At 51.2% G+C, this 461373-nt stretch carries 385 protein-coding genes, 4 tRNA genes, 1 other RNA gene, 2 pseudogenes and 1 riboswitch (2 of these 393 only partly in view); of the genes and pseudogenes, 292 read left to right on the forward strand and 100 right to left on the reverse strand.

The window, feature by feature from the left end; translation table 11 throughout:
• The 8 genes from NSS83_RS29760 to NSS83_RS29795 form a co-directional block, all read left to right on the forward strand.
• A protein-coding gene (locus tag NSS83_RS29760) for an HAD family hydrolase (protein ID WP_341187920.1) crosses the window boundary here: on the forward strand, nucleotides 1-388 show its 3' portion. The gene continues 341 nt to the left of window position 1, outside the view; 388 of the gene's 729 nt are visible here — the last part of the coding sequence; its start codon lies off the left edge, out of view; the stop codon is at nucleotides 386-388.
• Nucleotides 389-661: 273 nt separating this feature from the next.
• Nucleotides 662-1402 carry a response regulator gene (locus NSS83_RS29765; protein ID WP_341187921.1) on the forward strand — a complete coding sequence of 247 codons (741 nt, stop codon included), beginning with the start codon at nucleotides 662-664 and terminating at the stop codon, nucleotides 1400-1402.
• A gap of 38 nt (nucleotides 1403-1440) precedes the next feature.
• Nucleotides 1441-2790: an FAD-dependent oxidoreductase gene (locus tag NSS83_RS29770; protein ID WP_341187922.1), complete on the forward strand. Its 1350-nt coding sequence runs from the start codon at nucleotides 1441-1443 to the stop codon at nucleotides 2788-2790.
• A 122-nt stretch (nucleotides 2791-2912) separates the two neighbouring features.
• Entirely contained in the window at nucleotides 2913-4196 is a 1284-nt protein-coding gene (locus NSS83_RS29775; protein ID WP_341348782.1) for a citrate transporter, read from the forward strand.
• A 70-nt stretch (nucleotides 4197-4266) separates the two neighbouring features.
• Entirely contained in the window at nucleotides 4267-6411 is a 2145-nt protein-coding gene (locus NSS83_RS29780) for a hydantoinase/oxoprolinase family protein (RefSeq protein WP_341187923.1), read from the forward strand.
• A gap of 12 nt (nucleotides 6412-6423) precedes the next feature.
• Nucleotides 6424-7095 (forward strand): hypothetical protein, encoded by a 672-nt coding sequence (locus NSS83_RS29785; protein WP_341187924.1) that lies wholly within the window; start codon nucleotides 6424-6426, stop codon nucleotides 7093-7095.
• A gap of 130 nt (nucleotides 7096-7225) precedes the next feature.
• Entirely contained in the window at nucleotides 7226-9031 is a 1806-nt protein-coding gene (locus NSS83_RS29790; RefSeq protein ID WP_341347056.1) for a sensor histidine kinase, read from the forward strand.
• Nucleotides 9028-10344: a sugar ABC transporter substrate-binding protein gene (locus NSS83_RS29795; RefSeq protein WP_341347057.1), complete on the forward strand. Its 1317-nt coding sequence runs from the start codon at nucleotides 9028-9030 to the stop codon at nucleotides 10342-10344. The genes NSS83_RS29790 and NSS83_RS29795 overlap by 4 nt, the downstream gene beginning before the upstream one ends.
• Before the next feature lie 692 nt (nucleotides 10345-11036).
• Here the strand turns inward: NSS83_RS29795 and NSS83_RS29800 are convergent.
• Entirely contained in the window at nucleotides 11037-11702 is a 666-nt protein-coding gene (locus NSS83_RS29800) for a hypothetical protein (RefSeq protein ID WP_341347058.1), read from the reverse strand.
• Between the two features lie 231 nt (nucleotides 11703-11933).
• Here NSS83_RS29800 and NSS83_RS29805 point away from each other — a divergent pair, with 231 nt between their 5' ends.
• The 6 genes from NSS83_RS29805 to NSS83_RS29830 all read left to right on the forward strand — a co-directional run bounded on the left by NSS83_RS29805 (nucleotide 11934) and on the right by NSS83_RS29830 (nucleotide 19219).
• Nucleotides 11934-13928, forward strand: a complete 1995-nt coding sequence (locus tag NSS83_RS29805; protein WP_341347059.1) for a Na+/H+ antiporter — start codon at nucleotides 11934-11936, stop codon at nucleotides 13926-13928.
• 30 nt (nucleotides 13929-13958) lie between these two features.
• Nucleotides 13959-14519 carry a CueP family metal-binding protein gene (locus tag NSS83_RS29810; RefSeq protein WP_341347060.1) on the forward strand — a complete coding sequence of 187 codons (561 nt, stop codon included), beginning with the start codon at nucleotides 13959-13961 and terminating at the stop codon, nucleotides 14517-14519.
• A 150-nt stretch (nucleotides 14520-14669) separates the two neighbouring features.
• A complete protein-coding gene (locus NSS83_RS29815; protein ID WP_341347061.1) occupies nucleotides 14670-15095 on the forward strand; it encodes a hypothetical protein in 426 nt (141 codons plus the stop codon).
• A gap of 107 nt (nucleotides 15096-15202) precedes the next feature.
• Entirely contained in the window at nucleotides 15203-17164 is a 1962-nt protein-coding gene (locus NSS83_RS29820; protein WP_341347062.1) for a serine hydrolase, read from the forward strand.
• A gap of 22 nt (nucleotides 17165-17186) precedes the next feature.
• Nucleotides 17187-17864, forward strand: coding sequence for a response regulator transcription factor (locus NSS83_RS29825; RefSeq protein WP_341347063.1), 678 nt, complete (start codon nucleotides 17187-17189; stop codon nucleotides 17862-17864).
• Nucleotides 17861-19219: a HAMP domain-containing sensor histidine kinase gene (locus NSS83_RS29830; RefSeq protein WP_341347064.1), complete on the forward strand. Its 1359-nt coding sequence runs from the start codon at nucleotides 17861-17863 to the stop codon at nucleotides 19217-19219. The genes NSS83_RS29825 and NSS83_RS29830 overlap by 4 nt, the downstream gene beginning before the upstream one ends.
• Here NSS83_RS29830 and NSS83_RS29835 read toward each other — a convergent pair.
• Nucleotides 19194-19811, reverse strand: a complete 618-nt coding sequence (locus tag NSS83_RS29835; RefSeq protein WP_341347065.1) for a helix-turn-helix domain-containing protein — start codon at nucleotides 19809-19811, stop codon at nucleotides 19194-19196. The genes NSS83_RS29830 and NSS83_RS29835 overlap by 26 nt on opposite strands.
• Before the next feature lie 43 nt (nucleotides 19812-19854).
• The gene (locus NSS83_RS29840; protein ID WP_341347066.1) at nucleotides 19855-21045 is read right to left on the reverse strand and encodes a pectin acetylesterase-family hydrolase; all 1191 of its coding nucleotides are present in this window, start codon (nucleotides 21043-21045) and stop codon (nucleotides 19855-19857) included.
• 124 nt (nucleotides 21046-21169) lie between these two features.
• On the opposite strand from NSS83_RS29840, the gene NSS83_RS29845 reads away from it, so the two are divergent.
• Both NSS83_RS29845 and NSS83_RS29850 read left to right on the forward strand, forming a co-directional pair.
• A complete protein-coding gene (locus NSS83_RS29845; RefSeq protein WP_341347067.1) occupies nucleotides 21170-21964 on the forward strand; it encodes a hypothetical protein in 795 nt (264 codons plus the stop codon).
• 33 nt (nucleotides 21965-21997) lie between these two features.
• Complete coding sequence (locus tag NSS83_RS29850) at nucleotides 21998-22813, forward strand: class I SAM-dependent methyltransferase (protein ID WP_341347068.1); 816 nt, start codon at nucleotides 21998-22000, stop codon at nucleotides 22811-22813.
• Here the strand turns inward: NSS83_RS29850 and NSS83_RS29855 are convergent.
• Nucleotides 22810-23286: a hypothetical protein gene (locus NSS83_RS29855; protein WP_341347069.1), complete on the reverse strand. Its 477-nt coding sequence runs from the start codon at nucleotides 23284-23286 to the stop codon at nucleotides 22810-22812. The genes NSS83_RS29850 and NSS83_RS29855 overlap by 4 nt on opposite strands.
• Before the next feature lie 344 nt (nucleotides 23287-23630).
• Here NSS83_RS29855 and NSS83_RS29860 point away from each other — a divergent pair, with 344 nt between their 5' ends.
• Together NSS83_RS29860 and NSS83_RS29865 are read left to right on the forward strand one after the other, a co-directional pair.
• Nucleotides 23631-25037 (forward strand): transposase, encoded by a 1407-nt coding sequence (locus NSS83_RS29860; protein WP_341182742.1) that lies wholly within the window; start codon nucleotides 23631-23633, stop codon nucleotides 25035-25037.
• 103 nt (nucleotides 25038-25140) lie between these two features.
• A complete protein-coding gene (locus NSS83_RS29865; RefSeq protein WP_341347070.1) occupies nucleotides 25141-25728 on the forward strand; it encodes a hypothetical protein in 588 nt (195 codons plus the stop codon).
• Nucleotides 25729-26280: 552 nt separating this feature from the next.
• Here NSS83_RS29865 and NSS83_RS29870 read toward each other — a convergent pair.
• Nucleotides 26281-26457: a hypothetical protein gene (locus tag NSS83_RS29870; protein ID WP_341347071.1), complete on the reverse strand. Its 177-nt coding sequence runs from the start codon at nucleotides 26455-26457 to the stop codon at nucleotides 26281-26283.
• 1085 nt (nucleotides 26458-27542) lie between these two features.
• Here NSS83_RS29870 and NSS83_RS29875 point away from each other — a divergent pair.
• Nucleotides 27543-35951: a hypothetical protein gene (locus NSS83_RS29875; RefSeq protein ID WP_341347072.1), complete on the forward strand. Its 8409-nt coding sequence runs from the start codon at nucleotides 27543-27545 to the stop codon at nucleotides 35949-35951.
• Between the two features lie 98 nt (nucleotides 35952-36049).
• Here NSS83_RS29875 and NSS83_RS29880 read toward each other — a convergent pair whose 3' ends face one another.
• Complete coding sequence (locus NSS83_RS29880; protein ID WP_341347073.1) at nucleotides 36050-37102, reverse strand: YheC/YheD family protein; 1053 nt, start codon at nucleotides 37100-37102, stop codon at nucleotides 36050-36052.
• A complete protein-coding gene (locus NSS83_RS29885; RefSeq protein WP_341347074.1) occupies nucleotides 37074-38633 on the reverse strand; it encodes a recombinase family protein in 1560 nt (519 codons plus the stop codon). The genes NSS83_RS29880 and NSS83_RS29885 overlap by 29 nt, the downstream gene beginning before the upstream one ends.
• Nucleotides 38634-38954: 321 nt before the next feature.
• On the opposite strand from NSS83_RS29885, the gene NSS83_RS29890 reads away from it, so the two are divergent.
• The 4 genes from NSS83_RS29890 (at nucleotide 38955) to NSS83_RS29905 (ending at nucleotide 43360) form a co-directional block, all read left to right on the forward strand.
• Nucleotides 38955-40652: a hypothetical protein gene (locus NSS83_RS29890; RefSeq protein ID WP_341347075.1), complete on the forward strand. Its 1698-nt coding sequence runs from the start codon at nucleotides 38955-38957 to the stop codon at nucleotides 40650-40652.
• Nucleotides 40653-40702: 50 nt separating this feature from the next.
• Nucleotides 40703-41851, forward strand: a complete 1149-nt coding sequence (locus NSS83_RS29895; protein WP_341347076.1) for a YARHG domain-containing protein — start codon at nucleotides 40703-40705, stop codon at nucleotides 41849-41851.
• Between the two features lie 382 nt (nucleotides 41852-42233).
• The gene (locus NSS83_RS29900) at nucleotides 42234-42965 is read left to right on the forward strand and encodes a restriction endonuclease (RefSeq protein WP_341347077.1); all 732 of its coding nucleotides are present in this window, start codon (nucleotides 42234-42236) and stop codon (nucleotides 42963-42965) included.
• A gap of 131 nt (nucleotides 42966-43096) precedes the next feature.
• Nucleotides 43097-43360, forward strand: a complete 264-nt coding sequence (locus NSS83_RS29905; protein ID WP_341347078.1) for a hypothetical protein — start codon at nucleotides 43097-43099, stop codon at nucleotides 43358-43360.
• Nucleotides 43361-43444: 84 nt separating this feature from the next.
• Here NSS83_RS29905 and NSS83_RS29910 read toward each other — a convergent pair whose 3' ends face one another.
• Entirely contained in the window at nucleotides 43445-43879 is a 435-nt protein-coding gene (locus NSS83_RS29910) for an ImmA/IrrE family metallo-endopeptidase (protein WP_341347079.1), read from the reverse strand.
• Nucleotides 43880-43897: 18 nt separating this feature from the next.
• Entirely contained in the window at nucleotides 43898-44371 is a 474-nt protein-coding gene (locus NSS83_RS29915; RefSeq protein WP_341348783.1) for a helix-turn-helix transcriptional regulator, read from the reverse strand.
• 156 nt (nucleotides 44372-44527) lie between these two features.
• Here NSS83_RS29915 and NSS83_RS29920 point away from each other — a divergent pair, with 156 nt between their 5' ends.
• From NSS83_RS29920 to NSS83_RS29995, 16 genes are all read left to right on the forward strand, one after another.
• A complete protein-coding gene (locus NSS83_RS29920; RefSeq protein WP_235218342.1) occupies nucleotides 44528-44737 on the forward strand; it encodes a helix-turn-helix transcriptional regulator in 210 nt (69 codons plus the stop codon).
• A gap of 184 nt (nucleotides 44738-44921) precedes the next feature.
• Nucleotides 44922-45071: a hypothetical protein gene (locus tag NSS83_RS29925; RefSeq protein WP_341347080.1), complete on the forward strand. Its 150-nt coding sequence runs from the start codon at nucleotides 44922-44924 to the stop codon at nucleotides 45069-45071.
• 133 nt (nucleotides 45072-45204) lie between these two features.
• On the forward strand, nucleotides 45205-45648 hold the full coding sequence (locus NSS83_RS29930) for a hypothetical protein (protein WP_341347081.1): 444 nt from the start codon (nucleotides 45205-45207) through the stop codon (nucleotides 45646-45648).
• Nucleotides 45641-45835: a hypothetical protein gene (locus NSS83_RS29935; protein WP_036691443.1), complete on the forward strand. Its 195-nt coding sequence runs from the start codon at nucleotides 45641-45643 to the stop codon at nucleotides 45833-45835. The genes NSS83_RS29930 and NSS83_RS29935 overlap by 8 nt, the downstream gene beginning before the upstream one ends.
• Nucleotides 45836-46203: 368 nt before the next feature.
• The gene (locus NSS83_RS29940) at nucleotides 46204-46371 is read left to right on the forward strand and encodes a hypothetical protein (RefSeq protein WP_341347082.1); all 168 of its coding nucleotides are present in this window, start codon (nucleotides 46204-46206) and stop codon (nucleotides 46369-46371) included.
• Nucleotides 46372-46453: 82 nt separating this feature from the next.
• Nucleotides 46454-46729, forward strand: a complete 276-nt coding sequence (locus tag NSS83_RS29945; RefSeq protein WP_341347083.1) for a hypothetical protein — start codon at nucleotides 46454-46456, stop codon at nucleotides 46727-46729.
• 202 nt (nucleotides 46730-46931) lie between these two features.
• Nucleotides 46932-47621 (forward strand): Rha family transcriptional regulator, encoded by a 690-nt coding sequence (locus tag NSS83_RS29950; RefSeq protein ID WP_341347084.1) that lies wholly within the window; start codon nucleotides 46932-46934, stop codon nucleotides 47619-47621.
• A 473-nt stretch (nucleotides 47622-48094) separates the two neighbouring features.
• Nucleotides 48095-48304, forward strand: a complete 210-nt coding sequence (locus tag NSS83_RS29955) for a hypothetical protein (protein WP_341347085.1) — start codon at nucleotides 48095-48097, stop codon at nucleotides 48302-48304.
• 27 nt (nucleotides 48305-48331) lie between these two features.
• Nucleotides 48332-49534: a replication protein gene (locus NSS83_RS29960; protein WP_341347086.1), complete on the forward strand. Its 1203-nt coding sequence runs from the start codon at nucleotides 48332-48334 to the stop codon at nucleotides 49532-49534.
• 344 nt (nucleotides 49535-49878) lie between these two features.
• Complete coding sequence (locus NSS83_RS29965) at nucleotides 49879-50151, forward strand: hypothetical protein (RefSeq protein WP_341347087.1); 273 nt, start codon at nucleotides 49879-49881, stop codon at nucleotides 50149-50151.
• Between the two features lie 48 nt (nucleotides 50152-50199).
• Nucleotides 50200-50598, forward strand: a complete 399-nt coding sequence (locus tag NSS83_RS29970; RefSeq protein WP_341347088.1) for a hypothetical protein — start codon at nucleotides 50200-50202, stop codon at nucleotides 50596-50598.
• A gap of 183 nt (nucleotides 50599-50781) precedes the next feature.
• Nucleotides 50782-51441, forward strand: coding sequence for a hypothetical protein (locus tag NSS83_RS29975; RefSeq protein WP_341347089.1), 660 nt, complete (start codon nucleotides 50782-50784; stop codon nucleotides 51439-51441).
• A gap of 54 nt (nucleotides 51442-51495) precedes the next feature.
• Nucleotides 51496-51705: a hypothetical protein gene (locus tag NSS83_RS29980; RefSeq protein ID WP_341347090.1), complete on the forward strand. Its 210-nt coding sequence runs from the start codon at nucleotides 51496-51498 to the stop codon at nucleotides 51703-51705.
• A 565-nt stretch (nucleotides 51706-52270) separates the two neighbouring features.
• Entirely contained in the window at nucleotides 52271-52411 is a 141-nt protein-coding gene (locus NSS83_RS29985; protein ID WP_341347091.1) for a hypothetical protein, read from the forward strand.
• 47 nt (nucleotides 52412-52458) lie between these two features.
• Complete coding sequence (locus tag NSS83_RS29990; RefSeq protein ID WP_341347092.1) at nucleotides 52459-52995, forward strand: DUF2786 domain-containing protein; 537 nt, start codon at nucleotides 52459-52461, stop codon at nucleotides 52993-52995.
• A gap of 19 nt (nucleotides 52996-53014) precedes the next feature.
• A complete protein-coding gene (locus NSS83_RS29995; protein WP_341347093.1) occupies nucleotides 53015-53155 on the forward strand; it encodes a hypothetical protein in 141 nt (46 codons plus the stop codon).
• Nucleotides 53156-53753: 598 nt separating this feature from the next.
• On the opposite strand, the gene NSS83_RS30000 is transcribed toward NSS83_RS29995, so the two are convergent.
• The gene (locus NSS83_RS30000; RefSeq protein WP_341347094.1) at nucleotides 53754-54035 is read right to left on the reverse strand and encodes a hypothetical protein; all 282 of its coding nucleotides are present in this window, start codon (nucleotides 54033-54035) and stop codon (nucleotides 53754-53756) included.
• 290 nt (nucleotides 54036-54325) lie between these two features.
• Here NSS83_RS30000 and NSS83_RS30005 point away from each other — a divergent pair, with 290 nt between their 5' ends.
• The gene (locus tag NSS83_RS30005; protein ID WP_341347095.1) at nucleotides 54326-54526 is read left to right on the forward strand and encodes a hypothetical protein; all 201 of its coding nucleotides are present in this window, start codon (nucleotides 54326-54328) and stop codon (nucleotides 54524-54526) included.
• 158 nt (nucleotides 54527-54684) lie between these two features.
• Entirely contained in the window at nucleotides 54685-55290 is a 606-nt protein-coding gene (locus NSS83_RS30010; protein ID WP_341347096.1) for a recombinase family protein, read from the forward strand.
• Between the two features lie 63 nt (nucleotides 55291-55353).
• Here the strand turns inward: NSS83_RS30010 and NSS83_RS30015 are convergent, their stop codons facing one another.
• Together NSS83_RS30015 and NSS83_RS30020 are read right to left on the reverse strand one after the other, a co-directional pair.
• Nucleotides 55354-55680 carry a hypothetical protein gene (locus NSS83_RS30015; protein ID WP_341347097.1) on the reverse strand — a complete coding sequence of 109 codons (327 nt, stop codon included), beginning with the start codon at nucleotides 55678-55680 and terminating at the stop codon, nucleotides 55354-55356.
• Nucleotides 55681-55712: 32 nt separating this feature from the next.
• On the reverse strand, nucleotides 55713-56285 hold the full coding sequence (locus tag NSS83_RS30020; protein WP_341347098.1) for a hypothetical protein: 573 nt from the start codon (nucleotides 56283-56285) through the stop codon (nucleotides 55713-55715).
• Nucleotides 56286-57827: 1542 nt separating this feature from the next.
• Here NSS83_RS30020 and NSS83_RS30025 point away from each other — a divergent pair.
• From NSS83_RS30025 to NSS83_RS30225, 41 genes are all read left to right on the forward strand, one after another.
• Nucleotides 57828-59147 (forward strand): hypothetical protein, encoded by a 1320-nt coding sequence (locus NSS83_RS30025; RefSeq protein WP_341347099.1) that lies wholly within the window; start codon nucleotides 57828-57830, stop codon nucleotides 59145-59147.
• 81 nt (nucleotides 59148-59228) lie between these two features.
• Entirely contained in the window at nucleotides 59229-64757 is a 5529-nt protein-coding gene (locus NSS83_RS30030) for an RHS repeat-associated core domain-containing protein (protein WP_341347100.1), read from the forward strand.
• A 67-nt stretch (nucleotides 64758-64824) separates the two neighbouring features.
• Nucleotides 64825-65472 carry a DUF3885 domain-containing protein gene (locus NSS83_RS30035; RefSeq protein ID WP_341347101.1) on the forward strand — a complete coding sequence of 216 codons (648 nt, stop codon included), beginning with the start codon at nucleotides 64825-64827 and terminating at the stop codon, nucleotides 65470-65472.
• 1107 nt (nucleotides 65473-66579) lie between these two features.
• Nucleotides 66580-67458, forward strand: coding sequence for a hypothetical protein (locus NSS83_RS30040; protein ID WP_341347102.1), 879 nt, complete (start codon nucleotides 66580-66582; stop codon nucleotides 67456-67458).
• Nucleotides 67459-67547: 89 nt separating this feature from the next.
• Complete coding sequence (locus tag NSS83_RS30045) at nucleotides 67548-68267, forward strand: metal-dependent hydrolase (RefSeq protein WP_341347103.1); 720 nt, start codon at nucleotides 67548-67550, stop codon at nucleotides 68265-68267.
• Between the two features lie 68 nt (nucleotides 68268-68335).
• Nucleotides 68336-68728, forward strand: a complete 393-nt coding sequence (locus NSS83_RS30050) for a hypothetical protein (protein WP_341347104.1) — start codon at nucleotides 68336-68338, stop codon at nucleotides 68726-68728.
• 7 nt (nucleotides 68729-68735) lie between these two features.
• Entirely contained in the window at nucleotides 68736-69059 is a 324-nt protein-coding gene (locus NSS83_RS30055) for a hypothetical protein (RefSeq protein WP_341347105.1), read from the forward strand.
• Nucleotides 69056-71464, forward strand: coding sequence for a hypothetical protein (locus NSS83_RS30060; protein WP_341347106.1), 2409 nt, complete (start codon nucleotides 69056-69058; stop codon nucleotides 71462-71464). Before NSS83_RS30055 ends, NSS83_RS30060 begins: the two co-directional genes overlap by 4 nt.
• Nucleotides 71465-73537, forward strand: coding sequence for a hypothetical protein (locus NSS83_RS30065; protein ID WP_341347107.1), 2073 nt, complete (start codon nucleotides 71465-71467; stop codon nucleotides 73535-73537).
• On the forward strand, nucleotides 73503-75356 hold the full coding sequence (locus tag NSS83_RS30070) for a DUF87 domain-containing protein (protein WP_341347108.1): 1854 nt from the start codon (nucleotides 73503-73505) through the stop codon (nucleotides 75354-75356). Before NSS83_RS30065 ends, NSS83_RS30070 begins: the two co-directional genes overlap by 35 nt.
• 13 nt (nucleotides 75357-75369) lie before the next feature.
• Nucleotides 75370-76473, forward strand: a complete 1104-nt coding sequence (locus tag NSS83_RS30075; protein WP_341347109.1) for a M23 family metallopeptidase — start codon at nucleotides 75370-75372, stop codon at nucleotides 76471-76473.
• Between the two features lies 1 nt (nucleotide 76474).
• Entirely contained in the window at nucleotides 76475-76726 is a 252-nt protein-coding gene (locus NSS83_RS30080; RefSeq protein WP_341347110.1) for a hypothetical protein, read from the forward strand.
• Between the two features lie 7 nt (nucleotides 76727-76733).
• A complete protein-coding gene (locus tag NSS83_RS30085) occupies nucleotides 76734-78893 on the forward strand; it encodes an FtsK/SpoIIIE domain-containing protein (RefSeq protein WP_341347111.1) in 2160 nt (719 codons plus the stop codon).
• 358 nt (nucleotides 78894-79251) lie between these two features.
• Nucleotides 79252-80589 carry a Shedu immune nuclease family protein gene (locus NSS83_RS30090; protein WP_341347112.1) on the forward strand — a complete coding sequence of 446 codons (1338 nt, stop codon included), beginning with the start codon at nucleotides 79252-79254 and terminating at the stop codon, nucleotides 80587-80589.
• A 205-nt stretch (nucleotides 80590-80794) separates the two neighbouring features.
• A complete protein-coding gene (locus NSS83_RS30095) occupies nucleotides 80795-81199 on the forward strand; it encodes a hypothetical protein (RefSeq protein WP_341347113.1) in 405 nt (134 codons plus the stop codon).
• 2 nt (nucleotides 81200-81201) lie between these two features.
• A complete protein-coding gene (locus tag NSS83_RS30100; protein WP_341347114.1) occupies nucleotides 81202-81411 on the forward strand; it encodes a hypothetical protein in 210 nt (69 codons plus the stop codon).
• 14 nt (nucleotides 81412-81425) lie between these two features.
• Complete coding sequence (locus NSS83_RS30105) at nucleotides 81426-81680, forward strand: hypothetical protein (RefSeq protein ID WP_341347115.1); 255 nt, start codon at nucleotides 81426-81428, stop codon at nucleotides 81678-81680.
• Nucleotides 81677-83749 carry an ATPase, T2SS/T4P/T4SS family gene (locus tag NSS83_RS30110; RefSeq protein WP_341347116.1) on the forward strand — a complete coding sequence of 691 codons (2073 nt, stop codon included), beginning with the start codon at nucleotides 81677-81679 and terminating at the stop codon, nucleotides 83747-83749. Before NSS83_RS30105 ends, NSS83_RS30110 begins: the two co-directional genes overlap by 4 nt.
• Nucleotides 83746-84621, forward strand: coding sequence for a hypothetical protein (locus NSS83_RS30115; RefSeq protein ID WP_341347117.1), 876 nt, complete (start codon nucleotides 83746-83748; stop codon nucleotides 84619-84621). Before NSS83_RS30110 ends, NSS83_RS30115 begins: the two co-directional genes overlap by 4 nt.
• Before the next feature lie 9 nt (nucleotides 84622-84630).
• Entirely contained in the window at nucleotides 84631-85512 is an 882-nt protein-coding gene (locus NSS83_RS30120; RefSeq protein ID WP_341347118.1) for a hypothetical protein, read from the forward strand.
• A 26-nt stretch (nucleotides 85513-85538) separates the two neighbouring features.
• Entirely contained in the window at nucleotides 85539-85778 is a 240-nt protein-coding gene (locus NSS83_RS30125) for a hypothetical protein (protein WP_341347119.1), read from the forward strand.
• A gap of 10 nt (nucleotides 85779-85788) precedes the next feature.
• Nucleotides 85789-86214, forward strand: coding sequence for a DUF4320 family protein (locus NSS83_RS30130; protein ID WP_341347120.1), 426 nt, complete (start codon nucleotides 85789-85791; stop codon nucleotides 86212-86214).
• Nucleotide 86215: 1 nt separating this feature from the next.
• Complete coding sequence (locus NSS83_RS30135) at nucleotides 86216-86635, forward strand: hypothetical protein (RefSeq protein WP_341347121.1); 420 nt, start codon at nucleotides 86216-86218, stop codon at nucleotides 86633-86635.
• Between the two features lie 21 nt (nucleotides 86636-86656).
• A complete protein-coding gene (cpaB, locus tag NSS83_RS30140) occupies nucleotides 86657-87340 on the forward strand; it encodes a Flp pilus assembly protein CpaB (RefSeq protein WP_341347122.1) in 684 nt (227 codons plus the stop codon).
• An 11-nt stretch (nucleotides 87341-87351) separates the two neighbouring features.
• Nucleotides 87352-87975, forward strand: a complete 624-nt coding sequence (locus NSS83_RS30145; protein WP_341347123.1) for a hypothetical protein — start codon at nucleotides 87352-87354, stop codon at nucleotides 87973-87975.
• A gap of 25 nt (nucleotides 87976-88000) precedes the next feature.
• The gene (locus NSS83_RS30150; protein ID WP_341347124.1) at nucleotides 88001-89089 is read left to right on the forward strand and encodes a DUF916 domain-containing protein; all 1089 of its coding nucleotides are present in this window, start codon (nucleotides 88001-88003) and stop codon (nucleotides 89087-89089) included.
• Nucleotides 89086-89676, forward strand: coding sequence for a hypothetical protein (locus NSS83_RS30155; RefSeq protein WP_341347125.1), 591 nt, complete (start codon nucleotides 89086-89088; stop codon nucleotides 89674-89676). Before NSS83_RS30150 ends, NSS83_RS30155 begins: the two co-directional genes overlap by 4 nt.
• 24 nt (nucleotides 89677-89700) lie before the next feature.
• Nucleotides 89701-89880, forward strand: a complete 180-nt coding sequence (locus NSS83_RS30160; RefSeq protein ID WP_341347126.1) for a hypothetical protein — start codon at nucleotides 89701-89703, stop codon at nucleotides 89878-89880.
• A gap of 83 nt (nucleotides 89881-89963) precedes the next feature.
• Nucleotides 89964-92672 carry a hypothetical protein gene (locus tag NSS83_RS30165; protein ID WP_341347127.1) on the forward strand — a complete coding sequence of 903 codons (2709 nt, stop codon included), beginning with the start codon at nucleotides 89964-89966 and terminating at the stop codon, nucleotides 92670-92672.
• A 123-nt stretch (nucleotides 92673-92795) separates the two neighbouring features.
• A complete protein-coding gene (locus NSS83_RS30170) occupies nucleotides 92796-93149 on the forward strand; it encodes a hypothetical protein (RefSeq protein WP_341347128.1) in 354 nt (117 codons plus the stop codon).
• Between the two features lie 108 nt (nucleotides 93150-93257).
• The gene (locus NSS83_RS30175) at nucleotides 93258-93830 is read left to right on the forward strand and encodes a hypothetical protein (RefSeq protein WP_341347129.1); all 573 of its coding nucleotides are present in this window, start codon (nucleotides 93258-93260) and stop codon (nucleotides 93828-93830) included.
• A gap of 176 nt (nucleotides 93831-94006) precedes the next feature.
• Complete coding sequence (locus NSS83_RS30180; RefSeq protein ID WP_341347130.1) at nucleotides 94007-94153, forward strand: hypothetical protein; 147 nt, start codon at nucleotides 94007-94009, stop codon at nucleotides 94151-94153.
• Entirely contained in the window at nucleotides 94153-94542 is a 390-nt protein-coding gene (locus NSS83_RS30185) for a type II toxin-antitoxin system death-on-curing family toxin (RefSeq protein WP_341347131.1), read from the forward strand. Before NSS83_RS30180 ends, NSS83_RS30185 begins: the two co-directional genes overlap by 1 nt.
• 252 nt (nucleotides 94543-94794) lie before the next feature.
• Nucleotides 94795-95109 carry a hypothetical protein gene (locus NSS83_RS30190; RefSeq protein WP_341347132.1) on the forward strand — a complete coding sequence of 105 codons (315 nt, stop codon included), beginning with the start codon at nucleotides 94795-94797 and terminating at the stop codon, nucleotides 95107-95109.
• A gap of 5 nt (nucleotides 95110-95114) precedes the next feature.
• On the forward strand, nucleotides 95115-96011 hold the full coding sequence (locus NSS83_RS30195; protein ID WP_341347133.1) for a copper amine oxidase N-terminal domain-containing protein: 897 nt from the start codon (nucleotides 95115-95117) through the stop codon (nucleotides 96009-96011).
• A gap of 103 nt (nucleotides 96012-96114) precedes the next feature.
• Nucleotides 96115-98502, forward strand: coding sequence for a CARDB domain-containing protein (locus NSS83_RS30200; protein WP_341347134.1), 2388 nt, complete (start codon nucleotides 96115-96117; stop codon nucleotides 98500-98502).
• A gap of 164 nt (nucleotides 98503-98666) precedes the next feature.
• The gene (locus NSS83_RS30205; RefSeq protein WP_341347135.1) at nucleotides 98667-99086 is read left to right on the forward strand and encodes an A24 family peptidase; all 420 of its coding nucleotides are present in this window, start codon (nucleotides 98667-98669) and stop codon (nucleotides 99084-99086) included.
• Between the two features lie 284 nt (nucleotides 99087-99370).
• Nucleotides 99371-101581 (forward strand): N-6 DNA methylase, encoded by a 2211-nt coding sequence (locus tag NSS83_RS30210; protein WP_341347136.1) that lies wholly within the window; start codon nucleotides 99371-99373, stop codon nucleotides 101579-101581.
• Nucleotides 101581-102984: a restriction endonuclease subunit S gene (locus tag NSS83_RS30215; RefSeq protein WP_341347137.1), complete on the forward strand. Its 1404-nt coding sequence runs from the start codon at nucleotides 101581-101583 to the stop codon at nucleotides 102982-102984. The genes NSS83_RS30210 and NSS83_RS30215 overlap by 1 nt, the downstream gene beginning before the upstream one ends.
• Before the next feature lie 794 nt (nucleotides 102985-103778).
• Nucleotides 103779-104741 (forward strand): hypothetical protein, encoded by a 963-nt coding sequence (locus NSS83_RS30220; RefSeq protein WP_341347138.1) that lies wholly within the window; start codon nucleotides 103779-103781, stop codon nucleotides 104739-104741.
• Between the two features lie 137 nt (nucleotides 104742-104878).
• On the forward strand, nucleotides 104879-105733 hold the full coding sequence (locus tag NSS83_RS30225) for a hypothetical protein (RefSeq protein ID WP_341347139.1): 855 nt from the start codon (nucleotides 104879-104881) through the stop codon (nucleotides 105731-105733).
• A gap of 262 nt (nucleotides 105734-105995) precedes the next feature.
• Here the strand turns inward: NSS83_RS30225 and NSS83_RS30230 are convergent, their stop codons facing one another.
• The 3 genes from NSS83_RS30230 to NSS83_RS30240 all read right to left on the reverse strand — a co-directional run bounded on the left by NSS83_RS30230 (nucleotide 105996) and on the right by NSS83_RS30240 (nucleotide 109758).
• Nucleotides 105996-107213: a kelch repeat-containing protein gene (locus NSS83_RS30230; RefSeq protein ID WP_341347140.1), complete on the reverse strand. Its 1218-nt coding sequence runs from the start codon at nucleotides 107211-107213 to the stop codon at nucleotides 105996-105998.
• Between the two features lie 17 nt (nucleotides 107214-107230).
• Nucleotides 107231-108754, reverse strand: a complete 1524-nt coding sequence (locus tag NSS83_RS30235) for a cohesin domain-containing protein (RefSeq protein ID WP_341347141.1) — start codon at nucleotides 108752-108754, stop codon at nucleotides 107231-107233.
• 446 nt (nucleotides 108755-109200) lie between these two features.
• Nucleotides 109201-109758 (reverse strand): hypothetical protein, encoded by a 558-nt coding sequence (locus NSS83_RS30240; protein WP_341347142.1) that lies wholly within the window; start codon nucleotides 109756-109758, stop codon nucleotides 109201-109203.
• 302 nt (nucleotides 109759-110060) lie between these two features.
• Here NSS83_RS30240 and NSS83_RS30245 point away from each other — a divergent pair, with 302 nt between their 5' ends.
• The 3 genes from NSS83_RS30245 to NSS83_RS30255 all read left to right on the forward strand — a co-directional run bounded on the left by NSS83_RS30245 (nucleotide 110061) and on the right by NSS83_RS30255 (nucleotide 110962).
• The gene (locus tag NSS83_RS30245; protein WP_341348784.1) at nucleotides 110061-110261 is read left to right on the forward strand and encodes a hypothetical protein; all 201 of its coding nucleotides are present in this window, start codon (nucleotides 110061-110063) and stop codon (nucleotides 110259-110261) included.
• Nucleotides 110254-110553 carry a hypothetical protein gene (locus NSS83_RS30250; RefSeq protein WP_341347143.1) on the forward strand — a complete coding sequence of 100 codons (300 nt, stop codon included), beginning with the start codon at nucleotides 110254-110256 and terminating at the stop codon, nucleotides 110551-110553. The genes NSS83_RS30245 and NSS83_RS30250 overlap by 8 nt, the downstream gene beginning before the upstream one ends.
• 190 nt (nucleotides 110554-110743) lie before the next feature.
• Entirely contained in the window at nucleotides 110744-110962 is a 219-nt protein-coding gene (locus tag NSS83_RS30255) for a hypothetical protein (protein WP_341347144.1), read from the forward strand.
• Between the two features lie 39 nt (nucleotides 110963-111001).
• On the opposite strand, the gene NSS83_RS30260 is transcribed toward NSS83_RS30255, so the two are convergent.
• The 8 genes and pseudogenes from NSS83_RS30260 to NSS83_RS30295 form a co-directional block, all read right to left on the reverse strand.
• Complete coding sequence (locus tag NSS83_RS30260; protein ID WP_341347145.1) at nucleotides 111002-111697, reverse strand: hypothetical protein; 696 nt, start codon at nucleotides 111695-111697, stop codon at nucleotides 111002-111004.
• Between the two features lie 81 nt (nucleotides 111698-111778).
• The gene (locus NSS83_RS30265) at nucleotides 111779-112921 is read right to left on the reverse strand and encodes a thermonuclease family protein (RefSeq protein ID WP_341347146.1); all 1143 of its coding nucleotides are present in this window, start codon (nucleotides 112919-112921) and stop codon (nucleotides 111779-111781) included.
• A 147-nt stretch (nucleotides 112922-113068) separates the two neighbouring features.
• A pseudogene (locus NSS83_RS30270) lies at nucleotides 113069-113197 on the reverse strand (YheC/YheD family protein); the annotation flags it as partial.
• Nucleotides 113179-113697 carry an N-acetyltransferase gene (locus NSS83_RS30275; RefSeq protein ID WP_341187945.1) on the reverse strand — a complete coding sequence of 173 codons (519 nt, stop codon included), beginning with the start codon at nucleotides 113695-113697 and terminating at the stop codon, nucleotides 113179-113181. The pseudogene NSS83_RS30270 and the gene NSS83_RS30275, both read right to left, overlap by 19 nt.
• A 28-nt stretch (nucleotides 113698-113725) precedes the next feature.
• On the reverse strand, nucleotides 113726-114838 hold the full coding sequence (locus NSS83_RS30280; protein ID WP_341187946.1) for a YheC/YheD family protein: 1113 nt from the start codon (nucleotides 114836-114838) through the stop codon (nucleotides 113726-113728).
• Complete coding sequence (locus tag NSS83_RS30285; protein WP_341187947.1) at nucleotides 114835-116208, reverse strand: YheC/YheD family protein; 1374 nt, start codon at nucleotides 116206-116208, stop codon at nucleotides 114835-114837. The genes NSS83_RS30280 and NSS83_RS30285 overlap by 4 nt, the downstream gene beginning before the upstream one ends.
• Nucleotides 116209-117387: a YheC/YheD family protein gene (locus NSS83_RS30290; RefSeq protein WP_341347147.1), complete on the reverse strand. Its 1179-nt coding sequence runs from the start codon at nucleotides 117385-117387 to the stop codon at nucleotides 116209-116211.
• A 10-nt stretch (nucleotides 117388-117397) separates the two neighbouring features.
• A complete protein-coding gene (locus NSS83_RS30295) occupies nucleotides 117398-118765 on the reverse strand; it encodes a YheC/YheD family protein (protein WP_341187949.1) in 1368 nt (455 codons plus the stop codon).
• A 351-nt stretch (nucleotides 118766-119116) separates the two neighbouring features.
• Here NSS83_RS30295 and NSS83_RS30300 point away from each other — a divergent pair, with 351 nt between their 5' ends.
• Complete coding sequence (locus NSS83_RS30300; RefSeq protein ID WP_036691219.1) at nucleotides 119117-119458, forward strand: YlbF family regulator; 342 nt, start codon at nucleotides 119117-119119, stop codon at nucleotides 119456-119458.
• A gap of 121 nt (nucleotides 119459-119579) precedes the next feature.
• Here the strand turns inward: NSS83_RS30300 and NSS83_RS30305 are convergent, their stop codons facing one another.
• A complete protein-coding gene (locus tag NSS83_RS30305) occupies nucleotides 119580-120161 on the reverse strand; it encodes a hypothetical protein (protein WP_341187950.1) in 582 nt (193 codons plus the stop codon).
• A 178-nt stretch (nucleotides 120162-120339) separates the two neighbouring features.
• Between NSS83_RS30305 and NSS83_RS30310 the strand changes: the two genes are divergently transcribed.
• The gene (locus NSS83_RS30310) at nucleotides 120340-120624 is read left to right on the forward strand and encodes a hypothetical protein (protein ID WP_340755146.1); all 285 of its coding nucleotides are present in this window, start codon (nucleotides 120340-120342) and stop codon (nucleotides 120622-120624) included.
• A 229-nt stretch (nucleotides 120625-120853) separates the two neighbouring features.
• Complete coding sequence (locus NSS83_RS30315; protein WP_341187951.1) at nucleotides 120854-122188, forward strand: DRTGG domain-containing protein; 1335 nt, start codon at nucleotides 120854-120856, stop codon at nucleotides 122186-122188.
• Between the two features lie 122 nt (nucleotides 122189-122310).
• Here the strand turns inward: NSS83_RS30315 and NSS83_RS30320 are convergent, their stop codons facing one another.
• The 3 genes from NSS83_RS30320 to NSS83_RS30330 form a co-directional block, all read right to left on the reverse strand.
• Nucleotides 122311-122613, reverse strand: a complete 303-nt coding sequence (locus NSS83_RS30320) for a YtpI family protein (RefSeq protein ID WP_076082940.1) — start codon at nucleotides 122611-122613, stop codon at nucleotides 122311-122313.
• A 105-nt stretch (nucleotides 122614-122718) separates the two neighbouring features.
• Nucleotides 122719-123222 carry a hypothetical protein gene (locus NSS83_RS30325; RefSeq protein WP_341187953.1) on the reverse strand — a complete coding sequence of 168 codons (504 nt, stop codon included), beginning with the start codon at nucleotides 123220-123222 and terminating at the stop codon, nucleotides 122719-122721.
• Between the two features lie 22 nt (nucleotides 123223-123244).
• The gene (locus NSS83_RS30330) at nucleotides 123245-123565 is read right to left on the reverse strand and encodes a YtrH family sporulation protein (RefSeq protein WP_209993411.1); all 321 of its coding nucleotides are present in this window, start codon (nucleotides 123563-123565) and stop codon (nucleotides 123245-123247) included.
• A 144-nt stretch (nucleotides 123566-123709) separates the two neighbouring features.
• Here NSS83_RS30330 and NSS83_RS30335 point away from each other — a divergent pair, with 144 nt between their 5' ends.
• The 6 genes from NSS83_RS30335 (at nucleotide 123710) to pyk (ending at nucleotide 133067) form a co-directional block, all read left to right on the forward strand.
• Nucleotides 123710-127468, forward strand: coding sequence for a DNA polymerase III subunit alpha (locus tag NSS83_RS30335; protein ID WP_341187954.1), 3759 nt, complete (start codon nucleotides 123710-123712; stop codon nucleotides 127466-127468).
• A 981-nt stretch (nucleotides 127469-128449) separates the two neighbouring features.
• On the forward strand, nucleotides 128450-128950 hold the full coding sequence (locus tag NSS83_RS30340; RefSeq protein WP_036700686.1) for a phosphatidylglycerophosphatase A: 501 nt from the start codon (nucleotides 128450-128452) through the stop codon (nucleotides 128948-128950).
• 147 nt (nucleotides 128951-129097) lie between these two features.
• The gene (locus NSS83_RS30345; protein WP_036700684.1) at nucleotides 129098-129286 is read left to right on the forward strand and encodes a hypothetical protein; all 189 of its coding nucleotides are present in this window, start codon (nucleotides 129098-129100) and stop codon (nucleotides 129284-129286) included.
• Between the two features lie 84 nt (nucleotides 129287-129370).
• The gene (accD, locus tag NSS83_RS30350) at nucleotides 129371-130264 is read left to right on the forward strand and encodes an acetyl-CoA carboxylase, carboxyltransferase subunit beta (protein ID WP_341187955.1); all 894 of its coding nucleotides are present in this window, start codon (nucleotides 129371-129373) and stop codon (nucleotides 130262-130264) included.
• Between the two features lies 1 nt (nucleotide 130265).
• Nucleotides 130266-131267, forward strand: coding sequence for an acetyl-CoA carboxylase carboxyltransferase subunit alpha (locus NSS83_RS30355; protein ID WP_341187956.1), 1002 nt, complete (start codon nucleotides 130266-130268; stop codon nucleotides 131265-131267).
• Between the two features lie 375 nt (nucleotides 131268-131642).
• On the forward strand, nucleotides 131643-133067 hold the full coding sequence (pyk, locus tag NSS83_RS30360) for a pyruvate kinase (RefSeq protein ID WP_036725599.1): 1425 nt from the start codon (nucleotides 131643-131645) through the stop codon (nucleotides 133065-133067).
• A 171-nt stretch (nucleotides 133068-133238) separates the two neighbouring features.
• Here the strand turns inward: pyk and NSS83_RS30365 are convergent, their stop codons facing one another.
• Nucleotides 133239-133982: a G1 family glutamic endopeptidase gene (locus NSS83_RS30365; RefSeq protein ID WP_341187957.1), complete on the reverse strand. Its 744-nt coding sequence runs from the start codon at nucleotides 133980-133982 to the stop codon at nucleotides 133239-133241.
• A gap of 102 nt (nucleotides 133983-134084) precedes the next feature.
• Here NSS83_RS30365 and NSS83_RS30370 point away from each other — a divergent pair, with 102 nt between their 5' ends.
• From NSS83_RS30370 to NSS83_RS30380, 3 genes are read left to right on the forward strand one after another with little or no spacing between them, the layout of a single operon-like run.
• Nucleotides 134085-135266 (forward strand): MFS transporter, encoded by a 1182-nt coding sequence (locus NSS83_RS30370; protein WP_341187958.1) that lies wholly within the window; start codon nucleotides 134085-134087, stop codon nucleotides 135264-135266.
• Between the two features lie 48 nt (nucleotides 135267-135314).
• Nucleotides 135315-135794, forward strand: coding sequence for a thioesterase family protein (locus NSS83_RS30375; RefSeq protein ID WP_341187959.1), 480 nt, complete (start codon nucleotides 135315-135317; stop codon nucleotides 135792-135794).
• A gap of 29 nt (nucleotides 135795-135823) precedes the next feature.
• Nucleotides 135824-136222: an FxsA family protein gene (locus tag NSS83_RS30380; protein WP_036695825.1), complete on the forward strand. Its 399-nt coding sequence runs from the start codon at nucleotides 135824-135826 to the stop codon at nucleotides 136220-136222.
• Nucleotides 136223-136835: 613 nt separating this feature from the next.
• On the opposite strand, the gene ytvI is transcribed toward NSS83_RS30380, so the two are convergent.
• Nucleotides 136836-137951 (reverse strand): sporulation integral membrane protein YtvI, encoded by a 1116-nt coding sequence (gene ytvI / locus NSS83_RS30385; protein ID WP_341188129.1) that lies wholly within the window; start codon nucleotides 137949-137951, stop codon nucleotides 136836-136838.
• Between the two features lie 389 nt (nucleotides 137952-138340).
• Between ytvI and citZ the strand changes: the two genes are divergently transcribed.
• The 5 genes from citZ to NSS83_RS30410 all read left to right on the forward strand — a co-directional run bounded on the left by citZ (nucleotide 138341) and on the right by NSS83_RS30410 (nucleotide 143795).
• Entirely contained in the window at nucleotides 138341-139453 is a 1113-nt protein-coding gene (gene citZ / locus NSS83_RS30390; protein WP_341020170.1) for a citrate synthase, read from the forward strand.
• A 103-nt stretch (nucleotides 139454-139556) separates the two neighbouring features.
• Entirely contained in the window at nucleotides 139557-140852 is a 1296-nt protein-coding gene (gene icd, locus NSS83_RS30395) for an NADP-dependent isocitrate dehydrogenase (protein WP_036725590.1), read from the forward strand.
• 100 nt (nucleotides 140853-140952) lie between these two features.
• Entirely contained in the window at nucleotides 140953-141894 is a 942-nt protein-coding gene (gene mdh / locus NSS83_RS30400; protein ID WP_341187960.1) for a malate dehydrogenase, read from the forward strand.
• A 48-nt stretch (nucleotides 141895-141942) separates the two neighbouring features.
• On the forward strand, nucleotides 141943-142368 hold the full coding sequence (locus NSS83_RS30405) for a hypothetical protein (RefSeq protein ID WP_036695834.1): 426 nt from the start codon (nucleotides 141943-141945) through the stop codon (nucleotides 142366-142368).
• A gap of 179 nt (nucleotides 142369-142547) precedes the next feature.
• Nucleotides 142548-143795, forward strand: a complete 1248-nt coding sequence (locus NSS83_RS30410) for an S-layer homology domain-containing protein (RefSeq protein ID WP_341347148.1) — start codon at nucleotides 142548-142550, stop codon at nucleotides 143793-143795.
• Nucleotides 143796-143872: 77 nt separating this feature from the next.
• Here the strand turns inward: NSS83_RS30410 and NSS83_RS30415 are convergent, their stop codons facing one another.
• Entirely contained in the window at nucleotides 143873-144400 is a 528-nt protein-coding gene (locus tag NSS83_RS30415) for a GNAT family protein (protein ID WP_341347149.1), read from the reverse strand.
• Between the two features lie 17 nt (nucleotides 144401-144417).
• Entirely contained in the window at nucleotides 144418-145581 is a 1164-nt protein-coding gene (locus NSS83_RS30420; protein WP_341187963.1) for an amidohydrolase family protein, read from the reverse strand.
• 290 nt (nucleotides 145582-145871) lie between these two features.
• Here NSS83_RS30420 and NSS83_RS30425 point away from each other — a divergent pair, with 290 nt between their 5' ends.
• From NSS83_RS30425 to thiH, 6 genes are all read left to right on the forward strand, one after another.
• Nucleotides 145872-146744 (forward strand): SDR family oxidoreductase, encoded by an 873-nt coding sequence (locus tag NSS83_RS30425; protein WP_341187964.1) that lies wholly within the window; start codon nucleotides 145872-145874, stop codon nucleotides 146742-146744.
• Between the two features lie 159 nt (nucleotides 146745-146903).
• Nucleotides 146904-147440 carry a hypothetical protein gene (locus tag NSS83_RS30430; RefSeq protein WP_341187965.1) on the forward strand — a complete coding sequence of 179 codons (537 nt, stop codon included), beginning with the start codon at nucleotides 146904-146906 and terminating at the stop codon, nucleotides 147438-147440.
• Nucleotides 147441-147495: 55 nt separating this feature from the next.
• Nucleotides 147496-147598, forward strand: a riboswitch (TPP riboswitch).
• 129 nt (nucleotides 147599-147727) lie between these two features.
• Nucleotides 147728-148351, forward strand: coding sequence for a thiamine phosphate synthase (locus tag NSS83_RS30435; RefSeq protein WP_341347150.1), 624 nt, complete (start codon nucleotides 147728-147730; stop codon nucleotides 148349-148351).
• A gap of 39 nt (nucleotides 148352-148390) precedes the next feature.
• Nucleotides 148391-148594 (forward strand): sulfur carrier protein ThiS, encoded by a 204-nt coding sequence (gene thiS / locus NSS83_RS30440; RefSeq protein WP_341187967.1) that lies wholly within the window; start codon nucleotides 148391-148393, stop codon nucleotides 148592-148594.
• Nucleotides 148595-148624: 30 nt separating this feature from the next.
• Nucleotides 148625-149389, forward strand: a complete 765-nt coding sequence (locus tag NSS83_RS30445) for a thiazole synthase (protein WP_341187968.1) — start codon at nucleotides 148625-148627, stop codon at nucleotides 149387-149389.
• Nucleotides 149390-149418: 29 nt separating this feature from the next.
• Nucleotides 149419-150540, forward strand: coding sequence for a 2-iminoacetate synthase ThiH (gene thiH, locus NSS83_RS30450; protein WP_341347151.1), 1122 nt, complete (start codon nucleotides 149419-149421; stop codon nucleotides 150538-150540).
• Between the two features lie 447 nt (nucleotides 150541-150987).
• Here the strand turns inward: thiH and yfbR are convergent, their stop codons facing one another.
• A complete protein-coding gene (gene yfbR, locus NSS83_RS30455) occupies nucleotides 150988-151632 on the reverse strand; it encodes a 5'-deoxynucleotidase (protein WP_341348785.1) in 645 nt (214 codons plus the stop codon).
• Between the two features lie 104 nt (nucleotides 151633-151736).
• Between yfbR and NSS83_RS30460 the strand changes: the two genes are divergently transcribed.
• Together NSS83_RS30460 and NSS83_RS30465 are read left to right on the forward strand one after the other, a co-directional pair.
• Complete coding sequence (locus tag NSS83_RS30460; RefSeq protein ID WP_341347152.1) at nucleotides 151737-153440, forward strand: fumarate hydratase; 1704 nt, start codon at nucleotides 151737-151739, stop codon at nucleotides 153438-153440.
• 282 nt (nucleotides 153441-153722) lie between these two features.
• On the forward strand, nucleotides 153723-153983 hold the full coding sequence (locus tag NSS83_RS30465) for a hypothetical protein (RefSeq protein WP_341347153.1): 261 nt from the start codon (nucleotides 153723-153725) through the stop codon (nucleotides 153981-153983).
• 9 nt (nucleotides 153984-153992) lie between these two features.
• Here NSS83_RS30465 and NSS83_RS30470 read toward each other — a convergent pair whose 3' ends face one another.
• Both NSS83_RS30470 and NSS83_RS30475 read right to left on the reverse strand, forming a co-directional pair.
• A complete protein-coding gene (locus NSS83_RS30470; RefSeq protein WP_341182892.1) occupies nucleotides 153993-154925 on the reverse strand; it encodes an IS3 family transposase in 933 nt (310 codons plus the stop codon).
• Between the two features lie 5 nt (nucleotides 154926-154930).
• Nucleotides 154931-155245: a helix-turn-helix domain-containing protein gene (locus NSS83_RS30475; protein WP_340750738.1), complete on the reverse strand. Its 315-nt coding sequence runs from the start codon at nucleotides 155243-155245 to the stop codon at nucleotides 154931-154933.
• Between the two features lie 76 nt (nucleotides 155246-155321).
• Here NSS83_RS30475 and NSS83_RS30480 point away from each other — a divergent pair, with 76 nt between their 5' ends.
• The 12 genes from NSS83_RS30480 to NSS83_RS30535 all read left to right on the forward strand — a co-directional run bounded on the left by NSS83_RS30480 (nucleotide 155322) and on the right by NSS83_RS30535 (nucleotide 174220).
• Nucleotides 155322-155486, forward strand: coding sequence for a hypothetical protein (locus NSS83_RS30480; protein ID WP_341347154.1), 165 nt, complete (start codon nucleotides 155322-155324; stop codon nucleotides 155484-155486).
• Between the two features lie 634 nt (nucleotides 155487-156120).
• The gene (locus NSS83_RS30485; protein WP_341347155.1) at nucleotides 156121-159132 is read left to right on the forward strand and encodes a carbohydrate binding domain-containing protein; all 3012 of its coding nucleotides are present in this window, start codon (nucleotides 156121-156123) and stop codon (nucleotides 159130-159132) included.
• An 83-nt stretch (nucleotides 159133-159215) separates the two neighbouring features.
• Nucleotides 159216-163139 (forward strand): carbohydrate binding domain-containing protein, encoded by a 3924-nt coding sequence (locus NSS83_RS30490; RefSeq protein WP_341347156.1) that lies wholly within the window; start codon nucleotides 159216-159218, stop codon nucleotides 163137-163139.
• Between the two features lie 886 nt (nucleotides 163140-164025).
• Nucleotides 164026-165819, forward strand: a complete 1794-nt coding sequence (locus NSS83_RS30495; RefSeq protein ID WP_341187973.1) for an ATP-binding protein — start codon at nucleotides 164026-164028, stop codon at nucleotides 165817-165819.
• A 120-nt stretch (nucleotides 165820-165939) separates the two neighbouring features.
• The gene (locus NSS83_RS30500; RefSeq protein ID WP_036725566.1) at nucleotides 165940-166668 is read left to right on the forward strand and encodes a response regulator transcription factor; all 729 of its coding nucleotides are present in this window, start codon (nucleotides 165940-165942) and stop codon (nucleotides 166666-166668) included.
• Between the two features lie 158 nt (nucleotides 166669-166826).
• The gene (gene pstB / locus NSS83_RS30505) at nucleotides 166827-167582 is read left to right on the forward strand and encodes a phosphate ABC transporter ATP-binding protein PstB (RefSeq protein ID WP_036695861.1); all 756 of its coding nucleotides are present in this window, start codon (nucleotides 166827-166829) and stop codon (nucleotides 167580-167582) included.
• Between the two features lie 79 nt (nucleotides 167583-167661).
• The gene (gene phoU / locus NSS83_RS30510) at nucleotides 167662-168321 is read left to right on the forward strand and encodes a phosphate signaling complex protein PhoU (RefSeq protein WP_036695863.1); all 660 of its coding nucleotides are present in this window, start codon (nucleotides 167662-167664) and stop codon (nucleotides 168319-168321) included.
• A gap of 247 nt (nucleotides 168322-168568) precedes the next feature.
• The gene (gene polA, locus NSS83_RS30515) at nucleotides 168569-171241 is read left to right on the forward strand and encodes a DNA polymerase I (RefSeq protein WP_209874690.1); all 2673 of its coding nucleotides are present in this window, start codon (nucleotides 168569-168571) and stop codon (nucleotides 171239-171241) included.
• A 51-nt stretch (nucleotides 171242-171292) separates the two neighbouring features.
• A complete protein-coding gene (gene mutM, locus NSS83_RS30520) occupies nucleotides 171293-172135 on the forward strand; it encodes a DNA-formamidopyrimidine glycosylase (protein WP_341348786.1) in 843 nt (280 codons plus the stop codon).
• A 199-nt stretch (nucleotides 172136-172334) separates the two neighbouring features.
• The gene (locus tag NSS83_RS30525) at nucleotides 172335-173051 is read left to right on the forward strand and encodes a manganese efflux pump (protein ID WP_341187975.1); all 717 of its coding nucleotides are present in this window, start codon (nucleotides 172335-172337) and stop codon (nucleotides 173049-173051) included.
• Nucleotides 173052-173060: 9 nt separating this feature from the next.
• Nucleotides 173061-173657, forward strand: a complete 597-nt coding sequence (gene coaE, locus NSS83_RS30530; protein WP_341187976.1) for a dephospho-CoA kinase — start codon at nucleotides 173061-173063, stop codon at nucleotides 173655-173657.
• A complete protein-coding gene (locus NSS83_RS30535) occupies nucleotides 173657-174220 on the forward strand; it encodes a lytic transglycosylase domain-containing protein (protein WP_341023209.1) in 564 nt (187 codons plus the stop codon). The genes coaE and NSS83_RS30535 overlap by 1 nt, the downstream gene beginning before the upstream one ends.
• Before the next feature lie 119 nt (nucleotides 174221-174339).
• On the opposite strand, the gene NSS83_RS30540 is transcribed toward NSS83_RS30535, so the two are convergent.
• Nucleotides 174340-174558: an alpha/beta-type small acid-soluble spore protein gene (locus tag NSS83_RS30540; protein ID WP_036695868.1), complete on the reverse strand. Its 219-nt coding sequence runs from the start codon at nucleotides 174556-174558 to the stop codon at nucleotides 174340-174342.
• A 165-nt stretch (nucleotides 174559-174723) separates the two neighbouring features.
• Between NSS83_RS30540 and nrdR the strand changes: the two genes are divergently transcribed.
• From nrdR to NSS83_RS30555, 3 genes are all read left to right on the forward strand, one after another.
• Nucleotides 174724-175200, forward strand: coding sequence for a transcriptional regulator NrdR (gene nrdR / locus NSS83_RS30545; protein ID WP_341020198.1), 477 nt, complete (start codon nucleotides 174724-174726; stop codon nucleotides 175198-175200).
• Nucleotides 175201-175450: 250 nt separating this feature from the next.
• Nucleotides 175451-175526: transfer RNA gene (locus NSS83_RS30550), tRNA-Ala, on the forward strand.
• A 9-nt stretch (nucleotides 175527-175535) separates the two neighbouring features.
• Nucleotides 175536-175608: transfer RNA gene (locus NSS83_RS30555), tRNA-Lys, on the forward strand.
• Between the two features lie 450 nt (nucleotides 175609-176058).
• Here the strand turns inward: NSS83_RS30555 and NSS83_RS30560 are convergent.
• The 4 genes from NSS83_RS30560 to NSS83_RS30575 form a co-directional block, all read right to left on the reverse strand.
• Nucleotides 176059-176706 carry a transcriptional regulator gene (locus NSS83_RS30560; protein WP_341347157.1) on the reverse strand — a complete coding sequence of 216 codons (648 nt, stop codon included), beginning with the start codon at nucleotides 176704-176706 and terminating at the stop codon, nucleotides 176059-176061.
• A 223-nt stretch (nucleotides 176707-176929) separates the two neighbouring features.
• Nucleotides 176930-177463 (reverse strand): hypothetical protein, encoded by a 534-nt coding sequence (locus NSS83_RS30565; RefSeq protein WP_341347158.1) that lies wholly within the window; start codon nucleotides 177461-177463, stop codon nucleotides 176930-176932.
• Between the two features lie 13 nt (nucleotides 177464-177476).
• Complete coding sequence (locus NSS83_RS30570) at nucleotides 177477-178256, reverse strand: hypothetical protein (RefSeq protein ID WP_341347159.1); 780 nt, start codon at nucleotides 178254-178256, stop codon at nucleotides 177477-177479.
• A 129-nt stretch (nucleotides 178257-178385) separates the two neighbouring features.
• The gene (locus NSS83_RS30575; RefSeq protein ID WP_341347160.1) at nucleotides 178386-180428 is read right to left on the reverse strand and encodes an FAD-dependent oxidoreductase; all 2043 of its coding nucleotides are present in this window, start codon (nucleotides 180426-180428) and stop codon (nucleotides 178386-178388) included.
• Between the two features lie 187 nt (nucleotides 180429-180615).
• On the opposite strand from NSS83_RS30575, the gene NSS83_RS30580 reads away from it, so the two are divergent.
• From NSS83_RS30580 to NSS83_RS30600, 5 genes are all read left to right on the forward strand, one after another.
• Nucleotides 180616-184014 (forward strand): response regulator, encoded by a 3399-nt coding sequence (locus NSS83_RS30580; protein ID WP_341347161.1) that lies wholly within the window; start codon nucleotides 180616-180618, stop codon nucleotides 184012-184014.
• A 134-nt stretch (nucleotides 184015-184148) separates the two neighbouring features.
• On the forward strand, nucleotides 184149-185528 hold the full coding sequence (locus NSS83_RS30585) for a sugar ABC transporter substrate-binding protein (protein ID WP_341347162.1): 1380 nt from the start codon (nucleotides 184149-184151) through the stop codon (nucleotides 185526-185528).
• Between the two features lie 33 nt (nucleotides 185529-185561).
• Nucleotides 185562-186461, forward strand: coding sequence for a sugar ABC transporter permease (locus NSS83_RS30590; RefSeq protein WP_341347163.1), 900 nt, complete (start codon nucleotides 185562-185564; stop codon nucleotides 186459-186461).
• Nucleotides 186462-186585: 124 nt separating this feature from the next.
• On the forward strand, nucleotides 186586-187407 hold the full coding sequence (locus NSS83_RS30595) for a carbohydrate ABC transporter permease (RefSeq protein WP_341348787.1): 822 nt from the start codon (nucleotides 186586-186588) through the stop codon (nucleotides 187405-187407).
• A gap of 18 nt (nucleotides 187408-187425) precedes the next feature.
• Complete coding sequence (locus NSS83_RS30600; protein WP_341347164.1) at nucleotides 187426-187800, forward strand: hypothetical protein; 375 nt, start codon at nucleotides 187426-187428, stop codon at nucleotides 187798-187800.
• Between the two features lie 137 nt (nucleotides 187801-187937).
• Here NSS83_RS30600 and NSS83_RS30605 read toward each other — a convergent pair whose 3' ends face one another.
• Complete coding sequence (locus NSS83_RS30605) at nucleotides 187938-189221, reverse strand: IS4 family transposase (protein ID WP_341186521.1); 1284 nt, start codon at nucleotides 189219-189221, stop codon at nucleotides 187938-187940.
• Nucleotides 189222-189252: 31 nt separating this feature from the next.
• Here NSS83_RS30605 and NSS83_RS30610 point away from each other — a divergent pair, with 31 nt between their 5' ends.
• The 5 genes from NSS83_RS30610 (at nucleotide 189253) to NSS83_RS30630 (ending at nucleotide 200955) form a co-directional block, all read left to right on the forward strand.
• Nucleotides 189253-191067 (forward strand): heparinase II/III family protein, encoded by a 1815-nt coding sequence (locus NSS83_RS30610; protein WP_341347165.1) that lies wholly within the window; start codon nucleotides 189253-189255, stop codon nucleotides 191065-191067.
• 35 nt (nucleotides 191068-191102) lie between these two features.
• Nucleotides 191103-192272, forward strand: coding sequence for a glycoside hydrolase family 88 protein (locus NSS83_RS30615; RefSeq protein ID WP_341347166.1), 1170 nt, complete (start codon nucleotides 191103-191105; stop codon nucleotides 192270-192272).
• Between the two features lie 28 nt (nucleotides 192273-192300).
• Complete coding sequence (locus NSS83_RS30620; protein WP_341347167.1) at nucleotides 192301-195528, forward strand: polysaccharide lyase family 8 super-sandwich domain-containing protein; 3228 nt, start codon at nucleotides 192301-192303, stop codon at nucleotides 195526-195528.
• Between the two features lie 42 nt (nucleotides 195529-195570).
• Nucleotides 195571-195897: a cupin domain-containing protein gene (locus NSS83_RS30625; RefSeq protein WP_341348788.1), complete on the forward strand. Its 327-nt coding sequence runs from the start codon at nucleotides 195571-195573 to the stop codon at nucleotides 195895-195897.
• A 291-nt stretch (nucleotides 195898-196188) separates the two neighbouring features.
• Nucleotides 196189-200955, forward strand: coding sequence for an Ig-like domain-containing protein (locus NSS83_RS30630; protein ID WP_341347168.1), 4767 nt, complete (start codon nucleotides 196189-196191; stop codon nucleotides 200953-200955).
• A 378-nt stretch (nucleotides 200956-201333) separates the two neighbouring features.
• Here NSS83_RS30630 and NSS83_RS30635 read toward each other — a convergent pair whose 3' ends face one another.
• Together NSS83_RS30635 and NSS83_RS30640 are read right to left on the reverse strand one after the other, a co-directional pair.
• Nucleotides 201334-202638, reverse strand: a complete 1305-nt coding sequence (locus NSS83_RS30635) for a TerD family protein (protein ID WP_341347169.1) — start codon at nucleotides 202636-202638, stop codon at nucleotides 201334-201336.
• Between the two features lie 54 nt (nucleotides 202639-202692).
• On the reverse strand, nucleotides 202693-203256 hold the full coding sequence (locus NSS83_RS30640) for a hypothetical protein (RefSeq protein ID WP_341347170.1): 564 nt from the start codon (nucleotides 203254-203256) through the stop codon (nucleotides 202693-202695).
• A 208-nt stretch (nucleotides 203257-203464) separates the two neighbouring features.
• Between NSS83_RS30640 and NSS83_RS30645 the strand changes: the two genes are divergently transcribed.
• A complete protein-coding gene (locus NSS83_RS30645; RefSeq protein ID WP_341347171.1) occupies nucleotides 203465-207268 on the forward strand; it encodes an S-layer homology domain-containing protein in 3804 nt (1267 codons plus the stop codon).
• A gap of 86 nt (nucleotides 207269-207354) precedes the next feature.
• Here the strand turns inward: NSS83_RS30645 and NSS83_RS30650 are convergent, their stop codons facing one another.
• Nucleotides 207355-208752: a HAMP domain-containing sensor histidine kinase gene (locus NSS83_RS30650; RefSeq protein ID WP_341347172.1), complete on the reverse strand. Its 1398-nt coding sequence runs from the start codon at nucleotides 208750-208752 to the stop codon at nucleotides 207355-207357.
• Nucleotides 208752-209465: a response regulator transcription factor gene (locus tag NSS83_RS30655; RefSeq protein ID WP_341347173.1), complete on the reverse strand. Its 714-nt coding sequence runs from the start codon at nucleotides 209463-209465 to the stop codon at nucleotides 208752-208754. Before NSS83_RS30655 ends, NSS83_RS30650 begins: the two co-directional genes overlap by 1 nt.
• 163 nt (nucleotides 209466-209628) lie before the next feature.
• Between NSS83_RS30655 and NSS83_RS30660 the strand changes: the two genes are divergently transcribed.
• From NSS83_RS30660 to NSS83_RS30670, 3 genes are read left to right on the forward strand one after another with little or no spacing between them, the layout of a single operon-like run.
• Entirely contained in the window at nucleotides 209629-210546 is a 918-nt protein-coding gene (locus NSS83_RS30660) for an ABC transporter ATP-binding protein (RefSeq protein ID WP_341347174.1), read from the forward strand.
• Nucleotides 210543-211295: an ABC transporter permease gene (locus NSS83_RS30665; RefSeq protein ID WP_341347175.1), complete on the forward strand. Its 753-nt coding sequence runs from the start codon at nucleotides 210543-210545 to the stop codon at nucleotides 211293-211295. Before NSS83_RS30660 ends, NSS83_RS30665 begins: the two co-directional genes overlap by 4 nt.
• A gap of 12 nt (nucleotides 211296-211307) precedes the next feature.
• Entirely contained in the window at nucleotides 211308-212033 is a 726-nt protein-coding gene (locus NSS83_RS30670) for an ABC transporter permease (protein WP_341347176.1), read from the forward strand.
• 111 nt (nucleotides 212034-212144) lie between these two features.
• Here the strand turns inward: NSS83_RS30670 and NSS83_RS30675 are convergent, their stop codons facing one another.
• The 5 genes from NSS83_RS30675 to NSS83_RS30695 form a co-directional block, all read right to left on the reverse strand.
• Nucleotides 212145-213287, reverse strand: a complete 1143-nt coding sequence (locus NSS83_RS30675) for an asparaginase (protein WP_341347177.1) — start codon at nucleotides 213285-213287, stop codon at nucleotides 212145-212147.
• A 268-nt stretch (nucleotides 213288-213555) separates the two neighbouring features.
• Entirely contained in the window at nucleotides 213556-214407 is an 852-nt protein-coding gene (locus NSS83_RS30680) for a hypothetical protein (RefSeq protein ID WP_341347178.1), read from the reverse strand.
• Nucleotides 214404-214922 carry a sigma-70 family RNA polymerase sigma factor gene (locus tag NSS83_RS30685; RefSeq protein ID WP_341347179.1) on the reverse strand — a complete coding sequence of 173 codons (519 nt, stop codon included), beginning with the start codon at nucleotides 214920-214922 and terminating at the stop codon, nucleotides 214404-214406. The genes NSS83_RS30680 and NSS83_RS30685 overlap by 4 nt, the downstream gene beginning before the upstream one ends.
• 140 nt (nucleotides 214923-215062) lie before the next feature.
• On the reverse strand, nucleotides 215063-215830 hold the full coding sequence (locus NSS83_RS30690; protein ID WP_341347180.1) for an ABC transporter ATP-binding protein: 768 nt from the start codon (nucleotides 215828-215830) through the stop codon (nucleotides 215063-215065).
• A complete protein-coding gene (locus tag NSS83_RS30695; protein ID WP_341188132.1) occupies nucleotides 215830-216936 on the reverse strand; it encodes an iron ABC transporter permease in 1107 nt (368 codons plus the stop codon). The genes NSS83_RS30690 and NSS83_RS30695 overlap by 1 nt, the downstream gene beginning before the upstream one ends.
• Nucleotides 216937-217691: 755 nt before the next feature.
• On the opposite strand from NSS83_RS30695, the gene NSS83_RS30700 reads away from it, so the two are divergent.
• Nucleotides 217692-218762, forward strand: a complete 1071-nt coding sequence (locus NSS83_RS30700; protein ID WP_341187992.1) for an ABC transporter substrate-binding protein — start codon at nucleotides 217692-217694, stop codon at nucleotides 218760-218762.
• 54 nt (nucleotides 218763-218816) lie between these two features.
• On the opposite strand, the gene NSS83_RS30705 is transcribed toward NSS83_RS30700, so the two are convergent.
• Genes NSS83_RS30705 through NSS83_RS30720 form a run of 4 tightly spaced genes read right to left on the reverse strand, consistent with a single transcriptional unit; the run spans nucleotide 218817 to nucleotide 222650 of the window.
• Complete coding sequence (locus tag NSS83_RS30705) at nucleotides 218817-219827, reverse strand: ATP-binding cassette domain-containing protein (protein ID WP_341187993.1); 1011 nt, start codon at nucleotides 219825-219827, stop codon at nucleotides 218817-218819.
• Complete coding sequence (locus tag NSS83_RS30710; protein ID WP_341187994.1) at nucleotides 219827-220609, reverse strand: ABC-2 family transporter protein; 783 nt, start codon at nucleotides 220607-220609, stop codon at nucleotides 219827-219829. The genes NSS83_RS30705 and NSS83_RS30710 overlap by 1 nt, the downstream gene beginning before the upstream one ends.
• 29 nt (nucleotides 220610-220638) lie before the next feature.
• Entirely contained in the window at nucleotides 220639-221457 is an 819-nt protein-coding gene (locus NSS83_RS30715) for an ABC-2 family transporter protein (RefSeq protein WP_341187995.1), read from the reverse strand.
• Nucleotides 221457-222650 carry a serine hydrolase gene (locus tag NSS83_RS30720; RefSeq protein ID WP_341187996.1) on the reverse strand — a complete coding sequence of 398 codons (1194 nt, stop codon included), beginning with the start codon at nucleotides 222648-222650 and terminating at the stop codon, nucleotides 221457-221459. The genes NSS83_RS30715 and NSS83_RS30720 overlap by 1 nt, the downstream gene beginning before the upstream one ends.
• Before the next feature lie 197 nt (nucleotides 222651-222847).
• Between NSS83_RS30720 and NSS83_RS30725 the strand changes: the two genes are divergently transcribed.
• Together NSS83_RS30725 and NSS83_RS30730 are read left to right on the forward strand one after the other, a co-directional pair.
• Complete coding sequence (locus tag NSS83_RS30725; RefSeq protein WP_341347181.1) at nucleotides 222848-224155, forward strand: amino acid permease; 1308 nt, start codon at nucleotides 222848-222850, stop codon at nucleotides 224153-224155.
• Nucleotides 224156-224300: 145 nt separating this feature from the next.
• Nucleotides 224301-224373 (forward strand) — tRNA-Lys (locus tag NSS83_RS30730).
• Between the two features lie 411 nt (nucleotides 224374-224784).
• On the opposite strand, the gene NSS83_RS30735 is transcribed toward NSS83_RS30730, so the two are convergent.
• The gene (locus NSS83_RS30735) at nucleotides 224785-225138 is read right to left on the reverse strand and encodes a VOC family protein (RefSeq protein ID WP_341347182.1); all 354 of its coding nucleotides are present in this window, start codon (nucleotides 225136-225138) and stop codon (nucleotides 224785-224787) included.
• A 196-nt stretch (nucleotides 225139-225334) separates the two neighbouring features.
• On the opposite strand from NSS83_RS30735, the gene NSS83_RS30740 reads away from it, so the two are divergent.
• Nucleotides 225335-228265: an insulinase family protein gene (locus NSS83_RS30740; RefSeq protein ID WP_341347183.1), complete on the forward strand. Its 2931-nt coding sequence runs from the start codon at nucleotides 225335-225337 to the stop codon at nucleotides 228263-228265.
• Between the two features lie 161 nt (nucleotides 228266-228426).
• A complete protein-coding gene (locus tag NSS83_RS30745; RefSeq protein ID WP_341347184.1) occupies nucleotides 228427-229470 on the forward strand; it encodes an Atu2307/SP_0267 family LLM class monooxygenase in 1044 nt (347 codons plus the stop codon).
• Between the two features lie 113 nt (nucleotides 229471-229583).
• Here the strand turns inward: NSS83_RS30745 and NSS83_RS30750 are convergent, their stop codons facing one another.
• Nucleotides 229584-230471 carry a fructose bisphosphate aldolase gene (locus tag NSS83_RS30750; RefSeq protein WP_341347185.1) on the reverse strand — a complete coding sequence of 296 codons (888 nt, stop codon included), beginning with the start codon at nucleotides 230469-230471 and terminating at the stop codon, nucleotides 229584-229586.
• A gap of 175 nt (nucleotides 230472-230646) precedes the next feature.
• Here NSS83_RS30750 and NSS83_RS30755 point away from each other — a divergent pair, with 175 nt between their 5' ends.
• Both NSS83_RS30755 and NSS83_RS30760 read left to right on the forward strand, forming a co-directional pair.
• On the forward strand, nucleotides 230647-231294 hold the full coding sequence (locus tag NSS83_RS30755; protein ID WP_341188002.1) for a hypothetical protein: 648 nt from the start codon (nucleotides 230647-230649) through the stop codon (nucleotides 231292-231294).
• A 298-nt stretch (nucleotides 231295-231592) separates the two neighbouring features.
• Nucleotides 231593-232831 carry an RICIN domain-containing protein gene (locus tag NSS83_RS30760; protein WP_341188003.1) on the forward strand — a complete coding sequence of 413 codons (1239 nt, stop codon included), beginning with the start codon at nucleotides 231593-231595 and terminating at the stop codon, nucleotides 232829-232831.
• 80 nt (nucleotides 232832-232911) lie between these two features.
• Here the strand turns inward: NSS83_RS30760 and NSS83_RS30765 are convergent, their stop codons facing one another.
• Together NSS83_RS30765 and NSS83_RS30770 are read right to left on the reverse strand one after the other, a co-directional pair.
• Nucleotides 232912-234432, reverse strand: coding sequence for a DUF4179 domain-containing protein (locus NSS83_RS30765; RefSeq protein WP_341347186.1), 1521 nt, complete (start codon nucleotides 234430-234432; stop codon nucleotides 232912-232914).
• Nucleotides 234433-234452: 20 nt separating this feature from the next.
• On the reverse strand, nucleotides 234453-234947 hold the full coding sequence (locus NSS83_RS30770; RefSeq protein ID WP_341347187.1) for a sigma-70 family RNA polymerase sigma factor: 495 nt from the start codon (nucleotides 234945-234947) through the stop codon (nucleotides 234453-234455).
• 267 nt (nucleotides 234948-235214) lie between these two features.
• Between NSS83_RS30770 and NSS83_RS30775 the strand changes: the two genes are divergently transcribed.
• From NSS83_RS30775 to NSS83_RS30785, 3 genes are all read left to right on the forward strand, one after another.
• Nucleotides 235215-236147: an alpha/beta hydrolase-fold protein gene (locus tag NSS83_RS30775; protein ID WP_341347188.1), complete on the forward strand. Its 933-nt coding sequence runs from the start codon at nucleotides 235215-235217 to the stop codon at nucleotides 236145-236147.
• Nucleotides 236148-236249: 102 nt separating this feature from the next.
• Nucleotides 236250-236636 (forward strand): DUF1801 domain-containing protein, encoded by a 387-nt coding sequence (locus NSS83_RS30780; protein WP_341188007.1) that lies wholly within the window; start codon nucleotides 236250-236252, stop codon nucleotides 236634-236636.
• A 50-nt stretch (nucleotides 236637-236686) separates the two neighbouring features.
• Nucleotides 236687-236881, forward strand: a complete 195-nt coding sequence (locus tag NSS83_RS30785; protein ID WP_341188008.1) for a transcription initiation factor TFIIIB — start codon at nucleotides 236687-236689, stop codon at nucleotides 236879-236881.
• Nucleotides 236882-237035: 154 nt separating this feature from the next.
• Here the strand turns inward: NSS83_RS30785 and NSS83_RS30790 are convergent, their stop codons facing one another.
• A complete protein-coding gene (locus NSS83_RS30790; RefSeq protein WP_341188009.1) occupies nucleotides 237036-238727 on the reverse strand; it encodes a M3 family oligoendopeptidase in 1692 nt (563 codons plus the stop codon).
• 381 nt (nucleotides 238728-239108) lie between these two features.
• Here NSS83_RS30790 and NSS83_RS30795 point away from each other — a divergent pair, with 381 nt between their 5' ends.
• Entirely contained in the window at nucleotides 239109-239384 is a 276-nt protein-coding gene (locus NSS83_RS30795; RefSeq protein ID WP_341188010.1) for a CD3324 family protein, read from the forward strand.
• A gap of 389 nt (nucleotides 239385-239773) precedes the next feature.
• On the opposite strand, the pseudogene NSS83_RS30800 reads toward NSS83_RS30795, so the two are convergent.
• A pseudogene (locus NSS83_RS30800) lies at nucleotides 239774-240422 on the reverse strand (transcriptional regulator).
• 380 nt (nucleotides 240423-240802) lie between these two features.
• Here NSS83_RS30800 and NSS83_RS30805 point away from each other — a divergent pair.
• The 3 genes from NSS83_RS30805 (at nucleotide 240803) to NSS83_RS30815 (ending at nucleotide 243218) form a co-directional block, all read left to right on the forward strand.
• Nucleotides 240803-241240, forward strand: a complete 438-nt coding sequence (locus tag NSS83_RS30805; protein ID WP_341347189.1) for a LytTR family DNA-binding domain-containing protein — start codon at nucleotides 240803-240805, stop codon at nucleotides 241238-241240.
• Between the two features lie 34 nt (nucleotides 241241-241274).
• Complete coding sequence (locus NSS83_RS30810; protein ID WP_341347190.1) at nucleotides 241275-241730, forward strand: hypothetical protein; 456 nt, start codon at nucleotides 241275-241277, stop codon at nucleotides 241728-241730.
• Nucleotides 241731-241910: 180 nt separating this feature from the next.
• Nucleotides 241911-243218, forward strand: coding sequence for an amidase (locus NSS83_RS30815; protein ID WP_341188013.1), 1308 nt, complete (start codon nucleotides 241911-241913; stop codon nucleotides 243216-243218).
• Nucleotides 243219-243273: 55 nt separating this feature from the next.
• On the opposite strand, the gene NSS83_RS30820 is transcribed toward NSS83_RS30815, so the two are convergent.
• A complete protein-coding gene (locus tag NSS83_RS30820; RefSeq protein ID WP_341347191.1) occupies nucleotides 243274-244563 on the reverse strand; it encodes a S8 family peptidase in 1290 nt (429 codons plus the stop codon).
• A 165-nt stretch (nucleotides 244564-244728) separates the two neighbouring features.
• On the opposite strand from NSS83_RS30820, the gene NSS83_RS30825 reads away from it, so the two are divergent.
• Together NSS83_RS30825 and NSS83_RS30830 are read left to right on the forward strand one after the other, a co-directional pair.
• Complete coding sequence (locus tag NSS83_RS30825) at nucleotides 244729-245091, forward strand: hypothetical protein (protein ID WP_341347192.1); 363 nt, start codon at nucleotides 244729-244731, stop codon at nucleotides 245089-245091.
• A gap of 680 nt (nucleotides 245092-245771) precedes the next feature.
• Entirely contained in the window at nucleotides 245772-247175 is a 1404-nt protein-coding gene (locus tag NSS83_RS30830; RefSeq protein ID WP_341188133.1) for an NAD(P)/FAD-dependent oxidoreductase, read from the forward strand.
• A gap of 108 nt (nucleotides 247176-247283) precedes the next feature.
• On the opposite strand, the gene NSS83_RS30835 is transcribed toward NSS83_RS30830, so the two are convergent.
• Nucleotides 247284-248372 carry a low temperature requirement protein A gene (locus NSS83_RS30835; protein ID WP_341347193.1) on the reverse strand — a complete coding sequence of 363 codons (1089 nt, stop codon included), beginning with the start codon at nucleotides 248370-248372 and terminating at the stop codon, nucleotides 247284-247286.
• A 188-nt stretch (nucleotides 248373-248560) separates the two neighbouring features.
• On the opposite strand from NSS83_RS30835, the gene NSS83_RS30840 reads away from it, so the two are divergent.
• Nucleotides 248561-250402, forward strand: coding sequence for a UbiD family decarboxylase (locus NSS83_RS30840; protein ID WP_341188017.1), 1842 nt, complete (start codon nucleotides 248561-248563; stop codon nucleotides 250400-250402).
• Nucleotides 250403-250731: 329 nt separating this feature from the next.
• On the opposite strand, the gene NSS83_RS30845 is transcribed toward NSS83_RS30840, so the two are convergent.
• The 3 genes from NSS83_RS30845 to NSS83_RS30855 form a co-directional block, all read right to left on the reverse strand.
• Nucleotides 250732-251904, reverse strand: a complete 1173-nt coding sequence (locus tag NSS83_RS30845) for a copper amine oxidase N-terminal domain-containing protein (protein ID WP_341188018.1) — start codon at nucleotides 251902-251904, stop codon at nucleotides 250732-250734.
• A 142-nt stretch (nucleotides 251905-252046) separates the two neighbouring features.
• A complete protein-coding gene (locus NSS83_RS30850) occupies nucleotides 252047-253444 on the reverse strand; it encodes a transcriptional regulator (protein ID WP_341188019.1) in 1398 nt (465 codons plus the stop codon).
• 168 nt (nucleotides 253445-253612) lie between these two features.
• Nucleotides 253613-254770, reverse strand: coding sequence for a glycosyltransferase family 1 protein (locus NSS83_RS30855; RefSeq protein WP_341188020.1), 1158 nt, complete (start codon nucleotides 254768-254770; stop codon nucleotides 253613-253615).
• Nucleotides 254771-255150: 380 nt separating this feature from the next.
• Between NSS83_RS30855 and NSS83_RS30860 the strand changes: the two genes are divergently transcribed.
• Nucleotides 255151-255342 (forward strand): hypothetical protein, encoded by a 192-nt coding sequence (locus NSS83_RS30860; RefSeq protein ID WP_341020282.1) that lies wholly within the window; start codon nucleotides 255151-255153, stop codon nucleotides 255340-255342.
• A 947-nt stretch (nucleotides 255343-256289) separates the two neighbouring features.
• Here the strand turns inward: NSS83_RS30860 and NSS83_RS30865 are convergent.
• Nucleotides 256290-257273: a zinc dependent phospholipase C family protein gene (locus NSS83_RS30865; RefSeq protein WP_341188021.1), complete on the reverse strand. Its 984-nt coding sequence runs from the start codon at nucleotides 257271-257273 to the stop codon at nucleotides 256290-256292.
• Nucleotides 257274-257480: 207 nt separating this feature from the next.
• Here NSS83_RS30865 and NSS83_RS30870 point away from each other — a divergent pair, with 207 nt between their 5' ends.
• On the forward strand, nucleotides 257481-258248 hold the full coding sequence (locus NSS83_RS30870; protein WP_341347194.1) for a methyltransferase domain-containing protein: 768 nt from the start codon (nucleotides 257481-257483) through the stop codon (nucleotides 258246-258248).
• 76 nt (nucleotides 258249-258324) lie between these two features.
• Here the strand turns inward: NSS83_RS30870 and NSS83_RS30875 are convergent, their stop codons facing one another.
• The 3 genes from NSS83_RS30875 to NSS83_RS30885 are packed head-to-tail and all read right to left on the reverse strand — an operon-like array spanning nucleotide 258325 to nucleotide 261376.
• Complete coding sequence (locus tag NSS83_RS30875) at nucleotides 258325-258804, reverse strand: GNAT family N-acetyltransferase (protein ID WP_341347195.1); 480 nt, start codon at nucleotides 258802-258804, stop codon at nucleotides 258325-258327.
• Nucleotides 258804-260615, reverse strand: coding sequence for a family 20 glycosylhydrolase (locus NSS83_RS30880; protein ID WP_341347196.1), 1812 nt, complete (start codon nucleotides 260613-260615; stop codon nucleotides 258804-258806). Before NSS83_RS30880 ends, NSS83_RS30875 begins: the two co-directional genes overlap by 1 nt.
• Nucleotides 260612-261376: an SIS domain-containing protein gene (locus NSS83_RS30885; protein ID WP_341347197.1), complete on the reverse strand. Its 765-nt coding sequence runs from the start codon at nucleotides 261374-261376 to the stop codon at nucleotides 260612-260614. Before NSS83_RS30885 ends, NSS83_RS30880 begins: the two co-directional genes overlap by 4 nt.
• Before the next feature lie 666 nt (nucleotides 261377-262042).
• Here NSS83_RS30885 and NSS83_RS30890 point away from each other — a divergent pair.
• The 8 genes from NSS83_RS30890 to NSS83_RS30925 all read left to right on the forward strand — a co-directional run bounded on the left by NSS83_RS30890 (nucleotide 262043) and on the right by NSS83_RS30925 (nucleotide 271161).
• A complete protein-coding gene (locus NSS83_RS30890) occupies nucleotides 262043-262978 on the forward strand; it encodes a sugar ABC transporter permease (protein WP_341188026.1) in 936 nt (311 codons plus the stop codon).
• A 67-nt stretch (nucleotides 262979-263045) separates the two neighbouring features.
• The gene (locus NSS83_RS30895) at nucleotides 263046-263834 is read left to right on the forward strand and encodes a carbohydrate ABC transporter permease (protein ID WP_341188134.1); all 789 of its coding nucleotides are present in this window, start codon (nucleotides 263046-263048) and stop codon (nucleotides 263832-263834) included.
• Between the two features lie 63 nt (nucleotides 263835-263897).
• Nucleotides 263898-265259: an extracellular solute-binding protein gene (locus NSS83_RS30900; protein ID WP_341347198.1), complete on the forward strand. Its 1362-nt coding sequence runs from the start codon at nucleotides 263898-263900 to the stop codon at nucleotides 265257-265259.
• Between the two features lie 124 nt (nucleotides 265260-265383).
• Nucleotides 265384-267183: a histidine kinase gene (locus NSS83_RS30905; RefSeq protein ID WP_341188028.1), complete on the forward strand. Its 1800-nt coding sequence runs from the start codon at nucleotides 265384-265386 to the stop codon at nucleotides 267181-267183.
• A 20-nt stretch (nucleotides 267184-267203) separates the two neighbouring features.
• Entirely contained in the window at nucleotides 267204-268847 is a 1644-nt protein-coding gene (locus NSS83_RS30910) for a helix-turn-helix domain-containing protein (RefSeq protein WP_341188029.1), read from the forward strand.
• 149 nt (nucleotides 268848-268996) lie between these two features.
• The gene (locus NSS83_RS30915; RefSeq protein WP_341188030.1) at nucleotides 268997-269776 is read left to right on the forward strand and encodes a glucosamine-6-phosphate deaminase; all 780 of its coding nucleotides are present in this window, start codon (nucleotides 268997-268999) and stop codon (nucleotides 269774-269776) included.
• Nucleotides 269773-270945, forward strand: coding sequence for an amidohydrolase family protein (locus NSS83_RS30920; RefSeq protein WP_341188031.1), 1173 nt, complete (start codon nucleotides 269773-269775; stop codon nucleotides 270943-270945). The genes NSS83_RS30915 and NSS83_RS30920 overlap by 4 nt, the downstream gene beginning before the upstream one ends.
• A 75-nt stretch (nucleotides 270946-271020) precedes the next feature.
• A complete protein-coding gene (locus NSS83_RS30925) occupies nucleotides 271021-271161 on the forward strand; it encodes a hypothetical protein (protein ID WP_341347199.1) in 141 nt (46 codons plus the stop codon).
• A gap of 601 nt (nucleotides 271162-271762) precedes the next feature.
• On the opposite strand, the gene NSS83_RS30930 is transcribed toward NSS83_RS30925, so the two are convergent.
• On the reverse strand, nucleotides 271763-272332 hold the full coding sequence (locus tag NSS83_RS30930; protein WP_341188033.1) for a YdeI/OmpD-associated family protein: 570 nt from the start codon (nucleotides 272330-272332) through the stop codon (nucleotides 271763-271765).
• 432 nt (nucleotides 272333-272764) lie between these two features.
• Nucleotides 272765-273001 carry a hypothetical protein gene (locus NSS83_RS30935; RefSeq protein WP_341347200.1) on the reverse strand — a complete coding sequence of 79 codons (237 nt, stop codon included), beginning with the start codon at nucleotides 272999-273001 and terminating at the stop codon, nucleotides 272765-272767.
• A gap of 150 nt (nucleotides 273002-273151) precedes the next feature.
• Between NSS83_RS30935 and NSS83_RS30940 the strand changes: the two genes are divergently transcribed.
• Nucleotides 273152-275269 carry a methyl-accepting chemotaxis protein gene (locus NSS83_RS30940; protein ID WP_341347201.1) on the forward strand — a complete coding sequence of 706 codons (2118 nt, stop codon included), beginning with the start codon at nucleotides 273152-273154 and terminating at the stop codon, nucleotides 275267-275269.
• Here the strand turns inward: NSS83_RS30940 and NSS83_RS30945 are convergent.
• Both NSS83_RS30945 and NSS83_RS30950 read right to left on the reverse strand, forming a co-directional pair.
• Nucleotides 275249-276148 carry an NAD-dependent epimerase/dehydratase family protein gene (locus NSS83_RS30945; RefSeq protein WP_341347202.1) on the reverse strand — a complete coding sequence of 300 codons (900 nt, stop codon included), beginning with the start codon at nucleotides 276146-276148 and terminating at the stop codon, nucleotides 275249-275251. The genes NSS83_RS30940 and NSS83_RS30945 overlap by 21 nt on opposite strands.
• A gap of 55 nt (nucleotides 276149-276203) precedes the next feature.
• Nucleotides 276204-276974 (reverse strand): RNA polymerase sigma factor, encoded by a 771-nt coding sequence (locus NSS83_RS30950; protein ID WP_341188037.1) that lies wholly within the window; start codon nucleotides 276972-276974, stop codon nucleotides 276204-276206.
• Between the two features lie 137 nt (nucleotides 276975-277111).
• On the opposite strand from NSS83_RS30950, the gene NSS83_RS30955 reads away from it, so the two are divergent.
• Nucleotides 277112-277729, forward strand: coding sequence for an ATP-dependent Clp protease proteolytic subunit (locus NSS83_RS30955; protein WP_341188135.1), 618 nt, complete (start codon nucleotides 277112-277114; stop codon nucleotides 277727-277729).
• A 19-nt stretch (nucleotides 277730-277748) separates the two neighbouring features.
• Entirely contained in the window at nucleotides 277749-277955 is a 207-nt protein-coding gene (locus tag NSS83_RS30960) for a hypothetical protein (protein WP_036702456.1), read from the forward strand.
• A gap of 168 nt (nucleotides 277956-278123) precedes the next feature.
• Here the strand turns inward: NSS83_RS30960 and NSS83_RS30965 are convergent, their stop codons facing one another.
• Nucleotides 278124-279947 (reverse strand): acyltransferase, encoded by a 1824-nt coding sequence (locus NSS83_RS30965; RefSeq protein ID WP_341347203.1) that lies wholly within the window; start codon nucleotides 279945-279947, stop codon nucleotides 278124-278126.
• A gap of 141 nt (nucleotides 279948-280088) precedes the next feature.
• On the opposite strand from NSS83_RS30965, the gene NSS83_RS30970 reads away from it, so the two are divergent.
• The 3 genes from NSS83_RS30970 (at nucleotide 280089) to nspC (ending at nucleotide 283801) form a co-directional block, all read left to right on the forward strand.
• Nucleotides 280089-280910 carry an AraC family transcriptional regulator gene (locus NSS83_RS30970; protein ID WP_341347204.1) on the forward strand — a complete coding sequence of 274 codons (822 nt, stop codon included), beginning with the start codon at nucleotides 280089-280091 and terminating at the stop codon, nucleotides 280908-280910.
• Nucleotides 280911-281438: 528 nt separating this feature from the next.
• The gene (locus tag NSS83_RS30975) at nucleotides 281439-282638 is read left to right on the forward strand and encodes a saccharopine dehydrogenase family protein (RefSeq protein WP_036702452.1); all 1200 of its coding nucleotides are present in this window, start codon (nucleotides 281439-281441) and stop codon (nucleotides 282636-282638) included.
• 26 nt (nucleotides 282639-282664) lie between these two features.
• Nucleotides 282665-283801: a carboxynorspermidine decarboxylase gene (gene nspC, locus NSS83_RS30980; protein ID WP_341348789.1), complete on the forward strand. Its 1137-nt coding sequence runs from the start codon at nucleotides 282665-282667 to the stop codon at nucleotides 283799-283801.
• A gap of 352 nt (nucleotides 283802-284153) precedes the next feature.
• On the opposite strand, the gene NSS83_RS30985 is transcribed toward nspC, so the two are convergent.
• A complete protein-coding gene (locus tag NSS83_RS30985) occupies nucleotides 284154-285686 on the reverse strand; it encodes a stalk domain-containing protein (RefSeq protein ID WP_341347205.1) in 1533 nt (510 codons plus the stop codon).
• A 192-nt stretch (nucleotides 285687-285878) separates the two neighbouring features.
• On the opposite strand from NSS83_RS30985, the gene NSS83_RS30990 reads away from it, so the two are divergent.
• Both NSS83_RS30990 and NSS83_RS30995 read left to right on the forward strand, forming a co-directional pair.
• Nucleotides 285879-286502 (forward strand): deoxynucleoside kinase, encoded by a 624-nt coding sequence (locus NSS83_RS30990; RefSeq protein WP_341347206.1) that lies wholly within the window; start codon nucleotides 285879-285881, stop codon nucleotides 286500-286502.
• Nucleotides 286499-287152, forward strand: coding sequence for a deoxynucleoside kinase (locus tag NSS83_RS30995; protein WP_340754917.1), 654 nt, complete (start codon nucleotides 286499-286501; stop codon nucleotides 287150-287152). The genes NSS83_RS30990 and NSS83_RS30995 overlap by 4 nt, the downstream gene beginning before the upstream one ends.
• Nucleotides 287153-287413: 261 nt before the next feature.
• On the opposite strand, the gene NSS83_RS31000 is transcribed toward NSS83_RS30995, so the two are convergent.
• A complete protein-coding gene (locus NSS83_RS31000) occupies nucleotides 287414-287833 on the reverse strand; it encodes a prepilin peptidase (protein WP_341188042.1) in 420 nt (139 codons plus the stop codon).
• 156 nt (nucleotides 287834-287989) lie between these two features.
• Here NSS83_RS31000 and NSS83_RS31005 point away from each other — a divergent pair, with 156 nt between their 5' ends.
• The 52 genes from NSS83_RS31005 (at nucleotide 287990) to NSS83_RS31260 (ending at nucleotide 368241) form a co-directional block, all read left to right on the forward strand.
• The gene (locus tag NSS83_RS31005; protein ID WP_341188043.1) at nucleotides 287990-289372 is read left to right on the forward strand and encodes a hypothetical protein; all 1383 of its coding nucleotides are present in this window, start codon (nucleotides 287990-287992) and stop codon (nucleotides 289370-289372) included.
• Nucleotides 289373-290257 (forward strand): hypothetical protein, encoded by an 885-nt coding sequence (locus NSS83_RS31010; protein ID WP_341188044.1) that lies wholly within the window; start codon nucleotides 289373-289375, stop codon nucleotides 290255-290257.
• Nucleotides 290239-291066, forward strand: a complete 828-nt coding sequence (locus tag NSS83_RS31015; protein WP_341188045.1) for a hypothetical protein — start codon at nucleotides 290239-290241, stop codon at nucleotides 291064-291066. The genes NSS83_RS31010 and NSS83_RS31015 overlap by 19 nt, the downstream gene beginning before the upstream one ends.
• Before the next feature lie 14 nt (nucleotides 291067-291080).
• Nucleotides 291081-292547 (forward strand): ATPase, T2SS/T4P/T4SS family, encoded by a 1467-nt coding sequence (locus NSS83_RS31020; protein ID WP_340754911.1) that lies wholly within the window; start codon nucleotides 291081-291083, stop codon nucleotides 292545-292547.
• Nucleotides 292525-293508: a hypothetical protein gene (locus NSS83_RS31025; protein WP_341347207.1), complete on the forward strand. Its 984-nt coding sequence runs from the start codon at nucleotides 292525-292527 to the stop codon at nucleotides 293506-293508. The genes NSS83_RS31020 and NSS83_RS31025 overlap by 23 nt, the downstream gene beginning before the upstream one ends.
• Nucleotides 293505-294386: a hypothetical protein gene (locus NSS83_RS31030; RefSeq protein WP_341347208.1), complete on the forward strand. Its 882-nt coding sequence runs from the start codon at nucleotides 293505-293507 to the stop codon at nucleotides 294384-294386. The genes NSS83_RS31025 and NSS83_RS31030 overlap by 4 nt, the downstream gene beginning before the upstream one ends.
• Before the next feature lie 25 nt (nucleotides 294387-294411).
• Nucleotides 294412-294630: a hypothetical protein gene (locus NSS83_RS31035; RefSeq protein WP_036702422.1), complete on the forward strand. Its 219-nt coding sequence runs from the start codon at nucleotides 294412-294414 to the stop codon at nucleotides 294628-294630.
• A gap of 21 nt (nucleotides 294631-294651) precedes the next feature.
• A complete protein-coding gene (locus tag NSS83_RS31040; RefSeq protein WP_076157841.1) occupies nucleotides 294652-295131 on the forward strand; it encodes a hypothetical protein in 480 nt (159 codons plus the stop codon).
• Between the two features lie 32 nt (nucleotides 295132-295163).
• Nucleotides 295164-295652, forward strand: coding sequence for a hypothetical protein (locus NSS83_RS31045; protein ID WP_036702419.1), 489 nt, complete (start codon nucleotides 295164-295166; stop codon nucleotides 295650-295652).
• 21 nt (nucleotides 295653-295673) lie between these two features.
• Entirely contained in the window at nucleotides 295674-295910 is a 237-nt protein-coding gene (locus NSS83_RS31050) for an EsaB/YukD family protein (RefSeq protein ID WP_036702417.1), read from the forward strand.
• Nucleotides 295911-295914: 4 nt separating this feature from the next.
• Nucleotides 295915-296751, forward strand: coding sequence for a DUF5050 domain-containing protein (locus NSS83_RS31055; protein ID WP_341347209.1), 837 nt, complete (start codon nucleotides 295915-295917; stop codon nucleotides 296749-296751).
• 12 nt (nucleotides 296752-296763) lie between these two features.
• Complete coding sequence (essC, locus tag NSS83_RS31060; RefSeq protein ID WP_341347210.1) at nucleotides 296764-300657, forward strand: type VII secretion protein EssC; 3894 nt, start codon at nucleotides 296764-296766, stop codon at nucleotides 300655-300657.
• A 36-nt stretch (nucleotides 300658-300693) separates the two neighbouring features.
• Complete coding sequence (locus NSS83_RS31065; RefSeq protein WP_340754893.1) at nucleotides 300694-301020, forward strand: WXG100 family type VII secretion target; 327 nt, start codon at nucleotides 300694-300696, stop codon at nucleotides 301018-301020.
• Nucleotides 301021-301053: 33 nt separating this feature from the next.
• Nucleotides 301054-301344 carry a WXG100 family type VII secretion target gene (locus tag NSS83_RS31070; RefSeq protein ID WP_036702412.1) on the forward strand — a complete coding sequence of 97 codons (291 nt, stop codon included), beginning with the start codon at nucleotides 301054-301056 and terminating at the stop codon, nucleotides 301342-301344.
• A 161-nt stretch (nucleotides 301345-301505) separates the two neighbouring features.
• Entirely contained in the window at nucleotides 301506-302813 is a 1308-nt protein-coding gene (locus NSS83_RS31075) for a hypothetical protein (RefSeq protein ID WP_341347211.1), read from the forward strand.
• Between the two features lie 50 nt (nucleotides 302814-302863).
• Nucleotides 302864-303673 (forward strand): copper amine oxidase N-terminal domain-containing protein, encoded by an 810-nt coding sequence (locus tag NSS83_RS31080; RefSeq protein WP_341188054.1) that lies wholly within the window; start codon nucleotides 302864-302866, stop codon nucleotides 303671-303673.
• Nucleotides 303674-303683: 10 nt separating this feature from the next.
• On the forward strand, nucleotides 303684-306401 hold the full coding sequence (locus NSS83_RS31085; protein WP_341347212.1) for a hypothetical protein: 2718 nt from the start codon (nucleotides 303684-303686) through the stop codon (nucleotides 306399-306401).
• A gap of 29 nt (nucleotides 306402-306430) precedes the next feature.
• Nucleotides 306431-308596: a deaminase domain-containing protein gene (locus NSS83_RS31090; RefSeq protein WP_341347213.1), complete on the forward strand. Its 2166-nt coding sequence runs from the start codon at nucleotides 306431-306433 to the stop codon at nucleotides 308594-308596.
• Between the two features lie 11 nt (nucleotides 308597-308607).
• On the forward strand, nucleotides 308608-309024 hold the full coding sequence (locus NSS83_RS31095) for a hypothetical protein (protein ID WP_341188218.1): 417 nt from the start codon (nucleotides 308608-308610) through the stop codon (nucleotides 309022-309024).
• 523 nt (nucleotides 309025-309547) lie between these two features.
• On the forward strand, nucleotides 309548-311668 hold the full coding sequence (locus NSS83_RS31100; protein ID WP_341347214.1) for a hypothetical protein: 2121 nt from the start codon (nucleotides 309548-309550) through the stop codon (nucleotides 311666-311668).
• A 22-nt stretch (nucleotides 311669-311690) separates the two neighbouring features.
• Entirely contained in the window at nucleotides 311691-312278 is a 588-nt protein-coding gene (locus tag NSS83_RS31105) for a pentapeptide repeat-containing protein (RefSeq protein WP_341188216.1), read from the forward strand.
• Between the two features lie 165 nt (nucleotides 312279-312443).
• Complete coding sequence (locus tag NSS83_RS31110; RefSeq protein WP_341188215.1) at nucleotides 312444-312887, forward strand: SMI1/KNR4 family protein; 444 nt, start codon at nucleotides 312444-312446, stop codon at nucleotides 312885-312887.
• Nucleotides 312888-312907: 20 nt separating this feature from the next.
• A complete protein-coding gene (locus tag NSS83_RS31115; RefSeq protein ID WP_341347215.1) occupies nucleotides 312908-315019 on the forward strand; it encodes a hypothetical protein in 2112 nt (703 codons plus the stop codon).
• Nucleotides 315020-315024: 5 nt separating this feature from the next.
• A complete protein-coding gene (locus NSS83_RS31120) occupies nucleotides 315025-315498 on the forward strand; it encodes a hypothetical protein (RefSeq protein WP_341347216.1) in 474 nt (157 codons plus the stop codon).
• Nucleotides 315499-315637: 139 nt separating this feature from the next.
• Entirely contained in the window at nucleotides 315638-317833 is a 2196-nt protein-coding gene (locus tag NSS83_RS31125) for an EndoU domain-containing protein (protein WP_341347217.1), read from the forward strand.
• A 12-nt stretch (nucleotides 317834-317845) separates the two neighbouring features.
• Complete coding sequence (gene cdiI, locus NSS83_RS31130; protein WP_341188219.1) at nucleotides 317846-318211, forward strand: ribonuclease toxin immunity protein CdiI; 366 nt, start codon at nucleotides 317846-317848, stop codon at nucleotides 318209-318211.
• A gap of 276 nt (nucleotides 318212-318487) precedes the next feature.
• Nucleotides 318488-320653: a hypothetical protein gene (locus tag NSS83_RS31135; protein ID WP_341347218.1), complete on the forward strand. Its 2166-nt coding sequence runs from the start codon at nucleotides 318488-318490 to the stop codon at nucleotides 320651-320653.
• 15 nt (nucleotides 320654-320668) lie between these two features.
• Nucleotides 320669-321160, forward strand: a complete 492-nt coding sequence (locus tag NSS83_RS31140; protein WP_341186778.1) for an Imm6 family immunity protein — start codon at nucleotides 320669-320671, stop codon at nucleotides 321158-321160.
• A 92-nt stretch (nucleotides 321161-321252) separates the two neighbouring features.
• On the forward strand, nucleotides 321253-321729 hold the full coding sequence (locus tag NSS83_RS31145; RefSeq protein WP_341186777.1) for an SMI1/KNR4 family protein: 477 nt from the start codon (nucleotides 321253-321255) through the stop codon (nucleotides 321727-321729).
• Between the two features lie 201 nt (nucleotides 321730-321930).
• On the forward strand, nucleotides 321931-322176 hold the full coding sequence (locus NSS83_RS31150) for a hypothetical protein (protein WP_341186776.1): 246 nt from the start codon (nucleotides 321931-321933) through the stop codon (nucleotides 322174-322176).
• 216 nt (nucleotides 322177-322392) lie between these two features.
• Nucleotides 322393-322665: a hypothetical protein gene (locus NSS83_RS31155; RefSeq protein WP_341186775.1), complete on the forward strand. Its 273-nt coding sequence runs from the start codon at nucleotides 322393-322395 to the stop codon at nucleotides 322663-322665.
• Between the two features lie 652 nt (nucleotides 322666-323317).
• Complete coding sequence (locus NSS83_RS31160; RefSeq protein WP_341347219.1) at nucleotides 323318-323719, forward strand: DUF4279 domain-containing protein; 402 nt, start codon at nucleotides 323318-323320, stop codon at nucleotides 323717-323719.
• Nucleotides 323720-324090: 371 nt separating this feature from the next.
• Nucleotides 324091-329607, forward strand: a complete 5517-nt coding sequence (locus tag NSS83_RS31165; protein ID WP_341347220.1) for a hypothetical protein — start codon at nucleotides 324091-324093, stop codon at nucleotides 329605-329607.
• A gap of 27 nt (nucleotides 329608-329634) precedes the next feature.
• Nucleotides 329635-337410 (forward strand): S-layer homology domain-containing protein, encoded by a 7776-nt coding sequence (locus NSS83_RS31170; protein ID WP_341347221.1) that lies wholly within the window; start codon nucleotides 329635-329637, stop codon nucleotides 337408-337410.
• 86 nt (nucleotides 337411-337496) lie between these two features.
• Nucleotides 337497-346220, forward strand: coding sequence for a chitobiase/beta-hexosaminidase C-terminal domain-containing protein (locus tag NSS83_RS31175; RefSeq protein ID WP_341347222.1), 8724 nt, complete (start codon nucleotides 337497-337499; stop codon nucleotides 346218-346220).
• A 30-nt stretch (nucleotides 346221-346250) separates the two neighbouring features.
• Nucleotides 346251-346940 carry a serine protease gene (locus NSS83_RS31180; RefSeq protein WP_341347223.1) on the forward strand — a complete coding sequence of 230 codons (690 nt, stop codon included), beginning with the start codon at nucleotides 346251-346253 and terminating at the stop codon, nucleotides 346938-346940.
• A 265-nt stretch (nucleotides 346941-347205) separates the two neighbouring features.
• Nucleotides 347206-347568: a response regulator gene (locus NSS83_RS31185; protein ID WP_341186769.1), complete on the forward strand. Its 363-nt coding sequence runs from the start codon at nucleotides 347206-347208 to the stop codon at nucleotides 347566-347568.
• 86 nt (nucleotides 347569-347654) lie between these two features.
• Nucleotides 347655-348836, forward strand: coding sequence for a MalY/PatB family protein (locus NSS83_RS31190; protein ID WP_341347224.1), 1182 nt, complete (start codon nucleotides 347655-347657; stop codon nucleotides 348834-348836).
• Between the two features lie 246 nt (nucleotides 348837-349082).
• A complete protein-coding gene (locus tag NSS83_RS31195; RefSeq protein ID WP_341347225.1) occupies nucleotides 349083-350039 on the forward strand; it encodes a nucleoside hydrolase in 957 nt (318 codons plus the stop codon).
• A gap of 141 nt (nucleotides 350040-350180) precedes the next feature.
• Nucleotides 350181-351434 carry a stalk domain-containing protein gene (locus NSS83_RS31200; protein WP_341347226.1) on the forward strand — a complete coding sequence of 418 codons (1254 nt, stop codon included), beginning with the start codon at nucleotides 350181-350183 and terminating at the stop codon, nucleotides 351432-351434.
• Nucleotides 351435-351605: 171 nt separating this feature from the next.
• A complete protein-coding gene (locus tag NSS83_RS31205) occupies nucleotides 351606-352559 on the forward strand; it encodes a radical SAM protein (RefSeq protein WP_341347227.1) in 954 nt (317 codons plus the stop codon).
• Nucleotides 352560-352629: 70 nt separating this feature from the next.
• Nucleotides 352630-353667: a bile acid:sodium symporter family protein gene (locus tag NSS83_RS31210; RefSeq protein WP_341186764.1), complete on the forward strand. Its 1038-nt coding sequence runs from the start codon at nucleotides 352630-352632 to the stop codon at nucleotides 353665-353667.
• Between the two features lie 472 nt (nucleotides 353668-354139).
• Nucleotides 354140-356173, forward strand: coding sequence for a methyl-accepting chemotaxis protein (locus NSS83_RS31215; protein ID WP_341347228.1), 2034 nt, complete (start codon nucleotides 354140-354142; stop codon nucleotides 356171-356173).
• A gap of 430 nt (nucleotides 356174-356603) precedes the next feature.
• Nucleotides 356604-356879, forward strand: coding sequence for a CD3324 family protein (locus tag NSS83_RS31220; RefSeq protein ID WP_341347229.1), 276 nt, complete (start codon nucleotides 356604-356606; stop codon nucleotides 356877-356879).
• Nucleotides 356880-357142: 263 nt separating this feature from the next.
• Nucleotides 357143-358144, forward strand: coding sequence for a phosphotransferase (locus NSS83_RS31225; RefSeq protein ID WP_341347230.1), 1002 nt, complete (start codon nucleotides 357143-357145; stop codon nucleotides 358142-358144).
• Between the two features lie 252 nt (nucleotides 358145-358396).
• Nucleotides 358397-359722: an ABC transporter substrate-binding protein gene (locus NSS83_RS31230; RefSeq protein ID WP_341347231.1), complete on the forward strand. Its 1326-nt coding sequence runs from the start codon at nucleotides 358397-358399 to the stop codon at nucleotides 359720-359722.
• Between the two features lie 93 nt (nucleotides 359723-359815).
• On the forward strand, nucleotides 359816-360709 hold the full coding sequence (locus tag NSS83_RS31235; RefSeq protein ID WP_341186759.1) for a sugar ABC transporter permease: 894 nt from the start codon (nucleotides 359816-359818) through the stop codon (nucleotides 360707-360709).
• Nucleotides 360710-361543 (forward strand): carbohydrate ABC transporter permease, encoded by an 834-nt coding sequence (locus tag NSS83_RS31240; RefSeq protein ID WP_341347232.1) that lies wholly within the window; start codon nucleotides 360710-360712, stop codon nucleotides 361541-361543. It abuts the gene before it with no gap.
• A gap of 191 nt (nucleotides 361544-361734) precedes the next feature.
• Nucleotides 361735-363402 carry a family 43 glycosylhydrolase gene (locus tag NSS83_RS31245; protein WP_341347233.1) on the forward strand — a complete coding sequence of 556 codons (1668 nt, stop codon included), beginning with the start codon at nucleotides 361735-361737 and terminating at the stop codon, nucleotides 363400-363402.
• A 45-nt stretch (nucleotides 363403-363447) separates the two neighbouring features.
• Nucleotides 363448-364764: an ABC transporter substrate-binding protein gene (locus NSS83_RS31250; protein ID WP_341347234.1), complete on the forward strand. Its 1317-nt coding sequence runs from the start codon at nucleotides 363448-363450 to the stop codon at nucleotides 364762-364764.
• 29 nt (nucleotides 364765-364793) lie between these two features.
• Nucleotides 364794-366605: a sensor histidine kinase gene (locus tag NSS83_RS31255; RefSeq protein ID WP_341347235.1), complete on the forward strand. Its 1812-nt coding sequence runs from the start codon at nucleotides 364794-364796 to the stop codon at nucleotides 366603-366605.
• On the forward strand, nucleotides 366598-368241 hold the full coding sequence (locus NSS83_RS31260) for a response regulator (protein WP_341347236.1): 1644 nt from the start codon (nucleotides 366598-366600) through the stop codon (nucleotides 368239-368241). The genes NSS83_RS31255 and NSS83_RS31260 overlap by 8 nt, the downstream gene beginning before the upstream one ends.
• 333 nt (nucleotides 368242-368574) lie before the next feature.
• Here NSS83_RS31260 and NSS83_RS31265 read toward each other — a convergent pair whose 3' ends face one another.
• Nucleotides 368575-369855 carry a histidine--tRNA ligase gene (locus NSS83_RS31265; RefSeq protein ID WP_341347237.1) on the reverse strand — a complete coding sequence of 427 codons (1281 nt, stop codon included), beginning with the start codon at nucleotides 369853-369855 and terminating at the stop codon, nucleotides 368575-368577.
• Between the two features lie 286 nt (nucleotides 369856-370141).
• Here NSS83_RS31265 and NSS83_RS31270 point away from each other — a divergent pair, with 286 nt between their 5' ends.
• The 3 genes from NSS83_RS31270 to catA all read left to right on the forward strand — a co-directional run bounded on the left by NSS83_RS31270 (nucleotide 370142) and on the right by catA (nucleotide 373204).
• Entirely contained in the window at nucleotides 370142-370795 is a 654-nt protein-coding gene (locus tag NSS83_RS31270; RefSeq protein WP_341186751.1) for an HD domain-containing protein, read from the forward strand.
• A gap of 90 nt (nucleotides 370796-370885) precedes the next feature.
• Nucleotides 370886-372337 carry a DEAD/DEAH box helicase gene (locus NSS83_RS31275; protein WP_341347238.1) on the forward strand — a complete coding sequence of 484 codons (1452 nt, stop codon included), beginning with the start codon at nucleotides 370886-370888 and terminating at the stop codon, nucleotides 372335-372337.
• 198 nt (nucleotides 372338-372535) lie between these two features.
• Nucleotides 372536-373204, forward strand: coding sequence for a type A chloramphenicol O-acetyltransferase (catA, locus tag NSS83_RS31280; protein WP_341347239.1), 669 nt, complete (start codon nucleotides 372536-372538; stop codon nucleotides 373202-373204).
• Between the two features lie 129 nt (nucleotides 373205-373333).
• Here catA and NSS83_RS31285 read toward each other — a convergent pair whose 3' ends face one another.
• Nucleotides 373334-375049, reverse strand: a complete 1716-nt coding sequence (locus tag NSS83_RS31285) for an ABC transporter ATP-binding protein (RefSeq protein WP_341347240.1) — start codon at nucleotides 375047-375049, stop codon at nucleotides 373334-373336.
• A gap of 220 nt (nucleotides 375050-375269) precedes the next feature.
• Here NSS83_RS31285 and NSS83_RS31290 point away from each other — a divergent pair, with 220 nt between their 5' ends.
• The 6 genes from NSS83_RS31290 to NSS83_RS31315 all read left to right on the forward strand — a co-directional run bounded on the left by NSS83_RS31290 (nucleotide 375270) and on the right by NSS83_RS31315 (nucleotide 381166).
• A complete protein-coding gene (locus NSS83_RS31290; protein ID WP_341020399.1) occupies nucleotides 375270-375374 on the forward strand; it encodes a YjcZ family sporulation protein in 105 nt (34 codons plus the stop codon).
• Nucleotides 375375-375625: 251 nt separating this feature from the next.
• Entirely contained in the window at nucleotides 375626-376846 is a 1221-nt protein-coding gene (locus NSS83_RS31295) for an MFS transporter (protein WP_341347241.1), read from the forward strand.
• A gap of 110 nt (nucleotides 376847-376956) precedes the next feature.
• On the forward strand, nucleotides 376957-377967 hold the full coding sequence (locus NSS83_RS31300; protein ID WP_341186746.1) for an ABC transporter substrate-binding protein: 1011 nt from the start codon (nucleotides 376957-376959) through the stop codon (nucleotides 377965-377967).
• Between the two features lie 122 nt (nucleotides 377968-378089).
• Entirely contained in the window at nucleotides 378090-379700 is a 1611-nt protein-coding gene (locus NSS83_RS31305; RefSeq protein WP_341347242.1) for a helix-turn-helix domain-containing protein, read from the forward strand.
• Between the two features lie 102 nt (nucleotides 379701-379802).
• A tRNA-Leu gene (locus tag NSS83_RS31310) sits at nucleotides 379803-379886 on the forward strand.
• Nucleotides 379887-380125: 239 nt separating this feature from the next.
• Nucleotides 380126-381166 (forward strand): hypothetical protein, encoded by a 1041-nt coding sequence (locus tag NSS83_RS31315; RefSeq protein ID WP_341186743.1) that lies wholly within the window; start codon nucleotides 380126-380128, stop codon nucleotides 381164-381166.
• Here NSS83_RS31315 and NSS83_RS31320 read toward each other — a convergent pair.
• Both NSS83_RS31320 and NSS83_RS31325 read right to left on the reverse strand, forming a co-directional pair.
• Entirely contained in the window at nucleotides 381150-382838 is a 1689-nt protein-coding gene (locus NSS83_RS31320; RefSeq protein WP_341186744.1) for a hypothetical protein, read from the reverse strand. The genes NSS83_RS31315 and NSS83_RS31320 overlap by 17 nt on opposite strands.
• Nucleotides 382839-382952: 114 nt before the next feature.
• Nucleotides 382953-383879, reverse strand: coding sequence for a tyrosine-type recombinase/integrase (locus NSS83_RS31325; protein ID WP_341347243.1), 927 nt, complete (start codon nucleotides 383877-383879; stop codon nucleotides 382953-382955).
• A gap of 853 nt (nucleotides 383880-384732) precedes the next feature.
• Here NSS83_RS31325 and NSS83_RS31330 point away from each other — a divergent pair.
• From NSS83_RS31330 to NSS83_RS31360, 7 genes are all read left to right on the forward strand, one after another.
• Entirely contained in the window at nucleotides 384733-385356 is a 624-nt protein-coding gene (locus NSS83_RS31330; RefSeq protein ID WP_341347244.1) for an RNA polymerase sigma factor, read from the forward strand.
• Nucleotides 385319-385612, forward strand: a complete 294-nt coding sequence (locus NSS83_RS31335) for a hypothetical protein (protein WP_341347245.1) — start codon at nucleotides 385319-385321, stop codon at nucleotides 385610-385612. Before NSS83_RS31330 ends, NSS83_RS31335 begins: the two co-directional genes overlap by 38 nt.
• Nucleotides 385613-385643: 31 nt before the next feature.
• Nucleotides 385644-386519 carry an ABC transporter ATP-binding protein gene (locus tag NSS83_RS31340; protein ID WP_341347246.1) on the forward strand — a complete coding sequence of 292 codons (876 nt, stop codon included), beginning with the start codon at nucleotides 385644-385646 and terminating at the stop codon, nucleotides 386517-386519.
• Nucleotides 386516-387745, forward strand: coding sequence for an ABC transporter permease (locus NSS83_RS31345; RefSeq protein ID WP_341347247.1), 1230 nt, complete (start codon nucleotides 386516-386518; stop codon nucleotides 387743-387745). The genes NSS83_RS31340 and NSS83_RS31345 overlap by 4 nt, the downstream gene beginning before the upstream one ends.
• Complete coding sequence (locus tag NSS83_RS31350) at nucleotides 387742-388374, forward strand: hypothetical protein (RefSeq protein ID WP_341347248.1); 633 nt, start codon at nucleotides 387742-387744, stop codon at nucleotides 388372-388374. Before NSS83_RS31345 ends, NSS83_RS31350 begins: the two co-directional genes overlap by 4 nt.
• Nucleotides 388375-388938: 564 nt before the next feature.
• The gene (locus NSS83_RS31355) at nucleotides 388939-392022 is read left to right on the forward strand and encodes a PAS domain S-box protein (protein WP_341186736.1); all 3084 of its coding nucleotides are present in this window, start codon (nucleotides 388939-388941) and stop codon (nucleotides 392020-392022) included.
• Nucleotides 392023-392143: 121 nt separating this feature from the next.
• Complete coding sequence (locus tag NSS83_RS31360) at nucleotides 392144-392539, forward strand: NusG domain II-containing protein (protein WP_341186844.1); 396 nt, start codon at nucleotides 392144-392146, stop codon at nucleotides 392537-392539.
• Here NSS83_RS31360 and NSS83_RS31365 read toward each other — a convergent pair whose 3' ends face one another.
• The 3 genes from NSS83_RS31365 to NSS83_RS31375 are packed head-to-tail and all read right to left on the reverse strand — an operon-like array spanning nucleotide 392540 to nucleotide 395495.
• Nucleotides 392540-393397: a TIGR03943 family protein gene (locus NSS83_RS31365; protein WP_341186735.1), complete on the reverse strand. Its 858-nt coding sequence runs from the start codon at nucleotides 393395-393397 to the stop codon at nucleotides 392540-392542. It abuts the gene before it with no gap.
• Nucleotides 393398-393434: 37 nt separating this feature from the next.
• Nucleotides 393435-394424, reverse strand: a complete 990-nt coding sequence (locus NSS83_RS31370) for a permease (protein ID WP_341347249.1) — start codon at nucleotides 394422-394424, stop codon at nucleotides 393435-393437.
• A 30-nt stretch (nucleotides 394425-394454) separates the two neighbouring features.
• A complete protein-coding gene (locus NSS83_RS31375) occupies nucleotides 394455-395495 on the reverse strand; it encodes a GTP-binding protein (RefSeq protein WP_341347250.1) in 1041 nt (346 codons plus the stop codon).
• Nucleotides 395496-395710: 215 nt separating this feature from the next.
• Here NSS83_RS31375 and rpmG point away from each other — a divergent pair, with 215 nt between their 5' ends.
• The 8 genes from rpmG to NSS83_RS31415 all read left to right on the forward strand — a co-directional run bounded on the left by rpmG (nucleotide 395711) and on the right by NSS83_RS31415 (nucleotide 401699).
• On the forward strand, nucleotides 395711-395860 hold the full coding sequence (gene rpmG / locus NSS83_RS31380; protein ID WP_036725285.1) for a 50S ribosomal protein L33: 150 nt from the start codon (nucleotides 395711-395713) through the stop codon (nucleotides 395858-395860).
• A gap of 101 nt (nucleotides 395861-395961) precedes the next feature.
• Complete coding sequence (locus tag NSS83_RS31385) at nucleotides 395962-397170, forward strand: GTP-binding protein (protein WP_341347251.1); 1209 nt, start codon at nucleotides 395962-395964, stop codon at nucleotides 397168-397170.
• Between the two features lie 289 nt (nucleotides 397171-397459).
• Nucleotides 397460-398167 (forward strand): metal ABC transporter ATP-binding protein, encoded by a 708-nt coding sequence (locus tag NSS83_RS31390; protein ID WP_341186731.1) that lies wholly within the window; start codon nucleotides 397460-397462, stop codon nucleotides 398165-398167.
• Nucleotides 398113-398973 (forward strand): metal ABC transporter permease, encoded by an 861-nt coding sequence (locus NSS83_RS31395; protein WP_341348790.1) that lies wholly within the window; start codon nucleotides 398113-398115, stop codon nucleotides 398971-398973. Before NSS83_RS31390 ends, NSS83_RS31395 begins: the two co-directional genes overlap by 55 nt.
• Nucleotides 398970-400163, forward strand: coding sequence for a metal ABC transporter substrate-binding protein (locus NSS83_RS31400; protein ID WP_341347252.1), 1194 nt, complete (start codon nucleotides 398970-398972; stop codon nucleotides 400161-400163). Before NSS83_RS31395 ends, NSS83_RS31400 begins: the two co-directional genes overlap by 4 nt.
• 21 nt (nucleotides 400164-400184) lie before the next feature.
• Nucleotides 400185-400454, forward strand: coding sequence for a 30S ribosomal protein S14 (gene rpsN, locus NSS83_RS31405; RefSeq protein WP_076078385.1), 270 nt, complete (start codon nucleotides 400185-400187; stop codon nucleotides 400452-400454).
• Nucleotides 400455-400606: 152 nt separating this feature from the next.
• A complete protein-coding gene (locus tag NSS83_RS31410; RefSeq protein WP_341347253.1) occupies nucleotides 400607-401026 on the forward strand; it encodes a DUF6157 family protein in 420 nt (139 codons plus the stop codon).
• 49 nt (nucleotides 401027-401075) lie between these two features.
• Nucleotides 401076-401699, forward strand: coding sequence for a class I SAM-dependent methyltransferase (locus tag NSS83_RS31415; RefSeq protein WP_341347254.1), 624 nt, complete (start codon nucleotides 401076-401078; stop codon nucleotides 401697-401699).
• Between the two features lie 116 nt (nucleotides 401700-401815).
• On the opposite strand, the gene NSS83_RS31420 is transcribed toward NSS83_RS31415, so the two are convergent.
• Nucleotides 401816-402400, reverse strand: a complete 585-nt coding sequence (locus NSS83_RS31420) for a helix-turn-helix transcriptional regulator (protein ID WP_036702276.1) — start codon at nucleotides 402398-402400, stop codon at nucleotides 401816-401818.
• Between the two features lie 199 nt (nucleotides 402401-402599).
• On the opposite strand from NSS83_RS31420, the gene NSS83_RS31425 reads away from it, so the two are divergent.
• The 6 genes from NSS83_RS31425 to NSS83_RS31450 all read left to right on the forward strand — a co-directional run bounded on the left by NSS83_RS31425 (nucleotide 402600) and on the right by NSS83_RS31450 (nucleotide 407290).
• On the forward strand, nucleotides 402600-402887 hold the full coding sequence (locus tag NSS83_RS31425) for a Dabb family protein (protein WP_341347255.1): 288 nt from the start codon (nucleotides 402600-402602) through the stop codon (nucleotides 402885-402887).
• Nucleotides 402888-403106: 219 nt separating this feature from the next.
• Nucleotides 403107-403547, forward strand: a complete 441-nt coding sequence (locus NSS83_RS31430) for a HepT-like ribonuclease domain-containing protein (RefSeq protein WP_341347256.1) — start codon at nucleotides 403107-403109, stop codon at nucleotides 403545-403547.
• A gap of 44 nt (nucleotides 403548-403591) precedes the next feature.
• Complete coding sequence (locus tag NSS83_RS31435; RefSeq protein ID WP_036702271.1) at nucleotides 403592-404257, forward strand: metalloregulator ArsR/SmtB family transcription factor; 666 nt, start codon at nucleotides 403592-403594, stop codon at nucleotides 404255-404257.
• Nucleotides 404258-404356: 99 nt separating this feature from the next.
• Nucleotides 404357-404836 carry a YtxH domain-containing protein gene (locus tag NSS83_RS31440; RefSeq protein ID WP_084649125.1) on the forward strand — a complete coding sequence of 160 codons (480 nt, stop codon included), beginning with the start codon at nucleotides 404357-404359 and terminating at the stop codon, nucleotides 404834-404836.
• Nucleotides 404837-405060: 224 nt separating this feature from the next.
• Nucleotides 405061-405867 (forward strand): glutamate racemase, encoded by an 807-nt coding sequence (racE, locus tag NSS83_RS31445; protein WP_341186725.1) that lies wholly within the window; start codon nucleotides 405061-405063, stop codon nucleotides 405865-405867.
• 214 nt (nucleotides 405868-406081) lie between these two features.
• Nucleotides 406082-407290 (forward strand): M14 family zinc carboxypeptidase, encoded by a 1209-nt coding sequence (locus tag NSS83_RS31450; protein ID WP_341186724.1) that lies wholly within the window; start codon nucleotides 406082-406084, stop codon nucleotides 407288-407290.
• 202 nt (nucleotides 407291-407492) lie between these two features.
• Here the strand turns inward: NSS83_RS31450 and NSS83_RS31455 are convergent, their stop codons facing one another.
• Nucleotides 407493-408425: an IS3 family transposase gene (locus NSS83_RS31455; RefSeq protein ID WP_341182892.1), complete on the reverse strand. Its 933-nt coding sequence runs from the start codon at nucleotides 408423-408425 to the stop codon at nucleotides 407493-407495.
• Nucleotides 408426-408430: 5 nt separating this feature from the next.
• Nucleotides 408431-408745 carry a helix-turn-helix domain-containing protein gene (locus NSS83_RS31460; RefSeq protein ID WP_340750738.1) on the reverse strand — a complete coding sequence of 105 codons (315 nt, stop codon included), beginning with the start codon at nucleotides 408743-408745 and terminating at the stop codon, nucleotides 408431-408433.
• A gap of 559 nt (nucleotides 408746-409304) precedes the next feature.
• Here NSS83_RS31460 and NSS83_RS31465 point away from each other — a divergent pair.
• From NSS83_RS31465 to NSS83_RS31530, 14 genes are all read left to right on the forward strand, one after another.
• Complete coding sequence (locus NSS83_RS31465) at nucleotides 409305-410681, forward strand: FAD-dependent oxidoreductase (protein WP_341186723.1); 1377 nt, start codon at nucleotides 409305-409307, stop codon at nucleotides 410679-410681.
• On the forward strand, nucleotides 410678-411616 hold the full coding sequence (locus NSS83_RS31470; protein WP_036702264.1) for a sugar ABC transporter permease: 939 nt from the start codon (nucleotides 410678-410680) through the stop codon (nucleotides 411614-411616). Before NSS83_RS31465 ends, NSS83_RS31470 begins: the two co-directional genes overlap by 4 nt.
• A gap of 25 nt (nucleotides 411617-411641) precedes the next feature.
• Nucleotides 411642-412478, forward strand: coding sequence for a carbohydrate ABC transporter permease (locus NSS83_RS31475; protein ID WP_341347257.1), 837 nt, complete (start codon nucleotides 411642-411644; stop codon nucleotides 412476-412478).
• Nucleotides 412479-412580: 102 nt separating this feature from the next.
• Nucleotides 412581-413960: an extracellular solute-binding protein gene (locus NSS83_RS31480; protein ID WP_076157689.1), complete on the forward strand. Its 1380-nt coding sequence runs from the start codon at nucleotides 412581-412583 to the stop codon at nucleotides 413958-413960.
• Between the two features lie 82 nt (nucleotides 413961-414042).
• Nucleotides 414043-415791: a histidine kinase gene (locus tag NSS83_RS31485; RefSeq protein WP_341347258.1), complete on the forward strand. Its 1749-nt coding sequence runs from the start codon at nucleotides 414043-414045 to the stop codon at nucleotides 415789-415791.
• A complete protein-coding gene (locus NSS83_RS31490; protein WP_341186842.1) occupies nucleotides 415772-417376 on the forward strand; it encodes a helix-turn-helix domain-containing protein in 1605 nt (534 codons plus the stop codon). Before NSS83_RS31485 ends, NSS83_RS31490 begins: the two co-directional genes overlap by 20 nt.
• A gap of 154 nt (nucleotides 417377-417530) precedes the next feature.
• Nucleotides 417531-418883 (forward strand): FAD-dependent oxidoreductase, encoded by a 1353-nt coding sequence (locus tag NSS83_RS31495; protein WP_341186720.1) that lies wholly within the window; start codon nucleotides 417531-417533, stop codon nucleotides 418881-418883.
• 94 nt (nucleotides 418884-418977) lie between these two features.
• Complete coding sequence (locus tag NSS83_RS31500; RefSeq protein WP_341347259.1) at nucleotides 418978-421119, forward strand: family 16 glycoside hydrolase; 2142 nt, start codon at nucleotides 418978-418980, stop codon at nucleotides 421117-421119.
• Between the two features lie 151 nt (nucleotides 421120-421270).
• Nucleotides 421271-421522 carry a hypothetical protein gene (locus NSS83_RS31505; protein WP_036702253.1) on the forward strand — a complete coding sequence of 84 codons (252 nt, stop codon included), beginning with the start codon at nucleotides 421271-421273 and terminating at the stop codon, nucleotides 421520-421522.
• 125 nt (nucleotides 421523-421647) lie between these two features.
• Complete coding sequence (locus NSS83_RS31510; protein ID WP_036702251.1) at nucleotides 421648-421950, forward strand: heme biosynthesis protein HemY; 303 nt, start codon at nucleotides 421648-421650, stop codon at nucleotides 421948-421950.
• Nucleotides 421951-421992: 42 nt separating this feature from the next.
• Entirely contained in the window at nucleotides 421993-422232 is a 240-nt protein-coding gene (locus NSS83_RS31515; RefSeq protein WP_036725257.1) for a DUF1450 domain-containing protein, read from the forward strand.
• Nucleotides 422233-422566: 334 nt separating this feature from the next.
• On the forward strand, nucleotides 422567-422881 hold the full coding sequence (locus NSS83_RS31520) for a helix-turn-helix domain-containing protein (RefSeq protein WP_340750738.1): 315 nt from the start codon (nucleotides 422567-422569) through the stop codon (nucleotides 422879-422881).
• Between the two features lie 5 nt (nucleotides 422882-422886).
• Nucleotides 422887-423819, forward strand: a complete 933-nt coding sequence (locus NSS83_RS31525) for an IS3 family transposase (RefSeq protein ID WP_341182892.1) — start codon at nucleotides 422887-422889, stop codon at nucleotides 423817-423819.
• Between the two features lie 577 nt (nucleotides 423820-424396).
• Entirely contained in the window at nucleotides 424397-425077 is a 681-nt protein-coding gene (locus NSS83_RS31530; RefSeq protein ID WP_341347260.1) for a hypothetical protein, read from the forward strand.
• A gap of 418 nt (nucleotides 425078-425495) precedes the next feature.
• On the opposite strand, the gene NSS83_RS31535 is transcribed toward NSS83_RS31530, so the two are convergent.
• Nucleotides 425496-426629, reverse strand: coding sequence for a class I SAM-dependent RNA methyltransferase (locus tag NSS83_RS31535; protein ID WP_341347261.1), 1134 nt, complete (start codon nucleotides 426627-426629; stop codon nucleotides 425496-425498).
• Nucleotides 426630-426799: 170 nt separating this feature from the next.
• Here NSS83_RS31535 and NSS83_RS31540 point away from each other — a divergent pair, with 170 nt between their 5' ends.
• Entirely contained in the window at nucleotides 426800-427429 is a 630-nt protein-coding gene (locus NSS83_RS31540; RefSeq protein ID WP_341347262.1) for an O-methyltransferase, read from the forward strand.
• Nucleotides 427430-427471: 42 nt separating this feature from the next.
• On the opposite strand, the gene NSS83_RS31545 is transcribed toward NSS83_RS31540, so the two are convergent.
• Nucleotides 427472-428692 (reverse strand): MFS transporter, encoded by a 1221-nt coding sequence (locus tag NSS83_RS31545; protein ID WP_341186716.1) that lies wholly within the window; start codon nucleotides 428690-428692, stop codon nucleotides 427472-427474.
• 228 nt (nucleotides 428693-428920) lie between these two features.
• Between NSS83_RS31545 and hemE the strand changes: the two genes are divergently transcribed.
• The 11 genes from hemE (at nucleotide 428921) to NSS83_RS31600 (ending at nucleotide 439900) form a co-directional block, all read left to right on the forward strand.
• Nucleotides 428921-429988, forward strand: coding sequence for a uroporphyrinogen decarboxylase (hemE, locus tag NSS83_RS31550; RefSeq protein WP_341186715.1), 1068 nt, complete (start codon nucleotides 428921-428923; stop codon nucleotides 429986-429988).
• Between the two features lie 87 nt (nucleotides 429989-430075).
• Entirely contained in the window at nucleotides 430076-431020 is a 945-nt protein-coding gene (gene hemH / locus NSS83_RS31555) for a ferrochelatase (RefSeq protein ID WP_341347263.1), read from the forward strand.
• A complete protein-coding gene (gene hemG / locus NSS83_RS31560) occupies nucleotides 431017-432477 on the forward strand; it encodes a protoporphyrinogen oxidase (RefSeq protein ID WP_341186713.1) in 1461 nt (486 codons plus the stop codon). The genes hemH and hemG overlap by 4 nt, the downstream gene beginning before the upstream one ends.
• Nucleotides 432478-432674: 197 nt before the next feature.
• Nucleotides 432675-434090, forward strand: coding sequence for a CapA family protein (locus NSS83_RS31565; RefSeq protein WP_341186712.1), 1416 nt, complete (start codon nucleotides 432675-432677; stop codon nucleotides 434088-434090).
• A gap of 18 nt (nucleotides 434091-434108) precedes the next feature.
• Nucleotides 434109-434840: a glycerophosphodiester phosphodiesterase family protein gene (locus NSS83_RS31570; RefSeq protein ID WP_341186841.1), complete on the forward strand. Its 732-nt coding sequence runs from the start codon at nucleotides 434109-434111 to the stop codon at nucleotides 434838-434840.
• Nucleotides 434841-434891: 51 nt separating this feature from the next.
• Entirely contained in the window at nucleotides 434892-435515 is a 624-nt protein-coding gene (locus NSS83_RS31575; RefSeq protein WP_341347264.1) for a fumarylacetoacetate hydrolase family protein, read from the forward strand.
• A 25-nt stretch (nucleotides 435516-435540) separates the two neighbouring features.
• Entirely contained in the window at nucleotides 435541-436353 is an 813-nt protein-coding gene (locus tag NSS83_RS31580; RefSeq protein WP_341348791.1) for a DUF92 domain-containing protein, read from the forward strand.
• Nucleotides 436354-436429: 76 nt separating this feature from the next.
• Complete coding sequence (locus NSS83_RS31585; RefSeq protein WP_341186710.1) at nucleotides 436430-437041, forward strand: helix-turn-helix domain-containing protein; 612 nt, start codon at nucleotides 436430-436432, stop codon at nucleotides 437039-437041.
• Between the two features lie 52 nt (nucleotides 437042-437093).
• Nucleotides 437094-439046, forward strand: a complete 1953-nt coding sequence (locus tag NSS83_RS31590; protein ID WP_341186709.1) for an ABC-F family ATP-binding cassette domain-containing protein — start codon at nucleotides 437094-437096, stop codon at nucleotides 439044-439046.
• A 116-nt stretch (nucleotides 439047-439162) separates the two neighbouring features.
• Nucleotides 439163-439393, forward strand: coding sequence for a hypothetical protein (locus NSS83_RS31595; RefSeq protein ID WP_341347265.1), 231 nt, complete (start codon nucleotides 439163-439165; stop codon nucleotides 439391-439393).
• 18 nt (nucleotides 439394-439411) lie between these two features.
• Complete coding sequence (locus NSS83_RS31600) at nucleotides 439412-439900, forward strand: tetratricopeptide repeat protein (protein WP_341347266.1); 489 nt, start codon at nucleotides 439412-439414, stop codon at nucleotides 439898-439900.
• Nucleotides 439901-440371: 471 nt separating this feature from the next.
• Here NSS83_RS31600 and NSS83_RS31605 read toward each other — a convergent pair whose 3' ends face one another.
• From NSS83_RS31605 to NSS83_RS31630, 6 genes are all read right to left on the reverse strand, one after another.
• Nucleotides 440372-441115, reverse strand: a complete 744-nt coding sequence (locus NSS83_RS31605) for a hypothetical protein (protein ID WP_341347267.1) — start codon at nucleotides 441113-441115, stop codon at nucleotides 440372-440374.
• A gap of 43 nt (nucleotides 441116-441158) precedes the next feature.
• Nucleotides 441159-442202 (reverse strand): M42 family metallopeptidase, encoded by a 1044-nt coding sequence (locus tag NSS83_RS31610; RefSeq protein ID WP_341186705.1) that lies wholly within the window; start codon nucleotides 442200-442202, stop codon nucleotides 441159-441161.
• A 27-nt stretch (nucleotides 442203-442229) separates the two neighbouring features.
• On the reverse strand, nucleotides 442230-442553 hold the full coding sequence (locus NSS83_RS31615) for a lipopolysaccharide assembly protein LapA domain-containing protein (RefSeq protein ID WP_051494120.1): 324 nt from the start codon (nucleotides 442551-442553) through the stop codon (nucleotides 442230-442232).
• Between the two features lie 84 nt (nucleotides 442554-442637).
• Complete coding sequence (gene pepF, locus NSS83_RS31620) at nucleotides 442638-444428, reverse strand: oligoendopeptidase F (RefSeq protein WP_341186704.1); 1791 nt, start codon at nucleotides 444426-444428, stop codon at nucleotides 442638-442640.
• Nucleotides 444429-444640: 212 nt separating this feature from the next.
• On the reverse strand, nucleotides 444641-444811 hold the full coding sequence (locus tag NSS83_RS31625; RefSeq protein ID WP_341347268.1) for a hypothetical protein: 171 nt from the start codon (nucleotides 444809-444811) through the stop codon (nucleotides 444641-444643).
• A 6-nt stretch (nucleotides 444812-444817) separates the two neighbouring features.
• Entirely contained in the window at nucleotides 444818-445051 is a 234-nt protein-coding gene (locus NSS83_RS31630; RefSeq protein WP_036702226.1) for a hypothetical protein, read from the reverse strand.
• A gap of 172 nt (nucleotides 445052-445223) precedes the next feature.
• Here NSS83_RS31630 and NSS83_RS31635 point away from each other — a divergent pair, with 172 nt between their 5' ends.
• The gene (locus NSS83_RS31635; protein WP_036725228.1) at nucleotides 445224-445421 is read left to right on the forward strand and encodes a cold shock domain-containing protein; all 198 of its coding nucleotides are present in this window, start codon (nucleotides 445224-445226) and stop codon (nucleotides 445419-445421) included.
• Nucleotides 445422-445713: 292 nt separating this feature from the next.
• Here NSS83_RS31635 and NSS83_RS31640 read toward each other — a convergent pair whose 3' ends face one another.
• Nucleotides 445714-446958, reverse strand: coding sequence for an MFS transporter (locus NSS83_RS31640; RefSeq protein ID WP_341186702.1), 1245 nt, complete (start codon nucleotides 446956-446958; stop codon nucleotides 445714-445716).
• A 193-nt stretch (nucleotides 446959-447151) separates the two neighbouring features.
• On the opposite strand from NSS83_RS31640, the gene NSS83_RS31645 reads away from it, so the two are divergent.
• The 4 genes from NSS83_RS31645 (at nucleotide 447152) to NSS83_RS31660 (ending at nucleotide 452184) form a co-directional block, all read left to right on the forward strand.
• Nucleotides 447152-448234, forward strand: coding sequence for a tetraprenyl-beta-curcumene synthase family protein (locus NSS83_RS31645; RefSeq protein WP_341186701.1), 1083 nt, complete (start codon nucleotides 447152-447154; stop codon nucleotides 448232-448234).
• 64 nt (nucleotides 448235-448298) lie between these two features.
• Complete coding sequence (gene pfkA, locus NSS83_RS31650; protein WP_036702222.1) at nucleotides 448299-449270, forward strand: 6-phosphofructokinase; 972 nt, start codon at nucleotides 448299-448301, stop codon at nucleotides 449268-449270.
• A gap of 150 nt (nucleotides 449271-449420) precedes the next feature.
• Nucleotides 449421-451907, forward strand: coding sequence for a CoA-disulfide reductase (locus NSS83_RS31655; RefSeq protein WP_341347269.1), 2487 nt, complete (start codon nucleotides 449421-449423; stop codon nucleotides 451905-451907).
• A 16-nt stretch (nucleotides 451908-451923) separates the two neighbouring features.
• Nucleotides 451924-452184, forward strand: coding sequence for a metal-sensitive transcriptional regulator (locus tag NSS83_RS31660; RefSeq protein WP_341186699.1), 261 nt, complete (start codon nucleotides 451924-451926; stop codon nucleotides 452182-452184).
• Between the two features lie 93 nt (nucleotides 452185-452277).
• Here NSS83_RS31660 and NSS83_RS31665 read toward each other — a convergent pair whose 3' ends face one another.
• The 4 genes from NSS83_RS31665 to NSS83_RS31680 form a co-directional block, all read right to left on the reverse strand.
• On the reverse strand, nucleotides 452278-453633 hold the full coding sequence (locus tag NSS83_RS31665; protein ID WP_341186698.1) for an MATE family efflux transporter: 1356 nt from the start codon (nucleotides 453631-453633) through the stop codon (nucleotides 452278-452280).
• Nucleotides 453634-453751: 118 nt separating this feature from the next.
• The gene (locus NSS83_RS31670) at nucleotides 453752-454978 is read right to left on the reverse strand and encodes a putative glycoside hydrolase (RefSeq protein ID WP_341347270.1); all 1227 of its coding nucleotides are present in this window, start codon (nucleotides 454976-454978) and stop codon (nucleotides 453752-453754) included.
• A gap of 241 nt (nucleotides 454979-455219) precedes the next feature.
• On the reverse strand, nucleotides 455220-455408 hold the full coding sequence (locus tag NSS83_RS31675; RefSeq protein ID WP_171718441.1) for a hypothetical protein: 189 nt from the start codon (nucleotides 455406-455408) through the stop codon (nucleotides 455220-455222).
• 175 nt (nucleotides 455409-455583) lie between these two features.
• Nucleotides 455584-456411 carry a YitT family protein gene (locus NSS83_RS31680; RefSeq protein ID WP_341186696.1) on the reverse strand — a complete coding sequence of 276 codons (828 nt, stop codon included), beginning with the start codon at nucleotides 456409-456411 and terminating at the stop codon, nucleotides 455584-455586.
• A gap of 326 nt (nucleotides 456412-456737) precedes the next feature.
• Here NSS83_RS31680 and NSS83_RS31685 point away from each other — a divergent pair, with 326 nt between their 5' ends.
• The gene (locus NSS83_RS31685; protein WP_341347271.1) at nucleotides 456738-458405 is read left to right on the forward strand and encodes a DEAD/DEAH box helicase; all 1668 of its coding nucleotides are present in this window, start codon (nucleotides 456738-456740) and stop codon (nucleotides 458403-458405) included.
• A gap of 74 nt (nucleotides 458406-458479) precedes the next feature.
• Here NSS83_RS31685 and NSS83_RS31690 read toward each other — a convergent pair whose 3' ends face one another.
• The gene (locus NSS83_RS31690) at nucleotides 458480-458575 is read right to left on the reverse strand and encodes a hypothetical protein (RefSeq protein WP_036702210.1); all 96 of its coding nucleotides are present in this window, start codon (nucleotides 458573-458575) and stop codon (nucleotides 458480-458482) included.
• A gap of 179 nt (nucleotides 458576-458754) precedes the next feature.
• On the opposite strand from NSS83_RS31690, the gene NSS83_RS31695 reads away from it, so the two are divergent.
• The 3 genes from NSS83_RS31695 (at nucleotide 458755) to NSS83_RS31705 (ending at nucleotide 460443) form a co-directional block, all read left to right on the forward strand.
• Nucleotides 458755-459609 (forward strand): DUF624 domain-containing protein, encoded by an 855-nt coding sequence (locus NSS83_RS31695; protein ID WP_341186694.1) that lies wholly within the window; start codon nucleotides 458755-458757, stop codon nucleotides 459607-459609.
• A gap of 104 nt (nucleotides 459610-459713) precedes the next feature.
• Nucleotides 459714-459905, forward strand: a non-coding RNA gene (gene ssrS / locus NSS83_RS31700) — 6S RNA.
• Between the two features lie 148 nt (nucleotides 459906-460053).
• Complete coding sequence (locus NSS83_RS31705) at nucleotides 460054-460443, forward strand: DUF1499 domain-containing protein (RefSeq protein ID WP_036725209.1); 390 nt, start codon at nucleotides 460054-460056, stop codon at nucleotides 460441-460443.
• A 197-nt stretch (nucleotides 460444-460640) separates the two neighbouring features.
• Here NSS83_RS31705 and tpx read toward each other — a convergent pair whose 3' ends face one another.
• Nucleotides 460641-461159 carry a thiol peroxidase gene (tpx, locus tag NSS83_RS31710; protein ID WP_341347272.1) on the reverse strand — a complete coding sequence of 173 codons (519 nt, stop codon included), beginning with the start codon at nucleotides 461157-461159 and terminating at the stop codon, nucleotides 460641-460643.
• A gap of 113 nt (nucleotides 461160-461272) precedes the next feature.
• Here tpx and NSS83_RS31715 point away from each other — a divergent pair, with 113 nt between their 5' ends.
• On the forward strand, nucleotides 461273-461373 hold the 5' portion of the coding sequence (locus NSS83_RS31715) for a rhomboid family intramembrane serine protease (protein WP_341347273.1). Its footprint extends 526 nt past the window's final position; 101 of the gene's 627 nt are visible here — the first part of the coding sequence; its start codon is at nucleotides 461273-461275; the stop codon falls past the right edge of the window.

Raw genomic sequence — 461373 nt, forward strand, 5'->3', positions numbered from 1 at the left:
GGTAGTTGAGACGCTGCGTGCCCTGCACGCGCGCGGAGTGAAGCTGTTCGTCGCCAGCAACGGGCTGGAGGATTATATTCATAGCATCGTAGTCGTGCATGAGCTGAAGGACCTGTTCGAGGGGCTGTACAGCGCAGGCGGCTCGGGCACGGCAACCAAGACCGAGCTGCTCGGCCTTCTGCTGGACAATCACAAGATCGGCAGCGCCTGGATGGTCGGGGACCGTTCTTCGGATGTCCAGGCGGGCAAGGGCAATGGACAGACCGTTATCGGTTGCGCCTATGCCGGCTTCGGGCGGCAGGATGAGCTGAAGGGCTCGGATGTCATTATCTCATCGTTCGATGAACTGATTGAGCTGTACGATAACAGTACCGCACAAGACCTGTAATCAGGTAGGCCAGTAATGTAATCTTTATATACCAGGCAAGCAGAACCGGGTGTCCTTTTCGCCTTTTTTTGGCGTGGTGGGCATCCGGTTTGATGGCTTAAGCAGAGGGTACGGATAAATCTCGAAATTTCATACCTTTTCTCGAATGGGGACCGTTTCTTTGCCGGTGCTCAAATTTTATACTGGTACTGTAAGCGTTTTACAAGGAGTGAAGCTGAGAAGCTTGGCGGAGCGGGTATGGTGGCCGGAATGCTGGATTTGGAGGGGATAGTGTTGCACAAGCTGTTTCTGGTGGAGGATGAAGCTCTGATCCGTTCGGGCCTTAAGCATTTGATTGAGAAGGTCATCGGCGGCTATCAGGTGGTGGGGGAGGCTGAGAACGGAAGGCTTGCGCTGGAGGCGCTCAAAAGCGTGAAGCCGGATGTTCTGATCACCGATATCCGGATGAATGAAATGAACGGCCTGGAGATGATCCGGCGGGTCCGTGACCAGTACCCTGAACTATATATCCTGATTCTGAGCGGATATGCCGACTTCGAATATGCAAAGCAGGCGATTAAATACGGCATCAGCGATTATCTGCTGAAGCCGGTGGACCGCACGGAGCTGGCTCAGGCCCTGGGGGAGTTCAAGCGCAAGCACGGAACCGGGGGCGGGCTGCCGGGCCAGCCGGAGGAGGGCGAAGCGGAGCAGAAAGGCAGACTGTTGATCCGTAAAGTGAAGGAACTGGTCGCACTGCGGCTGGATCAGGAAATATCACTTCAATATATGGCCGAGCAGGTGCATCTGAATCACCAGTACCTGTCGGTGCTGTTCAAGTCGGAGACCGGCCAGAACTTCACGGATTACGTCTTACAGTGCCGGATGAAGCGGGCCAAGCAGCTGCTTAAGGAGACGAATCTCAAAATCTATGAGGTCGCCAAATTATCCGGCTACCTAAGCTCGAAGCATTTCATGGCAGTATTCAAGGACCATACCGGCTGCACCCCAACGCAATACAGGGAGCAGCAGTAATGTAACCGTTCACTTTAGAGGAAGAAGGAGGAGCAAAGATGCGGAAATATGAAGTGGTTGTGGCGGGAGGCGGAGTTTCCGGCTCCGTGGCGGCCATCGCGGCTGCAAGAGCAGGCGCCCGGACGCTGATCATTGAGGCAGGGGGCTTCCTCGGCGGAACGCTGACCGCTGCGGGTGTGGGGCCGATGATGACCTTTCACGCGGGGGATAAGCAGGCTATCCGGGGAATTACCGATGAGCTGATTCAGCGGCTCCGGGCGCTCGGCAAATCGCCGGGGCATATCCAGGATGCAACGAATTACACCTATTCGGTGACACCGTTCGATGCCGAAGCAATGAAATACGAGCTGGATCTGATGCTGCAGGAGAGCGGAGGCGAGGTGCTGTATCATACGATGCTGGCCGGTGCTGAAGTATCCGGCAGACGCATTACATCGCTTACCTTGTGCAATAAAGCCGGGCTTAGCAGGATCACGGCGGATGTGTTCATTGATGCTACGGGGGATGGCGATCTGGCGGCCTGGTCCGGCGTCCCATTCACCAAGGGGCGCGAATCCGACGAGCAGTCGCAGCCGATGACTCTGAAGATGAAGATGAGAGGAGTGGACACGGAGAAAATCAAGGCTTATATCCGTGAGCACCGCGAGGATTTTCCGCGCATGAATCTGGATATCACGGTGATGGACTCTGCGGCCAGACTCTCTGTCGTCGGCTTCGACAAGCAGTTCCGTGAAGCGAAGGCGCGCGGCGAGATCAGCATTCCGAGAGAGGATGTGCTATTCTTCGAGACGAGCAATCCCGGTGAGATTATCATGAATACTACGCGGATTCTCGGCAAGGACAGCACAGACCCGTGGAGCCTCAGCGAGGCCGAGGTAGAGGGCCGCAAGCAGTGCCGCGAGCTGGAGATTTTTCTGAAAAAATATATTCCCGGGTTCGAAGATTCCGTGGTGGTCTCCACCGGCCCGTCCATCGGCGTTCGCGGCTCCCGCCAGATCAAGGGCGTGTATACACTGACCGCACAGGATATTCTGTCGGTGAAGCCCTTCGAGGATGTGATCGCCCATTCCGGGTATCCGATTGATATTCACAGTCCGGACGGCGAGGGAACGGCAACGGATCATCTGGAGTGGGGGGCAATGTACGGCATCCCTTACCGCTGCCTGGTCACAAATGAAATCGACAATCTGGTTATGGTTGGCAGATGCCTCTCGGCCACGTTTGAAGCCCAGGCGGCCGTGCGGACGACACCGACAGTAGGCGCAATCGGGCAAGCGGGTGGTACAGCAGCGGCGCTGGCGGTCCGTGCAGGAGTTCCTGTGCAGCAGGTCGATGTTAAGAGCGTGCAGGAGACACTTATAGCGCACGGCGCTTATCTGGAAGTATAACGGGCGGCGCGCCATAACTGTAATATGTGCATCTGTACCTCACAAACGTTCAATAAACTTGGAATTAATTCTTATAACAACGTAAATTCAACAAAATATTAGGAGGAATTGGTTTGGAAACCATGCAAATTATCGGGATTTTACTTGTATTCATTGTGTTTGTGGGTCTGATGATGACCCGCAAGCTGACCACGCTGCTCGCGCTGCCGATGATGGCGATTCTGCTGGCGGCGATTGCAGGCATCCCGCTTCTGTCTGACAACCCGGATACCTTCACCATCACGAAGGGAGTGCTCGCCGGCGGGGCCATGAAGCTGTCCACCGCGATTGCCGGACTGATCTTCGGCGCCTGGTTCGGGCAGATCCTCAGCAAGGTCGGCATCACCAAGACCATTATCCGCAAGGCGGCTGAGCTGGCGGGTGATAAGCCGCTGGCGATTGCCATTATCTTTTTCCTCGCGGCCTCTGTTATCTTCTCTGCTGCCAACGGTCTGGGTATGGTCATTCTGGTCGGAACAATCGCGATTCCCATCATGCTGACGGCTGGGCTGAAGCCCTTTGTAAGCGGCCTGGTGGTGCTGCTGGCCAATGCGGTCGGCGTGGTGTTCAATGTCTCTACGTGGGCCATTTATACTGATGTGCTTAAGGTGCCGACGAACACCATTGCTTCCTATTCCCTCGTCTGTGCCGTTCCGCTGATTGTCATTGCTTTGATTATGATCGTCTACTATACCCGCAAAGACGGCAAAGTCCGCCGTGCCTGGGCGATGCCGCTCAAGCCGGAATTTCAGGCCCAGGACAGCAAGAACGTAAGAGCGATTGCGCTGATCAGCCCGCTTGTTCCGGTACTGCTGGTCTTTTTCCTGAAGGTAGATATTGTGTCTGCGGTGTTCATGGGGGCGCTGGTCACCCTGCTGCTTGCCACACCTAAGCGTCCATTCCATGTGTTGTCGAGTGCGCTGGTAGAAGGGATTCAGGATGTAGCCGGTGCGCTCGGCCTGATGATCGGCATCGGGATGCTGCTCAGTGCGGTTACTGCGCCACAGGTGGCCGCGTTAATCCAGCCGCTGATCGAAGGCATCATTCCAACCAGCCCGCTGATGTATATCCTCGTCTTCACGCTGCTGTCTCCGCTGGCAATCTACCGTGGACCGCTTAATGTATGGGGACTGGGCAGCGGTATCGCTGCGTTGATCGTGGCCGGAGGCATGGCGCCTGTTGCTGCGATGCTGGCTCTGCGTATCGTGAGCAATCTGCAGGCGGTCAGCGATCCGACCAACTCGCACAATGTGTGGATCGCCGATTACACCAAGACGGATATTATTGAGACGCTGCGCAAGACGCTGCCATGGATGTTCGTTGCTGTCATGATCTCGATGATTATTGCGGGAATGATCGCTTTTTAGGCAGCGGCAAGGGACAGTAGCGTCTACAGGATATATGCAGATATAAGCTTCACGGAGAGGAGAACCTGCTATGAGCAATAAACAAGTCAGAATCGGCATCGATGTCGGAGGAACCTTCACGGATGCCGTAGCGATAGATAATGAGACCTTCGAGGTGCTGTCCAAGGTCAAAATGCCCACCACGCACCACGATGAACGCGGAGTAGCCAGCGGGATTGTCCAGATTATCCAGCGGATCATGAGCGAGAACGGCATTCTTCCCGGCGATATCAAGTTCATCGCCCACGGCACGACACAGGCCACCAATGCTCTGCTTGAAGGGGACGTTGCCCGTGTCGGCATCGTAGGGATGGGGACGGGGATGGATGCCCGCAGTGCCCGCTCGGAGACCAATGTGGCGGATATCGAATTGGCGGCGGGTAAATACCTGACCACGTATCACAAGTTCATCGATTCCAAAGAACTTACAGCAGCCGCGATAGACGATGCGATTGATCAGCTGCTGGCTCAGGGGGCAGAGGTCATCGTCGCCTCGGAGGCCTACAGCGTCGATGATCCGGCCAATGAGCTGAGAGTGATGGAGGCGGCCCGCAGCCGGGGAGTATATGCTACCGGCGGACATGAGATTTCCCAGCTCTACGGGCTGAAGACCCGGACGCGGACAGCGGTCGTCAATGCCAGCCTGATTCCCAAAATGATGGAGACCGCCAACATGACCGAGCAGGCGGTCAAGGAGGCGGGAATCACCTCCCAGCTGATGATTATGCGCTGCGACGGCGGGGTCATGAGCATCGATGAGGTGCGCAAGCGCCCGATCCTGACCATGCTGTCAGGGCTGGCGGCCGGGGTGGCCGGCGCTCTGATGTATGAGAAGATCTCGGACGGTATTTTCTTCGAGGTCGGGGGCACGAGTGTAGATATCTCCGTAATCAAGAACGGTAAAGTCATGATCGAGAACGCCCAGGTAGGCGGACACAAGACCTATCTGCGTTCGTTGGATGTACGGACACTGGCGGTTGCCGGGGGCAGTATGATCCAGATCGGCGGGGGCAAGATTACGGATGTCGGTCCGCGCAGCGCGCATATTGCAGGACTGGAATACGAATGCTTCACCGGCAGGGAGAATCTGGAGCAGCCGTCTATCGGCCTTGTCCGTCCGCGCGAAGGGGACCCGGATTATGTTACGGTCCGCAGCGCCGGAGGCCATGAATATGCGCTGACCCTGGCGGGAGCGGCGAATCTGCTGAACCATGTGCCGGAGACAGACTATGCCCGCGGGAATATGGAGAGCACACGGATCGCCTGGCAGGCGCTGGGGGCCCATCTCGGCATGTCTGCGGAGGATGCGGCCCGGGCAGCGATGGACATTGCCATCCGCAAGGTAATGGCGGTGGTGAATCAGATGATCAGCGACTATGAGCTGGACACGGGCTTCATTACATTGGTGGGCGGCGGCGGCAGCGGAGCTGTTCTGGTTCCGGCCATGGCGGCGAAGGAGGGCTTCAAGCACCAGATTGCGAACAACGCGCCGTACATCTCCACGATTGGCGTCGGGATGGCGATGGTCCGCGAGCAGATCGAGAAGACGGTAGTGGGTGCCACAGAGCATGACATCAAGCTGATCCGGGCGGAGATTGTGGAGAAAATTGTCCAGTCCGGCGCGAACGAATCCACCGTCGATGTTACGATCGAGATCGATTCCCAGCGCAATATTCTGCGTGCGATTGCCACCGGCTCCACCGAGCTGCGCTCCAAGGATCTGGCCAGCCGCGAGGTGCCGGTGAATGAGCTGATGCTGACGGCAGCGGATGCGCTGGGCCAGCCGGCGGACAAGACGGAGCTGAAGGCAGCCTCCGGCAGATGGTATCTGTTCGAGTCCAGCGAGATCAAGAAGTCGCTGTTCGGGCTGGTGAAGAAGAAGCTAAGCCATGTCAGCGTGCTGGACCGCGAGGGGGTGGTGCGCTTCAAGAAGACGAATGCGTATCATCTGGCTTTTCTGAAGAAGAATATGGCTGACCGGTTCGCTTCGTTCCTGGAGGAGAATACGATCTATTCGGACGCCAATGCTACGATCCCGAAGACGTTCATCTTCTATAAGGAAAAAATGCTGGATCTGACCGGGATGCAGACTAAGGAGCAGCTGTTCTCCATTCTTGAGGTGGAGACCCAGCTGCTTGAGGACAACAGCGAGCTGCTTGCTGTCGTCTACCAGTAGGAGGTGCACAGGATGATGAAGACAGCGGAACATACGCTTCCGGGCGATGAAGTGCTGGGGTACGCCGAGCTGAAGAACGACCTGCTGTTTCACCGGATACCGTACAGCAAACGGCGATATTATGTGGAGCGCCCGCTTGCGATCGGCAGGGAACAGGCGCTGGCCTTCAAGGCCCGTTACGGCACCGATGTCGGGGCCATCTGCCGGAACCGCGGCATACGTATTGATCTGAATCTGCGAAAGGGCACCATCGGGCAGATCCGCTTCCGCGCCCAGATTGAGCTGTCCGCCAAGGAGCGTGTCATCACGCTGTATCAGTCATCCATGGAGGAGCTGCGGCAATCTGCCGGTGTACTGCTTCCGGGCCATTCCTTCAGCCTGAAGGAGATTACAGACATTCATCTGGCCCATGAGCTGTTCCACGATCTGGAGTTCACGGAGCTGGGGTACACCAACAAGCGGCTGGATGATATCAGCAGCCTCTCCCTGGGTCCGCTGCGCATCCGGTCCAGTGTGACCCGAACCTCGGAGATCGCTGCACATGCCTTCAGCCGCTATCTGCTGGATCTGCCCTGCCTGCCGAATCTGCTGGATTATGCTTATATGATTCACAGCGGCACGCTGACGGCTGCTGAATTCTGGAGACAGACGGAGATATGGGCGGGGGAGCTTGAGCATAGCTGAGCCACAGCTGAACCACAGGCCCTGAGCGGCTGCCCTTCCGCTGGTAAATACACATGGCGAACGGCTCTGACTTCATCCGCAAATTATGCTATGTTGATGTAGGGAATGAGAGTCAGGGAGGCTGCTTCGCATGCTGTTCAGAAAAGGGTCGAATCCAAAATCAATCTATGTGCCGCTGCGCACCAAATTTATTGTCTTATTTTTTCTGCTGATCACGATTCCGTTTCTGATCATCGGTACGATCAGCTACCGGAAATACACCGCCGGCGTCGAACGCAGTACGGTGGAGCTGTCCAATCAGGTGGTGAACCAGATTAATATTAATCTGGAGCGTTATATTAAGGAACTGGACCGCCTTACCCTTACGCCGCTGTACGATGAGGATATGATGCAGATTCTCCGCAAGCACAGGGGCGCAGGCCCGGCCGGCACCTATCTGAGTACGGATGAGACGCTGAAGATGAACCTGTTCATCTCTTCGCTGGCTTTTGACCGGGGGGAGATTGAGAGCATTCTGGTGTTCACCAATGACGGCGGAATTTTCAGTAATCTGGACCAGAGTGTAAGGAAGCGGTGGGACGGCAGCATGGCAGACTGGATGGAGCCTGTGGAACGGGAGGACGGAGGCCTGACCATTCTTCCGCCGCATACCGCAGCTTATTATACTGAGGGGAAGCACGGAATGATCTCGGCAGCCAGGGTGATCCGTGAGCCGTATACTAATGCCAAGCTGGGAATTGTCAAAATAGATCTGACGCCGCGGGGCTTCGGTTCGATTGTATCGACGCTGCGTTCCAGCGGAAGCGGCCTGCTGCAGATTACAGGCAAGGATCAGGTGGTCCTGTACTCTGAAGCAGACAAGCTGCCCGACTCGAGGGAGTCCTATATTACGGCTTCGGCGGAATCCACGTACACGGGACTGAAGGTAACCTCCCTGATTCCGCGCTCACAGCTCCGCGAGGACGCCCGTGAGTTAACCAACTCTACGCTGGTGGTCTCCATTGTGGCCCTGGCGGCGGCGTATGCGGCGGCGATCCTGCTGTCGAACCGGCTGATTAAGCCGATTGCCCATCTTCAGTCGAAGATGAGGCAGGTGAAGCGGGGGTTGTTCCTCGAACGGGCGACGGTGACCACCAGCGATGAAATCGGGCAACTGACCGAAGGGTTCAATACCATGATCGGTGAGATCGACCGTCTGGTCAAAGAGGTGTATGAGACCCGGCTGAAGGAGCGGGAGGCTGAGCTGCAGGCGCTGCAGAGCCAGATTCATCCGCATTTTCTGTACAATACGCTGGAGATGGTGAACATGCTGGCCCTTCAGGGCAATACCCGGGAGCTCTCCGGCGTGGTGACCAGTCTCGGCAAGCTGCTGCGTTATACGGTCGGCCACCGGGAGCAGATGGTGCATGTACTGGATGAAGTGAAATTTGTGGAAGCTTACTCGCGCATTCAGGGTATGCGTCTTGGTGACAAGCTGCAGGTTATGATTCATATCGATTCTTCCTTCGATTATTGTGTGGTCCCGAAGCTGATTCTGCAGCCGCTGATCGAGAATGTTATTGAGCATGCTATGGGGCAGGAGCCGCTGCACCTTATCCTGACCGCTTCTGTGGACGAAGAGGATCTGGTGCTGTCGGTTAAGGATGACGGTCTTGGCATCAGCGGCGCACGGCTGCAGGAGCTTGAACAACAGCTATATGGCAGTCAATCCCGGCCTGCTGCGGATGCTGACCAGGGAGGCTTTGGCCGGATTCAGAAGGGACTCGCGCTGCGTAACGTCCATCAGCGGCTCCGGCTGCTCTACGGAGAGCCTTACGGCCTGAGACTGGATAATACAGCAGAGCGCGGGGTAACGGTCTCGCTGCGGCTGCCGATGAACTGGGAAGCGATGAACGATGCCGTACCCGCAGGGGACAGGCAGGAGGAGGAAGAATGATACGGACAAGGCTGTTAGGGTTTATGGCAGCGCTGTTACTGGTCTCAGGCTGCACACCGGGTGCAGGAGGCGGGGGAGCTGGCGGGACAGACGACAGCGGAAGTGCAGGCCAGGGTACGGCAGCTGTGCAGGAGCGTGTGAAGCTGAAGTTCAGCCTCTGGGGCAATGATGCGCAGAAGGCGATGGTGGAGGGGCTGGTGGATGAATTCGAGCAGCTTCACCCCGGGATCGAGGTGGAGATTATGACGATTCCCTTCGCCGATTATCAGCAGAAGCTGTCGATCATGCTGGCCTCGCGTACCGCGCCGGATGCAGGCTGGCTGGCGGAACGGATGATACCCCAGCTGCTGGAATCAGGTCAGCTGGTGGATATTTCCGCTGAGGTGAAGGAGGACCCTGAATATCATTACGCAGATATCTATCCGTCCACACTCGACATCTTCAAGCGGGAGGACCGGCTGTACGGCATCCCGTTCTCCACGCCTCCGGTGCTGATCTATTACAATAAAGACCTGTTTCTTGAGAAAGGCCTAAAGACGCCAACGGAGCTGTATAAGGAAGGAAAATGGGATTACGATGAATTTCTCAAGGCAGCGCGGAGCCTCACCGATCCGCAGCGCGGCATCTACGGTGTGAAGCTTGTCCGCGACTGGAACAACTGGTCGGATGCACTGCTGCCGCTGTTCTGGTCGCACGGAGCCGAGCTGTTTGACAGCAGCGGCGCGTCGTTTGCGCTGAATTCCCCCGCAGGGAAGGAGGCGCTCCAGCTCTATAGTGACATGATGTTCAAAGACAAGGTGCACCCGCTGCCCGGGGATGAGCTGACCTTCGACAGCGGCCGGATCGGCATGTACACAGACCGCTACAGCTATACCTCGAAGGCCCGTGCGGTCACTGATTTCGCCTGGGATATTGCTCCGATGCCGGCAGGCATCAACGGGACAGGCACCTCGCTGGGCTATGCGGGAGTGTCCGTGTTCGAGACCAGGCATCCGGCGGAAGCCGCGGAGCTCCTGAAGTTCATCACCAGCGCGGAGGCGATGAGCGTGACTGCGCAGTATTTTGTCCCGTCGCGCAAGTCTGTTCTGGAATCCGATGTCTTCCTGCGGGCGGCCTCGGAGCCTTCTGCTGAGAGCATCCAGCTGGCCGTGCTCGACCAGATCGCTACGGCGCGGATCGCGCCCGGCCATAAGAACTGGCAGCAGATTGATACGAAGATCCAGATGCTGCTGGACGGTCTATACACGCAAGAGTCCACCGTTGACGAGTTGCTCGGACAAATGGAGCAGGAAGTTACCCCGCTTATGAAATAAGCGGGGTGTTCGTGTGCTTGTCCGGTTCGCCCGTCCAGCCGAAACAACACTGCTTAGCTGTTATTGCATGCGCACATACCTGCATGTGCCCGCAGCCTGCACACAGTGCATGTGCGCTCCGCACACGCCCGCCTGCTCCTGTAAGCCCCTCGTATTTGCACTAATTAACCACCTTGCCCGACTACCCTAAGGGAGGGCGAAGGTAGTCTCATGTTGAAGCTTAAAAATCCTGCACATAATGCAACATTTTCCTCAATAAAAGGGCAGTAATCGTGAAATGTTGCACAAAAGGCAGGATTCTCCTACCAACCAAGTGGTTATGTGAGAAGAATGTTGCATTTTCTGCAAGAAATCTACCTCACCCCTGAGTATTCAACAGCCCAAGTTGCAAATTCTGCAACATTACTCGGTTGCCCAACCCAACCCAACCCAACCCAACCCAACCCAACCCAACCCAACCCAACCCAACCCAACCCAACCCAACCCAACCCAACCCAACCCAACCCAACCCAACCCAACCCAACCCAACCCAACCCAACCCAACCCAACCCAACCCAACCCAACCCAACCCAACCCAACCCAACCCAACCCAACCCAACCCAACCCAACCCAACCCCATTAAACTTACTCCAAGTTACTTAGAATAAACTAATCAAACATACTATCTTGCAGGGCGGAACCCGACCAAACAGCTACAGAAACAAATCGGGCAATCCCTGCACAGGCTCATAATAACAAATGTACGCTGCTTGCATCACCGGGCGCAGCAGGCCTTTGCGGACCAGCTCCTGAAGCTGCTTGCGTGCCGTCCGAAAGCTTACGTTGTATTGAAGCATCACATCTTTGGGGCGTACCCCCTTCTTTTGACTCAAGGAGAGTCTAACCATCTCTCTCTCCAGCGGTGAAAGAGAGAGTCCGGACGGAACCCGGAGCAAGGAAGGGGCAATGACCATTTGCAGCAGCATGCGGCAGATTTCCGGACGGTTCTGCACATCATCGAAGGAGAAATGGATGATCCTCCAGCCCAGCCCGTTCAGGTAAGTATCCCGGTTCAACGAGTAGCTGAACCTTTCCCGGTCCATGTCCTTCACATGACTCTGATAACCATCACATTCCAGGCCGAATTTGCCGTAGGACGGGAGAAATGCAACATCCAGAAATTGCGATTTGCGGTTCCAGTTGTACACTTCATATTCCGGATGCAGGTCATCCAGATTGCCGAACAGCGGCCACCAGACATTGCGCAGCAGCAGCTTCTCGGCATACTGGTGCCCCCGTGACAGGCGCCCTCTGCGCTCCCCTGTTCGGACAGATAGATGCCGGTCCAATAGCAGCTGATGCGCTTTTTCAAACTCCATATGTATTCCCTCCTTCATGTTGACAAAAAAAAGAACGCCCCCTCTGCCAGCGATGGCTTGGGACGTTCTTCGTCTGGCCTAATTATACGCCGGCACATGGGCGAGCGGCAATAGATGCTTTATAGTCCATCTCCAAGAGGATATTTGTCCCAAGATCGTTTATACTGAGTTTAAATAAATAACGTAATTTAGTATCTGCACACGCAAGTGCAGAGATGGAGGTTTGTCCGATTGGAATTATTTGAGTATATTCTGTTGATGCTGGCAGCCGTGTCACTGTCGAATCTGGTGAACCGGTTCATCCCCTCGCTCTCCGTGCCGATCATTCAGATTGCGCTGGGCATGGCCTTAACCTGGCTGCCCCTGCATTTCGAGCTGGAGCTGAACCCGGAGCTGTTCCTGCTGTTATTCATTGCCCCCTTGCTGTTCAATGACGGCAGGCTTGCCGATAAAGTGGCTCTATGGAAGCTGAAAAAGCCGATCTTGCTGCTGGCCCTGGGACTGGTCTTTCTGACGGTAGGGGTTCTGGGATACTTCCTGCACTGGCTGCTGCCGGTCCTGCCCTTGGCGGCTGCATTTGCGCTGGCGGCTGCACTGGCTCCTACGGATGCAATCGCCGTAGGCGCACTGGAGCAAAAAGTCAAAATCCCGCACCAGACCATGCAAATTCTCGAAGGTGAATCCTTGATTAATGACGCATCGGGTCTGGTGTCCTTTCAATTTGCGGTTGCTGCTATGGTCACCGGCGCCTTCTCTTTCAAAACGGCGAGTCTGAGCTTTATCTCCATCTCGCTGGGCGGCGTGGTGCTGGGCCTTGTGCTCACGCTCATTAAATACGGGATCGTCCGCTGGCTGCGCAGGCTCGGGATGGAGAATGTCACGTTACATATGCTGATTGAGATCCTGACGCCGTTTGCTATTTTTATGGCCGCTGAGGAGCTGGGGGTCAATGGAATACTGGCGGTTGTCAGCGCCGGAATTGCCCATTCCTTCGGATATAAGCAGATGAATCCTGAGGTGGCTAAGCTGAGCATCGTGTCCAAAAGCACCTGGGCCGTCATTATCTTCGTCTTGAACGGTCTGGTCTTCCTGCTGCTTGGTACCCAGCTGCCGGAGATCATTAGAACGGTCTGGAGCAACCCGGATATTGGGAATGTCCAGGTTATCCTGTATACCCTGCTATTAACCGCTGCCGTCCTCGGCCTAAGACTGATCTGGATGCTGATCATGGATATCCCCGAAGGGGAGGAGCCGCGCGGACCGTGGAAGCTGGAATTCAAGAAGGCGCTTATTCTGACGCTGTCGGGGGTGCGGGGTACGATTACCCTGGCGAGTACGATGTCACTGCCGTTTTTCCTGGATGACGGTTCCTACTTTCCGGCGAGGGACCTGATTATTTTCCTGGCGGCGGGTGTCATTCTGTGGACCCTGCTGGCATCTAACTTTCTGCTGCCGCTGCTGCTTGACTCAGATCATGAAGCGGAGCATAATGCCGAGGAGGCCGAGGCCAAAATCGAAATTCTGCGCAACGTAGTTGCCGGACTACAGGAGCAGGCTACAGATCAGTCCCAGTCCCGGATGGCTTTGAATCATTTGACCGGCACCTACAATGCCAGAATCCGCATGCTGAAGAAGAATGAAGAGGCCGAGGAGATGGAACGGAAGCTCGGGGTGACAGCCTTCAAGTGGCAGAGAGAATACACTATGCTTGCGCTCAAGCAGCACGAGGTGAACCCGTATACGGCATACCGCTTCCTGAACCGGCTGAACCGGCAGCTATTCATATACACCCGTGATCCGCAGTACAAGAATGACCTGATTCCGTTCAAAAGCTGGGAAGAAATCACAGGTGTCATTCAGCAGGTCCGCTTAAGCGCGCAAGAGCGGCGTGAGGAATCGAACCGGCTGCAGTCCGGGATCTTCACTTATGTTCTTGAGCGGCTGAGAGAGCTGCAGAATACGGGAGAGATGGAGCCCGAAGTGATCAGCTCCCTGATTCTGCGTTATGAGCGGGGGCGGTTAAGGCTGACCCGTCCAGAGTCCATATCTGCTACGAAGCAGGAGTTCGAAGAATCGCTGCAGGAGCTGTCCCGCGCGGGAATTCAACTGGAGCGTGACCACATTCAGCTGATGTTCGAGGCCGGACGGATTTCCAGAGCTAGCATGAAGGAAATGAAACGTGATATCCTGTTCATGGAGCATGATCTGCGGGAAGAAATGGGCTGAATTCCAGTTACAAGGAGATGAATCTATACAATGAAGAATAAAATGGTGGCGGGTACCTGTGCGGTTATTGCAGCGCTGGGCATCTACCTGTACACGGGAAGCGGGGGACCGAAGACAACGGAGGTTGCCACGACTCCCGGCAGCAGCCGGGCTGCCAGCCAGGAGATCAAGCAAATGGTGGCTGATTACAGCTCACGCACCTTGACGGCAGAGTCCGCATCTATTACTTCGACCCAGCTTATTGTGGACAGCGGCGGTCCTAACGAAGCAGTCTACGGACTGCCGGAAGATGAATTCTTCCTGTCGGTTGCCCCGTACGTGCAGAATACCCATCCCTGCGCAACGCACAGCCTGACCGGCTGCCAGGGGGAGATGGTCGAACAATCCTTCGGGGTAACAGTCGTAGACACGGACGGTAAGGAGATCATGAACCAGACCGTCAAGTCCCAGCCAAACGGCTTCATCGACCTATGGCTGCCGCGTAATCAGAACTACCAGATGACGATCACGCATGACGGCAAAGAGGCCCGGTCCGAGATTTCCACCTTTGAGAGCGATGATACTTGCCTGACTACTATGCAATTAAGTTAAAAGTATAGCAATTGTGTTTCTGCTTGTGCCGTTTTCGCTGGGGCCGTATTTATACACGGCTCCTTTTTGCCGTTCTTGGATATACATAAATCAAGAGGGAAACCCGATATTTGGTGTAAAAGGAAAATAAATAATCGCGGGGGATATAAGTTGAGTGAGAAGACGATTATTAGGATTAAAGGATTAGCGCAGGTTGTAGTGGTGAGTGTTATTCATTTGATAATTATTTACTTTTTGAATTTAAAAATGGGTGCGTGGGAGGGAGTAGGGGGTCTGGAAATTGTATTGACCTATTGCGCTCCGGTTTTTCTGTTGTATGCAACATGTGTCAGGTCGTTGAAGACGAAGAAAATCAGATATAATGTGGTTTGGCTACTGACCAGTCTGCTTCCCAGTGCAGCCATCCTCTTCAAAATAAAAGAAATTACAGGCGCGGAGCCGGGCGAACCTGTATTTATTGAATTTCATTTTGAACAGGGGTATATGGAATTGATGTTCTTCTTCCCCATCGTCTATTCAGTGATCCAGTTACTACTGTGGGCTTCAATGTGGTTTATGATATTGTCCAAAGAATAATCAATTGTGGTCCTGTTAACGTTCCATTCACACTACTCTGATAATCTCTATAATTGTTAGGCGGATGAAGTTCAACCTTAACTATATAGATGATGCGGAGGGTAAACATGTTAATATTATTGAAAAGAAACCTGATCGCCGGTATGGCCCTGCTGGCTGTGCTGGGGTTAGGCGCAGGCCTTATATTTCCCGGGACATATGCCAAGGCGGAGACGGGGCAAACCGCTTCACCGAAGTCCCGGATTGAAGCTCCTGCCAATCTGGAGGATACCGCAGGTCTGACTGTCTTCGTGGATGGTATGATGGAAGAGTATATGAACCGGCTACAAATTCCGGGAGCGGTAATCTCCATCGTCAAGGACGGCAAGATCATTTTGGGCAAAGGGTATGGCAGTTCCAATCTGAAGCAAGCAGCACCGGTTGACCCTGCAACCAGCATGTTCCGAATCGCTTCAACGACCAAGCTGTTCACCTGGACGGCTGCGATGCAGCTGGTGGAACAGGGGAAGATTGATCTGGATACGGACATTAACACCTATCTGAAATCCGTGAAGATTCCTGCCACTTATCCTGAGCCCATCACCATGCGTCATCTGATGACCCATACAGCAGGCTTTGAAGAGGGCGGAGTCGGTTATCAGATCGTCACGGATCCGGCCAAATTGCCCGTGTCCATCTCGGAAACACTCAATAAACATATGCTGGCCCGGATCAGACCGCCCGGTGAGATGAGTGCCTATTCCAACTATGGAGCCACGCTTGCAGGGATGATCGTGGAGGATGTCAGCGGGATTCCTTATAATGATTATATTCAGAAGTACATCTTCGATCCGCTGGACATGAAGCATTCGACGGTCGTTGAACCATTGCCGGAGTCATTCATTCCGAACCAGGTGATAGGATACAATAGTGAGAACGGCAGCTTTATTCCTGGCACACCTACGTTCGAGGGCGGCTTTCGTCCTGCCGGCTCGGCTACCGCATCCGCTGTAGACATGGCGCACTTCATGATTGCACATCTGCAGAACGGGAAATATGGCGGCCGGCAGATTCTAAAGCCTGAGACCGCAGAACTGATGCATTCAACGGCATTCCAATTTGATAAGCGTCTGCCGGGAGTAGCCCTCGGATTCGCAGAGAAGCGGGTGAACGGGGTAAGATTAATCTCGCATGGCGGCTCCGATCCCATGTTCAATACAGAATTCTATCTTGCACCTGCCAAGCACTTGGGTATTTTCTTATCCTACAATGGCGGTCAAGGCAGCGAAGCTGTTGCCAATCTGCTCCAGGCCTTGTTCAACCGGTATTATCCTGCTCTGGAGGTGGAGCAGCCAGAGTTCGCCGCTTCTGCGGAATCCGTGCAGAAATATGCCGGCTCCTATCAATTTACACGCCGCAACATAAGTGATATTGACAAGTTCTTTAACTTTTTTGCCCAGCTGAATGTTACGGCTGTGGATAATAAGATATCCTTGGGAAGCGGCAGTGAACAACAACTGTACAGAGCGATCGCACCTAACCTGTTCCAGCTGGAGGAAGGGACCGATCAGATCGGCTTCCTTACGGATGAGTCCGGCAAAGTTACACATATGCTTTTGGACATAGCCCCGGAGATGCCGCTGGAGCGTACGCCGCTTTTGGATCAGAGTAAGTTTTGGCTTATCCTTGTGGGTGTCTCGGCCTTCATCTTCCTCACGGCATTACCCGGCCCCGTCTTCTTCAGACGCAGGTTCAAGGCGATGACACTCCCGGAAAAGCGGGCCATCCGCTTATCTGCGGGAACTGCCGGTTGGGGGATGTTATCTTTTATAACTCTGTTTATGGTTATAATGTCCATGGACATTATGCAGAAGCTCAGTGGCATCAGTCCGTTGCTGTCTGTCCTCTTAATTATGCCAATCATTATGACGGGCTTGACCTTAGCCCTGTTGGTCTCGGCTATACTGGTGTGGAAAAATAAGTATTGGACCGCCATTAAGCGGGTGCATTACACGTTAGTGGCGCTTGCGGCTGTCGTACTGACGATCTTCTTCTACTATTGGAATCTGCTCGGCTGGCAGTTTGGATAACGCTTAAGAGAGAAGGATGATCGTGGCTACTATACTGATCGCGGATGATGATGATAATATCCGGAAGCTGATGTCTCTATATCTGCGCAAAGAAGGGTTCAGCCTCGAAGAAGCCGGGGACGGCACCAAGGCCTTATCTCTCATAGAGGACTCGCAGATCGACCTTGTCATTCTGGATATTATGATGCCGGGACTGAATGGCTGGGAGCTGTGCAGGGAGATCAGGCGTTCGGATGCCAATCTCCCCCTGCTCATGGTGACGGCCAAAGCGGAATCCGCCCACAAAATCAAAGGGTTTCAGCTCGGAACGGATGATTACCTGACCAAGCCGTTTGATCCGGTGGAGCTGGTGATGCGGGTAAAAGCCTTGCTCAAGCGCTCACTGGTAGTGACTTCCCAGTCTGTGCAGCTCGGCAACGTGGTGCTTAACCGCCGCACCTTCCAGGTTACACGCAGTGGAGCACCGGTCACGCTGCCTTTGAAGGAATTTGATCTTCTGTTTCTGCTGGTCAGCCACCCCAGACAGATCTTCACCAGAGAACAACTGATTCAACAGGTCTGGGGACTCCAGTATGAAGGGGACGGGCGCACTGTAGATGTACATATCAGCCGGTTGAGGGAGAAGTTCAGCGGCAACGGCGAGGGTTTTCAAATCGAAACCGCCCGGGGCCTGGGCTACCGGCTGATCCCTGAGCCATGATCAAGACCTTGTATGTGCGGATCATTCTCACGTTTCTCGGCATTATTGTCTTTAGTCTGATCTGTTCCTTTTTCATCGGCTTGTATGTATTTCAGAAGCAAATAAGCTATGAGGGACAGAACGAGATGATTACAGTAGGCAGGGAGATCATTCACCGTTATGATGACGCCAAGCCTACAGATACGGACGAGTTCCTGAATAGTATGGTTAAGGTATCGGCGCATCCTATCCACCTGTATCATCCGTCTGGAGAACATACCTTTTACGGGCTCCCGGATAGTCCGGCTGTGACCATCACCACCGATGCTGTCCGGCAAGTGCTGCAGGGAAAGGTCTATCGTTCCTCCACGGAAGATAATGATACGTTTATCGGAATGCCCTTTATGCTCAAGGGGGAGTGGCGCGCGATGTTCCTGCAGTACTCTGCCGAGAACGAGCATATTGTCAACCGGCTGGTACTCTTTGTGCTGCTGCTCGTGCTTGTGCTGGGAAGTATATGCATTGTTGTGGCTGCCAGATATCTGGTGGAGCCGATCAAGGCTTTGACGAATGCCACCAGAAGACTGGCCAAGGGAGATTTTGAAGTGGATCTCCGAATGAACCGTGTGGACGAGATCGGGGAGCTGACCCAGAGCTATGTGGAGATGGCGGGGGAACTGAAGCAGCTGGAGAAGATGAGACAGGATTTCGTCTCCAATGTCTCCCATGAAATCCAGACACCGCTTACCTCCATATCCGGTTTTGCCAAGGCGCTGCACAGCAATGATTTGATTGCGGAAGAGGAACGCAAGGACTATCTGGATATTATCATTGCGGAGAGCGGACGTCTGTCCCGGTTAAGTGATAATCTGCTGAAGCTGGCTTCCCTGGATTCCGAGCATCACCCCTTTAGCGCAGTCTCCTTCAGGCTTGACGAGCAGATCAGAACGATTGTGGTGACCTGTGAGCCGCAATGGTCCGTCAAGAACCTCAACATTGATCTGGAGCTGCCGGAGGCAGTTAATATGACCGGAGATGAAGATCAGCTTAAGCAGGTATGGATGAATCTGTTAAGCAACAGCATTAAGTTCACGCCTGAGGGCGGGAAGATCCGCATCCGTATAGACCATAGTGCAGCAGAAGTTGCGGTCACCATCAGCGATAATGGCATCGGAATCTCCCCGGAAGAGCAGGGCGCCGTATTCCAGAGATTCTATACCGTAGACAAGTCGCGGAACGGAAGTAATAACGGGAACGGTCTGGGATTGGCAATTGTCAAAAAAATCGTCTCCCTGCATCAGGGCAGTATTGAGGTAGACGGTGCGGCAGGAGAAGGCACGACGATTATCGTCAGGTTGCCCGTACGCCAGACATAATGAACTCCTTGAATTGCCGGTCCGCTGCCCGGTCTTCCTCTGTAACTATACCGCCCCGCTGATGAGCTAGAATAACGGCTTTTTGCAAATACATGAAATACAGGTGGGTGGACTTCTGCAGAAGGTCCAGCCACTTCTTTTTATAATCCTGATCGACTGAAGCTGTCTCAAGGTTGATGTACCGGGAATACCAGACCTCCATCGCTTTCTGGAAGTCAGGCAGCTCCGCCGGATTCTTCGCTAGAGTACTATAGTACACTCCAAAAATAGCATCATAATAAATCAACGCCTCCTCATGCTCTCGAAGCGCCAGATATTGATCCAGAATCTTCTCCAGGGACGGAACAGGCCTGGCAAAATCAAAATCAAACAGCAGCCTGCCAAACATCCGCTCCAGATTATCCACATAGAGCCGGGCAGCTAATGCTTCCTTGTCCTTATAATGAAGGTACAGCGTGCGGCGGGAGACACCGGCTTGTCCGGCGATCTGAGCCATATCCGTCCGTTCAATCCCCTGAGCACAGAATAGGCCCAGCGCGGCCTCCTTAATGAGCTCTTTAGTCACTAGCATCTGCTTTTCACGTAAATTCAATGAGCTTCTCTCCTGTCTTCATGCGAACATACTACTGCCGGACCTACTCCTGAGCGGTTGCCGGCGACTCCAGAAACTTGCTGCCTACCGAATAGTTTTGCTGCTGATTAACCGCATCCCCCAGCCACTTCACAAGCTTCACCCCATCCTGCTCCGCCTGATAGAAGGTCTCCCGGGTGGAAAAAGTGTGCGGAGTTGTCCCCTGATCCGCATTCAGCCCGTAGTCAGTCAGATAGTAGTAATAATTAGGAACCGAGGCAGCCAGAGCAGCTACCGATTGCCGCATTTCCTCCGACCATTCCTTAATGAGCTTCTGATTCCTTGGCCCGTTGTAGCCGTTAATCTTGTTCTGGAAGTGGATCAGAATCTCATCATATACCGAATAGGCTTGTAAAAGCACCGTACCGGCAGGCAGCAACCGGCCATTCGCACGAAAAGCAGCCCCGATGATATCTGTCTCCGGCGCATACCCGAAGTTTGCAGTGAAATCCGAGTCCCATTCCTGCTCCATCACCTGCGGCCACTTGTCTGACTTCAGGAAGGAACTGTCCGCATATTGAAAAATCTCAGCATCCCGGTAATGTGAAGCAATCTCGGGCGCCCAGAAGGCTGACCCGAATCCGCCGGCGCTCTCGCCTGCAATCAGCAGTTTATCGGGCTTAGCCACGTTCGCATAGATCCAGTCAAGGCTGCTGCGCACATTAGTACGCCCATTATACCGCATGGTGAAGGTGCTGCCGTCCTCCCGTGGATACGTAACAGTGCGGTTACCAATGTGGAAGTCACCTGTTGAATAAGGGAGGTAAACCACATTCCAGCCGTGAAAAGGATTATCCGGGTTGTCCGTATCCATCATCCCGCCCAGCAAAGTCAGCATATAGAACGGAATGTCAGCGAAATAGTTGCCTGTATCTCCACCTTTAATAAAGTTCATAAGCTTAATAGGATGTGCAGCGCTCCGGGCATCCCAGCTGACCCCGCCACCGGAAAAGAAGATGATCCAGTTGTTGCTCTCACCGCTCTTAGTCCACATGAAATACTCCGATCCATCACTGGAAAGGGTATTCCCGCCCAGCTTCACTTTATTCCACTCGTAGGGCTTCACTTCTGCGATGACAGGGGTTGTAGTGACCGGTCTTTGAATTACAAAAGCATTGACCGCAAGAACAGCGATCCCAATCAGGCTTAGCAATCCTATCCCTGTGATTAACGTGATTCGCTTTATTTTTCGCATATCATCGCTCCTTTAATTTGAGTATACAATTGGTATATTGGTTATACAAGGTGTGTAATTATATGATTGGCAATTTCTTTGTTTCTACATCCTAAATAAAGTATTTTATGATAGTATTATCTACATGAAAAAACCAACTACATATGCAGTTGTATCCTTTGTTCTAGGTCTCGTGCTGCTGGCTATGGCTGGCTGTAGCAATAACCAGAACATTCCTAGGGAACAGACTGATGAACAGACCGCCGCCGGTTATATTGAAGCGCTAGGCTATACCATCGTTGCCTCTGAAGGGGTGAGTTTAAGATATACACTGGAGCCGCAGAGGCTCGAGAGTCTGGATGATATGCAGCTCTGGGCAGTACAAGAGCAGGAAGCTAGCACTTACTTCGGGAAGGAGATCACAACCTATCAATTCATAGTGGAGAATCATCCGCTGGCGCAGGAATATCCTGCAGACGAGTACAAAGTATTTGCCAATGTGATGGTAGTGGATCACGAGGTTATAGGAGGCAGCTCTGCGCCGCTAAGCACAACCAAGAATCTTGTGGTGGCAGGCGGCGAGTATTCGATTGAAGGGAAGACACTGGAAGAGATCAAGGGGTTGGAGTATTCGCAGTGGCTTGAGCATTGGAAGGAGACGTATGGCCCCGAAATAAGCGTAAGCGGCTATATTCCAATTAATGAAATAAAGAGCTTATCCGAAAAAGCAGCCTCACTGCATTGGAAGGATTTTGACCAGTATGCTTTCGAAGATATCGGTTCAGGAGTGTATATCAGAAAGTATGAAATTGAAGGAGAAGGGCAGCTTGTAGTGAGGGGAAAAAGTCTGGAGAATCCGCCTGAGCAAATTACTATGGTTGATGCAGAGGGGAAGGAGCGGGTATTTAATCCTGAGAGTTTGAGTGAACTGCTTAAGTAAGTGAAAAGAGAAAATGGGAGGTGCATACAGTTAATGAACAGAGATGAATTATTTTCTCATGTCCAAAAATTTTCTGAAGACCAGTACTCCAACGAAAACCGCTTGAATGCAAGAATACAACTGTATCAGTATTGTGAACATAAGAAGGATTGGCATGAATGGGTATTTGAGCATTTGGGACTTACCGACGGTCTGAAGATTGCAGAAATCGGTTGCGGAACCGGTGTGTTGTGGGCGAAAAAACTGAGTGAAGTTCCACATAGATCAGAAATTGTCTTGACTGATGCCTCAAGAGGGATGATAGAAACGGCAAAAGGGAATATTCATGATCCGCTAGGGCGGTTTCAATATGAAATCGTAGATGCAGAGAAGATGCCTTGGCCGGACCATTCATTTGAGGTTTTGATTGCGAATCACCTGCTGTACCATTTTCAGGACCACAAGAAGATTTTCTCTGAAATCAACCGCGTATTGGTTCCTAATGGAACGGCCTATGCCTCAACTGTAAGCGCCAACAATTATAGAGAACTTTTGCAGCTGATACTGGAGTTTGACGACAGACTGTCTTTTTTTAATGAAGCCGTTAAGAATTTCAACCTGGAGAATGGCCAGGATATCCTCAGCAAATATTTTAAGGTAACAGCCCAATACGTATTGCAAAATGATATTGTCATACAATCGGCCGCGCCGCTCATTTTATATGTGGCATCCTATTTTAGTGAAGATCAGTTACGTATCCTAACCGACAGGTTCAATGAACTCTGCGATTATTTACAAGAAACTCTTGAACGTTCGGGAGCAATGCGTATCACCAATCGAAATATTCTATTTCAATATCAAAGAGTTTAAGGTCTTTCACCATTAGACGAAGTAGGCTTCATTAGTTCAACAGGATAGTCAGGAGCAGGATGATTTTGAAGCTCGGCTTCTGTTCCTACAAAAAATCGCTGCACCGTAGGCCCCTCGATTTTACCGGAATTACTAACCGACTCGCCGTTGCCTATAGTGTGACGGTGGATCATTTGATCGGTATCTAATTTTTGCTGCTTATTTTGTTCATCATAGTAGTAGAATTCTTCGAAAGATATCCCATATTCAACATCGGGAGTGGATGTTTTTAATACTCCAGATTCAGGAATGGTAAAAATATTTCTTCCGTTATCCTGTTCGATAGCCTTAAACCCCTCTTGATTATAAATAATTTGCACCCAACCCACATAATTGTTTGGAATAAGATAAAGATTCGGATTGCGTTTATTAGTGCTGCAGAATACAAGGAGCAATAATAGCAATGGTATCAGTAGGAAAAGTGTCTTTTTCAATTTGTTCACCTCCGGAATTTAACATTAATATACACGATTAATAGGGAGAATCCGATAATTCTAAGTGAAGGGAAAAATTTCAATTAAAGCCTAATAATTGGTTGGCTAGTAACCTCGCCAAAGGAGAATACCATGAAAACGAGTTTAATTTTTGTTGCCTTAAGGAGACAATTTCATAATTCAAAACCCTTGCTATATCTGGTTTTTTTGAGCATAGAAAAAGGAGTACCTCCCCAAATTCTCGAAGTTATAGGCGACGAAACCAACACCCGAGAAGAAAAGAGGTAATCCCTATCTATTCTATTCGACAAGAAGAACTGTTTTCCTTTGAGGAATTGCTCCAGATGGCTCCGGAAGATAAATACAGCCAAATCTTTGAACACTTACATTTAGCTCCAGTTCTATTCGCACTGGGGAAAAAGAGCCATCGCGGACGGCCTGAAAAATTAAACGTACCTGCCATGATCTACTCGCTGCTGATTGCTAAAATGGAGAACATCGAGTTTGTCTCTGCCTTGGTCCGGCGATTGAATCATAGCAACGAATTTCGAGTCCAGTGCCGGTTTACGGGCTCGGACAACATTCCCAGCCAGGCCTCCTATTCTCGTTTGATTCATGCGCTGGAGCAAACGGGAATGCTGGAACAACTGCAGGATCGCCTAGTCACATCTGCCCTAGAAGAAGGGTTTGTGAGCGGCACCCATCTTGCTGTGGATTCCTCCATGGTCGAGGCGTGGGATTGCCAATTTAGCGAATCGGCCTCCAAGCGTCGTGCGGCTCGCCGGGAGCAAAAGAAAGGTGAAGCTCCGGTGGCTGAACAACTTCAGCTCGAACATTCCGAGCCTGAGCCGAAGACGGTGAACAAGCCGCTGAAGAAACCCAGGTATAGCAAGCCTGGTCGTCCGTCCCCGGCGGAAAAGGAACGTCGGCGCGAGGAAATGGAAGCTTATGAACAAAGTCTCGGACCGTTCCAGAAAACCATTGAAGCGATGTTGCCCTACACGTACGATGAACTGCTGACCGCGTTGCCCCGGCATGCTGCGCGTTGTGACAAGAAAAATACGAAGGGCCGAATGACCAGCTATTACGGGTTCAAGGCGAATCTGCTGGTCGACACGGACAGCCAGTATATCCTAAGCGGCCTCTGGAGTTCAGCCCATCCGAATGACCAGCGTATGGCGGTCGTCCTTCTCAAAGGCCTGCTCCTGAAGTTTCCCATGCTAAAGGTCAAGCATATCTTGGGCGACAAGGGCTACGACTGCGCGGCAATCTACCAGTTGATTCATTCGCTCGGCGCCTATCCTGCGATTTCTCTGATTCACCACAAAGACCCGCCTGCGGGAATGAATCTGGATTACACGCCGGTGTGCGCTCAAGGGCATGCGTACCGTTACGACAGTTTTGAGGCCAAATATGAGACCCTGAAGTACACCCGGCCTAGTGAATGCCAAGGCTGTGCGCTGTCCGGTACCTCTTGCCAAAAAGTGTTTAAAATTCGCATCCAAACGGATTTGCGTTTGCATACCTATCCCGCCAGAGGCAGCGAAAGTTTTACCACGCTATACAACAAGCGGACGGCCGTGGAGCGTGTATTTGCCTATCTCAAAGAGTATTTCGGGTTGAAACGCACACGCCACCGCGGTGTCCGGGCAAGTGTCGATTTCCAGCTCAGTACGCTCGCGTACAATTTGAGCAAGTTTGCGTTAGACAAGTTGAACCAACAGTTGAAAGACTCCCAGCAAGTAGCCTGATTTTTTAAAAATTGATTTTAGATTTTGGCCAAATCTTGCTATTTAGCAAACTGAATTATGAAATTGACTCTTAAGTGCAGCCATTGGTGTAGGTATTTGGTTTTTGGTTATAGGGATTGCCTTTTCTATTGGTGGTGGCAATCTATTTACAGTAACTCACTATGATTCTTTATTTTTTTACGCTACCCTTTTGTTGTTATGTATCATAGCCTATCTTTTTTTTGCAAAACACCTATTAGAAAAAGAATTACCACTTTTACTTCTTATTTGTTTCGGGACTACGTTTCTCTTTTTTTTCCTTGCACCTTGGATCATCGAATCAAAATCCTTAGTACAGCGTGAACTTTCTAACATTAGCATTTCGAACAATGACAAGTTTGTTGAAAAAGTAGAGGTAATGTTGGAACAAGAAAAACTACCGTATTCAGTTGATGTTAATAAAAGTAGGGAAAGGTTCAAGGAGATAAGAAATATTAACGTTGTCGTAGTGAATAAAACTACCAATGAAGAGATTAAGAAAAAAGATGTCGACAAATTACTTGGTTTAACATATGGAAAAGATGTCAGGTTGAAAATTTTCGAAAATAGTAATGAAAGATTGCTGATAGATTTCGTAATAAATATAGATAAAAGCGTTAGCTACTGTGAACCTTATGAAATATGTGAGTATTTAGGGAAGGATATTAAATAATTAATTACATAAAAGAGGTATTTATAGTGGCCGTTGTAACGCTGCTCTGCAACCACCTCTACGGCAGCATCCTGAATTAACTTTTCACACCAGAGGATTTGGCCCTTACCGCGTATGTGTTTCTGAAAAATGTTTTTGATGAAATTCATTCGAAGGTAACAGTCTTTGCTGAGCTAACTCTTTGGGTATTTTGTAATAACATAATATGGGTAGTCAACCCGCCTGTCCCGAGTATTGGGTTTTTATTTTTTTTAATGAAAGCAGAGAAAGAGAGACTGAAAGTTCCAATTTTATAGATTTGAAATTTGACAGTTGCTCTATTGTATTGATAATATCACTGCCTGCTTTTTACTTAATTGTCCAATTAATTTTCGTTATGGCACTATAGTTACTAAAATTTCCCGAGAAATAACTATATTAGGGCTGATCCTTATAGGGATTTTCAGGTGAGGACAGATCATGTCCTTTACGTTTTCGCTGTTTGACCCGAATCGGTTCGCTTATCTTTCAGTTACTTGTTGGACTTGAGTATGGAGACGATTATAGTACTCATTAGTGTGGGGATTGAGCGGTCTCAAGCAGATGCGGCCGGAACCGGCTTTTCTGGGAGAAGGTCTGGTACACCGTCCATTTGTTGCGTAACAGGCGGTTGCGGAAGGTCAGATTGCCGAAGCGCAGGATCGGCTGGAAGCGCTGGCTGCGCTGAATCTGGCAGTGGTCATAGACCATGGTATGGATCAACTCCTTGTTGGTGTGTACATCGGAAAGAGTGAAGACGACAAAAGTATATTATAAACATGGAATGAGTAATTATAAAAAGAAATATCCTAATATAATGAAAAGAAAATACAAAAAAATGGTGTCTTATTTCTCTCTCATCTATTCCTGGGAATTATTCTCATTAACTCGGAGTTATACTCTTCAATTTATCCTTCACATTACCGATGATTACATTAAAAGGATATTTACCTTTTTAGTTCAAATTATTGAAGGTTAAATTTTGTGAGTAAATGAAAATTTGGGGAACTGCACTCAACGAAGGGCGATGATATTGAGTAAGCATATTGTAAAAAGGAGAGGGCGTTATGCCATGCTAATGCTAGGTTAGTCCGACGCTGTGACATTGCTCCGCTTAAATTTGGGGTGCTATCCTCAGCCTAATTAGCTAACCTTTTGGCGAAATAGTATCAAATCTTCACCAAACCTAGTAGTCGAGATGGAGGCTTTTTCTCGGAGGCTAATGCTGTCACAGTCATTTTGGAACGTGTTTCTTCTTGAGAGTCATTAAACGCATATAGCTTTAATGGATGGTATTAATGGTGCTGAGAGGTAATGAATTTCCAGATGTCAAATCTTGCGAGGTGGAAAATTTGAATGAAAAAGCAGATATCAAGTTAAAGGTATTAATCCGTGTTGGTTTAGTTGTATTGTTTCATATAATAATATTTTACTACTCAAATATTAGAGTAGAAGAGTCAATAGAAATTCAAAAAATATTGGTTTCTTACTTTAGCCCAATTATTTTGTTATGTACAACTTGTGTTATGTCTCTAAAAGGAAGAGCGTGCAAGTATAATCTTATATGGACCATATGCAGCACCTTTCCTAGTATTGGTATATTGAGATATTTTAAAAACTTGACCGAAAATAACGAGAATGTTGCTGGAATGATTGATATCACTTATCTAAATTTAGACAATAACCGAATTTTAGTGTTATTTTATTTCCCCTTAGTATTTTCAATCATACAAATAATATTAATGCTTGCAATATGGATAATGAAATTAATAAAGGAAAAATAAGGAGTGAAATCGATGGGGAAACTTATTAAGTATTTAATGTGCATTATAATTCTTTATCCTTTAATTAATGCATATGGCGTAGGGGTTAATGCGGATGTATATGCTGATAGTAATAATTCAATTGGAATATTAAGTACTAGTATGTATCCGGATTCAAATATTGTAAAGTTTGGAGAAGAAATATACATAAATTATAGTTTTAATGATTACGCACATCCAATATTAATGAGAATATACAAAAACGATGAATTGTTACCAGAAACTATTTCTAGAAGCTCAAGTTGGGGTGGGAAGATTTCTTATAAACCTAAAGATGAAGGTAAATATCGTTTTGTAATAACACCTACTGATGCAAGTAGTTATACAAATGAATGTACAGTTACAGTCTATAAGGACAGAATTATATTCTTACATGGAACGATGGGAAGCGAATTATTTATAGGTGAAAATAAAATATGGATGCCTAACAATAGTCCAGGTGCATTGGTTGATATTTCAAAATTGCAAATGAATTCTTCAGGAGAAAGTGTTTTAGATGTTAAAGCAGGTCACAGTCTAGATGAATACTACAGTAATATAATATCTTTTTTAAGCGATAAAGGTTATAAAGTAGTTGATGCAGCATATGATTGGAGAATGTCTTCAAGTAAAAATGCAGTGAATTTGAAACAAATAATAGAAAAAGAACGAGCTTTATATCCTTACAGTAATTATTATATTATTGCTCATAGTATGGGAGGCCTTGTTGCTACAGAATTTATTAGACAAGGAAATGGTCACTTAATAAAAAAAATGATAACATTAGCAACCCCTTTTCTTGGTACGCCTCAAGCAGCGTATATGTTTGAGACAGGCAATATAACTGGAGACTCTACAAAAGATTGGTATATACATAATAGCATTAAAGATATTGAAAAAAATATCCCCTCATTATACGAACTACTTCCCTCAAAAAAGTATTTTGATTTTCAGAACAACGGTTATTTGCAACTGAAGCTTCTGGAGGACCCTAATCACAAAAGAGCTCAGGTTGTAAGACAATACAATTATGATGAAACAAACAAATTTTTTAAAAATAACCTAGCTTGGTCCAATAATAAATTATATGATCAAGCAATTAATTTTCATTCAGATCTCAACCTTCTTAATACCCTTCAACAGGTGGATTCTTATTATTTCGTAGGGGATCAAAAGAAAACTCTTGGGAAAATTACTTATCGAGTTTACTCTCAATATAATCCTTATATTATTTTTGATGATGTTTCTAATATTCAAGGTGATAATACTGTGCCAGTGAGTAGTGCAACCATAGGGCGTAAGCTTGCAAAAGAACGTACCTACTTTGTAAAAAGTTCGCACTTAGGTATAGTTAAAAACAATGATGTTCAACAACAAATTTTAAATATATTAAATGGAAAGCCTAATGATCTTGTTGGCAATATACGCAGAGATACAATAGAAACAGATACATTAAAATTAAAAGCGGAATGTCCAGTAGAACTTCATGTTTATGATTCATCTGGAAATCATACAGGACCCATTTCACCGAATGAATTTGATTCAAATATACCTGATGGAAATTATTACACTGATGGAGAAACTAAGATTGCCCTAGTAAATGCTAAAGAAGATTATAGTGTTCGGATTAAAGGAACGGGATACGGAGAATTAACGTTCTCATTGATCTGGGCTGATTCAAAAGATTTAGAAAATAAAACTTTACGTTTCGACAACATCGCAGTCACTCCAACCTCAATATTTAAAGCAGATGTTAATCAGAGTGGGCAAGTTGTACTTCAAATTGATCAAAATGGTGACGGTAACTTCGAAGGTAGCATTAACCCTTCTGTAGACCTTGATCTTGGGGGAACCCAAGATGAAACAATTCCTACATTAGCTTCTCACGTTACTGGAGTTAAAGGTGTAAATGATTGGTACGGAAAGAACGTTCATTATAATCTAACTGGGGAAGATAGTGAGTCAGGTGTTTACAAGTACTTCTATGACCTAAATGATTCAGAATACAAAGAATATACTGAACCAGTAGCCTTGCCTAATACAGGAATATATAATTTCAAGTCGTATGTTCGAGACAAGAATAGAAATGACTCTGAGGTACTAACCGAAACCGTCAAGGTTGACACTACCAATCCTACTGTACCCGTAATGACAGTCGATCCAACAACATGGACGAATAAATTTGTCACGATTACATTAGACGGTGGAACCGATGCAGATAGCGGTTTTCAAAAATATCAATACAAGATCAATTCAAACGGGGAATGGAAAGACTATACTGCTCCTTTTGTGATCGATTCAGAAGGTCTTTATAATGTTTACGCAAGATCAGTGGATAACGTATTTAACCTTAGCGCAGAAGTAACTGGTGTGGCTAAAGTTGATAAGACCAATCCGCCTAAACCAACTATGACAGTAGTACCGTCAAAATGGACGAATCAATTGGTTACTATAACTTTATCCGGTGGGGCTGATACGGATAAGGGTTTTCCGAATAGTGGATTTCAAAAGTATCAATATAAGATCGATAGTGGTGAGTGGAAGGATTATACCACCCCTATTGTTATCGATTCTGAGGGCCTATATAAGGTTACAGCCCGTTCAGTAGATATTGCTTCTAATCTCAGCGGAGAAGTTTCTGGGGAAGCGAAAATTGATAGAACTAATCCGCCTAAACCAACAATGACAGTAGAACCCCTAAAGTGGACCAATAAATATGTCACTGTTACCTTAACTGGTGGAACTGATACGGATAAAGGGTTTCCTAACAGCGGATTTCAAAAGTACCAATATAAGATCGATGGTAGTGAATGGAAGGATTACATTCAACCAATCATTGTTAGTGAAGCAGGGTTGTACAATGTATATGCTAGATCAATAGACAATGTAGGTTTAATCAGCGATGAAGTATCAGGTCAGGCAAAAGTTGACAAGACTAATCCTTCTATGCCAACTGACTTTAAAACTCTTTTGCGAAATTACGATCAAATCACAATATCCTGGAGCCCTTCAATAGATAATATTGGTGTTACAGGGTATGACTTATATCAAGATTCTGTATATAAAGGGACTATAGTTGGCACTGAATATACGTTCACTAATTTGGAAATAGATACTAAATTTCAGTTTAAAATAGTGGCCAGAGATGAAGCTGGTAACTCATCAAATGCTGGAATTTATTATGATAAGACTCCATTAAGTCTGATTAGTGCTGGCATGGCGCATGGATTATATATTAAACCGGACGGAAGCGTATGGACGTGGGGAAGAAATACTTATGGGGAGTTGGGAGATGGAACAACAACATATAAAACAACTGCTACCCAAGTGTATGGAATCGATAATGTAATTTCAGTGGCAGCAGGAGACCATCATAGTTTGGCACTAAAGAGTGATGGTTCTGTTTGGGCATGGGGAAATAATGATAGCGGTCAGCTAGGAACTGGTAGCTACATTTCTTCAGTGCTTCCGGTAAAAGTAGTGGGATTAAACAATGTGATTAGTATAGCTTCTAACAAATATACAAGTTATGCATTACAGAGTGATGGGAGTGTATGGTCTTGGGGAAGCAATTTGGAGGGACAATTAGGAGTGGGTTATGGCGTAAATGTAACTCCGACGTTACCTTCAAGGGTATTGAATCTCAATGGAGTCATAGCACTGTCAGCTAAGAGCGAGACTGCGCTAGCTTTAAAAAGTGATGGGACAGTATGGGGATGGGGGTACAATAATCAATTTCAATTAGGTGGAAATTATACTGATTCTGTGTATGGAGCTCGCAAAATTGTTGGATTAAGCGGAATTACACAAATTGCAGCAGGAAGAGAATGTAATTTAGCGTTAAAAAATGATGGAACAGCATGGAAATGGGGAAGATTGGTCTATGGACTAAATGTAGATATGACACCAGTGTATGTCTCAGATGGAGTCAAAACTATAGGAGCTGGAATTGAGACAGTCATTATCGTGAAAACAGATGGAACTATACAAGTAATTGGATCAAATAGCGATGGCGAGAATGGAAATGGTGACACCGGATATTTGGGTTCTGCGCCTGTGAAAAATTTGACGAATGCAAAATCTATAACAGGTGGACTTGGCTTTGTAATGGCTTCAAAAACAGATGGAAGCGTCTGGACATGGGGGAGAAATGGCCAAGGACAACTAGGGGATGGAACATTAACGGCACGGTTTGAACCTGTGCAGTTATTAGAGAGTGCTCCTCCTCAGGTAAGCCTTATTTCACCACATGGAAGTCAGATATCGCCTGAAAAGGTGAATAGCACACGTCCCTCTATCTTGTGGGATCAAAAAGATGCAGCCTTGACGGTGTTTACGGCTTATCAAGTGCAAGTGTTGAGTGTAACAGGAGAAATCGTCGCAGACTCTGGTGTAATTGAACAAGCGGTAACGGCACCGGATGCAGAGTGGACGATAAATAAAGATTTGCCGGCGGATGAAGCATTACAGGTCCGTGTAAAAGTAAAAGATGAACGGGTGTGGTCCAATTGGTCTGAAGCAGGCTGGCTGGAATATAGTTCTGCACATATGTCAGGAAAACGACTTTCTTTATCAAACCATGGGATGTATGTCAAAGCAGATGGAAGTGTCTGGACATGGGGAGGGAATTGGAAAGGACAAATGGGAGACGGAACTTTGACGGATAAGACTACAGCAGTGCAGGTGCCGGGGCTGATTAATGTGATTGCAGTGTCTGCCGGTGATCTTCATAGTATGGCTTTAAAAAGTGATGGATCTGTTTGGGCATGGGGAAACAATTGGTCAGGACAATTGGGAACAGGAGATTGGAGATCGACTACAACTCCCGTCCAAGTGTCCGAATTAAATGATGTGATAGATATAGCAGCAAACAATGCAAACAGCTATGCGTTGAAACAAGATGGAACAGTCTGGGCTTGGGGGTACGGAAATGGTATTGGCAATGGAACTACTGCAAGTGAAAAAATCCCGGTACAAGTACAGGGATTAAACGGAGTCAGATCTCTATCAGCCATTGATGGGTTTGTATTAGCTTTAAAAAGCAATGGAACAGTCTGGGGCTGGGGTGAAAATAAACACTATCGGCTGCGTGGGGGAGGTACGGAAACAGTAGGCCGGCCGCGTCAAATTACAGGAATAGGGACAAATATTACAGAAATTTCTGCAGGTAACGAGACGAACTATGCTCTTACAGAAGATGGTTTAGGATGGAGATGGGGGGGGGTGAGATTTAATTCTTCCGGATTATCCGAAGAAGACCCTCCAGTACATTTAAACTTTAGTAGCGGGGAGATAACCTCATTTGGAAGTGGAGTGGACACCAAAATAGTGTCATTCACAAGTGGGCAAGTACAGGTTTATGGATCAAATGAATATGGCCAATATGGACGGGGAACAGCAGGAGGATGGACGACTGCAGGTCCGGTAAATAATCTAACGGATGCGGTAGTGGTAGCAGGTGGAAATCGCTTTATGGCTGCTGCCAAAGCGGATGGAAGTGTGTGGACGTGGGGATACAATGACTATGGTCAACTAGGGGATGGAACAGTGACGGCACGGTATGAACCTGTGCAGTTATTAGAAAATGCTCCTCCCCAGGTAAGCCTTATTTCACCGAACGGGGATGAAGCTTCACCTGTAACGATGACTATAACTCATCCATCTATCTTGTGGACTCAAAAGGATGCTGATTTAACGGTGTTTACGGCATATCAGGTTCAATTAATGAATGCAGTAGGGGAAATAATAATTGATTCAGGTGTATTAGAAAAGTCTGCAACCAGCGCAGAAGGACAATGGATCGTGAATCCAGAATTACCGTCAAATGAAATTTTGCAGGTTAGAGTTAGAGTTAAAGATGAGGCTGTATGGTCTGAGTGGTCAAGTCCTGGTTGGATAAAAACAATGGCTACAACACCAACTCCAACAGCTGTGCCAACACCAAGTGCAACAGCGACTCCAACAGCTGCGCCAACACCAAGTGCAACAGCGACTCCAACAGCTGCGCCAACACCAAGTGCAACAGCGACTCCAACAGCTGCGCCAACGCCAAGTGCAACAGCGACACCAACAGCTGCGCCAACACCAAGTACAACATCGTCACCGACAGCAACGCCAACACCAAGTGCAACAGATGCTCCAATAGGTACAATAGAATCTGTTGTCACTGATAATTCAATTCAATACATCTTAGCATCTAATCATGCTGTTTTTAAGGTTGCTGAAGGAAAAGCAACAAGGATACTTGAAGGAGTTAAATCATTAGAGTCATTTGATAACTATGGAAGAATTATAATTGCTGTCAAACAAAGTGGGGATGTTTATGGTATAGCAGCAAATAATGGGGGGTTAATTGGCCTCACAGATTCAAGCGCTGTTACAGAATTTACAAAGCTTCCGATAGAAAATGTTAATAAGGTGTTTTTGGATGGAAACAATGTATTTTACTTGAAGAATGATAAGACACTTTGGGCATCGGGGTTCGAGATGAGCTACAAGATGGGAGTTGGAAATAACCCCGCCATGGGATTAATAGCCCCCGTTTTGAATCCAAACGGGGTAGGGGCTTTACAGAATGTATTGGAAGCTTGGATTTTACCAGCGAATTCATACATTCAGACCACAAATGCGCTTTACTCGGTAGGGACTAATTATAGAAATTATTTAGGTAATAATACTCTTACTGCTAATCAATCGACTAATACTCCAATTGCAGTTATGGGAATTCCAAACCTCTCGGGAAAAGTTGCAACAATGAGTGGTTTGCAGAATGGAAAACTTCATTATAATTTGTCGGGAAGCCCCTTCACACTAGTATTTCAAGTTGGAGCAGATTATTACTACTGGGGAAAAGATCCATATGTTGATAAGCGAGCAACATACCAAGCCACTGCAAAAAAAGCAACGCAACCTATCGCTGGACTCACTGCACAAAGTATTAATTTGTATAAACCGAATGTTTCAGATCTTACTAATTTAGTTCGTGCGCAGGACCACTATAGTTCTTTGCAAAATGGTACTCTGTACACGTTTGGTGTGCCAATCATCTACTTTCTATCACCTACTGCTTTACCGGGATATTCACCGTATATTGTAACGCCTGCAAGCAGGATATCTGGCGTAAAAAAATATTACCCGGTAGGACAATATAATGTTGTTTTAAAGGACGACAACACTGCATGGTTTATTTATGATAATTTTGGAATCGGAAAAATTGAAGGTCCATCAGGTGAGTTAAAGAATGTGAAAGATATCATAGCCACTTATCATGATGGGATGTTCTATCAAAACTTATATACTAATGGTATGAGTGGTGCTTATTATATTTGGGAAGGTAATACAATACAAAAACCGGTATGGTTTTTAAAAGAAAATGGGGATGTATGGGTCACATCTGGATCGTTTAATTCTTCGGAAATCAAATTGATGTCTGGAGTAGATACATTATCCACAGATGGATACTCTGTATTTGCCCAAATGTTTTCGGGTGAGATTTACAATATATCGCAAATTTCTGGGAATTCGTATCAAACTCAAAAAATAGATGGAATCGATTTTTCACCTAAGATCCTCGAAACCCCAATCTATACTTTGTCTAAAGACAAATATAGTCATCAGGTTGTAACTCTAGATTTTGGGAGTGATCCAGAAATTCAGTTAAAAGAATACAGCTTGGATAATGGAGCAACTTGGGTTCAGTATACTCAGCCGATTATCCTCACAGATCCTGGTGCCTATAAAGTCCAGGCAAGGGCAGGAGACGGTGGAGGAATCTATAGTGAAGTCCTCACTATCGATGGAGAAAATAATCCTATTATAATTGATTCAGGGTTTCCCAAAATTATTATTACAGAGGATGGAATCACAGTTGAAACGGGAACTGTTCATGTTGATGTAAAAGCTGAAGTGAGAGTGGACGATGGCGAGTGGGAGCAGTATACTGGTCCATTCCTTCTAACGGAAGGAAGACATGCCGTTGAAGTGAGACTTATTAATCCTATCAATGATGTGTTAGCTAGTTATAGTGAAACCATTGAGGTGCCAGCTCCTGTTTCAATGAAAGGTGCAACGTCGTCTCCAACAGTAACACCAAGTGCAATTGCATTGCCGACAGCAACACCAAGTGCAACAGCGTCGCCGGCAGCAACGCCAAGTGCAACAGCATCACCGGCAGCAACGCCAAGTGCAACAGCGTCGCCGACAGCAACAACAAGCGTAACAGCGTTGCCGACAGCGACACCAAGTGTAACAGCGTCGCCGACAGCGACACCAAGTGTAACAGCAACGCCAGATGTAACACCGTCTCCAACAGCAGCACCAAGTGCAGCTTTACAAATTTTATTTTTTAAGCAACGAGTAAAAACAAATGAAACTATTCAATTTATGAATGGGAATTCTTACTGAATCTTATAACATGAAGGGTTCTAATAGTCACCTTGTAAAATAAAGAACCGCCCCCACAGCAGCCTTGGGGGCGGTTCTTTTACGTCAGTATCTAACTTCTACTCCTCAACCACCTTAGACGAACTAGGCGTGTTCTTATTCTTATACACCCACATTGCGTACTCCAGCGGGCGGACCAGCGCTTTGCGGTAGGTGCTGTTGTCGCCGGAGCGGGCGAAGACCTCGCGGGCGGGCTTGGGGTTGACCTCCAGCACGTAGATCTTGCCCTCGCGGTCGATGGCCAGATCCAGGGCCAGCTCGCAGAGGGCGCCGAAGCTGTCTTCGAGATAGGCGGCAGCCTCGATCCCCAGCTTCTCGGCAGCGCGCATGGCCTTGTCGGCTCGCTCTTCGCTGCCGAGCCACTGCTTCAGCAGCGTCTCTGCCTTCATGGCATGCCCGCCGCCATGCAGGTTCGAGGTGACGCTGCGGGCGGCGCCCACCCGGCCGGCCATGCCGGTGAACTCCCAGTCACCCTGGCCGTTCTTCTGCACCAGCATCCGGTAGTCGTGGAACCGGCCGCTGGGCAGCCGCAGCGGGATGCCCTGCTGCACGAGGAACTTACCGCTGATGCACCACTGGCGGACGATGGTCTCCAGCCGGTTCAGCGACACCTTGCGCGGGGCGATAATCTGGCGGCTCTGGCGGCGTCCCTGGATATCGAACAGGGACTTGCCTTCCCGCTGGCGTTCGATCCGCAGGATGCCGCGCCCCCCGGTGCCGTTGATCGGCTTGACGTAGACGACGGGGCTTACTTTCAGCATCCGTTGCAGATCGGCGGAGGACTGGTAGAGCAACGTCTCCGGCATATGGGGCCGGAAGCGGCTCCGCTGGGAGAAGGTCTGGTGCACCGTCCATTTATTGCGCAGCGGGCGGTTCAGGAAGGTCAGATGATCGTACCGCGCGCGGAAGCGCAGCAGCTGCTGGAAGCGCTGGCTGCGCTGAATCCGGCAGCGGTCATAGATCATATTCGGGAAGGAGCGCCACTTCCGCGACCATACGCCGCTTTTGACATCATAGACCATGGCATGGATCAGGTCCTTGCTGACATGTACATCTGCCGGGGTGAACACAATAACACGTGTATCATAGACGTGGATATAAGAACAGCTCAAACTGCTCTTTATACTGACCAGGGCCTTTTTTGTAGACCACTTTATTAAGCACAGATTTCAAAAGGGCGTTTCTGCTCATGGGATTATCTGTCTGGTAATACGATTTCACTACAGATTCTGCAATCGGTATGATCTTGCTTCTAGCTTCTTTACGGGTCAATTCCAGATCAAGATCTTTTTGAATGATGCCGATCTCTTCACTGGTTACTGTTATTCGTTTAGAGATATCTTGCGATCTCTCCATAAATACCTCTTCAGAGTAAACTCCTCTTTCCAAGAAATCGAATAACTTAACCCTTTGATTTTCCAGTTCTCTTAGCTCATTTTGCAATGAAGTAAGGGCACGTTCGCTTAGCTTTAGCTCGTTCTGTGGCACGGTCTGATTGCGCTTGCCCCATTTGATCTTGTACTCGTTCAGCCAAATTTCAAGTCCTTCAATGATTCTGGCCTCCACTAAGTCATAACGGCTACTACGCGAAGGGCAACCGCCGGTATTACAGCGAAAGTGAGCTGGTTGATTGCTATAAGAATATGAGCGATATACCATAGTCAATCCGCATTCAGAACATTTTACAAGTCCGGCCAAAGCTGAAGTAACTCGGGGATTACCATCAATATCCGATTGGTGTGGAATATGATGATGCTCTGAGAGCCTCTGGTTCGCCTTAAGGAAGGTTTCTTCATCAATAATAGGTTCATGCTTCCCTTTGACATCAACCCACTCCTCGCGGCTCCTGCGCCGTGAGGTGCGGTGTTTGCTTCCATCCTTGCTTTTCTTTTGTTCTTTCTTCCCCCATTGAATTCGTCCAATGTATACTTCGTTTCTAAGCATAGTTAAGACAGAGGAGGCTGACCAACTCCCACCTTTATAAGTGGGGATTTTGAGCCGTCTCAATTCCGAAGCGATTTTACCGGCCCCCATTTGTTGCTGAGGATCTTCATGGGTGTACCAAGAGAAAATTTGTCTTAAGATATCAGCTTGTTCCGGATGTGGTTTTAGAGTACGACCTTGTCCATAAGGAAGAATCTCGATTAAGTAGCCAAATGGAGGTCGAGTACCTAAGAAATTCCCTTCCTCTGCAGAACGCTTTCTTCCCCCCTGCATACGGCGGGTTATAATTTTAAGTTCTTTACGGGCCATAAAGGCTTCAAATTCACTGTATTCCTCATCGAATTCATCCATAAGATCATAGGTCTTCCGTGGCGTTATGATCTTAGTCTTGGCTGAGCGAAATGTCTCCAGGATTAATCCTTGCTCCTGCATATTGCCGCGTCCAAAACGGTCAATATCCATAACCAGGACAGCATCATATTCACCTGATTCTACCTCTTTCAGAAGTTGCAACATTTCCGGACGGTGGACTAATGTTTCACCACTTACGATTTCTTCACGGATACGTACGATATTTAGTTTTAATTGCTTAGCAAGTTTGAGCAGGGCGGTCTTGTGTTTAGCCAGCGTCTCACCTTCGCCTCGCCGTTCAGCATCTTCATCTGCTCTGGATTTTCGCAAGTAAAGAGCTACATCCATTATGTACATCCCCTTTGTGTTATAGGAAAATATTTATGGATGTATTATACGGGGAAGGGGATAAAAAAACTACTGAAAGTCGTGGGAAGTGAAGAAAGAAGATTTAGCATTAGGCTGGAAACAAAGCCCTTGACTGTCCTGAGTATGAATCCAAAGGATAGATTATTGGAGGGTTCTTATCTTTAAGTTTAATGAAAGAAATAAGAGATTTATCTAATTGCTGCAGAATTATCTAATGGTTTATTATGGGTTCTGGGGAGGAGAGGTTGTGCAATAAGGTGTTTAGTAAAAAAGAAAATAACAAAAGTAAAGGTGGCTCTTATGATTAAACTTAGGTGGCTGTATATCGGAACACTCATGGTCTTCATTGTGTTTATGGGTTCTTTGACATTTGCACATAATGCTGAAGCTGCGGATCAACGAGTGAGTATTCAATTTGATTTTATTGGTGAAACAGGATCGACTACAATAGTACCAAAAGTTAGAGTGAACACAATAGAACTCTCTACAGGGGAACGAAAGGAAGAGGTGTTTTCTTTTGAAGACCAGGCATTTAATCTGCCACAGGGCTTTCAAGTGAAAAACTGGTTTGAAGCGGAGAAGAACAAGAAGGATTCATCTCCAGAAGTAATTTTTAATTATGGTGCTAAGAGTTACACTGTCAACTCCTCTAAGGGAATAATGGGATACGCTCTTTATAACGGACAATCCTATGAAAATAAGGTAATAGATGAATGGCATACTCTTTGGGAAAACAGAGTTAATCGGAAAAGGTTATATTCGTTTGATTATGCAACTCATACTTTAACATTATTAAAGGAGGCAACTCTTCAAGAGAAGTTACCTCCGATTACCTATTCGTATGTTACTGACATCAGAACTAAAGAAAAATACAAGACAATGGATTATTGGGAATATATCAATACAGGTACAAGCATAGGAGAATTATTTTTAGCTGATGATTTGTATGAATTCTCGGACCAAACTTCCAAAACTACGAAATTATTCTCTTTATCTAAAAATACATATGTTACAACTATTCCGTTCAATTCAGAAGGGTTAATTACTGAAAAAGACTTTCTGTTATGTGAGCGAGGCAATCATTGCTTCCAATCGGATGAGAGCACTTCGTTCAATGATAATGTGGTATTTATGAAAGGAGGAAAGTTTTATGAAATCCTGAAAAATCATTCCATAAAAGAAATAAAGAAAATGAAATATGATTGGTCAGAGTACCAATGGAAAATTACGGTCAATAACCGGGTATTCGGAAAAAGAAGGATTGATGGCTGGGACTATGTTATCAGCACGGACGGTGACAAGATAAAGAAAATATCTGAACGCTACACTTTTGTACGAGATGTAACTGTTTCGCCGGATCATAAATATATGGCTATCTTTGAAGCAGCTTACAATAAAATAGAACATAAGTATGAAAAAGAGCAATTACGTATTTATGATATTAACAAACAACAAGTGGTCCGGATTATTAAGCTGCCTTATCGTGATATGGCGCCTCAGGACATTATGTGGCAGTCGAATACTGTCCTTCAATATAAGCCATTCGCTTCCAGTAACGCGGCCTATATTCGAACAGTCAACGTAGAGATTATTTCTGGAATTATCTCCAAGGACCTGTTGGGAGCTAACGATTCTAAGGATGAATATATCATTACTGCATCCGATAAAAGCAATTACTTTTCCTTTGTAAGACCACTGGAGATACGTTATCAAGGAAAGCCTATAAAGTACTCCAAACAGCATTCTTTTGAAGGTGAGAATGGGCTAGTGTATTGCTCAGTGAAGGATTTGGCTGCCGGGATAGGCGCACAGATTAAAGTCGAACCTGGTGCAGTTAAACTTACTTTAAAAGCAAAAACAGCAACCGTTGACTTAAAGGATAAACAAATAATCACATATGCAGGAACAGTCTACGCACCGATTAAAAGCATAGTACTAAAACTTGGTTTGCAATATAAACGAGAGGATCAATTTGCACCTCAAATTAATCTAGAGTAGGCCTATGCGTTTATCAAATCGAATTCACATGACAAAGTGGGTGGCAATAAATGAATTTTCTAAAGTTTCGCCTTTTATATGGGATAATTATGCTGTCTTTAATCTTTTCTGGCTGTACTTATGCGAAAAAAGAGAAGGTTGCTGAAGGTGTGGTTGGAAAGCAAGTTGCGACAAATGAGATAAATAATGTTCACTCCACTATTACATCACGTGAGTATATTCTAAAGGACAGCTCGAACTCGGTGCTTACACCGGAAAATATCGGCAGTCTTGATAACCGTATTATGGAGTTTGCGCGCAACGAGATATTTGCAAGGCATGGGTATGTATTCAAGCGGAAGGATTTGCAGGACTATTTTGCCGCCAAGCCATGGTATCAGCCAGACGCTACTTATAAGGAGCATCTTAACCCGGCGGAGAAACAGAACGTTGCGTTACTCCATGACTACGAAGCCAAATACGCTGACTATAAGCTTGAACCTGCCCATACAGATGACGTCCATTTACGGAGTTACATAGGCGATTCGAGCTTTAAACAGAAGAAGATGATAGTGGATCTGAACGGAGATGGCCGTGAAGAAGAGATTAAGTTAATCCCTCCTGAAACGGAATTAGGGGCTTTCAAGTTGAAGGTGAAGGACATCACGATGGAGTTGGGCAGTGAGCTGCTTCCTTATCTGGATATTGTCGATTTGAATATTGACGATCCATATTTCGAGATTGCACTTCAAATGGATTCGCAAATGGATTTTCTACGATCAACATCTTTCTATGTCTATGACGGTGAAACCCTCAAGCGGATAGGTGAACTTCCCGGTTTCTCGGCACACAGCTTGATGTTTGATGGCCATGGGCGAGTGGTCAGCGCAAAAGAAAGCAAGGATTTTCAAACCTGGTTCCGTGATTTGGTTTTTCGTCTAAATATCGATCATTCTCTTCAGGAAGAGCACCAGGATTTTTATCCGATGGACCCCCCAACGCTTTTATCGATTAAAAAGGAAATTACTGTGCAGTTTCATATTGATGATACGGACGAAGCCTTTTCGCTGGAACCCGGAGACAAAGTGAAATTTATGGGTGATGATAAACTCGGCCATATCAAGTTTCAGACCAGCACGGGTAAGGAAGTCTGGTACACAATGGGCGATGAGGATGTAGACTATAGTGATTTTTTTGATGGGTTGATTTTATATGATTAGACGGAGGATGACGTTATGGACCTGTTGTAAAAAGTCGGTTTGAACACTTATTTATTCTCACAGGTGGTAGAATTAACGAGTAATCAATCGTTTAAATAAAGAGGAGCTTTAATACAATAATGCGGCAGTCTAGGACTTTTTCAGTTCAAGGCTGTTTTTTTATTGGAGTCCATTTACTGCTTTTTCTCAGGTTATGATAGTTCTATTATTCATAAATCCGTATAGGTCAGCACATCAGTCATTAACTTTTCTCCGAACAGAACATGTTTAAGAAATTCACGAAATCCGCCCCTCATAGGTCTAAAGTTTTACATTCAAAAGGAATTCTATTCCTAAATGGAGAATATTGAACTATGAAAGTATGATTTCGGAGGGATATTATTTGGCAAGAAGAAAAAGCAAAGCTAAACAGGAAGAAGAATTTTTTCAGGGATTAGCTGGTTTAGCAGCAGTGGGGTTGGCATTTGGAGGCTATTATGTAACGAAAACTATCCAAGGTGCTGTAGTCGGAGCAATAATTGGTATTGCTGTAGTAACGGTAATAATGATTATTATTGGACAAAAACGTGCTGAACGTCTGAAAAAGTCAGGGATTGCCGACATTGACAAGATGGAAGGAGTTCAATTCGAGAGATACTTAGGCCATGTATTCCGATCTCAAGGTTATAAGGCCGAAGTAACAAAGGCTGCTGGAGATTATGGGGCGGATCTGATTATCCAGAAGGATAATAAAAAGATTGCTATTCAAGCTAAACGCTACAGTAAAAATGTTGGCATCAAGGCTGTGCAAGAGGCGCAGGCATCTATTGCTCACTATGGAGCGTCAGAAGCCTGGGTTGTATCCAACAGTGATTATACAACGGCTGCTTATGATCTGGCGAAATCCAACAGAGTAAAGCTAATTAACCGTGAGTCACTGATTGAGATGATTCTTGCCATGAATCCGGGAGCAGCACCTTCACCTAGAGCAGTAATTACTGAGGTGCCGGTAGATGAATACACCTGTCCAAAATGTGGGAGCAAGCTTGTTCTGAGAAATAGCTCAAAGGGTCAATTTTACGGCTGTAGCAGCTTTCCAAAATGCCGGCATATCAAAACGATAGAAGTAGTATAGCTTGTAGATAAAAGCAATAACTTTTCGTGAAGGAAGAAATAGTTGTCTAATCGCTCTAAAAATGAGCGTTATTATTAAATTAGAGGTGAAAATCAAATTGTGGTCGAAATAGAAAATTGGGAGGTGTAGTAATGCAGATAATAATTCCGATTGAATCATTAGATACTGAAACTAAGAGAAAGATTTATGAAGTACAAGGTAAACTGAAGAATGAAACAGCAGAATTGTCTGACATTGGAATTATCATGAATGTAGTTCAGAAATATCCTAACGCTTTGAATTCTTATGGGATAACTTTGGTAGCAAGAATTGCAGAAGTTCACTTTAAACATCCAGAATACGTGGATTATGAGTATACTTTGGAGAATTTAAATGCGGCATCTGGACTTGTATGAATTAATGTAATAAGGGGGTATAGAATTCTGCCCGCGCTAGGAAATCAGGCAGAATTCTATATTCTTTATGAATGTTTGTGTCTGTTATTCATAAGTTATTTTTTTTAGTTGTTCCAAGCCCGCAGGCACCCCGTATATAGCCGCAGCTTCTTGTACCGTGAAATTCTTATGTTTAGATTCATACAGCAATTCATCCGGCATCAACAACTCCACAGCAAATTGATTCGCTTCCCGTTCTATCCGATCCACAGAGTAAAGAGTATGTCTTCGGAGAAATGGAGTATTCACATTTAGATGTAAAATGACATGCCCTAATTCATGAGCACATGTAAAACGTTGGTCCTGCTGAGAAGCAGTGTTGTTAATATGTATCATCTGTAATCGACGACTCGAATTATAGTATCCTAACATGTCACCCAACAATTCAAAAAGAACCAGGATGTTTTTCTGGGATGCAATTTCAAAGGGGTCATTGGTTCTGTGTTTCTTGATCAGTTGGGTTACAGTAGTTTTGATCATGCTGTATCCCTTTCCTAACTAATCTCTGTATTTATTTGGAGTAAACTTTTGCTTGGAAAGTTCTCTGGCTAATCGCAAAGAATTTTCCAGCGAAATCGCAAATAACCGCTTCGTTTCCTCATCCATGGGTTCTCCATTAAAAGCCAGTGCCTCATTGGATTCGAGATCAGCAAGCACACGTTCAAGGTCTTTTCCAATGTCTTTTTCGTCTTTATCTGTGAGTTTGTAGTAGGGATCGATATTGTTAGTTTCTTGTTTCTCTTCTTCAATTTCCTTTTTTCTACTTGGTGTTTTATCGTCAGTCTCACCTAACAGATAGTCGGTAGATACATTAAAGAAATTTGCCAATAAGATAAGACGATCCCTTCTAGGGATTGAATTTGAAGCTTCTAGTCTTCGGATCGTTGCTGAAGGAATATCTAATTTAATAGCTAATTGATCTTGAGTAAGACTGCGTTCAATTCGGAGTTCTTTTAATCGATCATTAAATATTGACATATTGTTCACCGCCTATTTTTAGCATAGCCTAAAATGTTCGTAAAATAAACGTTCACTTAATGAGCTTTTTTATATTGACACGCTCGTTATACGAACATATAATGTGATTATTAAAGTTCGTAAAACGAGCAAATGAAAGGTGGGGGGAAAGTGAAAGAAAAGCGTGAGAATCTTATTACTGCAAGAAAAAAGAAAGGATGGACTCAAGAAGAACTTGCAAAATCGGTAGGGATATCAAGGGCTTACTTAGCTAATATTGAAAGAGGAGAGCATGATCCCTCTCTGAAGGTTGCACAGCTAATATCATACCAATTAGAGTTAAGTGTGGATCTTATTTTTTTTCAAAGTGTTGCTCGTTAAAAGAACTATTTTTTTGGTACACCTTTTAAATAAAATTTCTAACTATAATTATGTAATTAATGTTCGAAATACGAACAATTTGATGAGTATTATTCATTTTTTTAAAATAAGTAATGGGAGGTGAAAAATCATGGTTGTCCCTCGATCATCCCGGCATACACATAATGCCAGGGGGGATGCTGGCATGATTGTTGCAACCTACACATTTGGTGAGACAAAGGTTCATATCTGCGATGACCATCTGGTTACAGACCCGGATGAACGGGAGAGAGTGGAGACTGCGATTGCTGATGCCGCTTGGGTATGCCTACAAGACACAGCAGAACTGGAATGAAGCAAACATTATCATTATAGCCTTTGTAGAGTGTTTATATAAGGAACTACTTCATAATTTAGAACTCATTCACTTTTAAATAATCTGATGCAGAGCATGGAATTTACTTGAATGAAGAACAGGAGCAAGTGGCATGGGGAAATTATTAAGCATTGCTCAGCGGCTGGTGAACAAGTCACAAGAGATTGAAGCAATAAAAGAAGAACGTCATTCTTTGTTTTCAGAAATAAAAGCTAATGAAGAACAAATTATTGAAATGCATTACGAAATGGAGTTCAAAAGGCTTGAATGTATGTACTTAAAGCAAGAGCAGATCAAAGTATTAAAAAATCATACAGATGTATATGACATGCAGGTCTACCAACAACAACTGAAACGTCTGGAGTCCATCATAAATCGTTGCATATCTTCTATACTCAAACGCCTTTTTGAGGGAGGGTATGGTCAGGAATTAAAAAAGCGTGGACTTATCAAAGAGTTCATAGAAGTAAGTCCACCTCTGGCTCATCAAGGGTGTGTGATTCAAGGTGAATTCGTTCACAAAAGTTCTCTAGTACGGAGAGTTCCAGATGAGTGAGTGGGACAAATTGGAGTTTGCCGATGCGCTGTCCGTCAGATTTATGCAGCTTACCGTTTTGGTTAATGCGACAAATGAAGATCCGAGTCGTGAAGAGGCGGAGCAAGAGCTCCACCTTCTACGTACCGTTATTCTGGATCTTCCGAAAGACATTTTGGATTTAGTTAGGCAGCGTATTTCCTTATAGAGTGGGACAAGCCCAGTGTTCATACTGAACGCAATTTTGCACTCAGTTCGTTGTGAGGAAAGGACTTCGGTATTCCTAATTACTCAACGCAAAATTGCGTTAAGCCCAATCATTAGAATGGGGATGTAGATGTGCGCGCTTTAGTTAACGATAAGCCATTAGTTAAAAGTATGGTTGGGGAACGGATTTGGGCCTTGAAGCCAGTGGATTCAGTGGCGTTCGATCAGGAGCTTGAAGCGTATTTTGAAAGAGGTTATCCAGGATTCAGGGTTATATCGTATGAATACCCTTATATATTCTTAAGTGATGAAAGGGAAGCAAATAAAGCGAAATAGATGAAGATTGTTAACCAAAGGAGGACGGTAATTTTGCAAGAGTGGAGCAACAATGCATGCCTTGGTTATGTCCGTGCAGCTTTGTTACGCAAAGGCTGGGCTGAGGATCAGATTAGAGAAGTCGTTCGTGCCGTATATTTTGAATTTGATTTCAAGACCATTGAGGAAGCGGCCAAGCTGTATGAAAGATCATTTGATTAACAGGCATATAAGGAGATGTGGCAAGGGGATCTCTTGTACATGAAATATGAAAATCAGATAACAACGGAAGGAGTAAATAAAAGTGGGGAATACAAACTTATTGCCGGTGATCACGGGCAGGGCTGCTGCAGAATACCTGCAGGATTGGCTGTACATCTCTGCAATAGTGAAGGTTGTGTCTGACGACCGAAAGCATCTCTATTTCAGAGGCAAAGATCAGATTGGAAGACGGATGGAATATCGCGTGGAGACGGTGGCTGAAGACGATTATCACAATATTTATGAACGACCATCAAATTCCCAGCAACCGGAAGAATGGGAATGGGCTGATGCGATCTCAGTGAAGAGGCAGGGCTGATGGAGCTGACCCATGCATTATGGCTGCGCTTATAGCTTCATATGATGATTGACCGCCTGATGATGGCTGGGGGGATACCAGCCGAAACCTACCGGTCAGTGCCGGGAAGGTCGCGGAATCCGCCGTAGTGGGAGGAATACTCCATCCCCTATGAATGAAGGTATTTAACTCATCAGAACTACATAACGAAGGGTGGATGTTAATGACAAACGGACTTACAGTTCAATGGCTTGATGCAAACCAGGAGGAGAACGGCCATTTTGTCTACGTGGAGAATGGACAAGCCATGACAGACAGCCGGAGCATTGCGGACAAGTTCGGCAAACGTCATGCGGATATTCTGAGAAGCATTAAGACACTCGAATGCAGTCCCGAATTTACTGAACGCAATTTTGCGCTTAGTGAATATTCGGATAGGTCGGGCCGCAAGAATCCCTACTACAAGGTAACCCGGGACGGCTTTGTATTCCTGATTACGGGCTTTACCGGCCGTGAAGCGGCGAGATTCAAGGAAGATTATATTGCGGCCTTCAATCAAATGGAGAGCCAACTACAACAACAAGACAGGCTTGATTCGGGACCACCCAATCCTTTGCTCATTAGCGAAGCGGCGTTTACTCAAATGAAGGAACGCGTACAGGAAGTAGAGCAGCGGCTGGACGATGTTGTCAAGGAAGTCACACTCAAGACTGTGGAGCAGAAGAAGCTGCATGCGGCTATAGGCTGCAGAGTAATCTTGTTTGCGAATCAAGCAAGTCAGAAGCCGCGATTTTACCGGCAATTGTACCGGGCTATCTATGCCGAATTTCAGGTTACTAGCTACAGAGATATCCGCAAAGAAGACTTGGGGAAGGCACTGCAATATGTAGAAGGCTGGAGACCACTAACTTAACGCGGTTCTGCGCTCAGTTGTTATTCACTCCACCTAATGAGCGATTCTCTGCGTTCAGTGGACTGAACGCAATCTGTCATTAAGCGAATCTAATCCATTTTGGGTTAAACGCAGTATTGCGTTCAGTAATTACAGGACAGTGAACGCATTCCTGCGCTGAGCTAGGCAGAGGGGCTGAACGCAATTTTACGCTCAGTGCTGGGGCATAAGAGGGAGGTGAGGAATTCATGCAGGAAGAGATGACGTTACCCTTACTCGCAACCATCTGGTTTGAACGTAATCCGCTACAGCATCATGTGCTAGTCAAGAACATTAGAAGGAGTGAACAACAAAAAAGGTACATAAGCACCGCAAATGCTTACGTACCTAGTCTAACATGCTCAATTATCATCTCATAAAATATTCAGCAATGCAATTTCTTCACTTAGCGCAATTTTGCGTTCAGTGGACCGGAGTAACAAGGGGGCCATGCAATGAAGCATATCGAACAAATGGATCTGTTTGATCTCATCGATGTTCAGGTTGAGCATCCGCCAGAGGTCTTGAACGGAATGTACTACGAGCAGGCCACCGGCTTATTTGTGTCGTTCGTATGCGGACGCAGACATTATGAGATCCCCGCCAAGGGCTGCGGTCTGAACCGGGAATGGCAGGAGAGAACGAAGCGACTCCGGGCGATCTAGGCCCGACAGAATACAGGAGGCGATGCCGTGGATTCCAGTGTTAATCCTCAGCCAACGGATGCTCACATCAGAATATCGCATGAAATACACCGAGAGCTGATCCGGCGGAAGTTTTCTCAGCGCCAGCGTGATGTCATAGATTTTATCCTGACGCTGAGCTGGGGGTGCGGGAAGCCATCGGCGATCATTCCGGAATTGAAGGATTTTGCGGAGACAGGGATAGGTAAAAATCATATCCGTGGTGTCTTAAACGAGCTTCTTCAAGGGAATGTCATTCTTTGGGATAAGGAGATGAATACGTTTCAGCTGAATAAGTATTACGATCTCTGGAGCATAGAGACTGTAGTCAGCGCAAATCCCAAACGGTTCAAGGAGCTAATCAATCTCAATCTGGCGAGGCCATCACCTAATTTACTGAAGTCTACCGTTCCCGAAAAGGGAACTGAGTTCCCTAAAGGGGAACCGAGTTCCCAAAAAGGGGATCGAGTTCCCAAAAGAGGAACCGAGTTCCCGAAAGAGGAACCGGGTTCCCGAAAAGGGGACCGAGTTCCCGAAAAAGGTACTGAGTTCCTGAAAAGGGAACTAGTCAGTTCCCAAAAAGGGAACCGTCCAGTTCCCAAAAGGGGAACCGTCACACGCAATTATCCTAGTCGTATCATGGGTTCCAGCGTTTCTAAAGCTAGTATTAAAGCTATTAAAAGATTTAAAAGAACTACTACTACAATAACAACAACAATGAGTACTAGTGCTGACACGCTAAGGATGAATCCTGAGCTTTACTCAATCCAGAACATCAAGTTGGACTACAAAAACAACTTCATCGCTGGCGGCAAGCTGACCTCATTTGATGAAAATGACTTAGAAACTCTACACGGTACATACGGAGGGGAATGGTTACATTCTGCGATGAGAGCAGCCTATCGGCTAGGGATAGATAAGCGGAATTTAGCTTATATACAAGGCATACTTCGGGGGTACCGTGAACGAGGCGGTATGGACAAACTGGAATCCAAAATAAGCGTAGTAGCTTCAGCCACACCACCTTCTCCAAGGAGTAATGAACGTTCTCGCAATCAGGGAGGAAGAAGCCGGAAGTCGGAGATTCCCATTCTGACCGATTATGGCGGCGGGGCAATTCCCAGTGCGGATGAGATGGCTGAGTTGATGCGGAAGGCACAAGAGATCAAGGAAACCAAAGCTTTGGAGAAGGTAGAGGTAAGTAACCGGTAACTTAATTTCAAGGCAGCTATCAGAAAGGTTGGGAAGATAATGATCACGGAGAATCACTTGGATAAGAAAAAGAGCAGAGGGGTACGTCCTACACGGCGTCAAAAGCAACTGATCAGTCAGCACCGCCTCACTCCTGCTAATTGGTTGGTATTGAGTGTAACGCCAGTGCAATTACAATTGCAGCACAAGAAGAACGGTACCACACGAGTAATTAACTGCCTGTAGGGCTGAAATGATAGAGAAGCAACTTGGGAGTGTTAGGGTTTCCTAACAGGCACAACCAGGCTTCAAAACAGAACATACGCTCTCAGTATTGCTATGTGAGTGTTCAAAGGAGAATCCATATGAGTCAACTCTCCACTAAGCCGATCCATCCCGGTGCTATGGATATGATTAACAGGGCCATCCGGCCCTTATTATCTCCAAGTAAGGGGTGCAGCATTGACCGTCTGAAAATATGCGTCAATCCACAAGCAGACATTGCAGAATATGAGTCGATCCAAACCTCATTCGGAGCTCTGCGAGTGAGTATAAACCCGTATGTTACGAAAGGTGTGGCTTATGTGGTGGAAGAACCAGGGCGCGGTGAGATCGCTTTTGCCTGGGTAAATCGCTAAGCCTGATCCATCAATGATAAAGAAAAATACGATGTGGAAGGTGACTTTATGAAGGTGAAAATCATTGACCCAGCTCATCCATACTGTGGGCAGGAACTAGAGGGTGGAATTATTTATTTGGATATCTATCATCGTGGAGGTAGGCCGGATCTGTATGCGGTGAAATCTCCGGAAGGAAAAACAGTTGGACTGTTAACCCATCAAATTGACGAAGCGCACTATGAAGCTCAGGAGCTGAATCAGAAGATCGAGCGGTTAGGTGCTAATGTTGGCGATACAGTACTTATTATCCGTTCTGGTAGCGGTGGATGTAACCTGGATTTCGATTGGAAGGCTCCTCATGTCATTACAAAAATTGATAGTTCGGGTCATGTTGAATTTGATAATAATGCAGCGTATGGATTTCGGCCTGATGTTCAAGTCGTTAGCCGAGCTCAAGAAATCTGATGCTTGGAATAGAGCATATCCAAGGGGGAGTGGCAAGTGATTTGCCTCCATTGCGGCAATAGATGCCATGAAGTAGGAGAGAGTGTCTTCCGCTGCAGTGTCTGTAATAAAGACTTTGAACAAAGTTCATGGGATTTCGAGTTGGAAGAAACAGAGAGCTTATCCGGGGGGGAGTGTGGAACATTGAAGAATTTTCAAGTCACGGAGCTTAATATCTCATTGGTGCCGGTGGATTGGTTATTTGCAAGATACCAGAAGTTAAAAAAGTCTGTGAAGATTACCGCTAGCGGACAAAAAGAACTGATGGTCATACGTGAGTACTTGGAGAAAACAGGTAGAACTGCTGTCAGTTCTTGTGATGAAGAAGTGGAGCAGATTGAGATGGATATTCCTGTTGCGATCCGGCAGCAATATGTATCTATCGTGGAGTACCGGCTCAAGCAATACTATCAGGCAAACAAGCGGAAGCAATGGTTAAACGCAGAACTTCAGACCGTTAGGCCCAAGGAGCCTAAAGTTACTGCCGGTATGGAGCTTACGGGTGTGAGCGGACGATCAGGTATCCCGCACTCTTCAACGGAGCAAGCCGTCATGAGTATGTTTGATAAAGCTGAACGGCTTCAAGACGAAATCTGGGAGGTGGAGGACCAGTTATACCCGATGGAGAAAGCCTTGCGTTGCCTAGATCCTGATCAGCTGAAGCTGGTTGAAGCAAAGTATTTTTGCCGGGAAGAAGAATTAGACGAGTACCTTATGAACAGTTTTAACTGGTACCGTGCGAAGTACTATCAGGTGAAGAAGACGGCGCTTATTTTATTGGCGCAGTCCCTGCGGATCATTTAGATACCGTTCGGAGCTTGCATACATCTCAATTCAAGGACAGAAAGGAAGAATTTTATGGAATCTGATGATCCCTTCTTTAATGAAGCTCAGATGCTCAGATTTGTACATGGGGACATCTATCTTCAGTTTATGTATGATCACATGTTGGGGAAAGGGCATAATTCTGAAACAGCGTTAGAAGTCTTGTTTAACGCTAATGTGTTGGGTGACTCAGGGATGACTATTGCGTACGAATCATTTGCAGAAGAAGGAGATCAAAAATAATGCCATTGGAATACAAACGCCGCCAATACACTGGTGACTTGTTTGAAGGAGAAATTCAGGGTCTCTATGTACAAGCAAAGATATTCTCAGAGCCATCCTCTTATGGAATATCTTAGGGCCGAATCTGCAAGTTGACCGTGTATCCGAATCGACAAAAAGATTTTCGGTATTGTCTCGCAAACTATGATCGGGGCTGGGATGGGAAACCTCCAGAAGATAGCAAGATTCGTACAGTGATTGAAATGGCAGTTCGGCAATTTGATCATAAAGCTGTCGATTGGGAGGCTGAGGCTTCGCGTTGAATTGCGAAAAAATCAATGGGCAAGGGGGTGGGAGTTTATGCAACTTGGTTTGTTTGAACAAATGATATTGTGTCGTGCCTTAAGTGATGCCGGTTATGAAGAAGTTCATTATGCACATTCGAATGATAGATGCCATGTGTTTCAAACGGATGTGGGATTGGTCCCAGTTGATAGAGAGGCCGGGAAATTCGATTCTAAGGATTATAGACAGATGTTTCAAAAGTAAATTAGCAAATGGAAATCTGCGAGGAGGGGAAATTCAAATGAGAACATATGACATCTATTCAAACGGTGTACGTATTGGTGCGGTCATGGCAAAAAGCAATAAAGAAGCTATAAATAATGGGTGTAGCAAGTATCAGCTCAAACCAAAGAAAGATAATGTAACTGCAAAGTTACAATAAGCTGCAGGTCCGTTGGGTATTTACGTATAAGAAGGGTAGGGAACCCAATGTATGATAAAGGGAAAATGTTAGAAAAGTTAAAAGGGTTAAAGGCTCTGGCAGAGCGTGGAGTTGCTGGAGAAAAGGAATCCGCGCAGAAGATGCTCGAAAAGCTCATGGAGAAATACGGAATCAAGGAAAATGACATTGCTGCCGAAACCGTAGAAATGGCATGGTTCAGGTACCATGACGATTCTGAATTTCGTCTACTGAATCAAATACTTTACATGGTGTTGGGGGATTGTGATTATTACAACAAGTTAGGGGCTTCAAAGAGGAAGCACAAAGTATTAGGGGTTTATTGTACGGCGGCAAAGCATTTAGAGATAAAACTGAATTTTGAATTCTATAAGAGGGCTATGCAGGAAGAATTAAAGCTATTCTATAGCGCATTCATGAATAAAAACAAGTTGTTCCCCTCAGATGAAAAGCCCAAAGCAAAGTCTACTGGTAAGGATCTGTCGCGAGAAGAAGAACTGAGGTTTTCTTTCATGATGGAGGGTATGGAACGACGCACTATGACAAAAATGATTGAGCGTGACTGATGAATACAGGAGGCTACTCATGGAGTGTACGATCTGCCGGACATCTCACCTGGTTGAGTTAAGAACTGTTTATGATGATAAAGAACCTGTTTGTTTGGCTTGTTGGCTGGAATTTTATGCTTCTGATGATGATAAAGAGTTTCTGAAAGATTTAGAGTAAGACGCTGAAAGAGACCATAAACGCTAAACATATAATAGCCGAAGGGCTTGAACTATGGAGGGAATTAACGATGAAGAGCACATATGCCTGTTCTTTTAAAGGATATGCAATTCACCAAGTTTTACGTGCGGATAATTCAAGGTACTACATCATTATCAGTAAATTATTCGAGGGTAAGGTTTATGCTACTATAACTGACTGTGAGTATGCCATACTGTCCGCCTGACGATGGCTCCAGGATAGGAGCCGAAACAGTTCCGCAGAGAATGCGTGGCTGTCGCGGAGATCCGCAATACATTGAAGGGGAATTGAAGTATAGCGACAATCAATAATCTGAATGAGGTGGGTTGCACGGAGCAATTTAAATTAGGCGGATGCCTTTGGCCGAAGTATTTAGTCTGAGTGTATTGGATAACTGGCGCATGTGACGTAACAGAGGAGCAAAATAAGGCGTGAACAAGTAGGTAGAAATCTCCAAAAAATGTTGTGAAGCAAGAAAGGATGGCAACCTATCTTTGATATTGGTTACTGATTTATCACGTAGAGCAATTCACAATACTACTAAACAAGATGCATATCATTTCTTTGCACCAGAAGTTTAATCGTACTCAAAATAGTATCTTTGCTTCAGCTTAAATTGTTTGGTGGATTCATTTTTGTCAAAAGGGCCATAGCCATAATCTTCGTTTAATTCTTTTAGAAGCTGTGCATTAACTTCTGCTATATATGCTACTGAGGAAATATACACTATTTCAGTTCCGTTATATTCGAATGTAATCTCTCTATCATGTGCGTTCGTAAAAAGGCCGGTAAATACTAAGGTGTAGGGACGTTTTTTTGAAAACTTTACTGACAGCAGGTGTACCACATAATCATACATTGAGATTTCTCCTTATTTTGTTACTCAGATTGAAGATAGTATACCAGATATTTCAATTAAGGTGCCATTTTTTTAATGAATAAATTTAAGGGCTAAAAGAAAATAACATCTTCTGTAATCATCATGATGATTCAGAAGAAAATATAAAACAATAGAGAATGGTGGTAGAACTGAACAGACAAGGTTATCAGAAGAGAATTAGTGAGTAATCCGAAGATTAGAACAATAAAAACGCTTAATAAGATTATTAAATTTTACTACACCATAAGATAAATGAAGGAATGATTTAAGTGAAGATAGCTATTTCCACAGGAATCAAGGGTATGGGCATAAGACATCATGGATTTACAACATTTGAAGAAATAGAGAAGCGCGATGACAAAGACAAGGCCAGAATAATTATTTCCAAGCTTAAAGAAAAAGGGATTTGTGTTCTTCCAATTAAGGGAAGTGTTGAAGCAATATATTATGAAGTGATTACTGAATCTTAAGTGGCAATGTAATAATAGTTAGTTCCAAAAAGCATGCTTTTTGAGACAACGGAATAACTGCTTATTACATCGTTTCAAAAGACCGAAAAATCAGTTTTGGAACGTCTCAGTGATTCAAGGGATCATTTGAGACGTTTTTTCTATTAGGAGGGGTCCCATTGAAGATCGCATACGGAAGAGTTTCAACAAAGGAGCAAAATGTAGAGCGTCAGCTTTTGAAGTTCCGGGAATTAGGGATTGAGGAACGGTTTGTTTTTGTGGATAAGCAGAGCGGCAAAGATTTTGATCGTCCACGTTACCAGGCGATGCGGCTCATGCTGCGGGAAGGGGATCTGGTGTATGTGGATGCCCTGGACCGGCTAGGCCGGGACTATGACGGCATCATTACGGAGTGGAAGTATATCACGCGCGAGATCGGGGCAGACATTGTATGCCTGGATAACGAAATACTGTTCGATTCCCGAAAGTTTAAGACAATGGGCGACTTCGGGAAAGTCATGGAGGATCAGTTTCTTAGTCTCCTGGCATACGTGGCGGAACAGGAACGGAAGAAGAACCGTTCAAGGCAGGCAGAAGGCATTGAGGTAGCTAGGACGGAAGGGGTCACTTTTGGCAGACCCAAACATGAGATTGATAATACATTCATTGAAGTATATGAGGCGTGGAAATCTGGAGAGTTTACTGCAACGGAAGCGATGAGAAGGATCGGGATGAAGAAGCCGACTTTCTATCGAAGGGTGAAGGAGTATGAGAATACTTTATAATTAAAGGCTATATTGAACTCTATGAAGTTCAATATAGCCTTTTACGTAGAAATACGTTGTAAATCAGTTTACCCAAACCATGTAAAGAATTTGTCCATCCGAATGCTCTTCATCAGCAAAGATATTTTTAAAGCGTTGGTTCAGTGTGTTTTCTCTTGTAAGATTAAAAAGTAATGCAAAGGCTAGTTTAGGGTCGCTAGTTACATAGCCTTCAAATTCAACACCTATTTTATTATATGCATCTCCGTTATAAACCCATTCTTCTGCCTCTCGTAAAGTGTCAAAATGGACCGTTTCTCTGAACCAACGAATGTTTTTTTGTTTTGCCCCTTGATTTTCTTCTTTGATGAAGTGGTAAGAGGAGTCGTCTTTATTATAGCTATCGACCAACTCAATCCCCCCTGTACTAATTTATTATATTTTTATGGAACTATGCATGATACTGATACTAATCCTCCTGCTCTTGCACTATCAATTTTAAAATTTATACCTACTGTGTCACCTGACTCTAAACGTGAAGTTCCGCCAAAACTACTAGGATAGGTTGATATACTACCATGAAATGAATAGTTAGAAGACTGAGTATGAGGAGCGTAAATGTTTGCTCCATTTATAAAATGTGTTAATCCAGCAGCTGTAGTAACGCTACCGTTTACTGCTGATACTGTGACTTGTGGTCCAAAAGCAGCTATTCCTGCTGGTGTAAGTGACAATCCCCAAGAAAGAACCTTATTAAAGGAATACTGCGATATAAAACTTGTGAGTCCAAGATTACCCCAAGTACTTGCACCGCATGATTTTATTTCATTGACATTAAAATTTTGTGAAGGCAGCAAATCATTTTCTTTATTATTTAGTATATCAGAAGTGGGATTCAATGTTTCAAAGTGTGTTCCTGTTTGTTCGATTGGGTCTGCTGCAGCTAAGAGGCCAAATGAGGAGAAGGCAAGTACCAGTGTCAAAAGTAGTGAAAGAAAATGCTTTTTTCTGTTCATGTAATACCTCCAAAGTTTTTATTTGTTTCCTTGTTATGGAAACATTGTGGCATATATAATACTAAACTTCAACAATATTTGATAAAAATAGGACATTTGTCACATGAAAGTTGATTATTAAATATTTTTAAATGACAAATAAAATAGGGAATTTATGTTCCTGTTATCCGTATATAGCAATGTAATAAAAACATCTTGGGAGGTCTCTGACAATGTTATATTTGGATAGCTGTATAGAAGGTGCCCAAAAGGTTATTGCAGATGAAACTGTAGATTTAGTAATTGCGGACCCGCCGTATAATTTAAAATTTGGAGGAACAAATCAGACCAAGAACAAGTAAACCCGTTTTCAGATTTTCCCCAATGATAACCTGCCGTTTCCGGACTATCGCAGATTTTGTCTTACTTAGCTCAAACAAGCCTATCGCATTTTGAAACCAGGTAGCCATATCTACATTTTTATCGATTGGCATCATATCCGGATATGTCTCGATGGCTTAAGATTATCGGCTTTACGATTAAAAACTGTATAGTATGGGACAAAAAGAATATGGGTATGGGATGGCAGTACCGGTATCAGCATGAGTTTATCATTATGGCAGTAAAAGGGAAGAAGAATGTCAAACGAATTTGTTCACGAAACCAGACAGATGTATGGCAGATCCCACGAATTTCAGGAATCAAACGATTCATCCGACAGAGAAGCCAATAGATATGATGAAGCGGATCATTGAGACAATAGTGAGGAAAGGGAATATGTTGTTGATTTCTTTGCAGGCAGTGGAGTGGTGCCTGCAAAGAAACTACTCTTAATCGGCGATGGGATGCTTTTGAGATAGACTCAACTTGGTTTTCGATTTCAGCAAATCGTATAAAATGGGGCTTGCTTATAAATGAGACCTTGCCATAAATAATTCCTTTCAGTGTTAACTAAGCGGAGAGAGAGAATATTGTAAACTTATTGAAGCTACTTTTAGCCTAATAGGTAGCTTTCTTTTTACGTTTATAGATGAGAAACATATACTTTAGAAAGCAACTATAATCAAACAAATGATTCATTATAATTAATAATTGAACCGTTTTCAAAAGTTTGAGTACAAACATTTTTAGAATTCGGTTCATTTATGACACAAAAATAAAACTATTTACATAATATTAATAGCATTTAAACTATTTTAGACATATAAAGATATATTTCGACAAAATACCACTATATTCAAATATCTATTTTTGTCGTATGATGCAAAGTAGAAAGTAGAGGCATGACTTAAAATTCTCTTTAACTTAGCTGAAAAAAGGGGGGGAAAACTACTGAAATAGATTAATAGAATTATTAAACTTGGTAGTGTAAGTAAATCAATCGAATTTTTAAATTGGCTACATAACTGTTATTGCTATTTTTTCCTTGTATAAGGGAGGCCTCTTTTATTGAATAACAGGTAACAGGGATTAAATGAACATTTAAGTTAGTATACAGTAAACATTAGCAAGAGCTAAGAAGTGTAGAAATTACATCATAAATAATTAAGGAGTGGAACTCAAGTGAAGAAACGAAGAACATTATTATCAAAGATTTTTTTGATTGCGATCACTTTTTGTTTGATTGTACCTTTTATTTCTATGCCTCTAATAAATGAAGTCAGTTATGCAGCTGTTTCTCCATATGGTTCGATTGAGATTGAAGGAATGTATACGGTTGTAGAAAGTGACGGTACGACTATTCGTATGACTCAAGATGTGCAAGGTAAGGGTTATATTGATTATAGTTTAAACTATAATCAATATCATTATGTGTTAACAGACACTTCGATGTCAGGGACAAATCCCATTCGATTAAAATCAGTAGACAAAGTCTCTAATACACAATTTGTCATCCACTATACACGAAAAGATGGGTCATCCGCATCAAGAATAGTATCCTTCAATTATTGTGACGCAGATGGCAGATTTGTCTCATTTAGAGAACCATATGGAGAGTTAATTGATACGGATGGAATAATATATAAAGCTCAGTTATCTCCTTGGGGCGATGTATCTTTAATTAAAAACGGAGCACTCGTTCAAACGATTAATGTACTTACTACCAAAGAAACAAATTGGTTAGAACAGCTTGTTCAAAGGGATTTCTATGTTAATGGAAATCAGTTTATGTTGGATTTGTATTATGAAGGTGGAGATGGATCACATTATAATAGGTCAGCGTCTATTGGTGCATATACTGCGCCTGTGTATACGAATCCGCTTGTTATCTCACTCTTGCAAACCCCCGATACACCTACAAATGGAAATGTAATGGTTAAAATATCGACAACTGGTGGAACAGTCATCTCCACGAAGTTTGCGGTTGGTAATCAGCCCCTTAGTTATTTTGAAAATGCAGGAACTGTTCTAACAGGAAATTCATTTACGGTTTCTGAAAACAATACGTACACTGTCTATACTAAAGACAACGTAGGCAACAAAAAAATTCAAACGATTACTATTAGTAATATTGACAAAACTCCCCCTGCAAATGCTACTTTCTCAATATTCCCTGTAAACTCTACTAATGAGAGAATAAGGATTTTTATCACATATCCAATTGACGCGAGAATACTTGAGTACTCATTTAATAATGTGACATGGATGGAGTACAAGTACAATAATGATCTCGTGGTGACTGCTAACGGTACAGTATATGCTCGCTCCAAGGATGCGGCAGGCAACATCTCTAACGTTACGAGTTATCAAGTGAAGAATATACCACCGATGCAATATGATCCATCCACTGGAAGATTAAATTATATTCAGCTTCCTTCAGGACAAAAATATAAATACATCTATGATACGAATGGAAATCTTTTAAGTATCCAACTCCAGTAAATATTGCCAACAATAATACTAGTGCAGGGTTTCAATAAAATGATCAATCAACCATAATTACAGATATCTAAGGAGGAACAAATGAAGATATATCCAAAAATATCAATTATTCTATTGTGTATGGCATTACTACTATCTGGACTGGGCATAAATGAAGATGTGTTTGCCAATTCCCAAGATTCAACTCCTTCAGAAACACATGCACCGCCAATCATTCCAGCACCAATTAGCGAAGAACCTGTCACTCCTTCCTACTATCCTGCTCCCGAGGTACAAGCACCAGATGATTTACAATTTGTCCAGCAAACTAGTATTGAGAAGAACAGGTTATCCCAGTCTAGAGCGAATGTACAATCTCAAGTGTATGAAGAAAAGGATTCGAGCGAAGAACTTTTGCTGCAGAAGATTGCCGTCATTAAATCAAAGTACACAAAAAACTTAGTAGGCAGAAACAGCATTCTTAAAGAGCAGGAGCCCAATCTCGGCAAGGAAGACATTCGTTCCTTGTTAGTCTTAGGTGCTTCTATTGAAGATATCTATGAAGCAGCCTATTTAAGCCAGGAATCAGGAATTAATCCGCTCGAGCTTTACAAGACAAAGAAAGAGAAGGACAAGGGCTGGGATGATATTCGTTTGTCTACATCCGGTCAGCAAGCATCTCTTTCAACAGTTAGCAATGAGGTGTATAACGTAACGACAGAGGTTTACGGTAAAGATCAGCTCCCTTATTTGAGGGACTATGATATGACAAACCAGAGAAGCATAACAACTTCAGGAAACACAATACTTGCACTGACTAACACTGTGATCTCGCAAGCACAAATGCAATCCATGAATCAGACCAATAAACCTCAGTACTCCGACCGCCGTTCCAGCAGTGAACTGGTTGATCCTTCCTCTGGATCTCTGACGTGGAAATCAAATCAGATCAGCTTACCAGGCAGAGACGGTCTGGACTTAAATATCGGCGTGATGTACAGTTCAAGCCAAAGCAGTACGATTCCAGGAGGTGCAGAGAATTTCCTGGCAGATCGATATGAGCTTGGGGTTGGATGGGGATTTCGTTTCCCCTCTTTGCAGAGTAACGATTGGGGCGGGGAGTTATACTATCATAATGGTGAAGGTGGAGTTTATCAGGTCGATTTTTCCTCTCCACAAGGTTTGAAGGATTATAAGAGCAAAGATATGCGTTTTGCTCAAGACTATAGATCCTTTTCGAATGGGCAAGACGTCTCAAGTTATTATATTGAATATGCGGATAAGAAAAGAGAATATTTTGCAGAAGATCTAAGACTTCTAGGTATCGTTGACCGATTTGGGAATGTAATCAAATTCAATTACTCCTCAATCGATAGTACCTATCATAGCATAAAATTATTGACCAGTATTACGGATACAATAGGAAGGGAAATCAGGTTTAAGTATGACCGTTTAGATAAACGGTATATCGAGAGCTATGAAAGCGTTGCGGATGAAAACATAACAGTTTCTGTCCATGATTTGCAAGGAAATGAAGTGAAGAAAGTCACATATACTCGCGGGAGAAGCGGATATATGTTGTATTACATAAATTACTACACCGGTCTCCCTGATAGTGTTTGGTGGGGAGTAACCACTTTATCACTTAAAACAATAACGCAAAATAACGAACAAATTCAATTTGCGTATGATCGAGCTACTTTTGACACACAATCAAGTCAAAAAGGATTCTCTGAAGGTAACGCGCCAAATATTAATCATAATCAAGCGTACCAACTTAGAACTGTAACCTATCCCCATTCTCAAACGGTATATAATTACACAAATAAGTTTAGGAATTTTGGAATCCAGGGGAGCATGAAAGATTTTGTTATATCGTCCCGCTATGACCGTGTCATTCGGAATGGATCATATAGTGGGGAGTATAACAAGGTAAACTATGATTATGTGGATAGTCATGACGGTTATCCTACCTATTATGAGAACAAAACGGATGCTTATCAATATTCAACCTCGGCTACAACTGCGGCCAATAATATGAAAGTAACGTACTTGTATAATGGAAAAGGGCAGTTGCTGTCGACTACGAACCTCTCTGCAACTGGAGAAAAAAAGGTTCAGAAGAACACCAGATTTTACCATGTTATTGATACGTTACCAACTACATCTGAAACGCTGGAATATGGGGCGGGAGACAATGATACTACGGCGAACAAGCTAACCATCATCACGGTTTATGATGAATATGGGAGTCCCTTGTCAATGACTCGGCCATTAACAGAAGATCAGCGTAAAAGCGGAGTATTGGAGATTAAGAATACAACAACCTATACGTATGAACCAACGTATCATTTGCCCCGTACAACTTCATGGTATCCAAGTGAGGAAGCTTCCACGCTTCTGAGAGAGAATTATGAATATACGGCTCAAGGCCGAGTCCAATCGGTAACCAATGCTGCAGGAGAGATTACAAATTATAGCTATGAGATGTCTAGCGATGGTAACAATCGTCTATTTAAAGTTATCTCGGAAAAAGTGTCTAAGGGAAAAACAGTAGCTAAAAACGCAGTGACCTATGGATCAGATACACAATATTCGTATCCTACACTAGAGGAAGCCTATTTTAACGTGGGACAACCCAATTCAAAAGTGGTTCGGAAAATTACGGATTATAATATAGGTACCGGTCTTATTCATACCGTAAAAGATGGCAATAATCAAACGACAACCTACAGTTATGATGCCTTGGGCAGACCAGAACTAATTGAGTATCCGCAATTTACAAATCAAGATGGTCAAAAGTACTCTATAATTGAGAAATATACCTATAAAAACAATCAAATTTCAACGAACTTTGATGCGGAGAATGCAGGAATCCATAGTCTTGCTGTGGATTCGTATCGTACCATCAAGCGAATATCTAATGGAGCAGAATCAACTACACATGGGATTGCGTTTTACGATGGATTCGGTCAATTGCTCCTTGAAGAAAAATGGGATGGCTACAATGGAAAGTTTGTTAAAACACAGTATCATTATGATAGTCTTGGGCGCCCAATAAATTCTGTAGATGAATCGAACAATACATTAAAAGTCACTTATGATGCTTGGGGGAGACAAGATAGCGCTCAGGATGCCAAAGGAGATATCTATAACAGTGTCTACAATCTGAAAACACGAACGAACTACAGTTTTCTTCAGGGCGAAACAGAACAATGGAATAATGTGTATACCAAATACGATGCCTGGGGAAATAAAATTGAAGCCACTGCATGGCTATCAAGTACAAAGAGCATTAGTGAGAAATATAAGTACGATTCCGCAGGTAATTTAGTAGCCTATACCGATCCGAATGGAAACGTCAATGATGATGGGGTGACTACCTCTTATGTTTATGATGAATTAGGTCGATTGTCGAAGGTCAAGGATGCTTTAAATCAGACGACCCGATATCAATATGATGGAAATGGTCAAATCTCTAAAGTGACGGTTCAGGCGAAAAATGGTATAGAGCAGACCTTAAACAGTAAAGACTTCAATGAAATTGGATTACTTCACTCGAAGCTTGATGGGGCGTCCCAAAGCGAGACTTATGATTACAATGCTCTTGGACAATTGGATACTAAGACGGACCGTAACGGTAGTAACTTCACGTATGTGTATGATGAAAGTGGAAAATTGAAATCTTCCAAGGTAAGCCGCTCAATCAATGGTAGTGTGCAAACGCAGGAATCACGTATTAACTTTGGTGAGAGTGGACCGACAAATCATACCACGAAGACCTTTACGAATAATCAGCAAACGGGGTCCCAAACTCAAACCCTAGACACACTTGGGCAAGTACGATCCACCTATTCGATATCAGGGAATCATTCGGCGAATATCATCAATCAATATGATGTTCTAGGTCGGCTAACTAGCGTACAGGATCAATATTTCGGCCTTTACACGCAATATCAGTACAATAAAATGCAATTGCAAAAGGTCCAGACAAACGGCAGCTCAACAATTACGGATAACCCATCGGTTAATGTAACCTACAGTTATTATCCAAATAATTTGGTGGATACTATCACATACCCAACGTTGACAGATGGTACTGTGTTGAAGACAAAGTACACCTACAACAAAGTGCTAAACTGGACAGAGAGCATGGAAAATACTAAGGGAAATGAAGTGCTCTCAAGATATAGGTATGAGTATGATAATAACGGAAATCGAATTGCTGTGCATGAATTACGCAAAGGAGATCTTACAGAAAAAACCACACGATACAAATATGATGGGTTAGACCGCTTGATTTCCATCATACGTCCAGACGGCAGCCAAACGATGCATACGTATGATTTGCGGGGCAATCGGCTAACGTTATCTGATACAAACGCAGTGAACCTGAATCTCGCGGATACCAGCTACACGTATGACCTACAGAATACCTTGACGAGCGTCACTAAGAGCGGTGCCAGCACCAGCTTCCAGTACTATGCTGATGGAATGCGGTTCATGAAAACCAAAGGGAATACTGAGACACAGGTTAACTACAATCTCAAGGGTCAAGTGATCTCGGAAGAGAAACTCGTGAGCGGCAAATACGTCGAGCGGGCGAACTATGTTCGAGGTGACCGGGTGCTGGTGAAGAAGGATAAAAATGTTCAGACCAATGCAGTCAAGGATTATTATTACCTGTACAATGGACATGGTGACGTGGTGCAGATCGTTGATACCAGCGGAGTGATCGTGAATTATTACAACTATGATGAGTGGGGGAATATCACCAACCAGGTGGAAGGAACGTCCAACTCCTTCAAGTACACGGGAGAAGTATATGACGCAGAGACCGGATTGTACTATCTGCGGGCTCGTTATTATGATCCAAGCATGGGGCGATTTCTAAATGAGGATACCTATGAGGGGCAGATTGATAATCCTCTGAGTTTGAATTTGTATACGTATGTGCATAATAATCCGTTGATTTATAGTGATCCTACGGGGCATTATACAGATGCAGGTGGGGCATCAGGAGGAGATCCTCTATATAATCTTTCTAACACGGATGCTACTAATAAGGTTATCTTAGCTCGGTCTTCCAATGCAACAACTCAAACTAAGATTCTTAAATCATTAACGAAAGAATATAAGTACGGGTTCTTTGGTGATGATTCTGGGGGGATGACAAAAAATCAATTTGAATACTTATATAAATTAGCAACTTCAGCAGGATTAGAGAACTATGATAAGGCTATATGGGCTATAGCACAATTAGATGATTTTTTCTATAGTGGGGCTACAGATAAAACGACCGCTATAGCAGCTACTGTTGGAGCTATGGGTGCAGGCATGATATCTGGAGGGGGTGGGAAAAAAAATCAAACTACTCTCTGGGATATAAAAACAAATGCAAACGCAAAAGTCACTTATAATTTCAATGGACAAAAGGTTATAGCTTATCAAGACAACACCCAGAGTGGCTATTGGTGGGCAAAAGATACAACTGGACATGGGGGTTCTGCATATAAAGTTTTTGAACGAAGAGGTAATGAACTACACTGGATCACCGATGCCGATAAATATGGTAATTTCATTACTGGAAAACATAAAAGCCAAACCGGTACTGTCATTAAGCTGAAATAGAAAATAAAATAATATAGCCGTAAAGTAAACATTTTTCTTTACGGCTATATTTTAAAGGAGAAGCAACTTGAAAAATAGAAATTTAGATGATTTACTTTTGAATAATTTTGCTGGAATTGAATTGAAGAACCCTCTTTTTTACAACGCCCCATTTGGCATTAGATTTGAAGCAGGGGGAGAGGTTAATGTGATGGAAAAAAGAGTTCAACAGATAAAATATAGGGCTGTGACTCTATATAATGCAGTCAATCACGAAAATGATGATATATATTTAGTTATATTTATGGACAGCTGGGAGGAACATCCAGTAGACTATTTTGAAAAAGATGTTTTGAAAATATTTGAAAGTTTTATTATTGGAACAGATTCAAGACAAATTAATAAGAAAGAACAGGAATACAGATACAATGATCCGGATGAGCAAGATAATACAGTAACCATTCGATACTGGGTAAAGTTAAAATCGAAAGAGCTGAATATTGATAATCTACTTTATGCAGTTGCAAATCGAGCAATTGGCAATGATGTTAATGGAATTGTTGGAGATTTATTTTTAGTTAATGAGACTAGAAAAAGTATTTTTTATCTTTATGACGACAGAGGATTGGATATTGTTGCAGAAAATAAGGAGATCTTAAGACCGATTTATGAGCAGTATAATGACTGGATTCTAGATTTTGATCGTGAAAGAATCAAGAAGATGTTTGGTAATTAATTTGGCGAAGGGGAGACTATCTAAATTTCATTTTTTGTTCAAAGTAAGCGTCAAATACCTCTCCCCTTCAAATAGCTCAAGGTCCAATCAATTAAAATATTGGCCCTCTAAAAGAAACTTGAAGACCTCCGGACTACCGTCCCTGCAGTTTATCTTTCTCTGTCCACACCTCCAGTTTTCTCGCCAAACTCCTCCCTATATATGGCGGTTTCGTCCTAATCAAAGTTATCTCCGTCTTCGATCCCGACCTGCTGCGCGACTTGGTTCGTGTCATGGAGTCCCCGTGCTTAGCCTCCGTCCTGTCCCTCAGGTCTATCTCGCCTGCGGGGCACGAATTTAACTAAGTGGCTTTTTGGCTCTACTACCGCCGCTGGTGCAGGGAGCCTTAGCTTGGCCGAAAGCGCCTATGCGCATGTGATTTCCCGGCGGGAACTATGCTGGCTGCTTGATGGTCTTTCACTACAGCAAAGATAGTCACATCTTTAAATAAATGTCGAGCACTAGCGTTGCATTAACCCTGACATGAGTTTTGTTTATTATCGGATTTTTAACAGTGATTTTACAAACTTTTTCTCAAAAGCTAAAAATGGAAGGGAAATAGATATAGGACAATCATCGTTAATTTAAACCATGTGTACATTCAAATAATTTTTTGGTCGGCCGGAGTTTTCCTGCATTTGATTTTGAAACTTTCGGCTTCTGCTTGGCTCCAAGCAGTTTTACTTTGGATGGCCTTCGCGGATGTAACAACTCTTGTTTCAAGCATGCCGCAGTAAATAGAGATAGACCCGTATCATCTTAAGTAAGTGCCAAGGCGATTTTGCGAGCTATAGAGGCGTAAGGGATATTGATACTAAGAGATATTGATACTAAGAGATATTGATACAAAAAAATGAATGTGGCTCTAAAATCCATACTTTTTCAGAACATTCTTCACACGTTCAACTTGCCTTCCTGGGATATGATCATACGGTAGACATATTCTTTAGAGGAGGTAGGACATCATTGCATATTGTACTTGTTGGCGTAAAGCCAGAAATCAGTGATCCCCATTTTAAATTTCATGTATGCAGTACATTTGAGGAAGTTAAAGAGAGTGCCTTGATCTTGATGCCACAATACGTCCTGATCCATGAGAAGGAGGCCCGTAACCTCTTACCGTTAGCAGAGGAGATCCCCGTAAAGTTTGTCGTGATTATTGAGACTTCCAGCCTATCAACGACAGCAATACGAAGTTGGACGGCGCTAGGTGCCTCGGATGTATGGCTGGGCAGTAGTTGGCAAGAGAAGCTGCTTGAAGCTCATATTCAGGTAGAGGCGAAACCTCAACAGATTGAGCTGCCTGAAATGAACTTCAGTCGAACAGGGGAAAGAATCGTTATCGCGGTAGGCAGTGTGTATGAAGGGGCCGGCAGCACGCATACAGCGCTGCTCATTGCCCACTATTTGGCCCGGTATGCAAAGACCAAAGTAGCGGTGTGGGAAGGCGGGAATCATCCATGTTTCTCTTTCCTGGAGTATATCAAAGAAGGCGATTTCTCGGATCATCCCCGTTATGAAATAAATAATGTGGCTCTCTATAAGGCAGAGGTATCCGAGTACTGGATCGGAGCGCTTATGAGCGACTACCGCTATACGGTGCTGGACTTAGGGAGTTTACAGAGCAGCAAGCAGGCTGAAATATTTGTACAAGCCAGCGTACCGGTCCTGATCGGTTCCGGCAGTGAATGGCGGGTGAAGGAGCTGATCTCCTTTTGCCGGGAACATAGCCGGGTACCGCAGGAATACTGGCGGATTGCCTTGCCGCTGGCAAACGAACCGAATCGGGAGATGGTGGCGGGATGCTTAAGCGGCAGGCCCGTTTTTGCCGTTCCGAATCATCCAGATCCGTTTCATCCCCAGGCGAATACCGATGAGTTGCTGGAAGGCCTCTTATCTCCGATTTTGCAAAAGCAGAAAAAGCGGGGGTTTGGTCGTTTTTTCTAACGGAAACTCAATTTAATCATTACAAGACCTGAACTGCTTCAAGCTTTGAAGCGGTATTTTGTGCTGTCCGGAAAGGGGGTGAAATCAAAATGAATCGACAAGGACATATAGGAATGGCGATTCTGGCTGGTTCCGCAGTGCTCTATGTTTCTCCAGAAATATCCATCCTACCTGCTGTCGGATTGATTGCCGCTGCTGGGATTGGCGGGCTGCTGCCGGATTTGGATCATAAGACCAGCACGGTCAGTAATAAGCTCCAGTTCTCGGCAAGGACGCGAAAGAAACTGAAAGGATTGTCCGCCCTATCGTTGGGAATGGGAATCTTGTGGTTTGTCCTGCAGCAGCCAATGCTTTGGCTATGGGCAGCGGTAGGCCTGATCCTTGCCCTAGCCTCTCGGCTACGCATGCTCCTCCTAAGCGGTCTTGGACTGCTGCTGCTTGCAGGATATGAACTATATACCCTGCATTGGCTCACGCTGTTTGCCGGTGTTGCTTTGCTGGTGATACCTTTTGTTAAGCATCGCGGGATTATTCATAGTCCGGAGTTCGCCGGTGCTTTGAGCCTTGGCGTAGTCTCTTTTACCGCGACTCAGCCGGTTCTCCTCCAGGCGCTGGGTTTAGGCTTGTTGGCAGGATGGTGGTCGCATTTGGCCGGGGATGCGGTAACGGTGGAGGGCATTCGGTCCGTGCTGATCCCCCGGATGAAGGTGGCACTGAATCTGCTGCGAAACGGTGGGGCAGCAGAGCGGTGGATCGCAAGAAGCTGCTGGCTCTGTAGTATCGCAATTTGGCTGATTATATTCTATTAATAGTAGAAGGGAAGAATAATATGAAAATTAGGAAGACAGGGACCCTCATCATGATGGTCCTATTTAGCATGTTTATGTTACCGATGCTGGCCTACGCCGATGACAATCCAATTACCAAAATCAAAGAAAAAATGAAATTCAACTGGAAAGTACTCGATGGATTGGATTTTGTATTTACGCCGATTGGACTCGTAATATCCTTACTGACAATAGCCACACTAGTATTTGTTATCATTAAAGTCATCATCAAACTGGTCAAGATCAGTACCGGTAAGGGGACCATTAAGGATAAGTGGTTTTGGATTGAAGCAGGTCTGCTTGTATTTATTGTATTCCTCTTCATCAGCGGAGCGTTCTTCAGCTTCCTGGAAAATATCTATAACTGGACTTCTAAGCAAGATATCGGAGGCACAACAACAACGTTCATCCAGATGGTGGATCAGTACCGTAACTGGTCCTAGTGGATAAATGATGAAAGACAACGACTATATCTCGAAAATGAAAAAAATGTACACTGTTGACCCAGGAGTGGTAGATGATTTGAACTGGTTCTTGGTTCTGGCCGGAGCAGCAGGGACGATACTCTGTGTATTAGCCTTAGCCTATTGGCTGATCCGATTTTTTGGGTTCCTGTTTTCGGTTAGCCGAGGAGCAAGAAGCTTGAAAGACCCAAAGTTCTGGAAGCGGATGGCGTTGGCGCTCGGCCTGATACTGTTATTCATGACCGGCTCGGTATTTACCCTGCTGTCACAGTTTTACGATTACATGGCGATTTGGGGGTGGGGAGGTTGAGACAACGATTTCGGGTGTTGGCAGTTCTACTGATACTTTTGCTTGGTTTCACGAGCAATCTAATGACGATACCGGTTCAAGCATCACCAAGCCAAGCCATTGCTATAAAACAAGCAGATGTGAAAATCGCTTCTGCATTGCCCAACCCGACCACTGTACCGTCAAACACAGAAGTACCTGCTGAGCGGGAAACAAGCTGGTACATTCCCGGCTGGGTCGATGATATGATTCAGAAAGTCGATGAGATGATTCAATCGTTCAAGGATCTCATGTCCGGCAAGCTGATCAAAGATGCGATTGAAGGGCTTGTTGTTCTGCTGGTGGACGAGCTCATGTCCCCACTCTATGATGCCTTTGCCCAAAGCTACTTGTTCACGCCACAAATTGCGGAAATCGCAATGGTGCAGTCAGGCTGGTCACTGTTTATGATCATTGGTCTGGTGCTGTTGTTTATCGGGATTTCGTGGTTAACCTTTAAAATTATCCAAGGCAAAAAGGATCTGGGCAGTTTGCTCAAGGTCTTTTTAGTTTGTTTTGTCGCTACGTATTTCTCACTCACGGCGCTCAACATTGCCAATGTCGGCATCAACTGGATCGCCAGTAAGATGTTTGAGGGAATCATCGGCACGAGCGGCATTGCCTATGAAGGCTTAGAGGGACAGCAGATTCTGAAAGCGATGATAGTCGGTGCCGATGGAATTACAGATGCTGCGTATGCCGCCCAAACCCTCGGTGAGTTGACCGTGTCTACCAGCGGCGGGATTTTTAATCTGCTCAGTTATTTGTTCCTGGTCGTATTGCCCCTTTATGTGGTTGCTGTACTCAAGACGCTGGTGCTCATCTTTATGGCCATCCTGGTCAATATGTGGATTACCCAATCGGCTTATACCGGGAAAATGGAGACACTGCTCGGATTTGCCAATCTCTATCTGCGGACGCTACTGGTCGGCCTGATCTGCGGTTTGCATTGGGCGATTTTTGTGAAAATGCAGACGGATTACGGCGAGGGAGAAGGGTTTTGTGCGGCGTTAGGCATACCGCCCATCATTTTTGCGATTCTCAGTGCGCTCGCTTTACTCGTGTTCTTCTTCTTTTTCTGGCTGAAGCCCCTGATGAGAGCCGTGCAGCATCCGGTGACACTGAACGGAGCACAGGTACTTGATTCCGTGGGGAAATGGGGAGAACGGACGTCAACATCTCTGGATTCCATGGGCAAGCGGATGGGCTCGGAAGGCGTACAGAAGAAGGCACTGAGCATGCAGGAAGCCAGTAAGCGGATGCAGCAAGCAGCAGATCGGATACGTACCCAGCGCAGCGTAGGCAAGGACAAATTGGCTTCCTCGCTCAGTGGCGGGTTATCGGAATCAGTGCAGGGCATCGCCTATCATGAGCCGGAAGATTGGCTTCAAGAGGGTGGTCAGATCCATGTGGATGCTCTGCAAGAACTGGAATTTGGAGAGTCAGAAATCAAATCTTCGGCGCTGAATATATCAGAGGTACTGGGAGACGAAGGGTTCCGCAGTGTTTCCTTATTAAAAGCGCCTGTGGCCCAGCGTAAACTGCTGACAGAGAAGCTAAGTACCCTGAAGAAGGAATACCAGGAAGATGTGCAGTGGGATGAGCGCACCGGTGAATTGATTCTGGCCGGGCCGACCCTAGATATGCTACCGCAACTGGAGCGGGAAGGATTCGATGTCAGTGCGGTACGTGAGGGGATGTACAAGGATGGAGCGTTCGTGGATCTGAATGGTACAGCACAGATATCACTACTCACCGACTCCAAGGAGGCCGAACACGCAGCAGAACAGATTAAAGAAGCCTTACCCCTCTATACGCAGGCGAAGTTGCCTCAAGGTAAGGCTGCATCGGCCTACCACGCGCTGCAGGAACGTGCTGATGAATATCCATGGGCCAAAGATCTGCTGCTGGAGCAGGATGTGTTATGGTTGCCGGATGATCACCTGGAAGAGGCTACGGAAGTGCTTGAGGGTATGCTGGCCCAGACGACTCGGAAGATCCGGGTGAACTTCCCGCGTCACTCCCGGTTTGCGGCCAGCATGATCGCGGATTGGGAACGTTCCGGTACAGTAGAGGAGCTGGCAGAAGTGCTGGAGCTGGCTAAAGATGAATCCCATGCCTATATTCCCGAAGAACATTACAGTGAATTTCATAAGAAATATGAGAGCTACCGGAAAGACCGCATACCTTACTGGCGTGCAAAAGATGGTGCGGTCTATGTCATTAAAGACCGTGTGCCGGTTAACTATGGACAACCGCCGCTGGATGGTCTGGATATGGGCAGTTTTGAACAACTGCAGAAAGAAATGTTACATCGTCATGAGCGGCAGCGGAGCAAGGAAACTCAGCAGGCGAGCACGGTGAATGCCAAAGGGCAGGTGAAATAAATGGATCAGGAACAGCAGGAACGGGAAGAGGAGCTACTGCGCGCAAGCTTTATGGGCGATATCCGTGAGGATGTAGAGTTTCTAGGATTATCGCTAAGAGATATTGGCTGGATCGTAGGAACCACGCTTGTAATTGGGGGAGTCCCTTTTATACTCCCCTTCCCGGTATTGTTCAAAATGATTTGGATTGTGACGATCTTCATGGGCAGTACACTGGGACAATGGCTCAAATGGCCGTATCGTCTGAAGCGCTACATGCATGATGCACAGCAAAAGAAGGAAGGAGCCGGGGAAGACCTTGGTTCCTTCCTTGGCGTGGAGGAAGATGGCTGGCTCTACCGCAGCGGGAAAACCTTGCATGTAGTGTCTTCGTTATCGGCATCCCCGTGGAAAACGGCGGAGTATGCACAGAAACGGATGCGGATCGGCGGCTTTGAACAGTTTCTGCGTGCCATGGTGCAGGAAGGCTTCTCGGCACAAATCTCAGCGGAGCAGATCCCGGATGTTCGCCTGGAGCTGTGGAATCAGAAACGAAACCATCCGGCAAAGAGTCCAGGCATCCAGGCGATGAAGCTGAACCGAATCGAGATGTGGGAGCGACTGGCCAGAGACGGAAATGCGCTGCGCAGTGAATATACGCTGACCCTCACGACCTCGGAATCGAAAATCAAGCTCAGGGAACGGGCAGATGAACCGGCAGAGCTGAATCCGGAAGCGCTGAAACGTTTCCGGCTGCTGAGTGAGCTGCAGGAGAAAAAGGATCGTGTGCTCCATACGCTCACTTCGCAGGGTGGGCATAGCACATCGCTATTATCCGGATTTTCGTTGCCGGAGATTGTGGGACGCTGGTGGGACCGGACGGCATGGGAGGCTTGGAAGATGAATGGAGACTCATGGGCTGAATCCAGCCCATATGAAGTGTCCGAAAACTCGGACCCGTTAAATGAGCAGGAGACAGAGCAGAATGTACTGGAAGCGCAAGGCCAAGAACCTGATGAGAAGCGTTCGCTATTCAGTCCATCGCTAGTCAAGTTCATTCAGGACGATCCACCTGTAGAAGACCACGTGGAGAATGAAGCCATGCCAGACATTCAAGAGGAAAAGGTCCCCGCACCATTGGTGATCGAGGATGTGGTCACAGGGTCGTCCTGGCGTAGCGCGCTGCAGTTTGGGAAATGGCCTTTAGCCCGATGGCTGCGAAGCGGTAAACAGGGAATCTCCTTTCTTCGAACAACCTGGAGTACAAGGCTTCTCCCTTGGCTTGGCAGGGTGATACGGAATTGCCGTGCGGGCTGGAAGAATATTCGTGCTCGAAAGGTTGAACCTCCAGCAACTACGTTAGAGTACACGCCGGATAAGTTAACCGAAGAAGAAATTCTGCCGCCAAAGCTTCCAACACCCGGAGCCAATCAACTTCAAGGAATTGTACTGCTGACCTCTCCTACACCCAGCGGCAAGTCTTTTCTGGCTGCGAATCTCGGAGTGGCGGCAAGTCTATCCGGTATTACCGTAAGCATCGTAGATCTATCGCCGGATCAGGGGACCCGGACGGTACTGAATCCACTGCAGCAACCTTCGGAACTAGAAGCCTGGGATACTTGGTCCGGGAAAGCAGCAGACTGGCTGCTGTTTACCCCTACACGTTATCCCGCCTTGCAGGAAGTGGAGCAGCTGCTTCAGCGCCGGGCAGCGGAAGACAGACTGGTCATTGCCGAGATTCCCTGGAACTACCCTGAACGAGAGGCGCTACAGCAGCGATATCGTTCCATCGCAGTGCTGGATTGTGATTACCACTATTGGCTGCGCTTCACTCAAGCAGCCCCGCGCTGGGAAGGGGAATTCTGGCTGAACCAAAGTACCCCGGATATGGCTCCACGGATGGCCTCCCTGCTTAAGGAGCAGTATCAGCAGACCTATACGGCGGTTTATCCGTTCATTCCATCTGCAGCCTACAGTTTGTATCAGGGCCGGCCACTGGCGCTTGATCCGGAGAAACGTAGCTTACTGAACATACACGGAAATAGAGAGGAGACCAATCATGAGCCTGCTCAGACATACGAAGCGGTTAGTTAAACAATGGAAGAAGCAGTCCCGGCAACTGGTGGTGAACATGGTAGACGGCAAGGATGGGAAGACCGGCCATTATGTGCGGGTCCTCATGGTTCAAGAGTATCCGCCAGAGATCATCGCCGGGTATCTGGATCAGCTGGATGGCATCGTTACGCATGCCGGTGCTACCTTACGCAAAACGATCCGGTATGCGCAAAGCGATATCAAATTCAACACCCGAATGAAGTACAAGCTGAACCGGTTAACAGCCAGTATTCAGGATCAGAGTGAAACAGACCCGGCACGGAATGCAGAGATTGCCGCGAAGGAGACCATTCTTGCCTTGCGGGATTCCACGCTGTCCAGTGATCATAAGCTGGTTGAGGTGCAGACCTTCTTAACGTTATCTGCACCGAAGCTGCATCAGATTGAGGCGGCAGAGGCAGGGCTGAAGCTGTGGTTCGACAACATGTCCGGGAAACTAAATGAACTTAGGCGTGAGCAGCAAGAGGCGATGCGGCAAACATCACCGGCCTTTGACCCCTACAGTGATCACAGTGAATTTTTCAACAAGACGCATTATGGGCGGGTCACGACAGATTCTGTCGCGGCACGCACCTACCCCATGACCCGAGGCTCGTTCTCGGATAGCGAAGGACTATATTTTGGTCGCCGGACCGAGGACGGCGGCTTTTGTTTTGTGAATCTATGTGATCCGGATGATCCCCGGGCGCAGAATGTGACTGTGTTTGGCAAGACTGGCGAAGGCAAAAGTTACTTTCTGAAGGCACTGGTGGTCTCGCTGCTGGAAGAAGGCGTACATGTATTTGTCTTTGACCTGGACGGCGAGTGGCGGGAGCTCTGTGCCTATGTGGGCGGCGTGTATATTGACCATACCACCGAAGAAGGACGTTATTTTGAACCGCTGACGATTATGCCTGCCATCACGGAGATCGATGAGGAATGTGCGCAGTATAATCGCTCCCGGTACAAGATGGCCGAGAAAAGCGGCGTGCGCACTTTCTCGCTGCTCGGGGAGAATCTAACCCGCCCGGAAATTTTTGAAGTGGGCGAAGCCATTCGGAGAGTCTACCGTGCCGCAGGGATTGAGAAGCAGCAGCCGGACACCTGGAATGCACCTACCGGACCGAAGCCGACCATTCATGCCGTGTTCGCGGAAATTGAAGAGGCAGCTCATAGCAATGCCGATGCTAAAAGCTTGTATGACAAAATCAAAATCTATTTCATCGGGATCTACGATGATATTTTCCAAATCGAAGAGGCCTCTAATTTTGATCAGAAAGCACCGCTGGTTGTCTACCGGGTCGGCTCCGGCGAGGAGGACGAGTCCAAGAAGGATGAATCGGCGAAGCAAGCACAGATCAAGATGTCGATGGCCTTTGAACAGGTCAATGCGAACATTCATCTGCTCAAAATTGCCGGAGCTGACTTTTCTGCCGTTCTGGTGGACGAGGGGCAGCGGCAGTTGCAAAATCCGGAGCTGCGCAGTTATGTCTTCACCTGGTATACGGCGATTCGCAAGCAGAACGGCATGATGATCCTGGCAGGCAATTCTCCGGCGATTATGCTGGATACCGCAGCTGGGGTAGGCATGTGGGAGAATACCAGCGTGCGCGTGTACTTTTACATGGAGCAGTCCGCAGTACGTTTACTCTCCTCCCATGCGGATCTGCCCAGCGAGATTCAAGAGCTCATTACGCAGAATGAAGGCACGCAGCGCTACATCCTAGAGAACCACAAACGCTACGATGAACTGATCATGCATGTCCCTCCGGAAGAGCATGTCCTGTACAAAACACGGGGACTGAAGACTGCAGGGTAGAGGAGGGAAACAGGTGGAAGTCAGTAAAAAGGCCAGGGAGATGAAGAAAATCATCGGGCTGCTTTCAGTGCTTAGTTCCCCCGGGATCGGTTTAGTGCTGATTTTTCTTGGATTGGCTGCATTGGTAGTAATGTTTGTCTTCTTGCCATTCATGATCTTTTCCGATGCCGACAGCTATAAGCCACAATCCGCAGGCCATTATGCTTCGTTGGCCCCTGAGCTAGATGTGGATGGAACGGTATATGTCTGGCCGGTACCGACCATTGACCGGATCTCTTCAACGTTTGCTTTGCGTGATTTGTTTGGCACTATCCGCATGCATAAAGGGATTGATATTGCCAACGGTCCTGCCAATACGGAGCTACAGCCCATCTATTCCATGGCTGGAGGGACAGTGACGCTCGCTGGAGCAGCTAGTGGGTATGGTCAGGCGATTAGGATCGATCACGGCAATGGGCTAGTTACCACCTACGGACATTTATCCGCTCAGATGAACGTATCGGTGGGCGATGTGGTGAGCAAAGGACAGTTAATTGGCAGAATTGGACAGGGCATTGTCGGACGCTCTACCGGACCCCATTTACATTTTCAAGTGGAACTGAGCGGAGTGCCAGTTGATCCATTAAAATATGTCTTTGCTCCAGGTACGGAGCTGCCTACATTGCCAACTGAGCTGGGGTACCGGTCTTTGAACATTCCATATGTGCTGCAATTTCTGGAGAAGCGAAAATCAGCGCTGGCGGATCATAATCTGCTGCAGATGATCGATGACGCGGGGCGAACCAAAAATGTCTCTCCTTATCTGCTGATTGCCATTACCGGCCAAGAGCAGTCGTTTGTGCCGAAAAACAATAACCATGCCTCGGAGATTATCCGTAATCCATGGAATGTGTATGGATGCTGGTGCAAGGGGAAAGGTGCGGGGCTCTCAACCGGTGAGGCTGCGCAGATTGCGGCGAATACGATCATTAAGCTATCTCAGGATCTTCCGGCCGGAAGAGATCCCATCCAGTGGTTATCGGCCAAAGATAATCCCCGAGGCTACTATGCAGAAGATAACGGATGGTGGATCGGCGTATCCAAGTACTTCAAATTGTTAGTTGCGGGGAGTGGTTGAAATGAATTTAACAGTTGTCATTATCGCAATTTTGCTGTGGGTGTTTTACAAGAAAGGGAGCAATGGCTTACCGACCTGGTTAGTCAAAGCATTGGGCGTGTTTTTGGTGATCATGCTGCTGCGCAATCTGAATGAAGCCTACCACTTTGTATTTGATGAGTCCGATGCGTGGTGGCCTCTCGTGAAAGAAAATGCGGCGCGGTTGAATCAGCAATTGAGGGACTTATTTCAAACCATGATGAAAGGAAGTTGAGAACACAGTGAGCACTCCAGATCCACCGCCAAAAGAATCCTTTGGACAGTTCGTGAATCGCCTGACGGTCTTGGCTGCGCTGGGAAGTGTAACCGTATTGTTCCTGGAGCCATCGCCAGAACTTAGCCATTTGGCACAAACGGTGCTCCGGTATGCAGTCACATTATGGCTGGGTATTGTGGGTGTACCCCACATTGCGCGAGTGGCTTGGAAGCATCGGAAACGCATGGGGCCATGGCTTATCCAGTTACAGCAAAAGATTCGAAACCGGGAATGGAGACTGGGGCCATCCCCAGCAGATATTTCGCTGAGCAAGCTGCCCAATGCCGAGGGTGTGGAATCGATGCCTTCCGTACCTGAGCGGGGCGAACCCAATCATAGGCCGGTTGTGATTACAAGCGAACAGAGTGTTCAATCGGGACATCATGCGCTTTTTCCACCGAACCCTCGGCCCTATTCTTCTTCTACGTTATTGGCAGAGCAGGCATCGGAGCTCATCTTCAATACGGTCCAGTTGGCAGGACTGAAAATGGAGGAACCGCCAGAAATTCTGTCCATCGATGCGGGGCCAACGCTACAAACCATCTCCTTTCGCTTACCGGCCCGGCTGCAGCTCAGTGATCTGGTCAAAAAAAGAGATGATCTGGCGAACCATATCGGACATGACCGGAGTTTCGCGGTGACCTCATCCCCGTTTTCAAGCGCAGCAGCCTTTATATTGCCTCATACCGAACGGGCATTTGTATATATGAGTGATATGACACAAGACCTGAAGGTGTTTGCTCAAACGGCTGAACTGCCTATGGTGTTCGGGAAGGATATGTTGGGGAAACCGATCCTGGTGGACTTAGCCAAATTACCGCATTTGCTTGTGGCAGGGGCAACCGGTTCTGGGAAATCGGTGTTTATCAATGGGCTGCTTACATCACTTGCTTCAACTCGATCACCGGAGCAAGTTCAGTTTCTGCTCATTGATCCAAAGATGGTCGAGTTTACGATGTATACCGGCTTGCCGCATCTGATCTCCCCGCCTGTGACTGATCCGAAACGGGCAGCACTGACGCTCAAGAAGCTAGTAGTAGAGATGGAAAAGCGGTATAAGCGTTTTTCGGAAGCCGGTGTACGGAACTTGCCGCAGTACAACCGGAATCATCCGGGGGATCAGATGCCGTATATCGTCACTGTAATTGATGAATATGCCGACCTGATGGTTATTGCCCGAGCGGATGTGGAGGAAACCGTGCAACGCCTGACTCAAATGGGACGGGCTGCAGGACTCCATCTGATCCTGGGGACTCAACGTCCCAGCGTGGATGTGGTGACCGGTGTGATTAAGTCGAACCTGCCATCCCGGGTGGCGTTTCATTTGCTGAGTGTCTATGATTTCAAGACCGTAATGGATACAGGGGGTCCGCATTTGCTCGGGGGTGGGGATGGGATCTGCATGCTGAATGGTGGAGGGCAGAAGAGATTCCAGTCCGCGGCGATCAGCGCAGATGATGATGAGACGACCCGGTATATAGAGGAGTTGAAGCGCTATTGGCGGAATGAACTACGGTTGCGGAAAGCAGATCCAGAAACAGCAGCTGCTACAGATTCTTCTTTGCTTGCTCTCATAGACGGTGAGGAGGCCAACGATTCATCAGAAGCTGGGAATGAGCCTGTCGGTCCATCAGCATCAAACATAGCTCCATTTGACGAGTGGGCTGATCAGGAGGAAGAGGAGCCATTACAGCTGGATGAGAGTATGTACGATCAGGTTATTCGCTTGGCGCGGAAGCACAAAGGTGTATCGGGCAGGCTATTGCAGCAAGCGTTGAACATTGACTACATTACGGCAGCGACCTTTGTGGAGCAGTTAAGCAGAGAAGGAAAGGTGGCTGCTGAGTATGATCCGGAAACGGGGTTGAAGCCTTGGTTAGCAGTTACCAAAGAGAGTGATGAAGAATTACTACTTAGAATTCAGCGGATAATTTGTGAGACGAAATCCACACGTTCCACCGACATTCAGCAAGCCCTTGGGATTCGCAAGGAGAAGGTGCTACAACTGATGGGACAACTGGCGCAGGTGGGTTTTTTGCTGCCTCCTACAAGTACAAAAGGAGGTTATATGTTGGCTTGGGAAGAGGAACAAATTCAACAATTCTTAGCCAAAGAAATGCGATAAGAGCTGTTAGTGATACTTCTAGTTCCCGTTTCTGGTTCCCATTTTTTTATTCGAAAACCCCTGCGGTTATGAGTATTTTTTATTTTAAGAATAGCGTTATCAAACGGGAACTAGAAAATCGAGTCTGAATTTAATCTGAAAAGGAGAGTTCGAATAAAAACTAATTGTTTACGTGACATTATGTTGATCCTACATACTGTCACCATCAAACATACAGTTTCTACGATCCTTGAAACTGTGAATCATATTCAATACCTTGATTCCAAAATATAGTATAATATAGTGGTAATAAGAGTAATGAAAGTGTTTGAAGTAGAAGCAACTTTGATAATTAAACTTAGGTTAGGGGGATTGTGATGTGAGTATTTCTATAACTGATGTAGCTGAATACATAGTTAAGTACATACAGGCTTACAGGACAGAATATCGTAAGTTTATAGATGGCGGGTATCCGGACATTAACTTGTCACCATATCTTAATTCCAAGGAATTACATTGTTATTTATCTTATGATGGTGCTGTTATTGCTGATTCCTCTAAAGAACCAAATTATCGATGGGAAATTGCAGGTGGTCCAGCTCTAATGGTTGATTATTCAATTAGTCGGACACCCAATTCAATAATTGAACTTCTAAAAAAAGAAGGGATATATGGAAAAGATATTGGGATATCTCGATTGGTTTCTAAAGAGCCTTTGTCGAATGAAGTTTGGAGGGGGCGATTACCTCAACCCATTAGTTTGATTAAGAAACAATATGATGAAACCATCATATATGTATATCAATTTGACATTTCATGGACTCAACTTATTGAAATATTAACATTTGGAGCATTTTGCAAAATTATTAACATTAATTTACCTGATATAAGCGATAACTTCTGGAATCCAATAATTATTAGGAATCTAGGATTCATTCCTGCTGACAGGAATAATAAAAGGTTTTTTAACTACTTAGAATTAATCCGTCATGTTGAAGAGGCTGCATGGGATTCAAGAAGTATAAAAACTCGTGTGTCATATGATCTTAGGAGAGATTTTGCGCTTTCAGTAGTGAGAACTGAAGATGGAATGCTTTCATTAAGCTACGAAGAACAGATACAGCCATTTTTTGATAGGTTGAAAGAATTAGAAAAAACTATTTCGTCCTTTGAGCAATTACTAAATGAGAAAGAGGATGCTCACGAAGAGGTATTTCATGAATTTATAAAAAAAAATCCAATATTGATTGATGTATATGGTGACGCTATATCTAAACCCAAACTGAGGTATCCTTCTATTGAAGAGTCACCTTTAGGAAAAGAATACGTTGAACCAGATTTTATTATAAGATATCCATTAAATCATTACAGATTAATAGAATTAGAAAAACCATCAAAAAATATTGCTACAAAGTCAGGACAACCTAGAAGTGAAGTAACCCAAGCGGTATTTCAAATATCTGAGTGGAAAGCTTATATTAGAAATCATTATGAGTTAATTAAAGAACAGTACCCTTCAATTAACTTTAATTGTTATAGTTCAGTCATAATTAGCAGGACAACGGAAGAAAGTTTTGTTGCGGGGAGAAATAACAGAAAATATAGAGAGCTTTTGAAAGAACATTACTCAGGAGTAGACGAGATCATAACTTATGACGATTTACTTATTAAAGCTAAAGATGCGTACCATAAATTAATAAATTTAGTATACAAGTAAGTAAGTTAGGTTCTAAACAAGGTAACATGTTACAACCAATGATATGCCCTCTCATAAATGTTCATCCCCAAAACCATACTTTAATCATACTTTTTGAGTACTTTTCTCTTTTAAAAATGAGTTATCCTTATATCATGCAAGAAATCAAAAAGAGGCCGCCCCGGCAATCCAAGGGGCGGCCTTTGCGTTGAGAGAGGAGAGTGCCATGCAGGAAGTTGGATTCAAAGAGGCAGGAGAACTATTGAATACGCCGGTCAGCACCTTGCGGCGCTGGGTCGTCTTGTTGGAGGAGCAAGGGTACACCTTCAACCGGGACGGCAAGCGTAGGCAGCTGGACTGGCAGGATGTTGGCGTGCTAAGGGAAGTCAAGCTCAGTCTGCAGGAACGAGCGCTGGAAGAGGCAATTCAGAAGGCCATCTTTTCAGTGGCAACACAGGAGGGACTCCATCAGCAGGAGACACTGTCCTTGATTAAGGGAAGCGAGTGGGAAACCTTTGAATCCCACATAAACGGCCTGAAAGAAAGCTTGTTTTGGAACGGTCAGGAACAAGCAGTGAGCACTTTGCTTACGGCTTGGCGAGCACTCCAAGAGACGATAGGAGGGGAGTAACATTGGATAAAAAGCACAGCCTGGCTGAGCTGCAGGCCTTACCCACGCTGCAACAATCACACACGGATAATCTGAAAAAGGACACCGGCAAAGAACGGGTCTGGTTGTCCCGATTGACCGTTGCGGACGGTATGCCTTACAACCATCAGGTCATAGTGGAAGTGTTCTCGAATGGTAAATGGAACATCGTAGATACGTACCAGGCACAATAAGGAGTGAACATGAAATGATAAAGACTTATGCAAACTGGGAAGGAGATTTGGAGGATTACCTTCAGATCGGTGATGTGGTAGATGAGGAGATGGCCGATCACTTTCTGAATGTCCTGCCTCCGGCCTGCTGGACGGCGAAGATCATCCAGATCGGGGAGCCGAATAGCCATGTTGGGGGCAAAGCCACCTACGCCACCTTGGAAAAAACAAGTCAAGGCTGGGTGTACCGGGGCAATTGTCACCGGAGCGAGACGGAGGGGCGATCATGACCGGCAAAGCGCAGGTGATCGCCTTCGCCAATCTGGGCGGCGGGGATGCCGTTCAAGGGGTGATGAAACTGATCCGCACCTATCCCAAGGATCAGCGCGTGGTAGTCGCGGAGTTACCTTGTGTCGGGTTGCCGCGTATGGCCTACACCTTCGATCAGCAAATCGCCGAACTTCACAAAGAACGCACCATGGATCAGTTCCTGCTCGACATGGACCGCCAAGCCGTGAAGCCCATCCAGGAGTACATGGTACAGCGGAGTGGCGTGGACTATATGTTGGTCAATCCGCGTTCTCAGCCGGAAGCACCCGTCATTCGCAAATTGACATCCAATCAAACGTTAATATCGGCATCGGTGGTGCTACGGCAGCAGCTGGAGGCTTCCTATGATGTGATCATTCTGCTCACACAGGGGTCGTTCATCCAGCCCACAACTCATTTTGCACTACGAACCGCAGATGCAGTGGTACTCTACAGCGCAGATGCTATTGATTTTGTCGGCAATTATACGCATTACCGCAGGCTTCTCGAAGTGTTCAGTGTGAAGTCGGAGCGATTGTATCTGTTCAGTGCAGATACCAATGTCAAAATTGATGAAGCACCTGTGTATACCAAATTCAGTGAGCTAATCAAACGCTGGAAGACGCTTGAACCGAACCAGATCCCCGTGCGGGAAGGACAAGCTGCTGGGCGTGACAATGAAACGGTAGGGATCATTGAACCCCTGGAATACTTGGATGTTCAGATAACCATTCAGCCGGTCAACAGTGAATGGTCAGAGGGGGATGCCAAGAAACTGGAGGGGCTGCTGAACTTCGTCCGTTACCGGCTACAGGAGGAACACCTGGATGAATATGTGCAGTCCCTAACCCATGAACCTTCGCGGCAAAAGATCCGTTATTACATCTCGGATTTGATCCGGGAACAGAACGAGTATTCCTTATCGATTCCTCTGAATGAAGTGGTGGAATGGGTGCAGAAGGAGATTACCGAGCTTGGGGTGCTGCAGGGCATTTTGGATAATCCTACGGTCAGTTCGATAGAAATCAATGGTCCGGAGCAAGTGATCATCGAGCAAGGCGGTCAAGATATACACCGGCCAGATATCAAGTTTCAGAGCGTGTCTCACTTGTATGAAGTAATTAACAAAATGCTCATGCCGATCGGCAAACCAATCTCCAGCACCGATCCGATTGTGGATGCCAATTACCGAGGCTTCCGGATCTGTGTCGTTGCGGATACGAAAGAGTACCAGGGGGTTAGCGCGAATGCACCGCTGATCAGTATCCGCAAGTTCCCGCCGGATGTGTACACGGATGAGCAGTGTATCCAGTATGGAAACATCTCGCCAGAGATGGCCGAATTCCTGCATTTCATTGTTCCGAAGGGTGCCAATCTCGTCATTGGCGGTGGAACCAACAGCGGGAAGACCACTCAATTGATTCGTCTGCCAATGTGCATGGAGCCCATTACCCGTATTATCTCCATTGAGGATTCGGAGGAAATGATGCTGGCCAGCAAGCTGCAGTATCTGCATTATCCGAATCTGCCTTCCCTGCTAGTGAAGGAGGTCGAGGATGAGAAGAAGAGCTATGGCATCGCCAAGCTAATCAAAGCTTGTCTGCGGCTCAAACCAGAGGTGATGTGCATCGGGGAGATCCGGGATGAACCGGCAGCACAACAAAGCCTGATTGGGATGAACACTGGGCACACCGTCTGGACGACCATTCACGCGAACAGCGCGAAAGAAGCGGCGACCCGGTTCCTGCAACTCAACGGGAATACCATGGCTGCGGCCAGTCAGATTTCTGGATCAATTGACCTCATCGTGTTCCAGAAGAAATTGCCGAATGGAGTCCGTGTGGTGACCGAGCTGTCAGAGCTGATTGGCTACCGGGGAACCGAAGAGCCGGTGCTCAATCCGATCTTCAAATACGATTACAGCCGGAAACGGCATGTTCGGGTCGGCAAGATCCAGTCTGAGTCATTGATGGAGAAGATTTATTTGAAAGACCCTGCGCAGGAAGAAGTCCGGCGCTGGTGTGAAGGGAAGGAGTTGAAGGCTATATGATGCCCGTTCTGCTGCTCTCAGCAGGGCTTTTGATTTCCTTTGGGCTGTTTTCGTTGCTGCCTGCGGCGAGTAGCCGTTCCAGGCAGCTTCGTATTGCCTTTGGATTCGAACAGACTCAAGCTGAGGCGAAGGCGGCAGGTATTCATCTGGAATGGCGTAACTTTGTGCAGATCCTTGGGATCTCTCTTGCGATAGGTGCATCGGTCGCTTATTGGACAGCGAACATCTGGTTTGTGGGTGTGGGCGTGGCGATGGGAGTGATTGTACCCAAGATGATTATTTCGGCTGTGAAGTTCAAACGCAGGAAAGAGGTTCTCCTGAACTTGCCGGGGAATCTGCGGCTACTGTCCTCCAAGTTCCGGGATTGCAAATCCTTGCAGAAGTCACTAGAGATGTCTTTGCCGGTAATGAGCGGGGTGACGGTTCCGTTATTTGAGCAGATGTACTCTTCGCTGCGGATCGGGATCGATGTGCCTACCGTACTGGAGCAAATGAAACAAGCCGTCCAGTTCAAGAAATTCGATGATTTCTGCGAGAAAGTAATGGCTGGGAATAAAGACGGATTTCATGCTCGTTCGGTAGATGGGATTCGGGAGAGCATCTCGGACATTGCTTCGGATATGCAATTGCTGCAGGAGATTGACATCGAGAATGAGAAAAAGCGGATGGAACCGTTCGTGGTGTTCGGGATCAGCCTGCTCTTCCCATTCTTGTTCGGTTATCTGGAGAGTCAATTGGTCCAGGAATTTAAGGCGGCAACGACCCTGCAGACCGGGTTCGGCAAGCTGCTGCTGGCCAGTATGATTGTGGCCGTGTTAATCGGACTCTGGAAGAAGGACTCGCTGTTGCGACTCAATCTGGATGATTTGTAAAGGAGGTGAATGATGATTACATCCATATTGCTTGGTTTAGCCGCTATGTGTATTGCCATTCCTGTCCTGCGGATCGCCATCCCGGGCTTTCAGCGCCAGAAGCAAATTATGAATATGGCAGCGCTCGTCAATCAGTCAGACGCGCAGCGCCTGCGGCTGCAGCAAAATGCGGTGGTCCGGTCACTTGCGGACCGGCTATCAACAAGGCAAACCAAAGGGAAGGTCAGCAAGCAGCGCGAGATGTACAACATGCTGGGGAATACGATGAGTTATGAAGTGTATCTCGCCAGAGCCATTATCCAAGCTATACTGCCGGGTGGGTTTGCTCTTGTGTTGGCGGGCATGGTGCAGCAAGTCTTTTTTGTGATTGCTGGACCCATCCTATCGTTCTTATTTTATTGGCTGCAAATGCGCAGAATCAAAGAGTCTTATCAAAAACGGCAAAATCAGCTCATTGCGGATTTGCCGTTTTTAATTAGCAAGATGATCACAGCGCTGGAGGTCGGTAAGCCGTTAAATGTGATTTTTCAGGAGGTGAGTACCCGTTGTGGTCCCACGTTATCCGCGTTGCTCAAGCGTCTCGTAGCGAATATGGGGACGATGCCGCAGAAGGATGCGTTGCAAATGTTTGCGAAAGAGGTCCATGTGCCTGTCGTATATGATTTTGTATCTGTCGTTAATGTCGTGGCGGAGAAAGGCTTTCATGAAGCTGAGGATGATCTGAATGGTGTTAAAAATGATCTGCGTACTCTAAGCAAGCTTGCCTTGCGGGAACGCACGCGGGGGAATCCCGGAAAGATGAATCTGTTCTACGGAATGGTGATCTTCCATGTGGTCGTGTTCTTTTTTATGATGCTGATCAAAATGTTTGGCGCATTTAATTCCCTATAAACCTAAATTGAGAGGATGTTACACGAATGAAGAAGCAGATGAAGAAAATGGTTGAAGGTACAAAGCAGGCAATGATTAACGCTCCAGCATTCCTGGCAGGAAGGCTAAATCGGTTTCGGACAGAAGAGCGCGGAGATGCCATGCAATGGGTCATTGGTATTTTGATTACGCTGCTCTTGTTCATCGCCGTGTATCTGTTGTTCAAGGCACAGATCAACACCTTTGTGGTGGACAAAATCTTCGGCAAAATGAACTCGCTTGACTAAGGAGCTTGTCATGCGCCGCAGATGGAAACAGTTTATCCGGAGCGAGAGAGGAGACGGTATCATATCCTTCTTCTTTCTGATGCTGATCGTGTTAACGATTGCTTTGATTACGGTGAGCATTGTGCAATATGTGATGATCCGTTCCAATTTACGTACAGCCGCAGGGGAAGTGCTGCAGATCATGAAGGTGGAGAATGGGGCAGACCATGCAACACGGACCCGGCTGGATGGTTTGCTCCAAAGCATGGGCATGAATCCGGCCATGGTATCGTTCAGCGCTACCCCGAAGCCGGTCCAGCGCGGAGATCTGCTGGAAGTAACGGTGGTTCGGGAGTATAACGTATTTGCCCTGAAGGCGGTGGGCGTTTACTATACCATACCGATAACGGTTCATGTCTCTGGACTAGCGCATAAATTCTTCAGGACGGGGGATTAGCATGTGGATTAAGGTCTGCGGGGCCATCCTATTTGGTCTAATCCTGATCGTCTTGGTGATGGATTTACTGGTGGTTGATAGTGTGTATGACTCTACGGGCAGAGCTGTGGAACACGCGATTGATGCGGGCATTATCCGTTCCGGCATCGTGACGGATGCGCAGCAGGGGCTTGTACAACTGGAGCAGAATGCCTTGCGTTCAGCGACTCGGAATGCTTTTATACAGAGTCTGAACTTAAATGCTGCAATGGAGAATCCGGTGATGAAGAGCAGCACCTTTGAGCTTCATCTAACGTATGATTCCGGGGATGTCCCCTGGATCGATGTGGTCTTTCGCACACATGTCTCCTTCGCGTTGCCTGGTGTTTCATATCCAGTAACCGTTCATCGCAATATTCCTTATGAGAGTATTTATAAATAGTGAGGGAGGAAGGTCAAGCCTTTGAAGAAGTTATGGAATAAGTATACCCGTAGCGCATTGATCGTCCTGCTTGGACTGATCCTTGCGCTGGTTGCGTTTCAGTTCAACAGCCGGAACATTGCGCAGCAGGTGAAAACCAAAAAGATCATTGTCGCTGTCGCCAATATTGATCCGTATATGCCAATCACCAAGGAACAGCTCAAATTCCGCGAAATAGTGCTTAGCGAAGTGCCGGAAGATGCAATACAAGCAGCCGATGAGCTAGATTTCAGCGATGCCTATGCTTCCAAGTATGGATTCATGGCCGGTACTCCGATTCGCAAGTCACTCGTGACCACCGCAGCGGCCTCTGGTATGGGAGCTGCGGTCTCTTTACAAGAGGGGATGCGGCAAATTGGGGTGAAGACGGATCTGGTCCTGTCTTCCGGGGATGAGGTCAAGCCGGGCATCCTGGTGGATGCCTATGCCTTCGTGTCTGATGCGACCACGGGGCAATCGAAAAAAATGATTCTACCGGAGTTGTCGAAGCTGAAGGTAGTGAAACGATTGAATGCGGAAGGGAAAGTTCCCGATCCGGCAGAGGGTGGAAGCCTGATTCCCTCCGTGATTGTACTTGAGGTAACCCCCCAGCAGGCTGCGCTGCTGATGGAGGCCCAAGAAACCGGGAAGGTCTACCTGCTGCCAGCAGGCACCCTTCATCCGTGAGGAGGGCTCATATGAAGCGAATAAGCTTATGGTTAGGACTGACCCTGCTGTTGGCAAGCGCTCCGGTAACTCATGCGGAGCAGAGCGGGCCTGAAGAAGCGGGATCAAGCACGGTTATGTCAGCCACCTATGCGGTCTATAATGAGCCCCTTGGTCGTCTCCGAATGGCGGGTCAGCCAGCGTACCTTACGCTGAGCGCCTCTGGAAATCTACAGTTTAACCAGTCACTAACCCTTATGGTTGAGCAGCAAACCGATGCCAGCTGGCAATACGCAGTTTCCTTAAATGACTTCACCGTCCGGCATAAGGTGCAGGAAGGAAGCATACAGGCGAGGATTCCAGCGGGGAATGCATCATATCAAGTATCCGGGCTCGTTGCAGAGGAAGAATCTGGAGGGTTGACAACCGGTACAGGTGTATTTTCTTCCGGATCGCCCCAGATCGTTATGCAGGCAGCAGAAGGTTCGGGGCGCGGGAGTTACAGCGCTGAACTTCTCCTGCAGGTCGATCTCCCCGCCCTCATTGAAGTTTCAGAAGTGAACAATACCGACCAGGTCTCCCCGGGTGAACAGGTGGGGCTGCTTGCCGGTGAGTACCGGGCCAGCCTGACGTTTACCCTGGTCAACGGGCTATAGAGAATATGAGAATTGAGGTTTGAGGATGAAGATAGGATCAATTCGTACAATCATGAGGGTATGGGTACTCGGGTTCATCGGCTGTCTGTGGCTGTCTACGGCTGTCCATGCGGACAGTTCTTTTGTCCTATCCCCGGTCAAAGCTGTAGAAGAAGGCCGGGGGTATTACATGGATCAGGTGAAGCCTGGAGATACGCGGGAGTATACCTTTATCGTTCGCAATGCCAAGGATACGCCGGTACAACTCAAGCTGTATCCGGCGGATGCCCTCCCCGCGCAAAATGGGGGTCGCAGCTTCTCGGAAAAGGAGCAGCGACTTCGCTTAGTGGGGTCTTGGCTGGAGCCGCAAGGCGTGAAAGCAATTACGCTGAAACCGCAGGAAGTGCGCAGTTTGAAGTACACCGTGAATATACCGGAGGATCTCCTCCCCGGCCAGTACGTGGGAGTGATCGCTGCGGAAGAACTGATCAAGGCAGAAGAAGCGGCTGCGGGTTCAGAGGGGCAGCAGGCTTCAGTGGCCATCGATGTGGTCAACCGCAGCGGGGTGCAGATGGTTCTGGAATACAAGGCTGATCAGGCGAAGCATGAGATGAGTATTGATGAGTTCAAGCATGATTATGTCAGTACGGGCCACTCCCGGTTAACTATTAAATTGAGTGATCGCGGAACGATCTTGGAGAAACCCATCGGTAAGATCACGGTCCGTGATGGGCAGGGCCAGATCAGGTATGAGCAGGATTACACAGCAGACTCCATTTACGCGGGAAGCACAGCGGATATGGTCTATATTGTCAATGACCGGCTGCTGCTGCCCGATGTCTATGAGGTCAACTACAGCGCTTCGTTCTCCGGCAAGACGATTAACCGAACATTCACCTTCAAAGTCACGCCTGAGCAGGCGAAGGCTTCTGAGGTCTCGCTAAAAGAGGCTGGGAAGATCGAGGTGACACAGTCGTTTGGGGATTGGTTGGAGCTACATCTATGGATTGTAGTGGTCATTATTGTAGGGATCATCCTGGGTTTTGCTTTATTGTTCTGGCTACTGCTGCTGCTATGGAAACGGAAAGAGAAGCAAAAGGAAGAAGAGAAAATTGATCGAGGAGGAGCAATATGAAGAAAGTATTAATAGGCCTTATGCTGCTGATGATCTTAGCGGTTCCTGTGTCTGCCAATGCTGCAGATACAGATGAGTCTGAAGTGGTAGTACTGGGGGCGGGGCTGCAAATGACCCAGACGAAGCCGATATTCTCGGATATCACGCTGGATCTGAAGCAGCTTCAAACGTCAGCAGCATCCAGTAATTTGTATGTCCTGGATGCACGCGGTACGGCAGCGGGGTGGGGAGTGGTCCTGCGGGCTACTGATTTCAAACTGTCCAAGATGGTAGGAGGACAGGCCGTTGATTTTATTATTCCGGCATCGTCTGTTTCTTTTTCCACGCAGTACAAGACGGCCATTACAGGAACGCCTATAGATTTTGCAGCAGCCAAAGGAGAACTGGCCAATCATCAGGTTCTCTCCTCCGGAGACAGCCGGATTGTGGGTGTGGTCCCCTCAGAAGGTGCCGGTACACATCAGTTTGGAATTTCCTATACGCTGAACGTTCCTAAGCTGATTACCGGTAGTAACGGTCAGCATGTTGGTTTATTACAAGGCACCTATACATCTACTTTTACCTACACTGCTACAGCGGGATTATAAGCAAATTAGGGAGGAATGATCAAAATGGATATAGCTTTAGTGGGCGACACTATATTATATGTATCTTATACAAGTTGGAAAGAGAGCATTGAAAAAGGCAAAGTGGTGCGAAAAGATTCAAAAGGAGTTCATGTAAAAACGCCTGAAGGATATGAGGTGGTTGTTCAGGAGAGGGATGTATATAAAGTTATTAAAAGAAAATGAATGAAAATTATTGTATATATGGGGTGAAAAACAGGCAATTACGAGTATATGTAGAGGATTGAACAAATAAGGAGGATTGAGTAATGAATAAGAGCAAATCGAACAAAAAGGGGCTACGTTCACTGTATGTAGCCTTATCATTGGTTCTTCTATTCCCTATACTGCTATCGGGGAATGGAAACAATGCAGAGGGTGCTGCCTTTACTACCATAGACAGCATTACCTATGATCATAACGATACGACTTACGGCACTGTGTTCAACCTCTCTGACGGGACTAAGGTACTGCAGAACTACATTTATCCAGTGCAGTCGATCACCGCCGATAAAGTCCGGATGTATTTTGAAAACTATGATACTGAAGCAGGTAAAGTGTATTTGCAAGGAACCACAATGTACTCACAGTTAAAAGGCAAAAGTGTTGTAAAGCTATTAGACCAGGTTTCTGATTTTCAGGTCATCGAAAATGGCTATTCGTGGTCGATGGCGACTAGCTACAGTTATTTTGCTCTGAAAACGGATGGAACCGTATGGTCTTGGGGGAAGGGGACCAGTGGACAGTTAGCCATCGGTGGTGCAGCCGATAAAAGCATCCCTACTGAAGTGCTCGATCCGTCCGGAGCAGAGTTGTCAGGCGTGAAGAAGTTGTTCTATCTTTCAGACAGTTCGATTCTAATCGTGAAAGATAATGCTGTGTACCTTGTCGGAGAGGCATTTGGAAAATCGTCTTTCACCACCCCGACCTCCAAGGTAGTCGATGTAACCTCTATCTTTCCGGCCTTCAGTTCAGCAGACAACTTTGATATGAAATTTTTGAATGGACAGAATCATGCGGTCATAAACACGCGTCCAAGTGGAACTGGATACTCCGATATTAAAGCTAATGTATCTTCTCGCATTTTCACAATCAATGGATCATCCTACACTCTTTCAAACTGGTTCACCTATAGATACCCAACGGATATATCTAATGAGTTGACGAGCAATACCTTGATCCCACTACCCAGTAACATCAACCTATCGAATGTACACAGATACATGTCCCCTTGGAGACACGGTGCATCTGATTATTTGCTGCAAGGCTATGTGTCTATTCAAAATGGTGATCTGAGTTACTGGGGTACATCATTGTCTGAATTCTATACCTCAGTTTTTTCACCTATGAATGTTATTGATACTGGGGTTACGACTGTAACTTCCGATTCCAGCGGTACTTTTTGGTATCTTAAAAATGGAAAAGTGTATGCAGTGGGGTTGAATTATCTCGATAGAGCTGGAGTTTCTGGGGGTTCATTAGCAACCCCTGTCAGAATAACCGGACCAGTCAACCAAATCGTGAACATAACCGATTTGGCTGCTTCAGCAGAAGGTTACACCTATGCGTTAGCAGCTGATCACACGGTAACAGGCTTTAATAAGGCGTCCTATTTCTTTACAATGCAAAAAAAGTTTCTTAAATTTTATTCGGTTACGACTCGTAATGGTGCAGCCTATGTATATGGTATTACAGAGGACGGGGTTCTAGAAAAGCTTAACGGCAATAGTAGTTATCCTGTTGATGGAGGATTTCCAACAGTATATCCACCTGACTATGTCGCTCCAATTGTACTAGATTTGCCAACAAATACAGTAGCCCTAGACAAGTTTAATCGTCATGTGATTACCGTGAATTATGGTTCTTCTACCGATATTCAAACCCGTGAGTACTCGGTTGATGGTGGAACAACATGGCAGAATTACACAGCTCCCGTAGTATTAAGTCAGCCAGGCGCAATTAGCTTTAAAGCACGATCAGGAGCAGGCGCTACCTCTAGCCCGATCATGTCTCTGGATGTGACAAATGATCCTATCGTTATTGCAGCCGGATATCCCAAGGTAATAGACAAGGGCAATGGAACGTATACCGTGGAAAGTGGAACAACACATACCAGTGTGAAAGTTCAAGTCCGCAATGATAATGGGGCGTGGTCCGACTATACAGGACCCGTTACCTTGTCACAAGGTAGCCATGTGGTGGACACAAGAATCCTAAACCAATCGGGAGAAGAACTGGCGACAGGTCAGGCCTCAATTAATGGGCCGACTCCTATCCCAACAGTGGCCCCTACAGCCACTCCTGTGCCGACAGTAGCACCAACGGTTGCACCAACACCAACGGCAACCCCTACGGCAATACCCGTGCCTACAGTAGCCCCTACGGTCACCCCGCAACCAACCATAGATCCAGGCTGGGGCAGTCCGATTGGTTCAGAGGATATTTCCTTTACGGTCCTGGGCGGCGGGTTCAATGCTCAGTTTAACGGGTTACTGCTTGATACGGTGACAATCGGCACGACTAATCAGTACCAGGTGCTCAACAGCGTTACTAACTCCATAATTGAAGATAGTCGTGGGACCGGCGCAGGTTGGAACTATTCGCTCAAAATTACCGATTTCATCAGTGACCCAGTGGTAGATAACAGCTTGGGAACAAACAGCTTGGTCGTCAAGATGCCTTCCACGGTTTTGAGTGTAGACGTTAAGGATACAACAACACTCGTGGGGCAAAATATGAATCTTGGGCTGAATGGCTCCTATGTCTTTAATGCTGAACCCGTAGTCTTGGCGAAAGCAGAGGCATTCCAGGGGATGGGGCAATATCAACTGCCGATGAGTTACATGCTCCGTGTGCCGGATAAGGTAGAAGTTGTTTCGGCTGGAGACGGCAGTGCCTATCAAGCTGGAGCCAAAACTGGACTTCGTGTGGGAACTTACCGTTCGCAGTTTACGTTTACACTGGCTTCAGGAATCTAGTGTAAGGAAAAAAATATATAGGCTTCCAGTAAAGGAGGCCTATTTTTTCATCTGTATTTTAGTTAAATGAATGACTTTAAGTCAATCTACAAGTACTAAAATAAAAATTTGGAGGATGATATTATGTTTTTTAAATCCAAGGATCAAAATCAAAAAGAGTATTTAAAAGAAATGGAATTTTACAAAGAGGCTAGAGAATTATTAAAGAAGACTTTGATTGATAATCTAAAACTGGATAAGTACGGCGACCCTTTCATGATGATTGTTCATAGCCATAAAGGTAAAAAATATGATGGAATTAAAACGGAGATCAAAACGGATTGTGTTATTTGTAAATCAAATATGGGGGGGGAAGCACCTGCCAGTGTAATGGATGATGTCAAAAAAGAATTGGAGGCCAAGGGCCACAAAGTAACATATCCCGAAGTTCGGGCGATCAGCGATACAGAATTGCAATTTTGGATTAATGTAAAATGAAGATGTTGATCACTTCTACAGAATAATATAATCATATTTAATAGTCCTATTGACAGGCAACTTTGCCAGTTGATAGGGCTATTTATGTTAATTTAAGGAGGATTATAAATGAAGAGTGTTCTTATTTTAGGAGTGGGTCGAGCAGGTAAAACAACATTAGCCGGTATGTTGAAAGCCAAGCTGCCTGAATTCAATTTGAGCCATAGTGATGATTTAAAGTGGGCTATGATTCGAGGTGAAGGAAGGGAAGGATACTTCAGGAATAATATAAAGGAACAGAAAGAATTTGAGCATAGTGATTATTTCCAAAGGTTTCTTCTGGAATTCTTCATATCCGGATCAAAGACAAATAAATGTATCCTGGAGAGCGGACAATTACACCCTAAATACGTTAGAGATTATATCCATTGTGATGAACATGTTGTTGTCTGCTTAGGCCATGGTTCTCTTGATCAGCAGGGGATTATCGACCTATGCCGCACAAATGATAAAGCGACCGATTGGTCTTATGGTTTATCCCATTCTGACTTAGAACAGCATGCAGGTCATTGGGCTAAAATGAATTATGTTTTACATGATGATTGCCTTAAGTATGGCATACCTTATATTGATACCTCCCAGTATCGGAATAAGGTATTGGAAGAGACATTGGAATACGTAAGTAATAGGGTGGCTGGGTAAAGGAGCATTTCGCTTTTTTGTTTGTTTCATGAAAGATAAAGAACGAAGCGTGGTGCCGGTTGCCGACTGAACATGCTATAATCAACTCAAACTTGTGATATCATCCTGTGATCCTCAAGTATATATAGAATGATTAGGGTATATACTTTACCAAGTCTAACCTGGGAGGAACGCTGATGGATGAGAAGAAGGAGGATGGACAAATGATCGAACAGAAGCAAGAGGGTAAACAACCAGCGGCCTCCGATGCTGAGGTTCTGAAGCTTGCCAAAAAGGGCATGAAGAAATACAGAAAAACCTTGGATAAGTTGGCTAAGAACTGATGTATATCCAACTGACACCTCGACAGATTATCGAAATTCATGATGCAGAGCTGGCCGAATCGAATGGATTGGCCGGAATCAGAGAACCGGGATATCTTGACTTCATTTCGCAGAAGCCATTTAGTGTGGTCTTCGGTGAGGAGCAGTATCCCGGTTTATTTTTGAAAGCAGCGGTTTTGATGGACGGCCTAATATCATCCCATTGTTTCTACGATGCCAATAAAAGGACGGGAGTCCTGGTGACATATGTCTTTCTGGGGCTAAACGGATTTGAACTCGATGCAGATCCTGAGGAACTCTTTAAGGTGGCCATCCAGGTCGCCACCAAGAAAGTAGGCATTCAAGCCTTAGCAGCATGGTTAGAGAAGAACTCGTACAAGAACGGATAATTCCATACTTTTTGCATACGTTTGTCTTGAATAAATGCGGTATGCTTGTTCTGTAGGAGAATGAAAGATGGAGTTATGAATAGCATCACGACACAAGCGCCGTTGAGGGGCTTTTTATTTTGCCTTTTTTCAGTGTGAAGGTGCGGTGGGGGAGAGGAGGGAGGGGGTGGATATCATATTTGGGAAATATTTCTTTACAAACGATATACGATACAATATACTATGCGTATATCATAAAATGAGGTGATTGTTTTGAACCCTTCAAGAATGGGTAGACCGCCTTCAGCGAATCCAAAGAGCAAAGCCGTTCCCATCCGACTGGATGCGGCCACTGAAAAGATCCTGCAGGATTATTGCGATAAGCATAACACCAACAGAGCCGAGGCTATCCGCGAAGCGATCCATCGTCTGAATGAAGATGAAACTCGCTATTTCTGGAGCCCGGAGTGGAGAGCTTTGCTAGGCGATAACGAGAAGAACCTGATGAATATATCTGAGGAATTCCAAGGGACGATCCAACTGTTACTACAGTTAATACAACAAATGAAAATCAAAACAGGGGAGTGAAGCAAATGAGTCGGAGTAGACTGAGAGTAGGTAGTGTGTTTCTTGCAATGATCATGATAATAGGCTTGATCGCAAACATTGCATCTGCAGCTCAAGTCATGGTCTCGGTACAGGTCAATGGAACAGCGCTCAAGTTCCCGGACGCGAAGCCATACTATGAGAATAACCGGGTAATGATACCGATCCGGTTCGTCAGTGAAGCGTTGGGAGCGAAGGTAGGTTATGGCCTGGATCGATCCGTAACGATTGAATTAGGTACGAAGAAAGTCCTGATGAAGATTAACAGCGACACCGTAACGGTTGATTCCGTCATTCAGAAGCTGGATGTACCTGCGCGGCTGCAACAGAACCGTACCTACGTACCCTTGCGGTTCGTGTCTGAAGCTCTTGGTGCAGAGGTGGGGTGGAATCAAGAAAAGCGTTTGGTGACGATTACGACAGGAGCATCTGCAACACCGGTAGTGAGTCCGTCTCCTTCGGCCACGCCTGCTGCGGGTGGGAATAATATGTTTAAAGTCGGGTTTGAGTGGCCTCGTGAGACAGAGCTGGGCAAAGAATTGTTTGTAGATAATATGAAGGTTGTAAGTGGGAAGTTAACTTTCACTATGCCTAAAATTGCTGAGAGTGGTAGTAAATATGCCAATGATGGTTCCTCTGTAATACTCACTCCTGGAAAAACTTACTCTTTTGCGATAGGAAAAGGGGCAGGGTTTATTTCAATTTCAAAGCCAGAATCTAATGGTGATAGTTGGGAAGGTTACAATATCACATTAGATACAAATTTTAATGAAGATCTAAGTGCATTATTTGGAAAGATAATTGGTGATGTAATTGTATTTGGTAATGGCAATAGTGCCTCTCCGTTATCAGAGGTATTGGGGAAAGCCAAGTCGTTAAAATAGTCCATTTTGATATCGTCACTTTAATGAAAAAAGTCTGCCTAGAAAAATAGACAGGCTTTTTTGTCGTTGAAAAGAATCCAGGAATTATGAAGGGTTGGTGTTTATGATTAAAAAGAGGACTGGTATTTTATTAAGCATTTTTGCCTTGCTGCTATCAATAACCTCAAATGTTTCGGCAGCTGAGGTTCCGATGTTACGTCAGTATGTAAATTGGGAGTATGGAAAGCAAGAGGCAAATGGTTTTGCTGGTTATATTCCAGCTCTAGATAAGCAGGTGAACAATAACCCATGGCAGCTCTATCAATGGGCTGGGTTATTCACCTTTTCAGATGGTCAGACAAGAATAGTGCCTAACTATGATGTCTTTAACGTAAAAAGAACTCAAGTAGACCAGAGTTTTAGTAAAGAGAATGGCTTTGGATTAGTCTTTAAAAGTGAGTCGGCTTTGGGTGATCTATTCGACTCTATTTGGGCAGGTCAACCAATTGAAACAAAGCAGCGGCAATACTTCCGTAACCAATTCCTTCACACAGCAAATGATCCTATCTTTAAAAAGGGCCATGAATACTACTATACGATTCAAACTTTGTATCCATTCCTTCGTACATCCGGCATCGTTCCGCGCATGGGCATCAAGTTCAACAGTTCACAAAAGATCAGTGATGACTCTTATCGAGCGCTCTATGATGTTTCCCCTTGGCCGAAATTAACAGTATCTCAGGGAAACGCATTGAATGTCGCTTTCTCCTCATACGGATACTCTGAACGGGACATTCGGGTGATCGCAGTCCCAAAGGGTGCTTTTCCGGACTTATCCAAAGTGGTTAGTCTAACGGACGGTAAACTCATTCACACTGCTGAACCAGTCTATAACGGCAATGTAAGTGTGAATGCGAAGGATATCTCCAAAGTCCTCGGCAAAGACGTAGATATCATCGTGGATGATGGTTATGGCCGGACAGCCATTAAGAGTATTGCGCTTCCAAATGAGCAAGCACTAGACTTCGTACCTACGAAGTTAACCCTCACGGACGGTGGACAGCTCTGGGTGAAATTCCGCTATGACGGAGATGATATTATGGCTTCCGATTATGTGAGTACGCGGGGGGTGCCAATGAATGCTGCAGTTAAGATTGGCAGTGTACTTACCGCAGAGTTTTCGCTGGCATCGATGAACCAATCTCTTTCTGCGACCATAGTGAATGGTCAGGAGTTCAACTACATGCTCGGTAAAATCGAGATTGGTGATGATCCGGGGAAGTACTATATCAAAGTGGACGCCACCATTAACAATCCGGTCCATCAGGATCGGGCGCTGGAGTCACCGGCGGTGGCATACAACAACAATATGCTACATGGAGAATGGATGATTGAACGTGTGGCTCCGAAGGCTGATCTAATTGCGGTATCGATCACAGCGTCTCCAAGTTCCATCACCAAGGGCAGTCATTCCAGCATCACCGGGAAAGTGAAGAATGACAGCGCAGTTGAGCAGAATGATGTGCTTATTCGCTTATACGATAACGCCAGCAAAATCTATGAGACGCGCAAATCTTTTGCTGCAGGTCAGACGCTAACCGTGGGTCCTTTTAATTGGACAGGCACCTCAACAGGAGTTCACAATCTTACGCTCTCCGTTGATCCCGAGAAAGAAAAGGTGGATCAGAATCGGAGCAATAATATTGTCACGACTGGCTGCAGTGTTGTATCAGGTGCTGCTGGAGGTGGGAGCGAATGTAATCAGCCGGAGGCGGCTGGTGAATGGTCAGTATCCTATCCAGTGATTACTGGTTATCCTACGAAGTACTACTCTTCAAGCTATACAACGGCGGATGGTAAGACTCACTACTTCACTCAGTATTATACAGACTACGGTGATCCTAACTGGAGCAATACTCCTGTAACGTACCAGGAGAATCTGAAGATCTCTGCAGAAGTGAACACCAAGCAAGGCATAGCAACAGATCTTGATCATCCTAAAGAGTCGGACAAGGAGAGCCGCGGTTCCTGGGAGATCATCCCCTATGCCAAGAAAAGCGGAAAGGATGCCAATGCAATTACCAGAGCTGGTTACGGCATTGAGCTCAAAGTGAATACATCTTACAGCACCAATTGGGAGACAAAGATACCGACAGGCCTAGAAGGAACAGCATATCCGTTAGGGGGAACTTACCACGGTCCTGATGCGGTATATGCTACTATCTATGACTCAAACTGGAAGTACGAGCGACAAGTAAAGCTGGAGAAGACCAGCGGGGACCGCAATAACGCTACCTGGGAGTTACCATTGGCTAAAATCACCTCTGACTCAGGCAAAGTCTATCAGAGTCGCAAATACATGACCTCTGTCAATGCTACTGATGGCTATTACCGGATTAAGATTTCAACTGATCCCGCAGGGATGAATAGCTTAGTGACTTGTATTACGAAGGAAGTAGAAATCTACGGCAGTATGTATGATGATGTGCAGAATGTAAGACGGACCAAATAAATAGCAAATAGGTAACCCCATCGTTCTCGGTGGGGGTTTACTTGTGAGTAACGAGAAAGCTCGTATGAAGGAGGAAAACATGATATCTAACTTATGTACACTGCTGGAGGTAATCGCGATCTGTGGCCTGCAACTGTTATTCCCGGATCTAGGAGTATAAAGTAATGGCCACAGTAAATATGCTGCTGATAATATCCTTAGTCATGCTTTGCTGCTGGTTCAGCTACACCGATATCACGGAGCGGCGGATCTCTAATAAGCTAACGTACCCAGCAATTTTATCATTGCTAGTGATCAGGATAGGATTCAACCCGGAATATTTATGGGGGTTGGTCCCAGGTGTATTGTTATTCCTGGTCTTCATGATCAGCCACCAATCGTTGGGGGCAGGTGACGTGAAGTTAGTTGCACTGCTTGGATTATGTATCGGCCTGGAACGATCAGTGGTCACTCTATTATTTATGTGTATTTTTGTTTTTCTGTATTTGGGAGGAAGAAAGTTGCTGTCAGTTGAGACCCAGATCTCTGTGCCATTGGCACCATTTCTGACCGCTGGTCTGCTGTGGACCATAGTCAATTATTGAATTCAAATTATCGATTTACAGATTGTTATAATCATGTTAATGTGAAATTACACGTATCGGAAGCATCGGCGTGAAGTCCGAATTAAATGGAAATTGCCCTGTTAGCTGCGGCTACAGGGCTTTTATTTTTTTCCGTTTTTATGAAGCCAAATTCATATGATTTTGAGGTTTTCAAGATTCCATAATCACACTTTTCGTATATTGGAAATATTAAAGTTACCTTGCAAACGTATATTTAAATTAATATTATTTTATAATAGAATAATCTATTTTGGAGGCAGCGAATGAGTAATTTAGAAATAAAACGAGATAAGCTTAAAGGGAAGATATGGAGTCACATTCGTAAAAAATGGTTAGTAGAAACTCCAGAAGAAAGTGTTCGTCAGAAATATCTATTGATTTTAGTGAATGATTACAATTTTTCCATAGACCAAATTGCTGAAGAACTTGATCTGACTGGTAGAGGTAGTGCTGGTGCAAGAGCTGATTTTGTCATTTGGCGTACTGTACAGGACAAAGTCTCTGATAATGCTCCTTTTATTATTGTTGAATGTAAGTCTGATAATATAACAATAAAACCGCAAGACTATAGTCAAGGAGAAAATTATGCGAGAATTTGCGATGCCCCATTCTTCGTTACTCATAATTCACGCGAGACTAAATACTGGAGAGTTAAAAAAGATAAAGTACCTGGTTATACAGAAGAGATAGAAAATATTCCTCATGTTGATGCAACTGACGATCAGGTCAAGGAATTGCTCTCTAAGCTTCGTGTGTTTAAGGAGAAGGAGTTTGCAGACCTTTTGCACCAGTGCCATAATATCATCCGAAACAGGGAAAAGAAGGATCCAGCAGCAGCTTTCGATGAAATTGCTAAGGTTCTTTTTGTGAAAGTATATGTTGAAAGACAATTACTTACTCGTCGCAGTAAGGAAAATCTTTTTACAGTCGATGTACTTAATCGCCAAATTGCTAATAATCCTTTAGATAACTTATTTCAAGAGACTAAGCGTGCTTTTTCTACAGATAAAATATTTGAAGACGATGAACGAATAAATTTAAAACCAGCGACTGGTGAAGAAATAGTTCGAAAGTTAGAAAAGTACAATCTATCTGACACTAGTGAAGATATTAAAGGGGTTGCTTTTGAACGATTTCTCGGGCGAACTTTTAGAGGTGAGATAGGTCAGTTTTTCACGCCGAGAACTATAGTCGAATTTATGGTGCACATGGTTGATCCTAAGGAAGATGACATTGTTTGTGATCCGGCAAGTGGATCTGGAGGGTTTTTAATTCGTGTATTTGAGATTGTAAGAGAAAAAATATTAGCTGATGCAGATATGGAATACAACGAATTTAAGGCGTCAATTGAAAATGAACAATTAAGCGATGAAAAAAAAGCGAAAAAACTCCAAGATAAATATAATGAAATTCAGGATAAAATTGATCAACGACGTGAAGGTTCCCGTTTATGGAAATTATCCAATCGTTGTATCTTTGGTACAGACGCCAATGACAGAATGGCCCGTACTAGTAAAATGAATATGATAATGCATGGGGATGGCCATGGAGGGGTTCATCACCATGATGGGTTCCTTAATGTTAATGGTATTTTTGAGGGACGATTTGATATTATCCTCACCAATCCTCCTTTCGGTGCAAATGTCGAATCTACCGATAAAGTACTTGAGGTTGATATTAATGTAAACCCTGAATCCGAACGTCGTTACTTAAGTGAATATGGGGAACTTTATATACAATCTCAGGCAAGAGTGAGGGCGGCATTAAATAAACCTATTGCAAGTTTGTTTGATTTACCGAAAAATGAGAAATCAAAGATAAAAACGGAAATACTATTTATTGAACGTTGTTTGGATCTTCTTAAACCTGGAGGTCGAATGGGAATAGTTCTACCTGAAGGTGTTTTTAATAATCCATCTCTCGCATATGTACGTGAGTTCACTGAGAATCGAGCTTTTATTCGTGCAATTGTAAGTTTACCCCCAGAGACCTTTATGAGTTCTGGGGCAAGTGTAAAGTGCTCTCTACTTTTCCTTAAGAAATTTACGGAAGAGGAAGAAGAACTCTATAATGAAATTAATAAAAATGCTAAATTAGAAATTGAAAATCTTTATGCTAAAGAAATTATTGCTGTAAAAAATAGGTTGGAAACAAGAATGAAACAGTTGAAAGACAGTGGAGACACTGAGGAACGAAAAGCAGTGATAAAGGAATTAAAAGAATATCTTAAAACAATGGAAGAAAGGAAATTAAACGAGTCTAGACAATTGTTAAAGGATCGTTTTGACTACCCAATTTTTATGTACGAAGCAGATAAAGTTGGTATTAACGCTACAGGTGAAGAGGATCTAAATGAATTATATCCTAACGTAAATCAGCCGCAATTTTTGGAAAAAACTTGTTTAGAATGGTATCGTCAATTTCAAAATTCTCAAGACTCCGCTATAAATATAGATACAGAGGAGGCAGAGTAATGGATACAACCACTCCAGTTCGCAGAGTAAGTTTCAGTCAACTAGGACGCTGGGATGTGAAATTTTACGCTAATAGTATAAAATCCGTGTATCCTTTAGTTCCGTTGAAAAATCTTGTTATTGAACATAACGAAAAAGAACAACTTTACAATTTTCCTGAAGAATCGTATAAAATTTTGGGTGTGAATAACACTCAAGGGATATTTCATGCATACGATTCTCTGGGAAAAGATATCAATCAGTCATATAAAAGAGTTAGCGCAGGGGATTTCGCCTATAATCCATATCGGATTAATGTTGGATCAATTGGTTGGGTGCCATTAGAGCATGATGGAGCATATATTAGTCCAGCTTATGTAGTTTTTTCAGTTAATCAGAAGGAAATTCTCCCTGAGATTTTTTGGCTTATTTTAAAATCAAGTTTTTTTAATGAGAGCTTACGAGCAGCTACAGCGGGTTCCGTTAGAATGAATCTAACTTTTCCTTTACTTGAATCATTACAAATTCCCATTCCGCCAATATCAATTCAAAAGAAGATTCTAGAGAATTGGCATACGGCCACACGTAAATTAACAAAAATAAACCTTGATTTAAACAAATTACCAAAAGAGCTAGAGAGATATATATTAGGTCAACTGGGTCTTAAAACAAAAGAAATCACTCAACAACCTAAGGTTATTACAACTAACTGGACGAAACTTACAAAATGGAGTCAACGAGCAACTCATTTATTAAACCAGGTTTCACAAATAACAATGGGGAATTATCCTGTGGTAATTGGAAGGGATTGTATAAGTGAAGTTAAGCATGGTTGTTCTGGCAGTCCGAGTAATAAGCCAACAAAACTGAAAGTATTGAAGTTAAGTGCAGTTACTAGCGGGGTCTTCTTAGAAGAAGAAACAAAATATATAACCGACAAGTTACAGTACAGAGTAAGCTTTGATCTAAAAGTGGGCGATATACTAATTTGTCGTACTAACGGAACTTTAGCATACGTAGGACGACCAGCGCTTATTCAAAAAGATTATAAGGATATAATTTTTCCGGATAAATTAATGCGCATCCGATGTAAAAAAAATATTTTACCTGAATACTTGGAGTATATTCTATCTACAAGTATTATACGTCCACAAATTGAAGCAAACGCTAGGACTGCAGTAGGGAACTATGCGATTGGTAACGAAGATATATTTAACATTGATTTTCCATTGCCACCAATTCATATGCAGCTCAAATTAGTAGAGAAAATAAAAGAGGTTAAGGATATGGTAGCTGAGATGAAAGAAAATTCGAAAACTATACTTGATGATGCAGAAAAGGTTATTGAAAAAATTATCCTTGAAGGTTATCCTTCTACAAATCCAATTAATAATCTAGTGATAAGTGAAGAAGCTACATCATGAAAGAGAAATACCTTTACTGAATTGAATTTCTTTTGCTTTTTATTCGCTGTTGGTTCAATTTGAAAATCTAACTCAATGGGGATGTATAGTATATGGTATTGTTTGTTCTTTGTTAGGAGATGCTCGTGTTTGCCTTAAAGACTTGAATAATTTAAATTATGATATCTAACTTGTTTATACTGCTGGAGGTAATCGTGATCTGTGGCCTGCAACTGTTATTCCCCGATATAGGAGTATAAAGCGATGGCCATAATAAATATGTTGCTGATAATATCCTTTATCATGCTTTGCTGCTGGTTCAGATAGACGGATATCACGGAGCGGCGGATTTCCAATAAGATAACTTACCCAGCAATTTTATCATTGATAGTGCTCAGTATAGGATTCAGCCCGGAATGTTTATGGAGGCTGATCCGAGGTGCAGTGTTCTTCCTAGTCTTCATAATTAGTCCTTGATCCCTGGGGGCGGTGATATGAAGTTGGTTGAACTGCTGGGGTTGGGAGTTGGTCTTGAACAAGCGGTGGCAGCTCTATTGTGATGTGTATTTTTGATTTTTTAGTATCTGATGGGAGGAAGAAAGTTGCTATCAGTAGAGGCCCGTATTTCAGGCCATTGGCACCACCTCTGACCGCTGATCTGCTATGGACCGTAGTCACTTTATGACTATAAATTGTCGATTTACAGATTGTTACAATCGTGTTAATGTGAAACTACACGGATCGGAAGCACCGGCGTGTAGTCCGAAAGTATCGGCGCAATCGCCCTGTTAGCTTAGGCTGGCAGGGCGATTTTTTTGATTAAGCAGGAAATTGATTACCTTAGGAAGAGGGGAATTATGCACGGGGTAGTGACGGAATCATTTATAAGAGCAGTAATCACAGTTGGAGTTCCATTAGTAATAGGGGCATTTTTGCGTTTGAGAATATATGCTTCGAAGGAAGAACAGATATTCACAAGTAAGCCAACCAACACGTTAAGAAATAGTATATTAATGATGTTTTTAGTGCTGTTTTTTTTGATATACGCCTTATTTGCTACGAATATGAAAATTAATTCTGTGTCTAAGGTATACCTGTTTTTCTGGAATTTATTCTTCAATTGGTTCACTTTTGGATTTGTTTTGGCTGTCTCTATTATGTTGATATTAGTCAGAACCGTCTTGAAAAAAAATACAAGGAAATTTCTCTTCAAAAGTGACAAGAAAAGACGAGTTATCTTAGGTGTTCTCTTAATTTCACCTATAGTTTTAATTTTTGTGTATTCTTTCTACATTGGATTTTTAATAAATGAACTGGTTGCTGAGTCTAAAATGATAGTCGCTTTAAAAGTGAGTAATACACTTGCTGGAATCATTCATTTTAATAAAATTGAGGATCCTATCAATTATTTCATCGTTTTTCTAGCTTGTATGTATGTATTAATAATTCTTATGATTTTTGGATTTCTCAATTTTGTTACTAAGGAGAAAATCACTGCGCAGATTGTATTGAAAGGAGGGACTGTATTAAATAACAAATATATCCTGAACTATAATCTAGATAACTCAATTTTGATAAGTGACTGGGAAAGCCGCCTTGGTGGTGACAAGATGTTAATCCCTAAAAGTAACATTGAATACATAAAATTCGAGCGCATTTTATATATTCTTGATCAACAAAGTCCTGGATCTGGAATAGTAGACCCGAGATATTTTGATAAAAGTGAAGAGGCTAAACTTAAGGAAAAGTTTTTGAGTGGTATATCTAAGTTCTTATAAATTTCGCATATATTAAGTTGCTCTCCAGCTAACAAATTTATTAACATACGAACAAGTTTCCGTGAGGCTTAATGAATAGTTGCAGATTAGTATTTTGATTTCAGTTTAGATTATTTAATGGAGGATTTGAGAAATATATGATACCTAAACCACCTAGAACTAAAAGATTGTGGCGTTATATGAACTATGAAAGATTTGTAAGTATGCTTGAGAGGGGGACGATTTATTTTACCCAACCCAGTCAATTTGAAGATAAAAATGAAGGTCTTATGAGTTTAGACTGGCAAACTATGATCGCATTATTTGATGATGGTGAACAAGCACATAATGATCTTACTTCACAGTATCCAAATATTCCTTCGCCACCGTACATATCATATTCAGAGTGGCTAGAAATATTTATATATGGTCGAGAAGAATACGGTGTAAGTTGTTGGCACTCCAATAAGTCACAATCATTAGCTATGTGGGACTTGTATGTGGGGAAGGGAAAAGATGGAATTGCAATTACGACCACTTTTGAACGTCTGTATAATGCTTTAATAATGTATAATTCACGTCTTTTAATTGGAGCTGTTGAGTATCTTGATTTAATGGGTCATAAGTATCTTTCTCACAGATTAAACGAACGTCCAAAAGGAGTAATTAAATATCATGAAGAAAGTAGTTCAACACCGTTAGATACCTTATTTAGAAAAGATTTATCTTACAATCATGAAAATGAAGTAAGGGCTGTAATAAAGCTAGAATTAGATGCTAATAAAAAACCTATCCAAGAGCTGCAAATACAATGGAAAGAGATTATTGAACAGGTCGTTATCTCACCATACTCAAAAGGATATTTCGTAAATGAGATTAAAAGAGTGATGGAGAAGTCTGCATTGAATCCTGACCTCACGTATCAATCAGTAATTCTCGATGAGAGAAAGAATTTTATTTTTGAAAAAGATGGAGACGGAATTATTACGAAATTTCGTCGTGATGGATACTAACAACCTGTAGTTTTGAAATAAAGGATAACTCTAATTAATGAGATGCAGCGCGATTTGTCCAGCACAGTTGTATTTTATGAATGGAGAGGGCCAATACATTGATTACCCAGAAGGCCGAATTAACGATTATGGAGGAGGAATGGCGGAAGGGTATCATCCGGGCATGGTTAAGATCATAGGGAAATGGTTTAGACGAGATCGGTTTAAATTTAGAGCATACATAAAATAACCCGCCGGGCTAGTGAGCCTGACGGGTTTGTTATTACTGTGCTGTATACTCACTTACTTCAAAGGTTAGGATTTTATCATGTATTACGTATTCAGTTCGTTTGCTGAATGGACCTTTGTTGTTACTATGTTTGTCGATTGCGAACTTGGTATGGCCTGAACCTGCGTCTTTAGCATCGTACCATGTCAGGAATGCGTTGACTTCTTCTTTTGACAGGTCAAATTCTTTTTCAATGCCTGTTATTAGAGTGATGGTAAGGATAGCCCGATCTCCAGTAGGTTCTGGTGTTGGATCAGTCCCAGGATTATCGCTTTTTTCAAGTGTATACTCAAAAACAGTTGATTGACCAGAACCGCCTACAGAATATAGCTTTCCATTTAGTAATCCAATGGCTGAACCATCCACATATTTAGGTGCAGGTATCGCTGGTAAACTAGTTAAAGTTTCAGTTGAAGGGGAAAAAATAAATGTACCTCCTACACCAAAAAGATAAATATTGTCTTTATAAGTTACAGATCTAGGTTCGGCATTCAAAGTAGGTGAAACTGCTGAGCTGGTTGTCCAAGAATCGGAGTTAGGGTCATAAATTTCTATTTTATCAGTTTTTGTAGTCCCGCTATAATATCCACCAATAATAAATATCTTATTAGAGTAAACGCCTATACCATAAGTCCATCTTTTAGTCGGTATGTCGTTCTTTTTCGTCCAGGAATTTGTAGCCGGATCGTACTCTTCAACGACTGAAGAAGTGAAATTATTATCTCCAACAATACCGCTTATAACATATATTTTACCGTTTACTGTTGCAGCATGCATACCCATTCTGGCAGTAGGCATGTTAGCTTTTACTGTCCAAACATTTGTGGCAGGGTCGTATTCTTCAACCGAGTTTATTATAGTAGGGGGAATGTTGTTTCCTAAGTATTGATGACCACCAAAAACATAGATCTTCCCCCCTGCTTCAGCAATTGCAAAATAATCACGCTTTACATTCATACTTGCTTTTGGAATCCAACTATCATTTGAAGCATCATACTTAAAGAGTTTATCTGAAGAACTTGATGGAATAGAGTCGAAATCGAAACCACCTATACGATACATTTCTCCATTAACCGTGATTACACTCATATTATTTGATTTGGTGGAAATAGGGTTTTTCTCTATCCATTGTGCTTCATCTGCGTGTGCGATTATCGGGTTAAGAGTTAGTGCCAATAAAATTATTATTAACACTGACTTTAAGTATCTCATTTAAAGGACTCCTTTAATTAAATATTAGGCAAATAATCCGAGTTGTTTAGAATCTGATCCACAATAAAAAGCAGGTCATCATCATTCACATATTCATCACCGGCTTGTTGAGCATTATACTTTATCGGATCAACATCAGGGGCGAAATATTTGAAGTACCTAGCATCAATTGCAAGGTCTACCAGAGTGAAGGTTCCTGATTTATTTACGTCAGTTGCCTCTATGATGACGCTGTCCTCTAGACAGTTAACAGTTTCAAGATCATATTCCTCTTCGGTATCTGCAATCCTCGCTTTGGTTGCATCGACAACGGCTGTACCTTTGGCTTTAGCCTTAAATTTGAGCTTGACGACAACCGTGTCTTCGTTGATGCCGTATTCTTCACCTTGACTGGCTACAATAAAGCGGACGGCACCGTTTTGATCCACGGGTTTATTGTAAACCTTATAACCGGTCACCTCTACAAATCCGAGGTACTGCAAGTGCTCCTTGTCATACTTAACTTCAAAGTCTTCAGCATAAATATCCTTCACGTTTTTGAGTGAGATATCTGCTGTGAACTCTTTACCCAAACCGATTTTTTCTGGAGCAATGGCTACATCAAGAGTAGGCTCCAGCGCTGGTGTTGAGGTAGGGCTTGGAGTAGGTTCTGGTGTAGCCGTTGGTGTTGGAGTTACAGTTGGAGTAGGTGTCGCTGTTGGAACAGGCGTAGTAGTAGCTGTTGGCGTAGATACTGGAGTTTGAAGTGCACCGTAAAGTTCGAGGCTATATAAGTAAATATAACCTGTATCAGTGCCTGATGCGGATACAGTAATTTTTTTTACACCGCTGTAAGTAACAGGTATTCTACTTGATAAAGATGTAGGGTTAAATAATTTCGACTCAATAACTTCGTTTTTTTCATTATAAAAGGTGATTTTTGCTGACACGCCGGCAGTAAACCATCTCGCAGCTGTGATATCTACTGCACTAGGAAACTCATATGTCAATACACTAGTATGCATAATTGCTAATCCAGTAGAATCATTACCATCCGTTGCTTCATACTTTCCAGTAATAAGCGGAATTCCTCTAAGTAAATCTGTATCCGTTGGTGTTGGTGTGGCTGTTGGCTCTATAGAAGGTGTAGGAGCTGCTGGCAGTGCCGGTGGAGTTGTTGTTCCAGACTCAATTGAAAGAGTCGTTCCTGTCTTATTGTCACTTGAATAGATATTAATACTTGTAAGACTTGAACCAGATGGCACAGTTACTTTTATATATCGAGTTTTTTTAACTGGTGTGATATTAAAAGAGGAATTCATTGAATAAGAAGTGGTAAATGCCCACGCTTGAGTATTGCTCGTATATCCAGATTCAGTGAAACCGACAATATTTGATGTATTTCCTGTTCCAATTGCCATAGTAGACCCAACTGGCTTATCAGAACCTAGATCAAACCATACTGTTGTTGGGCCTGAATATTCTGCAAAGATACGAGTAATGGGAATGAAAAGTACTAATAAAGCAATACTTACAGTTAGGATAATCTTTAATCGTTTCATTTTTTACACCTCAATGATAGATTTGTTTTTATCAATTTTTATTTTCGCTACTTCTCCTTTCACATCATTGTAAAATATGTATTAATGTTGCGTGATTATCCTAAGACAATAATTGGTATATGTCTAAACATAAATTCTTATATTTGGGATATATAGATTGAAGACATTTAAAATACATAATTATGGGATTCGGCAGGTCACCTCAAGAAAATAAAAGAGCCCGTCAACCTTAAATTGGTCGGCGGGCTTTTTTTGTTTAAAACTGTTTAAATTTAGAGCATACATAAAATAACCCGCCAGGCATTAGCCCAGGAGTTATTTTATGACGATAATCCTACAAGCTGACAGCCTCCCTGAAAGTTCTGAACTGGATTTCAACTAAAGCCCACAACATGTTTTTATGTTCACGCTATTTCGTTGATGTCACAATTTAGAATATTGATTTTCTAAGAAAGAACGGGACTTTTTCCTTGAAGAATTAGTAGCAGATTTTCAGGACTAATCGAACCTTTGATGTATTTCTCTACAACTTCTTCTTTGAGATCACTGAATATTCCTTGAAGTTCTTTTGTTAGCCATCCCCAATCATCGCGCTTTCTGCTTCCTTTTAATGTTACTGTCAATTTCTTATTATTGTTATTGACTGCTGTCTGTAAATCAGTTGTTGGTGGAAAGGCAGCATAACAGTGTAAGTGAACATCCGGTTTATCGATCTCGCCTTTAATCGTTTCACTCAAGGGTCCACTAATGAAGTAGGGATAATTAGATTCATCTGTGACTAAAATACACAGTGTATAATCAGATTGTCCATACCTATCTTGGTGAATACCGTGAAAATGGGACCATATAAAACAATCTGCAGGGCCCCCTTTTGCTAAAATGGCATCGGCTTTGGAAGCCCCAACAGCAAAATCTATGTGACCTTCGGAAACCCGGACAGCTTGCGGCGGTGCGTCAATTTCCACTCCTGAACCGTTACCTTTTGCACAATTCCAACCACTCATTGATCATCTACTCCTTTACTTTGTGAATTTCGTAACCTTCTTTTAGTATCCTCGATTATTTTTGATTTATTTAACTAATTTCTCCCACTTGATTTCCATTAATTATAAATAAAAGAAATTAAGTGCATATAAGCTAAACTTAAGAATGATGGACATATGATTGGTGAAGTTTTTGTGGATCAAGGGTTTTCGCCAATGTAGCAAGTTAAGTTGACTCTATATAGTGTTTATTTTCCATTGCTTAAAAATCCACTAAGGGCATATAATACAAACAAACGTTCTTACTTTTCGGAGGAGATCAAATCATGAAGATGAGCATCGGCCAAACTATAGAGATAATATATATGGACAAAGCGGGCAAAATCAGTCAGCGAAAGATTGAAGTAAATGGCATTCGTGACGGCCGCATCCGGGCCACGTGTCTGACCACCGGTGCGCCGCGCGTATTCCTGACAGCCAGCATCTTATCATCGAAGCCCGTAAGAGAGCTGCGCCATGCTTGACGACACCCCGCGCAAGCTGCTGCGGATTATCGTCCAGTTTAAATACCATTTTAAGCGAATGCCCTCGATCCAGGAGCTGGGGCGGTTAAGCGGGCGGCGGCCAGCGGAGATCATCAAGGGTTTTAAAGTGCTGGCAGCGGAGCATTATATAGAGTGGGAGGCGGGCAAGCCCATCCAGACAGCCGTGATCTTGGAGGAGTGGGAACGTCACGCATCATATGATGCAACGCCGCAGGGAGGCGTGCAGACGGCGCAGCGCGGCGGTAATGCTGATTACTGGCTGTACCATTAAGGGGATGCATTATGAGTAAGCTAGACGGCAATTAGCGGTGGAAGACCAAGATGCTCATTACAGAGCATGTTCAGGAGTATGAACAGAAGCAGGGTGAAGAGGTGCGAAAAAGGATTGCGGTCGAGGAACGTCCGGCAGCATTCTCCAGCGGGCCTCCATAATTGCCGGCTAGGCGATTCAGCAGCGCATTATGGATGATACCCACCGGCTGCAGAAGGAACTGAAGCAGCGCAATATCCGGGTGCTGCCTGATGAGCAGGAGGAGCTTCTGGTGTTACAAAATCTTTTACCGAGGCTACAGGAACGCTTTGGTCTGACCCGGGATGTTATGCGTATCAAGATTAGTCTGCGGTTGACCAAATACACGGTCGAACTAGCCGGTGTATTAAAGGATAATCTAAAGAAATGAACGACATAACAAAACCCCGGAGAGTCCCCGGGGCTTTTTTTATTTTATTGTAACAAATTTATCAACGAATTTTTGTCTGTTCTCTTTGTTGAAGTGGGGATCACTTATCTTCTCACGCCATATTTCATTTGAAGTAAGAGTACTGAAGTCTACGTTATAAAAGCTTTCTACGGCTCCCTTAGTCAAATCCACAGAGTACGTTTTCCCATCATAGGGTATGGTCATATTAATCGTTTCTGTTCCTGGGAATTGCTTAAATAGTCGGCTCGTTTCTTGCATAAGTAGCTTATTGATCTGATCTCCAGTAGCGAAATAATCTACATAATCCTCATTTTTAATACCAGAATTCGGGTTGGCATCTTTGTATTCTTTGAAATTTTTGAAGAAAATCACGCTTATACTATCCGTACCAACTTTGACCTCTTTGATAAAGGTTTTTCCTGTAAGGTTCGCTATGTATGCCAGCACCTCATCCTTTGACAAAGGCACTTTATCAGCGGCTATTGCTTGAGTAGGTGCTGTGGTTGGTTGGAGAGTGGGTTTAATCGATGGTGCTTCAGTAGGAATAGTAGTTGGTTCTGGCGTGGCCTCGACTACAGCGGGCTGAGCCTCTTCGGTAGCTAATGGATCTGCCTGATCTGTAGGATCATCATTTTCAGTTGTCAGTCCTATGATACCACCAACGACAATAACAATTACCCAAAATACCCACTGCTTATAGAATGGTTTCTTCATGGTGTTCCCCCTAAATGATATTTTACAAAATAGTTATTCTTTTTCATAGCTAAAACCTAGATAATCTTCTGGGGCTAACATTTATTCGCAGGCTATTCCGTCACCATCTCGATCAAGTTTTCTAGAGTATCCAGGTTCTCCAGCATAAATCGGTGCAGCACCGGCTGCTCTCACGGCAGAACAGTTCTTATAGTAAACATCTTGAACTGGTTCCGGGGTTGCTTTTGGTTTCGGTTTTTTAGTAGGTGTAGGTTTTTGGGTTTTGGCTGGAACAGGTTTTTTAGTGGCGGTAGGCTTCGGTGTAGCTGTGGGTTTAGGTGATGGTTTAACTATTGCAGTTGGCTGGGCAGTAGCCTTAGCTACAACAGCATCATCAAAACCCTTGTCAGTAGCATAATCTTCAATACTCCAAATTCCCAGTTTTGCAGCTTGGGCTTTCTTCTGGATCACCCGGAATTGTTCTACATATTTAACGTCCGGTTGATAAACAGCGACCCGTGCAAGACCTTTCTCAAGTAACATTTCATTGACCATCTTATTATCAAGATAGGCATAGGCCAGGATACGACCGTACTGGTCACGTTCGGATACATCCATTTCAAGCTTTACTGTTTTTCCGGTAAGCAACTTGGTTGTAAACTCACTTGCCTCTAATCCAAAAGGTTGTACAGGTTTACTCGGATGTTTTGTCTCGGGAGTATCAATGAGAATAAGACGGACCTTTTCAGACTTTCCGTCTAATCTGACTGTGAAAGTATCACCATCAGTAACTGCGGTGACCTTTGCTTCTTCTATATATTTTGTTCCTGTTGACATGCTGGCGAGTTCAGAGTTTTTTTGAGTTGTTTCTGCCACGGGCTCTATATTTGGTTCGGATTTAAGTACGAAAGTGTCCAGGACTTCAGTGTTACTTGAACTATGTTTACTGATTTTTTGTTCAAAAGGAGAATCTTTAGGGATTACCAGAACAAACAAAGTTATGAATAAGAAAAAAAGGATTGAAGAATATTTAGTGATTGTTTTCCGGTTTCTATTCGCTAAGTTTCCCCAGCGAATTATAATTGTTGGTTTGAGCATGCCAATACACCAACAAATAAATACAGTAAGTGCTAGAAGAAAAAAGTTCATTCCTACGGCATCTCGTAAAGACATGCCTGTAAAAATAGTGATTTCTAATAAAGCCATGATGCCGATAATAATCAAAGTCTTTTTTGATTTAAACACAAGTGTTCCCCCTTAGTATTCCTACTTAGGAACTATCGGTAATATACAATGATATGTAAATACTGTAATAGAGGAATTTTTCATTGGGCAACAGAATCCCATCAGTGATTAACCAAGGCAATTATCTTCAAACGTCTATGATCAACGTGTGAACACAAAGACATCCAGCCCGATTCGGCTGCCTTCGATAATCATCCTCCGGTATACACTCTTCTCTTCGAGCTGCTTGGCGTCGTTCAGATACAGAGTGAGGATGCCTAGGACGGGCTCTGGCACAGGAGTTCACCTCCTTGCGGGAGAATGGCGGGATCAACTGCGCTCCCTGGGGAACGCAAGAGCAGAGTGGACTTGCCTGTAGGGCCGGTAACCAGGTCAACAGCTGCAAGGCCGATGTTGAAGCACATCTTGAGGCTGGCTGCATTGTCGCAGGCGACATGGCATTCCAGCTGACCAAGGCGCTCCAGCTGTGCAGCAAGCAGGGCTGTGCCCGTATGTCTATTCCGGTACAGGGGATGGACGGCGACTACACAGGCCTCCTTGCCGAAGCCGGACACGAAGCTGACGCCTGCGAGCTGGCGGCCGTTCTGACCCCGCACCGTGGCAACGAGCAGGGAGACCCCCGGCAGGGCGAGCTGATCCGGTGTCAGCCGGGCCAGCCTCCTGCACCCGCGAAGGGTAATCCGCTGCTCCCCATACTCCCTCAGGAACTCAAGCAATCCGGTTCGCCTGGATTCCCACTGTACGGGATTGCTATCGTAGAGTGAGGATATCTGCATGGTGTCACTTCCTTTGACGGATAATGGATTATTTGGATTGGCGGGACAGATGATTGCCGTATTGGAAAATGCGTTCGAGCGACAGCTTGCGGATTGCCGGCTCATCGAATTTCATCGGGCGGGAATTGGCTTCAAAGAACCAGACTCCGCCTTCTTCATCGACCCCGAGGTCCATCGACATCTCGCCCAGCATGCTGGAGGAAGCCCGCTCAATCTGCCGGGCAACCAGCAGCGCCGTCGTAGAGACATTCTTCAGGATAACCTCTGCCTGCTCGGGCCCGAAGGTTCCCTCCAGCATGCTGGAGGGGTCTTCGATGCTGCCGCCGCGCGGCACATGGGTGGTGATGCTGCGGGCTCCGGCCAGCCGGGCGCCGATGCCGGTTACCGCCCAGGCGCCCCGGCCGTTCTTCTGCAACAGCACCCGCAGATCGAAGGGACGGCCGCGGTGTCCGGCAAGCACGATCGCTTGCTGGACAATATAGCGGGAAGACCCTTTTTCCCGGCCGATCCGGGCCCACAGCCGTTCGACAGACGCGGCTTTGTAGGTTGTGTTTTTTTTGCCGCTCTGAATCTGCAGCCGGTAGGGAAGGAGAGTGTCCGGCCGGTATCCCAGCCGCATGATGCCTTTGCCCGCCTTGCCCTTCTCCGGCTTGAGATAGAGGCTCTCGTGATTCTTCAGCATCGCGGTAAGGGTCGCTGCGCTGCGCAGGCGGCGGGTCTTAGGCACATGCCTTGAGGTGGCCTTGGATTCCTTGAGCCACTCGAAGAGATTCCACTTATTGAAGAAGCTCGGATTGTACAGCGAGATTTCGGGATGCTCCAGGCACTCGGCGATTTTGCGCGCTACCGGTGCTTTCTCCTCCTCCTCGCGGTTGGGAATCCGGTTATAGATGACCTGCGGCAGAGGAACAGGAATGGCGTACCAGATCTTCCCGCTGGCGGAAGGAATGTAGCCGGTCACGGTCGGTTCATTCAGCTTCAGGTCACGGACTGTGACGACATAGACCATATAGCCCATTTCTCTGCCGGTACGGATAATGTCGCGAAAGTTATTGCGGTTGCCGCGGAACTGCTTAAGCCGGTCACTGGTGGTCAGAATGGCGATTACGGGCTTGCTGGGATCGGGTATCCGGCTGTTCACAAGTCATCCCTCCTGCGGAATTTGCTGAGATACAGACAATGCTCCAGGATGTGCTCAATGGAAGCTTTGCCCTCAGCGCGCAGGGAGGGGTGGCGGAAGATAGAGCGTCCCGGTTTGGCATTGGCCTCGAACATCCAGATATCCTCATCCTGGTCAATGCCGAGATCGAACCCGATCTCGCCGAGCAGATGGCGGTGCTGGATCTCGAGGGATTCTGCGAGCTTGACGGCAGTGGTCTTGGCGCGCTGGAGCACTTCATCTGATCTGGCCCCGAACACCCGGCCGAGGGCCTGCTGCGGGGTCAGTAGCGCTCCGCCGTTCTTCAGATGGGTGGTGACACTGCCCCGTCCGGCTTTTTTGGCACCGATCCCGACCACGACCCATTGATTGCTGCCGTTCTTGTGCATGTGGAAGCGGAAATCTATCGGGCAGTTGTCAATCTCAATAAGGCGGATGCCCTGCTGGACCACATAGTTCTGCATGCTCTGCCCGTGGCGTCCCCGCAGCATACGCATCAGGCTGTCGAAGCTGGTGAAGCGCAGCAGCACGTTCTTGCCACTCCTGCGGTACCGGGCGAAATACCCTTTCTTCGGCAGATAGGTCAGGCGGTAGATGCCGTGTCCCAGGCTGCCGGCGGAAGGTTTGTAATAGACGAAGTGGTGACGGTCCAGCATATCCCGCATTTGTTCGGAGCTGGGGTTACTGTGCGTTTCAGGCACGAAGCGGTTCGCTGCCCCGTCATTCTCCAGCAGCCGGTAGACATCCGATTTGTTAAAGAAGCTCCAGTTGAAGTACGGAATCTTCTTACGTCCGAAGCGCTCGCGCAACTGGTTAATGTAAGGTGAGGTCTCGGCTCTGCGGCTGGGCAAGCGGTTATAGACGACATCCGGCAGGGGCACCAGCTTGCGCTCGAAGCGGCCGCTTGCCGTCAGGAAATATCCGTTGACCTGCTCCTGCTGCCAGTCGATATCCCGCGGCATGAAGGCGAAGATGTAGCATTTATTGCTCCCTTCGCGCAGCAGCTGCTTGATGAAGCCGGTGCGGGAGCCGAAGGGCTGCGCAGCGGAGGCGGGTCCGTCTGAGAGCACACCGACCAGCGGTCCGATCTGCACCTCGTCATTCTGCAGATTGCGCAGGTAGACCCCGCCTGACTTCGGGACCTTGATGGCGCTTTTGACCCCGGAGGCCAGGAAGAGATGCTTGCCGGCACGCTTGATCGGCTTGATCGTGGCCGGGATGGCATCTTTTCCGAGGCGCAGGCGGATATTTTTCTTGCCGGATAATTTCAGGCTTCTCATCAGTTCACCCGAGACATATACTACTCGATCAGGCTGCTTGGTGAAATGTACATTGCAAAAAGTGAGACCCATTTATGAATCCTCCTTTGGAACCATAGATATCATTCTCCCGTGTGAACGGAGCTGCCCGGGAGGCAGCTTGTAATGGCTGCTTGCGGTAAGCAGCAGATGGCGCGCATAGCGCAGCGGGTTCTCGGCGGCGAGTCTAGCAGCCCGGCGGTCGCCCGTCAGCCGGAACACCGTGCGCCCTGGCTTGGAATTGGCTTCCAGCAGATAGATTCTCCCTCCGGCATCGATGCCAAAATCCAGGCCCAGCTCTCCGAGTCTGCCGCAGGATTCTTCCAGCAGCGGAGGCAGGAGCGCAGACGCCATGGTCAGCTCCTCCAGCAGGTCTCTTCCTCCCGCGCCGTATTCGTCCAGCAGGAAGGGGAGGGCGGGAACGGCTGTGCCTCCGCCGTGCAGATTGGAGGTCAGTGATCCCCGGGTGCCGAGCCGGACGGCCATGCCGGTCAGGGTCCAGGCACCGGTGCCGTTCTTCTGCATCAGCACACGTACATCGAACGGCTGTCCTCCGCTGCCGGTGAGATGCAGGTATGGCTGTATGATATAGCGGTGCTGGCCGATGAAGCGGCCGATCCAGTCCAGACCTTCGTCCAGCGTACCGAAAACATATTGAAAAGGTTTGTTATCCCGGTCTCTGCCCCGTACCTTCACTCCGCCGCCTTCGCGTCTGCCGAGCAGAACAGCGTGCAGGGTGCGCTTGCCGTGGGAGCCGGTCCGGGGCTTCAAGAAAACGCCGTATTCCCTTTCAGCTAACATATTGCCAAGCGCTTCGCGGCTGCTGTATAGCTCAGTCTCCGGCAGCAGGGCGGCGGCAGCGGAGCTGCGCCGCAGAATCTCGTAGACTCCCCATTTATCAGGAAGCCCGCGGGACCAGGGCAGACAGCGGGTCAATACAGACAGGGCAGCGGCGGCTGCCCGTTTCTCCTCCGGTGTCCGGTAGAAGCAGCGGTTATAGAGAATGTCGGGCGGAGGAGCCTGCACAGGCTCCCATTGTCCGTTCTGCCACTCATATCCGCGGATAGAGGAGCCGTCTGCAGCTACACTCTCCGGATGAAAAACAAGGACCTTCAGCCCATACAGCGGGGCCGCACGGCAGAGATGACTGCAGAACTCCGGCTCTGCGATGGGAGGAATCCCGTGGCGGCGGCCTGTCATAATGCCAAGGAACCCCATTGCTGTTGTGGTCATGATGTCCTCCTTATAACCCGGCCAGATAGCGGCAGTATAGAATCATTTGTTTGACTGAGGGTCTGATTTTCTGGTCATTCAGGGGTGTATTGTCGTTCTTGGACGGCTTGGAGTTGACCTCCAGCAGCCAGATCCGGCCCGATTGGTCAAGTGCGAGGTCGATGCCGAGCTCCCCGAAATGGGCGGGAATGTAGGTCTCAACCCCTCTTGCAATGGCCAGCGCTGCTCTGGGCAGCTGAATCTGGGTGCTTTCTTTGACACCGGCCGGAAGACTGCTTTTGCCGACGGCCTCCTTGACCGTACTGAGCGTACCGCCGCGGGCAAGATTGGAGACGAAATGATTACTTCCGGCGGTCCGGGCCACAATGGAGGTGACGCCCCATTTGCCGGTGCCGTTCTTCTGCACCAATGCCCGGAAATCGACCGGCCGCCGTCCAAGCTCCATCAGGGAGAGACCCTGCTGGATCTGAAAGCGGGTGGTTTTCATCTTGGGGGCAATGGATTGAAATAGCTTCGCCAGACTGGAATAGCTCTGCTTGCGTGTGCCCATCGGAGTGGTAGACAGCAGCCGGTAGCCGCCGCCTTCCTCCTTGGAAATGCGCAGAATGCCCTTGCCCAAGCTGCCGCGTACCGGCTTCAGGAACACGCTGGGGTAGCTGCTGCACATTTTTTTGAGTATGGCGAAGCCGTTCAGGGCATGCGATTCGGGCAAGTACCGCTGCAGGGCGGGGTCCAGCGCCAGCGCCTCGAATACCTCTGTCTTGTCTAGGAACTTTTCGTTGAAGAAGTGGGTTCCGTAGCGGGATTTTACATCTGCCAAAAAATGCTGTACGCTAGGTTTATTCTCTACCTTTCGCGTGGTCAGCCGATTGTTGATCACATCGGCAACAGGAAGACTCAGCTTCCGCCAGCCCTCATCGTATACCCAGCCCTGGATGGTAGTGCTGCGTGATTCCAGCGCTTCCGGGGTGAAGAAATAGACATAGGCGCCTTGGGCGTGGCAGGCATGGGTCAGCTCCCGGCAGAACATGGTGATCTGGCCGAAGACTCGTTCAGGCTGTTCGGGATGGTCCCGGCTCACCAGGACGCCAATCATCGGCCCCAGACGCAGAATGCGGCTGCCGGTGCTGTAGGAAGCGTTAAGCGTCAAGCGCTGTCTTAAGCCAAGCCGCCGGCCGAGCGCCTCACTTACACGCAGGCTGTCGGATTTGGGGACAGGAATTACAGTAACCTCCTGCCGGAAAGAGCCGAAGTTCAGCTGAATGGTTCCGTGCGCCGGTATTTTGAGCCTCTTCATGGATTTGTCGCCTAGCATTACAGCATTTTCCTGCAGGATGCCCGAGTGGACCGTTTGAACCGGGATCTTTAGCTTAGACATCGTGAATCTCCTTCCGGTAGGCAAGCATGGTGCCGGCAATATGAATCTTGAGGGTTACATATCATTCATCATATGGAGACATCTGACCCTTGGTGATTGACCTATTCCCGAAAAAGCCGTGCCGGGCGGATTAATATCGCCGGCAGCCAGGGGGCTGGCAGGCGCATCCGGACCGGAGGGCGGGAGCACAGAAGGAAGTAGGCATGCCCGGGCGGAACTTGCACGACTGCCAAATTTGGGCGCGGACAGCCCCCGGGGCTGCCTGCTGGACAGGCATAGACCGCTGCCTGCTGAACGGGCGGGGCTTTTGAAGCGAAGCAGAGACGAACATCATTTGGAGGAGGAAATAGAATGAACGTGATTGATAAGGCGCATGAATTAGCGCGTGCTATTAAGGACAGCAGTGAGGTATCGGATATTACCAGTGCAATGAAGGTGATCGAAGCAGATCCGGAGAGCAAGCAGATGCTCGACAACTTCCGCCAGAGCCAGATTGAGCTGCAGCAGCGGATGATGAGCGGGGACATGCCTCCGCAGGAGGACATGGAGAAGATGGAGAAGCTCTTCGAGGTGCTTAACCTGAACCTGGGCATCCGCCGTCTGTTCGACGCAGAGCGCCGCCTTAGTGTGGTCATCGAAGATGTGAACAAAATCATCACAGACAGCCTGTCCCAAATGTACGGCGCTCAATAAGCACCTGCACCGCATCGGGGATGTGTTCTGATACAGGAAAAGGGTGATTTCAGGGCCATACGGCTCTGGAATCCCCCTTTTTTTAGTGTGCCGCTCCATAATTACTGCGAGCTACATTCCGTTAATCCTGCTTGCCCTCTACCAGACACAGCAGAATAGTAGCGGCCATCCCGAGTCGGCGGTCCAGCTTGCCATGGGTGTCCTTTGAGAAATCGGCAGTGATTTTGGTGACAAACGGGTTGAAGTTGTACCGGAACGCAGGAATCACCATTCCTCCGATCTCTAAGTTATATTTCAGCGGAAGGATGGCAACCGCACGGCGCAGTAAGGCGAGGAAGGCGTTATCCTCCTTAATGGTGCCGATCTCGTTATCCTGCGTGTCCAGGATGGCCCATTCGTCCTTGATGAGGGATTTCAGGCCTTTGCGGCGGAGTGCGCCCACTGTTTCTCCGGTCTCCATATCATACACATCATAGGTTGAGCTGATATCAAGAATCTTGCGCGCTTTGATCCGCAGCAGCTCCCTCCCCATCGTCTCGTCGGGGTACAGCGTAATGTCCTCTCTCAGCCGGAACGCTTTCATTTCCGAGAACAGCAGCAGCTCCCCTGAATCACCCAAGATATGTAGCTTTCCGCCCAGCGCAGAGAAAATTTTTTTGCGGGCGATGTAACGGGTCTGGTTATAAATGGGATTCAAGGTCATTCCCTCCTTTGCGATATATCATCTCATACCCGAGCCATGCAGGATAGAAACTGCTAACAAGGCGCTAACATCCTTCTGAAAAATTACGCAGCTTGTCTCATATTTCTGGCCGCAGGTTCATAGAATAGAGATATAGATTCATTTTAACAATCCTGTTGAGCGAAGGAGCGGTCCTGCAATGAGAAAGAAAAGTAAATTCAAGCATTCCGTGTATCTGCTGATTGCCCTGGCCATGCTGTTATACGCGCTGCCGAAGCTGTCTTTCCAGAATGGCTCCGGCTGGGTGCTGGGCTTCGGTATCGTCTGGTGTGTCTTCGCGTTCCTGGTCATTGCCTCGCATCTGCATTTCATTATCGGAGTGGATGAAGAGAAGCAGAAGCGCCTGGATGCCGTCCGTAAGGCCAAGCTGGCTCAGTGGCAGGGCAAGTGGAACGAAGAAGGCCGGGTGTCGCAGAGATCATAGTTCAGGAATAGAGTTAGCTGTGTAAAAAAAGTACCCCCTGTTTGCCGTTGCGGCGGACCGGGGGTTACCTGTGCGTGTCTCTCCTGCCGGGAGTAAGTACCCGGTGTTATATATATATTCCCGGCTGTCATAACTTTTGAAAGATACAGTGTAACCTGCTGTACTCCGGTGCGGACAGCATGTATAATGGGTACAGAATAGTACAGATCGGGGTATGGGGGTGTAACAGTTGGAAGGTCAAGGCGATAACATCACAAAGCATGAACAACTGCTGCAGCACATTGAAAGTCTGAAGGTGGGGACCAAGATCTCCGTCCGTAAGCTGGCGAAGGAGATGGGGGTCAGCGAAGGCACGGCTTACCGTGCGGTGAAGGAAGCGGAGAACCTCGGAATTGTTATCACCAAGGAACGGATTGGCACGGTCCGGGTGGAGAAGAAGCCGCGTAATATTTCCGAGCAGCTCACCTTCGGGGATGTCGTAGATATTGTTGAGGGGCATGTGCTTGGCGGAGCAGAGGGTCTGAACAAGCATCTTCATAAATATGTGATCGGTGCGATGAAGGTCGATGCCATGATCCGCTACATAGATGCCGACAGCCTGCTGATCGTCGGGAACCGCGATGATGTGCACTCGCTTGCGCTGGAGCAGGGGGCCGGGGTGCTTGTAACGGGGGGCTTCGGCACCAGCCGTGAGGTTAAGGCGCTGGCCGATGAGCTGGACCTGCCGGTCATCTCGTCCAGACATGATACATTTACAGTGGCTTCGATGATTAACCGTGCGATCTTTGACCGGCTGATCAAGAAGAAGATTATGCTGGTCGAGGATATCGTGGAGGGCAAGCTGCGGCTGAACACGCTCAAAATCTCCAGCACCGTAGGAGAGCTGCGCGAACTGGCGCAGGCCAGCGGCGAGCAGCGGTTCCCGGTCACGGATGAGTGGAACCGGGTCATCGGGATAATAGGCCGGCGTGATGTGGAGGATCTCAGCGAAGGGCAAATTATTGAAAAGGCGATGGTGCGCAGTCCGGTCACCGCGGCACTCCAGACCTCGCTGGCTTCGGCGGCACAGATTATGATGTGGGAGGGGATCGATTTTCTGCCCATTGTGGACCGCAACCGCAAGCTGGTAGGATCGGTCACCCGGCGTGAAGTACTGCAGAGCCTGCGCGACGCCAGCAATCAGCCGCAGCTGGGAGAGACGTTCGATCATCTGATCTGGAACGGGTTCGCGGATGAGCGGGATGAGGAGGGCAGGCTGTTCTTCCACGGCTTCATTACCCCGCAGATGGCGACCGATCTGGGAACGATCTCGGAAGGGGTTCTGTCCACCCTAATGACTCTGTCCGCCTTCAAAGCAGCCAAGGACATCACCGGGAACGACTACGTACTGGACAATATGTCCACCTATTTCATCCGTCCGGTACAGATTGAGCATTCCATCACCGTCATGCCGAAGCTGCTGGAGATCAGCCGCCGCACCTGCAAGCTGGAGATCGAGATCAGCTATATGGATACCATTGTAGCCAAGGCTGTTCTGATGCTGCAGTCGATTGACCATGGGTAACGGGAATAGCGAGTGACGATGAACGAAGATTCATTTTCGGCAAAATATTAAATAGACCAGGGCTGTCCTGCAGGCGATCAGGAGGGGCAACTGGTCTATTTGTGCTGGCGGCGGCTGAACCCTCAGCTTCCGCTGCGCATCCGGCTATAGTAACTGAAGCTGCGCAGTCCGGAGAAGATATTGAACAGGCCCAGCAGCAGAAAAGCAGCCTCAATGACCACATTAAGCGTCGAGCCGCGGAAGATGAACATCGACATTAATGAAAGCGTGACCAGCATTCCGCCCAGCAGCATATTCATGATCGAGCGTCTGGTGCCTTGGATAAGCGGGTCGGCAGTTCTGCGGGAAGAGATGCTATACGCGGCGGCGCATACCATGAAGATAACCAGCAGGGCAAACAGCAGATACTTAATGAACATAATCATGAACGGCAGCTCCTTTGTGGAAGACCCGTCAGTCAGCATGGCCTCAGCCGGGCACTCTGTATCCTGTGATTGTGATTTGTCCACTATTGTATCATGATTTGCGGCTCAGCTGCGCTTATACGGACTGATTTCCACCCAGATTTGCAGCACGCCCTCCATCACCAGCATGGTGCGGATTTTGACGGTGTATTCCTTCTCGCGGGCCAGATAGATTTTGCTGTCCAGCAAGAGGCGCGCCAGCTTGCCGTCGGAATCGATATCGAACATGCTGCGCCCGCGCAGCGGCTCCAGATCGCCCGCCAGCTTGCTGAGGACCTCCTTGGCTGTCACCGGGTCCAGTGCCGCCGCACTGTCCTTGACCTTGCTGCTCTCGGTACGCACCTTAATCTCACGGATGACGGTGGAGGTGTTGTTGTATTTTTTGAGCGTCAGAATGTCTTTCCGGTTCTGTTCAATCTCCAGCCTTAGGGCCTGGTTATTGACCCAGAGCATGTTATAGCCCATATGATAAATGGTGTTGTACAGAGCGGCTCCTACAATCATCCCCAGCACAAACACAGCAGCAATCTGCGAGAAACGGCGGTAGCGGTCAAACGGCGGAAGTCGCATGTCTCTTTTCACCCCTTCGCTTCTACTTGCCGCATACCCACTTGACCAGCTCGCTGCCCATATGAGCGCCCAGGAAGGCGAACACCAGATAGAGAATCTGCTTGATCGCCGGAGAGAGATTGCCTCCCAGCATATTGCTCTCAATGACCCGCATCGGGTCGATGGTTCCGCCTACGGCGGCAGCGAGGGCCCATATCTTAATCCGGTCTGCGATTTCCAGCATGGTGTCGGTTGGCGGCTGAAGAGAGACGACGGCTCCGATTCCGCCCAGCATCGCTCCGCCCAGCACTATACCGAACGCGATGAAGAAGTCGAGGACGGCCTTGCTTAAGAAAATATCCATGAAAAGCTCCTTCCTTAGATCAGGCGGCGGCCTGCTTTTGCCTGTCCATATGCTCTTAATCCATTCTATGGGCGGTTCCCCCTCTAATATGATAAAATAGTTTCATCTTATGTTTTGATTTGGAGCTGAAGGGAAGTGGGGAATATGAGCCCATTCGTGCATTTGCATGTGCACAGCGAATACAGTTTACTGGACGGGGCGGCGCGCATTACAGATCTCGTGCGCCGGGCCGGCGAATACGGCATGACATCGCTGGCGCTGACAGATCATGGTGTGATGTACGGGGCCATCCCTTTCTATAAAGCCTGCCAGGCGCAGGGAATCAAGCCGATTATCGGCTGTGAGGCTTATTTGACCGCAGGCTCGCGCCGTGAGCGGGGAAGCCGCAAGGATCAGCCGATTTATCACCTGATTCTGCTGGCGAAGAATATGACCGGCTACCAGAATCTGATGAAGCTGATCTCCATCGGCCATCTGGAGGGCCAGCATTATAAGCCGCGTATCGATATGGAGGCGCTGGCAGCCTATGCCGAGGGCATTATCTGTCTAAGTGCCTGTCTGGGCGGTGAAGTGCCGCAGCATCTGCTGCACGGCCGGGAGGAGGAGGCGCGCAAGGCGGCGCTGCGGTATAAGGAGATTTTTGGAAGCGACTTCTATCTGGAACTGCAGGATCACGGGATTGCCGAGCAGAAGCGGGTGAATCCGCAGCTGATTGCGCTTGCTGAAGAGCTGGACATTCCACTGGTAGCAACCAATGATGTCCACTATATGGACAAGGAGGATGCCGAGGTTCAGGATGTGCTGATCTGCATCGGCACAGGCAAATCCGTGGACGATGAGGACCGGCTGAAGATCGGGACAGACCAGCTGTTCTTCAAAAGCGGGGAGCAGATGGCTGCGCTGTTTCCGCATGTGCCGCAGGCGATAGAGAACACGCAGCGGATCGCTGAAGCGTGCAATCTGGAGCTGACGTTCGGCAATCATATTCTCCCGGAATTCTCGCCTCTGCCGGAAGGGCTGGATGCCGCTGCTTATCTGCGCGAGCTGTGCCGCAGCGGGCTGGAGCAGCGCTATGCGGATACTCCGCTCTGGGAATCGCCGGAGCAGAAGGAGACGGCTGAGAAGCGGCTCGACTATGAGCTGGGAGTTATTGAGAGCATGGGGTTCAGCGATTACTTCCTGATCGTGTGGGATTTTATCGCTTTTTGTCACCGCAGCGGTATTGTTACCGGTCCGGGCCGCGGTTCCTCCGCAGGAAGTCTCACCGCGTACACGCTGAAGATTACCGATGTGGACCCGCTGAAATATAATCTGCTGTTCGAGCGGTTCCTGAACCCTGAGCGGATCACGATGCCCGATATTGATATCGACTTCAGCGACGAACGCCGCGATGAGGTCATTGCCTATGTGGTAGACAAGTATGGCAAGGAGCATGTAGCGCAGATCATCACCTTCGGTACGATGGCGGCGAGGGCTGCTGTCCGTGATGTGGGCCGGGCGCTGAATCTGCCGTATAACGAGGTGGACAAGGCGGCGAAGCTGATTCCGGGCCAGCTCGGCATCAGCATCAGCCGGGCGCTGGAGGGCACGCCTGAGCTTAAGGCGCTGTATGAGACGAATCCGAAGACCAGAGTGCTGCTGGATACGGCGATGAAGGTGGAGGGCATGCCGCGCCATGCTTCGACGCATGCGGCTGGCGTAGTCATCTCCAAGGGTCCGCTGACCGATGCTGTTCCGCTCCAGGCGGGCAATGAGAGCACGGCGCTCACCCAGTACTCCATGGAGCATCTGGAGAGCGTTGGGCTGCTTAAGATGGACTTCCTCGGCCTGCGGACCTTGTCGATTATTGAACGCTGCATGAAATGGGTGAAGGAGATGACCGGGAGCGTGCCGGATTTCCGCATCATCCCGGATCACGATCCGCTCACCTATGAGATGCTGGGAGCAGGCGAGACCACCGGCGTATTCCAGCTGGAATCTGCAGGCGTGCGGCGGGTGCTGAAGGATCTGAAGCCGAGCGGGTTCGAGGATATTGTCTCGGTGGTGGCGCTGTACCGCCCGGGTCCGATGGAATTCATCCCGAAATTCATCGGGGGCAAGCATGGGGAGTTCGAGGTTGTCTATCCGCATGCGGATTTGCAGCCGATTCTGGCCGATACGTACGGCATTATTGTCTACCAGGAGCAGATTATGCAGATTGCCTCGCTGATGGCGGGCTTCTCGCTGGGCGAAGCGGACCTGCTCCGCCGTGCGGTGTCCAAGAAGAAGCGGGAGACACTAGACCAGGAGCGCAGCCACTTCGTGGAGGGCAGTCTGAAGCAGGGCTACAGCGAAGCGGATGCCCATGCGGTCTATGATATGATCGTGCGGTTCGCCAACTACGGCTTCCCGCGCGCGCATGCTGCCGCTTACGGGGTGCTGGCCTTCCAGACCGCTTATCTCAAGGCGCATTATCCGGTGCAGTTCATGGCCGCTATGCTGACTGCTGTGATGGGGAGCCACCGCAAGGTGGCGGAATATGTCCTGGAATGCCGCCGGTCCGGGATTGGCGTCCTGCCGCCGGATGTCAACGAGAGCGGGGTGCTGTTCACTCCGGTACCCGGCGAAGGGCGCGGACACATCCGCTTCGGGCTGGCTGCGGTGAAGAATGTCGGCACACAGGCTGTGGAGAACATTATGGCCGTCCGTAAGGAGCGGCCGTTCGACAGCCTGCTCGATTTCTGCCGCCGGGTCGATCTGCGGGTCTGCAACAAACGCGTGATCGAATCCCTGCTGCAGACCGGCGCCTTCGATGCGCTGCCTGGACACCGGGCGCAGCTGCTGGCGATGCTGGATGAGACGGTGGATGCGGCAGCCAAATGGCGCAAGGAGCGCGATGAGCTGCAGATCCAGCTGTTCGATGACCTGATCGAGACGCCGAACTGGGAGATCCGCTACCCCGATATTCCGAGGTTCAGCGGAACCCAGCAGCTGGAGCTGGAGCGTGAGCTGCTCGGGCTCTATCTCTCCGGCCATCCGCTGGATGACCATGCGGGGCTGCTTGAGGAGCCGGGGATACAGAAGCTGATGGATCTTGGCGAAGCAGCGGATGAGAGCATGACCGTGACGGCCGGTATGGTCGTGTCGCTGAAGGAGATCACGACCAAAGCTGGTAAGGCGATGGCTTTTGTGGAATGGGAAGACCAGATCGAGCGCTGCGAGGTCGTACTCTTCCCGGAGGTGTGGAAACGCACCCGCGCCCTGATTGAGAAGGGCGCATTGCTGGCCCTGCGCGCCAAGGTGCAGCAGGAGGACGAGGGCTTCAAGCTGCTGGCCGAGGAGGTAGCTCCGCTCACCTCGGACAGCGTGCGCGGCCTGCTGCAGCGCCGCAGCGCCGGGTCCCGGCCCGCCTACGGCGCGGGCCGCAGTGCCCCCGCAGGAGCGCCTGCGGCCGCTCCTGCAGCCCGCACGGGCGCCGGTGGCCCCGGCGCCCGGCCCGGCGGTGCAGCTGGCGGCGCCGCTGCACCGGGCACGCGCACACCGGCGGCACAGCCGCCCGGTGCGCGCGCTTCCGCGGCCGCTGCGCAGGCCGCGCCCAAGGCCACGGCCGCGTCCGACGCGCGGCCGGGCAGCCCTGCCCCGCTGCGCACGGGGCAGGACCCAGCCGCTGAGCGCTTCGCAGGCTCAGCGCCCGGCGCCCAGCGTGTCTTCATCAAGATCACGCCGGGCGCTGAGCTGAAGGGTCTGCTGCCGCGCCTCCAGGCGCTGCTGCAGACCCATCCGGGACCCGCAGCGACGCTGCTGTTCTACGAGCGCAACCAGAAGGTGCTTGCGCTGAGCGACAGCTACCGGATCGAGCCCTCGGAGGAGCTGTTCGCCGCCATTGAAGAGATGCTGGGTGCCGGAACCGTCCGCCTCCGATAGGAGCAGCCCGTCTAGCCTGGTGCAGCGTCAGATTTTAATTTGAATGGGTTGGATTAGTAAAACGATACCACCTACAATTGTGTTCGGTTTTTGGCATACATTGCGCCTGATTACCTTCACGCCATCGAAATGTGTTCGGTTTTTGACATACATTCTGCTCGATTACCATCACGCCATCGAAATGTATTCGGTTTTTCGCATACAAAGGGCCTGATTACCTTCACTCTTTTAGTCGTTCAAGCCTCATCATGCCGACCCGCTATTTCTAATCTGATGCGCTACTAGAACCTCATCGGATTTAAATTAGTGGAGCAGAAACAATTCCCCTTCAATTTACATCTTTTCCATGCGAGGTTTGTTCTTTAGGGGCGTTTGGCTTAGCGTAACGGACTGAGGTGCTCTTATGCGGGAAGGAAGTCGTCATTTGGGCGATTAACGGACCGTAAGGACCTTATCCCCTGCAATTCAGCTCCAAAACGTCTCGCAGAAAGATGATAAGGTCGTCTGAGTCCGTTACCCTGCATAGGGGGGCGTTATCGTGGGAATAAGGTCTCTTCGGTCCGTTAGATTTTTGGGGGTGATAGGGTTTCGTTTGTACAACTAAATCCGCCCGAATAGGTAAGAACCCGCATATAGAGGCTGTTTAATTGTATCAATTGCAGCTAAATGGATGGTCGGCAGTAAATCAAGCGATTTATTTGTACGGAATGCAATTGAGCATACCCAGCGCCATAATCGCGCCATGGCAAACCCTCAGCATGGCAGCTGGTTAAAGAGTTTCTAACCAGTTAATTCTGATGCTGCACAAATGCATCTTTTACGGGCATCCGCTGAGATACACTGATTTTTTTAGCACATTTGTCCCCTCTTCCGCATACATTAGGGAACCAATAGAGTGAAGTTATGAATCTGTCAGGCTTCACTCTCAAGTTCAGCTAAATCATAGCGGGGCATTGCCCCGTGCGGAAGGGGAATGACATCATGTCCTATCAAATGGCGGAGGAGCTGCTGGAGCGCCGGGGAGTATCACTGGACTCGATCGCGGAGATCGTCTATATCCTGCAATCGGTCTATTATCCCAGCTTAACGCAGGAGGAGTGCCTGAGCAGCGTCAAGTCGGTCCTGAACAAAAGAGAGGTCCAGTATACGCTAATGACCGGGATTGCGCTGGATGAGTTGGCTGAGAAGAAGCTGCTGCCCCAGCCGTTTCAGGCGGTAATGGAAGCGGATGAATCGCTCTACGGGGCGGACGAGACGCTGGCGCTGGGCATCACGAGCGTGTATGGAATGATCGGCCTGACCAGCTTCGGCTACCTGGATAAAATAAAGCTTGGAATTATCGGCAAATTGAATGATGATAAGGGGAGCATTCATGTATTTCTGGATGATCTTGTGGCCGGAATTGCGGCTGCTGCTTCAGCCCGCATCGCCCACGGGCATGAGGGTGCGAAGGTATATCCCCATGTGACCGGGACCGAATAACGGCTGCTCCTGATGCGCTGCGACCGGCCTCCCGGGCCTGAATCCTTCCTGCCGGGTTTGCTTGCGGGAAAAAAGAAAACTGTGTTATCATAATTTCATTATATTCAGGATACGGCTGGATTCGAGATTAGGGAGGCCTTGCAGGGCATGTGGACGGTAATCTATATAGCGCCGACCGCCAAAGTGGCGGAGATGATCCAGAGGAAGCTTACGGAAGAAGGATTTCTGATTAAATGCCGTCCCATCAATATGTCCAAGCAGCAGTTTGAGATTCTGGTTCCTTCGGGAGAGCTTGAAGAAGTGCAGGAGGTCCTCAATCTGATCCTGCATCCCTGAAGAGTATGGCGTAGAGATTCAAGAGCATTCATGACAGCGGCAAGCTGCTATTTACGCAAATAAACGGCTGAAGAGGTGCGACCCTTGTTCAAAGATTTATTTCAGAAAAAACGGAAGTACGCGACTATTCCTTCAGAACGTCTGGAGCGAAGCGGCGGACCGGCAGAAGGCGAGCGCCCTAAGCGGGAGATTCCCGAAGGTCTAATGAGCAAGTGCGCCAAATGCGGAACGATCCAGTACAGCAAGGAACTGGAGAAGAATTTGAAAGTATGCCCGTCCTGCGGCTATCATATGCGCCTGAATGCTACCGAACGGATTGCAATGATTCTTGATCCGGAAGGGTTCATTGAGTTCGACAGCGAGATGGCGTCCATTGATCCTCTGAAGTTCCCCGGCTATGCCTCCAAGCTGGAGCAGCAGCAGTCCAAAACCGGACAGGTTGAGGCTGTAATCACCGGCCAGGGCAGCATCGGCGGACATCCGGTGATTGTAGCCGTGATGAACTTTGAGTTCTTCACCGGCAGCATGGGATCTGTGGTTGGTGAGAAAATTACAAGAGCGGTGGAAGAAGCGACAGAGCGGAAACTGCCGATGCTGATCTTCTCCACTTCCGGCGGGGCCAGAATGCAGGAAAGCATTCTCAGTCTCATGCAGATGGCGAAGACCAGTGCCGCGCTGGCCCGGTTCAGTGAAGCAGGCGGGCTGTATATCTCCGTCATTACTGATCCGACCACCGGCGGGGTATCGGCGAGCTTTGCCAGCCTGGGCGACATTATTATTGCCGAGCCCGGAGCGGTATTCGGCTTTGCCGGACGGATTGTCATCGAGCAGACGATCCGCCAGAAGCTGCCGGAGGATTTCCAGACGGCAGAGTTCAATCTGCAGCACGGTCAGCTGGATCTGGTCGTGCACCGTAAGGAAATGCGCTCCACGCTCACGAAGCTGCTGGAGCTGCATGATGTGAAAGGGGGATTTTAGGTTGGCAGGAGAGTTGCCTTTTGAAATGCCTCTGGTAGAAATGCGCAAAAAAATCGCCGAACTCAAACAGTTCGGTGAAGAGAAGGGCATTGATTTCAGCGATGAGGTAGCCCGGCTTGAGGAGCGCTACAGCGAGCTGGAGAATGAGATCTATTCCAATATATCCCCGGCCCAGAAGATGCATCTGGCCCGGCATCACGTACGCCCGACCTCGCTGGATCTGATCGGGCTTATCTTCACGGACTTTATCGAGCTGCATGGTGACCGCCTGTACGGTGACGATCTTGCGGTAGTCGGCGGAATCGCCAAGCTGAACGGCCGGCCTGTGACCGTTATCGGGCAGCAGCGCGGCAAGGATACGAAGGAGAATATTCTGCGCTTCTTCGGCAGCGCCCATCCGGAGGGCTTCCGCAAGTCGCTGAGGCTGATGAAGCAGGCGGAGAAGTTCGGCCGTCCGATCATCACCTTTGTCGATACCAAGGGGGCTTACCCCGGCAATACCGCAGAGGAACGCGGACAATCGGAAGCGATTGCCCGTAATTTGTTCGAGATGTCCCAGTTGACCGTGCCGGTCATCTGCGTGATCATCGGCGAAGGCGGCAGCGGCGGAGCTTTAGCGATGGCCGTGGGCAACCGCGTGCTGATGCTGGAGAATGCAATCTATTCAGCGATCTCCCCTAACGGTGCAGCGTCGATTCTGTGGAAGGATGCCACCAAGGCGGAGCAGGCCGCGGAGGCCATGAAGATTACGGCCACCGATCTGCTGGAAATGGAAGTCATCGAGGAGATTATTGCCGAGCCCAGAGGCGGTGCGCACCGGGATTACGAAGCTGCGGCGGAGGCGGTTAAGGACACAGTCTGGCGTCACCTGCAGGAGTTGTCCGGCATGGATGCAGCTGCGCTGAAGGAAGACCGTTACCTGAAATTCCGCAAAATCGGCGAGTTTTCCGAGTCGGTGCTGGAGCAGGATTCCGATCAGGATGAAGTGCAGATTGTGGAGTAAGCGGGGGCTATTCTCCGGGGGATGAGCCCCATGGCTGGTACCGCCGGGTTTGCACTTTTTAACATATTCCAGCTTATTCCAGACCGCGGACGGGACAAGACCTGTTATACAATAATTCCCATTCTAATCATCCTGTGCTTGCTGCGGGATGATTTTTCTTTTATCGGCCATCCTATATTATTCGACTTTAATTTACAGCAAAAACAGGCACTAACATTGATTTTGTGTTCAACATGCAGTAATATTCATAAGGGCGCAATAAAACGTGCATGTCTTTACATGTGATAAAGTTCCTATACAAAGAGCAAGCCTTATAGTAGATTTTGTAGTTGGAAAAAGCGAGACAGAGAGAACGAAAAAACGGAGGAAAACCTAATGCGGAAAAGTAAAATTGTATGTACGATCGGACCTGCAAGTGAATCGTTGGAGAATATCAAAAAATTGATTTTGGCTGGTATGAATGTGGCCCGTCTGAACTTCTCCCACGGCGATTTTGATGAGCACGGAGCCCGGATCAACACGATCCGTCAAGCATCCAAGGAGCTTGGCAAGACTGTTGCCATCCTGCTCGACACCAAAGGACCGGAGATTCGTACTGGCAAGCTGGAAGTAGAACCGATTGAACTGGTTCAGGATGAGTATCTGACATTGACTACGGAAGAGATCCTTGGCGATCATAACCGTATCTCCATCACTTACAACAACCTGCCTAACGATGTTCAAGTAGGATCGACGATCCTGATCGACGACGGCCTGATCGGCCTTACAGTTGTCGACATTCAAGGCACCGAAATCAAGACCCGTATTGTTAACGGCGGTACGATCAAGAGCAAGAAGGGTGTTAACGTACCGGGAGTATCCATCTCCCTGCCGGGTATTACGGAAAAAGATACCAATGATATCATTTTTGGGATCGGACAGGACATTGATTTTATTGCCGCTTCTTTCGTACGCAAAGCCAGCGACGTTCTGGAAATCCGTGAACTGCTTGCGAAGCATGATGCTTCCCACATCCAGATCATCTCCAAGATCGAGAACCAGGAAGGTGTCGATAACCTGGATGAAATCCTGGCAGTATCCGACGGCCTGATGGTTGCCCGTGGCGATCTTGGTGTAGAAATCCCTGCTGAAGATGTACCTTTGGCTCAGAAGCTGATGATTCAGAAATGTAACATCGCCGGCAAACCGGTAATCACAGCTACCCAAATGCTGGATTCCATGCAGCGCAACCCGCGCCCAACCCGCGCTGAAGCAAGTGACGTAGCGAACGCAATCTTCGACGGAACCGATGCAATCATGCTGTCCGGTGAGACTGCTGCCGGGAAATATCCGGTAGAATCCGTACTGACTATGTCCCGTATTGCTGAGAAAGCAGAATCTGCTCTGAACCACCGTGAGATCTTCATGAAGCAGCAGATCGCTCAAGAAACTACTGTAACTGAAGCGATCAGCCAATCCGTAGCGATCTCCGCTCTGGATCTGAATGCTAAAGCGATCATTTCTTCGACTGTAACTGGCCACACTGCACGCGTGGTTTCCAAATATCGTCCTAAATCACAGATCATTGCTGTTACTACCCAGGAAAGAACAATGCGTCAACTGGCGCTGGTATGGGGCGTAACTCCTGTATTCGGTCCTGAAGCTCATTCTACTGACGAATTGCTGGAAACAGCACTTAACGGCGGTAAGGCTTCCGGTCTGGTTAAAGCCGGCGATCTTGTAGTCATCACTGCAGGTATCCCGCTTGGACGTTCCGGTTCCACTAACCTGGTGAAGGTAGATACGATTCCAGCCGACTAGGATTTGGAAGAGCTTCTGCAGCAAGAATAAGATATAATAATAAGAGCAGTGGCGCTTGATTGCCGCTGCTCTTTTTTTGATAAGTGGACTCTCCGGAATGTTAAGATACAGGTTGATCTCACGGATACAAATGGATATATTGGACCTGAGTGTTTGGAGCAGGACTGTATGTCAGGGAGTCGTATAAATAGGGTTCCTGGAATACACGGCAGGGGGACTTTTACGATAGATCCGTCTGACCGAAAAGGCGCTTCCGCAAGAGCGCGGGAGAGATGGCACGGCCAGCAGCCTCTTATTCTGGATCATAACGCCGCCGTCTGTGACTTTTAGTCTGGGGCTGCGTCCATTGACCTGGCAACAGGTGAAGCAGACTGTGGATAACTTGGACAGCGGAGCGATATCGAATCCCACTTGGGGGGCTTCGACAATCCATTCGGCAGAGCTTTGCGGTCCGTTATAGCGCTGCACCGTGCGGAATACCCAGCATTTGCTGAGATTGCGCAGGGTGATGCACCATTTGCCGGGACTCAGCTTGACGATGGAAGCACGCATATGGTTGCCGGGGGAGACGGGATAAGGAATGACAGTCTCGGAGGCGGGGAGAATCTCCCACCAGGCATAATACCTGACTTTGCCGTTCACTGATTCATGGCCGGTGCCGGTCTGGATCAGGCTGCTGTTCTTGAAGCCGTCAATGCCGATCCAGGCCGAGGAGAACGTAGCTTTTTCCGTAGGCTTTACATAAGGGACGATCCAGTCGGCAGATATCTGCCGGTAGCTGCCTTTTTTACCGGAAATGGCATAACCGCTCCAGTTGCTTGATGTCCAGCCGAAGCCGGAACTGGCGGCTCTGCCCGTATTGAGTTTATCCTTCAGACAGGGTTTGCTCCGTGCTAATCTATTGACTTGGCCCACTTGTCCACCGCCTCATAATAGGTTGTGCTCTATTTAATGCAGCAGGCGGCTATGAAGGTTGGGTATTCTGTTAAAAAGAATGAGAGAGGACTTGTAATCCCCATGGAAAAAATAACAAAGCTGCGCGGGTTCTATCTGTTTCTGGGACTGGCCGGGGGCTCCTTCGGCTCCTACCTCTCGCTGCTGCTGAAATCAAACGGACTTGAAGTCAGCCAGATCGGCTTGCTGATGGCTATAGGTACGCTGATCGCCATCTGTGTGCAGCCTTTATGGGGAATGGTCTCCGACCGGTATAACCAGGCGCGGCTGGTGCTGATTCTGAGCGTGGCGGTTCCGGCGGTGCTTGCGGTCCTGTACCGTTCGGAATATTTCATTGTGCTGATGCTGGTGTATACCGTGTCCACGATCTTCTCCTCTACACAGGCGCCTATAGCCGACTCGTACGCCATAGCGGCTGCGAACAGGGCTGGAGCCACTTACGGCAGTATTCGCATGATGATGAGCATAGGCGCCGCCGTAGGGGCCATTGCGGGGGGACAGTATGTATCCAAGTTCTCTGTATCGACCATCTGGCTGCCGTTTCTGCTGCTCAACAGCATCGCCGTATTCATTGCCTTCACCCTTCCTAAGCAGGCGGAGGAGAATCACATGATGAGCCAGTCCTTCTCCCAGGGGATCAAAAAACTGCTCGGCAACCGTATATTCCTGGCCTTCCTGGGCGGGAGCTTTCTGGTCAATCAGACCATGACGGCCTTCGGGACCTATTTCGTGATTGCCTTCCAGTCGGTCGGCGGGTCCACCAGCTCTGCGGGAATCGCCCTGTTCCTGGCGTCCATTACCAATGTTCCATCCATGTTCTTCGCCTCCCGGGTCATCCGCAGGCTCGGCATGGAGCGGACGCTGCTGCTTGGTGCGCTGATCTATGTGCTGCGCTGGGGCATCCAGGTGGCCTTTCCGTACCCTTCCGTCATGATCGGCGTACAGGTGCTTCATGGCCTCTCGTTCGGGTTCTTTTATATCGCGGCGGTTGAATATGTATCGAAGATTACCTCGGCAGAGATGCAGGCGACTGGGCAAAGTGTGTTTAACATCGTATTCTCCGGGTTAGCCGGGATTCTGGGCAATCTGCTGAACGGGATGCTGCTGAACCAGGGCGGGGTCGGGCTGATGAACCTCTCCTGCATGATTAGTGCGGCTGCGGGCGCGGCCCTGCTGGTCTATGTTGCCCGCAGCTCGCGCCGCAAGCTGCCGCTTGCGTCTGCATCCGGCGGTGTCGGCGTTTAGCGGACTGCTGGCTGCCGGGCAGACTGTATTTTAGAAAGGAGCATGAATATGAATCCTCATCAACCTGGATGGGCCAGCCGCTGGCATAGTACCTCCATCCGTGTACGTTATCAGGAGACCGACCAGATGGGCGTCGTCTATCATGCCAATTATTTGATCTGGTTTGAGTGCGGCCGTACGGAAATGTTCCGTGAGCTGGGCTTTGACTACCGGATGCTGGAAGGACTCGGTCTGCTGCTCCCGGTAACCTCTGCAGATTTGCAATTTAAAAGCCCCGCGCGATATGATGATCTTATCACCGTGAATGCGCGGTTAACCACCTTCTCGGCTCTGAGGGTTGTGTATGAATACGAAATCCGCCGGATGGCGGCGGGTCAGGAAGGGCAGGAGCGGACCGCAGGCGAGCTTCTGGTCAGCGGCTCGACGAGCCATGTCTGGCTGAACGGGGAATGGAGGCCTGTGCGGATCGACAGGGCACAGCCTGAGCTGTTCCAGGCCATCCTGGCTGCGCTGAAGGAAGAAGAATAGCGTTAATGTAAGGAAGAAGGAGGAGCAGTATGATCAGGAATAAATGGCTGTGGGCCGCCTTATTTGCAGTCCCGGCCGTGGAATTATTCGGTTTCATCTATGTCTCAAGTTTTCTTGGAGCGCCCAAGACACTGCTGATCATGCTGGCTACTTCAGTCATCGGTTTGCTAATGATGCGGTTCGAGGGCAAGAAGGTACTGCAGGACAGCAGAACACATATGCAGGAGGGGCGGGTGCCCGGTCGGACCATGCTGGACGGCTTATGTATTTTCTTCGGCGGTCTGCTGCTGATTCTGCCGGGATTTGTCACGGATCTGATCGGCTTTACTCTGGTATTTCCGCTGACCCGGCCGCTCTACCGGGTTTTTCTGCTGAAATGGATCGAGAAAAAGATGAAAAACGGCACGTTCACCTTCTACCGCAGGTAGGCGGGGAGAGAGAGCAGGCTGGCGGTTGCTGGCAGGTAATAAGGAAGTAATCAGGCTTGCCAAAAGGTGTTCAGTTGCAGATTGCTGCGGCTGGATGCCTTTTTGGAAATTTGGAATTTATATGTGGCAAAATACCTGAGTGTACATCAAAGCTAACTCCCCATCTTGTGGGGTTATTTGGCGTTCAGGGGGAGGGAGGGCGGAGGGGGCAGCTCAGTCGGAGATAGTTGGAAATTATACACTTGCTGATGTGCGAATCAGGTATCCTCAGGTATTAGTTGGAAAAACAGCACTTGTTAGGCTGCGATTCTCTTCAAAAGGCGGTATTCGTAAAATTAAGTGACATTTTTCCAACTGCTACCCCAAAAAGCTCTGAAATCTCCAAAGTTAGATACGTTTATCCAACTAGTTTCGGGGGAGGCACCGGGGATTAGCAACGGATAGGTAAGGCACTGGCAATTAGTAACGGAGGGGGAGCTATCAGCAGTTTAGCCAGGGGAGGGGCGTCCCGGGCAATTTCCCATAGATGCCCGGCAGCAGGTGTCTTGAATTGTCGGTAGCCCAAGCTAATTTCGAGGGGCAGTGGGCAAAATTTGTTTGGAGCGGCAGCCCCCTAATGCAGCCTGCCGCTAAGGATATAGGTGCGCAAGGCGCGGAATACGCCGGCGCGGGCGAACGCGTCGAGAATAACGAGCAGCACCGGGCCGAGGATCAGGCCAAGCATGCCCATTAGCTGAAGGCCGGCGAACATGCCGATCAGCATGGCAAGCGGATCGACGCCGATGCTGCTGGCGAGTACCTTGGGCTCCAGTACCTGGCGTGTGATCAGAATGACGCCGTAGAGCACAAGCAGCCCGATGGCCAGCGCCATGTTCCCGGTCATGTACGAATACAAAGCCCAGGGCAGAATGACGATACCGACGCCCAGGTAAGGAATCAGATCGACGATGCCGATGGTCAGGCCGATGGCGAAGGCTGATTTGACCCCCAGCAGCAGCAGGCCGATGATCACAATTACTGCCGTTACGGAGATCAGCACCAGCTGGGCGCGGATGTAGCCGAACAGTGCCTTGCGCAGATCCTTCCAGATCTCAGACACGGGTCTTAGCAGCGGGGCTGGAAGCCACGCAGTCAGCTTGGCATTATGCCGTTCCCAGCCGGTGCTGAGGAAGAAGGCGGCCAATACGATGACAATCAGAATGGTGCCGAGGCTCGGCAGCGAGGAGATCAGCTTCAGGATGATATTGAAGAATCCGGTAATCATCTGCGTTACGGCTTGGCCGACAGTTTCAGTGGTCCGGTTGATATTGCTGTCAATGGTGGCATGATAACCCGGATTGTCGTGGTAAAACTGGTTGATTTGGTTAATAATATTCTGAATGCTGGCATTGCGGCTTAAGGACAGCAGCAGCTCCCGCCACTGATCGGTATGAAGATCGAAGGTCTGGAGCAGCCCGATCAGCTCTTTGACCAGCCGCGTGATGAGTGCGGTCAGTACAAGAGCGATGCCACCGATGTAGAACAGCAGCGAGAGCGATACGGCGAGCCAGCCGGGGAGCTTCATCCCCTTCAGGATCAGGACCAGCGGATGCATAAGATAAGCCAGCAGCCAGGCGATCAGCAGGGGGTATAGAAGCGGCAGCAGTACATATACAGCCAGCAGAATCAGGGCGGCGGCAAGCACGACCCAGAGGCCGCGCAGCATTCTTTTAAGCACAAGTGTATCCATCTTCGGTCCCTCCTACTCTGGCGGATTCCAGAAATAACGGCTCGTCTTATATATATTCATAGGGGGTGTGAAAAGACTAGCAGCGGTAGAAAAGCGCAGACGGCGGGCATATCCATAACCTGGAAGGCGGTTCATGAAACAGATTTTGCGTTCGTTTTTTTCTATCCCTCCGATAAAATCATTTGATGTCCTGCAAAGCTTCCACGTTGTTCACATAACCGTCAAAATCCGGTATGATAATTAAAGGTTAAAGAGCAGAAATTTAGTTGCAATCTTCTGAGCCGGTTCTGAAGCTTTTTCAGAGAGAGTTGAAATACTTGGAAATGTAAATGTTTACATGAGGTTTGAAGCGGCACTATACACTCTTGTTGGCAAAGGAGAGAGATACTATGACAGCTACTAAAGGACTTGAAGGCATTGTTGCAACGACCTCCTCAATCAGCTCTATCGTAGATGGAGTGCTCACTTACCGCGGCTATGATATTGACGATCTTGCGGACCATGCCACATTTGAGGAGACTGCTTATTTGCTGTGGTTCGGCAGTCTGCCGACGGTGCCGGAGCTTGAAGCTCTGCGGCGCGAGCTCAGCGCACACGCTGCGATCCCGGAGCAGGTGCTCACTCAGATGAAGCTATATCCCAAGGAAGCCAACACCATGGCCGCTTTGCGCTCTGCCGTATCGAGTCTGGCGCTGTACGACGAAGCCGCCGATGATATGAGCAAGGAAGCGAACCAGACCAAGGCGCTGAAGCTGCAGGCGCAGATTCCGACCGTAGTTGCCGCACTGGCGCGCATCCGCAAAGGCCTGGAGCCGGTAGCCCCCAAGGCGGGCCTGACCATCGCCGAGAACTTCCTCTATATGCTGTGGGGCAAAGAGCCGGATGCGGTATCCGTCAAGGCGCTGGATACGGCGCTTGTGCTTCATGCCGACCATGAGCTGAATGCATCGACTTTTGCCGGACGGGTGACGGTTGCGACCTTGTCCGACATCTATTCCGGTGTGACCTCGGCGATCGGTGCGCTTAAAGGGCCGCTGCACGGCGGGGCGAATGAAGCCGTCATGAAGATGCTTGAGGAGATCGGCAGTCTGGACGCGGTGGAGCCGTATATCCAAGGCAAGCTGGAGCGCAAGGAGAAGATTATGGGCTTCGGACACCGCGTCTACAAGAACGGCGACCCGCGCGCCAAGCACCTGATGAAGATGTCCAGCGAGCTGGGCACGATGAAGAATGACACCAGTCTCTATGACATGTCGGTCAAGGTGGAAGAGCTGATCACCAGCCAAAAGGGGCTGAAACCGAACGTCGACTTCTATTCGGCATCGGTCTACACACAGCTGGGGATCGAACGGGAGCTGTTCACTCCTATCTTCGCAATCAGCCGTACCTCGGGCTGGACGGCGCACATTCTGGAGCAGTACGAAGACAACCGTATCATCCGCCCGCGTGCGGAATATACAGGCATGTCCGACATGAAGTACGTCCCTGTAGACGAGCGGTAACAGGGCGGCAGGGAGGGGCGGCCCTTGCAGGCTGCTCTGCCCCTTTAGTACAATGAATGATATGAATGCTTATACATCATACTTTTAGGAGGAATATCTACCAATGTTGAAACTGGAACAATACGATCTGCCCACAGAAGGCGAACAAATTACAATCGAAGACGGCAAGCTGCTGGTTCCGGATCAGCCGATCATTCCATTCATCGAGGGTGACGGGACAGGCCGTGACATTTGGAAAGCCTCCAAGCGGGTGCTGGATGCAGCTGTAGAGAAAGCCTACGGCGGTAAGAAAAAAATTGCGTGGTACGAAGTGTTTGCCGGCGAGAAGGCCTTCAATACATATGGTGAATGGCTGCCGAACGACACGCTGGAAGCGATCCGCGAGTACATTGTGGCAATCAAAGGCCCTCTGACTACTCCAATCGGAGGAGGTATCCGCTCCCTGAACGTGGCGCTGCGCCAGGAGCTTGACCTGTATGTATGTCTGCGCCCGGTGCGCTACTTCGACGGCGTTCCTTCTCCGGTGAAGCATCCTGAGCTGGTGGATATGGTTATTTTCCGTGAGAACACTGAGGATATTTATGCGGGTATTGAATATCAGGAAGGCTCTGCTGAAGTGAAGAAGGTTATCGAATTCCTGCAGAAGGAAATGGGTGTGAACAAAATCCGCTTCCCGGAAACATCCGGTATCGGTATCAAGCCTGTATCCGAGGAAGGATCGAAACGCCTTGTTCGTTCAGCAGTAGAGTATGCAATTAAGCACGGACGCAAGAGCGTGACCCTGGTACACAAAGGGAACATCATGAAATTCACTGAAGGTGCCTTTAAGAACTGGGGCTATGAAGTGGCTGAACAGGAGTTCGGCGATAAGGTCTTCACCTGGAACCAGTACGATGTCATCAAGGAGCGCGACGGTGAAGCGGCTGCGAATGCTGCCCAGAAGGAAGCCGAAGCAGCAGGCAAGATCATCGTGAAGGATGCTATTGCGGACATTGCACTGCAGCAGGTATTGACCCGCCCGACAGACTTCGATGTCATTGCGACGCTGAACCTGAACGGTGACTATCTCTCCGACGCACTAGCTGCCCAGATCGGCGGCATTGGTATTGCTCCTGGAGCGAATATTAACTATATTACGGGACATGCTATTTTTGAAGCTACACACGGTACGGCACCTAAGTATGCTGACAAGGACGTAGTGAATCCGGGCTCTGTTATTCTCTCCGGCGTGATGCTGCTTGAGCATTTGGGCTGGCAGGAAGCAGCTGACCTGATCTACCAGGGAATGAGTACAGCAATTAACAACAAGACGGTTACTTACGACTTTGCCCGCCAGATGGAAGGCGCGACCGAGCTGAAATGCTCTGCTTTTGCTGACGAGATCATCAACCATCTGTAAGCAGGCCGGGCCGGTAAATATTACAGATATAAGCTGCACATCCGTGTAGCTTATATCTATGTAGCCGCCTGCAGACTATCATCAGGTTAGGAGGGCTACCGTGGCGATCAAACGTTCAAAAATCACTGTCGTAGGTGCCGGATTCACCGGCGCGACCACGGCGCTTATGCTTGCCCAGAAGGAACTTGGCAATGTGGTACTGCTGGACATTCCCCAGCTTGAGAATCCGACTAAGGGCAAAGTCCTGGATATGCTCGAAGCGGGACCCGTGCAGAAATTCGATGCTCAGATTACCGGAACTTCAAGCTATGAGGATGCAGCGGATTCTGACATCGTTATTATTACCGCAGGGGTTGCCCGGGGGCCCGGCATGAGCCGTGAGGATCTGGTCAACACCAATGCGAACATTGTCAGATCGGTCTGCGGGAATGTGAAGCGCGTGGCTCCAGAGTCCATTGTGATTATTCTGAGCAATCCGGTGGATGCCATGACATACGTGGCCTATCATGCGCTCGGCTTCCCCAAGAACCGCGTAATCGGACAATCCGGGGTGCTGGATACAGCCCGCTACTGCACTTTCATCGCTCAGGAGCTTAATGTATCGGTAGAGGATGTACGCGGCTTCGTGCTGGGCGGCCATGGCGACGATATGGTGCCGTTAGTACGTTATTCTAGCGTAGGCGGTATTCCGATCGAGACGCTTATCCCGGCAGCCCGCATCGCAGAGATTGTACAGCGTACCCGCGTCGGCGGCGGTGAGATTGTCAGTCTGCTCGGCAACGGCAGTGCATATTATGCTCCGGCAGCATCCCTGGTTCAGATGGCGGAGGCCATTCTCAAGGACAAGAAACGGATCATACCGGTAATCGCTCTGCTTGAGGGTGAATACGGCTATGAGAACCTGTTCATGGGAGTTCCTGTGCTTTTGGGAGCGGAGGGGATTGAGCGGATTTTTGAACTGGAGCTTACGGCGGAGGAACAGGCGGCGCTCGACCAGTCCGCTGATTCGGTCCGCGCGGTGACTTCCTCTGTAACCATGTAACCCCGGCATCTGCCGGAGCCCCTCAAATTGAAATAGGAGGAGATTACGATGGGTCATGTTTTCTTTTTTCTGCATATGATCGGGACGCTGGCGCTTGGCTTCTATCTGGTGCTGCCGTTTATCTTAAGCGGGACGGCTAAGCTGTCCTCCCCGGCGAAGGAAGGCACGCTCAGTGCAATCGGCGGATTCAACCGCTTTGCCCAATACGGGCTGGTGATTCAGCTGCTGACCGGCGGCTACATGATGACTAAGGGCGAGTATTCTGTACCTTGGATGATCATTGTTACGGTGCTTCTGCTGGCTATGTTCGCGTTCGGCGGGATTATGACCAAGCCTCTGCGCCTCGCTGCGGCAGGCATGAGAGAGAACCGTGATGTCTCTGCGGAGACCGCCAAGATCCGTACCATGAGTCTGCTGCTGATGGTCTCGCTGGTCGTCATGATCTTTTTCATGGTGTACAACACAATTATCTAATTAACCTGCTGCCGGATGGGCAGTGTGGTGCTAACAGCTCTGGAAGCCTCGGCCTCCAGGGCTGTTTCGTATGTCTGGAAGCACATTGTTGGAGATTGTTCCCAACGGCCGTGGATTCCGCTACACTGTGATTAGGTGCTTAGTTCATTTAGGATCACATACATAGGAGAGTGGCAGTAATGATTGGAAGAAAAATAGTAACAGTGGGGCTAAGTCTGGGCTTGCTGCTGGGTTCAGGCGGGGTTATGTATGCGGCAGCCGATTATGAAGGACACTGGGCGCAGAAGCCGATTAGCCGCTGGCTGGAAAAGGGATGGCTGAAGGGATACGCGGACGGGTCAGTCCGGCCGGATCAGGCAATCACCAGAGCGGAATTTATCACGTTGATCAACGGGTTCGCCGGGATAACGGCGGAGAGCAAGGTGAAGGCCGATTTCAGCGATCTGCCTAAGACGGACTGGGCCTACGAAGAAATCTCTAAAGCACTCGATGCGGGTGTCATCAAGGGTTACGGAGGCACGATTCGTCCGGGCGATCCGGTTATGCGCCAGGAGGCGGCGATTATGGTGAGCAGATTGCTGTATTATGAGACGGGGAGCACGGAGGTATTATCCCGGTTCAGCGATAAGGATCAGATTGCAGGCTGGAGCCAAGCCGATGTCGCTGCTATGATCAATGCCGGAGGAATGAGGGGATACCCGGACGGACGGTTTGCTCCAAAACAAGCGATGACCCGGGCCGAAGCGATTGCACTGCTGGATTACTACAACGTCACAAGCGGCGGCTTGCAGAGTGTAAATATCAGTCATTCTGAGGGGCTCGGAAGCTTTGAGCCGGGAGCCATCAAATACTATAACAATGTCACCGTATCCGGCTATGATGTGCTGCTGCAGAATCTGAAGATTTTTGGAGACCTGGTTCTGGAAGAAGGAATTGGCAACGGAGAGGTGGACTTGGACAGTGTTGAAGTGTTTGGCAAGGTCATCATACAGGGTAGCGGAGATCCCTCAGTGAAGCTCAAGAACACAACCTTGAACCAAGTGATTGTGCAGAAGAAGAGCGGAACTGCCCGCCTGGTAACCGAAGGTGCAACATCGGTGAAGGCGGTGTCAGTACAATCTAGTGTGATTCTGGAGGAGGGTGAGGGTACTGGTGCCGTGCTCACAGATATTGATCTGCCATCCGGCCTTGCAGCCGGACTCGTAGTGACACTTAATGGAAATTTCGGAGACGTGAACATTGAAGCCAAAGGACCCATCCTCCACTTGCAAAAAGGCTCCATACGCACGGTTAAGACCGCGGCCTCAGCATCAGGGCTTAAGATAGAGCTGGATGAAGGGACAACGGTTACTCAGGCTATTCTGAATACGTCAACGAAGGTTACGGGAACAGGCAGAGTTCTGGATGTAATCGTGAAAGAAGAATAGAATTCTGAATGAAGGGCTGCTCTTTTCTAAGGGGCGTCATGAGGAGCATTGTGATCAGCATTGCTGTCTGTATAGATCTATATCCCTTTACGCCCCAGGTACTCCCGGTCCAGTATTGCATAAAAGTATTGGTTGACCCACTGGTTGTTCCAGTGTATTTCTTCCCGGAATACCCCCTCGCGGACCATCCCTAACCTGTCCAGCACCTGGATGGATGAGGTATTGTATTCATTGCACATAGCCACGACTCTGTGGGCCTTCCATTCTTCAAAAGCAAGCTTCAAGGCCAGCTGCGCTGCTTCAGTGCAGTAGCCTTGCCCCCGGTATTCAGGGAAAAGACTGTAGCCCAGTTCCCAGCTCTCGCGCTCTTTCACATACCAGTGTATATGCACTTCCCCTACAGGGGTTGCCTCCGGGGAGGCGAGCCGGATCACGAATTGTTTGTGCCAGTCGCTATGGATTCGTTCCGCCACAGTCTTCCGGACGGCCTCCTTGTCGGTTGGAATCATATCCTCGAAGGGCCAGAGCGAGGTGCTGGTCTCCAGATCTGTGATGAAATCGATATCGTCCGGGGTGACCGGAGATAATGTGATTCTTGCATTCATTTTGCAATACCCTCCTGCTAGTATGATTTCGATACGATCTTGCCGTCTTTCATTACGCATATGACCTGACGCAGGTTATTAATATCCGCCAGCGGATCTCCCCCGACGACCAACAGATCGGCCCTCTTGCCTGTCTCAATGGTACCGAGTTCATGATCCAGCTTACAGATTTTGGCACCGGATGAAGTGGCGGCCATAATAATCTGCATCGGGGAGAGGCCGGCTTGTCCTAACAGCTGGATCTCTTTCCACGGCATACCGGCTCTGTACCACGGAGGAGCTTCTTCGATAAAATCATCCCCCAGGCCAATCTCCCCGCCCGCCTGAATAAATCTCCAGAGATTATCCAGGCCTTGCTCCAGCAGCGGCGCTCCGAATTTGTCCTGGAACATCTGGAGTACGGTGAGTGTGGGGACGATTCGGATGCTCCTGCTCACCATTTGCCTTATCAGTTGATCGTCCAGCCGGTCGTAAATCATATGCGCAGCATCGCTGATCCCAGCATCCACCAGAATCTGAAGATTGCGCGCACTTGTAACATGAGCAGATACGTAAGTGCCCATGCTCCGGGCCTCCCGGCAGATCGCTTCAAGAATCTCCTGATTCAGCTGGGGCAGTCCGGCGGTAGCAGGATCGTAGCCGTCTTCCAGCGCTGTTTTGATGAAATGTATTCCTTGTTCCAGGACTTCACGGACCTTAAGCCGCGCCTCATCCACACTCTCTACGCCGATAGGTTCCTGACCACCGTAACCGCCTGGAGCCGTGAAGACCTTGCCAGACGTAAGAATTCTGGGAAAAGCACCGCTCTCCAGCTGCCGCGTATGTGTGACTACATCGTCAATCGATGCTGCCGTAGTCATTCCCTCATCGCGGATCGTAGTAATTCCTTCTGCAAGGCACGCGGCCAAATATTCCGTATGATATCCGTGCAGCGGCTCATTCTGTATGTACTTGAAGCTTGTATGGGCATGGGTGTGAATGAACCCCGGCAAAACGAACAGACCCTCCAGGTCGATCACTTTAGTTGCGGAGTCAGGCCCGGATCTCCCGTTAATGTCACTTTGCTGTGTTATGGTGCCGAAGCGGCCATTAACAATCTCAATGTTTGTATGATGCAGCGGCGGCCGTCCGGTTCCATCGATTACCGTTCCGTTCACCAGCAAGATGCGCTCATTTCCCATGGTGGAAGCGTCCTCTCCGTTAAGGTAGTTGTCTTTCCTCACAAAGTATAGGGCTTTCCCCCTAGCGGATATAGATAATATTCTTTTTGGAAACGTTCGTTGCTTACCGTACTATCGTTCCGCAACAGGTGCCGGTGAATGAAGATTGGTTGTTTGGGCGGCTGCCAAGTGTGGTAAGTAACATAACGTACAGCCAAGCAGGCACACTGCCTGATGCATAAACACCAGACCTTAAGCCATGCTAACATGATTAATCAACATTACTGTGGACAGCGAAAGGAGAATGGATTATGCCAGACACTAACAAACAACCTGTCAAAACCCTGCCCCCGCAGGTACAGGATCAACGCCCGGGAATTGAGAGTGAGATGAACCCGCTCCCGGAGTTTGAGACACCGGCGTATAAGGCAGCAGGCAAGCTGCTGGGCAAGGCCGCGCTCATTACCGGAGGCGACAGCGGGATCGGGCGTGCGGTTGCCGTTCATTTTGCCAAGGAGGGAGCGGATGTAGTGATCTCCTACTTGAACGAGCATGAGGATGCGGAAGAGACCAAGCGCCAGGTGGAGCAGGAGGGCAGAACATGCATTCTGATCGCCGGGGATATTGGGGACGAATGCTTCTGTCAGAGCCTGATTCGTCAAACCGTTGAAGGACTCGGCAAGCTCGACATTCTGATCAACAACGCGGCAGAGCAGCATCCGCAGGATAAGATTGAGGACATTACGGCAGAGCAGCTGGAGCGTACGTTCCGGACGAATATTTTCTCCATGTTCTATCTGACCAAGGCAGCCATGCCTCATCTTAAAAAAGGTGCTACGATCATAAACACCACCTCCATCACGGCGTATCGCGGCAGCCCGCAGCTGCTGGACTATTCGTCCACCAAGGGAGCGATTCTCAGCTTCACCCGTTCGCTGTCGATGAATCTGGCCGATAAAGGCATCCGCGTGAACGCGGTAGCGCCTGGACCGATCTGGACCCCGCTGATTCCGTCAACCTTTGACGCGAAGAAGGTCAGTGAGTTCGGCGGCACCCAGCCGATGAAGCGCCCGGGACAGCCTGAAGAGCTGGCACCGGCTTATGTATACCTGGCCTCGGACGATTCCTCCTATGTGAGCGGACAGGTGATGCATGTGAACGGCGGCGAGGTTGTCAACGGCTGATGGGTGTAGAATAAGATCTGGATGCAGATTTGTGTGCAACATATAAATTCTATTTTTAAAAAAGCCTAACCGCTTGCCGGCAGGCTTTTTTTCTGCGCTTGTAACTATTACAATATATTTCCGTCTATTTAGTTAATTGGATATGAAAAGGGGATTGGGATGCTTAGAAAAAAAGGATTCATTCTATCTGCAGCGGGGATTTTTGTTTTTCTGGTAGTGTTCATTTACTTGACTCCTTTTGCAGGGAGACTTGTGGCAAATACAAGATTGGAAGGAAAGGCAAAAAGCATTGGGGTTAGAATTACACAGGAATCACCGCCGCTACCCCTTGTTACTTCCGGGAAAACCCAAATTCCGGTTACCCAAAGCAGCTATTGCTGGGGGAAATTAGGATGTGCGGATTATATAGGAGGACAATCCATGGTACAGGGGGTTACTCCCACTGTTATAGAACCTGAGGGGGGGATCCATGTTGCTTTTACTTATAAACCGGCACCCGGCGGGTTAACCGTTCAGCAATTTGCCGATGATAAAGAAGTGCAAATTCCATTGCAGAACGGCTCTTTTAATGCTCCAAAAGAACAAGGCGTTTATTACTATGGCATATCAGCATTCTGGACAACCGAGGATGGTAAATTTTCAGAAGGGAGTTCATCTGTGGTTTTTGTAATTGAAGTAAAATCTACGAAAGAATAGCCCTAAGAGGAATAATATGCTAATATACAACAAGCAAGACGAAACAACCGCATAGAACGATCACTAGGGGTGCCGCAAGGCTGAGACGGGCGTAGTTGCCTGGACCCTTTGAACCTGATCTGGTTTATACCAGCGTAGGGAAGTGGAGAACGAATATTGCAGCGGGGGTATACGGCAAGTGCCGGTATTCCTGTTTCTATTCCAGACTGCTTCCTTTACGGGGGGCGGTCTTTTTTGTGTTGTGGAGTGGTGCAGAGTGAGCTGGAACAGACGGGAGGGGAAGGTCGTTGTACGAAATTCATGCGGTCTCGGATGGGCGGCTACCGCCTGAAGCGCTGGCTGAATGGGCCGCGGCGGTGCATTCTATGGTGGATTATATCCAGCTCCGCGAAAAATCCATGCCCGCCCGCGAACTGCTGGCGGCGGCGCAGCAGATGCTTCAGGCCGGAGTACCGCCATCGAAGCTGGTCATTAATGATAGGATCGATGTTGCCCTGGCCGCCGGGGCAGGCGGTGTACAGTTAGCCTGGCATAGCCTCCCGCCAGCCGCAGTGCGCGGCCTTGCACCGGGCCTGCGGATCGGCAGATCGGTCCACTCGCAGGAAGAGGCGGCGGAAGCTGGAAGGCAGGGAGCAGACTTCTGCCTCTACGGGCATGTGTTCCCTACGGCCTGCAAGCCCGGACAGCAGGCACGCGGACTGGAGCAGCTGGCCGAGGCTGTCCGCTGGAACCGCATACCGCTGATTGCGCTCGGAGGGATTACCCCGGGCAATGCCGGAGCGGTGCTGGCCCAAGGGGCGGCTGGCATTGCTGTCATGTCGGGGATCTGCGGAGCTCCTGACCCGGTGGCAGCAGCCCGTGCTTATAGGGAAGCGGTTCACAGGGCGGCAGAGCAGTCTTGTAACCCATGATATGGATCAAGTAAAAGGCACAGCAGGAGGTGAACAGGCATGATTGTGACCGTTAACGGGACCCGCCAGAGGGTGGAAGAGAGCTGCCGGACGCTGGCGGATCTGCTGGCCCGGCCCGAGTGGGCCGGGAAGCTGGTCATTGTCGAGCTGAACGGCGAGCTTGCCGGAAGAGAGGTTTATGGCGATACGTTACTGAATGAAGGGGACCGGATTGAGCTGGTTCATTTTGTAGGCGGAGGCTGAACACAAAGACTTATCCCAGGAGGCGTTAAGATGCAAGATCCATTGATGATTGGCGGCGTGACTCTAACCAGCAGACTATTCATTGGCACCGGAAAATACAGCCGTAACACTCTTATTCCCGAGGTCATTACGCGCTCAGGCTCACAGGTCATTACCGTTGCCCTGCGCCGGGTGGACCCGGAGAGCAGTGACAATATTGTCAGCCATATTCCATCCCATATGACTTTACTGCCTAATACCTCTGGTGCGCGCACCGCAGAAGAGGCGGTACGTATTGCCCGGCTGGCGAGATCGGCGGGGCTGGGAAACTGGGTGAAGATTGAGGTCATCAATGACCAGAAATACTTGCTGCCGGATAACATGGAGACCATCCGGGCGACCGAGATCCTTGCAGCAGAGGGCTTCGTGGTGCTTCCGTACATGAGTCCTGATCTGTCCGCTGCCCTGCGGCTGAAGGCAGCGGGGGCTGCGGCTGTGATGCCGCTAGGGGCACCGATCGGGTCCAACCGCGGGCTGCAGACCAAGGAGCTGATCCGGATTCTGATCTCCGAGACGGATCTGCCGGTGATCGTGGATGCCGGAATCGGCAGACCGTCCGAGGCGGCTGAGGCGATGGAGATGGGCGCTGCTGCGGTCCTGCTCAATACAGCGATTGCCACCGCCTCAGATCCGCTGCTGATGGCAGAAGCCTTCCGTGATGCGGTATCCGCCGGGCGCAAAGCTTATCTCGCCGGACTGGGCCCTGTGGAGGAGACGGCGGCAGCCTCTTCACCGTTGACCGGATTCTTGGCCTGACAGATGGAATAGGGAGGAGAGGAACGGTTATGAGCTTTTATGAGACGATGGCCCGGCTGGAGCAGCTTCCTTACGGGACGCTATGGAGCCGTTATACGGCAGAGGATGTGAAGCGCGCGCTTCGTGCAGAGCAGGTGGATGAAGAAGGGCTGATGGCCCTGCTGTCACCGGCAGCGGAGCCTTATCTGGAGGAGATGGCACATAAGGCGCACCGGTTGACGCGTACGCATTTCGGCCATGTGATGCAGCTGTTTACCCCGATGTATCTTGCAGATTTCTGCGTGAATCACTGCACGTATTGCAGCTTCAGTTCTATCTATGATTTTCCGCGCAAAAAACTGACGCTGGAGGAGGTCGCCCGGGAAGCAGAGACCATCGCAGCCACGGGCCTGCGCCATATTCTGATCCTGACCGGGGAATCCCGGAGAGACAGCCCGGCCGGTTATGTGAGGGACTGCGTGAATGTGCTGCGCCGCTATTTTTCCTCTGTCAGCATTGAAGTGAATCCGCTCTCGACAGCCGAATATGCTGAACTCCGGGAAGCCGGCGTGGACGGTCTGACGCTCTACCAGGAGGTCTACCACCAGGAGACTTATCGAGCGCTGCATGTAAAAGGACCCAAACGCGTCTACCGCAACCGGCTGGACGCTCCCGAGCGGGGCTGCCAAGCGGGCTTTCGTTCAGTGAATATCGGGGCCCTGCTCGGCATGTACGAATGGCGGCAGGAGGCGCTGGCGACTGCGCTGCATGCGAGGTATCTGCAGGATAAGTACCCGGAATGCGAAATCGGGCTGTCGATTCCCAGATTCCGGCCTTACTTAGGCGAATTCAACCCCGCAAGCGATGTAACCGACCGGGCGCTGGTGCAGATCATCCTGGCGTACCGCTTATTCCTGCCGCGCTCCGGCATCTCGCTGTCTACACGCGAGCCTGCCGCTCTGCGCGATCATCTGGTCCAGCTCGGCATCACGAAGATGTCCGCCGGGGTATCCACCGAAGTGGGCGGACATTCCCTCGAAGGGGGCACCCCGCAGTTTGAAATCTCGGACAACCGCAGCGTGGCCGAGATAGCCGAGATGCTGCGCTCGCAAGGACTCCAGCCGGTATTCAAGGACTGGGATATCCTGTCCGAGCCGCTTGGCTTGAGGTAGGTAAGCTGATGTGGCTTAGTTTAAGGTGACTAAACTGGATGTAAGTTAAACTGCCCTGACTAACTGAATGAACTTAGACTGACTAGACTAATCGTGTTTAACTTAACCTGACTAGAAAACTGAGACTAACTCAACTGACCAGACTAATCGTACCTAACGTAACCTGACCATATGCAAATAACCCGCCTCATGGCGGGTTATTTGCATTGTATAAGCGTTGTAGGCTTCGCGTGCTGACTTCTCCTTCTACCACGAAGGCCGTGGGCCGGATGTATGCGAAAAACCGAATACAATTTGCTGGCGTGAGGCGTGTAGGCCAAATGTATGCGAAAAACTGAACACAATGTGCTTGGGCGAAGGTAAGCGGGCCGATTGTGTGTGGAAAACCGAATACAATGTGCCAGCGCGAGGTGCGCGGGTCAAATGTATGCGAATGCCATACTCTACCTACTCTATAGATTCAGGCTGCCCGGCAGACTGCCCCTGACTCGCGCTGGAAGACAGCTCATCCAGCGACATCTCGAAGCCCGGAGCCATGTGTTTAAGGAAATACTCCATCTCAGGCATCTCCAGCACATGCAGCTTCGCGGCGGTCTGCTCCCGGGCGGCGGCGAATTCTCGGTTGCCTGCGGCGACCTCCCAGACGCACTTCAGGTAAGCGTCCAGCACATCCGCTGCTTTGACGTAGCGGAGCAGTCCGGCATCCTCGGAGCCGGGCGGGCTGGTATGGGGCTGGAGGAGCGGCGTGTAGACTGCGCTCAGCTCCGGCGGGATCATGGCCGCCAGCCGGTCGGCGGCCACCTGCTCCATCTCGCGGAAGCTGGACAGCAGACGCGAGTTGTTATGCTTCACCGGCGTGGCGATATCGCCGGTGAAGACCTCGGGGGCGTCGTGGAACAGCGCCATCGTGGATGCACGGTCGGCGTTCAGCGACCGGCCGAAATGGGCATTGCCAATGGTGCACAGCATGTGCGCCAGCAAGGCGACCTGGAACGAATGCTGCGCCACGTTCTCCGGGGCGGTGCTGCGCATGAGGCTCCAGCGCTGGATATATTGCAGCCGGTAGAGATAGGCGGAGAAATGGTAGTTCAATTTTGAGGTAACCCCTTTCATGAGCAGCTTAATGTGCTATTATAGTAACTAATTGTACCAGAGTTAGGGCCGCTTGAACCAGACGGAGAGGAGACTGAATGAAGATGCAGCATTTTGAAGAGAGCATTTATAATTTGATTGTAGAGACCTCCACGAACCTGCCGGGTGATGTGCGCCGGGCGGTGGCCAGAGGGCGCGCACTGGAAGACCGGGCAACACGCTCCGGACTGGCACTGACCACGATAGCGCAGAATATCGGAATGGCGGAGCAGCAAATATCGCCGATCTGCCAGGATACGGGGATGCCGACTTTTATAATTCATACGCCTGTGGGCGTGAATCAGATAGAGATGAAGAAGGATATTCACAGCGCGATTATCCGCGCTACGAAGAACGGCAAGCTGCGGCCCAATTCCGTGGATTCGCTAACCGGCGAGAACAGCGGGGATAATCTGGGGGCAGGGACTCCGGTGATTCACTTCGAGCAATGGGAGGAAGAGAGCATTGATGTCCGGCTGATTCTGAAGGGCGGCGGCTGCGAGAATAAGAACATCCAGTATAGCCTCCCGGCAGAGCTGGAGGGACTCGGCAAAGCCGGACGCGACCTCGACGGTATCCGCAAGTGCATCCTGCATTCCGTGTACCAGGCGCAGGGTCAGGGCTGTAGTGCAGGGTTCATTGGCGTAGGCATCGGCGGCGACCGTACCACGGGCTATGAGCTGGCAAAGAAGCAACTGTTCCGCAAGGTCGAGGATGTGAATCCTACCCCAGATTTGGGCAAGCTGGAGGATTACATTATGGAGAATGCCAACAAGCTCGGAATCGGCACGATGGGCTTCGGCGGTGAAGTGACGCTGCTGGGCTGCAAAATCGGAGTGATGAACCGGCTGCCAGCCAGCTTTTTCGTCTCTGTGGCCTATAACTGCTGGGCCTTCCGCCGTCAAGGCATTCTGGTCCATCCGGCTACCGGTGACATTCAGGAATGGCTGTATGAGAGCGGCACCGGGATATCCGTTGAGGGGGAAGCTGCACCGCAGCCAGTTGCTGAAGCTGTGGGTGTAGCAGCGGCAGAAGGGACAGCTTCCGGCGTGGTGCCAGAGGATGCTACGATTCCTGCGGCACCGGCTATTGTATCCGGTACGGGTGAAGCAGCTTCGGGTGCGGCTGTCTCGGGGAACGGGGCAGCCTCTGAACCAGCTGCGGCAGCCTCCGCTGGCTCAGGCGGCTCGCGTGAGATCCGCCTGAGCACACCGATCAGCGAGGAGGATATCCGCAGCCTGCGCGTCGGCGATGTGGTCATCCTCTCCGGCGAGATGCATACCGGCCGCGACGCACTGCACAAATACCTGATGGATCACGACACCCCTGTCGATCTGAACGGTGCCGTCATCTACCACTGTGGACCGGTCATGCTGAAGGATGATGAGGGATGGCATGTGAAGGCCGCTGGCCCGACGACCAGTATCCGCGAGGAGCCGTATCAAGGCGATATTATCAAAAAATTCGGTATCCGCGCCGTAATCGGCAAAGGCGGTATGGGACCCAAGACCCTCCAAGCCTTAGGTGAGCACGGCGCAGTCTACCTCAATGCAATCGGCGGTGCAGCACAGTATTACGCAGAATGTATCAAGAAGGTCAACGCGGTAGACTTCATGGAATTCGGTATTCCTGAAGCCATGTGGCATCTGCAGGTGGACGGCTTCGCAGCGATCGTCACCATGGATGCGCACGGTAACAGCCTGCATGCTGATGTCGAAAAGGATTCCGCCGCCAAGCTGGCCCAGTTCCGCGAGCCGGTGTTTAAGTAATTGAGTAGATTGTTCTTGCTTCGCGGTAGTATCTAACAAACTGTAATATTAGCTGGTTGGATATCCCGTTAGACTAGACCTCCTTCATTTCGGTGAAGGAGGTTTTTTGGCGATTGCGGAAATTGCGTGGGGCAACTTCCTTTTCAGATGAGGAGGCAGTAATCAGCAGGTACACTGTTGTGTAACGGAAGCTGGCTGAAGGACCAAATGGTAGGACAAATATAAGGACAAATAAAGGGGATAAATCCCTTTGATGGCGCTGAAAGTGAGTGGGATGCGGAAATGAAGGGGATAAATCCCTCTGATGGCGCTGAAAGTGAGCGGGATGCGGAAATGAAAGGGATAAATCCCTTTGATGGCGCTGAAAGTGAGTGGGATGCGGAAATGAAGGGGATAAATCCCTCTGATGGCGCTGAAAGTGAGCGGGATGCGGAAATGAAAGGGATAAATCCCTCTGATGGCGCTGAAAGTGAGCGGGATGCGGAAATGCGGTGCGACCCCCTTATCCCGGAGTCCTCCGTATCAAATCAGTACTTATCGTAGATATGCTCTTTATTTCGCTTTTTCTCTCGGCCAGAAGAAGCGGGAGCGGTCTTCTTGGGTCAGGACCCACTCCGCAAACGTAGCTGGCGGCATGTTCCGAAGGCTCGTATGCATTCTGCGGTTGTTGTAAAAGTCCATGTACCGGTCCACCGCTTCATAGGCCTCTTCGAACGTGTCGAATGCCTCTTTGCGGAACAAATCCCGGTCAATATTACTGTGGAACGATTCAATAAAAGCGTTTAAATCCGGCGTTCGAGGCGGAATGCGTTCATGGGTCATTTCCCAGCTTTCACACATGTCGCCAAACAGGTGGCTGACGAACTGTGGGCCGTTGTCGGTGCGGATCACCGGGCGTACGCTGCCAGGGGCGCAGTGTTGCTCCATGGCGCGTCCCAGCGTCTGGCAGGCGTGCTTGGCCTCACACGACGATCCGCGGTGGTAGCCGACGATGACACGGGTAAACACATCGATAATGCTCAGGACAAAGAAATGCCGGTCCCGGCCCGCCACGTACCCGTACTTAATGTCCATCTGCCAGAGCTGGCCTGCTCCGGTAATGACCCGGTTCTCCGGCAGCTTCCGGGGATGCTTAAAACGCTTGTGACGCTGCGGCTGCAGGATATCCAGCGCCTGACACAGCCGGTAACTTTTCTTGTGATTGAGCTTTAAACGGTGCTGGTTCCACAAGCACTTGGCCAGCAGTTTGTATCCGTACACGTGCTCTTCTCCAGCGATTAATTCCAGCAGCCATTCCTGGATTTCCTCGTCGCTAATTTTCGCTCCAGACTCGGTCAGAGAGTAGCCGGGTACGGGTCTTCCGCGCCCCTGGAGTACGGCCTGTGCATCCTGTGACTTGCGTTTCTTACGGTCGTAGTACGTGGACTCTGCGAGCCCGATGAGACGTAGTACCAACGCTGCGGAATATCCCTGCTTAATGAACATCTCGGCTACCTCGATTTTTTCGGATAAGCAGGGGTTGGCTTTTTTAGCAGTTCACGCAGAATCTCAATCTCTAACTCCTTTTCACCGAGCATCTTGACCGCCTTCTCATATTTCTGCTCGACCTCTACCAGGCGCTTCAGTTCCTCTACCTGCTCCTGGGGGTACGGATGATCTTGTTCTCCATGGGCTTCCCGGTAATCCCTCACCCACTGATTCACCGTGGACGGAGTCACCCCATACTTTCGGGCAACCACCGCCGCCTTAATGCCAGATAACACCTCTTGCGCTGCCTTCTCTCTTGTTCCTGTTAAGTGTCCCATACCGTTCATCCTCCTCCTATCTCTAGTCTACATTTTTGTGGGGGAGGACTCCAACTTCATTAGGGGGCTGTGGAGAATGAAAGGGATAAATCCCTTTGATGGCGCTGAAAGTGAGCGGGATGCGGAAATGAAAGGGATAAATCCCTCTGATGGCGCTGAAAGTGGGCGGGATGCGGAAATGAAAGGGATAAATCCCTTTGATGGTGCTGGAAGTTGTCGGAGTGGAAATGAATGGGGATAGTGCTGAGAGTTTGTTGGGGGCAAAGAGTAGCCGGGGAAAAGAGTAACTGAAGAGCACTAGTGCACCAGAATCTCAGGAAAGTTGGCTAAACGAGCAAATGAAGAGCACTAGTGCACCAGAATCTCAGGAAAGTTAGCTAAACGGGCAAATGAAGAGCACTAGTGCCCCTGAATCCGCCAACCGGCTTGAATTGATCTTACCAGCAAGGAAGAGGGGAGTATGAGAACAATACAGCCTCCCTGAGGGCTCCTTCCAGGTATGAGCTTATGCTGAATACTATTTTTTGTGTTTTTTGCAGAGCGGTTATCCTATATGGGATACGGGTTGGCGGCAGGTTTGATTTATATGTCTTGACAGCGCATACAGGGACATGTTAATTTTTAGTGGGGAAACCGGTTTCCCCACTGCTGTGTTGAAGCTGTAAAGCTAAGCTCTAGCGAAACTATCTAGCTAAGCATTAGCACAGTCTAGCTAAGAGTCCGCAAGCACTTGCTCAGATGCTGCTAAGCACTAGCTAAGCAGTCAGCATCAGCCTATGCACTATCAAGCTGAAGCAAAGCTCAAGTTGTTGACGGCAAAGTATCCGCTGGCCCCAAAGTGTTGCATTCGGTTTTACATGAGAGGGAGATGAGGAATGAAAAGAAAACGTAACCGCCTGCTTGTTCCCGTTCTAATCACATCCATTGTATTGTCGATCATGATGAATCTGTTTGTCCTGCCGCAAGCTAAGGTGGAAGCAGCCAGCATTGGAACAGTAACCGAGAATGACACGATCTATCAGATTATGGTTGACCGCTTCAATGACGGGGATTCTTCCAATAATGCAACAGGCGCGGCTATCCGCTTCGGGGAGAACTCCGAGGAGGATTTCCGTTACATGAAGGGCGGCGACTGGCAGGGGGTCATTGACAAGCTCCCGTATATTCACAATATGGGCTATACCGCGATCTGGATCTCACCGGTAGCCGAGCCGCAGATGACTAACCGCGAGAACAACGGTTCAGGCAAGAACACGGCCTACCACGGCTACAATGTCAAAGACCCGAACAAGGCCAACCCTTACTTCGGTACCAAAGAAAAGCTAAAAGAGCTTGTAGACTCCGCGCATGCGCTCGGAATTAAGGTCATCATTGATGTCGTTCCCAACCACATCGGCGATTACATGCTGGGCACTCAGGCTTATTATGATATTCCTTCCTTGCAGCCTGCCGCTCCATTCAATAATCCGGCCTGGTATCACCACAATGGGGACATTAACTGGTCTCTTGCCGATGGACGGTACGATCAGTGGGCCCAGGATTATCTGGAGAATCATGATCTGGGTGGTCTGGATGATATCGACTTCGATGTTCCTGCCGCTAAGCAGGCCATATTCAGCTCAATTAAGGGTTGGTTTGACTATACGGGAGCCGATGGCGCCCGGGTCGATGCAGCCAAGCTGATGAAGCCGACGGATATCGGCGAACTCCAGAATTTGCTGGGCGTGAATACTTTTGGGGAGAATTTTGACGGCAATGCCGAATTCGTCTCCCGCTGGGTCGGTACCAACAAGGAGTGGGGGATGCTCGACTTCCCGTTATTCTTCTCCGTGCTGAACAGCTTTGCGTACGGGCAGTCTTTTGACGCGAATATCAAAGGCACTCTGGCTCAAGACTCCTACTATGGCGGCAACGCCAACCATATGGTTACCTTCATCGACAATCATGACCGCAACCGCTTCCTGACCGAGGCCGGGGGCAGTGTTGAGAAGCTGCAGAATGCTTTGTCCTTTATTTTCACCGTGCGCGGAACACCTGTGGTCTTCCAGGGAACCGAGCAGAACAAGGGCAACGGCAACGGTCAGATCATGACGGGCGGCATCGCTGATACGTGGAACCGTTGGTCGATGGTGAAGCGGGATGCAAACGGCAATGTGCTGGAGAATTATTTCAATGAGAATGCCAGTACCTTCAAGCATGTAGCCAAGCTGAACGAGATCCGCAAAAATAACCCGGCCCTGCGCACCGGCACCCAGCGCGAAATGTGGTCCGCACAGAATCTGTACGCCTTCTCCCGGCGGATTGATACAGGCACGAATGTCGGTCAGGAGGTCATCTCCGCATTCAGTAATGCCTCCAGCGGATCACAGACAGTGACGCTGCCGCTGCGCGCCGAAAGCACGCTTACCGCAGGTACGGTTCTGGTGAACCAACTGAACCCTTCCGATACTGTGACCGTGCAAGCGGGCGGTGTTACCGGTAAGCAAATTACAGTTACCCTGGGCGCCAATTCGGCCAAAATCTACTCCAAAACTCAGCCGGTAACCGATACGCAAGCACCAAGTGTTCCGGGGAATGTAACAGCAACGGTACAGAATGCCTCCAGCGCGCTGGTGTCCTGGTCAGCATCCACCGATAATGTCGGGGTGACCGGGTATGAAATTTACCGCAATGGAGTGAAGATCGGAACTTCGGCAACGACCTCTTTTACAGATAACGGACTGGTGGGCAGCACTAATTATTCCTATACGGTAAAAGCGTATGACGCCGCCATGAATCTGTCGGCCTTCAGCGCAGCCGCTCTGATCGTTACCCCTGCCGGTAACAGTGTGACAATCTACTACAAGCAGGGTTACACCAATCCGTACATTCATTACCGCCCAGTGGGCGGGACTTGGACGACCTCTCCAGGCGTGGCTATCCCAGCTGCCGAGGTAGCTGGCTATAACAAAATCACCATTAACATCGGCGCAGCCACCCAGCTCGAAGCCTGCTTCAATAACGGCAGCGGCACCTGGGACAGCAATGGCGGCAGCAATTATCTGTTCGGCACCGGCACCTGGACCTATACGCCTACAGGCAATATCCAGGCAGGCGGTCCGGTAGCGCCAACGGCATCGCCGACGGCTACACCAACCGTAGCCCCAACAGCGACACCGACCGTGGCGCCAACGGTGGCACCAACTGTAGCTCCAACAGCTACACCGACGGTCGCACCGACCGCAACACCTACAGTAGCACCAACCGTAGCGCCAACGGCGACACCTGTGCCAACCGCCACTCCGGCGGGCAACAGCGCTACGATCTATTACAAGAATACAGCATTCAGTAACTCCTATATCCATTATAAGCTGGATGGGGCGACCACATGGACGACCTCACCGGGAGTGCAGATGCAGGCCTCTACTTTCACCGGCTACAAAGCCATTACCATTCCGCTCGGCAGCGCCACAGGCCTGACCGCAGCCTTTAATAACGGCAGCGGTACTTGGGACAACAATGGCGGAAATAACTATCATTTTGGCACCGGCAGCTCGAGTCTGGTAGGAGGAAGCTTGACCTCCGGGGAACCGCAGGCGGATAGCGTAACCTTCCGGGTTACCGTTCCGGGCTCGACTCCGGCGAATGCTCAGGTCTATCTGACGGGTTCGTTCAACAGCTGGAATGCGGCAGATCCGGCCTACCTGCTGACCCGTGGAAGTGATGGGATCTACTCCATCACCTTGAACCTTCCGGCAGGCAGCGCCGTGACGTATAAGCTGACGCGCGGAAGCTGGGCCACGGTAGAGACCGCGTCTGGCGGTGCTGATATCGCGAACCGGACGCTTACACCGGCAGGCGGAGCACAGACAGTGACGCTAAGTGTGCAGCGCTGGAAGGATCAGTAAGCAGCTTGAGGGGGTGGGGGATGGATGTCCGTCGCCCCCGTTTTTTTAACGAAGAATAATCCCAAGTAAGAAGGAGTTGAACCATGACCAAGACCTCAAGGTCCCTGCGCAGAATTTCAGCCCTGCTCCTGGGCACGCTTCTGACGATTCCAACATTAGTGTCTCCTGTCTCGGCAGATATTGCCGCGCATGTCTATCATAATCATATGCCGAATTTCTGGGCTTACTATGACCTGAACACTTACAATTCCACCCCTGTAGGCAGTCCGATCCGTTATACCTACGATGGCGAAGTTATCCAACTGAAGCAGAATCCGCCCGCGGGATATCCCTATTATCTGCCGAATGGATCTCCCATGCCCCACGATGATCTGGTCTCTTATTATTCCCATCACGCCAAGACGGGCGCGTATTTAACCTGGCCCTGGAGTGTGGCGAACACGCTGCACAGCAATCATCCCCAGGCGCAGATGCATGTTACCATGTCGGGGTCTGTGGTGAACAATGTAAACAGTATTATTCAACAAGGGAATGTAAGCGGATACAACGATCCGGCCTGGGGAACCCCGTGGAAGAATGCCGTGAATCAGCTTCGGACCACAGGCGGCGACAACATGCTCGACCTGATTCATTTCTCCGGACACCATTCCATGGGACCGCTGGTCGGCAACGATTATTTGCTCAAGGATATGATCTATCATGGAGCGACGATGGCTCAGCCTTATTTCCTGAGCAGCAGCTATAAGTCATCGAAGGGTTTTTTTCCGACAGAGCTGGGGTTCTCAGAGCGGATCATTCCGGTGCTGAACAAGCTCGGCATCCAGTGGTCCGTGATCGGCAACAACCATTTCTCCCGCACGCTCAAGGATTACCCGCTGCTGGATAGTCCGGGCAAGGACACGATGATCTCGCCGCCCAACCGCAGTGATCTGCAGAATGTCAGCACGGCGGGGGCCTGGGTGAGTGAACCGATGTTCAATGAGCAGCAGGTGGTCTATAATAAATATCCTTTTGCCTCAACGGCTCATTGGGTCCGTTATGTGGACCCGGCAACCGGGGCGGAATCGAGAGTGGTTGGCGTACCTGTCGCGCAGGCGCAGTCCTGGGAAGAAGGATATCTGGGCCAGGTAAAAGCAGATGCGCTTAAGCCGTATGAGAATCTGGCTCTGCAGAAGCAGATTTTTGTCGTGGCCCATGACGGAGATAATTCTTCGGGCCGGGCCGGCTCTGAGGAGACCTGGCGAAATGCCGGGAATGTCACCTATGCCAGCAGCGGTGTGACCGGAATGGGGATCGATGAGTATCTGCGCAGCAACACACCGGCCGCTTCCGATGTGGTCCATGTGCAGGACGGCTCCTGGATCGATACCCGGGATTCGTCCTCTGATCCGACCTGGTACCATTGGCATTTGCCGTTTGGGATCTGGAAAGGCCAGTTCGCGGCCTTCAATCAGGTGAACGGGACCGCTTACGCCCCGAAGAAGAATCTGGCGGGTGTCGAGGAAGGCATGACGGTATCCTTCGAGAAGGGCTATCATTATCTGGAGCGTAATTTCGCGTTATTACAAGCTTCCCTGAACTATGCCAAGACCGCCGAACAGATCTGGCTGGAGGAGCATCCGAATTACTGGAAGCCGGCGAACCCGCTGGACCGTGAGGTGACCTACGAAGGCAACCAATTGAATCCGTGGATGCTCTCCTATCCCGTGAAGGGCAACACCGCGAACGACTATGCCGGAGGCGCCAGTCCCGCCGAGCTGGCCTGGTACTTCCTGCTGCCTGCGATGGACTCGGGCTTCGGTTATTATGATGAGAATGTGGATGACAGCGTGAAGCCGGCGTTGTCCTTTAATCAATCGCTGTATTTCTCCAAGCCCTATGTATCGCAAAAGCTGGCCAAAGACAAAACCGGCCCCTCGGTCTGGTGGCCGCAGCGCTACCCGTACAATCCGGGCAGCGCGAATGTCAGTAAGGCAGAAGGCTGGACCCTTCAGCATTATAATAATGCTTTTGCCATCTATACCTATGCTTTCGATACCAGCGGAATCAGCGACATCAAGGTGAAGGTCCGGGCACACCGTGATAAGACGGCAGACGCAGCGGATAATACTTTTAAAGTATATGATCCAGCAGGTCTGGCCGCAGCCGGGGTATCTGGTATTGATCCCGCCAAGGTTGGTGCGTGGACGGAATACCCGATGAATGTCCGCGACCTGAGCGCCGATATTAACGGTGTCGACTGGCAGCCAAGCAGCAAGACGATTATGCAGAAGGTTCCGGCCACAGATATCGGGAACCTGTATTTCTCTTACATTTCCGATTACCGCGATCAGCTATTGGACTACTACATTGAAGCCAAGGATGCCAAAGGCAATGTGACCAAAAGTGATATCCAGCAGGTCTATGTCGGTGCCGGCAAATATACGCTGGAGAACGGAAAATATAAGGAGAGCATCCAAGGTACTATTGAAGGGACGCATCCATTCATCACAGATGTGCCTGCTGTCCCGGATAATGAAGCTCCGGCTGCTCCAGCGAACTTGCAGGCCACAGTGGTTAATGCTTCTTCTATCGGGCTGACCTGGAATGCCGCGACAGATAATATCCGTGTTACCGGCTATGAGATCTACCGCAATGGCGTTAGAATCGGAACAACTACTTCCACCTCATATACAGACAGCGGCTTGTCAGCCAGTACAGCCTATGAATACAAAATTAAAGCCTATGATGCCTCCGGTAACCTCTCCGGCTTCAGTGCGGCAGCAACTGCCACCACACCGGCGGGCAATAATGTAACGATCTATTATAAGCAGGGTTATTCCACGCCTTACATCCATTACCGCCCGGTTGGAGGGACTTGGACGACCGCCCCGGGCGTAGCGATTCCGGCCGCCGAGCTAGCAGGCTATAACAAAATCACCATTAACATCGGCGCAGCCACCCAGCTTGAAGCCTGCTTCAACAACGGCAGCGGCACGTGGGACAGCAACGGCGGCAGCAATTATCTATTCGGCAGCGGCACCTGGACCTACACGCCTACAGGCAATATTCAGCCGGGTGGTCCGGTGACGCCAACGGCATCGCCGACTGTAGCACCGACAGCTACGGCAACGCCTAAGCCAAGTGCCACGCCAACGGCGGCACCGACCGTAGTACCAACAGCTCCGGCAACACCTAAGCCAAGTGCCACACCAACGGTTGTGCCAACGGCTACACCAACGGCTACACCAACGGCTACACCAACGGCTACACCGACGCCCATCGTGACGCCAACGCCAACCGTAGCACCTACAGCTACACCGACGGTAGTACCAACAGCTACGGCAACACCTAAGCCAAGTGCCACGCCAACAGCTACACCAACCGTAGCGCCAACGGCGACACCTGTGCCAACCGCCACACCGGCGGGCAACAGCGCGACGATCTATTACAAAAATACAGCATTCAGTAACTCCTATATCCATTACAAGCTGGATGGGGCAACGGCCTGGACGACTTCACCGGGTGTGCAGATGCAGGCCTCTACTTTCAGTGGCTACAAAGCCATTACCATTCCGCTCGGCAGCGCCACAGGCCTGACCGCAGCCTTCAATAACGGCAGCGGTACCTGGGACAACAATGGCGGGAATAACTATCATTTTGGCACCGGCAGCTCGAGTCTGGTAGGAGGAAGCTTGACCTCCGGGGAACCGCAGGCGGATAGCGTAACCTTCCGGGTTACCGTTCCGGGCTCGACTCCGGCGAATGCTCAGGTCTATCTGACGGGTTCGTTCAACAGCTGGAATGCGGCAGATCCGGCCTACCTGCTGACCCGTGGAAGTGATGGGATATATTCCATCACCTTGAACCTTCCGGCAGGCAGCGCCGTGACGTATAAGCTGACGCGCGGAAGCTGGGCCACGGTAGAGATCACTTCCAGCGGAGCGGATATTGCGAACCGTACGCTTACACCCGCAGGCGGTGCACAGACGGTGACGCTGACCGTGAAGCGCTGGAAGGATCAGTAGCAGGTTATTGGTCAATTTATTATCCAGGAGTGTCTGATCCACGAATCGCCCCTTTTTGGATGGTGTAATACAGCCCTCTGAGAATGGGCGATTTCTTTTGACTTAAGATGCAGAAATAGATGGATTTTCTCCACCTGCTGCTTACAAAATTTGCGCCGAAGAAACAATAGTTGGACAACCAACACTTAATCATTCACATTTACGAGAAATAGCAGAAACAAACATAATTAGTTGTCATTTATCCACTTGCTTCCGGTAATTTAGCAGAAAAGGGCGAATCAAGCTACGTTTTTCCAATTGTTTGCCGTGAACCGGTCACTTCTGAAGAGCAGGGCTGAAACTATTTGGATTGGAGGAGTTGAGGATTGGAGAAATGAGGAGTTGAGGAATTAAAGTTTGCAGAATCGGATAGTTGCGGGTTGAGGTGTCAGGGTGTTGAGGTGTTGATTATTTAAGGAGATTTAGGGTTGTGTAACTCCACCACTTAAACAGCGCAGCGGGCGGACTGATTGTGGAGAAGCGGCAGCGTTCGCCTTTGTTCACGGATTTTTACCGCTGAGTCCATTCTATTTAAATCCGGGAACAACAGCGATCGGAACAACGGTCCGTTTGCGGAGCGTCCATTAGAGAGCCTACATCACTCCTCCACGCTCCAGGCTCTTCTATCTCAGACATCGTCCCATCCTCGCCCCAGGCCTTTAGATCTCAGACACCGCTCCTCCCTCGACTTTATATCCAGTCCTCCCTGGCACTCCCTCCCAGCGCACATCCCGCTCCCCGCACATTTTACACTCCGTTGATAATCGCCGCCGGAACTGGTATTTTGCCGAAAATGCAGGTAGAGTGTTCTCATGGACATTTACACGAGGGAAGAGGACCGCCGCAGATGAAACCATTCCGCATTCGACTTACCATCATACTTATGGCACTGATAGGAATATCAATGACCGGGGCCGGGATCACCATGGCTCAGCTGTTCAAGGATTCGCATATTTCCGTGCTGGAAGAAAACATGTCCCGGGAAATAAAGCTGCTCTCCGGCACCTTCTCATTCATGGATACCAGCAGCCCGGAGGCCGTGACCTACTATACAGAACAGGCAGAGAAAATCTCAATCTTGACCGGATCACGCGTCACCTTCATTACGAAGCAAGGCCAGGTCATCGGCGACTCGGAGAAGAATCCGCGCGAGATGGACAACCACTCTACCCGCGAGGAGGAGCTGCTGGCCGCGAAGGAAGGGATTGGCCGGGCGATCCGTTACAGCGATACGTTAGACCGCGAAATGATGTATGTGGCAGGTTCCGTGTCCTCGGATCAGGGCTTTAACGGGTATATCCGGCTGTCGATGGGGCTGGATACCGTATCCGAAGGACTGAACCGGGCGTGGATGATCATGGCAGGGGGGCTGGTGCTGCTGTTCATTGCCGCAACCTTGGTGAGCTACAAAGTGGCTTCCAGTATGACCTCACCGCTGGAGCAGATCACCAGAGTGGCGCGGCGGATTACCGATCTGGATTACGATGCCCGGGTGCCGATGAAGCGCAAGGATGAGATCGGCCAGCTGGCAACAGCCATTAACGCGATGGCCGACAGTCTCCAGGCCCAGCTGAAGACTATCCGCGACAATGAGGATCTGCTGCAGAGTGTACTCGACAATATGACCGGCGGCATCGTGATGATTAACGAGGAAGGGGAGATTGCCCTGCTCAACCGGGCCGCCGAACGGCTGCTCGATGTGAAGCACAGCGAGATGACCGGACATTCCTACAAGGAGATTAAGCATCATTATGAGCTTACCCGGCTGATTGATGATGGCGTGTCCGCAGGTGAGCCTATTCATGAAGAGCGCAGCATTTATAATCCGGTGGAGCGGATTGTGCGTCTGGACGGGGTGCCGATGATCCAGGACGGCTGCTCCCGGGGGATGCTGTTCCTGCTTCAGGAGGTTACTGAGATTCGCAGACTTGAGAAAATGCGCAGCGAATTCGTCGCCAATGTCTCCCATGAGCTGAAGACCCCTGTCGCTGCGGTAAAAGGCTTCGCCGAGACCCTCCTCGGCGGGGGCGTTACGGATGAGAAGACAGCGCGTTCGTTCCTGCAGATTATCTACGATGAGAACGAACGGTTGAACCGGCTGATCGGCGACATCCTGGAGCTGTCCAAAATCGAATCCAAACGCGTTCAGCTGGAATGCTCCCCGGTTCATCTGATCGAGTTCTTCGATTCTGTGCTGGAAACGCTCAGTAAGGTGGCGGAGAAGAAGAAGATTACGCTCAGCTCGGATGTGCCTGCGGAGTTATTCATTGAGGGAGATGAAGACAAGCTGCGCCAGATCTTCATGAATCTGCTCTCCAATGCGATCAACTACACCCAGGACGGGGGCAATGTCAGAGTGACCGCCGTGAGCATCCAGAAGAAGGATGGCACCGAGAGTGTGCGCTTTACAGTCAGTGATACGGGGATGGGGATTCCGCGCAAGGATCTGCCCCGGATCTTTGAACGCTTTTACCGGGTGGACAAAGCCCGCTCCAGAAGCTCCGGCGGAACCGGCCTTGGTTTATCTATCGTGAAGCATCTGGTCGAGCTGCATCGCGGATCTATTAATGTAGAGAGCGATCTGGGCATCGGCAGCTCGTTCATCCTGGAATTGCCGCTGCTGCAGGAAGAGAATGAATAACTCTGCGGAGTCTAATAGAGAATAAATTTATGATTTTACACTAAGTTAACATTGTGGTGCTATGATGTGCATGTGTGCAGTTTTGTAAAATTAATAACCTATGAAAAGACGGGGGAACCTATGGCACAACGATTGCTTGTCATTGAAGACGAACCGACACTGGCCCGGCTGCTGTCTTATAACCTGACACAGGAAGGCTACGAAGTGACGGTGGAGGATCATGGAACGGCAGGATATGACCGTGCGACTAGAGAACCTTTTGAATTGATCGTACTGGATCTGATGCTGCCCGGCATGAACGGCATTGACATTCTGGATAAATTGCGTGGACAAGGCATCCGCACACCGGTGATCGTGCTGACGGCCAAGAATGCGGAAGAGGATGTGGTCCGCGGGCTGAAGTCAGGGGCGGATGACTATATTACGAAGCCCTTCGGCGTATCCGAGCTGCTGGCCCGGGTCAGCGCAGTATTGCGGCGGATCTCCGGCATTGCCGAAGAAGCTCCGCCCGAGACAGCAGTATCTGCATCGACGATTATTCTCGGACAGCTGGAGATCTATCCTGAGCGTTATGAAGTCTCACTGGGCGGACAGAGCATCAATCTGCGGCCGAAGGAATTTGAAGTGCTGTTATATCTGGCCCGCAAGCCAGGCGTCGTTCTGACGCGGGATGATCTGATGAATGCGGTCTGGGGCTTCGACTATATCGGAGGTCAGCGTACCGTTGATGTGCATGTCAGTTCCTTGCGCAAGAAGCTGGAGCTTGACCCTGAATCCGTGCATATCGATTCCATTCGCGGCGTGGGCTACAAACTGGTCGTCAACAAAAAAAGAACACCTGTCATCTAACATGGCGGTGTTCTTTTCACAAGATAAGCACCTTCTCCTCCGCTCCCTGTCTTACTGCACAAGGATTTTACACTGCGTTAACAATTCTCTGGAGCTCTATTTACACTGAAAGCTTATCATGGGGAACGAAGATGATGAGAAGGAGACAACAGAAACTAATGAAATCCATCATTGACATAGAGAAGCTAGATCTCTACTATGAGTCATTCCATGCCCTGAAGAACGTGGATTTGCAGATTCCGGAGAAGCAGGTGACCGCTTTTATCGGACCTTCCGGCTGCGGGAAATCCACACTGCTGCGTACTCTTAACCGTATGAACGACATGATTCCCGGAACACGTATTGAAGGTAAAGTAAATATCGGCGGCAAAAACATCTACAGCGACGAGATCGAAGTGGAGAGTCTGCGCAAGCAGGTGGGGATGGTGTTCCAGCAGCCCAATCCTTTTCCCAAATCGATCTATGATAACGTGGCTTACGGCCCGCGTCTGCACGGTGTGAAGAGCAAAGCCGAGCTGGATGTCCTTGTAGAGCAAAGCCTGCGCCAGTCCGCGCTCTGGGAGGAAGTGAAGGATTTCCTCAAGAAGTCTGCCTTAAGTCTGTCCGGCGGGCAGCAGCAGCGTCTCTGTATTGCCAGAGCCCTTGCCGTACAGCCCGATATTCTGCTGATGGATGAGGCGACGTCAGCGCTCGATCCGGTGTCCACGCTCAAGATTGAGGAGCTGGTCCAGGAGCTGCGGGATAAGTATACGATTGTAATGGTCACGCATAATATGCATCAGGCCGCCCGGGTATCGGGACGCACTGTATTTTTCCTGAACGGTGTCATTGTGGAAGCTGCGGACACGGAGCTGTTATTCTCCAACCCGAAGGATTCCCGCACAGAAGACTATATCTCCGGCCGCTTCGGCTAAGAATGGCTGCTTCGTAAGTCTTAGGTTCACTCCGTTCACCCGATATGACCATATGTTTTTGAGGAGGAGCACTTTCGATATGATTCGCAGAAAAGAATTCGACAAAGATCTGGAAGAACTGCGTACCCTGCTGCAGCAGATGGGCGAGCATGTAACGGATGCCCTGGATGGTGCGATACTGGCCCTGCAGACCCTTGATACGGCACGGGCGCAGGAGATTGTCAAAGCGGACCTGCGGCTGAACGCCATGGAAGACCGGATTATGGAGATCGGCTCACGGCTGATCATCACCCAGCAGCCGGTGGCGAAGGATCTGCGCCGCATTATTGTAGCCTTTAAAATCTCCAGCGATCTGGAGCGTATGGGCGATTTGGCACTGGATGTAGCCAAGGTAACGATGCGCATCCAGGGGCAGCAGCTGATCAAGCCGCTTGTGGATATTCCGCGCATGGCTGAGCTGGTCACGATCATGACCACGGAGGCGATTCAGTCTTATCTGGACGAGAATACGGATCTGGCCTACAAAATGGCGCAGGATGACGATCAGGTAGATGGCCTGTACAGCGCGATGATTAACGAACTGTACACGTATATGGTTCAGAAGCCTGAAACCGTGAATCAGGCGATGCTGCTCACACTGGTTGGCCGTTACATTGAACGGATTGCCGACCATGCCACGAATATTGGCGAGAGTGTAGTGTATCTGGTTACAGGGAAACGTCCGGATTTGAACCAATAACCGCATAATGCTGGCGCATAGATACAGCTAAGCAGAGCTCTGCGCCTTGAACGTCAGACAGCAAGCCACCTCCCCGGGGCTTGCCTTTTTTTGTTTTAAAGCGCGCTTCACTTGGCAAACCTGTATTCCATACCATTAGCAGCAGCTAAAATCCGGAGCAGGTGTGGATCTGTGGCCTCAGGTTCTTTTTTGTACGGAGCATATGGTACTATGTAAAGAGAAAGCAAGATAAAGGCGAGGTGCTAGTGTGGACAAGCTGATACTCATTGATGGAAATAATATCATTTACCGGGCGTTCTTCGCCATGCCGCCGCTGACGAATACAGCGGGACAGCAGACGAATGCGGTATACGGTTTCACGACGATGCTGCTCCGTCTGCTGGAGGAGCATAAACCGACACATATGATTGTGGCCTTCGACGCGGGGAAGATTACCTTCCGGCATGAAGGCTATGAGGAGTATAAAGGCGGGCGCCAGAAGACCCCGCCGGAGCTGTCCGAGCAGTTCCCGCTGCTCAAGGAGCTGCTGAAGGGTCTGGGGGTTCCGCAATTCGAGATTGCAGGCTACGAGGCTGACGATATTATCGGCACCATCTCCAGGGAAGCGGATGCCGCCGGCCGTCAGGTGATGATTGTGTCCGGGGATAAGGATATGCTGCAGCTGGCTTCCGAACATACCACCATAGCGCTGGTGCGCAAGGGAGTTACGGAAGTGGAGCTGTACGGGCCTAAGCAGATCCGTGATAAATATGATCTCACCCCTGAGCAGATTATTGATCTGAAGGGGCTGATGGGCGATGCCAGCGACAATATTCCCGGGGTGCCGGGAGTCGGGGAGAAGACAGCGCTTAAGCTGCTCCAGCAGTTCGGATCGGTGGAGGGCGTGCTGGCCGGAACCGGTGAGCTGAAGGGCAAGATGAAAGAGAAGCTGGAAGAGCACGCGGACAGCGCCGTCATGAGCAAAAAGTTGGCGACGATCTACCGCGAGGTTCCGCTTGAGCATACGTGGGAGGATATGGTCTTCAGCGGGATTAATACGGACACGGCTGGGCCTGCGCTCGCCAAGCTGGAATTCCGCTCGCTGCTGGAGCGCCTGTCGCTGAGCGCCTATTCACATGCGGCGGACGGCAGCCTGACGGGTTCCCCCGTGGTGGAAGCCGCAGAGCTTAATATTACAATTGTTGACGAAGACGGAATAAGCGAGCTGGTTCAGGCACTGCCGGGCATCTCCGCCCTGCATGTGGAATCTAACGGGGAGAACCCGCACCGTGCCGAAGTGATCGGCCTCGGGCTGTCTTCGCCGGAGCAGCATTACTTTGTGCCTTTTGCCCTGCTGAAGAGTAAGGCGGCAGCACCCCTGCGGGACTGGCTCGGTGACGGGCAGGCGCCGAAGAGCGGGTATGATCTGCACCGTGCCGATCTGGCGCTGCATTGGCAGGGGATTGCTTTTGCCGGAGCCGCTAACGATGTTCAGCTGGCCGCCTACCTGCTGGACCCGACCGAAGCCAGCCAGAATCTGAATGACCTGACCACGAAATACGGCCTACCCCGCTTGTCGCCGGATGAGGATGTCTTCGGCAAAGGGGCCAAATATAGAATTCCTGAGCTTAAGATTCTCGGTGAGCATGTCGCCCGTAAGAGTGCGACCGTGCTTGGCATTGTACAGAAGCAGCAGGAGGAGCTGGACAAGACGGACATGACCGGTCTGTTCCAGGACCTGGAGATGCCGCTGTCGCGGATTCTCGCCGATATGGAGAAGCAGGGCATTGCTGTTAACAAGGATGATCTTGTCCAGCTCGGCAGGGAATTTGAAGCCCAGATCTCCCGGCTGGTCACTGAGATCTACTCCGCTTGCGGAACCGAATTCAATCTTAATTCTCCGAAGCAGCTGGGCGAGGTTCTGTTCGTGAAGCTGGGTCTGCCGGTCGTGAAGAAGACGAAGACCGGGTATTCGACGGATGCCGAGGTACTGGAAAAGCTTGCGCCTTATCATGACGCTGTGCGCCTGATTCTGCAATACCGTACCATTGCCAAGCTGCAATCCACGTATGTGGAAGGCCTGATGAAGGAAATCTCGCCGGAGACCGGCAAGGTACACACCTTTTACCGGCAGACGATTGCGGCCACGGGCCGGCTCAGCAGCCAGTTCCCGAACCTGCAGAACATTCCAATCCGGCTCGAAGAGGGCCGCAAGATCCGTAAGGTGTTCGTGCCCTCCGAGCCGGGCTGGTCGATTCTGGCGGCGGATTACTCGCAGATCGAGCTGCGTGTGCTGGCGCATATCTCAGGTGATGAGCGGATGAAGGAAGCTTTTGTCGAGGATATGGATATTCATACTAAGACCGCCATGGACGTATTCGGCGTCCCTGCGGAGAGTGTGGACAGTAATATGCGCCGCTCCGCCAAAGCGGTTAACTTCGGGATTGTGTACGGCATCAGCGATTACGGCCTGTCGCAGAACCTGAACATCCCGCGCAAGGAAGCGGCCCGGTTCATTGAGCAGTATTTCGAGGTGTTCCAAGGTGTGCGCCGTTACATGGATGATATCGTAGTCGAGGCCCGTAAGCAGGGGTATGTGACTACTCTGCTGGAGCGGCGCCGTTATCTGCCGGAGATCAATGCGAAGAACTTCAATCTGCGGTCCTTCGCAGAACGTACGGCGATGAATACGCCGATTCAGGGAACCGCTGCGGATATTATCAAGCTGGCCATGGTTCATATGGACAAGGCGCTGCATGAGCGCGGCCTGAAGAGCCGGATGCTGCTCCAGGTACACGATGAGTTAGTATTCGAGGTGCCGGAGGAGGAGCTGGAGCAAATGAAGCAGCTGCTGCCCGAGGTGATGGCCGGAGCGCTGCAGCTGTCTGTTCCGCTGAAGGCAGAGGTAAGTTATGGCAGCAACTGGTACGAAGCGAAATAGGCTCCCCGCACATGGCAGATATCCGGTATAATGGAGTGGAGGTGAGCCATGATGCCGGAATTGCCGGAAGTCGAAACAGTCAGAAGAACACTTAATGAGTTAATTACAGGCAAGCAGATAGAGCATGTCACCGTCCGGCTGCCGCGGATCATTCAGCGCCCGGATGATATTCAGGCCTTTGCTTATATGCTGGCAGGCCATACAGTGGTAACGGTTGAGCGCAGAGGCAAGTTCCTGCGTTTCGTATTTGACGGGCTGGTGATGGTCTCCCATCTGCGGATGGAGGGCCGTTACGGCGTGTACCGTGAGGGCGAGCTGTTGGACAAGCATACGCATGTTATTTTCCATTTCACAGACGGGACAGAGCTGCGTTATACGGATGTGCGCCAATTCGGGACGATGCATCTGTTCCAGCCGGGAGAGGATCTGCAGCTGAAGCCGCTGAACAAGCTGGGGCAGGAGCCGCTGGATGCCGATTTCACGCTGGAACGGTTCAAGGAGATTGTCGCGAAGCGGAGCACTAAGATCAAGCCGCTGCTGCTCAATCAGGAATATATAGTAGGTATCGGCAATATTTATGTAGATGAGTCCCTGCATCGTGCAGGAATCCACCCGGAGGAGACCGCGAAGTCCCTCACGGAGGATCAACTGGCCAGGCTGCACCATGCTATTGTCGCAACACTGACAGAGGCTGTGAATGCCGGAGGCTCCTCCGTGAAGTCGTATGTCAACGGCCAGGGGGAGAGCGGAAGCTATCAGGATCAGCACAAGATCTATGGACGGAAGGATCAGCCTTGTGCTGCCTGCGGCACACTGATTGAGAAGAGCGTGGTCGGCGGACGGGGAACGCATTATTGTCCCACCTGCCAGCCCGTACCTGTACAGATTCTGTAGTTTTTATTTAGAGTCAGCGCTGCATTTACCGCCCTTTTCCGGGCCAGTTACACCTGAGTTATAACCGTTCTGTATAAAGGCAGGCACTTACTGCCCGTCCCGCCCATATAATGTGTGAAGATTGCTGATTATGGCGAAACGGAGCTCCGGCTTGGATGCTTAATCCACCGGCTCCGGTTCTTCACGGGAGGGATTGCGGGTGCTGAGCCCATTGTTGTCTTTGCTGTTGCTTGCGTTTGCGCTTAGTCTGGATGGATTTGGTGTAGGCATTACATATGGACTGCGTAAAATGAAAATCCCCTTGCTTTCCATTATCATTATTTCGCTCTGTTCAGGGGTAGTCATTTATGGTTCTATGCAGGTCGGCGTGCTGCTGGCCAAGGTAGTCTCGCCGAATGCCGCTTCTAGTGTCGGAGCGGTTATTCTCGTCTTAATGGGCTGTTGGTCCCTGTTCCAGATGCTGACGCAGAAGGAGAAAGAAGAGACTGCGTCTGCGGCCGCAGAGGGCCATTCCGGACAGGAAGTCAGGCTGGAGACTGCTGCTGCCGCACAGAGTGCCGAGACAGTGCTGAAGCCGGCTGTGTTCTCGCTGGAGCTGCGCCATCTGGGCGTGGTGATACAGATTCTCCGCACACCGTCTTCCGCTGATATGGATGCTTCGGGGAGCATCTCCTCCATGGAAGCCATGATTCTGGGGATCGCGTTATCGCTGGATGCCTTCGGGGCCGGCCTCGGTGCGGCACTGCTCGGATTCAGCCCGTGGTCCACCTCGCTGATGATCGCTGTATTCAGCGGAACCTTTTTGCTGATGGGAATGAAGACTGGACTGAAATTATCCGGCAGCTACTGGATGAAGCATGCGGCTGCGCTGCCCGCGATATTATTAATTGTAATGGGTATAATGAAGTTATTATGAGGTGAGTACATGATTATAGGCTTAACCGGAGGCATAGCTTCGGGGAAAAGCACCGTGTCTGCACTGTTTGTCCGCAAGGGAGCTGCACTGGTGGATGCCGATGTCATCGCCAGAGAGGTGATGCTCCCCGGACATCCGGTGCTGGCGGCAGCGGTGGAGGCTTTTGGAGACCGCATCCTTTTGCCTGACGGTTCGCTGGACCGGGCGGGTCTTGGTGAGATTGTCTTCCGGGACCCGGAGGCGCTCAAGACACTGAATAACCTGACCCATCCGGCAATCCGCAGGGAGATCAAGGACAGAATGTATGCGCTTGAGCAGGAGAATCCGCAGCGGCTGGTCATTGTCGACATTCCGCTGCTCTACGAATCAGAGCTGGATTCCTTATTTGAGCAGATTATTGTGGTCTATGTTCCGAGAAGGGTGCAGTTAGCCCGCCTCATGGAGCGCAGCGGAATGAAGCTGGAACAGGCTGAGGACCGGCTGAGGTCGCAGATGGATATTGAGCTGAAGCGCAGGAAAGCGAATTATGTGATCGACAATAGCAGTGATCTGCAGTCTGCCGAGCTTCAGGTTGCCCGGTTGTGGGACAGGCTGGGCTTGATATGATGAAGTGGTTACGTAAAAAAAGAGTCCTGCTGCTGTTGTTCATCGGCTTCACCGCGATTCTGTTTCTAGGCTCCAACTGGATGTCATGGTTTTATCCTATTCATTATAAAGCAGAGATCCGCCAGCACAGCCGGACGTATGAGATGGACCCGTTCCTGGTGGCATCCATTATCCGTGTGGAGACCAATTATAAGACCGGACGCGAATCTAAAAAAGGAGCACTCGGACTGATGCAGCTTATGCCGGATACCGCCAAGTGGGCGCTAGAAAAGGCCAAGCTTCCTGAGGTATCGCTGGAACGGCTGAAGGAAGAGCCCTCGTCCAACATTGAACTGGGTACCTGGTATTTGTCTACGCTCTCTAAGCAGTTTGACGGCAACCGTATAGCAGTTATCGCCGCCTACAATGCCGGACCCGGCAAGGTGCAGAGCTGGCTGGATGAAGGGCAGTGGGACGGAACAGAAGCCTCTGTGAAGGACATTCCGTTCGGTGAGACCCGTCATTACGTGCAGCGTGTGATTTATTATTATGATCAATACACCGAGCTCTACAGTGAGTTCTAGGATGAGTTCTAGAGTGCCTGTTACTTCTGCTGCTGTTATGTAAAAAGAAGCATCAAACGGCCGGAGCCGTTCGATACTTCTTAGGCAAGCTTATGTCGTGTTTAGCAGGTTATTTATACTTATTTGTACTGACCTGCCAATTGCTGTTCAGCCAGGGTTACAAGACGTTTAGTGATGTAACCACCGATCGAACCGTTTTCGTAAGAAGTTTTATTGCCTTGGTATCCGTCTGGGGAGAGGGTGATACCTAGTTCCTGGGCAACTTCATATTTCAGTTGTTCCAAGGCACCGCGTGAGTTTGGAGCTACCAGGTTATTGGAGTTGTTATTTTGGCTCATTGCTGTTCACCTCCTATCGGTTGGTAACTGTATTATGTGCCGGACATGTCAGATTCATAACAACAAATAAACGGTGTTTTCTGGAAATTAAATAATGCCCGCATAGCCCTGGTGTATCAAGGGACCGGGCCTACCCATTCTAATGATGAGGAAGTGAAGAAGCTTATGAAATGCCCTTACTGTGACCACACCAATACCAAAGTCTTGGACTCGCGCCCGGCCAATGAGAATAAGTCCATCCGCCGCAGGCGGGAATGCGAGCTGTGCAGCCGCCGTTTCACCACCTTCGAGATGATTGAAGAGACCCCCCTGATTGTGATTAAAAAAGGAGGCAGCCGTGAAGAGTTCAGCCGTGACAAAATCCTCCGCGGCCTGATCCGTGCCTGCGAGAAGCGTCCAGTCCCTGTAGAGCGCCTGGAGGTCATCGTATCCGAGGTGGAGAAAAGCCTGCGCGGCATCGCCCTCGCCGAGATCGAGAGCCGCCAGATCGGCGAGCTGGTCATGGAGCAGCTCTACCCTGTAGACGAGGTAGCCTACGTCCGCTTCGCGTCCGTGTACCGCCAGTTCAAGGACATTAACATGTTCATGAAGGAACTGAAGGGACTGCTGTCCAAGAACACGGAGGAGCTGGAGGGGCTGTAAGCGGTTTAGGGAGTAGAGGGGTTTGATTTATGGAGAGGGGCTGGCCTATGGGTTAAGGGCCGGCTCCCGGGCGGGTCGTTTTTGCTTGGAAATAATAATTTTGAAAAAGTGTTGACACTGAAGATGGATTTCTGTATTATATAGAAGTCGCCTACGAAACACATGGAAGAATAAGCGGCTTGAGCTTATCGCTCAGATCAGATTTTAGAATACATAATGTAATTCTAAATTGGTAAAATTGTAAAATTATGGGGCCATAGCTCAGCTGGGAGAGCGCATCGCTGGCAGCGATGAGGTCAGGGGTTCGATCCCCCTTGGCTCCACCAATCTCATATGGACTCTTAGCTCAGTTGGTAGAGCAGTAGACTCTTAATCTATTTGTCCAGGGTTCGAGCCCCTGAGAGTCCATCACATGAAGAACGGCAGAGATGCCGTTCTTTTGCTGTTTCATGGAATACGGGTGATTAAGAGGGGAGTACAACAGGGGCTTGAGGTCCATTCCCGAACCGCAACCCCAACCTCGACCCGCAAAATATGGTTTCCATCGATATCCTTCGGCTCTAAATGTGTCTAAAGGACTGCTACGGACCCCACAGCCCTTATCTTCTCTATTTAGCACTACTAAAAAGGCTAACGGACCGTATCGCGCTTATTACTTCATCACCATCAATATATGTGATGAAATCTAGCAAATAGCTTCATCTGAGTCCGTAAGCTTGGTAAAATTGTGCTTTTTGTAGAAATAGGCGCTCCTCGGTCCGTTACAGCTGATTGATACCTCTACTTCTCACGTTCACAGCCACGGAATTCAAGTGTTTTTACCCTATCAGCTTTATAATTCATGCTTCTGAACATACGCTACACTCTAAGCTGATATGTTCGATAACGCTGCTGTCCTCCGGCCACATCCAGTAACTGCTGTTCGACCAATTGATGCAGAATTCGTCTGGAGTGCCTATCCGTTACCCTGAGATGCTTAGCAAGCTCCAAAGGTGTGAATGCCCTGAGCAGACGTCTTGCGTAACGAAGAGTCTCCGCTTCAAGCCAAGTTAATGTGGAAGAAACATCTGTCGCAATGAATTTTCCTATAAATGACAACACCAACTGTTGACATTGCTTGGGTTCTTCGATAATCGAAGGATAAGCAACAGGAAGAAAAGTCCAGCTATCAAGGGCCAGTAAGCAATGCCGGCGGCATAGATCCTTGAAGCGTCTGACATCCAGATCTCTGGCGTGAGGTCCATAGCCTTGAATCTCAATCCCGCCTTTTGCACCTCCAGGCATATAAGCCAAGTCCAGATAGCGGTACCCGTTGTTGAAATCACGCACTTCCCATTCTGGAAACAAATGATCGAAATTACCGATTACCGGAAACCATACCTTGCGGAGAAATTCAACTGTTCCGTGGCCTAATCCTTTGCCAAGTAGCTCCTTGCGCCTGTGGTTGCTCTTATTCTTTAGATTGCGAACTAACCATTCCTCGTACTGCTGCTCAAATCGCGGCATCCGTACTCCTCCTCGAACACTCAACTTAGTGTTTATTTTTCCCGCAAAAAAGCCGCCTCAATACTCAACCCTCTCCAAGAATCTAACTTGGAAGGGGCAGAGCATTAAAAGCGGCGTGTGCTTCACAACCTATGTTTCTTAATTATAGCGCTTCAAATCCAGGAATCAATAAGAGGCTTCTTTTTTGTAATCCTGATGCGTTCTATTTCTTCATTAGACATAACTACGGTTTGAAAAAAAAAGATAGCTCGCTGCGTGAAAGCCAAAATTCGTAATGTGCCTGATTCAACATAGGCCAGCCATGCAGCTCCTCATTCACCACATCCATCCATAATGCAAATTCCGACGAAGAAGTAACCCTGTGTATATGTAGTCGCGGATTAGACTGCGGCAAGTTACGAATGTTTGCTAAATCTAGTGCCATACCCCATTCAGGCTTTTCAGGATCGGATAAATCCCTGAATCCTTTAGAGGCTAAGATAGTGGTTAGGTTCGCAGGCTTGGAGCTTGGCGGGATAAACCATGTTCTTGGAATAACCCCAGATTGTAAGCTAAGCAGTAAATCGTCAATGTGCTTGCTCGCCGTATCTTCCTCAAGCGATACCTTAAAGACTAGTGAGGGGCCGTCGAAACCAGGCAAAGGAGAGATCCATTCCACCTCCCCCTGGTGATATTGCATATGTTCTGCCAACGCCAGGGTATGCAGATACTGTTCCATTCCCTGAGTGATGCAATCCACGTAATAATCGTGATTCATAAATGGCCCCCCTCTATCGCTTCCCTAAGAGCAGCTTGTTCCGTAAGCGAAGCCCAATGTAGTTGAGCAGCACCTGCATCAGCAGGCTGTCTACTTGGGTGCCGGTGCCTTCGTATTGCAGCGACAGGTCAACAATGTTCTCTATACCTTGTAGCCTTACGTGAGCTATGCAGGCAGTCCGGGCACCTTTTTCCTTAGCCCTCTTCAACTGCTGCACCTGATGAAGATTATACTGCGGCATATAGATCAAGCTGATGACGGCCGACTTTTCGTTCACACCGTCAACGGCATTGACTTGATAGTTGGGGTCGATAAACGCTTTGGTCTTTTTGCCCAGGAGCACCAGCTCCACCTGAAGCCGCCAGATCTCGGAATGCAAGGGAATACCGATGAAAACGATCTCGTCACTGGATTCGATCATGGACAGCAGCGAAGTGATCGCCTGTCCATCCAGTTGGCTGGTGGTTGCCTTAATCTTCTCGGCCAGCAGCTCACCATAGGCTACCGAATCTATGTCCTCTTCCTTCACTGCAGGATAGTATTTGCCGTCATATTGATATTGCAGAGGCGTCTGCTCGTAGATCATCCGGAAGCTTGAGAAGTTGTCATAATACATCTGCCGCATGAAGCGGCTGACCGTAGAGACTGAAATGTGGTTGGACTCAGCGAATTCCTGTATGCTTGAAGTCTGAAGCTGGTTATAATTCTCCAGCATAGTTTTGGCAACATCAAAGTAAATATCATCCTGATCATAGGTGTTATAGCACTCCAGCAGCGCGAGAATATCTAACATGACGTACAGACTCCCTTTATAGTTTTACTTCATTATAATCGGATTCGGGTGGAGAAGATTCAGCACAAAATCGCCCATACCGGGTAAAGGTAGGGCGATTTTTTAACAATTGTGCAATTCGTTGTCTAATTACTTATGCGAGTACCCGGCAGCATGGATACCGGCCAGCCGGCCGGAGGTATAGGCAAAGCCAAGTGTACCGCCTTCAAAATCAACATAAGCCTGTCCGTACATCCCGCCTGCATCAGCGCCGGCAACGTAAAGTCCAGGAATGGCCCGGCCGTCCGAATCGGTGGCTTCGATCTTCTCATTGATGCGTACGCCGCCCAGCGTGCCGAGGTTACGTCCGACATACTTAATGGCATAATAAGGACCTTGCTTGAGCGGAAGCAGCCGCTTCGTGTCGGAGAAGAACATAGGGTCATTGCCCTGGGCGATAGCAGTATTATACTGGTTGGCGGACGCAAGGAACGTATCCTTGTCCACGCCGATATCCTGAGCCAGTGCCTCCAGTGAATCTGCTTTGTGGACAACACCGGTACCTTTCATTGAATCCAGCAGCGGAGTGTAGTCCGTAGGTTTATTCTCATCTACAAGTATAACATCTGTATCATTCGGTTCATTGAATTCCATGTAGAATTGCCGGTTGCCCTTCCATTTGGAGAAATGCGGCTCGATGGCAGCCAGGCCCTTCTTCTTGATGGTGTTCAGCATGGCGGAGTCCAGAATCAGGAATTCCGTCTCTTTGGGCTGCATGTGAATCTCAGCGCCGTGTACAGCGAAGAGGGTAACCTTAGTCTCATCGGAAAAGCGCTGGCCCAGCGTATTCACCCTCAGGTTCGGGTACTCGCTGAACTTGGTCAGGCTGTACCAATCCTTGTTAATCGGGGCCAGCTTAGCGATCTCTTCAGGCGTAAAGATTTGCGCAAAATACTGGGTCGAGGTCATTCCGTATGGGTCAGCACCAGCCTTCCAGGCCATTTGGATGCCGTCACCTGTATTTGTAGCAATCTGTCCCGGAGTGAACTTTTTGCCGAAATATTTCTCCATCATCTCGCTGTTTCCGCCGAAGCCGCCTGTTGCAATGACGACAGCCTTGGCGTTCACTTTGAGCTTGGAGCCATCCTCTTTCTTAGCCAGCACGCCGGTTACTGCACCGTCAGAGTCTGTCAGCAGCTCAGTCACCGGAGTACTGAAGCGAACCTGTCCTGATTTGGCTTCAAAAGACTTGATCAGCTTGGTGATCGCTACCGTGCCGCCTTCCTGGTATCCGTGCAGCGTGGCAGGCATTCCGATATGCTCAAAGGCAAAGCCGGTGCCGGCATCCACCAGGGTCATTTTGGCGCCGTTCGCATTCAGCCAGTCAACGGTTTTCCCTGCTTCATCAATAATGGTGCGGACCAGCAGCGAGTTCATGTAGCCATCGGAGGCCGCCATGTACTGGTCATAGAGCCATTGCTTGCTGACCGTTTGTTTTCTGTCCTTCTGCTGCTGGGAATCGGCGGCGAACATGCCTCCGGCCATAGTGCCGGCTCCCATAGGTGTAGCTGTCTTCTCCAGCAGTACGACGCTGGCCCCGCTGTCTTCGGCGGCAAGCGCCGCAGCTGTACCGGCTGCACCGGCACCTACCACGGCTACATCCACCGTGATCTCCTCTACTTCCTTATTCTCGGCAGTGGCCTTGGCCTGCTTCAGGACGGTCAGATCCCCGCCAGCCTGCTTGGCGCAATCTTCCACCGCCTCCACAATACCCTTAGTGGTCATAGAAGCGCCGGAGACGGCATCGATTGCGAGGCTTTGCTCGCTGATGATTTTTTCAGGAACAATCTTTAGCGGCCCTTGGGCAATGCCTTCCGTTTCATTCTGACTTAACACCTTGATGCTTTTGATCGCGGTCTCGGTGAATTCTGTTTCCACTTCGATCGGACCGTTTTTTCCGTTCCCCTTGGCTATGTATTTCCCCGGCTTGAAGGATAGTGAAGTTCCTTCAGTAGAAGCGGCCGCCCCCGCCATTTGACTGGTCTCTGTAGCCGTTGCTGCTTGCTTCTCAACGTTCTGCGGCGTTACTTTTGTCCCCTTGTCCGCAGAAGTGCTGCAGCCCGCAAGTGAGATTACCAGTATCGCGATAATAGCCAGCAGAACTCCTTTGTACCCCCGGTGTTTCTTTTGCATAATGCAATTGCCTCCCCAAACATTCTTTGAGATGTATATCCTCTATTTGAAGGTAACATGTAACACATTTCACATGGAGGTCTGGATCAGACCGGTGTTATTCTGATTTAGAAGAGAATTTATTTTCATGTTATAATTCTAAAAAAGTTGGATTGGGTTAGAGAAGTCAAACGCGGGGGGATGGGGAATGAGCAGGCTGCTTCATCGGTTATCCTTCAAACAACGGATATGGTATTCTTTCGTAACGCTCATGACGATGGCTATTGCCGCAACAGGATGGATTTCGTATACGATCTCCTCACGGGTTGTTGAACAGAATGCGTTACAGCTGCGCCAGGATACAATCAACAAGTCAGCGCAGGTAGTTGACGAGAAGCTGAAAAAGATCGTCCTGTCGATTTTGTCGCTCAAGATGAGTGACGCCTACCAAGGCATTCTTCGCGATGTTTCCTTGAATGATGTGAGCCGATACTATGCCCGCCTCACAGCTCTCCAGCCGATTCTGGCTCAGCTCAAGTTCAACGACAACTTTATTCAGTCTATCCTTCTGGTTACGCCAATTGGAGATTTTTATCCTACTAACTATGCGCGGCTAAGCGAATACTCTTTTTATGAATCGGATATGTACAAGCAGATTCAGGCGAGCAATCACAATACTTGGGTACCAGGACATGAAGACCGTTTATTCTACGGTAAGGATCAGGTTATTTCTTTGGTGCTGGATGGTTCTGGCCCGTCCCCGCTGTATAACGTGTATATTGTGGTTAATATCAAGGTCAAAGATTTACAGAATCTGATCGTCAGCGAGATTAGCCGCTCAACAGGCTTCTCCTTGATTGATAATCGGGGACATTCTGTATTCGGTACCGCCCCATCCGCCCCGGGCTCCTTTGAGAACACCTCAGACTTTCTGACTCAATTCAATGCCGGCAGACAAGGCAACTTCGTCAGTGAGTTGAACGGTGATGAATATATGGTGAATTACTCCCGTTTGGAGATGGGGAAGGACTGGCTGCTGTACGATATGCAATCCAAGCGTGAGGTGCTGAAGCAGGTTGAAGCGATCAAGTGGACAACGCTTCTTCTCATTCTTTGCTCTATGGTTCTCGTTCTTTTAACTTCAAATGTACTCACTAAGCTCCTGTTGCGTCCGCTTGGCCGTCTGCAGAAGCTGATGGCGCGGGTGGAGAACAACGATCTGAATGCCAGATTCCACAGTGAATATAGGGATGAGGTGTCGCAGGTCGGCGTAAGGTTCAATTTTATGCTGGACGAGATTAAAAAGCTGATTCATGAAGTCAAGGTTGGGGAGGAGGAGAAGCGCAGGACTGAGATCAAGGCCTTATCGGCGCAGATGGAGCCTCATTTCTTGTACAACACGCTTAATACGATCTACTGTAAGTCGATTCTCGGAGATAACGATAATGTGAATGAGATGATACTGGCGTTGTCCTCGATGTTCCAGCTTGGACTCAGCCAAGGCCGGGACATTGTGCGGATAGACGATGAATTATCCCATGTCCGCTACTATCTGATGCTGCAGCAACAATGCTACGAGGGCCGCTTTGACTTCCGGATTGATGTGGAAGATGAGTCAATCTTGTCGTACTGCATTCCGAAGCTGACCCTGCAGCCGCTAGTGGAGAACGCGATTCTGCACGGATTTCGGGATATAGAGGAGGGCGGATTCATCCTGATCCAGTTAAGTTATGCTGATGAAGGAAAAAGGCTGCGTATCGCGGTAGAGGATAACGGCGTTGGAATGGACTCGGAGGCAGAGCGGCCATTGCTGCCAGAGCCGTCTATGTCTCATAAAGGGTATGCACTCCGTAACATCATGGACAGGCTGCGGCTGTTTTACGGAGAGACTGCATCCATGCAATTTTCCGGCAAGGAGGGCCAGGGCTGCAGGGTAGAATTAATGATCTCAATGCGTAAGGAGGAGAAGGCAGATGGCTACACCGGACCAGATGATACCCCCGCGCTGTATGAGCTGTGTGTGATTGATGACATCCCAAGTACCGTGGAGGTGATCACCGCCAAGATCCCCTGGGACCAATATAATATTAAGGTTGCGGGTACTGCTAAGAACGGGGAAGAGGGCATCAGGCTCATCGGTCAGACCCACCCGGATATTATCGTGACGGATATCCGGATGCCCAAAATGGATGGCCTAGAGATGACGCGCAGAATTCTGGAGATTCATCCGGATTGCAAGATTATCATTCTGAGCGCTTATACAGACTTTGAGTATGCCAAGCAGGCTATTCGTCTTGGGGCATTTGACTTCGTGAAAAAGCCATTCTCCGTTAAGGATATTACGAAGGCTGTACTCGATGCCAAGGAAGTGCTTGAGCGTGAGAATGAACGGAAGCTGCAGATTCAGAATATGGAACGCAAGGTCGATGAGAGCCTGCCGCTGCTCCGTCAGGAATATATGGGCAGGCTGCTCAGGCATGAGACGAAGCCGGCGGAAGCCAAGCAGTATTGGGAGGATATGCAGGCAGGGGATAAGCCGGAACGGCTTGTCGTTTTCCTGATCGAGAGCGATAGCTTTCAATATCTTGCACACCCTGTTCACGATCTCGAACTGGCCCGATATACGCTGCAGCAGATTCTCATAGATACCATCGGCCAGTCCAATCAAGGACTTGTCTGCCGGGATGGTCCAAATTATTACGTTGGTATTATACGCTGCCGGGAGCTGAGTGAGGTTAGGCGGCTTGCTGAGGAATGCTGCGCCAATATTGCATCCGGCACGAAGTTCTCGATTTCGATCGGTATCGGGAAAACAGTAAGCGAGCTGCATAAGCTGCCCGAGTCCTACAAGTCGGCGATGAGGGCGCTGGCCAGCCATATTCATGAGGAAGGGAACGCAGTCTTTGATGATCTGGATACCCCGCAGCAAGGGGGATTCTACCCGCGATACTCGGTTGAACTGGAGCAGCAGCTGCTTCTTGCGTTACGCTCGGGAAATATAGAGCTGTCCTTGAGTTTGCTGGAGCACATATTTAACGATATGCACCGGATCCATCCGCTGCCGGACCCCCTGTATCTCCGTAGCTTGTATTTCGAACTGGTATTTGTTGTTCTGCGTGCATTGTACGAGTGGGTGCCACAAGCTGTTATGGTGCCGTTCCATCAGGCGATTCGAGGCCGGGAAGGCCAGGGTGAGTTAACCATTAAGTATTCTCAACAGCTGCTTAAGGACATGTGCAGCGCCGGCTGTGACTGGATCGAACGGGAGCGGATGAGCGATGCCGAGAAGCTGATCTACCGCGCGACGGAGTATATCCGGGCGCATCTGCATCTGGACCTTACGGTCGAGCATTGCGCCAGGCAGATGAATCTTAGCGGGGGCCACTTCGCCAGCCAGTTCAAGAAGCATACAGGCTCAACCTTCAACCAATTTGTGACGAATGAACGGATTGAGCGGGCCAAGCTGCTGCTGGTCGAGAATTATCAGGTGCAGGAAATTGCCCAGTCGCTTGGCTATGAGCACAGGCGTTACTTCAGCGATGTGTTCAAACGAGTGACGGGGCAGACACCCTCCGAATTTAAGGATGCTTACATGGGACAAAGATAAAGGGCGGATTTCTGCCCTTTATCTTTGTTTTACCCCATGTTGAGTATCCTTTTATTTATTTACAATAATAGCAGACGCCCCGAAATCACCGAGGAGCGCAAGGACAAGGATATCGAAAGGGGAAGTTATCTCACATGAAGAAAAGTATGGCTGTTTCCTTGGGGTTGGTATTATCTGTAAGCCTTACCGCCTGTAGCAATGCTTCGAATGGGTCGAATACAGACCAGTCTTCACAGGGTGCAGGGGCCGGTTCGCAGGAGAAGACGAAGATATCGTATTGGACCATTGACCGTCATGACTCGAGTTATATCAAGCAAGTGATCGATGAATTTAACGCGACCAATCAGGATAATATCGAAGTGGAGTATGTGGTGAAAGCGGATGATTACGCGCAGGCGCTCGATTTATCCTTCACCGCTAATCAGGCCCCAGATGTATTCCGGGTCAAAGAAGGTACGATTCAGACGTATTACAAAAAAGGCTATATGGCTCCCATCGACGAGTATTTGACAGATGCGCAGAAGCAGGAGTTCATAGCTATGCCCGACTTAAATCAATTTGACGGCAAGATGTATAGCCTGCCGAACTATGGCAACACCATCCGCCTCATTTATAACAAGGATCTCTTCGACAAGGCTGGCATCCAGAACCCGCCGGTATCGCTCGCGGAGATGGTGGAAGACGCCAAGCTGCTGACAGAAGCAGGGACAGATATTGGTGCATATGGCTTTGCGTTGCCTTTTAAGAGTCCAAACAGCGCTTGGGACCGTTCGGCGAGAGTAATCGCAGAATTGAGCGGATACGGAGGCTTCGGTTTCGACTTCAAGACCGCCCGTTACGATTTCACCGGCTTTAAGGAAATCGCCAAGGCCTTCAAGCAGATGTACGATGACGGAAGCACCATTCCGGGAATGGAAGCGCTTGATATTGATCCGCTGCGTGCACAATTCGCGGAAGGCAAAATCGGTATGTATCTGTCCTACTCTTCCGAACCGGGAGTGTACAAGTCTCAATTCCCGGCCAAGATCAATTGGGCGGTTGCACCTGCTCCGACGATCGACGGGACAGTGAAAGGGGCCTCGGGCTTCCTGGGCGGTCAGTGGCTGGCGATTAGCGCCGCTTCCGACAAGAAGGACGCTGCCTGGAAGTTTATCAATTATATGTATGGGGATCAGATCCTGCAGAACTATCATGAACAGGGTTATGGTATCTCGATGGTGTCCAGTATTATTGCCAAGGCGAAGAAGCCGGATCTCAACGGTATTGAGGGCTTTTTGCCTAATAAGAATGATGGAGTATGGCCCATCAAGCCCACGGTAAATGTTGAAGGAGCCGGCTATCAGGAGACATTCTTCAAGTATATGCTGAAGGGCGGCGATCTGGACAAGGAAATTGAAGCTTTAAACACACGCTACAATGCGGCACTTGATAAAGCGATCCAGACGGGGGATGTGAAGCTTGAAGCTAATCAGGACTTTGATCCGGCGAAGCTTGGCGGCGCATTCACGCAATAATTTATAAATGAATCGTGTTAGGAGGAAAAACCTGTGAGAAATCTGCAGCGGAAGCTCCCTGGTTTCTGGTTCTCGCTGCCTAGTCTTGTGCTTACGCTGGTATTTAGCGTGTATCCGATCGGCTGGGCTATGCGATATATGTTTTACGATTATAAAGGGTACGGGACGGAACGTTTCGTGGGGTTCGGCAACTTTGTCCGGCTGCTGTCGGACGAGGCGTATTGGACCTCGGTCGTTAATACGTTCGTCTATGCTGGCGGCAAGCTGGCCATTACGCTGCCGCTCGCGCTGGTCCTGGCAGTTATTTTGAACCGGGGGATTCGTGGTAAAGGCTTTCTGCGGGCGGTTTATTTTCTACCCACGATTATAAGCGCTTCAGTGATGTCAGTCGTATTTTTTACTGTTTTCAACTCATACAACGGTGTGATTAATCAATTTCTCCTCCGTTACGGAATTGTGGAACGGAATGTCGATTGGCTAGGCGTGGATAAAGCCATGATTACGGTGATCCTGATTGCAGCCTGGGGCGCGATAGGCAATTATATGCTGCTGCTAATCGCCGGGCTGCAGAGCATTCCGGATGATATCTATGAGAGCGCCTCGTTGGATGGTGCGAATGCCTGGCAGAAGTTCGTCTATATTACGATTCCGATGTTGGGCCCAGTGCTTCAGATGGTCATCATGCTTGCCATTATTAACTCGTTGAAGGGTTATGAGAGCATTATGGTACTTACTGAAGGTGGACCGATTGGAAAAACCGAGGTTATGTTCATGTATGTCTACAAGCTCTTTTTCCCGATCTCTACGTCTAGCAATACTGTGGAGCAGCAGCTTGGTTACGGAAGTGCGGTAGGCTTCGTTACAGCGTTAATCGTCGGTGTTGTAACGCTGTTCTACTTCGGGTTATCGAAGCGCTTGAATCGGGTCCATTAATGTATTTGGCCGCCCGCTACTGGAAATAACGGGCGGCGTAACTGGAGGTATACAGATGACTGCTAAAACCATAAAGCTACGGCAAGCGGAGCCGTCTGCCGTGACTTCCCGTTCCCTGGTCTCAATGCTGTCAAAAGTTGTGTTATGGGGATTCCTGGTGATCATGGCAGTATTAATTCTATTTCCCATCGTGATTGCTATTCTAGGGTCGTTTAAATCGAATGCGGAATTAACCGGTGGCGCGACAATTCTGCCGAAGGTATGGCATCTCTCCAACTATGCGGAGGTCTGGAAGCTGGCTAATTTCTCCAGATATACTTGGAACAGCGTGTTCGTTTCCGTCTTCGCGACAGCCGGCACCCTTCTGGTTGCATCAATGTCGGCTTATGCGGTGGACCGGATGGATTTCATCGGCAAGAAGTTCTATGTGGGCCTGCAAGCCGCTACCATGTTCATTTCCATCGGTGCCGTGGTGCTGCGTCCGCAGTTTGAGCTCATGGTGGGCCTGAATTTACAAACGTCCCTGTGGGCAGTAATCATTATTCTTGTCAGCGGGCATGCTTCAACCTACTTCATACTGGTCAGCTTCATGCGGGGTATCCCGAGGGAATTGGATGAAGCAGCTATGATTGACGGATGCTCCAAGTTGTGGATCTATTCGCGTATTGTTCTGCCGCTGCTGGCTCCGGGACTTGGCGTTGCCGGGTTGTTCGCCTTCCGTCATGCCTGGAATGAGTACATTCTTCCGCTCGTATTCACGATGAGCCAGCCGAATCTTCAGGTGCTCACAGTCGGTCTGGCCGGTCTGCGTTATGGAATATCCGCAGCTTCCCAGACCCACTATATGATGGCAGGGGCGGTCCTGTCGATGCTGCCCATGCTGGTTGCTTACGTGGTTGCGAACAAGTCGTTCATGCAAATGACGGCCGGCTCGATTAAAGGCTAGGGACCGATGGAGGCTGCTATGAATCATATCCGCTTGGAACAACTTTTGCACAGGGCAGCGGACCCCGCCTACCGGGATGCGATAGACCAGCTTGGAATACGAGCCAAAGAAGCTGCTCTGATCCGCTATGAGATAGGCGCAGGTGAACGGGGACAATGGTCTCATTATTATTACTGCCCCCTTGACGGTACGCCTCTTGGCTTTGACTGGTCTCTTCCGGACGCCCATCATTGCCCGGCCTGCGGAACGGAGTGGAAGGGTGAACCTTATGATGGCGCGTGGGTCACACTGGCAAACGCCAAGATCGGGAGGATGATGCGGGATGCGGCTCTGTATAGCAGTAATTTTGCAAAAAACATAACACGGTATATCAACAGGGGGCTGGTTACCTAAAAAGGATATCTTTCCACCTTCGTCTGAGGGAGATTTTGCTGGGGGAGCGCTCAAAAGACAAAAAAAAGCCTTCTTCCAATTTAACGTTAACAACACCCGTTTTTTTGGATTGGTCTAGCTTCAGTTGTTTGTCTTTGTTAGTAAAAGAGAATGCGCTCTTTTGTCAGCCGTTTGGGATGGATCCTTGGCCTGCCACCCTTTTTCCTTCGCCCCTTGCTGGTTCGCGTCTTGACCCAGTTAAGATGGTTTAGAAAATCCGTGTATTCTCCAGTCAAATACAACCGGAATACTGCTAATACTCGCCCGATTCGCTGGTGGGGGGCATGGCGCAAACGAAGGTGCTCACATAGCACATAAGCAATCAGATTTAAATAAATCTGGTTCCATACCGCGGCCGGTGTACAACTGCTGTACAGTTTTTTGAGGTGGAGGCTCGACTTCATGAACTTAAAAAAGAGTTCCACCTTCCAACGATACCGGTACAACTCCGCCACCTCTGCCGCCGTCACATCCCAGCGATTCGTCAGGACACGAGCCGGGTGAGATTTTCCTTTCTTGTCCACATAGGTGTACTCCACGAGTCGAAACCTACCTGTTTCCCCGGTTTCCGGCGAAGTGATTTCCACCGTGGCATCCTGTTTCAGAAAAGGCTTCGTGACTTTCCGCGTCCGGAGAACCTTCGCCTTGCTATTGTTCTTCAGACGGGCAACAAACTTGATTCCACTGCGCTCCCAGGCTATAAATTGCGCATAATGGATGTAGCCCCGGTCCAGCAAATAAGTGAATGCTTTCTGGAGCACCAGGTGCTTCAGGACTTCCGAATCCAAGTCCGCCACCGTTCCAGTGGACAGCACCGAAGCAGTAGGAATGGCGCTAGATTCGCCGGTTAACTGCACGCAGGTGTGCAGTTTCACCGCATTCGTCCCGGCTTGCTGAAACGCCCACTCCCCGCGAAGCTTTCCCACGGTTATGGTGGAGGAATCGACGGCTGCTAAAGGACCGAGTTTCTGTAAGTGCTTGGGCAGAGGAGGTCCTTCTCTTTCCAGTAACTGCTGGAGGCGGGAGTGATAGAGGTCTCGCAGCTGTTCAGGTGGTAATTGGCTGAGCCTCCGGTTCAGAGACGATTGGTGGATGGAGGTCACCCCGGTCCACTCTTGATAGCACGGCGTCCGCACCAGAGTGTCTACTATATTTTGTACTCCGGGACGACGACTCAATAGGGCTTCTAAAAAAAGAAAGACAGTACTGCCCCAGTTCAGTTTTTTGGCGTATCGGTCACCGAACAACAAGCGACTCTTCGTTTCTAACCATGAAGTGACTTGACACAACAACCCTTTTTCCGCTAACTTATAAAGCAAGAGATCTCCTTTCGTGGGTGTCGTAACAACTTCTACGATAAAGGAATCTCTTTTTTTGTGCAATTTTTTGGACTTCCATTACATGGTAGGTTGTTTGCAAAATTACTGTCTGTATAGCCGGATTAATGGAGAGGAAGCCGCAATCCGCCAGGTCAGGGAGGTTCTGCTGCGGTACGCCCGTTACTATTCAGGCTATGAGATTCACGGAAACGTTCCCTACAATGGCCCGGGCAAGCTATTCGCACAGACACTGGATGAGGCGCACTGGATTATTGATCTAAGCTACGCCTATATTTTCATTCAGAACAGGCTTGAACCTGAGGACCGTGAGTCTATCCGGCAGGGGCTGCTGCAGCCATGCGCCGAATTTCTCACTAAATATAGGGAGCGGCAAATTCACAATCATGCGGTTCTGATTAACTCGGCCATCGGTATTGTCGGATTTCTGCTGGGAGATAAGGCGCTGCTGCACAGCATTCTGCATAATCCATTCGGCTTGTATGATCAGTTAGCTTACGGTGTGCTGGAGGACGGTCTATGGTATGAGGGGAATTTCCACTATCATTATTACGCCTTCGACTCACTGCTGAAATATGCCGTTCTGGTTGAAGACACTCCGTGGGAGCTGCGTACACACCCTGCTATCAAGCGTATGTTCGATTATCCGCTGGGGTATCTGCTTCCGGACGGCACACTGCCCAATATCAACGATGCCAGCTTCGGAAAAAAATTGGCGGATCTTGCCCGTTATTACGAGATAGCCTATGCCTGGTATGGATCGGAGCGTTATGCCGAGCTGCTGCGGCTTGCCTATGGCGATGAAGCACCAATGGGTTCACGCGGCCTATCCTTCGGCACAGCCCGGCGTGATTCATTCGAAGCGCTGGTATTCGGCCAGCCGCTGCCGGATACGAAGGGGAATGGAGACCTGGCACAAATGCTGGTATCCGACAGCTCACCCGCGGCCGGCGGGTTGACGAAGCTGGTCAACCGCAGAGGCTGGCATGTACTGGTCAAGCACAGCCCATTCGGTGGTGAACATGACCATATGGACCGTCTCGGATTATCGTTCGGTGCCGGCCGGGTGCCGCTATTCATCGATCCGGGGACGACAGCCTACGGTGTGCCTGCTCATTATGGCTGGTTCAAACATACCTACGCGCATAATACGGTGGGACTGAACGGTCAGGATCAGCCTCCGGCTGACGGGGAATGGGTTCAATACCGCCGGGAAGCCTGGGGGAGCCTCGTAGAGAGCCGGGTAAGCTGGATTGGCGAGCCTGTACATTATCAAATGATGGGTTTTATCTCGCTTCCCAAAGAAATGTGCCCGTGGGATCATGCGGCATATCACGGCACTTGCATCCGGCGGATCAATATTCTTACGGAAGAGACGCTGCTGGATATCGTGAAGGTCAGCGTTCCCGCAAGCCGGGACATTGACCTGCTGTATCATATCAGCGGGACTCTGGAGGCGTCACCTATCCAGTGGAGAGACTGGAATGGCCAGCTCTGCGCATTGTCGCCTGAATGGACACTTGACATGCAGCATGGAGACTGTTATCGGGAAACGTCGTATCGCTGGAAGGTGGGAGACGGTGTAATGCTCCAGGCGGGCTGGTGCTCGGAGGCGGTGGAACCCTTCCTGGCCCGGACGTTGGATCTTCCAATGAGCAGCAGCCGCCGGATGCTCTGCCAGCGTGTACAGAGCGGAGGGAGGCGGGAAATCCTATTTGTGAATGCTTTTAGCTATAATGCCGCTGATGAAGCCGGGACCGGGAGGTTGTCCTTGGACGTGAACCATTGCAGCACAGGGGAATTCCGGATTCGATTAGGGTCAAAAGGGAAGGAACTGTCATGGCGGCTGCTGTGGTCTAACGAGGCTGCGGTTGTTGAGCTTATGAATTAGAACGAATCAGGGTGTTATGAAAGGATGGATTCTACATGATCACAGAATCAAATCCGGCGTTGCCGGACAAGCAGCGAATCAAGAGCGCTATCGAAGATGCTGTCGTCAAAGTCAAAGCGAATCTGAATCGTCACGGCGGAGACTATCCCCATATCGGAATGGGGAGGAACAAGGAGTATGACTGGGGTTCGAATGAGGACTGGATAGAAGGCTTCTACACCGGCCTCGTATGGCTCTGTTATGAGTATAACGGCGATTCTTTTTTCAGGGAGCAAGCGGAGTTACAGGTGAATGATTTTGCTGCGCGCCTTGAGGCGAAGGTGATGCTGGACCATCATGATATTGGTTTCCTGTATGGCCCGTCCGCTTTTGCCGGCTGGGTGGTTACAGGGAATGAGGCCTTTAAATCCCTCACGCTGCGTGCGGCGGATCATCTGCTTGGCAGATGGAGAGAGGCAGCGGGAGTCATTCAGGCTTGGGGACCGGAGGGGGATCCTGAGAATGGTGGACGGATCATCATTGATTGTCTGATGAATCTGCCCTTGCTGTACTGGGCGCAGACTGTGACCGGGGTTGACAGCTATGGAGTCATTGCCAAGGCACATGCGGAAAAAGCCCGCCGTTTTCTCGTCAGAGGGGATGATTCATCCTATCATACATTTTATTTTGACCAGCAGAATGGAGAGGCCATTCGCGGAGGAACCCACCAGGGCTTCCGGGACGGCTCGACATGGACACGGGGGCAGGCATGGGGAATTTATGGATTCGCTCTTTCCTACCGCTACACCCGGGAACCGGATTATCTCGAAACGTCGAAGCGAATGGCCCGCTACTTTATAGAGCGCATTCCCGAAGACGGAGTGGTCTATTGGGATTTCGACGTTCCCGTGGACAAGGATACTATCCGGGACAGCTCTGCCTCAGCCATCGCGGCATGCGGGATGCTGGAGCTGCTATCCCATCTGGAAGCGGATGACGAGCTGCTGCCACAGCTGCAAATCGCGCTGTCCCGGACCATGGAAGGCCTGATGGGAGCATTCTCGACCCTGGGACAGCCGGAAGCGGAGGGGCTGCTCGACCACGGCTCCTATTATGTGAGAGGTGATCTGGGACTGGATGGCTATATGATCTGGGGCGACTATTATTATTTGGAGGCATTGATGCGGATCTGGAAGGGTGTTCCGGGCTATTGGTATGAGCGTTGAGAATTCCAAACGGGGAGGCTGATGTAAGGTGAGGAAGACGATTTCATGGGTGAGCTTGTTTGTTCTTATTATTTCGTTGTTCGGTACAATGGGAAATGCTGTGCCACGAGTGATGGCCGCTGATGAATTCGATACGCTCAGAGACAAGTGGAAGACTGTACTTACGGGTGGTCTGTCTGTAGACACCGGGGACCCCGACCTTGCCAATCAGATTGCACTCACCGTCAGCGCTGTACAAAATGACGAAGGAACCGGATTCTGGGATACGCTTCAAACAGGTCCGGACCGGACAAGCTGCGGCTGTCTATGGACAGATCTGACCAGCACAACGGTCTCCGCAGAAATTGTCTATCAATATAACCGGATCAGGTCGATGGCACTGGCGTATCAGACAGTCGGCAGCAGTGATTCTAGCTCCCCGGCCTATAATCCGCTCTATGGGAATCCCGCGCTGCGTGACGATATCATTGGAGCCTTGGACTGGATGTATACGAACCGTTACAACCCTGGTACAACCCTCTACAATAACTGGTATCACTGGGAGCTATCTGCTCCAAGGGGACTGTTTGATGCTGTCGTGCTAATGTATGATGACTTAACCGCTGCTCAGATTACCAACTATATGAATGCAGTCAACAAGTTCACCCCTGATCCGAACCGGGCTCCCCAGAATAGCGCTGTTGCTACAGGGGCGAATCGTGTGGAAAAAAGCTGGGTGGTTACCCTTCGCGGCATCCTGCTCAAAGACAGCGCGGCTGTCGCGCTTGGCAGAGATGGTCTTAGCGACGCCACAACGCTCCCAACCTCTACAAATGGAATGAATAACGTATTTTCCTATGTCAGCACAGGAGACGGTATGCATAGGGATGGATCTTTTATTCAGCATAATAAGCATCCCTATTTCGGCAACTATGGGACGACTTACATACAGTACATTGTCAATCTCGTTTACCTGCTGGATGGCTCCTCTTGGGAGATAACAGACCCGGAGAGCGCCAATCTGTACCAGTGGGTGTATGCTACCTATGAACCTGCGGTCTATAACGGCTCGCTGATGTCAATGCTGCGCGGGCGAACCATTGCTTACTCCACCGCAGATGATCACTACTACGGCTTTGCTGCAGCGCAATCCATCCTGCTCTTAAGCTCCTTCGCACCTGAATCAAATGCTGACGATTACCGAAGCATGGTGAAGGAATGGATTACGAAGGATACGTACCGGAGCTTTATCAGCGGAGGCAATTCGATTTTTTACATCAACCTGGCTAAAGAGCTGCTGAATGATCCATCTATTGCAGCCCGGGGAGAACGGATCGGCAATATTGCCTTCCCTGAGTCGGACCGGTTCATACAGCTTCGTCCGGGCTTTGGCTTTGGACTGGCGATGTCCTCCAGCCGGATTGCCCGGTACGAGTCAATCAACGGGGATAATCTGCATGGTTGGCATATGGGCGACGGCATGACCTATCTCTACAATCAGGATCTCAGCCAATACGACGATAACTACTGGCCTACGGTCGATCCGTACCGGCTGGCAGGCACGACTGTGGATACAGGAACGCTCTCCAATGCGGCCGGACAGAGTGCTGTGACATCCATGAATTGGGTAGGCGGAGCGAGCGATGGGACGTATGGCCTTGCCGGCATGCAGCTCAATCCATATGGTGGAACGTTGAGCGGCAAGAAGTCCTGGTTCATGTTCGACGATGAGATTGTCGCCCTTGGTGCCGGAATCAAGAGCACTTCGGGCCGTACGATCGAGACGATTGTCGATAACCGCAAGTTGAACGGGACAGGAAGCAATGCCTTCGAGGTGAATGGAACGGCACAATCCCCCTCACTTACGCAAGGACAACAGACATCTACCGGGGTGAATTGGATGCACCTTGCGGGGAATACGGCCAGCGGTTCGGATGTAGGATACTATTTCCCTGAAGCCCCAACGTTACAGACACTTCGTGAGACACGCAGCGGGAAGTGGACGGATATCCACTCCAGCTCGCTGCTGACGGATACGAAGACGAACCATTTCCAGACGATATGGTTCGATCATGGGACTGCGTCCGGGGAGGCAGGCTACCAGTACGCCCTGCTTCCTAATCTGAGCACAGCGCAAACGGCGGATTATGCGGCTGACCCAGATTATACAGTGCTTGAGAATTCTACGGAGGCCCAAGCAGTGAAAGAGAATCATCTGAATCTGACAGCGGTGAACTTCTGGAATTCGGCGAGTAAAAGTGTTGGCGGTATTACCAGCAGCGGCAAAGCTTCCGTTCTGCTGAAGCAGTCTGAGACTGAGGCCGAGGTGTCGGTATCCGACCCTACTCAGGCCAATACCGGCAGCATCCAGTTGGAGATTAACCGCAGTGCTTCGGGTGTGCTCTCGGCCGATCCCGGAATCACTGTCACTCAATTGAGTCCAACGATTAAACTCTCGGTGGATGTGAATGGCCAAAAGGGAGGTTCTCTGCGTGTGACGTTTGACCTGACGCCCGAAAATCCCGGGAATCTGGCGGCGCCAGTAATTAGCACCCTGTCTGGAGGGAAGGGGCAGGCGACTCTAAGCTGGTCACCCGTCAGCGGAGCGAGCGGATATCGCATTAAATACGGCAACACTCCGGGAGTCTATTCCTCTACGCTGGATGTTGGGACAGCTACATCAGGCACAGTAACGGGTCTGTTGAACGGCACGAAGTATTATTATGCCGTTGCCGCATATAATGCAGCCGGAGAGGGGAAGCCGTCTGAAGCTGTGCATTTGTTAAGTGCTTTACCCGCTGCAGATGCATACGTACGGGACGGAACCTACGCCTCTACCAATTACGGAACAGTGAATTCCCTGGTAATCAAGAATAGCTCCAGCGGATATACGCGCACATCGTATTTGCAGTTCGATATATCCGCCTTCAGCTCTCCAGTCGCGGAGGCCAAGCTCAGGCTGGTGCCGACTTACGTTGGTGCAGCAAGTAACGTAAATGCTATAGCTGTAGCCACCGGGGGGTGGACGGAGACGGGCATCGTCTGGAATAATAAGTCTGCTGCAGGAAGCGTAATTGACGAATGGGCCGGAATGGCCGTGGGGGTTCCAGTGGAAATTGACGTAACGGCGCAAGTGAATGAGGCTATCCCTTCTGGCGGATCGTTGTCGTTCATGGTATATGCTCCTTCCAATACTGGAAGCAACGGGGACGTAATTTATGGCTCCAAAGAACAGACTTTGGATTCTGCCAGTCCGGTTTTAGCAATCAGACAATAAGCAGTTAAACGAATCGTATAAAGGGAAGGGGAAGCAGGTATGGTGAACGATGACAACGTATGGGAACAAGCGGGACTTGGAGTGAAACGCCGTATTTTTAAGCCGGGCCAATCGCTGATGATGATGGAAGTACATTTTGAGAAAGGCTCGCAGGGTAACGAGCATTCCCATCCTCACGAGCAACTGACGTATTGCCTCAAAGGAAGCTTCGAGTTTCGGATGAATGGAGAGAAGCATCTGCTCCGGCAGGGTGAAGTTCTCAACATACCTGGTGGAGTGGTCCACGGTACCATAGCTCTTGAAGAAGGCGTGCTGCTCGATACCTTTACACCGCTTCGGGAGGATCTTTTGAACTCTCGCGAATTTTGATAATCCTTGTCTCCAAGACTAACGGTGCAGATTGGAAATAAAAATAGCGCATATGAGCGAAGGCTCTATGTGCTATTTTTTTTAGAAAAATCAGGACTTTTTCATTTTTTTTCGAGCTATACCCCATTTAGGTCCTGATGAATCGGTTTTTGTCGAGAATTGTTAAGAGTTTGTTTAGAGCTGTCTGCTAGAATGGGCGCATATATGAAAATTTCTAAGGGGGCAGATGCTACACTCCAGCAGAATTTGCAATATAGCGCACAGGATGAATGAACAAGGGGGAGCGATACATTGTTTAAGGGTAAGGGATTGAAAAAAGTTTTCTCGTTGTTACTCACGATCAGCTTAGTTTGGACCGGGGCCTTTCCGGTATATGCGGGTTCGACAGACAACGGTACGGAAAGCTGGGAGAATGTTGGTCCGCTGCCAGACGGCAAAAACGTAAATGGGGTTGCTGTAGGCTCAGATACTTTAGTTGCAGTGGGGGAAGCAGGGGAAATTGTTGCCGCAAGCAGCACTTCGACCTGGGCAGTTAGTGATTCTGGGGTAACCGAGGATTTGAATAGTATTATTCATAAGGGCGCAGGCGGCGAATTCGTTGCAGTCGGTGACAATGGGATTCTCCTAACGTCAACAGATGGCGTGTCCTGGACACCCTCCGATGGATCCTTCGGTATGAACTGGAATGGAGTCAGTTACGGTGATGAAAAATTAGTTCTAGTCGGCGATTCAGGATTTATCATGGAGAAAAGTGACAACGATAACGCTGACTGGGAAATAGTACACTCCGCCACTACTGAGAATCTGAACGCCGTGGCTTACAGCAACGGTGCTTTTGTAGCAGTGGGTGATAACGGTACAGTGGTAGTGTCCAAAGATGGATCTGATTGGACTAAGGTAACAAGCAAAACAACCGACAACTTGAACGGGATCACCTTTGGCGGCGGGATGTTCGTGGCGGTTGGTGCGTCCGGAACTATTATTACCTCTCCGGAAAGTTCGAAAGGCGCGGTGAAGGTCCTTGAATCGAAAGTGAACCTGAATGGAGTGGCTTTCGGCAATAGCGTATTTATGGCCGCAGGAGATGGCGGGAAAGTATTTTCCACTAGTGACCTGGGGCAGACATGGAAGTCTGAGAATACAAACGCGACTGAAAATCTGAACGGCATTGTATTTTTCCAAGGGATTAATCAATTTATTGCAGCAGGTGATTCCGGAGAGATCATTATGTCTTATGTCATTCCCAACATCCCGCGGGTGCTCAGTCTGACTCCAGGGAATGAGGACACTGATGTAGAATTAGATGCAAATCTCGAGCTGATGTTTAATCAGCCAGTGACGGCAGCTGCTGGAGACGACTTTAATATTAAAATTTTCAAAGCTGCGGATACATCTGCTCCGGTTGAAATCATCCAGGCGGATGACACCAGCAGAGTAACGGTAAATCCGGCTATTAATATGGTAACGATTAATCCGGGTAAGAATTTCGATCCAGATATGAAATATGCTGTAACCATTGACGCGGATGCTTTCACTAACGGTGACAGCGGCAATGCAGCGATCGCAGCAGGTGACTGGAACTTCACGACAGTTGCCGGACAAGGTGATACGGAAGCTCCGATTGTTATCGGCTATTCTCCAGACCAGGGAGATGCGGGAGTAGCGACTGATGCCCAACTGACACTCACGTTTGATGAGGATGTAACGGCAGATAGTGGCAACATTCTGATTTACGACAGTGCGGATTTAGATTACCCGGCAGTAATTCCGGTTAACTCAACGAATGTTACGGTTAAGGATAACGTGGTAACCATTGTACCGTATGATGATTTTAAGTACAGTACTAACTATTTTGTAAACATCGATGGCGGAGCTTTCAGAGATTTATCAGAAAACTCTAACTCTTATACAGGTATTTCGGACAGCACCACCTGGCAGTTCACCACAGAAGAAGCGCCTGATACTGTGCCACCGGTGGTGAGCAGTTATTCTCCTGAGAGTGGAACAAAGGATGTAGAGATCGGCACCAACCTGACTCTTACGTTCAATGAGGATGTACAGAAGGGTGAAGGGCAAATTAAGATATACAATAGTGTCAATAGTGTTAACCCGGCCGCGACAATTCCTGTCAGCTCCGATGATGTAACCATTGACGGCAATATAGTAACGATCAATCACCAGGGGAATCTGGTTTACAGTGCGACCTACTATGTGATGATAGATAATGGTACATTTACGGATATGGCAGGCAACAGCTATACCGGTATCACGAACAATACCACCTGGCGGTTTACAACAACCAGCCGGCCGGATACGACAGCCCCAATCGTAAGCACATACTCGCCTGAGAATGGGGCAACAGATGTAGCTATCGGAGCTAACCTGAAGCTTGCTTTTAGCGAGAATGTACAAGCAGGGGAAGGTAGTATTGTGATTTACAACATCTCGTCCGACAAAATAGCAGCTACGATCTCTGCCGGAGACGTAAGCATTCTGAACAATGTAGTAACCATTAATCCGGTGAACAATCTGGAGTATGGTACAAGCTACTATGTGCGGATTAGCGCAGATGCATTTGCAGATGCATCCGGCAATTACTATGCTGGTATTGCAGACGACACCACTTGGCAGTTTACTACCCCGGATGCACCAGATACAACTGCACCTGTGTTGAACACTTACTCCCCTGAGAATGGTGCAACCGATGTAGCTATTGGGACTAATATGGAGCTTACCTTCAGCGAGAATGTAAAAGCTGGGGAAGGCGATATCGTCATCTACAATAGTGCGAATCATGCACCAGTAGCGACGATTCCTGCAGCTTCCGGGAATGTAACTATTCATAGCAATGTAGTGACGATTAATCCTACGAATGATCTGAAGTATGGTGTGAGCTACTATGTACAGATTGGTGCCGGGGCATTTACTGATCTCGCAGGCAACGGCTATGCCGGTAATGCGGAGAGTACAGTCTGGCAGTTCACAACCACAGATGCACCGGATCGGATCTCGCCAACGGTGATGACATATTCGCCGGAGCCATGGGCCACCGAAGTGGCAGTGAACGCCAATCTGGTTCTTACCTTTAGCGAAAATGTACGGGCGGCGGCGGGTACCATTGAGATTTTCCGCAGCACCGATGACATTCATCCGGTAGCGGCGATTCCTGCTCTTTCGGATAGGGTAACGATCCTGAACAATGTCGTAACCATTAATCCGGCAGATAATCTGGAGCATGGGACAAGCTACTTTGTACGGGTTACAGAGGGAGCATTCACAGATAACGCAGGCAACAGCTATGCCGGCATTGCAGGCATTAACGCCTGGCGGTTTGTGACCACCAGTGCACCAGATACGGCACCGCCTGTAGTAACCTCTTACAGTCCGGCAGGCAATGCAACGCATGTACCTGTATCTGCTACACTCACATTAACCTTTAACGAGAATGTGTTAGCTGGAAAAGGTAATATTGAGATTGTAAATGCAGCAGATCATGAGAATGTAACGACAATCGAAGCGGGCAACCGGGAGCTTGTCACTATTACAAACGGTATCGTTAGCATCAATACTAGCAGTTTACTGAAGCAGGGCGGCAGCTATTATGTGCTGATTCAAGCGGGTGCTTTTACAGACGAATCAGGTAACAGCTATGGAGGATTTGCGGATAGCAAGGTCTGGAGCTTCTCGACAGTTCCTGTTCCGGTCACGCCAACTGATCCTCCTACACCGGCACCGGGCGGCGGTTCAGGATCAGGAGGGGGAGCCCCGGCTCCGGTACCGACACCTTCTCCGCAGACAGAAAGCATTAATGCAAACGTTGAGAACGGCGCCGCTCAAGGCTCCATGGTATCCTCAGTGGTCATTACCCGCACTAAGGATGCAAACGGAGTGAAGAGTGACACGCTTACGTTCACATTGGAGCAAGCTATCCGGGCAGTTAATGAGCTTAAGGCTGCCGGGTCCAGTATTGCCAGAATCAACGTGCCTGATAAGAATGATGAGGTGGCTGGAACCAGATTGACCATTCCGGCAACTTCCAGCAAGCAATTTGCTGATAATCAGATTATGCTGGATCTTTTCACAGTGAATGCTGAGGTGAAGGTGCCGGGCAGCTCGATGGCCGGATTCGGTACAGATATTTATTTCAATCTGGTTCCACTGAAGACGTCGCAGCAGAGCGCAGAGGTTGAAGCCCTTGCAAAAGCACAGGTGCAGAGCGTATCCCCCGGTGCCACAGTTACACTTGTGAGCCGTCCGGTAACGATCGACACCAACCTGCAGAGCCGTCCGGTTACGCTGGTGCTTCCGCTTAACAACAGTTCGTTAACAGCGGAGCAACTGAAGGCACTGGCGGTCTTCATTGAACATAGCGACGGCACCAAAGAGCTGGTCAAGGGTGAAATCGTACCTTTCGGCCAGACCGGAAAGTCAGGTATTCAATTCAGTATCAGCAAATTCAGTACCTTTACCGTTGTACTTGCACAAGATCCTGCGGTGCAGGTGAAGGCGTATATGACGGGTTATGCTGACGGCACCTTCAAGCCTGGGAACAGCATCACCCGGGCGGAAGCGGCAAGCATCATTGCCCGTACCTTCAGCCAATCCGCAGTCACTGCCGGCGTAGCGTATTCCGATGTTTCTGCCGGACACTGGGCGGCAGAAGCAATTGGTCAAGTGACGCGAAGCGGCATCATGAAGGGTTATGGGGGCGGCAGCTTCAAGCCCAACCAGACGATTACAAGAGCTGAAATGGCGACCATCTTGTCCCGTTTGATAACAAGCGCACAAGACCATGCGGCCGGATTCAGCGATATTGCCGGCCACTGGGCTCAGGCCGCCATTGAGCGGATGTCTCAGGCTGGCATCATCACCGGCTACGAAGACGGCACATTCCGTCCAGACCAGACGTTAACGCGCGCAGAAGCCGTAACCATCGTTAACCGTGCCCTTGGCATGGCTCCGCTGACCAGCGCAGCCCCGAAATGGTCGGATGTTCCAGTAAGCTACTGGGCATTCGGCAGCATCCAGGCAGCTTCTGTAGATCATACTGTAGAATAAAATAATTACTGCAAAACAGCCCTTCCATCCGTCTTAGACGGGGAAGGGCTGTTTTGTGTGCAGCTGAAGCTATAGGCTGCCACGAGAGCACGTGAGCCCAATGTAATCGAAAAACCGACTACATTGGGTCAGCATGAGGCGAGTGAGCCCAATGTAATCGAAAAACCGACTACATTGGACCAGTGTGAGGCGAGTGAGCCCAATGTAATCGAAAAACCGACTACATTGGACCAGTGTGAGGCAGAGTGAGCTCAATGTAATCGAAAAACCGATCACATTGAGCCGGCACGGAGGCGTGAGGCGGAATGTAATCGAAAAACCGACCACATGCACAATAAGCGGCAACCCCCGTCAAGGTGATGCCGCTCAAGATTACGCCTACTTGCTCCCAGCCTCCCACCGCAGATTCCAGTGGTAACGCTGGTCCAGCTCCTCGTGTCCGCTGAAATACTCGACGAGCCGCTCCACGCTGAAGCTACCATCCGGCTGGCTGTGAAGCATGGCAATGGCGCACATTCCCTTATCGTTGTTGTGCTCGTCCAGCTGGAGCTTGATTTCTGGCCCGCCCTGCTGGCTTATGGTTACAACGGCGTTAGCCTGCGACCAGTTTGCCACGCCCTCATAGATGAGGGCAAAGATAACAATCCGCTTGATCTCGGAGAGATAGCGGCTGTTAATCCGCAGATTCTCGCCCGTGGCAATCGAGCCGGTGCGGTCATCCCCGTCCAGGAGGATGTAAGGTGGGCGGTTCAGGCTGCCGAAGGATTCGCCGAGCGCCTGGACCGCGCCTTTGAGGCCATTGCTCAGCTCAAACAGACAGCCCAGATCGAGATCTATTCCTTTTCTGCCGAACCAGCTGGAGGATTCGGTCTGAACCCAGTTGAGATTGATGACAATCTCGCCCGCAGCTCCCGGCCCGCTCTGAAGCCGGACCGTCTCCCCCCGGTTCTTCAGCAGCCGGTCACCGGAATTCCCTGGAGAACCGGGGGGCGAAGCCGGAGGCAACAGATCCGCCGGCCTCTGCTTAGGGCGTGGCCGCAGCTCCGGCAGAACAAAAGGAGACTTCCGGGGCGGAGCCTCGGGTCTCGCTGTCTGAACCAATGCCTGAGCCTCATCTGCAGGTATACCGTAGCTATGACACAGTGCGGGCAGGCCGCCGGCATAACCGGAGCCGACCGCGCTGAATTTCCATTCGTTCCGATACCGGTACAGCTCCCCGGCAACGATAGCAGTTTCCACCGTATAACCGTCACCCAGCGGATAACGGAGCAGCTCCGTTCCGTCCGCAGCGCTCATGATACGTAAATAAGCGCCTTCTAAGCCTGCGAAGCTCTGCTGCCGCTTCACAGCTTCATGGATCGTCAGCACAAATGCAATGCGCTCATATTCCGCAGGAATCTGGTCGAGCCTGACTGCGATTTGTGCGTGGTCAGCCATGCCTGTGCTGATCTGTTGCTCAGGCGGTAATAGAGCTACAGACTGATTATCGGCAGCGGGATGCCCATAGAATATGAGATCCGCCGCAGAAGAGACCCGCTGTACCTCTGTAAGCAGAACAGCAGAGCTATCCATCTCAATCCCGGCTCCCGCAGCCTGCCAGCCCAGGCCGATGATGAGCTGCGTGAGGCGGGGGTTGTCTTTGGTTAAGCTGTATTTTTGCCCCTTGATAAGCTCAAGTGTCATGAGAACCAACCTTTCCTATGAGTAATTCAAGCTTGTATAAGTGCATTGGCAGGCTTAGAATCTTCCCCGGCTTCCGGCGTCCAGGTTCGGACCATTCAGATCCGTCAGCCGCTCCAGCGCCTGCTCATAGATCCGCACAATATCCTGTATCTTCTGGAATTCAGGGTCTGAGGGACCCAGGTTGTCCATGAACATGCGCTGTAGAATTTCTTTGTAAAAGGAGATGCGGCTCCCCACCAGCTGGCATTCGTAGTCAATGACCTCTTCAATCGAGTGCTGCTGAACGAAGTCCATCAGATCATCAGCAGGGTTACCACGCGGCTCCCGCTCATTGCGTGCAGCAACCGGCGCATTGACATTATCGAGATTGACGGTAGAGCGTATATCGGTGAACAGGATACCTTCTTTTGCCAGCATGACCTGAAAAGGCTTGTGCTTGAACAGCTCCTGTGCAACCAGCGTACACATCGCCGGATTCCGCAGCAGCATCCCGTCAAATGGATGAAGTACCCACCCGCTGTCATCCCGGTACAGGCTGAATGTGAAGTACTCACCGCCGTACTCATATTTCAGGTTAATCGAACTCTCTGAGGTAAGCTCATATTGAAATGCATCCATTCCGGGTTACGCCTCCTGTATCTACTATGAATTTCTATTAGCATAGCAGAATATAGCGAATATTGGGAGAGATGGGTTTCACCCGCATACCTTCTTTTTAATAAGAAAAGATTAGTTTATTTTTTCAGGATATTCAGCGATTAAGCAGTGTGCGGATTCGACAAATTGTGCTATTATCTTCTTGAAATTATTATTAAGGGGGGAATTTATGATAAAAAAGCTATTGATTATAGGACTATGTCTATCAATTCTATGGGTTAACTACCCGGGTATGATGGGTCCGGTATTTGCAGCGGTTGCTGCTCCGTCAGCTGAGGGAGGGGAGGAGAGTATTGTTGCAAGCGGATACACGTCCGGGGCGACCTTGAAGCTGTATCTGACGAATGGAACACTGAAAGCCACAGAGACAGCGGTAACAGCAGCCACCTATTCATTCATACATGTAGAGCCGAACCCTCTCGGCTATTATGTGACACAGACGGTGGGCGGTGAAGAGAGTGTGAACTCGTTCTTCGTATCCGCGAGTCTGCGCACACCTACGGCCAGTGCAGGTATCGGCTATATAGAAGCCGGAAATATCTATCCGGGAGCGTCCATTACGCTATATGAGAGCAACGGACAGGCCATTCCGGCGGTGCCTGCGGATCAGGGCAACGGCAAGTTCCGGTTCAGCGGGTTGACGGCCAGAACGACGTATTATGTCATTCAGAGCATCAACGGGGTGGTTAGCGGGAGCTCAACTCTAGCAACGGTCCAGCCGTTAGTGCCGGATGCCCCGGCGGCAACGGGCGGGGAAGAGAGCATCGGCGTGAGCGGATACACATCCGGGGCGACCTTGAAGCTGTATCTGACGGATGGAACACTGAAGGCTGTAGAGCCCACTGTAACAGCAGCTACATATTCATTCATGCATGTGGAGCCTAACTCTCTTGGCTATTATGTGACACAGACGGTGGGCGGTGAGGAGAGTGTGAACTCGGACTTCGTATCTGCGGGTCTGCGCACACCTAATGCCAGCGCAGGTGTCGGATATATGGATGCCGGAAATATCTATCCGGGAGCGTCCATTACGCTATACGAGAGCGGCGGCCAGCCCATTTCGGCAGTGCCTGTGGATCAGGGCAACGGCAAGTTCCGGTTCAGCGGGTTGACGGCCAGAACGACGTATTATGTCATACAGAGCATTAACGGGGTAAGCAGCGCCAACTCTAATTTTGCAACGGTTCAGCCGTCAGTACCGGATGCCCCGGCGGCAACGGGCGGGGAAGAGAGCATAGGCGTGAGCGGATACACATCCGGGGCGACCTTGAAGCTGTATCTGGCGAACGGAACGCTGAAGGCTACAGAGCCTACGGTAACAGCAGCCACCTATTCATTCATGCATGTGGAGCCGAACTCTCTCGGCTATTATGTGACACAGACGGTGAACGGTGAAGAGAGTGTGAACTCGGCCTTCGTATCCGCGAGCCTGCGCACACCTAATGCCAGCGCAGGCATTGGCTATATGGATGCCGGAAATATCTATCCGGGCGCTTCTATTATGCTATATGAGAGCAGCGGACAAGCCATTCCAGCTGTGTCTGTGGATCAGGGCAATGGCAAGTTCCGGTTCAGCGGTTTGACGGCCAGAACCACGTATTATGTCATACAGGGCATTAACGGGGTAAGCAGCGCCAACTCTAATTTTGCAACGGTTCAGCCGTCAGTACCGGATGCACCGGCGGCAGCGGGTGAAGAAGAAAGCATCAGCGTGAGCGGATACACATCCGGGGCGGCCTTGAAGCTGTATCTGGCGGATGGAACACTGAAGGCAACGGCTTCTTCCGTTACGGAGAATACCTACAAGTTCCTGGATGTGGAGCCCCATACACTGGGCTACTACGTGACCCAGACGTTGAATGGGGAAGAGAGTGTGAATTCGAGCTTTGTGAATGCCACGCTTAGAACCCCTGTTGCGGTTGCCGGTATTGGCTATATCGATGTCAGCAATGTATACCCTGGAGCGGATGTAACCCTATTCGAATACACCGGCATCAAGGTATCTGATACTCCTTCCGGTCTTGGTAATGGAATTGTCCGTTTCGACGGCTTAACAGCAACACAGTCCTATTACGCTGTTCAAAGCATCAATGGTGTAATTAGTGAAGCGACCAAAATCGTTACTGTGCTGCCCCTGCCGCCTGCCCGATTGACGGCTGCCGCGGGTAACCGGCAAGTAACCTTGAACTGGAGCAGTGTAACCGGAGCCACTTATTATAATATCTACATGAAAGCTCCGGGAGAGCAGCTTCAATTAATTAAGACAGCAGACGCTGTAGCAACGAGCTACGAGGCCCTTGAGCTCGCTAACGGAAAGACCTATATGTTCTTAGTGAGAGCGGGGAATACCGGGGGCTTAGGCATTAAGTCTAATGAGGTAACTGCTACACCGGCCACAGTTCCATCTGCACCGACAGGGATTTCAGCAGTTGCGGGAGACGGCTCGGCCACAATTACGTTTACACCTCCTGCAGACGATGGAGGTATTGCCGTTACAGAGTATAGAGTTATAGCTTCTCCAGGCAACATCGTGGCCAAAGGAACAGGAAGCCCGGTTACAGTGACTGGATTGCTTAACGGGACAAGCTATACTTTTACAGTGGAGGCCGTCAACGCACTTGGCAGCAGTGAGGCTTCTGTCCAATCCAATGCGGTTGTTCCGGCAGCGCCCTACAGTGGCGGCGCTACTTCACCTGCACAGCCGACAGCTGCGCCGGCAAGTACAACTGCAGACGTCCTGGTGAACGGTAAGGTTGAAAGTGCAGGCACATTAGTCACATCTTCACGTGGTGATCAGACTGTAGCTACTATTATTGTTGATACCGCTAGGCTGCAGCAACGGCTCGCTGAGGAAGGAAAGCAGGCGGTTATCACTATCTCTTACAACGGTCAAGCGGCGGTTGTCATTGCTGAGCTTACCGGTCAAATGATTCAGTTCATGGAGGACCAGGAGGCAACGCTGCTGCTGCAGACCGGTGCGGGTTCATTTACACTGCCAGTCCGGCAGATTCAGATGGCTTCCGTGGCCCAACAGCTTGACGGCTCTGCAGCCCTCCAGGATATTAAGCTGCAGATTGAGATATCCAGATTGCCGCAAAGCAAAATGCAAGTAGTCGAACAAGCTGCTGCACAAGGAGCATTCACTTTGGCTGGTCCTCCGGCGGATTTCACAGTTCGGGCTATCCATGGCAGTGCAACTGCAGAAGTATCCAGATTCAATACGTACGTGGAACGCAGCCTTATGCTGCCTGACGGGATTGATCCTGACCAAATCACGACAGGTATAACCGTGGACCCGGATGGCAAGGTGCGTCATATTCCAACCCGGGTGGTCATGGCAGGCGGCAAGTATTACGCGAAAATGAACAGCTTAACCAACAGTATCTATGCCGTTGTATGGCATCCGCTTGAATTCAAGGATGTAAGTACCCACTGGGCCCGCCAAGCCGTTAATGATATGGGTTCGCGGATGGTTATTGAAGGTACAGGCGGTAATCTGTTCAGTCCGGACCGCGACATCACCCGGGCAGAATTTACAGCCATTCTCGTCCGTGGATTGGGAATGAAGCCCATGAGCGGACAATCTGCCTTCACGGACGTGAATCCCGCAGATTGGTATTACGGGTTCATCCAGGCGGCCCGGGCCTATGAACTGGTTGACGGCTTCGCAGATGGACAATTCCTTCCCAATGAGCGGATTACCCGCGAGCAGGCAACAGTCATGATGGGCAGGGCTATGTCTCTTACGAATCTGAAGAACAGGCTGGCTAACCAGCAGACGACTGAAACTTTACGCTCCTATACAGATGGGGCTAAGGTCTCTGCTTGGGCTGTAAGCGGCATGATCTCCAGTATCCAGTCTGGTATTATAACCGGAAGAAGCAGCAAGGTGCTGGCACCGGCTGCTTATATTACACGGGCTGAAGTTGCTACAATCATACAGCGGTTGCTACAGAAGTCAGATCTAATCTGAACCCGTACACTCAGCTCTAAAAGCTAACAAGCAGCGATTCTCCTGTTATTGGAGGATCGCTGCTTTTCGTTGCCGGCGCTTGATTTCTACTTAGGCAAAGGTAAAGCCGGCAGGTGCAGAGTCGCACATAGCCCTTCCCCCGGAGGGCTTTCCAGAACAAGCTTGCCCTTATGGGCTTCGGCGATGCGGGCGACCATCGGGAGGCCAAGCCCGTGGCCCTGCCGGACGGGGCGGGTCCGCTTCCCGGAGTAGGGCAGCAGGACCAGCTCCGGCAAAAGCTCTGGCGGAACCCCAGTCCCGTCATCGGATACGGATAGACAGCATTCCGGCTCCTTCGGGTTCGGGCTGCAGGAGACCGTTACCGTAATCCGGCTGCCGTCCGGATTATGGCGGATGCTGTTCTGGACCAGATTGCTTACCGCACGGTACAGCAGTTTCTCGTCGCCCGTCACTTGCAGGCGCTCGTCCATAATGCACAGGTCCAGCGAATAACGCTCCTCCAGACCGTTATTCATGAAGTCAGAGACCACGGTCCGGGCCAGAGCGGATAAGCGGACCGGCTTAAGCTGCAACGGCTGCATGTCATACTCCAGCATCGAGACGAGATTCAAATCGCTGACCAGCGATCTTAGCTGCTCGCCTTGGCGGCGGATGATGGCAGCCTGCTGGCGTTGCTCACCGGTCAGATTGTCCTGCTCCTCCAGATTGCTCGCGTAGCCCAGGATCATCGAGAGCGGAGTACGGATGTCATGGGAGATCCCGGCGATCCAGTTCGAGCGGGCTTCATCCCGAGATTTCAGCTGCGAGCTCCTGGTCTGCAGCGTAGCGGAAGCCGAATTAATACTCTCGGACAAATCGCTGAAGAGTCCGGCAGTCTGCAGCTGGACCGGCTTGTCTTTGGCCAGAGCATGGATACTGTTAATCAGAGGCCGGATCCTGCGGATCAGCCGGGTGCCGATGAACAAGGAGAGGGCCACGGCCAGTACCACGTTGCAGGCCAGGAGGAGGAGCACCCTTAAGGGAAGGGAGCGCAACCAGTCCGTCAGGTATCCGAGCTGATATTTTTCATATGAATATTTGGGATAGCCAACGACGAGAAGTCCTTCCGGGTGCTCCCAGAGGTACACAGGATACTCCAGCAAGTAGTAGCGCGAGAACTTCGCCACCTCTACGATGTTGTAAGCGCGCGGAATCTCCGGCGGCAGCTGCTCACTCCATATCACCTTGCCCCCTGTATCCAGCAGCATGGCCCAGGCCCGGTTCTGCTGAAGCAGTGCAGCCCCCTTGGAATCAAGGGAATATGTGCCGTCAGCCCCTTGCAGAGCTGAGGATAATTCGCGCACAACCTTCTCCGGCGAAGCCTCCTGATGGGTCTCCTTGAAGATGAGTGATCCAAGCAGGATCAGGTTGAACAGGAGCAGCAGCGTAGAGACCAGCAGGGTAGAGCCTACGAATTTGCGTAAAATCCGGACCGCACTGTCCATTAGAGCGCCTCCTGCACCATGAGCTTATATCCAAGGCCTCTGACTGTCAGCAATTGCTCCGGCTTCGAGGGGTCTGCTTCGATTTTCTCGCGGATACGCCGGATATGTACCATTAATGTGTTCTCGTACCCGTAGCTGTCATCCCCCCATACCGCCTGGCAAAGGGCATCACTAGTCACAATCCGGCCGCCGTTCTGGTACAGCTTGATCAGAATGGCATGCTCCTTCGCCGTCAGCGGAAGCTCGCGCTCTTCTCTTAGTACCACAGCGCTGTCCAGATCCACCACCTGTTCACCCACTCTGAAGGCAGGCAGCCGCTCTGGTATGGAAGACGCATATACCCGCTTCAGCACAGCGCTCAGACGCAGCATTAACTCCCTCGGCAGGAATGGCTTAACGATATAATCGTCAGCCCCCAGTCCCAGACCCAGCAGCCGGTCCTCATCTTCACCACGCGCCGACAGGAAGAGTACCGGCATATCGGAGAAGGTTCGGATAGCGGACAGCAGCGAGAACCCGTCCTGATCCGGCAGCATCACATCGAGAATGGCGATATCCGGCTTCTCTTGGCGGCACATGGCGAGGGCACTGCTATAATCTCCAGCTGCATAGATGCGGTAATACCCTTCTTTTCGTAAAAAAAGCTCAATCATCTCACGTATCTTCGGTTCGTCCTCAACGATCATTATTTTGCGGTTCTTCATCGTATTCAATCGTCATCACCCATGAATTAGTATACACGATCAGGCATTGAAGAATGGGAGGGGCCGGAGTATTTAAGGTAGGCGTAAGGTTATCTTCAGTCTGCAGCAAGGGAAGGCCTCTATGCTTGGAAGCAAGAGCCAACTTGACAGAAATGGAGCTGAACTGGAGCCTATGAACACTCATCCAATCATCGAGACACAGCAATTGACCAAGACCTATGGGGGAACTCTACGGGTCGATCAGGTAAATCTGAAGGTGCAGCAAGGAGAGATTTTTGGCTTCCTCGGTCCGAATGGAGCAGGGAAGACGACTACGCTCAAGATGCTGCTGGGACTGGTGCAGCCCACCCAGGGAACAGTTAAGCTGTTCGGGCAAGAGCTGCGGAACCACCGGCTGGAGATTCTGAACCGGACGGGTTCCCTGATCGAGTCGCCTTCCTATTACGGACATCTGACAGGTCTTGAGAATCTGAGAGTTATGCAGCGGCTGCGCAGTCTGCCCGCCAAGAATATCGATAAGGTGCTGCAGATTGTGCGGCTGGATAATCACCGGCACAAGCTTGCCGGGCAGTATTCACTTGGAATGAAGCAGCGCCTGGGTCTGGCGATGGCCCTGCTGGCTTTCCCCAGTCTGCTTATACTGGACGAGCCCACCAATGGTCTTGATCCTGCGGGGATCGGGGAGATCCGGGAGCTGATTAAGTCCTTGCCTGCCCAGTATGACATGACGATTGTAGTGTCCAGCCATCTGTTGTCCGAGATCGAGCAGACTGCTACCTCGGTTGGAATTATCAGTGAAGGCAAGCTGCTGTTCCAGGGAACGATGGCTGCACTTCAGACGCAGAATCAGGCGACGGTGCATTTTCGGATTGATGATCCAGCCAGGGCAGTAAGGATACTGTCGGAGCACGGGTACCGGCCCAGAATGCAGGAGGGGCAGCTGGTGTTCAGTGCCATGCCGGACGCTGAGGCGGCGCGGATCAATGAGATCCTGGTGGCAGGCCAGCTTGCTGTGAGCCGGATCGTGGAGTCGAGGAAGAGCCTGGAGGATATCTTCCTGGATCTTACCGGAAAGGAGCGGAGCCTGTGACGAGAGCCTTGTTCCTCGAATATTACAAGCTCCGGCGGAGAAAGGTGTGGGCGATGATGACGCTCTTTCTGGCCGCCGAGCTGGGCTGGGCGGCCATGTCCATAAGCATCTCGATCTCGCGGAGTGCAGACAATGCCGCCTGGGAAGCGCTGATTTTCAGCCTCTCGTCCATGAACGGGCTGTTCCTGCCGATTCTGTCGGCGATTGTGGTGTCAAGGATTTGCGACATGGAGCATAAAGGGGATACCTGGAAAATGCTGATGACCACCTCTGTCGGACGCCAGGCGGTCTATGCCGCCAAATTCGTCTGCGCCGGAAGTCTGATCCTCTACGGCATTCTGGCCCAGGTTGTTTTTATTGCCGGCTTTGGCATGTTCCATAGACTCTCAGAACCGCTTCCGGCAGACCTGCTGCTTCAGTTCACTGCGGGTACTCTAATTGCCAGTCTGCTGATTATTGCTATGCAGCAATGGATATCGCTGGCGGTGAAGAACCAGGCGTTTGCCCTATGTCTTGGCATGCTGGGCGGGTTCCTGGGGACAACCGCAAGCTTATTCCCTGCCGCTGTCCGGCAGTTGGTCGTCTGGTCTTATTATTTGGATCTCAGTCCGGTGACTTATCTCTATCAAGCTTCTGCGGGCTCTTATATTACAGGGACAATACCTGTCCTTCAATGCATTACAGCTCTATTCATCACGCTGCTCCTGTATATGGGCGGAAATGCCCATATCTCAAGACAAGCAATATAAGGAGGGAAGCTTATGCTTAGAAGTGTTGCGGCCGAATGGCCCAAGCTGCGCCGCTCGCGGATGGGGCTGGTGCTGGTCAGCCTGCCTGTGGTCAGCCTGATGATCGGCTGTGCCAACTTTGTTATGAATCGTGAGGCGCTCGAAGGCGGCTGGTTTAGCCTGTGGACTCAGGTAAGCTTATTTTACGGGGAGTTCTTCCTGCCGATTCTGATTGCCATCTGCTGCGCCTTTGTCTGCAGGCTGGAGCATGTGAACCGGAACTGGAACATGATTCTGGCTGCTCCAGTATCCGTAACTGGCATCTTTATAGCCAAGCTTGTGATTGCAGGCGTGCTGATTGCCGGAGCGCAGGCGCTATTCCTGCTGCTGTATTGGGCGGCAGGACAGATGCTGTCTATGACGGGGACCTTTCCGCTGGACATCATCCTGTGGACCTTCCGCGGCTGGGTGGCTTCACTCAGCATTGCCGCTCTGCAGCTCGGCTTGTCCATCCGTATCCGCAGCTTTGCCACACCGGTCGGCATCAGCTTGTGTGCGGTTTTTGTCGGGCTGGGCCTGTATGTATTGAAGCTGGGGCTGCTGTTTCCGCACTCGCTTTTGACGATTGGTATGGGCGTTCTTACTCAGCGCGGGCTGACGCCTATAGAGAATCTGCTGTTCTTCTTAATGAATGGGGTGTATCTCATAGTCTTGTCAATCTGGTCGATCCGCAGGCTGAAATATAAGGATATTGCCTGAGATCTGCCGGGCAGGCGAAAAAAAGACAAGTGGAGGATACGGTCCTCCGCTTGTCTTAGGTATCACGATATGGAGTGGTTAATGCGGGGAATTCACTCAAGCTGCGGCTTCCTATTTACTCATATCGAAATCCGGCATGCCGATGGTAGAGAACCACTGGCGGATCTGCTCCTGATCCTTGGAGAAGGTGAGGCCTAGCTGGAGCAGGAGTCTGGCCTTCTGTGGAAGCAGATCGCCTGCGCCGATGATTCCTTTGGCACCGGTGTCATACACTGCCCCTGAGCCTGCACGCGTAGCGCTTACGAACAGGACGCCTTTCTCAATGGCCGCTGTGCGGGCGGCCTGCTGCGCGGTCGAGATCCCGCCGGCCCCGTGACCCGCAGTAACTATTCCTTGGACTCCATCATTGGCCAAAGCCGTAATTGGTGTAGCGGAGGCTTCTGTATAACTATACACAACATCGACTTTCGCCAAATCCTCCGGCTGGATGGTACTGAGATCGAAAGGAGTCTTCCACTTCTCTGTTCCGGCATCCTTGACGCGGGCCGGGGCACGGACTGCACGAATCCGGTTCTCATCCACCGTACCGAGGGCACCATAACGGCCTCCGTCAAAGGTATCCAGACGCAGCGCATCGGTCTTGGTGACCTCTCTTGCCGCAAAGAATTCATCGTTCATCATTAGAACAGTACCATAGTAGGCTGTCTTTTGGCTGGCAGCCAGCCGGATGGCATTCAGCAGGTTAGCTTCTCCGTCGAAGGAGATCGTATTGGATTGCCGCATTGACCCTGTGAAGATGACGGGCTTCGGGCTGCGGACCGTCAGATCGGTCCAGTAAGCCAACTCTTCCATAATATTGGTTCCGGTAGTCACCACTACAGCGTTCACTGCCGGATTAGCCAGTTCCTTATCGATGGCAATGGTGAGGTTATATAAGTCCTTGGAGGCGGTCTGCGCCGAACTGATGTTGCTGAGCTCAGTGCTGGTCACATTGGCAATTTTGGACAGCTCGGGTTGTAATCTTTGGATAATATCATTGATGGAGACCTTGGGGGTGCCGTAAGTCTGAAACAGCTCTCTAGAAGGTGAAGTGGAGGTGATGGTGCCGCCGACACCGACCACTACGACATTGGGAATGACCTTCCCGGGTACTACGGGGTCCGCAGCTTGGGTAATGGAGGGAAACGATAACAGGGTGAAGAGGGCAAGCAGGACAGTAAAGCTCCTCAGAGTCCGTTTGTGAATAAATTTCATAAATGACCTCCTTATAATATTAAAATTAATGTGATTATATATGACATAAATCATAATTGTCAAAATGATATATTTACTTTTATGTAAAAATAATCTATAAATATACGTTTTTAATGCATAAAAATAAAAATAATTTATCTTTATGTTATAAAACATAACATCAAATCCGCCATCATGTTCGCTCCTTCCTTCCATATCGATTGCTGGGGAAGGGGGAGGCATGATAAGCGGCTTGTGATTTTCCTGCCTGATTCGTTGAGTATAGGTTTTACTCCGGATGCCCGTTGCTCATCCAGCTGTTCACGTGCAAGTCCCCGGCATAGTTCTCACGCGCGGCGATTGCTGCGAGCTTCTGCTCAGCTTCTTCACGGGTGGCAAAGCCCCCGATGACAGCGGCGAAATCACCGGAGGCAGTCTTCAGGAAGGTGACATCATCCTCCAGATAGATCTCTTCCAGGATAGCCAGTGATTCTCCCTGCGGCATTCCTTCGCTGCGTACATAATAGACTTCTTTAGGTGCGGCGGTCTTGCCCTCTGCTGTCAGCTTCAGTTCAAGCGTACCCGGATTGCTGTACTCGGTCAGGGTATGCCGGGTGCCTTCCTTCAGTTCGACCACGAACCGCATGGCGGAGTCATCCAGGATGATATTTCTGTACACATCGCTGACCAGCGGAGAGGCGACCATATCCTGCTCCAGTGCGTCATAATCGAAGCTACGGACGCCGTTAAAGGTGAAGATCAGACGGTTCGGAGCCTCCCGTTGATCGACGGTATAGGAAGGCACACTTGCGGCTGTATCGCCTTCCTGATTGAATACGATGCGAATCGTATCCTCAGCGGTCACGGTGCTTACAGCAGCGCCGTCGGTACGCTCGCCTCCAGTCCCGAACTGCAGCACCTTCACGATGCTTCCCACTACAGGAACCTTGGAGAGGGCGCTTGCCACATCCGGGATATTCAGCACCAGCAGACAAGCTATGAGGGCTGCGGACGCCGAGCCTAACCATCGCAAGCGTACGGTTCTTTTACTGCGGGCCGCTGCTTTTCTCTGGGCTTCCACCAGAACGTCTCCGAGCTGTGCGGGAATTTCGATCTGTGCATAACGGTCTTTTCCTGTCATATTCCCTCGACCTCCCCATCCTTTAAGTGAGCTTTCAGTTTGCCGATAATCCGGTAGAACCTGGTCTTGACGGTGTTCTCCGGCAGCTCCAGAATGTCCGCCATGTCCTTGAAGCGCAGATCCTCAAAAAATTTCAGGATAATATACGCCTTCTCCTCGGGCAATAGTCTATCCAGAGCCTGGTACAAATCCAGCTTCTCTTCCAGTGGAACAGCATGCTCATCCCCGGCATAGCTCTGCGAGTGATCCTCCATGTAAGTAACCCGTTTGTTCCGGTTAAGATGGTCAATGGCGGTGTTGATGACAATCCGGGTCATCCAGGTCTCGAAATACTGCGGTTCCTTCATCCGTCCGAAGGCAAGATACCCTTTATAGGTAGCCTCCGAGACGATTTCGAGCGCTTCATGCTCATTTTTGACATAACAGTAGGCCTTGCGGAACAGATTGTTCCGGCAGTCTTGAAGTTGTTCAGCGAATCGTTGGGGTACTTGCGGCTGGGCTTTCAGTTCGTTCACTCCTTTATGGGCTTCTTGAAGCACTTGATTGAACATTAGACCTTATAGTGGAGCAAATAGTTTCAACATCCTGCAAAAAGAATAAACCTGCGGGCAAGGAGCCGCAGGTTGTAGAAGAACTATTATTTCTGTCTGAAGAGTTACCTTGTCTCCAGATAGGCGATGCCCAGCGCCCCGGTGACCGGATTGCGGTAGGTCGCGCACTCCACATCGAAGACCTCGCGGATTAATTCCTTCGTTAGAATATCCTCAGGGACTCCGCTGGCCGCGACCCGGCCTTCCTTCATAACATACAGATAGTCGCAGTATTCAGCGGCCAGGGTGAGATCATGGAGGGCGGCGAGAATGCCGATATCCAGCTTTCGGACGATATTCAGAATCTGCAGCTGGTATTTGATATCCAGATGGTTGGTCGGTTCGTCCAGAATCATGAATTCCGGCTGCTGGGCCAGCACACGCGCCAGAATGACCCGCTGCTTCTCGCCGCCGGATAAGGAATTATAGCTGCGGCCAGTATGCCCCTCCAGATTGACCTTGCGGAGTGCGGCCGAGACAATGTCAGCGTCCTGCTGGCTGTCGGTTTCCAGCATGCCTTTGTGGGGCGTCCGGCCCATTGCCACCATCTCACGAACGGTGAAGTCGAAGCTCAGCTCGTTGAACTGGCCGACTACGCCCAGCTTCCGGGCAACAAGCTTCGGGCTGGCCTTGATCACATTAAGCTCAGAGAGGAAGACATCGCCCTGGCGCGGTTTAATGACTTTATAGATGCTCTTGAGCAGTGTCGATTTGCCGCAGCCGTTCGGGCCGATCAGACCGACGAATTGCTTATTTTGCACCCTCAGAGAGACCTCCTGCACAATCTTCGCCTCACCGAAAGAGACGCTTAGCCGTTCAACATTCAGATTCATCAGCTTTTCCCTCCGAAGGCATAGCCTTTTCTAATCAGCATGTACATGAACATCGGCGCGCCAATCAGGGCGGTAATGATCCCGATCGGCAGCTCCACATTCGGTACGATGGTCCGGGCAATGACGTCCGTCCAGATCAGGAAGATCGCCCCGAACAGAATCGACGCCGGCAGCAGTCTGCGGTGGTCCGAGCCCACCAGTCCCCGCACCAGATGGGGGATAATCAGTCCCACGAAGCCGATCATCCCGCAGCTTGCTACCATAACGCCGGTAATCAGCGCTGTGAGAATCATGTAGACTCTGCGGTAGGCACCCAGATGAATGCCCAGCGTAACCGCCGCCTCATCTCCGAGCAGCATGGCATTCAGCACGCGGAACTGCGAGAGGAACAGGATAACGGCGAGCAGAACGGTGATTGAGATCAGCGGCAGCTTGTCCCAGCTTGCGGCGGCCAGGCTGCCCATTGTCCAGAAGGTCACGGTCTTGATGCCTTCGGCATTGTTCGCGAAATAGACAATGAAGTTGGCGAAGGCGGTACATAGAGCGTTAATGACCATCCCGGCCAGCACCAGCTTGACGGAGGTCATTTTGCCGCCCGCACTGGCGAGTGTGAGGACCAGCAGAGAAGCGCCAACCGCCCCTGCAAAAGCCCAAAAGGCGACACCCGACTGCCCGAGCAGCCCCATCGAGCCGAAGCCGATCAGGATGGCGAAGGTTGCACCCAGCGAAGCGCCGGAGGAAATACCGAGTATGTATGGATCAGCCAGGGGGTTCTGTACCGCTGCCTGCATGATTGTTCCGCACAGCGTAAGTCCGGCGCCGATGAACATCGCCATCAGGACACGCGGGAAGCGGATTTTCCAGATAATATCGACGAACGAACCGGAGGTCAGGTCCTGCATATCTCCAATCTGAATCCCTGTGATGTGGTGAAGCAGAATCCGGTAGGATTGGGAGACAGGAATGTCCACCTGCCCGAAAGAGACCGCCGCCCCGGCAGACAGCAGGGTAATAATGAACAGGATGCCTATAACAGCCATGAAGCCGTAACGAGAATGGATGAGCGATTGCTTAGGCTGTGAAGGTACGGCTAGATCAGTATGCATTTGCATGTCTGTAATAAAGCTCCTTTATTGAAAGAGAATAAGAACATATAAGTGTTGGGACCCCGGCAAAGTATGCAGGAGAGTCATGAGGAGCATAGGATGTATGCCCGCGGCCAAATGTAATCGAAAAACCGATCACAATTGGACCGAGGGCACCACGTAGGCCAAATGTAATCGAAAAACCGATCACAATTGGACCGGGGGCACCACGTAGGCCAATTGTAATCGAAAAACCGATCACAATTGGACCGGGGGCGCCGCGTAGGCCGGATGTAATCGAAAAACCGATCACAATTGGACCGAGGGCACCACGTAGGTCGGATGTAATCGAAAAACCGATCATAATTGGACCGGGGGCACCACGTAGGCCGGATGTAATCGAAAAACCGATCACAATTGGACCGGGGGCACCGCGTAGGCCGGATGTAATCGAAAAACCGATCATAATTGGACCGAGGGCACCGCGTAGGCCGGATGTAATCGAAAAACCGATCATAATTGGATCGGGGGCACCGCGTAGGCCGGATGTAATCGAAAAACCGATTACATCCGGCCAGATACAAGGCAGCGCGACTACGCAGCGGTAGGGTCTTTTTTAATATACGGTACATTGAGAATGATTGTCAATGATAATAATTCTCATTGACATGTGGCTAAACTTTCTATATTCTACGGAGGTATTCCTTGCAAGGCCATAGGCTTAATGCCATTTCCGCAGGGGAACTAACGTACATACAGAAATGGGGACAAAGAGAATGAAGAAAATATTCAAAAGATATGTACCGCTGCTGGCGGTTCTGGTGATGGCGGTTATGCTGGCGGCTTGTTCTTCCAACGCAGGTAATGAGAAGGAAGCGGCGGCAACGGCTGCACCTGCATCGGCCAGTCCGGCACCGGCGGAGACTGCACCGGCGGCAGCCAAGACGGTATATCCGCTAACCACCCAGAACCACACGAATAACGGGGAAGGCACCGAATGGACGGCTAAATCGCAGACCTTCGATAAGGCTCCTGAGAAGGTAGTAGCGAATACGCAAGGTGCGGCGGAGCTGCTGATTAAGCTGGGGCTTACCGACAAAATGGTCGGAGTAGCGGCTCTCTACGGTGCAGGCGATCCAGCGGTTCAAGAGGAATTCAAGAAGATTCCTGTCATCTCCCAGGACTATGCCAGCAAAGAGCTGGTTGTAGGCGCAAGTCCAGATCTGGTGATGGGGCGCGGCGGCCTGTTCGCAGATGCGGATTGGGGAGTCGGGACGGTAGGCGGACTCAATGAGCTGGGCATCAAGACCTTCGTGCAGAGCACCAGTCTGCAAGGGGCAACGCTAGACAGCCTGTACAAGGATATTGAACAGTTAGGCCAGATCTTCGATGTGCAGGAGAAGGCCACGGCATACATTGCAGAGCTGAAGGAGCGTGCAGCGAAGCTGAAGGAGGGAGCGGCAGCTACTGGTGCCAAGACCTTCGCTTATGTATCTGATGCAGGCAACGGGGCTATCGCTGTCTATAGCGGGAACGTGGATACTTTTGCGGGAGATGTGCTGGGACTGCTTGGACTGACCAACAGCTATGCCGATGTGACCGGTGAGATCAGCAAGGAGCAATTGATCGCGACCAACCCGGATGTCCTGCTGATCTCGGTGTACACAGGCGGTATTGATGCCGACCAGTCGATAAAAGCGTTCTATGCCGATCCGTCACTACAGAGTCTGAAGGCGATCCAGAACAAAGCGATCTATAAGATTGACTTCAACCAGTTCTGGGGCTACAGCTATTCCATCTTTGACGGGGCGGAGAAGCTTGCGTCTGAGCTGGCTGCTGCGAAGTAAGCCGAAGCTAGAAGCTAATAGTAGTCTGATAAAAAAGCAGCCTGAACTGTCACTCTAACGGGTGACGTCCAGGCTGCTTTTGGCATTCTCATAGATATTCATTACGACTTGCTGGATCGGGAGTTCCTTGACGGAAATATCCGAGAAGGCATGCTTGCGGGAGATGCCTTCAATGAACTCGCTGATTGAAATCCGGGCGGTGTCTACCTCAAGCGTAATCTGGAGGTCGGAGGGGCGTTCCATTACCTTGGTCCAGTCATTGTCGAAAAGGGTGTCCCGCACAGACTCGTTAAAGGTAAAGCTTACGCGCTTCTTCTCTCCGAGGAACAGCTTCAGCCGCTGCAGCGAGTCATCAAACACCTTCTCGCCGTGATTAATGACAATCACCCGGTGGGCTAACTCCTCCACATCCTCCAGATCATGGGTGGTGAGAATGCAGGTCATGTTCTGCTGCTTGTTCATCTGGCGGATGAATTCGCGGATTTTGAGCTTAGCGATTACATCCAGCCCGATGGTCGGCTCATCCAGGAACAGGATGTCCGGCTGGTGCAGCATCGCCATCACGAACTCGCATTTCATGCGTTCGCCTAGCGACAGTACGCGGGTGGGCTTCTCCATCACTCCGGAGATATCCAGCAGCGTTGCCAGCTCTTCCAGCCGGTTGCTGAAATCCGTGGCTGAGATGCCATAGATCGCTTTGTTCATCTTGAAGCTGTCGATGGGCGGAATATCCCAGATGAGCTGGGATTTCTGGCCGAAGACCGCTCCGATGGTGCGGACATAATGCTTCCGGTCCCGGGCCGGGGAATAACCGAGTACGTCGATCTCCCCGCTGGTCGGGTAGAGCGCGCCGCAGAGCATTTTGATCGCAGTGGATTTGCCTGCCCCGTTCGGACCCAGCATCCCGCAGATTTCACCCCGCTCAATGGCGAAGCTAATATCGTTCACAGCCTGAACAGAGACCGCTTCACGCCGGAAAAAGCTCGCGAAGGTCTGCCCCATGCCTGCGCCCCGCTTATAGGTGGTATAGGACTTCGTTAAATGCTTGACATCGATCACCGGCATCAGCCGCCAACCCCCTCATATAATCTGATCATGTGCCGGTATACCCAAATGCCTGCCCAGAGAAAGACAAAGCAAGGCAGAATCGCGATAAAATCACCGGCCTGTACCCGGCCGAGCAATGCGGAGGCCGGGAGGTAGCCAACCATCCCCACGGGAATGATCAGCGTAGCTGCCGCCTGCACCGCCTTCGGGAAGATCGGCAGCGGATATTTGCCGACATGCAGCACACTGTCCGCCAGCTCGGAAATTCGTGAATTGCCGACCCATTTGAAGGACATCGCCGCCATCATCAGCGATAATCCGGCGAGTACAGCCGTCCCGGCCAGGAACATTCCAGTGAATTGCAGCCAGGCAAGGGCGGAGATAGCGCCGATATGCATAGCGGAGAAGATGAATAAGGCAGCCCCGCCAAGGAATAATCCGACACTCTCTACAGAGAAGGTAGTTGCAACAATGTAGAACAGCGGATTCAGCGGCTTGAGCAGAATGACCTCGAAGCTTCCCTCACGTACATGCGACATCGTTGTCCATAGCAATCCTCCGAAGACCAGACTGGAGAGACCGCTGGACATGGTGAATATAGATTGAATCAACAGTACTTCGTATAAGCTCCAGCCGGGAAAGCTGGTGCCCGCCCGGTAGATTAACAGCGTCACCAGCGGAAACAGAATGTTGCCTATGAGTGTAATCAGACTGCTGACGATGAAGTTCATCCGGTAGGCCGAAGCGGTCTGGATAGCAGAGTACATACACTGCTTGTATACATCTACATATTTTTTCATAACAGGAACGTTCCTTTCCTTCCGTGTATTCATGCGCCGACCGCCGTGAACTGCTTCATTGCCCGGCGGCGGACCCACTCATTACAGCCGAACATTACCAGTACAGCAGCGGCCTGCATGCCTACAGCTTCGGGAAGGGATAGCTCAAGACCGCCAAGTGAATAATGCCCGGTGAACACCATGGCAGGCATATAAGCAATGTACTGGAAAGGCAGGAACAGCTGGGTGACCTGTAGCCAGTGCGGGAAGAAATCAAGCGGAATCAGCGCCCCCGAGAAAATACCCGATACCAGCAGGAAGGCGCTGCGAATCCCGCCGGATTGCACCAGCCAGAAGGAGGTCAGGCCTATTGTATAATTGACATAGAAGTTCATAAGAAAGGCAAGCAGCACAGATACCAGTGTCCATGGGAGGCTCGCCGGCCGCATATCGATCCCGAAAATATAGATAAAGATCAGCAGGCAGGGCAGGAACTCAAATAAGAAGCCGAGCATCCGGTGCCCCAGCTTCTGGAACAAGGCGAAGGAACGGTGATGCACCGGGCGCAGATGGAAGGTGAGGAATTTGCCGGTGCGCACCAGCATCGACAGATTCCAGTCGGCAAAATCCATAATCAGATACCCGATCAGCGCCGTTGCCCCGAAATAGCGGATCATTTGCTGGAGATCAAGCCCGCCGAGTGTAGTTTGCCCGCCATAGACGGCGGTCCAAATGAAATATTGCACCATGAAATAGACAGGTCCGACAATAACAGAGACCAAGGAATGGGTGCGGTAAGCACTCCATTCCTTGTAAGTAACCTCTGCAACGGCCCGGCAGATGAGCCAGTTATGCTTGAGACGGTTCATTACATCAGTCCTGACCAGATCACATTGGTTACATTGAACAGGGCTTCCGCATACCAGTTATCATCCGTGAAGGGCACGAACCACACGGCCGTGAGCTGCTCCACCGGATCGATGACCATACAGCAGGCGCCGGCTCCTTCATGAAAATAACTGCCCTCGGAATACAGAAATGCGGGGCCTTTGCGCATATCCAGGCCAATGCCATAGCTCCGGTCTTTGACATTGTTACCCCAGCAGTAATCAGGTTTGCCATAGAGTGTGCGGGTGGTGAGCTTCTCTACGGCTTTACGGCCGATAATCCGCGTATCCCCCAAGGTACCCATGCCCAGGAGCATATTGGCGAAGCGGGTGAGGTCCGCAGTAGTAGAGACCAGTCCCCCGCCTGTGCTGGATACGTTCTTCCACAGCTTCTCTGCTGGAGGTTCTTCCTGCTGTACGCCATGGATCAGGTCATGGAGCTGCTTTTCTTTATGTTCATTTCTTATGATGAAGCGCTCCGCTAATTCGGGAGTCGGCTCCCACATCGTATCCTTCATGCCGAGCGGCTGCAGGATCTGCTCCTCTATGTACTGTTCAGCGGAAATACCTGTGACCTTCTTAATGATCTCACCAAGAATACAGAAGCCGAAGGAGCAGTATTGCCATTCCTCACCGGCCGGTTTGTCGATCCCGCAGCTCAGTGCAGCTGTGATCCAGTCCAGCTCGCCGTCCTCCGGATTGTACTTGTCGAAATATTCGCCAATCAGCTGCCAGTAAGACTTGTGATAAGGAATCATGCTGCCCGCACAGTCAGGGAACAGGCCGGAGGTATGGGTCAGCAGGCTGTAGATGTCGATTTTATTGAACGGCTCCACATTAAACGGTTCCAGAAAAGCGCCAACGGGAAGGTCAAACCGCAGAATACCATCTTCTACGAGCTTGGCTATCGCCACAGAGGTAACCGCCTTGGTGATGGATGCGATGCGATGAACGGTTGTCGGCAGCAGCGGGTCCGTCCGGTCCTTGCGGTAGGAGAGGGGGCCGATGGCACCGTTCATGAACGTCTTGCCGTACCGGGAGACGCTGTAAGCGGCGGCCTGGATTTTGTTCTCGTCGATCAATTTCTGAAAGAGGGCATGGAGTACCCCGATTCTTGATGCGTCATAGTGAACCTCTGCCGGTGAGCAGTCGGTAATGCCGGGAGTGTGCAGCATAAGTAGATGATTCCTCCTTAAAGTTAGTAGATAAATGAAAGCGCCCTCACTTTTAGTATATATTCCATATAGTGGATAGTTCAATGGGGAGTTTATTTTATAGTCAATTAATCCGGCCAAAAGCAGGGGAGTAGAGGCGCCGCAGAGAAATACACACATATACATATTCACAGAATGGAAGGACAAGGAATGAAGTTATGACAACAAAGCCGTTAACCAAAAGTATTACGTTCATGCAAGCGCTGGCCCTCGTGGTCGGGATGATTATCGGATCGGGGATTTTTTTGAAGCCAGGAATTGTGTTGAATCATGCGGGCAGCCCGTGGCTGAGTATTCTGGCCTGGGGTGTTGGAGGGATCATTACCCTGGCTTCGGCGCTGAGCGTGGCGGAGATTGCGGCCGCCATTCCGAAGTCGGGAGGTCTATATACTTATTTAAGTGAATTGTACGGCGGAGTGTTCGGGTATCTGCTCGGCTGGGTGCAGGCGGTCATCTCCTATCCGGCTTCTGTGGCGGCGCTGGCGATTGCTTTTGCTACCTATTCCGGTTACTTCCTGCCGCTGAACGCATGGCAGCAGAAGCTGCTTGCGGTGGGCATTCTGGCCTTCATTCTGCTGATGAATGTCATCGCCACGAAGTTCGGCGGGATCATTCAGACGGTGGCTACGGTCGGTAAGCTGATTCCGGTAGCGGGCATTGTGGGTGTCGGGCTGTTCTCGGATCTGGCTCCCGGCTTCGGAGGCATTAGCACAGCAGTTGCGGGTGCGGGCTTCGGGGCAGCGGTGCTCGGCACACTCTGGGCGTATGACGGCTGGATCAGCGTGACCAATATGGCGGGAGAGATCAAGGACCCGGCCAGGACGCTGCCCAAAGTCATTTCGATCGGTGTTATTTTTGTCATCGCCGTATATGTGCTGTTCAATATAGCGGTGTTCCAGGCGCTGCCCTATGACCAGATTGTGTCATCACAGACTCCGGGAGCCGATGCGGCAGAGGCCCTGTTCGGTAGCGGCGGCGGAGCGTTTATTACGGCAGGCATTATCGTCTCTGTGCTGGGGGCGCTAAACGGTTATCTCATGACCGCAGCGCGGGTGCCGCAGGCGATGGGGGAGCGGGGACAGCTTCCGTTCTCCCGGGTGCTGAGCAGCATTCATCCGAAGTTTCAGACACCGGCGAATGCGCTTGTTTTTCAGAGTGTGCTGGCGGTGGTCTACATCTTCTCGGGAACCTTCAATACGCTGACGGATCTGCTCGTGTTCGTGCTCTGGATCTTCTTCACCATGGGCGTGTTCGGCGTGTTCCTCCTGCGCAGGAAGCTGCAGCCCGTACAAGGCCGCTACCGCGTGCCGCTCTACCCGTTCACCCCGATTCTTGGCGTAGCAGGGGGGCTCTATATTCTAGCCAGTACAATTATCAGTGACCCGCTGCGCTCGCTTATAGGAATTGGCATCACGCTTGCCGGACTCCCGGTGTATATGGTGATGATGCGGAAGAATCGCGTGTAAACAGCAGTTCATAGCTGAGTGTGAGAAAGTTTTAATAAAACAGTTGACAAGCGCCCGTTCAAAAAAGTATACTATGAAAGTACTTTTGAGCGGACGCAGTCAGCTTAGAGATTATCGTCTAGAGAATCATACATAGACACCATACGGACTCTTAGCTCAGTTGGTAGAGCAGTAGACTCTTAATCTATTTGTCCAGGGTTCGAGCCCCTGAGAGTCCATCCCTTAAGAAACGGCAGAAATGCCGTTTTTTTGCTGTCCGGAGAATTGTATGCGAAAAAGCGAACACATTAGGTAGTGTGGTGAGTAGGTGGCGCGAATGTAATCGGAAAACCGATTACAATGGAGCGTGTGAAGGCGCGTGGTCCGAATGTAATCGGAAAACCGATTACAATGGGGCGTGTGAAGGTTTGTGGCGCGAATGTAATCGAAAAACCGATCACAGTGGGGCGTGTGAAGGTTTGTGGCGCGAATGTAATCGAAAAACCGATTACATTGGGTCGTGTGTAGGTGCGTGGCGCTAATGTAATCGAAAAACCGATTACATTGTGGCGTGTGTAGGCACGTGGGCCGAATGTACTCGAAAAAGCGGATACATTATGCATCCGCAAATTCCGCAAGTAGGCTTACCCCTACATATGCTCGGCAAGCTGCACCTCGAACCCGTCCGGGTCCAGGATATAGAAGAAGCGCAGGCTGGGATTCGGCGCGATGGGGCCGCGGGCGACCGGAATTCCTTCCTTACTAAGTTCCGCCATAGCTTCGTCCAGCGATCTAACCTCGAAGCCTACAGACACTCCGCATTCCGGCTTCACCGGCGGGTCACTGCCCTCAATGAGCTCAAGCTTCGGCTGTCCCTCTATTCCCAGCATGACGATCTGTTTCCCTCTGCTTTCGAATCTGCGCTCCAGCGGAAGCCCTAGAATTCTGTGATAGAAATCAAGGGAAGCCTCCAGATTGCGTACCCTGAGTGTAATCCAATTCATCGTGAGCTCCATCATGATCCATCCTTTACTGTACAATTCAATTGTTGCTAATATTAGCTATCCGCATATTTTAACATATTCGATCAGGAGGTTATAGTGATGAACAAGCCTCCATGCAGCTCATACTGGAACCGGAAACCCCGGATATGATAAGCTCATGGAATCAGGGCAGTCCTGAACTAAGGAGGGGAAAGATATGAGCAGCTTAATAGCAGGTGAGGTCTATTCCGGGTTTCAAGTGATACGCAAGGAGTACATACGGGAAATCGAATCCTCCGTATACACGCTGGAGCATCAGCAGAGCGGCGCACGGCTGCTCTATGTACAGAATCAGGATGACAATAAGGTGTTCAGTGTTACGTTCCGGACTCCGCCTGCGGACAGCACGGGAGTGTTTCACATTCTGGAGCATTCGGTTCTGTGCGGCTCGGACAAATTCCCGGTGAAGGAGCCGTTCGTGGAGCTGCTGAAGGGCTCGATGAAGACGTTCTTGAACGCTTTTACCTTTGGCGACAAAACGATGTATCCGGTAGCCAGCCAGAATGACCAGGATTTTGCCAATCTGATGGAGGTCTATCTGGACAGCGTCTTTCAACCGAATATTTACAGTCAGCCGGAGATCTTCGAGCAGGAGGGCTGGCATTATGAGCTGCCGCATTCCGGGGATGAGCTCATCTACAAGGGCGTTGTTTACAATGAGATGAAGGGCTCATATTCCTCGCCGGTGACGGTGCTGATTGACCGGATCAAAAAATCGCTCTACCCGGGTACGATCTACCGTCACTCCTCCGGCGGTGATCCGCAGAATATCCCTTCCTTGACCTATGAACAGTTTCTGGAGGCGCACCGGAATTATTATCATCCGTCGAACAGTTACTTCTATTTGTATGGGGATCTGAATATCGAAGAACGGCTGCAGTTTATCCACGCGGAATATCTCAGCCGCTATACCCGCAAGGCTATGGATACTTCGATTGCTCTACAGGCACCGGTCGGCATTACCCAGCTTACGGCGGAGTATCCCATTCTGGAGACGGAAACGGCTGCGGACAAGACATACTTGAGCTTGAATTATGTAATAGGAACCTCTATGGACCGGGAGCTGAATCTGGCTTTTGCCATTCTGAAAAGCATGCTGATGGACAGCAACGCCGCCCCGCTGAAGCAAGCGCTGCTGGAGAGCGGCCTGGGCAAGGATGTGGTTGCCTTTTATTCAGATAGTATGGTTCAGCCTATGCTGGGTATTGCCTTGACGCATTCTAACCCTGAGGCTAAGGAAGAATTCGTGAATCTGGTCAGAGCGACGCTGAGCCGCCTTGCAGCAGACGGACTGGATGAGAAGCTGGTGCTGGCTGCGGTGAACAGCAAGGAATTTGAACTGCGGGAAGCCGATTTCAGTCAATATCCGAAGGGTCTAACCTACAATATGGAAGTCATGAAGGCTTGGCTGTATGATGGCTTGCCGTCCACGTATCTGGAGTACGAAGCGGCACTTACGGCGATCCGCGAACAAAGTTCGGGCCGCTATTTCGAGCGGCTGATTGAGACCTACCTGCTGAACAGTAACCACTGCAGTGTTGTTGTCCTCCAGCCCTCTCAGACTCTGGCGGGGGAAAAGGATGCGGCGGTCCGCAGCCGTCTGGCGTCATACAAAGCCTCTTTGGCCCCAGCCCAGCTGGATGAGCTGGTGCTTAGCACGCAGAAGCTGCTTGCCCGGCAGAACACTCCTGACCCCGCTGAGGAGCTGGAGAAGTTGCCGAAGCTGACCTTGCAGGATATTAACCCTATCGCTCCGGCAGGGGTACCCACAATGGAGTATGTGCTGGATGGGGTTAAGGTGCTGCATCATGAAGTCGCTGCCGGTGCAATCGCCTATATCAAGCTGTACTGGGACACCAGCGTGCTTGCCGCGCAGCAGATTCCTTATCTGGAGCTGCTGGCGAGAGTGCTTGGACAGCTGGAGACGGAAGCCTACAGTATTGAGGAGCTGACTAGTGAGATTGGGATTTCGACCGGGGGCATCCGTTTTCAGAATGAGGTGTTCGGAGCCGGGAAGTCTGCGGAAGGAAGCTATCAGGCCAAATTCAGCGCGCGGATCAAGGTCATGCAGGGCAACATCGGCGGTTCCCTGAAGCTGCTGCACGAGCTGCTCTACGGCAGCAATCTGGATAATCTGTCCAAGCTGCAGGAGATTGTCCGCCGCGAAGCCTCCGGGATGGAGGCGATGCTGACCCAGAAAGGCAATGAGATTGCAGCCAGCCGGGTGCTGTCCTATTTCTCGGACCGGGGGATGTACGAGGAGCAGCTTGGCGGAGTGGCCTATTACCGCTTCATCAAGGAGCTTGCCCGCACCATTGACCAGCAGGCGGAGGGGCTTGCGGATACCTTGAAGGAAATTTGCGGGGTGTTGTTCAATACGCATAATCTGACGCTCTCCATCACCGGTACGGCGGATTCGTATGCGGAATTCGCCGCACATGTGCAGGAGCTGGACCTGAGCAGCCGGGTGGTAGAGTCCCAGCCGCTCTTGTCTGCACAGGACCAGGCGGTCAACGAAGGCTTCATGTCCGCAAGCCAGGTGCAATATGTAGTCAAAGGCTATGACTACAAGAAGCTGGGATTCGCCTATTCCGGCAAGCTTCAGGTGCTTAAGAAGATTCTCAGCCTAACCTACCTGTGGAATACGGTCCGGGTCAAAGGCGGTGCGTATGGCGGCAATCTGCTCCTGCGCCGTGACGGAGTGATTCTGTTCACTTCCTACCGCGATCCGAACCTGCTGGAGACGCTGGAGGTCTATGACCGGGCCTCTCAGTTTGCCGGAGAATATACGGCAGATGAAGCGGAGATGGAGAGGGCAATTATCGGGACTCTGGCTATGCTTGACCAACCGCTTAGTCCCGGCGCGCAAGGCCGTCAGGCAGACCGGCATTATTTCGAACAGATCACTGCGGAAGACCTTCAGCAGGAACGTAATGAAATCCTGTCGGCCAAAGCTGCGGATATCAGGAGCTATGCCAGTCTGCTTGAGGCGGTAACACAGCAGAATTACTTCTGTGTAGTCGGAGGCGAATCCAAGCTGAAATCGGCCTCCGGTGCCTTTGGCAGCCTGGAGGAACTGGTGAAATAAGCGGGAGCGGCTGCGATCAGCCAGCTAACACATGACGGGGTGCCTTAAGAGCTGTTTACACAGCCGGGGCGCCCTGTTTGCTGCGGGTTAAAGTTTTCTTTGAATATTTAACTATTTAGTTTTAGAATATAAAGATTACTGACTTTTAGGAGGAACAAGACGTGGAACTTGGAATAAGCACCTTTGTCGAGACAACGCCTGATGTGAATACCGGAGTGACTCTAAGCCATGCGGAGCGGCTGCGCGAAGCGGTGGAGGAGATCGTGCTTGCGGATCAGGTGGGACTGGATGTATACGGCGTGGGTGAGCATCACCGGCCTGATTTTGCAGCTTCATCGCCTGCTGTGCTGATGGCGGCGGCTGTACCACTGACGACCCGAATCCGTCTGACCAGTGCGGTCATGATTCTGTCCTCAGCCGATCCGGTGCGGGTATTTCAGGATTTCGCAACACTGGACGGGATATCGGGCGGCCGTGCCGAGATTATGGTGGGCCGGGGCTCGTTCACCGAGTCGTTTCCTCTATTCGGCTATGATCTGAAGGACTACGAAGAGCTGTTTGACGAGAAGCTGGACCTGCTGCTCAAGCTAAGGGAACCCGGCAAGGTCAGCTGGAGCGGCAAGCACCGTCCGGCTATAACGAATCTGGAGATCTATCCGCGCCCGGAGCAGCATCCGCTGCCCGTATGGATTGCGAGTGCGGGAACTCCGGAGTCTGCGGTCCGTGCGGGTACCCTGGGTCTGCCCTTTGCCCTGGCGATTATCGGCAATGTGAACCCCTCCGATTATGCCAGGCATGTAAGGCTCTATAAGGAGGCAGCAGCCAAGGCGGGCCATGATGTATCCAAGCTTCCAATCGCCTCACACTCTCATGGTTATGTTGCGGAGACGGACGAGCTTGCGGTAGAGGGCTTCTTCCCGTCCACACATGCACGTACGAATGTCCGGGCGGAGGAGAAAGGGCTCCCGCCGTATCACCGTGCGGATTACGATGCCGCCCGCAGCTTTGACGGTGCTCTATATGTAGGCGATCCGGACACAGTTGCCCGCAAAATCATCCACCTCTACGAGCATGTAGGGATCACCCGCTTCCTGCTGCATGTCCCGCACGGCTCCATGCCGCATGCCCAGGTGATGCAGGCCATCCGTCTCTTCGGGACAGAGGTAGCGCCTAGGGTGCGGGAGGGCATTAAGCGGCTTAAGTGAGCATCTCTCCTGCGGAACTTATATTCGGAATATACAGAAGAGGACCCTGCGGCACTAGGCCTGGGGTCCTCTTCTGTATATGAAGCTATGAGCTTAAATGAGCATGGATATGATCAAGTAATCGAAGCCTCATAGATGGCCTGGATCGATGCAGCGAGGGTGCTATTGAATTCGTCCTCGGATTGCTGATCGCTGAGCCCCTGGGATAAGGCGCGGGAGAAGCTGGCAATCACTCCATGCTGGCGGGCCAGCTTCTCGTTGGCTTCAGCCTGGGTATACCCTCCTGAGAGGGCTACGATCCGAACTACATGGGGATCTGCGGCGAGCCCGCTGTATAAATTATCCTCTGTCGGGATCGACAGCTTGAGCATGACCTTCATGCCATCTGGCAGCTCAGACAAGCGTGCGGCCAGTTCCCGTTTCAGCAATTGCTCTGATTCCTGCTTGTCGTTACTGAGGATATCTACTTCAGGTTCAATAATCGGAACGAGTCCGAAGGCGGCGATCTGCCGGGCCAGCCCGAACTGCTGCTCCACTACCTGCCGGATACCCTCCGGGTTCGCCTCATGGATCACGGAGCGCATTTTGGTGCCGAAGATATGCTTGCTGACTGCCCGCTTCAACAGATCATCGAGGGCGGGAATAGGCTTCATAAGCTGGACTCCGTGCTCAGGAGCGGCCAGTCCCTGGTCTATTTTGAGAAAAGGCACGACGCCCTTCTGCTCCCACAGGTAATCGGCAGTATATTGCCCGTCTATGAGGCGGTCCATCGTGTTCTCGAACAGAATTGCACCGAGAATATGCTCGCCTGTAAAGGCGGGACTCTGAATAATGCGTGTTCTCATGCTGTGAACCATGGTGTACATCTCTTCGTCCCCTGAATAACGGTCTTCCTTAATACCGTATTGCAGCAGCGCTTTGGGGGTGCTTCCTCCGCTCTGGTCCAGAGCAGCTATAAAGCCTTGGCCAGTGTGAATCCGGTCCAATTGTTCAGTATTCATGGTTAGTGTCATTCCCTTCTGCAAGATGAGATGGTTACTGTACCCTGTCTAGTATAGCACTTGCGCATAAGGACATACATCCGGGTCCGGCAGAGCTTTCCATTTGCGCCTGAGAGATATGGTATGTTACCTTGTTCAATAGGATGGTATGATAGAAAGTGGGGTGAATTTAACTATGACAAACGAAACAACCAATGAGACTACGAATGAGCCGGTCAACGGGGAAGCGGAAGCTGCCGGGAAAGAAATGACCGAAGAGAATTGGAATGAGCTGCTCAAGGCTGTTTTTCATAACGGCATTGTAGCTCTCAAAATGAGCTTCAGCGATGTGGAAGGACAGGTGCTGAACCTGGACAACTACGGCCCGGTATTTGTATTCCGTGTGAAGGATAAAGATAACGCTGATTATTACTGCGGTTTCTTCCTTCGTGAGCTGGCTGGCCGCTTCCAGACCGGCAACAGTCCGGAGATCTGGATGGCATCCTTCTTCCACGAGATGATGAAGACCAAGGGAGGCAACTCCATGCCTAAGCCGCTCGCCAGTGAAGAGGAAGCCAAGGCTGCTGTCGACAATGTGCTGGTTCCGATGTGTATCGCCGCTGTAACGGAGGAGTTCGCACCGGAGCAGGTGCATGCCGGACTGGCCTGGAACGAGGAGCATGGACCGGTCTTTGAAGCAGGCTTCCCTGCAATCACGGACGGAAATAACGTCTGCGCTATCCCGCTCCATCTGCTACTGACGCATCTGCAGCTTAACCGTGATCCTTCGGAGCTGCTCGTGCAAGGGATGTATAAGATCCGCGAGGAGCACGGACTCGAGTAGTACGGCAATCACTCTTTGCAAAAACAGGAACCGCCTCCGTTGGAGAGCGGTTTTTTGCTGTGTTTGGGGGTGACAAGGAGTACTTTCCAAAAGGACAGCCCCTCCTTTCCGCCAGGTTCGCTGAATTGTCAAATTTCTGGTTCTTCCGGGAAGCAAAAGCGATATATATGGGATGTAACAGAAGAAGGCGCTGCCATATTCATGTCCGAAACCGGTTGGGTAAGGTTTCAACTGCGCGAACGTACGCGTGCATTGAAATAAGCAGGGCAACTTCGAAACGCAAAAAAGGAGGACGAAGATGTTTAGAAGAGGTAAAGTCTTAAGCTTGTTCATGCTGTTCACGTTATTAATCGCACTGGTCCCAGCGGGAAGCGCAAGCGCAGCAACCTGGAATCTGGCCTGGAGCGACGAGTTCGACGGATCTTCCCTGAACACTGCCAACTGGACAGCCGAGATTGGCACAGGCACCGGGGGCTGGGGCAACAATGAATTGCAATACTATACCAACCGTTCACAGAATCTGAAGGTAACCGGCGGCAATCTGGTCATTACTGCGCAGAAAGAATCCTATGAAGGCATGAACTATACCTCGGCGCGGATTAAGACGCAGGGGCTTAAGAATTTCACATACGGCAAAATCGAAGCCAGAATCAAGCTGCCGTCCGGGCAAGGCTTATGGCCTGCGTTCTGGATGCTCGGCTCCAATATTAATACGGCCTATTGGCCGGCCTGCGGTGAGATCGATATTATGGAGCGGGTAAATAATAACGCAGCCGTTAACGGCACGGTGCACTGGGATGCAGGAGGCCATGCCGAATTCGGCAGGGTGTCCGGTAATCTGGACTTCTCTCAATATCATGTGTACAGCGTGGAATGGGATTCCAAGTACATCAGATGGTTCGTGGACGGCAACCAGTTCAATGAATTCTATATTGAGAATGGAACCGGCAATACAGAGGAATTCCAGAAACCGTTCTTCCTGCTGCTGAATCTTGCGGTAGGCGGCAACTGGCCTGGCGCTCCGAATGGAGCAACCAGCTTCCCGGCGCAGATGCTGGTGGATTATGTGCGGGTGTATCAGGCGGGCGCTCCTTCGAGCGGCATTGTCAGCGGCGGAGTCTACACCTTGATGAACAAAGCCAGCGGTAAGGTACTGGATGTGACGGATGTCTCTACAGCAGACGGAGCCAAAATGCATCAGTGGACTAATTACACCGCCGCCAATCAGCAATTCAGAGTGGAGAGCACGGGAGACGGCTTCTACAAGCTTACAGCGATGCATAGCGGCAAACTGCTCGATGTGCCGAACGCTTCCACGGCAAGCGGAGTCCAGCTCCAGCAGGCGAATGACAACGGCAGTAACGCCCAGCGGTGGAGCATCGTCGATGTGGGCGGCGGATATTACAAGCTGATCTCCAAAGCCAGCGGGCTGGCCATGGATGTCTCGAACTCCTCTACCGCAGACGGAGCGGCCGTGCAGCAATGGACGGACAACGGAACCGACGCCCAGAAGTGGCAGCTTACCAAAATTAATTAGGGAGTGGAAGTTCCAAAGTCCAGATAAATAAGCAAGAAGCCCCGCAAGCCTGTCGGCTGGGCGGGGCTTCTTGCTGTAGTCTATTTCTTTGAGAACAGCTCGATGCTCTGTGTCTCCATAATTGGATTCCAAATGCGCGATACCGATAGGGTAAGCGGCTGCGGGTAATCTGCAGCTTGACTGTCAAAAGATAAACTCATCTCATCAATTCCCGTACCATCTCCAGAGATCATGGTGCCGCCGAAGTTGATTAGTGGTGTTTCCCGATTGGTTCTATCATGCACCTGGCCGTTCGCATCGGTGAATTTGTCGGCCAGTTGTGCGCCGATGTACTCCGCCTGAACTGCCCCTTGCGAATCGGTATAATAAGACAGGCCGGTCACCTTGCGCCGTAGCAGAATCTCTGCCGCTGTTGCAGAATGTTCTTTCTTGGATGTGACAATTTCAAAACCGTTTGCCGGTGCTTCAATCACTTGCTGTTTGTTCAGATCGACCACAAATTTCATACGCTCCGGCTCCAGAGCCGAGATGCCGGCAATCTTCAGCGCGATGGAGTCCGGCTCGTTAAGCCCGGTATACCTGAACACCAGCGTTGCCTGCGAGGAGTCTTTGTACACCTCGGAATTATTGGACGTGATTCTACCCGGATACACCAATTTCTCGGTTTGGCTCCCGGTTGTTGCGGTCAGAACAGGATTCAGCAGGCTGAAAATCTGTTTGGTGTTCGCCTTGTCATACTCCAGATCGACATAAGTGTTGAACGGAGTATACTGTACTTGGTGCACTATAATCTGTTGACCGTCCACTGTAAGCGTGCGGTTCACAGGCAGCGTGCGCACCTGGTCTTTGAAATCGTCTGGATCAAGCTGAAACGATACCTCCAGGCTGGTCCGATACTTGCTGCTGCTGGAAGCGAGCGCCTGTTCCGACGTTCCGGTGAGAATTAGAGTGAACTTCACCTCTTTGGAATCAGTGATGGAAGCAGGATAGTTGGTGGAATAAATAAAATTCTTGTTTTCGCCAGGCTGGATTCTGGATTCGCCACTGTTCGCTAATTCCAGGGCTGCGCCCCGATGTGGATATGGAACCTCGAAATCACCGAATTGAATTTTCGTATCCGCAGGAATAACTTCTTTATCCGAACCGTTGTGCACATTGAATAGGATATACACTTTACGGCCATCCGTAACGGCGCCATCCACATCCATACGGTATCCTTTGTTTGATGCGCTTTGACGGACCGGCTTTACCAAATTTCGTTCCAGGATGCCGCCAACCAGCCGGTTCGTTAATGGCTGTGTGCGATAGTCTGCAAAATCATTCCAGCTTGTGGTGCTGACCGTCTGCACTGAACCGCCGAGGACGGAATCGTCTGTACCTCCGGCCGGTAAGCCGATGGATGAGATAATCACAAAAATGGCTGCGGCCGCGGCTAATACGGCGCCGGCCCCATAGGAATAGAAACGCCGTTTGCTGCGTTTTTTCCCTTGCGCCATTCCACTGCGCATGGCCTTATAAATTTTCATTTCCTGAATCGTCTGGGCATCAAGATTGACCTCCTGGGCATCCTGTTTCAGAACGCGCTCTTCTTTTTCCAACATTTCTGCCACCTCCCACATACTCACATATATTTCCGCAACTGCATGAGCCCTTGACGCATCCAGGTCTTGATCGTGCCTTCCGGCTTATTCAGGAACTTGGCAATTTCGGCGTTCGTCATATCCTGGTAATACTTGAGCATCACGGCATGCCGGTATTTCGGCTTCATTCGCTTCATCGCCCGCTCCAGATCGAGACGATCGCTGCTCCTCATCTCCTGGGCTTCTTCCTCTTCAAGCTTCTCCGTCAGCACGACGCGTTTTTTACGCCTTAGCTCATCCATGCAGCAGTTGATGGTAATCCGGAGTAGCCACGGTGTGAAGGCCTGCTCGTTCTTAAGCTGTTTGCGCTTCATCCAGGCCCGGCACGAGGCTTCCTGCACCGCTTCCAGGGCATCTGCTTCTGAGCGCAGATAGCTGTACGCGAGCGCATACAGTTTACGGTGCTCACTTGCAAGCCGCTCATAGAACACCTCTTCATCCATCAGCGCCAGCTCTGCTGTATTGGCTTTTTTCATTGTCTTCCCCCCATTCACCATCCCCTCTTCCTTGTTATGTTGGTCTATGGAAGAAGTCGTCCTCGAAATATGTTTTCATAAGTAAGACGCAGCAGACCGGAAAAACGATTGATTTTTATTAAAACACATATAAGATAGGCCAACCAGTAGTTGCTGGCTGACTTAATAATACAAAGACAACATAATTGTTCTACTATTAATATCCAGTTCCATGATATTGTTTATTGTAAGCGCTAAGATTGTAGCGGAGAACGGGAGGCGGCCGATATGAAAGGTTCTCGAAGCTCCAGACTGTATCTGCTTCTGATCATACTGTGTATAATGCTGGCAGGTTGTTCACGGAACTCAGGCGAAGACTCTGAAGGTGCTCCAGACAAAGTTGAGACGGCACCGCTGCAAAGTCCCGGCGTTCAAAATCTAATTTTTTACAGTGAGGCCCTGGACCGGGAGATGCGGCTTAGTGTCTATCTTCCCGCAGGGTACAAGGCTTCTCAGCGTTATCCGGTGCTCTATTTCATCCATGGCTATGGCAGCAAAGAAACAGATATGTGGGGCGGGCTGGAGCTTCAGCAGAATGCAGACCGACTGATTGAGAACGGTCAAATCGAGCCGCTCATAATCGTTGCTCCCCAGATGGACAACAGCTATGGACTGAATGCTATAGCTAATCCGGGTGATCCCACAGCGCTGGGTGGTGAACGGTATGAGGATTATTTGGTCGAGGATGTTGTGAAGTATACTGACACGCATTTCAATACTCTGGCTGAGCGCGGTTCCCGCTATATTGGCGGCATATCGATGGGCGGTTTTATCAGCCTGCATTCTGCGTTCTTGCATAGCGATGTGTATAGCAGGGTTGGCGGGCATAGCCCGGCGCTGTTCCTGGATGACTGGTCGGCAGCAGGCGGGGCGAACGGACTGGTCCAGTTCCTGTATCCGACGGAAGCGCTGCGGCAGGAGCGCGATCCGCTTCTTTTGGCGCAGAATAGGGACTTATCGAACTTGAGTATCTACCTGGACTGCGGAGCAGAGGACAGCTACCGGTTCTATGAAGGCACGGAACGCCTGTATACCCTGCTTAAGGGGAAGGGCGTGCCGGTGGAATATCACCTCAGGGCAGGTCAGCATGACGGGGACTATTGGAAGAGCCATATGGACGAATATTTGAAATTCTATGCCGGGAGGACGAAGGAATCATGACGCTTACGCATTATAATTTGAATTTGGAAAAGCTGTGTGCTACATATAAGTTGGGCTTACTTAACTACGCCTATGAACCAGCCCAAGGGAGATGAAGCCGAAGTGGACAAGAATAAAGTTACCTATGAATCGGTTGACCAGTATATTGCGGACTTTGCGCCGGAGGTCCAGGAGCTTCTGCAGACCTTGCGTAAGGTCATTTCGGAAGCTGCGCCGGAGGCAGTGGAGAAGATCAGCTACCAGATGCCGACCTGGTTCCTGCATAAGAATCTGGTGCATTTTGCCGCCTACAAGACGCACATTGGGTTCTACCCGGCACCCAGTGGAATCGAAGCCTTCAAGGAGGAACTGGCGCAGTATAAAGGGGCCAAAGGGTCGGTACAGTTCCCCATCAAGGAGCCGCTCCCCTATGAGCTCATTGCCAGAATCGTCAAATTCAGAGTGGAAGAGAACAAGCAGGAGGCTGCAGAGAAGGGGAAGAAGAAGTAGCAAGTCAGTAGAAGTAATGAAAAGATTAATTTCATTGCAGGAGGTTCGAGATGAGAAACGAAGAATGTTGTCCAGAATGTGGAGGGACAAAATGGGGGGAGGGCAAGTCGCACGGCGAAGCTAGGGTGTATCCTATGAAAAAGATGCTAACATTAGGATCAGATGTTACTCATGTAATTTGTATAACGTGTGGATTTATTTTAAAAAGTTTTGTTAAAGAGCCACATAAATTTGAGGATAAATAAAATGAAGATCAGTAAAGAGCTGTCCCAAGTAGCCGTTTGATGGCTTTGGGACAGCCCCTAATCTTAGTTAGTTGGGGCGTTAGCGGTCAGTAGCTGCATAACCGCAGGTATTACTACCATTAGACTGGAGCAAAACAAGCATCAATTTCAGTCCCTACAGCGCCTTATCGTCTATGCTGTTCAGCCAGCCCTCAATCTCACCGATGACGGAGCCGATGCAGCCATCCTCGAACGGGGAGGTTAATCCGGCAAGCTTCACCAGCTCGGTGAAGGAGCGGCTGCCTCCGGCCTGGCAGAGCTTCAGATAATCCGGCCAGGCCGAGGTGAAGTCCTCGTTCGAGCGTTTCCAGAACTGGAAGGCGCAGAGCTGGGCCAGGGTATAGTCAATATAGTAGAACGGGGAGCGGAAAATATGGGCCTGCTTGTGCCAGAAGCCGCCTTGTTCCAGATAAGCATTACCGTCATAATCACGGTGCGGCAGATATTTCCGCTCAATGTCCCGCCAAGCCTGCTTGCGTTCCTGCGGCGTAGCTTCCGGATGCTCGTACACAAAATGCTGGAATTCATCGACAGATACGCCGTAAGGAATGAACTCCAGACTGTCAGCCAAGTGGTTGAAACGGTACTTGTCCGCCTCCTCCTTGAAGAACAGGTCCATCCATGGCCAGGCGAAGAACTCCATACTCATCGAATGAATCTCAGCGGCTTCGGAGGTTGGGAATGCATATTCAGGGACCGCCATATTCCGGCTGGAATACACCTGGAACGCGTGCCCGACCTCATGGGTCAGCACATCGATATCCCCGGCGGTTCCATTGAAGTTGGAGAAAATAAACGGAGCACGGTAGTCGCTGAAGAAGGTGCAGTAGCCGCCGAATTCCTTGCCTTTTTTGCTGACCAGATCCATCAGCCCGTTCTCCTGCATGAAGGTGAAGAATTCACCGGTCTGCGGGGACATCTCCTGGTACATCTTCGCACCATTCGCCACGATCCAGTCCGGGTCTCCCTTAGGGGTCGCGTTGCCGGAATTGAACTTAATGCCCTCATCGTAAAATTTCAGTCCGTCCAGCTGAAGGCGTTCGCGCTGGCGCTGCTTCAGCTTCCCCGCAACCGGCACGATATGCTCATGCACCTGCTTGCGGAAGCCCGCCACCATCTCAGCATTGTAATCGGTACGTCCCATCCGGTCATACCCGAGCTCCACGAAGCTCTTGTACCCCAGCTTGGCAGCGATTCCTGCCCGGACCTTCACCAGCTCGTCATAGATCCGGTCGAATTCGGGTTCATGCTCTGCCATGAAGGCATTGCGGGCCTCGAATACACCTTTACGAACTTCACGGTCCGTGGAAGAATCGAACGGAATCAGCTGTGCCAGCGTGCGTTCTTCGCCCTGGAACATGATTTTGGCGGACGCGATCAATTGGGAATATTCGGAGGACAGCTTATTCTCCAGCTGCAGATCTTCAATGACTTCAGGGCTGAAGGTGCGCAGTGAGATCTCGGCCAAGCTTAGGAGCTGTGTTCCCCATTCCTGCTCGAACTCGGCTCTATACTTGGAGTTGACGAGGGCTCTGTAATAATCCGTGATATACTCCTGGATCACCGGTCCGGTCTCGTCCATATAGTCCTGCTCTGCCTTGTAGAATGCATCCTCCGTATCGATGGAGTGGCGGACACTCACGAGGGTCTCCATCGTATCGAAGCGGCTGCGCAGCTTATTGATTGCTGTCACGGCAGCCTTTTGCTCCTCCAGATTGCCTGTCTCCAGGTCCTTCAGCAGAGTGGTGAACTCCTGCTTGAATTGAGCCACATCCGGTCGTTCGTATACATATTCTGAGAATTTCATTTGCTGCATCGCATCCTTTCTTTACCATATAGTTTCTATTATATAATCGGTGCGCGCAAAAAACTAATGTTCTTCCGGTAATATTTGATTATAGCTAAACGCTATACTCCTGGTACCGCACACATCCGTTGTTGAACCGATATGGAAATTATTTTAGAATAGAGTTAATCTGCACCAATTATTGAATCCCGGGAGGTGATGACCCATGTTTCGGATGAGTCAGTATGTGAACGGCACGCTCCATGCAAAGCCTGTGGAATAACTAAGGCGAAAGCTTGGCATGGAGCGGATTTATTCGCCTGAAGTATGTTTTATGTAATACAGTTATTTACACAGGCTTTGCCCTTAAAAGATTAATATATTTTAAGGAGCGAGCCAGATATGCAATGTGTAAATGCAGCAAAGCTGTTGCCAGACCACCTGCTGAAGGAGATTCAGCAATATATTCAAGGGGAAGCCCTGTATATCCCGACCTGCAAGAGCAAACGCAAAAAATGGGGCGAAAGCTCAGGGGCAGCCGATTACTATAAAGTCCGCAATGCTGAGATCCGTAGCCGCTTCCAAGAAGGTGCAGAGTTGGACCAATTGTGTGAGCAATACGGGTTATCGATAGATAGCATCCGCAAAATCGTATATTCCAGGAACCCGCAGAGCTGATCTGCGGGTTTTTCAGGCTTGGGGAGGCGGGGCTGACTTGACCGGGAAAAGGGCCGAGCGAAGGCTGCGGATGGTCAAGTGTGCATGGGTAATAGAAAGCGTGTGATCAAGGGCATCCGCTAAACTGCTATGGCCAAGTGTTCTAAGCGGCTGCGGACTGAGATTCCGCTATTGTGGATTTACAGCGCCATAGTGACTTTTGGCGGACTGACAATCCGCTATTGCTGCACAAATAGGCTGTTTGGGTGACTTCTAGGGCGGATAGCGGAATCTCTGTCCGCGAAGCGCAGAAAAACCTTATTTTTAGCAAAATAGGCGCTTCTCAGTCCACGCCGGCAGACTCGTCCACCAAAAGCGGGGGGAGTCAAGATTAGCGGTTCTCACCAAAGTTAGCCCCGGAGCTTATAGGTGCGAATCCGCGTAGAACCACTCGCCACCTCCAGGATTTGCAGCTCAACGAGATGATGAAGAATGCGCCTCGCTTGACGGTCACATACCCTTAGGTGCGCGGCCAGCTCCAGTGGAGTCAGCGGGCGCAGAACGCGCCGGGCCAGGCGGACCGTTTCCGCCTCCAGCCAGGATAAGGATGCGGTTACATCAGTAGCAGCGAATCTGCCAATGAACGCAAGCACGAGCTGCTGGCAGAGCTGAGGCTCTTCTGTAATAGACGGATAGGCGATGGGCAAAAAAGTCCAGCCGTCCAGCGCTAATAGACAATGCCGTCGGCATAAGTCTTTGAACCGCCCTGACATCAAGATCCCGTGCATGCGGACCAAAGCCTTGAATCTCAATGCCGCCCTTAGCACCGCCTGGCATATACGCCAGATCTAAGTAACGGTAACCGTTGTTGAAATCACGGACCTCCCACTCCGCATACAGAGACTTGAAATTGCCGACAGCGGGAAACCAGATGGAGCGCAGAAACTCTATGGTCCCGTGCCCCAACCCCTTATTAAGAAACTCCAATCTTATTGAACTTGTCTCCGCATGAATTTGTTCCTGAAGCCATTCCTCATATTGCTGCTCGAATCTCGACAATGAAGCTTCCCCTTTACAGTAGATTGGCCGTGAATCTGCAGTGAATCCGAAGCCGAACACAAGAAAAGCCGCCCCGATACAACGTATCCAGAGTCAGCTCCAGATAAACGTTCTATTGAGACGGCGTGTTCTTCACGGCCTATACCGGTATTATATCGTATTTCCCTTTATAACCGTTACCTTATATTGCAGAAGAGCCAACGAAGGAGTTGGACTTGGTTGCACCTTGTTGGATTTGGTTGGATTTGGTTGGACCAGCTTGAACCTGCCAAACCTGCAGCTTGAACCCGCTAGAGTGCAGCTTGCGCAAAGGCCATTGTATAAGTCATTTTACAAAAATATACTGTAGCTGTAGGGAGAGAAGGCAGGAGGCGGTGGCGGTGAAAATCACGATTGAGCAGGTTCCGGAGGGCGGTGAGCCTGAAATTATTCTCAGGTGCAATGACCCGGATGAAGGCTTGCTGGCGCTGATCTACTCGGTGAACGCAGGCGCAAGGAAGCTGATCGGTATGACCGGGCTACAGATGCACATCATCCATCCGCGTGACGTCTATTATTTCGAGGCGGTAGATCATAAGGTGTTCATCTACTGCCAGGAGAAGGTGTATGAGTCGAGGCTGAAGCTGTATGAGCTGGAGACGGAGTATGAGTCTGGTGATTTTTTCAGGGCCTCCAAATCCAGTATCCTGAATGTGGCGAAGATTGAGTCGCTCCGTCCGGTGCTCTACGGAAGATACGAAGCGCTGCTGCACAACGGTGAGAAGGTCTACATCTCCAGACAATATGTCCCGGTGCTGAAACGGAAGTTAGGGTTATAGCTGCGTCATCAAGACTCAAATAGGAGGAAAGCTCATGATTACAACCAGAAAGTATGTATCTTTGTTCGTGAAGGATCTGCTGGTGGCTTGCGGGGGGCTGATGGTGCTTGCAGCGGTTGTGCTGGCTCTGAATGCTACGGAGATGATCCGGGGCTCGCTGCTGGTGCAGCTGTTCCTGGGGGCGGCGGCTTTTACCTGCTTCCGGTATGCGCTGGTGAATACGTATGAAGTAGATCCCAAAGTGCAGACGATCAGCTTCTACCTCTGCTTCATCCTGGCCGATGTGCTGGTCATTCTCTGGCTGTGGCTGTTCGCGGACGGCCCGCTGATGGATAAGGGAGTGCTGGTGCCGTTCGTCATCGTTATTCTGGTGGTCAAAAGTATGGTGTACGCGATGATGCACATCGACGGGAAACGGGAAGCCAGGCAGCTTAATCAGAAGCTGAATGAGTATAAGCAGGGCGGAGATCAAACCAACGAAGAGCTTTAGGAAGCACTGGAGCCAGGGAGCATGAAAGCCATCTTGGAGGGGAAGCGGCCCGGGTGGCTTTTTGAGCATGAGTATGAGCATGAGTATGAGTATGAGAAAACCTAGGAATTTCTGTTACCTTTTGCTGAGTGAACCGTAATAAGCCAAATGCTATACATAATCTTCCATGGAGATGATCTTATGCTGCTTCACAAGGTATCCCTGACAGAAATGATGAGCCGGATTCAAGAGCCCGGATATTCACCTGAAACTGTGCTTGACCCGTACTTGGAGCGTTACAGACAGCTTGAGCCGCATATCCATGCGTTTGTCCCTGAGGATGGGATTGAAGGGCGTCTGGATTCGGAAAAAGCTTTGCTGCAAAGGATTTACAGCGCAGATGAACGAAAACCGGCCCTATTCGGCATTCCTGTAGCCATTAAGGACCTGCTCCACGTGGACGGCTTGCCGACCCGGGCGGGATCGCAGCTATCCGCTGAGCGGTTAACCGGCGCCCAGGGGTCTCTGGTTACCAAGCTGCGTGCCCTCGGGGCCGTGATTGCAGGCAAGACGGTGACCGAGGAATTTGCTTACAACGGACCGATTGCAACGCGTAACCCGCATAACACCGCACATACTCCCGGCGGGTCCAGTGCAGGCTCCGCCGCAGCGGTGGCTGCAGGGCTCTGTCCGCTGGCTGTGGGCACACAGACGCTGCGTTCGGTGATCGCTCCGGCGTCCTTTTGCGGGGTGGTCGGGTTCAAGCCCAGCTATGACCGGGTTCCGCTGGATGGGGTGCTGCTGTTCTCGCCGTCTTTTGACACGGTAGGGTTCTTCACGCAGAATTTGCCTGATATGGAGGCAGCGGCGGCCTTGCTTGTCCCAAGTTGGCAGAACCGCTCTGCCGAAGTCTCCCGCAAGCCGGTTCTGGGTATCCCTAAGGGAGTCTATATGGAGCTGATGAGCGCAGAAGTCAAAGGGGTGTTCCAGGCTCAGATCTCAGGGCTTGAACAGCTTGGATATGAAGTCCGTTACGTCCAAATGCCGTGGGAGGATGAACTCATCTACGGAAATGCCATGCTGCGTTTCATTGAGGGGGAGCTGGCACGGGAGCATGAAGATAGATTCGCGGAACATAGAGTAGAATACGGCGTTCCCGTGCAGGAAGCGATCCTTAGAGGACAGCAGATTCCGGAGGAGGAGCTGGAGCAGTACCGCACCCGGCAACGGGAGCTGCGGCGTGATCTGATGGAGCTTATGGAGCAGGAGGGGATCGACCTGTGGGTCTCTCCGGCCCAAGGGGGGACTGCGCCGAAGATCGAGGAGCGGAATACGGGCTGGGCTGGGATGCCTGCGGTCTGGGGGTTCGCGGGAGTGCCTACGGTCAGTCTGCCTGCGGCAACGCTTGAAGGCCTGCCGCTCGGCTTCCAGTGCATAGGAAGATATGGAGAAGACGAGCTGCTGTTAGCCTGGGCGCGCCAGCTATGGCCGCAGCTGGCTGAGGAGTAACCGCTCCCCGTGAAATAAGGAGCGGTTACCAGGCGGGATATTTTGTTTTGGGGAGCTAAGGTCTCACTTTGTGGGGTTTCTTGGGCGAGCAGCGCCGCTTCAGGAACCGTACGTCAATCTCCCCGCTGCCGCCGGTATTCGGCTTCAGGCGGAGAGGGAAAGCATTACGCTTCAGCAGGAGCTTCACCTGGCGCGGCGTGAGGCAAGGACGGAGCTGCAGCAGCTGCGCAGCGGCACCGGACACGATGGGCGTGGAGATGCTGGTGCCGGACAGCTTGAAATACCGCTTGCCGACCTTATTGCGCGGCAATTCACGGACCAGCCGGGAGCCGGGGGCGCGCAGCGAGATCACTGAATCGCCGGGGGCGACCAGATCCGGCTTCACCCTGCCGCCGGGAGCGGGCCCGCGGCTGGAATAGACGGCGATCCGGTCATCCTTCTGCGTCAGCGTCCGCCGGTCATTGACGGCTCCGACGGTGATCGCGGAGGGGCTGATCCCGGGGGACTCAATAGTCCGGCGTCTAGGGCCGGCATTACCGGCGGCGATGACTACGGTGAGCCCGGCTTTGACGGCTTTTTCAACGGCCTGAACGAGAAGGTCATCCTTGACATGCGGGGCCACCGGACCGCCGAAGGACATGGAGAGGATGCGCAGCTTCAGCTTTTTGCGGTGAGTGATGCAGTACTCAATGGCCTTGATAATGGTGGAGTCATAGCCGTCCCCATACTTATCGAGCACCTTGATTCCGACAATTCCCGCTTCCGGCGCGGGTCCCCGGTACTTGCCCCGGCTGGACCAGCCGTTACCGGCGGCATCCCCGGTGATATGGGTGCCGTGTCCGTTGTCATCATACGGGCATTTCCGGTGATTGATATAATCCTTGAACGCCAGAATGCGGTTCACCGGCCGGGTCAGATCGGGATGCGGATAGACTCCGGTATCGAGCACAGCGATGTTGATGCCTTTGCCGGTAAGCCCTCTTGAGCGTCTAACCGCTGTAGCGCCTATGGATGGAGTTGCAATGTTGAGCGTAGCCTTCTTAATGCCGTCCAGATAGACTTTATGGACTCCATTCCAGCGGCATACATGCTCCAGACATTTCAGGGATACCTGTGAAGCCACGGCCTGGTGCAGCCGCAGATGATGCTTGACCGGGAGGACATGCCGTCCCAAATGCTTCCTAAGTTCGCGGAGTCCCGCCGGAGTAAGCGGTTGTCTGAACTGTATAATCACCGGTATAGCAGCAGTTGAGGCAGCAGTGGAATAGGCTCGGCGGATCTTATGCTTCAGGGGCCGGTTGAGCTTGGCGGTGTGACGCCTGACCCATGATGGTTCACTCTTCATAATGTAATCACCTCTATGAAGCAGTGTATGCGGCCAGCTGCTCGGTGGGTACGAAACCAGGAATGAGTACAGCGATACATTTATGTAACTAACAGGCAATAACGCGTTTCGGCTGATTCTTCTCTTGCATTTACTACTGTATTCCAATAGAAAGTGGTGAAGCAAATGAAAGAATCAGAGAAGAAGGCATTGCTGGCAAAACGTCAATGGATGGCTAAAAAAGCAAGAGCAGCGGCGGTAGTAAGACCCAAAAGACGGCGGATCAGACAGGTGCTTAATAATTTCATCGTGCTTGCCGTGAACAATAACAATGTCCCATATGAAACGCAGGACTGGAAGGCTACACTGACCCGGAGCTCCGGCACTGTGATCACGGCTCAATTCGATGAATTCGGCGTCGCCCAGTTCAATACGATCAGTACGCTGACAACGGTCAGCTACACGCTCCGGATTATCGATGCGGATAATGTGCAGCGCACACAGAAGTTCGTCCCGTCGAACCGCGAGTTTTTTGTAGCACGCTTCTAAGTAACAACAGCGCGCCCGGATTTATTGAGGGCGCGCTGCTTTATGGTCATGTCTGAAATAATAGATGCTATAGAGAATCACCGGAATGATCAGGAAGTTGGCTAGCTGGATATAGAGCAGGTAATCGAGCAGCTTGAACATATTGACTGCCCGGTCCGCCTCGAAGTTCTTTGGGGGCGTTTGGCTTAGCGTAACGGACCCAGGGGCTCTTATCCGGGAAGAAAGTCGTCACTTGGGCGATTAACGGACCGCAAGGACCTTATCCCCTGCCATTCAGCTCCAAAACGTCTCGCAGAAAGACGATAAGGTCGCCTGAGTCCGTTACGCTGCACAAGGTGGCGTTCTCGTGGGGATAAGGTCTCTACGGTCCGTTAGATTTTTTGGGATCTTCTGTGGTGCCGCGCCAGCGGCACGGATGGCTTTGTGGGATTATTTTGCGGATGCGTGTTGAATAATATTCCGTTTGTCAAGCATTAAGGGGAGTTGGCGTTAAAATATTGGCTCCATGTACAATCCCGTTCACCGAATTCAGCTCTTATGACAATAAACCTTCCATCAATATTCAAAAGCGGGGGCATACCCTATATAATATCGCCATAGATGTATATCAGGGATTGTGAAACAGGATATAGTGAGCGGCAGCTATGCGCTGAAGATGCTCCGGAAAGGTCTGAGGAATGATGAGCCTGGAAGCCTTGAATGAACGTGTGAACACGGATCTCTCGTACCTCGCCTATGGCGGCGCGGACTGGGTTCGCCCTGTGGAGCATGCCGAAGGCCATGTCTATGATGTCGTCATTGTGGGCGGGGGCCAGAGCGGGCTTGGTGCGGCTTTTGGCTTGCTGCGCGAACGGATCTCGAATCTGCTGATTATCGATGAGAATCGTGACGGGCTGGAGGGGCCTTGGGAGACCTACGCCCGGATGGTGACGCTGCGTACGCCCAAAGCTCTGACCTCGATTGATCTCGGCATCCCGTCGCTGACCTTCCGTTCCTGGTGGGAGGCTCAGCATGGGGCGGAGGCCTGGAGTGAGGTGGACAAAATCCCGCGCGGGCAGTGGATGGAGTATCTGCGCTGGTACCGGCAGGTTCTGAAGCTCCCGGTACGTAATGAGGTGCGGCTATTGCTGGTCGAGCCTGGTGACGATGGGATCTACCGTCTGCAGGTTACAGGAGCGGGTGCGCAGGCCGGAACACTGCTGGCCCGTAAGGTGGTGCTGGCTACCGGCATTCAAGGCGGAGGGCAGTGGCATGTTCCGCCGATGATTGCAGATCATCTGCCGGAGCACTTGTATGCCCATACCTCCCGGCAGATTGATTTCGCCGCCCTTCGCGGCAAGCGGGTGGGGATTCTCGGCGGCGGGGCGTCCGCCTTCGACAATGCGAATTATGCGCTTCAGGAGGGCGCGGCGGAGGCCCAGGTCTTCGTCCGCCGGGCGCAGCTTCCGGGGGTGAATCCGATCCGCCAGATGGAGGGCTCGGGCATGATTGAGCGGTTCCATACCCTGGCGGATGCGGACAAATATGCGGTCATCTCGCATTTCTTCCAGTATAATCAGCCGCCGACGAGCGATACCTTCCGCCGCGCAGCGGCATGGCCCGGCTTCCGGCTGCATCTCGGCTCGCCGTGGCTGAAGGTGGAGGCTTCAGGGGAGCAGGCGGTGGTGACTACGCCCGCCGGAGAGTTCAGCTTCGACTATCTGATCGTCAGCACGGGCCTGCTCAGCGATCCTGCCCTGCGGCCGGAGCTGCGGCAGGTGGAGCCTCATATTGCCCGCTGGAGCGACCGGTACACAGCACCTGCGGGAGCGGCGAATCCGCTGCTGGACGCACACCCGTACCTTAGCCCCGGCTTTGCACTTCAGAGCCGGGATGAAGCAGGCCGCAAGCGGCTGCATGGCTTATTCGTGTTCAACTATTCCGCTCTGGCCAGCTGCGGGTTATCGGCATCGGCCATCTCGGGCCTGCGGAATGCGATTCCGAGACTGGTCAGCGGTGTGGCTGACCAGCTCTTCCAGGATGACCGGCAGCAGATCCTCCAGGCTTATTATGATTACGATGAGATTGAATTTACAGGCCAGTAAGACGGCCTGAAGAGGCTGTACCTGAGGCGGGCAATGACCTCTGGTGCAGCCTCTTGGCGTGCAGAGCGAATAGATGGGCCAGTGCCTGAGAGCTGACTGGCAGACGGGTCAGGCAGTAATTCTGGCGTACAGCGTGAAGAACAGCGCCAGCTCGCCCATGATCAGGACATCCGGTACATGGACTACAAGATCCAGCACATAGAAGCAGGCCAGAATGAGGGTCAGCAGGGCCAGCGGCTTCATTCCCAGCCGGTGCTGCTTATGCCTGTAGACCTGAAAGACCAGTGCCGTGGAAGCGAAATAGAGCAGCACGGAGCCGAACAACAGGTTCAGCATCTGCCCATAATGAAGCTGATCCAGGAACAATAGCTGGATTGACGCAGCAAGCATACATAGCGACAGATAAATGAACAGATGCCCGTAGATAATCGTCTGTCCGGCAGTCTGGATATGCATATCGACCTTCTTCTCCAGGTTGTCATAATACTGCCACCAGATGGCGATGATCAGCACAAAGGTGAGCGCAGCGAAACCGACAGATGGTCCGGTCCAGCTGCTGGACTGCAGCACGGCGAGGATACTGACCACGGATTCGCCGAGCAGGATCAACGCGAACAGGGAGAAGCGCTCCAGCAGATGATGGGTATTGGCGGGAGTCTTCACCAGAATCCTCCGTCCCGTCAGCGGGAGAATGATGTCCAGGATAATCCCGGCGTATAGTACCGCATACCTGAGCCAGGAATCGAAGAACAGGGAGCAAGCCGAAATCGCAAGTCCAATCCAGAAGCGTGATCCCAGATAACGGGCTGTGTTGCGTAAATGTCCGCTTTCTCTGGAATGGCTGTAATGATACTGGACCGCTGTCATGATCCGGAGCCCCAGGTAGCCGATCAGAAACGGCAGATAGTTGGCATCGAAATCCACAGACAGACTGGCCGTCATGATCAGCACGAAGAATAATTGAATGATCAGAAACACGCGGTGCGGGACGGTATCCTTCCCATAGCGGTTAACGAAGAGTGTCTGCCCGACCCAGGCCCACCAGATCGGAATGAAGATCAGTACGAATTTGCCGAGTGTCTCAAGGGACAGCGTCTCGTGTTCTACATGCAGCAGCACATGGCTGGCTTTGGAGACCGCAGCGACAAACAGCAGATCGTAGAAGAGCTCAAGCCAGGTAACCTTTTTGATGATCATTGCGTTAGTCCCCTTTGCCGTTTGTATGCCCGGAGCCGTCCGGTTTACAAGTATAATAATAGCTCTCCGCAGAAGAAGGCAAGAATATTTGTGATAACTGGAGAGGTTGCCCTGGCGGCAATTGACCTGACGGACACACTCATTGATAATAAAGAGGTTCATATTCTTGAGAGAATGGGAGTAGAAGCATGTCATATCGCACTATGGAAGAATGTATTATTGACCTGGAGAAGCACGGGCATTTAATTCGCATACATGAAGAGGTGGACCCGCATCTGGAGATGGCGGCGATACATATGAAGGTCTACGAGGCAGGCGGTCCCGCTCTGCTCTTCGAGAAGGTCCGGGGCTCGAAGTACCGTGCGGTCTCGAATCTGTTCGGAACGATTGAGCGCAGCAAGTTCATTTTCCGCGACACGTGGGAATCTTCGCAGGCGGTCATCGCCTTGCGCAGCAATCCCATGAAGGCGCTCAAGCAGCCTTTAAGGTATATCGGGACAGGCCTTGCCGCCCGTAAAGCGCTGCCGATCAAGAAGGGCAGCGGTGTGCCGGCCGGATTCGAGGAGATTAGGATCTCCGATCTTCCGCAGATTAAGCACTGGCAGGGCGACGGAGGGGCGTTCGTCACGCTTCCGCAGGTGTACTCCGAAGATCCCGATAAGCCGGGCATTATGAACTCCAATCTGGGGATGTACCGTATCCAGCTTAGCGGCAATGAATATGAGCTGAATAAGGAAGTGGGCGTCCATTACCAGATTCACCGCGGCATCGGCATTCATCAGGCCCACGCGAACAGACGCGGCGAGCCGCTTAAGGTTAGCTGCTTCATCGGCGGCCCCCCTGCGCATACGCTCTCGGCGGTGATGCCGCTGCCGGAGGGCTTAAGTGAAATGACCTTTGCCGGGCTGCTCTCGGGGCGTCATTTCCGCTACAGCTATGTAGACGGCTTCTGCGTCAGCAGCGATGCCGACTTCGTGATTACCGGAGAGATTCATCCCGGGGAGACGAAGCCGGAGGGGCCGTTCGGCGATCATCTGGGCTATTATAGCCTGACTCACCCGTTTCCGGTGATGCGAGTACACAAGGTTTATGCCAAAAAAGGGGCCATCTTCCCCTTCACAGTGGTCGGCCGTCCGCCACAGGAGGACACTGCCTTCGGAGAGCTCATCCATGAGCTGACCGGCGGGGCGATCCGCTCGGAGATTCCCGGCGTGAAGGAGGTACATGCGATAGATGCTGCGGGAGTGCACCCGCTGCTGTTCGCGATCGGCAGTGAACGGTATACCCCGTATCAGCAGCTTAAGCAGCCTGCAGAGCTGCTAACGATCAGCAACCGGATTCTCGGAACCGGCCAGCTCAGTCTGGCGAAATATCTGTTCATCACGGCAGAAGAGGACAAGCCGGTCAGCACGCATGATATCGCCGGGTTCCTGACTTACATCCTGGAGCGGATCAATCTGCGCCGCGATATTCACTTCCAGACGAACACAACGATCGATACGCTGGATTATTCCGGCACCGGGATCAACAGCGGAAGCAAGGTGGTCTTCGCAGCCGTAGGGGAACAGAAGCGGAGCTTGTGTACGGAGGTGCCTGAGGTTCTTCAGCAGGTAGACCGGGGCTGGGGTCCGGCGGCCATGATTATGCCGGGGATTGCCGCCATGCAGGGGAAGCCGTTCCGGGATTACGCCTCGGCGGCAGAAGAAATCTCCGCACTGAGTGCTGCCATTGCAGCGCAGGGGGCGCTTGATTCCTGCCCCATGATTATTCTGTGCGATGACAGCAGCTTCATGTCAGAGTCGCTGAACAACTTCCTGTGGGCGACCTTCACCCGCAGCAATCCTTCCCATGACATCCATGGGGTGAACAGCACGGTGGAGCATAAGCACTGGGCCTGTGATAATGTGATCATCGACGCCCGGGTGAAGCCGCATCAGGCGCCGCCGCTAATTCCTGACCCTGAGGTGCAGCGGAGGATTGAGCGGGTATTTAGTGAAGGAGCAAGCTTGGGTGGACTGCGGCGACGGTAAGGGGTGAAGCTGCCATTCCATAACCGCTGAAACCGCTGAAAAGAGGGGTTGTATGGCTGAGCTATTCGGAATGCTTTTCGAAGTTATGCTGGATCTTCTGCTCTACCGTAAGGACCGCAAGCGGAGGAGAGAACGAAGAAGAGAGCGAAGAATGGAGCGGAGAATGAAAAGGCAGGGGCGTTTGTAGACGCCCTGCCTTTCATTTGCCGGCGGCTGGATGGCAGGCGCATAAACGTCATTTTTTATATGATGACGTTTATGCGCTTTTTTGTCGTGGCCGAAAAAATGTTTGCGAAAAACCGAATTCATCGAATGTGAAGTGCAGCTGCTCAGTTCTGGCTGCCCGGCAGCGTATATGTCTGCACGATATTTTGACTGCCATCCATTCTGTGGATGTTGAAGCTCAACACATTGTCTTTGCGCCCGGTGAAGTAGATATAGTCTCCCGGGAACATGAAGTCGGGCTGCTCTACCTCGCGCTGGCGCTCCGAACTTAGCAGTTGCTTGTATAACAAAGTCTGCTCACCGCTAGCACGGTCAACGAGGGTCAGGAAGGCGGTGTCTGTAGGGCGGACCAGCAGAACATCGGGGTAGACGGCTTCGACATTGTAGTAGACATCCTGGGTAACGGTTGCACCCAGCAGCTTCGGTATATCTACCGTCTCGCTGACTGCTCCGGTTCCATCCTCAATGAGCCTTAGCGTGCGGCCGTCATTGAATACCAGCTTATCGCCGGCCCAGACCGGGGCTGTGCCGAAGGAGGTGTGGATATCCGTATGCCCCTGACGGATTACACTATTGTTCTTCACTAGATAGGTGTAGTACTCCGCATGCACATGGGGCTCGCCATAGGAATTGACGACTTGAAGCAGCGTCAGACCGGCAGGTGTGCGCTCGAAGGTGAAATCTACTACATCCAGTCCTCTACCGAGAACAGCAAGCTTATGCTTAGTGTTCTGCTTCGTTGTCAGATACAGCTCGCCGCTGTCCAGCGACAGGGAGTACACTCCGCCGTCGAACACTTCTGAATAACCGCGGTACATATGCAGACCGTTGGCCCGTATCGTATTCGTGGCGGCATCCCATCTTACGGGTCCGCCTTCAAGGGCCGCTACTACAAATTTGACAGGCACATACAGCTGCTTATCAGCCATATAAGGTGTGCCTCCAAGGGAGACCTTCTTCCCGTCCAGTACGCCGGTGGATTGACCAAGCTTCACACTGAAGCTTTTGTTCCACCCGCTGAAGGCAGCGGTTTTGTCCGCATTATTCCACTTGACCTCAAGACCCATGATTGTGGCCAGGTTAGCCGGCATATAAGAGATGCCGTTCTTGATCTGTGCGGTGCCTCCGGCCATGCCCGATAACCCGCTTCCGTTACTGTAGGTTAATTGGAGCTGCACGCCTGGGGCAGGCTTGGCCGAAGCCGGAACGGCTTCAGTTCCTCCGGTCAAGGCCAGTGCGAGTGCGGCGAGGACTAACATTCTCCGGTTGATCTTCATGTTCATCATCCTTTCTGGGGTGCAGCCGCTGCTGGATCAGCCGTTCCCCGTCCCGTGACCCATAGGCTGAACCACGGATTGTACAGCAGCCTCTGTAACAGATTCATACCCCCCCAGGGGCTGAATGGCTATAAACGCCAAGCTACATGAAACTAGAAGCATAATCATTTTTCTTATCATTGGATTCTTGCACCTCTCCAATCAGAAGTCTGTATTGTTCTGTCTGTTCCTCAGTGGCTTGATGCCGGAATTGTTCAAACAGATTCACACATTTAATGATTATGCTATCACTCTTTATTTTAGCAGAAGATTCCAGACTTTGGAGCAGGAAGCCCATTCCTTCCAGGCGGTGATTGCGTAAATAATACTTGGCTAATTCCGCGAGAAAGGTAGAGTACTGGTCAGCCAGGATCTGCTGGTTGTGAAGCTCCCCGAAGTCCTTCAGGTTGGTCCGGTAAGGGATATAGGAAGGGAACTGTTCAAGCACCTCATCGACATTCCAGGAGAAACGGTTGGCTGAGATCATAATATGGTACAGGGCTACAAAGATCTCACTGGCATGCGGAGCAATATAGGCCACATATTCAGGCAGCACTTCATAGTCGCCGGACATCATCCGGTAGAGAAGGGTATTGGCCGTGCCCCATTCCTGGAATTGGTCCAGGATGTGCCGGGTGTCTTCATCTTTTTCGCGTATCCAGCTCCTATCCATATATAGTGCTACGTATTTCAGCGCCGATTCATAGTCCCGGAATTCTTCGCACACACTTGCCCGCATCAGATGCGAATACAGCGCATAGAAGAAAACCGGCTTCTCCGGGCTTTTATCCTGGCGGTCCCTGCGCTGCGACCGGTGCAGATGGTGGTAGCTGAGCATGGCAAGACGGTGCATCTCCTGGGCCAGCGCATCCACCTTGTCCCACTTGTGCAACGAGTAATAGACATGCATCAGGGTCTTGAGTCCATCGAGCTGATCCGGCACCTCAAGCCGTTCAATATAACATTCGAATAAAAGAGCAGCCTGGAGGTTGAGTGTCTGGCTGTCTCCGAGGGTGATACGGAACAAACGGTACTGGCAGAGGGCCAGCCGCTCCGAATGCTGATACTTCTCGCTTGCGCTGATATTCTTGTAGAGCACGGCCGCGGCCTGCCAGTGATGCTCCTGAAACAGGTCCTCGGCCACTTCAAAAAGCATCGGAGCGTAGGTTAGGTTGTCCAGCAGATTTTTGGCTACAAGCTCAATACAGTCCAGCCGCCCCAGCTCCGCCGAATTCAGGATGAAGGGGCGCAGCCGCCGCCAGGTTGGTGCCGAATATAAGAAGCACTCATCGACATACATGCTATAGAAATGATCCTCCGGCAATGACATGCCCCGGGTAATCAATTTCAGGTGGTTCATCGCAATCGGCTGCTGGCCGCTAAGGATACGGCTTAAGGTGCCGGAATTAACGCCGGACTGAATGGAGAACTGGTTGATGGACAACTGCTGGGAATAGAGATAAGCCTCAAGATGACTCCGGATCGTTGTGAGAGGCTTCAATTGATCACCGCCTGACTGAATTCCATATTTTGGATTATTGTATATGTGTATAATATAAGTCATTATTCCAATGGTCAATAGAGCGATGGGGAGAAACCGTGAACAATGGAAAAAAGCATTCCCGTGGTCCCGGGAACGCTTAGTCTTCATAGGCGGGCAGACAGCCGCTCAGGCGGTGTAAATCCCTGCTTCATTCTTGATCCTGCGGCGCTCGATGACCTCTTCATAATCCTTAATCAGCCTGTCAAAAATCTGCTCCCAGGAGCGCTGGAGAGCTTGGCGCCGCCCTTCGCGGCCCATTGCGCTCCGCAGCAGATGCCCGGCGGCGGCAGTGCAGATCTGCTCTGCCATGGCTGCCGGACTGCGGGGGTCGAACAGCATGCCGGTGACACCGGGTGCGACCAGTTCCCGCGTTCCGCCAGCATCTGCGGCGATGACAGGGAGCCCCGACGCCATGGCTTCAAGCACGACATTGCCGAAGGTCTCCGTGCAGGAGGGGAAGACGAACAAATCGGCGGAGGCGTACAGCTCTGCCAGCTCTTCGCCGTGCCTGGCACCGGTGAAGGTGACATTGTCCGGTGCCTGCGATTTCAGTTCAGGCAGCAGCGGCCCATCGCCGACAATCACCAGCTGAACCGCTACACGCACGGACTCCGGCAGGAGCGGCATGGCCTGAAGGAGGGTGGTGAGATCTTTTTCCGGGGCAATCCGTCCGACATAGAGCATCATCAGTGCTGCTCCCTTGCTGTAACGCTCCCGCACTTCTTCGCTTCGTCTCTCTGGCGAGTATAGGGTGCAGTCCACGCCTCTGGACCACAGGCGCAGCTTGGTGAAGCCCTCCATGCGTAAGCTGGTTAGGGTCTCGCGGGAAGGGGCCAGGATGGCATCGCAGGACCGGTGATACCACTTCATGTATTTCCAGTAGAGCGGGAGGATTCTTCTCATTTTGTAGTATTCGAGGTAACGGTCGAAGTGGGTGTGATAGGAGGCGACATGGGGGAGCTGCTGCTTGCGGGCATACCGGAGGCCGGTTAGGCCGATATTGAACGGGGTGGCGAGATGGAGCAGGTCGGGGGCGAAGGCAGCCAGTTCACTCTGCATGGAGGACATGCCGGGCAGGGCCAGCCTGCACTCGGGATACAGGAAAAAGGGGATGCTGGCCACGGGTCTGACAGGATCGGGGTAGCTGCTCTCCGGGGCTGATTTTGGCGTGAACAGCAGATGTTCTATTCCCCGGCGGTGCAGATGGCCGGTCAGCCGGCTGAGTGTGCGGGCAACGCCATTCGTCTGCGGAAGAAAAGTGTCCGTGAATAGTGCCAGACGCATCGGTATCCCTCCCAGTAATCTTGTTGCTTTGATCTTAACAACCAACTATTACTTGGAGATCAACCGCAGGTTAAACATCTCGCACGAAGGAGGGATTTTGCAGGGAGGGTCGGAGGGAATTCGTGAGGACCCGTGAGGAGTAGGGAGGACGAGGGGGGAGTAGGTAGGAGTAGGGAAGACTAGGGAAGACTAGGGAAGACTAGGGAGGACCAAGGAGGAGGAGGGGGAGTAGGGAGGACAAGGGGGGCTAGGGCAATAAGGGAAGACTAGGGAAGACTAGAGAAGACTAGAGAAGACCAGGGGAAGACTAGGGCAACAAGGTTAAAGGAGGAGCGGATCGGGTATACATGAGGTATCAGGAATGAAGGAGGTATAAGGAGATGAGTAAAGATCTGCCGCCAGAGGTTCCGCCGAAGGTTGTCCCGGATGTAAAGCCGGATATCCTCCCGGAGCCGGTTGTGATCCCGCCGGAGATTGTGCCGGAGAAGCATCCCGAAATCGTACCGCCGGAGCAGCCCGAGATTATTCCTCCAGCCCCGCCGGAGATTCTTCCGAATGCTGATCCGCTGTAAGCTGGAATGCTATCTGACATAAGGATAATGTATAGATTATGCTGAGCGCCCGGGGAACCGGGCGTTTTTGTGAAAATATATAGGAGACTATAGATTCCTGCTGCTGTGGAAAAGGTGAGTGTAAATTTGTGTGGAGATGACTTCTTGGAATGATTCGCTGAATGACTTTGATGCTGAATGTGACTGAAGGCTGAATGTATGTGAAAAACAGCATACATTCGCTCGCAAGCAGGTAGAAGGACCAAATGTATGGCAAAAACAGCATAGATTGTGCTCGTAAACAGGCACGCGGTCTGAATGTATGTGGAAAACAGTATACATTCTGCTCGCAAGCAGGTAGATGGACTAAATGTATAGCAAAAACAGCATACATTGCGTTCGTGCAAAGTACCTGAGCAGGTATAGGAGCCAGAGCCGGAGGGCGGTATGGCTTTGTGGTTATTTTAGCTGCTGAGGGGGAAGGAGGGACGTTCGGACAAGCAACGAGTTACTGTAAAGGGAATAGGTGGATTTTGTACACTTGCTGATGAACGAAGGCTCTCTGCTGGAACCACAGTTGGATAAACAACACTTAATTTGCCCGTTTCCTCCAACAGTAGCGAAAACTAACTGGAATAAATGTACAAAATCCACTTGTTACCCGATATTCTTGAGAAACCGGCGAAATAAGATACGTTTTTCCGATTGTTTACGGCAGGCACTCGTTTCCTCCAACAGGAAAAGGGTGCGGAGGTAAAAAGGGCGGGCCAGATATTTGCTGTGGGGCTGCTCCCGCTGCCGGGTTCCTGTTCCCCATCCCCGATTACGATACACGTACCTCCGTTCCTGGTCCCCTGTACCGTGCGCGTACCTAATACCCGCTACTCCTTCAGGCACCCTTGTGTGGCTCCCCGTTCCCGCTCCACTGGACTCGCTCCCCGTTCCTGTACTCCATTCCCCGATCCCCCTCAACTCCCCGGCAGACTTGTCCAGATCGGTTCGGCGTATTGATTCTGCAGATTCATGCTGCAATCCTTGCCGGTATCGTAGGAGCGGTTGCCCAGCACCTGTGCGAATTGCTCCAGGTTGCGCCTTGCCGCAGCGGGGTCCTTGCTCTCCAGCCAATCGGCAAGCGCTCCGAGCACCATCCGGCCTTCCGTAAGAGCCGCCTCCCACAGCTCCCACACCGATTCTGTGCGGACCTCGGAATAGAGTGCGGGATGCCGCCATTCGGAGTGCCGTTCATTCAGATAATCCAGCTGCTCCTCGCGCGCGGTAAGCTTACGGGAGAACAGCAGGCGTGTCCGTCCCCAGGTGATAGCCTTTTTCCAGCCCTTCGGGTCATACAGGCACCGCTGGGCCAGCACCATATCGCGGTAAGAGGTCTGCCAGATCTCCTCAGGCAACCGGGCCATCGCCTCCGGGTAATGCTTAAGGGCTGTAGTGTGAAGGATGCGGTGAACCGGACCGGGCAGGCGGGAGCCGGCGTCGATCAGGGACCAGGCCGGGTTCTGCCACGTGTTGAGCTTCCGCCGCCGGTTCATGAACAAGGTGTCCAGATCAATCTCGAACCGCTGATGATCGCGGTATTGATAGCCCGCTTTCCAGTTAATATAGGGATGGAGATTGCGGTCCAGCAGATGATGGGTGAGGAAGCCTAGGAAGTAGAGCCGGGCCTGATCGCCCTCCGCTCCGCCGAGGTTCCGCGCTGACTCCCAGAAGTCTATAAGTACAGGCCCGCAGCTGCGCGAATGCATCAGATCCCCGAGATGCAGCGCCCCGGCATCCTTGCTCCAAGGGAGAAAGCTGTGATACAGCAGAATATCCGGACCCTGACAGCCAAGATGATAGAGGGGCTTCTGCTGCTCCAGCTGCTGAAGAAACGGAAGACGATTACTGAATTCTCCGGCCAGCTGCCGCCCGTACTCGATATGCATCCAGATATTAGGCATGATCGTTACCTCCTATATGTTCTTGTGTCAGCCGCAACTAAGCATATTTATATATTTTACCCCCTGTATGTAAAAAGAAAATCAGAAATGCCGCATAAAACAGCATGCATTCTTTTACAATTCTGTGAATGAACCCAATATGAAAAATAAAACATACACCGGCACAGATTAGCGCTATCCTGAGAAGACATGATCGGAGGTAAGGAGATGGATCAGCGGTTAACCTTCAACGAGGACTCGGCGAATTATGAGCGCTGGAGGCCGGTCTACTGCGCAGAATTATTCCAGGACATCATCGCTTACTCACACATCGGACCAGGCAAGAAGGCGATTGAGATCGGAATCGGTATGGGGCAGGCGACCCGGCCTGTGCTGGAGACTGGCTGTGAGCTGGCGGCGGTGGAGCTGGGCAGGAATCTGGCGGAGTACACACAGCAGAAATTCCTGGAGTACACAGGGTTCAAGGTGCATCATACATCGTTTGAGGATTTTGCAGCCCGCGCGGGGAGTAGCGATCTTATCTATTCAGGCACCGCCTTTCACTGGATTCCAGAGCAGACCGGCTATCCGAAAGTCTTGCAATTATTGAAGACCGGAGGGGCCGTAGCGTTATTCTGGAACCGGCCGTTTGCCGCACGGACAGACGATGAATTACATCAGCAGCTCCAGCAAATATACCGGAAGTACAGGCCCGACAGTTCCCCGTTAATTGAGCACGATACGGCAAGGTACAATGTGGTCTCGCAGCATCTGCATACCTACGGATTCAGAGAGGTTGAGCTGAAGCTGTATCATCTGACGAGAGCCTTCTCCTCAGCGGATTATATCGGCTTGCTCAATACCTATTCGGATCACAGAGGAATGCCCGCTGCGGCGAGGTTGCTGTTAGAGGAAGAGATCAGAGCGGCGATCCTGAACAGCGGGGATGTGCTGACGGTTTATGACACGATAGACCTGCATTTGGCCAGAAAATAACACAGCAAACAGCGGCAGCCAGGGATGAGAAGTCCCGGCTGCCGCTATTTGCTGTGCTCACACAATACAATCTTATTTAGTCCATGCTGATCAGGTCACGGAATACGCCGGGAAAAGAATCAGGGATCGCAATCGCACCCACGGTCTTCTCATAGAAAGGGACGGCGTCCGCCACCCAGCCGATAATGGCATAGCCATAACCGCTCTGGTGCATGGCCGACAGGCATTCCAGCAGCAGCGCCTTTCCGATGCCCAGTCCCCGGTAATCCTCCAGCACCCCGGTCGGACCGAAGAAGTTCTTCACCACGACATCATGGCAGGCGAAGCCGATGACCTCGCCCTGCTTCACCGCAATATAGCAGTGGACGGGCAGATGGGCGAAGGCCGTCTCGCACTCATTCCGCCAGCTGGCTGTGAAATGGCGGCCGACAAAATCCACAATCGCCTGCTTATCTCCGGTCATCGCCCGTTTGATGGCGATCCCTTCACCCCGCAGACGCTCCAGCAGCGCTCCGTTGTCCGGCAAATCGTATAGCTTCACAAGCATATCAGGCATCAAGGTTCCCCCGCTTTCTGTTCTATGATCTCAAGATCGGTTATCATGGCTTGCAGATTGGTCTCGAATAATTCAGGCCGGTAGAACCGGGAGCGGATGAACAGCTCCGCCATCTGCGGCACCAGCAGCTCGGCAAGCACGCTCTGCATTCTTAGCTTGGCCCGCTGGAGATCGCCGTAGCCGCTCCGGTATTTGTCCCGGAGGAAGGTCATCACTTCCTCGCTGCCCGGCGACATCGCTCCCCGGAAGAGGAAGGTATGCAGCGGCGAGCGGCGCTGTGCCGGAAGCTCATACTGGATCATGGCATCGATCAGCTCAGCGGTCAAGCGGTTCTTCTTGACCTCGGGCAGAAGCTGCGGAATCAATGCGTAATAGTCAGTGACTGCATAATCCGCCCATTCTTCCCCGCTCAGCCGGTCCGCAGGCAGGCCGTGGAACTGGTGCAGGAACCGTGTCAGGAACGTCGCGGTCTCCGCTCCGGCGTTCCAGCTCTGCTCCGCAGCGAAGACAGCCGGATAACGTGAGGTCTCGAACAATCCGTAGGGGCTGCCTAACGAGAACGGGCACCCCCAGTTCGTATGAATAATACCCTCCAGCTGCTCGGTGCGGGCGAGCTGAATCCAGTCCTGCACATTCTTGATCCGGTTATGGATCACCGGATAATTCTGGTCGCCGTTATCGTCCCAGCAGCGGACAGAGGAAGCGCCAAGGGTCTGGATACCCGCATCCCGCAGCTTGTGGAGAATCTGCCGGGCATCCGCCTTCATCCGGTGCCCGCCATAGATCCAGACAACCACGATCACACGCTTGTCCAGCGCCGCAATCTCCTCTGCTGTAGCCTGCATGATCATATCATGCCAGATCATCGGCTGTTTGCCGAGGCTGAGCGTCTTCTCCGCCAATTGATTGACGAAGCGGATGAACGAAGCCTCGGGGGTAAGCCCGGAGTGCTTGCAGTCTTCGCAGGTGCCAAGGGTCCAGACCTCGTCACAGCCGAGGTGAAGATAGCGGCTGTGCGGATGAAGAGCCGCCACCTCTTCCAGAATCCCGGCCATCATCCCGAAGGAGCCGTCGCGGTGCGGGCACAGCTCCGACACGGTCTCCGGGACCTCGCGCAGACCGATGTAGGGTGGATGCTTCAGAATGTATTCCAGATGCCCGAAGGACTGCTGCTTTGGAATCACGGTGACAAAGTGGTCATGTGCGACCTGGAGCAGCCGGCGGTGTTCTTCCTCTGTGAAGGCAAGCTCAGGATGGCGCAGGAAGGCCAGTTCCCGGAACGGCAGTTTGTCCTCATATTCGATAATCAGCGTATTGATCTTATAATCGGCCAGCTCCGCGATGTACTCCAGCAGATGCTCATACGTAGGATAGACGGTGCGCAGATCGAGATAATCGCTGCGCAGCTTCAGCTCGGCCCAGTCGGCAACCGTTACTGCAGGCACGGTACCGCCGCCGCTCCCCAGCAGCTGTTCCAGCGTCTTCAGCCCGTAGAATAGGCCAGGAGCGCTGAGTGCATACAGCTCGATCCGGTCCTTATCCGTAATCAGCACGTAACCGTCATGCTTGCCCTCAACCCGCCGGGCCAGCAGCGGATTGAGCGGAGTCCCCTCCGTGACTAGGGCGAATACACCGCTGCCGCCCTGAGCAGCATGCGCGGTTACCCCAGCGAATATCCGTTTAGCCGCCACCACTAGCCGGACATCCTCCCCGGGGCTCCATAACTGCACTGCCCAGCCGCGAATTCCCCTGACCTGCTCCGGTCCACGGCTCTGCACCACCTGAGGGGCTGGAATCAGCTGCAGGCTCATAGCCAGCGTACCCGGCCCTTGAAGCGCTCAATAAAGCGGTTATTCCACTCGTCCCCGCCCGGGGCGTTGCCGCTGCGCCAGACCGGCACCTCGATCCCTTTTGCCCCGAGGCAGGCGGCCGTGGTCATCATCAGGGAATTCAGCAGAAAAGCGTTGGCGAAGGTAGAGGTGGAGCCCATCTTCGGCTCAATGCCGTCAATGTGAAGCGCAGCGTCACCAGTCTTGACCTTGCTGTCCAGAACATAATCGCAGAGTGCGTAGAGATTCTGTCCCGAAGGGTGGCGGGCAATATGCTTGGCTGGGGTTGCTTCGGCATGGCCCACGGAGGTCACCGCAATAGTGATTACGCCCCGGCGGCGTGCTTCCAGAGCGGCATCGACACAGGCTGTGTTGATTCCGTACGCATTGGCGATGATCAGAATATCGCCTTGTCCAAGCCGGTTGTCTTCAATGACTAATGTGCCATAGCCGGGAGTGCGTTCAACCGCCATGGAGCGCAGGGCGCCATTCGAGATCATCGTACCTTCATCTAAAATGGCGCTGATATGCATCAGTCCTCCGGCACGGAAGAAGACCTCGGTGGCATTCATATTGGAGTGTCCTCCCGGTCCGTAGAGATAGATCAGCCTGTCCTCTGCAATATGCTCCGCGAGCAGCTCCGCCACCTCCAGCAGCTTGTCCTGCGGCTCACTCCGTATCTCATTCAGCAGTTCGACAATAGTATCCATATAAGCGGACATAATATCTGACTTCACGTTCATCACTATCCCTCCTAAAAGTTTTGTAAGCATAAGCCCCCTGGGTCTCTTCGCCAAACTGGCATCGGAAGCATTTACTTAAGATGTAAGCCTAAGCTTCTGCTTGCCTAGAAGATAACAAACCGGACTGCCTCAGTAAATCAACTATTTTGCGCAAATCGGGACCGTTTTTGACTGATTTGGCCAACCGGATGTCATAGAGGTGCATCAGATGTAATTCTGTGAATAAGGTCTGATCCCGGAGGTTCAGTACAATGAAACTGCACCGGCCGGTCGAGTTTGCTCCTAACGGACCTAAGAGACCCTATTCCCTGGAAAACGCTACTTTTTGCGGGTTAACGGACTGAGTGGAGCTTATCCTCTCTCTATAAGATGTTTAAAGTAGAAATTCCAAGAATAAGGCCCATGGGGTCCGTTTCCTTTCCCAAGTGGAGACTATCCTCCGCAATAAGCGCGCCTCAGTCCGTGATGCCGTGCCAAACGCTCTAATGGACAACTATCCGCAATAAGCGCGCCTCAATCCGTGATGCCGGGCCAAACACTCTAATGGACAGCTCCCGTCTTCGGCAGGTAAAAATTTTTCCGAACGGGTCAGGATCGTGGCTTATGCCTATTGCCTTACCTTTCTATAATGAGAGATAAGATCACGCAAGAGGGGGGACAGAGCCATTGAAGACGTCAGTTACCTTACCGCAGTCCCGTGAGAAACCAACCGCAGGCAGCAGAAAAAGAAAACGGCTGGAGGCCGGGATGGGATACCTGTTCACCGGTCCGATGCTGCTGGGTGTGCTAGTATTTACGCTAATTCCAATGATATTCTCCTTTGTGCTCAGCTTCACCAAATGGTCGTTCGTCACCGGGTTCGACAAGATCCGGTTCAATGGCTTCGATAACTTCCGCCAGCTGTTCCAGGATGAGGTGTTCCTGAAGTCGCTGGGCAATAACTTCATTATGCTGCTGGCCGTACCGGCCGGAATGGGGATCGCGCTGATCCTGGCGGTAATTATCACGAGTCATGTGTACGCGCCGGGGGCTTTTAAAGTCATCTACTTCATGCCCCAGATTTCCAGTGTCGTCGCGGTAGCGGTCGTGTGGCAGGTGCTCTTCCATCCTTCGTATGGTCCGGTTAACGGCTTCCTGTCAGCGCTCGGCGTGGACCATCCGCCCAAATGGCTGGCCGATCCGTCGTATGCGCTTCCTTCGGTCATGCTGCTGATGATCTGGATCGATCTCGGGGTCTCGCTGATTATCTATATCGCCGGAATCAAGAATATTCCTGCCGATCTGTATGAAGCGGCGACGATTGACGGCGCCTCGAAGCTGGCCCAGTTCCGCTCGATCACCTTTCCGCTGCTGACGCCGACGACCTTTTTCCTGCTGGTGACCGGGATTATCGGCAATTTCAAATCCTTCGCCCTGGTCAAGGTGCTGACGGACGGCGGACCGGCCCATTCCACCTCTGTTGTCGTATATGACATGTACCAGACGGCTTTCGTCGATCTTCAGACCGGGTATGCTTCATCCATGGTTATGATTCTGTTCGTCATCGTGCTGGCCATTACCGGCTTGCAGTGGCTGGGGCAGCGCTATTGGGTCAATTACTAGAGAAGGGAGGCACACACCTGTGAGAATAGGCAATCTGGATTGGGGAAAAGCCATCATCACCCTGATCATGGCGCTGCTGGGGATCGTGTTTTTGCTTCCTTTTATATGGATGCTGTCCGCTTCGCTCAAGCCTGAGGCCGATGTATTCAAGTATCCGATTGAATGGATTCCGCAGACCTGGAGGGCGGCCTTCAACTATCATTCCGTCTGGTTCGGCAAAGCCAACTTCACGCTCTATTACTGGAACTCGATCAAGGTCACGGCGCTCACCACGCTCCTGTCTGTGGGGGTGTCGAGCATGGCCGCTTACGGCTTCACCAAAATCCGCTTCCCCGGCAGAAATGCACTGTTCGTCCTTGTGCTGGCAACCTATATGATTCCTGCGGAAGCCACACTGGTGCCGCTGTTCATCATCTTCCGGTCGACCGGCCTATACGATACGCATCTGGGCCTGATCCTGCTGGGCGGGTTCAGCGTGCTGGGCACCTTCCTGCTCCGCCAGTTCTTCGCTTCGCTCTCGAACGAATATATCGAATCGGCACAGATTGACGGTGCGGGCCATCTGCGCATCTTCACCTTCATTCTGTTCCCGCTGGTCCGGCCCGCGATTGCCACGTATGCGATTCTGCGGTTTATCTGGACCTGGAATGATTTTCAGACGCCGCTGGTCTTCCTGAACAGTAAGACGCTCTACACGCTACAGCTTGGTATGAACGCCTTCGCCGACCGCAACGGCGCCTTCTATTCGCTGATTATGGCGGCTTCGGTCTCGGCTATTGTCCCGCTGCTGATTGTGTTCATCCTTGGGCAGAAGCAGGTTATCGAAGGTATTTCCTTAGGGGGGGTGAAGGGGTGAGGGCGGGCAGGTTCCCGGAAACTGCATAACCGGGTGTAAACCACATTAGAAGGGGTGTTATTGATGAAAAAGAATGTGTTCGCTCTGGTATGGATCGTCGTGCTTCTGGTAGCCCTGGCGGGCTGCGGCAATTCAAACAACACCAATGGCGCAGCTCCCGCTGCTGGAAGTACGGCTGCACCGGAGGCAGGGGAGAGTGCCGCACCTTCCGCAGAACCGGTAACGATCAAGGTTGCCAACTGGTCCCCTGCGGCGGATATGGAGCCTGTGCTGAAGGCCTATGAGGATTCACATCCGGGCGTCACCCTGGAATATGTCGAGCTTGCCGACAACGGGGACTCTGTGGCTGGCATGAAAAAGCTGGATCTGCTCGTGGCTTCCGGCGAGAACCTGGATGTGGTGTTCATGCCCGGAGCCACCGACTATTCACAGCGTGCCGGACTTGGCCTGCTGGCTCCGCTGAATGACCTGATCACCAAGGAAGGGATCACGCTGGCTGACGAATACACGATTGATCCATCCGTGGACGGCAAGGTGTATGCACTCCCGGATACGCTTGAGAATTATTTCGTCCTCTTGAACAAGGACAAGCTGGATGCGGCAGGGTTAGCCGTTCCGACGGAATGGAGCTGGGACGACTATCTCGATTATGCAGCCAAACTGACCAGCGGCACTGGCCCCTCCAAGACCTTCGGCACCTATTTCCATACCTGGGCCATGTACTGGGAGCTCGGAATCATCAACCAGGAGAAGGACAATAATCTGGTCAATAACGGTATCGTAAATATTGACAGCGCGGGCATCCGCAAGTCTCTGGAGCTGCGCAATAAGGCTGAGGAATCCGGAGTGGCCGTACCGTATGCCGATACGATCTCCCAGAAGCTCGCATACCGCTCAGAATTCTTCACCGGACATGCCGCGATGATCGTGACCGGCAATTGGATGATCGGTGAAGCCGGCGGGTCGGAGGAGTTCCCGGCTACGTTCACCACCGCGTTCGCGCCGATGCCTTCGAACAGTGCAGGAGAACCGAGCGGGGTCAGTATTGCTAACGGCAACTACGTTGGAATTCTGGAAAAGTCGAAGCATCAGCAGGAAGCGTATGATTTCATCCGCTGGTACTCCACGGAGGGCGAGCAGATGCAGAATGTATATTCTGCCTGGAAGAAGCAGGATGTGGACAAGTTCATTGCAGGCGTCAAAACCAAGGCCATGAGCCCGGACAACATTGACGAAACCTCACTGGCCTATGTGATCAAGAATGCGAAGCCTGCTCCCTTAAGTGTGCCGCCGACCTATCAGGGCGAGCTGGAGACAGCCTTTACCAAAGAAACGGAGCTGTTCATTCTGAAGCAGCAGGACCTGGAGACTACAATCAGCAAAGCGCAGGCGGAGCTGCAGAAGATTGTGGACGCCAACAAGTAAAAATTGGCAGGGCTAAACGGCCGGATTTTACCTGAAATCCTGCGGTGAAATCAGCTGCTGGAGGCGGAAAGCTGATATGATAGAAGCATAGACACGATAGTCTGATTGTGAAGGGGGATTGCCATTGCTGCCAAGAGGATGGAGACTCGGTTTTCGCAATAAGCTGCTCGTCGCTTCTCTGCTCTGTCTGCTGCTTCCCGCCTCTATTACCCTGTATATTTCCAATTCCTACACAGAGCATATCCTCCGCTCCCAGGTGATTCAGAATGAACGCCGTTCACTGGAGCAGGAGAGCCTGTACATCTCGAACCTCTTCAGCAATATGGTGCTGGTGGCGAATTATATCCAGTTCGATCCCGGCATTACACTCATTCTCAAAGAAAACTGGCAGCGCAGCAAGCTGCACCAGCCTGATACAGCCAGACATATCCTGGACTTCAAAGAGGTGACCGACAAACTGGTCAGCGTGACCTCCATGATGGAAAAAACGTTCGTGACCGTCCTCACCTCGGACGGGCAATACTACTCCAATTATTCCTACGCTAAGCTCGATGTCGGGGCACTGCTCCAGCAGCCCTGGATGGATACCGCCCGCAAGCAGCCTGCCTTCGAGCTGTACTGGGCAGGCGTGATTGATAATTATATTCCGACCGCAGCAGCCGGCAGCCCGCAGGTGCTTACGATTGCCCGCAATCTCAAGCTGTCCTCCAGTTCAACCTACGCTACGGTGATCATTAGTATCGCTGAGAGCCGGATCAGCCAGATCTTGAGTGATAGCGGGAAGGGACAGCAGACCCTGCTGATTGCGCCGGACGGAACGGTGATTGCCGCCCGGGACAAGTCCCTGCTGGGCCGGCCGTTCTCACTTATGGATGCCGTGAAGCCCGCCGCCGCTTCCAGCTTTATCGATTACCGGGGGGAGCAGTATCTGCTCAGCAGTCTGGAGATCCCTTACGGCAATTACCGGATTGTCAGCCTGGCGCCTTACCGTGAGGCGGTCAGCCGGATCAGTGCGACCCACCGCTGGAGTACGGCGGTGCAGGTGGTTTCGGGTGCTTTTTTCCTGCTGATCCTGGTGCTGCTGGTCAGGCAGTTCACGAAGCCGGTCATCCGGCTCGATCAGGTGGCGGCGCGGGTGGACCGGGGGGAGCTGGGCCTCCGTTCGGGAGTCCGGGGATATGATGAGATCGGGCGGCTGGGCAAATCCTTCGACCATATGCTGGACCGGGTAGAGCGGATGGTTGTCCAGATCAAGGAAGAGCAGGCACAGAAGCGCAAGGCGGAGCTGGCGATGCTGCAATCGCAGATTAATCCCCACTTCCTGTTCAATATCCTGAACTCGATCCGTCTGCGCATTATGATGCGGGGAGATGAGGAGAATGCGGAGCTGCTCTTCTCGCTCTCCCGGCTGCTCCGTATGACGATTCAACAGCGGGATGAATATACTACGCTGCATGATGAGCTGCATATTGTCAGGAGCTATGTGGAGCTGCTGAATTTCCGCCAGTCCGAGGAGGTGGCGCTGGATACAGACTGTACCTCCGAGAGCCTCAGCGTCCGTATCCCCCGCTTCCTGCTGCAGCCGGTCATTGAGAATGCCTACATTCATGGGCTGCGTCAGGCAGGCGGGCGTATTCTGATCCGAACGTGGACACAGGATCACCGGCTGTTCATTGAGATCGAAGACAACGGGCAGGGGATGGATGAGGTCACTCTGAACCGCCTGCGCGCCGAACTAAGCTCCAAGCCGCCGGGCAAGGAAGCAATGCCGCCTGGCAGGCTGGCCCATATCGGAATGTCCAATGTCTATGAGCGTCTGTATCTGACTTACGGTTCAGCCTTCCAGATTACAATGGACAGCAGGGCCGGCGGGGGGACAACCTTCCGGTTCGTGCTGCCCGGGCAGATTCCGGATCAAGCTTAAGGAAAGGGAGCGTGGTAGTGATGTATAGCGTAATGCTGGTGGATGATGATCAGCCGGTACTGGATTTTCTGTCGGCAATGATTCCCTGGGACGAGCTTGGATTCACGCTGCATTCGGCCTGCAAGAACGGTCTGGTTGCTCTGGAGAAGGCCGGGGCGGACATGCCGGATATTGTGATTACCGACATTGGCATGCCGTATATGGATGGTCTGGAGCTGATCCGCGAGCTCAAGCTGCGATGCGGGGAGGTGCGCGTGGTGGTGCTGTCCTGCATGGATGACTTCACCTATGCGCAGCAGGCGGTCAAGCTGATGGTGAGCGACTATATTCTGAAGGAGACGATGAATAGAGAGCTGATCACGAATCTGCTCCGGGAATTAGGCGTGGAGCTGCGCCGCAGGGATGAAGAGAAGGCCCAGACGCTGAAATGGAAAAGCATGGCTGAGCATCAAAAGGGGCTGCTGAAGCAACGGGTACTGGAACGGATCATTGCCCGGGAGCTGTCAGGCAGCGAGTGGCAGAGTGACGCTGCCGAGCTGGGCATTCAGCCTGAGCTCACAGCCCATGTCGCTGTGCTCTGCCGGATCAGCGGAGACAGCGGGGAGGCTCCAGGGGAGGAGCTTGCGCGGATGTCCCTGGTGGCATCGGCGGCTGAGTCGGTGTATCAGGACAATAATGCCGCCCTATGTCTGCCCTACAGCGGCCGTGATTGTGTACTGGTTTTCACCGGCGGTATGGGGAACGGGGCAGAGGCCGGACACATTTCTATGCTTGGCAGGCTACGCTCAGCTATTCAAGCCGTGCCGGGGGTGAGGGCGTCCTTTCAATACCTGTGTATCCCTCGGGGCAGCGGGCATTTTCGCGAGGGGCTGATAGGGCTGCTAACCCAAGGCCGGGAGCATGCCTTCTACCTGAAGCCGGGTGAGCTGGCCGGACTGAAGGAGCTTCCGCCGTTCACCGGGGAGGACCTGTTCACCCGTTACGCCGAGGCTGCGCATGAGATCCGTGAAGCCTTCCTGGAGGAATCAGCGGACAGGCTTGCGGAGCTGCTGACCAAATGGATGGACCACATCCGTCTGAAGCGTTATGCCCCGCGTCAGGTGAAAGAATGGATGCTCAAGCTGCTCTATGACAATCAGATGCGGCTGATGGCCCGCCAGCAGTTCCAGTCCACTTTTTCGCTGGAGCTGCTGCATGATACCCTGGCAGATATTGACGATATCGGCACGCTGGAGAGCTGGTCCCTGGCCTTCTTCTACGAACGGCTTCCTTATATCCGCGAGATGTACCAGGAGACCCGCCGGGAGGAGATTAAGAAGGTAAAGCAATATGTAGACCGCCATCTGAGCCGGAAGATCACCCTGGAGGAGGTGGCGGAATATACGCATTTGAATTCGAGTTATTTCAGCCGTCTGTTCAAGAAGGAGACCGGAATGAGCTTCATCCACTACGTCACCCATATCAAAATGGAGCAGGCCAAGGAATGGCTGGACCAGTCTCCGCAAAGTGTGGAGCAGGTTGCCGAGCGGTTAGGATATGAGAATAAAAGTTATTTCACGAAGCTGTTCAAGCTGCATACTGGAGCTACGCCCGGAGAATTCCGGGGAGAGGAAGGCAGCCGTTCCGCACAACCCCCTGAAGCAAGGAGGCACTACCCATGCTGACGATCAAACCGATTCATACGCTAACGATCAAACCGATTCACACAACCCTCTGAAGCAAGGAGGCATTACCCATGCTGACGATCAAACCGATTCATATGCTGACGATCAAACCGATTCACACAACCCCCTGAAGCAAGGAGGCATTACCCATGCTGACGATCAAACCGATTCATACCGAGCTGTCGGGTGCTATGCTTGTCCGGGTATACAAAAACCGTGCACAGCTTGGAGCTGCTGCCGGACGTGAGGCAGCGGGGGCCATCCGGGCGCTGCTGGCCTCCAAAGCGCAGGTGCGGATTGTCTTCGCCGCCGCCCCCTCGCAGAATGAATTCCTTGCTGAGCTTGCCGCTGCGAAGGAGTTGGACTGGAGCCGGATTACCGCGTTCCATATGGATGAATATACCGGCCTGCCAGAAGACTCGCCGCAGAGCTTCGGCGCCTTCCTACGTATGGCGCTGTTCGACAAGGTACGGCCGGGAACAGTTCATTATCTGAATCCTGCCGCTGGTAGCGAAGCGGAATGCAGGCGTTATGGACAGCTGCTGGCAGAAGCACCTATCGATATAGTCTGTCTTGGCATCGGGGAGAACGGTCACCTGGCGTTTAATGATCCGCCGGTAGCCGATTTCGCTGATCCGCTTCCTGTGAAGCTGGTGGTTCTGGATGATATCTGCCGGAGGCAGCAGGTGAATGACGGGTGTTTTGCCAGTCTGGAGGAAGTGCCGCAGCAGGCCTTGACGCTGACGATTCCGGTGCTGCTGTCCGCGCAATGGCTGTTCTGCATGGTACCGGGCGCTTCCAAGCGCGGTGCGGTGACCCGTACGCTGCATGAAACCATCTCTACGGCCTGTCCGTCCACCATCCTGCGGGAGCATGGAGATTGCCGGATGTTTGTGGACACGGACTCTTTCGGGGCGGTCTTCTCATGAAGCTGGAGGCGCTGCATTACCGGACGGGCGAGCCGGTCCGGCTTACGGTGGAGGAGGGCTTAATTGCTGTTATCGAACCGCTGGAGACGCGGCTGACGCTGGAGGAACAGGCAGAGCTGCCGCTGGTGGCTCCGGGGCTTGTCGATCTGCAGATCAACGGCTATGGCGGACATGATTTCAATCATCCGGCGCTGACGGCAGAGGATGTCAAGAAGGCAGTCCGCGCGGTATGGCGGGAGGGGGTGACCGCCTGTTACCCTACGGTGATTACCGGCGCGCCGTATACCATCCTGGGAGCAATGCGGGCCCTTGCCCGGGCCTGTGACGAGGACGCAGCCAGCGCGGCAACCATCAAGGGCATCCATCTGGAGGGCCCGTTCCTCTCGCCGGAGGACGGTCCGCGCGGGGCGCATGCCCTGGAGCATATCCGGCCGCCGGACACGGCCCTGCTGGATCAGTGGCAGGCGGCCTCCGGCGGGCGCATCGCCATCGTGACGCTGTCCCCCGAGTGGGAGGGGAGCGCGGAGTTCATCCGCCACTGTGTACGGCAGGGGATCACCGTCTCCATCGGGCATACGTCAGCGGATGCCGCGCAGATTGCCGGGGCGGTAGCCGCCGGAGCGCGGCTGTCCACGCATCTGGGCAATGGCGCGCATGCTATGCTGCCGCGCCATCCGAACTACCTGTGGACCCAGCTCGCGGCAGATGAGCTGTGGTGCACATTGATCGCCGACGGCTTCCACCTCCCGGAGGAGGTGCTGAAGGTGGCGATGAAGGTCAAGGGCCAGCGGGCACTGCTGGTCAGCGATGCCGTTGCCCTGGCCGGGCTGGCGCCCGGCAGCTACGACACGCCGGTCGGCGGCCGTGTCGTGCTGACCCCGGCGGGCCGGCTGCATCTCGCCGGCGAGCCCGGGCTGCTGGCGGGCTCGGCGCAGATGCTGCTGCGCCACATCGCGCGCCTCAGCGCCGCGGGCCTGGCCGCGCTGCCGGACGCCTGGGACATGGCGTCCGTGCGCCCGGCAGGCTTCATGGCCCTGCCGGCGGCGGCGGGCCTGGCGGCCGGGGCACCGGCCGATCTGGCGCTGATCCGCCGCACCGGGCCGGGCAGTGCCGGGCTTACGCTGGCGGCGCTGTGCCAGGCCGGCGGCTGGGTGTACCGCCGGGACTGAGCGGCGCGGCGGTAAGGTGTGCACAGGCCCCCAGGTTATGGGGGCCTGTTATGATATGTAAGTGAATCGCTCAAATTGAGCGATTACAGAGGGCGAGCGCGGCAGGTGCTGGGCGAGGACAGGGCAGAGCAAGGGCAGGGCAGGGCAAGGCAAGGACAGGGCAAGGACAAGGACATGGACATGGCTGTTGCGCCAGCGTCTGCACCACGCCAGTAACATTAATAGTAAATGTATTCGGTTTTCCGCATACATTCGTATTAGCATCTGCGCGATGCACGCACTAGCGTCAACGTCTGCGCCAGCACCTGGACCACAAGCTGCATCACATCAGCATCAACATATGTGTACTGAATTAGCCTTATCGTCTGCATCAGCACCAGCCTCACCTTCAACCTCAGCCCCAGCCGCAGGGAACAGTTGGATTTTGGGCACTTGTTCAGGGGCGGAAGGGGGCATAGCGAGTCCGTAGTTGGATAAACGACACTTAATATGCTGGCATCAGAGCCATAGAGGGAGTTCGCACGAACATAAATGTCATAAATCCAACTAAGTTCCGCAAATGCTCCAAATGTTCTAGATTAAGATACGTTTTTCCAACCATTATGCATTATGTAATCTCAGTCATGTAATCTCCATCATGTAATACCCATCATGCAGAGCAACCCCCAGTTACTTTCAATGCACCCATCACACATCCCCACACCTACCGCTTGCGCAAACCATTCAGGATCTACATGCCCCAACTGTATGGACAATTTGTCCGAAATCAACCTCACCAACAGAACTAATAATCCACCACAACTACACTCCAACAGAACTAATAATCCAGCAGACGCCCGCCGTCATGCCATTGGCCGTACATTTTGTTCACTCTGGTATTCTCTATGAATTTGTCTAATCTGCGTTCGAACAGCTCCGGCTGGCGGATGTAGCTCTGAATGGTGTCGATCCGCACCCGCTGATACAGCGCCGGGAAAGCCAGGAAATGGCGGTACACCTGCTCGTCCGCCTTCAATCTCTGCTCAATCACGGGATCAATTCGAAAAGCTTCTACATCCATATCCGGCAGGCACCGCCGTCCCTCGGCGCGCATCAGTCCCAGCTTCTCCAGGCGGCGGACGCGCTCCTTATTCAGCTCGGTCCATGAGCTGCGCTTGCTGCGCGGGGATAATCTCTGCGCCAGCTTCGAGTCAGCCCCCGCCTTCTTCACCCCGTCAATCCAGCCGAAGCACAGCGCTTCTTCCACGGCGTCCAGATACAGTATCGTCCCCGGGAGCGGCTTGAGACTGACTTCTATCCAGCAAGAACCCTCTGTGGTGCTGTTCGCCATTAGCCAATCTCTTAATTCTTCTCTTGAAGTAGCTTCAAGCCTATTTTCAATGCTCACTGTTACTCTTCAGTCCCTTCTTGCGTATGCCTTCTGCGCTCTTGCTGGTACAAATCCTGCATATTATACAACTTCTCCCTCATTAAACTAATCCTAATCTGAAAATATTGCACAAAAGGCAGCATTTCCTCTTCTCTAAGGGGTTGGGCGGCGATATTCCTGCATTTTGTGCAACAATCTTTAGAATTACCCTTTTATCGGTATATCAATGTTGCAATTTGTACAACAACCGGGCCTGTCGCTGCTGTCCCACCAGTCGCTGCAGTCCCACCAGTCGCTGCTGTCCCATCAGTGGTTGCTGTCCCAGCAGTCGCTGCTGTCCCACCAGTCGCTGCTGTCCCACCAACCGTTGCAGTCCTACCAGTCACTGCTGTCACACCAGCCGCTGCTGTCCCACCAGTCGCTGCAGTCCCACCAGTCGCTGCTGTCCCATCAGTGGTTGCTGTCCCAGCAGTCACTGCTGTCCCACCAGCCGTTGCTGTCCCACCAGTCGCTGCTATCCCACCAGTCGCTGCTGTCCCACCAGATGTTGCAGTCCCACCAGTCGCTGTTGTCCCACCAACCGCTGCTGTCCCACCTTGTCTCTCTGACCCCAACCGGCCGAATCGTCCCGTACAAATAAGCCGTGTCCCTATCCAATAGTCCCAATAGTCCTATTAGTCCTGTCATTCCTTAAATTCTGCACATTTGTTAACAGTATCGCAACAGATTCTTTACGCTGCGCATACATAACTTAGGAGGACAATTAATATCCGGCTTTTACAATTAGAGAGTATTAGCAGAATATACCTATTGCAAAATCAGGCTGGATATGAAGGGATGATACTTTTGAAGGGGAAGCCGCTGCACTTTTCGATGAAATGGAAGCTGATCTTGAGTTTCTCGGCGATTACACTTATTTTTCTGGGTGTGGCCCTGTACCAGGGACATAAAATCAAGCAGGTCGAGCAATCCATGGAACGGCAGAAGAGCGAAATGGAGAATAGAATTACGGTCTCAACCATCACCCAGCAGCTGCAGGAGCTGAACCGTGCGGAGACTTCCTTGGCGGAATCCAGTGACCTGGAGCAGGCCGAACCGTTGCGGGAAAAGCAGCAGCAGCTGTCTGCGGAGCTGGGCAAGGTGAATTTTGAACAGGGTACGCCTGCTTCTGCCAGTTATAAGCTGCTGTCTGCACAAGCAAAGGAATATGGCGCTCTAACGAAAGAACTGGTAACGACGATGTCGGACGAGACCCTTGATCCGCTGAGTGTGCTGGAGACCATAGATGGTATACATACAAAAGCGCTTGCGCTGAATCAGGACATGCTGAAGACCAACAGTGAGCTGTACACCGCTGCCGCTACCCATGCCGATCAGGCCCAGGGTGTCTCCTTCGCTCTGCTGGATGATACGGTATCCATCGTGATGTACGCTGCAATTGCAGTATCCTTGTTCATGCTGGTGCTCGCCTGGCTGCTGATCCGCTCGTTCCTGTCACCGGTGCGCAAGCTGCAGGCGGCGCTCAGACAGATCGCGGAGGGCGATCTGCGGCAGCAGATTAACTCTCCGTACAATGATGAGCTGGGACAGCTGAGCCATCATTTCGACCATATGGTCGGCAGGGTACAGGGGATGCTGCGGCAGACCTTGTCTGCGGCAGGCTCGCTTGCCGATTACGCGCAATCTTTCGAGCAGTCTTCGGCGGTTACAGCGCATACGAACCAGAATATTGTCAGAACCATACAGGAGATTTCGCTTGGGGCAGACCAGCAGGCCAGCCAGTCGGAGCAGAGCACACAGCTCCTGGAGGAGCTGGCCTGCGGGGTTCAGGAGATTACTGACTATACGGATGTCATGTTGACGACAAGTGAAGCCGCTAACCGGAATAGACAGCAGGGCTCGGATACCGTTACAGCGCTGCGCCAGAGCTCCCGGCATTCCCGGGCGTCCATCAGCAAGGTCTACGGGGCGCTGGACAAGCTGGTGAACCAGTCCAAGGATATCTCGCGCATTACCCATTCGATCACCGAAATCTCGAAGCAGACGAATATTCTCTCACTGAACGCCGCGATTGAAGCGGCCAGGGCCGGAGCAGCAGGCAAAGGCTTCGCCGTGATTGCCGATGAGGTGCGGCAGTTGTCTGTGCAGACGAATGACTCCTCGGTGCATATCAGCAGGATTATTCAGGAGCTGCAGGCCGGTATGGAGGATTTTCAGGGGCATATGATGGAGACCCGGGACAGCCTGGAGCAGCAGGACCATCAGGTGGAGCAGACCCTGGCTTCCTTCGCCGCTATCGACGAATCGATTACAGGCATCAGCACACAGATCGGGCAAATTCACAATAAGGTGGAACAGACCCGTACCCTCAATTCGCGGCTTGCCGAATCTGTACATTCGGTTGCGGCAGTAGCCGAGCAGACGGCGGCCGGAGTTCAGGAGGTTAACGCTTCCAGCACCCAGCAGGATCAGGCTATTGGGGACATTGCAAGGCAGGCCGGGGAGATTAATGAAATCTCGCAGCGGCTGTTCCGGGAGATCAATGTGTTCAAAATACCGGAGGCTGCTGAGGACGGAATTACACGGGAAGCAGCATCTGAGCATGAATCAGCAGCAGATTCCGGTTCAAATTCAAGTTCAGCATATGCAGATACAACGGTTCGCGGAAGGGTACAGGCATCGAAAGCGAAGGCGGAAGTGCCGGGGCAGTTGATGCTCGAAGAGAAGCTGGAAGCGGAGACAGCCGGGAGAATCCAGTCCAAGCCACAGCGGGAGATGCATGCGAACCTGACTGAACAGCCGGAAAAAAAGGCAGAAGCCGGAATTCACCGGCCCCTGCCTGCGGGAATACCGGTGCAGGATAAGCCTGCACCCGGCCTGAGTACGCTTGTGAACGAACCGGAGAAAGAGATCTCCAAAGAACTGGAGGAGGAGCTACTGGTCCTGGCGAAGTGAACGGGTCAGCGAAGAGACCAGCTCCGGGAACCACTCTGATAAGGACAGGAAGCTGAAGCCCGCGCTGCGGGCTTTTGCCGTATCCATGAACCAGGATGCACCGATGCCAAAAGGCGATTGGTCGCCTTCCGCCGCTTCACTCTGGACGATAGCGGTCCTTCCGGTGATCTGCTCGATGATGGAGATGACGCCGCCAATGGTGAGGGTGCCGTCCGAGCAGGCGTTCACCGGCCCCGTAACGGCTGAGCCTTCCCGGCCCAGCCAATGCAGGAAAGCAGCCGCTTCGTCCGAACGGATGAACGAGATCTCCGCCTGCGGATTAGGGATGCCAACCGGCCTTCCCGCCAGAACATGCTCGATGTGAAAATGCAGCCGGCGCGTATAATCATCCGTGCCCAGCACAATCGGAAAACGCACCGCAGCCACCGGGAAATCCGCTGTCTGAAGCAGAACCGCTTCGGCTTGCCTTTTGCCTTCCTGGTAACTGACTTCCGTCTTTCCGCCAGACTTCAGCGGATAATGCCAAGGATCGAAGTCCGTTTCAGCCAGCGCCTCCGGCTGCGGATCGTACACGGATAAGCTGGAAGTCAGGATATACCGCTTGGCCCGCCCCGCCCAGATCCGTACAGCTGCCGCCGCCTCATCCGGCGTGTAGCAAATGTTATCATAGATGATATCCCATACAGTATCCCCGACAGCCTGCTCAAGAGCCGCTTCATCCGTCCGGTCCACAGCCAGCCGGGTGACACGCTCGCCGAAGGTATCCTCAGTTAGACCCCGGGTGAGAATGGTGACCTCGCTGTCCTGGTTCTGGAGCAGCAGCTCCACCAGTCTTTTGCCGAAAAATCTCGTCCCTCCAAGCACAAGCACCTTCTTCATGGGATCATCCTCCTAAGGTATAGTCAGAGCAGAGCCACTGCTCCTTACATCCGTATTATGCAGCCATCCGAAGTCCGCCATATGCAGGCACTCCATGGGTATAGGCGTATCTGGTGTTGTCTGTAAACATGGAATACACGGACTGAACAGTAAATGTACTTACAGCAGCAGTTACCTCTCCAGCATTCTCCTGGCGCAGCAGCTCCAGCAATACTGGAATCTGCCCTTGCTCATAGGCCTCAGCCAGCGCCCGCAGATAACCCCGGTAATCGGCATCCTGCGGAAGCGCGGGACCTTCATGCTGGATCAGCTCCTCCCGGACCTTGCTCAAGGCTTGACGTGCACGGTGCAGCGCTGCTTTGACTGCTCCTTCCGTGGTTGCCAAGAGTCCGGCGGACTCGGCGGCTGAATACCCCAGCACATCGCGGAGGACCCAGGCGGTCCGCTGCGGCGGCGAGAGATGGGCGAGCAGCGCCTGAAAGGTCAGCTCCGTCCCGGTCAGCTCCTCTAGGACTGCCGCTGCAAAAGCTGGATCGGTTGACACTCCAGACCGTTCCATGGCCCGGATGAGCGATCCCCGGCGGCGGGAAGCGTCAATCCAGGTATTCTTGGCAATCCGCAGCAGCAGGGCTTCGGGATTGGGGCTGATGGTGAATTTGCGGTAGCCGAGCGCTTTGGCCCAGGTCTCCTGCGCCAGATCGTCGGCGTCGAAGCGGGAGCGTGTGAGCGACAGGCAGTAGCGCTGCAGCGTTGCTCCCAGCTCCTGAAGATGTCTTGTATCCATAGCTATCGTATCCGGTGTCCGGTGATGTTCAAGAATCGTCATAGTAGCCCTCTCCTTCAATGGGTTGCGTTGCTTCTATTATATAAACGAACGGCACAATGTAAAAGATACGCACCCCGCTATTTCCGCACCTCTTCCGCTTTCCGTATCTTTTCGCGCAGGCAACCCGTTTACAGGGTATCCACACTAAAACAGATCAGAGGAGGCATACCAGAATGAGTGTAATACCCTATGTGATAGAACAGACGGCCAGAGGAGAGCGTTCCTATGATATCTATTCCCGGCTGCTGAAGGACCGGATTGTATTCGTGGGTGCGGCAATTGATGACGGGCTGGCTAATAGCATTATTGCGCAGTTGCTGTTCCTCGCGGCCGATGAGCCGGAGAAGGATATTCAGATGTTCATCAACAGCCCGGGAGGTTCAACTACCGCAGGCTTCGGTATTTATGATACGATGCAGGTAATTAAACCTCAAGTCAACACGATCTGCACCGGTTTTGCTGCTTCGTTCGCCTCACTGCTGCTGCTTGCGGGAGCCACTGGCAAAAGATCAGCCCTGCCGAACAGCGAGATTATGATCCATCAGCCGCATGGCGGGGCGCAGGGGCAGGCCAGCGATATTGCGATCAGCGCCAGACGTATTCTTCAGATCCGTGAGAAGATTGTCGGGATCACCGCTGAGCGGACCGGCCAGCCGAAGGAGAAGGTGGAGAAGGATATGGACCGGGATTACTTCATGTCGGCTGAGGAGGCACTGGAATACGGAATTATTGACACTATCATCACCCATTTGTGAGACGAAGGAGAGGAAGAGCATGCTGGAAGCGCTGAAGGGACAGGAAGTTCATATTCATTTTTTGGATGGTACAAGTGTTAGAGGAGGCGTATTGGAAGAGCTGGATGAACGGTTCGTGAAATACAGTACGGAGTATCAGACCCTCTACATTCCCATTACCTCGATCCGGGCAGTAGAGCTGCAGACCAAGGAGCGCGAGCGTCCGCGCGTCGGCTTCGGGCAATAATCGGAAGCTGCATGTAAAAGCGAACAAAACCCCGTCATCTCTGCTCAGAACGAGCGGAGACGACGGGGTTTTTGCGCTGAAACGGTACCATCTTTTAAAGGATGGCACAGCCGTTTCGTTTCCACTTATGAAAATAAGTTCAAGCCGCCTTGTGGGCGCAAGCTGCGTTTATACGGATAACGAGAAGGCAGGCTCCAGGCGGTGTACTCCCTTCGGGGAGTAGCCCAGAGCGGAGCTTAACCCGCACAGATCGGCCAGCAGATAAACGATGCTCAGCCACATCTCCGTGCCCTGCAGGCCGGTCTCCTGCTGGCGCGACAGCTGGAAGGCAAAGCCGCGTCCGGGAACCCAGAAGGGCAGTACTTCGCCGAGCAGCTTCTCTGCCCAGGCGCGAATCTCCGCCTGCCGGTAATCACTCTGCTTCAGGCAGAGCCAGAGCGGGTGGACGACATCCAGCACGTTGCAGGCATTCAGCGCGTCCAGGCGGAAGAAGCGGCGGTCCCGGCTGTGAGCCAGCACGGTATCGATGCTCTGCTCCGGGTACGGCAGGGGCAGGCCGAACTGGGCATAGGTAGCGCGGGTAAGCCGGTAAAAGCCGTTCACCGGCTGCAGCCAGCCCTCCTCCGCAGTCGGCAGACCCCACAGCCCGGAGTCCCAGCGGCAGTGCGTCGCCAGCCAGCCGAACAGATCATCCGGGCGCTTGCCGGAGCCGAAGGACTTCAGATTGTGATACAGCCCGGTAGCATAGCAATCAATCCAGTCGCCGCCGCCCCAGGCATTGTCCGCCCAGGGCAGACTATCAAGCTGCAGATACAGTGTGGCGGTATCCATATTCTCGGCCACGGCAACGGGATAAGGCAGAGCAGAACCTAACACCTCAAGCGCGTAGCCTACTGCAAGAAGATGATAACGCGAGAGATGATCGGCCAACAGCTCCGGCTGATCCTCCGGCCCGGGCGGCGACCACGGGTCGGGCAATAATCCGGTCCGGCTATCCTGGAACTGCTCTAATGTAGCGATCAGCTCCTCCTTCGTCCAGCCAGGCGGCAGATTGCCGAACATCGCAGCGATCTCCACGGCATCGCAGTAGGCCCGTACAGTCCGCCCCGCTCCCGGCCGGTCCCGGAACAGCTTCTCTCCCTCTAACGTTTCGGAGTAGAACGCAAGCAGGGGAGCTAGCTGCTCTTGCACCTGCTTGCTGAAATTCGTGAGCTGCTCATACAGGCTTGAAGGAGCAGGCTCCGCTCCGCCACACGGCAGCACCCCGCTGCCCATTCCCGCTCCTTCAAGCTTAGCAGTATCTGCCTCATATTCAGCAGACGACAGTCTCTGCGCATCCGCTACATGCTCTGCATATTCGCCAGCCTGCTCTTTCATCTCCATTGCTGCATCCTCCTTATGATCTTCTGTCACTGTCTTCCCGGCCAGACGGCTGCGGATCAGCTTGGCCGGATTGCCGCCGACAATGCTGTAAGCCGGTACATCGCGGGTTACGATCGCCCCCGCCGCAACAATGCTGTGCGACCCGATCCGCACTCCGTCAAGAATCACGGCATTCGCCCCGATCCACACATCATCTCCAATGACAATGCCTTTGACTGTCAGAGGCTGGCGGAAGACCGGAACATCCGTCACGGCATAGCCGTGATTGAAGCCGTATAGACTTGCATGGGAAGCAATCCGTACACCATTGCCCATGGTAATATCGCCTGACAATATACTATAGCTGTTAATAGAGCAGTCGCTGCCTGTGACCAGCCGTGTGCTGCGGACAATCGCACCTCCGGCGATGTAGCTCCGGTCGCCGAGCGTTAGCTGATCCGGCAGCACAATGGCTTGCGGCGAGACGAAGCAGGCTTCTCCGAAGGTGCAGGGATAATCGGCAGCAAGCTGCTGCTGGTGCCGGTCCTGCTGAAGCCTTTCTTGTTCGGACAGGCCAATCCAAGGCATGTAATCCAGGGCTTGTGCCGTAGTGGATAAGGTTTCAGTCATCTGGTATCTCTCCTTCATCATTCCAGCCGTTAATGTCCTAAGTGTAGCAATGAATACAGGGGAGTGGCATGGTATAATGAACAGAATTGGCATGTCAAAAATGCTTCAGAAATGACAGGCCGAGAAACGGAGGAGCTATTCATGGAGGAGATTCCGCAGAATCTGGTGATAGATATCCACTGGATTCATGACAAGACCACCTTCCCGCACTGGAGGGATATCCGTCAGAATATACATGTCCACAGCCTATACTGGATTCAGGAGGGGGAGGGAGTGTTCTGTACAGATACAGAGGAGCATCCGGTGTCGCCGGATATGCTGTTCTATCTGCGGCCGGGACTGTCCATGGAGATGAGCAGTGGAGGCGGGATGCCTCTGCGGATCACCATGATCCTGCTCTCGCTGTATACAATGTCGCCTTCAGCGGACAATCAGGGGAGGGTAGAGCCGCTTCCTGTGCTGCCTTTACCTTTCCGCCTGAAGCCGGGGAGGGAGCCGGGCAGAGCGCTGGGTCAGCTCTTCCGCCAGATTGCCGGAGATTTTGTTCCGGGCAGTCCCGGAAGCCAGCTTAAGACTAAGGCGCTGCTCTATCAGCTTTTGTACGAATTATTTCAGGCTAAGGAGAGCGGCCTTCCTGACCGGGGGCAGGGATACGAATTATTCTTACGGATGAAAGAGGAGCTGGAGCGGCGCTACAGTGAACCCTTGCAGATCCATGAGCTGGCGGTGCGCTACGGCATATCCTCCTCGTATGTACGCAGTCTTTTTCAGCAATATCTGCACAAGAGTCCCAAAGGGTATTTAAGTGAGATCCGCTATGAGCATGCGAAGAAGCAGCTGCTGTATACCAGGCTAACCCTGAAGGAGATTGCGGCCGCCTGCGGATACAGCGATGAGTTTCATTTCAGCAAAGCCTTCAAGCAGCTCAGCGGACAACCGCCGTCTGCGATGAGGTCTGGTTAATCCGCAACGCCCAGGTATGACAGAGGTATGGGAAAGGCAGGGTTACGCATAATAAACGAATGGACCGGACCGGATCGGATCAGATTAGTCAACATTGGGCGACCTTTACACTTATCAGTTAACGGCAGCGAAAAACGGGTAAGTTATTATAATGTGCCTCATTTGCACTTTTGTCCGGCTGCCTTGCTTAAATTTAAAATAAAAAGTTGAACAACACCGCCGTTGTGATATAATTATCCGGTTGGCCTGATGGACTGAAATGTGGACGCGACCCTAAGCTGGTTCTCAATTTATTAAGGTTAAAAGCGAAGGAAAACGAAGGATTTCAGTGCAATGAAGTGAATAACAGAGTATTAATGTAGAAAACTGCAGATTTTACACGGAAGATCACAGTTTTTGTCGGATTTTATTGATTTATTGAGAAAGTTTCTGTATAATCAGCGTTGTTGATTTTTCATAGGATGTAGCCTGTTCCAGAGCAGCAAGGCTAATAACTAATAACTTAAGCATAATTAGGGGGTTATTAATTTGGGAAAAGCGTTAATTATTGGCGCTGGCGGTGTAGCGAGCGTTGTTGTTCATAAATGCTGCCAGAACCCGGATGTATTCGAAGAGATTTGCATTGCCAGCCGTACGGTATCGAAGTGCGATGCGCTCAAAGAGAAGCTGGACGGGGGCCTGACTAAGATTTCTACGGCCAAGCTGGATGCTGACAACACGGAAGAAGTCATTGAGCTGATCAAGAGCTTCCAGCCGGATGTCGTGATTAATGTGGCTCTTCCTTACCAGGATCTGACGATCATGGATGCCTGCCTGGCTACCGGAGTGCACTATGTAGATACAGCCAACTACGAACCGCAGGATACGGCGAAGTTTGAATATTCCTGGCAATGGGCTTACAAGGAAAGATTCGAGAAGGCCGGAATTACAGCGCTGCTCGGCAGCGGCTTCGACCCTGGCGTAACCGGTGTATTTACGGCCTATGCACAGAAGCATTATTTTGACGAGATTCATACGATTGATATTGTGGATGCGAACGCGGGCGACCACGGTTATCCGTTTGCCACCAACTTCAATCCTGAGATTAATATCCGCGAGATTACTGCGAACGGACGTTACTTCGAGAATGGCGAGTGGATTGAGACAGCGCCGCTGTCTGAGAAGAAAGTATACGATCTCCCGGAGATCGGTCCGAAGGATATCTATCTTTTGTACCATGAAGAATTAGAATCACTAGCTGTTAACATTCCTGGCGTCAAAAAAATCCGCTTCTGGATGACCTTCTCGCAGAACTATCTGACCCACCTGAAGGTGCTTGAGAATGTCGGCATGACTTCTATTGAGCCTATTAATTATGAAGGTAAAGAGATTATTCCTTTGCAGTTCCTGAAGGCCATTCTGCCTGACCCGGCTTCCCTGGGACCAAGAACCAAAGGTAAAACCAATATCGGCTGTATCATTCAAGGAACCAAAGACGGTCAGCCTAAGACCTATTATGTCTACAATGTCTGCGATCACGAAGAGTGCTATAGAGAGGTTGGCTCACAGGCCATTTCCTACACTACCGGCGTTCCTGCAATGATCGGGGCGATGATGATTATCAAAGGTATCTGGAACAAACCGGGCGTACACAATATCGAAGAGTTCGATCCAGATCCGTTCATGGATGCACTTAACAAACACGGCCTGCCTTGGCAAGAAGATTTCTCGCCGACGCTGCTGGATTAAGGCGCATGGCCATGAAGAACAAGGACATCGATATCGATATCAGCAATCTGCCGTCCCCTGCTTATCTGGTGGATGAACGGCTGCTGACGAAGAACCTGGAGACCCTGAATTATGTGCAGGAGAAGAGCGGAGCGAAGATTCTTCTTGCGCAAAAAGGCTTCTCCATGCACGCTATGTACCCGTTGGTCGGCAAATACCTGCATGGCGTAACCTCCAGCTCCCTGTTTGAGGCCCGGCTGGGCTTTGAGGAGATGGGCAAAGAGGTCCATGTCTATGCACCCGCTTATGTAGACCGCGAGTTCGATGAGCTGCTTCGTTACAGCGATCATATGGTATTCAACTCGTTCGACCAGTGGAGCCGGTTCAAGCAGCGCGTGCAGAACGCGCCGAAGCAGATTAGCTGCGGCATTCGCGTCAATCCGGAGTATTCCGAGATTGAAGTGCCGCTGTACGATCCTTGCTACAACTTCTCGCGTATGGGCGTAACCCTGCCGAACTTCCGGCCGGACGAGCTGGATGGCATTGACGGACTGCATTTCCACACCATGTGCGAACAGAACTCGGATACGCTGGAGCGTACGCTTAAGGTTGTAGAAGAGAAGTTCGGCCAGTACCTGCACGGTATGAAATGGCTGAACTTCGGCGGCGGGCATCACATAACCCGTCCTGACTATGATCTCGACACCTTGATCAAGTGCATTCTGCATATGAAAGAGACGTACAACGTGGAGATCTATCTGGAGCCGGGAGAGGCCGTTGCCTTGAACACTGGTTATCTGGTTGCAACGGTACTCGACACCATGCATAACGGCATGGATATCGCTATTCTCGATACTTCGGCTGAATGCCATATGCCGGATGTGCTGGCGATGCCTTACCGCCCGGCCATCATCGGTGCCGGAGAACCGGGTGAATTCGCTCACACCTACCGGCTTGGAGGCATGACCTGCCTGGCAGGCGATATCATCGGCGATTACTCATTCCCGGAGCCGCTGAAATACGGTGACAAGCTGATTTTCACCGACATGGCGCATTATTCTATGGTGAAGAACCACATGTTCAACGGCGTGAACCTCCCGGCCATTGCTTCTTATAATGAAGAAGAAGGCCTCAAGGTGATCCGCGAGTTCGAATACAGTGACTTTAGCGGCCGGTTGTCTTAATCGGGTAGATGATAATAATAGAAGCGCCCCTTCAGCTTTGGCTGAGGGGGCGCTTTTTGGGTGGGGGATGGAAGGGGCGGCTTGCTAGCGGACAGTCTGCGATATTGCCAATTGTCGCTCCGCTCCCCGCCGCTGGAAAAGCTGCAAAAAATGAAACATTACTGCCCCCGATCCGTCCATCTGCCTGAAATCCTGCACAAAATGCAACAATAGGCTGGTCTGACCCGACAAACCGCGGGAAATCCTGCAAAAAGTACAACAATTCGCATCTTTGCTCCTTACTCAGCCAGAAATCCTGCATAATGTGCAACATTTGGATGCTATCTCGACCCCTGGTTTCCCTCTATCCCCCTTACTTCATACTAATCGCAATTCTGCTCTCCTGCGGCAGCCAGTCGACCTTGGCGCCAAGCTGTTCGCTGATGAAGCGCAGCGGCAGGTAGACGGTGCCATTAACTACAAACGGCGGCGTTGCCAGAGTGACACTTTTACCATTTACAGTGGTAGCTCCGTTCACGGTCTTGATGACGATGGTTAGCGGCGTTTTGTCGGCAGTGGTACCGGTGATCGTTACCACTTTGTCCATGGAATAACCGATAGTAGCTCCCATCTTGGTGAACAGTGAACGCAGCGGAATGAAATTCTGTCCGTTACGGGTAATGACACCATTGGTGAAGGCGATGGATTCACCATTCAGGCTAACGGAGATCGGCTTCTGCATCGGGACAGGCTCTTTGTAGCTGAATTCATAAGTACCGTACCCGAGCTCAGCATTCTTGTTCACGCCCCACCCCCAGAGAGTGCCGTCGTTCTTCTGCATAATGACGTGTCTTCCGCCGCCTTTTATTGACTGGATACCGGAAGCGAGCAGGGTAAACTTTGCATTCGGCGACATCAGTTCTGCGGCAATCGAAGCTGCATAGACTTTTCCGTCTGCCGTCAGTGCGACAATAGATTGCTCAACAATGTAGGCATCGGTCACCTTGCTGATTCCTGAGAAGACAACCGGAACGGGTTCATCCTGATAGGTGGTTCCATCCGAATATCCGGTGACTGTGGAGCCCCAGAACCAGAGACGGGATTGCTTGTCAATCGCGAGCCGGCTGCGTCCATTGTTGTAGAGGGTTCGAATATCTTTTAAGCCGGAAAAAGGAGTTGCAGTTATCTTCGCCGGGTCACTATTGGTTTCCGGTAAATAACTATCCTGGTCCGGCCAGGTCCAGACGCTGCCATCCTTGCTGAGCGCATAATTCTGTTCGAGCTGGACAATATCCTTCAAATTGGGAACTGGTGTAAAAGTGGCAAGTTCGTCGATGCTGGTCCAGACCGTCCCGTCTGTCTTCAGGAACAGATAACGCTGCCAGTCGCTATACTTATTGTTAAGCTTGTTGCTCTCGGAATATTGGGAGATGGATGCAACGTGATCCAAGCCAGGAACAGGTGCAAACGGAGGAGTCGTATTATCGTCGGTTGACGTAACTGAAGTATATACCGCACCCTCTCCAGTGACTGCCAAATGACGCGGGTATACTCTTTGAAAACTGGTTATATTCTTCAATTCGGGCACAGGTGTAACTTCAATGGCCATGGTTCGGGCATTACTCTCCCACTTCCAGACCGAGCCATCCTTGGTGGTTACCATTGCACTGTAATATAGCGGGAAAGAAGCCTGTACATCTCGTAGTCCATGTACCTGCGTAGGTACGGACTTCGTCTCCCCCCAGACCCACAGGGTCCCGTCATCCTTAATCAGATAGTCAGGTCCGTAGGAAGAGATACCTGAGCCACCGCCACTCGCTGCTGCTGTTGCAGCCTCGGGAGTCCCAATAGTCAGACAAGCCGTCAAACCCATCACCATGCTCACAAGCAAATTTCTTTTTTTCATCACGATATCCTCTACTCTCTTTAGAAAATTACTGAATTAGGTAAATAAAAGAATATATTACCTTGAATATAGACGCTGCTTGGCCCTGAAAAGTTTCTTTGAAAATTAACCGTTGCTGGCAGCGCTCCTGTGGTACAATAATTTAGTCTGTTTTTTTGGAATTGTCCGTACTTGAGGAGGAAATTAGCGTTAATGAAACATGCACCTTTTATAGCCGTGGAAGGCCCGATTGGAGCCGGTAAAACCACCCTCGCCACGATGCTCGCCACCGAACTGCAGCTTCCGGTCATTAAAGAAATTGTCGACGAGAACCCGTTTCTGGACAAGTTCTATCAGAATATGGACGACTGGAGCTTCCAGCTTGAGATGTTCTTTCTCTGCAACCGGTTCAAGCAGCTTGAAGACACGACTGTGCAGTACATAGATCAAGGGAAGCCGGTCATTTCGGATTATCATATCTATAAGAATCTGATCTTCGGGGAACGGACGCTGAAGGGATCGAAACGGGACAAATACCGGGAGATCTATCATATTCTGACCGATGATTTCCCCAAACCGAACATCATTTTGTATATCCGGGCGAACCTGGATACGCTGCTGGCCCGGATTGCCAAGCGCGCGCGTACCTTTGAAGAGATCATTGCCCCTGCCTACCTCCAGCAGTTAATTGAGGATTATGACGATGCGATGGCCTCCCTGGCCCGCCGCGAACCGTCCACCATTATCGTTACCATCGACGGAAATCAGGTGGATTTCGTAGAAAATCCCGAAGATTTCAACACCATCGCAAAGCAAGTAAAGGAGCTTATGAAATGAACAGTTACAACATCCCGGACAATGCAATTATCACGGTAGCCGGTACCGTAGGCGTCGGCAAGTCGACGCTGACCGCAGCACTCGCGCAGCGCCTGAACTTCCAGACTTCGCTGGAGCAGGTTGACCATAACCCGTACCTGGAGAAGTTCTACCATGACTTCGAGCGGTGGAGCTTCCACCTGCAGATCTATTTCCTCGCGGAACGCTTCAAGGAGCAGAAGAAGATGTTCGAGCTGGGCGGCGGGTTCGTGCAGGACCGTTCGATTTATGAAGACACCGGGATTTTCGCAAAAATGCACGCCGACCAAGGCACCATGTCCCCGACAGATTACGCAACCTACACCAGCCTCTACGAGGCTATGGTGATGACGCCATACTTCCCGCATCCCGATGTGCTGATCTATATTGAAGGCAGCCTGCCTTCGATCCTGACCCGCATTAATGAGCGCGGACGCGAGATGGAGATCCAGACTGACGTCTCCTACTGGGAGCATATGCACGGCCGCTATTCCCAGTGGATCAACGAATTCAGCGCCTGCCCGGTGCTGCGGCTGAATATTGACGAGTACGATGTGAAGGACCCGGCTTCGGTGTCTGCGATCCTGGAGCAGGTAGGACGGACGATCGGGCAGCGGGCGGCACAAGCATAAAGTGTTTATTTACAAAAAAAGAGCGTTTCACAGCCGATAGAGACTGTGGAACGCTCTTTTTCGTTAGGACGAACGTTTAGTTCGATTGATCTACATCATAATAAGCGGTTCGCCGGAAAATTTTGCTGTCTATAGGTCTGTATAATATTTCGCATTTGCACCTTAATTTGGGTAATAGGGCCTGTTTCAAATCACCTGCCATTGGATTAATTAAAAACAGAAGGAAATATTACCAATTGAATAAAGCTAAATCAAATCAAGTTAATACATAATTAACACGGTCAGAATGACTGGAACAGTAAGAAAAGGAGCGAAGGGCACGGAGCCGGGAATATCCTGCCGGTAGGTCCGCTTCAAGAGCAGAACCGCAGCACATAACAGACAAGCCGCACCGAACAGGGCCAGATTGAGGAGTCCTCCCAGCCATACCCCTACAGCCGAGATTAGCTTAATGTCTCCTGCTCCAATCGAACGGGAGTACCTGCGCAAGAGAAGAAGGGGGGCGGCGGGAAGAAGCAAACCGTTAAGCGAGTTCAGCAGAGACCCGTACAGGATCATATGAAGAATGCCCATTCCCAGAATTAAGGCTGTCAGCATATTGGGAATCTTGCGCCGGCGGATATCACTTAAGCTACATAAGATCAGTATTAGCATAAGGCTGGATAACAATAGGAGTTTCATATAGGACACCGCCTCGGATTCTGTGTGCTGTGCTGGGTTTTGTGCTCTGCACTATTAGTCGTTTTATGGAAAATTTTCTCATGATGTGCCGTATTGTGTCAAGGCTGAAGGCCGGGGTTCTATACCAGGCAAATTCACAATGAAAGAGGATTGAAGATGAGGGTACTTCTACTCGCAGGTATAGCTCACGGGTACATCACTGCCCATATCGCAGATCCGTGGACCACGATGAATGACGGGAGCCTGCGGGTCCGGGATACAGCCGGATTATTGCAGAATTCCACCCTTCCCGGACCGGAAGCTGTTGTGATTACAGACGAAGGATTGCCGGACGGACTGGCTGCTGACAAGGAGTCTGTTCATACTTTGTTAGAGCATCTATCCCAGACACGGGAAGACACTCCGGTAATTATATTAACGAGAGACCCGGGTCAGAGAGAAGCCTGGTCATCGCTTGTAAGACAATATCTGGGGCTCAGTGTTCTTGAATATCATACGCCCAGGCTGCCAATCGCATTGGTGAAGCAGGCTTTGGCACAGCTTGCAGATCGTCAGAGGAATAATGGGCTAGGATCAGGCAGCCTAGAAATGCGCTTCACGCCAGCCCGGGAGAGTGAACCGGGTGAGCTGAAGGCCAAGAAGCGTTCTTTCCTGGACAGGTTCCGTTCCAAAGGCAAGGATACAGAAACCTTCCAGTCCACTGATTCGCTCTCCCGGGAGCTGGCGAACATCAGCCGGGGGATGAGCCGGGTCGTGGCGGTGACCGGACACCGGGGCAGCGGGCTGACGAGCACCGCGGTCAATCTGGCGGCAGAAGCTGCAAAACGCGGACTGAACACTATTCTTGTGGATATGGATACTGAATACAGAGGGATTAACTTGTATTTCAGCGGATTTGATGAACAGGCGCACAAGGATGAGCATCTGGGGAGTTCCTTGATCCGGATGCTGGCGAAGCCGCAGGATTACAGGACCAATGCTTTTCCTGTCCAAGGGAATCTGTGGATGACTACACTCAGCTACGGATTCCAGGACAAGCGGGCGATTCAGCAATTCTACACCAGCGAGAAGCTGGCCGGATTGTTATCGGCTCTGCGGAATAACTTCAACCTTGTCGTACTCGATCTTCCCCTGGATGCCATGCGGCAGATGGAGAGTGCGCTGATTCATATGGATACCTTCGGACTGTGTGTTCCTAACAACCTGTATTCGGTGCTAAGCACCCTGCGGAATATTGAATTAGTGCTTGACCGGGATTCTGCCGCCTATCTCAATGCCAAGACCAAAGTGATTGTCACCCGCTATAATCACAGCTTCCGTTATCACGGTGACCTGTTTACCCCGGAGAAGGTCGGTGAGCTGCTCGGCTCGGGCCTCAGTGACAGCTTCCGGTACGAACCGGCACTGGCCGGCTACGTGCCTGCCAGTGCCGAATTTGACCAGCAGATCGAAAGTGATATCCCGATTGTGAACAGCGGACCGGAGTTCGAGCGGGCGTTCGGCACCATACTTCTTAGATTGATGGAGGGTTCGGGGTAGATGGATATCAGAGGTGTAAAAAATGTGGCTCCCAACCGGAACCTGTTGAAACGAATAGTTGCAGTACTGTTCAGTCTGATCGTCATTGTCGTCTCATACATAGTCATCACCAACGCCAGCCAGGATGCCCGTGATACGGTAGAGGTGCTGCGGCTCACAGAAAAGGGAGGGCTGCCCGCCTTTACGGTGCTGACAGAGAAGCAAGTGGAGACCTATAACATTATCCGCACAGAGTATACATCCGATATGGTGCTGGCGGACAAGCTCCCTGAAGTACTGGGCAAGTTCACGAAATATTATATTCGGGATAATAGTGTGCTGTATGAGGATCAGCTGCTGGATGAGAAGCCGGTCAAGAATGAATGGCTGTATAAGCTGGGTGAGAAGCAGGAAGTCCTCACCCTGCCCTACAACTTCCTTGAGGCTGGCGGAGACATTCTGATGCCGGGAGACCGTGTCCGTATCCGGGTGTCCTACAATGTGGAAGAAGCTGCAGCTTCTGGAGCAGGAGGCAATCCTAATGCCGTATTCAACTCCTCACAGTCCTCCGTTACGAAGACCGAGATTCTGTTCGACAGTATTGTCATCAAGGATATGCTCAACGCGAACAGCCATTCGATCTATGAGGTATACAAGGAAGTGCTGAAGCTGAGCGAGGACAAGCGGCAGGAGGTTATGCGCAGCGACGATTTCCTGAAGAGCATTCAGCCCAAGGCTCTGCTGCTGGAAGGCTCAGGTGAGGAGATTAACAAGTATGCCAAATACAAAAGCCTGGACAGCAAAAGCTTTCTGATTACGATGCTCAGCAGAAGCGGCAGCACGGTAATTATGGATGAGCTGCCTACACTGCAAAATGAGGTGGAATCATGGATCGAAAAGAAGTAAAAAAACTGGAGAGCATCTTCCGCAAGATATCCTCCAAGGAGCTGGTCGGAGCCGAGTTTCGGGACAGCCCGCTGATCTATAGTGTTATTGGTTTCTTGCCGGCCTGTGAAGGGACAGATCAGGCCATGCTGATCGGCAATTTAGGCTATCTGCTGGCGCAGCAAGGCTTTAACACCTGCATCGTGGATTTTAAAGTGTTCAATCCGAACCTCTACTATCTGTTTGGTGTAGACCCTCCCGCCAGAGGAAAAGGGCTGATCCGGGTGCTCAAAAGCGATAAAGCGGATATGCGTGAAGATATTGCTTCTACTTCAGAGGAGAACCTGTATCTGCTCTCCCCCAGTCCCTATGATCTGCTGGAGGAATACTTCGAATTTGGTTTCGCGCACATTGAACAGGTATTAGCCACACTTAAGGGAATGTTCGATATTATCCTGCTGGACATTCCATATAATCCTCCACTCGAATTCTGCACGGGGGCGATGAAGCACTGCCATATCGGATATTTTACAGCAGCCGAGCGGATCGAGGCTCCGGGCAATATGACCAAGCTGCTGGACTTTGCCGCTTCCATTGGCATCAGCACAGCCAAGTTCACCAGTGTGATTATGATGAACCTGCATGAGATCGGGCTGGATTATAAGGTGTTCAAGCAGATGGGCTTTCAGATCGCAGCAGCGCTGCCCTTCGTGAAGGCCGCAGCGGCGTACACCCAGGACGGCAAGCTATATGTTAAAGATCATCCGCTGCAAAATAAGGCATTCATGAAGGAAATGAACCGTTTGCGGGATTCCATTATTAATCAGTGAAGGAGGCCTGAGCCTTGCTAACCCGGGCAAAAGTAAGTGAAATGCAGCAGAAGTTCTCGCACCACAGCACTCAAGAGGAAGATATGGATGCACTCAAAAATAAATACACCACCATCAGCTTCGAGGAAGCGCTGGAATTATGCCAGAAATACATTAGCAAGGCAGCAACGAATGCCTTCCGCCGGGAGAGAGACCCGATCCGCAAACGGGAAATGACCCAGGGGTATATTATGGAGTTCGTCGATTCCCAGAAGCCTAGTGTGGAGGGGTATGGCGGTTTGCAGTCTTTAAAGAATGCGCTGATTAACGAAATCACGCATTATGGCCCGATAACCGAGGCCATGGAGGACCCGCAAATTGACGAGATCCGGGCCAACGGGCCGGAACAGATCTTCGTGGAGACCGGCGGGAAAACGCTGCGCTGGGACCAGCATTTCACAGACCGCGAACATATGGAGCGTATCATATCGAAGTTAATTGGAGTGTCCAAGATGCGCCTAACACCGAAGGTTCCGATGGTGAATGCCCGGACGGTGGAAGGGTACCGGGTAAATGCCACACATGCGGAAATCTCGCCCTATGAGCTGCCTGCTTTTGTCATCCGTAAATTCAGCAAAAAAAGTCTTACTCCCGCCATGATGATTCATGAACAAAGCTTCTCTGTCAATATGTTTCGGCTGCTCTCTCTGATTCCCAAGGCAGATCAGTCATGGATTACTGTAGGGCCAACCGGCAGCGGTAAAACGACGCTGAATGAGGTGTTAGTGAAGCAGATTCATCCGCTCTCCCGGATCATAACGATTGAGAATCCTTCCGAGATGCGGCTGCACCGCCGGGAAGGGGGAGAATTTGGCCCCATCATCAATGATGTGCTGCAGTACGAATCCGTGCCTGAAGAGGATGATGCCAGTCCGGCTACGATGGAGAACCTGCTGATTAATGCGATGCGGCAGTCTCCGCATTGGATCGGACCGGGCGAGCTGAGGACCCCGGGTGAATTCGCGACTGCGCTGCGGGCGGCACAGACGGGGCATTACTTCTTCACCACACTTCATGCCGAAGGGGATGAGGAGGCGATCTACCGCTTCCTGACTGCCTATCTGATGGTGTCGAATGAACCGGCTGAGCTTGCCTTGCGCAACATCTGCAGTGCAGTCAAATTCGTAATCTACCAGGAGAAGCTGGCTGACGGAACCCGCAAGGTCACTTCGATATCTGAGATTCTGGGGTCAGAAGGGTTGAAGCCGCTGATCAATCCGATTTATAAGTTCATCTATGATGATGTGGTGGAGGAGGCGGGCGGCACAAGGGTGGTCCAAATTATCGGGCGGCACAAGCGGGTGGGCAAGCTATCCCTGCGTGCCCAAGAATCTATGCTCAAGGCCGGCATTAAGCGCAGCCGGTTTGAATTCCTCACCCGGGAGCCCCTCGAGGACGAAACGGAGGGTTATGCATTCGATGAATGTGAACTTACTCATTAGTCTGCTGCTCGGCGTTGCGGCCTTCGTGCTGTTCAATACAATGTTTCAGGTCCGCTTCTTCGAGGGTTCTCTTCACCGTCTATTAGATCTGCTGGATACGGTGGCTGACCATCTTGGTAAATACAATACCAAGCGTTACGTTTCCCGGATTAAGCGGGAGCGTATCGTCAAGCGGAAGGAGAGCCCGATCGCGAAATACAACCGGCTGGTGGAAGGGCTGATTCTGGATTTCAACCTCCCGGTTACCTTGGAGAGCTTCACTTCTCTGCTCTGCATTTCTTTCGCGCTGGTAGCCGTGGTCATTGTGTTCTTCATGAATAGCGTAACGTTGTCGGTAGTCGTGACCATCTCCATTTTTGTCGGTCTGATGACCTGGTTCGTGATGCAGTCCAAGATTATACGGGCCCAGGATATCGAAAATATTATGGACGCAGAGGATCTGATCTGTCCGCTGGCACGGGACGGTGTGCTGGTCGCGATCAAGAAGGTGATGGAGAGTGACGAATACATCAGCCCTAACATCCGGGTCTATCTCCGGCAGTTCATAGATAACTGCGAGAATAACGGATACAGCTTCAGGCAGGCCATCACCCTGCTGAACCGTCAGCTCGGTCCTAAGTTCGATGATTTTACCAAGAAAGCGATTGTGTTTGAATATAACGAACGCAAGGGAATGGCCGACATCTTCCTGGATATTGTAGATGAGAATGCGGTGCTGAGGGAGATCAATGCGCGTAAGGAGACGATTTTCCGCAAAATGAACCGTGACTTCCTGATGAAGACCGTCATCGTATTGCTATTCTTTATCTACGCCTTATCCATTGACGGATTTCGCGAGTTCATGCTGTACACGCAGGCCGGGAAGCTGATTAACACGATGATGATCTGTGTAATCTGTCTGAGCTTCGCCCGTACCCAGGCGCTCCAGGGTAACCTTGGGGGAGGAAGTGACCGTAAATGATCTTTATCGCCAAGGTGTGTGCCTTAACGTCCATTCTGTACTTGATCAAGCTGTTTCTCTTGCCCATGTTGAAGCCGGTCAGCGGACGAAAGAAGAAGCGCGCACGCCGGTTCATGAACGAACGAAAAAGCACGCAGCTGAAGCAGCGGGTAGCATTGTACAAAAAGAATTTTGCCCTGAAATATATGACAGGATTTGTGGGCACAGCTGACCGCATCCGCTTCCGCAAGATGATAGATCGGCTGGAGCTGCTGGTCCGGCCGGAGGAGATTCGGTTAAATCAATTGCTCTATGCCTCGGGCGGAATGCTGCTGACCCTTGTGCTGGGCAGTGCCAACCGGCTGCTCGGCTGTGTGACCGCCATCTTCATTCTGCTGGGCTGGATCTATCCGGTGAAGAGCCTTGAAGAACAGATCGAGAAGAAGAACCGCAATATCTCGCTTGATTTTCCTGCCTTTTACAGCATGGTCTACTACCAGTACTCCAAATCCATCAATATCTATCTGGCAGATGTGATCCGGGATTACCTGCCTCATGCGGGCCAGGATATGGCTGAAGAGCTGGGTGTGATGCTGGACAATATTGAATACGGCGAGGAATACGCGCTGAAGCAGCTCAAGAAACGGGTTCCCATGCGTTATGTCATCAAGTTCTGCGACATCATGGAGACCCGCCTTAGAGGCTATGACAATGTCTCCCAGATGGTGTACCTCAAGAATGAGGTCAATCAATTTAGGGTGGAAGCACTGGAGAAGGATCTTCTGCGGCGTGAGCGCAGCAATGCCCGAATCCAATGGATACTGATCATCATCCTGTTTGTGTACATTGCCATTTATTATCTGTTCCTGGTCAAGGGTTCACTGGAAATGTTTCAATAAATTTTATATTCGGAGGTTGAACAATATGGAGAAGAAATCGGAAAACGTGGCTAAACCTAAGAAGAGTCAAGAGAGCTTTTGGACAGAAGAGCGCGGGGATATCGGGGTGAAGCAGATTGCACTTACCGTAGCGGCCATCGTCATTATCGGTGCGGCCATCGTTATTGTGCAAGGAAATCTGGGAGCCTGGATCAGTGACATTTGGGATCTCTTCATGAAGCAGATTGAGAAATTCACACAGTAATCTGAAGGAGGTACACCAGCAATGCGGGGAGTCGCAAAATCCTTTCTGGTCGCGATTGTGGTGGCAGCCAGCATTATGGTGTTCACCAATCTGGTGTTCTTCTTCCCATGGTACATGACACTGGTCATCGAGACCTTCAACCTGTCACAGGTCGCTGCCGGAGATAACTATATCAAGCAATCCTATTATGATGATGCGCTGAAGCGTCTGAAGGAGCGTCCAATCTACCGGGAGCATCCGAATCAGATCGAGGTCGAAGCATTGAATGAAGATAATGGCAGGGCTGTCGGCAATGACGACGAGACAGTCTATGCCAATGCGACCGAGCTGGAGAAGCCCTACCGCCAGCGGGGAGAGCCCGTGACGGTCACGGTACGCGCAGTTTATCCGCTGAGCGTTAAGCTATGGGGGGAAGAGATCCGCACGGAGATTCCCGTGTCTTTTTCGCTAACCTCAGTCGGGCTGAAGCACTATAAGGATCTGGACTATTATTTCGATTAACTCATTCGGATGAGAAGCGGGGACTGAAGGACTTGAGAACAATCGCTGTGTCCATTCTGATCGCTGTGATGCTGTCCATCCTGATTGCACCGCTGACAGAAGTGTTCAACATTTCACGCGAGCAGATTGTACTGAGTACGGCGCTTAATAATGCGCTGCGCTCAGCGAAGGACCGGAGCCTGGTCTATGAGAAGCTGCGGGGCCTGGACGCGGAGGTGGATGAAGAACGTTTCGCGGAGTACTTCGCTGAAGCGTTCGGTGCAGCGATGAAAGCCGGGCTTACAAGCAACGATGGAGGTCAGCTAACCTTCGCAGGGGAGCAGCAGGCGATACAGGTAACCCTTGAATTTAGACATGAGCCTGAGGCATGGAATGGGCGGGAAACTACTGAAGTGCATGTCCTGGCGGAAGTACCTTATGTGTTCAAGACAAGATATTTACGCCTGGCCCGGGAAGCCGGGCAGGATGTGGATTTCGTCATGACAGGCGAGCGGATGACCGTACTCTCTGTGAAGAACTAGGGAACGGAGGATAGGATTCTTATGGAATATGTGATGGTTACGCTGAAGGCAGGAATGGTGGAAGCTGATCTGAAGCTGCCCTCGGAAATCCCGGTATCTGAACTGCTGGAGATGCTGGAGGAGCCGCTTGCGCTGAAGAAGCCGCAGAGAGGGAGACTGCAGGCAGAGCCGCTGGGCCGTATTCTGGAGAGCGCACGTTCACTTGAGGAAGAGGGTGTCAGCCACGGCGCGCTGCTGACGCTGATAGGAGAGGAATGACAGCATGAATGATAATATTGCAGGCGGCGGACTCCTGTTACAGACTCCGGGTGTGTACTGCATAACGGATCTATGCGGGACGCTGGAACCGGAACCGGGAACTTATCTGTTGAGCCGGGATGAAGAAGGAGCTGCAAGGCTGCCCGGAATCCTCTGGTTCATGAATGAAGCGGGCGGGTTGCTGTTCGCCAGTGACCAGAGCCGTGGTAATGCCTTGTGCAGAGTGGATACGGGAACGCTGGAGCTGAAAGTACTGCTGCATGAGCCTTGCCGCGAGATCAGGCTCAGAGCAGGCTGGCTGTTTTACATTAATGAAAAGGATGGAAGATTGTACCGTTGTCTGCCGGACGGACGCAAGACCGAATGCCTTACGGACAGTGTGGTGCAGTGCTATACGATCTTGGGAGAACAGCTCTATTATGCTTGCGCACAAGGTATTTACAGTTGTCCATTGGAGGGTAACCGCTCTACCCGGCTGACTGAGGGAGGCGCTGCTTATCTGCAGTACTGCGGAACGCGGCTCCTGTATGCGGATCTGATGAATGGACATGCCTTGACGCTGCTTGATCCGCTGTCCGGTGAGCAGAAAGCCTACCCGGACCTGATTCCGCTCAGCATGATCAGCGAAGGTGGTTACATCTACTGCTGCAATGCGGGCAATGACGGATCGATCTATAGGCTGGATCTGAAGTCTGGTGAGAGCCTGCGCATTTATGGAGAGCGTGCGGACCGCGTGCATAAGGCAGACGGGCAATTGTTCTTCATTCATCAAGAGCTGTGGTACACCATGCCAATGTCAGGCGGACAAGAGGTTCGCTTTCAGGCAGACAGAAGTCGTTAAGGGGGGATGAAGATGGCAAAAGTATACGAATTCAGCCGCCAGCCCAGATTTTTGCCGGATATGCCTGGCGGTGAACTGGAAATTCCGAATCCTCCGCATGCCTATGCTAAACCGGAGATCGCCTGGATGGCGCTGCTGGTGCCACCTGCCGTAATGCTCGTCATTACCGTGCTGCTGGCACTGACAGCCCAGTCTATGTATATGATGCTCTCCATTGCCATGACGGTAACCACGCTTCTGTTTTCCTTCACGGGTGCAGCGTCGCAGATCCGTAAGTATAACCGGCAGAAGAAGGAGCGGGAGCAGAAGTATCTGCAATATATTGCCGATGTCCGTACCGAGCTGTCACTGGCCCGGACTCAGCAGAGCAAGGCGCTGCACGAGATGAACCCGGAGCCTGAAGCCTGTCTGCATCGGCTTCAGCAGCATGACAGCAAGCTGTGGGAACGGACGCCGGTTCACCAGGATTTTCTCTCCTTGCGGCTGGGAGTAGGCAGTGTGCCGTCCGCCTTACGTATCGTATACAACAAGCAGGCAGTCGTGCTGGAGAATGACCCGCTGCTGATGGAGCCGCACCGGCTGGCGCTGGAGTTCGCCAAGGTTCCTGATGCACCGGTTACGGTTAACCTGCTGGAGGCAGAAATCTGCGGCCTGGCAGGAGAGGCAGAGCGAACCCGGCATCTGCTGCAGCAAATGGTCCTGCAGCTGGTGACGCATCACGGATACGATGATGTGAAGCTCGTGCTGCTGGTGCCGGAGGAACGTGTTCAGGATTGGAGTTGGCTTAAGCATCTGCCCCATGTGTGGAATGAGGATTTCACCACCCGTTACCTGCTCTGCGGCCGGCCGATGGCCCACCCTGTGCTGGGTGAATTACAGGAGATTCTGAGGGAACGGGAGCTGCGCACGGTGCACGGGAGTTTGCATCCGCATTATGTCTTTATCATTGAAGATCCTTCGCTGCTTGAGAATGAACCTATTTACAATTATCTCTATAACGGGAATTCCCGGCTTGGCGTATCCTCGATGTTCATTGCAGCCAATAAAGCCTATCTTCCGATGAACAGCCGCGTAGTGATCCATATGAACAGTAAGAGTGCTGAACTCGCGGACAAAATATCGGGAGTCAAGCTGACCTTCGTGCCCGATCAGGTGAATACAAGAACGCTTGAACAGTCGGCCCGTAAGCTGGCCCCTCTGCGTCTGCGGTCTACGGGAGCAGCGTTTGCTCTTCCTGCTTCGGTCACACTGCTGGACATGCTGGGGGTCCGTACCGTGGAGGAACTGGATTTCCCGTCCATTTGGAGCCGCAACAAGACGTTCAGGGGAATGAGTGTCCCTATCGGTGTACGCGCAGGCGGAAACGCATTTCGTCTGGATCTGCATGAGAGCGGGCATGGCCCCCACGGCCTGGTTGCCGGGACCACGGGTTCAGGCAAAAGCGAGCTGCTTCAGAGCCTGATTATTTCGCTGGCGATCCACTATCATCCGCATGACCTGGTCTTTGTCCTGATTGACTACAAGGGCGGCGGGATGGCCGATGTATTCCGGGGGCTTCCGCACCTGGTGGGGACGATTACCAACCTGGGCGGGAATGAGACGAACCGGGCGCTGCTCTCCATCAAAAGCGAGCTGCTGCGCCGCCAGCGGCTGTTCGCTGAACAAGGCGTCAACAATATCGACCGCTACCAGAAGCTGTATCATAACGGAGGCCTGGAACGCGGCATGACGCCTATTCCGCATCTGATCATGATTGCCGATGAATTCGCGGAGCTGAAGCAGGATCAGCCCGACTTCATGAAGGAACTGGTCAGTGCCGCGAGAGTAGGGCGAAGCCTGGGGGTGCATCTGATACTGGCTACGCAGAAGCCGGCAGGAATCGTGGATGATCAGATCTGGAGCAATGCGAAATTCAAGATCTGTCTGAAGGTCCAGGATGAAGCGGACAGCAAGGATGTTATTAAGCGTCCGGATGCGGCAATGATCAAGGAGCCGGGACGGGCGTTTATCCAGGTAGGGAATGACGAGATCTTTGAGATGTTCCAGTCGGCTTACTCTGGAGCGATGTATGATCCTGGCAACGTGCAAAGGCATCACCTCCGGCACAAGCGCATTTACCGGCTGCAGCTCAACGGCAAGCAGGAGCAGATCTATCCGCTGGATGAAGAGAAGCTGCCTGAGATGGAGGTGCCAAGCCAACTGGAGAGCGTGGTCAAATCGCTGGCAGCTTCTGCCCGGAGCGCAGACATTCACCCGCTCCCCGGACCCTGGCATCCTCCGCTGCCTGAATCGGTACATTTAGCGGAATTGTATAAGGCTGGCGGGGGCTGGGAGGAAGCCGGCGGCTGGCCGTCCGTCCAGGAGACGCTGAGTATCCCTGTTGGTCTTGTAGATGACCCGCGCGGGCAAAGGCAGGAAGCGCTGATGCTTGATTTGGTCGGGGAGGGCAATCTCTTCATTTACGGTGCGCCGGGCACGGGCAAAACGGTGTTGCTGAGAACCTTATGTTTGTCAGCGGCTTACCGGTATTCACCGGAAGACGTACATCTATACCTGATGGATTGCGGAGGCTCTTCGTTCAAAGCGCTTGAAGCGCTGCCCCATTGCGGGGGTGTGATGACGCTGGAGCAAGAGAAGAGTATTCTCCAGTTTACTAAGTTCCTGTTCCGCACCATGAATGAGCGCAAGCGGATTTTTGAAGACAGCGGGGCGGACGGCTTTGCCGATTACCGGGCAAGGATCGGCAAGCTGGCGTCAGTGGTGCTTGTGATTGACAACTATTTCGCCTTATCGGAGACCTATGAGGAATTGGATGAGCAGATGGTGGTGCTGGCGCGGGAAGGGACCAAATATGGAATCTATATGGTGGTTACGGCTACCAATGCTTCGCTTGTACGCTATAAATTCGCTATCAATTTCAAGAATGCCATCAGCCTGCAGATGACAGAGAAAAGCGAATATGAAATGATTGTCGGCCGCACGGAAGGCCTGGAGCCATCACGTGCGGCCGGCCGGGGACTTGTGCGCAGCAAGCCTCCGCTGGAGTTCCAGACGGCATTGCCGCTCCTGCCAGAGCAGAAGCATGGAGGAGTGGAGCAGTGGATACTTCACCTGCGTAAACAGGCAGACACCGGGCTGTTAACGGAAGCACCGCGGATTCCGGTGATGCCGGCTTTCATTGATATCCGTAAGCTGAATGAGGCTTGTGCACTGCCGGAAGGGCGGCTGGCGATTGGACTATCAGATAACGACCTTCAGCCTGCCGTCCTGGATCTGGACACAACACCTATCGTCATGGTAGCCGGAGATCCTATGTCCGGTAAAAGTACATTGCTGGTATCCTGGGTCACACAGCTGCTGAGACAGTCTGGGAAGACCGCCATCTATGCGCTTGATTCGGGGAGTATGGGAATCTACAGTGTGTTGGGGCAGTCCGGTGTAACGGATTTGGCAGCCGTCGATGATATGTATGCCTTTGCAGAAGAAATCAAGAATGAGCTTGAGGGCAGACGCCGCTCCCTGCTTGCGGTCAAGAGCAGCGGTGGTGCAGCCGCAGCGCTGTATACCTCATGGCCGCGTATCGTCTTCGTCATTGACCGGCTTACGGAGTTCACGAATGGTGACCTCTATGCCTTGAAAGAATTGCTGGAACGAATGGTGAAGCAGGAACGGGCGCTTAAGGTTGCCGTTATTGCCGGAGATAACACGTCGGAGCTGGCCGGGAACTGGGACGGACTCGGAAAGGCGATCCGCGAGGAACAATGCGGACTTCAGCTGGGCAGCCTGAAGGATCAGAATCTGTTCAACGTCCGGTTGCCTTACGGTGAGAAGGAGAAGGAGCTGGAGCCGGGGGATGGCTACCTGATTATGAAGAATAAATACTCGGGTATCCGCACGGCTACTTAGGGCCTTCGAATGGACCCATTTGAGGAGGTGAGCTTGTTGCCTACGCCGCAAGAAATCCGCCGGCAGTCAGGAAATGTAAGCAGTGCGGCGGAGGATATCCGCCGGGAGCAGAGTAAGAATGACAGCAGTGCCGCTCAGAGCAGCAGCTGGTGGAAGGGTGGAGCCGGGGATACTTACCGCAGTGAGTATCAGGAGATTACCCGGGATGTAACCCGTTTGCTTGGACAGATGCGGGAGCTGCAGAATCAGCTGCAGGCCCTGGCGGGCGCTGTCCAGCGGGCTGACGATGAACGCAGGGCGAAGGCGAAGGCGGAAGAAGAGGCCCGCCGCGCGCTGGCCGCAGCCGCTGCGAGGAAGAAGTAACGGCAATAGATTCCACGAAGGGAGGTGAATCGAATGGTGAAACAGGTGTTCAGTCCTGAGCAGGCTAGAAGTGTAGCCAGTTCCATTAAAGCTAAAGGCCAAAGTGCTAAAGATATCATCAACAAGCTGGATAGTGAGATCAAAGCTGCTGAAGCATGGTGGCAAGGTGAATCCTCCAAGGCCTTCATTGAGGAATTCAACCAGTTGAAGCCGTCGCTCGACAAGCTGGTCGAGTGTGTGAATGGCATCAGTATGCAATTGAACAAGGTAGCAGAGATCAAGGAGCAAAGCGATCGCGATATTGCCAGCCAGCTTCGCAGATAGAAGCAGGCGGAATATAGGTATAGGCGGCCGGAAGCATAGGCTTCCGGCGCGGCTATGCTTGTTATACATAACTTCAGCATACCAGACATCATGAAAGTGATGGTTCAGATATAGAAGTGAAGCAGGCGCAGCAGCAACACTGGGAAAGGGGCAACCGCCATATGAAAAAAATGTTCTGGATGATCGGCTTGTGCACAGCACTTATGATTACAGGCTGCGGACGGACAGATAAGGCTCCAGCCCATGAAACGGGTCAGGCTGCCACGCAGAGTCCGGCAATCGAAACCCCTACTCCCAGTCCTTCAGCAGTCCCGGCCAAGCAGGTCATTACCGATGAGCAGGAGAATGGAGAAGAGGGCATGTTCCAACTGGGAATGACCTTGGAAGAACTACGTAAACAATTAGAGGCTGAAGGCATGGACGACAGCAATGAAATTGAGAATGCCGGTGATCCCGCCGATTGGAATCAGGGACACCGTACCGTTATGACGGACCAAGCTGATTTTACCTTCGATGAGCATGAGCGGCTCTACAGGATTGATGTGACGGATGAATCCCCCACAGCAGCAGGCCTTAAGGCAGGGGATGCGGAAGCAGAAGTGCTCCGGCTGTATGGGGAGGAGTTCCACACCTATGAAGGGGCTGACGATGGAAGCCGGGTCCTGGAGTATGTAATGAAGGATCATTACTTCACGGTATGGCTGCAGGAACAGAAGGTTGGCGGCTGGGGTGTCTCCTCGTATAAAAGGCAAACGAATAGTCCCGTTACGGAGAGCTATGATCAGGTGAAGCCTGCCGGAGATCATGAAGGCACTGCACTGAAAGAGAAGCTGTATGGAGAGCTTCAGGCCAATATGCAGAAGGTGGAGCAAAACTCTGATGATTTGATGGCCGCCGTACTGGCCTCTGACCGGATTCGCGGGCTGCAGAGCATCCTGTCCATCGTGCTCAGCGATGCGGAAGTAGAGGAGATGCTGGATCAGCAAGAACAGGTACAGCCGCTGCTGAATGACTCTGTCATCTATACTGGCTATTCGACGCAGGGTGTGCATCTGATGGCGATTCTGTCGCCAACTACGCCGGGGAATGAGAAATTTAAAGCTGCGATGAACCAGCTGCGCGGCAAGGAGGATGAATATGCCTTCCTGTCCGCAATTACAGAGGCATCAGATGAACGTTCGCTTGAGGTTGGACTCGATCTGCATGCAGAGGATCTGGCAGGCCCGCGTGAGGAGATTAAGCTTAGCTCGATTACCGTCTCGGACAGTACTAGCGGAGCAGAGCAGGTAGTGCCTTTTACAGGCAAAGACCTGGAACCGCTCTTGACTCAATACGGCCGCAAGCACAGTTCAGACCTTGCACTGGCAAGCGGAGCCTGGCACGCCTTCGGCTTCATGGGCACGCTGATCAACGATCCTGTCATAACGGTAGAGCTAGACGGAGAGCCAGTGATTCTGCGGCGCCAGTAGAAGGAGTAAAGATAAGGCTTGTCACAAGCTCATTTGAGGAGGATATGAAGATGAAAAAAATAACAACATGGTTCACAGCTCTATTACTGCTAATCTCGCTAATGCCTGTATCGGCACATGCCGCCCAGTCTGTCCGGGTGGTGGTGGACGGCTCCAAAATCAGCTTCCCGGATGCCCAGCCGTTTCTCGACAAGCAGAACCGGGTACAGGTGCCGGTCCGCTTCGTGAGTGAAGCACTGGGGGCGAAGGTTGGCTGGACTCCAACTTCCAAGACGGTAACGGTGGAACTCAATGGCAAGAAGCTGGTGCTGGTCATCGGGAACCGGCAATTTACGTTGGATGGCGTTAAGAAGACGATGGATACCGCCGCCCTGATGAAGAACGGCAGAACGTTCGTGCCGCTGAAGTTCGTCAGCGCAGGGCTGGGCGTAGGCGTGAACTGGGATCAGCGGGTCAGCACCGCTTATATTTCTACGGATGGCAAGACGCCTGTGATCAGCTCCGCACCCGCTAAGGGCACTGCCAAGACATCCAACGGATTCACTTATTATACGAATACAGGCTCTATGCTTCAGGTTAATTCTTCTACTGAGAATCCTCCCAAGGGCAAGGCCGTCCTTGTCATTCTGGTCGATTTCGAGATCGAGGGTGCCGATTATGCCATGCAAATGAAGGAAGCAGAAGCGATTATGCGGCAAAAGATTGAGCCGGCTACTGTAGATGCCATGCTGGACTATGTTGCTCCAAAGAAGACAGTAGAGTACAACCTGCCCTTTAGAACATTTGAAGATGCAAAATACAAAATTAATGTGTCTTCTACCGAATATAACGCGCTGGTTTTTACTATATACAGAAAATAGGTGTAGATGGATGAAGAGAGCCCTGGTTCTAGCCATACTATCGGTCATTTTTGTCGCTGCCGTCTTCCAAATGGATACCTATTCGGATGCACGCGGGAAGCCGGCCACTCCGGCCGAAGTGCTGAAATTCGCCAACGAAGATTACCTGGACTTATATGGTGTGAAGGATTACTTCAAGGAGGAGACCTCCAAGGGCAGCTACCGGAAGGATCTGCTGCAAAAAAGGATTGCTTCAGGTGCCGAACGTTACTATGAAATCGTCTACGGGACCAGTCATGGCACCCAATTGGACGGAGGGCTCTATGAATATTCCGGCTATACCCGGGAAGGCAACTCGGTACCGACAGAGAATGTTCCCTGGTTCGCCGGGTGGAGCGGGACGCAGATTCAGAATCTCTCCCTGATTAAGGAATCCTGGGAGGATGATGCCGTTCAGCAAAAATTCAAAGTTAACACAAATAAATTTGACCGCTATCAAAACACTAACAACTCAAAGCTCACCGCCTATCTCACAGACGGGACCTTTGAGCAGGCGATTATCGAGGGCTTGAATTTTGAATACGGCGGCAACCGTACGTATAAGGATTTCATGTACCGTGATCAGAATAAAGAGCTTCAAGATAAGAAGGTCTATACCAACAACGCCACTCCGTCCAAGGGCGGCAAGTGGATTGACTATGTTCATGTGCTCCAGCCGCCCACGTATTTCTCGTGGGGGTATGGAACCGTCTATATCTCCCATAACAGCGGGAATATCACGTATTTGGACATTCCGATTGCACCACTGGCATTAGTCGAGCAGGAATACGACTTGAAGGCTGAATTCGAACAGCTGCCGCTGCAGGCGCAGACCGGTGAACAGGTGCAAGTACAGATCCGGGTGGATTCATCTTTTCCTGAAGAGATTAAGACCCCCTTCCGTTGGGAGATTATTCAGGTGAGTACAGGCAAGGCCATCAATAGCTCTTCGGCAAAGCTGACGTTCACCGGTCATGCGCAGAAGGGTAGCGGGGAGCTTGTCATTCCCAAGAACGGGGAGCGCTTGCTGGAAGCCAGCTTCAAAATGCCGGACAGCGAGGTGCGAATTAAGTTCAGTGTGAACCCGGAGGGGAAGACCCCCAAGGAGAAGCAGCTGGCTAATAACGTGCTCGATTCGCATCCAATCGCCGTCAAGCTGCTGAAGCCGCAGCCGCTGGGCTATAATGTGCTGACCCGGCAGGTGGAATTCCCGATCTACGGCGGTGCACCGTTAGTTGCCCAGTTGTACTTACCCCGCGGAAGCTGGATCAACAATGCTACCGGACAACTGCATGTGACCAATGCGACCCCGGATGTATTCCGGCAATATAATGTTTCGGGCAATCCTGTAGTGGATGATCCGGGGAGTCACATTTCGCGCCAGCCCATCGTCAGCGCGGTGATTGACCGCAAGGATTTCGGCGATGACCCTGAGCATGGCAAATGGCTGAATCCGGCTAATCCATACTCTCCTGCGGTAAAAGAAGGCCGGGTGGACTTCCAGGGCGGAGTCCAAAGAACCTATAAGTATGACGTGACGAGCTGCAGCAATGGTACCTGCACCACACGGACAGTAACTGATACGGCAACCGCCAGCTTCCCGCAGGGAACGGACCGGAAGCTCTATGAGATGTATTTCTATCATGGACGCAAGGAAGTACCAGAGCCTGTGGTAGATAGTAAGATCGAGCAGAACACCGGGACCTCTCTATCCAAGAAGCTGCTGTGGAGAACCGAGCCGTATCCGGTGGATGTCATCCGCTGGATGTACCATTTAGATAAGAATAATCAAGCCTATCAGGCTGTAGCTGTAAATGGGCAATACAAGCGTTCGTTCACGCAGCAAGGTATGGGCGACATTGCATGGAGTGCAGACCGTCCGCAGCGCCAAGAATACCAGACTTCACGGACTGCGGCCAAAGAAGGACAAGCGGGTAAAGCTGGCTATGATAAAGCGGTGTTCGCCACGGACCGGGAATTGCAGCGCTTCAATTATCCGGTGAAGTCGGGCTACTATTTTAACCCGGCAGGGTCCTATTCCTTCAAGGTAAAGACCGTAGTGTACAAGCCGGTCAAGGACGATACCGAGGATCATAAAGAGCTGGTGCAGCGGGTCATTGATTCGTTCCGTTATGAGAATGATCTGATCTACATCAACAACAAAAAGATTGCCGTAAACCTGAGCAATGAGCCGCTTGCCAAGCAGGGCGGAGGGTTTGCCCGTAAAACCGGCATACTGACTGCCGCGAGTCCAAAGGGTGTGAATGGTGAAGTGCTGCTGGCCGTAACGGACCGCAGTACAGATGGCAGCCGTTACAGCAAAAAGGTAGTGGAGCTGGAGCATTCACAGGACGTAAAGGGCGATACCCATGAATACTGGAAAAAGGTGATGGAGGGCTATAGCCAGTCCTCTACGGCAGGGAGCAATACTGCTTTTGAATATAAGGAATTCGTAAAAGACGGGCAGAAAATGTATCAGATTACGGAAGAGACCCGCGTTACGATTGTGATCAACCCAAAGAACAGCTATCTGTATACCCACGCCAATATGGCGGACGGTGAGTATCCGATTAAAGTGTCGGTTGGGAATGTGGAGCTTGGCAAGAGCAAGCTGGCTTATCGCACGTTAGGCTCCATTCAAGGTATTACGACACTGGACGGCATGACGGTAACGGTAAAAGGCTCCATGTTCGATGACTTGAATAACTAGACGGCGGATTTGTACTCTGGAGGTGAAGCATGCAGCAGCAGGTGGACATCAAGCGGATGCTGGAGCTGGAGCAGGGACTGAAGCGCTTGAACCGCATACTGGAGGAGCAGGTCACCGGTATAGACAGAAGCGTCGGCGGTTTGGTTCGTTCGGTGCAGGCTGCTTACCCGGAAAGTTATGTGCAGTCTCCCTCCCGCGAGGCGGATCGGTTGCTGCAGGAGCTGGCAAGGGAGGCACAGTCGCTTAGTGACCGGATAGAGCGTAAGCAATCGGCGTTACGCTGGGCGGCCGGGCAATATCAAGCTGCCGAGACGAAGGCGCAGAGTCTGGTTCATGCGACACCGGCATTCACCTGGAAGCAGGCAGGCAGCATGTTCAGCCGGTGGCTGCAAGGCCTAAGGGATCAGGCAGCACGTGGGATTCAGGATGTCCTTCGTCATCCGCCGACGCTTAGCCGCATGATTCAGGATTTGCTGCGGAACGTCAGGGATGCTTCGGTGGACAGACAACTGCAGTCTTTTGCAGCAGATGCAGTCATCTCTGAACTGTTCCAGCAGAGAAAATCCGGCAGTCCCGCTGAACAGCAGCAGGCCCGGGAACAATTATCTAAGATTGCGGAGGCCTTGCGGGAAATAGGACGAAGTCAAGCAGCCTACTCTGTCTATGAGAAGTATGGGAACAAGACTTATATGAAGTCCGCGAACGAACATGCGGAGCGCCAGCGGGAGCTGCTGCAGAAGCTGGGCGTGGACCCGGGCTTCTATGTGAAGACCGACCTTCGGACGCAATACAAAGGTTCTCCCTTATCAGCCTGCACGTATAACCCGCTGCTGACGGACGGATCGGCGGTGCCCGCCAGTGATGAACTGCGGTTCGCCATCACACTGGGGCTGGTGAATGAGCAATATCGCGCATGGGCGAAGAGTAATTATAAAGACATCGAGGCAGCGGTGGTTCGAGCGGAACAGATTCGCGAGCTGGAACGCCAGGTGGCAGAGTATAAGCGGCTCCATGGTCCGCCGATGACTCTGCCGGATGGCACGCCGATCACAGCGGAGAACAAAGAGAATGAGACGACCTATGCCTATTTCAAGGACAAGGTCTATGATTCCAGTAAACATACCGGAGCCGTGTACACCGCGTATTACGCTTGGGCGGAAGACACCTACGGTATGACCAAATGGCGCAAAATAGTGGTGCAGGCCGATCAGGTGACCCAAGCTTTCGTAGGCGGCCTGATCAAATCTACAGTCATGGGCGTGGTGGACACCGCCAAGTTCGCTTTCGACTTCGTCATCGACCCGGAGAAGACGACTCAGGAAACGATCGACAAGGTGAACTATCTCGTCAGTCACCCCGAAGTTTTGGTGGATGCCGCCAAAGCCATGTATCATGACTTCAATGAAGGCACCCCGGAGCAAAAAGCCGAAATGCTCGGCAACGCCGCATCCATCCTCGTCCCGGGCGTACCTATCGCCAAGAGCGGCATGGTCGGTAAGCTGGCCGATGCGGTGATGGACCCGCTGAGCGATGCGGTCAAGAAAGTACCGGATGTTTTGAAAAATTGGGATTTTTCAGGGATGAACCCTTACCCGAACCGGCTAATCCCGGCAACGCCGGGCGGCCCGGGGCCGGTGGAGATGCCGGGGCAGGTGTGGCGGAGTGAGGGGCGGGGGGAAGCTAAACTACCTAATCGTAAAATAGACAGCCTGCATGAGAAGACTCAAAATGTAAGAGGAGATATTAACAGAGAAATAGAAAAAATAAGAAGTTCTGATGAATACAAGAATCTATCAAGAACACAGAAGGATAAACTTGATAGAAAACTGGATAAATTAACTACTGGAAATATTGCTGTCGCAAAAGTGGAGATAACTGGTATTAAAAAGGAATTTCAAGCACATAGTCAAATTCATTCTTCTGATAGTTTAGGTAATAACTTAGGTGATTTTACTCATTCAAAAGAAACAAAGTCCTTTGAAACCTATGTTGAAGATAGATTTCCTCGTCTCAATGATACGGAGGCTAAAATTCTTGAAGATATTTCTTCTCAGATAAAAGACTCTAATGTTTCTGGTAAAATAGATTTATATACTGAATTAGACGCCTGTCAAAGTTGCACAAATTTAATTATGGAATTTAGACGTAAGTTCCCTAATATTAAGCTTAATGTTTATTCTGAAAATATGAGATAAGGAATGATAATATGAGCATAATTAAATATGAAAGAATTAGAAATTCTGTAATGTTGGACTTTGAGGAATATATTGAAGAAGAGGGTTTAAATGTGGCGCAGGTTTCAGCGAAAATTTTAGAAGAAGATTGGAGAAGAGTAAATGTTAGTTTGTTTACTAAAACATTATATTTTGTTTCTATTGCTATAGAGAGTTTGAAATATAAAGAAATTGCTGACTTTATATATTCTAAACTGGAAATTTATCTTAAAGAAACAAAGTTTGAGGAGCATATAGATAAAAACGACATTGAAAAACTGATGCAAGACATTCAAATCTGTAAAAAGCTAATTGATAATAAAGGGGAATATAAAATCAGGGAAACAAGCGATTCTACTAAAATAGGGGTAGATTACATCTTAGGTTTGAAGGCGGATTTGTTATTGTAACGAAAAAGTGGCAGGAGCTACCCAGTGTCGAATGAGCCCAATTCGACCAAAAACATAGTTAACCCATGTAATACCCGTATAAAGATTTCTTTGTTTCGGTTGTGCGTACGAAAGGCTTGAATTTCATACCCTGAATAATGCTATTCCGTTACATTGAACAGGTCGATTATGGTGAGATACAACTATGATGGGCCTGTTTTATCGGTGATATATTTTTTATGGGTTAAACCTTAAAGCGTATCGTTAATTCTGATTATCGTAACGGCGGGAAGGAAACATAACAAAGTTATCCGACATGTCAAAGTATCGAAACAAGAACAAGCCATATACGGACAAAACATGAATCAGATTACAGAGGAGACCTGCGCTAAGTTTGTTATTAATCCGCAACAAGCTGGCTTACCACACTCTAGACTTTATTCAAGGCATTACAGCACTGGACGGCATGACCATCACAGTGAAGGGCTCCATGTTCGATGATTTGAATAACTAAGACGCTGTACTCGTACTCTGGAGGTGAACTATGCAGCAGCAGGTGGACATCAAGCGGATGCTGGAGCTGGAGCAGGGAATGAAGCGCTTGAATCGCATACTGGAGGAGCAGGTCACCGGTACGGACAGAAACGTTGGTGGTTTGATCCGTTCGGTGCAGGCTGCTTATCCGGAAAGTTATGTGCAGTCTCCCTCCCGCGAGGCGATCCGGTTGCTGCAGGAGTTGGGACGGGAGGCGAAGTCGCTTAGTGAACGGTTAGAGCGCAAGCAATCAGCACTCAGATGGGCGGCTGGGCAATATCAGTCGGCAGAATCGAAAGCGCAGAGTCTGTTAAAAGCTACACCAGCATTCACCTGGAAGCAGGCAGGCAGCATGTTCAGCCGGTGGTTGCAAGGCATACGGGATCAGGCCGCGCACGGAATTCAGGATGTCCTTCGTCATCCGCCGACGCTTAGCCGCATGATTCAGGATTTGCTGCGGAACGTCAGGGACGCTTCGGTGGACAGACAACTGCAGTCTTTTGCAGCAGATGCAGTCATCTCTGAACTGTTCCAGCAGAGAGAATCCGGCAGTCCCGCCGAACAGCAGCAGGCAAGGGAACAATTGTCCAAGATTGCGGAGGCGTTACGGGAAATCGGGCGGAGCCAAGCAGCCTACTCTGTCTATGAGAAGTACGGGAACAAGACTTATATGAAGTCCGCGAACGAACATGCGGAGCATCAGCGTGAGCTGCTACAAAAGCTGGGCGTAGACCCAGGCTTCTATGCGAAGACTGACCTGCGGACGCAATACAAGGGCTCCCCCTTATCGGCCTGCACGTATAATCCGCTGTTAACGGACGGATCGGCGGTGCCCGCCAGTGATGAACTGCGGTTCGCCATCACCCTGGGACTGGTGAATGAGCAATACCGCGAGTGGGCAAAAGCGAATTACAAGGACATCGAAGCAGCGGTGATTAGAGCGGAACAGATTCGCGAGCTGGAACGAAAGGTGGCAGAGTATAAGCGGCTTTATGGGCCGCCGATGACGTTACCGGATGGCACGCCGATCACAGCGAAGAACAAAGAGAACGAGACGACCTTTGCCTATTTCAAGGACAAGGTCTATGATCCGAGTAAACATACCGGAGCCGTGTACACCGCGTATTATGCTTGGGCGGAAGACACCTACGGCATGACCGAATGGCGCAAAATAGTGGTGCAGGCCGATCAGGTAACCCAAGCCTTCGTCGGCGGCCTGATCAAATCCACAGTCATGGGCGTGGTAGACACCGCCAAGTTCGCGTTCGACTTCGTCATCGACCCGGAGAAGACGACCCAGGAAACGATCGACAAGGTGAACTACCTCGTCAATAATCCCGAAGTTCTGGTGGATGCAGCCAAAGCCATGTATCATAATTTCAATGAAGGCACCCCGGAGCAAAAAGCCGAAATGCTCGGCAACGCCGCTTCTATTCTCGTCCCGGGCGTACCTATCGCCAAGAGCGGCGTGGTCGGCAAGGTGGCCGATGCAGTGATGGACCCGTTGACTGATGCGATGAAGAAAGTACCGGATGCCTTGAAAAACTGGAATTTCCCAGGGATGAACCCTTACCCGAACCGGTTGATCCCGGCAACGCCGGGCGGCCCGGGCCCGGTGGAAGTGCCGGGGCAGGTGTGGCGGAGTGAGGGGACGCCAAAAGCAGGCTTAGACAAAATTAGAGAAACTGCTCCGGATTACTATGAAGAATTGACAGACAAATATGGAGATAAGGGAAGATACTATGCTAGGTCACCAGAAGAGTATGAAAGTTTGGCAAAAGATCCAGCAAAAAACTTTAAAATAAACGAAAAATCAAAAGTTGAGAGACTAGCAGGCTTAGAGTTAGAGGCGAGAGGAGACCTACCTGGTCCTATAGTTAGAGATACCAATCCAGCAGGTGCAGAATTTATTGATGCAACAGGTGTAAAGTGGGACGTTAAAGGATGGTATTCAAAATTTGCACCAAAAGGTTATACTCTGGAAAAGGCAATTGCTGATATAGAAGAATCTCTTTCAAAAGGTGAGAATGTTATCATCGATTCATCAAAAATGTTCCCAGAGCATATAGACGAAGTACGCGAAGCAGTGAAAGAATTGGGATTAAGTGATAAATTGCTTTGGTGGCCATAAAGTATGCGAAAGGAAGTATTACATGGATGATAATATGTTTTTAAAACATCATAAATGGGCAGAATCGGAAGGTAGTATTGGAGAAAAATTAGAAATTGTGAATGAAGAATTAAAACAACTGAATCTTACAGGGATGAACCTGAGTTGTTCAGAGATTGTAGAGTCAAATATGAGCAATTCCTTTTTGACAAATGTTGATATGAGTGATTGCTATTTTTTAAGTACCTCATTCGAAAGAACGATTTTCTCTGAATGCATACTGAGTAAAACAGTATTTGATTACGCAACCCTAAAACATTCAAATATAAGAAATTGTGTAGGCATAAAAGCGTCTTTTGATGATACAGACCTTAGCTTTGCTAATGTATCTCAATCTGACTTGAGGCGAGCATCATTTCGAAGAGCAAATTTAAGCTACGCAAAGTTTTCTAATGTTGATATAACAAACGCTCTACTTGATGGAGCACTTCTTTATGGCACTAGTTTTGAAGAAATAAACGGGATTGATGAAGTGTCTGCCAAACATATTTTTATTGGAACAGAAGAGAAACCAATAAGGTTGGAAGGGGAAGATATTAAAAAGTGGTTAATGGAGCAGATGAGAGGATAATATCTTCATTGAACACTTGATAAACTTTCAAAAGCTCTTTCCAATTTGTTTTATGAGTAGGAATGAGCTTTTTTGGATATACCTGCTCTACTCGTAAAGCGGAGGGAATCTTGGGATTGGTGAAGAAAGACGGAGAAACGAAGCGAGAAAGTGGAGGGGGTTGGAATGGATTTTTTAAAAGACGGTGATATCAGGACTTTCTTGTTGATCTTAGAAGAAAATTTATACCCAATGAAACCTTGCAATGAAGATGAAATTTTAAAATTGAAGAAACTAATGCCAACCAAAGAACTCCCCTTAACTTATTTGGAATTTATGTGTAAAGCCGGCAATGGGATTGAGTTTTTGGCAGGTACACATTATTCAATGAAATATATATTAGAACTTAAAGAATGGGCAGTTGAACTTTTGGATGAAAATAATTTTCCGAAGAAATTAACAGATAATCAGTTTGTATTCATGATACATCAAGGATATATGTTTTGGTATTTTAACTTGGATGAGGGTGATAACCCACCTGTGTATCATTATGATGAAAGTTTGGATCTAATTGATTTCAGGAAAGTTAGTGATAAACTTTCGGGATTTTTAATTTCACTGTATGACTGATGCATCTCTGGAGGTGAAGCATGCAGCAGCAGGTGGAGATCAAGCGGATGCTGGAGCAGGAGCAGGGACTGAAGCGCTTGAATCGTATACTGGAGGAGCAGGTCACGGGAATGGACAGAAGCGTTGGCGGTCAGGTTCGTTCGGTGCAGGCTGCTTACCCGGAAAGTTATGTGCAGTCTCCCTCCCGCGAGGCGATCCGGTTGCTGCAGGAGTTGGGACGGGAGGCGCAGTCGCTTAGTGACCGGATAGAGCGCAAGCATTCGGCCTTACGCTGGGCAGCCGGGCAATATCAATCTGCCGAAACGAAGGCGCAGAGTCTGTTAAAAACTACACCGGCTTTCACCTGGAAGCAGGCAGGCAGCCTGTTCAGCCGGTGGTTGCAAGGCATACGGGATCAGGCCGCGCACGGAATTCAGGATGTCCTTCGTCATCCGCCGACGCTTAGCCGCATGATTCAGGATTTGCTGCGGAACGTCAGGGATGCTTCGGTGGACAGACAACTGCAGTCTTTTGCAGCAGATGCAGTCATCTCTGAACTGTTCCAGCAGAGAAAATCCGGCAGTCCCGCTGAACAGCAGCAGGCCCGGGAACAATTATCTAAGATTGCGGAGGCCTTGCGGGAAATAGGACGAAGTCAAGCAGCCTACTCTGTCTATGAGAAGTATGGGAACAAGACTTATATGAAGTCCGCGAACGAACATGCGGAGCGCCAGCGGGAGCTGCTGCAGAAGCTGGGCGTGGACCCGGGCTTCTATGTGAAGACCGACCTTCGGACGCAATACAAAGGTTCTCCCTTATCAGCCTGCACGTATAACCCGCTGCTGACGGACGGATCGGCGGTGCCCGCCAGTGATGAACTGCGGTTCGCCATCACACTGGGGCTGGTGAATGAGCAATATCGCGCATGGGCGAAGAGTAATTATAAAGACATCGAGGCAGCGGTGGTTCGAGCGGAACAGATTCGCGAGCTGGAACGCCAGGTGGCAGAGTATAAGCGGCTTTATGGGCCGCCGATGACTTTGCCGGATGGCACGCCGATCACAGCGGAGAACAAAGAGAATGAGACAACCTTTGCCTATTTCAAGGACAAGGTCTATGATCCCAGTAAACAAACCGGAGCCGTGTACACCGCGTATTATGCTTGGGCGGAAGACACCTACGGTATGACCGAATGGCGCAAAATAGTGGTGCAGGCCGATCAGGTAACCCAAGCCTTTGTAGGCGGCCTGATCAAATCTACAGTCATGGGCGTGGTGGACACCGCTAAGTTCGCTTTTGACTTCGTCATCGACCCGGAGAAGACGACCCAGGAAACGATCGACAAGGTGAACTACCTCGTCAATAATCCCGAAGTTCTGGTGGATGCGGCCAAAGCCATGTATCATGACTTCAATGAAGGCACCCCGGAGCAAAAAGCCGAAATGCTCGGCAACGCCGCGTCCATCCTCGTCCCGGGCGTACCTATCGCCAAGAGCGGCGTGGTCGGCAAGCTGGCCGACGCGGTGATGGACCCGCTGACTGATGCGGTGAAGAAAGTGCCGGATGCCTTGAAAAACTGGAATTTCCTAGGGATGAACCCTTACCCGAACCGGTTGATTCCGGCCACGCCGGGCGGCCCGGGCCCGGTGGAAGTGCCGGGGCAGGTGTGGCGGAGTGAGGGGAGGGGGAATATCCCAAACACTAAACTTACCGAGCCTTCTTTACCTAAAGGTGGAAAACCTAAAGGAAACTACACAATAGGTGACTCACATGGTATTAAGAAAGAGAGTGAAACAGCCGATCTAATGGCAGATCAAGGTTATGACATTAAAATATTAGATGAAGTAAACGGTGGTAATGGATTCGGAATAAAAGAGTCGTCAAATCCGGATTTCTTAATTGAAGGTAAGGTATTTGACTGTTATGCACCAACAATAGAAACGAATCTAGATAATATTCTTAGAAACACTACAAAAAAGACTAAAACACAAGCAGAAAGAATAGTTCTAAATTTAGATCAGTTCCCTTCAGAAAAAGTCGCCGAAATTATTCAGGGGATTTTAAGAAAAGCAAATTCAGACGGTGATTTGAAGAACTTAAAAGAACTATTTATTGTGAAAGATGGGGAAATTACAAGAGTATTTGGAGGATAGATGTAATGGACTATGAATTGTTTCTACTATCTAATGTAAGTAATAATTCATTAGGTGAAATGCTGGAAAGATTTACGACTGCGTGTGGGGACAAGAAGGCCTCATTGAGTTGTAACGATGAGGAAATAGTTATTGGCTCTGAGCTATTTGCATTGGCTCTTGAAATTGAAGATATTTCTGATATCGCTTTTGTTAGAAATCATTATAACTTAGATGTAAATGTTTGTATCAGAATTCAATTGTTTGGAAATACGTTTTATCAAGGACTAGAGCTTTTGTTTAAAATTATGGGAAGGCTTATAAGACATATTGATGGTAACCTATTATTTCTAGAAGATGGTTCAGCTCAGTTGCTTAGAATGGAGAATGGTCAGCTAATTGTCAATAACGCTTTAGACCAGTATCAGACGAAATATTTAACCACAAGCCTACTTAGTCTACTTGACCGTCCTTACGTTGAAAAAGAATTGTCTAACTAAGATGTAATCTGAGTCATCTGCGGGGCCACCCAATACCGAATGAACCCATCATTCAACGATAGGTTCTAGTCACGGTAAAAGGCTCCATGTTCGACGACTTGAATAACTAGACGGCGGATTTGTACTCTGGAGGTGAAGCATGCAGCAGCAGGTGGAGATCAAGCGGATACTGGAGCTGGAGCAGGGACTGAAGCGCTTGAACCGTGTCCTGGAGGAGCAGGTCACCGGTATGGACAGAAACGTTGGTGGTTTGGTCCGTTCGGTGCAGGCTGCTTACCCGGAGAGTTATGTACAGTCTCCCTCCCGCGAGGCGATCCGGTTGCTGCAGGAGTTGGGACGGGAGGCGCAGTCGCTTAGTGACCGGATAGAGCGCAAGCAATCGGCCTTGCGCTGGGCGGCTGGGCAATATCAGTCGGCAGAATCGAAAGCGCAGAGTCTGTTAAAAGCTACACCGGCATTCACCTGGAAGCAGGCAGGCAGCCTGTTCAGCCGGTGGTTGCAAGGCATACGGGATCAGGCCGCGCACGGAATTCAGGATGTCCTTCGTCATCCGCCGACGCTTAGCCGCATGATTCAGGATTTGCTGCGGAACGTCAGGGATGCGTCGGCGGATAGACAACTGCAGCCTTTTGCAGCAGATGCAGTCATCTCGGAGCTATTCCAACAGAGAGAGTCCGGCAATCCCGCCGAACAGCAGCAGGCACGGGAGCAATTGTCCAAGATTGCCGAAGCGTTGCGGGAAATCGGACGTAGTCAAGCGGCATACTCTGTCTATGAGAAGTATGGGAACAAGAGCTATATGAAGTCCGCGAACGAACATGCGGAGCATCAGCGTGAGCTGCTACAAAAGCTGGGCGTGGACCCAGGCTTCTATGCGAAGACCAACCTGCGGACGCAATACAAGGGCTCCCCCTTATCCGCCTGTGCCTATAATCCGCTGCTAACGGACGGGTCGGCAGTGCCCGCCAGTGATGAACTGCGGTTCGCCATCACTTTGGGACTGGTGAATGAGAAATACCGCGCGTGGGCGAAGAGTAATTACAAGGACATTGAAGCAGCGGTGATTAGAGCGGAACAGATTCGCGAGCTGGAACGGCAGGTGGCAGAGTATAAGCGGCTCCATGGACCGCCGATGACGTTGCCGGACGGCACGCCGATCACAGCGGAGAACAAAGAGAATGAGACGACCTTTGCCTATTTCAAGGACAAGGTCTATGATCCCAGTAAACATACCGGAGCCGTGTACACCGCGTATTATACTTGGGCGGAAGACACCTACGGTATGACCGAATGGCGCAAAATAGTGGTACAGGCCGATCAGGTAACCCAAGCCTTCGTCGGCGGCCTGATCAAATCTACAGTCATGGGCGTGGTGGACACCGCTAAGTTCGCTTTTGACTTCGTCATCGACCCGGAGAAGACGACCCAGGAGACGATCGACAAGGTGAACTATCTCGTCAATCACCCCGAAGTTCTGATGGATGCGGCCAAAGCCATGTATCATAATTTCAATGAAGGCACCCCGGAGCAAAAAGCCGAAATGCTCGGCAACGCCGCCTCCATCCTCGTGCCGGGCGTACCTATCGCCAAGAGCGGCGTGGTCGGCAAGCTGGCCGACGCGGTAATGGACCCGCTGACCGATGCGTTGAAGAAAGTGCCGGATGCTTTGAAGAACTGGAATTTTCCAGGGATGAACCCTTACCCGAACCGGTTGATTCCGGCAACGCCGGGCGGCCCGGGCCCGGTTGAGATGCCGGGGCAGGTGTGGCGGAGTGAGGGGCGGGGGAATGATGCTAAGATCCCTCAAACAGGGGCGGAATGGGATGAGTACTTCGGTTCAAAATATGGTGATGAAAATGTTACATGGGTGACTAAGAATAAGTTCGAGTATGTAAACGGTTTTGATGATCACATGATAAATGTACAAGGGCTTGTTAGAAAAGGGAATAAAGGCGTTGTTGGAGGTCATAATTTAGAAAATTTCGAGAAAATTCTGACAGATCAAGGTTGGAAGCTAGATGATGTTATTGTTTCAAGAACTCCGCATTCTACTGTTCCTGGGGTTTATGAAATAGAGTATAGAATTCCTGCATTAGACAGGGAATTAAAGGTAGTGCCTGGCCAATATAAAAATATCCCTCAACCAAAGACAGTCTATGATTCAAATGTAATTTCAAGTGAACAAATGATTGTATGGGGCAAAGAAGCTATGGCGAATGGTGTGATTAATGGGAGATTAGTGACTGGATACTCCTCTAATGGACTTAGATTTACGGGATACCTTGATGATAGTGGGAACATCACAAATTTCCATCCTTCATTTGAGGGGAAATAGGGAGGTAACGATATGACAAATGAAAATATTTCTGAAAAAAAACTGATAGATCTTTATTATTTTTCTATCGGAGATGGGAACTTTATTAAAGCGTTGGAAAAGTATTGTAACGGGCAGGGTTTTGGTAATGAGCATATCTGGTGTTTATTTGCAAGTGAACTAGAAGAGTGGGAAGAAGGGTACTTCGGAGAAGATGGGGTTTGCTATTTTTTTGACCGTCCTGCAGTTGATGAAGATGTAACCGTCGTACTAGATTACTACAGTTTCTATGTTTATCTTAAAGAAGCAAGTAAAGTATATTTGTTAAAGCACTCTGATGATAAGGATGTAGTTGAATCTCGATTATATGAAATTAAACGAAAGTTTAAAATTGTATAAGTAGTAGGGGCTACCTAGTGCCGAATAAACCCAACATTACCCATGTAATATTTTTACCCTGAATAATGCTACTCCGTTACATTTAACAGGTCGATTATGGTGAGATACCACCATGACAGGCCTGTTTTATCAGTGATATTAGATATAAAGGTCTATACTTTATAAGTTCTTTTCAAAGGCATCACGGCACTGGACGGCATGACCATCACAGTGAAGGGCCTCTATGTTCGACGACTTGAATAACTAGACGGCGGATTTGTACTCAGGAGGTGAATCATGCAACAGCAGGTGGATGTAAGCCGGATGCTGGAACTGGAGCAGGGAATGAAGCGCTTGAATCGTATACTGGAGGAGCAGGTCACCGGTATGGACAGAAACGTTGGTGGTTTGGTCCGTTCGGTGCAGGCTGCTTACCCGGAAAGTTATGTGCAGTCTCCCTCCCGCGAGGCGATCCGGTTGCTACAGGAGTTGGGACGGGAGGCGCAATCGCTTAGTGACCGGTTAGAACGGAAGCAATCGGCCTTGAGCTGGGCAGCCGGGCAATATCAATCGGCAGAATCGAAAGCGCAGAGTCTGTTAAAGTCTACACCGGCCTTCACTTGGAAGCAGGCAGGCAGCCTGTTCAGCCGATGGCTGCAAGGGATACGAGACCGGGCAGCGCGTGGTGTTCAGGATGTCCTTCGTCATCCGCCGAAGCTTAGTCGCATGATTCAGGATCTCCTGCGAAACGTCAGGGATGCTTCGGTGGACAGACAATTGCAGGCTTTTGCAGCAGATGCAGTCATCTCCGAACTATTCCAGCAGAGAGAATCCGGAAGTCCCGCCGAACAGCAGCAGGCGCGGGAACAATTGTCCAAGATTGCGGAGGCGTTGCGGGAGATCGGACGGAGTCAAGCGGCGTACTCTGTCTATGAGAAGTACGGGAACAAAGCCTATATGAAGTCTGCGAATGAACATGCGGAGCGCCAGCGGGAGCTGCTGCAGAAGCTGGGCGTGGACCCGGGCTTCTATGTGAATACCGACCTGCGGACGCAATACAAAGGTTCTCCCTTATCAGCCTGCACGTATAACCCGCTGCTGACGGACGGATCGGCGGTGCCAGCCAGTGATGAACTGCGGTTCGCCATCGCCTTGGGGCTGGTGAATGAGAAATACCGCGCGTGGTCGAAGAGTAATTATAAGGACATTGAAGCAGCGGTGATTAGATCGGAACAGATTCGCGAGTTGGAACGTCAGGTGGCAGAGTATAAGCGGCTCCATGGACCGCCGATGACGTTGCCGGACGGCACGCCGATCACAGCGAAGAACAAAGAGAATGAGACAACCTTCACCTATTTTAAGGACAAGGTCTATGATCCCAGTAAACATTCCGAAGTCGTGTACACCGCCTATTACGGTTGGCTGGAAGACACGTACGGCATGACCGAATGGCGCAAAAAAGTGGTGCAGGCCGATCAGGTCACCCGGGCCTTTGTCGGCGGTCTGATCGAATCTACAGTAATGGGGGTGGTGGACACCGCCAAGTTCGCATTCGACTTCGTCATTGACCCGGAGAAGACGACCCAGGAGACGATCGACAAGGTGAACTATCTCGTCAATCACCCCGAAGTTCTGGTGGATGCAGCCAAAGCCATGTATCATAATTTCAATGAAGGCACCCCGGAGCAAAAAGCCGAAATGCTCGGCAACGCCGCTTCCATCCTCGTCCCGGGCGTACCTATCGCCAAGAGCGGCGTGGTCGGCAAGCTGGCTGACGCGGTAATGGACCCGCTGACCGATGCGTTGAAGAAAGTGCCGGATGCTTTGGAAAACTGGAATTTTCCAGGGATGAACCCTTACCCGAACCGGTTGATCCCAGCAACGCCGGGCGGCCCGGGCCCGGTGGAAGTGCCGGGGCAGGTGTGGCGGAGTGAGGGTATGGGGAAACCTAAGGTCCAACTTGGCAAAGAAGATTTGGGTGATTTAAGAAAAAAATGGAATGTCCCAGAGACTGAAACCATCGCCATTGGTAAGACGGATGTAAAAGGTCTTGAAGATTTGATTTTCGAAGGTGGCTCGCCTATGGTTAGAAAGGAAGCAGGGCTATCAGATTTAGATGAAATCATGCCAGACAGACCGATACAAGCTCCGAGGAAAAGTCCACAATTTACGAGGCATGCCGAAGAAGGAGTAATAAATGATTTCGTTGGCGCAGTTGAAAAAGCTGGGCTTAAGCCAGAAGAAGTTAGAGGGACCTTCTATATCCATCAATCCAACAGTAAAGGTGTATGTACAGCTTGTATACAGGGGATTTCAAATCCTAATGTTAAGCCGGGAATATTTATGCAGTTGTCGCAGAAGTATCCAAATCTTATTATTAAAGTGACCTCAGAGGTTGAAGAAGGCATAAAATTGGCTGGTAAATTAAAGTTCACCCTTAAAGGTGGAAAACTAATCGATTAAAGGGAGGTACTTACTTTGAATAATTGGTCTATATTACCGATTGATAAGAAAATAGTATTTTACTTAGGACTAAGTGAGTTTATTGTTCAATCGTTAAGTGACAACAGTTTTTTTGAGGATGCTCGAAATGCTTTAGATATTTGTTGGAGATGGTTTGAATCAAAAATACCTACTGGGGATGAAATATACACGTTATTAGATGATGGAACAGAGTTCGGGGGATTGTTTATAGACATGCAAATGGATGAAAATGAAGAAAATGAAGCGAAATGGGATTGCATTGTAGATGCTGTCTCTTTTGTGAACAAACAAGCATATATTCTTGAAGGTGCAAGATACTTACCTGCCCCGATTGAAAATGTAGATGATGAATTAATTATTCACTTCATAGACCGATTCCATAGTATTAATCCAGAGAATAAGGATATTGCGGAAGACTTTTTTGGACATGTACTGAATACGGATAATTACACTAAAGAAGGTATGGTGACTTATTTTAATAAGTGATGGAAGTAAGCGAGAATACTCAATGATCTGTGGAGCGGACGGCAGGTATGTGGGCTGACGCTCCGAGATAATATTTTTTAGGAGGTAGAGACATGGAAGTTAAGGATGAAACTATAATATATCCATTGCCGGATGATGTTCTGCTGACTGAAAAAGAAAATAAGTGGAGAATTAAATTGCCGGATGAATATAAAGAATTTATTAAAAAATTTAATGGTGCTTCTCCTGTAAAAGATAGTTTTAAGTGTAACAACCATAGTTATGCCATTGATAGGTTTTTATGTATCTTGAAGGTAACCGGGGAGAGAGATGATGAATTCTACGATATAGGAGTAGTTAGAACCCAGTTAGATGAGAGAATTGTTGCAGACGAAAACTTAGTAGGTACTGAGTTATTACCAATAGCTGTTCTATTTGCAGGTGATTTTGTATGTTTAGACTATAGAAATACTGATAAAACAGAGCCATCTGTTTGCGTTTGGAATCATGAAGAATCTTCAGATTTAGACCCTGTAACTTATTTTACAAGTAATAGCTTTGATGAGTTTTTAAATATATTAACCGAATAATGAACCCAATATTTAACCAATAACAAAATAACCTATGTAATCCATTTCATTGAACAGGTTGATTATGGTAAGATACCACCGTAATTGACCTGTTCTTTTGTTATTTTGTTTACTTACCGATTTTTCAAAATTTTTTGTAACTCTAATATACATCGCTTATCTATAAATTGTCCGCAAAAAAAATTCGAAAGGGGCGTGGACTTGAAGGAATGGGAATTTAACGAATTGACTGAATATGTTGCCGAGGTCTTTAATCATTCAATTGACGATGGCCTAAAAGCTGTGCAAGCAGGAGGACGATGTTTGTATGAGGTAGTTGATAAGATCATTAAGTCTTTTGATTTTGATAATTTTGTTGATGAGCTAGGAATTACCGATGCTAAGGACTTAAGTCTTCGTATAGATTCACTAAAAACAAAAATGCAAAATGTTCAGGTTATTGGTTGAAATATATGACCAAGGTTGCGGGCTACCCAGGTGTATAAATGAAACAACTCATTCAACGTGCTTTGGATTATGATTGTGTATTGGAATCTAACGAGGATACACCTATAAGGATGCGTAGAGATAAGATGATTATGGTTAATGGCAAAAAACTAATGGGGACGCAGCGGTTTTCTTTTCAGCGAGCAAGTTGAGTGTGCAGGAGGGGAACATAGGTTTATGATGATCAAAAATCAATTGGAGTTTCCAACATGCATCACAACGGAGATCTACTGTCTTGATATTGTTTTAACTATGATGGATATTGCAAATATATCTGAAGATGAAGCTTTTCAAAGAATTAACTTGTACTGGAAAGGAATGGATCACACTTCTGAAGATCATATTGTATTTCATGAAGGTCCAGAGTACTGGGCCAAAACGATTTATTATGAACAAAGTAATTGGTGGAACTATAAACCAGAAGAGCTTACCCCAAAGAAAATAAAATAGTTGATGTAAAGAAGCAGCACAGAATTGATGATCTGGGGGCTGTTTTTTACTTTAATGAGAGAAAAAATAAATTTATAAATAGGAGGAGAACCCTATTTCGATATCGGCTTCAATAAGCATACGTTTGGGTGAGCGCTCTAGCTCCATTCTATCGCTAACCGATTTGTTCCAGAAATTCGAAAACGAAGGTTGGAGTTACATAAACAACAAAGGCGAGGTTGTCGTGCTGCCATTAGGAGATGATGGTGAATACAATTGGACTTCCTTTACGATAAATAAAGGCAACCTTTTTGAACTGTTCAAGGAAAAGCGGACAAGAAATGAGATTATCGGAATTGAGTTAATGCGGACAGATTCTGAGGTTGGCTGTGAGCTGCTTATTTTAATAAGAAGCAATTCATGTTTAGTCTATCGATAGCAAGAAAGAAAATGATAATAAAAGATGATACCGACATCACTGATTTTAGCTGGTATCTGGACAGAATATTACCCGTCTTCAGAGGTCTGCAGGTTGAACAGATAAGCTGTGAGCAATTGCTCTGATAAACTTCATTTTTCAATGGGGGAAAGACGAGGAAGAGGATCTTAAGAAAGCTTTTCAAACCTTTGGTATTCGTCTGGAGAATTTGCAAGATAACAGGTGGTGAGCTATGTGAAAGGAAGTTTCTCGTTCATCGTTCGTGGTGATAACTTAGATTTTGACGGGATCAGTACCAAGTTACACTTGTCACCAACTTCTACTATTAGAAAAGGGCAACCTGTCAGAATAGGAGGGAGTTCGATAGCTCATTATGACATATGGAAATTAGAGATAGAGCTATCAGAGCAAAGTGAACCGGAAGATATTCTTGAACTTCTTCTTCAGCAATTAACTCCGAACTTAAAAACAATTACTGAAATGATAGATGAGTATGACGAAGTAAGGATCAATTGTTTTATGAGATCAGATTATGGTCAGATGGGTTTTGCACTTTCAAATGAAATGCTTACAAAGTTAACAGTTTTAGGAGTCGGTATGGCTTTTCATATATTATCATTTGGTATGGTAGAGTAACTTGTCGAAACCCATAACAAAGGTAACCAATTCTCAACCGCAACTGAGCCACTCTCAGTGCGGTTTTTTTTGTTTTCAGACATTTGCTCATAAAAATTCAGGACTTTTTTCGTTTTTCGAGTATATTAACCCTATTTCGGGGCATTTGACGCAGCTTTTGTCGAGAATTGTTAAGAGTTTGTTTAGAGCGGCCTGATAGAATAAATGCAGATATGAAAAAATAGGTAGTTTATAACTAGTATTTTTTGTCCACGGGAGGGCAGGGCGAAAGGAGAATGCGGAAGCATAGGGAGTGAATCTTAGACTACAGCGAAGCTTGCTGCATGCCGGACAGGAAATGATGAACGAATAAGGGGGAGCACCAATTGTTAATGAGCAGGAGATTGAAGAGATATACCTCGCTAAGTTTAATTCTTAGTATGTTGCTATCGTTAATACCCAGTTCCTTTAGCGGCCTGGCAGAGGCAGCGGGGAATGATTATGAGGTTACGTTCAAGAGTGGAGCCCATGTAGGAAATCTGTCCTACCCCGCAGATAATACGTTTATTAACTTTTACAATAATCAGGTGGAAGGCTTCAAGCAGACAGAGACAAGTGCAAATGCCCAATATGATTGGGCCAAGGGTGATATTTTTGCTGGTGTCAATGATAAAAAGACCACGGTTCGATTCCAGGTTAAGGTAGCAGACAATCCGATTCTAAAAAATATGGCTGAGAGCGGGCATGCCGAGATGCTTACAGGGTTTGCCGTGCTACGGCGTCACTCCGGCTTCATATGGACACGCCATTCTGAAATTACAGTAAACATTGACGGAAAAGATATTATTAATGAACGAACCGGCAGCAGCCAGCGGTATAACAAATCTGCCAAGGCCATCATCAAACCTGATTCTGTTATTAACATTAGGGTCTGGGGCGAAGGCGATGACGACGGTGAAGCAGCCGGTGTACGCGGATTCTACCTCAAGTTCCAGGACCTCAAGCGTCCGGTGATTGATAACTATACCTTTACCGGCAATGGTGCAGAACGGCTCAATGAGAATATTAACCAGAAAGAGCTGTATGTCAAAAGAGACGAGAACATCACGCTCAGCTACAACTTCAGCGAGCCGGTCAGACCGAGCACGGTGGTGGAGGCAAATTCTGATTATTTCCTGCGGCATAAGCTGTTCATTAATGATCCGGATACTGGATTGCCAGCGGCCGGACAGCAGCAGTATCTGCAGAATATATCTTTTAATGCAAAGACTCTTAATTCCTACCAGAAAAAAATTGCCTACAGATATACGGGAGTTCCTTTCCATAACAGCAGCAATCTTCCGCTGAGACCGTTAATTACCGGGGGAACCACCGGCGGTGCGCAGATGGATCTGTCGCTGGAGAATAAATTGAAAGAAGCCGTGCTCAGTGATGCAGCGGGCAATAAAGCGGTTTTCAATCTCAACGCTGTGCCAAGCAGCGGCAGCAATTCCTGGGTGGAGCGCAAAGCCGGGAACCCGTTTGACTTCGACCGGGGCGGATACCGCGTCATTGTCGATGCTGTGCGTCCGAAGTATTCCAAGACCGCGAACGGCATTCAGCCGGAGATTCTGACCGGGGTTACGCTCAACAAGGGAGATGTCATTGACTTCACCCTGCAGATGACCGAAGAGGCGATTGCCAAAACCGGCTGGGATGAGAAGAAAACCTTCATCCTCTTCAATAACGGAATGAAAGCCTATTATGTTATAGGCAGGAATACAAAAAATTGGACCTTCCGCATGACCGTGCCTGACGGCAAAACGGTGGAAACCCCATTGCTTAAGGCCGTAGCCATATCTAATGATGCCAAGGGCGGCAGCGAGCCGATCCAGATGGATACCGATGTCATTCAGGATTACGCAGGCAACCTGATGATTCAGCCTGCTAACTTCGATGGAGTACACGAAGAAAAAATTAATCCTTACGGCAGTGACTTTTCACTCGCCAACTCCAAGATTGACTGGGCGAACCTGTTCATCGACAACACAGAGCCGGTGATCGGGTACCGGTTCGAGACAGGCGGAGCAACCGATACAACCTATGCCAAAAAAGGAAAAGTTACGATTGACGCCAACGATCCTTCCATTAAAGTACCGCATCTTGATCCTACTGTAGCTGACCGTGGAACAGAGCGGCCGAGCCGCGGGATCTACCGCCCTTCCAATATGAGTGCGGAAGCCTCACCTTCGGTAGGTCTGGTGTACTACTGGTGGAGCCAGGATAAGGCTGATCCGTTCGCCGGTGTAGCCGGAGACCATTACGCAGCCCTTAAGCGTTATGCACTCTCCGCCAAGCAGCCGTCGGATGAGCTGTATCCCGGAGAATTCGAGAATATAGAGCTGTCGGTAGTGAATAACAAGACGAACCTGCTTGCTCCTCCGGCGGAAGCCTTCGAGGAAGGGAACAGCGGCGAGTGGTATCTGCACACCTGGACTGCCGATATGTCTTGGGATTCTGCCAGAGAATTGATGCAGCATAAGAAGAAAGACATTTACAAGAATACCCATCAGGCGCAGTATGACGCTTGGATAGAAGAAGCACCGGGTTCCAAGGCAGATAAAATCTTCTATGCCGATAATCAGGCGCTCGCGGCTGTTGGACAATACGGTGATCTGAGTGTCTGGCCGCTTGAAGATTTCAAGAATGACGATTCCAACTGGACGCATGAAGTAGGTGTGCTGAAGCTGGATAACCAGGGACCTGCCATTACCTTGGCCGGAGAGGATACCGCTACGGTACAGGCTCTGGTGAATGACCCTCATAGTGGAGTCAGCAGCGTGCAGTACCAATGGGTGAAGGACGGGGATTTCCCGGCCAGCGGGAAGTGGGCGGATGCGCCATATACCGGTTCGACCGTAACCCGGTCTACCTATGAGGATATTGATGAGGACGGCTCGTACTGGCTCTATCTGAAGGCACTGGATAAAGCGGGCAATGAGACGATCAAGACACCGCAGGAAAGAGCGGTGGTTGTAAGTTCTGAGGCGGCTATTCCGACAGAGTTCACACCGGAAGCCAATCCTAACTATGTGAAAAGTCATGATGTTACGTTCCGGATCAGCGGTGTGCATCCGGATTATGTGGGCTATGCCATCAGCGACAGCTCTCTTCGTCCAGATAATGATAGTAAATTTACCGGACTGGAGGTCTCCAAGTCATCCGGCATGTCCCCACTGTCTGAGAAAAGCTTAATTGAAGACGGATCGGAACCGGAAGCGTCTGGTGCTCCTACAGAGCCAAGTCCTCCGGCCACACCGGAAGTTACAGCAAGCATCGGGCCGGTGGCCCTTATGAAATTCCTGTCCTCCGGGCCAGAAGCGCCTTCACTGACGCCGCTTGAACCGGAAGAGACACCGGCACCGGATAACAGTGCTGAGCCTTCAGTGACACCAGAAGTCAGCCCCGATGCCAAGCTGGCAGCCAAGGGCCTTGGCGCTTCTGTAAGTGAAGCCACTTACAGCTATGACATTCCTGCTGCTAAAACAGTATTGAACGGAACGCAATACATTCATCTGATGGTGAAGCACAGCGACAAAACGTACTACTATTCGAAGGCTTATTATTTTGACAATGAAGCACCGGTAGTGTATTTCAGCCCTGATAGTGTTGCATACCCGCTGCCGCTGCAGAAGACGAAGATTAGTGTGTCAGAGTTCTACAGCAAAACAGGACTGGTCAGCAAGTATCAATGGGTCAGACAAGATGCAGGTGCAAAAGTGCCTGACGAGTCTTCCACAGAATGGAAAGACGTCCCGGCAGGCGGCTCGGTATCCATTGACGACAACTCGCTGAAATCGGGAGAAATCTCTGAGTTCCGCTTATATGTACTCGCGGTTGACGGAGCTGGCAACAGCACGATCAAGGCAAGTGCAGGAACCTTCAAGGTCTCGGCAACGACCAAGCCGGATGCGCCGGTGTCGGATGCCAAGTCTTCTCTAATCTATCTGTCCGGTGATACAGTGGACGGCTACACGGCCATTGTGAAGCTTAGCCTCGAAACAGAGGACAAGACCGGTTATGAATATTCAGTGTCACCGGATAACGGTGTGAGCTGGCTGAACTGGAAGCCTTACACCAACTTCGTAGCCGTGAAGGTTCCGACGAGTAAGCCTGAGGAGGTTCAGGTATGGGTCAAGTACAGAACGCCTGGCGGTCTCATCAGCAAAGCGGCCAAGCTTGATATCGATGGAGCGTCCACCAGCCTGCAGCCGGTCTATGCGCTTGCTTCACTCAGCGTGAACAGCCCAGTCAATGCCAAGGTGGGTGCAGACATTGAGATCACGGTCCCGCCGGGTATCCGCGTCATGCCATCGAAGATTAATCCCTCGGTACCTGTGCGGACAGGGAATTCATTCAAGATCTATGAGAATGGCTACTACAGCTTCGATCTGACCGATCTTAGTGATCCGGACCGGACAGATATTCTGTATCTGGTCGTGAAGAATATTGACGGTACTGCTCCCGAAGGGACCATTGAATATTCATACATGGAGAGCACGAACGGTAATGTGGTTGCCCTTCTTCAGAGCACCTCTGAGCCGGTGACGGTTGTGAACAATGGCGGCAAGACGGCCTACACCTTCACGGAGAATGGCGAATTCGAATTTGAAATTAAGGATGCAGCCGGAAATATCAATAAGGTTAAAGCTACGGTTGCGAACATTAACAAGGAAGTGCCAAGGGTAAAAGTAGTCCGTTCCTACCAATATGGCGAGAATGGAAGCCAAACCTTCGGCACCCTGAAGGATAACAGCGGCAATGTGCTTTTCTCTACCGGGGTTACGGTTACGGTAGAAAAAGCAGATGCTTCGGCTAAAGCGTTCAACATTATCAGTGCCGATAAGAGCATTACACTCATGGAGAATGGAACGGCTTCATTCACTGTGACGGATGTGTACGGCAATACAACAGTTATTAAAGAGAAGGTAACCAATATCCTCTCTGCGCCGCCGGTACCGGACAAAGTGTCCTATACCTTTGTAGATGCCGAAGGCAAAGCGGTTCCGGCCGATCAGATTGTGACCATCAGCGGACAGAAAGTTGCCAAAGGCAAATTGAAGGTTACGCTTAGCGGCACAGTTGCTGCCCCTAACCACATGTTCTCAGGCGTAAGACCTATTTCAGACGGAGCCGCCTATACGAACCAGATCAGTAAAGCGGATGGAACGTACAGCTACTCGCGTGCTTTTGAGAGCAGCGGTTCAGCGGTCATTGCCATCTCAGATCTGCTGGGCAATGTGAACAAGGTTCCGGTAACCATTGCCGGACTTGATAACACGGCACCTGAGCTGACACTGAACAAGGAAACCGTAGGGATTGTCCAGAACAAGAAGGACTTTAACTTCCGCACCGATCTCGGGGGCTTCACCGTTTCCGATAATGTGTCGGCTGAAGCTAACGTGAAAGTATCGGTCAGCGGACTGGATCTGAGCAAGCTTGGACGTCAGCGCGTTACGTATACAGCGGTTGACCAGGTAGGCAATAAGACGGTGGTCTATCAGGATGTGGTAGTCGTGAAGGACGGCGGATTGCTGGTGTTCGGTAACGATACCTTAATCTCGGCTTCATCCGGCGAATCCGCATTGTTCAATACCAACACCATTACCTTCAAGGTATCCGGCTTCAACCTGATGAAGGTAGGCGGAGTAGACAAGGTCAATCAGGCAGGAACGTTCGACATTCTGTATTACCCTGGTCTGTACCGCGAAGGACAGCTGAAGCTGGTGAAGCAGAAGCTGACTTATGCTGAGCTGGTGAGCAGTAATTTCAAGGTCACCTTCCCGAAAACAGGCTGGTACACCATTGTGGTGAGAACCCAGGAGCGGGACCGCGAATTTGCTACCTTCTTTGTCGGCAATCTGAAATAGTTGAAACAAGAACAGGGGGAATACTTGGTGAAGTTGTTGAAACGCACAGTAGCGGTAATGCTCACCTTAATTATGGTATTTCTGTCCACCTCCGAGAGCTTCCATGCTCTCGTTGAGGCGGCCAGCAGTACCAAGACAACCATGATCCAGAATGAGTTTATTAAGGTCACTGTGGATAACGAAACAGGCCGCTACGGTATTCGCACTGTAGAGGGTCAACCGATCCGCAAGAACGACAATAATGTTAATCTGCTGTTCCAGGGGGATGACCCGGAGACGTCGTTCACGACGTTCCGGATCGACGGAACGGATTATATTTACGGCAATAAATACAAGTTCGACAGCAGCCATTATTCAGAGACTACTGCACCTAAAGTGGTGGAGAATTCTAACGGCACCAAGCAGCTGGAGATGATCTGGAAGATGAAGGGCGTAGAGATCAAACAGATTCTGATGCTCTACACCGACAGTAAGGATGCCGTGAATTCAGGTAATGTCAATATCCGCTATGAAGTGAATAACAAGAGCGGGGCGCAGGTGCAGATCGGCAGCCGGATTCTGCTGGATACGATGGTCGGCGGTAACGACGGACCACAGTTCCAGATTGGCACAGCCTACAAGTCACCGCTGCAGGTAGAGCGGAAGCTGGTGCATAATCCGGAGGACGATCCGGGCATTCCTTTTGAGGATAGAGCTTACTTCAAGATTCCTGCTTATTGGGTCATGCGCGACAAGCTGGATCTGACGAATCCTCAGGCAACCAATGTGGTAGCCTATGGTTTTAATAACTTTGCTGAACAGAATATTAATATTGTGGATGAGATGATCGTCGGGCACTGGAATGGCCTGGCGAATACGAAATGGGATTATAAAATACATCCCAACCTCGACTTCACCAGAGATACCAATGATTTCGGTACGGCGGATTCCGCCGTTGCCTTCTATTGGAACCCGGAGAAGCTGGCTCCTGGAGGCTTCCAGAGCTTCGAGACTGTATATGGGCTCGGTGAACTTACTGCACCGGATAAAGTGTTCTCGATCCGCTATGTGGATCAGGTTCAGCAGTTAGCCACGGCTCCGCTGGAGCCAGGCGAGTCGGTGGCATCGAAGTATGAGGACAACGGAGTCTTCACGATTACAGCCGAAGTAGAGAACCTGCAGGCCTACAATATGGAGCACTCCAAGATTGAAGTGGAGATGACACTGGAGAGTGGCCTCAGCTTCGTCAGGCAGGATGAGCTGGGCCAGGATGTTAAGGATGCCAGTGGCAATCCGGTCCTGGAGAATTCCCGCAGCAAAATGCTGGAGTTCAAAAAATCAGCCACACCTGATGAAGCGGCGATGGGCATTGAGCCGAAGTACAAGCCGGGTGACGCGATTACCGCGACCTTCCGTGTTCAAGCCAAAGGCAGACCTTGGCCGGTTACCCGGGAGTATATGATCTCCGCGAGAAGCCCGGAAACACAAGGCAAAATCGAAGGTGTCAAGGATGAGGGCATCAAAGCCCAGTATGAATCGACCCGCACCAACTTCATTCTCCTGCCTCCGGTGGGGGAAGCAACAGCTACGTATTCCTATGCACTCGCTCCAGCAGAGCTGTATAGCACAGATGTGAAATATCTGACGGTCAATCTGTCGAATATTGAAGCTTACAATACGGGCAATGCAACGACTGCTCCGAACTTTGACCTGTACCTCAAGAATAAGGCAGACGGTAACCGGTACAAAGTCAATGTTCAGGATGCAGTAGTGATGCAGCCGACCGATGACGGATTCTCCGGCGCCATGCGGATTACATACCGCGGCGGTGACCAGGTGGATTCAGGCGGCAATGTGCTGGAAGCCGGGCTTGGACCGGAATTGCCGCTCGGTGAATACCAGGTGGAGATTGATTACAAAGGCGATGCCGGCGGGGATGAGGAAGTCGCGGCTCTCTATGATATGACGACTCCGCAATCCTTCCTGGTCACCGATAATAATGACACGCGTATCCGTGAAGCCGGAGTAATGGCGGTATACAAGGAAGCTGTGGATATCAGCGGCCTTGCGAACGGTGCTTCTGTAAAGGATGAGCTGGTGGATCAGCTGAACTCTCTGTTCCCGAACAAGCCTTTCAAGGACGGTTCGTTCCTGTACAAGGCTGTTACCGAATATAAGAAAACCAAGGCATTGTTCGGCGCAGCGAGCAAAGCAGTTGATCCGAAATTCGATATCAGCGAATTCATGGATGATGAAGCGCTGAAGGAGACTCCAATGTATGCTTACAAGCTGTTTGCAACAGAAGAGGACTTTGAGGAATTCAAGGAAGAAGCGGAAGCCAAGGACCCGGAATTCGACCGTGAGATTCTGGTTACTGTCCGCGGTATGATCAAGCAGGTGGGCACAGGTGACGAAGAGCAGGTCATCGTGGATACCAAGACAGAACCGGCAATTATTAATGATGCTGTAGCTTATAAAGGTAAGGACCTGTCTTTTGTACGCGGTAAGCTGGATATCTTCGGAAACACCCTTCCTGGCGATCTGCCTTTCCTGGATACCCTGTTCATTAAGGGTGAAGGAACGCTGAGCGTAGCGAGCAGCGGGTTTGTGTTCCATAAGGGCGAATGGACGCTCGACTTCTTCAACGGCTTCAACAAGTCGCTTGGAGAAGAGGACTTCGATCCTAAGGAGAAGGAAGACGATGATGATAAAGGCAAAGATGATGATAAAAAGGAAGAGAAAGGCAATGACGGCAATCCGGAAGACGACAGCCAGAACGGCAGTCTGAAATGGGCCGTCGGCGGCGTGGGCGACAGATTGAATCCGCTGCGCCAGGTTATGATTGAGGATGTGTACTTCAACAAGCAGTCTCTGTTCGGAGCACCAAGCTTCTCCATTGACGGCTTTGGCTTCTCCTTCAATGACTTTATTCTTAGAGAGAATGGGATTTCCTTCGGCGGCTCGTTGTCCCTGAAGATCATTAACTCCGAGATCAAGAATGTCATTTTCAACAGTGCCGGCTTCTATGGCATCGATGCCTCTCTGGGCTTCGATCTCAATCAGGAGATGGGCTTGTTCGGACCGGATAAGAAGAAGGACGCGGACAAGAAAAAAGGTCCGGATGCTCCAAGCGGCAAGGTTACAATCAAGCACGCTGTGCAGGGCGGAGGCGTAGGCAATGAATACGGCCTTGAGTTCGCCGCACAGCTGAAGAATATGATGGGTGTAGAAATTGAATTCTCGCTCAAGAAGGTAAAAGACGGCCGGATTCTTCCGGATGTCATCGCCTTCGGGGCAGAGCTTCCGCAGCCGGGTATTCTGGTCACGGGTGCAACGTACCTGACAGCAATACGGGGTGCTGTACGTGAACTGGCGGACACTATTGCCGGCGGCACGGCAGAAGATCCGTTCCCGCTGACGATTCAAGCAGGTGTGGGCATGCGGTTCGGGATCGCTCCGGCGTATTTCTTCGGGGATGTAGATCTTACGGTGAAGCGTACCGGGCTTAAGGTGGAAGGCAGGCTGGATTTCGCTGCCAAAGCCGATGCGGAGAAAGATGACCGGCTTCCGATGCTGACCAAAGCGCTGCTCGAAGCACAATGGGTAACCCCATGGTTCGTGCGCGTGGAAGCAGAGATGGATATCGGCGGCTGGGATATCATCATCGGGAAGGCGGGTATCTTCGTCGGACAGAATCTGGAGAAGAACCGCACGGATTTTGAAGGCTATATCAGCTCCAAGGTGCAGATTCCGAACGATGTGCCGGTTGTCGGCGGCATGCCGCTGTCCAGTATGTTCCTTGGCGTCAACAATGACAAGGTCTGGGGCAGCATCGGTATTCTGTTAATCTCCTTAGGCATCACCTATTACTGGAGTGGAGGCATCGAATTCGGCACTTCGACCGATCAGCTGCCGGAAGGCATGATCCATCTGGTGGTGGATGATCCTGAGCTTGGACCGCGCCTGATGGTGATTGGTGCAGGGGTGCAGACGCTGGCCACATCCAAGGTAGCTACCGAGGATGAGAATCAGGAAATTATCTACCGTGAGGTAGAAGAGGGCGTCAAATATGTAGAGAACGGATCCATCAATGTCGGCGTAGGCGGCATTACGGTCAAGAACGGCGGCAGAATCCATGAGATTCCAATGGACGGCGTAGCCGGCAATGCCATCATTGAGATGGAGTACAGCAGCAAGGACATGCCGGAATTCAAGCTGCAGGATGCATCAGGTAAACTTTATCCGGTGAAATTCGATAACACGAACACTGATCCTACGGCAAATGCTTTTACACAATATATTCCTGCAAGCTATAAAACGGACAATGGTTCCAAACTCAGCAGTGAAGTGGACATTCGCAGAGCATATATCATTATTCCTGAGAATGAAGCCACAAAGGGCGGCACTTGGAAGCTGACAGCCGTCTCGGCTGTTGATACCAAGCTGCTCAACGTTCCTACTCTGCCAACTCTGGGTGAAGTCAACCTGGCGAAGGACAGCTCGAATGCGAATATGTTCACAGCCTCCTGGAAAGTGGCTAACGCAGCTGAAGGCGATACAGTCAATCTGTATCTGGCTGAGGATGCGGTGACGAACCGCAAGGAAATGCTGAATGGTCAAGAGATTCTGCAGACGGGTGATCCGGGTATGCTGATCGCCAAGGATGTACCGGTCGCCTCTGGCGGCTCGGTTAGCGGTGGAATCACAAGCGGCAGCAAAGTGATCGATGTCACCAATGTAACACTGATGGGCAATCCCGAGGATATCCGCGGGCTGCTCAGACAAGGCAACTACTACCTGCGTGCCGAACTGAAATCCAGCTCGAACTTCGGGACGAAGACTTCTCCGCAGCGTTTTGAGATCATTGATCCGCTGGCACCGCAGAGTGTCAGTGATGTCATTGTTGAGCCTGCCGGCAACGGATTGTTCTCACTCTCCTTCAAGCCGGGAGCGAAGAAATCGGGACACAGCGGCTACGAGCACAGCTACGTGGTCGATGCGAAACTGGATGCTGAAGGCAAAGTGAGTGAATATGCTCCGTTTGGAGAGCTTTTGTATACCGAACAGGAGCTTAAGCCTTACTGGAATGCATCCACAGGCAAATACGAAGGTCTGTTGATCGGCGGCTGGAAGGCTGTCTCTACAACAGATGAAGTCTACAAGGGCAGCCTTGAAGGCTCAGTGATTGATTTGAGCAAGGTGAAATACGTCGGCTTGCAGGTGGATAAGAAGTACGTCATCGGCGTTACTTCCGCAACGGTTCCAACCGAGGATGCCGACAAGCATCAGAACTATCATTATGCCGAGCGGCGGGACAGCAGCAGCACCTTGCTGCCGACTCCGAAACTGCCGGATCTGACGGTATTGAGTTCATCGGGGACGGTAGATGCCTCCTCCGGGAACTACGTGAACCTGTTAACGAATGAAACGAAGCAGAAGCTGACGCTCTCTTCCAAACAGTCCAATGTGACGGTGGAAGCCTTCTATGCTGACAAATCTATCGCTACATTGGCCTTGACGAACAAGGCTGGCGGCGGAAGCGAAGGCATACTGAATCTCGACCAGTTCCAGACGGACGGGCCGTATGCGATTGAACTCAGGGCCAGAAATACGGCAACTAAGGATATTTCAGTAACCATGCTGTATCTGACGGTAGATACAATCGCACCGGTGCTGTATCTCACAGAGCCGGTAACGGGTGAACGGACGGCGAATGGTGAGATTCGTGTAGCAGGAACTACGACTACAGGAACCAAGCTGAGCGCAGTGTATACTGTGAGCCAGTTACAGCCGGACGGGAAATCCAAGGATGTTGAGATTTCTGCTCCGCTTACCGTGGACTCGTTAAACGGTGATTTCAACGGAACTGTGAAGATTAACTCGGCTGACCCTTCCGTAGCCCTCAGCATTGTGGCTAAGGACGAAGCGGGCAATCAGAACACAGCGGTTGTGGATATTACGAATGCCGGCTTCAAAGTACCGGTTGCTCTTGTTCTCAAGAGATCGGCTAAGAATCTTGAGCCAGGAGATATGGACAAGATCCAGGCTTATCTCAAGGTCTCGGATGGCAAGGATGACAATGGCAAGCCGAAATTCAAGGAAGAGCCGGTAACCGGTAAGGATCTGGATAACCTGACTTATCAAGTTGCTGTAGGTGATGCGGTATCCCTGTCAGCCAAAGGCAATGTCACGGCACTTACTACCGGCTCCAGTCTGATTGAGGCAGAGTATAAGGTGTCCGAGGGTGTAACGCTTAAGGGCATGCTTGCGGCAACCGTAGCTGTTCCGGATTCGAATGAATTGGGTACTGTGCAAGCCGTATCCTCTCCAATCAGCGGAGACAGCAACCACACGAAGATCACAGTGACTGCCGCCGGAGATATGACTGGACAGCAGATCGCTTACAAGGTCTTCTCGTCAAGTCCTGAAGTACTGAAGTATAAAGATAATGTAAGCTCATGGAGTCTGCTTCCGCTCGATGGTATCGTATCCGCTCATCCGGGTGCTACCATTGTGCTGGCTAAGCGTACCTCAGTGGACAAGCTGGTTAAAGCTTCCGGCACTGTAGCAGCATCGGTCTGGACCAGCAGCGGTTCAGGCGGTGGTGGTGGCGCTGGCGGTGGCGGCGGAGGTGCCGTACCGGGAGTTGTTGAAGAACAAGCACCGGAACAGGCAGCCCAGATTACCGTCAACGGCCAGGCCGTAACAGCGGAGTGGGATGGACTTACAGCTATCGTCCGGATTACGGATAAAGAAGCTGTAGCAGGCAGTGACCTCACAGTAAGCTCCACCGATCCGAATGCCAAAGCATTCAGTATCCGTGTAGACCAGAGTGTGGTTCAGCAGCAGCTGACTGCGAAGAAGAAGATTGTGATTGAAGTTCCTATGGGCCAACTGGTCATTGCTCCTGAGAATCTTGCAGGTGTAACCGCCGGACTTACTATCGGCATTGGCGGTAATAGCACGGCTGACCAGCAGGCGATGAAGGCTATTGCCGATCAGCAAGGCTTCACGCTGATGGCGGCAGGCCAAGGTGTAACGGTGAACGTTAATCTGCCGAAGAGCAGCTGGACACCGGCGCTTGCAGCCAAGATCGCGATACCTGCGCCGCTTGCGGCCAAGGAAATTACGGCTATGGTGCTTAAGGATAAAGACGGCAACTGGACAACGGTACCGTGGAAGCTGGACGCAAGCGGCACCGCCGTGAATGTACAGCTGACCGGCGAAGGCAGCCTTTTCTTCATCCGCAACCAGAAGGCCTTCAAGGACATGCCTTCAGGCTGGGGTAAGGAAGGTATCGTTGCTGCTTCTTCCAAGCTGTTCGTGCTAGGGAAATCTGCGGAACTGTTCGATCCGGCAGGCAAAGTGACCCGGGCAGAATATCCAACCATTCTGCTGCGCGTTGCAGGTCTCATGAACAAGCAGGCAGCTTCGGCAGGCTTCAGTGATGTCAGCGCCAGCAGCTGGTATAACCGCAGCGTCTCCATTGCCACAGAACTGGGTATTGTTACCGGACTTGAAGGCGGCAAATATGCGCCTAAGGATACGCTGACAAGAGTTGAAGCAATGACGATGCTCGGCAGATTGCTGAATCAGGTCAATCCGGGCAGTGAACTCAGCGAGGCCGAAGTCACTTCGATCCTCAGCGGCTTCACTGACAAGGGCAAGGTTCCGGCATGGGCAAGACAAGCCGTGGCAATGAGCATTAAGAACGGCATTATTCTCGGGGAAGGCAACCAGGTGAACCCGTCAAGTCCGCTTACGCGTGAACAGGCGGCAGCCATTGCCATCCGGCTTGATCAGTTCATTACAGCCAAGCAATAACAAGGATGTGCCCGTTCGCTCGCAAGCGGGCGGGCACACTTCTCTGGGAAATCCTTAAGTCACAATACTATTCAGGTGGTGTCAATATGGCTTTGAAGCGAAAATCATGGATAGGTTATCTAATAGCACTGGCGGTAGTTGTCGTTGCCGCAGTTGCCGGAGGCATCATGGCCAAGGCTGATCCGCAGACCTGGGACAGCGCGGCTAGGACCGAGTGGTACGTGCCAACGAATGATACCTTCAAAATAAAGACTGCTGCAGAGCTGGCAGGTGTAGCCAAGCTCGTCAATGAAGGTACCGTAAACGGTCTAAGCGGTAAAATTATGGAGATTACCGACAACCTGGATCTCTCCGCTTACCAGTGGGTGCCAATCGGTACAGCCGAGCATCCTTTCCGGGGAACATTAATCACGGAAGGCGGATTAATCAAGAAGATTAACGGTTTGAATGTAGTTTCGAACCGTTCTTACCAAGGCTTGGTAGGGAACATGGTAGGCGGTACAGTAGGCGGCCTGATTTTTGAATCAGGCACCATCTCTGTGACCGGAGTAACCTATGATGTCTATGCCGGCTCTGCCGTAGGTAAAATGAGCGGCAGCAGCATTGTGTTTGACATAACCAACCAGATCAATATCACCACGGACGCTTCTCCGTACCACTCCTACGCGGGCGGTATTGTCGGGATGGGCGAAGGGATGATCTCGAACTCTGTCAATAACGCAGCGGTGTCAGCGTTTGGTTCAGCCGATGTTGGCGGAATGTTGGGCTATGGCGATTCCAGAGGCATTATCATCAAAAAAGTGGTCAATAATGGATCGGTTCTTGCCCAAGGGACGGATAGCTCCGTGCTTACCGCAGGCGGGATTGCAGGTCATACCACAGGACCGCTTAGTCTAAATGACGAAGATACGCCAATCATTAATACGGCTCCTGTCACCATTGATGGCGGAAGTCAGGTTGCGGCAGGCGGGATTGTCGGTAAAGTAGACAACACCGTCGTGTTCTCCAACATGACTACCAATAACGGTGCAATTACCGTTAATGCAGCAGCGGCGGTGAACTCGGCGGCCGGTGCGCTGGTTGGCGCGACAGGCACAGTAGCCAGCCGTGAGGTTTCCATTACGTTTGTGAACACAGCGCCGGTTACCAATAACGGCGGCAAGAACGTATATACGGGAGGGTTTGCCGGATATACCGGAAGCACATTCACTTGGACGCATCCTTATGTGAATACACAGGAGATTACAGCATCAGGCTCAGAGAATGTAGCTACCGGCGGATTCGTCGGATATGCCGCAGGCGGGCTGGTGACCAGCAATGCTACGGCTGGAGTATTCCAGAATAGCAAGCTGATCTCAGTTAACGGCGTCACAGGAGTCTACACCGGCGGGATTGCCGGTTATGATGCAGGCGGGAACATCACCCAGACCTCTTCCACAGGCGAACTGAAGGTTAAAGGTACTACGGATGTATATACCGGCGGTACCGTCGGTTACGAAATCGGCGGAACCATTGCATCGGCAGTAACCGGCAAGACTACAGCGGGTCATCTGAATATCACTTCCGATGGTACCATCGGCGGAATCGCCGGTTATCTGGAAGGAACCGTGACTAATTCTTCTATTAAATATGCAACGCTTCAAGTGACTTCGGCTGGCGGCGTTGTCGGCGGGATTGCCGGTAATGCACAGGGAACGGTAAGCGGAGTTACTGCCGGGGATGCTGCTTCGGCAGGCTACAGCACCTTGGTGCTCCAGGCTGCGGTAGCGGGGGCGGCAGACGGACAGTATAATGTCACGTTTGGCGGACTCGTAGGCGTGAATACCAAAGCTTTGACGCTGACCGGCGGCAAGGCTGCACGGATCAGCTTCCTGAATGAAGCCGGAACCAGCGTGTATACAATCGGCGGGGCAGCAGGCAAGCTGACGTCCGAGGCGGTAATCGGTACTGTAGCTGTGCCTGTAGATGTCCAGGATATCGTTACAGAGCTGAAGGCCGACAAGGTAAGCTTCGGCGGCGGCGCAGGGCATAACTCGGCTGCCCAGTTCAACGGGCACACGAATCGTATTGAGATTAAGGCTACAGGCGCTTCGGTAAAAGCCGGCGGTATGTTCGGCGAGAACCATTCGGCCGCAGCCACTCCTTACAATCATGCAGAGAATGTAGTTATCACTGCAAGTGGTGCGGATAACCAGCTTGGCGGGAATACCGGCTTCAATGCCGGACAGCTGGTTAACGCTACAGTGACTCAGTTGTCGATTGCAGCCAGCGGTGTCCGTGCGGAAGCGGGCGGAATCGCTGCACATTCGGAAGGGACAGAGACTCCTGCTGCACGTGCAGGAATTACTTCTGCTGTTCTGAATGTTCCCGGGTCTGACCCGATGATTACCCTGACAGCAACTGATGCTAAAGCGGGAGCGATCGTTGGAGCGGCTACAACGACAGATATTACAATGCCGGAAGTCAACGCTGAAGATGGCGCCTTGATGCTCATCCAGGCGCAAGCGGCGAAGCCGTCTGTCGGCGGCTTGGCAGGTACCCTTACGAACAGTAGCATCAGCAGTGACAGCAAAAAGGTCAATGTGGAGAATATGCTGATTCTGGCAGGGCCAGCGGCTGCAGATGCCTATATTGGCGGTATTGTAGGCTACAATGAGTCCTCCAGGCTGGAACGTCTGGCAGGATCAGCGGTGAGTCTGACCATTAACGCGCCGCGCGCTACTGCAGGCGGGGTGGCCGGATATAACCACGGCAGTGCTACAGGCATTATTGTAGACACATATATCAGCGGTCTGAATTTGAAGGCTAACAACGGAGCAGTGTCCTCTTATGTCGGAGGCATTGTGGGCCTCAATGCAGCCCAAAGTATTGATCCGGTGCTGAATTCTGTGACCTCAGTCAGCACGATTCAGAATACCCGTACACTGGGTACGGTCTCAGCTACCTCCGCAAATGCCATTGTGGGCGGTATGGCCGGCGAGAACCGTACGCTGATTGCCAATAACAGCATTACCGATAAAATTTCGGTGATCTCCAGAGGCAATTCCTCTATCATCGGCGGTCTGGCAGGTGTGAATACAGCATCAGGAACACTCTACTACACGTATTCCAATGCGAATCTGACGATTGAGGGTACAGGTACGCATGCCGGCGGCTTGGCAGGCAGCAATGCCGGTGCAGTCATTGGTTCTTATGTAGATATTGATGTTACTGGCAATGCCCAAGGAACATCAGGCGGTTCAGTTTACCTGGGCGGGCTGATCGGCAGAAATACAGCCGGTACAGTGGAGCAATCCTACTCCGTTTCCAAGGTTACGGCGAACAAAGTCTATACCATTGTCGGCGGTCTGATCGGCGAACTGTCCGGCGGAACGGTTAAGAATTCCTATGTGGCGAAAAGTGTTAACGCTGCGAACAACAATTCTTACGCAGGCGGCTTCGTTGGCCGAATTACTAACGGTAAAATAAGCAATGTTTACTCTGCGGCAGAGGTTAATGTAGCAGCTGATAAGACTGCTTATGCCGGCGGCTTCGCCGGACGTTACGATAATGCAAGTAAAGAACTGCTCTACAAGTCTTACTATATTAAAGACGAAGGACTGAATATCAACCGCGACCTGCCTGATTTCGCAGAGGGCAATCACCGCTGGCTGAATGTGCATGTCCGGCTGACCACGATTCTGTCGGAGACATTGAAGGACAGAACAGTATTCCCGGGCTTGTCGGGCTGGGACTTTGAGGGAGCCTGGAAATACGGCTCGCTGAGCGCAGCCTACCGTTATCCTGAAGTCAACCGCACTGCCAATACCGGTGGCGGAGACAACGGCAATAACGTAAATGCCAATATCAACTGGTACACGAAGGATAAGGATGCAATCGGCTTCGAGATCACCTCGGAGGCTGAGCTTGCCGGTCTGGCGGGAATTGTCAACGGCACCATTGCCGGTGTGGAGCAATTCGGCTTTAAGGACAGAACGGTGACCGTCATGAATCCGATTCATATCCAATCCAAGCAATGGGTGCCTATCGGCGATAAGGAAGCTAGTCCGTTTGAAGGAACGTTCGACGGGAAAAGCCTGCTAATTGACGGCCTGACCCTGCAGCCGGTATATACGCATTCCGGGCTGTTCGGAATCATTGGAGCGGATGCTACAGTGCAGAACATGAATCTTGAGCCGCTCACGGTTGCCGGCAACGGCTACACCGGTGTACTGGCCGGGACGAACCTGGGTACAGTCAAGAATGTGGACCTTAAGCTGCTTGACGGAGTGAAGGTCAGCGGCGGGGTTGTCGGCGGCATCATCGGCCAGAACTCAGGCAGTGTTGCCGGTCTGCAGCTTACGCTGGACGGCGGAAGCCGGATTGAGACAGTAGCTGAAGGCGGCATCGCCGGCGGTCTGATCGGAGACAACACAGCGGATATTACAGCTGACACTTATGTCATCCACGATAAGGACGGCAGCATCGGCAGCGCAGCTGACCATGCGGTTATCGGCGGAATTATCGGGGTTCAGAATGGAAATGTGACAGGTCTGACCCTTGAAGTGAATTCCAGATACCGGATTTCCTCCACGGGAATGGAAGCCACGGTTGGCGGACTGGTTGGACATTACCAGGGCGGTCAAGCTGAAGGGCTGACCGTGAGCTTTGCAGACGGTACGCTGGAAGCACGGGGCCTTGGCTCTATCCTTGGCGGTATGATCGGTCAATCCGATCAGGGGAACAGCATCCGCAATGTAACAGTAACCGGCTCCGGCAGCGGTGTGCAGCTGACAGCTAATGGTACGGCTGGCGGTGTTGTGGGCGCGAAGGAAGGCAGACTCGGCGGAATGCTGGCCCGTTCTGTGGATAACAGCAGCAGCTTCGATGTTGAACATGCAGCAGTGTCAGGCGTGAAGCTGGCTACGACCAGCGACAGCTTGAAGGCTGTGCTAGGCGGGATTGCCGGATCGGCTTCCCGGACGGCAATCAATGACGCCAAGTTCAAGGCTTCTTTGCAGGCCGCCGGTGAAGTGATCACTGCCGGAGGTATCGTGGGAGAGAGTGATAACTCCATCATCTACAACGCAGATTCGTCACCTGAGCTTCAAGCTGCGGCGAAGAGCGGTGAGGTCACTGTCGGCGGGATCGCCGGAACGATCTCAGCGGACAATATCAATCAAGGCTTTGATTTTGGCAAGGCATATCCGCTGTATAAGGGGATCTACATCGCTAAGGTTCATGATGGACAGATCACAGTCACCGGAACAGACTATCTTGCTGACCTCTATGCGGGCGGTCTGACAGGCAAGAATACGGATGCTTCCATCTATAGCTCCGAGGTTGCCTCCGGTCTGAAGGTAACCGGCGGCAATACTGTGAGTGCAGGCGGAGTTGCCGGGTACAGCAATGGTATCATTGTGGACACTATTGTCAGAAGCGGTGTGAACGCAGATAACAGCAGAGTGATCAATGCCGGCGGGCTTGTCGGCTGGGGAGACGGCGGCGAGATTCATTACAGTAAGGTAATCTCCGGCTCCGGCCAGTCTATCACTATCGGATTGGCGGTTACCCTGGGTGAATCGGTGCCGAATACACGCGTCGGCGGGGTCATCGGAATGGCCGATCATATCCTGATTACGAATAGCCATACGGATATTCCGGTAGTCATTACAGATACGAATCAGGATAATACGATGTATGCAGGCGGCTTCGCCGGACTGCTGGGTGAGAACGGCACGCTTGCCGGACAAATTCAGAAGTCTTATGCTACAGGCAAGCTGACTGTCAGCGGCAGATTAGGCTCTTATGTCGGCGGCTTCGCCGGATCTGTAGATCATTACTCGATCACAGATTCCTATGCCTCCGGTGACATCAGCAATACCGGCTTCGACACACGCAGCGGCGGTTTCGCAGCCTCCGTGGAGAGAAGCGGCAGCATCAGCAAGTCTTATGCTTTGCAGAGCAAGATTGCTACTGTCGGAGTGAAGTCCTCGACCCGTTCCTACAACGGCGGCTTCGCCGGATATAATGACGGTGCGCTTACTAGTGTGTACGCGAATGTGCCGCAGATTAACGTTGCGGTTGCGGGGGACAATGTCTCCAAGGGTGCACTGGTCGGCTATAACTTCCGGGACGGCAAAATTATTAGTTCATCCTACACAGGCACACTGTCCGCTGTAGGCCGCAACACAGGTGCAGCCGCAGCTGCCGTAAATACAGCAGCTGTTGATCCGCTGGCTTCAGGACTATGGAGTATCGATTATGACACTACCTTCCTGAATGACCTGACGGACGGTGCCATTACAGTGCAGACTCCGCTGCAGCTTGCAGGGGCAGTTATGTTCTATAACGAGACTGGACTGAATTATTACAAGCTGTTCAACAGAACGGCAGAGAACAAGCCGGAGCTGGCAACGATCCTGCTTGGGGCAGATATCGATCTTGCCGGACGCTACTGGACGGCATTCGACAGCTTCACGGGAGTGTTTAACGGCCAAGGCCATACGCTAAACGGACTTTCTCTGAAAGCCTCCGGCCAGCAGACAGCCGGATTTATCAAGGATAACCGTGGACAGCTCCTGAATGTGAACTTTACCGGAGCAGAGCTCTCCGGCGCAGTGAATACAGGTATTGCTGCCGGGATCAACCACACAGGTGCAGTTATCCAGAATGTGAAGGTCAGCGGTTCCGTGGCTGGCAGTGCTGCCGCAGGCGGGGCTATAGGCGTGAATCAGGGAACTCTGGAGAAGGTCACAAATGAAGGAGTGAAGCTTGCCGGAGCGGGCCGGATTGGCGGCATTGCCGGAAGCAACGCTGGTGTGATTCACCAAGCTGTATCGAAGGGTAGCATTGATGGTTCATCTGTACTGGCCGCAGGCGGAATTGCCGGTGAGAACAGTGCGGAAGGCTCCATCACTGAATCGCTTGTCTATGGCGATATCCGTGTAGCTTCGGCTCAGGCAATCGCTGGCGGGATCAGCGGCCTGAATGCTGGAGAGATCAAGAACAGCTATTCTGCCGCCACGGTTCTCGCCGAAGGCATGTCTACTGCTTGGGCTGGCGGAATTGCCGGTCTGGCAGAGAGCGGCTCCATTACTTCTTCCCTGAATACCGGAGAAGTAAAGGCTGGAGTGAAGGGCAAGATTCAACCGCTGCAGGCCTTCTTCGGAGGAATTGCCGGACAGAAGTCTGAGCATGCCACGATCAGCGGCTCCTTGTTCAACAGACAAATGCTGAAGAACAATATTGCCTATTACAATTTGGATGGTCAGGCAGTGGCCGGCAATAACAGCAGTGCCATGGGGCTGCCGGGTGCAGAGCTTACCACTGCGAATCTGCCCGCAGGCCTGGATGCCGGAGTCTGGACAGCCCAGAACACCTTCTATCCAGTGCTTGCAGCCTTTAACGGAACAGACGAAGGGACTCTGGCTTCAGCCGCTGTTATCCTGGACCCGCAGGATCTGATTAACCGCGTGGGTTCGGCATTCCACATGAGCAGCGGCGGAGCACTCTCCTGGAGCGCTGATCCGTCCAAGGCTGTAGTGAACGGTACAACCGGCAGCCTGATATCAGGCGGCAGTGCAGTGCTGAAGGCAACCGCTGGAGGACAGAGCAGAAGTATTGCTATTAATACAGCAGCTCTCCAGTATCCGAGCGCAGCAGTTGCGCCAACTGCAACTCCTGCAGATAAGAATTTCACCACTGAAGTGAAGGTGGAGCTGGCAACAGGTGAGCAGGGAGGAAGCATCTACTATACACTCGACGGTACGACACCTACAGAGTCTTCCCGGGTGTACAGCGGCCCCATCGCTCTGAACAGCACAACAACGGTTAAAGCCGTTACCATTACTTCCGGCAAAGAGTACAGCCCGGTTGCAGCCTGGACCTGGACGCTTGTAGTCCCTAATCCGAGCCCTAATCCAAACCCTGGTACCGGCAATGGAGGCGGTGGCCCTGGTCCGGCAGCTCCGCTTCCAAGCCCGACACCTGCACCGGCAGCTCCCGCGATTACTGCGGTTGCCGGAACATCAACAGTAACGGGTGACAGCGAAGCTCCAGTCAAGGTTGCTAAGAACAGCAAGCTTGCACTGACGGCTCCAGAAGGGCAGACGATCTATTACACAACGGACGGCAGCATTCCGACTACCAAGAGCACGAAATACACTGGTGAGCTGCTGATTACCAAGAGTATGACGATCAAAGCGATTACGGACAAAGATGATAAAGTTATTACCATTGAGTATGTGGTAGAGAATGCAAAGTACAGCTTGAAGAGTAACAGCGGCGAGATCAAGTATATGGCAGCCTATCCGAACGGCCTGTTCATGCCGAACGCTGCCATTACCCGGTATGAGCTGATTCAGTCCCTTGCACCGCTGCTTGATATGGAAGAAGTAAATGTAGGTAACCTGTTCAAGGATGTCAATGCCGAGAATGAAGGCTTGACCGGATTCTTCGCATCGGCCGGCATTATTGAAGGCTTCCCGGATGGCGGATTCGGCGGAACCAAGGGCTTGACCCGTGCGGAATTCTCCAAAATCATGACAACCGTGCTGAAGCTCGATGTAACTCAGAACGGCGTGACCAAGCAGAAGGATCTGCAGGGCCACTGGGCAGAGAAGTACGTGAATGCCCTGTCGCAGGCAGGATACGTTCAAGGCTTCCCTGACGGAACCTTCAAGCCGGGAACACCGGTTACCCGTGCGCAGGCCGTAGTGCTGATCAACCGGATTGCCGGCACGAAGAAGCTGACGGTAACCGCTGTACAGTTCAAGGATCTTCCGGCTACCCACTGGGCTTACAAAGACATCATGTCGGTTGTGAAATAACAGAAATTCATAAGTGAAGGAGCTCGGCGGATGAAAACAAAGCTGCTTGCCGTAAGCCTGGTCCTCTCATTGATCTCGGCGATACTTTTCTATTCGGACACCACCAGTGCGGATACACCTGAGGCGTATAACGCTGAACAAAGCTATGGAATAGCGGGTAAGGCGATCTTTTATCTGCGTGTGCTGAAAAGCGACGGTACTGCAAGCTCCACCGGAACAGGAATAATCCTGTCTCCGGCCGGTACCGCAGCAACGGCGTATCATGTGGTCAAAAACGCACAGCGCATTGAAGGAGTCATGGCGGATGGGACGGTGATTAGTCCGATTAAAGTCACGAAGTCCGACGAGCTGAAGGATGTGGCCATCCTTGAATTGCCAAGTCCTGCTGCGATGAAGCAAAAGGATAATACCTATGCTTATCTGCCGCTACGCAAGGATAAGCTGAGACATGGTGAAGCGGTGTATGCCCTGGGCTATCCGCTCAAGAATACAGCGATCATCACGGAGGGGATCGTCAACACTCCGGCAGCCGACATTAACGGCCGAAGCCGGATTCTAACCTCGGCCCAGGTGGCAAGCGGAATGTCCGGGGGGCCTCTGCTGGATACGCACGGCGAGCTGGCGGGTATCATCTCCGGTTCCCTGCGGACGATGAATAACATTCATTTGATTGTGAATATGGAGGATCTGCGCAGCCTGCTGCCAGCTTCCTTCAACTAAAAGCATTACCAGAAGCAGCTTACACTTGAGGCTGCAATATAATACCGACTAGGGCTGTCCTCAGGCGTTTCTTGGCAAACGCGGGGACAGCACTTTTTTTAAAAATATAAGAACTTATAGGTTTCACACGATAACTTATCCTTCTATTTCTCGCTGAAACGGTACCGTCCTTTACAAGGACGGCAAAGCCGTTTCCACTTGAATATAGAATGTATAAGCTGCTTGATAATCGTAATGCATCCCTATGGAAGGAGGAGGAGCCCGGGTGATTAAGGCCTATTTGCTGGATGTGAATCAGAAGGATCTCTATAAGCTGTCATCGATGCTTCAGCATACAGGCAAGGTAAATGTGATCGGTATGTCTGCTTATCCCGAGAATGTTGTGGACCGGATTGTTCTGTTGCAGCCCGACGTGCTGTTTCTGGATCTTCAGCTGCCCGGTCACCAAGGAGTCGTAGTAGCCGAGCTCGTGAAGAAAAAGCTGCCGGATATTCAGATTGTGGTGGTCACAGAGACGAAGCAGCATGCCCTGTGGGCCTTCGACCAGGACATAGTGGATTATGTGCTGAAGCCGCTGGAGGAGGTCCGGCTGGGCCAGTCTCTGGAACGGCTGCGTAAGGGAAGCTGAAGCAGGCGGGCGTCTGGAATCAGGATGCCGGATGTCTCTGCCCATGGTACAATATACGGACAAGCAGAAAGGATGGGTGATTTTAGTTGAAGTACGATTTTAACCGTATCATTGACCGCCGCAATACCCGTTCCTACAAATGGGACCAATCGGAGAAGCTGTTCGGAGACAAGGAGATTCTTCCGCTGTGGGTAGCGGATATGGACTTTGCAAGCCCTCCTGCGGTACAGGAAGCGATTCTTCGCCGTGTACAGGCAGGCGTATATGGCTATAGCGTGACGGGTGACTCCTACAAAGCGGCGATTACCGGCTGGTACCGCAGACGCCATGACTGGGAGATTCAGGAGGAGTGGATCTCGGATTCTCCGGGGATCGTTACCTCACTCAGCCTGTCTGTGGAGCTGTACAGCAAGCCGGGAGATCAGGTGATTCTGCAATCGCCGGTCTACTATCCTTTTTATGATGTCATCCAGATGAATGACCGCAAGGTGGCGGTGAATCCGCTGAAGCTGGAAGCAGGCCGTTATGTCATGGATTATGTCCAGCTGGAAGAGCTGATGGCCGGTGGCGCGAAGCTGCTGCTGCTGTGTAATCCGCATAATCCGGGCGGCAGAGTATGGGAACGGGAGGAATTGCTGCGCCTGGGCGAGCTATGCCTGCGCTACGGGGTAACGGTGATCTCGGATGAGATTCATTGCGATATGATCATGCCCGGACACAAGCATATTCCGTTCGCGTCCCTGTCCCCGGAGCTGTCGGACATTACGCTGACCACACTGGCGGCGACCAAAACCTTCAATCTGCCGGGGCTCCAGACCTCGTATATTGTCACCTCCAACCCGGAGCTGAAGCGGAAGTTCGATTATAAGATGAAGACGCTCAGCCTGCATATGTCGGCCTTCTTCTCACCGGAGGCGGTAGAGGCTGCCTATAATGAAGGCGGAGAATGGCTGGATGAGCTGATCCTGCACATTAACGGCAATGCGGAATATGCCATCAGCTATCTCGCGGAGCATCTCCCGCAGGTGAAGCCGATGCAGCCGGAGGCCACCTATCTGCTGTGGATCGACTGCCGTGCCCTCGGACTTGATGCGGACGGGCTCAAGCAGCTAATGTACCGTGAGGCCAAGGTAGCGTTCAACGAAGGCTCCGTCTTCGGACCGGAAGGCCAAGGACATCTGCGCATCAACCTCGCTTGTCCGCGCTCCGTGCTGGCTGAAGCGCTGGAGCGGTTCGTGAAGGCTGCGGCCGCTTATGTAACCCGATAATCTGTAATGAAGAATCCGTCGCCTGATGAGGCTGGCGGATTCTTTGTTTAAATATAAGAATTTATATGTTTCACACGATACATTATCCTTCTAATTCTCGCTGAAACGGATACCGTCCTCTTAAGGATGGCGTAGCCGTTTCTGCTTGTGTGCAAACCATATTGAGCAACAGGTAACCCCATGTTAAGATGAGCAGTGCGAATAAGCCGAGAGAGCAAAGTGAATATAGGGAGTGGAGAGATAGAGATGAGTAACAGTACAACTAGAATCATCATCGATTGTGACACAGGAATAGACGATGCACTGGCGATATTGTATGCGCTCCGGGCGCCGGGGGTAGTGGTTGAGGGGATTACGACGGTGTTCGGCAACATTGATGTGCAGCAGGCGGCGGATAACACGCTGCGGCTACTTGAGCTTGCGGCTCCGGGCTATGAAATCCCGGTAGCGCTCGGGGCTTCCCGGGCGCTGGTGCGCGAGCTAACCGGCTTCTCCACCCATGTTCACGGGGAGAACGGCATTGGCGGCGTTCAGCTGCCGCCCTCCCGGCAGGTGCCGGTACAAGAGACGGCAGCGGAGTTCATCACGCGGATGGCGGATGAGCATCTGGGAGAGCTGGTCCTGGTGACGCTCGGACGGCTGACGAACCTGTCGCTGGCCCTGGATCTGGACCCGCAGCTGACCTCTAAGCTGAAGAAGGTAGTGGTTATGGGCGGTACGGTCTTTAAGCCGGGCAACGTTACGCCGGTAGCCGAGGCCAATCTGTGGGGCGACCCGGAAGCGGCTGACCGCGTGTTTACTTCCGGGCTGCCTGTAATGATGATCGGACTGGATGTGACACTCCAGACGCGGATTACATCTGAGCATGTTGAGCTGCTGAAGCGGCATGGACGGGAAGAGAATAAGGCGGTTATCGACTTCATGGAAGAGTCGCTGGCGTATTATTTTAAATTTTACCGCGAGGCGAACTATCTCATTAACAGCGCTCCGCTGCATGATCCGCTGGCCCTGATGGCCGCCTTGCAGCCGGATCTCGTAACCTGCCGCCGGATGAAGGTCCGTGTAGAGCATCAGGGAGTGTTCACCTCCGGTATGGTCGTAGCAGATTTACGGGCACAGCCCAAAGAAGGCGAATTCATTGAAGTGGCTGTAGATGTGGACGCTGAACGGGCGGTCGGTGTCTTTTTGAGCGTATTTATGTAGGTGTAAGGGGAACCCCGGACAGGTGAATCTGCAATGGTTACAATCTCTTCATTTGCTATATTTATCTAGTTTGCTAGAATAGTAGGGAATGTAAGGTTGAGAGATTCACAATCTATCTAAGAGAATGGGGAACTTATTCATATGAAGAAGCATTTGGCCAAAATAGTATTATGCGCAGCGATCTCACTAGGCAGCCTTACGGCACTCCCGGCAAGTGCGGTCCATGCGGCGCCTGCGGGTGTGAGTATTATGCTGGACGGTTATCCGCTGCCGTTCCCGGTAGAGCCGGTGATGATGAATGGAACGACTATGGTGCCTTTCCGCGCCATCTCAGAAGCCCTGGGAATTCAGGTGGAATGGAATCAGAAGGCCCGCAAAATCACGGCCACCCGGAAGGACGCAGCTGGCGCTGCTCCAACCGTAGTGGTCCTGACACTCGGCAGCAAAGATGCAGTCGTGAACGGGACAGTGGTGAAGCTTGCGGCAGCGCCGCAGGATATCCGCGGAACGACGATGCTGCCGCTCAAATTCTTCAGCCAGCAGTTCGGGGCGGCAGCCTCCTGGGATCAGGCGTCCAAGACCGTGTCCATCACCTCCCCGAAGCGGGACATGTACACCTTAGGCTTTTACGCACAGAAGGCGTACAGTGAGGTCTCGCTGATTCCGAGCTTTGATGCGGTTGCTTTTGGCTGGGCGCGGATTGACAAGGACGGCCAGTTCACCACCACGGGCAAGGATTTCTGGTGGCCGGAGGCGGCAGGCGAGGTTACGCCGGAATCGATTGTGCAGAATGCCGCAGCGGGTGGGACGGCACCCTACCTGATGGTCTATTCGAGTGACTCGTCGCTGGAGCTGAGCAAGAATCTGGAGGATACGCAGCTCAAGCAGCAGACGATCGCCAGTATTGTTGAACTTGCTTCCAGCAAGGGATTCAAGGGTATCGGACTGGATCTGGAAGGACTGGGACTGACCGGGGATAAGGCGCTGGTGCAGAGCCAATATAACGCTTTTGTCAAAAATCTCTCCACAGCCGCCCGTGCCGCCAGCCTCAAGCTGACCGTCATTCTGCATCCGCTGAACAGCTCCTACAAGGGGTATGACTACAAGACGCTGGGGACACTTGCGGACGATCTGGTTATCATGGCTTATGCCTATGAAGGGGAGACCGGGCCGGAGCCGATGAATAAGGTCGATGAGAGCATCCGGCTGGCGCTTGATCAGGTCAGCAAGGACAAGCTGATTCTCGGGATATCGGTCTACAGTGAGAACGAAGCCTCCGTCAATGCTAAGATCGGTCTGGCTAAGCGTTACGGCCTTAAGGGAATTGCGGTCTGGCGTCTGGGGATCATCGGCCAGCCGGTGCTGAACCGGATGGGCGAAGCTATCGAGCTGTAGCAGGTACTATCTATCTTAATGAAGACTGCTGTATGGTGAGCCTAAAACCGTGCAGCAGTCTTTTTGCAAAGAACAAATATCAAATGTCACATTAACCTCGCGGGCTAACCTGTATAATTCTATAGTTAACTTTATTGCGAATGTGCCAACATCCAAGGAGGACTATAGAAGATGAGTACGAAATATAAAGCACTGGAACTGGATAAGCCGATGACTTACGAGCTGGAAGGGCTGGAAGTCGGCGTGACCTCGAACTGCAATTTCCGCTGTGATTACTGCTGCGCTTATAATAGAAACGATGGTCAGACACTGGACGGTAAGGAGGTCATCCGCATTCTGGAGGAGCTGCCTAATCTGAAGCGTGTGCGTCTGTCGGGCGGAGAGGTTACACTGAAGTTTCAGGATTGTGTGGAGATCGTTGCCTATTGCACCTCCCGGGGCATTCAGACCCAGCTCAACTCGAACGGCAGCCTGCTGAATGAAGAGCGAATTGCACAGCTGGTCGAGGCAGGTCTGACCACGATACATATCTCTTTCAACTTCACCACCGCCGAGGGCTTCTCGCGTTATTACAACATTCACACCAGCGTATATCACAAAATCAGAGAGAACATCACCATGTTCGCCAAAACAAACGTGAATGTCGTCCTGGAGACGCTGCTGTTCAATGAAACACAGGATCATATGCAGGAAATCAGCGAGCATGTCTATTCTATGGGCGTAAGAACGCATGAAATCCAGAATAGTATTATCATGGGACATACCGGCTGGAAGGCGATTGCCGCCCGGGAACAGCTGAAGAATGCCGTCAATGAGCTGATTGCGCGGAAGCCGGAGGATACCACCCTCTACTTCACCTGTATGGACCGGTTCATGGACGCAATGGGCTTCGAGGAGCAGCCGGGCGTCTATTTCCCGCATTGCATTGAAGGGATGAAGCAGCTTCATCTGCACGGCAACGGCGATATTCTGATCTCCGAGCTGTGCCACCCGGTCATTATCGGCAATATCTATAACGGAACGTCACTGAAGGACTTGTACAGCAACATGCCGGCACCGCTGTCGGACTATCTGGAGAAACGGCCTTGCCCGGCGCTGGACGCTTTGTTCCCGCAAGGAGTATAGCTCATTTACCGGATCTGGCAGCAGAGAGAGTCAGTGCAGCGGTGTATGATGGCATAGTTAACATGGAGGGATGAGAACCATGCTTGGTGCAGTAAGACGCGGATTAATATCATCCAACCGTGTGCTGGAGCGGATCATGCCGCTGCTAACACCCGCAGCCATCGTAGTTGGCGTGCTCAATGAGGTGTCCCTGCTTCCGTTAACGTGGCTGGTGCCTTGGATCTTCGCCGGTATGACGCTGATCGGCAGTTTGAAATCGAATTTCCGGGATCTGCTAGCCGTGCTGGTCAAGCCGCAGAAGCTGATTATTCTGCTGGTTATCCTGCACGTTGTAATGCCGCTGATCGGCTGGCTGGCCGCGATGCTGTTCTTCCCGGGCGATCCTTATACGGTTACAGGGTATGTGCTGCTGTTCGCGATTCCAACCGGGGTGGTCAGTGTAGTCTGGGTATCCATGCATGGCGGGAATATTGCGCTTACGCTGGCGCTGATCCTGATTGATACGCTGTTATCGCCATTGATTGTGCCAGCTACCTTATATGTCCTGATGGGGGCGAGCGTACAGATGGACGCCGGTGAGATGATGCGGGGCCTGCTCTGGATGGTGGTGCTCCCCTCCGTAGCGGGAATGCTGCTGAATCAATTCAGCAAAGGCAAGATCAGTGCTGCCTGCGGGCCGCCGCTGGCCCCGTTCGTCAAGGTGGGCTTGTTCACGGTGGTGTCAATCAACGGTGCCAGCATTGCCCGGTACCTGAAGCATCCGGACGGCAAACTCGTTCTAATTATTGCGGTTACCTTCGTTACGGTTGCGCTCGGCTATGTTATTGGAGCATTCGTCTCGCGCCGCCTCCATTATGACCATGAGAGCTCCGTGGCCGTGCAGTTCAACTCCGGCATGCGTAATCTCAGTGCAGGCGCAGTATTGGCTGTGAGCTACTTCCCGCCAGCCGTGGCGCTGCCTGTGATCTCCGGTATGCTGTTCCAGCAGATTCTGGCTGCCTGCTCCGGCTTGTTCATCCGCAGCAGGGTGAGACGGCGGCAGGTGGCTGATCAGCGGACAGATCGGCCGGGTGCCCCAGCCCCGGCAGACAGCCGCAGCCCGATGTAGAATAGCCCCCGTTATATGAACCCGTTTTTCCTGATCATGCCGCTGTCAGTGGCAGAAAGGAAGAGCGGGTTTTGTAGTGTGTGTGGGATAAAAATGTATAATTAATGCCTTGTTTCGACAAAATTCGATATTATTTCTGAAAATACTACAAGGAATATTCATTATTTTCGAGGAAAATCCGATAATTATTGTAATAATGTAACCATTTTGGCGGTTTGGAAGCTATATAAGCAGCACTCAAGAAATAAACGAAAAGCAAAAAGAAGCGGAGGGGAAATTTGGAACTGTAGGAGTGATAGCGTCCGCCTTTGTCAACGGATTTCTACCACGAAGAGCGGATTAAATCTGAGAAATCCGTTGACAACAGCGGCCGAAAGTCCAAATGTTCACCGCAGTGACGACCTAGCTTCGAGTTCAAAACAAAGTGCGCTTTATTAGTGGATTAGAAAAGGGCGGAAGGAAGTAGAAAATCATGAAGATTCGTATGAAGCTATCGGTTATGATGATTGTCGTTACACTTATTTCTACAGCATTAATGGGGATTTTTACGTACACCAAATCTACAGGAACCATCATGAATCTTACTGAATCTTCCATGGGACAGATGAGCACCAATAAAGCGCAGACCATTGCCGCCATGATTGATAAAGAGAAGCGTAGTATGCAGCTGGTAGCCGGGGATAGCGAGATTGTACAGCTTTTGACGCAGGCAGGAAATAACGGACTCAGCGCCGGAAATCCCCTGCAGAATCAAGTGAATGTGAAGCTTCAGGGTCTGGTGAAGGATGCAGGCAACCTGGAGCATATGTTTGTGGTTGATCTGAAGGGAACGGCGGTGGCGGATAGCGATACCAAGCTGGTCGGCGCCAACTTCAGCGACAGAAATTATACGAAGAATGTCTTGAAGACCGGGTTGCCTGTAATCAGCGAGACGCTGAAATCCAAGTCCACAGGGGCTTATATTCTGGCTTTTGTCCATCCGGTGATGAGCGGTGAGAATATGATCGGGTTCGTCGCTTCGGCAGTCCGGGCGGACAGTCTGGTGACTTATCTGGCAGATGCCAAGGTGGCGGGTGCACCTTCCTCTTATGCTTACCTGGTGGATGAAACGGGGAATACGCTGTATCATCCCGACGGGAAGAAAATAGGTTCACTGGTGGAGAACGAATCTATCAAAGCCGTGGTTGAGCGGGTGAAGGCGGGGGAGAGCGTTGCGGATGGCATTGTGGAATATACCTTCAACGGGGCTAAGAAAAAAGCTGCCTACACCGTGCTCCCGGAGACGAAATGGACTCTGGTGCTGACCGGAGATGTGGACGAGGTGCTGCAGCCGGTGAGCGAGATGACGAATTTCATTATGCTGCTCGGCCTGGGAAGCCTGCTGCTCACTCTGCTGATCGGGACTACAGTGGCTACCCGGATCTCCTCACCGATTATCAAGCTCACGGAGCTGGTTAACCGCACGGCGGAGCTGGATCTCAAGTATGATAATCAATATGAATATTTGACTAAAAGTAAAGACGAGACAGGAACCATCGCCAAGGCAATGTTCCATACCCGCGCGGCGCTGCGTGAGATGGCCGGCAGTCTGATTGCCATCTCCTCCAAGGTGCTGGACAATGCCGAGACGCTGGAGAAGCTGTCGAACGAAGTCAGAGAGAATGCGCATGATAACTCAGCCACTACCGAGCAGTTGTCGGCAGGTATGGAGGAGACAGCGGCTTCTACTGAGGAGATGACGGCGGCCATTCACGAGGTTCAGAACTTTGTCAGCATGATCACCAGCAAGGTAAAAGAAGGCTCCGGCTTATCCAGCCAGATTACGGAGCGGGCCCTGGCCCTTCAGCATGATGCGGTGACCTCCACCGGGAACGCGAAGCAGATCTATAGCTCGGTCCGCAGTGAAATGCAGAAGGCTATCGAGCAATCGGGAGCGATCCACGAGATCAACGTGCTGGCAGATACGATTCTCTCGATTACCAGCCAGACCAATCTGCTGGCCCTGAACGCAGCAATTGAAGCTGCACGTGCGGGTGAGGCAGGCCGGGGCTTCGCCGTGGTCGCCGGTGAGATCCGCAAGCTGGCCGAGAAGTCCTCCGAGACGGCGGCCGGCATTCAGGAGGTGGTTAAGAATGTCTATTCCTCCGTAGAGCAGATGAAGGAGCATTCTGAAGCCGTGCTGACGTTCATTGACCGCAATGTGCTGGGCGATTATGAGCGCCTGACCGAGGTCGGCCATAAGTATAACAGTGATGCTTCCACGATTAACGAGCTTATGAGCCAGTTCGAGGAGTCAGCCGATCATCTGAACGAGACCGTCTCCAGCATCGCTATCGCTGTCAATGAAGTGGCGGCTACTGTGAACGAGGGAGCTGTCGGCGTGCAGGATATTGCGGAGAAGACGGCCGATATTGTGGAGAAGACCTTCCATGAAGCCACCATGGCGGATGAGAATACGCAGAGTGCCAAGGAGATGCAGCAACTGGTAGAGAGATTCAAAATCTAAGCCGGTTTCAGCAGATCTTTACCTGGGCTTCATCTGTTTTTAAGCTTGAGGGGGTATAGTACTCACATACCCCCCTTTAATATAACTTTTGGCCCCGCCGGACGCTGGCGGGGCCCCTTTTTTTATTTCTCGCTGAAACGAATGCCATCCTTTAAAAGGACGGCAAGGCCGTTTCCACTTGTGTACACTATTTGCACAGAAGCCGGGGCATCCGGTATGCTATATGTAAGTATAATACTGGAAGGAGGACGCTTCATGAGAAGATTAATGCTCAGCTCTGCGCAGAGTCTATGGACCCACACACAGCGGTTAATGTGCAGAGCGGATAGCTATACTCCGCTGTAACGATTCCCCAGTTCCTCTGTGAATACCTGTCTGATAGACTCTGCTGCCTTGATAAGTTGAACTAACTTAAAAGGAGCGGAGCAAGATGAAATATATTAATGCAGATGTGATATTGCCGCAGCAGCTGCTGCAGGAGATTCAGAAATATATGCAGGGCGGGATGCTCTATATCCCGAAGTCCGAGGGACAGCGCAAGCGGTGGGGGGAGAATTCAGGCGGCAGATCCTACTTAAGCGCCCGGAACCAGTCCATCCGTGAGCATTATGCCAGCGGACTAAGCGTAACCGAACTGGCGGAGCAATTCTGCCTGTCAGCCGACAGCATCAAGAAGATTGTGTATGGAAACAAGCAGAGAGGATAGAGGTCTTAAAGGCACATAAGGTAGCCATTTCTGCTTATGGGGTTCACCCCGGGCTGGCTTCGATTGCACTATGTACATTCCACTCGCAAGTACTCAAGCTGATCCACCCTAAACAGTGAGGCTGTCCCAAGAAGTCGCGTCATGACTCTTGGAGCAGCCTCTTCTTTTTGTGCAAAAGTCAGGTTATACCTGTCTATTATCTATGTCCGCCGCCTCCGCCAACCCTATAATGAATGCAGACATCCATATGAGGGGGCAGGAAGATGAAATTAGAAACAGCAGCAAGGGATATAGTACTGCGGGCGCTCAAGGCGTATGAATTAGATTGGACGAAGATCGAATATATTGGACAATCCGATAACATTACCTTCAAGCTAGAGACGGAAACTGCGGGGAAGCTGCTGCTGCGGCTTCATGACGAACGGTGCAGCCGGGCAGAAATTCTGTCGGAGCTGGAGTGGCTTAGGCATCTCAGCGGTGCAGCGGAGCTGGTTGTCCCTGTGGGGCTGCCCGATTCAAGCGGCAGTTATATCCTTGAGACTGGCAATGAAGCTGGCAATGAAACTGGCGGTGAAGCGCAGCAGCTTAACTATGTTACCCTGATGCGCTGGGTCGAAGGGGAGCATTCAGCGGGCAATCTGCAAGATGAACAGCTCTACGCTGTAGGGGTGATGCTGGCTGGGATGCATGAAGCGGGCAAACAGTTTGTACCCTCCGCTGAGTTCACCCGGCCGGCTTGGGGAGCGGACAGCTTCCGCAAGGAATGGGATAAGCTGGAGAAGCATCATGAGGTTATGGTCCCGGAAGCTGGGTGGAAGCTCTATCAGGCTGCCGCCGCCAGAATCCCTAGTGAACTCAATGCTATGACGCCGGCCCCCGGAAGCTATGGCCTGATTCACGGTGATCTGCACTTTGGGAACGTGGTATTCGCTGAGGGTCAGCCCCGGGCAATTGATTTCGGCCGCTGCGGCTACGGCTATTACCTCTATGATCTGACCGCGGCTCTGCTGGAGCTGTCCGCGGAGCAGCGCAGGAGCCTGATTCGGGGCTACAGCAGCGTCCGTGCGCTGGAACCTGATTATGAACGGAAGCTGGAATGCTTCTTTGTCATGATCATGATCAGTAATTACAGCCATCACATCTCTAATCCGGATGAGCTCCCCGGCTTGCGCGAAGAACAGCCGTATGCGCTGGCTTACCTTAGAGAATACGTGAACGGCGCGAGCTTTTTGTTCAGGAGAATTGAACCCTTCGTGATAGCGTGAGGGGCCGTACTTCACTTGCTGTTCCCCGGAAGATGCCGGTGGAGCGGCTTTTTTGTGTGCGCCGGTGCCGCCGCCTAATTCCGACTCATCCCTATTGAGCCATCCGTCAGACCCTTTGTCCTCTGTCCGGCAATCTGTAAATATGTCCATTGATCCTAGAATGAGGACATTTTTTGCGCTCCCCCGTGGCGTTACCATAAAGATATCAAAGAGCAGCCAGCTTTGAATCACCGGTAAAAGGGGCGTATACAGATGAAAAGATCCATGCAAAAATCAGCATCTATCCTAATGACGGTCATGATGTCGGCCATGGTTGTAACCGCTTGCGGCGGAAACAATGCGAACAGCGGCAGCGGCGGCAATACCGCAAGCGGCGGGAACAGCGGCACCGAAGCGCAGGGCAGCAACAGCAGTGGCAGCAGCGGCGGCAAGAAGACAGAGCTTCTGTTCTGGTCACCGTTCTCCGGCTCGGATGGCCCGTTCATGAAGAAAATCGTGGATAAATACAACAGCTCCCAGGATCAATACAAAGTGAATTTTGTGATCCAGCCGAATGGGGAGTATTACAAGCAGCTTGATGTTGCGCTCAGCACCGGCAAGGAACGGCCGGACCTGATGATCATGCACGTCGATCAGGTGCCGACCTATCAGAGCAAGGACCAGCTCCAGCCTGTCGATGAACTGGCGGCGGCAGCCGGAATCAATCCGGCTGATTTTGCCGAAGCCCCGGTTAAATATGCCACCATCGACAGCAAGCTGTACACGATTCCGCTCGATATTCATCCGGTCGTGATGTATTACAACAAGGATCTGTTTGAGAAAGCAGGGATCACCGCACCTCCGGCAAACCGTGCCGAATTCGACGCCGCCGCAGAGAAGCTGACGGACAAAGCCAAAGGCGTATACGGATATGTAGTCCCTACCCTCTGGCCGCAGCAGTTCATCTTCCCGTCGCTCGTCTGGCAGAACGGCGGAGAGCTGTGGAACGGAACGGATGTAGCCTACAATTCTCCTGAAGCGGTTGAGATGGTACAGTGGCTGCGCGATATGGTCGACAAGGGCATCTCCCCGGCCAACGTACAACAGGACGGCGAGAACACCCTGTTCTTACAGGGAAAGAACGCGATCCAGTTCAACGGCCCATGGATGAAATCACAGTTCGATGAAGCCGGACTGAATTATGGCGTAGCCGTAATGCCGCAGATCGGCAAAGCGAAGCAGGCTATATATGCAGGCTCTCACGGTTTTGTGGTTCCTAAGGCTGTCACTGACAGCAATACGCTGGCCGGCATCGGGGATTTCCTGAAATACGTCTCCGGCAACTCGCTGGACTGGGCTGAATCCGGTCAGGCGGTCGCCTCCAAGACCGTGATGGACAGTGCGGAATTCAAGGCGATGGAGTTCCAGAGCACCGTATCCCAGAGCTTCTCCTCCGTACAGTTTGCACCGAATGTGCTGAACTGGGGCACGATTGTCGAGCCGGTATGGAGCGAGCTGAGCAATGCCATTCTCGGCAAAAAATCACCCCAGCAGGCGATGGATGATGCTGTAGCCAAATCCCGTCAGGCGATGAAATAGCACCCGAAATGAATGGTTCATTTCGGTAAGCAAAGCGGGGAGCGCTGCACAGCTTCCCGCTTTTCCCTATACGAGGAAATGGAGGAATCCCTTTTGAAAAGCACATGGACGTCCCGCTTCACCTCATTTCTGTTCATCCTGCCCTATCTTGCAGCCTTCGGACTGTTTCTGCTGTTTCCGATTCTGTACGGCTTTGTGATCAGCCTGCAGGACTTCGAGCTGCTGTCTGACACGCATCCCTTTGTGGGGCTGCGCAATTATATTACGATTTTCACCCCCGGAACGTATGAGAACAGCATTTTCTTCCGCGGCCTGTGGACCACCTTCCAGTTTGTCCTGTATTCCGTTCCGTTGCTAATCCTTGCGGGGCTGGGGATGGCGATGCTGGTTAATGCGCTGCCGGCGAAGCTCCGGGGGCTGTTCCGGACGTTCTATTTCCTGCCTTACGCACTGTCGGCCTCCGTAATGGCCGTGATCTGGCTGATGATGTTCGATACCAATGCCGGATTCATTAACAGCCTGCTGCAAAAGCTGGGCCTGACCGCTATCCCGTGGCTGACGGACACGCCCTGGGTCTGGATTTCACTGGTGCTCACCACGCTCTGGTGGACGATCGGGTTCAATATGATTATTTTTGTGAATGCGCTCAATGAAGTGCCGGAGGAGTATTACGAGGCGGCTGCCATTGATGGAGCAGGCGCCTGGAACCGGTTCGTGTCGATTACACTGCCTACGATCCGGCCGGTCATGCTGTTCGTGATGATTACCTCGACAATCGCTTCCTTCAACATTTATGCCCAGCCGTTCCTGCTGACGCGCGGAGGGCCGGGAGACACCACCAAGGTGCTGCTGATCAATGTACTGGACCAGGCATTTGCGCGCAAGGACATTGGCTCGGCTTCCGCAATGGCGATTCTGATGGCGCTGCTGATCATGATGGTGTCAATCGTACAGTTCCGTCTTACGAACCGGAAGGAGAACGTCTAAATGGGTAAAGCAAAAAAAACGGGCCTGCTGGTGCTGGCCGTCCTGATTGCGCTGTTCGTGCTGCTGCCGCTGGTCTGGATGCTGTCCACGGCCTTCAAGAATGACTTCGAAGCCCTCTCCGGGCGGATGAACTTCTTCCCGCAGAAGCCCACGCTTGATAATTTCGCTCAGGGGCTGGGTGGGGAGCTGATGAACACCCCTATTCTCCGCTGGATCATCAATTCCTTGTCAGTCGGGATAGCCGGTACAGCCATCGTGCTACTGATTGACTCCATGGCGGCGTTCGCTCTGGCCCGGCTGCCGGATCTGCCGCTGCGCCGCACGCTGCTGTCCATGTTCATCGCCTCGCTGATGATTCCGGGCGTGCTGACCTTTCTGCCGATGTACATGGAGTTCAATGCACTGGGGTTGATCAACACTTATCAGGCGCTGATTCTGCCGGCTACTGCCGGGGCGTTCGGAGTGTTCCTGCTGTACCAGTTCTTTGTCTATTTTCCCAAAGAGATTGAAGAGGCTGCCCGGATCGACGGAGTGAACAAGTGGAAGCTGTATACCCGGATTCTGCTGCCCTCGGCAGTCTCAATTATGATGACGCTGGGTATTTTCACCTTCATGGGAATCTACAATGACTTTGTCTGGCCGCTGTATGCCACCACCTCGCCGGAGATGCGGACGATCACTGCGGGGATTGCTATGATGGCTACAGGAAGCTACACCCAGAGTTACGGCAAGCTGATGGCCATGACTACCGTCGCCGCACTCCCGGTGCTGATTATCTTCATCGCCGGTCAGAAGTCATTCGTGAAGGCGATTACGAGTTCGGGAGTGAAGTAGGGTCACTGCGGTGAACATTTGGATTTCCGGTGACTGCTGATGCTGTAGAAAAGGTTCGATAACCCTTGGAGGAGTAGAAAATGCTAATAAAGCCAGAAAAACCGCAGAAGGCATGGGCAGGCAGGAAATCACGTAAAATAACCTACACCCTTGCGGCGGTTCTCTTAGTGATACTCGCAGGAGGTGCATATTTGTTGCTGCAGCAAGGGAATAGCGGAACAGATGAGGTCTACAAAGGGCATGGGGGAACGTTCAAGAACACGCTGGCCGAGATGGATACGCCTGATCCGAGCGTGATTTACAGGGAGGGGTATTATTACATGACCTTCACCCATAACGGAACGGATATTATGGTGATGAAGTCACGAACCCTGGATTTCCGCCAGGCAGAGCGGAAGGTGGTGTGGTACCCGCCGGCCGGGACGGCCTACTCGGCGAATCTCTGGGCACCCGAGCTGCAGTATATCCGGGGCAGCTGGTATATCTATTTTGCCGCAGATGACGGAAAGAACGAGAATCACCGGATGTATGTACTGCAGGGGGACAGCGTTGATCCGCTGGGCGATTATACCTTCAAGGGTCAAATAACTGACGATACCAATAAGTGGGCGATCGACGGGCTGGCGATGGAGGTGAATGAGGAGCTGTATTTCGTCTGGTCCGGCTGGGAAGGCGGGGTGAACGCTGCGCAGAATACCTATATCGCGCCGATGAGTGATCCGTTGACAATCAGCGGGCCGAGGGTACTGATTAGTGAACCGCTGCTTCCCTGGGAGCAGGCCGGAGGTCCGCCTTATATCAACGAAGGCCAATCTGTCCTTCATCATGACAACCGTGTCTTCATTGTCTACTCCGGGGCGGGCAGCTGGACCCCATATTATAGTCTGGGCCTGCTGGCGCTGAAGCCCGGCGGCAATCCGCTGGAAGCCGCAGACTGGACTAAGTCGGAGGAGCCGCTGCTGGCGATGGATGAAGCCGCCAGAGTGTACGGGCCGGGGCATAATTCATTCACGGTCTCGCCGGATGGCAGCGAGCAGTGGATTGTATATCATGCTACGGCTGGAGTGCATGACGGCTGGAACAACCGCAAGGCGCGGGCCCAGCCGGTCCGCTGGGACGATGCAGGGCTGCCGGTCTTCGGCAAGCCGCTGCCGCTAAGCACAGCGCTTGAAGTTCCAGCGGGAACGGGAGTATTCCTGGCGGAGAATGCCATCCGCAGCGGTACCTGGCTGGAGTTCCCGTCCCTGCCGTCCACAGTGGATAGCGCTACCCCGTTGCTGGTGCATTATTTCAATCCGGGGCAAGAGCCGGTTGAGGCGGCTGTAACAGTGAATGGTGGAGCGCCGTCAATGCTTCAGCTGACGCCGTCCGGGGAAGGGCAGACCGGATATGCCTATGTTCGCTTGCCGTTCGCAGCCGGAATGAATACGGTAGCTCTGGAGCTGCCGCAGGGGGTAAAGGCTGAACTGCGGGCGGTAGAAATACCGCGTTACGAAGGTGAAGCCCAGACGCTGGAGGGGGAGGCAACGGCTGAAGACAACCCGTATGCCTCTGGCGGTGCGGCGGCACTATTAAGCGGAAGCGGGGCAGCGCTGCGCTTCGGCAATATCGAGGTCCCGCACAGCGGAATCTACACGGAGACGGTGGCTGTCCTGAATGCTTCACCCGATGCGAAGCTGGAGGTATCTGTGAACGGGAGGCCGAAGGCCGCCTCTCTCCCTGAACGGCTGGAACGGAACCAGCCAGCATTCATGGAGCTGAAGCTCAAATTACAGGGCGGGGTTAATGAGATCATTCTTTTTGACAGACAAGGCAGCTTCGGTATAGATTATATGGATATATGGCAGAAACGTGAATGAGCCTGACAGATTCATAGACGGCAAGCAAGGCGGGGGCTTACTTATATGAGAGATACCAGATGCAATACCGGATATAGACGAAATAAACTGATTGCGCTTTCAATCCCGCTGCTGGTTTTGCTGCTGGTGCTGGGCGGCTGCGGTGCTGAGGATGCGGCGGAACCTCCACAGGCTGCTGCCGAGCCGGTAACTCTGGAGTACTGGACCCCGTTCAGCGGAGGAGACAACATCTTCATGACCGAGCTGGTGGAGCAGTTCAACAAGGAACACCAGGATATCCGGATCGATCAGATCAACTCCCGGCTGGATGATTATTATTCCCGGCTGCGTACAGCCATTCTGTCCGGCAATGCGCCGGATCTGGCCATTATCCACGCCACCAATCTGCCGCAGTTCGTGCAGAACAGTTATATCGAGCCGCTTGACGGACTGGCTGCGGATACCGGGCTGGACTGGGGCCAGTTTAATGCCAAAATCGCTGAATCCACAGTCTACGGCGGCACCCATTACGCGGTACCTCTGGATACGCATACGCTGGTGCTCTATTACAACAAGAAGTATTTGCGGGAAGCCGGGCTGCTGGACGCTGAAGACAAGCCGTTGATCAGCCGGGGAGAGCAGGGATTTACCGCATTTCTGCAAAAGCTGAAGCAGTCTGTTCCGTCCGGTGTCGCACCGCTGGCTCTGCCCAGCACACGTATTGATTCTGTGTGGTTATGGTGGAGCCTGTACAATCAGATGCCGGGCGGCGGTGTCTTCTACAATCCGGAAGGTACGCGGGCGGTCTTTAACAACAAGGCCTCACTTCAGGCGTTGGAGTTCGTAAACCGTCTGTATCAGCAGGAGCTTATTCCTCCGAATATCAATGATGCCTTTAAGCTGTTCTATGACGGTGAGGCGGCTACGCTGATTACCGGGGTGTGGGGGACCGGCGCTTTTGAGAAGGATGAGCAGCTGGAGCTGGGGGTCGTGCCGATTCCGGTCATTTATGACCATCCTGCGGTCTGGGGAGATTCGCATACCCTGGCTATTCCGGCCAAAAGTGAGATGAGCGCAGAGAAGCGCCGGGCAGCGATGATCTTTGCCCGCTGGGCGGTGGAGCATGGGGTGATGTGGGCGGAAGCAGGGCATGTGCCGAGTTCCCGGAAGGTCGTGGAGAGCGGGGCGTATGCTGCGTTGAAATTCCGCAGTGATTATGCCAACACCGCCAATTCCGTAGCCTATTGGCCGAGAAATGTGAAGCAGTGGAGTATTAATGAAGAGATTATCCGGCAGTTTGAGCGGATGATCTATAAGGAGCAAAGTCCGCAGCAGGCTCTGCAGAGGGCGGTGGACAGCATTAACCTTCAGCTGAAGAAATGACGGTAAGGGGATCGAAGGAGAGAATGCGGTTGAAATCATTTCGCGGCTGGTTCAGGAACCTCGCGCTTGCGCGCAAGCTTATTCTTATCAATGTCGTGTTCATCGTATTGCCGCTGGGGCTGATGGGCTATTTCGCCTTTGCCCGCTTTACCGAAACGACGGAGCGCAAGGTGGGCGATTATCAGCTTCAGACGCTGAAGCAGCTTACCCTGAATATTGATACTTATATGAATGAGCTGAACCGGCTGACCGTAATGCCGTACCAATATCCCAAGGTTACCGAATATCTGGCAACGAAGCGCTCCCCCGGAGAACCTTTAACGCTTGATGAGATCAGCGGCTTGAACAGCTTCGTTACCCAGGTGTTCCTGAACGGCCGGGTGGATATTCTGGGCGTCTCGCTATACGGCACCGGAGGTGCCTCGTATGTGGTCATGCCGGAGAGCCAATATGTGACAACCTACAAGCTGGATGAGAATGTAAGCTGGCTGAACAAGTTCAAAGGGCATTACGGACAGCCGGTCTATGTTGCCACGCATGACATAAGCGCAAGCGGCGGTAAGGTGTACCAGGCCTTCTCCATTGTGCGGGAGCTGCGCAGCTTCGATGACGGGGTGACGCTCGGTTATATCGTCATAGATGTGGACCCCAAATTCATCCGCGAGATTCTGTCCAAAGTAAAGCTGGATGCCAGGGAGCAACTGTACATTACGGATGATTCGGGCAATCTGGTGATCGGCAAGGATCACGGAGTGCCGCAGGCTGCGCCTTCCCGCTTACCGGGTAAACCCGCCGAAGGGGTAAGCCATGTGAAGTCGGAGGGAGAGGGCCAGCTGATGGCCCGCGTAACTTCCGAAGTGACAGGCTGGACAACGGTAGGTGTCGTTCCTGTATCCAGCCTGATGAAAGATACCGAGGTGCTGCGCACCTACATTATTCTGATTGGCATCCTCTGTGTGGGCCTGGCCCTGCTGCTGTACGTGTTCATTGCCTATCGCATTACCCAGCCGCTGCGCAAGCTGAGCCGGTTGATGCGCAGTGTTGAGCGCGGGGATCTCAGTATGGCTTTTCCGGTAAGCGGCACGGATGAGGTAGGGATGCTGGGCCATTCGTTCAATGGCATGCTGGCCAAGCTCAGCGAGCTGGGGTATCTGCTCTATGAGACGGAGATCCGGGAGAAGGATGCGCAGATTGCCGCGCTGCAGAGCAAGATTAATCCGCATTTTCTGTACAATACACTGGGTTCGATCAGCATGTACGCCGAGCTCGAGGGCAGTCCGGAGATTATTGCCATGTCCAACAATCTCAGCAAGCTGCTGCGGTATAGTCTGAGCGGACGCAAGGAGCATGTGACGCTTCAGGATGAACTGGATCATGTCGGCGGGTATATGACCATCCAGCAGATGCGTTATGAAGAGCGGATTCAGTTCAGCATGAGTATCGAACCTTCGCTGCTGGGCTGCGAGGTCATCCCGCTGATGATCCAGCCGCTGGTGGAGAACGCCATCAACCATGCGCTGGACCAGGGGGTGGGGCGGGGCGTGATTTCACTGACCGCAGGCAGCAGCAATCAAGTGCTTACAATTACGGTTGAGGATGACGGAATCGGTATGAATGCGGAGGCGCTGGAGGCGCTCCGGCTGCATCTGCGGAATACGCAGGAGCTCGGCGGACGCTCGGGTAACGGGCTGCTGAATGTTCACCGCCGGATTGTGCTGCATTACGGGGAGGAATATGGTCTTTCCCTGGAGAGCATGCCGTATCAGGGCTTCAAGGCGGTGCTTAAGCTACCGGTCATTCACCAGCAGGGCAGAGCAGAGGAGGATGACGGAGTTGCCTAGAATACTGATTGTTGACGATGAATCGGTCTTCCGCAAAGGTCTGCGCAAAATGATCACCAGCCTGGACGGTAACTGGGAGGTGGTCGGTGAAGCCGCTGACGGCTATGATGCGCTCGACAAGCTGGCCGAGCTGTCGCCCGAAGTACTGCTCACCGATATCCGCATGCCGCGGATGGACGGCATTCAACTGCAGCAGGTGGCCGGGGGGCGCTTCAAGGATCTGATGACCGTCGTGGTCAGCGGGTATGACGAGTTCGCCTATGTGCAGCAGTCGATGCGCCAGGGAGCGAAGGATTATCTGATGAAGCCGGTCGAACGCCAGGAGCTAAGCCGTGTGCTGGAGAGGCTGGGCCGCGAGCTGGCCGAGCGTAAGGCAACGCCGGTGCTGAAGAATGAGCCGTGGCAGGTGCAGCCTGTGCTGAAGCGGCATGTGGCCGGCCATCTGATCGAGAGTCTGCTGAAAGGCAAGACAGAAGAGAGCGACCTCCAGCTGCTGCGGGAGATGGGTTTTGCCTTCGGGCATCCCTATTTCATCTGTATTGTGATCAAGCTGGATAAGCACTCCGTGGAGAAGGAACGTTACCAGCGGGGCGATGCCTCCCTGTTCCTTCTGTATATCCAGCAGGTTGTGCAGGAAATGTTGAACCGTCATGCTACAGGATTAAGCTTTGTACTGTCGGATACTGAAGTGGTGGCCTTGCTCAATACGGCGGACCCGCAGCATTCCTTATCGGCACCGGGCAATCTGGGCGACCAGATCCGCAGGCAGATCCGCTCATTGTCCAACCTGACGGTGACAATCGGGGTCAGTAATCCGGCGGAAGGACTGCCGGGAATTCCCAGGGCGTACAATGAGGCCGGAATCGCGCTCCTGTACCGGTTGATTGAGGGCGGTGACAAGCTGCTCGATTATGCCAAAATGAAGAGGCGTCCCCACACAGGAAACGGACCCCTGAAGTGGTCTTGGGAGCTGCTGGAGAAGTCGATTACCGGCGGCAGAGTGACGGGCATTGGCCCGATTGTTGAGCGTATGATTGATGAGCTGTGCAGTACGGCCGAATCACCGGAGAGCATCCACCAGCAGATCTGCAAGCTGCTGCTGTACTACTACGAGCTGGCCGAGGAGCTTAATGTTACCGAATCCTGGCTGGGCTCCAAGGATATCCGCAAAGTTCTGTTCGATGTGTGCAGCCTGTCCTCACGGGAGGAACTGGCTGAGAAATGCCGGGGGCTGCTGCTGGGCCTGACGGGAAGTATCGCGAAATCCAGGGAGACAAAGGATATCGATCCGGTAACCGCTGCCCAGCGCTATATTTCGCAGCATTATGACCATCCGCTGAGCCTTAAGGAAGTGGCGGATGCGGTTTATTTGAACCCGGCGTATTTCAGCAACCTGTTCAAGCAGAGAACTGGCGTCACCTTTATCGAATTCCTGACGCAGATCCGGATGGAAGAAGCCCGCAAGAAACTGGCCTTCACCGATGAGAAAATCAGCAGAATCGCAGAGGAGACGGGCTTCGCCAACGTGCGCCACTTCAACCGCGTGTTCAAGAACTGCAGCGGTGTTTCTCCTAAAGCATACAGGGACGGCACTCGCAGAGCGCAGGCGGCATCTATGAATAGCCAGGACAGATAACCCGGACCGAAATCCGGACTGAAGTCCGGTTCAGTAGAATAGTACCTTACCATGAGCAGCCCCAGCGTGACGGAAATCCTGCACAAATTGCAACAATCGGAGCTCAACAGGCCCCAGCGTGACGGAAATCCTGCACAACGTGCAACATTCGGCATTGAGCAGCCCCAGCGTGACCGAAATCCTGCACAAGTTGCAACCTTCGGAGCTCAACAGCCCCAGCGTGACCGAAATCCTGCATAAGTTGCAACAATTTGCTGTTGGTAGCTACAATCCGAGACTGGCAAGGTGGTGTGAACTCACTCGTCTGTCTGGCGGAGAATATGTGTCTGGAATTCACAGTGCAGTCGCCCGAATCGCCTCCTCTACTGTAACCAGCTGCTCGCTCCCCAGCTCCATATCCTTCAGCCGCAGCTTCTGCTCCGCGGCTTCGCTCTCTCCGACCATAATCACGTAGCGGACGCCTTTGACTGAAGCTGCGGCCAGCGTTTTTTTGAGCCTGCGCGTGCCGGTGTCCACGCTCGTGCGGATACCGGCGGACCGCAGCGCAGCGGCAGCAACCAGAGCCTGCGGCAGGTATCCGCCGCCGATCGGAATGATCAACACGCCGGAACGGTCCGCCGTATCTGCCGGGCGCTCGCCCAGCAGGGCCATAATCGACTCCATCCCGAAGGAGATGCCGACGGTAGGATATTCTATATCCTCACGCCCGACAAGCTTGCCGATGATGGCATCATACCGCCCGCCGCCACCCAGACTGGACGAGTAGCCGCCTGTGGCATCGAAGATTTCGTATACAGTCCCCGTGTAGAATGACAACCCGCGTGACAGAAAAGGATCAAAGGCGCACACCTCCGCAAGGCCAATCGCGTCAATCAGCTGCTGCAAGGCAAGCACTTCGAGCGCCCCGGGCTGCCCGTCGAGCGAATATTTCTCCACCAGTTGTCCGAACTCAAGGTTCCCCAGCTCCAGCAGCTCGGCAATCCGCTGAATCGTATCTGCCGTCAGCGCTTTGTCCGTAAGCTCAGCCAGCACCCCGGCGCTGCCGATCTTGGCCAGCTTGTCGAGGGTCAGCATCACGGAGAGCTGCTCCTGCTGCGGAACACCGACCGCACCCAGAATCTCGCCGAGGAAGCGGCGGTTGTTCCACTTCAATGCCACCGGAATCTCCAGGCTGCGGAACACCTCTGCCGCGAGCTGCATCAACTCAGCCTCCGCCTGCGGACCGGCAATGCCGACGACATCGGCGTCACATTGCAGGAATTCGCGCAGGCGGCCTTTTTTGACCGGACCATCCCGGAACACCTTGCCGATCTCATACCGCCGGAAGGGGAATTCAATCCCCGGATTTAAGGCAATCACCTTGGCAAAAGGAATCGTCAAATCGTACCGCAGCCCCACCCTGCGCCCGCCCTGATCTGTAAGCTGGTACATCTCGCGCAGAATTTCATCGCCCCCCGCGTATTTGGAGGTTAGCAGCTCCAGCTCATTCAGCATGGTCGTAGCCATAGACGCGAAGCCGTACAGCTCGAACAGCTCCTGCAGCGTAGTCCGCACCTTCTGGCGGATGGCCTGTTCCCGGCCGAAGTAATCATAGGTTCCTTTAATATTTTGCATAATTAGCAGCTCCCTTGAATGTGAATTCGGTGAAAATAAAAAACGCGCCGGACCCCGTGGTCCCGCGCGCTTATCTATGCCGCAGGGAGGTCAAACGCGAAATGCGTTAGCCCTCCCTGAATGAATTCAGGTGTGCTAACGCTGCTTGTGATGATGAAGCTGATTCGTTATGATGGACAAGCGGTTCATAGGAATCAATTCCCTTCCGGCTGGATTACAGCACATTATAGCGGATGGGGAGCAGCGGCGCAAGAGTAACATTTTTTATCGTGAAGGAGCAATCATAATGAATGACAAAGAGCTGATCACAGCAGCGGAGCATTTTGCGCAGGAGCAATTGGGCCAGGATACCACCGGCCATGACTGGTTCCATGTGAGCCGGGTGCGGAATACGGCCGCCCTGATTGCCGGAATGGAAGGGGCCAATGTGGTGATCTGTACCATAGCCGCCCTGCTGCATGATGTAGCAGACGAGAAGCTGAATCCCTCCAAGGAAGCGGGCCTGCTCAAGGTGAGTGACTGGCTGGACGGACATCTGCCGGATGAAGCGGCGCGTAAGCATATTATGGAGATTATTGCCACGATGTCCTTCAGCGGCGGCGGGGGCGAGCCCATGTCAACGCTGGAAGGGCAGGTGGTCCAGGATGCGGACCGTCTGGATGCGCTTGGAGCTATCGGGATAACGCGGACCATGGTCTTTTCGGGAGCCAAGGGCCGTCCGGTCTATGATCCGCAGCTCCCACCGCGTGACGAATCGCTGCAGAAGGAATACCGGGACTATTCCAAGGGGACGGCGGTCAATCATTTTTATGAGAAGCTGCTGAAGCTGAAGGATCTGATGAACACCCCGTACGGCAAGCAGCTTGCGGAGGAGCGGCATCAGTTCATGCTCAGTTTTTTGGAGCAATTCTATAAGGAATGGAATCAAGGGGCAGAGTAGCTGTTATAATGAAGGTATGCGCAAGATGGATGGAACGCGGGAGATCCCGCCTGAACCGGAACAATCGGCATAGAAGAGGTAGAATATAATATGAGTGAAGTACAAGTACAGTTTAGTGATTATGGTCTGAATGAGGAGATTCTCCGCGCGCTGGAGGTTCTGAAGTACACGGACCCTACAGAGGTGCAGCGGAAGGTCATTCCTGTAGCGTTGAAGGGACAGGATCTGATCGTCAAGTCGCAGACCGGCAGCGGCAAAACCGCAGCCTTCGCCATCCCGCTCTGCGAGCTGGCCGATTGGGCGGAGAACAAACCCCAGGCGCTGGTGCTGACCCCCACCCGGGAGCTGGCCCAACAGGTGCGCGAGGACATTACGAACATCGGCCGCTTCAAGCGGATTAAGGCGGTAGCCCTGTTCGGCAAGCAGCCGTTTGCCCCGCAGAAGATTGAGCTGACCCAGAAGACGCATGTGGTTGTAGGTACGCCGGGCCGCGTATTCGACCATATTGAGCGCGGTACGCTGAACCTGAGCCGCATACAATATCTAGTGATCGACGAAGCGGACGAGATGCTCAGTATGGGCTTCATCGAGCAGATCGAGAAGATCATTAAGCAGCTGCCCAAGGAACGGGTAACGATGCTGTTCTCGGCGACACTGCCGGAAGTAATCAAGAATCTGTGCCGGAAGTATATGAAGGACCCGGCGGATATTGAGATTGAAGCCAGCGGAATGACGACAGCATCGATTGAGCATGCACTGATTGAGGTTGTACAAGCTGCCAAATTCGGGCTGCTCAGCGATCTGCTGACGGTGGAGAACCCGGATAGCTGCATTATTTTTTGCCGGACCCAGGAGCAGGTGAACGCCCTCTTCCGCGGGTTGGCTGACCTCGAATATCCGGTGGACAAGATCCACGGCGGCATGGAGCAGGACGAGCGGTTTGAGGTAATGAATGCCTTCAAGCGGGGCCAATTCCGCTATCTGATCGCCACCGACGTTGCGGCCAGAGGGATTGATATCGAGAACATCACCCATGTCATTAACTACGATATCCCGCTGGAAAAAGAGAGCTACGTCCACCGCACCGGCCGCACCGCGCGCGCAGGCAAAAGCGGCAAAGCGATCACCTTCGTGACGCCGAACGAGCACAAATGGGTCAGGGAAATTGAGGGCTATATCGGCTTCAGCCTGCCCGTCATGAAGGCTCCTTCAGACGATGCTGTGGCCTATGCCAAACCTGCCTTCGACCAGAAGCTGGGCAAGCAGCAGGTCCGCAAAGCGGGCAAAACCGAGGTCATGAACCAGGATATCATGAAGCTGTATTTCAATGGCGGCAAGAAAAAGAAGCTCCGCGCGGTGGACTTTGTCGGCACCATTGCAAAGCTTGAGGGTATCACCGCTGAGGACATCGGGATCATCACGATTCAGGATAACGTGACCTACGTCGATATTCTGAACGGTAAGGGACCGCTTGTACTCCAGACAATGAAGGAGACCACGGTCAAGGGCAAGCTGCTGAAATGTCATATTGCCAAGAAATAAGCCGGAGCTGCTGCTATTGCAGCCGGGTATCGAACGCTGTCACACTGGGCAATAAGGCCGGGGTGACAGCGTTTTTTTGAAATAGTGATGTATGATACAATAATATGAACTCTTATTAAAGGATGGGCTTCTAATGAAGAAAGCAGACAAGTCAGCCTCCTAAATTCAGTTTACACAAACATTTAGGAGGCATAGCCAATGATTTTTAATCTGATTGATAGGGATAACTGGAAGAGACAAGAGATCTTTAATCATTATCTGAACCAGGGTACGACCTTTAGCCTGACAGCAGAAATCGAGATTAGCGTTTTATACCGAATAATAAAACAACAAGAATATAAGCTGTATCCTGCCCTTCTATTCTTGTTGACCCGTGTGGTTAACTCCAATATTGCGTTCAGAATGGGATACAATTGTACGGGGGAATTAGGGTATTGGGACAAGGTAGACCCGCTGTATACCATTGCCGACAGTATCTCGGAATCCTTTTCGGCGATTTGGACGGCGGGCACGAATGATTTCAAAGCGTTCCATGATGCTTATGTTTCAGATGTGGAGAATTATAAGGATTCCGGGAGATTGTTCCCTAAGACACCTATACCTGAGCATACCTTTTCTGTATCTATGATTCCGTGGACTTCCTTTACGGGCTTTAACCTGAATATCAGCAATAACGGGAATTACCTTCTGCCCATTATTACCGCAGGTAAATTCACGACCACAGGCGATTCAATATACCTGCCACTGTCGTTGCAAGTCCATCATGCAGTCTGTGACGGCTATCATGCAGGATGGTTCATGAACGAGGTCCGGGCCATGGCAGATCGTGCTGAGGAATGGATTGACGGAGGTTATTCATTTGGCTAAATAACAAGACCATTCTTGAGGAAATTAATTATGCACCACATTTTGATTCAAAATAAAGAAACCTTCCGGTATACGGCTTAAGCCGCATTTCGGAAGGTTTTTAATTTGAGTCCGCATCAATAGAAATGTCTACGCATTATACTGCGCCTGATATAACCGGCTATAAGTGCCTCCGGCATTCACCAGCTCCTCGTGGCGGCCTTCCTCGGAGATGCCGTCCTCATTCACCACAATAATGCGGTCGGCATTCTTGATCGTCGTCAGGCGGTGGGCAATAACCAGTGTGGTGCGGCCCACCGACAGGTCGGCCAGCGACTGCTGGATCGCTGCTTCGGTCTCAGTATCGAGTGCCGAGGTAGCCTCATCCAGAATCAGAATCGGCGGATTCTTCAGGAACATCCGGGCGATGGCCAGCCGCTGCTTCTGTCCGCCGGACAGCTTCACGCCGCGTTCGCCGATTACAGTCTCCATCCCATTCGGGAGGCTGTTAATCAGCTCCTCCAGGTGAGCCTGGCGGGCCGCCTGCCAGATGTCCTCCATCCCCGCATCCAGCCGGCCGTAGGCAATATTCTCGCGGATGGTGCCGGAGAAGAGGAAGACATCCTGCTGCACGATTCCGATCTGCTTGCGCAGCGAGTTCAGCTTCATATCACGGATGTCGATCCCGTCAATGGAGATTGCGCCGCCGGTTACATCGTAGAAGCGGGGGAGCAGGCTGCAGATCGTGGTTTTCCCGGCACCGGAAGGGCCAACGAATGCGATGGTCTCCCCGGCATTTACCTTCAGACTGATCTCCTTCAGCACGGTCCGGTCTGCTTCATACCCGAAGCTGACATTGCTGAAGGAGATATCCCCGCGAAGCGAATCCACCTCTACCGCATCCGGCTTGTCAGCGATATCCGGTTCAGTGTCGATGACTTCAAGATACCGTTTGAATCCGGCAATCCCCTTAGGATAACTCTCAATAACTGCATTGATCTTCTCAATCGGCCGGAAGAAGACATTGGCCAGCAGAATGAAGGCGACGAATTCGCCGATCTCAAGTTGGCCCTGAATGAAGAACCACGCCCCGCAGACCATCACCACAACAGTAATCAGGCGGGTCATCATATAGCTGACCGAGAAGCTTTTGGCCATCAGCTTGTACGCCATCAGCTTGGTCTCGCGGAACTTCTGGTTGTCCACAGCGAACAGCTCTTTCTCGAATTCTTCATTGGCAAAAGACTGGACTACGCGGATTCCGCCGACATTATCCTCAATCCGGGCGTTGAAATTCCCGACGTTGCCGAATAAGCGGTGATAAGTGTCTGTCATGTTGCGTCCGAAATAAATAATGACCCAGGCCATAATCGGCACGATGATGAACGTGATTACGGCCAGCTGGAGATTGATATCGGCCATCAGTATAAATGCGCCGACCAGCGTCATGACCGCAATGAACACATCCTCCGGCCCGTGATGCGCGACTTCGCCGATATCGTTGAGATCATTGGTTATTCTGCCGAGCAGATGACCGGTTTTGTTGTTGTCGAAGAAGCGGAAGCTGAGCTTTTGAATATGGTTGAACATTTTTTTGCGCATATCGGTCTCAATATTGATCCCCAGCATATGGCCCCAATAGGTGACAATATAGTTCATTGCCGTGTTCAAGGCGTAGATGGCGAGCAGGGCGACACAGGCAATCAGAATCAGCGACCAGTTCTGGCCCGGCAGCAGGTCATCAATGAATTTATTGACAGCCACCGGAAAAGCAAGCTCCAGCAGTCCCGCACCCACCGCACAGGTGAAGTCAAGGACAAACAGCTTCTTATACGGACGGTAGTAGGAGAAAAAACGACGCAGCATCTCTTGTTCACTCTTTTCTGTAATATGTTATGTATCTGGTTACTGAGAGTGATTCTCAATTAAACCTTCTGCTTAGGATACTAAAGATGGTTACATGTTTTGTCAACGGTGAGAATCGTAATAATTGAAATATACTGCGGAATTGATTGCCGTTTAACCCATACCAAGGACATGGTTTATACATATTTTAACAGTATTCAGGCGTAAAGGAGGAGTTAACATGGGCGAAAATGTTGGAGGATACGGCGGAGCATTCACTTCCACTGGCGCAATCCTGGTTCTGTTCATCCTGCTCGTAATTATCTCTAAATCCCTCTGGGTGTAATCCGGGTTCACCTGCTCTGCTGGCCGCTGGTCGTTTGACCGGCGGTTTTTTTAACAATTGGGGCCCCAGCAAAGTACTGAGCTAAAGCCCTACTTTGAAGGATCATTTTTTGGCCCCGTGAGGCTGCTCCGGCAAGTGATATGATATAATGAAATAATGCGCCTGGGTTGAAGGGCGTAATACATATAGCGGCTATTCCCTGACAAGCTCCGGGCTTGACGGGTGTTTTGCTGCGACCCTGGAGGTACAACATGAAGCCTGGCCGTGAAAATAACATGAGGACAAGCCCGGCCTTGTCCTCATCTGCTGCGGATATCCGCAGCCGCTGGATGCTCGTCACTGGAATCATCTGTGTGGCCGCTGCTCTGCGTGCCCCGTTCACTTCCGTCGGACCTCTGCTGGAGATGATCCGGGATGACTTGGGATTGTCTAATACGCTGGCGGGGGCGATTACGACTTTGCCTTTACTGGCTTTTGCCCTGCTGTCACCGTTCGCGCCCCGGCTTGCCCGCAAGCTGGGACTGCCCAATATCCTGGTGCTGGCCATGCTCACGCTGTCCATGGGAATTCTGGTCCGTTCGGCTTCCGGCACGGTAACCTTCTTCGCAGGTACGGCGATGATCGGTCTGTCGATTGCCGTCTGCAATGTGCTGCTGCCTGGACTGATCAAGGGAAAATTCCCGCACCGCATCGGTCTGATGACCGGAATCTATACCGTGTCCATGAACATCTGTGCAGCGGCTGCTTCGGGGCTGAGTGTTCCCTTGGCCACCCGTGCGGGGCTGGGGTGGAGAGGGACCCTGGCGCTCTGGTTCATGATTGCTGCACTGGCTACGATCTTCTGGATTCCGCAGCTGAAGAGTCTGGGCGCGGGACAGGCAGGCACTGCATCCTCTTCAGCGGCACGGGTCTGGCGCTCCCCGCTCGCCTGGCAGGTTACGCTGTTCATGGGACTGCAATCTCTGCTCTATTATGTGCTGATCGCCTGGTTCTCGGTGATCCTCGGGGAGCGGGGGATGTCTGCCAGCCATGCCGGCTGGATTCTCTCGCTGATGCAGCTGGCCCAGCTGCCGTTCACGTTCTTCGTGCCGCTTTGGGCCGGAAGGATGAAGAGCCAGCGGCTGCCGGTGGTGATTACTTCAGTTCTGTTTATCACTGGCATCCTTGGCGTCTGGCTGGGCAGTACTGCGCTGATGGCGTTATGGGCTATCTGCATAGGGATTGCCGGGGGCTTCGCCTTCGGTCTGGCGATGATGTTCTTCAGCCTGCGCACCCGGACCACACAGGAGGCCAGCGAGCTGTCCGGCATGGCCCAATCGGCGGGCTATCTGCTGGCCGCGATGGGTCCCGCACTGTTCGGCCTGCTGCATGATGCTGCGGGAAGCTGGAATGTACCGCTTGCGCTGCTTGTCTTAGCAAGTGTGCTGCTGTTCGCTGCCGGTATGGGGGCGGGACGCGACAAGTTTGTATAAGATTTTCGCTGAGAAAGTGCATTGTAAGCTGATCTCGGCGTGCTACTATTGTGTTTAAGATCATCTGAGAATGATTATCAATGAAATTAGACACAGGAGTGAAGAGAGAGATGAAGAATTGGGGCCGAAAATTCATTTGGACCGCTGTACTTATCCTGGCAATGTCCGCTATCGCGGCTTGCGGAACGAATAATAAAGCTGCGGACAGCAAGGATGTCCAGACAGGGAATGCGGCTGCTGCCAGCGCAGCTCCTGCGGAGACTGGCGGAGCGGCCGCTTCAGAAGGGGCAACACGGACGGTAACCGGAGAATTCGGGGAGGTAGAGATTCCGGCGAACCCTAAGCGGGTAGCGGGAATCTATGTGGAGGATTACCTGAAGGCGCTCGGCGTCACCCCGGTGGTGCAGTGGTACCATCCCAGCTGGGGCAAGCAGGATTATCTGAATCTGGATGTGCCGGAATTTGATATCAGCGGCAGCATAGAAGCGCTGCTCGATAAGAATCCCGATCTGATTATTACCGATGGCGGTGTAGATGCCGCTAAGTATGAACAGTATTCCCAGATAGCCCCAACCTACCGCCTGCCGGAGAGCGTATTGCAGGATTCAAGACTAATCCTTACAGCAGTCGCAGACGCGCTGGGTATTCCTGAGAAGGGGAAGGCTGTGCTGGCCGAATATGACCAGAAGGTGGCAGAGGGCAAAGCCGCGTTGCAGCAGGCCCTGGGACAGGAGAAGGTGGCTGTGATCCGGCTTAATGTGGCAGACAAAACGGTTGCTCTTTTTGGAATCAAAAACCGCTTTACCGGTGTGCTCTATAATCAATTCGGTTTGACACCTGTTCCTTTGGCCGCTGAGATGACGGAATTCCAGTCGATCATCTCAGAAGAAGTGATCCCGGAGCTTGAGGCGGATCATATCATTGTATTTCCTGACAACGGGGGTTGGGATACTGCAGCTAATCAAGAGGCGATTAAAATACTTGATGGCCCCCTCTGGAAGAACCTTCCTGCGGTAAAGAACGGCAATATCTACCGGATGGAGCGTTCCCACTGGCAATCCGGGGGAATTACCGCCAACCAGATGAAGCTGGATGATCTGCTTAAGGCGATGGTGAAGTAATCCGGCGTGAAGTGATAGTTAGGCTATAAGCAAAAAGAAGGTCTATCCGCAAGGTTGATAGATCTTCTTTTTTGTTTTACACTTGAGTATATGATAATGATTCTCAGTCAGGAGGGGCGGCAGTGACAGAACAGTTGCAGGAACACACCAAGAGAAGGCTGCTCCACAGCCTGATGAATATAGAAGTAGTTACACGCTCCCCATCCGGGAAGGATCAGACCGCAGTCTATCAGGAACATACTCTTATCATTGTGTCCGAAGGTCAGGGATGGCTCAAGGCAGAGGACAGGCAGTATTCCTTGGAAAAAGGGGCCGGGTTCCTGATCGAAGCCGGATCGCTGAACCGGATTCAGGCCGGGGAGCAGGGGATCAGCTGGTACCAGCTGGAGTTCGCGCTGATTCGGGCAGGGCACGTTAAGCTTGGCACCGGGGATAAGAGCCAGGAGGGACAAGGCGAATACATGATCCGCCAGGGATATCTGGACTGCCGGCCGTTCTCACAGTGTGCACTGCTGCTGGACTCCATCTATTATAGCTTCCGGCGCCCGGAGGATATCGAATGGTTCGCGGCCCAGACCCGGTTCCAGGAGCTGCTGCTCTTGCTGATGCGGGCGAATGCTCCTGTACAGAAGGCTAAAGATGAGCGTGAGGCCGTGGAGGATTCAATCCGCTATATGGAAGAGCATTGCAGTGAACCGTTATCGGTCGATCAGCTGGCTGAGATTGCCGGGATCGGACGGGCGCGGTATACACAGATCTTCAAAGAGATTACCGGACGGATGCCCCTGGAGCACCTGAACGGGCTGCGTATTGAGCGGGCCCAGCAGCAGCTTCTGCTGACCAGGGACCGGCTGCACGAGGTTGCCCTGGCTGCGGGATACAGCAATGAGTACTATTTCAACCGGCGCTTTAAAAGAACGGTAGGGGTGACTCCCGGACAATATAGAAACCTCCATCAGGAGGGCGTCCGGGTATTTGCCCCTTTTCTGGAGGATTATCTGCTGGCGCTCGGCATTACTCCGGTCGTACAGTATTGCCATGCCAAGTGGGGCAAGCAGGAATACCTCGGGCTGGATCAGGTTCCGGCGTTCGATATCTCAAGCGGAGACTGGCACGGGCTCAGCCGTTACTCGCCGGAGCTGATCATGCTGGATGACGGCTTCCAGCGCTGGCAGCTCGGGGAATGCAGCCGGGTCGCCCCGCTGTTCCGGCTTCCGTTCCACCAGGAAGACTGGCGTGCCACACTCCGCAGCGCAGCGGCCGTCTTCGGGAGAACGGGGCTGGTGCAGGAGGTAATCAGCGGATATGAACAGCAGGCCGGCCAGGCCAGACGGCTGCTCAGCCGCAGCGTCCAGGGGCAGACAGTAGCTTTGCTGCGGATTTCCGCCTGCGGGATTACCCTGTATGGGAGCGAGCATCTGGGCTATGCAGCGGGGGTACTATACGATGATCTGGGACTAGAGCGGCATCCCCTGGTCCGGCAGCTAACCCGCGGACAGAAACGTGTAATTCTCAGCAGTGAAGAGCTGTCCCGCCTGACGGCAGATCACCTGTTCATTACCTTTGACCTCCAGGAGGGCGGAGGCAGGGAACTGCTCGATACCCCGCTCTGGAGAAGCCTGCCTGCGGTGCGCAACCGCTGTGTGTACGAGGTGGATTTCATGGCCTGGATGAATTACGGTGTGTTGTCGCATCAGCGGAAGATCGCGGATGTGCTCAAGGTATTGGCTTGAAGATGATCATCCCTCAGAAATAATATAAAAAGAGCTTGCAATTCCCCGCCAAAGAGAGTATATTCTTAATTACGGTGATTGGATCACTGAATTACATAATATGCGGTCATGGCGGAATTGGCAGACGCGCTGGCTTCAGGTGCCAGTGATAGCAATATCGTGGAGGTTCGAGTCCTCTTGACCGCATCCGCATTACTCAATAGCCCTTCTTCGGAAGGGTTATTTTTTGCGTTTCTGATGTACAATTAATTTTCGACAAGAAAAAGACATATTCCCCTCCCTGACAAGTAAAAATATGTCGTTTTATTGGGAAAATTAGTGAATCATACAAAATACCGTGTTACTATAGTCGTAGATGAAGGATAATATGTAATTATCCTTTCTCTGCCCACCTAAATAATAATCAATGAATGCAGGAGCAGAAAATGGACAAATATGAGACTTATAAAGAAGATTTGAACAGAATTAAAGGAAAAACTATTGCAATCGTCTATATCTTTGAAGGGGAGGATGCTCCAGGATTTCAACATTATCATGTCTGGCAAAGCGATGTTATATCCAAGTGGATGAATGCAGTACAAGGATTATACTGTCTGCCTTTAATTCTGGATGTGCGTACCTTTGTGGAAAAAGCTATTGGCCGTACGTTACCACATATTGATTTTGTACTTAATCTTAATTGCGGAAGTTGTCAATTATCCTCTATGGCCCTTGTTCCGGCAATGTGCAGCTTTCTAGCTGTGCCTTGTATCCCTTGTGATGCCGTAAGCATTGTAACAGGTGAAAACAAGCGCTTATCGAACCTGATTGCAGAAGGCATAGGAATGAACGTTCCCAAAGAATTAATGCAGAGCAGCCCCAACGGAATTTACCGGCCGTTAAACTTTGGCAGCAGTTTTGGAGTCATACGCGGCCATTACGAAAGAGGCACAAATGATAACGGACTCTACCAGGAGTTTATTCCAGGGTATGATATAACAACTCCCGGCCTATATAATCCGCTTTCCGGTCAGATAGAGTTGCTGCCTACCGTTGTATATCTACCGGAATCTGACGATCCGAACTGGTTTTTTGGTGAGAACGAAAAAGAAGTTAAACGCGGGTACACCCAGGATATCCACCGTCTAATCTCTCCCGAATTAGGTCAACAGTTTATGGATATGGCTAAGGCCCTTTCTATTAATACGTTCTTCCGTATTGATGCGCGCGTCTCCATTCAGGATGTAACCTCTCAGGAAGAGCTGCTTCACACCACATTAACACCAAACAATACCTATTTTGTTGAAATCAATCCCATGCCTACTGTCAAGCAAGATAATGCGTATGGTTTCTCTTATGGTGCTTTATCTGAAGGAGATTCCTTCTTTGTCTGCATGGAAGAACACACCCGACTGAACAGATCAGCGGATGTGCATTCTTTCGTTTTGGCCAACTCGATGATTGCCTATCTCAGAGCCAAGTATTGAAAATAAAGGGATTAAGGCCATACTGTTCGATTTGCTTTTTACGTAAACCCGTCACTTCTAGGACAGTGTTCGGTATATTGCAATAATCCAAAATATCAAAATCATCATATTTGGCTTCAAGCCAATGTAATTGTTGAGCAAGCTGACCTGAACCTAATTGATTCGATTCAAATCCTTTACAGGCTAATTCTGAAATATGGTAATCATGCAGAAGATCTTTCCCCATTGAATTTGACTGCTTGAAGGCCACTGAAATAATATTCATGACAAGCCTAGCCGAAATAAACGGAAGCTTTTCAAAACCCATACTATCGAATATTTTATTCAAGAATTTTCTTAACTCATTTTCTTCAACGAGCTCAAATGATTTTGCTCTAGCAATAAACATATTGCACTTCAAAGCCATTTTTTGTACGTCCCGTCCTGGTTTCCCGGCGTAGTCCAGCCCTTTATTAAAGAAAGGGATTGCTTCCTCCGGGTCTCCATTCACAAGATGGGCAACCCCTGTATTGTTTAGAATATGCGACATTCCAACCAAGCCGGGCACATTATGAAGTGCTTTTTCTTGAAGATAGCCAAAATCACGAATATTTAAATGTTCCATATCAAATTGTTTCACAAGAGCGTTATTCCTGCAATAAATCGAATGATCTTCCATATTGTGATCTGAGAATATCTGACCAGCCTTGCTTAATAGATCTAGTTGGTGAGTTCGTGAAATTCCCGGGAAAAAATAGGCGTACCTATAGACATGGCCTAGAAGAATTTCGTTCTGAAGCTCCTTGGCTAGCTCATATGCATCCTTAATATCCTGTCCTCCAAAGTCATTACAGTATACCCGGAATAGCTTTGTCATGCACTCGAAGCTCTGCAACAACGTTCGCTCTTCTGTCGTGATGCCTTGAGCAGAGGTGATTTGATTAACAATATCTGTTAGCTCCGCTTGAATTTCATTTTTTTCGTCAAACAGCAAATTAGTACGTATCTTGAGAATGGATGGACTATAACGTTTGATAATTGACTTCTCTGCCCATTCCTCATTAAGCAGAACACCTCTTTTAGTGTGTGAACAGGTGCTGAAGCATTGTTGGGCAAATGCATTTAGAAATTCTTCAAGTGAATTCGCACCTTCATTGATAACTTTATACAGCTCGGAATCCCCCTCGTTACGAATCATCTTGAGATTCATCCCGTGAGGGCAATTCGCGAGCAATGATTTGGCACGTTCAAAATCATTATCTTTCAACAATATAATTATCGTCGGTTTTAAAATACTTTCTTTATGTAAGGCGATAAGTTGGTTTAGATATTTGGGTAGAACTTTTCCCTCCTGAATGATGATTGGATCAACAACGTCAGGCCCTGCTGCTTGATGCTCATGAACAGAAAACAGCTGGTGCAACGATGTAACTACTTCAATAATGTCAAGGGGATTTTTGTACTGGAAGCATTTTTTTATCAAATCTCCTATGTTGGGGACATGTTTGGCAATCCACTTTTGTATTTTTGATATTTTCTCGTGAGCCATGTCATTTGAATCAATGAAATTAACTTTACCACGATAAGATTTGAAAAAGTCCACACCACGGTTAACAGCAAAACGCTGTTCAGCAAGATAAATAGTAAATGCTTCATCACTTTCTTTAAAAAGTCCCCGTATATCTTCTTCCAACCCGCCTGCCTCCTCAATTCTTCTTGCATAACACACTTGAGCATCAGATAATTACATATTATCCTTCATAAAAGGCAATAAGAGCAGGGTGAACCTGGCATAACCCTGTAGTTCCTATGAATTAATTGAAACACGATTCCGCGGATGTTTAAGACTGAGTATATCATTCTGTTTTTTGGTTGAGACATGTGTATAAATTTGGGTTGTTGTTATTGAACTATGCCCTAATATCTGCTGAATGTAGCGAATATCCACATCTTCCTCCAATAATAGCGTTGCAAAGGAATGCCGAAACATGTGTGGCGTTAGGTGCTGCTGCACCTTGGCCTTTAATGCGAGTTTTTTAATCATGAAGCGGACGGATTGCTCTGAAAGGCGATGGTTAAGTCTATTCACAAAGAGAAATCCGACATTTTCAATTTGCTCGCTAAAAGCCACTTTATATCTATGTAATGCTGTGAGTACGTCAGAATTGCTGATGGTAATCATCCGCTCTTTTGAGCCTTTGCCATAGATCCGGATTTGTTTGTCGGGCAGATTCAGGTTATCCGATTGTAATGAACAAAGCTCGGAAACCCGCATACCTGTTGCGAATAAAAGCTCTAAAACGGCAATATTACGCAAGCAGGTAGCCATCTTATTAGGAGATTTATAATTCATTTCATACTCTTGATACGCTGACTGAAGTATAGTTTTTATTACATCCAGTGGTATGGTTTTGGGCAGAATGTGTGGCTCATGAAATTTCAGATTCATTTTTGAAAAAGGATTGCTTGTAATGAATTCCTCATACTCCATCCAGTTGCAAAAAGCCTTGATACTGGCGATTTTCCGTTTTACGGTTTTGGGTTTGAAAATATTGTGAAGGCTAATCACGTAATTTGACAGATTTATTTTACTTAAACAGCCATCGCTCCCTTTGATATACTGTAATAACTGCGCAATATCAATTCTATATGCCTTCAGTGTTTTGGAATCTAATCTTTTCTGATATTGACAATAATCTAAATAACCTTCAGATAAGTGGACAAAATTCTGCATTAATGAATCCTCCATTTTGTATGTATTGAATCATTATGCCTTCAAATGAAGATATTTGTCGAATATTCTGCGAGTTTTATGAAACGGTATAGCCAGTAAGGATGGCTGAACCGTTTTTTATTATTTAGTAGATTATGATTTTCTTTTGCTGCAGATAAAGTGTGTATGGATTTGGGCTTAGTAGCCTTTGAATCATCTAAATGAGGAGCAGATAAAATGTATGCGAAAAATCGAATGTAGTTTTCTGGGCGAAGGTACATGGGCCTGATTGTATATGAAAAGCCGAATAAGATGTATAGCCGCGAAGAGGGATGGGGCCCCATGCTCCGCAGTCCGTAACACTGGAGAGAAATCCTGCAAGAAGTGCAGGATTCTCTCCAATAGAACCGACCGATGCTGAATCCTGCATGAAATGCAACAAAGCCAGCGTTAACTTGCTATAAACTCCGGAATTTCTTGCAAATAATGCAACAATGTACACTTAGCCCATAACATTTTTAGAAGAATTCTGCAAAATGTACAACAATTCGATCCATACAAGCGGTCCGTGAAAGAATACTCTCAGAATTGGCGAGAGATAGGCGGAGCACCGCCAGGAAAGGAAGAAACACTTCAGAACATATTCGAAAAATGGCTACAAGGTGTAGCCAAAAAGGAATATGGGCTGAATGTGTGTCACCAGAAAGCGATGAGCTACCGGCATCATTCACCCGTTGGGGTGATTTTTATTTTTTCACGGACAAACTGTAACCTTTTCCCTTACTTGAACGAATAAGCAGTAGATGGCTGGGCAGGAGAGGAGGCGTGTGAGACGAACGGGAGCGAAAGTGAGCGAGGAGAAGGCATTGGGGCAGTGGACCAGGTGACGGCGGATGAGGCGGCGGCTTCTCGGCTGGATGAAGAGGCGGTGCTAATCAGGTTCACAGAAGGGAGCCGGGACGCGTTTGAATGGCTGGTCCGGCAATACCGTGAGCCTGCTGTGCGGTTTGCCTACCACTTGACCGGGGATTATCATACCGCCGAGGATCTGGCGCAGGACTGCTTCGCCTATCTGCTGGTGTACCCGGAGAAATATGATTACCGGGCGTCCTTCAAAACCTATCTGTTTACCATTCTCCGCAACAAAAGCATAGACTCGGTCCGTAAGCGTGCAAGGCAGCAGAGCTTGCCGTATACGGCGGAGAGCAGCAGCGTACATAACCCGGATGAGGGGAATCCTGAACAGCTGGCCATCATCCGGGAAGAGGATGTAGAATGGCGCAGGAGATTGCATCAGATGAAGCCCGATTACGGGCAGGCGGTCTATCTGGTGGATGTGGGACAGATGTCTTATGAACAGGCGGCCGCAGTGATGGGCCGGAATCAAATGAGCTTCAAGGTACTGCTGCACCGGGCGCGCAAGAAGCTGAGGCAGATCTATGAGAAGGAGGAGTGGGATTGTGAAGTCAACGGAACAGGAGCAGTTATTTCTGGATGAGGTCTACCGCAAGGCCCGGCTGCTGGAATACGACAAGCGTGAAGCGCAGAAAGTGCTGTATAACCGCAGAGTGCTGGCCAGACGCAAGATTCTGACAGTCTCATGCTTCACAATCGTTACAGCCGTATTCGCCCTGATGATTTGGATCGGCAAGGTGGACCGGGAGCTTTGTGTTGCGCTGTCGCTCCTTCTGATTACAGGAGGTCTGCTGATCGAGAAGCTTGAATTGCTGTGGGGTCTGGAGAACGAAGGATGAACGGGAGTTGCAGGAAAGGGAGAGAACTGAAATGGAGCTAATCATTAATCATTTGACCAAGACTTACGGAAGCAAGACGGCACTGCAGGACATCAGCTTCCGGGTGGGCGAGGGCATTCACGGCCTGCTGGGGCCGAACGGGGCAGGCAAAACTACGCTGATGCGGCTGCTAGCCACTCTGCTGACGCCCAGTTCAGGAACGGTAGAGATAGGCGGGGTACCCTTGCAGGATAAAGCCCGGGTGCGCGAGCTGGTCGGTTATCTGCCGCAGGAGTTCGCCTTCTATCCCGGAATGACCGTCTATGAGGCTATGGATTATCTTGCGCTGCTGTCCGGGATAGGCGGCCGTTCCGGGCGGAAGCGGAGAATAGATGATCTGCTGGAGCAAGTGAACCTTACGGAGCAGCGCCGGACGAAGGTCAAGGCGCTGTCCGGCGGGATGAAGCGGCGGCTGGGCGTGGCCCAGGCCATGGTGCATGAGCCGAAGCTGCTGATTGTCGATGAGCCGACAGCGGGGCTGGACCCCGAGGAGCGCATCCGCTTCCGGCGGCTGCTGGGACGGTTCGCGGAAGGGCGGGTTGTCCTCCTGTCCACGCATGTCGTTGAAGATGTGGAGTCCACCTGCGAGCAAATGACTGTACTGCAGAAGGGGAGTCTGCGGTATCACGGCAGAATAGGCGATCTCACCGCCGCTGCGGCCGGCCGTGTCTGGATCGCCGAGTTGGACCGGACGCAGTGGGAGCGGGACCGCGACCGCTTCCCGGTACTGTCGGCCGTGCCGGAGGGCGCAGGCATGCGGGTCCGGGTGCTGGCCGGGGAGCAGCCCTTTGCCGGGGCGCAGCAGACTGCACCGTCCATCGAAGATGCATACCTGCACCTGATGCGCAGGGAGGAATCCTACGTATGATGGCATTGATCGGCAAGGAGATGCGCATGACGCTGCGCAGTCTGGTATTCTATCTGTTTGTGATTGCCAGCGTATTCTTCTATTTCACTTCTTATGCTACGGAGGAGACCTGGGGAGAGCTCGGTCCTCCTGTAATAAGTCAGCCACAGAATATGGGAACTGCGGAACAGCCTTATTACGGTTGGGCGACCGCGGGGGATACCCGCAGCTTGGCTAAGCGGATGAAAATCCATATGCAGCGGGATCTGAATGCGGGAGCCAGCCAGAAGCTCAGGCTGGGCTTCCCGATGGAGGTGGAACTGGATACCGGAGAGAAGGCGGCTTTCACCGCTGCCATCTCACAGCTGGATAAGATCCTGAAGGACCCCAGCCAATATACCATGGATGAGGTTAACCAGGTCGCCGAGGCATTGAACAGCGAATTGGGCGGAAACAGCATCTACCAACAAGGACTGGGTAGTTACGGCTATGCTATAACTTCTGTGGACGAAGCAATGAAGGCACAGGAAGCGCAGCTTGCGGAGTATAATGCGAAGGTAGACGCAGGGGAACTGCTGCCCGGAGCCGCTCGCTATTTCAGTGATTATCTGTCGTTGCCGGCAGGGATCTTCCCGGTCTTTCTGTCCGCCTTCCTGCTGCTGCGGGACCGCTCCAGCCGGATGAATGAATTGATCTACAGCCGCAGGGTCTCTCCGTGGGTGTATGTCGGGTCAAAGTTTATCGCCCAAGGGATTATGCTCTCTGTGGTCTACCTCATTCTGGCTGTCATCGGGGGCTGGCAGACGGTGGATACGCTTGGGCTTACTGGTCAGACGGGACAGGCTATATCAGTCTTTCTCAGCTATACGGCCTGGTGGCTGCTGCCCACCTTGTGGATCTCGGTCGCCTTCGGGATGTTCGGCTCCATGCTGTTCCGCCGGGGCATTGTGCCTATCGCCTTGCAGATCATCTGGTGGTTCGTATCCGTACTGCCGCTTATGGGCTCCTATGGGCTGAATCGGCTGTTCATCCGCTTCAATTCGCCTAATGACTATAATCTGTACCGAGGCTGGGCAGATGAGATTGCCCTTAACCGCAGCTTTTACCTGCTGCTGGCAATTCTTCTGACCGCCGGGGCAGCCTGGCTCTGGGAGCGAAACCGCAGCCGTCTGGATTCTGCCCAGTCACTTGGCAGGAAGAAGACGAAGCGGACTCCGGCAGTGCCCGCACCGGGGGCGCTGAGATGAGCAGGCAGATCATCGCTCCGCTCGCCCGTTACAACCTCAAGCTGACAGTGCATTATTCCTGGTTGCTGTCAGCGGTACTTTTGGCAGCCGTACCGGTATTCATAGACCCTGTATTAATGGACAGGCTCCAGGTTGCGAAGCTGGGTGAACTGCTCGTCAGCCTGCTGGGACTGATAGTCTATCCGCATCTAGGTCTGTTGGAGGATGGCGGCATCCAGGAGGTGCTTTATGCCAAGCGGGTGCGTCATCTTCCGTTATTTCTGTTCCGATGGGTGCTTACCGCCCTCTATATCTTCCTTGCTGTTGCTGCTTTGTTCAGCTGGGTACATGGAAGCGGCGCAGATTTCGAGCTATGGCCGATGGTGGGAGGGACGGCAATTACCGCCATTGTGATGGGGTCAGCCGGTCTGACGGCAACTCTTCTGGCCGGTAATCTCTCGGCTGGATATATTGCCGGATTCTCCTGGTATCTGCTGGATTTCACCACCAAGGGAAGACTGACCGGGCCCTTTTACCTGTTCGGCCTGCTTAATGAGCCATGGGATAAAGGCAAGTGGCTGCTTGCCGGTCTATCGCTGACACTGGTACTCTTCTGTGCCTTCTGGCTGCCGCGCAGGAGACTGGACTAACCTATAACCACCGCCTTGACGTCATGCAAGTGACCAGGGCGGTTTTTTTGAAAATATAAGACTTTATATGTTGCACACGATAAAGTATCCTTCTATTTCTCGCTGAAACGATACCGTCCTTAAAAGGACGGCAAAGCCGTTTCCACTTGTAGAATTTATATGTTTTGGGGTCCCCGCTCTTAACTAACTTATTTGCTCTTGTTTTCGGCTCGTCCAGACCCAATAACGGCCACTCAGTCCGCAATCAGCAGAATAGGTGTCTTTTTGGCAATATAAGAGACTCCCAGTCCGGCAATCACCCAAATTATTTATTTCATGTACCAAAATACTGCGAAGCCTACCCTGGAAATAACTTTACTTCCCCATTTCCATTTTCTGTGGTGCCGCGCCAGCGGCATGGATGGCTTGTGGGGTTATTTTGTGTGTGAATATGCACCTTTTCCAGCGGCAAGCTTGCCCGGAGTATCTTCATTAGCGGGACTTTAGGTCTGGAGCATAAATTCCGAAAAAAAGGTATAATGTTACTAAATTATGTCCCCCATTTTCTCAGAGGAGGCTCCAGCTTTGTCCGACACACTATTTAAGCACTTGTACATGCGGTCCTCAATAGGATATGCGGCAGTATCCATTACGGATGGAACTATGCTCATGGCCAACCCTGCGCTTTGCGGGATGTTTGGATACACCGAGACCGAACTCAAGGAGCTGCGTTACCAGGATATCGTCTATCCGGGTGAAGGGGATACCCTGGATCACGGGCAGATTATGAATGACTTAATAAGCAGACCCGATATGGCTGTAGATACCGAAAAGCGGTTCGTACATAAGAATGGTGAGATGCTCTGGGTTGCCCTGCATCTTTTTCTGATCATTGATGAACAGAGCGGAAGTCCCTCCCATCTGGTTGCAGAGATGACTGATATCACCGCGCGTAAGCTGGCGGAGAAGAAGATAGAGGAGGACCACCAGCTCTACGAGCTGGTTACGGAACACACCCCGGATATGATTTCATTCGCCGATCCCGACGGGACGCTGCGCTATGTCTCCCCGTCGGTCGAAGCGCTGCTGGGTTATCCGCCCAGCGACATGATCGGCCGCAACAAAACGGATTTTTACCATGAAGCGGATGCGCTGGAAATGACCGGGCCGGGTAAGCTCTACTCTGACAGTGATACCTTCACACGCAGAGTCAGGCATAAGGACGGCCATTATCTTTGGATCCAAAGCTCCTTTCAGGTGGTGCGGAACCGTGAAGGTGAAGTACGGCAGATCCTGACGATTGCCCGTGACATCACCGAGCGGAAGAAGGTTGAAGATATGCTGGCTGCCGCGCAGGAGCTTGGACAAATGGGCTCCTGGGAGTGGAATTCCGTATATGAGCAGCTGATCGTCTCCGGCCAGCTGATGGCCATCTTTGAATTAGGCGGGAATTGCGGAAATCATACCGTGGTCCATTATACTCAGTTGCTTGACTGTGTAGTGCCGGAGGACCTGGATAGATTGCGCGAAGAGCTGCATTATACGCTGAAGTCCGGGGCTAAGGGTGAGGCGATTTTCAGAGTGAAGGGTAGTGAGGATCGTAAATCTCTCTACGCACACTGGGAAGTGATCCTGGATGCCTCCGGCAAGGTTCAGCAGATCCGTGGTATGGTGCAGGATGTGACCGAGCGCGAACGGATGGAGGAGCAGCTGCGTGAGAGCGAGAACCGCTACAAATCACTTTTCGAATACAATCCGTCTGCCATCAGTGCCATGGATCTGCAGGGATACATTCAGTCAATGAATGCCAGTCTGGAGCAGCTGACCGGATACAGCAGAGAGACCCTGATGCATTCCAGTTACAGTGAGATTATTGAAGAGGATGAGCTGGAGCATGTGAATATGCGGTTTCTGGCGGCAGCCGGAGGCAGGGCCCAGACCTTCGATACCCGGGTGATCCGTCACGACGGCGAGCGGGTGGAGGTGGGGATGATTTATGTCCCTATGCTGATTGATCATGAGGTGGTCGGCGTATTTGCCATTACCAGTGATATTACAGAGCCTAAGCGGTATTTGGAGCAGATTGAGAAGCTTAGCTATGAGCATGCGCTGATCCTGAACTCTGTGTCTGAGGGGATTTTTGGCATGAATCTGGAGGGGGAGACCGTATTTATCAATCCCGCTGCCTCTGTCATGCTCGGGTATAATCCGGGGGAGCTGGCCGGCAATATCAAGCTGCATACGATCGCGCAGACCTGGATGGACGGTGAGCTGTATCCCGGGGGACACCGGACGCTGGCGGAGCTGCTCAAGACCAAGCTCTCTTATGAGCAGGAGCAGGAAGGGATTTTCTGGCGTCAGGACGGCTCCAGCTTCCTGGTCAAATACCGGATGACGGCACTATATGATAACGGAGAGCATAAAGGGGCGGTGGTGGTCTTCAGGGATATCACCGAGGAGAAGGCTGTGGAGCGTGCCAAGGAATCTGCGGAGAAGGCTGACCGGGCCAAGTCGGAGTTCCTGGCGATTATGAGCCACGAGCTGCGTACACCGATGAATGGAATTATCGGGATGGCTGATCTTCTGTCTGGAACGGAGCTTACGGAGGAACAGCAGTATTACACCCAGATTATCAATAAAAGCGGCGCCGCGCTCGTACATATTCTTAACGAGGTGCTGGATTTCAGTAAAATTGAATCCGGCATGATGACGCTGGATCTCCAGCCGGTCGATATCCGGCAGGTTGTTCAGAATGTCTGTGAGCTATTCTATCCGCGTATCCAGGAGAAAGGGCTCATTCTGCGCAGCCATATTGAGCCGGATATTCCGGCAGTTGTCATTACCGACGAAACCAGGCTGAGGCAGGTGCTGGTAAATCTCGTCGGCAATGCGGTTAAGTTCACGGAAGAAGGCGAGGTCGGCGTCTCAGTGAAGCTGGAGGCTGCCGGGGAGCCGGGCTCGCTGATTCTGCGGTTCACGGTAACTGATACCGGTATAGGCATTCCGCAGGGCAGCCAGAACCTGTTATTCCAGTCCTTTTCCCAGCTCGACCCTTCGATCAACCGTAAGTACGGCGGGACGGGACTGGGTCTGGCGATCAGCAAGAAGCTGGTCGAGCTGCTGGACGGAGCTATCGGTGTGAACAGCGTCGAAGGAGAGGGCTCGGAATTCTACTTCACCATCGGCGTGATGTATTCGGTGGAGGAGCCGGGCCAAGCGCTGCTGGCAGGAGTTGCTGCCACTCAGGAGTATAAGGGCGGGATCTTCAACCTGGATCATCCCGAGGGCCAGTACGGCCCGTTGTCTATCCTAGTCGCAGAGGATCATCAGGTGAATCAGCAGATCCTGCAGACTTTTCTCAAAAAGCGCGGCTACTCCTCAGACCTGGCAGTGAACGGGGCGCAGGCGGTAGAAGCTGTACGTTCCCGGCATTATGATCTGGTGTTCATGGATATTCAAATGCCGGGTATGGACGGGATTGAGGCAACCCGGCAGATCCGTGAGGCGATGGGGCTGTCCCCGGTGATTATTGCCGCCACGGCCTTTGCCCGCAAGGAAGATGAAGAGATGTGCCTCCGGGCAGGGATGCAGGACTTTATCCCCAAGCCAATCCGTGGGGAAGAGCTGGACAGAGTGCTGAGGGAATGGTCGGGCAGCATCCGCAGGTAGTCTTGTAAGGGTTCAGGCGCTATTCATATTGACAGTTTTCCTTTGTCTGCATTACTATTATATAAATCGTAAACATTACGAATATATAACGGTAATCGAAAGGATCAACAGAGTGAAAATCATGAAGCGCGGAGATTTCCTGCTGATTATCATTGTATTGCTGGCCGCCGGTTCCATCTACGGCTACAAGTGGTTCTCTAACCATAATCATCCGTATAAGCAAGGGGAGCTGGCGGCAGTAATCACAGTGAACGGCAAAGCCTACAAGACTGTGCAGCTGACCAAGGAAGAGCAGATTATTGATATCCGCACCAGGTATGGCCATAACACGCTGAAGGTATACGATTATGGTATTCAAATGACCTATTCCGATGCTCCGCTGACCATTGCGCTGGACATGGGATTCATCTCCCGGCCGAAGCAGCAGATTATCTGCATTCCGGCCCGTCTCCTGGTGGAGATCTCGAACCCGGGGGCTTCGCTGGAGGATGACGATGCGCTGGACGCAGTCATCTAGTTATGGCTGCAGCTCTTTCCAAGCCGCTGCGGCATCGGCGCTTGTGTACACATAAGGTGTGGACGGTGCTGCCACTGCGGTTATGCTCTGTGGAGCGATCTGCAGAGCCTCTACGCCCTCATAGAGCGTCACATGAAGCTTGCCCCGAACCTCAATCCAGGTATCGGCGGGCAGGCTTATTTGTGTTCCAGGCGCAAGGAGAATGCCGAAAGGAGTGGCATCTGCCGTACAACACTGAACCAGGAAGCGGCTGACGGCGTAGCCGGATTGGCCGGACCCCAGCGGCTCACGGTACAGGAAGCCGGATACGGCGATCTCCTTGCCCTCGAACTGCGATTTGTAGAGATTAAGGGCGCCCAGCGTTTCCGAGAAAATCTCAGGGAACACAGGGATGACAGGCTGCCTGTAGAGCTGTCCTGCCAGCTCTGCAAATTCGGCCTCATAGGGGTTGGCCGGCGTGAAGCTTGCCCCGGTGCCGGACTCTACGGCAGTGTAGGACAGGGCAAGGCCCTTCTTGGCTGCTGCGGCGCTGCCGAGTGCCCGGTCGGGCAGCAGGAAGCCGAGCAGCAGCGGAAGCAGGAACAGGCTGTACAGTGCAGAGCTGCCCAAGAGTGAGCGGGGCAGGCGGTGCTCGCAGTCGCAGAGGGCGGAGCTTCGGCCAAGCACAGCTTGGAGCCCGAGGCTGAGCGCCATCAGGGAGAGCGGAACCGGGCATAGCCTGATCCAGCGGGCCAGCTTAGGTGCAACATAATAATGGAGGGCGTCCTGCTGGACCAGATGTCCGATATAGAGGGCGAAGGCGAGCAGAATAACCGCCCTGAGTATATAGTGAAGCCGGATGCTCCCGGAGCTATTCATGCAGATCCTCCTCCAGATATTCGGGATTTCAGGGCAGCTACAGCCAGAATGAAGCGAGCACGGAGCCGGTGAAGACGGCCGCGGCAATGAGGAAGAACAGGTACAGGGCGAATCGGGTCTTGAACAGCGAGAGCAGCATCAGTGCGTTCTTGAAATCGAGCATCGGTCCCAGCACCATGAAGGCGAGCAGCGCTCCTGCCGGGAAGGTATGCAGGAAGGTGGAAGCAACGAAGGCATCGGAGGTGGAGCAGAGCGAGAGTGCGAAGGCCAGCCCCATCATGAACACGTAGGAGCCGAGCGGACGGTCTCCAATCGCGGACAGGCTGCTCTGATTCATGAAGGTCTGGATGCCCGCAGTCAGCAGACAGCCGATGATCAGGAATTTGCCCATCTCAAAAAATTCATCCGACGTATGCACCAGGACCGCTGCCGCCCGGCCTCCGCGTAGTGTGCCATGCTGCTCTTCGCTTCCCTCCCGGCGGATGGACAGGCGCAGCGGCGATCTGCGGACGGTGCCATAAATGAGCAGGCCAATACATGCCGCTACGGCAAAAGCCAGTCCCATCCGGGTGTAGGCCAGCTCCGGATGGGAGCGGAAGGCCGTCAGGGTGGCCCCGTAGACGACCGGATTGAGGATCGGGCCGGACAGAATGAAGACGATAGCAACATAGAGCGGCATCCCCTTATGCATGAGGCGGCGGACCAGCGGAATCATCCCGCATTCGCAGACGGGGAAGAGGATTCCGAGCAGACAGCCGAAGAGAATTGCCGGAACCGCGCGGCGCGGAATCCAGCGTGAGATCAGCTCGTCCGGCACGAAGACGCGGAGCAGGGAGGAGAGCAGCGCGCCCAGCAGGACAAACGGCAAGGCCTCCAGCAGAATGCCGAGGAATGCAGTTTTGAACGTGTCGACATAGCCGTTGTCCAGCAGGCTCAGATGCCCGGGCAGCCACGAGCTGCCCGCTGTGAGCAGAAAAGCGGCGGAAAAGAGCAGCGGCAATATTTTAATCGGAGTAAGGGTTGTCATGGGTTCATCGGCTCCTTCCCGCACAGGGGCTTAGCTGAATAAGGCCGCCCAGCTGCGGCTGATTGCCTTCTCGTCCAGATTCAGGCCAATGCAGACGATATAAGGCTGGCCCGGGTAGCTTGAAGCCTCCCAGGAGATGCGGTTCCCCGCGAGCTGCACCAGCTGCACGGAATCCCGGCCTGCAAGCCGTACATGGCCCTTGGCCCGGAGCAGACTGTAGCCCCATTGCCGCAAAAATTGCTCCAGCTCCTCCGGCCGGAGGCTTCCGGTCCATGCCGGGGGAACGGTTAACGTCACCGCTGCCACTTGGGAAAAAGAGCCGTCCGTCCCGGATTCAGGCTCATGTACTGCCGTTGCACTGCCGCCGCTGCTGCTGCTGTCCGTATTCATCCGCTGGAGGGTGGCGCCGCTGATATTGCCGGGGCCTCGCCGGGGAGCAGAGCCCTTGAATCCGCGTGCTGCGATGCCTGTCAACAGCGGAGCGAGATTAATCTGGCTGTAGTGGGTGAAGACGATCTCGGATTCCGAATTTTGCTTGTAGACCATCTTCTCAATCTTCCACAGGGTCTCCGGTTCTACCAGATCGCTTTTGTTGACGATGATGAGATCAGCGGTGGTGATCTGCTTGCGCAGGGTGCGGACGAGCAGTTTGTCGGACGAGAAGCGGCTGCTGTACTCAAGTGCATTCTCGGCATCCAGCAGCGTAATGGCGTGGTGCAGCTGCAGCCGGTCTGCCAGCGCCGGAGCCAGAAGCGACTTCACGATCTCATCCGGGTCAGCTACCCCTGTAAGCTCAATGTAGATGATGTCAGGGCGGCGTGCCAGCAGGGCGCCCAGGCTGCGCGGCAGCTCCTCCTTACGGCTGCAGCAGATGCAGCCGTCCAGCAGCTTTTCCACATTTGTGCCGGTACTCTCCTGAAGGATATAGCCGTCCACATCCTTGGCGCCCAGCTCATTCATGATCACCCCCGGGTTCAGCCCTCTCCGCTTGCTCTCCTTCAGCAGACTCAGCAGCAGGGTCGTCTTTCCGCTCCCCAGAAATCCGCTCAGTATAATCACAGGTATCTTCATGGCTCACTCTCCCGCTCCAATAGTACCGTCCCCATAAGAAGGCGGCCAAGCCGCTTCCGCTTGTAATTCCATCTATACGTCAAGCTTATTCAGGAAAGAACACTAATCTAAGCGAGCCGAAATGTTCGGGGACAGCTGTTGACAGCGGAGGGCTGGAGCGTGTAGAATGTGTAAATCGTAATAATTACGATTAAATAGAAGGGAGCTTGATTAAGATGAGAGTAATCGTTACCTTGGCCTGTACGGAGACGGGCGACCGCAACTATACCACCACGAAGAATAAGAGAACGACACCGGAGCGCCTGGAGATGAGAAAATATTGCCCGCGCCTGAAGCGTGTCACGCTGCACCGGGAGACCCGCTAAGCTCTGCAATGTCTTAGTAGCCCATCTGATTTCAAATTACATCTTTTCCAAGCGGGGGTTGTTCTTTAGGGATAAAAAATATAATTTACAAGGAGACTACAATGGACAAAATTCCTGTAACAGTGCTAAGCGGATATCTTGGCTCCGGCAAGACTACACTGCTCAATCATATTCTGCATAACCGTGAGGGCCTGAAGGTGGCCGTTATCGTCAATGATATGAGTGAAGTGAATGTGGATGCGAATCTGGTGAAATCCGGCAGCAGCCTCTCCCGCACAGAGGAGAAGCTGGTGGAGATGTCCAATGGCTGCATCTGCTGCACCCTCCGTGATGACCTGCTGCGCGAAGTGAATCATCTCGCCTCGGAGGGGCGTTTTGATTACATACTGATTGAATCCTCCGGCATCAGCGAGCCGGTCCCGGTGGCCCAGACCTTCACTTACCCGAACCCTGAGCTGGATATCGACCTGACCGAGCTGGCCCGGCTGGATACGATGGTGACGGTGGTCGATGCTAACCGCTTCTGGCATGATTTCGCCTCGGGCGACAGTCTGCTGGACCGCAATATGACGGCGGGTGAAGGCGACTTCCGGGATATCGTTGACCTGCTGATCGATCAGATTGAGACCTGTGATGTGCTGCTGCTTAACAAGTGCGATCTGGTGGAGGAGGCGGAGCTGAACAAGCTGGAGGCGGTTCTGCGCAGACTTCAGCCTCGGGCGAAGATCATCCTCACGGTGAACGCACAAGTAGAGCTATCTGAGATTCTGAATACGGGATTATTCGATTTCGAACAGACCAGCCAGTCATCCGGCTGGATCGCTGAGCTTGCCAAGGAGGAACACACCCCGGAGACTGAGGAATACGGCATTACCTCCTTCGTCTACCGCCGGAGAGCGCCGTTCCACCCGCAGCGGCTGAGCTTCTTCTTCAGTAACTGGCCCTCTGAGGTCGTCCGGGCAAAAGGACTGGTCTGGCTGGCGGCCAGCGGTGATCTGGCAGCGACCATCAGCCAGGCGGGGCCGTCCATCCAGTTCGGTCCCGCCGGTTATTGGCTGGCTACCCTGCCGGAGGAGCAGCAGCAGGAGGTGCTGGCTGCGGAACCGGATGTGCTGGCGAAGTGGGACGGGCAGTGGGGAGACCGGCTGAACGAGATCGTCTTCATCGGAGTCCAGATGAACCGTGAGGATATCGAAGCCCGCCTGGACCGCTGCCTGCTGACCGCAGAGGAGATGAAGCAGGACTGGACGGCCTTCAACAACCCGCTTCCTTGGCCCGTCGAGGAGCTGCTTGCGGCGGGGCAGGAATAACTGCTTCTGTAAATGATAATCTGGAAAGCCGGAATCCTTTCTGCGGATTCCGGCTTTGTGCTGTATGGCGATCAGGTGCCGCGCAGGGTAGATGGGGCAAAAGCGAATGTATGCGGAAAGCCGAACAATGGCTTGGATTTAACTACATTAATCAGTACGATTACGATTAATTTGTAGTTTTGGGTTTACAAATCGTAATCATTACGATAATATCAATGGAGTTGAATAATAATCGTAAATATTACGAATAAAAACATGCCTAATTTGTTTGTTGAGAGGGGGAGGAACGATGATTTTGTCATCCATCAGGGATGTGGTGTTCGGTTACGGGGATGAGCCGGTCATTGACCGCTTGTCGCTGGATCTGGAGGCTGGACAGTTCATTGGCATTACCGGGCCGAACGGGGCAGCGAAGACAACGCTGCTTAAGCTGATGCTGGGCCTGCTGAAGCCCTGGAGCGGAACGGTTACTCTGAACCGGGAAATTACCGGAGGAGGCAAGCTGGAGGTCGGCTATGTGCCACAGCAGGTAGCTTCCTTCAATGCCGGATTTCCGAGCAAGGTGATTGAGCTGGTCCGTTCCGGCTGTTATTCGGGGCTGGGCTTGTTCCGCCGGTTCACTAAGGAGCAGGAGGCGCTTGTAGAGAGCAGCCTGCGGCAGGTGGAGATGTGGGAGTACCGTAACCGGAGAATCGGCGAGCTGTCCGGCGGACAGAAGCAGCGGATCTGCATCGCCCGCGCGCTGGCCCAGCAGCCGCAGGTACTGGTGCTGGATGAGCCGGTAACGGGGATGGATGCTGCCAGCCGCACCGGGTTCTATGAGCTGATGCGGCATTATGTCAGCCGCCATGGCCGGACCGTCATCATGGTTACACACGGCCTGGAAGAGACAAGCTCTTATCTGGATACCGTGATTACGCTGGAACGCAAGGAGCAGGAGGGCTGGACATGTTTGGTTACGAATTCATGCAACGCGCATTTTGGGCAGGAGGCCTGATCGGACTGATCGGACCCTTGCTTGGAGTCTACTTGATGCTTCGCAGGCAGGTGCTGATGGCCGATACATTGTCTCACGTCTCCCTTGCCGGAGTTGCCCTGGGTTCTGTGCTGGGCTGGAATCCGGCTCTGAGCGGCTTCGCTGTAGCTGTAGCAGGAGGGCTGGTTATTGAGCAGCTGCGCCGCTCTTACCGTACCTACAGCGAGCTTCCGGTAGCCATTATTATGACCTCCGGTCTGGCGCTGGCCGTTGTGCTGATGAGCCTGAAGCAGAATCTGACCAAGAGCTTCAGCTCCTATCTGTTCGGCTCCATCGTTGCTGTAAGTGATACCCAGCTTAAGCTGATTGCCCTGGTGGCCGCAGCCGGTCTTCTCTACTTCATCATTCTGCGCCGCCCGCTGTACAGCCTGACCTTCGACGAAGAGACCGCCGCTATCAGCGGTGTCCATACCGGGTGGTTGTCCTTCTCGTTCGCTGTCCTAACCGGCATGACCGTTGCCGCAGCCATGCCGGTGGTGGGTGTGCTGCTTGTATCGGCTCTGATTGTGCTGCCCGCTTCCATTGCGCTGCGGATGGCCTCAGGCTTCACGGCAGCTATAATAATCTCCGTCAGTGTGGGGCTGACCGGTGTGTTCAGCGGGCTTACAGCTTCCTACTATATCAACACGCCTCCAGGAGGCACGATTGCACTTATTTTGCTGGTATTTCTCCTGCTGGCCATTGCCGTGCAGAAGCTGATCAGGCTGCGCAGCCGCAGCCAGTATTCATCTCAAGCTAATGAAGAAAAGGGGTCTCATAACATATGATGAAATTCAAATCCATAGCAAAGTCCAATTCGTCCGCACCGTCCACATTCAGAATCCGTCAGCTTGCAGCCTTGTCCCTGACTGCCATGCTGGTGATCTCCGGCTGCGGCAACAACACTGCGACCAAAGCTGCTTCTACCAATAGTCCGGCGGCAACACCCTCAGCTGCGGCCGCAGCTTCATCTGTACCTCCAGCGGATAAATTGAACATTAAGGTTAGCTTTTACCCGATGTATGAATTCACAAAAAGCATTACCGGTGACCTTGCCGATGTGGAGGTGCTGGTCCCGCCCGGTGTCGAGCCGCATGACTGGGAACCGACTGCGAAGGATATGGCCGATATTTCGGATGCAGATGTGCTTGTCTACAATGGGGCAGGCATGGAAAGCTGGGCGCAGCAGATTGTGGACGGTGCGGCCGGAAGTGATCTCATTACAATAGAGGCAAGTAAAGGACTCCAGATTATTGAAGGAGCAGAGCATGAACACGATCATGAGCACAACCATGAAGAGGAAGCAGCGGGTGAAGCGGACCATGATCATGAGCACGAACATCAGCAGGATGAATCCACGGCTGAAGAAAGTGATCACGATCACTACCATAATGATTCCGCAGCCGGCGGAGCAGAGCACGAACATGACCATGACCACGACCACGATCATGGCGGGCTTGATCCCCATGTATGGCTGGACCCTGTGATGGCTATCCGGGAGGTTAAGACCATTGAAGCAGCACTATCCGCAGCTTTTCCCGGAAATGCAGCAGCCTTCCACGCTAACAGCGATGCTTATATCGCCAAGCTGGAGAAGCTGGATCAGGATTTCAGAGCCGGGCTTCAGAACACGAAGCGCAAGGACTTTATTACCCAGCATGCCGCCTTTGGTTATCTGGCACAGCAATATGGCTTGACGCAGGTGCCGATTGCAGGACTGTCGCCGGAGCAGGAGCCGTCTGCTGCACAGATGGCCAAAATCGTGGAGTTCGCCAAGGCGAATAAGGTGACTACGATCTTTTTTGAAACCTTGGTCTCCTCCAGTGTCGCCGATACTATTGCCCAGGAAATAGGAGCCAAGACCGCCGTGCTGAACCCAATTGAAGGATTAACAGAGGAAGACGCTGCCCATAATCAAGATTACCTGAGTCTGATGCGGCAGAATCTTGAAGCGCTGATCCAGGCATTGAACGAATAAGAACGAAGGAGCTGATCTATAGTGGCCAAGAAATCCAAGGTTGTGAAGGAACAGAAGCGGCAGGAGCTGGTGGCGAAGTACGCTGACAAGCGCAGAGAGCTGAAGGCGGCAGGCGATGTGATGGCACTGCAGAAGCTGCCCCGGGATTCCTCAGCCACCCGCCAAAAGAACAGATGCAGCGTGTCCGGCAGACCGCGGGGCTATCTGAGTACATTCAAGATATCCCGGATCGTCTTCCGTGAGCTGGCGCATAAGGGGCAAATTCCGGGCGTTACCAAGTCCAGCTGGTAGGCTGTCAACTTCATAGATGCTATAACGGCAAGACGGCTGATCTCTCTGTGCTACAGGAGCCAGCCGTTTTGCTGTGTCCATAGACTTTGCCGGATCGGGCAGAGTGGACTATGATAGGAGGATAGTATTGTCCTACAGAAGGAGGCTTACCTGTGAGCTATACCGATACTTTTATCCGGATTGCAGAAGATTGCCCGGTGGAGACCGGAACCATCCCTGTCTCTGATCGTCCGCTCCCGCCTGCTCATGTTATCCAGTATCATCTGCTGGCCGGCTCACCTTACCGTTATAACCATGAAGAACTGCTGTACCAGGTGTATGTGCGGCACAAGGCCATTCCCGAAGAAGAGCATGAATCGCGCCGGGAGGAGATCTGGGCAGCGCTGTTCTCGAAGAATCATCCGTGCCTGCGGGCCTCCATGCTGCCCAAGAAATACGGCTGGGGTGTCCACTACGATGCTGAGGGGAAGATTGCACTCTATGCCAAAGAGTCTCCAGAGTATGATTATTACACTACCGGGGATGAAGCTGGAGTGAAGCTGCTGAATGCCATGCGGAATAAGCGGCGTTAATCTTTAGACCACGCAGGATCATATTCTGAACACAGAAAGAAGGAGCAGCATGACAGAGTACTGGAGTAAAAGATTTGCGCAGGAGGGGATGATCTGGGGGAGTGAGCCAAGCCCGTCGGCAGAATGGGCGAAGCGGAAATTCAAGGAGGCAGGAGTATCCACTGTGCTTGTTCCAGGTGCCGGCTATGGGCGGAATACCAAGGTGTTCTCTGCTGATTTTACAGTATACGGCATAGAATTAAGTGAACCAGCGCTTGCGCTGGGGGCAGCCTGGGACCTGGGAACTAGCTTTATTGCAGGCTCGGCACTGGAGCCGCAGCTGGGGCAGCCTGTGGATGCCGTATACTGCTATGATGTTCTGCATTTATTCCTCGCCGGGGACCGCCGCAGGCTGATTGAGACCAGTCTCAGTCAGGTCAGGACCGGAGGACTGCTCTACTTCACCAGCTTCTCTGATGAAGACCCCCATAACGGCTGCGGGAGAGAGCTGGAGCCGGGCACTTTTGAAGACAAAGAGGATAAGTATGCCCACTTCTTCAGCGATGCCGATTTGCGGGAGCATTTTGCCGGGACAGAGATTGTGGAGACAGGTTCGTTTACCGAATCACTACAGAGCCCGCAGGGCGGGATTCATCAATACATACTAAGAACGATCCTTGCGCTTAAAAGGTAGCTGCCTTCTGAGACAGAAACGCCAACATGGCCCCTCCCTGCGGCGAGAAGGACCTTACTGTGAACCTGATGCTGTGTGTGATCCCTCTTCTTCCTGCGGCTTCCTAATTAATGAAGTTAATGCAGCTCGCAGTCTGCGAACAGGATATGCCGGGGAATGCGGAAGAAGTTCTCGGCTTTCTCCTGAAGCGCCAGGGTAGGCAGATGACAATGGTGCAGCCACTTGCGGAAGGTGCCGGGATGGACGCCGATCCAGATGCTGACATCGGTTACAGAGAAATCATAAACCATGCAGAGTCCGGTCAGAATCGCGTTGTGCTGCGGTGAATGGGCGAGCGTTCTTTTCATGAAACGGGATGGGGTCGGCTGGCACACAATCGGACTTTGCCGCAGAAGAGCTTCATTGAACAGGATATGGGGCGGATAGCCTAAATGGCGGCAGACCTTGTCCAGATTGGTTCTGGAGGGAATGCGTCCTTCATAGACCCATGCGCTTACGCTGCGTGAGGAGACGGAGAGCTCTTCTGCGAGCCGGGAGAGCTTCATGTCCTTGGCCATCAGGATGGCCAGCAGAACGCGGTTGCGGATCTGGCTGCGTTTGGGGCGGCGAAATCTTTTGACCCGTACGCCTTGTCCAAGATATTTGCGGTTGATCAGAGACCAGGCCTGAATTTTATGTGTTTCTTGCTGATTTTTAGCCATAATACCTCCGGGTGTACTGATTTAATGAAGTGACGGATCATCTAGTTTAACTGTTATGACTTTACCATTTCATCACGGCATTCGTCCAGAGTGCAAAGCTCCTGTTTTGGTCATGAACCAAGATTGTTTCAGTAATGCTGCGGTTTATGATATATTTTGAGTAATCCATTTCACATTAATCAGGCTGGGAGCGGGATAGATGATCAAGCATATTGTTTTCTTCAAATTAAAGGACCGGTCCCGAGGCAAGGTCGCAGAGACGGTTGCAGTCCTCCGTAATATGGAAGGAAGAATTCCGCAGCTGCTGTCCATTGAAGTCGGGGCCGATCTGATTCACTCGGAGCGTTCGTTCGATATCGCCCTGGTCACGGTTGTTGCCTCGATGGAGGATTTGCAGGCGTATCAGGTGCATCCGGCCCACAAGGAAGTCATTGCCCATATCAACGAGGTCAAGGAGCTGTCGGTAGCGGTCGATTACGAGATCTGAGACTGCACGTACTTGCAAGGCTGGAACTCATTAATCACGGAAAGCGGTGAGCGGAATGCGCGAGCTTGAGTATCCGATGGAAGCTTTGACGTATCTGATTGTTTTTATGGCGGCATGTGTCGTGATGGTGTTCTGGCTGAAGCGCCGGGGCAGGCGGGGGAAATAACGGCAGTTCATGTTAGGTAAGGTCAATAAATACCGCAGGGTGGAGGGTCAGCTGTGTATTATGTCAACCGGAAGCAAATAGAAGTTATTCTTGAACAGATTCCTGATCTTAAGCTAGGTCTAACACATGCAGCTTCTTCCTGGGACGGCAGTACGCTGCTGGGTCTGGTGCAGGAACGGTGCTTGCATCTGGCCGTTGAAGTCGTGACGGATGTGGGCAGCTGTCTGATTGACGGGTTCATTATGCGTGATGCCGGAAGCTACGAGGATATTATATCCATTATTCATGAGGAAAAGGTGCTGGGAGACAGCGGGATCTACGAGGATCTGACTTCACTTGTAGCCTTGCGCAAGCCGCTGGTTCAGGATTATTTCGTGTGGGAACGTAAGAAGCTGCACCCTATGACCCTGACGCTGCCGGATATTCTGGAGAAGTTCGCCTGTGAGGTGCGCAGGTATCTGGATCAGGAGCTGGGCAGCGGGGTCACGGGCTAGCTGAAGCCGGAGCCGTGTGCATATAGACAGAAAGGAGGTCCTTTATGGCGAAGAAGAGTCAGGAGAGCGGTTCAACCCGGCGGATGATTATGACGCTGCTGAAGATGAGAGGTCCGCTGACGATCAGCGCTCTTGCTGAGGAATTGGGAATTACCGAGATGGGTGTCCGCCGCCATGTACTTCAGCTGGAGCAGGAGTCGCTTGTAAGAACCAAGGTCGTGCGCCAGGCCATGGGACGTCCGATGCATGTATATTCGCTTACCGAGCGGGCGGAGGATCATTTTCCCAAAAGCTATCACAATCTGGCGCTGGAGCTGCTGCGGGAGCTGGACCACGGGAGCGGAGTGGATGCGGTCAATATGCTGTTTGAAGGCCGTAAGCGGCGGATGCTTGCCCAGTACAGCCCTATGATGCAGAGCCGTGAGCTGGAGGAACGGGTTGCGGAGCTGTCAACGATTCAGAATGCCGGGGGCTATATGGCGGAGTGGAGCAAGGAAGAGGACGGCTCGTACACACTGCGGGAGTATAATTGTCCCATCCGTCAGGTAGCTGCCCAGTACCGCAAGGCCTGCCAGTGCGAGCAGCATTTGTTCGAGGAGCTGCTGGAGGCGAAGGTGACCCGCAGTGAGTGTATGGCGGAGGGCGGCCAATGCTGCCGGTATGCTATCACGCCGAATCCCAAGCAGAAAACTTCCGAAATCAAGGGCTGAGCAGTCACAGGACATCCTCTCTATGCTTATGATATAGCAGAAATAGGCGATCGCCCGGGTGGCCGGGCAGAGGCACAATAGAATCCAAAGGAGAGATTGATGATGAAAAAAGATAGCAAAAGCTTGCTCTGGGGCGTACTTGCCGGCAGTATTGTAGGATCGGTGACAGCGCTGCTGTTCGCCCCTAAGCCGGGTAAGGAGCTGCGTAAGGATATTGCCGAAGGCACAACGGAAGCGGTGGATAAGGTTCAGGTGATTGCCGGCCAGGCCAGCGAGAAGACTACAGAAATCTATGGTAAGGCTAAAGAAGCGGTAGTCTCGGTGGCGCATGAGGTGAAGGAATGGAGCAAGTCCGCTAAATGTGCGGTGGAAGAAGCCGATGTAGCCACAGTAAGCGGTATTGCTGAGCAGGCTGTAGAGGTCACAGATGCAGTGGAAGCTGTAAAAGATGAGATCGCTGCTTATGAAGCTGCGGAGCAAGCTGCCGTGGCTGACGCTGAGATCGAAGCTGTGACTGGTACAGATACGGCTGTAGCTGAAGCTATCGAGGATGGCAAGACCGCAGGGAAGCTATCCTAAGCTTGATGTAAAAGATATGGAGCCGTTTTCCGCTGAACAGGCGGGAGGCGGCTTTTGCGTGTTACGGCAGGCTTCGGGTGGGTCTGTATTATGGCTCCTCTAGCTCCCTACTTGAACTGAACCCGTAAATGGAGTATTATCTGCAATTGGGGCTGAAATCCTGGTACACATTATTCCAGCCTTACATAAGCTACACAAAACGAGTTAAAGGATGCGGTGTGTTCGTGCAGCAGGCAATAGCAATATTAGACTCAGGCGTCGGAGGATTGACCGTTGTCAAGGAAGTGATGCGACAGCTCCCCCGGGAGAAAATCATCTATTTCGGCGATACGGCAAGAGCCCCGTACGGACCCCGTTCCACTGAGGAAGTGAAATTGTTCACTGAACAAATCGTGGACTACTTAATTCAATTTAATCCTAAAATGATCGTCATTGCTTGCAACACAGCAACAGCAGCAGCTCTTGATTATATCTCCGCCAAGGTAGCCATTCCTGTGATCGGAGTCATTCACCCCGGTGCCCGCGCTGCCATCAGCGCCTCCAAGAGCGGACAGGTCGGCGTGATCGGGACTATCGGTACGATTACAAGCGGTGCCTATACGGCGGCACTGAAGCAGCTGTCTCCCTTTGTTCAGGTGGTCAGCCAGGCTTGCCCGGCGCTTGTGCCCTTCGTGGAGCAGGGGTTATTCCGCTCGGAGGAGAGCCATCTGGCGGTGGCTGAATCACTGAACGGCATCAAATACGAGCCGATTGACACACTGATTCTAGGCTGCACTCATTATCCTTTCCTGGTCGAGCCGATCGGCAAGGTGATGGGACCCGGCGTCAAGCTGATCAGCTCGGCGGATGAGACGGCGCGGGAAATCAGCACTATCCTTTACGATAAAGGCCAGCTGGCACGCGGGGATGAGAGTCCGATTCACCAGTTCTTCTGCAGCGGAGATGCGGAGATCTTCCAGCGGATCGCCCGGGACTGGCTGGGCGAGCAGATCAGCCGGACGCCCGTTGTATGGCAAGTATCCACTCTGTAGGATGAGAGCATTACAGCGGCGAACTGAATAGGGACAAACCCCTTGCAGGGAATGTCCGGAAGATGAGACCGGGAGGGCTTCCCGGTCTTTTGCTGTTACATTTCCACATGACCCGCTGCTGTTGCTCATATACTAGGCGTGAGGGCCGGGTCTCGTATATCTTCACTGAGGATGTAAAGGACGCCGGCACAAGAGGGCCGGGAGGATGAGACCTATGCAGCAATACATTGCCCGCAGGGGAGACACCGTAAGCCGTATCGCCGCAAGACACGGATTGACACCGGAGCATGTCATTCAAGGAAATCCATGGGCTGGAAGCCAGCCCTACTTATATCCGGGCCAGGTGCTGTTTCTGCCGTCTGCACCGCGCAAGCGGTATGCGGTGCAGACGGGGGACGATGCGCAGAGCATCGCGTCCTTGTTCGGGGTGGGCGCAGATGAGCTGGAGATGCTGAATCCCGGGGTAAGCTCGGGACGTATCTGTCTGCCGGGTAAGGTGCTGGTGATTCCGGCGCTCACACGGGGGACGGAGGTCTATCTGCGCGGAGAATACGGACCGGCTGAGATAGAAGCGGATGCTGCAAGGCTTGCGGTCCGCTATTCTTGTGTCAGCAGCGAAGTTATAGGCCACAGTGTACTCGGCAAGCCGCTCCGCCTGCTGCGGATCGGCAGCGGCCCGCGCCACCTGCATGTGAATGCCGCGCTGCATGCCAACGAATGGCTGACGGCCCCATGTCTGATGCGCTTCATAGAAGAATATGCTGCCGCATATGAATCAGGCAAGGACTGGCACGGACGTCAGCCTGCGGACTGGCACCGGGACTGGACGCTCTGGGCCGTGCCGATGGCAAATCCCGACGGCGTCGAACTGGTGCAGGAAGGGGCGATGCCGGACCATCCTCATTATGCGCAGCTGATGAGGTGGAACTGCGGCAGGCGCAGCTTCCGGCACTGGAAGGCGAACATCCGCGGCGTCGATCTGGGGGACCAATTCCCCGCACACTGGGAGGAGGAACGTGCCCGGCGGCAGGTGCCCGGCCCGGCTCCGCGCGATTACAGTGGCCTTGCACCGCTTAGTGAGCCGGAGGCGGCGGCGCTGGCGGCGCTGGCTGAGCGTGTTCCGGGCGATGCGGCCGTCTCGCTGCACAGCCAGGGGGCTGAGATCTACTGGAACTACCGGGGCTATGAGCCGCCGGAGAGTAAGGATTGGTCAGTTAAGCTGGCAGCGGCCAGCGGCTACCGGGCGGTGGAATTGACCGGCAGCGACGCCGGATACAAGGACTGGTTCATCGAGCGCTTCCGCAAGCCGGGCTTCACCGTCGAGCTGGGAGTGGGGAAGAATCCGCTGCCCCTGGCTGATTTTGAGGATATGGCGCTGGACACAGGCCTAATTCTCAGTGCGATTCTGTCAAATTTGAAATAAAAATGAAACAATCTCTGCAAATTTGCGTAAGATAACAGCAAAGGGCACGGCCGCAATCCTGACCAACTGATGCTTTGCGGCTGTATCCTTTTTTTGCGTGGGAATAAAGAGCACAAATGCTCCTGATTTCAGCAAAAGTCGGTGCGACCCCCTTATCCCGGAGTCCTCCGTATCAAATCAGTACTTATCGTAGATATGCTCTTTATTTCGCTTTTTCTCTCGGCCAGAAGAAGCGGGAGCGGTCTTCTTGGGTCAGGACCCACTCCGCAAACGTAGCTGGCGGCATGTTCCGAAGGCTCGTATGCATTCTGCGGTTGTTGTAAAAGTCCATGTACCGGTCCACCGCTTCATAGGCCTCTTCGAACGTGTCGAATGCCTCTTTGCGGAACAAATCCCGGTCAATATTACTGTGGAACGATTCAATAAAAGCGTTTAAATCCGGCGTTCGAGGCGGAATGCGTTCATGGGTCATTTCCCAGCTTTCACACATGTCGCCAAACAGGTGGCTGACGAACTGTGGGCCGTTGTCGGTGCGGATCACCGGGCGTACGCTGCCAGGGGCGCAGTGTTGCTCCATGGCGCGTCCCAGCGTCTGGCAGGCGTGCTTGGCCTCACACGACGATCCGCGGTGGTAGCCGACGATGACACGGGTAAACACATCGATAATGCTCAGGACAAAGAAATGCCGGTCCCGGCCCGCCACGTACCCGTACTTAATGTCCATCTGCCAGAGCTGGCCTGCTCCGGTAATGACCCGGTTCTCCGGCAGCTTCCGGGGATGCTTAAAACGCTTGTGACGCTGCGGCTGCAGGATATCCAGCGCCTGACACAGCCGGTAACTTTTCTTGTGATTGAGCTTTAAACGGTGCTGGTTCCACAAGCACTTGGCCAGCAGTTTGTATCCGTACACGTGCTCTTCTCCAGCGATTAATTCCAGCAGCCATTCCTGGATTTCCTCGTCGCTAATTTTCGCTCCAGACTCGGTCAGAGAGTAGCCGGGTACGGGTCTTCCGCGCCCCTGGAGTACGGCCTGTGCATCCTGTGACTTGCGTTTCTTACGGTCGTAGTACGTGGACTCTGCGAGCCCGATGAGACGTAGTACCAACGCTGCGGAATATCCCTGCTTAATGAACATCTCGGCTACCTCGATTTTTTCGGATAAGCAGGGGTTGGCTTTTTTAGCAGTTCACGCAGAATCTCAATCTCTAACTCCTTTTCACCGAGCATCTTGACCGCCTTCTCATATTTCTGCTCGACCTCTACCAGGCGCTTCAGTTCCTCTACCTGCTCCTGGGGGTACGGATGATCTTGTTCTCCATGGGCTTCCCGGTAATCCCTCACCCACTGATTCACCGTGGACGGAGTCACCCCATACTTTCGGGCAACCACCGCCGCCTTAATGCCAGATAACACCTCTTGCGCTGCCTTCTCTCTTGTTCCTGTTAAGTGTCCCATACCGTTCATCCTCCTCCTATCTCTAGTCTACATTTTTGTGGGGGAGGACTCCAACTTCATTAGGGGGCTGTGGAGAAGTGGGCTAGGTAAGCAAATGAAGTGTATAAATCCCTTTGAATTCCTCAAAAGTGAGCTAGGTAAGCAAATGAAGTGTATAAATCCCTTTGAATTCCTCAAAAGTGAGCTAGGCGAGCAAATGAAGTGTATAAATCCCTTTGAATTCCTCAAAAGTGAGCTAGGCGAGCAAATGAAGTGTATAAATCCCTTTGAATTCCTCAAAAGTGAGCCAGGCGAGCAAATGAAGTGTATAAATCCCTCTGATTTCCCTAAAAGTGGGCTAGTTGAGCAAATGTAATGTACAAATCCCTCAGGATCGGCTGATCATCCAACCCAGCCCCATCAGCCCGCCCACATCACCCCCAAAGAGTCAAAATAATACACATCAACCCGTATGAAAGCTATACCGTACTCACAAAAGTCTCTTGCTAAAATTAGTACATAGAAGAGTGGCAGACGGCTTCAGCACAAGAGGGATGTCTGCCGGGAAAGTGAGGGCCTTATGGAGAACGGAACATATACACTTAAAAGTAAACCCATCCCGCTGAATACCGCCTACGACGTCATTGTTGTCGGAGGCGGTCCGGCGGGCTGTACCGCCGCAGCGGCGGCGGCAAGAGAAGGGGCGCGGACCCTGCTGGTTGAAGCGACCGGCAGCCTGGGCGGAATGGGAACCTCAGGCCTGGTACCGGCCTGGTGCCCCTTCTCAGATAAAGAGAAGATGGTCTACCGGGGTCTGGCGGCCAAGGTGTTCAATAATCTGAAAGCACAAATGCCGCACGTGCCGGAGGAAGCGATGGACTGGGTGCCGATCGAGCCGGAGAAGCTCAAGCGGGTCTATGACGATCTCGTAACGGAGTCCGGTGCGCATATCCTGTTCCTGACCACCCTTGCGGATGTGGACAGAGACGACAACGGCAACATCACCACCCTCCTCCTCCTGAACAAAGGAGGTCTGCAGGCCTTCCGTGCGGCTGTCTATGTCGATTGCACGGGGGACGGTGATGTCGCCGCATGGGCCGGAGCCGAGTACCAGATGGGGGACGAAGCGACCGGCGAGCTTCAGCCGGCGACCCACTGCTTCATCCTTGGCAACGTGGATGATTACGCTTATCAGAATGGGCCGAAGCTGCATGCGGAGAACCCGCACAGCCCGATCCATGAGGCTGTCCGGTCGGGGGAATATCCGGCAATTCCGGACACCCATTTGTGCAACAACCTGGTTGCTCCGCGTGCCGTAGGCTTCAATGCCGGGCATCTCTGGGGAGTCGATAATACGAATCCCTTCTCCGTATCCGGGGCACTGGTAGAGGGGCGTAAGCTGGCAGCTGCCTACCGGGATATGCTGGCCGCTGTGCACCCCGCAGCCTTCAGCAATGCGGTTGTCATGAGCACGGGTACACTGATCGGAACACGGGAATCCCGGCGGATTACTGGCGATTACGTTCTGACGGCGGAGGATTACATCTCCCGCCGGAGCTTTGAAGATGAGATCTGCCGTAACAGCTACTTCATCGATGTGCACGGCACACAGAAGGAGCAGCAGAGCGGCGTCGGGTCGAGCCAAGCCATTACGCTCTACGGGCCCGGAGAATCACACGGCATACCGTACCGTTGCCTTACGCCGCGCGGGCTGCGCAATGTGCTGGTCGCCGGCCGCTCGATCTCCTGCGACCGCAGGGTGCTCGGCAGCGTCCGGGTGATGCCAGTCTGTCTGGCGATGGGCGAAGCTGCCGGACTCGCTGCAGCCCTGGCTGCCGCTCATGGCGGCGGCGATGTGCATGCCGTGGATGTCTCCCGGCTGCGCAGCCGTCTGAGGGAAGAGGGCGGCTATCTGCCGGATATGGAAGCAGAAACTGCAGGGGAGAGAATACGATGAGTGAATCTGCGGTTACGCGAAAAACGGCCAAGCCCGCAGCCGGCACGTATTGGACGCGCAAGAGACGGGAGCAGCTCGCCGGATGGCTGTTCATTGCGCCGGAGGTCATCGGGATGCTGGTCATCGCGGTGTTCCCGCTGCTGTTCAGCCTGTTCCTCAGTCTGACGGAGTGGAATCTGGTCGGCGGGTTGTCGGCAATCAACTTTGTGGGCCTCGATAACTTTATCGAGCTGTTCAGAGACAACCGCTTCCTGCTGGCCCTGAAGAATAACGTACTGTTTACCGTGGGCACCGTGCCGGTCACGATGCTGTTGGGTGTAGTGCTCTCAGCGCTGATTCATAAGAAGCTGTATGCCAAGACGTTTTTCAAGGTCGCTTTTTTTGTACCGTATATCTGTTCCACGGTAGCCATCGCCGCAGTTTGGCAGGCACTCTACCATCCGTCCAAAGGGCCGGTCAATCAGATTCTGATGCAGCTTGGGGTCTCCGAACCGCCGCGCTGGCTGGTCGATACCAGCTTCTCGCTGATTGCTATTATGATTATCTATGTCTGGCAGCTGCTGGGCTATCAGATGATTATTTTCCTGGCGGGAATGACGAATATTCCCGAGGAACTGTATGAGGCGGCGACAATTGACGGGGCCAGCGGGATCGGACAGTTCCGGCGGATTACGCTGCCGCTGCTGGGGCCGACTACCTTTTTCCTGGCGATCACGAGCACGATCTCTTCCTTCAAAATCTTCGATATGATCAAGTTCCTGACCAGCGGCGGTCCCAACTATTCCAGTACTGTTATCGTGTACCAGATCTATGAGGAAGGCTTCGAGCGCTTCAAAATGGGCTACGCCTCGGCGATGTCCTGGGTGCTGTTCCTGATCATTATGCTGGTGACCTCCATTACCTGGATGACCCAGAACCGTAAAGTCCATTACTAGCCCAAGGCGAAAGGAACGAAAGGCAATGACAATGAAAAAACTTAAGCCCGGCAATCTGATCTTCACGGTCCTGTTCGCTCTGTGCTCGGTATTCTTCCTGATGCCGCTGGTGTGGATGCTGTCGGCCGCCTCGAAGACGGAGAAGGAGGTCTGGACCTTCCCGATTCAGTGGATTCCTACGGACTGGAATCTAATCGCCAACTTCAAGGCAGTCTGGATGGGTGATGTGGCATTTGGATTATTCTATATGAATTCGCTCAAAATCGCCCTGATCTCCACCCTGGCGACCATCGTCATCTCGGCCATGGCCGGGTATGCGCTCGCCAAGCTGAATTTCAAAGGCCGGGCGCTGATCTTCACTCTGATGCTGGCATTCATGATGATTCCCGAGCAGGCCACGCTTGTTCCGCGCTATATTATGATTAAGGAACTCGGCCTCTACGACTCTCATGCCGCGCTGATTCTGATGGGGATGTTCTCCAGCTACTTCACCTTCCTGCTGCGCCAGTTCATGATCGGCATTCATAATGATATGCTGGAAGCGGCCGAGCTGGACGGCGCCGGGTTCTTGCGCATCTTCTGGAGTGTCGTGCTGCCGCTGAGCCGCCCGATTCTGGCGACCGTAGGGATCATTAAGTTCATCTGGACCTGGAATGATTACCAGGGGCCGCTGATCATGCTGAATTCGACCAAGCTGTATACGATTCCGCTGGGGATGCAATTTTTCAAAGAGGAATTCGGCACGCAGATCTCCGTCATGATGATGGCCTCCGTGGCTGCAATTCTGCCGCTGCTGGTCCTGTTCCTGATCCTCCAGAAGCAGGTCATTAACGGAATTGCCATCGGCGGGGTCAAAGGATAAAGGTCAAAAAAGTGTACGCGCACACCGCATAGCTGTACACGGTGTGCGCGGGGCTTCAATTGTATAATGAGCTTGCAAAACATAAAACTAGGGGGAATTGCTGTGAAGAAACTATCAATCATGCTCGCCAGTGTGATGCTTATGCTCTCGGTCACTGCGTGCGGCGGAAATGGCGGGAACGGGGCGGGCAGCTCAGCGGCCACCGATGCGCCGGGGTCTGCGTCAGCTGAACCGGGTACTGGAAGCAGCGGCACAGACGGGACGGCTGGCAAAGCCAAGATCAAATTCTACACCTTCAAAGCCGATAAGCCGGAGGAGCCCATCTACCAGGCCGTTCAGGCATATAACGAAGCTCAGGATAAAGTGGAAGTGGAATATGAATCCCTGGTCCAGAACAGCGACAGCACGGATTTCATGAAGAAGCTGGATATTCTGGTCGCAGGCGGTGAAGTGGTCGATGTGTTCATGACCGGGAACGAGGATGAGCTGCTGGAGCGTGCTTCGCGGGGAGTTGTGGAACCGCTTAACTCCTTTTTTGAACAGGAGAGTATTAAACCCGAGGATGAATATTCCAAGCTGCTGAAGCTGGAGGATAAGGTCTACGGCATTCTGCCCAGCTCCACGCAGTGGCTGACGGTCTTCAACAAGGATCACCTGGAAGCCGCAGGGCTGACCCTGCCTGAGATGGGCTGGACCTGGGATGATTTCCGCGACTATGCCAAGAAGCTGACCACTCCGGAGCATTACGGAACGTACTTCCACACCTGGGGCGAATATCCGAACATTATCGCATACACCGAGAAGCCGCATCCGCAGCTTAGCGCCGACTTGAAGCCGATTTTTGACGATCCGTCCTTCGAATACTTCTTCAACCTCCGCCGCACGATGGAGAAGGAAGATAAGAGCGCGGAGCCGTATGCCGATGTACTGGCCTCGAACTATCATGTGCTGCAGCAATTTTTTGCCGGTAATGCCAGTATGCTTGCGGTGCCAAGCTATGCTGTCCGGGCGGCGCTGAACCTGGAGAAATTCCCGCATGAGTTCCAGAGCATGTACGCCCCGCTGCCGCGTTCGGTGGACAGTAAGGAGCTGGGCATGACGAATATTTCCGGCGGAGGCCTGGCCATGGGCGCGAAATCAGCGAACAAGGAAGCCTCGTACGACTTCATCCGCTGGATGTCGAAGGAATCCTACAAGTTCACCAAGGAGATTCCTTCGTTCAAGGGAGTGGACGGAGCGGAGCTGATCAACAGCTTTTTCGGGGAAAATACAGACCTGATCGATACCGCCTCCCTCACCAAGACGCTGTTCGATCCGAATATTAAAATGCCTGACTCCTTCAGCGTGCCGTACGGCAGCGAACTGAAAGCGATTGTGGAGAACGGCTTCGCCAGCTTCATTCTGGATAACCGCAGCTTCGATGAGGTCAAGAATGAGATGACAGCGGAAGTCGAGAAGGTAGTTTCTGCCAATCAGAAATAACGGATGAAGTGCAAGGGCAGCAGTGATTTTGGATTATAATAGGGACGTTGAAGCTTTCATTACAGTGCGGGGTGGAATTCTTATGAAATGGTTAAGCCGTTTTTCCTTCCATCGCAGACTGCAATACACGTTCCTGATCCTGATCCTGCTGCCTTTTGTTGTCGTTACGTTCTGGTCCTATACCTCTGTGCGGGAGAATGTGAGCGAGAAGATCACGCGTTCCAATGAGGAGACCCTGAAGGTCATCGGCAGTCAAATGGAAAAAACGGTGGACAGCATCTCGTTTGTCTCGGTGTATTTCTCTGAGGCATATGATCCGGCCGTGCTGGAGAGTCTGCGTTATCTCAAAAATACCGGGAACTTCGGAAATTACGGAGTGTATACCCATTACAACAAGCTTAAGACCACGGCCAATATCCTGTCAGTGCAGTCGCTGGATGCCGATCTGCAGATCATGCTGGTCAACCGGGAGAACCGGATACTGATCGGCAATCAGAATATTCCAGTGTTCTCTGTGCTGCCGGAGACTCTTCTTCAGGAGAGCAGCAGGCTGGATGAGCGGGAAAAAGTGTCGCTGCAATGGTTCCCCTACGGCGGCACCCCCGCTGCACCGGATTATTATTATGCTGTACGCTTCATTACCGACCCGCTGAATCAGGACAAGCTGGCCACGCTGTACGTGGGCATTCCGAGCCATTACTTCCGCAGCCTGCTGGACACGGGCAATGCGGTGAGCAGGCTCACGCTGATTGATCAGAAGGGGCGGAGCATTGCTGTCACCGGAGAAGCGGCTAATGCGGATGAAGGCCCGCTGCTGGTCAGTGAGGTCCGTATTCCCAAGGTCGGCTGGCTGCTGACCAGCAAGACGCCCCGCAGCTCCATCGACAGCCATATCAACCGGGAGTTTCTGGTGTCAATCTCGCTGATTGGACTGTTCTTCCTGGCGTTTCTGGTCCTGTCAATGCTGTGGGCCGGATATATGAACAAGCCGATCAGCCTGCTGCGGGCCAGCGTCAAGCAGTATGTCGGCGGCAACCGCGCGGTGCGGATACCCGTCAAGGGCAAGGATGAGGTGGCGGTGCTGTCGGCAGCCTTCAATCAGATGCTGGAGGATATGAACGGGCTGCTGCAGCAGGTCGAGAGTGAGCAGGAGGAGAAAAGGCGGCTGGAGCTTCAGGCGCTGGCGGCGCAGATCCGGCCTCATTTTCTGCTGAATACGCTCAATTCGATCAAGGTGGATCTGCTCTTAAGCGGTGATCCTGGGCACGGGGCCATGATCGATGCGCTGATGAAGCTGCTGCGGGTGTATGTGCATGTGGATAAGCCGTTGGAGCTGGCGGAGGAATGCAGGGTGCTGGGCAGCTATGTCCAGGTGATGCAGATCCGCAACCGTCTGGATATCGCTTGGGAATGCGAGGTGGGCGAGGAGGAAGGTGCGGTGATGCTGCCCCGGCTGCTGCTCCAGCCCATTGTTGAGAATGCGATCAGCCACGGCTTCTCCGCCCGTCCGGACCATCCGGCGATCCGGCTCGAAGCAGCGTTCGAGTCAGATCTGCTGCGGATCAGCATCAGCGATAACGGCCGCGGAATGCCGGAGGACAAGCTCCAGCGCCTGAACCGGCGTCTGCAAGGAAGTGAAGACCTTGCGCTCTGGCCGGAAAAAGGAGTCGGGCTGGTCAACACAGCACGCCGTCTACAGGTGTTGTACGGATATCGCGCACGGCTGAGCGCACAGGCAAGAGAAGACGAAGATGGCATGACGTTCACCCTATATATCCCCGTGACCCGGGAGAAGGAGGCGGTTCCCCTTGATGACCCTGATGCTGATTGACGATGATGTCCCGATGCTGGAATATGTGGAATATCTGCTCGGGTCCTTGGGGCTGGATCTGAAGCTGGTGGCTTCGGCGTTTAGCAGTGAAGACGCGCTGGAGCAGTTCCATACAGCACTGCCGGATATAGTGATTGTGGATATCGGCCTGCCGGGGATGGACGGGCTGGAGCTGGCGGATGCCTTCAGGATCACGAAGCCGGAGGTGCGCCTGATTTTCCTGACCTGCTATGAGGATTTCCATTACTCGAAGCGGGCAATCCAATTGGAGGCCGATGATTATCTGATCAAGGATGAGCTGTCGCCTGAGCAGCTTAAGAGCAGTCTCGCCAAAGCGATGAGCCGCTTCAAGAGCCGGGAGGAACTGCTGGAGCGCTACTCTTTCCGTCAGACGATTGAGCGCAACAAGGAAGTGCTGAAGCAGAGCTTCCTGAAACAACTGTTGTCGGGTGCAGCGGGCCAGGAGAACACGCTGGAGTTCGGCGAACGGTTGGGTATCTCCTGGAAGCACCCCTTTCTGCGTCATGGATTCCTTCATATGGATGCCGCATCTGTCACCGAGCGTTACCGGTACAAGGATATCCCGCTGATCCATTCAGCCGTGAACAATATTGCACTGGAGCTGTCTGCTGCTGCTGAGGCTTCCATTACACCGATTATGAGCCGGAACGCCGATATTTATCTGGTCTGGAATGTGGCGGACCCCCGCCTTACAGAGAACAAGCTGGCTGAATTCATGCAGGCGGTACAGGATAAGGTGGAGCAGTATCTGAAGATTACCCTGCTGGGGTTCTATTCGGAGTCCTGCGCACCGGTCCGCAGCTTCGATGTGTTATACAAGACACTGACGGATTGCCGTGAAAATAACTTCTATCAGTCAGTGACGCCTGTATCTCTGCTTGAGGAGCATGCGGATTTCGGGCAGACATTAGAACGGCGCGGGGAAAAGGAACGCGGCATGCTGTCCTTGGCACTTCTTGATCAACAGGCCGCCTGGATTGATCTGGCCGTGAATCAGTGGACACAGCAGGCTATGGCGGAGCGGCTGCTGCCGCGGCTGGTGAAGGAGACCTGCGGGGATCTGGTGCGCCAGCTGGCCTTCGAAGCCGGAGGGCTGGCCGAGGAGGACTTCTTCACGCAGCTGGAGCAGACGGTGCATATCGGGGAGGCTGCCAGCTTGACCAAGCGGGAGCTGCGGAGTCTGTGGCGGCAGCATACTCTGGCCCCCGCAGCTGCTGAGGAGAAGGATGTCCGGCTTCAGGCGGTGGATAAGTATCTGGAGGAGCATGTGGACCGGATGGTCACCTCTACCGATATGGCAGAGCATCTGCATCTGAATGCCAGCTACTTCTCCCGCTATTTCAAGAAGCTGTCCGGCGTGAACTTCACCGATTACGTGAACCAGTACAAAATGAATATGGCCATCACCATGCTGGCCCGCCCGCACGAGACCGTCGAGAATGTCGCCTACACCCTCGGCTTCTCGGACCGGGCTTATTTCTCCAAGGTGTTCAAGAAATACAGCGGCCGGAATCCCAGCGAGTATAAGGCCGGGCCGGTGGAGGAGGACGGCAGAGAGCCGTAATCGAACGAAACTTCATACATGATCTAATAGAACGGCACGAAGCCCTATAAGTCAAAACTGTCCACCGTAACAGGCAATCAGTCTGCACGCTGTTGCAGCCTCCGTCTCACTATAATGGTGAGGAGTCTAAGTATAGCTTCAAGGAGGAACAACGATGAATAGAACTGTATTTACCTTGCCTGCGGAGGAGATCACGGTATCCCGTGAGGTGGATGTGCTGGTTGCGGGCGGCGGGCCTGCGGGCGTCGCAGCGGCAATAGCAGCTGCCCGCAGCGGGGCACGGACGCTGCTGATTGAGCAGCGCGGCTTCCTGGGCGGCATGGGCACGGTTGCCCTTGTCCCCGCCTTCTGCCCTTACAGCGACGGGGAGAAGGCCGTGGTACGCGGCATCGGCCTGGAGCTGCTTGACCGGATGAAGGCCGGATGTGAGCCGGAGTTCCGCGAGCGCTTCGGGGCGGAGCTGGACTGGGTGCCGATCGACCCGGAGGTGTTGAAGCGTGTCTACGATGAGGCGGCTCTGGAGAGCGGGGCGGAAGTATTGCTCCATACCGTGGCAAGCCAGACGGTGATGGATGAGACCGGCCGAAGCATTGAGGGCGTGGTGATCGTCAACAAGTCAGGCCGGAGTCTGGTCCGCGCCCGAACGGTTATTGATACGACTGGCGACGCCGATCTGGCCGCCCTGGCGGGTGCACCGTTCCATAAGGGCGGAGAATCCGGCGAGCTTCAGGCCGCGACCATGTGCTACCTGCTGGCGAATGTGGACCGGCAGCGTTTTGAAGAATACCGGAATGAAAGCGGTGACACCGATCAGATTCACCAAGCGGTCCAGCAGGCGCAGGCGGACGGGAAGCTGCCGCAGGGCCGGGACTCCGTCTCGGGCCTCGCTTGGATTGCCGATTATCTGGTCGGTGTGAATTTCGGCCACGTGTTCGGCATTGACGGCTCCCGCGCAGAGGATCTGACCCGGGGCGCCATAGAGGGACGCCAGCTGGTTCACCGCCAGCTGGAATTCTTCAAGGCTTACGTGCCCGGATTCGAACAGGCCCATCTGGTATCCACCGGCGAACAGATCGGTATCCGCGAGACGCGCCGGATTGTCGGCGATTACGTGCTGACCCAGGAGGACTTCATGAATATGGCTTCCTTCCCGGATGATATTGCCCGTAACAGCTACTTCATCGATATCCATATGGCCCGCAGCAGCGGGGCGATGCATATCCACCATCTTCCGCCCGGGAAGTCGCACGGTGTCCCTTACCGCTGTATGCTGCCGGTGGGCCTGGACAATGTGTGGGTGGCGGGGCGCGCCGCCTCCTCGGACCGTGTCGTGCAAGGCTCCCTGCGGGTGATGCCCAACTGCTTCGCCATGGGGCAGGCAGCGGGTATGGCGGCGGCGATGGCAGCCGGAGCGGAGGGGCAGAGCCGGAGCGTGGATCTTGCTAAGCTGCAGAAGGAGCTGGTGCAGGAGGGAGCCTGGCTTGGCGAGGCGCTAGCTGCTTTATAGCTATAATAAATTGAACTTGAACATACAAAGAGTGGGAAAAGTGACGGAAGGGAATTTTCAAGTACAATTTATATTCTGCGGGAGCGTGATCCGAATGACAACAAGAGGGTATCGCAGTGGAGCTATGAATCCGGCACAAGGCAAGCCGCGCAGGTGGCTATACCGTTTCAGTATGCCGGGGCTAATTGGCTTGCTGCTGTTCAGTTTGCTTGCAGGCATGTCAGCTCCGGTGGCTGACGCGGCTGGAACCACCTATTACGTCGATGCTGCCCAGGGCAGCGACACCAACCCGGGCACTGGAGAAACGGCAGCCTGGAAGTCGCTGGGCAAGGTGAACAGCGTGACCTTCAGTCCGGGGGACCGGATTCTTTTAAAGGCAGGCAGCGTATGGAATGATCAGTATCTGGACCTGCATGGCTCCGGGACGGAGGGGAATCCGATAACCGTGGACCGCTATGGTAGCGGGGACAAGCCGTTGATCAACTTCGGCAACACAGCGGTGGGCGGGGAGGGCTTCGGTGTCCGGCTGCGCAATGTCTCCTATTGGGAGATTAATAATCTGGAGATCACGAGCGGGCAGCATGCCACAGATATGCGCAGAAGTGGAGTGCTGGTGGTCGGTGAAGGCTCAGGAGCCGGGGATTTCCGGCATATCACCATCCGCAATCTCGATATTCATGATATTTTCGGCACGGACCGCCGTACAGGGGGCATTAACTTTCATGCGCGCGGGGCGGGTTCCGCACCAGAGAGTACCTGGGATGGCATCCTGATCGAGAATAACACTATTACGAATGTGGCGGATACGGGGATACAGACGATGACGGATGCTTTTCTGAATAGTGCCTGGACCCATAAGTTCGACGCCTTCCGGGGTGTGGTCATCCGGGGGAATACCGTGGAGCGAATCCACCGGGACGGCATCTTGGTGAGAGCCGGGGTGTCGCCGCTGATCGAATACAACAAAACGAAGTCCATCGGCGAAGCCTGTGATATTGACACGGCTGTGGTGAACTATCTGGACAATATCGCTGTCGTGGCGGCGCAGTGGGCCTATTATACAACCGGTGCGGTCTTCCAGTACAATGAGGCCTCAGATACCCGGATGCTGGAGGGGGACGGTCAGCCCTGGGACTTCGACGTTGAAGTGCATGACAGCATCTACCAGTACAATTACAGCTATAATAATCAGGGCGGCACGCTGCTCGTTATGAATAACACGAACAATAATATTTTCCGCTATAACATCAGTCAGGATGATCTGGACGGCAACGGGGCGTTCCATCTGGTGAGCGGCGGGGGCAACCTGCAAATCTACAACAATATCATCTACCGTTCCGGTACGCAGAACCGGGCGCTGACTCATGCAAGCAATACGGGAATGGTCAATTACACGAATAATATTTTCTATAATGCTGCCAGCGGACAATATACGAACAGCCCAAGAATGACGTATAGCCATAACAGCTTCTACGGCGCGAATGCCAATGTCCCAAGCGATCCCTACAAAATCACCGGCAACCCCGGGCTCGTCAGCCCCGGCACCGCAACCGGACGCGATTCGGCAGACGGGTATAAGCTGCTCCCGTCCTCTCCGCTGATCCATGCAGGTATAGCTGTGCCGGACAATGGGGGTCTCGACTACTTCGGGAATCCGCTCTATAACGGTGCGCCGGATGTCGGGGTGTTCGAATTCCAGGGTACGGTTACACCGCCTGCGGTGCTGTTCCAGGAGGATTTCGAGGATAATGATTACGCCGGCTGGACTACCTCCGGGGGAGCATGGAGCGTGACCCAAGACGGAACAATGGCGTTGTCACAGAACTCCGGGACAGGTGAAGCACTTGCCTACACAGGCGATGCTTCCTGGAGAAATTACACCTATTCGGCCAGAGTCAAGCTGCTGAATGCTTTTGGCAACGTGGGCTTGCTGTTCCGTTATGCGGACGCTTCCAATTACTATATGTTCCGGCTGAATGATTCAGGCGACAAGGCGGAGCTGTTTAAAAAAACTGCCGGCACGCTCACCATGGTCAGCAGCACGACTACTTCCGTTACGCCCGGCCAGTGGACGGAGCTGAAGGTAACGGTCAGCGGCAGCACGGTTACCGCCTACGCTGGAGGTGTCCAGCTGCTTCAGTGGACGGATACGGCGGCACAGCCGGCCGGAGGGAAGATCGGTCTACGGATGCATTCCAGCACCGCACGGATCGACGATATTAAGGTGACGGAGTAAACATAGGGTATGGTTCGGGAGGATTCGATTAAATTTTACTTAAAAGTGAAACGAATCCTGCGCATTCGCGTAAGATAACAGCAAAGGGCACAGCCGCAATCCTTTTACAGGTGATTAGCGGCGGTGCCCTTTTCTAAAGGAGGCATAACTCATGAAATTCAGAAAACTGTTGTCGCTCAAACAATGGTCTCATATATTCCGCAGCTCCTGGCATTATATCGTTTCGCCTAATGTGGCTATGGCTGACAAGCTGCTGTTCACTATTCCGGCATTGCTGTACTGGGTACTGCCCGATTTCATGCCGTTTGTACCAATTGACGATATTGGCGTAACGATGCTGCTGATGGGCTGGTTCGTCTCGCGGATGGACCGTAAATACGCGGCGCTGCACAGCGGAAGATGACATTTTAGCGACGATTGCACCTTTAACTGTGGATGTCCATCTCCTAATGGTTGCTTTATCCTCCCATATTCCTTAAAATGAATTATTGAGTATTTAAAATATAGAGGCCTGGGAGATGGAATCGAATGAACGTCAAAATTACCCGCAACGCGGCTAAAGTGATAAAGAAGACCATGGAACTTGAAGGCAACAGCGAGCTTAAACTTCGTGTAGCGATTACACATGCCCATGGCGACCATGCCCACTACGGACTGGATCTGGACACGCCTAAGGAGAACGATGTAGTAGTTTCCACTGACAAGGATATCGATGTGATTCTTGATCCGAACCAGCCGCTGCTGGACGGTGTGAAGATTGATTATCTCTACCTGCCGGAAGAAGGCTTTGTGATTACTAATCCGTCTAAAGGAAATCATGGCGATCACTAATTGATCCGCCCGTATTTTACGGACATAAAGAAGGGTTGCTTCATGGCTAACGATATAAGATTATGTGACGAGTGCAATCATATCAAAATGAAAAGCATCGTGCCCAAGCTGCTGAAGATGGCACCGGATGCCGAGATCAAGACAGGCTGCATCTCCTACTGCGGACCGTGCGGAAAACGCCCGTTCGTCTACATTAACGGCCGCTACATCAGCGGCCCGACGGAAGACGAGGTGCTGGCCAAAGCGGAAGCCTTCGTCAAACGGCCGGTGGAAAAGAAGTAATTCAGATCTGCTGCGCCTGCAGCATCGTGCAGCCCCCGCGTGATTTGCGGGGGTTGTTTTGGTGTGCGCGGGGGTATGCGAAAACTGAACACAATCGGCGGGGCGTGGGGTGGGGTGAGGTGAGCAAGGCGAATGTAGTCGGAAACCGATTACAATGCTGAGACGCAGGGTGCACGAGCAAAATGTATGCCGAAAACAACATGCAATGTGCAACTGCGGGGGTGAGCGGAGGAAATGTATGTGGAAAACAACATACAATCTCCACAGCCCCCTAATGAAGTTGGAGTCCTCCCCCACAAAAATGTAGACTAGAGATAGGAGGAGGATGAACGGTATGGGACACTTAACAGGAACAAGAGAGAAGGCAGCGCAAGAGGTGTTATCTGGCATTAAGGCGGCGGTGGTTGCCCGAAAGTATGGGGTGACTCCGTCCACGGTGAATCAGTGGGTGAGGGATTACCGGGAAGCCCATGGAGAACAAGATCATCCGTACCCCCAGGAGCAGGTAGAGGAACTGAAGCGCCTGGTAGAGGTCGAGCAGAAATATGAGAAGGCGGTCAAGATGCTCGGTGAAAAGGAGTTAGAGATTGAGATTCTGCGTGAACTGCTAAAAAAGCCAACCCCTGCTTATCCGAAAAAATCGAGGTAGCCGAGATGTTCATTAAGCAGGGATATTCCGCAGCGTTGGTACTACGTCTCATCGGGCTCGCAGAGTCCACGTACTACGACCGTAAGAAACGCAAGTCACAGGATGCACAGGCCGTACTCCAGGGGCGCGGAAGACCCGTACCCGGCTACTCTCTGACCGAGTCTGGAGCGAAAATTAGCGACGAGGAAATCCAGGAATGGCTGCTGGAATTAATCGCTGGAGAAGAGCACGTGTACGGATACAAACTGCTGGCCAAGTGCTTGTGGAACCAGCACCGTTTAAAGCTCAATCACAAGAAAAGTTACCGGCTGTGTCAGGCGCTGGATATCCTGCAGCCGCAGCGTCACAAGCGTTTTAAGCATCCCCGGAAGCTGCCGGAGAACCGGGTCATTACCGGAGCAGGCCAGCTCTGGCAGATGGACATTAAGTACGGGTACGTGGCGGGCCGGGACCGGCATTTCTTTGTCCTGAGCATTATCGATGTGTTTACCCGTGTCATCGTCGGCTACCACCGCGGATCGTCGTGTGAGGCCAAGCACGCCTGCCAGACGCTGGGACGCGCCATGGAGCAACACTGCGCCCCTGGCAGCGTACGCCCGGTGATCCGCACCGACAACGGCCCACAGTTCGTCAGCCACCTGTTTGGCGACATGTGTGAAAGCTGGGAAATGACCCATGAACGCATTCCGCCTCGAACGCCGGATTTAAACGCTTTTATTGAATCGTTCCACAGTAATATTGACCGGGATTTGTTCCGCAAAGAGGCATTCGACACGTTCGAAGAGGCCTATGAAGCGGTGGACCGGTACATGGACTTTTACAACAACCGCAGAATGCATACGAGCCTTCGGAACATGCCGCCAGCTACGTTTGCGGAGTGGGTCCTGACCCAAGAAGACCGCTCCCGCTTCTTCTGGCCGAGAGAAAAAGCGAAATAAAGAGCATATCTACGATAAGTACTGATTTGATACGGAGGACTCCGGGATAAGGGGGTCGCACCGCATTGTGCAGCTGCGGGGGTATGCGGGGCAAATGTATGTGGAAAACAATATACAATGTGTAGCTGCGGGGGTATGCGGGGCAAATGTATGTGGAAAACAATATACAATGTGCAACTGCGGGGGTGAGCGGGGCAAATGTATGTGGAAAACAATATACAATGTGCAACTGCCGGGTGAGCGGGGCGAATGTATGTGGAAAACAACATACAATGTGTAGCTGCGAGGGTGAGCGGGGCGAATGTAGGTGGAAAACAACATACATTCTTTATAGCCGCGAGGGATGGAAGTGAATATTTGGGTTTTCCAAATACCAACAAGCTCTTGCAGATACTTATACCTGAGGAAATTGTAACTCTATATTACTACCTTTATCTTGCATTCGTTGCCCAAAAGTGGGACACTAATTTTAGGTACAAATTAACGCGGCAAAGAATGCCCCGCTCCTTTCCATTCAGAAGGAGGCGGGGCATTGTGCGTTCTGAGATTAATTTCAATGCTAAGTGGAGGGACTAAAATGGGCTTTGCTGGAGAGCATGATCAATGGTTAAGCTATCATCTCAAACGAAGAAAGGGGGAGCGTCTAGATGCGCTTAAGCGGGGACATGGCTACGGGAACCGCTTATTCGTCGAAAGTGTATGGTGGCCGCTTGCCGGACATTTTCACGGACTGCATCCAGAATACGAAGTAAAGGATTGGCGCGGCAGATCCTATTTTGTCGATTTACTATGGAAGGTTAGATCTTCGCGGATTGCGTTTGAGATTATGGATTTTGGGTCGCATGGCACGGACCGGAGCAAATACCGGATGGACCTGAATCGGGGCCTCTTCCTGCAATCACAAGATTGCGTGGTGCTCTACATCTCTTTAGACGAGATGAAAGATAATCCATCTTTTATCCTTTCCTCACTGCGGAACCTTTTGTTTCCTTATTTGTCGGCAGAAACTACAAATCGGAGTAAAGAGAAAGCATATTCCAGAATTGAACGGGATTTAATGCAATTAGCTATCCGTTACAATCGTGTTCTTCGTCCGGGGAATGCTGCGAGAGAGCTTGAACTGCAAACTGCGACAGTCATTAAGTACAGCCGCATGTTGGTGGATAAAGGTAAATTTCGTCCTGTAGCTCGAGGAGTATCGCAACGGATTATTTACTATGAGTATGTAGGTTCGCTGCAAAGTCCAGATCTGGTCTAAGGTCTGATTTCACCCGCAAATGTATGTGGAAAACAACATACAATGTGCATCTGGGGAGGGTGAGTGGGCGAATGTATGTGGAAAACAACATACAATGGGCAACTGCGGGGATGAGCGGGGCGAATGTATGCGGAAAACAACATACAATGTGCAATTGCGGGGGTGAGCGGGCGAATGTATGCCGAAAACAACATACAATGTGCAATTGGGGGGGGGCGGGGCAAATATATGTGGGAAACAACATACAAACGTGCAGCTGCTAACGTGAGCCGGAGCAACTGTGTGCGAAATTGATTCAGCATCAGCGGCTTAATGAGAACAAAAAGCCTTAAGTTCATAGCACAGCGTGCATCATGTGACTTAAGGCTTTTCAGGGATGGTTACTTAACTGCAAAACTGCTTAACTCCCGCCGGCGTCCTATTTCCGTGGAGGCAGCGGCCCCAGGTATTGATAGTATTGGCATTCGATCCGGCCGTTGTAGAGCTTGCGGCGCTTGTCCGCCTTGCGGCCGTAGTATTGCTCGAACTCCTTGTACGGGCTGATGGCGAAGAAGGACCAGGTCGGCAGATAGAGCATCATCTCGCCGAACTGGCGGGTCAGCTTCTCCACTTCCTTGTCATTACTGATCCGCTCGCCGTAAGGCGGGTTGGTGATGATGCAGCCGTATTCCCCTTCCGGACGGGCCTTCGCAGCCGCCATATGCTTGAACGTGATCTCACCGGAGAGTCCGGCGCTCTTCGCCGCCGCTTCGGCGATCTCAATCGCTGCCGGATCGATATCTGTTCCGGTCAGCTGCAGCGGGTAATCGTCACGCACCGCATCGAAGGCTTCTTCGCGGGCTTCTTCCCACAGGCGCTGAGGAATCTCCGGCCAGTGCTCGGACGGGAAGGAGCGGCGCAGGCCCGGCGCGATATTCCAGGCGATCATCGCCGCCTCGATCAGAATCGTGCCTGATCCGCAGCAAGGATCATAGAGCGGACGATGGCCGTTCCAGCGGCTGAGCTGGATCAGAGCCGCAGCCATGGTCTCCTTCAGCGGCGCTTCCGTAGCCTGGCGGCGGTAGCCGCGCTTGTGCAGGGCCGGGCCGGTAGTATCCAGGGTGATCAGCGCGATATCATTCAGCAGAATCACTTCTACCACATACCGGGGCCCGTTCTCCGGGAACCATTCCGTGCGGTACGACAGCTTCAGCTTCTCGACAATGGCCTTCTTGACGATCCCTTGGCAGGCAGGTACACTGGTCAGCTGAGATTTATGCGAGCGGCCCTCTACCGGGAATTCGCCGTTCTCGGGAATCCAGTCCTCCCAATTTATCGCTTTCACTCCTTCGAACAGCTCATCGAAGGTCCGGGCCGGGAACTGGCCCATCTTCACCAGTACACGGTCCGAGGTACGCAGCCACAGATTGCAGCGGCAGATGTCGATGTAATCCCCCCTGAACAGGACCCGTCCGTTCTCGATCGTGGTCTCATAACCCAGCTCGTTTAATTCGCGTGCTACTACAGCCTCCAGCCCCATGGGGGCGGTGGCGATCAATTGTAATTTGCCCAAGTGCGCTCAACTCCGTTTAACTTGTGGATAAATACGTATAGCCAGTACAATAAGAGTAACTGGTTTGTCATCTGAACCTGCAGAACGTTCAGCTTACAGTATAGGGTAAGGAAGAGTTCTGCACAATGCCTGTCCGCAGGCACACACACCCATCCAAGAGGAGAATACATATGCAGAATCAGGAAGAGTACAGCGAACAGCTATATACAGAAGATGAATTATTGCTCCAAGTCAAAGCAGCCATCGCTGCGGCGGGCATGCCGGAGGTGTCCATTGCCCCGGGCTACGGCAGATTGCTGACGATGCTGGTGACCCTCTCCCGCTCGGCGAACCTGCTGGAGATCGGAGCGCTTGGCGGCTACAGCGGAATCTGTCTGTGCCGGGGACTCATGCAGGAAGGCCGTCTGACGTCTCTGGAGCTTAAGGCTGAATATGCAGAGCTGGCACAGAGCCATCTGCAGCAGGCGGGCTTCGGGGACCGGGTGGAATACCGGATCGGCCCTGCACTGGACAGCCTGAAGCTGCTCGAAGCACAGGGGAGCAGGTATGATTTCTTCTTCATCGATGCCGATAAGGAGAATTATCCGAATTATCTGGAATATGCGATCCGGCTTGCTTCGCCGGGGGCGATTATTGCCGGGGACAATATTTTTCTGCGCGGCCGCACACTCAATACGGAGAAGAACGGACCGGCAGTCCAGGCCATGCGCCGCTTCAATGAGATGATTGCGGGCGATCCCCGCCTGACCAGCACGCTGCTGCCTGCCTATGACGGACTGGCACTGGCGATGGTGAAATAGCTTTTGCCACACCAGCCCTATCGCTCATAGGGGAATATTCCGTTAACGGAATAGCCGGGGTTCCGTCTTCTTGTACAGCTTAATCCGCACCCAGACCGTATTGATCAGCAGGAACGCACCGGAGACAATGAATAAGCCCTCAATCCCGATATAACCGGATAAAAATCCGCCGATCACCGCACCCAGCATATTGCCGAGCGCGAGTGTACTGCTGTTGAAGCCAAACGCCCGGCTCTCCTTGCCGTCAGGCGTATAGGAGCGAATCAGGGCATTGACGCTCGGCAGCAGGCCGCCCATGAAGACGCCCATCAGGAAGCGGACGAGAATCAGCTGCCAGACACTGGTCACGAACGCCTGCGGAATCAGGAACAGAGCAGCGCCGATCAGCGCAAAGGTCAGTATGCGGTGCGCCCCCACCCTGTCGCTGAGCTTGCCGAGCAGCGGCGAAGCGAGCATATTCGAGATACCGGTCACTGCGCTGACCATTCCTGCCCAGAAGGCTAGGTCAACGGTGGTGCCGTGCAGCTTCTCAACATAAAGCGGCAGCAGCGACATTGGGCTGACCATGGCGAACTGCAGCAGGAAGGTCACGCCGAACAGGGCGGGAAGCTGCGGCACCTTCGCCAGTTCCTTTAAGCCTTCCAGCACGGATACTTGAGGAACTTGTGCTGCTTCTACGCGGTCGAATTTCTCTTTGACCAGGAATAAGGCCAGCAGTGAAGCAACGAACAGAAGCGCACCGACCACATAGAAAATCGGGCGGAACCCTATCCAGTCCGCCAGTAAGCCGCCCATCAGCGGCCCGAGAATCGTCCCGGCTACCGCGCCGGACTGCATCAGGCCCATCGCGAAGCCCATCTTTGGTTTCGGTGTGGTGCCTGAGACCAGTGCGACAGAGGCGGGATTGAAGCCGGAGATGGTTCCGTTCAGCAGCCGGAGCAGCAGCAACTGCATCGGGGACTGGGCGAAGCCCATCAGGACAATAACAATCGCCATGCCGAAGCTGGAGCGCAGGAGCATAATTTTGCGTCCGTATTTGTCGGCAAGCTTGCCCCAGAGCGGCTGAAAGATGAACGAGGTCAGGAAGTTGGCGGCAAAAATAAGCCCGGCCCACATCCCGATCGCCCGGTCACCGGTCACCCCCAAATCTTTGGCGAGATAAAGCGATAGAAACGGGGTAATCATAGTCATCCCGGCATTTACCAGGAATTGGCCAAACCAAAGCACCATGAGGTTGATTTTCCAGGTCTCCCAATTCTTCAAAGTGCTTTCACTTCCTTTCTGAAATTTCTTGCAACAACGATCACGAAAAGACGACATTATATCAGTATATCACATTTTTTCAGCAGGTTAATGCAACACTCGTCATAGTTATGTCATTGGATTGTCATTCCCGGCTGCGCCCGGGAGTTGTTAGCCGCTTACAAAAGGGGCATAATAATGATATGTGTTTAATCACAGTATTCTATCAAATCTAATGGAGATCTTATCATGACCTACAACGACACTTTTATCCGTGCCTGCAGACAGCAGACCACGGAGTACACCCCGGTATGGTACATGCGGCAGGCTGGCCGGTATGATCCCGACTACCGTACAATCAAGGAGAAATATTCGCTGCTTGAGATCTGCAGGCAGCCCGAGCTTGCGGCTGAGGTAACCCTGATGCCTGTGCGTAAGCTGGGCGTGGACGCAGCGATTCTGTATTCTGACATCATGAATCCGGTGGCCTCCCTCGGTGTGGATTTTGACATTGTGAAGAACATCGGGCCGGTTATCGAGCATCCGATCCGCTCTGCAAGCGATGTGGACAGGCTGAAGCCGATTGATGTGGAAGGCGATCTGGGCCATATTCTGGAGACCATCGCCATACTGGACAAGGAGCTGGACGTTCCGCTGATTACCTTTGCCGGAGCTCCGTTCACCATCGCCAGTTATCTGATCGAAGGCAGACCGTCCAAGACCTATCACCGCACCAAGGAGCTGATGTTCAGCCAGCCTCAGGTATGGGAGAAGCTGATGGAGAAGCTGGGCGATATGGTTATCGCCTATCTGCGCGCCCATGTCGCCAGTGGCGGGAAGGCGTTCCAGCTGTTCGACAGCTGGGTCGGGGCGCTGGCTCCGCGTGATTTCGGGCAGTATGTGCTGCCTACGATCACCCGAATTTTTGCCGAGTTGTCCGATCTGGAGGTTCCGAAGATTTACTTCCCCGGTGTCAGCTCAGGGGAGCTGCTCCCCAGCTTGACCAAGCTGCAGGCCGATGTGATCGGACTGGACTGGCGGGTAAGCATCACCGAAGGACGGCGCAGACTGGGCGGAGGCTATGCGGTTCAAGGCAATCTTGATCCATACCTGCTGACCGCGCCGTTGGATATGCTCAAAGCCCGGGCCAAGGACCTGATCGATGAAGGCATCATGCAGCCGGGGTATATTTTTAATCTGGGACATGGATTATTCCCTGAAGCTTCACTCGATACGCTCAAGGAATTAACGGATTATGTGCATGAGTATTCAGCAGCGGCAATGAAACAGAAACAGGCGGCACCGCCGCTGGCATAGTTGAAGAAATAGCATCTGATGGCAGCAGCCTTTGCTGCTCTCTTTGCTGTATAGGACGTTAATTATTCGTAAAAGGGGATGGAATTCGTGGCCAACAAAATTGGAGTACTTGTGATGTCGTACGGCACGCCTGAGAGTCTTGAGGATGTAGAGGCTTATTATACGCATATCCGCCGGGGGAACGCTCCTTCTGCTGAGCAGCTCAAAGAATTGACCGACCGCTATAAGGCGATTGTCGGCGGGGTTTTTCCGCTTAGAGAGAATACCGACCGTCAGGTGGAAGCCTTGCAGGCCAAGCTGAACAGCGGGCAGATCCAGTATGTCTGCTACCAGGGGCTCAAGCATGCCAGACCGTTCATCGAGGATGGTGTCGAGGCCATGGTCCGGGACGGAATTACCCAGGCGATAGGCATCGTGCTGGCTCCGCATTACTCTGTAATGAGTGTAGGGACCTATATTAAGCGCGCCAAGGAAAAAGCCGAAGTCTGCGGTATTCAAATGGAGTTCGTTGAGAGCTACCATATGCACCCCGAGCTGATCGATGTGCTAAGCCGGAGAGTGACTGCCAAGCTGGATGAGTTCGAAGAAACGGGCGCATCGCGCGAGGAAGTGCGCGTGCTGTTCAGTGCACATAGTCTTCCAGAACGCATTCTGGCGATGGGTGATCCTTACCGTGACCAGCTGCTGGAGACTTCTAAGGCGATTGCCGCACAGGCAGGGGTAGAATCCTGGCAGTTCACTTGGCAGAGTGCGGGCCGGACAGCGGAGCCTTGGCTGGGACCGGATATTCTCGATACGCTGCGTGAGCTGGCCGAGAGCCAGGTGAAGTACGTGCTGTCAGCCCCGATCGGCTTCGTCTCCGACCATCTGGAGGTGCTGTACGATCTGGATATTGAAGCGCAGCAGCTTGCCTCAGAGCTGGATATGCGTCTTTTGCGGATTGACTCGCTGAACAGTGATCCGGCCTATATGTCGGTGCTCAGTGATGTGGTACGTACGAAGGCGAACCAGTTGAAGGTGAATCTGTCATGACAGATTCACCTCGCAAGGTGGTCATCATCGGCGGAGGGCTTAGCGGCCTCAGCGCCGCGTTCTATATCCGCAAGTTCTACCGTGAGGCCGGAACCCGGCTGGAGATTACATTAATTGAGAAGGACAAGGTCCTCGGCGGCAAAATCGAAACGCTGCACCGTGACGGCTTCGTAATTGAGAAGGGCCCGGATTCCTTCCTCGCCCGTAAGACGGCGATGGTCGATCTGGCCAGGGAGCTGGAGCTGGACCATGAGCTGGTAAGCACGAATCCGAACGCCAAGAAGACCTACATTCTGCAGCGGGGCAAGCTTCATCCGATGCCTGCCGGTCTTGTGCTGGGCATTCCGACAGAGCTGAAGCCCTTCCTGAAGAGCGGACTGGTCTCCTTCGGCGGCAAAATGCGGGCGATGATGGATTTCGTACTCCCGCCTCGCCGCAGCGCTGAGGATGAGTCGCTTGGCGATCTGATTGAGCGCCGTCTGGGTACAGAGGTACTGGAGAATATGACGGAGCCGCTGCTGGCAGGAATCTATGCAGGGGATATGCGCAAGATCAGCCTTCAGGCGACCTTTCCGCAGTTCGGTGAGGTCGAGCGCCAGTACGGCAGCCTGATCCGTGGAATGACGACCGGCAGGAAGCCGGTGGAGACTCATACCGGGACGAAGAAAAGTGCCTTCCTCACCTTCCGGCAAGGATTGCAAAGTCTTGTGCATGCGCTCATCCATGATCTGCAGGATGTCCGGCAAATCACGGGGAAAGGAGCGAAGTCCATCCGGGTGCTGGGAGACGCCGGTTCTTCCGGCGCTGCCCGTTATGAGGTGGAGCTCGAGACCGGTGAACTGCTGGAAGCAGACGACATCTATGTTACGGTGCAGAACTTCGCAGCCGCAGAGCTGCTGCGTCCACATGTGGATGTCTCGGCGCTGGATGCAGTGAACTATGTGTCAGTAGCTAATGTTGTTCTGGCGTTCAGCCGGCAAGACATTGTTACCGAATACGACGGATCGGGCTTCCTTGTTCCGCGTAAGGAAGGGCGGAACATCACCGCCTGCACCTGGACCTCTACCAAATGGCTGCATACCAGCCCTGACGATAAGGTATTGCTGCGCTGTTATGTGGGGCGGTCGGGGGATGAACAGAATGTGGAGCTGCCGGATGATGCGCTGGCGGAGCTGGTACGCAAGGATCTGAAGGAGATTATGGGAATCACTGCAGCGCCGCTGTTCACAGAGATCACCCGGCTGAGGTCGTCCATGCCGCAGTATCCGGTCGGCCATCCCGGCCGGGTTGCCGGCCTGCGCAGTGAGCTGGCGCAGAAGCTGCCCGGCATCTACGCCTTTGGCGCAGGCTATGACGGCATCGGGATGCCGGACTGTATCAAGCAGGCGAAGCTTACGGCTGAGACTGCCGCAGCCAGCCTCCCGAAGCTGCCGGAACCGGCGGGAGCTACAATCTAAAAGAAGCGGTGGAGCGGAGCAGTGGCGCTCCACCTTTTTTAGATATGGGCCCCCGCAAAGTACCTGAGTCATCACCCGAAGCTAAAGCCCCACTTTGCGGGGTTATTTATGAAAGGCTCCGTTCCCGGCTTGGAGCGGCAGCTGATAGATATGCTATAATAGAAACACTTTAAGGGTAAAGGAGATTACTTGCACTCATGTATCCGCCGAGATCAGGCAATAGACAAGGCAAGCGACAACATAGCAGGCGGCGGCGCAGAAGGGTATGGGCGTGGGTCAATGTGGCGTTGCTGCTGCTGATTACCGCTGCGCTCGCTTATTCATTCATGGACGACAAGGACCAGCAGGGCTCTGCTGCTCCGCCGGCGGCGCTCGTTACCTCGCCTTCGCCGGAAGCTGCTGCAACGGCGGCAGTTCCTACGGAAGCCGTCTCTACAGAAGAAGCTCCAGGGTCAGAGGCTACAGCCACTGCTGAGCCTGCTCCGGAGGAGACACCGGAGGCTTCACCAATGCCTGCGGCAACAGCTGTACCTACGGCAACCACTGCACCTTCTCCAGCACCGGCAGATCAGGCGGAAGCTACGGATGCACCGCAGGCCACACCTTCCGCAGCGGGCAACACCGGCGGACTGGTCTCCGGCTTACCGGAGAACACCACCGGCAAGATGGTGAAGCTGAGCTTTGCCGGAGATATCATCTTCAGCGGAAAAGCAGGCGCGCTGCTGGAGCAGAAGGGCTACGATTATTCCTACAGCGCGCTGGATGGAATGTTCAAGAAGGATGACCTGACGGTAGTCAATCTGGAAACTCCGATTACTACACGCGGGGTTGGGGCCAAGAACAAGCAGTTTGTGTTCAAGGGTCCGCCGAAAGCACTCGATGCGCTCAAAGCCGCCGGTGTGGATGCTGTCAATCTGGCTAACAACCACACGCTGGATCAGGGGGAGGAAGGTCTGCTCGACACCCTGAAGCATTTGGGCGAACGCGGAATCCCTCATGTAGGGGCAGGGCGGAACAGCCAGGAGGCGTATTCGGCGCAGTATTTTGAACGTAATGGAATTAAGATTGCCCTGCTGGGCTTCACACGGGTGATGCCGGTGATTGAATGGAAGGCAGAAGCGGGCAAGCCTGGCCTTGCTTCAGTGTATGACAGTGCGGAAGCGCTCAAGGTGATTGCCGCAGCCAAGCAAAAGGCCGATGTTGTCGTCGTCGTCGTCCACTGGGGGCGCGAGCGGATGGAGCAGTATGATAAGACCCAGCAGGCGCTAGGGCATAGCTTCATCGATGCCGGAGCGGATCTTGTGATGGGCGGTCATCCGCATGTGCTGCAGGGCATTGAGCCGTACAAAGGCAAGTGGATCGCCTACAGCACAGGCAACTTTATTTTCACACGCGGTTCCATCCCGGCTACTTGGGAGACGGCGGTATTCCAGGCGGAATGCAGCAAGCAGGGGCAATGCTCGCTTAAGCTGAAGCCGATGGATGCCGAGCTGGCGCAGCCGGTGCCGATGAATGATGCCGACGGGCAGCTGCTGCTGCACAGAATACAGTCTATTTCTTCCGGCCTGATCAAGGTCCGCAATGACGGCACTGTGATCCAAGCGGTGAAATAGCCGGAGGTGCGTACAATGATGAATAATATGTGTGTAGCCCACCGCGGTTTTTCCGGCAAAGCACCTGAGAATACACTGGCTGCCGTGCGGATGGCGATTGCGCTGCCTTTTGTACGCTGGATAGAGATTGATGTGCAGCTGACGAAGGACGGGGTGCCTGTAGTCATCCATGATTATTCCCTGGACCGCACGACCAACGGACACGGCAAGGTGAAGAATATGGAGTATGAACACATTCGGCGGCTGGATGCGGGGAGCTGGAGGGGGCGTGCTTTTCGCGGAGAGCGGGTGCCCTCCCTGGAAGAGGTGCTCGCACTGGCGTCAGGCAGGCTGCGGCTGAACATTGAACTGAAGACGGTGGGGGAGATGTATCCCGGCCTGGAGCAGAAGGTCATTGACCTGGTGAATGCCAGGGGAATGCGCGAGGAAGTGGTGCTGACCTCGTTCGATGCCGGTGTATTGCGGCGGATCAAGGAGCTGGACGCGCGGTTCCATACGGGGCTCATCTATGACTCCAGGTCCGGCAATCCGGCAGGCAAGATGAATGAGCTGGGCTGCTCCTTCCTGTCCATCAGCTTCGACCGGCTGAGCCCGGTGCTGGCGCAATCCCTGATTGAACGGGGGGTTCGGATTATGGCCTGGACTGTGAACAAAGGCAAGGACATGCGCCGCCTGTCAGAGATGCATTCCGATATTATGATCTGTACCAACCGTCCGGATATTTGGGGCGAACTCTTTTTGAAGGCTTGAACAGGCTGCTGTAAGCACACAAATTTATAGAGGAAGAGAGCTGAAGGAACAATGAGCAGTTCGGTCAATAATGTATACTGTGTAGGACGCAACTATCAATTACATGCGGAGGAGCTGGGCAACAAGGTGCCTGCCGAGCCGCTGATTTTCCTGAAGCCGTCTCATGCTGCCGTGGCCCTGGATAAAGCGATCATCCACCTGCCCAAGGACGCCGGACTGATTCATTACGAGGGGGAACTGGTGCTGCGCATTGCGCGTGATTACGTGCCGGGGATGAGTGTGCAGGAGCTGGTGGATGTGATGGCGCTGGGCCTCGACTTCACGCTCCGTGATGTGCACAATGATCTGCAGAAGAAGGGGCTGCCGTGGACAGCCGCCAAGGGCTTCAAGAACGCGGCTCCGCTGTCCCCGTACATGGCATTGCCTGAAGAAGAGGAACTGGAGGCCACCGACTTCAGCGTCCGCAAGAACGGAATTGAGGTTCAACGCGGGAACGTGAAGAACATGATTTTCTCCCTGCAAAAAATCGTTGAATTCATTGCCGCCCGCTACGGGCTGGGCAAGGACGATATTATTTTCACTGGAACCCCCGCCGGGGTAGGTCCGGTAGTGACGGGCGATTCGTTCGAGCTGTTCTGGGGCGAACGCCTCATGGGCACTTGCCTGATCGGTTAAGGCGATGCTCTCAGGACTTGAAGTGCTGCAATGGCTGATCGGAGCCTGCGGTGCGCTGCTGGTCGCCGGGGCCGCTTACTGGAAGCAGTCGCTTAGCTTCTCAGGGATGGTGGCGGCGGTGGTCATGGGGACGATCTACTTTGGGGCGGGGAATCTGTTCTGGTTCGGTATCCTGCTGGTGTTCTTCATCTCCTCGACGGTGCTGTCGAAGCTGCATCATGAGAATAAGGCTGAGCTGGAGGCCACGTATGATAAAACCGGACGCCGCGACGCGGGCCAGGTCTTCGCCAACGGCGGACTCGGGATGCTGGCCGTTCTGCTGAACGCGATCTATCCGCTGGAGCTCTGGAGCTTCCTGTTCATCGGGGTGATGGCTACCGTGACCTCGGATACATGGGCGACAGAGATCGGCACGCTGGCCCGGAAGCCTCCCCGGTCGGTGCTGACCGGGAAAGTGCTCCAGGCAGGCACCTCCGGCGGTGTTTCCCTGCCCGGGACGCTGGCCGCAGCGGCAGGAGGGGCGCTCATCGGCGCGGCCTCCTGGGTGCTGCGGGCGGCCTCCGGCATGACGCCCCATGCCTTCTGGCTGCTGGTGCTGGCCGGACTGCTGGGCGGGCTTGCGGGAGCTTTTGCCGACTCGGTCTTGGGTGCTACCGTGCAACGGATGAACCGCTGTACGGTCTGCGGCCGCGAGGTCGAAGCCTCTACGCACTGCAGTAAGCCTACGGAATACGCCAGGGGCTGGCGCTGGATGGACAATGATACTGTAAATGCTGTAAGTTCTATAATAGGCGGTGCTGTTGCGCTGCTGGTCAGTTATATCAGTTACATAGGATAAGGACGGGCCTGAGAATTAAGCTGGCCGTTGCACTATCCGGTAACATGCTGGATTCTATGGGTTGGGAGGTGAACCGTTGAGCAGTGCATCCGTAGACAAACATGCAGCTATTCTGGATGCCGCTTATGAGCTTTTCGGTTCAGGCGGCTTTTATGAGACGAAGATGTCGGAAGTGGCCGAACGTGCGGGGATTGCCAAGGGTACGGTCTATTTATATTTTAAAAGCAAAGAGGAGCTCTTCATGGCGGTTACCCGCCGCGATTGTGAAGGCTTCCTTGAACAGCTTGAGAGCAAGCTGAGGAACCGCTCTACATTGACAGACAAGCTCTCCGTTATTGCAGAGCATCATCTGTTCTATTACTATGAGCGCAAGCAACATACGAAGCTGTTCTTCCGTGCGCCTAACAATAATCCTGAGCTGGTGGCTTATATGGCACAGTTCATGGAAGCCTATATGCAGGCTGTGGTGAAGGTGCTGCTGGAAGGCGGGGCTACCGAGCCGGAGCTGATGGCGCAGTCGTATATCGGGATTCTGGACCGTCTGAAGATGGACATCCTGTTCGACCCTGAGTTTGCCGAGGCAGATGCGGATAAGCGGGCGAAGTTTGCGGCCAGGCTCTTTATCACAGGGGCACTGGGCAGCCTGGATTCGGCGCCGGGGGATTTCCCTGCCGAAGCTGAATCTTAAGGGAGTACAGCTAAGTTCCGGTTTCAAAATATAAGGCAAGCGAGGACAACTGATGAATATTATGACAGTGGAACACCTCTCCAAGAGCTACGGGGAGAAAACCCTGTTCCGTGATGCCTCCTTCGGCATGGACGACAGGGATAAGATAGGCGTAATTGGCGTCAACGGCACGGGAAAATCAACCTTTTTGAAGATTATCGCCGGGCTTGATACAGCAGATGAAGGGCAGATTAGTATCGGCAATGATGTGCGGGTGCAGTTTCTGGCCCAGAATCCGCCTTACGAGCCTGGAAATACAGTCCTGCAGCAGGTATTTGCCGGAGAGGACCCGGAGCTTGCGACCATGCGGGAATATATGGAGGTTATGTCTCTTCTCGAGCAGAATCCGGGAGATTCAGGGCTGGAGAGCAGGCTTGTCCGGATTGGGCAGGCCATCGACGCCGCCGGCACCTGGCAGCTGGAGAGTGAGGCCAAGACTGTCCTCACGAAGCTGGGGATTACCCGGTTCGATGCCCGGATGGAGAGCCTCTCCGGTGGACAGCGCAAGCGCGTAGCGCTGGCAGCGGCACTGATTACACCGTCGGAGCTGCTGATTCTGGATGAGCCTACCAACCATATTGACACGGATTCCGTAGCCTGGCTGGAGCAGTATCTGCAGAAGCGGCGCGGGGCGCTCCTGATGGTAACGCATGACCGTTATTTCCTGGAACGCGTAGCCAGTGTAATGCTTGAGCTGGACGGCGGGAATCTGTACCGGTATGAAGCGAACTATTCGCGGTTCCTGGAGCTGAAGGCAGACCGTGAAGAACGGGAGGCTTCGGCCGAGCAGAAGCGCAAGAATCTGCTGCGCACCGAGCTGGCCTGGATTCGCCGCGGGGCTAAGGCCCGTTCCACGAAGCAGAAGGCGCGGATCGACCGCTTCGAGAAGCTCAAGGAGAGCACGGGAGGCGCATCGGCGTCATCTATGGATATCTCTGTGGCCTCCACAAGACTGGGCCGCAAAATCATTGAGATTCAGGATCTCACCAAATCGCTGGACGGCCGGACCTTAATCAAGGATCTGAATTATATTGCTGTACCGCAGGACCGTGTGGGGATTGTCGGCAAGAACGGCAGCGGTAAATCTACGCTGCTTAACCTGATTGCCGGTAAGCTTACACCGGACAGCGGCGAGGTACAGCTCGGTACGACCGTGAAGCTGGGTTATTTCACCCAGGAGCATCAGGACATGGATCTCAGCCTGCGGGCGATCGAGTATGTGAAGGAAGAAGCCGAGATCATCAAGACCGCAGACGGCAGTGTCATCACCGCCGGGCAAATGCTGGAGCGCTTCCTGTTCCCGCCCGCGATGCAGTGGACGCCAATCTCCAAGCTGTCCGGAGGCGAGAAAAGACGACTGTATCTGCTGCGTGTCCTCATGGGAGCGCCGAACGTGCTGCTGCTCGATGAGCCGACGAATGATCTGGATATCGGCACACTCGCTGTACTGGAGGATTACCTCGATGAATTCCCCGGCGTAGTCTTCACCGTATCGCATGACCGCTACTTCCTGGATCGTACCGTGGATAAGCTGATTGCCTTCGAGGATGGGGGCATCCGCCTGCATGTCGGGGACTATAGCGAATATGAAGAGTGGCTGGCGAAGAACGTCCCGTCCGGCAGCGGGAACTCCGGCAAGGCAGAAGGCGGCTCCGGCCGCAGCGCCAGCGGGGCTAATTCTGCGGCTGCTGAGCAGGGCGGGAATGCACAGGCCGGGTCAGCGCCGCGCGAGAAGCTGAAATTCACCTTCAAGGAGCAGCGCGAGTACGAGGGTATCGACGAGGCCATTGAACAGGCGGAGCAGCATCTGACAGACATCTCGGCACAGATGGAAGCGGCCTTTGCCGACTCCGGCAGACTCCAGGAGCTGGTGGAGAAGCAGCGTCAGGCCGAGGCAGAGCTGGAGCGCCTGATGGAGCGCTGGACCTATCTCAATGAGCTGGCGGAGAAGATTGCCGGTAAGTAACCGTGCAGAAGGAGGGACAGTGCTGTAACCCATCCGATGGAGCGCTGGACATATCTTAATGAGCTGGCGGAGAAAATTGCCGGTAAGTAACCGTGCAGAAGGAGGGGACGGTTACTGTGACTCATACAATAGAAGCTGCTGTACAGCTCCGTTCCTCTGGCCGGGCTGAACAAGCAAGAACCATGCTGCTAGAGCTATTGTCAGCAGACGATAGCAACGCCGGGCTGCTTTATCAGCTGGCATGGACGCATGATGTGCTGGGCTTGGAGCGCGAGGCGGTATCCTATTACGAGCAGAGTCTTCTTAATGAGCTGAGGGAGAAGATGGCGGGTAGTAACAACGTGTAGAAGGAGGGGACGGTTACTGTGACTCATACAATAGAAGCTGCTGTACAGCTCCGTTCCTCTGGCCGGGCTGAACAAGCAAGAACCATGCTGCTAGAGCTATTGTCAGCAGACGATAGCAACGCCGGGCTGCTTTATCAGCTGGCATGGACGCATGATGTGCTGGGCTTGGAGCGCGAGGCGGTATCCTATTACGAGCAGAGTCTTGCCCTGGGGCTTCCAGATGCGGAGCAGAAGGCAGGCGCGATGCTGGGCCTGGGCAGCACGTACCGGACGCTGGGGCAGTATACAGAGTCCCGTGCGCTGCTGGAGCAGGGTGCGCTTGAATTCCCGCAGCGTGCTGAGTTCAAGGCTTTTCTGGCCATGACGCTGCATAATCTCGGTGCTCACACCGAAGCCATGGAGCTGCTGCTTACGCTGCTTGTGGATACATCCGCTGATCCCGGTATCCAGGATTACCGCAAGGCTATTAAGTACTATGCGGACAAGCTGGAGCAGGTATGGCCTTAACCGGGTAATCCTGGAAGGAAGAAGGAGCTGGGCGGAGAAAATCGCGGGTAAGTAACACCACGCAGAATCAGCTGCAAAGTCAGAGGGTTATGCAGAAATCCTGCCCAAAATGCAATTTCTCACTCGTCATCGCAGCCCTAATCCGCTATTGTTGTACAAAAAGCAGCATTACCCGATTCCAGAGCGGATTGGCAGGATAATTGTTGTATTTCATGCAGGAATCTACTCTAATGTGCAAGTGTTCGGACGGCAGGGTTGCAATAATTGCAACATTTCGGCCTGGTCAAGTAATTTTTGACTCATTTTATCACCATGATCAACTAAAAAGGCAGCACCAGTTATCTAAACGAGCTGGTGCTGCCTTTTTGGTACTCTGTATCTCGCTGTTATGAGAATAAGTGAGTGACTGTCCCCGTCCAACTTCAGCGATTCACTCCAGCGGCTACTGCTGTAGAGCATGACCCGCCATGGCTATTTGCCGCCCGCCACGGCAATCATCTGCACGACTGGCCGTGAATCGCCGGTCAGTACCGCCTCGTCTGCATTCATCTGCGATGAGCCGTCTCCGTCGAGGAAGATCCCTTCCCGCCCCTCGCCCGGGACGGTCACCTGCACGGCGGCGCGGAATTCCGCCGCCGTGCAGAGCGAATTCGTGACGAGCAGCCAGAGCTTCCCCGACTGGTCATAGACCAGCCCGGAGCGCAGGCGCCGCTCACCCTCATAGGGCAAATGCTCTGCGTTCGCAGCCGCCTCCCACAGCTCTTCATGCTGCAGGTTCATGCTGATCCCGCCCTGCGCCCAGTAATTGCTGCGGTCGCTCACGGCCAGGTCGCCGCCAGAGGCGGCAACCTGTACGCTGAGCACTCCCGCAGCACCGTCCCAGACCAGCGTTCCACGCGCATACTTCGCGTTGAACCAGCCAGAACCGTAGCTGCGGGCTTCGCTGTTCACGGGCTGGTCGTTCATGATGGCGATGGACAACAGGTCATCGCCGTAAAAGAAGCCGCCATTGATCCCATAGGCGGCAATCTGACGCAGCGGCAAGCCTGCGCGCCGTAGTATTACATCCTCCGGGTTCAGCGACAGCATATGCAGCTGAACCCCGCCTGGACCTTCGGCTTCCCGATAGGTATAGTTATGCGGGAGGCCAGAGAAGACCTCCCGCTTGCTTGTACCTGTAAGCGGGAACACAGCAAAGAGGAGCGCGCTTACCATCAGCAGCGCTCCTATAGCCAGAATCCTTAACTGCGACGCCCTATCAATTCGCCCCAACATAAGCCGCCAGCAGCTTAGCCGTATTAAGCACAGCTTGCTTGTGGGTACGTTCCATGGAGTGGGAGGCGTGTACGCCCGGTCCGATCAGTGCGGCCCGGATGTTGTTCCCGCCGCGCAGGGCAGCAGAGGCGTCGGAGCCGTATTGCGGATAGATATCGACCGCGAATGGAATCGCCAGACCGTTCGCCAGCTCGATCATGCGGCTGGTCATGGCGTAATCATACGGGCCGGAGGAGTCCTTGGCACAGATGGAGACATCCGTCTCCTTGCAGCTGAGGTCATCGCCCATCGCGCCCATGTCCACAGCGATCATCTCATTGATCTCACCCGGAATCCAGGCAGCGCCGTGACCAACTTCTTCATAGTTGGAGATGAGCAGGGACAGGTTGTGCAGCGGCTTCCAGCCTTCGCGCCGGATGCTCTCCAGCAGTCCGAATAAGGCAGCAACGCTGGCTTTGTCGTCCAGATGACGGGATTTGATATATCCGCTGGGGGTAAGCACTGCCCTTGCATCGAACGAAATATAGTCACCGACCGAAATCCCCAGCTTCAGCACATCATCCTTGGTGGAGACCAGCTCATCAATCCGGATCTCCATATTCTCTTCCGAACGCTTGAAATCACGGGCATCGGCATACACATGCACAGAAGGATGACTGGTCAGGATCGTACCGGTATAAGTTAATCCGCTGCGGGTATGGATGATACAATATTCATTCTCAATGCTGTTCATGCTGAATCCGCCTACAGAGGTTAAGCGGAGGGTACCGTTTGACTTAATGGAGCGGACCATGGCACCGAGTGTATCCACATGGGCACTGATGCCGATCGTACGCGAAGGATCGAGTCCGGGTACGCCCAGCATCGCGCCGCCTTTTTCATTCCAGGTAAGCGGAATACCCAGCGCTGCCGCTTCTTCGGCCACCAGAGCCATAACCTGGGTGGTGAAGCCGCTGGGGCTTGGGGTGTCGAGCAGTTTTTTGAGCAGATTCAGGATATATTCTTCATTGGGCTGGATGTTAAGCAAGGATAGTTCCTCCTATTCGTCTATGAATTACAGCTGGGATGATCCTTCTGGAGTAAAAGGGGCACTCTCAGCAGGGATAGGCTCCATATTAATACTTCCCGCGTCACGCAGCTTGGCAAGCTCGGCATTCAGGCTCTTGATCTGCTTCTGCAGCTTATACTGGCGGAAAATCCCGTACGAACCCACCACCACACCGCCAATCAGCGCACAGCCAAGGATGACGAGAATTAGCGGGATGCTGACCACGTCAAAGCCGAAATTCACCGGAACCGTATCGACATTCATTACTGCGAATACAGCTGTCAGCAGTGCAAAAAATAAACCTAATATAAGTGACCATTGAAATTTCATATATTTTCCTCCTCAGGATCAATGACAATACAAATCCCCTGCCCGCAGAGGGCAAGGGATTACTGTAATACTAAGCTTTCTGCCTCATTTGGTCAACTGCTCCATCTGCTCAATGACGCTCTCAAATACGCTCATGGCTTCACGGATCGGTTCAGGAGACGACATATCCACCCCGGCCTTGCTCAGAATGTTAATGGAATAATCGCTGCCGCCGCTCTTCAGGAAGCCGAGGTAACGGTCAACCGCCGGTTTGCCTTCCTCTAGGATCTGTTTGGCGAAGCTCGTCGCCGCCGAGAAGCCGGTAGCATATTTATAGACATAGAAGCTGTTATAGAAATGCGGAATCCGTGCCCACTCCATCTCAATATCCTGATCGATCACCATATCCTTGCCGTAATACTTGACATTCAGATCGTAGTAGATGGAAGAGAGATCCTGCGGTGTGAGCGATTCGCCTTCTTCGGCGCGCTGGTGAATGATTTTCTCGAATTCAGCGAACATCGTCTGCCGGAATACGGTAGTGCGGAACTGGTCGGCATAGTAGGTGAGCAGGTACATTTTTTCCTTCGGGTCTGTGGATTTGTTCAGCAGGTAATCCATCAGCAGCGCCTCATTGGTAGTAGAAGCAACCTCCGCCAGGAAAATAGTGTACTGCGCGTCCCGGTATTTCAGCGCCGTGTCCGAATAGTAGGAATGCAGGGCGTGACCCATCTCATGCGCCAGTGTGAACATGCTGTTCAGATTATCATTATGGTTCAGCAGCACGAAAGGATGGGTGCCGTAAGCCCCCCAGCTGTATGCGCCGGAGCGTTTGTTCTCGTTCTCGTAGACATCGATCCAGCCTTTGTCATAGCCTTCCTGCAGAACACTCAGGTAGTCCTCGCCAAGCGGCTTCAGGCCTTCCTTGGTAATCTTCTTAGCCTCGTCAAAAGTAATATCCAGCTTATATTCGTCCACAAGCGGAGCGAACAAGTCATACATATGTAACTCATCTACCCCGAGCAGCTTCTGGCGCAGCTTCATATAACGGTGCATCAGCGGCAGACTCTCGTGAATCGTATCGATCAGATTCGTGTAGACTTCCTTCGGAATATTGTCGCCGTAGAGCGACATTTCCAGCACGGAAGGGTATTTGCGCACACGGGAGTAAAAGACATTCTTATTCACATTCGCGCTCAGCGTGGCGGCAATCGTGTTCTTTTGCTTGCTGTAAGTTTCGTAGACCGCTTTGAAGGCGTTCTTGCGGACCTCACGGTCCGGGCTTTCGAGGAATTGAATATAGCTTCCGTGCGTCAGCTCGACTTCCTTGCCTTCTTCGTTCTTAATCTTCGGGAACTTCAGATCCGCATTATTCAGCATGCTGAATACAGTCTGCGGGGCCTGGGCGATCGTGCTGACCTGAGCCAGCAGGGCCTCTTCCGCTTTGGACAGGACATGGGCCTTCTCACGTTTCATCTCAGTCAAGGTGAAGGTGTAGTCGGAGAGCGAAGGGTCGGCGATGAACTGGTCCAGCGTTGCGTCAGGCAGGGCCAGAATCTCAGGTGTGACAAAAGAAAGAGCTTCACCCGCTTCAACGCCAAGCTTCTTGGCCTTAGAGGAGAGAGCCTGGTACTTCGGAGCCGCTGTATCCTCATCCTGGCGCATATGCGCATAGACATAGAGACGTTCAGTCAGCAGGGACAGCTTGTCGTCCAGCTCAAAGCATTTCTTCAGGGCATCGGGAGAATCCAGCTTCCCTTGGAAGGAGGCAGCGCTTGTAATGAGCGCCTTCACTTCCTTATATTCGGCATCCCACTGCTCCTCTGAAGCAAACATATCTTCAAGCTTCCAGCGGTTCTCGGCGGGCACTTCACTTCTCTTAGGTAATTGTTCCATAGAAATCCTCCTCGGTAGATGGGATGCGGCTGGGCTGCTCACCGCCTGCGGGAGCGCTGAGGACAGAGTTCCTTGCAGCAGGCTGAGCGCAAGCAGGAGCGGGAGAGATTTGGCGGTAACGGACATGACGGCAGCCTCCTGATTCTCAAAGTCTGCTTAGTATGCCCTGCCAATTCATGTTTATTAAATCATAAGTGTGCTTACAGATGAAGTTATGTGAGCAGGCTATAAATAATGAAGACAAAAGCCAGCGCAATCATAATCACTGCGGTCAATGCCATCCCGCGCTTCATGCGCGGGGGCATTTTGTCCTTGCTCATAATCAGTACGGCACCCAGACACAGGACTACTATTACATAGATGACCAGACTCTCGTTATCCATGCCCGACTACACCTGTTTGAAGGCGGCGATGATATTCTTGTACTCTTCTTCATTATCCTTGTAGGATTCTTTATTGAAGCGGTTGTTCACCCACTGCATCATAGCCGGACGGCTCATGAAGGTATGCGTTTCTTCCCCCCATTGGTCGGAGATTTCACGAAGGATAATATAGCGTCCCTGAACCTCCACCGTCATCATGTTCCATTTGTCTGTTTTGTATATTTCATGTTTTTTGATCATTATCATTACCACCCTGGCGATTTTTGGCTTTTGGGTCAATGATAACGCACCGGAGAAGAGAAAAGCAAATTAAATCATGAAATCAGGGAAAAGATGGATTGCTTTACAAGTATAGAAAGAGTATAATGTAAGCATACGCCATATATGGCGGTATTTTTAGGAGGTTGTTCATTTGAAAGGTACAGTAAAATGGTTTAACGCAGAAAAAGGTTATGGTTTCCTTCAAGTTGAAGGCGGCGAAGATGTATTCGTTCACTTCTCTGCAATTCAAGGCGACGGATTCAAGACTTTGGACGAAGGCCAAGCGGTAGAGTTCGATGTTACTGACGGTAACCGTGGTCCACAGGCAGCGAACGTAGTTAAATTATAAAATACGGCCAAGGCAGAGCTTCTGTCAGCCGCAATATATATATTTGATCTAGCACGCACTGGCATAAGTAGCATCAGGCAGCTTGAGCAGCACAGTTCCTTCGGGGGCTGTGTTTTTTTATTATATTAGGAAACTATAGTTTCCTGCAGCTGAGGTGTGAGTAAATTGCTTTAAACCGAATACAATCGGCTGGTACAGCGGCACACGACTCAAATGTATATCAAAAACAGCATACATTGTGCTCGCGCGAAGGTAATCTTATCCTTTTTTTCGATCTCCCGCCCTTAATCACTCAGAGCGGGGTCCTACTTTTGTTTCTTAGCGGGCGGTCTGCGCCGCCCCCGAGGTCCATCAGATGCTTGGACAGGAAGCCGATGAAGGCCAGAACCGAGAAGCCGGCAGCGACCAGATAGAATACAATCCGGCCCGCATCCTGGTAGATCAGCCCTCCGAAGGTGCCGCTGAGCAGACCTGCGCCGCTGGACCATACGACGGTGAAGAGGGCCATTCCGGTTGCCCGCAGATGATCAGGGATGATCCGTGTGATGTAGCGGACGGCGGTTACATAATAGATGCCGAACGAAATACTGTGCATGGCTTGAATCGCAACCACGGTACCCGGCTCCTGAGCCAGCGACATGAACAAAAAGCGCAGCGTGAACATCAGGCTGGCAAAAGCGAGCAGCGGCAGCTCCTTGAACTTGTCGCCATATCTGCTGAGCAGGAAGAAGATGGGGATCTCACTGAGCGCAGAAGCCAGCAGTGCCCAGCCCACGATTTCATCCCCTGCATTCATGCCCTTGAGGCTGATCGTCAGAAAGGCCTCGTTCATCCGGTAGCCGATGGCAAGCAGGAAGACAGAGCCGAAGAACCACAGCACTTCCTTTTGCAGCAGAATCTCCCGGAGTCCGGAGCCCTTCAGCGGTTTGTCCGTAGATTCCTTGTCTACAGAGAGCGGTGCCGCTTCGGTTCGCTTCACATCCTTCAGCCCAATCGTAATCAGCAGCGCGGTTACGACAATGACAATACAAATCGCTACGCTGTACTGAGGTCCCAGCGTTCTGAGTACATAGCCGATTGTAAGGGCGAAGAAGGAGTATCCGAGTGAGCCGAATACACGGATGGCGATGAAATTCCGACCGTGGCGCTGGGCTATTTTGATAGCCATCGTATCTGCCAGCGGAAAGACAGGGTAATAGAAGAAATAGAAAAAGGACAAAATAAGCATGACACTAGAAAAATCGTTGGCTCTGGCCAGAATAATGGCGGTAATCAGCTGGCCTCCAAGCAGGAGGGCCATAATCTTACGGACGGTACCCAGCCGGTCACTCATCATACTCCAGAACAGGTTAGAGAGAATTGAGATTAACGGGCCTACAGAGTAGAGCAGACCCATTTGCGGACTGCTGAAGCCCAGGTGGGCATAAAATAACGGGAAATAAGAAACAACCAGCACACTGGTGCCGTACAGCGTAAACATAAAGGATCGCAGCCAGTTTTGATCACTGTATTGGCCGCCGCTCCGCCTCGCATTCATGATTGTGCACTCCTTCGGGATATAGAAAAGTATAGTATAGCATAAAGCGGAGAAGCCGGGGGTTCCGTAAAATATCGATTTTCTGAATCTTTCAAGAGTTTGCGAAAGTGATTTTGTTGTTTGTACAAATCCGCTCTGCATATTATAATAATCATGATTTGGATAAGGAGACAACAATGTGGAGGCACTGTCATTGAATGAATTTGAGCAAGGCCGTAACCGTAGTCCGCGCGGTCCTATTGGACTCATGAAGAGGGTCTATAAGTACGTGCTGCCGGAAGTGCGATCATGTCTCGATTTCTGGCGCAAGGATGCAGAAGGAATTCCCGATCCCGAGCTCCGCAAGCAAGCGCTTGCCAGCATTGAAACGAAGCAGTTTCATTGCGAAGGCGGCGGAATCTATGCCGCCGGCAATTTGTCGATGAGACATATACTGATTCCGCTAATTGTTGCCTATCAGACGATCAGTGATTATTTGGACAACCTGTGTGACCGCAGTACTTCGCTTGACCCGGCTGATTTCCGGCTGCTGCATAAGTCTATGCTGGATGCGGTTACCCCCGGCGCAGAGCCTGTGAACTATTACGCGCTGCGCACGGAACAGAATGACGGCGGATACCTGCACAGACTGGTCCGCAAATGCCAGGAGATGACCTCCCGGCTACCCGGATACGGTGCTGCTGCTGAAGAGGTCTATAATCTGGCCGTATTGTATACCGATCTTCAGGTCTATAAGCACATTCACCCGGAGCTTAGAGAAGCTGCCCTCAAGGAATGGTGGGAGAAGGAGGGGCACCGGGCGCCTCATCTCCAGTGGAATGAATTTGCGGCCGCAACCGGTTCAACCCTAGGCGTATTTATGCTTTTTCTGGCATCCTGTGATCCTAAGCTAAGTACAGTGGCATCCTCATCCATTCGTGCTGCTTATTTTCCGAATGTGTGCGGTCTGCATATCATGCTGGATTATCTGATTGACCAGGATGAAGACCGGGCCGGCGGTGATCTCAATTTCTGCAATTATTATGAGAATACGGATATGATGCTGAACCGGATCGCTTCCATTGTGGAGTGGGCCCGCAAGGATGTCCGTAGTCTTCCCGAGAACTCCATGCACCGTATGATCATCGAAGGACTGCTGGCCCTCTATTTATCCGATCCCAAGGTTAGTGAGCAGCGGGAGGTCCGCTCGGTATCCCGTAGGCTGATGAAGAATAGTCCGCTGACCAGGCTCTTCTTCTTCGTCAACAGCCGCTGGATACGCAAACACATGTATTAGATGCTGCTGTGTTTTCTTCAGGTAAGGGGAGAGACCGGCACAAATTTAAGGAGGAACTAACAGAATGTCAAACGTAAAAAAAATCGCAGTATTAACCAGCGGTGGAGACTCCCAAGGGATGAACGCCGCAGTGCGTGCGGTTGTCCGCAGCGCGATCTACTTCGGAATTGAGGTATTCGGCATTCAGCGTGGATATCAGGGCCTGCTGAACCGCGACATTTTCCCGATGGATCTGCGCAGTGTCGGAGATATCATCCAGCGCGGAGGAACCGTTCTGCAGTCTGCACGCTGTCTGGAGTTCATGAAGCCGGAAGGCCAGCAGAAGGGTGCTGACATTCTGAATGAGCTCGGCATCGACGGTCTGGTTGTTATCGGCGGAGACGGTTCTTATCATGGCGCCAACAAGCTCAGCAAGCTGGGAATCAAGACGATGGCTCTTCCGGGAACCATAGATAATGATATCTCTTTCACGGATTACACAATTGGATTCGATACGGCCGTAGGCGTGGTCGTGGATGCGATCAATAAACTGCGCGACACTATGTCTTCCCATGAACGTTCATCCATTGTGGAGGTTATGGGCCGTCACTGCGGGGACATCGCTCTGCATGCGGGTCTTGCTTCCGGGGCGGAGACGATTCTGGTGCCGGAAATGCCTTATGATCTGAATGAGGTAGCGGACCGGATGAAGGATAACTTCGCACGCGGCAAACGTCACAGTATTGTCATTGTAGCTGAAGGCGTCGGCAAAGGTGAGGATGTGGCTCAGGCGCTCAAAGACCGCCATGCTTCCCTGGATGCCCGTGTTACGGTTCTGGGACATATTCAGCGGGGGGGTACTCCAACTCCGGGAGACCGTAACCTTGCCAGCCGTCTGGCTGATTTCGCGGTCCGCAAGCTGATCGAAGGCGAATCAGACAAGGCATGCGGGATTATTAAAGGGGAACTGGTTCTTACTGATATCGACAAGGTAGTGAACACGAAGAAAGATTTCAATATCGAGCTGTATGAATTGGCTTCCCGTCTATCCCAGTAACAACTACAAGAATTCATCCAATCTCCAATCCTTAGCGGAGCAGTCATCCTTCCATTACCGGAAGAGGCTGCTCCGTTTTTTGGCTTGACTATATACCCCTACCCGTATATTATAATACCCATATGGGTATACAAATAGGAGGGAAACAATATGAGCAGAACTATAGTCATTATCGGCGGAGTTGCCGGAGGGGCATCCGCTGCAGCACGATTAAGAAGATTGAACGAAGAAGATAACATTATAATTATAGAGCGGGGAGAGCATGTTTCTTTTGCCAACTGCGGCTTGCCTTATTATATTGGGGAGACTATTGATTCAAGAGATAAGCTGTTCCTGCAGACACCGGCTGGTATACAGGCGCGCTTTAATATCGATGTGAGAATCTTCACCGAGGCAACGGCGATTGACCGTGAACGCAAGCAGGTACATTGCCGCAATGTTACGACAGGTGAAACGCTGCACATTCCGTATGATATTGTAGTGCTCTCTCCAGGCGCGAAGCCTATCGTTCCGCCGTTTCCCGGAATCGCTGAGGCGGATAACCTGTTTACACTAAGGAATATTCCGGATACAGACCGTATCAAGGCATATGTGGACAACCGTCACCCCCGGCATGCCACTGTAATTGGAGCAGGTTTTATCGGCCTTGAAATGGCTGAGAATCTCCGGGAGCGGGGACTTGACGTAACCGTAATTGACCGGGGGGAGCAGATTCTGAACCCGCTTGACCTGGAGATGGTTCGTCCGCTGGAGGAGCATATGCGTCTGCATGGGGTAGAGCTGCGGCTGAATGAGGGCGTAGAGGCTTTTGAACAACAAGGCCGTCTGGTTCGTCTCTCATCAGGCGGGGAGCTCAGCACGGATATGGTTATTCTGGCGATCGGGGTCAGTCCTGAGAATGACCTGGCCCGAAGCTGCGGGCTTGAGCTGGGCATCCGCGGGGCGGTAAAGGTGAATGCTTCGCTGCAGACAAGTGATCCGGCTATCTATGCTGTTGGAGATGTCATTGAAGTGAAGGACCGTGTTCAGGGGTTCGATACCATGGTGTCCCTTGCCTGGGGTGCCAACCGTCAGGGGCGTCTGGCCGCTGATCATATCAATGGCCGGAAAGCCTCGTATACAGGAGCATTAGGTACTGCGATTATCAAGCTCTTCGATATGACAGCTGCGCTGACCGGAAACAATGAGAAGACGCTTCGTTCACTGGGCGTTCCCTTTGAAGCTGTGCATATCCATCCGAATTCCCACGCCGGCTACTACCCCGGTGCTGCACCGATAGCGCTCAAGCTGCTGTTCAACCCGCAGACAGGTGAGATTTATGGAGCGCAAGCAGCCGGAAGTGCCGGTGTCGACAAAAGAATAGATGTCATTGCCACCGCTATCCGCAGCAAGCTTAAGGCTGATAAGCTGGCGGATCTGGAGCTGGCCTATGCGCCGCCGTATTCCTCGGCCAAAGATCCGGTCAATATGGCGGGCTATGTGGCCTCCAATCTGATGGAGGGACTCGTCCGTAATCTGCAATGGCATGAAGTGGACGAATTCGCCCGCAATGGCGGTTTTATTATTGATGTCCGAGATGAAGCAGAGCGGTTAGCCGGTTATATCCCGGGTTCCATCAATATTCCTCTGGCTGAGCTGAGAGAGCGGCTTACAGCGATTCCGGGGGATAAGGAGATCGCTGTATCCTGTCAGGTAGGGCTGCGCGGCTACATTGCTGCCCGGATGTTAACCCAATACGGATATGCAGTACGAAACGTTGACGGAGGCTACAAAACATACGCAGCAATGGCAAGAGGGAATAGCACTGGAGATTCCGGGAAGTCAGGGGCACTGGTTTTGAAAAAAGATGCCCCGTCTCCCGCCAGTATCGTTCATATCCAGGAACAGCTTAGCAGTAAGCCTCAGCTCTTACTGGATGCTTGCGGATTACAGTGCCCCGGCCCTATACTCAAAGTATATGAGACAATAAATTCTATGGAGGAAGGACAGCGGGTAGAGATCACTGCAACGGATTTCGGGTTTGCCGCTGACATCAGGCAGTGGTGCAGCAAGACGGGGAATACGCTGGAAGCTGTGGATGTATCCGGAGGCAAGGTTCAGGCACTGGTGCGCAAGGGACAAGACCCGGCAGACAGAACCGGGGGAGCGGCGGAACAGGCAGCAGTCTCAGAAGGGACAACAATGATTGTATTCAGCGGAGATCTGGACAAAACGATCGCTTCCTTCATTATTGCAACAGGCGCTGCAGCGATGGGCAAGCAGGTCACCATGTTCTTTACCTTCTGGGGGCTTAATGTTCTGCGCCGGGGGCAGTCACCGCAGGTGAAGAAGAATACACTCGACCGGATATTTGGCCTGATGATGCCGAAGGGAACGCGGAAGCTTCCTTTATCCAGAATGAACATGGGCGGGCTTGGCGCCAAAATGATCCGTTATACGATGCGCCGCAAGAATGTGGAGTCCCTGGAGAATCTGATGCAGGGCGCTCTGAATGCGGGAGTTAAGTTGATGGCCTGCACAATGAGTATGGATATCATGGGCATCAAGCAGGAGGAATTAATTGAAGGTGTAGACTTCGGCGGTGTTGCCAGCTATCTCGGAGCTGCCGAGGACTCAGGCGTGAACCTATTCATCTAGAGGGGGCTGATTGAGAGTGGAATATGATAAAGCTATTACCAACCGTTTGAAACGTATTGAAGGTCAGGTAAGAGGCGTGTTAGGGATGCTGGAGGAAGGCAAGGACTGCCGTGAGATTGTGACTCAGCTGACTGCGATCCGAACAGCGGTAGACCGCTCTATCGGTGCAGTGATCGGAGATAACCTGGAACATTGTATCCAGGAAGAGCTGACGAAGGGGAATTCCCCTGAGCAAGTGATTAAGGAAGCGGTGGATCTGCTGGTAAAAAGCCGGTGATGAAAAACAGCCACAGACGAAGGGGAGCTCCCGAATGTCTGTGGCTGTTTTTGGTTCTGCATCGAAGCTATAGCTGCACTTTGTGGCGTTAATTCACGCCTTCTCCGGGGCGAATCTGCGCTGCACCCTGACGAGCCGGGCCAGGAGCAGAATTGCGCCGATTCCAAGTCCCGTAATGAGGCCAATCCAGTAGCCGTAGGCCCCAAGCTCAGTATAGGTGGCGAGCAGGTATCCGACAGGCAGGCCGATCACCCAATAGGCAATGAAGCAGATGACGAACGCAGGATTAACATCCTTATATCCGCGCAGCACACCTTGTGTCGGGGTTGCGATAGCATCGGAGATCTGGAAGAAGATTGCGTAGATCAGGAAATGCTGGATCAGCGAGATCACCTCATGGTCATCCGAATACAGCCCGGCCACATGATTCCCGGCGAAGAGCAGCACCAGTGCTGTGAGCAGGGAGAGAACAGCCGCCGTACCAATGCCCATAATGCCATACTGGCGTGCGTCCTTCAGCCGGCCGGAGCCGCTCTCGAAGCCGACGAGAATCGTCAGACTCATGCAGATGCTCAGCGGAATCATATAGAGGGTGGAAGCGAAGTTAATGGCCGCCTGATGGGCAGCGATTGTAATGGTATCGAAGCGGCTCATCAGCAGGGTTACAGCCGAGAACACCGCCGTCTCGAAAAAGATCGAAAAGCCGATAGGCACACCAATCTTCAGCAGCTCCTTGAGGCTTACCAGGGACATCGCGTGAAATTTACGGAAAATCTGCAGGCTCCGGAAAGGCTCGGCCTGGTAGACGAAGATTAGGGCAATCAGGAAGATGACCCAATACGTGATCGCAGAGGCAACGCCTGCGCCCACTCCGCCAAGGCGGGGGAAGCCGAAGTTGCCGAAGATCAGCAGATAGTTAAGCCCCACATTGACCGGCAAGGCAATCAGGGTGATGAACATGGAGACGCGGGTCTGGCCCAGGGCATCAATACAGCTGCGGACAACGGTATAGCCAAACAGCGGGATAACGCCGAAGGAGATGGCACCGAGGAAGCGGAAGGCAATATCGCGTACCGCAGGCTCCAGATTCATGAAATTCAGGATCGGTGTGAGAGCGAGGCTGCCAAGAATCAGCACGAGCACCGATACGATCAGGGAGAGCCAAATGCCCTGCATCACCTGGTTGGCCACCTCCTTGTCACGCTTGCTGCCGAGGAGATGAGACACAATGGGTGTGATCCCCATAAGAATACCGCTGAGGCCAGTCTGGATCGGAATCCACAGGCTTGTGCCGATGGCTACGCCGGCCAGATCATTCGTGCCGAATTTGCCGGACATATTGGTGTCGAAGAAGGTAATGGCCGACAATGCAATCTGAGTAATCAGAATCGGAAGCAATATATGCAGGAATTGCCCGGCCTTTTGCTTAATGGAAGAAGTCTGTTTCATAATCATCAATGCCCCGTTATCTTTATTTTGAATACTTATATTCCCAGTAAAAAGCCCGGCAGCTGCCGGGCTCTGGATATCGTGCGGCTATGGATACATCCGGATAATTGCAGAAAGCTTATTGGTCGTACTTCACATCGGCGGTATAGCGGTTATTGGCATTCCAGAGCAGGAATTCGTCGATATTCTGATCCTTCAAGGCACGGATCTGATCTTCAACCTGCTTCTTGCCGTATTTGACATAATGCCCGCTGCCCAGCCAGCTGGCGGTGAAATCCTGAATCCATGGGCGGATCACCGGTTTGTAGCTGCCTAGCGGATTCAGCTTCTTGTGCGTATCAACCATTGAGCCCTTAATGGTAGCATAAGGGTCTTTGTCCGGGTCCTTCACATCGAACCAGCCGGTGGAATAATGGCTCGGATAGACCATCGGGCTGATAACATCGACATTCTTGGAGATCTTCACGAAATCCTGGCCGATGCCTTCTGCGGCAGGTACCGAGGCGGCATAACCGAAGATATCTACAGAGATTCGAACTCCCAGCGGTGCCAGCTCAGCTTTGGCATACTTGACAAAGTCGGCGATGATTTCGACGCGCGGTCTGTCGCTCTTCGTGTATTTCAGAGTGTCCGCACGCTTCTCGAAGCCTTCAGGGAAGCGTACATAGTCAAACTGGATTTCCTTGAACCCGAGCTTAACGGCCTCCTTGGCAATATCTACGTTATACTTCCACACATTTTCATTATAAGGATTGACGAAGCTGTCTCCGCCTTTGTTGGCCCAGACAGAGCCGTCTTTGTTGACGAAGGATAATTCCTTGTTCTTCTTGGCGAGCACAGAATCCTTGAATACTACAATCCGCGCAATCGGGTAGACATTATGCTCCTTCAGGCGGGTCATCAGCTTGCTGATATCACCTATGAACGGCTGGGGATGTCCCATTTGCTGAAGCTCAGCATTGTCCGTCTTGTAGGTGATGTATCCGGCATCATCCTTAATGTCGATGACCATGGAGTTGAGCTCAGTCTTGTCCAGCAGGGCAAGCAGGGTCTCCATCCGTGCGCCTCCGGCGCTATAGGCAGTCACGTATATCCCTTTAACCTTGGGAGCATCCGGCTGCGGATCAGCAATACGAGCTGTCTCCGGCGATGCGCTTGGTGAAGGTGCAGGAGAGGCAGTGCCGCCTCCGTTCGGTGAGGCTGAGTCCGGATTCGTTGTGTTTTCTGTGACGATGGGGGGATTCATGGCGCCCTGCAGTACTGCTGCCACATCGGCTTCATGTCCTTGATTAGGGACACCCACGCCTCCCAGTGCCATCATCAGTAAAGCCCAGGTGATATTCATTTCTTATTCGCTCCCTTTATGTACATTCCTTATAAAGTATAAGGTAACGGATGCACCCAAAAAGAACAGACTTGTAACAATACCCGTAATTTTTTGATGTCATCTTTCCGCTCTTGTTGTTTATAAACGGGATGTACAGATTTTGAACCGCTGAATATAAAAGTAAATGCCGCCCCGGACTGGCACGAAGGCCAACGACCAGGGCGGCAACTATTACAACTTGCTCTTTAGGGCAGCTTGCTCAATGAAGATACGCAGAATTCTGATGCTCGCAAATGCTGTAATGGATGATATCCATGGCATCTGCCGGTTCCAGAATACTCAGACCGTCACGCAGTACGATTACAGAATTGAGTTCGTCCTGCTTCAGGAACGGTATCATATCCGGATACCACCTCATGACGATTGCTGACAGTTTTACCGTTTCCATTTCCACAAAAATCACCCTTTCCTTTTTCGAATCGAACTGAATCAGAATTCAGGGTCCACCCGGAAAAACGAAGTGCCTGGAAAAAAGAGGGTAAATCACAATCTTCATGAAATTGTTAAGGTCCTGCGTAGCTATAATATAACATAATTTGAACGGATAAGCATTTTCTTATAAATTACCGTTTGCGGAAAGAGCCCATCACACCGACAGTCTCGACAATATTAACAAAAGCCTGCGGGTCACTTGTTTTGATAATGCGTTTCAGCTCTGCAAGCTCATACCGAGTGGTCACTGTCATTAGCATGTCCCGTTCTACATGAGAATAAGCACCTTCTGTCTTAAATTTTGTAACTCCGCGCTGAAGGCCCAGCAATTGCTGCAGCAGCTCGTCAGTCCGGTTGGTGATGATGTACACGGTAACTTTGATATGGCTGATATGAATCAAGTCGACCACCTTACCGGTGACGTAAATGGACACCATAGATGCCAGCGCCAGATTCCAGTTGTCGTCAAAATAAGCCGCCGCAAGAATGACGAGGCCGTTAAGGCCGACCAGTACACTGCCTACCGGGAAGTCCCGGTACCGTGTTATAATGGAACCCAGAATATCGAAGCCGCCCGAAGAGCCTCCTACGCGGAAGGATATACCGGCCCCCACACCTACAAGCACCCCTCCGAATACAGAGGCGAGCAGCATATCCGAGGATACCTGAACGACAGGCACGACTGTCATCAACCAGGTTGTTGCCCCTACAGAGACAATGCTCAGAATGATAAATCTCCGGCCCAGCTGGAACCATCCGGCAGCAAGCAGCGGGATGTTGAAGAGTAAATACAGTAAGCTGATGTTAAAAGGAGTGAAATAACCGGCCAGCATGGCAAGGCCGGATACGCCTCCGCTGAGCAGTCTGTGGGGGATCAGGAACAGATTAAAGCCGCTTGCGATCATCGCTGACCCGAAGAGAACGGCAAGAAAGCTCCCGAATAGTCTTAATTTAACCAAGCAAATTCACCTCTGAGTGTAGTGTGAGTGTCATGTAAGTAATGAAAGTAAGGAATACACTGGTATTCCTGATTGGGTTTGTGATATAATGTATAGGATATTCTTGAGTAGGACGTTACAATGGTATTTTTGCATTGCTTAGAATGCGAAGCTGCAATTGTCAGGTGTAAGTAGTGGCCTGATCATAGGACATTTTTTTGTCCCAATACGCGCTAAACCATGCAGGAAATACGGCATGATTGGACAGCCTATAAATGTGTTTACCGCTACTTAAGAATACAGACAAGCATGTGGAATGTCCACTGTATAGAAGGAGCATGAATAATTTGAAAACATTCGCAGAATTCGGCTTGGAGCCAAAAGTACTTCAAGCAATCACAGAGCTAGGATTTGAGGAAGCAACACCCATTCAGGAGCAGGCTATCCCGCTTGCTATGGCCGGATCGGATCTTATCGGACAGGCACAGACGGGTACAGGTAAGACCGCAGCCTTCGGGATCCCCCTCATCTCCAAGATCGCAAGAGAAGAAGAGAAGATTCTGGCACTGATAATGACGCCAACACGTGAGCTTGCCATCCAGGTTGCTGAAGAGATCGGTAAGTTGACCCGCTTCAAAGGACTTCGTTCACTGGCCATCTACGGCGGGCAGGATATCGGCCGCCAGATCCGCGGACTGAAGAGAAAACCACAGATTATCATTGGTACACCGGGACGCCTCCTGGACCATATCAACCGCAAGACCATCCGCCTGGATGATGTTCAGACGATCGTACTGGATGAAGCCGATGAAATGCTTGACATGGGCTTCATGGAGGATATCCAGACTATCCTCAAGCTCGTTCCTGAAGAACGTCAGACCATGCTCTTCTCGGCTACTATGCCTCCTAACATCCAACGCCTTGCCCAGCAGTTCCTGAAGAACCCGCAGCATGTATCCGTAATTCCTAAGCAGATTAGCGCACCGCTTATCGACCAGGCTTACATTGAAGTGCCTGAACGCCAGAAGTTCGAAGCGCTTAGCCGCTTGATTGACATGGAATCGCCTGATCTGGCGATTGTATTCGGCCGTACGAAGCGCCGGGTAGACGAGCTTGCTGAAGGCTTGCAGAAGCGCGGCTATTCCGCTGACGGCCTGCATGGCGACTTGTCGCAGAATCAGCGTGACGCTGTAATGCGCAAATTCCGCGATGGCAGCATTGATGTACTGGTAGCTACAGACGTAGCTGCACGCGGCCTGGACGTATCCGGCGTAACGCATGTAATCAACTTTGACCTTCCGCAGGACCCTGAGAGCTATGTACACCGTATCGGCCGTACTGGCCGCGCCGGCAAAGAAGGAACGGCATGGTCCTTCGTAACTCCGCGTGAGATTGACCATTTGCACCTGATCGAACGTGTTACCCGTCACCGCATTACCCGCAAACCGCTTCCTACAATGGCTGAGGCTATTGAAGGCAAACAGCGCATTACTGCTGAACGTTTGCTGGCTATGGTTGAGACTGGTGAACTTAATGAATACAAAGGTATTGCCATTCAATTGCTGGAGCAATATGATTCTGTACAGCTGCTGTCCGCAGCGATGAAGCTTCTTACCGGCGACAACAAGGATGCGCAAATTGAATTGACTCCTGAAGATCCGATCCGTGCCAAGCGCCGCGGCGGCAAGAACGATATCCGCAGCGGGCGTAAGCCTAACGGCGGCTATGGCGGCAACCGTTCCGGTTCCGGTTCTAGCTCCGGTGGCGGCTATCGCGGTAACCGGGACAATGCAAGCGGCGGCGGATATCGCGGAAATCGTGACAATGCCAGCAGCGGCGGAAGCACCCGTGGCGGCTATAGCAGCGGCTATGGCGGCAACAGCGGAAGCAGCAGCAGCTACGGCGGCGGCTACAAAGGCAACCGTGATGGAGCGAGCCGTAACACAGACGGAAGATCATCCTCGCGTCCGAGCAGCACAAGCACCCGTCCGGCCAAGCAGGATTTTGACGCTTAAGCCATAACAGAACACCTTGAAGAAGACGAGCAACCGTTACCGGTTCCCCGTCTTCTTTTTTACTGCGGATTCGCTTAGATGAAAGTGCGGCTGATAATGACCAGCAGGATGAAGAGTACGAGAATTGTTCCAGTGGAAGTCCAGGGATTGCAGCAGCCAGGTGCGGACATGAGGTCAACCTCCTTTGAGCATGGGGGATTTGTTGTGGTTACAATGTAATATATGGACGTATTGCAGAGCTTGCTTAGACCCTTACCTAGAACTTGTAAACTTGGGCGCTGGAAAAGTCCAGTACAAACAGGTATAGTTAAGATACGCAGTATGCACAAGATAGACAGGAGGAAGGGAATTGGAGTTTAAAGGAGCAATGGGCGGTATATACCGCATCACGGAATGGATCTCACGCATCGCCTTCAGCAATATTTTATGGGCATTGTGTTCGATACCGTTCCTGTTCGCAGGAATTATGAAGATCCTCATGCTGGGTTCAGGAGCAGGCGGACCAAATGAGCAGATTATGCTGAACTGGGTACTTGGTGTATTCGCGCCATTCACTGTATTTCCGGCGACGTCGGCGTTATTTACAGTGGTGCGCAAATGGGTAATGGGCAATACCGATGTAAGTACATTCCGCACTTTTTTTCAGGGGTACAAAGAGAATTATCTGAAAAGCATGCTGGGAGGGCTTATCTACACCCTGCTGTTTGTCGTGATGTACGTTGATGTGACCGTATACATGACACAAATGCCGAATTTCAAGATCGTTGGTATCCTGATGCTGGTGCTGATGATTATTTTGTTCGTATCGATGTTTAACTTCTTCTCCATCGTGGTTCACTACCAGATGACGTTCAAGGAAGTGGTAACCAATTCGATTCTGCTCACGATCGCCCGGCCGATCCGTGTGTTCTCGACTTTGATTGGTTCAGGCGTTCTTCTCTATATAGGTCTGCGGTATCCGGTTCTCTACGTGATTTGTATTCCTACGCTGATTGCTATGCTTGCCTTCTTTAATTTCTTCGCTACATACAATAAGCTGCAGCTACAGGTGGAGAAAAAGAAGCTGGCTGAAGAACAGGCCGCACTGGAAGCGGCTGAGAATGAAGGTCTTGCTTCCGATGACGACGATGACGACGATGATGATGAAGACGAGGATGAAGACGACAGAGATAAGGACACCGGTAAGGATTTCAAGCGGACTTAACATTCCTTTGATCATCCGGGCGGTATTGTCAACGGAAAATGATCCCGGTGTTAAATAAAGCGTATACAGGTTTACTTTTTCGTCAAAACGCACTATAATGTTTATAAATCCTGCGATGTACGTTATGGTTGCTCGTTGTTTTGAACCAATGATAATGTCTTGGGAGATCTACATGAAGCGCGGCTGAACAGCCCTGTCTATATGACCTGGGGAATTCAAAAACGACTTCTGCGGTCACCCACCTGCTCTAGCAGGTTCAGAAGACACTGCAGCCGGACGGCATAGGCGGGTTTTCTAATGGAATTGACAAGGCACCCTGTTACCTGCTCATTGCGGGTAGAGGGTGCCTTTTTCAAGGTTAAAGTGAGCAATGCCCTTTTGTTCCGCGGACAAGAGTGTTACACTTAAGGTAGTGAACTTGGGATTTGAAGAGGGGGAAGAATTTTGTCGTTGAAAAGAACCTTGGTCGGTTTATTTCGCAGTCATGACGGAACAAGCGACCGTGCCAAAGATCCGGCATTGAAAACGCGTTATTACAATCTTTCAAGAGACAAGGCGTGGGATGAAGTCTCCGCAACACTGAAGAAAATTCCTGGATATAAGGTCTTGCATGAAGTGCAGTCTGTAGGGGAGATTACCCTGGAGAAAAGAACGGCGTTAGGCCGCTCGCTGGATATTACCGTATCTGTGCTAAGCACCACGCCCGTACGCTGTGCCGTAGATATATATTCAGCATCCAGAGGGTCGCTTGGCGATCTGGGTGCCAATTACCGTGTCATTCAGCGTTTGTACCAGTCTCTGGATAAGAAGCTGGGCAAATATAAGGTGGATTAAGGACAAGTATCCGGGCATGTTTTGCCGGGATTGTATGCGGTTTCCGGGGCGGCGGGACAGCCTGCTCGTGGCGCGAATATCCTTATTGATCATCATACGCAAAAAGCGGAGAAGGATGACCTTCTGCCGCTTTTTTTCAAAAATGAACATTTATAGCTATGAATGCTGTAAAACATATCAGTGCTGTCCGTTCCAGCTTACAGTAGAGCTTTAACTGCGGAAACTGCCGCTTCGTAGTCCGGATGCTCAGCCATTTCACCGAGATACTCGACATAAGCCAAAGTGTCGTTCTTGTCTACAACGAAGATGGAGCGCATGTCGAGGCGGAATTCCTTGATCAGGACGCCGTAGGCTTGTCCGAAGGAAGTCTCCTTGTGGTCGGACAGGGTGATTACACTGTCGATGCCTGCGGCACCGCACCAGCGGGCTTGGGCAAAAGGGAGGTCAGTGCTGATGGTGAGGATGACTACATCATCGCCAAGACCGGCAGCCTCGCTGTTGAAGCGGCGGGTCTGCGCATCGCACACACCGGTATCCAGGGAAGGTACAACGCTGATCAGCTTGATTTTGCCAGCGTAATCTGTAAGAGTAACATCTTCCAGGAGATTCTTGCTAACCGTGAATTGCGGCGCGGGATCTCCGGCTTTCAGCTGCGGGCCTACCAGAGTGATGGGGTTGCCCTTAAATGTGGTTACGCCTGTTCTTTCTTGCGTCATGTCCTTGTTTCCTCCTTGAATTGCATTATTGGCATGTACCTGCCAGAATAAATTATAATCTTTTTAGAAGCTGGATGTCGAGCTTGGACAACATACATAAAAGGATGGGTGTTATGATTTTTATAAGGTATGAGAAGTGGAGAAGTTATCTCCGGTATTACCCTGTAACTTGTGCGCTGATTCTGGCCAACGTGGTTATGTTCATCGTGCTGTC

The organism is Paenibacillus sp. FSL H3-0469, from assembly GCF_038051945.1.
Taxonomy (GTDB): domain Bacteria; phylum Bacillota; class Bacilli; order Paenibacillales; family Paenibacillaceae; genus Paenibacillus_AQ.

Bases quoted from the DNA above. Each gene is read 5' to 3' on its own strand.
- NSS83_RS30865 (WP_341188021.1), bottom strand. From the start codon at position 257,273: ATGCCTAATATCTGGATGCATATCGAGTACGGGCGGCAGCTGGCCGGA.
- NSS83_RS30645 (WP_341347171.1), top strand. From the start codon at position 203,465: ATGATAAAAAAGCTATTGATTATAGGACTATGTCTATCAATTCTATGG.
- NSS83_RS30415 (WP_341347149.1), bottom strand. From the start codon at position 144,400: ATGAATGCAAGAATCACATTATCTCCGGTCACCCCGGACGATATCGAT.
- NSS83_RS30765 (WP_341347186.1), bottom strand. From the start codon at position 234,432: ATGTTGGAAAAAGAAGAGCGCGTTCTGAAACAGGATGCCCAGGAGGTC.
- NSS83_RS30205 (WP_341347135.1), top strand. From the start codon at position 98,667: ATGGCCACAGTAAATATGCTGCTGATAATATCCTTAGTCATGCTTTGC.
- NSS83_RS31690 (WP_036702210.1), bottom strand. From the start codon at position 458,575: ATGTCCGCACCTGGCTGCTGCAATCCCTGGACTTCCACTGGAACAATT.
- NSS83_RS30750 (WP_341347185.1), bottom strand. From the start codon at position 230,471: ATGAATACTGAACAATTGGACCGGATTCACACTGGCCAAGGCTTTATA.
- NSS83_RS30240 (WP_341347142.1), bottom strand. From the start codon at position 109,758: ATGAGTGGTTGGAATTGTGCAAAAGGTAACGGTTCAGGAGTGGAAATT.
- NSS83_RS30295 (WP_341187949.1), bottom strand. From the start codon at position 118,765: ATGTCTAAGCTAAAGATCCCGGTTCAAACGGTCCACTCGGGCATCCTG.
- NSS83_RS30735 (WP_341347182.1), bottom strand. From the start codon at position 225,138: ATGAATTGGATTACACTCAGGGTACGCAATCTGGAGGCTTCCCTTGAT.
- NSS83_RS30640 (WP_341347170.1), bottom strand. From the start codon at position 203,256: ATGGATGCATTTCAATATGAGCTTACCTCAGAGAGTTCGATTAACCTG.
- NSS83_RS30615 (WP_341347166.1), top strand. From the start codon at position 191,103: ATGATCACAGAATCAAATCCGGCGTTGCCGGACAAGCAGCGAATCAAG.
- NSS83_RS31050 (WP_036702417.1), top strand. From the start codon at position 295,674: ATGGAATATGTGATGGTTACGCTGAAGGCAGGAATGGTGGAAGCTGAT.
- NSS83_RS30200 (WP_341347134.1), top strand. From the start codon at position 96,115: ATGATTAAAAAGAGGACTGGTATTTTATTAAGCATTTTTGCCTTGCTG.
- NSS83_RS30810 (WP_341347190.1), top strand. From the start codon at position 241,275: ATGATTACAACCAGAAAGTATGTATCTTTGTTCGTGAAGGATCTGCTG.
- NSS83_RS30445 (WP_341187968.1), top strand. From the start codon at position 148,625: ATGCAAGATCCATTGATGATTGGCGGCGTGACTCTAACCAGCAGACTA.
- NSS83_RS31300 (WP_341186746.1), top strand. From the start codon at position 376,957: ATGAAGAATTGGGGCCGAAAATTCATTTGGACCGCTGTACTTATCCTG.
- rpmG (WP_036725285.1), top strand. From the start codon at position 395,711: ATGAGAGTAATCGTTACCTTGGCCTGTACGGAGACGGGCGACCGCAAC.
- NSS83_RS30840 (WP_341188017.1), top strand. From the start codon at position 248,561: ATGTCATATCGCACTATGGAAGAATGTATTATTGACCTGGAGAAGCAC.
- NSS83_RS30165 (WP_341347127.1), top strand. From the start codon at position 89,964: ATGAATAAGAGCAAATCGAACAAAAAGGGGCTACGTTCACTGTATGTA.
- NSS83_RS29995 (WP_341347093.1), top strand. From the start codon at position 53,015: ATGGAGTGTACGATCTGCCGGACATCTCACCTGGTTGAGTTAAGAACT.
- NSS83_RS31145 (WP_341186777.1), top strand. From the start codon at position 321,253: ATGGAAGTTAAGGATGAAACTATAATATATCCATTGCCGGATGATGTT.
- NSS83_RS31195 (WP_341347225.1), top strand. From the start codon at position 349,083: ATGAGTAACAGTACAACTAGAATCATCATCGATTGTGACACAGGAATA.
- NSS83_RS31165 (WP_341347220.1), top strand. From the start codon at position 324,091: ATGAGCAGGAGATTGAAGAGATATACCTCGCTAAGTTTAATTCTTAGT.
- NSS83_RS30985 (WP_341347205.1), bottom strand. From the start codon at position 285,686: ATGAAAAAAAGAAATTTGCTTGTGAGCATGGTGATGGGTTTGACGGCT.
- NSS83_RS30195 (WP_341347133.1), top strand. From the start codon at position 95,115: ATGAGTCGGAGTAGACTGAGAGTAGGTAGTGTGTTTCTTGCAATGATC.
- NSS83_RS31375 (WP_341347250.1), bottom strand. From the start codon at position 395,495: ATGAAGATACCTGTGATTATACTGAGCGGATTTCTGGGGAGCGGAAAG.
- NSS83_RS31110 (WP_341188215.1), top strand. From the start codon at position 312,444: ATGGATTTTTTAAAAGACGGTGATATCAGGACTTTCTTGTTGATCTTA.
- NSS83_RS31125 (WP_341347217.1), top strand. From the start codon at position 315,638: ATGCAGCAGCAGGTGGAGATCAAGCGGATACTGGAGCTGGAGCAGGGA.
- NSS83_RS31155 (WP_341186775.1), top strand. From the start codon at position 322,393: ATGATGATCAAAAATCAATTGGAGTTTCCAACATGCATCACAACGGAG.
- NSS83_RS30285 (WP_341187947.1), bottom strand. From the start codon at position 116,208: ATGGGTCTCACTTTTTGCAATGTACATTTCACCAAGCAGCCTGATCGA.
- NSS83_RS31485 (WP_341347258.1), top strand. From the start codon at position 414,043: ATGAAATGGTTAAGCCGTTTTTCCTTCCATCGCAGACTGCAATACACG.
- NSS83_RS30405 (WP_036695834.1), top strand. From the start codon at position 141,943: ATGGGTCATGTTTTCTTTTTTCTGCATATGATCGGGACGCTGGCGCTT.
- NSS83_RS31655 (WP_341347269.1), top strand. From the start codon at position 449,421: ATGAGCAGAACTATAGTCATTATCGGCGGAGTTGCCGGAGGGGCATCC.
- NSS83_RS31215 (WP_341347228.1), top strand. From the start codon at position 354,140: ATGAAGATTCGTATGAAGCTATCGGTTATGATGATTGTCGTTACACTT.
- NSS83_RS30740 (WP_341347183.1), top strand. From the start codon at position 225,335: ATGAGCAGCTTAATAGCAGGTGAGGTCTATTCCGGGTTTCAAGTGATA.
- NSS83_RS30790 (WP_341188009.1), bottom strand. From the start codon at position 238,727: ATGAAATTCTCAGAATATGTATACGAACGACCGGATGTGGCTCAATTC.
- NSS83_RS30775 (WP_341347188.1), top strand. From the start codon at position 235,215: ATGAAAGGTTCTCGAAGCTCCAGACTGTATCTGCTTCTGATCATACTG.
- NSS83_RS30705 (WP_341187993.1), bottom strand. From the start codon at position 219,827: ATGCCGGTGATCGATGTCAAGCATTTAACGAAGTCCTATACCACCTAT.
- NSS83_RS30830 (WP_341188133.1), top strand. From the start codon at position 245,772: ATGAGCCTGGAAGCCTTGAATGAACGTGTGAACACGGATCTCTCGTAC.
- NSS83_RS30330 (WP_209993411.1), bottom strand. From the start codon at position 123,565: ATGGATATTTTCTTAAGCAAGGCCGTCCTCGACTTCTTCATCGCGTTC.
- NSS83_RS31010 (WP_341188044.1), top strand. From the start codon at position 289,373: ATGGATATCAGAGGTGTAAAAAATGTGGCTCCCAACCGGAACCTGTTG.
- NSS83_RS30230 (WP_341347140.1), bottom strand. From the start codon at position 107,213: ATGAGATACTTAAAGTCAGTGTTAATAATAATTTTATTGGCACTAACT.
- NSS83_RS29885 (WP_341347074.1), bottom strand. From the start codon at position 38,633: ATGGATGTAGCTCTTTACTTGCGAAAATCCAGAGCAGATGAAGATGCT.
- NSS83_RS31460 (WP_340750738.1), bottom strand. From the start codon at position 408,745: ATGGGACACTTAACAGGAACAAGAGAGAAGGCAGCGCAAGAGGTGTTA.
- NSS83_RS31415 (WP_341347254.1), top strand. From the start codon at position 401,076: ATGACAGAGTACTGGAGTAAAAGATTTGCGCAGGAGGGGATGATCTGG.
- NSS83_RS29990 (WP_341347092.1), top strand. From the start codon at position 52,459: ATGTATGATAAAGGGAAAATGTTAGAAAAGTTAAAAGGGTTAAAGGCT.
- NSS83_RS30575 (WP_341347160.1), bottom strand. From the start codon at position 180,428: ATGCAAAAGAAACACCGGGGGTACAAAGGAGTTCTGCTGGCTATTATC.
- NSS83_RS30725 (WP_341347181.1), top strand. From the start codon at position 222,848: ATGACAACAAAGCCGTTAACCAAAAGTATTACGTTCATGCAAGCGCTG.
- NSS83_RS29860 (WP_341182742.1), top strand. From the start codon at position 23,631: ATGGCTCCGGAAGATAAATACAGCCAAATCTTTGAACACTTACATTTA.
- NSS83_RS31270 (WP_341186751.1), top strand. From the start codon at position 370,142: ATGAATGACAAAGAGCTGATCACAGCAGCGGAGCATTTTGCGCAGGAG.
- NSS83_RS29770 (WP_341187922.1), top strand. From the start codon at position 1,441: ATGCGGAAATATGAAGTGGTTGTGGCGGGAGGCGGAGTTTCCGGCTCC.
- NSS83_RS30135 (WP_341347121.1), top strand. From the start codon at position 86,216: ATGTGGATTAAGGTCTGCGGGGCCATCCTATTTGGTCTAATCCTGATC.
- NSS83_RS30855 (WP_341188020.1), bottom strand. From the start codon at position 254,770: ATGCGTCTGGCACTATTCACGGACACTTTTCTTCCGCAGACGAATGGC.
- mutM (WP_341348786.1), top strand. From the start codon at position 171,293: ATGCCGGAATTGCCGGAAGTCGAAACAGTCAGAAGAACACTTAATGAG.
- NSS83_RS29905 (WP_341347078.1), top strand. From the start codon at position 43,097: ATGCAGATAATAATTCCGATTGAATCATTAGATACTGAAACTAAGAGA.
- NSS83_RS30225 (WP_341347139.1), top strand. From the start codon at position 104,879: ATGATACCTAAACCACCTAGAACTAAAAGATTGTGGCGTTATATGAAC.
- NSS83_RS31000 (WP_341188042.1), bottom strand. From the start codon at position 287,833: ATGAAACTCCTATTGTTATCCAGCCTTATGCTAATACTGATCTTATGT.
- NSS83_RS30065 (WP_341347107.1), top strand. From the start codon at position 71,465: ATGGATCAGGAACAGCAGGAACGGGAAGAGGAGCTACTGCGCGCAAGC.
- NSS83_RS30305 (WP_341187950.1), bottom strand. From the start codon at position 120,161: ATGACCTTGAATCCCATTTATAACCAGACCCGTTACATCGCCCGCAAA.
- NSS83_RS30170 (WP_341347128.1), top strand. From the start codon at position 92,796: ATGTTTTTTAAATCCAAGGATCAAAATCAAAAAGAGTATTTAAAAGAA.
- NSS83_RS30255 (WP_341347144.1), top strand. From the start codon at position 110,744: ATGGATGATACCCACCGGCTGCAGAAGGAACTGAAGCAGCGCAATATC.
- NSS83_RS31630 (WP_036702226.1), bottom strand. From the start codon at position 445,051: ATGATCAAAAAACATGAAATATACAAAACAGACAAATGGAACATGATG.
- NSS83_RS30945 (WP_341347202.1), bottom strand. From the start codon at position 276,148: ATGAAGAAGGTGCTTGTGCTTGGAGGGACGAGATTTTTCGGCAAAAGA.
- NSS83_RS30420 (WP_341187963.1), bottom strand. From the start codon at position 145,581: ATGGGAAATGAGCGCATCTTGCTGGTGAACGGAACGGTAATCGATGGA.
- NSS83_RS30425 (WP_341187964.1), top strand. From the start codon at position 145,872: ATGCCAGACACTAACAAACAACCTGTCAAAACCCTGCCCCCGCAGGTA.
- catA (WP_341347239.1), top strand. From the start codon at position 372,536: ATGATTTTTAATCTGATTGATAGGGATAACTGGAAGAGACAAGAGATC.
- NSS83_RS30325 (WP_341187953.1), bottom strand. From the start codon at position 123,222: ATGCGACTTCCGCCGTTTGACCGCTACCGCCGTTTCTCGCAGATTGCT.
- NSS83_RS30175 (WP_341347129.1), top strand. From the start codon at position 93,258: ATGAAGAGTGTTCTTATTTTAGGAGTGGGTCGAGCAGGTAAAACAACA.
- NSS83_RS30340 (WP_036700686.1), top strand. From the start codon at position 128,450: ATGTCCTATCAAATGGCGGAGGAGCTGCTGGAGCGCCGGGGAGTATCA.
- NSS83_RS30535 (WP_341023209.1), top strand. From the start codon at position 173,657: ATGAAGTGGTTACGTAAAAAAAGAGTCCTGCTGCTGTTGTTCATCGGC.
- NSS83_RS30345 (WP_036700684.1), top strand. From the start codon at position 129,098: ATGTGGACGGTAATCTATATAGCGCCGACCGCCAAAGTGGCGGAGATG.
- NSS83_RS31440 (WP_084649125.1), top strand. From the start codon at position 404,357: ATGATGAAAAAAGATAGCAAAAGCTTGCTCTGGGGCGTACTTGCCGGC.
- NSS83_RS30080 (WP_341347110.1), top strand. From the start codon at position 76,475: ATGAATTTAACAGTTGTCATTATCGCAATTTTGCTGTGGGTGTTTTAC.
- NSS83_RS29820 (WP_341347062.1), top strand. From the start codon at position 15,203: ATGTTAATATTATTGAAAAGAAACCTGATCGCCGGTATGGCCCTGCTG.
- NSS83_RS31370 (WP_341347249.1), bottom strand. From the start codon at position 394,424: ATGACAACCCTTACTCCGATTAAAATATTGCCGCTGCTCTTTTCCGCC.
- NSS83_RS31490 (WP_341186842.1), top strand. From the start codon at position 415,772: ATGACCCTGATGCTGATTGACGATGATGTCCCGATGCTGGAATATGTG.
- NSS83_RS30680 (WP_341347178.1), bottom strand. From the start codon at position 214,407: ATGACAGGAAAAGACCGTTATGCACAGATCGAAATTCCCGCACAGCTC.
- NSS83_RS29850 (WP_341347068.1), top strand. From the start codon at position 21,998: ATGAACAGAGATGAATTATTTTCTCATGTCCAAAAATTTTCTGAAGAC.
- NSS83_RS30465 (WP_341347153.1), top strand. From the start codon at position 153,723: ATGAAGGGGATAAATCCCTCTGATGGCGCTGAAAGTGAGCGGGATGCG.
- NSS83_RS29785 (WP_341187924.1), top strand. From the start codon at position 6,424: ATGATGAAGACAGCGGAACATACGCTTCCGGGCGATGAAGTGCTGGGG.
- NSS83_RS30990 (WP_341347206.1), top strand. From the start codon at position 285,879: ATGAAACATGCACCTTTTATAGCCGTGGAAGGCCCGATTGGAGCCGGT.
- NSS83_RS30920 (WP_341188031.1), top strand. From the start codon at position 269,773: ATGAAGCTGGAGGCGCTGCATTACCGGACGGGCGAGCCGGTCCGGCTT.
- NSS83_RS30885 (WP_341347197.1), bottom strand. From the start codon at position 261,376: ATGAACGTGAAGTCAGATATTATGTCCGCTTATATGGATACTATTGTC.
- NSS83_RS30300 (WP_036691219.1), top strand. From the start codon at position 119,117: ATGAACGTGATTGATAAGGCGCATGAATTAGCGCGTGCTATTAAGGAC.
- NSS83_RS31100 (WP_341347214.1), top strand. From the start codon at position 309,548: ATGCAGCAGCAGGTGGACATCAAGCGGATGCTGGAGCTGGAGCAGGGA.
- NSS83_RS31095 (WP_341188218.1), top strand. From the start codon at position 308,608: ATGAGCATAATTAAATATGAAAGAATTAGAAATTCTGTAATGTTGGAC.
- NSS83_RS29800 (WP_341347058.1), bottom strand. From the start codon at position 11,702: ATGGAGTTTGAAAAAGCGCATCAGCTGCTATTGGACCGGCATCTATCT.
- NSS83_RS31040 (WP_076157841.1), top strand. From the start codon at position 294,652: ATGCGGGGAGTCGCAAAATCCTTTCTGGTCGCGATTGTGGTGGCAGCC.
- NSS83_RS31470 (WP_036702264.1), top strand. From the start codon at position 410,678: ATGAGTGAATCTGCGGTTACGCGAAAAACGGCCAAGCCCGCAGCCGGC.
- NSS83_RS30480 (WP_341347154.1), top strand. From the start codon at position 155,322: ATGAAAGGGATAAATCCCTTTGATGGCGCTGAAAGTGAGCGGGATGCG.
- NSS83_RS30180 (WP_341347130.1), top strand. From the start codon at position 94,007: ATGGATGAGAAGAAGGAGGATGGACAAATGATCGAACAGAAGCAAGAG.
- NSS83_RS30045 (WP_341347103.1), top strand. From the start codon at position 67,548: ATGAATCGACAAGGACATATAGGAATGGCGATTCTGGCTGGTTCCGCA.
- NSS83_RS29840 (WP_341347066.1), bottom strand. From the start codon at position 21,045: ATGCGAAAAATAAAGCGAATCACGTTAATCACAGGGATAGGATTGCTA.
- NSS83_RS30215 (WP_341347137.1), top strand. From the start codon at position 101,581: ATGGATACAACCACTCCAGTTCGCAGAGTAAGTTTCAGTCAACTAGGA.
- NSS83_RS30690 (WP_341347180.1), bottom strand. From the start codon at position 215,830: ATGAATCTGAATGTTGAACGGCTAAGCGTCTCTTTCGGTGAGGCGAAG.
- NSS83_RS30915 (WP_341188030.1), top strand. From the start codon at position 268,997: ATGCTGACGATCAAACCGATTCATACCGAGCTGTCGGGTGCTATGCTT.
- NSS83_RS30110 (WP_341347116.1), top strand. From the start codon at position 81,677: ATGACCGGCAAAGCGCAGGTGATCGCCTTCGCCAATCTGGGCGGCGGG.
- NSS83_RS30070 (WP_341347108.1), top strand. From the start codon at position 73,503: ATGAGCCTGCTCAGACATACGAAGCGGTTAGTTAAACAATGGAAGAAG.
- NSS83_RS31625 (WP_341347268.1), bottom strand. From the start codon at position 444,811: ATGGATAACGAGAGTCTGGTCATCTATGTAATAGTAGTCCTGTGTCTG.
- NSS83_RS30470 (WP_341182892.1), bottom strand. From the start codon at position 154,925: ATGTTCATTAAGCAGGGATATTCCGCAGCGTTGGTACTACGTCTCATC.
- cdiI (WP_341188219.1), top strand. From the start codon at position 317,846: ATGACAAATGAAAATATTTCTGAAAAAAAACTGATAGATCTTTATTAT.
- NSS83_RS31035 (WP_036702422.1), top strand. From the start codon at position 294,412: ATGGAGAAGAAATCGGAAAACGTGGCTAAACCTAAGAAGAGTCAAGAG.
- NSS83_RS30695 (WP_341188132.1), bottom strand. From the start codon at position 216,936: ATGCATACTGATCTAGCCGTACCTTCACAGCCTAAGCAATCGCTCATC.
- NSS83_RS30260 (WP_341347145.1), bottom strand. From the start codon at position 111,697: ATGAAGAAACCATTCTATAAGCAGTGGGTATTTTGGGTAATTGTTATT.
- NSS83_RS30670 (WP_341347176.1), top strand. From the start codon at position 211,308: ATGCTTAGAAGTGTTGCGGCCGAATGGCCCAAGCTGCGCCGCTCGCGG.
- NSS83_RS31475 (WP_341347257.1), top strand. From the start codon at position 411,642: ATGACAATGAAAAAACTTAAGCCCGGCAATCTGATCTTCACGGTCCTG.
- NSS83_RS31225 (WP_341347230.1), top strand. From the start codon at position 357,143: ATGAAATTAGAAACAGCAGCAAGGGATATAGTACTGCGGGCGCTCAAG.
- NSS83_RS30030 (WP_341347100.1), top strand. From the start codon at position 59,229: ATGAAGATATATCCAAAAATATCAATTATTCTATTGTGTATGGCATTA.
- pyk (WP_036725599.1), top strand. From the start codon at position 131,643: ATGCGGAAAAGTAAAATTGTATGTACGATCGGACCTGCAAGTGAATCG.
- NSS83_RS30825 (WP_341347192.1), top strand. From the start codon at position 244,729: ATGAAAGAATCAGAGAAGAAGGCATTGCTGGCAAAACGTCAATGGATG.
- NSS83_RS30020 (WP_341347098.1), bottom strand. From the start codon at position 56,285: ATGAACAGAAAAAAGCATTTTCTTTCACTACTTTTGACACTGGTACTT.
- NSS83_RS30160 (WP_341347126.1), top strand. From the start codon at position 89,701: ATGGATATAGCTTTAGTGGGCGACACTATATTATATGTATCTTATACA.
- NSS83_RS29790 (WP_341347056.1), top strand. From the start codon at position 7,226: ATGCTGTTCAGAAAAGGGTCGAATCCAAAATCAATCTATGTGCCGCTG.
- NSS83_RS31015 (WP_341188045.1), top strand. From the start codon at position 290,239: ATGGATCGAAAAGAAGTAAAAAAACTGGAGAGCATCTTCCGCAAGATA.
- NSS83_RS31220 (WP_341347229.1), top strand. From the start codon at position 356,604: ATGAAATATATTAATGCAGATGTGATATTGCCGCAGCAGCTGCTGCAG.
- NSS83_RS30895 (WP_341188134.1), top strand. From the start codon at position 263,046: ATGGCGCTGCTGGGGATCGTGTTTTTGCTTCCTTTTATATGGATGCTG.
- NSS83_RS31505 (WP_036702253.1), top strand. From the start codon at position 421,271: ATGAAATTCAGAAAACTGTTGTCGCTCAAACAATGGTCTCATATATTC.
- NSS83_RS31115 (WP_341347215.1), top strand. From the start codon at position 312,908: ATGCAGCAGCAGGTGGAGATCAAGCGGATGCTGGAGCAGGAGCAGGGA.
- NSS83_RS31180 (WP_341347223.1), top strand. From the start codon at position 346,251: ATGAAAACAAAGCTGCTTGCCGTAAGCCTGGTCCTCTCATTGATCTCG.
- NSS83_RS30595 (WP_341348787.1), top strand. From the start codon at position 186,586: ATGCTGTCAAAAGTTGTGTTATGGGGATTCCTGGTGATCATGGCAGTA.
- NSS83_RS30050 (WP_341347104.1), top strand. From the start codon at position 68,336: ATGTTTATGTTACCGATGCTGGCCTACGCCGATGACAATCCAATTACC.
- NSS83_RS31275 (WP_341347238.1), top strand. From the start codon at position 370,886: ATGAGTGAAGTACAAGTACAGTTTAGTGATTATGGTCTGAATGAGGAG.
- NSS83_RS31465 (WP_341186723.1), top strand. From the start codon at position 409,305: ATGGAGAACGGAACATATACACTTAAAAGTAAACCCATCCCGCTGAAT.
- NSS83_RS31450 (WP_341186724.1), top strand. From the start codon at position 406,082: ATGCAGCAATACATTGCCCGCAGGGGAGACACCGTAAGCCGTATCGCC.
- NSS83_RS31075 (WP_341347211.1), top strand. From the start codon at position 301,506: ATGAAAAAAATGTTCTGGATGATCGGCTTGTGCACAGCACTTATGATT.
- NSS83_RS30125 (WP_341347119.1), top strand. From the start codon at position 85,539: ATGAAGAAGCAGATGAAGAAAATGGTTGAAGGTACAAAGCAGGCAATG.
- NSS83_RS30460 (WP_341347152.1), top strand. From the start codon at position 151,737: ATGCAGCATTTTGAAGAGAGCATTTATAATTTGATTGTAGAGACCTCC.
- NSS83_RS31295 (WP_341347241.1), top strand. From the start codon at position 375,626: ATGAAGCCTGGCCGTGAAAATAACATGAGGACAAGCCCGGCCTTGTCC.
- NSS83_RS30675 (WP_341347177.1), bottom strand. From the start codon at position 213,287: ATGAAATTTATTCACAAACGGACTCTGAGGAGCTTTACTGTCCTGCTT.
- NSS83_RS30820 (WP_341347191.1), bottom strand. From the start codon at position 244,563: ATGAAGAGTGAACCATCATGGGTCAGGCGTCACACCGCCAAGCTCAAC.
- NSS83_RS31240 (WP_341347232.1), top strand. From the start codon at position 360,710: ATGGGTAAAGCAAAAAAAACGGGCCTGCTGGTGCTGGCCGTCCTGATT.
- NSS83_RS30585 (WP_341347162.1), top strand. From the start codon at position 184,149: ATGAAGAAAAGTATGGCTGTTTCCTTGGGGTTGGTATTATCTGTAAGC.
- NSS83_RS30875 (WP_341347195.1), bottom strand. From the start codon at position 258,804: ATGCCTGATATGCTTGTGAAGCTATACGATTTGCCGGACAACGGAGCG.
- NSS83_RS30710 (WP_341187994.1), bottom strand. From the start codon at position 220,609: ATGAAAAAATATGTAGATGTATACAAGCAGTGTATGTACTCTGCTATC.
- NSS83_RS30120 (WP_341347118.1), top strand. From the start codon at position 84,631: ATGATGATTACATCCATATTGCTTGGTTTAGCCGCTATGTGTATTGCC.
- pfkA (WP_036702222.1), top strand. From the start codon at position 448,299: ATGTCAAACGTAAAAAAAATCGCAGTATTAACCAGCGGTGGAGACTCC.
- NSS83_RS31360 (WP_341186844.1), top strand. From the start codon at position 392,144: ATGAAGCGCGGAGATTTCCTGCTGATTATCATTGTATTGCTGGCCGCC.
- NSS83_RS30375 (WP_341187959.1), top strand. From the start codon at position 135,315: ATGAATCCTCATCAACCTGGATGGGCCAGCCGCTGGCATAGTACCTCC.
- hemE (WP_341186715.1), top strand. From the start codon at position 428,921: ATGACCTACAACGACACTTTTATCCGTGCCTGCAGACAGCAGACCACG.
- NSS83_RS30145 (WP_341347123.1), top strand. From the start codon at position 87,352: ATGAAGCGAATAAGCTTATGGTTAGGACTGACCCTGCTGTTGGCAAGC.
- NSS83_RS31350 (WP_341347248.1), top strand. From the start codon at position 387,742: ATGAGCAGGCAGATCATCGCTCCGCTCGCCCGTTACAACCTCAAGCTG.
- NSS83_RS29795 (WP_341347057.1), top strand. From the start codon at position 9,028: ATGATACGGACAAGGCTGTTAGGGTTTATGGCAGCGCTGTTACTGGTC.
- NSS83_RS30210 (WP_341347136.1), top strand. From the start codon at position 99,371: ATGAGTAATTTAGAAATAAAACGAGATAAGCTTAAAGGGAAGATATGG.
- NSS83_RS31030 (WP_341347208.1), top strand. From the start codon at position 293,505: ATGATCTTTATCGCCAAGGTGTGTGCCTTAACGTCCATTCTGTACTTG.
- thiH (WP_341347151.1), top strand. From the start codon at position 149,419: ATGAGCTTTTATGAGACGATGGCCCGGCTGGAGCAGCTTCCTTACGGG.
- tpx (WP_341347272.1), bottom strand. From the start codon at position 461,159: ATGACGCAAGAAAGAACAGGCGTAACCACATTTAAGGGCAACCCCATC.
- NSS83_RS29950 (WP_341347084.1), top strand. From the start codon at position 46,932: ATGACAAACGGACTTACAGTTCAATGGCTTGATGCAAACCAGGAGGAG.
- hemG (WP_341186713.1), top strand. From the start codon at position 431,017: ATGACAGATTCACCTCGCAAGGTGGTCATCATCGGCGGAGGGCTTAGC.
- NSS83_RS31520 (WP_340750738.1), top strand. From the start codon at position 422,567: ATGGGACACTTAACAGGAACAAGAGAGAAGGCAGCGCAAGAGGTGTTA.
- NSS83_RS31400 (WP_341347252.1), top strand. From the start codon at position 398,970: ATGATGAAATTCAAATCCATAGCAAAGTCCAATTCGTCCGCACCGTCC.
- NSS83_RS31175 (WP_341347222.1), top strand. From the start codon at position 337,497: ATGGCTTTGAAGCGAAAATCATGGATAGGTTATCTAATAGCACTGGCG.
- NSS83_RS30815 (WP_341188013.1), top strand. From the start codon at position 241,911: ATGCTGCTTCACAAGGTATCCCTGACAGAAATGATGAGCCGGATTCAA.
- pstB (WP_036695861.1), top strand. From the start codon at position 166,827: ATGAAATCCATCATTGACATAGAGAAGCTAGATCTCTACTATGAGTCA.
- NSS83_RS29890 (WP_341347075.1), top strand. From the start codon at position 38,955: ATGATTAAACTTAGGTGGCTGTATATCGGAACACTCATGGTCTTCATT.
- NSS83_RS31510 (WP_036702251.1), top strand. From the start codon at position 421,648: ATGAACGTCAAAATTACCCGCAACGCGGCTAAAGTGATAAAGAAGACC.
- NSS83_RS30870 (WP_341347194.1), top strand. From the start codon at position 257,481: ATGGATCAGCGGTTAACCTTCAACGAGGACTCGGCGAATTATGAGCGC.
- NSS83_RS31640 (WP_341186702.1), bottom strand. From the start codon at position 446,958: ATGAATGCGAGGCGGAGCGGCGGCCAATACAGTGATCAAAACTGGCTG.
- NSS83_RS31025 (WP_341347207.1), top strand. From the start codon at position 292,525: ATGAATGTGAACTTACTCATTAGTCTGCTGCTCGGCGTTGCGGCCTTC.
- NSS83_RS31090 (WP_341347213.1), top strand. From the start codon at position 306,431: ATGCAGCAGCAGGTGGACATCAAGCGGATGCTGGAGCTGGAGCAGGGA.
- NSS83_RS31325 (WP_341347243.1), bottom strand. From the start codon at position 383,879: ATGCAGAATTTTGTCCACTTATCTGAAGGTTATTTAGATTATTGTCAA.
- nrdR (WP_341020198.1), top strand. From the start codon at position 174,724: ATGAAATGCCCTTACTGTGACCACACCAATACCAAAGTCTTGGACTCG.
- NSS83_RS30880 (WP_341347196.1), bottom strand. From the start codon at position 260,615: ATGAGCCTGCAGCTGATTCCAGCCCCTCAGGTGGTGCAGAGCCGTGGA.
- NSS83_RS31525 (WP_341182892.1), top strand. From the start codon at position 422,887: ATGTTCATTAAGCAGGGATATTCCGCAGCGTTGGTACTACGTCTCATC.
- NSS83_RS30635 (WP_341347169.1), bottom strand. From the start codon at position 202,638: ATGACACTTGAGCTTATCAAGGGGCAAAAATACAGCTTAACCAAAGAC.
- NSS83_RS31570 (WP_341186841.1), top strand. From the start codon at position 434,109: ATGAATAATATGTGTGTAGCCCACCGCGGTTTTTCCGGCAAAGCACCT.
- NSS83_RS30960 (WP_036702456.1), top strand. From the start codon at position 277,749: ATGCTGGAAGCGCTGAAGGGACAGGAAGTTCATATTCATTTTTTGGAT.
- NSS83_RS29810 (WP_341347060.1), top strand. From the start codon at position 13,959: ATGAAGAATAAAATGGTGGCGGGTACCTGTGCGGTTATTGCAGCGCTG.
- NSS83_RS30570 (WP_341347159.1), bottom strand. From the start codon at position 178,256: ATGTTAGATATTCTCGCGCTGCTGGAGTGCTATAACACCTATGATCAG.
- NSS83_RS31005 (WP_341188043.1), top strand. From the start codon at position 287,990: ATGAGGGTACTTCTACTCGCAGGTATAGCTCACGGGTACATCACTGCC.
- NSS83_RS30335 (WP_341187954.1), top strand. From the start codon at position 123,710: ATGAGCCCATTCGTGCATTTGCATGTGCACAGCGAATACAGTTTACTG.
- NSS83_RS30995 (WP_340754917.1), top strand. From the start codon at position 286,499: ATGAACAGTTACAACATCCCGGACAATGCAATTATCACGGTAGCCGGT.
- NSS83_RS30770 (WP_341347187.1), bottom strand. From the start codon at position 234,947: ATGAAAAAAGCCAATACAGCAGAGCTGGCGCTGATGGATGAAGAGGTG.
- NSS83_RS30475 (WP_340750738.1), bottom strand. From the start codon at position 155,245: ATGGGACACTTAACAGGAACAAGAGAGAAGGCAGCGCAAGAGGTGTTA.
- NSS83_RS29875 (WP_341347072.1), top strand. From the start codon at position 27,543: ATGGGGAAACTTATTAAGTATTTAATGTGCATTATAATTCTTTATCCT.
- NSS83_RS30105 (WP_341347115.1), top strand. From the start codon at position 81,426: ATGATAAAGACTTATGCAAACTGGGAAGGAGATTTGGAGGATTACCTT.
- NSS83_RS30910 (WP_341188029.1), top strand. From the start codon at position 267,204: ATGTATAGCGTAATGCTGGTGGATGATGATCAGCCGGTACTGGATTTT.
- NSS83_RS30275 (WP_341187945.1), bottom strand. From the start codon at position 113,697: ATGCAGATATCCTCACTCTACGATAGCAATCCCGTACAGTGGGAATCC.
- NSS83_RS30115 (WP_341347117.1), top strand. From the start codon at position 83,746: ATGATGCCCGTTCTGCTGCTCTCAGCAGGGCTTTTGATTTCCTTTGGG.
- NSS83_RS29925 (WP_341347080.1), top strand. From the start codon at position 44,922: ATGATTGTTGCAACCTACACATTTGGTGAGACAAAGGTTCATATCTGC.
- NSS83_RS30055 (WP_341347105.1), top strand. From the start codon at position 68,736: ATGATGAAAGACAACGACTATATCTCGAAAATGAAAAAAATGTACACT.
- NSS83_RS29910 (WP_341347079.1), bottom strand. From the start codon at position 43,879: ATGATCAAAACTACTGTAACCCAACTGATCAAGAAACACAGAACCAAT.
- NSS83_RS30650 (WP_341347172.1), bottom strand. From the start codon at position 208,752: ATGGACAGTGCGGTCCGGATTTTACGCAAATTCGTAGGCTCTACCCTG.
- NSS83_RS30795 (WP_341188010.1), top strand. From the start codon at position 239,109: ATGCAATGTGTAAATGCAGCAAAGCTGTTGCCAGACCACCTGCTGAAG.
- NSS83_RS30250 (WP_341347143.1), top strand. From the start codon at position 110,254: ATGCTTGACGACACCCCGCGCAAGCTGCTGCGGATTATCGTCCAGTTT.
- NSS83_RS31615 (WP_051494120.1), bottom strand. From the start codon at position 442,553: ATGAAATTTCAATGGTCACTTATATTAGGTTTATTTTTTGCACTGCTG.
- NSS83_RS29930 (WP_341347081.1), top strand. From the start codon at position 45,205: ATGGGGAAATTATTAAGCATTGCTCAGCGGCTGGTGAACAAGTCACAA.
- NSS83_RS31055 (WP_341347209.1), top strand. From the start codon at position 295,915: ATGAATGATAATATTGCAGGCGGCGGACTCCTGTTACAGACTCCGGGT.
- NSS83_RS31070 (WP_036702412.1), top strand. From the start codon at position 301,054: ATGGTGAAACAGGTGTTCAGTCCTGAGCAGGCTAGAAGTGTAGCCAGT.
- NSS83_RS31540 (WP_341347262.1), top strand. From the start codon at position 426,800: ATGCAGAATCAGGAAGAGTACAGCGAACAGCTATATACAGAAGATGAA.
- NSS83_RS31200 (WP_341347226.1), top strand. From the start codon at position 350,181: ATGAAGAAGCATTTGGCCAAAATAGTATTATGCGCAGCGATCTCACTA.
- NSS83_RS30835 (WP_341347193.1), bottom strand. From the start codon at position 248,372: ATGATCATCAAAAAGGTTACCTGGCTTGAGCTCTTCTACGATCTGCTG.
- NSS83_RS30715 (WP_341187995.1), bottom strand. From the start codon at position 221,457: ATGAACCGTCTCAAGCATAACTGGCTCATCTGCCGGGCCGTTGCAGAG.
- NSS83_RS30410 (WP_341347148.1), top strand. From the start codon at position 142,548: ATGATTGGAAGAAAAATAGTAACAGTGGGGCTAAGTCTGGGCTTGCTG.
- NSS83_RS30935 (WP_341347200.1), bottom strand. From the start codon at position 273,001: ATGACAGGACTAATAGGACTATTGGGACTATTGGATAGGGACACGGCT.
- NSS83_RS30940 (WP_341347201.1), top strand. From the start codon at position 273,152: ATGATACTTTTGAAGGGGAAGCCGCTGCACTTTTCGATGAAATGGAAG.
- NSS83_RS29980 (WP_341347090.1), top strand. From the start codon at position 51,496: ATGGAATCTGATGATCCCTTCTTTAATGAAGCTCAGATGCTCAGATTT.
- NSS83_RS30755 (WP_341188002.1), top strand. From the start codon at position 230,647: ATGACAAACGAAACAACCAATGAGACTACGAATGAGCCGGTCAACGGG.
- NSS83_RS31290 (WP_341020399.1), top strand. From the start codon at position 375,270: ATGGGCGAAAATGTTGGAGGATACGGCGGAGCATTCACTTCCACTGGC.
- NSS83_RS29845 (WP_341347067.1), top strand. From the start codon at position 21,170: ATGAAAAAACCAACTACATATGCAGTTGTATCCTTTGTTCTAGGTCTC.
- NSS83_RS31085 (WP_341347212.1), top strand. From the start codon at position 303,684: ATGAAGAGAGCCCTGGTTCTAGCCATACTATCGGTCATTTTTGTCGCT.
- NSS83_RS31285 (WP_341347240.1), bottom strand. From the start codon at position 375,049: ATGCTGCGTCGTTTTTTCTCCTACTACCGTCCGTATAAGAAGCTGTTT.
- NSS83_RS30720 (WP_341187996.1), bottom strand. From the start codon at position 222,650: ATGCTGCACACTCCCGGCATTACCGACTGCTCACCGGCAGAGGTTCAC.
- NSS83_RS30320 (WP_076082940.1), bottom strand. From the start codon at position 122,613: ATGATTATGTTCATTAAGTATCTGCTGTTTGCCCTGCTGGTTATCTTC.
- NSS83_RS30970 (WP_341347204.1), top strand. From the start codon at position 280,089: ATGGAGGAGATTCCGCAGAATCTGGTGATAGATATCCACTGGATTCAT.
- NSS83_RS30600 (WP_341347164.1), top strand. From the start codon at position 187,426: ATGAATCATATCCGCTTGGAACAACTTTTGCACAGGGCAGCGGACCCC.
- NSS83_RS31515 (WP_036725257.1), top strand. From the start codon at position 421,993: ATGGCTAACGATATAAGATTATGTGACGAGTGCAATCATATCAAAATG.
- NSS83_RS29895 (WP_341347076.1), top strand. From the start codon at position 40,703: ATGAATTTTCTAAAGTTTCGCCTTTTATATGGGATAATTATGCTGTCT.
- NSS83_RS30370 (WP_341187958.1), top strand. From the start codon at position 134,085: ATGGAAAAAATAACAAAGCTGCGCGGGTTCTATCTGTTTCTGGGACTG.
- NSS83_RS30310 (WP_340755146.1), top strand. From the start codon at position 120,340: ATGAGAAAGAAAAGTAAATTCAAGCATTCCGTGTATCTGCTGATTGCC.
- phoU (WP_036695863.1), top strand. From the start codon at position 167,662: ATGATTCGCAGAAAAGAATTCGACAAAGATCTGGAAGAACTGCGTACC.
- NSS83_RS30900 (WP_341347198.1), top strand. From the start codon at position 263,898: ATGAAAAAGAATGTGTTCGCTCTGGTATGGATCGTCGTGCTTCTGGTA.
- NSS83_RS31665 (WP_341186698.1), bottom strand. From the start codon at position 453,633: ATGAAACAGACTTCTTCCATTAAGCAAAAGGCCGGGCAATTCCTGCAT.
- NSS83_RS30485 (WP_341347155.1), top strand. From the start codon at position 156,121: ATGAAAAGAAAACGTAACCGCCTGCTTGTTCCCGTTCTAATCACATCC.
- NSS83_RS30495 (WP_341187973.1), top strand. From the start codon at position 164,026: ATGAAACCATTCCGCATTCGACTTACCATCATACTTATGGCACTGATA.
- NSS83_RS31265 (WP_341347237.1), bottom strand. From the start codon at position 369,855: ATGCAAAATATTAAAGGAACCTATGATTACTTCGGCCGGGAACAGGCC.
- NSS83_RS30660 (WP_341347174.1), top strand. From the start codon at position 209,629: ATGAACACTCATCCAATCATCGAGACACAGCAATTGACCAAGACCTAT.
- essC (WP_341347210.1), top strand. From the start codon at position 296,764: ATGGCAAAAGTATACGAATTCAGCCGCCAGCCCAGATTTTTGCCGGAT.
- icd (WP_036725590.1), top strand. From the start codon at position 139,557: ATGTTGAAACTGGAACAATACGATCTGCCCACAGAAGGCGAACAAATT.
- NSS83_RS31105 (WP_341188216.1), top strand. From the start codon at position 311,691: ATGGATGATAATATGTTTTTAAAACATCATAAATGGGCAGAATCGGAA.
- NSS83_RS30235 (WP_341347141.1), bottom strand. From the start codon at position 108,754: ATGAAACGATTAAAGATTATCCTAACTGTAAGTATTGCTTTATTAGTA.
- NSS83_RS29965 (WP_341347087.1), top strand. From the start codon at position 49,879: ATGAGTCAACTCTCCACTAAGCCGATCCATCCCGGTGCTATGGATATG.
- NSS83_RS31575 (WP_341347264.1), top strand. From the start codon at position 434,892: ATGAGCAGTTCGGTCAATAATGTATACTGTGTAGGACGCAACTATCAA.
- NSS83_RS30965 (WP_341347203.1), bottom strand. From the start codon at position 279,947: ATGACTGAAACCTTATCCACTACGGCACAAGCCCTGGATTACATGCCT.
- NSS83_RS31590 (WP_341186709.1), top strand. From the start codon at position 437,094: ATGAATATTATGACAGTGGAACACCTCTCCAAGAGCTACGGGGAGAAA.
- NSS83_RS30540 (WP_036695868.1), bottom strand. From the start codon at position 174,558: ATGAGCCAAAATAACAACTCCAATAACCTGGTAGCTCCAAACTCACGC.
- NSS83_RS31365 (WP_341186735.1), bottom strand. From the start codon at position 393,397: ATGAATAGCTCCGGGAGCATCCGGCTTCACTATATACTCAGGGCGGTT.
- ytvI (WP_341188129.1), bottom strand. From the start codon at position 137,951: ATGGATACACTTGTGCTTAAAAGAATGCTGCGCGGCCTCTGGGTCGTG.
- NSS83_RS30845 (WP_341188018.1), bottom strand. From the start codon at position 251,904: ATGAAGATCAACCGGAGAATGTTAGTCCTCGCCGCACTCGCACTGGCC.
- NSS83_RS31315 (WP_341186743.1), top strand. From the start codon at position 380,126: ATGGACAAATATGAGACTTATAAAGAAGATTTGAACAGAATTAAAGGA.
- NSS83_RS31080 (WP_341188054.1), top strand. From the start codon at position 302,864: ATGAAAAAAATAACAACATGGTTCACAGCTCTATTACTGCTAATCTCG.
- NSS83_RS31210 (WP_341186764.1), top strand. From the start codon at position 352,630: ATGAGAACCATGCTTGGTGCAGTAAGACGCGGATTAATATCATCCAAC.
- pepF (WP_341186704.1), bottom strand. From the start codon at position 444,428: ATGGAACAATTACCTAAGAGAAGTGAAGTGCCCGCCGAGAACCGCTGG.
- NSS83_RS29870 (WP_341347071.1), bottom strand. From the start codon at position 26,457: ATGGTCTATGACCACTGCCAGATTCAGCGCAGCCAGCGCTTCCAGCCG.
- NSS83_RS30000 (WP_341347094.1), bottom strand. From the start codon at position 54,035: ATGTATGATTATGTGGTACACCTGCTGTCAGTAAAGTTTTCAAAAAAA.
- NSS83_RS30785 (WP_341188008.1), top strand. From the start codon at position 236,687: ATGAGAAACGAAGAATGTTGTCCAGAATGTGGAGGGACAAAATGGGGG.
- NSS83_RS30155 (WP_341347125.1), top strand. From the start codon at position 89,086: ATGAAGAAAGTATTAATAGGCCTTATGCTGCTGATGATCTTAGCGGTT.
- NSS83_RS31435 (WP_036702271.1), top strand. From the start codon at position 403,592: ATGGCGAAGAAGAGTCAGGAGAGCGGTTCAACCCGGCGGATGATTATG.
- NSS83_RS31250 (WP_341347234.1), top strand. From the start codon at position 363,448: ATGAGAGATACCAGATGCAATACCGGATATAGACGAAATAAACTGATT.
- coaE (WP_341187976.1), top strand. From the start codon at position 173,061: ATGATTATAGGCTTAACCGGAGGCATAGCTTCGGGGAAAAGCACCGTG.
- NSS83_RS30290 (WP_341347147.1), bottom strand. From the start codon at position 117,387: ATGACCACAACAGCAATGGGGTTCCTTGGCATTATGACAGGCCGCCGC.
- NSS83_RS30430 (WP_341187965.1), top strand. From the start codon at position 146,904: ATGCTTAGAAAAAAAGGATTCATTCTATCTGCAGCGGGGATTTTTGTT.
- NSS83_RS30860 (WP_341020282.1), top strand. From the start codon at position 255,151: ATGAGTAAAGATCTGCCGCCAGAGGTTCCGCCGAAGGTTGTCCCGGAT.
- NSS83_RS30150 (WP_341347124.1), top strand. From the start codon at position 88,001: ATGAAGATAGGATCAATTCGTACAATCATGAGGGTATGGGTACTCGGG.
- citZ (WP_341020170.1), top strand. From the start codon at position 138,341: ATGACAGCTACTAAAGGACTTGAAGGCATTGTTGCAACGACCTCCTCA.
- NSS83_RS31425 (WP_341347255.1), top strand. From the start codon at position 402,600: ATGATCAAGCATATTGTTTTCTTCAAATTAAAGGACCGGTCCCGAGGC.
- NSS83_RS29780 (WP_341187923.1), top strand. From the start codon at position 4,267: ATGAGCAATAAACAAGTCAGAATCGGCATCGATGTCGGAGGAACCTTC.
- NSS83_RS30380 (WP_036695825.1), top strand. From the start codon at position 135,824: ATGATCAGGAATAAATGGCTGTGGGCCGCCTTATTTGCAGTCCCGGCC.
- NSS83_RS31135 (WP_341347218.1), top strand. From the start codon at position 318,488: ATGCAACAGCAGGTGGATGTAAGCCGGATGCTGGAACTGGAGCAGGGA.
- NSS83_RS30560 (WP_341347157.1), bottom strand. From the start codon at position 176,706: ATGCCGCGATTTGAGCAGCAGTACGAGGAATGGTTAGTTCGCAATCTA.
- NSS83_RS30950 (WP_341188037.1), bottom strand. From the start codon at position 276,974: ATGACGATTCTTGAACATCACCGGACACCGGATACGATAGCTATGGAT.
- thiS (WP_341187967.1), top strand. From the start codon at position 148,391: ATGATTGTGACCGTTAACGGGACCCGCCAGAGGGTGGAAGAGAGCTGC.
- NSS83_RS31420 (WP_036702276.1), bottom strand. From the start codon at position 402,400: ATGGCTAAAAATCAGCAAGAAACACATAAAATTCAGGCCTGGTCTCTG.
- NSS83_RS31530 (WP_341347260.1), top strand. From the start codon at position 424,397: ATGGGCTTTGCTGGAGAGCATGATCAATGGTTAAGCTATCATCTCAAA.
- NSS83_RS30130 (WP_341347120.1), top strand. From the start codon at position 85,789: ATGCGCCGCAGATGGAAACAGTTTATCCGGAGCGAGAGAGGAGACGGT.
- NSS83_RS31230 (WP_341347231.1), top strand. From the start codon at position 358,397: ATGAAAAGATCCATGCAAAAATCAGCATCTATCCTAATGACGGTCATG.
- NSS83_RS29970 (WP_341347088.1), top strand. From the start codon at position 50,200: ATGAAGGTGAAAATCATTGACCCAGCTCATCCATACTGTGGGCAGGAA.
- NSS83_RS30760 (WP_341188003.1), top strand. From the start codon at position 231,593: ATGTTTAGAAGAGGTAAAGTCTTAAGCTTGTTCATGCTGTTCACGTTA.
- NSS83_RS30700 (WP_341187992.1), top strand. From the start codon at position 217,692: ATGAAGAAAATATTCAAAAGATATGTACCGCTGCTGGCGGTTCTGGTG.
- NSS83_RS31500 (WP_341347259.1), top strand. From the start codon at position 418,978: ATGACAACAAGAGGGTATCGCAGTGGAGCTATGAATCCGGCACAAGGC.
- NSS83_RS31495 (WP_341186720.1), top strand. From the start codon at position 417,531: ATGAATAGAACTGTATTTACCTTGCCTGCGGAGGAGATCACGGTATCC.
- NSS83_RS31120 (WP_341347216.1), top strand. From the start codon at position 315,025: ATGGACTATGAATTGTTTCTACTATCTAATGTAAGTAATAATTCATTA.
- NSS83_RS31675 (WP_171718441.1), bottom strand. From the start codon at position 455,408: ATGGAAACGGTAAAACTGTCAGCAATCGTCATGAGGTGGTATCCGGAT.
- NSS83_RS31205 (WP_341347227.1), top strand. From the start codon at position 351,606: ATGAGTACGAAATATAAAGCACTGGAACTGGATAAGCCGATGACTTAC.
- NSS83_RS30185 (WP_341347131.1), top strand. From the start codon at position 94,153: ATGTATATCCAACTGACACCTCGACAGATTATCGAAATTCATGATGCA.
- NSS83_RS30490 (WP_341347156.1), top strand. From the start codon at position 159,216: ATGACCAAGACCTCAAGGTCCCTGCGCAGAATTTCAGCCCTGCTCCTG.
- NSS83_RS30095 (WP_341347113.1), top strand. From the start codon at position 80,795: ATGCAGGAAGTTGGATTCAAAGAGGCAGGAGAACTATTGAATACGCCG.
- NSS83_RS29935 (WP_036691443.1), top strand. From the start codon at position 45,641: ATGAGTGAGTGGGACAAATTGGAGTTTGCCGATGCGCTGTCCGTCAGA.
- NSS83_RS29955 (WP_341347085.1), top strand. From the start codon at position 48,095: ATGAAGCATATCGAACAAATGGATCTGTTTGATCTCATCGATGTTCAG.
- NSS83_RS31345 (WP_341347247.1), top strand. From the start codon at position 386,516: ATGATGGCATTGATCGGCAAGGAGATGCGCATGACGCTGCGCAGTCTG.
- NSS83_RS30500 (WP_036725566.1), top strand. From the start codon at position 165,940: ATGGCACAACGATTGCTTGTCATTGAAGACGAACCGACACTGGCCCGG.
- NSS83_RS29830 (WP_341347064.1), top strand. From the start codon at position 17,861: ATGATCAAGACCTTGTATGTGCGGATCATTCTCACGTTTCTCGGCATT.
- NSS83_RS30580 (WP_341347161.1), top strand. From the start codon at position 180,616: ATGAGCAGGCTGCTTCATCGGTTATCCTTCAAACAACGGATATGGTAT.
- NSS83_RS31385 (WP_341347251.1), top strand. From the start codon at position 395,962: ATGGACAAAATTCCTGTAACAGTGCTAAGCGGATATCTTGGCTCCGGC.
- NSS83_RS31565 (WP_341186712.1), top strand. From the start codon at position 432,675: ATGTATCCGCCGAGATCAGGCAATAGACAAGGCAAGCGACAACATAGC.
- NSS83_RS31670 (WP_341347270.1), bottom strand. From the start codon at position 454,978: ATGAATATCACCTGGGCTTTACTGATGATGGCACTGGGAGGCGTGGGT.
- NSS83_RS31605 (WP_341347267.1), bottom strand. From the start codon at position 441,115: ATGGTAAGCGCGCTCCTCTTTGCTGTGTTCCCGCTTACAGGTACAAGC.
- NSS83_RS31455 (WP_341182892.1), bottom strand. From the start codon at position 408,425: ATGTTCATTAAGCAGGGATATTCCGCAGCGTTGGTACTACGTCTCATC.
- NSS83_RS29985 (WP_341347091.1), top strand. From the start codon at position 52,271: ATGAGAACATATGACATCTATTCAAACGGTGTACGTATTGGTGCGGTC.
- NSS83_RS31390 (WP_341186731.1), top strand. From the start codon at position 397,460: ATGATTTTGTCATCCATCAGGGATGTGGTGTTCGGTTACGGGGATGAG.
- NSS83_RS29775 (WP_341348782.1), top strand. From the start codon at position 2,913: ATGCAAATTATCGGGATTTTACTTGTATTCATTGTGTTTGTGGGTCTG.
- NSS83_RS30565 (WP_341347158.1), bottom strand. From the start codon at position 177,463: ATGAATCACGATTATTACGTGGATTGCATCACTCAGGGAATGGAACAG.
- NSS83_RS31340 (WP_341347246.1), top strand. From the start codon at position 385,644: ATGGAGCTAATCATTAATCATTTGACCAAGACTTACGGAAGCAAGACG.